The organism is Afipia dichlorophenoxyacetatis (genome assembly GCF_055386385.1).
Map to the genome: position 1 here is coordinate 3,394,667 of NZ_AP029250.1, position 461,373 is coordinate 3,856,039.

General features: G+C 58.4%; 404 protein-coding genes, 5 tRNA genes and 2 pseudogenes (2 of these 411 only partly in view). 163 read left to right on the forward strand and 248 right to left on the reverse strand.

Translation table 11 applies throughout. The annotated features are described in order from the left end of the window. On the forward strand, window positions 1–42 hold the 3' portion of the coding sequence (locus ACZ5C3_RS16005) for a cobyric acid synthase (RefSeq protein ID WP_464031194.1). 1,407 nt of this gene lie to the left of the window's left edge; 42 of the gene's 1,449 nt are visible here — the last part of the coding sequence; the start codon falls outside the window, past its left edge; its stop codon occupies window positions 40–42. A gap of 10 nt (window positions 43–52) precedes the next feature. On the opposite strand, the gene cobD is transcribed toward ACZ5C3_RS16005, so the two are convergent. Beyond that, on the reverse strand, window positions 53–1,018 hold the full coding sequence (gene cobD / locus ACZ5C3_RS16010) for a threonine-phosphate decarboxylase CobD (protein ID WP_464031196.1): 966 nt from the start codon (window positions 1,016–1,018) through the stop codon (window positions 53–55). A gap of 8 nt (window positions 1,019–1,026) precedes the next feature. Continuing rightward, window positions 1,027–1,968 carry an adenosylcobinamide-phosphate synthase CbiB gene (cbiB, locus tag ACZ5C3_RS16015; RefSeq protein WP_464031198.1) on the reverse strand — a complete coding sequence of 314 codons (942 nt, stop codon included), beginning with the start codon at window positions 1,966–1,968 and terminating at the stop codon, window positions 1,027–1,029. A 126-nt stretch (window positions 1,969–2,094) separates the two neighbouring features. On the opposite strand from cbiB, the gene cobU reads away from it, so the two are divergent. The 3 genes from cobU to bluB are packed head-to-tail and all read left to right on the forward strand — an operon-like array spanning window position 2,095 to window position 4,018. Continuing rightward, window positions 2,095–2,598, forward strand: a complete 504-nt coding sequence (gene cobU, locus ACZ5C3_RS16020; protein WP_464031200.1) for a bifunctional adenosylcobinamide kinase/adenosylcobinamide-phosphate guanylyltransferase — start codon at window positions 2,095–2,097, stop codon at window positions 2,596–2,598. Continuing rightward, complete coding sequence (gene cobS / locus ACZ5C3_RS16025; protein WP_464031202.1) at window positions 2,595–3,386, forward strand: adenosylcobinamide-GDP ribazoletransferase; 792 nt, start codon at window positions 2,595–2,597, stop codon at window positions 3,384–3,386. The genes cobU and cobS overlap by 4 nt, the downstream gene beginning before the upstream one ends. Further along, window positions 3,386–4,018, forward strand: a complete 633-nt coding sequence (gene bluB, locus ACZ5C3_RS16030; protein WP_464031204.1) for a 5,6-dimethylbenzimidazole synthase — start codon at window positions 3,386–3,388, stop codon at window positions 4,016–4,018. Before cobS ends, bluB begins: the two co-directional genes overlap by 1 nt. Before the next feature lie 23 nt (window positions 4,019–4,041). On the opposite strand, the gene ACZ5C3_RS16035 is transcribed toward bluB, so the two are convergent. The 3 genes from ACZ5C3_RS16035 to amaB form a co-directional block, all read right to left on the reverse strand. Continuing rightward, window positions 4,042–4,800, reverse strand: coding sequence for an acetoacetate decarboxylase (locus tag ACZ5C3_RS16035; RefSeq protein WP_464031206.1), 759 nt, complete (start codon window positions 4,798–4,800; stop codon window positions 4,042–4,044). Window positions 4,801–5,095: 295 nt separating this feature from the next. Then, a complete protein-coding gene (locus tag ACZ5C3_RS16040) occupies window positions 5,096–6,619 on the reverse strand; it encodes an FAD-dependent oxidoreductase (RefSeq protein ID WP_464031208.1) in 1,524 nt (507 codons plus the stop codon). An 87-nt stretch (window positions 6,620–6,706) separates the two neighbouring features. Beyond that, window positions 6,707–8,248, reverse strand: a complete 1,542-nt coding sequence (amaB, locus tag ACZ5C3_RS16045) for an L-piperidine-6-carboxylate dehydrogenase (protein WP_464031209.1) — start codon at window positions 8,246–8,248, stop codon at window positions 6,707–6,709. A 273-nt stretch (window positions 8,249–8,521) separates the two neighbouring features. On the opposite strand from amaB, the gene ACZ5C3_RS16050 reads away from it, so the two are divergent. Then, a complete protein-coding gene (locus ACZ5C3_RS16050; RefSeq protein ID WP_464031211.1) occupies window positions 8,522–9,433 on the forward strand; it encodes a class I SAM-dependent methyltransferase in 912 nt (303 codons plus the stop codon). Between the two features lie 58 nt (window positions 9,434–9,491). Continuing rightward, complete coding sequence (gene hflX / locus ACZ5C3_RS16055; RefSeq protein ID WP_464031213.1) at window positions 9,492–10,844, forward strand: GTPase HflX; 1,353 nt, start codon at window positions 9,492–9,494, stop codon at window positions 10,842–10,844. Window positions 10,845–10,880: 36 nt separating this feature from the next. On the opposite strand, the gene ACZ5C3_RS16060 is transcribed toward hflX (ACZ5C3_RS16055), so the two are convergent. After that, entirely contained in the window at window positions 10,881–11,519 is a 639-nt protein-coding gene (locus tag ACZ5C3_RS16060) for a TetR/AcrR family transcriptional regulator (protein ID WP_464031215.1), read from the reverse strand. A gap of 221 nt (window positions 11,520–11,740) precedes the next feature. Between ACZ5C3_RS16060 and ACZ5C3_RS16065 the strand changes: the two genes are divergently transcribed. From ACZ5C3_RS16065 to ACZ5C3_RS16080, 4 genes are all read left to right on the forward strand, one after another. Next, the gene (locus ACZ5C3_RS16065) at window positions 11,741–13,075 is read left to right on the forward strand and encodes an MFS transporter (RefSeq protein WP_464044151.1); all 1,335 of its coding nucleotides are present in this window, start codon (window positions 11,741–11,743) and stop codon (window positions 13,073–13,075) included. Window positions 13,076–13,195: 120 nt separating this feature from the next. Continuing rightward, a complete protein-coding gene (locus tag ACZ5C3_RS16070; protein WP_464044152.1) occupies window positions 13,196–14,608 on the forward strand; it encodes an FAD-binding oxidoreductase in 1,413 nt (470 codons plus the stop codon). A gap of 36 nt (window positions 14,609–14,644) precedes the next feature. Further along, on the forward strand, window positions 14,645–14,932 hold the full coding sequence (locus ACZ5C3_RS16075) for a YciI family protein (RefSeq protein WP_464031218.1): 288 nt from the start codon (window positions 14,645–14,647) through the stop codon (window positions 14,930–14,932). A 36-nt stretch (window positions 14,933–14,968) separates the two neighbouring features. After that, complete coding sequence (locus ACZ5C3_RS16080) at window positions 14,969–15,787, forward strand: SDR family NAD(P)-dependent oxidoreductase (RefSeq protein ID WP_464031220.1); 819 nt, start codon at window positions 14,969–14,971, stop codon at window positions 15,785–15,787. A 66-nt stretch (window positions 15,788–15,853) separates the two neighbouring features. Here the strand turns inward: ACZ5C3_RS16080 and ACZ5C3_RS16085 are convergent, their stop codons facing one another. The 3 genes from ACZ5C3_RS16085 to ACZ5C3_RS16095 all read right to left on the reverse strand — a co-directional run bounded on the left by ACZ5C3_RS16085 (window position 15,854) and on the right by ACZ5C3_RS16095 (window position 19,637). Next, window positions 15,854–16,636, reverse strand: a complete 783-nt coding sequence (locus ACZ5C3_RS16085) for an SDR family NAD(P)-dependent oxidoreductase (protein ID WP_464031221.1) — start codon at window positions 16,634–16,636, stop codon at window positions 15,854–15,856. A 384-nt stretch (window positions 16,637–17,020) separates the two neighbouring features. Continuing rightward, complete coding sequence (gene glk, locus ACZ5C3_RS16090) at window positions 17,021–17,968, reverse strand: glucokinase (protein WP_464031223.1); 948 nt, start codon at window positions 17,966–17,968, stop codon at window positions 17,021–17,023. Window positions 17,969–18,050: 82 nt separating this feature from the next. Further along, on the reverse strand, window positions 18,051–19,637 hold the full coding sequence (locus ACZ5C3_RS16095) for an alpha-amylase family glycosyl hydrolase (RefSeq protein ID WP_464031225.1): 1,587 nt from the start codon (window positions 19,635–19,637) through the stop codon (window positions 18,051–18,053). Window positions 19,638–19,852: 215 nt separating this feature from the next. On the opposite strand from ACZ5C3_RS16095, the gene ACZ5C3_RS16100 reads away from it, so the two are divergent. Further along, window positions 19,853–20,398, forward strand: a complete 546-nt coding sequence (locus ACZ5C3_RS16100) for a thermonuclease family protein (protein ID WP_464044153.1) — start codon at window positions 19,853–19,855, stop codon at window positions 20,396–20,398. A gap of 1 nt (window position 20,399) precedes the next feature. On the opposite strand, the gene ACZ5C3_RS16105 is transcribed toward ACZ5C3_RS16100, so the two are convergent. From ACZ5C3_RS16105 to queC, 3 genes are read right to left on the reverse strand one after another with little or no spacing between them, the layout of a single operon-like run. Beyond that, window positions 20,400–20,651: a DUF1272 domain-containing protein gene (locus ACZ5C3_RS16105; RefSeq protein ID WP_464031229.1), complete on the reverse strand. Its 252-nt coding sequence runs from the start codon at window positions 20,649–20,651 to the stop codon at window positions 20,400–20,402. A gap of 20 nt (window positions 20,652–20,671) precedes the next feature. Next, complete coding sequence (locus ACZ5C3_RS16110) at window positions 20,672–21,232, reverse strand: VUT family protein (protein WP_464031231.1); 561 nt, start codon at window positions 21,230–21,232, stop codon at window positions 20,672–20,674. Beyond that, the gene (gene queC / locus ACZ5C3_RS16115) at window positions 21,229–21,954 is read right to left on the reverse strand and encodes a 7-cyano-7-deazaguanine synthase QueC (protein ID WP_464031232.1); all 726 of its coding nucleotides are present in this window, start codon (window positions 21,952–21,954) and stop codon (window positions 21,229–21,231) included. The genes ACZ5C3_RS16110 and queC overlap by 4 nt, the downstream gene beginning before the upstream one ends. 257 nt (window positions 21,955–22,211) lie before the next feature. Here queC and ACZ5C3_RS16120 point away from each other — a divergent pair, with 257 nt between their 5' ends. Together ACZ5C3_RS16120 and mazG are read left to right on the forward strand one after the other, a co-directional pair. Continuing rightward, window positions 22,212–22,652 carry a DUF2846 domain-containing protein gene (locus ACZ5C3_RS16120; protein ID WP_464031233.1) on the forward strand — a complete coding sequence of 147 codons (441 nt, stop codon included), beginning with the start codon at window positions 22,212–22,214 and terminating at the stop codon, window positions 22,650–22,652. A 596-nt stretch (window positions 22,653–23,248) separates the two neighbouring features. Then, on the forward strand, window positions 23,249–24,070 hold the full coding sequence (gene mazG, locus ACZ5C3_RS16125) for a nucleoside triphosphate pyrophosphohydrolase (protein ID WP_464031235.1): 822 nt from the start codon (window positions 23,249–23,251) through the stop codon (window positions 24,068–24,070). Window positions 24,071–24,139: 69 nt separating this feature from the next. On the opposite strand, the gene ACZ5C3_RS16130 is transcribed toward mazG, so the two are convergent. The 9 genes from ACZ5C3_RS16130 to dusB all read right to left on the reverse strand — a co-directional run bounded on the left by ACZ5C3_RS16130 (window position 24,140) and on the right by dusB (window position 35,872). Beyond that, the gene (locus tag ACZ5C3_RS16130) at window positions 24,140–25,576 is read right to left on the reverse strand and encodes an NAD-dependent succinate-semialdehyde dehydrogenase (protein ID WP_464031237.1); all 1,437 of its coding nucleotides are present in this window, start codon (window positions 25,574–25,576) and stop codon (window positions 24,140–24,142) included. 122 nt (window positions 25,577–25,698) lie between these two features. Continuing rightward, window positions 25,699–27,078, reverse strand: coding sequence for a GTPase HflX (gene hflX / locus ACZ5C3_RS16135; RefSeq protein WP_464031239.1), 1,380 nt, complete (start codon window positions 27,076–27,078; stop codon window positions 25,699–25,701). 12 nt (window positions 27,079–27,090) lie between these two features. Beyond that, complete coding sequence (gene hfq, locus ACZ5C3_RS16140; RefSeq protein ID WP_464031241.1) at window positions 27,091–27,339, reverse strand: RNA chaperone Hfq; 249 nt, start codon at window positions 27,337–27,339, stop codon at window positions 27,091–27,093. A 180-nt stretch (window positions 27,340–27,519) separates the two neighbouring features. After that, window positions 27,520–28,377, reverse strand: a complete 858-nt coding sequence (locus ACZ5C3_RS16145) for a D-amino-acid transaminase (RefSeq protein ID WP_464031243.1) — start codon at window positions 28,375–28,377, stop codon at window positions 27,520–27,522. Between the two features lie 4 nt (window positions 28,378–28,381). Further along, window positions 28,382–29,752 carry a nitrogen assimilation response regulator NtrX gene (gene ntrX, locus ACZ5C3_RS16150; RefSeq protein WP_464031244.1) on the reverse strand — a complete coding sequence of 457 codons (1,371 nt, stop codon included), beginning with the start codon at window positions 29,750–29,752 and terminating at the stop codon, window positions 28,382–28,384. 17 nt (window positions 29,753–29,769) lie between these two features. Next, window positions 29,770–32,043: a sensor histidine kinase NtrY-like gene (locus tag ACZ5C3_RS16155; RefSeq protein ID WP_464031246.1), complete on the reverse strand. Its 2,274-nt coding sequence runs from the start codon at window positions 32,041–32,043 to the stop codon at window positions 29,770–29,772. 176 nt (window positions 32,044–32,219) lie between these two features. After that, window positions 32,220–33,662, reverse strand: coding sequence for a nitrogen regulation protein NR(I) (ntrC, locus tag ACZ5C3_RS16160; RefSeq protein ID WP_464031248.1), 1,443 nt, complete (start codon window positions 33,660–33,662; stop codon window positions 32,220–32,222). 3 nt (window positions 33,663–33,665) lie between these two features. Next, complete coding sequence (locus ACZ5C3_RS16165; RefSeq protein ID WP_464031249.1) at window positions 33,666–34,841, reverse strand: two-component system sensor histidine kinase NtrB; 1,176 nt, start codon at window positions 34,839–34,841, stop codon at window positions 33,666–33,668. Beyond that, entirely contained in the window at window positions 34,838–35,872 is a 1,035-nt protein-coding gene (gene dusB / locus ACZ5C3_RS16170) for a tRNA dihydrouridine synthase DusB (RefSeq protein WP_464031251.1), read from the reverse strand. Before dusB ends, ACZ5C3_RS16165 begins: the two co-directional genes overlap by 4 nt. A gap of 245 nt (window positions 35,873–36,117) precedes the next feature. Between dusB and ACZ5C3_RS16175 the strand changes: the two genes are divergently transcribed. Next, window positions 36,118–37,314 carry a bifunctional 2-C-methyl-D-erythritol 4-phosphate cytidylyltransferase/2-C-methyl-D-erythritol 2,4-cyclodiphosphate synthase gene (locus tag ACZ5C3_RS16175; RefSeq protein ID WP_464038354.1) on the forward strand — a complete coding sequence of 399 codons (1,197 nt, stop codon included), beginning with the start codon at window positions 36,118–36,120 and terminating at the stop codon, window positions 37,312–37,314. 2 nt (window positions 37,315–37,316) lie between these two features. Then, window positions 37,317–37,787 (forward strand): annotated as a pseudogene (locus ACZ5C3_RS16180) (CinA family protein); the annotation flags it as partial. 34 nt (window positions 37,788–37,821) lie between these two features. On the opposite strand, the gene ACZ5C3_RS16185 reads toward ACZ5C3_RS16180, so the two are convergent. Continuing rightward, window positions 37,822–38,289 carry a type II toxin-antitoxin system RatA family toxin gene (locus ACZ5C3_RS16185; RefSeq protein ID WP_464031253.1) on the reverse strand — a complete coding sequence of 156 codons (468 nt, stop codon included), beginning with the start codon at window positions 38,287–38,289 and terminating at the stop codon, window positions 37,822–37,824. 9 nt (window positions 38,290–38,298) lie between these two features. Further along, a complete protein-coding gene (gene lipA, locus ACZ5C3_RS16190; RefSeq protein WP_464044154.1) occupies window positions 38,299–39,258 on the reverse strand; it encodes a lipoyl synthase in 960 nt (319 codons plus the stop codon). Window positions 39,259–39,412: 154 nt separating this feature from the next. Between lipA and ACZ5C3_RS16195 the strand changes: the two genes are divergently transcribed. Next, window positions 39,413–40,012, forward strand: a complete 600-nt coding sequence (locus ACZ5C3_RS16195; protein ID WP_464031255.1) for a DNA-3-methyladenine glycosylase — start codon at window positions 39,413–39,415, stop codon at window positions 40,010–40,012. Here ACZ5C3_RS16195 and ACZ5C3_RS16200 read toward each other — a convergent pair. The 12 genes from ACZ5C3_RS16200 to ACZ5C3_RS16255 form a co-directional block, all read right to left on the reverse strand. Then, window positions 40,006–42,876 carry a valine--tRNA ligase gene (locus tag ACZ5C3_RS16200; protein WP_464031256.1) on the reverse strand — a complete coding sequence of 957 codons (2,871 nt, stop codon included), beginning with the start codon at window positions 42,874–42,876 and terminating at the stop codon, window positions 40,006–40,008. The genes ACZ5C3_RS16195 and ACZ5C3_RS16200 overlap by 7 nt on opposite strands. A gap of 261 nt (window positions 42,877–43,137) precedes the next feature. Further along, entirely contained in the window at window positions 43,138–43,938 is an 801-nt protein-coding gene (locus ACZ5C3_RS16205) for a PopZ family protein (protein ID WP_464044155.1), read from the reverse strand. A gap of 342 nt (window positions 43,939–44,280) precedes the next feature. After that, window positions 44,281–45,690 (reverse strand): TolC family outer membrane protein, encoded by a 1,410-nt coding sequence (locus tag ACZ5C3_RS16210; protein WP_464031258.1) that lies wholly within the window; start codon window positions 45,688–45,690, stop codon window positions 44,281–44,283. Window positions 45,691–45,900: 210 nt separating this feature from the next. Continuing rightward, window positions 45,901–46,566 (reverse strand): protein-L-isoaspartate O-methyltransferase family protein, encoded by a 666-nt coding sequence (locus tag ACZ5C3_RS16215; protein ID WP_464031260.1) that lies wholly within the window; start codon window positions 46,564–46,566, stop codon window positions 45,901–45,903. Between the two features lie 600 nt (window positions 46,567–47,166). Further along, complete coding sequence (locus tag ACZ5C3_RS16220) at window positions 47,167–47,499, reverse strand: hypothetical protein (protein WP_464031262.1); 333 nt, start codon at window positions 47,497–47,499, stop codon at window positions 47,167–47,169. A 122-nt stretch (window positions 47,500–47,621) separates the two neighbouring features. Further along, window positions 47,622–47,696: transfer RNA gene (locus ACZ5C3_RS16225), tRNA-Asn, on the reverse strand. A 99-nt stretch (window positions 47,697–47,795) separates the two neighbouring features. After that, a tRNA-Cys gene (locus ACZ5C3_RS16230) sits at window positions 47,796–47,869 on the reverse strand. 212 nt (window positions 47,870–48,081) lie between these two features. Next, on the reverse strand, window positions 48,082–48,843 hold the full coding sequence (locus ACZ5C3_RS16235) for a tRNA-uridine aminocarboxypropyltransferase (protein ID WP_464031264.1): 762 nt from the start codon (window positions 48,841–48,843) through the stop codon (window positions 48,082–48,084). A 43-nt stretch (window positions 48,844–48,886) separates the two neighbouring features. After that, window positions 48,887–51,997 (reverse strand): efflux RND transporter permease subunit, encoded by a 3,111-nt coding sequence (locus ACZ5C3_RS16240; protein ID WP_464031266.1) that lies wholly within the window; start codon window positions 51,995–51,997, stop codon window positions 48,887–48,889. Next, complete coding sequence (locus tag ACZ5C3_RS16245; RefSeq protein WP_464031267.1) at window positions 51,997–55,149, reverse strand: efflux RND transporter permease subunit; 3,153 nt, start codon at window positions 55,147–55,149, stop codon at window positions 51,997–51,999. The genes ACZ5C3_RS16240 and ACZ5C3_RS16245 overlap by 1 nt, the downstream gene beginning before the upstream one ends. 36 nt (window positions 55,150–55,185) lie before the next feature. Continuing rightward, window positions 55,186–56,559: an efflux RND transporter periplasmic adaptor subunit gene (locus ACZ5C3_RS16250; RefSeq protein WP_464031268.1), complete on the reverse strand. Its 1,374-nt coding sequence runs from the start codon at window positions 56,557–56,559 to the stop codon at window positions 55,186–55,188. Continuing rightward, the gene (locus tag ACZ5C3_RS16255; RefSeq protein ID WP_464031270.1) at window positions 56,549–58,186 is read right to left on the reverse strand and encodes an efflux transporter outer membrane subunit; all 1,638 of its coding nucleotides are present in this window, start codon (window positions 58,184–58,186) and stop codon (window positions 56,549–56,551) included. Before ACZ5C3_RS16255 ends, ACZ5C3_RS16250 begins: the two co-directional genes overlap by 11 nt. A gap of 316 nt (window positions 58,187–58,502) precedes the next feature. On the opposite strand from ACZ5C3_RS16255, the gene ACZ5C3_RS16260 reads away from it, so the two are divergent. Together ACZ5C3_RS16260 and ACZ5C3_RS16265 are read left to right on the forward strand one after the other, a co-directional pair. Further along, on the forward strand, window positions 58,503–59,732 hold the full coding sequence (locus tag ACZ5C3_RS16260; RefSeq protein ID WP_464031271.1) for a class I SAM-dependent methyltransferase: 1,230 nt from the start codon (window positions 58,503–58,505) through the stop codon (window positions 59,730–59,732). A 110-nt stretch (window positions 59,733–59,842) separates the two neighbouring features. After that, window positions 59,843–60,883 carry a cysteine synthase A gene (locus tag ACZ5C3_RS16265; protein ID WP_464031272.1) on the forward strand — a complete coding sequence of 347 codons (1,041 nt, stop codon included), beginning with the start codon at window positions 59,843–59,845 and terminating at the stop codon, window positions 60,881–60,883. 60 nt (window positions 60,884–60,943) lie between these two features. On the opposite strand, the gene ACZ5C3_RS16270 is transcribed toward ACZ5C3_RS16265, so the two are convergent. From ACZ5C3_RS16270 to ACZ5C3_RS16285, 4 genes are read right to left on the reverse strand one after another with little or no spacing between them, the layout of a single operon-like run. Next, window positions 60,944–61,684 carry an amino acid ABC transporter ATP-binding protein gene (locus ACZ5C3_RS16270; RefSeq protein ID WP_464044156.1) on the reverse strand — a complete coding sequence of 247 codons (741 nt, stop codon included), beginning with the start codon at window positions 61,682–61,684 and terminating at the stop codon, window positions 60,944–60,946. Window positions 61,685–61,693: 9 nt separating this feature from the next. Further along, a complete protein-coding gene (locus tag ACZ5C3_RS16275; protein WP_464031274.1) occupies window positions 61,694–63,220 on the reverse strand; it encodes an amino acid ABC transporter permease in 1,527 nt (508 codons plus the stop codon). Next, entirely contained in the window at window positions 63,217–64,422 is a 1,206-nt protein-coding gene (locus ACZ5C3_RS16280) for an amino acid ABC transporter permease (protein WP_464031275.1), read from the reverse strand. The genes ACZ5C3_RS16275 and ACZ5C3_RS16280 overlap by 4 nt, the downstream gene beginning before the upstream one ends. Window positions 64,423–64,442: 20 nt before the next feature. Next, on the reverse strand, window positions 64,443–65,486 hold the full coding sequence (locus ACZ5C3_RS16285; protein WP_464031277.1) for an amino acid ABC transporter substrate-binding protein: 1,044 nt from the start codon (window positions 65,484–65,486) through the stop codon (window positions 64,443–64,445). A 243-nt stretch (window positions 65,487–65,729) separates the two neighbouring features. On the opposite strand from ACZ5C3_RS16285, the gene metC reads away from it, so the two are divergent. Beyond that, on the forward strand, window positions 65,730–66,932 hold the full coding sequence (metC, locus tag ACZ5C3_RS16290) for a cystathionine beta-lyase (protein ID WP_464031279.1): 1,203 nt from the start codon (window positions 65,730–65,732) through the stop codon (window positions 66,930–66,932). A gap of 7 nt (window positions 66,933–66,939) precedes the next feature. On the opposite strand, the gene ACZ5C3_RS16295 is transcribed toward metC, so the two are convergent. The 7 genes from ACZ5C3_RS16295 to ACZ5C3_RS16325 form a co-directional block, all read right to left on the reverse strand. Beyond that, window positions 66,940–67,272 carry a lipid-A-disaccharide synthase N-terminal domain-containing protein gene (locus ACZ5C3_RS16295; RefSeq protein ID WP_464031281.1) on the reverse strand — a complete coding sequence of 111 codons (333 nt, stop codon included), beginning with the start codon at window positions 67,270–67,272 and terminating at the stop codon, window positions 66,940–66,942. Further along, window positions 67,272–68,027 carry a glycosyltransferase family 2 protein gene (locus ACZ5C3_RS16300; protein WP_464031283.1) on the reverse strand — a complete coding sequence of 252 codons (756 nt, stop codon included), beginning with the start codon at window positions 68,025–68,027 and terminating at the stop codon, window positions 67,272–67,274. The genes ACZ5C3_RS16295 and ACZ5C3_RS16300 overlap by 1 nt, the downstream gene beginning before the upstream one ends. Window positions 68,028–68,082: 55 nt before the next feature. Continuing rightward, window positions 68,083–68,928, reverse strand: coding sequence for a phosphatase PAP2 family protein (locus ACZ5C3_RS16305; RefSeq protein ID WP_464031285.1), 846 nt, complete (start codon window positions 68,926–68,928; stop codon window positions 68,083–68,085). A 1-nt stretch (window position 68,929) separates the two neighbouring features. Then, window positions 68,930–70,678, reverse strand: coding sequence for an ArnT family glycosyltransferase (locus tag ACZ5C3_RS16310; RefSeq protein ID WP_464031287.1), 1,749 nt, complete (start codon window positions 70,676–70,678; stop codon window positions 68,930–68,932). 50 nt (window positions 70,679–70,728) lie between these two features. Further along, window positions 70,729–72,855: a penicillin-binding protein 1C gene (gene pbpC, locus ACZ5C3_RS16315; RefSeq protein WP_464031288.1), complete on the reverse strand. Its 2,127-nt coding sequence runs from the start codon at window positions 72,853–72,855 to the stop codon at window positions 70,729–70,731. After that, complete coding sequence (locus ACZ5C3_RS16320; protein WP_464031290.1) at window positions 72,852–78,074, reverse strand: alpha-2-macroglobulin family protein; 5,223 nt, start codon at window positions 78,072–78,074, stop codon at window positions 72,852–72,854. The genes pbpC and ACZ5C3_RS16320 overlap by 4 nt, the downstream gene beginning before the upstream one ends. Before the next feature lie 322 nt (window positions 78,075–78,396). Further along, a tRNA-Arg gene (locus ACZ5C3_RS16325) sits at window positions 78,397–78,473 on the reverse strand. Between the two features lie 154 nt (window positions 78,474–78,627). Between ACZ5C3_RS16325 and ACZ5C3_RS16330 the strand changes: the two genes are divergently transcribed. Further along, window positions 78,628–78,921 (forward strand): hypothetical protein, encoded by a 294-nt coding sequence (locus ACZ5C3_RS16330; protein ID WP_464031292.1) that lies wholly within the window; start codon window positions 78,628–78,630, stop codon window positions 78,919–78,921. A 61-nt stretch (window positions 78,922–78,982) separates the two neighbouring features. Here ACZ5C3_RS16330 and ACZ5C3_RS16335 read toward each other — a convergent pair whose 3' ends face one another. Beyond that, window positions 78,983–79,186: a cold-shock protein gene (locus tag ACZ5C3_RS16335; RefSeq protein WP_464031294.1), complete on the reverse strand. Its 204-nt coding sequence runs from the start codon at window positions 79,184–79,186 to the stop codon at window positions 78,983–78,985. 491 nt (window positions 79,187–79,677) lie between these two features. Continuing rightward, window positions 79,678–80,124, reverse strand: coding sequence for a hypothetical protein (locus ACZ5C3_RS16340; RefSeq protein WP_464031295.1), 447 nt, complete (start codon window positions 80,122–80,124; stop codon window positions 79,678–79,680). Window positions 80,125–80,346: 222 nt separating this feature from the next. Between ACZ5C3_RS16340 and ACZ5C3_RS16345 the strand changes: the two genes are divergently transcribed. Beyond that, window positions 80,347–80,691, forward strand: coding sequence for a DUF6481 family protein (locus ACZ5C3_RS16345; RefSeq protein WP_464031297.1), 345 nt, complete (start codon window positions 80,347–80,349; stop codon window positions 80,689–80,691). 111 nt (window positions 80,692–80,802) lie between these two features. Here ACZ5C3_RS16345 and ACZ5C3_RS16350 read toward each other — a convergent pair whose 3' ends face one another. Next, window positions 80,803–81,036 carry a pentapeptide MXKDX repeat protein gene (locus tag ACZ5C3_RS16350; RefSeq protein WP_464031299.1) on the reverse strand — a complete coding sequence of 78 codons (234 nt, stop codon included), beginning with the start codon at window positions 81,034–81,036 and terminating at the stop codon, window positions 80,803–80,805. 347 nt (window positions 81,037–81,383) lie between these two features. On the opposite strand from ACZ5C3_RS16350, the gene dctP reads away from it, so the two are divergent. Genes dctP through ACZ5C3_RS16365 form a run of 3 tightly spaced genes read left to right on the forward strand, consistent with a single transcriptional unit; the run spans window position 81,384 to window position 84,306 of the window. Further along, complete coding sequence (gene dctP, locus ACZ5C3_RS16355; RefSeq protein ID WP_464031301.1) at window positions 81,384–82,400, forward strand: TRAP transporter substrate-binding protein DctP; 1,017 nt, start codon at window positions 81,384–81,386, stop codon at window positions 82,398–82,400. Between the two features lie 26 nt (window positions 82,401–82,426). Then, window positions 82,427–82,951, forward strand: coding sequence for a TRAP transporter small permease (locus tag ACZ5C3_RS16360; protein WP_464044788.1), 525 nt, complete (start codon window positions 82,427–82,429; stop codon window positions 82,949–82,951). Beyond that, the gene (locus tag ACZ5C3_RS16365; protein ID WP_464044157.1) at window positions 82,948–84,306 is read left to right on the forward strand and encodes a TRAP transporter large permease; all 1,359 of its coding nucleotides are present in this window, start codon (window positions 82,948–82,950) and stop codon (window positions 84,304–84,306) included. Before ACZ5C3_RS16360 ends, ACZ5C3_RS16365 begins: the two co-directional genes overlap by 4 nt. Window positions 84,307–84,324: 18 nt before the next feature. Here ACZ5C3_RS16365 and ACZ5C3_RS16370 read toward each other — a convergent pair whose 3' ends face one another. The 5 genes from ACZ5C3_RS16370 to ACZ5C3_RS16390 all read right to left on the reverse strand — a co-directional run bounded on the left by ACZ5C3_RS16370 (window position 84,325) and on the right by ACZ5C3_RS16390 (window position 90,208). Then, a complete protein-coding gene (locus ACZ5C3_RS16370; protein WP_464031303.1) occupies window positions 84,325–85,227 on the reverse strand; it encodes a hydroxymethylglutaryl-CoA lyase in 903 nt (300 codons plus the stop codon). A gap of 5 nt (window positions 85,228–85,232) precedes the next feature. Next, window positions 85,233–87,257 carry an acetyl/propionyl/methylcrotonyl-CoA carboxylase subunit alpha gene (locus ACZ5C3_RS16375; protein ID WP_464031305.1) on the reverse strand — a complete coding sequence of 675 codons (2,025 nt, stop codon included), beginning with the start codon at window positions 87,255–87,257 and terminating at the stop codon, window positions 85,233–85,235. A 7-nt stretch (window positions 87,258–87,264) separates the two neighbouring features. Further along, window positions 87,265–88,044 (reverse strand): enoyl-CoA hydratase/isomerase family protein, encoded by a 780-nt coding sequence (locus ACZ5C3_RS16380; protein ID WP_464031307.1) that lies wholly within the window; start codon window positions 88,042–88,044, stop codon window positions 87,265–87,267. 14 nt (window positions 88,045–88,058) lie between these two features. After that, window positions 88,059–89,663 carry a carboxyl transferase domain-containing protein gene (locus tag ACZ5C3_RS16385; RefSeq protein ID WP_464044158.1) on the reverse strand — a complete coding sequence of 535 codons (1,605 nt, stop codon included), beginning with the start codon at window positions 89,661–89,663 and terminating at the stop codon, window positions 88,059–88,061. Window positions 89,664–89,902: 239 nt separating this feature from the next. Continuing rightward, window positions 89,903–90,208, reverse strand: a complete 306-nt coding sequence (locus ACZ5C3_RS16390; RefSeq protein WP_464031311.1) for an ETC complex I subunit — start codon at window positions 90,206–90,208, stop codon at window positions 89,903–89,905. A gap of 219 nt (window positions 90,209–90,427) precedes the next feature. Here ACZ5C3_RS16390 and ACZ5C3_RS16395 point away from each other — a divergent pair, with 219 nt between their 5' ends. After that, complete coding sequence (locus ACZ5C3_RS16395) at window positions 90,428–91,606, forward strand: OpgC domain-containing protein (RefSeq protein ID WP_464044159.1); 1,179 nt, start codon at window positions 90,428–90,430, stop codon at window positions 91,604–91,606. Window positions 91,607–91,774: 168 nt separating this feature from the next. On the opposite strand, the gene ACZ5C3_RS16400 is transcribed toward ACZ5C3_RS16395, so the two are convergent. From ACZ5C3_RS16400 to ACZ5C3_RS16420, 5 genes are all read right to left on the reverse strand, one after another. Next, window positions 91,775–91,851: transfer RNA gene (locus ACZ5C3_RS16400), tRNA-Pro, on the reverse strand. Between the two features lie 123 nt (window positions 91,852–91,974). Then, window positions 91,975–92,382: a DUF192 domain-containing protein gene (locus tag ACZ5C3_RS16405; protein WP_464038355.1), complete on the reverse strand. Its 408-nt coding sequence runs from the start codon at window positions 92,380–92,382 to the stop codon at window positions 91,975–91,977. A gap of 245 nt (window positions 92,383–92,627) precedes the next feature. Beyond that, on the reverse strand, window positions 92,628–93,272 hold the full coding sequence (locus tag ACZ5C3_RS16410) for a cold-shock protein (protein WP_464044160.1): 645 nt from the start codon (window positions 93,270–93,272) through the stop codon (window positions 92,628–92,630). Window positions 93,273–93,457: 185 nt separating this feature from the next. Continuing rightward, entirely contained in the window at window positions 93,458–94,219 is a 762-nt protein-coding gene (locus ACZ5C3_RS16415) for an SIR2 family NAD-dependent protein deacylase (protein WP_464031313.1), read from the reverse strand. Between the two features lie 113 nt (window positions 94,220–94,332). Next, window positions 94,333–94,578, reverse strand: coding sequence for a hypothetical protein (locus ACZ5C3_RS16420; RefSeq protein WP_464031314.1), 246 nt, complete (start codon window positions 94,576–94,578; stop codon window positions 94,333–94,335). Between the two features lie 146 nt (window positions 94,579–94,724). Between ACZ5C3_RS16420 and ACZ5C3_RS16425 the strand changes: the two genes are divergently transcribed. Beyond that, a complete protein-coding gene (locus ACZ5C3_RS16425) occupies window positions 94,725–94,961 on the forward strand; it encodes a hypothetical protein (protein ID WP_464038356.1) in 237 nt (78 codons plus the stop codon). A gap of 664 nt (window positions 94,962–95,625) precedes the next feature. Beyond that, window positions 95,626–96,075 (forward strand): VOC family protein, encoded by a 450-nt coding sequence (locus ACZ5C3_RS16430; protein WP_464031316.1) that lies wholly within the window; start codon window positions 95,626–95,628, stop codon window positions 96,073–96,075. A 110-nt stretch (window positions 96,076–96,185) separates the two neighbouring features. Here ACZ5C3_RS16430 and ACZ5C3_RS16435 read toward each other — a convergent pair whose 3' ends face one another. Continuing rightward, entirely contained in the window at window positions 96,186–96,506 is a 321-nt protein-coding gene (locus tag ACZ5C3_RS16435) for a hypothetical protein (RefSeq protein WP_464031318.1), read from the reverse strand. A gap of 159 nt (window positions 96,507–96,665) precedes the next feature. Here ACZ5C3_RS16435 and ACZ5C3_RS16440 point away from each other — a divergent pair, with 159 nt between their 5' ends. The 6 genes from ACZ5C3_RS16440 to ACZ5C3_RS16465 all read left to right on the forward strand — a co-directional run bounded on the left by ACZ5C3_RS16440 (window position 96,666) and on the right by ACZ5C3_RS16465 (window position 101,302). Further along, window positions 96,666–97,325 carry a MarC family protein gene (locus ACZ5C3_RS16440; protein WP_464031320.1) on the forward strand — a complete coding sequence of 220 codons (660 nt, stop codon included), beginning with the start codon at window positions 96,666–96,668 and terminating at the stop codon, window positions 97,323–97,325. A 168-nt stretch (window positions 97,326–97,493) separates the two neighbouring features. Continuing rightward, entirely contained in the window at window positions 97,494–98,369 is an 876-nt protein-coding gene (locus ACZ5C3_RS16445; RefSeq protein ID WP_464031322.1) for an SGNH/GDSL hydrolase family protein, read from the forward strand. 220 nt (window positions 98,370–98,589) lie between these two features. Then, window positions 98,590–98,664, forward strand: a tRNA-Glu gene (locus tag ACZ5C3_RS16450). Between the two features lie 152 nt (window positions 98,665–98,816). Continuing rightward, window positions 98,817–99,404, forward strand: coding sequence for a glutathione S-transferase N-terminal domain-containing protein (locus ACZ5C3_RS16455; protein ID WP_464031324.1), 588 nt, complete (start codon window positions 98,817–98,819; stop codon window positions 99,402–99,404). 139 nt (window positions 99,405–99,543) lie between these two features. Beyond that, window positions 99,544–100,320 carry a cyclase family protein gene (locus tag ACZ5C3_RS16460; protein WP_464031326.1) on the forward strand — a complete coding sequence of 259 codons (777 nt, stop codon included), beginning with the start codon at window positions 99,544–99,546 and terminating at the stop codon, window positions 100,318–100,320. Between the two features lie 448 nt (window positions 100,321–100,768). Next, entirely contained in the window at window positions 100,769–101,302 is a 534-nt protein-coding gene (locus ACZ5C3_RS16465; protein WP_464031328.1) for an HdeD family acid-resistance protein, read from the forward strand. A gap of 42 nt (window positions 101,303–101,344) precedes the next feature. Here the strand turns inward: ACZ5C3_RS16465 and ACZ5C3_RS16470 are convergent, their stop codons facing one another. The 3 genes from ACZ5C3_RS16470 to epmA all read right to left on the reverse strand — a co-directional run bounded on the left by ACZ5C3_RS16470 (window position 101,345) and on the right by epmA (window position 103,974). Further along, window positions 101,345–101,617: a hypothetical protein gene (locus ACZ5C3_RS16470; protein WP_464031330.1), complete on the reverse strand. Its 273-nt coding sequence runs from the start codon at window positions 101,615–101,617 to the stop codon at window positions 101,345–101,347. A 252-nt stretch (window positions 101,618–101,869) separates the two neighbouring features. After that, window positions 101,870–102,925 carry a lysine-2,3-aminomutase-like protein gene (locus ACZ5C3_RS16475; protein WP_464031333.1) on the reverse strand — a complete coding sequence of 352 codons (1,056 nt, stop codon included), beginning with the start codon at window positions 102,923–102,925 and terminating at the stop codon, window positions 101,870–101,872. Next, a complete protein-coding gene (gene epmA / locus ACZ5C3_RS16480) occupies window positions 102,922–103,974 on the reverse strand; it encodes an EF-P lysine aminoacylase EpmA (protein WP_464031335.1) in 1,053 nt (350 codons plus the stop codon). The genes ACZ5C3_RS16475 and epmA overlap by 4 nt, the downstream gene beginning before the upstream one ends. Before the next feature lie 138 nt (window positions 103,975–104,112). On the opposite strand from epmA, the gene efp reads away from it, so the two are divergent. The 3 genes from efp to ACZ5C3_RS16495 all read left to right on the forward strand — a co-directional run bounded on the left by efp (window position 104,113) and on the right by ACZ5C3_RS16495 (window position 107,702). Continuing rightward, complete coding sequence (gene efp / locus ACZ5C3_RS16485; RefSeq protein ID WP_464031337.1) at window positions 104,113–104,679, forward strand: elongation factor P; 567 nt, start codon at window positions 104,113–104,115, stop codon at window positions 104,677–104,679. Window positions 104,680–104,759: 80 nt separating this feature from the next. Further along, window positions 104,760–106,424, forward strand: a complete 1,665-nt coding sequence (locus ACZ5C3_RS16490) for a M23 family metallopeptidase (RefSeq protein ID WP_464031338.1) — start codon at window positions 104,760–104,762, stop codon at window positions 106,422–106,424. A 39-nt stretch (window positions 106,425–106,463) separates the two neighbouring features. Next, on the forward strand, window positions 106,464–107,702 hold the full coding sequence (locus ACZ5C3_RS16495) for a lytic murein transglycosylase (protein WP_464044161.1): 1,239 nt from the start codon (window positions 106,464–106,466) through the stop codon (window positions 107,700–107,702). Here the strand turns inward: ACZ5C3_RS16495 and recJ are convergent. From recJ to ACZ5C3_RS16530, 7 genes are all read right to left on the reverse strand, one after another. After that, window positions 107,699–109,540 carry a single-stranded-DNA-specific exonuclease RecJ gene (recJ, locus tag ACZ5C3_RS16500; RefSeq protein WP_464044162.1) on the reverse strand — a complete coding sequence of 614 codons (1,842 nt, stop codon included), beginning with the start codon at window positions 109,538–109,540 and terminating at the stop codon, window positions 107,699–107,701. The genes ACZ5C3_RS16495 and recJ overlap by 4 nt on opposite strands. Window positions 109,541–109,600: 60 nt before the next feature. Further along, window positions 109,601–110,314: a haloacid dehalogenase type II gene (locus tag ACZ5C3_RS16505; protein ID WP_464031342.1), complete on the reverse strand. Its 714-nt coding sequence runs from the start codon at window positions 110,312–110,314 to the stop codon at window positions 109,601–109,603. Window positions 110,315–110,323: 9 nt separating this feature from the next. Continuing rightward, window positions 110,324–110,773, reverse strand: coding sequence for an N-acetyltransferase family protein (locus tag ACZ5C3_RS16510; RefSeq protein WP_464031343.1), 450 nt, complete (start codon window positions 110,771–110,773; stop codon window positions 110,324–110,326). Between the two features lie 13 nt (window positions 110,774–110,786). After that, on the reverse strand, window positions 110,787–111,785 hold the full coding sequence (gene glpX, locus ACZ5C3_RS16515; RefSeq protein ID WP_464031345.1) for a class II fructose-bisphosphatase: 999 nt from the start codon (window positions 111,783–111,785) through the stop codon (window positions 110,787–110,789). Between the two features lie 46 nt (window positions 111,786–111,831). Continuing rightward, complete coding sequence (locus ACZ5C3_RS16520) at window positions 111,832–113,154, reverse strand: homoserine dehydrogenase (RefSeq protein WP_464031347.1); 1,323 nt, start codon at window positions 113,152–113,154, stop codon at window positions 111,832–111,834. 23 nt (window positions 113,155–113,177) lie between these two features. Beyond that, window positions 113,178–114,395, reverse strand: coding sequence for an LL-diaminopimelate aminotransferase (locus tag ACZ5C3_RS16525; RefSeq protein ID WP_464031348.1), 1,218 nt, complete (start codon window positions 114,393–114,395; stop codon window positions 113,178–113,180). 193 nt (window positions 114,396–114,588) lie between these two features. Next, on the reverse strand, window positions 114,589–114,900 hold the full coding sequence (locus tag ACZ5C3_RS16530) for a hypothetical protein (RefSeq protein WP_464031350.1): 312 nt from the start codon (window positions 114,898–114,900) through the stop codon (window positions 114,589–114,591). Window positions 114,901–115,166: 266 nt separating this feature from the next. Between ACZ5C3_RS16530 and ACZ5C3_RS16535 the strand changes: the two genes are divergently transcribed. Further along, window positions 115,167–116,984, forward strand: coding sequence for a PHA/PHB synthase family protein (locus ACZ5C3_RS16535; protein WP_464031352.1), 1,818 nt, complete (start codon window positions 115,167–115,169; stop codon window positions 116,982–116,984). 245 nt (window positions 116,985–117,229) lie between these two features. Continuing rightward, window positions 117,230–117,628 (forward strand): MAPEG family protein, encoded by a 399-nt coding sequence (locus tag ACZ5C3_RS16540; protein ID WP_464031354.1) that lies wholly within the window; start codon window positions 117,230–117,232, stop codon window positions 117,626–117,628. A 78-nt stretch (window positions 117,629–117,706) separates the two neighbouring features. On the opposite strand, the gene argC is transcribed toward ACZ5C3_RS16540, so the two are convergent. From argC to ACZ5C3_RS16555, 3 genes are all read right to left on the reverse strand, one after another. Further along, window positions 117,707–118,765, reverse strand: a complete 1,059-nt coding sequence (argC, locus tag ACZ5C3_RS16545) for an N-acetyl-gamma-glutamyl-phosphate reductase (protein WP_464031355.1) — start codon at window positions 118,763–118,765, stop codon at window positions 117,707–117,709. A 236-nt stretch (window positions 118,766–119,001) separates the two neighbouring features. Next, window positions 119,002–119,991 (reverse strand): MBL fold metallo-hydrolase, encoded by a 990-nt coding sequence (locus ACZ5C3_RS16550; RefSeq protein WP_464031357.1) that lies wholly within the window; start codon window positions 119,989–119,991, stop codon window positions 119,002–119,004. 203 nt (window positions 119,992–120,194) lie between these two features. Beyond that, window positions 120,195–120,713, reverse strand: a complete 519-nt coding sequence (locus tag ACZ5C3_RS16555) for a DedA family protein (protein WP_464031359.1) — start codon at window positions 120,711–120,713, stop codon at window positions 120,195–120,197. 158 nt (window positions 120,714–120,871) lie between these two features. On the opposite strand from ACZ5C3_RS16555, the gene parE reads away from it, so the two are divergent. Genes parE through ACZ5C3_RS16570 form a run of 3 tightly spaced genes read left to right on the forward strand, consistent with a single transcriptional unit; the run spans window position 120,872 to window position 123,998 of the window. Further along, window positions 120,872–122,941, forward strand: a complete 2,070-nt coding sequence (gene parE / locus ACZ5C3_RS16560; RefSeq protein ID WP_464031360.1) for a DNA topoisomerase IV subunit B — start codon at window positions 120,872–120,874, stop codon at window positions 122,939–122,941. Between the two features lie 43 nt (window positions 122,942–122,984). Next, window positions 122,985–123,179, forward strand: coding sequence for a hypothetical protein (locus ACZ5C3_RS16565; RefSeq protein ID WP_464031361.1), 195 nt, complete (start codon window positions 122,985–122,987; stop codon window positions 123,177–123,179). A gap of 48 nt (window positions 123,180–123,227) precedes the next feature. Next, window positions 123,228–123,998, forward strand: a complete 771-nt coding sequence (locus ACZ5C3_RS16570; protein WP_464031363.1) for an SDR family NAD(P)-dependent oxidoreductase — start codon at window positions 123,228–123,230, stop codon at window positions 123,996–123,998. 14 nt (window positions 123,999–124,012) lie between these two features. Here the strand turns inward: ACZ5C3_RS16570 and ACZ5C3_RS16575 are convergent, their stop codons facing one another. After that, window positions 124,013–125,497: a caspase family protein gene (locus ACZ5C3_RS16575; RefSeq protein WP_464031365.1), complete on the reverse strand. Its 1,485-nt coding sequence runs from the start codon at window positions 125,495–125,497 to the stop codon at window positions 124,013–124,015. A gap of 340 nt (window positions 125,498–125,837) precedes the next feature. On the opposite strand from ACZ5C3_RS16575, the gene ACZ5C3_RS16580 reads away from it, so the two are divergent. Then, window positions 125,838–127,259, forward strand: a complete 1,422-nt coding sequence (locus tag ACZ5C3_RS16580) for a DEAD/DEAH box helicase (protein WP_464031366.1) — start codon at window positions 125,838–125,840, stop codon at window positions 127,257–127,259. A gap of 138 nt (window positions 127,260–127,397) precedes the next feature. Further along, entirely contained in the window at window positions 127,398–128,465 is a 1,068-nt protein-coding gene (locus ACZ5C3_RS16585) for a GGDEF domain-containing protein (RefSeq protein ID WP_464031368.1), read from the forward strand. On the opposite strand, the gene ACZ5C3_RS16590 is transcribed toward ACZ5C3_RS16585, so the two are convergent. The 8 genes from ACZ5C3_RS16590 to ACZ5C3_RS16625 all read right to left on the reverse strand — a co-directional run bounded on the left by ACZ5C3_RS16590 (window position 128,462) and on the right by ACZ5C3_RS16625 (window position 135,917). Beyond that, window positions 128,462–128,977: a TfoX/Sxy family protein gene (locus tag ACZ5C3_RS16590; protein ID WP_464038357.1), complete on the reverse strand. Its 516-nt coding sequence runs from the start codon at window positions 128,975–128,977 to the stop codon at window positions 128,462–128,464. The genes ACZ5C3_RS16585 and ACZ5C3_RS16590 overlap by 4 nt on opposite strands. Before the next feature lie 17 nt (window positions 128,978–128,994). Next, window positions 128,995–129,402: a HesB/IscA family protein gene (locus tag ACZ5C3_RS16595; RefSeq protein ID WP_464031370.1), complete on the reverse strand. Its 408-nt coding sequence runs from the start codon at window positions 129,400–129,402 to the stop codon at window positions 128,995–128,997. A 70-nt stretch (window positions 129,403–129,472) separates the two neighbouring features. Next, a complete protein-coding gene (locus tag ACZ5C3_RS16600; protein WP_464031372.1) occupies window positions 129,473–129,859 on the reverse strand; it encodes an SUF system Fe-S cluster assembly protein in 387 nt (128 codons plus the stop codon). Then, complete coding sequence (locus ACZ5C3_RS16605) at window positions 129,856–131,097, reverse strand: cysteine desulfurase (protein ID WP_464031374.1); 1,242 nt, start codon at window positions 131,095–131,097, stop codon at window positions 129,856–129,858. The genes ACZ5C3_RS16600 and ACZ5C3_RS16605 overlap by 4 nt, the downstream gene beginning before the upstream one ends. Window positions 131,098–131,099: 2 nt before the next feature. Further along, a complete protein-coding gene (gene sufD, locus ACZ5C3_RS16610) occupies window positions 131,100–132,425 on the reverse strand; it encodes a Fe-S cluster assembly protein SufD (protein ID WP_464031375.1) in 1,326 nt (441 codons plus the stop codon). Between the two features lie 12 nt (window positions 132,426–132,437). Beyond that, window positions 132,438–133,196, reverse strand: a complete 759-nt coding sequence (gene sufC / locus ACZ5C3_RS16615) for a Fe-S cluster assembly ATPase SufC (RefSeq protein WP_464031377.1) — start codon at window positions 133,194–133,196, stop codon at window positions 132,438–132,440. Further along, the gene (sufB, locus tag ACZ5C3_RS16620) at window positions 133,193–134,671 is read right to left on the reverse strand and encodes a Fe-S cluster assembly protein SufB (RefSeq protein WP_464044163.1); all 1,479 of its coding nucleotides are present in this window, start codon (window positions 134,669–134,671) and stop codon (window positions 133,193–133,195) included. The genes sufC and sufB overlap by 4 nt, the downstream gene beginning before the upstream one ends. An 82-nt stretch (window positions 134,672–134,753) precedes the next feature. Then, on the reverse strand, window positions 134,754–135,917 hold the full coding sequence (locus ACZ5C3_RS16625) for a cysteine desulfurase family protein (RefSeq protein ID WP_464044164.1): 1,164 nt from the start codon (window positions 135,915–135,917) through the stop codon (window positions 134,754–134,756). Window positions 135,918–136,148: 231 nt separating this feature from the next. Between ACZ5C3_RS16625 and ACZ5C3_RS16630 the strand changes: the two genes are divergently transcribed. Further along, the gene (locus tag ACZ5C3_RS16630; protein ID WP_464031379.1) at window positions 136,149–136,796 is read left to right on the forward strand and encodes an alpha/beta hydrolase; all 648 of its coding nucleotides are present in this window, start codon (window positions 136,149–136,151) and stop codon (window positions 136,794–136,796) included. 10 nt (window positions 136,797–136,806) lie between these two features. Next, the gene (locus ACZ5C3_RS16635) at window positions 136,807–137,319 is read left to right on the forward strand and encodes a DUF1697 domain-containing protein (protein WP_464044165.1); all 513 of its coding nucleotides are present in this window, start codon (window positions 136,807–136,809) and stop codon (window positions 137,317–137,319) included. Here ACZ5C3_RS16635 and ACZ5C3_RS16640 read toward each other — a convergent pair whose 3' ends face one another. Then, a complete protein-coding gene (locus tag ACZ5C3_RS16640; RefSeq protein ID WP_464031383.1) occupies window positions 137,320–137,994 on the reverse strand; it encodes a glutathione S-transferase family protein in 675 nt (224 codons plus the stop codon). A 199-nt stretch (window positions 137,995–138,193) separates the two neighbouring features. After that, window positions 138,194–139,291, reverse strand: coding sequence for an anhydro-N-acetylmuramic acid kinase (locus ACZ5C3_RS16645; RefSeq protein WP_464031385.1), 1,098 nt, complete (start codon window positions 139,289–139,291; stop codon window positions 138,194–138,196). 81 nt (window positions 139,292–139,372) lie between these two features. Between ACZ5C3_RS16645 and tyrS the strand changes: the two genes are divergently transcribed. Continuing rightward, window positions 139,373–140,626 (forward strand): tyrosine--tRNA ligase, encoded by a 1,254-nt coding sequence (gene tyrS / locus ACZ5C3_RS16650; protein WP_464031387.1) that lies wholly within the window; start codon window positions 139,373–139,375, stop codon window positions 140,624–140,626. 10 nt (window positions 140,627–140,636) lie between these two features. On the opposite strand, the gene ACZ5C3_RS16655 is transcribed toward tyrS, so the two are convergent. Then, window positions 140,637–141,074 (reverse strand): PaaI family thioesterase, encoded by a 438-nt coding sequence (locus tag ACZ5C3_RS16655; RefSeq protein WP_464031388.1) that lies wholly within the window; start codon window positions 141,072–141,074, stop codon window positions 140,637–140,639. After that, window positions 141,074–144,676, reverse strand: coding sequence for a YhdP family protein (locus ACZ5C3_RS16660; RefSeq protein WP_464031389.1), 3,603 nt, complete (start codon window positions 144,674–144,676; stop codon window positions 141,074–141,076). The genes ACZ5C3_RS16655 and ACZ5C3_RS16660 overlap by 1 nt, the downstream gene beginning before the upstream one ends. A 487-nt stretch (window positions 144,677–145,163) precedes the next feature. On the opposite strand from ACZ5C3_RS16660, the gene ACZ5C3_RS16665 reads away from it, so the two are divergent. Both ACZ5C3_RS16665 and ACZ5C3_RS16670 read left to right on the forward strand, forming a co-directional pair. Further along, entirely contained in the window at window positions 145,164–145,610 is a 447-nt protein-coding gene (locus tag ACZ5C3_RS16665; protein WP_464044789.1) for a peroxiredoxin, read from the forward strand. 98 nt (window positions 145,611–145,708) lie between these two features. Then, entirely contained in the window at window positions 145,709–147,067 is a 1,359-nt protein-coding gene (locus ACZ5C3_RS16670) for a peptidoglycan DD-metalloendopeptidase family protein (protein WP_464031391.1), read from the forward strand. Between the two features lie 24 nt (window positions 147,068–147,091). On the opposite strand, the gene prfB is transcribed toward ACZ5C3_RS16670, so the two are convergent. The 3 genes from prfB to ACZ5C3_RS16685 all read right to left on the reverse strand — a co-directional run bounded on the left by prfB (window position 147,092) and on the right by ACZ5C3_RS16685 (window position 152,346). Continuing rightward, a protein-coding gene (gene prfB, locus ACZ5C3_RS16675) for a peptide chain release factor 2 (protein ID WP_464044166.1) occupies window positions 147,092–148,223 on the reverse strand; the annotation gives its coding sequence in 2 pieces (ribosomal slippage) (window positions 147,092–148,153 and window positions 148,155–148,223; 1,131 coding nt in all). 74 nt (window positions 148,224–148,297) lie between these two features. Continuing rightward, window positions 148,298–150,790 carry a penicillin-binding protein 1A gene (locus tag ACZ5C3_RS16680; protein ID WP_464031393.1) on the reverse strand — a complete coding sequence of 831 codons (2,493 nt, stop codon included), beginning with the start codon at window positions 150,788–150,790 and terminating at the stop codon, window positions 148,298–148,300. 260 nt (window positions 150,791–151,050) lie between these two features. Continuing rightward, the gene (locus tag ACZ5C3_RS16685) at window positions 151,051–152,346 is read right to left on the reverse strand and encodes an N-acetylmuramoyl-L-alanine amidase (RefSeq protein ID WP_464044167.1); all 1,296 of its coding nucleotides are present in this window, start codon (window positions 152,344–152,346) and stop codon (window positions 151,051–151,053) included. 707 nt (window positions 152,347–153,053) lie between these two features. Between ACZ5C3_RS16685 and ACZ5C3_RS16690 the strand changes: the two genes are divergently transcribed. Continuing rightward, on the forward strand, window positions 153,054–156,194 hold the full coding sequence (locus ACZ5C3_RS16690; RefSeq protein WP_464044168.1) for an Rne/Rng family ribonuclease: 3,141 nt from the start codon (window positions 153,054–153,056) through the stop codon (window positions 156,192–156,194). A gap of 138 nt (window positions 156,195–156,332) precedes the next feature. Here the strand turns inward: ACZ5C3_RS16690 and ACZ5C3_RS16695 are convergent, their stop codons facing one another. Then, window positions 156,333–157,526 (reverse strand): pyridoxal phosphate-dependent aminotransferase, encoded by a 1,194-nt coding sequence (locus tag ACZ5C3_RS16695; protein ID WP_464031396.1) that lies wholly within the window; start codon window positions 157,524–157,526, stop codon window positions 156,333–156,335. A 155-nt stretch (window positions 157,527–157,681) separates the two neighbouring features. Here ACZ5C3_RS16695 and ACZ5C3_RS16700 point away from each other — a divergent pair, with 155 nt between their 5' ends. The 9 genes from ACZ5C3_RS16700 (at window position 157,682) to aat (ending at window position 166,471) form a co-directional block, all read left to right on the forward strand. Further along, window positions 157,682–159,133, forward strand: coding sequence for a M48 family metalloprotease (locus ACZ5C3_RS16700; RefSeq protein WP_464031397.1), 1,452 nt, complete (start codon window positions 157,682–157,684; stop codon window positions 159,131–159,133). A 38-nt stretch (window positions 159,134–159,171) separates the two neighbouring features. Continuing rightward, window positions 159,172–159,939: a DsbA family protein gene (locus tag ACZ5C3_RS16705; RefSeq protein ID WP_464031398.1), complete on the forward strand. Its 768-nt coding sequence runs from the start codon at window positions 159,172–159,174 to the stop codon at window positions 159,937–159,939. A gap of 248 nt (window positions 159,940–160,187) precedes the next feature. After that, complete coding sequence (gene aroQ, locus ACZ5C3_RS16710; protein WP_464031400.1) at window positions 160,188–160,643, forward strand: type II 3-dehydroquinate dehydratase; 456 nt, start codon at window positions 160,188–160,190, stop codon at window positions 160,641–160,643. Between the two features lie 38 nt (window positions 160,644–160,681). Beyond that, complete coding sequence (gene accB / locus ACZ5C3_RS16715) at window positions 160,682–161,185, forward strand: acetyl-CoA carboxylase biotin carboxyl carrier protein (RefSeq protein WP_464031401.1); 504 nt, start codon at window positions 160,682–160,684, stop codon at window positions 161,183–161,185. An 18-nt stretch (window positions 161,186–161,203) separates the two neighbouring features. Beyond that, a complete protein-coding gene (accC, locus tag ACZ5C3_RS16720; protein ID WP_464031403.1) occupies window positions 161,204–162,559 on the forward strand; it encodes an acetyl-CoA carboxylase biotin carboxylase subunit in 1,356 nt (451 codons plus the stop codon). Between the two features lie 145 nt (window positions 162,560–162,704). Further along, window positions 162,705–164,246: a sensor histidine kinase gene (locus ACZ5C3_RS16725; RefSeq protein ID WP_464031405.1), complete on the forward strand. Its 1,542-nt coding sequence runs from the start codon at window positions 162,705–162,707 to the stop codon at window positions 164,244–164,246. Next, the gene (locus ACZ5C3_RS16730; protein WP_464031407.1) at window positions 164,243–164,683 is read left to right on the forward strand and encodes a response regulator; all 441 of its coding nucleotides are present in this window, start codon (window positions 164,243–164,245) and stop codon (window positions 164,681–164,683) included. The genes ACZ5C3_RS16725 and ACZ5C3_RS16730 overlap by 4 nt, the downstream gene beginning before the upstream one ends. Continuing rightward, window positions 164,680–165,765: a sensor histidine kinase gene (locus ACZ5C3_RS16735; protein WP_464031409.1), complete on the forward strand. Its 1,086-nt coding sequence runs from the start codon at window positions 164,680–164,682 to the stop codon at window positions 165,763–165,765. The genes ACZ5C3_RS16730 and ACZ5C3_RS16735 overlap by 4 nt, the downstream gene beginning before the upstream one ends. 31 nt (window positions 165,766–165,796) lie before the next feature. Next, window positions 165,797–166,471: a leucyl/phenylalanyl-tRNA--protein transferase gene (gene aat / locus ACZ5C3_RS16740; protein WP_464031410.1), complete on the forward strand. Its 675-nt coding sequence runs from the start codon at window positions 165,797–165,799 to the stop codon at window positions 166,469–166,471. Window positions 166,472–166,508: 37 nt separating this feature from the next. On the opposite strand, the gene ACZ5C3_RS16745 is transcribed toward aat, so the two are convergent. Both ACZ5C3_RS16745 and ACZ5C3_RS16750 read right to left on the reverse strand, forming a co-directional pair. Beyond that, window positions 166,509–167,447, reverse strand: coding sequence for a DUF2155 domain-containing protein (locus ACZ5C3_RS16745; RefSeq protein WP_464031412.1), 939 nt, complete (start codon window positions 167,445–167,447; stop codon window positions 166,509–166,511). A gap of 158 nt (window positions 167,448–167,605) precedes the next feature. Beyond that, window positions 167,606–168,016: an NADH:ubiquinone oxidoreductase subunit NDUFA12 gene (locus ACZ5C3_RS16750; protein ID WP_464031414.1), complete on the reverse strand. Its 411-nt coding sequence runs from the start codon at window positions 168,014–168,016 to the stop codon at window positions 167,606–167,608. Between the two features lie 160 nt (window positions 168,017–168,176). On the opposite strand from ACZ5C3_RS16750, the gene ACZ5C3_RS16755 reads away from it, so the two are divergent. The 3 genes from ACZ5C3_RS16755 to ACZ5C3_RS16765 all read left to right on the forward strand — a co-directional run bounded on the left by ACZ5C3_RS16755 (window position 168,177) and on the right by ACZ5C3_RS16765 (window position 170,836). Further along, on the forward strand, window positions 168,177–169,316 hold the full coding sequence (locus ACZ5C3_RS16755; RefSeq protein ID WP_464038358.1) for a mechanosensitive ion channel family protein: 1,140 nt from the start codon (window positions 168,177–168,179) through the stop codon (window positions 169,314–169,316). Between the two features lie 151 nt (window positions 169,317–169,467). Continuing rightward, entirely contained in the window at window positions 169,468–170,190 is a 723-nt protein-coding gene (locus tag ACZ5C3_RS16760; protein WP_464031416.1) for a BA14K family protein, read from the forward strand. 184 nt (window positions 170,191–170,374) lie between these two features. After that, window positions 170,375–170,836 carry a BA14K family protein gene (locus ACZ5C3_RS16765; RefSeq protein ID WP_464031418.1) on the forward strand — a complete coding sequence of 154 codons (462 nt, stop codon included), beginning with the start codon at window positions 170,375–170,377 and terminating at the stop codon, window positions 170,834–170,836. An 86-nt stretch (window positions 170,837–170,922) separates the two neighbouring features. Here the strand turns inward: ACZ5C3_RS16765 and ACZ5C3_RS16770 are convergent, their stop codons facing one another. Continuing rightward, window positions 170,923–171,858, reverse strand: coding sequence for a DMT family transporter (locus tag ACZ5C3_RS16770; RefSeq protein ID WP_464044169.1), 936 nt, complete (start codon window positions 171,856–171,858; stop codon window positions 170,923–170,925). A 673-nt stretch (window positions 171,859–172,531) separates the two neighbouring features. Between ACZ5C3_RS16770 and ACZ5C3_RS16775 the strand changes: the two genes are divergently transcribed. The 3 genes from ACZ5C3_RS16775 (at window position 172,532) to ACZ5C3_RS16785 (ending at window position 181,223) form a co-directional block, all read left to right on the forward strand. Continuing rightward, window positions 172,532–176,308, forward strand: a complete 3,777-nt coding sequence (locus tag ACZ5C3_RS16775) for a vitamin B12-dependent ribonucleotide reductase (protein WP_464044170.1) — start codon at window positions 172,532–172,534, stop codon at window positions 176,306–176,308. A gap of 353 nt (window positions 176,309–176,661) precedes the next feature. Then, complete coding sequence (locus tag ACZ5C3_RS16780) at window positions 176,662–178,416, forward strand: helix-turn-helix domain-containing protein (protein WP_464044171.1); 1,755 nt, start codon at window positions 176,662–176,664, stop codon at window positions 178,414–178,416. Window positions 178,417–179,039: 623 nt separating this feature from the next. Beyond that, complete coding sequence (locus ACZ5C3_RS16785; RefSeq protein ID WP_464031425.1) at window positions 179,040–181,223, forward strand: ATP-binding protein; 2,184 nt, start codon at window positions 179,040–179,042, stop codon at window positions 181,221–181,223. Window positions 181,224–181,342: 119 nt separating this feature from the next. On the opposite strand, the gene ACZ5C3_RS16790 is transcribed toward ACZ5C3_RS16785, so the two are convergent. Next, window positions 181,343–182,698, reverse strand: coding sequence for a glycosyltransferase family 4 protein (locus tag ACZ5C3_RS16790; protein WP_464031427.1), 1,356 nt, complete (start codon window positions 182,696–182,698; stop codon window positions 181,343–181,345). A gap of 592 nt (window positions 182,699–183,290) precedes the next feature. Here ACZ5C3_RS16790 and ACZ5C3_RS16795 point away from each other — a divergent pair. From ACZ5C3_RS16795 to ACZ5C3_RS16805, 3 genes are read left to right on the forward strand one after another with little or no spacing between them, the layout of a single operon-like run. Next, window positions 183,291–184,163: a hypothetical protein gene (locus ACZ5C3_RS16795; protein WP_464031429.1), complete on the forward strand. Its 873-nt coding sequence runs from the start codon at window positions 183,291–183,293 to the stop codon at window positions 184,161–184,163. A gap of 60 nt (window positions 184,164–184,223) precedes the next feature. After that, complete coding sequence (locus ACZ5C3_RS16800; RefSeq protein WP_464031431.1) at window positions 184,224–186,638, forward strand: glycosyltransferase family 2 protein; 2,415 nt, start codon at window positions 184,224–184,226, stop codon at window positions 186,636–186,638. A gap of 2 nt (window positions 186,639–186,640) precedes the next feature. Beyond that, the gene (locus tag ACZ5C3_RS16805; protein WP_464031433.1) at window positions 186,641–188,992 is read left to right on the forward strand and encodes a glycosyltransferase family 2 protein; all 2,352 of its coding nucleotides are present in this window, start codon (window positions 186,641–186,643) and stop codon (window positions 188,990–188,992) included. Between the two features lie 96 nt (window positions 188,993–189,088). On the opposite strand, the gene rfbD is transcribed toward ACZ5C3_RS16805, so the two are convergent. Beyond that, window positions 189,089–190,003, reverse strand: coding sequence for a dTDP-4-dehydrorhamnose reductase (rfbD, locus tag ACZ5C3_RS16810; protein ID WP_464031435.1), 915 nt, complete (start codon window positions 190,001–190,003; stop codon window positions 189,089–189,091). Further along, on the reverse strand, window positions 190,003–190,557 hold the full coding sequence (gene rfbC / locus ACZ5C3_RS16815; protein ID WP_464031437.1) for a dTDP-4-dehydrorhamnose 3,5-epimerase: 555 nt from the start codon (window positions 190,555–190,557) through the stop codon (window positions 190,003–190,005). The genes rfbD and rfbC overlap by 1 nt, the downstream gene beginning before the upstream one ends. 131 nt (window positions 190,558–190,688) lie before the next feature. Between rfbC and rfbA the strand changes: the two genes are divergently transcribed. The 5 genes from rfbA to ACZ5C3_RS16840 all read left to right on the forward strand — a co-directional run bounded on the left by rfbA (window position 190,689) and on the right by ACZ5C3_RS16840 (window position 195,775). Beyond that, on the forward strand, window positions 190,689–191,564 hold the full coding sequence (rfbA, locus tag ACZ5C3_RS16820) for a glucose-1-phosphate thymidylyltransferase RfbA (RefSeq protein ID WP_464031439.1): 876 nt from the start codon (window positions 190,689–190,691) through the stop codon (window positions 191,562–191,564). Between the two features lie 20 nt (window positions 191,565–191,584). Then, window positions 191,585–192,652, forward strand: a complete 1,068-nt coding sequence (gene rfbB, locus ACZ5C3_RS16825) for a dTDP-glucose 4,6-dehydratase (protein ID WP_464031441.1) — start codon at window positions 191,585–191,587, stop codon at window positions 192,650–192,652. A 67-nt stretch (window positions 192,653–192,719) separates the two neighbouring features. Next, window positions 192,720–194,021, forward strand: coding sequence for a UDP-glucose dehydrogenase family protein (locus ACZ5C3_RS16830; protein WP_464031442.1), 1,302 nt, complete (start codon window positions 192,720–192,722; stop codon window positions 194,019–194,021). 85 nt (window positions 194,022–194,106) lie between these two features. Continuing rightward, a complete protein-coding gene (locus tag ACZ5C3_RS16835) occupies window positions 194,107–194,655 on the forward strand; it encodes a hypothetical protein (protein WP_464031443.1) in 549 nt (182 codons plus the stop codon). A 151-nt stretch (window positions 194,656–194,806) separates the two neighbouring features. Next, the gene (locus ACZ5C3_RS16840; protein ID WP_464031444.1) at window positions 194,807–195,775 is read left to right on the forward strand and encodes a glycosyltransferase family protein; all 969 of its coding nucleotides are present in this window, start codon (window positions 194,807–194,809) and stop codon (window positions 195,773–195,775) included. Between the two features lie 25 nt (window positions 195,776–195,800). Here ACZ5C3_RS16840 and ACZ5C3_RS16845 read toward each other — a convergent pair whose 3' ends face one another. The 8 genes from ACZ5C3_RS16845 to ACZ5C3_RS16880 all read right to left on the reverse strand — a co-directional run bounded on the left by ACZ5C3_RS16845 (window position 195,801) and on the right by ACZ5C3_RS16880 (window position 207,653). Continuing rightward, on the reverse strand, window positions 195,801–196,928 hold the full coding sequence (locus ACZ5C3_RS16845; RefSeq protein WP_464031446.1) for a glycoside hydrolase family 71/99 protein: 1,128 nt from the start codon (window positions 196,926–196,928) through the stop codon (window positions 195,801–195,803). Window positions 196,929–197,086: 158 nt separating this feature from the next. Further along, complete coding sequence (locus tag ACZ5C3_RS16850; protein ID WP_464044172.1) at window positions 197,087–198,010, reverse strand: glycosyltransferase family 2 protein; 924 nt, start codon at window positions 198,008–198,010, stop codon at window positions 197,087–197,089. 14 nt (window positions 198,011–198,024) lie between these two features. After that, entirely contained in the window at window positions 198,025–200,229 is a 2,205-nt protein-coding gene (locus tag ACZ5C3_RS16855) for a glycoside hydrolase family 99-like domain-containing protein (RefSeq protein WP_464031448.1), read from the reverse strand. Window positions 200,230–200,264: 35 nt separating this feature from the next. Beyond that, window positions 200,265–202,310: a tetratricopeptide repeat protein gene (locus tag ACZ5C3_RS16860; protein WP_464031450.1), complete on the reverse strand. Its 2,046-nt coding sequence runs from the start codon at window positions 202,308–202,310 to the stop codon at window positions 200,265–200,267. Continuing rightward, window positions 202,307–203,656, reverse strand: a complete 1,350-nt coding sequence (locus ACZ5C3_RS16865; RefSeq protein WP_464031451.1) for an HlyD family type I secretion periplasmic adaptor subunit — start codon at window positions 203,654–203,656, stop codon at window positions 202,307–202,309. The genes ACZ5C3_RS16860 and ACZ5C3_RS16865 overlap by 4 nt, the downstream gene beginning before the upstream one ends. Next, on the reverse strand, window positions 203,646–205,877 hold the full coding sequence (locus ACZ5C3_RS16870) for a peptidase domain-containing ABC transporter (protein ID WP_464044173.1): 2,232 nt from the start codon (window positions 205,875–205,877) through the stop codon (window positions 203,646–203,648). Before ACZ5C3_RS16870 ends, ACZ5C3_RS16865 begins: the two co-directional genes overlap by 11 nt. Before the next feature lie 167 nt (window positions 205,878–206,044). Next, window positions 206,045–206,653, reverse strand: a complete 609-nt coding sequence (locus ACZ5C3_RS16875) for a class I SAM-dependent methyltransferase (RefSeq protein WP_464044790.1) — start codon at window positions 206,651–206,653, stop codon at window positions 206,045–206,047. Window positions 206,654–206,864: 211 nt separating this feature from the next. Then, complete coding sequence (locus ACZ5C3_RS16880) at window positions 206,865–207,653, reverse strand: calcium-binding protein (protein ID WP_464044174.1); 789 nt, start codon at window positions 207,651–207,653, stop codon at window positions 206,865–206,867. Between the two features lie 723 nt (window positions 207,654–208,376). Between ACZ5C3_RS16880 and ACZ5C3_RS16885 the strand changes: the two genes are divergently transcribed. Continuing rightward, window positions 208,377–209,177 (forward strand): nucleotide-binding protein, encoded by an 801-nt coding sequence (locus ACZ5C3_RS16885; protein ID WP_464044175.1) that lies wholly within the window; start codon window positions 208,377–208,379, stop codon window positions 209,175–209,177. Window positions 209,178–209,240: 63 nt separating this feature from the next. Here the strand turns inward: ACZ5C3_RS16885 and ACZ5C3_RS16890 are convergent, their stop codons facing one another. Further along, window positions 209,241–209,636, reverse strand: coding sequence for a transposase (locus ACZ5C3_RS16890; protein WP_464031459.1), 396 nt, complete (start codon window positions 209,634–209,636; stop codon window positions 209,241–209,243). Between the two features lie 665 nt (window positions 209,637–210,301). Here ACZ5C3_RS16890 and ACZ5C3_RS16895 point away from each other — a divergent pair. Together ACZ5C3_RS16895 and ACZ5C3_RS16900 are read left to right on the forward strand one after the other, a co-directional pair. Beyond that, the gene (locus tag ACZ5C3_RS16895; RefSeq protein WP_464031461.1) at window positions 210,302–210,961 is read left to right on the forward strand and encodes a transglycosylase SLT domain-containing protein; all 660 of its coding nucleotides are present in this window, start codon (window positions 210,302–210,304) and stop codon (window positions 210,959–210,961) included. A 433-nt stretch (window positions 210,962–211,394) separates the two neighbouring features. Beyond that, on the forward strand, window positions 211,395–211,910 hold the full coding sequence (locus tag ACZ5C3_RS16900; protein WP_464031463.1) for a Spy/CpxP family protein refolding chaperone: 516 nt from the start codon (window positions 211,395–211,397) through the stop codon (window positions 211,908–211,910). 78 nt (window positions 211,911–211,988) lie between these two features. Here ACZ5C3_RS16900 and ACZ5C3_RS16905 read toward each other — a convergent pair whose 3' ends face one another. Then, window positions 211,989–212,309 carry a hypothetical protein gene (locus ACZ5C3_RS16905; protein WP_464031465.1) on the reverse strand — a complete coding sequence of 107 codons (321 nt, stop codon included), beginning with the start codon at window positions 212,307–212,309 and terminating at the stop codon, window positions 211,989–211,991. A gap of 599 nt (window positions 212,310–212,908) precedes the next feature. Then, complete coding sequence (locus ACZ5C3_RS16910; RefSeq protein ID WP_464031467.1) at window positions 212,909–213,085, reverse strand: hypothetical protein; 177 nt, start codon at window positions 213,083–213,085, stop codon at window positions 212,909–212,911. Window positions 213,086–213,271: 186 nt separating this feature from the next. Between ACZ5C3_RS16910 and cax the strand changes: the two genes are divergently transcribed. Continuing rightward, window positions 213,272–214,381 (forward strand): calcium/proton exchanger, encoded by a 1,110-nt coding sequence (gene cax, locus ACZ5C3_RS16915; RefSeq protein ID WP_464031468.1) that lies wholly within the window; start codon window positions 213,272–213,274, stop codon window positions 214,379–214,381. Window positions 214,382–214,421: 40 nt separating this feature from the next. On the opposite strand, the gene fabI is transcribed toward cax, so the two are convergent. The 9 genes from fabI to ACZ5C3_RS16960 all read right to left on the reverse strand — a co-directional run bounded on the left by fabI (window position 214,422) and on the right by ACZ5C3_RS16960 (window position 225,768). Beyond that, a complete protein-coding gene (fabI, locus tag ACZ5C3_RS16920) occupies window positions 214,422–215,222 on the reverse strand; it encodes an enoyl-ACP reductase FabI (protein ID WP_464038359.1) in 801 nt (266 codons plus the stop codon). A gap of 296 nt (window positions 215,223–215,518) precedes the next feature. Further along, the gene (locus ACZ5C3_RS16925) at window positions 215,519–216,454 is read right to left on the reverse strand and encodes a formate/nitrite transporter family protein (RefSeq protein WP_464044176.1); all 936 of its coding nucleotides are present in this window, start codon (window positions 216,452–216,454) and stop codon (window positions 215,519–215,521) included. Window position 216,455: 1 nt separating this feature from the next. Further along, window positions 216,456–218,060, reverse strand: coding sequence for an aspartate:alanine exchanger family transporter (locus ACZ5C3_RS16930; protein ID WP_464031470.1), 1,605 nt, complete (start codon window positions 218,058–218,060; stop codon window positions 216,456–216,458). 29 nt (window positions 218,061–218,089) lie between these two features. Continuing rightward, window positions 218,090–218,917 carry a pyruvate formate-lyase-activating protein gene (gene pflA, locus ACZ5C3_RS16935; RefSeq protein ID WP_464031472.1) on the reverse strand — a complete coding sequence of 276 codons (828 nt, stop codon included), beginning with the start codon at window positions 218,915–218,917 and terminating at the stop codon, window positions 218,090–218,092. 11 nt (window positions 218,918–218,928) lie between these two features. Next, the gene (gene pflB, locus ACZ5C3_RS16940) at window positions 218,929–221,199 is read right to left on the reverse strand and encodes a formate C-acetyltransferase (protein WP_464031474.1); all 2,271 of its coding nucleotides are present in this window, start codon (window positions 221,197–221,199) and stop codon (window positions 218,929–218,931) included. A 242-nt stretch (window positions 221,200–221,441) separates the two neighbouring features. After that, on the reverse strand, window positions 221,442–222,353 hold the full coding sequence (locus ACZ5C3_RS16945; RefSeq protein ID WP_464031476.1) for a DUF2950 domain-containing protein: 912 nt from the start codon (window positions 222,351–222,353) through the stop codon (window positions 221,442–221,444). Between the two features lie 2 nt (window positions 222,354–222,355). After that, window positions 222,356–223,966: a DUF3300 domain-containing protein gene (locus ACZ5C3_RS16950; protein WP_464038361.1), complete on the reverse strand. Its 1,611-nt coding sequence runs from the start codon at window positions 223,964–223,966 to the stop codon at window positions 222,356–222,358. Window positions 223,967–224,084: 118 nt separating this feature from the next. Then, window positions 224,085–225,317, reverse strand: coding sequence for an HlyD family secretion protein (locus ACZ5C3_RS16955; protein WP_464031477.1), 1,233 nt, complete (start codon window positions 225,315–225,317; stop codon window positions 224,085–224,087). Further along, window positions 225,310–225,768 (reverse strand): hypothetical protein, encoded by a 459-nt coding sequence (locus ACZ5C3_RS16960; protein WP_464031479.1) that lies wholly within the window; start codon window positions 225,766–225,768, stop codon window positions 225,310–225,312. Before ACZ5C3_RS16960 ends, ACZ5C3_RS16955 begins: the two co-directional genes overlap by 8 nt. Window positions 225,769–225,922: 154 nt before the next feature. On the opposite strand from ACZ5C3_RS16960, the gene ACZ5C3_RS16965 reads away from it, so the two are divergent. Then, window positions 225,923–226,375 carry a hypothetical protein gene (locus tag ACZ5C3_RS16965; RefSeq protein ID WP_464038362.1) on the forward strand — a complete coding sequence of 151 codons (453 nt, stop codon included), beginning with the start codon at window positions 225,923–225,925 and terminating at the stop codon, window positions 226,373–226,375. Window positions 226,376–226,431: 56 nt separating this feature from the next. Here the strand turns inward: ACZ5C3_RS16965 and ACZ5C3_RS16970 are convergent, their stop codons facing one another. After that, window positions 226,432–226,869 (reverse strand): hypothetical protein, encoded by a 438-nt coding sequence (locus ACZ5C3_RS16970; protein ID WP_464031481.1) that lies wholly within the window; start codon window positions 226,867–226,869, stop codon window positions 226,432–226,434. A 388-nt stretch (window positions 226,870–227,257) separates the two neighbouring features. Here ACZ5C3_RS16970 and ACZ5C3_RS16975 point away from each other — a divergent pair, with 388 nt between their 5' ends. Beyond that, window positions 227,258–228,148, forward strand: coding sequence for an alpha/beta hydrolase family protein (locus ACZ5C3_RS16975; RefSeq protein WP_464031483.1), 891 nt, complete (start codon window positions 227,258–227,260; stop codon window positions 228,146–228,148). Between the two features lie 17 nt (window positions 228,149–228,165). Further along, a complete protein-coding gene (locus ACZ5C3_RS16980) occupies window positions 228,166–228,765 on the forward strand; it encodes an invasion associated locus B family protein (protein WP_464031485.1) in 600 nt (199 codons plus the stop codon). Window positions 228,766–228,802: 37 nt separating this feature from the next. Here the strand turns inward: ACZ5C3_RS16980 and ACZ5C3_RS16985 are convergent, their stop codons facing one another. The 3 genes from ACZ5C3_RS16985 to ACZ5C3_RS16995 form a co-directional block, all read right to left on the reverse strand. Next, window positions 228,803–229,177 carry a response regulator transcription factor gene (locus ACZ5C3_RS16985; RefSeq protein WP_464044177.1) on the reverse strand — a complete coding sequence of 125 codons (375 nt, stop codon included), beginning with the start codon at window positions 229,175–229,177 and terminating at the stop codon, window positions 228,803–228,805. A gap of 107 nt (window positions 229,178–229,284) precedes the next feature. Next, complete coding sequence (locus ACZ5C3_RS16990) at window positions 229,285–229,923, reverse strand: response regulator transcription factor (RefSeq protein WP_464031487.1); 639 nt, start codon at window positions 229,921–229,923, stop codon at window positions 229,285–229,287. 9 nt (window positions 229,924–229,932) lie between these two features. Further along, window positions 229,933–231,744 (reverse strand): sensor histidine kinase, encoded by a 1,812-nt coding sequence (locus ACZ5C3_RS16995; RefSeq protein WP_464031489.1) that lies wholly within the window; start codon window positions 231,742–231,744, stop codon window positions 229,933–229,935. Window positions 231,745–232,037: 293 nt separating this feature from the next. Here ACZ5C3_RS16995 and ACZ5C3_RS17000 point away from each other — a divergent pair, with 293 nt between their 5' ends. Continuing rightward, window positions 232,038–232,700 (forward strand): helix-turn-helix domain-containing protein, encoded by a 663-nt coding sequence (locus ACZ5C3_RS17000; RefSeq protein ID WP_464031491.1) that lies wholly within the window; start codon window positions 232,038–232,040, stop codon window positions 232,698–232,700. A gap of 49 nt (window positions 232,701–232,749) precedes the next feature. Here the strand turns inward: ACZ5C3_RS17000 and ACZ5C3_RS17005 are convergent, their stop codons facing one another. The 4 genes from ACZ5C3_RS17005 to ACZ5C3_RS17020 form a co-directional block, all read right to left on the reverse strand. Continuing rightward, complete coding sequence (locus ACZ5C3_RS17005; RefSeq protein WP_464031493.1) at window positions 232,750–233,961, reverse strand: acetate/propionate family kinase; 1,212 nt, start codon at window positions 233,959–233,961, stop codon at window positions 232,750–232,752. A 5-nt stretch (window positions 233,962–233,966) separates the two neighbouring features. Further along, the gene (locus ACZ5C3_RS17010) at window positions 233,967–234,926 is read right to left on the reverse strand and encodes a phosphate acetyltransferase (RefSeq protein ID WP_464031495.1); all 960 of its coding nucleotides are present in this window, start codon (window positions 234,924–234,926) and stop codon (window positions 233,967–233,969) included. A 20-nt stretch (window positions 234,927–234,946) separates the two neighbouring features. Beyond that, window positions 234,947–237,160 carry a DUF3141 domain-containing protein gene (locus tag ACZ5C3_RS17015; RefSeq protein ID WP_464044178.1) on the reverse strand — a complete coding sequence of 738 codons (2,214 nt, stop codon included), beginning with the start codon at window positions 237,158–237,160 and terminating at the stop codon, window positions 234,947–234,949. A 95-nt stretch (window positions 237,161–237,255) separates the two neighbouring features. After that, the gene (locus tag ACZ5C3_RS17020) at window positions 237,256–238,374 is read right to left on the reverse strand and encodes an AI-2E family transporter (RefSeq protein ID WP_464031497.1); all 1,119 of its coding nucleotides are present in this window, start codon (window positions 238,372–238,374) and stop codon (window positions 237,256–237,258) included. Between the two features lie 151 nt (window positions 238,375–238,525). On the opposite strand from ACZ5C3_RS17020, the gene ACZ5C3_RS17025 reads away from it, so the two are divergent. Both ACZ5C3_RS17025 and ACZ5C3_RS17030 read left to right on the forward strand, forming a co-directional pair. Continuing rightward, window positions 238,526–239,050, forward strand: a complete 525-nt coding sequence (locus ACZ5C3_RS17025; RefSeq protein ID WP_464044179.1) for an N-acetyltransferase family protein — start codon at window positions 238,526–238,528, stop codon at window positions 239,048–239,050. Window positions 239,051–239,361: 311 nt separating this feature from the next. Further along, entirely contained in the window at window positions 239,362–239,790 is a 429-nt protein-coding gene (locus ACZ5C3_RS17030; protein WP_464031501.1) for a DUF1330 domain-containing protein, read from the forward strand. 100 nt (window positions 239,791–239,890) lie between these two features. On the opposite strand, the gene ACZ5C3_RS17035 is transcribed toward ACZ5C3_RS17030, so the two are convergent. After that, the gene (locus ACZ5C3_RS17035; protein WP_464044180.1) at window positions 239,891–243,043 is read right to left on the reverse strand and encodes an efflux RND transporter permease subunit; all 3,153 of its coding nucleotides are present in this window, start codon (window positions 243,041–243,043) and stop codon (window positions 239,891–239,893) included. Next, window positions 243,040–244,284 (reverse strand): efflux RND transporter periplasmic adaptor subunit, encoded by a 1,245-nt coding sequence (locus tag ACZ5C3_RS17040; protein ID WP_464031503.1) that lies wholly within the window; start codon window positions 244,282–244,284, stop codon window positions 243,040–243,042. Before ACZ5C3_RS17040 ends, ACZ5C3_RS17035 begins: the two co-directional genes overlap by 4 nt. A gap of 469 nt (window positions 244,285–244,753) precedes the next feature. On the opposite strand from ACZ5C3_RS17040, the gene ACZ5C3_RS17045 reads away from it, so the two are divergent. Further along, window positions 244,754–245,284 (forward strand): cupin domain-containing protein, encoded by a 531-nt coding sequence (locus tag ACZ5C3_RS17045; protein ID WP_464031505.1) that lies wholly within the window; start codon window positions 244,754–244,756, stop codon window positions 245,282–245,284. A gap of 57 nt (window positions 245,285–245,341) precedes the next feature. Here ACZ5C3_RS17045 and ACZ5C3_RS17050 read toward each other — a convergent pair whose 3' ends face one another. From ACZ5C3_RS17050 to ACZ5C3_RS17065, 4 genes are all read right to left on the reverse strand, one after another. Then, complete coding sequence (locus ACZ5C3_RS17050) at window positions 245,342–246,589, reverse strand: Hsp70 family protein (RefSeq protein ID WP_464044181.1); 1,248 nt, start codon at window positions 246,587–246,589, stop codon at window positions 245,342–245,344. A gap of 152 nt (window positions 246,590–246,741) precedes the next feature. Beyond that, window positions 246,742–247,281 carry a 4-hydroxylaminobenzoate lyase gene (locus tag ACZ5C3_RS17055; RefSeq protein WP_464031507.1) on the reverse strand — a complete coding sequence of 180 codons (540 nt, stop codon included), beginning with the start codon at window positions 247,279–247,281 and terminating at the stop codon, window positions 246,742–246,744. A gap of 18 nt (window positions 247,282–247,299) precedes the next feature. Then, window positions 247,300–248,061 carry a nitroreductase gene (locus ACZ5C3_RS17060; RefSeq protein ID WP_464031509.1) on the reverse strand — a complete coding sequence of 254 codons (762 nt, stop codon included), beginning with the start codon at window positions 248,059–248,061 and terminating at the stop codon, window positions 247,300–247,302. Further along, entirely contained in the window at window positions 248,037–249,206 is a 1,170-nt protein-coding gene (locus ACZ5C3_RS17065; RefSeq protein WP_464031511.1) for an ABC transporter substrate-binding protein, read from the reverse strand. The genes ACZ5C3_RS17060 and ACZ5C3_RS17065 overlap by 25 nt, the downstream gene beginning before the upstream one ends. A gap of 475 nt (window positions 249,207–249,681) precedes the next feature. On the opposite strand from ACZ5C3_RS17065, the gene ACZ5C3_RS17070 reads away from it, so the two are divergent. The 4 genes from ACZ5C3_RS17070 to ACZ5C3_RS17085 all read left to right on the forward strand — a co-directional run bounded on the left by ACZ5C3_RS17070 (window position 249,682) and on the right by ACZ5C3_RS17085 (window position 253,427). Continuing rightward, window positions 249,682–250,662: a LysR family transcriptional regulator gene (locus ACZ5C3_RS17070; RefSeq protein ID WP_464031513.1), complete on the forward strand. Its 981-nt coding sequence runs from the start codon at window positions 249,682–249,684 to the stop codon at window positions 250,660–250,662. A 587-nt stretch (window positions 250,663–251,249) separates the two neighbouring features. After that, window positions 251,250–251,984, forward strand: coding sequence for a LuxR family transcriptional regulator (locus ACZ5C3_RS17075; protein ID WP_464031515.1), 735 nt, complete (start codon window positions 251,250–251,252; stop codon window positions 251,982–251,984). Window positions 251,985–252,065: 81 nt separating this feature from the next. Then, the gene (locus ACZ5C3_RS17080) at window positions 252,066–252,683 is read left to right on the forward strand and encodes an acyl-homoserine-lactone synthase (RefSeq protein ID WP_464031517.1); all 618 of its coding nucleotides are present in this window, start codon (window positions 252,066–252,068) and stop codon (window positions 252,681–252,683) included. Between the two features lie 186 nt (window positions 252,684–252,869). Continuing rightward, on the forward strand, window positions 252,870–253,427 hold the full coding sequence (locus ACZ5C3_RS17085; RefSeq protein WP_464044182.1) for a PAS domain-containing protein: 558 nt from the start codon (window positions 252,870–252,872) through the stop codon (window positions 253,425–253,427). Window positions 253,428–253,530: 103 nt separating this feature from the next. On the opposite strand, the gene ACZ5C3_RS17090 is transcribed toward ACZ5C3_RS17085, so the two are convergent. Further along, entirely contained in the window at window positions 253,531–254,616 is a 1,086-nt protein-coding gene (locus tag ACZ5C3_RS17090; RefSeq protein ID WP_464031521.1) for a DUF2336 domain-containing protein, read from the reverse strand. A 315-nt stretch (window positions 254,617–254,931) separates the two neighbouring features. Next, window positions 254,932–255,438, reverse strand: coding sequence for a hypothetical protein (locus ACZ5C3_RS17095; protein ID WP_464031523.1), 507 nt, complete (start codon window positions 255,436–255,438; stop codon window positions 254,932–254,934). Between the two features lie 297 nt (window positions 255,439–255,735). Between ACZ5C3_RS17095 and ACZ5C3_RS17100 the strand changes: the two genes are divergently transcribed. The 4 genes from ACZ5C3_RS17100 (at window position 255,736) to ACZ5C3_RS17115 (ending at window position 260,030) form a co-directional block, all read left to right on the forward strand. Further along, the gene (locus ACZ5C3_RS17100) at window positions 255,736–256,662 is read left to right on the forward strand and encodes a LysR substrate-binding domain-containing protein (RefSeq protein ID WP_464031525.1); all 927 of its coding nucleotides are present in this window, start codon (window positions 255,736–255,738) and stop codon (window positions 256,660–256,662) included. A gap of 323 nt (window positions 256,663–256,985) precedes the next feature. Further along, entirely contained in the window at window positions 256,986–257,315 is a 330-nt protein-coding gene (locus ACZ5C3_RS17105) for a hypothetical protein (protein WP_464031527.1), read from the forward strand. An 18-nt stretch (window positions 257,316–257,333) separates the two neighbouring features. Further along, window positions 257,334–258,797: a DUF4403 family protein gene (locus ACZ5C3_RS17110; RefSeq protein WP_464031529.1), complete on the forward strand. Its 1,464-nt coding sequence runs from the start codon at window positions 257,334–257,336 to the stop codon at window positions 258,795–258,797. A gap of 36 nt (window positions 258,798–258,833) precedes the next feature. Further along, entirely contained in the window at window positions 258,834–260,030 is a 1,197-nt protein-coding gene (locus ACZ5C3_RS17115) for an alpha/beta fold hydrolase (protein WP_464044183.1), read from the forward strand. Window positions 260,031–260,052: 22 nt separating this feature from the next. Here ACZ5C3_RS17115 and ACZ5C3_RS17120 read toward each other — a convergent pair whose 3' ends face one another. Both ACZ5C3_RS17120 and ACZ5C3_RS17125 read right to left on the reverse strand, forming a co-directional pair. Then, window positions 260,053–261,549, reverse strand: a complete 1,497-nt coding sequence (locus tag ACZ5C3_RS17120) for an FAD-dependent monooxygenase (protein ID WP_464031533.1) — start codon at window positions 261,547–261,549, stop codon at window positions 260,053–260,055. Window positions 261,550–261,598: 49 nt separating this feature from the next. Beyond that, entirely contained in the window at window positions 261,599–261,970 is a 372-nt protein-coding gene (locus ACZ5C3_RS17125) for a lysozyme inhibitor LprI family protein (protein WP_464031535.1), read from the reverse strand. A 304-nt stretch (window positions 261,971–262,274) separates the two neighbouring features. Here ACZ5C3_RS17125 and ACZ5C3_RS17130 point away from each other — a divergent pair, with 304 nt between their 5' ends. After that, complete coding sequence (locus tag ACZ5C3_RS17130; protein ID WP_464031537.1) at window positions 262,275–263,198, forward strand: LysR family transcriptional regulator; 924 nt, start codon at window positions 262,275–262,277, stop codon at window positions 263,196–263,198. Window positions 263,199–263,218: 20 nt separating this feature from the next. Here the strand turns inward: ACZ5C3_RS17130 and ACZ5C3_RS17135 are convergent, their stop codons facing one another. The 6 genes from ACZ5C3_RS17135 to ACZ5C3_RS17160 all read right to left on the reverse strand — a co-directional run bounded on the left by ACZ5C3_RS17135 (window position 263,219) and on the right by ACZ5C3_RS17160 (window position 270,153). Further along, window positions 263,219–264,625 carry an amidase family protein gene (locus ACZ5C3_RS17135; protein WP_464031539.1) on the reverse strand — a complete coding sequence of 469 codons (1,407 nt, stop codon included), beginning with the start codon at window positions 264,623–264,625 and terminating at the stop codon, window positions 263,219–263,221. 96 nt (window positions 264,626–264,721) lie between these two features. Next, entirely contained in the window at window positions 264,722–265,420 is a 699-nt protein-coding gene (locus ACZ5C3_RS17140) for a cyclase family protein (protein WP_464031541.1), read from the reverse strand. A gap of 9 nt (window positions 265,421–265,429) precedes the next feature. Beyond that, entirely contained in the window at window positions 265,430–266,182 is a 753-nt protein-coding gene (locus tag ACZ5C3_RS17145) for an ABC transporter ATP-binding protein (protein WP_464031542.1), read from the reverse strand. Beyond that, window positions 266,179–267,975: a branched-chain amino acid ABC transporter ATP-binding protein/permease gene (locus tag ACZ5C3_RS17150; RefSeq protein WP_464031544.1), complete on the reverse strand. Its 1,797-nt coding sequence runs from the start codon at window positions 267,973–267,975 to the stop codon at window positions 266,179–266,181. Before ACZ5C3_RS17150 ends, ACZ5C3_RS17145 begins: the two co-directional genes overlap by 4 nt. Further along, window positions 267,972–268,847, reverse strand: coding sequence for a branched-chain amino acid ABC transporter permease (locus tag ACZ5C3_RS17155; RefSeq protein WP_464031546.1), 876 nt, complete (start codon window positions 268,845–268,847; stop codon window positions 267,972–267,974). Before ACZ5C3_RS17155 ends, ACZ5C3_RS17150 begins: the two co-directional genes overlap by 4 nt. A gap of 157 nt (window positions 268,848–269,004) precedes the next feature. After that, entirely contained in the window at window positions 269,005–270,153 is a 1,149-nt protein-coding gene (locus tag ACZ5C3_RS17160; protein WP_464038364.1) for an ABC transporter substrate-binding protein, read from the reverse strand. 333 nt (window positions 270,154–270,486) lie between these two features. On the opposite strand from ACZ5C3_RS17160, the gene ACZ5C3_RS17165 reads away from it, so the two are divergent. After that, complete coding sequence (locus ACZ5C3_RS17165; protein ID WP_464031548.1) at window positions 270,487–271,437, forward strand: LysR family transcriptional regulator; 951 nt, start codon at window positions 270,487–270,489, stop codon at window positions 271,435–271,437. Window positions 271,438–271,460: 23 nt separating this feature from the next. Here ACZ5C3_RS17165 and ACZ5C3_RS17170 read toward each other — a convergent pair whose 3' ends face one another. Next, window positions 271,461–271,742, reverse strand: coding sequence for a hypothetical protein (locus ACZ5C3_RS17170; RefSeq protein WP_464031550.1), 282 nt, complete (start codon window positions 271,740–271,742; stop codon window positions 271,461–271,463). 387 nt (window positions 271,743–272,129) lie between these two features. On the opposite strand from ACZ5C3_RS17170, the gene ACZ5C3_RS17175 reads away from it, so the two are divergent. The 3 genes from ACZ5C3_RS17175 to ACZ5C3_RS17185 all read left to right on the forward strand — a co-directional run bounded on the left by ACZ5C3_RS17175 (window position 272,130) and on the right by ACZ5C3_RS17185 (window position 275,485). Continuing rightward, window positions 272,130–272,582 (forward strand): (2Fe-2S)-binding protein, encoded by a 453-nt coding sequence (locus tag ACZ5C3_RS17175; RefSeq protein WP_464031552.1) that lies wholly within the window; start codon window positions 272,130–272,132, stop codon window positions 272,580–272,582. 2 nt (window positions 272,583–272,584) lie between these two features. Next, window positions 272,585–274,903 carry a xanthine dehydrogenase family protein molybdopterin-binding subunit gene (locus ACZ5C3_RS17180; RefSeq protein WP_464031554.1) on the forward strand — a complete coding sequence of 773 codons (2,319 nt, stop codon included), beginning with the start codon at window positions 272,585–272,587 and terminating at the stop codon, window positions 274,901–274,903. A gap of 321 nt (window positions 274,904–275,224) precedes the next feature. Further along, window positions 275,225–275,485, forward strand: coding sequence for a hypothetical protein (locus tag ACZ5C3_RS17185; RefSeq protein WP_464031555.1), 261 nt, complete (start codon window positions 275,225–275,227; stop codon window positions 275,483–275,485). Between the two features lie 70 nt (window positions 275,486–275,555). Here ACZ5C3_RS17185 and ACZ5C3_RS17190 read toward each other — a convergent pair whose 3' ends face one another. After that, complete coding sequence (locus tag ACZ5C3_RS17190; RefSeq protein ID WP_464031556.1) at window positions 275,556–276,074, reverse strand: hypothetical protein; 519 nt, start codon at window positions 276,072–276,074, stop codon at window positions 275,556–275,558. On the opposite strand from ACZ5C3_RS17190, the gene modA reads away from it, so the two are divergent. Both modA and ACZ5C3_RS17200 read left to right on the forward strand, forming a co-directional pair. Then, window positions 276,073–276,828 (forward strand): molybdate ABC transporter substrate-binding protein, encoded by a 756-nt coding sequence (modA, locus tag ACZ5C3_RS17195; RefSeq protein ID WP_464031557.1) that lies wholly within the window; start codon window positions 276,073–276,075, stop codon window positions 276,826–276,828. The genes ACZ5C3_RS17190 and modA overlap by 2 nt on opposite strands. 1,169 nt (window positions 276,829–277,997) lie before the next feature. Next, on the forward strand, window positions 277,998–279,053 hold the full coding sequence (locus tag ACZ5C3_RS17200) for a DUF2778 domain-containing protein (protein WP_464031558.1): 1,056 nt from the start codon (window positions 277,998–278,000) through the stop codon (window positions 279,051–279,053). A gap of 47 nt (window positions 279,054–279,100) precedes the next feature. Here the strand turns inward: ACZ5C3_RS17200 and ACZ5C3_RS17205 are convergent, their stop codons facing one another. Further along, on the reverse strand, window positions 279,101–279,790 hold the full coding sequence (locus tag ACZ5C3_RS17205; RefSeq protein ID WP_464031560.1) for a substrate-binding domain-containing protein: 690 nt from the start codon (window positions 279,788–279,790) through the stop codon (window positions 279,101–279,103). A gap of 170 nt (window positions 279,791–279,960) precedes the next feature. On the opposite strand from ACZ5C3_RS17205, the gene fabG (ACZ5C3_RS17210) reads away from it, so the two are divergent. The 4 genes from fabG (ACZ5C3_RS17210) to ACZ5C3_RS17225 all read left to right on the forward strand — a co-directional run bounded on the left by fabG (ACZ5C3_RS17210) (window position 279,961) and on the right by ACZ5C3_RS17225 (window position 282,695). Beyond that, window positions 279,961–280,641 (forward strand): 3-oxoacyl-ACP reductase FabG, encoded by a 681-nt coding sequence (fabG, locus tag ACZ5C3_RS17210; RefSeq protein ID WP_464031561.1) that lies wholly within the window; start codon window positions 279,961–279,963, stop codon window positions 280,639–280,641. 14 nt (window positions 280,642–280,655) lie between these two features. Continuing rightward, entirely contained in the window at window positions 280,656–281,033 is a 378-nt protein-coding gene (locus ACZ5C3_RS17215; RefSeq protein WP_464038365.1) for a DoxX family protein, read from the forward strand. Window positions 281,034–281,238: 205 nt separating this feature from the next. After that, window positions 281,239–281,586 carry a hypothetical protein gene (locus ACZ5C3_RS17220; protein ID WP_464031562.1) on the forward strand — a complete coding sequence of 116 codons (348 nt, stop codon included), beginning with the start codon at window positions 281,239–281,241 and terminating at the stop codon, window positions 281,584–281,586. 143 nt (window positions 281,587–281,729) lie between these two features. Continuing rightward, complete coding sequence (locus ACZ5C3_RS17225) at window positions 281,730–282,695, forward strand: Bug family tripartite tricarboxylate transporter substrate binding protein (RefSeq protein WP_464031564.1); 966 nt, start codon at window positions 281,730–281,732, stop codon at window positions 282,693–282,695. A 40-nt stretch (window positions 282,696–282,735) separates the two neighbouring features. On the opposite strand, the gene ACZ5C3_RS17230 is transcribed toward ACZ5C3_RS17225, so the two are convergent. After that, complete coding sequence (locus ACZ5C3_RS17230; protein WP_464038366.1) at window positions 282,736–283,527, reverse strand: tetratricopeptide repeat protein; 792 nt, start codon at window positions 283,525–283,527, stop codon at window positions 282,736–282,738. Window positions 283,528–283,660: 133 nt separating this feature from the next. Continuing rightward, a complete protein-coding gene (locus ACZ5C3_RS17235; RefSeq protein ID WP_464031565.1) occupies window positions 283,661–283,981 on the reverse strand; it encodes a hypothetical protein in 321 nt (106 codons plus the stop codon). A 135-nt stretch (window positions 283,982–284,116) separates the two neighbouring features. Here ACZ5C3_RS17235 and ACZ5C3_RS17240 point away from each other — a divergent pair, with 135 nt between their 5' ends. After that, window positions 284,117–284,290, forward strand: coding sequence for a DUF1328 domain-containing protein (locus tag ACZ5C3_RS17240; protein WP_464031567.1), 174 nt, complete (start codon window positions 284,117–284,119; stop codon window positions 284,288–284,290). Between the two features lie 44 nt (window positions 284,291–284,334). Here the strand turns inward: ACZ5C3_RS17240 and clpS are convergent, their stop codons facing one another. Continuing rightward, window positions 284,335–284,640, reverse strand: coding sequence for an ATP-dependent Clp protease adapter ClpS (gene clpS / locus ACZ5C3_RS17245; RefSeq protein ID WP_464031568.1), 306 nt, complete (start codon window positions 284,638–284,640; stop codon window positions 284,335–284,337). Window positions 284,641–284,770: 130 nt separating this feature from the next. On the opposite strand from clpS, the gene ACZ5C3_RS17250 reads away from it, so the two are divergent. Both ACZ5C3_RS17250 and ACZ5C3_RS17255 read left to right on the forward strand, forming a co-directional pair. Beyond that, window positions 284,771–284,980: a KTSC domain-containing protein gene (locus ACZ5C3_RS17250; RefSeq protein WP_464031570.1), complete on the forward strand. Its 210-nt coding sequence runs from the start codon at window positions 284,771–284,773 to the stop codon at window positions 284,978–284,980. Window positions 284,981–285,073: 93 nt separating this feature from the next. Then, window positions 285,074–285,607 carry a cupin domain-containing protein gene (locus ACZ5C3_RS17255; protein WP_464038367.1) on the forward strand — a complete coding sequence of 178 codons (534 nt, stop codon included), beginning with the start codon at window positions 285,074–285,076 and terminating at the stop codon, window positions 285,605–285,607. A 10-nt stretch (window positions 285,608–285,617) separates the two neighbouring features. On the opposite strand, the gene ACZ5C3_RS17260 is transcribed toward ACZ5C3_RS17255, so the two are convergent. From ACZ5C3_RS17260 to ACZ5C3_RS17280, 5 genes are all read right to left on the reverse strand, one after another. Further along, the gene (locus ACZ5C3_RS17260) at window positions 285,618–286,082 is read right to left on the reverse strand and encodes an MgtC/SapB family protein (RefSeq protein ID WP_464031571.1); all 465 of its coding nucleotides are present in this window, start codon (window positions 286,080–286,082) and stop codon (window positions 285,618–285,620) included. Window positions 286,083–286,576: 494 nt separating this feature from the next. Continuing rightward, window positions 286,577–287,773, reverse strand: a complete 1,197-nt coding sequence (locus tag ACZ5C3_RS17265; protein WP_464031573.1) for an efflux RND transporter periplasmic adaptor subunit — start codon at window positions 287,771–287,773, stop codon at window positions 286,577–286,579. After that, window positions 287,766–290,954, reverse strand: a complete 3,189-nt coding sequence (locus ACZ5C3_RS17270; protein WP_464031575.1) for an efflux RND transporter permease subunit — start codon at window positions 290,952–290,954, stop codon at window positions 287,766–287,768. Before ACZ5C3_RS17270 ends, ACZ5C3_RS17265 begins: the two co-directional genes overlap by 8 nt. Window positions 290,955–291,142: 188 nt before the next feature. Next, window positions 291,143–291,541 carry a PaaI family thioesterase gene (locus ACZ5C3_RS17275; RefSeq protein WP_464044184.1) on the reverse strand — a complete coding sequence of 133 codons (399 nt, stop codon included), beginning with the start codon at window positions 291,539–291,541 and terminating at the stop codon, window positions 291,143–291,145. Between the two features lie 83 nt (window positions 291,542–291,624). After that, window positions 291,625–292,914, reverse strand: coding sequence for an ArgE/DapE family deacylase (locus ACZ5C3_RS17280; RefSeq protein ID WP_464031576.1), 1,290 nt, complete (start codon window positions 292,912–292,914; stop codon window positions 291,625–291,627). A gap of 142 nt (window positions 292,915–293,056) precedes the next feature. Between ACZ5C3_RS17280 and ACZ5C3_RS17285 the strand changes: the two genes are divergently transcribed. Then, complete coding sequence (locus ACZ5C3_RS17285) at window positions 293,057–293,998, forward strand: glutaminase (protein WP_464031577.1); 942 nt, start codon at window positions 293,057–293,059, stop codon at window positions 293,996–293,998. A gap of 88 nt (window positions 293,999–294,086) precedes the next feature. On the opposite strand, the gene ACZ5C3_RS17290 is transcribed toward ACZ5C3_RS17285, so the two are convergent. Then, window positions 294,087–294,365 (reverse strand): DUF2735 domain-containing protein, encoded by a 279-nt coding sequence (locus ACZ5C3_RS17290; protein ID WP_464038368.1) that lies wholly within the window; start codon window positions 294,363–294,365, stop codon window positions 294,087–294,089. Between the two features lie 366 nt (window positions 294,366–294,731). On the opposite strand from ACZ5C3_RS17290, the gene ACZ5C3_RS17295 reads away from it, so the two are divergent. Beyond that, the gene (locus tag ACZ5C3_RS17295; protein ID WP_464031579.1) at window positions 294,732–295,766 is read left to right on the forward strand and encodes a glutamine synthetase beta-grasp domain-containing protein; all 1,035 of its coding nucleotides are present in this window, start codon (window positions 294,732–294,734) and stop codon (window positions 295,764–295,766) included. 181 nt (window positions 295,767–295,947) lie between these two features. Here ACZ5C3_RS17295 and ACZ5C3_RS17300 read toward each other — a convergent pair whose 3' ends face one another. Further along, on the reverse strand, window positions 295,948–296,556 hold the full coding sequence (locus ACZ5C3_RS17300; protein ID WP_464031581.1) for an NAD(P)-dependent oxidoreductase: 609 nt from the start codon (window positions 296,554–296,556) through the stop codon (window positions 295,948–295,950). Between the two features lie 104 nt (window positions 296,557–296,660). On the opposite strand from ACZ5C3_RS17300, the gene ACZ5C3_RS17305 reads away from it, so the two are divergent. From ACZ5C3_RS17305 to ACZ5C3_RS17315, 3 genes are read left to right on the forward strand one after another with little or no spacing between them, the layout of a single operon-like run. Then, window positions 296,661–297,062, forward strand: coding sequence for a winged helix-turn-helix transcriptional regulator (locus ACZ5C3_RS17305; protein WP_464038369.1), 402 nt, complete (start codon window positions 296,661–296,663; stop codon window positions 297,060–297,062). Between the two features lie 46 nt (window positions 297,063–297,108). Then, window positions 297,109–297,438, forward strand: coding sequence for a DMT family transporter (locus ACZ5C3_RS17310; RefSeq protein ID WP_464031583.1), 330 nt, complete (start codon window positions 297,109–297,111; stop codon window positions 297,436–297,438). A gap of 17 nt (window positions 297,439–297,455) precedes the next feature. Beyond that, window positions 297,456–297,698 (forward strand): DUF6719 family protein, encoded by a 243-nt coding sequence (locus tag ACZ5C3_RS17315; protein WP_464031584.1) that lies wholly within the window; start codon window positions 297,456–297,458, stop codon window positions 297,696–297,698. A gap of 15 nt (window positions 297,699–297,713) precedes the next feature. Here the strand turns inward: ACZ5C3_RS17315 and ACZ5C3_RS17320 are convergent, their stop codons facing one another. Then, entirely contained in the window at window positions 297,714–298,460 is a 747-nt protein-coding gene (locus ACZ5C3_RS17320) for an SDR family oxidoreductase (protein WP_464031585.1), read from the reverse strand. Between the two features lie 518 nt (window positions 298,461–298,978). Between ACZ5C3_RS17320 and ACZ5C3_RS17325 the strand changes: the two genes are divergently transcribed. Next, window positions 298,979–299,269, forward strand: coding sequence for a hypothetical protein (locus tag ACZ5C3_RS17325; RefSeq protein ID WP_464031586.1), 291 nt, complete (start codon window positions 298,979–298,981; stop codon window positions 299,267–299,269). Between the two features lie 77 nt (window positions 299,270–299,346). Here the strand turns inward: ACZ5C3_RS17325 and ACZ5C3_RS17330 are convergent, their stop codons facing one another. Next, on the reverse strand, window positions 299,347–299,895 hold the full coding sequence (locus ACZ5C3_RS17330; protein ID WP_464031588.1) for a CreA family protein: 549 nt from the start codon (window positions 299,893–299,895) through the stop codon (window positions 299,347–299,349). Between the two features lie 249 nt (window positions 299,896–300,144). Here ACZ5C3_RS17330 and ACZ5C3_RS17335 point away from each other — a divergent pair, with 249 nt between their 5' ends. The 5 genes from ACZ5C3_RS17335 (at window position 300,145) to ACZ5C3_RS17355 (ending at window position 305,813) form a co-directional block, all read left to right on the forward strand. Then, window positions 300,145–301,704 (forward strand): L,D-transpeptidase, encoded by a 1,560-nt coding sequence (locus ACZ5C3_RS17335; protein ID WP_464031590.1) that lies wholly within the window; start codon window positions 300,145–300,147, stop codon window positions 301,702–301,704. A 66-nt stretch (window positions 301,705–301,770) separates the two neighbouring features. Then, window positions 301,771–303,426: a hypothetical protein gene (locus ACZ5C3_RS17340; RefSeq protein ID WP_464031592.1), complete on the forward strand. Its 1,656-nt coding sequence runs from the start codon at window positions 301,771–301,773 to the stop codon at window positions 303,424–303,426. Window positions 303,427–303,502: 76 nt separating this feature from the next. Continuing rightward, window positions 303,503–304,075 carry a glutathione peroxidase gene (locus ACZ5C3_RS17345; RefSeq protein WP_464031593.1) on the forward strand — a complete coding sequence of 191 codons (573 nt, stop codon included), beginning with the start codon at window positions 303,503–303,505 and terminating at the stop codon, window positions 304,073–304,075. 182 nt (window positions 304,076–304,257) lie between these two features. Further along, window positions 304,258–305,223, forward strand: coding sequence for a polysaccharide deacetylase family protein (locus ACZ5C3_RS17350; RefSeq protein ID WP_464031595.1), 966 nt, complete (start codon window positions 304,258–304,260; stop codon window positions 305,221–305,223). A 44-nt stretch (window positions 305,224–305,267) separates the two neighbouring features. Further along, window positions 305,268–305,813, forward strand: a complete 546-nt coding sequence (locus tag ACZ5C3_RS17355; RefSeq protein WP_464031596.1) for a dihydrofolate reductase — start codon at window positions 305,268–305,270, stop codon at window positions 305,811–305,813. Window positions 305,814–306,061: 248 nt separating this feature from the next. On the opposite strand, the gene ACZ5C3_RS17360 is transcribed toward ACZ5C3_RS17355, so the two are convergent. The 6 genes from ACZ5C3_RS17360 to ACZ5C3_RS17385 all read right to left on the reverse strand — a co-directional run bounded on the left by ACZ5C3_RS17360 (window position 306,062) and on the right by ACZ5C3_RS17385 (window position 314,580). Continuing rightward, a complete protein-coding gene (locus ACZ5C3_RS17360) occupies window positions 306,062–308,155 on the reverse strand; it encodes a methyl-accepting chemotaxis protein (RefSeq protein ID WP_464031598.1) in 2,094 nt (697 codons plus the stop codon). 157 nt (window positions 308,156–308,312) lie between these two features. After that, window positions 308,313–308,783, reverse strand: a complete 471-nt coding sequence (locus ACZ5C3_RS17365; protein WP_464031599.1) for a DoxX family protein — start codon at window positions 308,781–308,783, stop codon at window positions 308,313–308,315. A 49-nt stretch (window positions 308,784–308,832) separates the two neighbouring features. Next, the gene (locus ACZ5C3_RS17370; protein WP_464031601.1) at window positions 308,833–311,142 is read right to left on the reverse strand and encodes an NADP-dependent malic enzyme; all 2,310 of its coding nucleotides are present in this window, start codon (window positions 311,140–311,142) and stop codon (window positions 308,833–308,835) included. Window positions 311,143–311,201: 59 nt separating this feature from the next. Beyond that, window positions 311,202–312,974 (reverse strand): aspartate--tRNA ligase, encoded by a 1,773-nt coding sequence (aspS, locus tag ACZ5C3_RS17375; protein WP_464031603.1) that lies wholly within the window; start codon window positions 312,972–312,974, stop codon window positions 311,202–311,204. A 351-nt stretch (window positions 312,975–313,325) separates the two neighbouring features. Beyond that, complete coding sequence (locus tag ACZ5C3_RS17380) at window positions 313,326–314,171, reverse strand: VOC family protein (RefSeq protein ID WP_464031604.1); 846 nt, start codon at window positions 314,169–314,171, stop codon at window positions 313,326–313,328. A 91-nt stretch (window positions 314,172–314,262) separates the two neighbouring features. Beyond that, entirely contained in the window at window positions 314,263–314,580 is a 318-nt protein-coding gene (locus ACZ5C3_RS17385; protein ID WP_464031606.1) for a hypothetical protein, read from the reverse strand. An 83-nt stretch (window positions 314,581–314,663) separates the two neighbouring features. Between ACZ5C3_RS17385 and rnd the strand changes: the two genes are divergently transcribed. Next, window positions 314,664–315,812: a ribonuclease D gene (gene rnd / locus ACZ5C3_RS17390; RefSeq protein WP_464031608.1), complete on the forward strand. Its 1,149-nt coding sequence runs from the start codon at window positions 314,664–314,666 to the stop codon at window positions 315,810–315,812. 3 nt (window positions 315,813–315,815) lie between these two features. Here the strand turns inward: rnd and alkB are convergent, their stop codons facing one another. The 6 genes from alkB to ACZ5C3_RS17420 all read right to left on the reverse strand — a co-directional run bounded on the left by alkB (window position 315,816) and on the right by ACZ5C3_RS17420 (window position 322,569). Next, window positions 315,816–316,469: a DNA oxidative demethylase AlkB gene (alkB, locus tag ACZ5C3_RS17395; RefSeq protein WP_464031609.1), complete on the reverse strand. Its 654-nt coding sequence runs from the start codon at window positions 316,467–316,469 to the stop codon at window positions 315,816–315,818. A 4-nt stretch (window positions 316,470–316,473) separates the two neighbouring features. Continuing rightward, window positions 316,474–317,220, reverse strand: a complete 747-nt coding sequence (locus ACZ5C3_RS17400; protein WP_464031611.1) for a 2OG-Fe(II) oxygenase — start codon at window positions 317,218–317,220, stop codon at window positions 316,474–316,476. A 104-nt stretch (window positions 317,221–317,324) separates the two neighbouring features. Then, complete coding sequence (gene ppx, locus ACZ5C3_RS17405; RefSeq protein WP_464031613.1) at window positions 317,325–318,860, reverse strand: exopolyphosphatase; 1,536 nt, start codon at window positions 318,858–318,860, stop codon at window positions 317,325–317,327. A gap of 31 nt (window positions 318,861–318,891) precedes the next feature. Further along, a complete protein-coding gene (locus tag ACZ5C3_RS17410; RefSeq protein ID WP_464031615.1) occupies window positions 318,892–321,078 on the reverse strand; it encodes an RNA degradosome polyphosphate kinase in 2,187 nt (728 codons plus the stop codon). Between the two features lie 205 nt (window positions 321,079–321,283). Next, window positions 321,284–321,967, reverse strand: coding sequence for a P-loop NTPase family protein (locus ACZ5C3_RS17415; protein WP_464031617.1), 684 nt, complete (start codon window positions 321,965–321,967; stop codon window positions 321,284–321,286). A 56-nt stretch (window positions 321,968–322,023) separates the two neighbouring features. Beyond that, window positions 322,024–322,569 carry a CDP-alcohol phosphatidyltransferase family protein gene (locus tag ACZ5C3_RS17420; protein WP_424631883.1) on the reverse strand — a complete coding sequence of 182 codons (546 nt, stop codon included), beginning with the start codon at window positions 322,567–322,569 and terminating at the stop codon, window positions 322,024–322,026. A 331-nt stretch (window positions 322,570–322,900) separates the two neighbouring features. On the opposite strand from ACZ5C3_RS17420, the gene purM reads away from it, so the two are divergent. Continuing rightward, a complete protein-coding gene (gene purM, locus ACZ5C3_RS17425; RefSeq protein ID WP_464031618.1) occupies window positions 322,901–323,974 on the forward strand; it encodes a phosphoribosylformylglycinamidine cyclo-ligase in 1,074 nt (357 codons plus the stop codon). Window position 323,975: 1 nt separating this feature from the next. Further along, window positions 323,976–324,647 (forward strand): phosphoribosylglycinamide formyltransferase, encoded by a 672-nt coding sequence (purN, locus tag ACZ5C3_RS17430; protein ID WP_464031619.1) that lies wholly within the window; start codon window positions 323,976–323,978, stop codon window positions 324,645–324,647. Window positions 324,648–324,666: 19 nt separating this feature from the next. On the opposite strand, the gene ACZ5C3_RS17435 is transcribed toward purN, so the two are convergent. After that, window positions 324,667–326,010, reverse strand: a complete 1,344-nt coding sequence (locus tag ACZ5C3_RS17435) for a PQQ-dependent sugar dehydrogenase (protein ID WP_464031620.1) — start codon at window positions 326,008–326,010, stop codon at window positions 324,667–324,669. Between the two features lie 179 nt (window positions 326,011–326,189). Next, window positions 326,190–326,393 carry a cold-shock protein gene (locus tag ACZ5C3_RS17440; protein ID WP_464031622.1) on the reverse strand — a complete coding sequence of 68 codons (204 nt, stop codon included), beginning with the start codon at window positions 326,391–326,393 and terminating at the stop codon, window positions 326,190–326,192. 376 nt (window positions 326,394–326,769) lie between these two features. Here ACZ5C3_RS17440 and ACZ5C3_RS17445 point away from each other — a divergent pair, with 376 nt between their 5' ends. Continuing rightward, the gene (locus tag ACZ5C3_RS17445; protein WP_464031624.1) at window positions 326,770–327,903 is read left to right on the forward strand and encodes an autotransporter outer membrane beta-barrel domain-containing protein; all 1,134 of its coding nucleotides are present in this window, start codon (window positions 326,770–326,772) and stop codon (window positions 327,901–327,903) included. 41 nt (window positions 327,904–327,944) lie between these two features. Here ACZ5C3_RS17445 and ACZ5C3_RS17450 read toward each other — a convergent pair whose 3' ends face one another. Further along, on the reverse strand, window positions 327,945–328,790 hold the full coding sequence (locus tag ACZ5C3_RS17450; RefSeq protein ID WP_464031626.1) for a TerC family protein: 846 nt from the start codon (window positions 328,788–328,790) through the stop codon (window positions 327,945–327,947). Between the two features lie 36 nt (window positions 328,791–328,826). Beyond that, window positions 328,827–329,249: a nucleoside-diphosphate kinase gene (gene ndk, locus ACZ5C3_RS17455; protein ID WP_464031628.1), complete on the reverse strand. Its 423-nt coding sequence runs from the start codon at window positions 329,247–329,249 to the stop codon at window positions 328,827–328,829. Between the two features lie 267 nt (window positions 329,250–329,516). Between ndk and ACZ5C3_RS17460 the strand changes: the two genes are divergently transcribed. The 3 genes from ACZ5C3_RS17460 (at window position 329,517) to abc-f (ending at window position 332,132) form a co-directional block, all read left to right on the forward strand. After that, on the forward strand, window positions 329,517–329,786 hold the full coding sequence (locus ACZ5C3_RS17460) for a hypothetical protein (RefSeq protein WP_464031630.1): 270 nt from the start codon (window positions 329,517–329,519) through the stop codon (window positions 329,784–329,786). A gap of 210 nt (window positions 329,787–329,996) precedes the next feature. Next, window positions 329,997–330,206 (forward strand): hypothetical protein, encoded by a 210-nt coding sequence (locus ACZ5C3_RS17465; protein WP_464031632.1) that lies wholly within the window; start codon window positions 329,997–329,999, stop codon window positions 330,204–330,206. A gap of 63 nt (window positions 330,207–330,269) precedes the next feature. Continuing rightward, window positions 330,270–332,132, forward strand: coding sequence for a ribosomal protection-like ABC-F family protein (gene abc-f, locus ACZ5C3_RS17470; protein ID WP_464031633.1), 1,863 nt, complete (start codon window positions 330,270–330,272; stop codon window positions 332,130–332,132). 23 nt (window positions 332,133–332,155) lie between these two features. Here abc-f and ACZ5C3_RS17475 read toward each other — a convergent pair whose 3' ends face one another. The 3 genes from ACZ5C3_RS17475 to ACZ5C3_RS17485 all read right to left on the reverse strand — a co-directional run bounded on the left by ACZ5C3_RS17475 (window position 332,156) and on the right by ACZ5C3_RS17485 (window position 334,986). Next, window positions 332,156–332,626 carry a hypothetical protein gene (locus ACZ5C3_RS17475; protein WP_464038370.1) on the reverse strand — a complete coding sequence of 157 codons (471 nt, stop codon included), beginning with the start codon at window positions 332,624–332,626 and terminating at the stop codon, window positions 332,156–332,158. 320 nt (window positions 332,627–332,946) lie between these two features. Then, window positions 332,947–333,399 (reverse strand): DNA polymerase III subunit chi, encoded by a 453-nt coding sequence (locus ACZ5C3_RS17480; protein WP_464031635.1) that lies wholly within the window; start codon window positions 333,397–333,399, stop codon window positions 332,947–332,949. Window positions 333,400–333,480: 81 nt separating this feature from the next. Beyond that, on the reverse strand, window positions 333,481–334,986 hold the full coding sequence (locus tag ACZ5C3_RS17485) for a leucyl aminopeptidase (RefSeq protein WP_464031637.1): 1,506 nt from the start codon (window positions 334,984–334,986) through the stop codon (window positions 333,481–333,483). Window positions 334,987–335,104: 118 nt separating this feature from the next. Between ACZ5C3_RS17485 and ACZ5C3_RS17490 the strand changes: the two genes are divergently transcribed. From ACZ5C3_RS17490 to ACZ5C3_RS17525, 8 genes are all read left to right on the forward strand, one after another. Further along, on the forward strand, window positions 335,105–335,455 hold the full coding sequence (locus ACZ5C3_RS17490; RefSeq protein ID WP_464031639.1) for a hypothetical protein: 351 nt from the start codon (window positions 335,105–335,107) through the stop codon (window positions 335,453–335,455). Beyond that, window positions 335,452–336,534: an LPS export ABC transporter permease LptG gene (gene lptG / locus ACZ5C3_RS17495; RefSeq protein ID WP_464031640.1), complete on the forward strand. Its 1,083-nt coding sequence runs from the start codon at window positions 335,452–335,454 to the stop codon at window positions 336,532–336,534. Before ACZ5C3_RS17490 ends, lptG begins: the two co-directional genes overlap by 4 nt. Then, a complete protein-coding gene (locus ACZ5C3_RS17500; RefSeq protein ID WP_464044185.1) occupies window positions 336,534–339,023 on the forward strand; it encodes an LPS-assembly protein LptD in 2,490 nt (829 codons plus the stop codon). Before lptG ends, ACZ5C3_RS17500 begins: the two co-directional genes overlap by 1 nt. 169 nt (window positions 339,024–339,192) lie before the next feature. Further along, window positions 339,193–340,131, forward strand: coding sequence for a SurA N-terminal domain-containing protein (locus tag ACZ5C3_RS17505; protein ID WP_464031642.1), 939 nt, complete (start codon window positions 339,193–339,195; stop codon window positions 340,129–340,131). A gap of 19 nt (window positions 340,132–340,150) precedes the next feature. Continuing rightward, window positions 340,151–341,164, forward strand: a complete 1,014-nt coding sequence (pdxA, locus tag ACZ5C3_RS17510; protein WP_464031644.1) for a 4-hydroxythreonine-4-phosphate dehydrogenase PdxA — start codon at window positions 340,151–340,153, stop codon at window positions 341,162–341,164. Continuing rightward, window positions 341,161–342,027: a 16S rRNA (adenine(1518)-N(6)/adenine(1519)-N(6))-dimethyltransferase RsmA gene (rsmA, locus tag ACZ5C3_RS17515; protein WP_464031645.1), complete on the forward strand. Its 867-nt coding sequence runs from the start codon at window positions 341,161–341,163 to the stop codon at window positions 342,025–342,027. Before pdxA ends, rsmA begins: the two co-directional genes overlap by 4 nt. Before the next feature lie 13 nt (window positions 342,028–342,040). Continuing rightward, a complete protein-coding gene (locus ACZ5C3_RS17520; protein ID WP_464031647.1) occupies window positions 342,041–343,099 on the forward strand; it encodes an alcohol dehydrogenase in 1,059 nt (352 codons plus the stop codon). Between the two features lie 189 nt (window positions 343,100–343,288). Beyond that, complete coding sequence (locus tag ACZ5C3_RS17525; RefSeq protein WP_464031648.1) at window positions 343,289–344,251, forward strand: hypothetical protein; 963 nt, start codon at window positions 343,289–343,291, stop codon at window positions 344,249–344,251. Window positions 344,252–344,253: 2 nt separating this feature from the next. Here the strand turns inward: ACZ5C3_RS17525 and gmk are convergent, their stop codons facing one another. The 7 genes from gmk to fabD all read right to left on the reverse strand — a co-directional run bounded on the left by gmk (window position 344,254) and on the right by fabD (window position 351,130). Next, window positions 344,254–344,910: a guanylate kinase gene (gmk, locus tag ACZ5C3_RS17530; RefSeq protein WP_464031650.1), complete on the reverse strand. Its 657-nt coding sequence runs from the start codon at window positions 344,908–344,910 to the stop codon at window positions 344,254–344,256. A 3-nt stretch (window positions 344,911–344,913) separates the two neighbouring features. After that, window positions 344,914–345,801: a YicC/YloC family endoribonuclease gene (locus ACZ5C3_RS17535; RefSeq protein WP_464031651.1), complete on the reverse strand. Its 888-nt coding sequence runs from the start codon at window positions 345,799–345,801 to the stop codon at window positions 344,914–344,916. 128 nt (window positions 345,802–345,929) lie between these two features. Next, window positions 345,930–347,240 carry an endolytic transglycosylase MltG gene (gene mltG / locus ACZ5C3_RS17540; RefSeq protein ID WP_464031653.1) on the reverse strand — a complete coding sequence of 437 codons (1,311 nt, stop codon included), beginning with the start codon at window positions 347,238–347,240 and terminating at the stop codon, window positions 345,930–345,932. A gap of 171 nt (window positions 347,241–347,411) precedes the next feature. After that, window positions 347,412–348,677, reverse strand: a complete 1,266-nt coding sequence (gene fabF / locus ACZ5C3_RS17545; RefSeq protein ID WP_464031655.1) for a beta-ketoacyl-ACP synthase II — start codon at window positions 348,675–348,677, stop codon at window positions 347,412–347,414. A 96-nt stretch (window positions 348,678–348,773) separates the two neighbouring features. After that, complete coding sequence (locus ACZ5C3_RS17550) at window positions 348,774–349,013, reverse strand: acyl carrier protein (protein WP_006610957.1); 240 nt, start codon at window positions 349,011–349,013, stop codon at window positions 348,774–348,776. A 407-nt stretch (window positions 349,014–349,420) separates the two neighbouring features. Next, on the reverse strand, window positions 349,421–350,158 hold the full coding sequence (gene fabG, locus ACZ5C3_RS17555; protein ID WP_464031657.1) for a 3-oxoacyl-[acyl-carrier-protein] reductase: 738 nt from the start codon (window positions 350,156–350,158) through the stop codon (window positions 349,421–349,423). 15 nt (window positions 350,159–350,173) lie between these two features. After that, complete coding sequence (gene fabD, locus ACZ5C3_RS17560) at window positions 350,174–351,130, reverse strand: ACP S-malonyltransferase (protein WP_464044186.1); 957 nt, start codon at window positions 351,128–351,130, stop codon at window positions 350,174–350,176. A gap of 417 nt (window positions 351,131–351,547) precedes the next feature. Between fabD and rpsF the strand changes: the two genes are divergently transcribed. The 4 genes from rpsF (at window position 351,548) to rplI (ending at window position 353,981) form a co-directional block, all read left to right on the forward strand. Beyond that, complete coding sequence (rpsF, locus tag ACZ5C3_RS17565) at window positions 351,548–351,991, forward strand: 30S ribosomal protein S6 (protein ID WP_464031658.1); 444 nt, start codon at window positions 351,548–351,550, stop codon at window positions 351,989–351,991. A gap of 5 nt (window positions 351,992–351,996) precedes the next feature. Then, a complete protein-coding gene (gene rpsR, locus ACZ5C3_RS17570; RefSeq protein ID WP_002711478.1) occupies window positions 351,997–352,236 on the forward strand; it encodes a 30S ribosomal protein S18 in 240 nt (79 codons plus the stop codon). 139 nt (window positions 352,237–352,375) lie between these two features. Beyond that, complete coding sequence (locus tag ACZ5C3_RS17575; protein ID WP_464031661.1) at window positions 352,376–353,338, forward strand: DUF2232 domain-containing protein; 963 nt, start codon at window positions 352,376–352,378, stop codon at window positions 353,336–353,338. A gap of 43 nt (window positions 353,339–353,381) precedes the next feature. Then, window positions 353,382–353,981, forward strand: coding sequence for a 50S ribosomal protein L9 (gene rplI, locus ACZ5C3_RS17580; protein ID WP_464031662.1), 600 nt, complete (start codon window positions 353,382–353,384; stop codon window positions 353,979–353,981). 205 nt (window positions 353,982–354,186) lie between these two features. Here the strand turns inward: rplI and ACZ5C3_RS17585 are convergent, their stop codons facing one another. After that, the gene (locus tag ACZ5C3_RS17585) at window positions 354,187–355,116 is read right to left on the reverse strand and encodes a hypothetical protein (protein ID WP_464044187.1); all 930 of its coding nucleotides are present in this window, start codon (window positions 355,114–355,116) and stop codon (window positions 354,187–354,189) included. A 286-nt stretch (window positions 355,117–355,402) separates the two neighbouring features. Between ACZ5C3_RS17585 and ACZ5C3_RS17590 the strand changes: the two genes are divergently transcribed. The 3 genes from ACZ5C3_RS17590 to alr all read left to right on the forward strand — a co-directional run bounded on the left by ACZ5C3_RS17590 (window position 355,403) and on the right by alr (window position 359,615). After that, on the forward strand, window positions 355,403–356,662 hold the full coding sequence (locus ACZ5C3_RS17590) for a class I SAM-dependent methyltransferase (RefSeq protein ID WP_464031665.1): 1,260 nt from the start codon (window positions 355,403–355,405) through the stop codon (window positions 356,660–356,662). A gap of 178 nt (window positions 356,663–356,840) precedes the next feature. Next, window positions 356,841–358,337, forward strand: a complete 1,497-nt coding sequence (locus tag ACZ5C3_RS17595; protein ID WP_464044188.1) for a replicative DNA helicase — start codon at window positions 356,841–356,843, stop codon at window positions 358,335–358,337. 123 nt (window positions 358,338–358,460) lie between these two features. Beyond that, window positions 358,461–359,615 (forward strand): alanine racemase, encoded by a 1,155-nt coding sequence (gene alr, locus ACZ5C3_RS17600; protein WP_464038372.1) that lies wholly within the window; start codon window positions 358,461–358,463, stop codon window positions 359,613–359,615. Window positions 359,616–359,638: 23 nt separating this feature from the next. Here alr and ACZ5C3_RS17605 read toward each other — a convergent pair whose 3' ends face one another. Then, a complete protein-coding gene (locus tag ACZ5C3_RS17605; protein ID WP_464031667.1) occupies window positions 359,639–360,745 on the reverse strand; it encodes an NHL repeat-containing protein in 1,107 nt (368 codons plus the stop codon). 253 nt (window positions 360,746–360,998) lie between these two features. On the opposite strand from ACZ5C3_RS17605, the gene radA reads away from it, so the two are divergent. The 3 genes from radA to purF all read left to right on the forward strand — a co-directional run bounded on the left by radA (window position 360,999) and on the right by purF (window position 364,968). Further along, on the forward strand, window positions 360,999–362,411 hold the full coding sequence (gene radA / locus ACZ5C3_RS17610) for a DNA repair protein RadA (protein ID WP_464031669.1): 1,413 nt from the start codon (window positions 360,999–361,001) through the stop codon (window positions 362,409–362,411). Window positions 362,412–362,774: 363 nt separating this feature from the next. After that, window positions 362,775–363,422, forward strand: coding sequence for a CvpA family protein (locus ACZ5C3_RS17615; RefSeq protein WP_464031670.1), 648 nt, complete (start codon window positions 362,775–362,777; stop codon window positions 363,420–363,422). A 43-nt stretch (window positions 363,423–363,465) separates the two neighbouring features. Further along, on the forward strand, window positions 363,466–364,968 hold the full coding sequence (gene purF / locus ACZ5C3_RS17620; protein ID WP_464031672.1) for an amidophosphoribosyltransferase: 1,503 nt from the start codon (window positions 363,466–363,468) through the stop codon (window positions 364,966–364,968). 33 nt (window positions 364,969–365,001) lie between these two features. On the opposite strand, the gene ACZ5C3_RS17625 is transcribed toward purF, so the two are convergent. Continuing rightward, on the reverse strand, window positions 365,002–365,478 hold the full coding sequence (locus ACZ5C3_RS17625) for a GNAT family N-acetyltransferase (protein ID WP_464031673.1): 477 nt from the start codon (window positions 365,476–365,478) through the stop codon (window positions 365,002–365,004). 165 nt (window positions 365,479–365,643) lie between these two features. Here ACZ5C3_RS17625 and ACZ5C3_RS17630 point away from each other — a divergent pair, with 165 nt between their 5' ends. Beyond that, window positions 365,644–366,387: an SDR family NAD(P)-dependent oxidoreductase gene (locus tag ACZ5C3_RS17630; RefSeq protein WP_464031675.1), complete on the forward strand. Its 744-nt coding sequence runs from the start codon at window positions 365,644–365,646 to the stop codon at window positions 366,385–366,387. A gap of 36 nt (window positions 366,388–366,423) precedes the next feature. Here ACZ5C3_RS17630 and der read toward each other — a convergent pair whose 3' ends face one another. From der to ACZ5C3_RS17645, 3 genes are all read right to left on the reverse strand, one after another. Then, window positions 366,424–367,827, reverse strand: a complete 1,404-nt coding sequence (gene der, locus ACZ5C3_RS17635) for a ribosome biogenesis GTPase Der (protein WP_464044189.1) — start codon at window positions 367,825–367,827, stop codon at window positions 366,424–366,426. Window positions 367,828–367,919: 92 nt separating this feature from the next. Further along, a complete protein-coding gene (locus ACZ5C3_RS17640; RefSeq protein WP_464044190.1) occupies window positions 367,920–368,480 on the reverse strand; it encodes a hypothetical protein in 561 nt (186 codons plus the stop codon). 20 nt (window positions 368,481–368,500) lie between these two features. Then, window positions 368,501–369,154, reverse strand: a complete 654-nt coding sequence (locus tag ACZ5C3_RS17645) for a tetratricopeptide repeat protein (protein ID WP_464031677.1) — start codon at window positions 369,152–369,154, stop codon at window positions 368,501–368,503. A gap of 1,035 nt (window positions 369,155–370,189) precedes the next feature. Between ACZ5C3_RS17645 and ACZ5C3_RS17650 the strand changes: the two genes are divergently transcribed. Beyond that, the gene (locus ACZ5C3_RS17650) at window positions 370,190–371,044 is read left to right on the forward strand and encodes an outer membrane protein (RefSeq protein ID WP_464031679.1); all 855 of its coding nucleotides are present in this window, start codon (window positions 370,190–370,192) and stop codon (window positions 371,042–371,044) included. A 381-nt stretch (window positions 371,045–371,425) separates the two neighbouring features. Here ACZ5C3_RS17650 and ACZ5C3_RS17655 read toward each other — a convergent pair whose 3' ends face one another. The 4 genes from ACZ5C3_RS17655 to ACZ5C3_RS17670 all read right to left on the reverse strand — a co-directional run bounded on the left by ACZ5C3_RS17655 (window position 371,426) and on the right by ACZ5C3_RS17670 (window position 377,568). After that, complete coding sequence (locus ACZ5C3_RS17655; protein ID WP_464031681.1) at window positions 371,426–372,124, reverse strand: Crp/Fnr family transcriptional regulator; 699 nt, start codon at window positions 372,122–372,124, stop codon at window positions 371,426–371,428. Window positions 372,125–372,495: 371 nt separating this feature from the next. Continuing rightward, a complete protein-coding gene (locus ACZ5C3_RS17660; protein WP_464031683.1) occupies window positions 372,496–375,948 on the reverse strand; it encodes an EAL domain-containing protein in 3,453 nt (1,150 codons plus the stop codon). 182 nt (window positions 375,949–376,130) lie between these two features. Next, window positions 376,131–376,979 (reverse strand): 3-methyl-2-oxobutanoate hydroxymethyltransferase, encoded by an 849-nt coding sequence (panB, locus tag ACZ5C3_RS17665; protein WP_464031684.1) that lies wholly within the window; start codon window positions 376,977–376,979, stop codon window positions 376,131–376,133. A 4-nt stretch (window positions 376,980–376,983) separates the two neighbouring features. Next, window positions 376,984–377,568 (reverse strand): NnrU family protein, encoded by a 585-nt coding sequence (locus ACZ5C3_RS17670; RefSeq protein WP_464031686.1) that lies wholly within the window; start codon window positions 377,566–377,568, stop codon window positions 376,984–376,986. Between the two features lie 345 nt (window positions 377,569–377,913). Here ACZ5C3_RS17670 and ACZ5C3_RS17675 point away from each other — a divergent pair, with 345 nt between their 5' ends. Continuing rightward, window positions 377,914–378,888, forward strand: a complete 975-nt coding sequence (locus tag ACZ5C3_RS17675) for a Bug family tripartite tricarboxylate transporter substrate binding protein (protein WP_464031688.1) — start codon at window positions 377,914–377,916, stop codon at window positions 378,886–378,888. Between the two features lie 18 nt (window positions 378,889–378,906). Then, complete coding sequence (locus ACZ5C3_RS17680; RefSeq protein ID WP_464031690.1) at window positions 378,907–379,368, forward strand: SRPBCC family protein; 462 nt, start codon at window positions 378,907–378,909, stop codon at window positions 379,366–379,368. Here the strand turns inward: ACZ5C3_RS17680 and ACZ5C3_RS17685 are convergent. The 5 genes from ACZ5C3_RS17685 to ACZ5C3_RS17705 all read right to left on the reverse strand — a co-directional run bounded on the left by ACZ5C3_RS17685 (window position 379,358) and on the right by ACZ5C3_RS17705 (window position 383,359). Beyond that, window positions 379,358–380,110, reverse strand: coding sequence for a site-2 protease family protein (locus tag ACZ5C3_RS17685; protein WP_464031692.1), 753 nt, complete (start codon window positions 380,108–380,110; stop codon window positions 379,358–379,360). The genes ACZ5C3_RS17680 and ACZ5C3_RS17685 overlap by 11 nt on opposite strands. A gap of 5 nt (window positions 380,111–380,115) precedes the next feature. Further along, the gene (locus tag ACZ5C3_RS17690; RefSeq protein ID WP_464031694.1) at window positions 380,116–380,520 is read right to left on the reverse strand and encodes a hypothetical protein; all 405 of its coding nucleotides are present in this window, start codon (window positions 380,518–380,520) and stop codon (window positions 380,116–380,118) included. A gap of 9 nt (window positions 380,521–380,529) precedes the next feature. Continuing rightward, window positions 380,530–380,802: a hypothetical protein gene (locus ACZ5C3_RS17695; protein ID WP_464031696.1), complete on the reverse strand. Its 273-nt coding sequence runs from the start codon at window positions 380,800–380,802 to the stop codon at window positions 380,530–380,532. A 137-nt stretch (window positions 380,803–380,939) separates the two neighbouring features. Beyond that, window positions 380,940–381,557 (reverse strand): hypothetical protein, encoded by a 618-nt coding sequence (locus tag ACZ5C3_RS17700; protein WP_464031698.1) that lies wholly within the window; start codon window positions 381,555–381,557, stop codon window positions 380,940–380,942. Window positions 381,558–381,739: 182 nt separating this feature from the next. Then, window positions 381,740–383,359: a peptide chain release factor 3 gene (locus tag ACZ5C3_RS17705; RefSeq protein ID WP_464031700.1), complete on the reverse strand. Its 1,620-nt coding sequence runs from the start codon at window positions 383,357–383,359 to the stop codon at window positions 381,740–381,742. Window positions 383,360–383,517: 158 nt separating this feature from the next. Here ACZ5C3_RS17705 and sugE point away from each other — a divergent pair, with 158 nt between their 5' ends. Beyond that, on the forward strand, window positions 383,518–383,832 hold the full coding sequence (sugE, locus tag ACZ5C3_RS17710; protein WP_464031702.1) for a quaternary ammonium compound efflux SMR transporter SugE: 315 nt from the start codon (window positions 383,518–383,520) through the stop codon (window positions 383,830–383,832). Window positions 383,833–383,837: 5 nt separating this feature from the next. On the opposite strand, the gene ACZ5C3_RS17715 is transcribed toward sugE, so the two are convergent. The 8 genes from ACZ5C3_RS17715 to ACZ5C3_RS17750 all read right to left on the reverse strand — a co-directional run bounded on the left by ACZ5C3_RS17715 (window position 383,838) and on the right by ACZ5C3_RS17750 (window position 391,632). Beyond that, window positions 383,838–384,845 (reverse strand): anion permease, encoded by a 1,008-nt coding sequence (locus tag ACZ5C3_RS17715; protein WP_464031704.1) that lies wholly within the window; start codon window positions 384,843–384,845, stop codon window positions 383,838–383,840. A gap of 3 nt (window positions 384,846–384,848) precedes the next feature. Next, a complete protein-coding gene (locus tag ACZ5C3_RS17720) occupies window positions 384,849–385,493 on the reverse strand; it encodes a DUF47 domain-containing protein (protein ID WP_464031705.1) in 645 nt (214 codons plus the stop codon). 135 nt (window positions 385,494–385,628) lie between these two features. Continuing rightward, window positions 385,629–386,597 carry a branched-chain amino acid ABC transporter permease gene (locus ACZ5C3_RS17725; RefSeq protein ID WP_464031707.1) on the reverse strand — a complete coding sequence of 323 codons (969 nt, stop codon included), beginning with the start codon at window positions 386,595–386,597 and terminating at the stop codon, window positions 385,629–385,631. 1 nt (window position 386,598) lies between these two features. Next, window positions 386,599–387,462 carry a branched-chain amino acid ABC transporter permease gene (locus ACZ5C3_RS17730; RefSeq protein ID WP_464031709.1) on the reverse strand — a complete coding sequence of 288 codons (864 nt, stop codon included), beginning with the start codon at window positions 387,460–387,462 and terminating at the stop codon, window positions 386,599–386,601. Between the two features lie 81 nt (window positions 387,463–387,543). Further along, the gene (locus tag ACZ5C3_RS17735) at window positions 387,544–388,770 is read right to left on the reverse strand and encodes an ABC transporter substrate-binding protein (protein WP_464031711.1); all 1,227 of its coding nucleotides are present in this window, start codon (window positions 388,768–388,770) and stop codon (window positions 387,544–387,546) included. A 113-nt stretch (window positions 388,771–388,883) separates the two neighbouring features. Beyond that, window positions 388,884–390,104 (reverse strand): ABC transporter substrate-binding protein, encoded by a 1,221-nt coding sequence (locus ACZ5C3_RS17740; protein ID WP_464031712.1) that lies wholly within the window; start codon window positions 390,102–390,104, stop codon window positions 388,884–388,886. A 66-nt stretch (window positions 390,105–390,170) separates the two neighbouring features. Then, entirely contained in the window at window positions 390,171–390,884 is a 714-nt protein-coding gene (locus ACZ5C3_RS17745; RefSeq protein ID WP_464031713.1) for an ABC transporter ATP-binding protein, read from the reverse strand. Further along, the gene (locus ACZ5C3_RS17750) at window positions 390,877–391,632 is read right to left on the reverse strand and encodes an ABC transporter ATP-binding protein (protein ID WP_464031715.1); all 756 of its coding nucleotides are present in this window, start codon (window positions 391,630–391,632) and stop codon (window positions 390,877–390,879) included. Before ACZ5C3_RS17750 ends, ACZ5C3_RS17745 begins: the two co-directional genes overlap by 8 nt. Window positions 391,633–391,992: 360 nt before the next feature. Between ACZ5C3_RS17750 and ACZ5C3_RS17755 the strand changes: the two genes are divergently transcribed. Then, a complete protein-coding gene (locus ACZ5C3_RS17755; protein WP_464031717.1) occupies window positions 391,993–392,595 on the forward strand; it encodes a PAS domain-containing protein in 603 nt (200 codons plus the stop codon). Between the two features lie 17 nt (window positions 392,596–392,612). Here ACZ5C3_RS17755 and ACZ5C3_RS17760 read toward each other — a convergent pair whose 3' ends face one another. From ACZ5C3_RS17760 to ACZ5C3_RS17770, 3 genes are all read right to left on the reverse strand, one after another. Further along, window positions 392,613–393,938, reverse strand: a complete 1,326-nt coding sequence (locus ACZ5C3_RS17760) for a dicarboxylate/amino acid:cation symporter (RefSeq protein WP_464031719.1) — start codon at window positions 393,936–393,938, stop codon at window positions 392,613–392,615. 348 nt (window positions 393,939–394,286) lie between these two features. Continuing rightward, window positions 394,287–395,345 (reverse strand): calcium-binding protein, encoded by a 1,059-nt coding sequence (locus ACZ5C3_RS17765; RefSeq protein WP_464031721.1) that lies wholly within the window; start codon window positions 395,343–395,345, stop codon window positions 394,287–394,289. Window positions 395,346–395,516: 171 nt separating this feature from the next. Continuing rightward, entirely contained in the window at window positions 395,517–395,870 is a 354-nt protein-coding gene (locus tag ACZ5C3_RS17770; RefSeq protein WP_464031723.1) for an ArsC family reductase, read from the reverse strand. Between the two features lie 293 nt (window positions 395,871–396,163). On the opposite strand from ACZ5C3_RS17770, the gene ACZ5C3_RS17775 reads away from it, so the two are divergent. Further along, window positions 396,164–396,562: a VOC family protein gene (locus ACZ5C3_RS17775; RefSeq protein ID WP_464031725.1), complete on the forward strand. Its 399-nt coding sequence runs from the start codon at window positions 396,164–396,166 to the stop codon at window positions 396,560–396,562. A gap of 86 nt (window positions 396,563–396,648) precedes the next feature. On the opposite strand, the gene ACZ5C3_RS17780 is transcribed toward ACZ5C3_RS17775, so the two are convergent. From ACZ5C3_RS17780 to ACZ5C3_RS17825, 10 genes are all read right to left on the reverse strand, one after another. Further along, complete coding sequence (locus ACZ5C3_RS17780; protein WP_464031727.1) at window positions 396,649–397,260, reverse strand: 2'-5' RNA ligase family protein; 612 nt, start codon at window positions 397,258–397,260, stop codon at window positions 396,649–396,651. A 162-nt stretch (window positions 397,261–397,422) separates the two neighbouring features. Further along, the gene (locus ACZ5C3_RS17785) at window positions 397,423–397,770 is read right to left on the reverse strand and encodes a carboxymuconolactone decarboxylase family protein (protein ID WP_464031728.1); all 348 of its coding nucleotides are present in this window, start codon (window positions 397,768–397,770) and stop codon (window positions 397,423–397,425) included. Window positions 397,771–397,979: 209 nt separating this feature from the next. Further along, window positions 397,980–399,941, reverse strand: a complete 1,962-nt coding sequence (locus tag ACZ5C3_RS17790) for a leucine-rich repeat domain-containing protein (protein WP_464031730.1) — start codon at window positions 399,939–399,941, stop codon at window positions 397,980–397,982. A 495-nt stretch (window positions 399,942–400,436) separates the two neighbouring features. Continuing rightward, window positions 400,437–400,823, reverse strand: coding sequence for a DUF3224 domain-containing protein (locus tag ACZ5C3_RS17795; RefSeq protein WP_464031731.1), 387 nt, complete (start codon window positions 400,821–400,823; stop codon window positions 400,437–400,439). Between the two features lie 225 nt (window positions 400,824–401,048). After that, a complete protein-coding gene (locus ACZ5C3_RS17800) occupies window positions 401,049–401,960 on the reverse strand; it encodes an alpha/beta fold hydrolase (RefSeq protein ID WP_464031733.1) in 912 nt (303 codons plus the stop codon). Between the two features lie 225 nt (window positions 401,961–402,185). Next, entirely contained in the window at window positions 402,186–404,141 is a 1,956-nt protein-coding gene (locus ACZ5C3_RS17805) for a phospholipase C (RefSeq protein WP_464031735.1), read from the reverse strand. Between the two features lie 275 nt (window positions 404,142–404,416). Next, window positions 404,417–405,802, reverse strand: coding sequence for a cytochrome c peroxidase (locus ACZ5C3_RS17810; protein ID WP_464031736.1), 1,386 nt, complete (start codon window positions 405,800–405,802; stop codon window positions 404,417–404,419). Between the two features lie 310 nt (window positions 405,803–406,112). Then, on the reverse strand, window positions 406,113–407,153 hold the full coding sequence (locus ACZ5C3_RS17815) for a Bug family tripartite tricarboxylate transporter substrate binding protein (protein ID WP_464031738.1): 1,041 nt from the start codon (window positions 407,151–407,153) through the stop codon (window positions 406,113–406,115). A 28-nt stretch (window positions 407,154–407,181) separates the two neighbouring features. After that, entirely contained in the window at window positions 407,182–408,093 is a 912-nt protein-coding gene (locus tag ACZ5C3_RS17820) for a fumarylacetoacetate hydrolase family protein (protein ID WP_464031739.1), read from the reverse strand. A gap of 111 nt (window positions 408,094–408,204) precedes the next feature. Beyond that, on the reverse strand, window positions 408,205–408,717 hold the full coding sequence (locus ACZ5C3_RS17825) for a RidA family protein (protein ID WP_464031741.1): 513 nt from the start codon (window positions 408,715–408,717) through the stop codon (window positions 408,205–408,207). A gap of 21 nt (window positions 408,718–408,738) precedes the next feature. Here ACZ5C3_RS17825 and ACZ5C3_RS17830 point away from each other — a divergent pair, with 21 nt between their 5' ends. Then, window positions 408,739–409,422, forward strand: a complete 684-nt coding sequence (locus ACZ5C3_RS17830) for a GntR family transcriptional regulator (RefSeq protein WP_464044191.1) — start codon at window positions 408,739–408,741, stop codon at window positions 409,420–409,422. 143 nt (window positions 409,423–409,565) lie between these two features. Here the strand turns inward: ACZ5C3_RS17830 and guaA are convergent, their stop codons facing one another. From guaA to ACZ5C3_RS17845, 3 genes are all read right to left on the reverse strand, one after another. Beyond that, window positions 409,566–411,161: a glutamine-hydrolyzing GMP synthase gene (guaA, locus tag ACZ5C3_RS17835; RefSeq protein ID WP_464031745.1), complete on the reverse strand. Its 1,596-nt coding sequence runs from the start codon at window positions 411,159–411,161 to the stop codon at window positions 409,566–409,568. A 96-nt stretch (window positions 411,162–411,257) separates the two neighbouring features. Further along, entirely contained in the window at window positions 411,258–412,556 is a 1,299-nt protein-coding gene (locus tag ACZ5C3_RS17840) for an RsmB/NOP family class I SAM-dependent RNA methyltransferase (RefSeq protein ID WP_464031747.1), read from the reverse strand. A gap of 224 nt (window positions 412,557–412,780) precedes the next feature. Continuing rightward, complete coding sequence (locus ACZ5C3_RS17845) at window positions 412,781–413,125, reverse strand: hypothetical protein (RefSeq protein WP_464031749.1); 345 nt, start codon at window positions 413,123–413,125, stop codon at window positions 412,781–412,783. A gap of 183 nt (window positions 413,126–413,308) precedes the next feature. On the opposite strand from ACZ5C3_RS17845, the gene ACZ5C3_RS17850 reads away from it, so the two are divergent. Continuing rightward, window positions 413,309–414,196: a tetratricopeptide repeat protein gene (locus ACZ5C3_RS17850; RefSeq protein WP_464031751.1), complete on the forward strand. Its 888-nt coding sequence runs from the start codon at window positions 413,309–413,311 to the stop codon at window positions 414,194–414,196. A gap of 57 nt (window positions 414,197–414,253) precedes the next feature. Here ACZ5C3_RS17850 and ACZ5C3_RS17855 read toward each other — a convergent pair whose 3' ends face one another. The 3 genes from ACZ5C3_RS17855 to guaB all read right to left on the reverse strand — a co-directional run bounded on the left by ACZ5C3_RS17855 (window position 414,254) and on the right by guaB (window position 417,711). Then, the gene (locus tag ACZ5C3_RS17855; protein WP_464031753.1) at window positions 414,254–415,288 is read right to left on the reverse strand and encodes an NADP-dependent oxidoreductase; all 1,035 of its coding nucleotides are present in this window, start codon (window positions 415,286–415,288) and stop codon (window positions 414,254–414,256) included. Window positions 415,289–415,421: 133 nt separating this feature from the next. Continuing rightward, window positions 415,422–416,045, reverse strand: coding sequence for a hypothetical protein (locus ACZ5C3_RS17860; protein ID WP_464031754.1), 624 nt, complete (start codon window positions 416,043–416,045; stop codon window positions 415,422–415,424). A gap of 169 nt (window positions 416,046–416,214) precedes the next feature. Beyond that, window positions 416,215–417,711 (reverse strand): IMP dehydrogenase, encoded by a 1,497-nt coding sequence (gene guaB, locus ACZ5C3_RS17865; RefSeq protein WP_464031756.1) that lies wholly within the window; start codon window positions 417,709–417,711, stop codon window positions 416,215–416,217. Between the two features lie 493 nt (window positions 417,712–418,204). On the opposite strand from guaB, the gene ACZ5C3_RS17870 reads away from it, so the two are divergent. Then, window positions 418,205–419,668, forward strand: coding sequence for a DHA2 family efflux MFS transporter permease subunit (locus tag ACZ5C3_RS17870; RefSeq protein WP_464031758.1), 1,464 nt, complete (start codon window positions 418,205–418,207; stop codon window positions 419,666–419,668). Here the strand turns inward: ACZ5C3_RS17870 and ACZ5C3_RS17875 are convergent. Further along, window positions 419,665–420,360, reverse strand: coding sequence for an RlmE family RNA methyltransferase (locus tag ACZ5C3_RS17875; RefSeq protein WP_464031760.1), 696 nt, complete (start codon window positions 420,358–420,360; stop codon window positions 419,665–419,667). The genes ACZ5C3_RS17870 and ACZ5C3_RS17875 overlap by 4 nt on opposite strands. Before the next feature lie 83 nt (window positions 420,361–420,443). Further along, window positions 420,444–421,520 (reverse strand): Ppx/GppA phosphatase family protein, encoded by a 1,077-nt coding sequence (locus ACZ5C3_RS17880; protein WP_464038373.1) that lies wholly within the window; start codon window positions 421,518–421,520, stop codon window positions 420,444–420,446. Window positions 421,521–421,729: 209 nt separating this feature from the next. Between ACZ5C3_RS17880 and ACZ5C3_RS17885 the strand changes: the two genes are divergently transcribed. Then, window positions 421,730–424,105, forward strand: coding sequence for a xanthine dehydrogenase family protein molybdopterin-binding subunit (locus ACZ5C3_RS17885; protein WP_464044192.1), 2,376 nt, complete (start codon window positions 421,730–421,732; stop codon window positions 424,103–424,105). A 44-nt stretch (window positions 424,106–424,149) separates the two neighbouring features. Here ACZ5C3_RS17885 and ACZ5C3_RS17890 read toward each other — a convergent pair whose 3' ends face one another. After that, window positions 424,150–424,947, reverse strand: a complete 798-nt coding sequence (locus tag ACZ5C3_RS17890) for a hypothetical protein (protein ID WP_464031762.1) — start codon at window positions 424,945–424,947, stop codon at window positions 424,150–424,152. A 144-nt stretch (window positions 424,948–425,091) separates the two neighbouring features. Here ACZ5C3_RS17890 and ACZ5C3_RS17895 point away from each other — a divergent pair, with 144 nt between their 5' ends. Beyond that, window positions 425,092–425,580 (forward strand): YaiI/YqxD family protein, encoded by a 489-nt coding sequence (locus ACZ5C3_RS17895; protein ID WP_464031764.1) that lies wholly within the window; start codon window positions 425,092–425,094, stop codon window positions 425,578–425,580. Between the two features lie 13 nt (window positions 425,581–425,593). Next, on the forward strand, window positions 425,594–427,414 hold the full coding sequence (locus ACZ5C3_RS17900; RefSeq protein ID WP_464031765.1) for an ABC-F family ATP-binding cassette domain-containing protein: 1,821 nt from the start codon (window positions 425,594–425,596) through the stop codon (window positions 427,412–427,414). A 21-nt stretch (window positions 427,415–427,435) separates the two neighbouring features. Here ACZ5C3_RS17900 and ACZ5C3_RS17905 read toward each other — a convergent pair whose 3' ends face one another. The 9 genes from ACZ5C3_RS17905 to ACZ5C3_RS17945 all read right to left on the reverse strand — a co-directional run bounded on the left by ACZ5C3_RS17905 (window position 427,436) and on the right by ACZ5C3_RS17945 (window position 437,519). Beyond that, on the reverse strand, window positions 427,436–428,662 hold the full coding sequence (locus ACZ5C3_RS17905) for a BaiN/RdsA family NAD(P)/FAD-dependent oxidoreductase (protein ID WP_464031766.1): 1,227 nt from the start codon (window positions 428,660–428,662) through the stop codon (window positions 427,436–427,438). A gap of 5 nt (window positions 428,663–428,667) precedes the next feature. Beyond that, window positions 428,668–429,600: an SDR family NAD(P)-dependent oxidoreductase gene (locus ACZ5C3_RS17910; RefSeq protein ID WP_464031767.1), complete on the reverse strand. Its 933-nt coding sequence runs from the start codon at window positions 429,598–429,600 to the stop codon at window positions 428,668–428,670. Between the two features lie 24 nt (window positions 429,601–429,624). Further along, window positions 429,625–430,089, reverse strand: coding sequence for a MaoC family dehydratase (locus tag ACZ5C3_RS17915; RefSeq protein WP_464031768.1), 465 nt, complete (start codon window positions 430,087–430,089; stop codon window positions 429,625–429,627). 188 nt (window positions 430,090–430,277) lie between these two features. Further along, entirely contained in the window at window positions 430,278–431,993 is a 1,716-nt protein-coding gene (locus ACZ5C3_RS17920; protein ID WP_464031769.1) for an AMP-binding protein, read from the reverse strand. A gap of 9 nt (window positions 431,994–432,002) precedes the next feature. Next, window positions 432,003–432,887 (reverse strand): 3-hydroxyisobutyrate dehydrogenase, encoded by an 885-nt coding sequence (gene mmsB / locus ACZ5C3_RS17925; protein ID WP_464031770.1) that lies wholly within the window; start codon window positions 432,885–432,887, stop codon window positions 432,003–432,005. Window positions 432,888–432,917: 30 nt separating this feature from the next. Further along, window positions 432,918–434,006, reverse strand: a complete 1,089-nt coding sequence (locus tag ACZ5C3_RS17930) for an enoyl-CoA hydratase/isomerase family protein (RefSeq protein ID WP_464031772.1) — start codon at window positions 434,004–434,006, stop codon at window positions 432,918–432,920. After that, window positions 434,003–435,148 (reverse strand): isobutyryl-CoA dehydrogenase, encoded by a 1,146-nt coding sequence (locus ACZ5C3_RS17935; RefSeq protein ID WP_464031774.1) that lies wholly within the window; start codon window positions 435,146–435,148, stop codon window positions 434,003–434,005. Before ACZ5C3_RS17935 ends, ACZ5C3_RS17930 begins: the two co-directional genes overlap by 4 nt. 21 nt (window positions 435,149–435,169) lie before the next feature. Further along, complete coding sequence (locus ACZ5C3_RS17940) at window positions 435,170–436,663, reverse strand: CoA-acylating methylmalonate-semialdehyde dehydrogenase (protein ID WP_464031775.1); 1,494 nt, start codon at window positions 436,661–436,663, stop codon at window positions 435,170–435,172. A gap of 199 nt (window positions 436,664–436,862) precedes the next feature. Then, window positions 436,863–437,519 (reverse strand): TetR/AcrR family transcriptional regulator, encoded by a 657-nt coding sequence (locus tag ACZ5C3_RS17945; protein WP_464044193.1) that lies wholly within the window; start codon window positions 437,517–437,519, stop codon window positions 436,863–436,865. A gap of 162 nt (window positions 437,520–437,681) precedes the next feature. On the opposite strand from ACZ5C3_RS17945, the pseudogene ACZ5C3_RS17950 reads away from it, so the two are divergent. From ACZ5C3_RS17950 to fabF (ACZ5C3_RS17960), 3 genes and pseudogenes are all read left to right on the forward strand, one after another. Then, a pseudogene (locus tag ACZ5C3_RS17950) lies at window positions 437,682–438,450 on the forward strand (enoyl-CoA hydratase). A 171-nt stretch (window positions 438,451–438,621) separates the two neighbouring features. Then, a complete protein-coding gene (locus ACZ5C3_RS17955) occupies window positions 438,622–439,815 on the forward strand; it encodes an acetyl-CoA C-acyltransferase (protein WP_464031777.1) in 1,194 nt (397 codons plus the stop codon). Between the two features lie 88 nt (window positions 439,816–439,903). Beyond that, the gene (fabF, locus tag ACZ5C3_RS17960) at window positions 439,904–441,181 is read left to right on the forward strand and encodes a beta-ketoacyl-ACP synthase II (protein WP_464044194.1); all 1,278 of its coding nucleotides are present in this window, start codon (window positions 439,904–439,906) and stop codon (window positions 441,179–441,181) included. Between the two features lie 171 nt (window positions 441,182–441,352). Here fabF (ACZ5C3_RS17960) and ACZ5C3_RS17965 read toward each other — a convergent pair whose 3' ends face one another. Beyond that, on the reverse strand, window positions 441,353–444,178 hold the full coding sequence (locus ACZ5C3_RS17965; protein WP_464031779.1) for a hybrid sensor histidine kinase/response regulator: 2,826 nt from the start codon (window positions 444,176–444,178) through the stop codon (window positions 441,353–441,355). A gap of 179 nt (window positions 444,179–444,357) precedes the next feature. Between ACZ5C3_RS17965 and ACZ5C3_RS17970 the strand changes: the two genes are divergently transcribed. Further along, entirely contained in the window at window positions 444,358–444,612 is a 255-nt protein-coding gene (locus ACZ5C3_RS17970) for a DUF6496 domain-containing protein (protein ID WP_464031780.1), read from the forward strand. Window positions 444,613–444,619: 7 nt separating this feature from the next. On the opposite strand, the gene otnK is transcribed toward ACZ5C3_RS17970, so the two are convergent. The 3 genes from otnK to ltnD are packed head-to-tail and all read right to left on the reverse strand — an operon-like array spanning window position 444,620 to window position 447,771. Beyond that, window positions 444,620–445,897: a 3-oxo-tetronate kinase gene (gene otnK / locus ACZ5C3_RS17975; protein WP_464031782.1), complete on the reverse strand. Its 1,278-nt coding sequence runs from the start codon at window positions 445,895–445,897 to the stop codon at window positions 444,620–444,622. Continuing rightward, window positions 445,894–446,688 carry a 2-oxo-tetronate isomerase gene (gene otnI, locus ACZ5C3_RS17980; protein WP_464031783.1) on the reverse strand — a complete coding sequence of 265 codons (795 nt, stop codon included), beginning with the start codon at window positions 446,686–446,688 and terminating at the stop codon, window positions 445,894–445,896. The genes otnK and otnI overlap by 4 nt, the downstream gene beginning before the upstream one ends. 51 nt (window positions 446,689–446,739) lie before the next feature. Then, the gene (gene ltnD / locus ACZ5C3_RS17985) at window positions 446,740–447,771 is read right to left on the reverse strand and encodes an L-threonate dehydrogenase (protein ID WP_464044195.1); all 1,032 of its coding nucleotides are present in this window, start codon (window positions 447,769–447,771) and stop codon (window positions 446,740–446,742) included. A 50-nt stretch (window positions 447,772–447,821) separates the two neighbouring features. On the opposite strand from ltnD, the gene otnC reads away from it, so the two are divergent. From otnC to ACZ5C3_RS18000, 3 genes are all read left to right on the forward strand, one after another. After that, entirely contained in the window at window positions 447,822–448,478 is a 657-nt protein-coding gene (gene otnC, locus ACZ5C3_RS17990) for a 3-oxo-tetronate 4-phosphate decarboxylase (protein WP_464031787.1), read from the forward strand. After that, window positions 448,475–448,882, forward strand: a complete 408-nt coding sequence (gene arsC, locus ACZ5C3_RS17995; RefSeq protein WP_464031789.1) for an arsenate reductase (glutaredoxin) — start codon at window positions 448,475–448,477, stop codon at window positions 448,880–448,882. The genes otnC and arsC overlap by 4 nt, the downstream gene beginning before the upstream one ends. Before the next feature lie 118 nt (window positions 448,883–449,000). Further along, a complete protein-coding gene (locus ACZ5C3_RS18000) occupies window positions 449,001–450,359 on the forward strand; it encodes an esterase-like activity of phytase family protein (RefSeq protein ID WP_464031791.1) in 1,359 nt (452 codons plus the stop codon). A gap of 74 nt (window positions 450,360–450,433) precedes the next feature. Here the strand turns inward: ACZ5C3_RS18000 and ACZ5C3_RS18005 are convergent, their stop codons facing one another. Both ACZ5C3_RS18005 and mobB read right to left on the reverse strand, forming a co-directional pair. Next, a complete protein-coding gene (locus ACZ5C3_RS18005; RefSeq protein ID WP_464031793.1) occupies window positions 450,434–450,676 on the reverse strand; it encodes a sulfurtransferase TusA family protein in 243 nt (80 codons plus the stop codon). Window positions 450,677–450,681: 5 nt separating this feature from the next. After that, a complete protein-coding gene (gene mobB / locus ACZ5C3_RS18010; RefSeq protein ID WP_464031794.1) occupies window positions 450,682–451,209 on the reverse strand; it encodes a molybdopterin-guanine dinucleotide biosynthesis protein B in 528 nt (175 codons plus the stop codon). Between the two features lie 135 nt (window positions 451,210–451,344). On the opposite strand from mobB, the gene mobA reads away from it, so the two are divergent. Next, a complete protein-coding gene (gene mobA, locus ACZ5C3_RS18015) occupies window positions 451,345–451,980 on the forward strand; it encodes a molybdenum cofactor guanylyltransferase MobA (RefSeq protein ID WP_464031796.1) in 636 nt (211 codons plus the stop codon). Between the two features lie 7 nt (window positions 451,981–451,987). Here the strand turns inward: mobA and ACZ5C3_RS18020 are convergent, their stop codons facing one another. The 7 genes from ACZ5C3_RS18020 to ACZ5C3_RS18050 are packed head-to-tail and all read right to left on the reverse strand — an operon-like array spanning window position 451,988 to window position 460,502. After that, on the reverse strand, window positions 451,988–452,431 hold the full coding sequence (locus tag ACZ5C3_RS18020) for a PTS sugar transporter subunit IIA (RefSeq protein ID WP_464044196.1): 444 nt from the start codon (window positions 452,429–452,431) through the stop codon (window positions 451,988–451,990). Between the two features lie 53 nt (window positions 452,432–452,484). Continuing rightward, window positions 452,485–453,174 (reverse strand): response regulator transcription factor, encoded by a 690-nt coding sequence (locus ACZ5C3_RS18025; RefSeq protein WP_464031799.1) that lies wholly within the window; start codon window positions 453,172–453,174, stop codon window positions 452,485–452,487. Further along, on the reverse strand, window positions 453,171–455,894 hold the full coding sequence (locus ACZ5C3_RS18030; protein WP_464044197.1) for a DUF4118 domain-containing protein: 2,724 nt from the start codon (window positions 455,892–455,894) through the stop codon (window positions 453,171–453,173). Before ACZ5C3_RS18030 ends, ACZ5C3_RS18025 begins: the two co-directional genes overlap by 4 nt. Before the next feature lie 41 nt (window positions 455,895–455,935). Next, entirely contained in the window at window positions 455,936–456,541 is a 606-nt protein-coding gene (locus tag ACZ5C3_RS18035; protein WP_464031802.1) for a K(+)-transporting ATPase subunit C, read from the reverse strand. 11 nt (window positions 456,542–456,552) lie between these two features. Further along, entirely contained in the window at window positions 456,553–458,670 is a 2,118-nt protein-coding gene (gene kdpB, locus ACZ5C3_RS18040) for a potassium-transporting ATPase subunit KdpB (protein WP_464031804.1), read from the reverse strand. A gap of 25 nt (window positions 458,671–458,695) precedes the next feature. Then, entirely contained in the window at window positions 458,696–460,399 is a 1,704-nt protein-coding gene (kdpA, locus tag ACZ5C3_RS18045; RefSeq protein WP_464031806.1) for a potassium-transporting ATPase subunit KdpA, read from the reverse strand. A gap of 13 nt (window positions 460,400–460,412) precedes the next feature. Continuing rightward, a complete protein-coding gene (locus ACZ5C3_RS18050; protein WP_213739054.1) occupies window positions 460,413–460,502 on the reverse strand; it encodes a K(+)-transporting ATPase subunit F in 90 nt (29 codons plus the stop codon). A 598-nt stretch (window positions 460,503–461,100) separates the two neighbouring features. Here ACZ5C3_RS18050 and ACZ5C3_RS18055 point away from each other — a divergent pair. Next, window positions 461,101–461,373, forward strand: the 5' portion of a protein-coding gene (locus ACZ5C3_RS18055; RefSeq protein WP_464031808.1) for a hypothetical protein. It continues 195 nt past the right edge of the window; the window shows 273 of its 468 coding nt (coding positions 1–273); the start codon lies at window positions 461,101–461,103; its stop codon lies beyond the right edge, outside the window.

A 461,373-nucleotide genomic window follows, 5' to 3' on the forward strand; every position in this document is an offset into this window, starting at 1 on the left:
GCGCATCTCGATGTCGAAGGTCTGCTCGCCCTCGCCCGCTGAACCTAAAACGTCAACGCGACAGGGCCGCAGTCAGGCGCTCCCACTCGGCTTCATTGCCCGGCAAGCCCAACCGCAACCATCGCGGTTGCTGTTTGAAGATGCGCGACCAGATATGCGCACCCGCAAGCAGCGCTTGCGCAGTGCGCGCGTATTCGATCTCGTAGAGACGGAACAGCGGCGTGCCGCCAACGAGCTTCCATCCTTGTGACTTCACCGCCGCATCGAGCCGCTCACAATCACGTTCGAGCCGGCACGCGGTTGTCTTGGCCCACGCACGATCCATCAAAGCGCGCCGTCCTACCGCAATCGCGGCGCCGGAAACAGGCCATGGACCCGCCATTCCTGATAGCGCTGTGATGTCTTCTTGTCCGCCCAGCACGAAGCCAAGCCGCAAGCCAGCGAGGCCATAGAACTTTCCGAATGAACGCAGAATCAGGAACCCCGCGCGTCCCGCCTCGGCTGCGAGCGACAATTCAGGCAGGGGATCTGCAAAGCTTTCATCGATGATGAGGCGACCGACGCGTGGCAGCAGCGCGAGCAAGTCTTTCTTCGCATACGACCGCCCGTCAGGATTGTTCGGATTGACGACCACGGCGATATCCGCTCCTGCCAACGCGTTAAGAGTGGAGACCCCGGCAACATCCCAGCCGGCGGCCGACAGAACCCCGGCATACTCGTTGTAAGTCGGCGCGAGAATGCGCGCTCGACCACGAGGCGCAAGACGCGGCAGGAGTTGAATGGCGGCCTGCGCGCCAGCCATCGCCAGGATCGGCGCATCAGTCACGTAAGCCTGCCGCGCTGCCTGGTGCAGAGATTCGATATCGGAGCGCGATGGCAGATCGGTCCAAAAATGCGGTTCGACCTCGCCAACCGGATAGGGGTGCCGATTGATACCGGTCGAGAGGTCGATCCAGTCCTCCACGCGTCCACCGAAACGCTGCACCGCTTGATCGAGATTGCCGCCATGTTCTCGCATTGCCGCCCTCATACAAGCGCCAGCGCGATAAGCAATCCGCCAAGCAGCAGCATCGCGCGGACATAGAGCATTAAGCCTGACCGGACGTCGGCACCGAGCGGATCACGAGCGCCGTCGTTCAACCAAGGCTCATCGGTCACGGCGCCATGGTAACTGCGCGGCCCACTGATCCGCACACCAAGGGCGCCTGCCATCGCAGCTTCAGGCCAGCCTGCATTGATCGAACGATGGCGGTTCGCGTCACGCACCATGCAGGACAGCGCTTGCGAGAAGCGTGAAGAAACCACGGAGAAGAGAACACCCGTGAGGCGCGCCGGAATGAAATTGGCGATGTCATCGATGCGCGCAGCCGCCCAGCCGAAATAGAGGTGACGCTCGGAACGATGGCCTATCATGGAATCAAGTGTGTTGATGGCCTTGTAGCCAACGATACCCGGTAAGCCGAACAGCACGCCCCAGAACACCGGCGCGACGATCCCATCCGATGCATTCTCGGCGAGGCTTTCAATGGCAGCGCGCGCAATCCCCGCTTCATCAAGCGTCGCGGGATCGCGTCCCACAATCTGCGCAACCGCCAGACGCGCCGCATCGATGTCGCCGGATTGCAGAGGCTGCGCCACAGCGGCGACATGATCATAGAGCGAGCGCAATGCGACCATGGGCCATGCAACAATGCCGAGCAATACCGCACCACTCCACCCCGCCGGCAAGAGCGCTTGCACGATCCAGCCAATTCCAAGGCAAGACCCGATCACAAGCAATGCGGCGGCGACGCCTGCGATGCGACGTATCGACGGCGCATCAGCAGATCGGTTCCAACTGCGATCGAGCAGGCTGATCAATCGGCCAATCCATGTGACGGGATGGCCGATGCGCGCAAACAGCGCGCCGGGCCACCCCATAAGGGCGTCCACCGTCATCGCCACCACCATTGCCCCGGCAAAGCCCACACATCGTCTCCGTTACGATCGCCTTGATGGTCAAGAATTGCATCGAAGCGCAAGCCCCTCCGAGAAGAATTCGGCTTTGTCTTTGCCGGCGATTGGTGGTTAGTGCGGGTCGAAACGGAGGGTTCGATGCCGATTGTGCTGATCACGGGAGGCGCCAGGTCGGGAAAAAGCCGGCGCGCCGAGGCGCGCGCGCACGCCTATTCCGGCCGGCCCATCTATATCGCCACCGCCGAAGCGCTTGATGCAGAGATGGACGAGCGGATCGCCCTCCACCGCGCTCGGCGCGGCGGCGACTGGATCGAGCGCGAGGCTCCGCTCGATCTGGTGCAAGCACTGGATGAAACTGACGGCGGCGGCGCCCGTCTTGTCGATTGCCTGACTCTGTGGCTGTCGAACCTTCTCCATGTGGAACGCAACTGGTCGGACGAGGCCGCCCTGCTGACGGAAACACTCGGCCGGCAGCGAAGTCCGGTGATCCTCGTCACAAACGAGGTCGGTCTTGGAATCGTGCCTGACAATGCGCTGGCACGCACCTTTCGCGATGCCGCCGGTCTGTTGAACCAACGCGTCGCCGCAGTCGCCGACGAGGTCGAGTTCGTGGTGGCGGGATTGCCGATGAAGGTCAAGTGATGCTTCAACGCGAACAGATCCGAACGATTGTTAGCGATTTGAGGATCGGCATTTCCTTCGCCACGATTCTTCCTTTCGGTCCGCCGACAATCGTCGACGACGGTGACGTGAGACGCGCCAGCTGGTCGTTGCCTGTTGCCGGTTTGCTCGTCGGTCTGGTTGGATCCGCCGTTTACGCAATCGTCCATGCGATCGGTCTCACACCGGGGCCGGCGGCCATGCTGGCGCTTGCGAGCACGGTGATCCTGACCGGAGCACTCCATGAAGATGGGCTTGCCGATACCGCGGATGGACTGGGCGGCGGCCGGTCGCGTGAGCGTAAGCTCGAGATCATGCGCGACAGTCGGATCGGTACGTATGGTGCGTGCGCGCTTTTCATTTCGCTGATCCTGCGCTGGAGTGCGCTCGCGGCGATTGCCGCGCCGCGATCGGTGATGATTGCACTTCTACTCGCACACGCCGCCGCTCGCGCCGGTGTGCCAGCCTTCATGGCCTTCGTGCCATCCGCACGGCCCGACGGACTTTCGGCTCGCGCCGGAAAGCCATCACCACAAAGCGCGGCCATTGCGCTTGGGTTAGGCGCCCTCGTGCTTGCACTCGGCTTTGGGCTCGGCAAGACGATCCTGGCCATTGCCCTCCTCGCCGTGATCGGGCTGTTGATGGCCCGTCTCGCGACCAAGCAGATCGGCGGACAGACCGGCGATATTCTCGGTGCATTCGAGCAGCTCGCCGAGACGGCCATTCTTCTAATGGCCGCTGCCCTGTTTCAGTCGGGCGTGCAACTCTGATGGCCACCTTCGACGACCACTTTCGCAACCAGTTGCGCGAGCTCTTCATCTGGCGCCGCGATGTGCGGCGATTTCGGACTGATCCGCTGCCGGCAGGCGCGCTGGAGCGGCTCATCGACATCGCTTGCCTGTCGCCGTCGGTTGGCCTGAGCCAGCCCTGGCGGTTCGTCATCGTCGAGGACACGGCACGACGCCGTGCCGTGATCGATGATTTCAAGGCCTGCAATGCCCATGCCTTGGCGTACTATTCAGGCGAACGCGCAGCGCGATATGCCGCACTTAAACTCTCTGGCCTCGAAGAGGCACCCGGTCATCTGGCCGTCTTCGCGGACAAGGCTAGCGATGTCGGCCACGGCCTCGGTCGCGCGACGATGCCGGAAACGACAGAGTATTCCGTCGTCGCAGCGATCTGCGCGATGTGGCTCGCCGCCCGCGCGGAGGACATCGGGGTCGGCTGGGTGTCGATCCTCAACCCGGCCAGCATCCACGCGACTCTCGACGTGCCAGACTCCTGGAAGTTCATTGGCTACCTCTGCGTCGGGTATCCCCAAGCAGAATCCGATCGGCCCGAACTTGAGCGGACCAACTGGGAAAGCCGTCGGGCCTCGAACGAATTCACGACCCGACGCTAACAGTTTCCCGTTAATCGCATGTCCTACCCATCGCCAAGATAGTCATAAACAACCTCGCCCAGTCCAAGGGTCAGGTCAGCGATGTAGTGACTCGCCGACACGACTTCACGGACTGGAAGCTTCGCGACATCACACATCGCGTGCTCAAAAAGCTGCAATGCAGCCGGCCCCGTCCAGGCGCCCTTCAATTTTACATCTTCGAGATAATATCGGACCAACTCGCAAATTCGCGGAGTGCAGTCCACATGCGGTATGATTTTGATCATGAACGCCGGCTTGGCCAACGATTTGGCGACCGGCTCCAGATCGATTTCCCTGTGCTTGTATCCCATCGTGGCGGTCACACAGAGAACTGACCCGTAGTGAAGCGTTCCCACTAAAGTTTCCTGCTCATGGACGAGCTTCGGTTGCGCAAGCTTTTTGGGAAATCCCCAAATTTCTCGTCCTCCCGCAATTGGTGAGTTGTCGTCCAGGTACATTGCGTGGACGAAACTTCCCTCCTGCACTTCACCCGACGGCGTCTTGAAGCGCACAGGGATAACCTGCCCTGTCTCCGTGTAATCACCGAAGCCTGTCGAGTCGGGCATGCGGATGAACTCATACGAAACTGTGTCCCCCACAACCTCAAGGGGCTCGGGAACGACGGCGCGGAGTTTGTCTGGATCCGTCCGATACGTAATGACGACGAACTCTCGGTTATAGAAGCGATACGGCGGCTTCGGATAAGCCGGATCGTTGAGAGGCATCGCAAATGCTTTAGACTTAACGTCGGCGATCTTCATTGCTTCCTCACTGTTCAAGACACGAGACTTTCGTCTATCGATATGCGCCGCCGATCCAATTCGGATTCAGGTTGGCCCCGGCTAACGCCCGATAAGTCCGGCGTGGTAAGCTGCCATCGAATGATGCTACCTCACCAAATAAATTGCGCCCATCGCAGCGCGCAAGCCAGCAATGATTTCGATAGATAGTGGTGTATGGCGAGGGAGTTCTTGGCACAAATACTGAATTCATATGGTCGTATATGCCGCGGATATGGGCGGGTTGACCGCAAAGTGAGCAAGCACACCGCGCAGCTCAGGCTTCGCCTCGCTCCAGCGCCAATTCGGCCCTGAGGCTCTCCACATCTCGGAAGATCGACGCGACTGCCAGAAAGCGCCCCTTGAGCTTGTATTCGAGCAGGCAATCTTTCGCGGCGATGTCGCCATGGACCACGATCTCATCCCAGCGCTCGGCATGTCCCACATAGTTCACCGGAACGTCATAATGCTGGCTCCAGAAGAACGGGACCGCGTCAAAAACGTCCCTGGCGCCCAGCATGTTGCGCGCGACAGCCTGACCTTGACGCTCGGCAACAACCCAGTGCTCAACCCGAATATTTTCTCCGGAATGCGGGTCGGGCCAACGCGCGATATCGCCGGCCGCATAGATGCCCGGGATACTGGTTTCGAGATAGCGATCAACCACGACACCGCGATCCAGCTTGAGGCCCGCCCGCTCTGCAAGCTCCAGACGAGGCTGCACGCCGATCCCCGCAATGACAAAGTCGGCTTGTAGATCGTCTCCGCTTTTCAGCTTCGCCCTGCCGTTCTCGATGCCGACAATACCGTTGTCGAGATGGAAAACGACGCCATGCTCCTCGTGCAGGCGGCGGATGAATTGCCCCATGTCCGGCCCCAGGACGCGCTCCATCGGGATCTTGTCCGGGGCGACAACATGCACCTCGATATCGCGCGCCCGCAACGCAGCCGCCGTCTCAAGCCCGATGAAGCTCGCACCAATCACCACTGCTCGGCGCGCACCTTTCGTTTCCGCGATGATAGCTTGAGCATCAGCAAGGGTGCGAACCGTGTGCACATGTCGCCAATCCGATCCCGGAACCGTCAAGCGGCGAGGCTCGGCGCCGGTCGCAAGCAGCAGCCGATCATACGAGACCGCCTCTCCGCTCTTCAGCGTAACTTGGCGGGCACCCGGATCAATCGCGGTCACTTCAGTTCCGACACGTAAATCGATCCCGGCGTCTCGATAGTAATCATCGGGCCGCAGCGGCATCCAATCCTCGGGAGCACTGCCTGCGAGGTAGTCTTTCGACACGTTGGGGCGATCAATCGGTGCGGCGGCTTCCTGCGACAGCATCACGATATCGCCGCCAAAGCCCTCGCGTCGGAGCATGTCGGCGGCGGCAAACCCAGCCGCGCCTCCGCCAACCACCACGACCTTGTCCGGCCCTTTTTTTGATTGAGGCGTAGCAATGTTGCTCGCATCAACCTTGTCGCGGACGAAGACCATGTCGCCACGTTGTTCGACCTTCCAACAATCGATGGGATTGAATGCCGGTGCGCGCAGCGCTTCGCCGCTACGCAGGTCGAAGCAGGCATGGTGCCAGGGGCAGCGGATGCTGTTGCCGACCACAAGGCCATCGGCAAGCGGCCCATGGTAATGCGTGCAATAAGCACCGACCGCGAAGATCCCCTCCTCGCCGCGCACCAAAAGCACCTGCTCGTCGCCGACGTGGCCAAGCAACTTATCCTCAGCCAGGTCTGCCAGCTTGACGCCTTTGCTGAGATCGGGACCCTGTGGCGCGGTTTGCTCGTTCATCATCAGCTCCCTGCGGCGATCGACGCTCTCATGTTAGATGGCGTCGGGCGGAAAAGGTTCCGGGAAATTCTCTGGCGACCACTTGCATGGTCAGGCGACGTCAAATTTGACACCTTGGGCAAGAGGGAGCTCATGGCCGTAGTTGATGGTGCTGGTGACGCGGCGCATATACGCCTTCCATGCGTCTGAGCCCGCCTCGCGGCCGCCGCCGGTTTCCTTTTCACCTCCGAATGCGCCACCGATCTCAGCGCCGGAGGGGCCGATGTTCGCATTGGCAATGCCGCAGTCGGAGCCTGCCACGGACATGAATTTTTCCACTTCACGCATGTCAGTCGAGAAGATCGACGATGAGAGCCCCTGCGGCACATCGTTGTGCAGGGCCAACGCAACGTCGAAATCAGTGTATTTCATGACGTAGAGAATGGGTGCGAAGGTCTCGCGCAGCACGGGGCCGATTTGTGCCGGCATTTCGACCAGGGCCGGCCGGACGTAATACGCCGCCGGGTACTTGTCGTCATCGACGCGCTCGCCACCGTAAACCTCGCCGCCGATTTTCTGCGCCTCCAGCAGCACATTCTGCATCCTCTCGAATGCATCCTCGTCAATGAGCGGGCCAGCGAGCACGTCGTCGCTCGCGAGCGGATTGCCGATCCGGACAGAGCCATAGACCTGTTGGAGCCTGACGACGAGGTCATCATAAACGCTGTCATGAATGAACAGCCTGCGAAGCGATGTACAACGCTGACCAGCCGTGCCGATGGCGGCGAAGGCGATGGCGCGAAGAGCGAGATCGAGATCTGCCGACGGGCAAACGATCGATGCGTTGTTGCCGCCAAGCTCCAGGATCGAGCGGGCGAAGCGCTGAGCGAGCCGCGGTCCGACCGTCCGGCCCATTGCCGTCGATCCGGTGGCGGACACCAGCGGCACGCGCGCATCATCCACCAGCGCCTCGCCGACATCCCGTCCGCCAATCAGCACGGTTGAGAGACCGGCGGGAATGTTCCCCACTCTCGCCGCCGCGCGCTCGAATAAAGCCTGAACGGCAAGTGCCGTCAGCGGCGTCTTTTCCGACGGCTTCCAGATCACCGGATTGCCGCAAACCAAGGCGAGTGCGGCATTCCACGCCCACACCGCCACCGGGAAGTTAAAGGCTGTGATGACCCCGACCGGACCAAGCGGATGCCACTGCTCCATCATCCGGTGATTGGGCCGCTCGCTGGCGATGGTTAGGCCATACAGTTGACGGGAAAGACCAACAGCAAAGTCGCAGATGTCGATCATCTCCTGCACTTCGCCCTCGCCTTCGGACGGAATTTTTCCGGCCTCGATTGTCACCAGGCGTCCAAGCGGTGTCTTCGCGCGGCGCAGTTCTTCACCGAGAACGCGAACGAGTTCGCCGCGTTTTGGTGCGGGAACGGTCCGCCATGCGAGGAACGCCGCTTTCGCCCGCGTGATCGCTTCGCGCCCAGCGTCGCGGCCTGCATCCTGCACGTGCGCAATTGTTTCGCCGGTCAACGGCGATCGAACCGCGCGCGAACCTTGGCTCGTCCGATCCGGCGGAACGCCGAGCTCATGGAGAAGACCATCCACATCATCTGCAAGTGTCTTCGGAAGTGTCTTGGCAAGAGTCATGGAATTTTCTCCGAAGTCGCAACGCGAATTCTACAGAGTCAGAATTCTACAAGACCAAGCGACATCACTCAATCGACTTGGTGCTATCGGATAACAACAAGGGTCTATGCCTTGCTTATGAATAGCAGGACGGACTCCTCTCGCTTTCCTATTTAGTTTCGCCCATCTTCCTGTCGTCGTTCCCAGCGAACAAGATGGCGTCACGTGATCGATCGCAGCTCTTCCACTTCAGTCGTTACCGATTTCCCGCTCGTACGGAAAGCGGATCAGTCCGTGCTGAAGCTCAAGGAACGGACGGCCGCCGACGTCGCCGAGATCTACAACAGAGCTGGAGACGATTACGCCGCTTATGCGGATGGCGACCCAGAGCAACTCTTTGCGTTCGACGGAATGCATGCTTATGCGGATCGACAGTTGTGGATGCGTCTCGAAGCAAAGCTGGTTGATCTGCGCGCCTCGGGCGCAAACGCGATCCGCATTCTGGATGCCGGCTGTGGCCCAGGAACGTGGCTCCGGCGATTGGTCTTGCGCGCCTACGGGCTCGGCTTTAGCAGCATCACGGCCCGGGGCTTTGATATCGCTCAAGTGCAGATCGAGCGCGCACGATTGCTGTCAAAGCCGCTTTGCGCGCTTCGGGGCATCAATCTGACGTTCGACGTCGCGGATCTGACCGGCCGCTTGCCGGAAGCGGACGCCTCCGTGGATATCACGCTCTGTCTCTACAGTGTTCTCAGCCATCTCCCCGTCCCAGCTCTGCCCAATACCGCAGCCGAACTCGCACGTGTGACGGGGCGACACTTCTTCACCACGGTGCGCCCGATCGGCAGCCCTCCGACGGCCTTCGTCGATTCAATGGAGAAAGTCCAGCGGCTAAAGCAGGATCACATCCAGAACCGCTGTGAGATTGAACTCAATGACGGCCGGCGGATCGCTCTCGGCTTCCACCTGTTCACCGCGGTTGAGCTGCGCGAATATTTTTCGCCGCATCTCGACATCGAGGATGTAAACGGCCTCGACTTGTTTCACACGCGCTTCATGCCCGATCCGCGATGGAACCTGCCGGAGGACACCCTTGGTCTGTCCGACGAACTCGCCCGGCTTGAGTTTACGCACGCCGCAAATCGTGAACTCATGAACAGCGCCGCCCACCTGTTGCTGATCGCGCGGCGTCGCAAACCCGTCTGAAAAAAGTAAAGGTAGAGGCTCATAGCCCTCTCCACATCGCACCATCCGGTTCCGTATCATGGACACCAAACCGCCCGTTCCACGTGCGATCCTCGTCGGCATCCAGATGCCGGGTGTGGATGACGCCGCGCATGCAGCGAGCCTCGAAGAATTGGGCCGCCTGGTCAAAACGCTGGGTTATGAAGTTGCCGACACGCTCTCGCAAAAGCGCGCCGAGATCGACGGCGCAACCGTGCTCGGCAAGGGCAAGCTGGAAGAACTCGCGGCCATGACCGGCGGCACCGGCGTTGTCGGATCAATCGCAACGGTGCGCAAATCCAAGGCACGCGAGCGCTTTGAGAGCGATGAGAAGAAGCCGGTTGCCGCGCTAAGCGAGCAAGATGCAAATGACAAGCCGGAATTCGTCATCGTCGATCACGACATTTCCCCGAACCAGGCGCGCAACATCGAGAGCGCGACCGGCGCGCAGGTTCTCGACCGGACCGGCGTGATCGTGGAGATCTTTCACCGCCATGCGCGCAGCCGCGAGGCGAAGCTGCAGGTCGAACTCGCGCGCTTGAAGTATGTCTCGCCGCGCCTGCGTGAATCATCAGGAGGCAGCGAACGGCAACAGGGCCAAGGCTCAGGCGAAACCGAGCTTGAACTCGAACGCCGCAAGATTCGCGAACGCTTGGCGGAGTTGAAAGAGCAGCTTGAGGAGATCGAGCGGGACAGCAACCAGCGCCGGTCAGCCCGCCGCGAACAGCTCCGCGCTGCGCTTGTGGGATATACCAATGCCGGAAAATCGTCACTCATGCGGGCGCTCACGGGCAGCGACGTGCTGGTTGAAGACAAATTGTTCGCGACGCTCGACACCACTGTGCGCGCGCTGCAGCCGGAGACGAAGCCGCGCGTGCTCGTCTCGGATACGGTCGGCTTCATCAAGAAGCTGCCGCATGACCTCGTGGCATCATTCCGCTCCACGCTCGCAGAAGCGCTCGAAGCGTCCCTCTTGCTGTTCGTCGTCGACGCCTCCGACCCAACCTATGAATTGCAACTCAACGTCACCCTCAGCGTACTCCGCGAGATCGGCGCGGACGCCGTTCCCTCGCTGCTGCTACTCAACAAGATCGATCGGGTCAACGAGACAGACCGTGCTGTCCTGCGAGAAAAGCACCCCGATGCGATTTTGCTCTCCTCGCAAGTGCCGGAAGACGTGACCGCGCTCCGCGAAGCCATCATCGCGTATTTTGAAGCTGCGATGGTCGAGGAGCAATTGATGTTGCCGTATGCGAAACAGGCACTGCTGAGCGAGGTGTATGCCAACGCACACGTTCTATCCGAGGACTATGACGCTACCGGATGCCTCTTGAGGATACGCGGCCTGCCAGGCGCCATCGCGCGCCTGCAAAGAGCGTTGAGCGCCGCCTAGTCTCAATCACGGTCCGTCAGCAAGGCATCTCCAAGGCTACTTTTTCGCCGGCTGCCGCGATCGCTTGACCGAAGGCGCGACCTCCTTCGCAGGAAGGATACCATTGAGCGCGAGTGTCACGTGTTCGCGAATGAAGGCCTCTGAGAGCGGCTGATGCCCAACAAGCAACCGGTAGTACAGCGGAGCGTAGAGCAGATCGAGAACAGCGTCGGGATCCGCCTTGCGGATGAGCTTCTTGGCGATCGCCCGTTTCACGAGTTCGATGCCCTGCTGACGGCGCGCGAAAACGTAACCTTCTCTGAAAGCCTGCGCGATCTCTGGATCGGACTGCCCCTCTGCAATAAGAGCGCAGATCATGCTTCCAATGGCCCCGTGAAATTCCATCGCCATCGTATGAAGCCGGTCGAAGATACTCTTTGCTTCCAGTTCCTCCGGATATGGCAGGGCATACCTCGCCTCCCGCAGGAAGGCTGACATGATGACCGAGGCACGGTTGGGCCACCATTTGTAGATCGTCGCCTTGCTGACTTTTGCTCGCGTCGCGATGGCTTCGACGGTCGTCGCCTGCAGTCCTTCCTTAAGGAGAAGATCATAGGTGGCGTCGAGGACGGCTTTCTCAGCCTCGGAGCTCCGCTTGCGACCGCGCGGCAGTTTCGTCTGTTCGGCTGGGTTCATGATTGACGTCATTGGTCTCGTCATTTAAAAACTAAACGTTCAGTTTAGAAAATGAAATACTGGCGAAAGCCGCCAAGGGCAGTGGCGGTGCCGTCCAGCAACAGCGGGCAGCCCCTCCCAGGACTGTCTGAATTCCAAAGCCATGAAACTGCACGTGCGCAGCGAAGACGCGCGGCAGCTTCAGCAAAGATTGGCGAAAACATAAGCTTGGGGAAGCGACCATGGCCTCAGATTCAATCGGCAGCGATACGATCAAACGCGTCTACTTGCGTATCATGCCATTCCTTATCCTTTGCTACATCGTAGCGTTTCTTGATCGTGTGAATGTCGGCTTTGCCGCATTGCACATGAATACCGATCTCGGATTCACACCTTACGTCTACGGCTTCGGTGCCGGCATCTTCTCTCTTGGCTATTTCGTTTTCGAGGTGCCGAGCAACCTCGCCTTGCACAAGGTTGGCGCGCGAATCTGGATCCCCCGCATCATGATCACCTGGGGGATCATATCCGCGGGCTTTGCCTTTATTTACAACGAAAACTCTTTTTACGTCATGCGGTTCTTGCTGGGCGCGGCTGAAGCCGGTTTCTTTCCTGGCATCGTCTTCTACCTGAGCAAGTGGTTCCCCTCGCGCTTGCGCGGCGGTGCGACTGCCGTCTTCATCCTCGGCCTGCCGGTTGCGGTTCTCATTGGTGCGCCGATCTCCACTGCGCTCCTCGAAACGATGGGTGGCTTAGGTGCCCTCAAGAACTGGCAATGGATGTTCGTGATTGAAGGCGTCCTCGCCGTCGTTGTCGGGATCGTAGCCTATTTTGCGCTGACCAAAGGTCCGGAGGAAGCGCGTTGGCTAACCAATGAACAGAGAGAGTGGCTCGTTCGAACCCTCGCAGCTGAAGAGCATGCGAAGGAGCAAGTGAAGAGCTACGGCGTGGTCGAGACGCTTATGAACGGCAAGGTTCTGCTGCTCGCATTCGCGATCTTCTGCAATATCGGCGCCCTGTTCGGTGTTACGTTGTGGATGCCGCAAATCATTAAGGGCTTCGGCGGCCTTTCAAACGTCCAAGCGGGACTTCTAACGGCAGTCCCCTACTTCTGTGCCGGCATCGCGATGGTCTTTAACGGATGGCATTCCGATAAGACGGATGAGCGGCGCTTTCACATCCTTATACCTGCGTGTATCGGCGGCATCGGCCTGGTGATGGCCGGCTTTTCGCAATCGCCGCTTGCCGGCATGATTGCGATTTGTATCGGTGCGTCCGGCATTCTGGCGTCGAATATCCTGTTCTGGCCGCTGCCTAGCACGTTCCTGACAGGTGCCGCCGCTGCGGCGGGCATCGGCCTCGTCAATTCGGTTGGCAACCTGGGCGGATTCGTCGGCCCCTACATCAATGGTTGGGCGAAGGAATACTTCGGCGACTACAGTGCCAGCATGTGCGTCCTGGGCGGAATGGTAGCGCTGTATGGCATCATTATTTGCGTCTTCCTGACCTTCAGCGCGCAGTCGTTCGCTACCGCCCGGACACCGTTCGCCCCGCTCCAACCGGCAAAAGCGGACTAAATTCGATGTCACTCGGCGCTTGCGTGAGATTGGTGCAGATCAAACTCGCCAAGCGCCGTTCGTCAGTTCCTCGGGTGTCGAGATCCGTGGTTCTGGCACAATCAAGCTCGAGGACGACCGATGAATCAGATGGCGCGCATGAGTTCAACCAAGCCAAAGAGCGAGCGCATCGCGACTGTCATTTCGATCCTGAGCGAGCGTTTTGGCGACCAGCTGTCGTGCAATCCCATCATTCGGGAACAGCACGCCAACTCCACCTCCTGGCATCCGATCGAAACGCCTGACGCTGTTTTCTTTGCCAAATCCACGGACGATGTCGCCGAGGTCGTCAAGCTTTGTGCTGCTCACGCCGTACCGATCATCCCATACGGCACGGGAACCTCGCTCGAAGCCGGCGTCAATGCACCGCATGGCGGGATTACCCTCGATCTCAGCCAGATGAACGCGATCCTCACAGTTAATGAAGACGACATGGATTGTGTGGTTCAAGCCGGCGTTACACGCAAACAACTCAACACGCATCTGCGGTCGACAGGACTGCATTTTCCCGTTGATCCCGGAGCAGACGCCTCCATCGGTGGTATGGCGTCGACCCGGGCATCAGGAACCAGTGCCGTGCGCTACGGCACGATGAAAGACAACATCCTTGCGCTCACCGTGGTGATGCCGGACGGCACGATCTGCAAGACCGGAACGCGCGCTCGGAAATCTTCGGCAGGCTACGATATGACCCGGTTGTTTATCGGCGCCGAGGGCACGCTTGGTGTCATCACCGAACTCACTGTTAAACTTCACGGCATTCCGCCAGCGATCGCCGTCGCTGTTTGCGCGTTTCCGGATCTCGCGTCTGCCTGCAACACCGTTATCACCAGCATTCGGTATGGGCTTACGTTGGGACGCATCGAACTTCTCGATGACGTGCAGATTCGGGCCTGCAACGCTTATTCCAAGCTTTCAATGAAAGAGAAGCCAACCCTCTTTGTTGAATTTGGCGGCTCGGAGAGTGCGGTCGCCGAGCAGGTCAAGCTGTTTCGGGAAATCGCCGATGAGTTCGGCTGTGACTCCTTCGACAATGCATCGAGCCCGGAAGAGCGGACGCGCCTTTGGACTGCCCGGCACGATGTATATTGGGCCTGTCTCCAATTGCGCCCTGGTTCAAAGTTCATCGCAACCGACGTGTGCGTTCCTATCTCGCGGCTTGCGGACTGTATGCTCGAGACCCATGCCGATATCGAGAAAACCGGTCTGGTTGCGCCAATCGTAGGGCACGTCGGCGACGGCAACTTTCATGTCTCCGTCATGGCCAATACCGAAGATGCCGACGAGATGACAAAGACCAAGGCGTTCATCGACCGCCTCAATCGCCGGGCCATCGCGATGGATGGAACATGCACAGGCGAACACGGCATCGGCGAAGGCAAGCGCGAGTTTCTCAAGGAAGAACTTGGGGCAACGGTCACTTACATGCGCCAGCTCAAAGCGACACTCGATCCGCATAACATCATGAATCCGGGAAAGATTTTTGATCTTTGAGCCGATTTACACGCCACGTTGATATCAAGGACTTCCATGCACTTCGCTATTCTTTGTCACGACAAGCCATCGAGCACGCAACTTCGCGCGAGCATACGTCCCTCTCACCTCGAATATTTGAAGCCTTATCTGGACAAGATTGTCTTCGCAGGTCCGCTGCTCGCCGACGATGGCGAAACCTCGATAGGCGGCCTCGTTGTGATCGATTGTCCAGATCTTTCGAGCGCCAAGGACTTCGCTCATAATGACCCCTACGCGCTCGGAGACTTGTTTCAGAGCGTTGAAGTCAGACCTTGGCGCAAGGTCTTTCCTGCGGATACTTAAAGCTAACGTCCTTCCCACCTCACACGGAACGGTCTGATGTCACTTCCCAAATACAACCGAAATATCATGTCCGAACGGCGCCAAGCCGGAGCCGCAATCATCGTGACCGGAGCTGCCGGCGGTATTGGTGGGGGGATCGTCAAACGCTTGCTCGCGGACGGGTGGCGCGTCGTGGCGACGGACCTGAACCCCAAGCCCCTTGCAGACATGCAGTCCCAAGCTGGCTCCAGCCAATTGGTCACAAGGTCGTTGGATGTCGCGAAACCAGACGACGTCCGAAATGTAGCAGCCTCACTCAAAGCGGATCAAATAGCGGTTGCCGGCCTCATCAACGCGGCAGGTCTGCTCCAGGACATTGGATCGTTCATGGCGATGGACGAAGCCGCTCAGCGACGCATCTGGGACGTGAACTACTTCGGTGCAGTGACCTGCACACAAGTATTCGCCAAATCCATGATTTCAGAAGGTGGCGGGTCGATCGTCAATATCACGTCGATCAATGAACTCCGCCCTCTCCCCCTGCATGCCTATGCGCCGACAAAGGTGGCGCTCGGTTCGCTGACGACGCTGACTGCAGGCGAGTTCGGCCCCGCCGGTGTTCGAGTCAATTCGATCGCACCCGGTTTTACACTGACGCCGATTATGCGTGAGAAGATCGAAACTGGAAAACGAAACGTCAGCGCCATCGAGAATGCCACAGCAATGCGGCGACTGGTTGAGATCGATGAAATCGCCGCCGTCGCGAGCTTCCTGATGTCCGACGATGCCAGCGCGATCACCGGTGCATCTATCCCGGTCGATGCAGGTTGGCTCGCAACCTCCTACTGGATGAATTTCGGAGAGCTCTTGCGTTAACCGCACATTGATGGACGCAGTCAAGCTGCGGCCATCATCCGACTAACGATCGTCGCAAAGCCCGATCTAGAAGATGCTGTATCCGCCGTCGATGACGATGCAATCGCCGGTGTGGTACGCAGATGCCTGGCTCATCAAATAGACGGCGATGCCGCCGAAGTCCTTTGGCTGGCCAAAGCGCCGTACGGGAATGCGCGGGACAGCGGCCGCCATGAATTTGTCGTTGGCCTGCAGCCCTTCGGTCATTTCGGTGTCGATCCAGCCAGGCAGGACAGCATTCGCGGTGACGCCGTATCGCGCATGCTCCACCGCCAGCGCCTGCATCAACGAATTGATCGCCGATTTCGAGGCTGCGTAGTGTTCATTGCGCGCGGTGCCAAAGAGCGAAGCCATGCTCGACGTCGCCACCAGCCGCCCGAACGAATCTCCCTGCGAGGCGCGAGCAACCATGTGGCGCACGACCGGCTGAAAAGCATGAAACACGCCATCGAGATTGACGGAAAACATCCGCCGCCAGTCTTCCTCGGTCCGCTCGGCAAACGGCGTGCGACCGCCACCACCGATACCTGCATTTGCAAAACAGCCATCGATCCGGCCGAACTGCTTCAGTGTGGCTTCCGCCGCACGCTCAGTTTGATCACGGACCGCGACGTCGCAAACGATCGACTGCACTTTGTCGCTATAGGTGCGAAGCCGCGCTTCGGCAGCCACGTTCTTCTCCGCATTGCGTCCCCAGATCGAGACGGCGCAACCCTGCTCCGCCAAGGCCTCTGCAATGCCCAGCCCGATACCGCCGTTGCCTCCAGTGACGATCGCCACGCGACCGCTTAAATCAAACATATTGCCCATGGCCCGCCCCTTCTTCGATCAGCTGTTCTCTCACAAGAAAATGGCCTCATCCATTTTCAAGTCATATCAGTCCGATACCATCAATTCAGCGTCGTCGTCATTCGCCCGAAAGTTGCTCGCGGCTCTCTTCCGCTCTGCGAAACTTCCCTTGGTTAACGATGCGGGCATCACTACCGCGTGAACACCGTATACCGCATTCGGGTGAGTAGCCCCAGGACGGGTCGTGTGGTTGAATGGACCATTGCCGAAGCGAATTTATTTACACGCATCGCTTTTTAGTGACGATAGTTGAGCGCTATCCTTTGGTCAGACTTAACAGCCCGCCGTGAGGCGGGCTTTTCGTTGATACCGCTCGCTCGATAGAAATGCTCAGTGAGCTGCACGTTATTCGGATGGAATGTTCGCAAGGCCAAGCAGCGCCGGAGATTCTTCCAACACCAGACGCGTCGGGATCTCGCCCAGGAAGCGCTGGAACCGCCCCTTGCTTTCGAACCTTCCGCGAAATGCAGAGGCAGCGAATGCTTCGCGGAAACGCAGCAGGATTCCGCCTGCGATATACACGCCGCCAGTGGCGCCGATTGTCAGCGCCAAATCGCCAGCCACGGTGCCAAGAAACGCGCAGAAATGCTCGAACGTCCTGACGCAGGTCTCATCGGTTTTCTTGATGGCGTGATCGGTCACGTCGGCTGGAGAGAAGTCGCGTGCGGTGCTTCCCTCGATCGCGCATAACGCCTGATACAGATTGACCAATCCGCTTCCGGACAAAACCCGCTCCGCAGAGACATGCGACCAGCGTGTTCGCAGGAACGCAGCGATCTGATCTTCCAGTGTGGTCGAGGTCGGCAGCGTGACATGGCCGCCTTCGCCCGGCACAACGGTTAATCCGCCCGCAGCGGGGATCAGCGAACACACGCCCAATCCCGTTCCCGGTCCAAGAATTCCAATCGGTCCGTGTGCGTTGGGACATTCAGGACCAACCAGGAAAACGTCAGTTTGCGGCAGATGCGGCACCGCCATCGCCGTTGCGGCAAAATCGTTGAAGACCCGCAGCGATGTCAGTCCCAGGTTCCGCTTAAGCTCCTTAATGGAAAACGACCATCCGTGATTGGTCAGCGTGACATTGTCGCCAAAAACAGGAGCGGCCACGGCGATCGCAGCTTCAGCGGGCCGCATTGTCGGAGAAAGCTTCGCTAGATAAGCCGCCAACGCGTCCTGGAGCGAGGGATACTGGCTGACCTCGACATGGGAAAGTTCCGCGTATGCCCCCTTCTCCGCCACGGCAAACCGGGCGTTGGTCCCTCCGACATCGGCGATCACGCGCAAACCACTCAAGCGACTGTCCTACTCATCAGTTGATAACAGCATCTTGTCTGCTACCGCGACCACACAGGTACGACAAGTGCTGCTCAAGAGATTAGCCGAGCGGCTCAAGAATAATTCCTTCCGCACCACGTAATGTCAGCTCTCCGTCCACCGCTTTGAATTGACGATCCATGAAGGTCGACAGCAAAATCTGTCCTTTGTTTGTCAACGCAATCGAGGCCGGCTCGTTACGAAAATTCAAGACGATGAGCGAACGTTGACCAGCGTGTTCGCGCTCGAAAGCCAGCAAAGTGTCAGTCACAGTGATGCGAGCGTAGGTGCCGACCGACAACTCAGGTCTGGCATGTCGCAAAGCGGTCAAGGCCCGATAAAGGCTGAGCATCGATACGCTATCACGACTTTCGACGGCGACATTCTCGCGAGAGGCGTTCGGGCTCAGCGGCAACCATGGCTCAGTGCTGCTGAAGCCGCTATTTGGGGAAGCATCCCATTGCATAGGCGTTCGGCAGCCATCGCGTCCCACGCCAATCCCCGGCACATTCTTTTCAAATGGATCTCTCACCCGATCAGGTGAAATCTCGACCTGTTCCATGCCGATTTCATCGCCGTAATAGAGCGTGGGCGTGCCGCGAAGCGTCAGAAGCAACATTGCGGCCACGCGGGCCTGATCGCGTCCGACGCGGCTGGCGACGCGCTTGCGGTCGTGGTTTCCCAATACCCAATTCGGCCAGCCGCCCGGCGGCAGGGCAGCTTCATAAGTCTCAATGAGCTGCGCAATCGCGCGCGTATCCCAGGGCGTCGAAATCAGCGCAAAGTTGAAGGGCAAATGCGCGCCGGAGAGGTCGCGACCGTAATAAGCGACGAGTTTCTCCGGAGGCAGATAGATCTCACCGATCAGCACGCGGTCGTCGAACTCATCCATCACCCGGCGCATCTCGGCGATTACCTCATGGACTTCGGGACGATCGGTTGAATAGAGCGGCAAGAGACGCGTGTAAGGCTGATCGCCGTCGACAAAATCGGGATTTAAGGGATTGTCTCGCAGCAGATCATCCTTGATGAGATGCCACATCACGTCGACACGAAATCCATCAACGCCGCGGCGCAGCCAAAAGCGCATCACCTCGTAAACGGCTTGACGAACTTCCGGATTGCGCCAGTTCAGGTCAGGCTGAGCCTTCAGAAACGCGTGGTAGTAATATTGCCCGGTGTGGGTGTCGAACTCCCAGGAGCTTCCGCCAAATTCCGAAATCCAATTGGTTGGCGGTTGTCCGTTCGTATGGCCGTCACGCCAGATGTACCAATCGCGCTTTGGATTGGTTTTCGAACTGCGGCTTTCAATAAACCAGGGATGCTGATCGGACGAGTGGTTCGGAACAAGATCGAGAATGATCTTCAACCCGAGTTCATGTGCTGCCGCGACAACAGCATCGAAATCGTCGAGTGTACCGAACAGCGGATCGATGCCGGTGTAATCGGAAATATCGTATCCGAAATCGACCATCGGAGACGGAAAGATCGGCGAAAGCCAGACGGCATTCACGCCGAGATCACGCAGATAACTCAGGCGGTCAATGATGCCGCGGAGATCGCCAACGCCATCGCCATCCGAGTCCTGAAATGAACGCGGATAAACCTGATAAAGAATGCCGGATGTCCACCATGGAATATCGTGCATATTTCAGAGCCAAACTAGGAATTCAAATCGATTTGCACTTACTCCCATGGAAGCTGTCATCAGGCAAACTTGCGCTCCGGAATCCTCATTGATTTTTCGTTTGAAAGCCTACACACGCGTGACCAATTGACACAAAACTCTCACATGACCGAACATCAAGAACGATGAGTCTTCAAAGATCCCGATGGCAGCAATCCCGACCGCCTGTCAGCCGCATGGGCTCGCAGACGGGCCGAGGCCTCGTCGTGGCTATCGTGCTGATCGGCTCACTTGGCATTTACGCAGTCGAGCGTTGGATGCGTCCGGCGGATGCGCCGATCGTCGGCAATGCCTTCGTGATCGATGGCGACACGCTCAGCATATCCGGGACACGTATTCGCTTGATCGATATCGACGCGCCGGAACTTGATCAGACTTGTATCGACGGCCAGAGGCGCGACTGGGATTGTGGCCGCCAGGCATCCGCGGAGTTACGGAGCCATGTTCGCGGACGAGATCTGACCTGTCAGCCGAAATCTAAGGATCAATACGGACGCGTTCTTGCCACCTGCTCCCTGCCCGATGGCTCCGACGTCAATGCCTGGATGGTGCAACAGGGCTGGGCTGTCACGTATGGCTACGCAGACGTCTACGGCCGGCAGCAAGCCGACGCGAAAAGCGCAAAGCGCGGCGTATGGAGCGGCTCATTCATTCAGCCGCGAGAATGGCGACACGAGCATCCACGAGAGCCGGAAGGCGATCACTCCGATCGCCCGAGATGACTTAACCAGCGCTCCCGATGCACGGCTGCTCACGCAAATGGCGCTCGGTCGATGCGGGATATTTGAGCAGCATCGCTACAGGCCTGATCGGCCGCGCCACGAGGTTTCCCTTACAGTTCGGGCACGTGCCACCCAGCACGTTATTTGCGCAATCCGTGCAGAACGTGCACTCGAACGTGCAGATCATGGCCTCCTGACTCTCCGGCGGCAGATCTTTATCGCAGCATTCGCAATTCGGCCTGAGTTTCATCATAACGGATGGCCCTCCTCCACCTAAACGACGCCAAAGCGCTTATCGCGTTTACGCAGCCAATGAATGGCCGGGAGCGTCAACAATACCATGATCGCCTTCCCAACGATCTGCCCAGTCAAAAACTCCAGCGTTCCAAAGGCAAGCCATAGAAACAGCAGCGAGTCCGCGACCAGTCCGACAAAGCTGCTCGTTGCAACCGCGAGGACAAGGCCCCGCCGCTGTAGCGGTGTATAGACAGCGAAATCCGCCAATTCAGACACGAGGAATGCAACCGTCGAGGCCAGGACCAACGATGGTGGAGCTAACGCGGCGGAGAGCAGAGTTCCCGCGCCGATCGCAGCGAGCCCGTAACGCACACCGAGACGGCGTTGCACCAGATCACGCAATACCAATGCGAGCCCTGCCATCAAGACACCACTTGGTGCCATGATCCCGCCGGGCGCAACCGGAATGAGACACGGGCCGTTTGGCGGGCAAACCGTGCCAACGTGCAGGATGAGCCAATTGGCGATCGGAATGCAGGCGATATAGCCAGTCAGAAAAGCAAATCCCTCGGCCCGCAAACGTTGCGAGACCGTCATTGCGTTTGGCCGGCCTCTGTCGCGGCATAGGCCGCCCAGCCCTTCGCGCGCAGGCTGCAAGCCGGACACTGGCCACAGCCGTAACCCCAGGCGTGGCGCGCCCCGCGTTCGCCCAGATAGCAGGTGTGGGAATGCTCGATAATCAGGTCCACCAACCCTTTGCCGCCCAGCTCTTCCGCCAGCGCCCACGTTTCGGCCTTGTCGCGCCACATCAACGGCGTGTGCAGTTCGAATGGACGCGCCATACCGAGATTGAGCGCAACATTGAGAGCCTTGATCGTCTCATCGCGGCAATCGGGATAGCCGGAGAAATCCGTCTCACACATGCCGCCAACGACGTGTGTCATGCCACGCCGATAGGCCAGTGCTGCAGCGAACGTTAAAAACACGAGGTTTCGTCCGGGCACGAAGGTGTTGGGAAGTCCGCCCTCGCCCATTTCAATGGCCACGTCGCGGGTCAGCGCCGTGTCCGAAATCTCGCCAAGCGTTGGAATGTCCAGCGTGTGACTTGCGCCGAGCTTCGCAGCCCATTCGGGCCGCAATGCCGTCATTCCATTGATCAGCTTGTCGCGGCTCTCCAGCTCGACGACATGGCGCTGGCCATAGGAGAAGCCAACGGTCTCAACCCTCTCAAAGCGCGAGAGAGCCCAAGCCAGACATGTCGCGGAATCCTGGCCACCAGAGAAAAGAACCAATGCTGCGTTGGATATGCTGTCAGTCATGGCGGTGATCTAGCATTCGATGCCCCGGGCTTCCATAGCTGCCCTGGGGCAGGTCAAGGATGACCTCCATCGACACTGAGAGCGATTTGCTCGCGCGTGGTCGCGCAGATCGCGTGTAGTGTAAAAGACGTTGCACAATCAGTGCGTGTATGCCTAATTAAACTCGTGGGGTGAGGAATCAGCGTGGCAATCGCCGGCTGCTCGTTCTTTGCCATTGATCTGTAACTGGGCGCTTTCCAATTTCGAGACGGGGCATAATGGGGCCAAAAGTCGGGGCGCTGCCCCTTTTGCTTGTCGGATTTTTGCTGACGAGTTGCGCGAGTCCACGTGGCCTCGATGAACCGGCCCCCCAGCTTCCAGCATTGAAGCCAGGTTACGGCCGTGTCTACTTCACCCGGCCGGGCGATTTTGGTGGGTCGGCTATTCAGCCCGAGATTCGGATGAACAATGAAGTCGTCGGCCGATCTGTGCCCGGCGGGTTCTCTTATGTCGACCGCCCCCCGGGAAAATACGCCGTAACAACGGCAACCGAAGTCGAGAATGCGGTTACGTTCCAATTAGCAGCGGGCGAGACGAAGTACATCAAGACATCAGTGACACCCGGCATACTCGTCGGCCATATCACGCCGACGCTCGAATTCCCTGAGCAGGGCCAATCCGACATAAGCCACCTCAGGTACGTCGGCCACCAATTCTGATCTCTTGCGCGGGACATAATGTAAGCGTCATGCAAAACGCCGCAGAATATCCGCTGTGGCCCATTGCGTTAGCTGGCAGATGTCCGCTCTTGTACCGCTTGTGGGTGTTGAGGGCGCCTTGATCTTTCACGATTGCTCATATCACGTCGCATCCTTTTCCCAGTGTCGATATGCTGGCGAGCGCATGCGGATGTCCGTTCCTGGTCCGCCGGTCCAGTGAGCTTCCATCAATCTACATTTCCAGGAGTCGCTCGCGCACACGCTGCCGGTCAAGCGTCGGTGCGTGCAGGTCTTGCACGCCTCACCAGCCAGGCCGGAGCCTGGCTGCGCTGCATACCCTTCGGCTGAGTAGGCTTGCGTTTGGCCTAGCTCACGCGCTCGACAATCTTGTCGCCGAACAGGTCGACCATTTCGCGGAATCCTGGCCCCCGGAGAAAAGAACCAATGCTGCAATGGATGTGCCGTCAGTCATGGGGATGATCTAGCACTCGAAATCCGGTGCTGCCATAGCGCGAATAGCAGGCCTCACATTTGGGGCTGTCCGGCCTGCCCCTGATGGGCCATAAGGCTGGACGCGTTCAAGCCCACGGTGATCCATGACTTCTTCCCCGAATATCTCAAAGCTGTTGGACATCATGGCGGCCCTGCGTACGCCCGGCTCGGGCTGCCCCTGGGACCTGGAGCAGACGTTCGCGACCATTGCGCCCTTCACCATCGAGGAGGCCTATGAGGTCGCGGAGGCCATCGCACGCAACGATCTTGATGAACTCAAGGAAGAACTCGGGGATTTCCTGTTTCAGGTGGTCTTCCACGCCCGAATGGCCGAGGAACAGGGCGCGTTTGCCTTCGATGATGTGGTCGACGCGATCTGTACGAAACTGATCCGGCGCCATCCGCATGTCTTCGGCGACAAGGCCGGCAAGCTGACGCCGGCTGAAGTCAAGGTTGCCTGGGACCGTATCAAGGCCGAGGAAAAAGCCGAACGTATCGCGCGAAATCCGAAGGCAGCAGCCGAGCACTCCGGCCTGCTCTCAAGCGTCAAAGCAGGGCAACCCGCTTTGCTTCGCGCTCTTGAACTGCAGCGCAAAGCCTCCACCGTCGGATTCGACTGGAATGATCCGCGCGCAGTGCTCGCCAAAATCCGCGAAGAAGCGGACGAGATCGAAGCCGCGCTCGACAGCAAGGATCAAGCGCACATCGCCTCAGAAACCGGCGACCTGCTGTTTGCCGTGGTCAATCTGGCGCGGCACGCGAATGCAGATCCTGAACTCGCTCTCCGAAGTGCCAACACCAAGTTCGAGCGTCGCTTTGCCTATATCGAACGCGCGTTGGCTGCCCGTGGCCGCTCCTTGCAAGAAGCGTCCCTCGTCGAGATGGATGCCCTTTGGAATGAAGCCAAGCATCACGAAGCGAAGTAAGACGAGATAGCCAAAATCAAAAAGCGGCGGATTGCTCCGCCGCTTTTAACATCTCTTCAACCGGCAGGATCAGACGCCCGTCTGCGTGATGAACTTGGTGTTGAAATAACCTTCCATCGCCTCGGTGCCACCTTCCGAACCGTAGCCGGAATCCTTGATGCCACCGAACGGCACCTCGGGAAGAGCCAGACCAACGCTGTTGATCGCAACCATGCCGGCTTCAATGGCCGCGCCGATCGCGGTAGCGGTCTTCGTTGAGCTGGTGAACGCGTACGATGCAAGGCCGTATGGCAGACGATTGGCTTCTTCAGCAGCATCGTCGAACTTCGCGAATGGCGAAATCATCGCCATCGGTCCGAACGGCTCGTCGTTCATGGCGCGCGCACTCTTCGGCACATCAGTGATCACCGTCGGCTCGAAGAAGTAGCCCTTGTTGCCGATGCGCTTGCCGCCGGTCTGGAGCTTCGCGCCCTTGCCGACTGCGTCCTGCACCAATTCCTCGATGGCAGCGACACGACGCGGATTGGCCAACGATCCCATGCGAGACTCCGGATCGAGGCCGTTGCCAACCTTGATGCTCTTGGTGTTCTCGACGAACTTGGCGACAAACTTGTCGTAGACGCCTTCCTGCACCATGAAGCGGGTCGGCGACACGCAGACCTGGCCGCCGTTGCGATATTTCGCACCGGACAAAATCTTGGCCGCAGCGTCAACGTCGGCATCATTGAACACGATGACGGGCGCATGACCGCCAAGCTCCATGGTCGCACGCTTCATGTGCAGACCGGCCAATGCAGACAACTGCTTGCCGACGCTGGTGGAGCCCGTGAACGAGATCTTGCGGATCACGGGGTGTGGAATGAGATACTCGGAGATTTCCGAAGGCACTCCATAGACGAGGTTGATCACGCCCGCTGGAACGCCGGCATCGACGTAAGCACGGATCAGTGCCGCAGGCGCTGCCGGCGTTTCTTCCGGCGCCTTGACGATGATCGAGCATCCCGCCGCGAGGGCTGCCGAGAGCTTGCGCACGACCTGGTTGATCGGGAAGTTCCATGGCGTGAAAGCCGCCACAGGCCCAACCGGATCCTTGACGGCGAGCTGATAGACGCCTGGAGCGCGAGCTGGAATAAGGCGGCCATAGGCGCGCTTTCCTTCCTCGGCGAACCAATCGATGATGTCCGCGCCGGCCATGGTTTCCATCTTGGCCTCAGCAAGGGTCTTGCCCTGCTCCATTGTCATAATGGTCGCGATGCTATCGGCACGCTCGCGCAGGATTTCTGCCGCCTTGCGCATCACTTTGGCGCGCTCGAACGGCGCAACGGCACGCCAGACCTTGAAAGCCTTCTCGGCCGCAGCCAGCGCTTCATCGAGGTCGGCTTTGTCGGCGTGAGCAACCGTACCGATCTTTTCTTCAGTCGCAGGATTGAGCACAGGAATGGTCTTACCTGAGCTGCTTCCGCGCCATTTTCCGTCGATGTGAAGCTGTACGTCCTGATAGCTCATGCCGGTCTCCTCGGGTTACGCCATTTTTTTATTCATCGGATGAATAGCCTTCGCCGAAAAAGGGTCAAGCCCTTCCTGTCATGGGATGCACGTGTCAGCGGCGGGGCAGCATTGCTAGTTAGTCATTGCGGATCAAGCGTTGCGTCAAATTTTGTGATCGTAATATCGCGTTTTGTCTCGTCCACACGAACCGTCATATTGAAACGCCCGTCAAGAAGTTGCTTGTCCAAAACCTCGGTATTGCGGTGCAGCCAGCTGATGCCAGCGCCATCGGAGGCATCAATGGACAGGCTCAAAGTGACTTTTGTTTCAGCAAGCCGATCCTCGATCGCAGCCAGCAAAGCATCAATCCCGTCGCCCGTTTGCGCTGAGACGAGAAAGCAGGGCCGTTCCGGCGGCCGCCTGGCCGCTATATTCGCCAGGTTATCACGCTCTTCCGGGCTGAAACGATCGATTTTGTTCCAGACTTCCAGCACGCGCGAGCCGCTGTCAGAGTCGATATTCAGCTGCCGCAACACGGTGTCGACGTCACGCTCTTGAGCTTCCGCGTCCTCGTGTGAGATATCGCGCACATGAAGGATGACATCAGCCTCGATGACCTCTTCGAGGGTCGCCCGGAATGCCGCCACCAGCATGGTCGGCAGATCGGAGATGAATCCGACAGTATCCGACAACATGGCCTTCCCGCCGTGAGGCAGGGTCAACGCCCGCAATGTTGGGTCGAGCGTTGCGAACAGCATGTCGGCGGCCTGGACATCCGCCCGTGTCAGCCGATTGAACAGCGTCGATTTGCCGGCATTGGTATAGCCGACCAGCGCCACCACCCGGTATGGCACCCGCTGGCGCCCGGCCCTGTGCAACCTTCGGGTCGCCTGCACTTTTCGAAGTTCGTTTTCGATGCGCGTGATCCGGTCGCCGATCAGCCGGCGGTCAGCTTCGATCTGCGTCTCGCCGGGGCCGCCAAGGAAGCCGAAGCCGCCGCGCTGGCGTTCAAGGTGGGTCCACGAGCGGACCAGACGGCTGCGCTGGTAGTTCAGATGGGCCAGTTCAACCTGCAGCGATCCCTCGCGGGTTTTTGCCCGGCGGCCAAAGATTTCCAGAATGAGTCCGGTCCGGTCGAGAACCTTTGCATTCCACTCTTTTTCGAGATTGCGTTGCTGGATCGGCGACAGCGCACAATCCATGATAACGAGATCGACCTCGTGAGCCTTGATGAGGCCGATCATCTCCTCGACCTTGCCCTTGCCGATGTAGGTCGCCGGTCGAATTTCGCTTAAAGGAGCAATGACTGCTTCCGTCACCGTCAAATCAATGGCACGCGCCAAGCCGACGGCTTCTTCAAGCCGTGCATCGGGATCGCGTACACCATGGGCTAACGGTGGTGCGTCGGGATCTCCCCGGCGCACGCGCTTATACGGGCCGATGACCAGCACCCGCCCTGTCTTGTTGCCCCGCGCCGATCCAGGTCGATCGACGCCCCCGTCGAAATTCCGGGGTTCCAAATCAGTTCAATCTCAAGCTGACGCGTCCTCGCCGCCTTCGAACAGACTGATCGGAGCGCCAGGCATGATGGTCGAGATCGCATGCTTGTAAACCAGCTGCGAATGGCCATCGCGCCGAAGCAGAAGGCAGAAATTGTCAAACCAGGTGACAATTCCCTGCAGTTTGACTCCGTTGACCAGAAAGATCGTCAGTGGCGTTTTGGTTTTACGAACGTGATTAAGAAAGGTGTCTTGTAAGTTTTGTGCGCGGTCTGCCGCCATTTTTTTTTCCCGCAGTCTTGTTGCTTGTTTTTATTTGGGCCAGGCCTGCCCTCTTCGGGGCTTGGTCTGGTGCCTGCGTCCCTGAGATCCCCCTCCGGGTGCTGCATCGCAATTAAAGGGCAGCGCCGGGGGTTAGGCAAGGCCAGTTCGGCCGTTCCGGGGCATTCCGCACCCAAAAACTCAAGAAAATGATGAAAAACGGTGAAACTCTTCCCTTAACCGTCTGGAAACCGCCCCAGGCGTGCCGTCCCCGATATTCCGGCCGTCGATCCGGACCACGGGCATCACGATCTGGCTGGAGGCCGTCACGAAAGCCTCGGCAGCCTCATAAGCCTCCTCCGGTGTAAATGGGCGTTCCTCGAATTTGATCTGGAGGGCAGCCATAACGTCCGTGAGGACGGATCGGGTAATGCCGGCCAGGATCCCCTGCTCCGCCGAGCGCGTCACCACCCTGCCGTCCTTCGTGACGATCCATGCATTGCTGGAGGAGCCCTCGGTCACCAGCCCTTCCGCATCCACGAACCATGCCTCATAAGCCCCATTCTCGCGGGCCTGCTGCTTGGCCAGCACGTTGGGCAACAACGAGACGGACTTGATATCGACCCGGGGCCAGCGATTTTCGGGAACGGTGATCACACCGATACCGTGCGCGGCCGTTTCCTGGCTCTTGGTGAAGCTCAGGTTACGCGCAGTCACCACTACGGCGGGCTTGACGGGCTTGATCGGAAACGCATGGTCGCGCCGGGCAACACCGCGAGTGACCTGCAGATAGACGATGCCATAACCGACGCGGTTGCGCCGAATGACTTCATGGACAACGATCTGAAGCGCTGACATAGGCGTCGGCATCGCAATCCTTAATTCGCTTAAGGAGCGTTGCAGACGTTTCATATGTTTCGGGAAGTCGACGATCTGCCCATTACGGACCTCGCAGACTTCGTAAACACCATCGGCGAACTGATAACCGCGGTCTTCGATATTGACGCTGGCATCCCGCATGTCGCGGTATTGGCCGTTCACATAGGCAATGCGCGACATCCGATTAACCTACACCCAGAGCCTTGAGTTTGCGGTGCAGGGCCGACCGCTCCATGCCGACGAATTCGGCCGTACGTGAAATGTTGCCGGAGAAACGGCTGATCTGCGCGATGAGATAATCGCGTTCGAACACTTCGCGCGCCTCGCGCAACGGCAGCCCCATGATGTGCTCGCCGTTATTTCCGGTGGGCATCGCGGGAATCATCGAACCGACATCCTGCGGCAGCATATCGGCCGTGATCACCGCATCGGTGTCGCCACCGGCCAGGATCATCACGCGTTCAACGTTATTGCGCAGCTGGCGGATGTTACCCGGCCATACGTGTGACTGCAGGACGGCCATCGCATCTTCTCCGATGCGTCGTTTCGGCAATCCGGTCGCCGTGGAAATCTGCTCCATGAAATATTCGACGAGTTCGGGAATGTCCTCCCGCCGTTCCGATAACGGTGGCACCCGTATCGGGACGACCGACAGCCGATGATAGAGATCCTCGCGGAACCGGCCTTCCGCGATCTCCGCCTCGAGATTGCGCGCGGTCGATGAAATGATGCGGACGTCGACACTGACCTTGGTCGTACCGCCGACCCGCTGAAAGGTTTGATCCACCAGGACGCGCAAGATCCGGTTTTGGGTCTCGCGCGGCATGTCCGCGATTTCATCAATGAACAGCGTGCCACCGTGGGCTTCCTCGAGCGCGCCGGGTTTGCGGCCCGTCTCGCCATCGATGAGTTCAACGCCGAACAACTCGACTTCCATCCGTTCAGGCGTAATCGCGGCCGCGTTGATCACGACAAACGGTCCCTGTGCACGGCTCGACATGGCATGGAGCGTGCGTGCGGCAAGTTCTTTACCCCCGCCCGATGGCCCGACGATCATAATACGGCTGTTCGCTTTGGCGGCTCGATCAATCGTCTGGCGCAACTGGTTCATGCTCGGCGAGCGCCCGATCAATGTTCCTGACGACGGCGCGTGCTGCTTGAGCTCGCGGACTTCCCGCTTCAGCCGCGAATTTTCCAGTGCACGCGTGGCAACGAGGATCAACCGATCGGCCTTGAACGGCTTTTCGATAAAGTCGTAGGCGCCGCGTTTGATCGCCGCCACAGCGGTCTCGATGTTGCCGTGGCCTGAGATCATGACCACAGGAACGTCCGGATGTTCGCGCTTGATCTGCTCGAGCATTTGCAGACCGTCGAGGCGGCTGCCCTGAATCCAGATGTCGAGGAAGATCAGATTGGGGCGTCGGGCTGAGATTTCTGCAAAAGCAGTGTCGCTGTCCCGCGCGGTCCTGGACTTGAAACCTTCGTCATCGAGGATGCCCGCAACGAGCTCCCGGATGTCAGCTTCGTCGTCGACGATCAAAATATCGTTCGCCATGAATTATGTCCGTTCTGTCAAATGCCGGCTACGGCTTCTGTCTTCGTCGTTTCTGTTTCGCTTTCGGTTTCCGCACTCTTTGCGCGGCCCGATATGGAGAACCGCAAGCGCATCCAAGCGCCACGCGCTCCAGGGCGCAGCGCCGATGCGTCGCCGAGTTCGATGCGCCCACCGTGATCCTCGAGCACGCGGCCAACGATCGCGAGACCAAGACCGGTGCCCTTCTCGCGCGTCGTCACATATGGCTCAAGCAATCGCGCACGGTTTTCTTTGGGCAGACCAATCCCGTTATCCACAACATCAATGACAATGTCGTCATCTTCGCGTGCGGCGATGACATCAATTCGCCCGCGCTCGATTTCGCCCGGAGGAACAGCGCCGATTGCCTCGGTCGCGTTCTTGATAATGTTCGTCAGCCCCTGCGAAATCAGCCGCCGGTCGAATTTTGCATGCAGCGGATCCTGCTTGATGTCGACTTCGATATCGATGTCGGGATGGCCGACGCGCATGAGGAAAACGACTTGTCGCACCGTGTCCGCGACGTCCTCGCCTTCGATCACAGGCTTGGGCATGCGCGCGAACCGAGAGAATTCATCCACCATGCTTCGAATATCATCGACCTGACGGATGATCGTGTCCGTACACTGATCGAAAATGGCGCGGTCATCCGTAATGACCTTGCCGAATTTCCGGCGGATGCGCTCGGCTGACAACTGAATCGGCGTCAACGGATTCTTGATCTCGTGCGCGATACGACGCGCGACGTCCGCCCAGGCCGACGTGCGTTGCGCCGTCACCAGCTCGGTAATGTCGTCAAGCGTGATGATATAGCCCTCGTTCGACTGTCCAGTCTGTTCAGAGGTGACACGCACCGAGAGATTTCGTTCCGTATTGTCCCGGCTGATTTCGATCTGCCCCTGAACAAGGCGCTGCGCACTGCTGCGAGCAGTCTCCATCAACTTATTCAGTTCGGGCACCACCTCAGACAATGACTTACCAAGCGCCTCGGTCTCAGGACGGCCAATCAACTTCTCAGCAGAGCGATTGAGGACGGAGATGCGGTCTGCACCATCGACCCCGATGATCCCGGCGCTAGCGGAAGACAACACCGCCTCGATGAAACGACGACGGCTGTCGATGACATCACTCGCGCTGACGAGATCGTCGCGCTGCGTCCGCAATTCCTGCGTCATCTTGTTGAAGGTTTCGCCGAGCTGCGCCAGATCGCCTTCCGACCGAATAACCGGCACCTGAACATGAAGATCGCCGGTCGACACGAGGTCTGCAGCTTTCATCAGCCTGCGGATCGGCCCAACCAGCCAATTCGCGAAATTCAGGCCGATCAGCACCGCCGACATCAGCAGGGTCAGTGCAATGACAGTGAACATCTGCGCGAACGCCAGCTGGATCCCCAGCCTGTGCGTTTCACCCTCGGCATAATCTTTTACGCCGGCCTCGGTCTGTCTGAGCCGGGCAACCACATTGGGATCGAGAAGACGTGCAACGTAGAGGAAGGTATCCGTCGGCCCGTGCAAACGAAGAACGGCCGCCACGAAATTTTGCTCAATGATGACAGCAACATAAGGTTCATCTTCCTTGACCGTGCGGAGCAACTCCGCTTGCGGTTTGGAGAAGTCTCGCGGGCTCCCGGTGGTCGCAGCCACCAGCGTCTGCCCGTTCTTGTCGAGGATCATCGCGCCGGGCAAATTTCTGGAAACCGCGCTCTTCGTCAGGATTTGGCGAAACGACTCGCGATCAAGGTCGAACAACGCGCCCGCGCGCGAAATATCGCTGGCCACTCCAATGATGTCGCCACGGATGAGCTGCCCGTGTTCGACGACGTAAGCATTGGCGACAACCAGGGAATTCTCGATCACAGCGCGCGTCCGAACGGAAAACAGCCGGTCCAGACCGCGATCAAGCGTGATGTTGGCCGCAACTGACACCAGAACCGCGGGCAAGACTGCGATCACCGCAAAAAGACTCACCACCCGAACGTGGAGCCTTGCTGCCGCATGCCCCTGCCGCCTCGCCTGGATGATCTGCCAGACTTCCCGGACAGCGATCGCCAGCAGCAACACGATAGTGGCGCCGTTGAGGAGCAGAAACGTGATGACAACCTTCGAGGTGGGCACGAGCGGCGTCAGACCGGTCAGCACCACGAAGGTCAGGAATGTCGAAAAAAGAGCCAGACCAACGGCCAGCGGGACCAAAAATCTACGAAGCCGCCAGCCGCGCGCGTCGGCAAACGACGGGTCAAGGGATCGGGCCGACGTTTCTGCTGTTGTCATGCCAGGTTGAAGGTCAGACCAATTGTCACGGGATCGCGGCGCAACACCCCTGCGCCGACTGATGCATACATATCACAATGTTGCTCGATTGCGACATTTCCTTGGCGCGCTCCACATTGGAACGCACCTTCAAGCGCCTCTAAGGCCCACTAAGATGTCTGGGCGGAGCGCCGGAACTAACCTCCGCTGCGGTAAACCTGAATGTCGAGATCCCGGATCTTCTTACGCAAAGTATTGCGGTTTAGGCCCAGCATGTCCGCCGCCCGGATCTGATTGCCGCGATTGGCCGCCAGAGCCGCCGTTAACAGCGGGACCTCGATCTCCTTAAGGATCCGATGATAGAGGCCCGGGGGCGGCATCCCATTGGGAAATCCGGCAAAGTGCGAGGCAAGATACATCTCGACCGCACCTCCGAGGTTTTCGATGGCCTGGGGCATCGCCCCGCCTGAAACGGCGGTAGGGGTCGCAAGCTCGCCCTCGATCACAGATCCGGTAATGACATCTTGTGGATAGAGCGCGGCAAGACGCCGGGCCAGATTTTCCAGCTCGCGCACGTTGCCCGGCCACCGGTGCTGCTTCAGGCGCTCCAAAGCCTGTGCATCGAGTTTCTTCGGCGGAAGACCATCCTTCTCGGCGAGGGCGAAGAAATGACGGATCAGATCGGGCAAATCCTCGATGCGTTCACGTAAAGGGGGAAGACGCAGCGGCACGACGTTGAGGCGGAAGAACAGATCCTCTCGGAACAGCCCCTGTTGGATCAGTATCCGCAGATCCTTATTGCTGGCGGCGACGATCCGGACGTCCGTCTTGATCGGTGTCCGACCGCCAACAGTCGTGTACTCACCCTGCTGGAGCACACGCAGCAACCGGGTCTGCGCTTCCATGGGCATATCGCCAATTTCATCGAGAAACAGCGTGCCGCCCTCGGCCTGCTCGAACCGGCCCGTCGCCCGCGCATTGGCGCCGGTAAAGGCCCCGCGCTCATGCCCGAACAATTCCGATTCGATCAGATCGCGCGGAATAGCCGCCATATTGACCGCGACGAATGGGCCGGTCCGGCGCTTGCCGTAGTCGTGCAACGCCCTCGCCACCAGCTCCTTGCCCGTACCAGACTCGCCGGAAATCATCACGGTCAGGTCCGTCTGCATCAGGCGCGCGAGAACGCGATAGATTTCCTGCATGGCAGGCGAGCGGCCAACCAACGGGATGGAATCAAATTCACCATCGTCCTTGGCGGCAGCCGGACGCTCCTTGGGCTCTGAAAGCGCGCGGCCAACAATCGCGATCAATTCCTTGAGGTCGAAGGGTTTTGGCAAATACTCGTAAGCCCCCCGCTCCGACGCCCGGATCGCAGTCATGAACGTATTCTGCGCGCTCATGACAATGACCGGAAGGTTCGGGCGCATCTTCTTGATGCGCGGAAGCAGATCAAAGGCATTCTCGTCAGGCATCACCACATCGGTGATCACGAGATCCCCCTCGCCCTGACTGACCCAACGCCAGAGCGTGGCCGCGTTGCCTGTCAGGCGCACCTCATAACCGGCGCGTGACAACGCCTGATTAAGGACCGTGCGAATGGCGGTGTCGTCGTCTGCGACTAATATGCTACCTGCGGGCATCTTCTAGTCCTCATCATCCGGTAGTGAGGCGAGTGATGGCGTTCCCGGGCGCTCATCACTCTGGTTTGGATTCTTCGTGGCACTGAACATCGGCAGCAACACACGGAAGATGGTTTTCCGGGGCTGCGATTCGCATTCGATAATCCCGCCGTGATCGCCGACGATCTTGGCAACAAGCGCAAGCCCGAGGCCGCTGCCGGTCGGCTTGGTCGTCACGAAGGGATCGAAAAGATTGGCGAGCATGTCTTCGGGCACGCCGGGCCCGTTGTCTTTGACGCAAAATTCGAGAGGCAGTGAAACGCGGGTCTTCTTCCCCGGAACGGACAGGCGCACGCCCGGCCTGAAGGCAGTGGTCAGCTGAATTTCGCCTTCGGTGCCCATATCAACAAGGGCTTCAGCGGCATTCTTCACCAGATTGAGGAAGACCTGAATGAGCTGGTCCTGGTTAGCAAGCACCGGCGGCAGCGAGGGATCATACTCTTCGATAAATTTGATGTTCCGCGCGAACCCGGACTGAGCCAGCCGCTTCACATGATCAAACACCGAGTGAATGTTCACCGGTCCGCGTGCCACAGGGCGCTCGTCGCCGAAGACTTCCATCCGATCAACCAAGGTCACAATGCGATCGGCCTCATCGCAGATCAGCCGTGTCAACGTCCGATCTTCGGGTGAAGCGGACTGCTCGAGCAGCTGTGCTGCGCCGCGAATTCCGGAAAGCGGATTTTTGATCTCGTGAGCCAGCATCGCGGCCAACGCGATCACCGAGCGCGCGGCGCTGCGATGGGTCAGTTGGCGGTCCATTTTATCCGCGATAGTGCGCTCCTGCAGCATCACCACGATATGACCCGGCTTCTCCGAGAGCGGCGCAACGTGAAGATCGACCTGACGATCTCCCCCAATGCGTGGCGTCCCCAAATCCACCTTGTATTCGTTGACGGCCGAGCCCGTGTGCCGAACCTGATCGATCAGCGCCAATAGCGGACTGCCGAATGGGACAAGATCGCGCAGCATTTGACGCTGCATGTGCTGGATCGAGGTCTCGAAGAACGATTCAGCTGCAATATTTGCGTCAAGAATCTTGCCGTCCGGCCCGATCATCATCACGGGATTGGGCAACGCATTCAAAATCGCTTCGCCGGTCGACGGCATCAACATCCGCTTTTCAGCAACATTGCTCATGCAGCCTTGCTCCAGGCAAATTCACCGAAGGCATCCTGCAGGGATCGCCGTACTTCGGCAGGATCCGTTGCAGTTAGAATAACTTGCCGCCAACGCTTGAGCGTTTCGGTTGACGCCGAAGCCCCTTGAGCGGCGACGTCCAGCGCCCATCCGAGATGCTTACGCGCGTGACGAAGCCCGATACGGGGACCGTAATGATTCAAGACATCATCGTAGAGCTTGGACACGTAAGTGAGCTGATCATCGAGAGCAGGAGCAGCTTCAGAAGCGCCGCCATCAAGCCGCCGCGCGATCTGTCCCGGCAACCAAGGCTGTCCTTGCGCTCCCCGGCCGATCATCACAGCGTCCGCGCCGGACTCCGCAAGGGCGAGAGAGGCTTCTTCGGAGGAAGTAATGTCGCCATTGACGACAAGAGGAATGCTCACCGCATCCTTGACCGGCCGTACCGCACGCCAGTCAGCACGGCCCTTGTAAAACTGGCAACGCGTCCGGCCGTGGACCGTGATCATCTGCACGCCGGCGGACTCGGCTAGTCGCGCGAGATCCGGTGCATTGAGGGATTTCTCGTCCCATCCAAGACGCATCTTCAGCGTCACGGGCACGCGAACGGCCGACACCGTGGCCTCAATCAATCGCAGGGCGTGATCGAGGTCACGCATCAATGCCGAGCCGGACTGGCCGCCTGTCACATGCCGGGCGGGACAGCCCATGTTGATATCGATGATGTTCGCGCCCGCCGCCTCAGCGATCCGCGCCCCCTCGGTCATCCAATGGGTCTCGCAGCCGGCCAACTGGACGACATGCGGACCGATGCCGGTCGCCTCACAGCGCAAAACGGACATGGGACGGCCCTGGGCGAGATCATCGCTGGCCGTCATTTCCGACACCACCAAACCGGCGCCCAATTCTGCGGCGAGACGGCGAAACGGGGCATCGGTGATGCCGGACATCGGCGCTAGCAGCACGCGGTTGCCGACCTGGATGTCGCCAATGGTCAATGGGGTCTGACGTGCTTCAACAGAACCAATCACCGCGTTCTCATTTCTTGATGGTCGCCGCTTCGTTGCAGAAACCACATAGCTCAATTATTGAGCATAGAGGGTAATTGCCTACAGATTAGCCAAATTTCCTCTGCGCGCAAGTGCGACGCAGCAAAATCTGCGGATTTCTTCACACCCCCACGGAAACGTGCTGTTTTTCCATTCAATATGGTAAGTGCAGCGCCCATGGCTGCACACGCTGGTCAGCCGCCCCCTCTCTGACGGTTGCCTATTCCATCATGTCAACAAAACGGACTGCCGCTATCATCGTCGCCGCCGGACGCGGTCTGCGCGCCGGAACAGGCGGCCCCAAACAGTATCGCTCCATAGGCGGAAAAACCGTCCTTTCGAGGGCGATGGAGCCTTTTTGCACGCATCCAGATGTCTTCGCGGTCCAACCGGTTCGTAACCCGGATGATGCGGAGATATTCGATCAGGCCGTTTGCCATCTGAAGTATCAGACGCCCGTCAATGGCGGCGCGACCCGTCAGGCATCAGTCCGTGCGGGCCTTGAAGCGCTTGCTGAGCACGCCCCGGACATCGTGCTCATCCACGACGCCGCCCGTGCCTTCGTAACGGATCAGGTCATTTCGCGTGCCATCGATGCGGCTTTGATCACCGGCGCGGCGATTCCAGTCGTCCCGGTGACCGACACCGTGAAATTAGTCGATGCGTCAGGCGCGATCGAAGCGACCCCTGACCGCGCACGCCTGCGAATCGCGCAGACACCACAAGCTTTCCGTTTCGATGTCATTCTCGAAGCCCATCGCCGGGCAGCACGCGAAGGCCGCGATGATTTCACCGATGACGCTGCAATTGCTGAATGGGCGGGATTGACCGTTACAACGTTTGAAGGTGATGCTGCCAACATGAAACTGACGACTCCTGAAGACTTCGCACGCGAGGAAGCGCGCCTTGGCGCCATGCTCGGCGACATCCGCATGGGCACTGGCTATGACGTCCACGCTTTCGGCGACGGCGATCATCTGATGTTGTGCGGCGTTCGCGTCCCTTTCACCCGCGGATTTCTGGCGCATTCCGATGGGGACGTCGGCCTGCATGCGATCGTCGATGCTATCCTCGGCGCATTGGCCGACGGCGACATCGGCTCCCACTTCCCGCCGAGCGATCCGAAATGGAAGGGCGCTGCTTCCGACCAGTTTCTGAAATATGCCGTTGATCTCGTCGCCCAGCGTGGCGGCCGTATCGCAAATCTCGAAGTGACGATGATCTGCGAAGCGCCGAAGATCGGCCCGCTACGTGAGGTTATGCGCGCTCGCATCGCTGAGATCACCGGCCTGCCCCAATCCCGCGTCGCGGTAAAAGCAACGACCAGCGAACGGCTTGGATTTACTGGCCGCCAGGAAGGAATAGCCGCGACCGCAGCCGCGACGATCCGGCTGCCTTGGGATACGACCGGCGGGAGCAACTAAGCATGAGCGGCAGCGCCACCCGTGCCCTCTCCCGCTCGTTGCTGGATTTATGCCGGATGCGCAAGCTGACGATTGCGACGGCGGAATCCTGCACCGGAGGTTTGGTCGCGGGTGCGCTCACCGAAATTCCAGGCTCGTCGGATGTCGTCGACCGCGGCTTCATCACGTATTCCAACGAAGCCAAGCATGCGATGCTCGGCGTGGAGACCTCGACCCTCGAGACGTTTGGAGCGGTCAGCAAGGAAACTGCGGTCGCCATGGCTTTCGGCGCCCTGGAAAATGCAGACGTTGACCTCGCCGTTTCAATCACGGGAATTGCCGGCCCAGGTGGCGCCACGCCGGGCAAACCCGTCGGCCTCGTGCACATTGCCGTGGCTGCCCGCGACGGGCGCATCAACCATAAGGAATGCCGTTTTGGAGCAGTCGGACGCAGCAACGTCCGTCAGCAGTCGGTTGTCGAAGCGCTGAAGATGCTGATGGAGATGGCGCGCGGGCCACAGCCGCCGCTCAAGCGCCCGCGCGCGGCCGCCCATAGACTGCGTCCGCGCGTTTCTCGAACGCCGCGGCGAACCGCTGGAAAGCGGCGTCGAACATCGCGCCCATCAGCACCGCGAGCATCCGACTCTTGAATTCGTAGGAAATGAAGAAGCCGACATCGCAGGCATCTTCCGACTTCGCTTCAAACGTCCAGCGATTTTCAAGTTTGCTGAAAGGTCCTCGTAGATACTCAACGAGGATCTTCAGATTGGGACGGTCGAGCGTCACCCGACTGGTGAACGCCTCACGGACAAGCTGAAACGACACGGTCATGTCCGCAACAATCACCTCAGTGCCGTCGGGCCCCGGTGTTCGTTGGCGAACTTTCAGCGCCTGGCACATCGGCACGAATTCGGGATAGCGTTCAACATCGGCCACGAGGTCGAACATTTTATCCGCGCTGTGGCGAACCCGGCGCTTGTTGGAGAACTGAGGCATCGTCGAGTACTAACGGCCAGCTGCGGCTCGCGCAGCCTGGAGTTTCGCGAAATCCTCGCCTGCGTGGTGCGAGGATCGCGTCAGCGGACTCGCTGAAACCATCAGGAAGCCTTTGGTGTAGGCGACTTTCTCGTAGCCGTTGAATTCATCAGGCGGGACATAGCGCATCACGGCGTGATGCTTCAGGCTCGGCTGCAGATACTGACCGATGGTGAGGAAATCGACATCCGCAGAGCGCAGATCATCCATCACCTGCAGAACTTCATGACGTTCCTCACCGAGGCCAACCATGATGCCGGACTTGGTGAAGATGGTCGGGTCCATTTCCTTGACCCGCTGCAGCAGCCGAATCGAGTGGAAATAGCGCGCACCCGGCCGCACCGTAAGATAGCGCGACGGCACAGTTTCAAGATTATGATTGAAGACGTCGGGTTTGGCGGCCACCACCTGTTCCAGCGCGCCGTCCTTGCGCAGGAAATCCGGCGTCAGGATTTCGATGGTCGTTGTCGGGCAGCTCGCGCGAATGGCGCGAATGGTTTTTGCAAAATGATCGGCACCGCCATCCGCAAGATCGTCCCGGTCAACTGACGTGATGACGACATGCGCGAGGCCGAGCTTGGAGACCGCAAGCGCCACATGCTCAGGCTCAGCCGCATCAAGGGCGCCTGGCATTCCCGTCTTGACGTTGCAGAACGCGCAAGCCCGGGTGCAGGTGTCACCCATGATCATGAAAGTGGCGTGCTTCTTATCCCAGCACTCGCCGATGTTCGGACAGCCCGCTTCTTCGCAGACCGTGACCAGTCCGTTCTCTTTGACGATGTTGCGCGTATTGGCATAGCCGCGCGTATTCGGCGCACGCACGCGGATCCAGTCCGGCTTGGCCGGCGACTTCGCATCGGGCCGATTGACTTTTTCCGGGTGGCGCGGCCGCACCTGATTGGGTGAAACCGTATCAATAAGAACGACCATGAAGGCCCCGTAAATCCGATGCTTTTACCTAAGCCTGCCGATCCCGTGGTGCAAGCCGTGCACGCCATGTTAGTCTGGAAGACCTATCATATCCTGAAGCCGGGTTGCATGGCTCCCACCGCCTATTCTTTGCCCACACAACCTCTGCCCACATATGGCTGACAAACCGCACCCCGCCCCGCTTGGACGCCAATTGACGCGCGAGTTCTTCGGACGCAGCATCCATAAGGTTGCCCCCGATTTGATCGGCGCGACATTGCTGGTCAACGGCGTCGGCGGCGTGATCGTAGAGGTCGAGGCCTATCACCACACCGAGCCAGCAGCCCACTCGTTCAACGGACCGACACCGCGCAACATGATCATGTTCGGGCCGCCGGGGTTTCTCTACGTCTATCGTTCCTACGGCATCCACTGGTGCATGAATTTCGTCTGCGAAGAAGAAGGCTCGGCCAGCGCGGTTTTGATTCGCGCCCTGGAACCCACTCACGGGCTGGCTGCCATGCGGCGGCGGCGCGACGTGGATGATGTGCGCGCGTTATGCTCAGGCCCGGGCAAGCTGTGCGAAGCCATGGCAGTGAGCGACAAGCACAACGGGCGGGCGCTGGATGCTCCACCGATCGCAATTTACGGACGAACGGGAAAGCAAGATGTCGTCAGGGGCGTTCGGATCGGAATCACCAAGGCCGCCGACTTACCGTGGCGATATGGATTGAAGGGCTCGCGATTTCTCAGCAAGCCCTTCCCCGGCTACTGAGCACTCTTGAGCCGCTCGAGCGCTTCAAGGATCTTTGTCTTCCGCGCCTCAGCCTCTTCACGCTTCTCGCGCTGCTCGTCGATCACCTCTTCCGGCGCGCGCGCGACAAAGTCCGCGTTGCCGAGCTTGGCGTCGACGCGCTTGATATCCGCCTCTGCCTTGGCCAGCTCCTTATCGAGCCGTGTCTTCTCCGCGGCCAAATCGACGACACCTTTCAGCGGAATGGCGGCAACCTCACCGCGCACAAGCAGCTGAACCGATCCATCCGGCGCACGATCCGCGGGGGCGATCTCAGACACACGCCCAAGGCGCTTGATCACGTCGCTCCAGCGCTCAGCACGCGACTTGATGTCGTCCGACGCACCAACAAGGATGAGTGGCGACAACGTTGCCGGCGGAATATTCATTTCGGCACGGACTGAACGAATGGCCGTGACGAGATCGATCAGCCAACCAATTTCAGCTTCCGCAGCAGGATCGCTGAACGGCTCGATAATAACCGGATCGGGGAACACGAGCGGCACAGCAAGCGGATCGCCCGGCAGCGCACCGACCGAGACTGGCATCTGGGACAGATCGACAGCTTTGCGGATCGGCCAATCGGTGAGCACCAGCAATTCATCCCGCTTCGCGGTCACAGCCCACAACTCTTCCGTGATGAACGGCATGAACGGGTGAAGCAGCTTCAGGATTTCATCGCGCGCCCAGGCAACACTCGCCTGGGTTTCCGATTTCGCCGGGCTGTCCGGCCCAGTGAGAACCGGCTTTGCAAGTTCGAGATACCAGTCGCAGTAGATGTTCCAGACAAAGCGATAAATCGTTCCGGCTGCGTCGTTGAACCTATAGGCCTCAAGCGCCTCGGAGACCTCTTGCGTAGCGCTCGCCGTCTCATGGGCGATCCAGCGGTTGAGAGTTTCCTTCGTCTTGGACGGATCGAAGCCCTCGACCAACGCACAACCGTTCATCTCTGCGAAACGCGAAGCATTCCAGAGCTTGGTTGCGAAATTGCGGTAACCTTCAACGCGTTGCGTCGAAAGCTTGATATCGCGCCCCTGCGCGGCCATGGCCGCGAGTGTAAAGCGCAGCGCGTCGGCACCGTAGTCGTCGATCAGATGCAGCGGATCGATGACGTTACCCTTGGACTTCGACATCTTGGCGCCCTTCTCGTCTCGAACGAGCGCGTGGATGTAGATCGTCGGGAATGGGACATCCTTCATGAAATGAAGGCCCATCATCATCATGCGGGCAACCCAGAAGAAGATGATGTCGAACCCGGTGACAAGCACATTGGTTGGATAATAACGCTCGACGTCCTTGGTCTCGTCAGGCCAGCCAAGCGTGGAGAACGGCCACAGAGCCGAGGAAAACCACGTGTCGAGAACGTCTTCGTCGCGGGTGATGAAGCCTTCGCGTTTGGCCGGATCGGTGGCCATCTCGCGAGCCTGTTCGTCCGTGATGACTTCCTGCTCGACATAGTAGCCGAGCGCCTTGCCGACGGCTTCGTCTTCCGTTTCGGCAACGAACACCTTGCCGTCCGGGCCATACCAGGCCGGGATCTGGTGCCCCCACCAGAGCTGGCGTGAGATACACCACGGCTGAATGTTCTCCATCCACTCGAAGTAGGTCTTTTCCCAATTCTTCGGCACAAACGATGTGTCGCCATTGCGGACAGCCGCGATCGCGGGCTCCGCGAGGGTCTTGGCGTCAACGTACCACTGGTCCGTCAGATAAGGCTCGATGACGACGCCCGAACGATCGCCGTGCGGCACCATGTGCGTGTTCGGTTCGATCTTGTCGAGGAAGCCAAGTTCTTCCAGCTTCGCGACGATGCGCTTGCGCGCCGCGAACCTCTCGACGCCGTCAAACTCCTCGGCGAACATCAAGGCGCCTTCAGGCAATCCCCGCAGATAGTCCTCATTGCCTGACAGGGTCAGCCGCGCTTCCTGATCGAGCACGCTGATTGAAGGCAGATTGTGCCTGCGGCCAACCTCGAAGTCGTTGAAGTCATGCGCCGGTGTGATCTTCACCGCGCCCGATCCCTTTTCCGGATCGGAGTACTCGTCGGCGACGATGGGGATCAGCCGCCCAACGAGCGGCAGCACGACATTCTTGCCGACGAGGTGCTTGTAGCGCTCATCCTCCGGATTAACCGCCACAGCGGTGTCGCCCAGCATGGTCTCCGGGCGGGTCGTCGCTACAACGATATAAGTTGAAGGATCTTCAGCGTTGTAAGCTGCACCTTCGATCGGATAGCGCAGGTGCCACAGGCTGCCTTTGACCTCGATCTGCTGGACCTCCAGGTCCGAGATCGCCGTCAACAGCTTGGGGTCCCAGTTGACCAGTCGCTTGTCCTTGTAGATCAGCCCCTGGCTGTAAAGCTCGACGAACACCTTGGCGACGGCGCGCGAAAGGCCCTCATCCATGGTGAAGCGTTCACGTGACCAGTCACAAGACGCACCTAAGCGCTTTAACTGATTGACAATTACGCCACCAGACTCAGCCTTCCACTTCCACACCCGCTCAAGGAATTTGGCGCGGCCCATGTCACGGCGACCGGGCTCCTGCCGCTCCATCAATTGCCGTTCGACGACCATCTGCGTCGCGATGCCCGCATGGTCGGTCCCCGGCTGCCACAGCACGTCCCGGCCCCGCATGCGCTCGAAACGGCACAGGATGTCCTGCAGCGTATTATTGAGCGCGTGTCCCATATGCAGCGAACCGGTCACGTTCGGCGGCGGGATCACGATCGTGAACGGTTCGGCGTCGAGCCGTTCCGGCCGCCCGGCCTTAAATGCTCCGGCGTCATCCCACGCACGGGCGATACGGTTCTCGATGTCGGCTGGTTGGTACGTTTTTTCGATCATCACGCTGCAATCAATGGGAAAAGGCACGCGCTAGTGTGCCGATTCCGAAGTTCGCAGAGGCTTGCGGCTCACTCTGATGCGAACTTCGGAATCAAAGGCACACTAGCAAGCTTATGATTCTAGTGCCGCTTTTGGATTTGAAGTTCTTCGTTGAGCTTGCGGCCGCACCCGAAGAACTTCAAATCCGCGGCACTAGAGAAACCCCAGCGCGCGCCAAGTCAACACTTCAAAATGGAGGTTTTTCGGCAGGACCGGCCGCAATCAGCGGCCGCGGGATACCCGTTCGATCTCCGCCTTGACGATACGCTCGACCAAATTGGGGAGATTGTCGTCCAGCCACGATTTGAGCATGGGACGCATCATCTCCTTGACGAGATCTTCGAGCGTCCGGGCATTGTTGCTCAGTACCGTCGACGTCAAGGAACCAAAGGCCGATTCCACGGCAGAGGCCGTCGAACCGGAGATGATATCCAGCTGGGCACGGCTCGGGGCTGGCGCCGGTTCAAAAGCCGGCGGCTCAATGGCTGGCGAACGATGAGTAGCAACCTGAGCCACTGAGGCCTCCGCAAATTCCAGATCGTTTTCGGGTTCGATTTTATTGAAAGGCGTTGGCGGAAGTTCTCGAACCGCCATTTGCTCCGTTAACTCGAAGACCTCTTCGGGTTCAGGTTCAGCAGGCTTTGCAGGAGCGGCCTTCGCTGCAGGCGCGGGAGCATCAAAGCTCGCCATCATCGCATCGATCTCGGCCTGACTATTCTTTGCAGGAACCGGTGGCGGCGCAGCTGCCGGCGCTGGAGCGCGCGCCGCAGGTGCCGGTCGCGGAGGTGCGATTTTTGAAGGAGGAATCCCTGCCATGACCTGCGGCCTCGAATTTTGACCCGGACGCGGTGCCGGCTCAGGTGGTTTTGGAGCTTCGGCCTTTGCCGGAGGGGCAGCAGGTGTCGGCGCTGGCGCAGGGGCCGCGCTCGCAGCAGGCTTTGCTTCATCGTCAGAAATGATGCGCCTGATCGACGCGAGAATCTCCTCCATTGAGGGCTCTTGCGCCTTTGCCGGTTGCGACATCTCCCTACTCCACCCTCATTCGATCGCCACAAAAATGACGAACGTCCGCCCTTCATCACGAATCGCTTTCGATCCCTTTGAAGGGTATGTCACCGGAACAAATGATTGCAAGCAACGGACTGTGAACACAGCCGTTTGAACACAGCACTTATTTGCGCGTGATGGTTAAACGCCCTTGGAGCGTTTCAAGCGAAGTGGTTCCTAGTGGTCCGATTTGAAAGTTCGCATCCCATCTCAGCAAGCAGGGTGCGAACGTCAAATCCGCTACACTCATTCGCGTGAAGAAAACGCGGAACAAGAATCTAGAGCTTCGGTTCTGATTCAATCAGAACCGAATATGCTCTAACGGCCGTCAGGCGTGCGAACGCCAAACCAGCTGTCGCGAACCTGATGATAGTGAACGTTCGGATCGTAAACCGTGGTCGCCAGTTTCATGACCGACGGCGACAGACGACCGATTGCATTCAGAACGTTATATGACGCAACGACACGATCGTGTTGCGCCGTCACCAGGTTAACCCGTGCGTTGACGAGCGCCTGCTGTGCGTTGAGGACGTCGAGCGTTGTGCGCTGTCCGACGCGCGCTTCTTCACGCACGCCATTCAGCGCGATCTCCGATGCAGTGACTTGAGCCTGCGCCGATGAAACCTGCGCCTTGCCGGCCACTAGCTGTCCCCACGCCTGAGCGACCGTTGCGCGAGTCTGATCGCGAACCTGTTCGAGGTTGAGACGTTGCTGACCCAGCGTTTCTTTTGACTGACGGATCAGCGCGTATTCGGCGCCGCCTTGATAAACCGGCACGGTCAACTGGGCGACTGCCGATGCGCCGAACGATCGATAGACCGTCGTGGTGCTTTCGTAGGACTGCTGAACGCTGCCCTGCAAGGTGACCGTGGGGAACAGTGCACCTTCGTTCACCTTGACCTGCAGAAAGCTCACGTCGATGCCATACATCGCGGCGGTGACGTTGGGATTTTCCACCAAGCTCAGATTAATTGATGCAGCCAACGTCCCCGGCAGGAAACGATCCACCGGCGAACCCGGCGCAAGGTTCACAGGCTCGCTGCCGATAATACGTCGGAAGTTCGCCCGCGTCGTTGTCAGGTTTGATTCCGCCGTCAGCAGTTGGGTACGCCCGGCAGCAAGCTGGGCTTCCGACTGCGCAACGTCGGTACGCGTCACTTCGCCGACGTTGAAGCGATCTCGTGTTTGCTTCAGCGTCTGCTCAAGGACACGGACGTTGCTTTGCTGAACTTCGACGATCGCCGAATCACGCAGGTAGTCCATGTAAATTGTTGCGGCAGACAGCAAGACCGTCTGTTCGAGCACGCGCAAGCCTTCACGAGATGCTGAGACCTGACTTTCCGCTGCGCGGGTGCGGTTCGCCGTCTGTCCGCCGTTGAACAGCGTCTGCGTCACCGTGGCGCCAACCGAACGCGGAGCATTCGTGCCATTGAGACCAACCTCACTGAGTCGGCCTCCAACCTGGGTATTCTGCTGAGTGTCGGTGTATTGCGTGCCGGCGCTGGCTGTGACGGCGACTTTTGGCCGATAACCAGAAAGAGCCTGCGGGACGTTTTCGTCCGTTGCACGCACCGATGCGCGCTGCGCATTGAGTTGCGGATTGGTTTGGTAAGCGCGGACCAGCGCGGCCTCCAGCGTATCAGCCAAAACCGGGCCTGTCGCAAAACCGCTCAGCAGAGCGACAGCAGCCACCCCCGCACTCAACTTCAGCCGATAATTTAAAGACATACGATCCGTCCCCAACCGGCCATGTTCGCCACCATAGGCGCGCCAAAACCGGGCAATCGATTCGGGTTAACAACCCGTTCCCGTGCATAGTCTATTCGCCGCAGCGCCGCGAAGGAACACCCTAAGCCTCATCCCACAGGAAACTTATAGAGCTGGGGCTTTGAGGTCACACTTGAAACCGCGCGAAGTCATTCCTACCGCTGACTAAATTCAGAAAACGAAGGCCGGCAACCGCTGCATTCCCGGCAAAACCGGTGCGAAAGCATCGAAAAGTATGCGACTTCCGAAGTCCCCAGCGGATCTGGTCACAAGATGCGCCCGTGGGGGTTGTGTGGCTGCAAAGACACCCACAAGACGCCCCTCAGGCTTCAACTGTTCGCAGAGCGTGCTGGGTTCAATCTCGGTCGCTCCATCCAGAACAATCACGTCATACGGCCCATGTGCGGCATCGCCGGCTGCCGCCTCTGCATTCCCGATTGTGACGTTCTTGATTCCAATTTGCGACAAAGTCGTTTTTGCGGCGCTGGCCAGCGAAGCATCCGGTTCCGTTGCGAATACCTCTCCCGCCAGATGGGCAACGATGGCGGCCGAGTAGCCAGTGGCACACCCCACAACCAGGACCCGGTCGGTCTCCGCAATCGATGCAGCCTGGAGCATCTTTGCCAGCACGACCGGCTTAATCAGGTAGCGTTTCGCAGTTCCCGTCCCTCCAACTTCGATGTCGAGGTCGAGGTAAGCGATCCGGCGCTGTGCGGATGGAACGAAGTCCTCACGCGGCACTGCAAGCATCGCATCCAGGATACGCAAATCCGTAACATCGCTCGGTCGGACCTGACCATCGACCATCTTTTGCCGAGCGGTCGAAAATTCTGACATATCATTACCTCTGGAGTGGATTGGCTACGCGCCTTCTGCGGAACCGAACGGCGGCATATTTGCTGCAATGAAGCGTGCGATGCAAGGCTGCTCGTAGATCCCTGCGCTGGAAGGAAATGGCCGGCCGTGACAAGGTCAAACACGAACTTCACGTTGAAAGACCTGAACTCTGGCGATGGCCAACTTCACATCCACACCCGGCACGACGAAAGATGACGAATCGTCCGCCCTGCGCAGGCTGATGGATCAATTCGATGATCTGCCGTCTGAAGTTCGGGAGGCTTTGGCTACGGCGATAGCTCCAAGCGATCAGATGATCGAAGTATTGTGCACGATGCACCAGAGCGGGTTTCCGGCCTCCGACCTTCTCAGAGTGATTTCCGCGAGCAACGCAAATAGCGCCTGTTAGCGGTTGAATTCATCGCCCAACATTATTCTGAAGAAGCAGAACACAAACGATAACCGCGAGTGTCACAGCGGTTGTGATCAGCATGGATCGGCCGCTCATTCCACGGCCAATCCACCACAGCAAAGCCGCGCACATCAAGACCGGGACAATCATCTCGAGTGACATGAGATTCCCTCGTCACTGGCTGTGGCTTAATCGTTCCGGCTCATCCACTTTCGTTCGATCCAGCCGAGGGCGTTTGCAAGCGGCGGCTGAAGAAACGGAACATCCTGGGCAACCAGCATAAGGCCGAGGGGCAGCATCCAGAGACCCAGAATCGGCAGGAAGCTGAAAATCCCTCCCAGAATCAGGAGCGCGGAAAGCGGAATGCGAACAAGGCGCGACGACGGTTGCCGCAACCAGCGCACGAACTGCCCCGCCCTGTTGGGAAGCCGCTCTGCGATCCATTCAAAATGGCGGTCGAGCTCGGCCTTCGCCTCTGCGCTCACGTCAGGCTGCCCTTTTCTCGAAGCTTCAAAGGTCATTCGGCCGGTTCCAACATCCCCGTGACAAGGTGTCAGATTCGCCGTTCAAAGGCAGCTATGGACAGGGGAATTCCAGCGCAAGGCGCGGAATTGGTCAGACTAACTAAGTTGTTGAAATTGTTTGGCTCCCCGGGCTGGATTCGAACCAGCGACCATTCGATTAACAGTCGAATGCTCTACCGCTGAGCTACCGAGGAACACTGCCGAAGCAGCGATGGGGCCGCATATAACAAAGGCCCTTAGTCTTGCAAAGTGCAATTCTGTCAAAAACAACAGATGGCTAAGAGATTATTTTTTGGAGGCCACGCCCGGAATTGAACCGGGATAAAGGCTTTTGCAGAGCCGTGCGTAACCATTCCGCCACGTGGCCTCACTAGCGCGAGTTCTTAGCGGGGTTCAAAGGCTTAAGCAACCTTCCGGTCAGCGTTAGCCCCGTTCATTCTGAAATTCAGAACCGTTGTGGTTCTGAATTGCGTTTCTGTTTTGGTTCTTGCGGGTCCAGCGAAAGGCGCGCCGTTGACCAAAGGCCTATCGAGCGCCGGGAACGATCGATGTTCGCTGAAGTTTCTGATTCGCAAAAATCTAGCTTTTCGACAATGCAGACTTGCCGCGCTTCTTTGCAGGACGGCGATAATCACGCTTGGGCCGTGGCTTAGGCGCCAATTCCGGCATCACCGCCTGGACCTCGCGAAAGCGCGTCAGCAGCCGCTCAAAACTCGCGGTCAACGCGGTCTCGATCTCGGGACGCTTTTCCAACCGACTCAAAACCATTCCAGCGGCTTCGATGGTGGACAGCCCATCTTGCCTCGGCTCCTTGCGGAGCTTGCCATAGCGCGATGGCCGCTCGGGTCCGAGAATGATGCGCCGACATTTCAGCATCCATGCGTTTCGCCACCACAGCGCCTTGGCCTGGCTCCAGGTGCCGTCAAGCAGGATGACCCCCTCAATGTCGTTCAGGATCGCGCGCTGGCCATCCTCAAGGCCCCCCTTGCGATCGATCGCGACCACTTCGTTGTCCGTTTCGAGGTCTGCGACCTTCGCGGAGCCGAGATAGAGAATTGCCCAGCGCTGAGGGTCAAGGGAACGGCCGAGGATCTTGGAGAGACTTGGCCAGGACAACCCGATCTTCAGCGCCGCGTTCTGCAGGTGCAAAGCCGTCAGACGAGCCGTTCCGAGCGCCCTGTCCTGCTCCTGCGGATGCTGGAGGATCAGGACCTCGATACGGTTGTCGATCGGCGCAATATCGCTGCAAATGCACAGCGGCTCGGGCTTGCCGCAGTGCGGACACTCCGAGATTTCTTCGGGCACCAACGCGCCGACTTCAGATTTGGGATGCGGGGACATTCAACGCCTATACGCTGCCCGGCGGGCTCTGTCCATGTAGCCCCTATTCAGCAGGAGCAGGTCCAGGCAGCGGTGCCGGCGTCTCGCGGCCACGGAGCTTATCGATCAACAGATAGATCACCGGCGTGGTGTAGAGCGTCAGGATCTGGGACACGATCAAACCGCCGATAATAGTGATACCCAACGGCCTGCGCAGTTCCGTGCCCGGCCCTGTGGCGACGACAAGCGGAACGGCAGCAAGAAGTGCCGCCATCGTCGTCATCAAAATCGGCCGGAAGCGCGCGAGGCAGGCCTCGAAGATCGCGTCCTCCGACGACAACCCACGTTGCCTCTCTCCTTCCAGCGCGAAGTCGACGATCATGATGCCGTTCTTCTTCACGATTCCTATCAGAAGAATGATTCCGATGAAGGCGATCACCGTGAGCGGCGTGTTTGTGATCTGCAAAGCCAGCAGCGCGCCGAGCCCGGCGGAGGGCAATGTCGAAATGATTGTGAACGGATGGGCCAGGCTTTCATAGAGCACGCCCAGCACAATGTAGACCGCGATCAGCGCGCCGAGAATCAGCAGCGGCTGACGGCTCGCGGTTTTCTGGCTGTCGGCGGCATTGCCCGCGAATTCGCCGCGGATACCTTCGGGCATATGGAGCTCTTCAACCGCACGCAGGATGTTACCGGTCGCGGTCTGCAATGGCACTCCGTCGGGGACATTGAACGAAATGGTGTTTGACGGGAACGAGGCCTGATGAAAGACCGACAGAGGCGAGAGCCCCCGCTCCATGTGAACCACTGCGGAGAGCGGCACCTGTGAATCGCCCGCCCCCGCCACATAAATCTTATCAAGCGCCGACGGATCACCCTGCAATCGCGGATCGACTTCCAGAATAATTTGATACTGATTTCGTTGCGTATAGATGATCGATACTTGCCGCTGGGAGAACGCATTGTTCAAGGCGTTGTCGATATCCTGCACCTGGACGCCGAGGCTCGCAGCCGTCTTCCGGTCGAGCGTCAAATTCAACGCTAGGCCAGCAGCATCGCGGTCACTCGAAACGTCAGTGATCCCCTCGACTGTTTCGAACCTCTTCGCAACGATGGGTGCCCACTTCGCCAGCAGGTCGAGATCCGAACTGATGAGCGTGTACTGGTAATTGGAATCGCTCTGGCGGCCGCCCGCACGCAAATCCTGTGCGGCGAACATGAACAGACGGATGCCCGGCACAGCACCAAGATTGCGCCGGAGACGATCGATGACCTGCGTCGTCGTTAGGCCACCACGCTCATCGAGGTCCTTGAGGCTGATAAACATCGTTCCGCGGTTGGCGCCCCCGCCTCCGGGGCCGCCGCTGCCGCCGAGGCTCGATCCAACTCCAGCCACGGCAGGATCCGCCATCACGATATCAGCGATCTGTTGCTGCAGACCAAGCATCGCCTGGAATGAAACATCCGGCGACGCGCGCGTTGAGCCGATCACCAGACCGCTGTCATCTGTCGGGAAATATCCCTTGGGAGTCTTGATGTAGAGCGTCACTGTCACCGCGATCGTTGCGATGAACACCAGCATCGTCAAAATCGGCAAGCGCAATACAACGTGCAACGTCCGCTCATAGAAGCGGACGATCCGCGACAGGCTTCCCTCAATCAACCGGTCGAACCGCGTTGCGTCCGGCGAAACGGCCGCCTTGATATAGTGCGCGCAGATCATCGGCGTCACAGTCAGCGACACGACCATCGACACCATGATGGCAAATGTCAGTGTCAGCGAGAACTCACGGAACAACCGGCCGACGATACCATCCATGAAGATCAGCGGCGTAAACGCTGCCACCAGAGAAATGCTGATCGATAACACCGTGAAACCGATCTGCTTGGCGCCGAGCAATGCCGCTTGATAAGGCGTCATCCCTTCTTCGAGATTACGGTACATGTTCTCGATCATGACGATGGCATCATCGACCACGAAGCCGACCGAAACCGCGAGCGCCATCAGCGATAAATTGTTGATCGAAAATCCCGCGACCCACATGGCGGCGCACGTCCCCGCCAGCGCCAGCGGTACGGATATCCCAGCCGCGATCGTCGGCGTCATCCGGCGCACGAATACGAAGACGACCAGCATTACCAGGAGCGCAGTCGCCCCGAGCGTCCACTCCATGTCCTCGACGTTGGCGCGGATCGTTCCGGTGCGGTCCGAGAGAATTGAAATTTCAACCCCTCCCGGCATCCATTGCTTCAACTCCGGTAACAGCGCTTTGACCCGGTCGACGGTGTCGATGACGTTGGCATCTTGCTGCTTCGTGACCGTGATGAGGACGGCCGGTTGCTTGTTGAACCATGCGATCGAACGGCTATTGCGTGTCGCGTCCGTGACGTTGGCGATATCGGCCAGCCGCACGAAATTGCCGTTGGAGCTTTTGATGACGAGGTCGCGGAACTGGGCAGCGGTCCGCATTTGCGGATTTGTCGCAATGGTTTCGCCGAGCACCGCACCGTTGAATGTTCCAACGGGGCCTATGGCATTGGCGTTCACGATGGCGTTGCGGACATCGTCGCTGGCGATCCCCGCTGTCGCCAGTGCCCCAGGATTGAGCTGAACACGAACTGCGGGCTGGTCCGCGCCGCTCACCGTCGCCTCGCCCACCCCCGGCACCTGCGAAATGCGTTGGGCGATCACTGTATCCGCGACATCGTAGATCGCGCTCGGCAGCATTGTCTTCGAGGTCAGAGCAATGATGAGGACCGGAGACGCGGCAGGATTGGCTTTGCGAAAATTCGGCAACGTCGGCAGGTCGGTCGGCAGATCGGCGAGCGAGGCATTGATCGCAGCCTGCACGTCACGCGCGGCGCGGTCGATATTCCGCCCGATGGCGAACTGCAATGAAATGCTGGTCGTACCAAGCGAACTGGTCGACGTGATTTGGTCGATACCGGCGATTTCTCCGAGCCGCCGTTCCAGTGGTGCGGCAACGGTCGACGCCATGATGGTCGGGTCGGCGCCCGGCCGAGAGGCCGAGACGCGGATCGACGGGAAATCCACCGACGGAATGCTCGCCACCGGTAGGAAATTGTAGGCGACCGCTCCGACCAAAAATAATCCGATGGCCAGCAACGTCGTGCCGACCGGCCTGCGGATGAAAGGTTCGGAGAGCGAGGCCATTACTGCACCCCCTCTGTCGCTCCCGCGATCGGAGGCGACGGCTTGCCGGACTCGTCAGGCGGCACCGGTGCTTCGATCCGGCGGTTGATCCGATCCAGTGCAAGGTAGATGACCGGTGTCGTGTAGAGCGTCAGGATCTGGGAGACGATCAATCCGCCAATGATCGACACGCCGAGCGGAAAGCGTAGTTCCGCGCCGGTCCCGCTTTCGATCGCCAGCGGCAGTGCGCCGAACAGCGCCGCCAGCGTCGTCATCATGATGGGACGGAAACGCAACAGGCAGGCCTTCACAATGGCATCATAGGCCGACAATCCCTGATGGCGCTCCGCCTCCAGCGCAAAATCGATCATCATGATGGCGTTCTTCTTGACGATACCCATCAGGAGAATGATGCCGATCAAGCCGATCACCGACAAGTCCTGCCCGAACAACATCAGAGCAAGGATCGCGCCCACTCCCGCGGAAGGGAGCGTCGATAGAATGGTGATCGGATGGATGTAGCTTTCGTACAGCACGCCGAGCACGATGTAGATCGTCACGAGGGCTGCGAGGATCAGCCACGGCTGCCCCGACAACGAGTTGGAGAATTCGGCTGCATCGCCCGAATAGAGCCCGACGATGTTTCCAGGCATACCGATGCGGGTCTCGATCTCCGCAATTCGTTCCACCGCATTCCCAAGCGCCTCGCCGGGGGCAAGATTGAATGACAGCGACACTGCGGGGAACTGCGACTGATGCGAGATCGATAATGGAGCGGTTGTCCGTATGACACTGGCAACCGCTTCGATCGGCACCTGCGCGCCGGGCGCTCCCGACACGCCCGCAGCGCCGGGCACGTACAGCTTCGACAAAACCGATGGATCGCGCTGATATTCCGGCAACGCTTCCAGCACGACACGGTACTGATTGGCCTGACCAAAAATCGTTGAAATCTGGCGCTGGCTGAAGGCATCGTTGAGCGTGTCGTTGACAGCCTGTACTGAGACGCCAAGCTGTCCGGCGCGTTGGCGATCGATGTTGACGATGGCGCGCAAGCCGCCCTCTTGACCGTCAGAGGAAACGTCGCGGAACATCGGATCGCGGCGCATCTCCTGGACGAGCTTGTTGCCCCATTCCACGACCGACGGCGCATCAGTCGCAGTCAACGTGTACTGGTATTGCGACCGGCTCGTCCGCGTACTGATCTGAATATCCTGCACCGCCTGGAAATAGACCGTCATGCCGGGAATGCTTGCCACCCGCTGCTTGAGACGGTCCACGACGACGGCAATGTCGGTCTCGCGTTCACCACGCGGCTTTAGCGTCAGAACGAGGCGGCCGACATTGGTGGTCGGGTTTACCGATCCCGCACCGATCACGGAAACGACGCCGACGATATCAGGATCGGCCTTGATCGCATTAGCGACCTGCGTTTGCCTCAGCTGCATATCTGCGAACGACACTTCAGGGCCTGCTTCGGTCACCGCCGTGATCGACGCCGTGTCCTGTAACGGCAAGAAGCCTTTTGGAGCGACAACATACAAAGCGAGCGTCGCAATGATGGTCAGGAACGTCACGACCAACGTCGCGCGCTGGTGCCGCAAGACCACCAGCAGCGTGCGGTGATAAAATTCGATCATCTTGTCGATCCAGCGACTGATCATCGCAAGACCGGGCACCGCGAACTCTTCGTGATGCAGCTTCAACAAACGCGAACACATCATCGGCGTCAAAGTCAGCGACACGACAGCCGATGTGACAACCGCAATCGTCAGCGTCAGCGCAAACTCCCGGAACATGCGTCCGACGAGACCTGACATGAACAGCAGCGGAATGAAGACTGCGATCAACGACACGGTCAGCGAAATCACGGTGAAGCCGATTTCGCTGGCGCCGCGCAGCGCAGCATCCATGACGCTTTCGCCGTCCTCCATATGACGAACGATGTTTTCGATCATCACGATGGCGTCGTCGACCACGAATCCGGTCCCGATGGTGAGTGCCATCAGAGACAGGTTGTCGAGGCTGAATCCGGCAAAATACATGACGCCGAAGCTGGTAATCAGCGAGAGCGGCAGCGCTACGCCTGCGATCAGCGTTGCGCGCAGCGAGCGTAGGAAGATAAGCACCACGAGCGTGACCAGCACAACGCTGAGGACCAGCGTGAACTGTACGTCACGAACGGATGCGCGGATGGTGACCGTACGATCACTGACGACAGTCAGATCGACGCCGGCCGGAACCGCCTTCTGCAGCCGCGGGATTTCCTCGCGGATTTGCCGCACCACATCGATGACGTTGGCGCCAGGCTGACGCTGGATCTCGATGACGACCGCAGGTTTGCCCTGATACCAAGCACCGGTTTTCTCGTTCTCAAGCCCATCAATGATCTGCGCGACGTCGCCGATCGTAACCGGAGAATTGTTGCGGTAAGCGATGATGATCGGCCTGTAGGCGTCAGCGACGGCAATCTGGTCGTTAGCCGCGATCGTATAGGCCTGGTGTGCGCCGTCGAGCGATCCTTTCGGCCCCGATACGTTGGCGCCGGCAATGGCGTTCCGCAAGTCTTCCATAGAAATGCCGTACGCCGCGAGACGCGCGAGATCCGCCTGGACACGCACGGCGGGCTTGAGACCTCCCAGAATGGACACACGCCCCACGCCGGATATCTGCGCCAGCCGCTGCGCCATCATCGTGTCGGCAAGATCGCTCATTGCGCGCAGCGACGATGTTTCCGACGTCATCGCGAGCGTCAGGACCGGCGCATCCGCCGGATTGACCTTCGCGTAGGTCGGCGGATACGGCAGATTCTTGGGCAGCACGCCGGCGGCGGCGTTAATCGCAGCCTGGACGTCTTGCGTTGCTCCATCAATGTCGCGATTGAGATCGAATTGCAGTGAAATTTGGCTAACGCCGTACGAACTCGTCGAGTTCATCGACACCAGCGACGGGATCTGTCCGAGTTGTCGCTCCAGCGGTGCGGTCACCAGTGAGGCAGCGACGTCCGGGCTCGCACCGGGCAACTGGGTCGTGACCTGAACCGTTGGGAAGTCGACTTGAGGCAGGGCCGAAACGGGAAGCGCCCAATAGCCGAGAGCGCCGCCAATCAGAAGAGCGACGCCGAGCAACGATGTCGCGATCGGCCGCTTGATAAATGGTTCCGAGACGCTCATCGATGCGCGCTCACAGGTTCGACGCTATATGTTGGCTCATTGCGGTGCTTTCGCGCCGCCGCCCGTCTGTTGTTGCCCGCCTTGCGGCGCAGCTCCCTGCTCCCTTTGATGACGCCGCTCGCCCTTTTCGCCGCGTTCCCCCTTTTCACCGCGCTGACCTTTTTCGCCCCCACCTTGGCGTTTGCGTGGCGCGAGATCCGGCGTGGGTGCCTGATAGTCCTTGCTGATCGTGACCTTGGCGCCATCGGACAGATTGGCAAAACCAGTGGTGACAACCTGATCCTCGACCGAAACGCCCGATGCGATAACCGCATTGGTCTCGGTCTGCTGCGTGACCTTCACGGTTCGAGCCGTGACGATATTGTCGTTGCCAATGACGTAGACGAACGTACCCGCCGGCCCACGTTGAACTGCAGCTGTCGGTACGACAATCGCCTTGTCCAAGGTCTGCACCTTCAGACGCACATTGACGAATTGACCAGGCCAAAGCTGATAGTTGGCGTTTGGAAATTCCGCCTTGATCTTCACCGTGCCCGTGGTCTGGTCGACCTGATTGTCCATGCCGGTGACGGTGCCGGTGTCCACAACCGTCTTACCGTCGTTGCCAAAGACGTCGACGGACAACGCTCCGGTCGCCGACGCTGCATTGACGCGAACGATCTGCTGCTGCGGCAAGCTGAACTGAACCGCGATCGGCTGCAGTTGCGTGATCACCACCACGCCAGTGGCGTCGGCGGCATGAACAATATTGCCCTGATCGACCTGACGAAGTCCGGCGCGACCTGAAAGTGGCGCCACGATTTTTGTGTAGCCGAGTGTCGCTTGCGCATTGTCGATGGCCGCTTGATCCGACTGCACAAGCGCTTCGAGCTGGGCAACCAGTGCCTTTTGGGTATCAGCCTGCTGCGCGGAGCCTGCCTTTGCAGAGGCCAACTGCTGATACCGAACCAGATCCATCCGGGCGTTTGACAGCGTCGCTTCGTCCTGCGCCTTTTTGGCGACGGCCTGATCGTATTGAGCCTTAAAGATAACCGGATCAATCTCGGCGAGAACGTCACCAGCCTTGACGTCCTGGCCTTCCTTGAAATTGACCGACAGCAACTTGCCGTCGACCTGCGCCCGAACCGTAACGTTGTTCAACGCGCGCACGGTCCCAACACCGTCGAGATAAACTGGCACGTCCTCAATTCGCGGCGTTGCCGCAAGAACCGGGATTGATAGATCCGGGCGGACATGTGCCGCATTCTGCTTGGGCTGCAGATAGGTCCAGCCGATATAGCCAAGCCCGCCGATGATCAGGAGCGTGATGAAAATCGAAACCGTTCGCCTGCGCGCGCCTGATGCAACACGCGCGACACCATCGCCCGCCGCTTTGGCTTTTTCATTCAATTCATCTGGCTTAAAGAGCATCGGCCGGCTCCGTCTTTGGCGACCAACCGCCACCTAATGCCTGGTAGAGGCTGACCACGGCCTGAAGCCGGGCAAGTTGTGCCTGTATCAGCGCATCTTCCGCTTGGAATAGTGTCAATTGGGTGTTTAGCACAGTCACGATGTCGATGGTGCCCGCCCGGAGCTGCCGCTCCGATAGCTCAAAGGCCCGCCGTGACGAGGTGACAACAATCCGCTGCAGCCTCAGACGCTCATTGGCCTGCTTAAGCGTTGCAAGAGCTGTATCAACGTCTGAAAAAGCGGATATCACTGTTTTGCGATAAGTTTGCAACAACTCGTCCTGCATGGCCTTCTGCAAGTCAAAGTTCGCCTGGATGCGACCGGCGTCGAAAATCGGCTGGGTCAGACCGGCCGCCACGTTGAAGAACGCAGACTGCGGAGTGAACAACGTCGCAAGCGCAGCACTCTGGTAGCCACCCTGCCCAGTCAACTGGATGCTGGGAAAGAACTGCGCTCTGGCGTTCCCCACGTTCGCGGTGGCCGAGGCAAGCTGATTTTCCTGACGGCGGATGTCAGGCCGTTGGGTCAACAATTCAGATGGCAATCCAGGCGTCACGCGAGGAATGGCGATCACTCCCAGCGTGCCCCCTGTGAGCCGTATCCGCTCCGGCGGCCGCGCGACCAAGGTGGCCAGCATATTCGTGTTCTGTGCCAGGACTTGACGCAGCGGCGGTATCAGGGCCTTTTGATTGGCCAGCAAGCTTTCCTGTTGGGACAGATCCAGGTCGGAGCCGGTGCCGGCGTCTACCCGCGCCTTGATGGCATCGTAGATGCGTTGCGCGCTTGCGATATTGCCGTTTGCCGTTTTGATACGGTCTTGTGCAGCGACGACCTGGAAGTAGGCGTTTGCCACGCTGACCAAAGTCGTGAGCGCAACAACATCCCTATCGAAACGGTTGGCATTGGCCGTTTCCTCGGCGGCCAACAATGCGTCGCGATTCTTACCCCAGAAGTCGATCTCATAACTCGCGCTGAGCGAGGCCGTATGGTTTGTCACCTCGCCGCGGCCAGATATGGGCGTCGCGGTGGTGATGGTGCCGGTCGTGCTCGATGAGCGTGAGCGCGAGCCTGAGAATGTCCCCGACACACTCGGCAACAGTGCTGCACCGATTTGCTGGGCCTGGGCGTCCGCCTGCCGGATACGGGCTGTGGCAGCGGCGATATCCAAATTAACGGTCTGCGCCTCCTCCATAAGGATGGTGAGCTCCCTTGAGCGGAAGCCCCGCCACCAGTCCAGCGTTGGCGGCAAGTTTTGGGCGGCGCTGGGCGCGTCCTTGTAGACACCCGGAATATCCAGGGCGGGATCCGGCAAATCGGATGTCACGATGCATCCGCTCGACGTGGCAGCGAATGCGAATGCCGCGAGGAGCGCCAGCAGATGCCTCGAAGGCAATGTTGGCCACCTGAACTGATAAAAGAACACCGACACCGCTATGCACACTTTCTGGAGCGCCAAAGCCCATTTTAACGGGCCGATCCAGCTACGGACAGTGACGTTCCACCATGTTCCCCAGAACATGCGCGCGTGTGCTCCGTAGGCATCATCCCTACACGCCGTTTCTAGCTGGAATCTGGGACGTTTTGCCAATTTAGGCGCTCTAAACCCTGATTATTACAAAGATTTCATGGGACGGCTCACCCAACAGCCGAATCAACGAGCCGTCTCACGCCAGGGCTTGGGCTAGCCGGCACAGCCTTGGCCTCCTCGATGAATTCTTTGAAGCGTCCGATCGCCGCCATCTGGCTTTGGACACCTCATGAGAAGGTCTTGCGTCTTCACTTCGAAGACGCAAAACTTAGCGGCGAGACCAACGACAAAGGACCGAACGGCCGACAAGCGGCAGCACACGCGGGATTGCAAAGAACTTGGACACAGAGCCGCATCACACGGATGGAGCAGTGCGATGTTAGACCTGATTGTTCTGACGCCCGACAATGTCAAAACAACATTGCCCGACGTTCCGCGGCTGGTTCGTCTCGCATTTCATTTCGCGGCAAGACTTCGCTACGGCACCCTCGACGTCACCTTACCCGATGGACGCAAGCTGCGTTGTGGCGGACTTGAACCCGGTCCTGCGGCACAGATGACGATTTTCAACTATGACTTCGCCTGGCGGCTTGCGCGCGGTGGCGATCTCGGGATCGCGGAAGCCTATCTCCGGCGTGAATGGGACACACAGAATCTCACAGAGTTTCTCTATCTCTTCTGCGTCAATCACGAGTTGATCCAGACCATGCTGGGCAACAAGCCGCTCGCACGGCTCGCACAATCCATGCGCCACTGGTTCAACCGAAATACAAGAAAGCAGGCACAGCGCAATATCCATGCGCACTACGATATCGGCAATTCATTTTACTCAGCGTGGCTTGATCCGAGCATGACTTACTCGTCGGCCCTGTTCGACGAGAGTACCAGCGATCTCACATCGGCACAGCACAACAAATACAGACGCCTCGCCGAGGCCATCAATCTACAGCCCCAGCAGACAGTGCTTGAGATTGGATGCGGCTGGGGAGGCTTCGCCGAATATGCCGCTAAGCACTACGATGTGAAAGTCGTCGGTCTAACCATCAGCACCGAGCAGCGAGATTTCGCGCAGAAGCGAATTCAAGCCGCCGGTCTTAGCGAGAAGGTTGAGATTCGTTTTCAGGATTATCGTGATGAGCGAGGACAATACGACCGCATTGCTTCGATCGAGATGATTGAGGCCGTCGGTGAGCAGTTCTGGCCGGACTATTTCCAACAGCTTCGCGATCGGCTGACGCGGGGCGGATTTGCCGGCATTCAGGCCATCACCATTCAGGATCGCTTCTTCAAAGCGTATCGGCGCGAGGTTGATTTCATTCAGCGGTACGTTTTTCCTGGAGGCATGCTGCCCTCACCGCAGATCCTCAAATCTCTCGGTGAGAAATTTGGCGTGCCTGTTATCCGCGAACGGATATTTGGAGAAGATTATGCCAAGACGCTCGCGACCTGGCGGGACAATTTTCGCGCTGCGTGGCCCAATCTAACTCCCATGGGATTCGATGAGCGCTTCCGGCGGCTTTGGGAGTATTACCTCGCCTATTGCGAGGCTGGGTTCCTGTCCGGCAACATCGACGTTCGCCAGGTCGTTTTCGCGAAGTCTGGCTGAGCATTTCGCGAAGGCTCGCATACGAGGCCAGCCCTTGTGGGAATGGCTGGCGCGAACTAGGTTGATTCAACGCTATTCACCCTTCCCATTATCTCTCACGAACCGATCCCATGCATATTCGTAATGACGTCGTCGAAGCCATCGGCAATACCCCCCTGATCAAGCTGAAACGCGCGTCGGACGCGACGGGATGCAACATTCTCGGCAAGGCTGAGTTCATGAATCCCGGACAGTCCGTGAAAGACCGCGCGGGCAAATGGATGATTCTGGAAGCAGAGAAGCGCGGCGATCTGAAGCCCGGCGGCCTCGTCGTGGAATCGACCGCCGGCAATACCGGCATCGGGCTTGCGGTGGTGGCGAGCGCGCGCGGCTATCGCACGCTGATCCTCATTCCCGAGACCCAGAGCCAGGAAAAGAAGGACATGCTGCGGCTGTGCGGCGCTGAGCTCGTCGAAGTCCCTGCGCTACCCTTCTCCAATCCGAACAACTATCAGCATGTCGGCAGACGACTCGCCGATCAGCTGCGCAAGAATGAGCCGAATGGCGTGCTGTTCGCCGATCAGTGGAATAATCTCGACAACGCCAAGGCGCACTTCGAATCGACTGGCCCGGAGATCTGGGAGCAGACCGGCGGCAAGGTCGATGGTTTTATCTGCTCGGTTGGGTCCGGCGGCACGCTCGCGGGCACCAGCTCGTTCCTGAAGTCGAAGAACAAGAACGTCGTCATCGGCTGCGCCGATCCGCACGGCGCGGCAATGTATGAGCTGTTCAAAAACGGCGTCGCCAAGTCGACGCCGGGTGACTCCATCACCGAAGGCATCGGGCTCGGCCGCGTAACGCCCATTATCAAGGAAGCCAAGGTCGACGACGCGTTCCTCATTCCGGATGAGGAAGCGGTATCGGTGATCTACGAGCTATTGGAACACGAAGGCCTTTGTCTCGGCGGCTCGACCGGCATCAATGTGGCCGGTGCAATCCGTCTGGCAAAGCAGCTTGGTCCAGGCCATACCATCGTGACCATTCTTTGCGACTCCGGCAATCGCTATCAGTCGAAGCTGTTCAATCCGGAGTTCATGCGCTCGAAGAACCTTCCCGTGCCAGCATGGCTCGAGAAGCGCACGAAGATCGACGTGCCGTTCGAGAAGGTCTGAAGCGTTTCAAAATAAAAATTGAAAACGTCGGTTCTGATCCAATCAGAACCGACGTTAGTATCAACGCAAAATCTGGCTGAGAAACAGCTTGGTCCGCGCGTGCTGGGGATTGGAGAAGAATTTCTCCGGCGTGTTCGCTTCAATGATTTGCCCCGCATCCATAAACACGACGCGATCGGCGACCTCGCGGGCAAACCCCATTTCGTGCGTCACCACCAGCATCGTCATGCCCTCTTTGGCAAGATCAACCATGGTGTCGAGCACTTCCTTGACCATCTCGGGATCGAGCGCCGACGTCGGCTCATCAAACAACATGACCTTCGGATTCATGGTCAGCGCCCGCGCGATCGCAACGCGCTGCTGTTGCCCACCTGAAATCTGTCCGGGATACTTGTTCGCTTTATCGGGGATGCGGACGCGTTCGAGATATTTCATCGCCGAAGCTTCGGCTTCCTTTTTGGGAATGTTGCGCACCCAGATCGGCGCCAGCGTGCAATTTTCAAGCACTGTCAGATGCGGGAACAAGTTGAAGCTCTGGAACACCATGCCCACTTCGCGCCGGACATCATCTACACGGCGTAGATTAGGTCCAAGCTCGATGTCATCGACAATGATCCGGCCTTCCTGAAACTCCTCCAGCGCGTTGATGCAGCGGATCAACGTCGATTTGCCCGACCCCGATGGCCCGCAGACTACAATCCGCTCCCCGCGCCCGACGGTCAGGTCGATGTCGCGCAACACATGGAATTCACCGAACCACTTGTTGAGGCCCGAGATGCTGACAATAGGATCGGCGCTCATGATTTCATCTCAGACATTCTTGTGAGCATTCAGCCGCCGCTCGACGAACAACGAATAGCGCGACATACCAAAACAGAACACGAAGTAGATTATCCCGGTAAAGGCGAACCCGGTGAACAACGTTGTCGGCGTCGCCCAGTTCGGATCGGCGAAAGACGCGCGAAGCTGGCCAAGCAAATCGAAAATCGCAACGATCAAGACAAGCGTCGTATCCTTGAACAAAGCGATGAAGCTGTTCACCAATCCCGGAATAACATGCCGCAAGGCTTGCGGCATCACGATCAATCCCGTGGTTTTCCAGTATGACAGCCCAAGCGCACTGGCCGCTTCTGCCTGACCGCGCGGAATGGCTTGCAAGCCTCCGCGGATAACTTCAGCGTTGTAGGCGCCCGCGAACAAGGCAATGCCGATCAGCACGCGCACGAGCCCATCGACTGTAAAATTCCCCGGCAGAAACAGCGGCAGCATGTAGGTCGCGAAGAACAGCACCGTGATCAGCGGGACGCCGCGCCAGAATTCGATGAATGTAATCGAGAACACTTTGATCAGCGGGATGGTCGAGCGTCGCCCTAGCGCCAGCGCGATCCCAACCGGCATCGAGGCAACAATTCCCGTCAGGGAGACCACAAGGGTGACCAGCAACCCACCCCATTGCCGCGTATCGACAATCGGCAGGCCCCCATGGTCGAGATCCATCACCTTGATCACCACGGCGATACCGGCAAAAATTGCAGCGCTCCGCGACAGCGCGCGCCAGCCGTTGCGAAATCCTCCGGTCAGGAAAAACGCCAGTAGCGAAACAATCACCGCGGTCAACGCAAAATCGACCCAAATGGTCGCGGCAAAGCGTTGCGTATAGTCCCGCAGCCATTCGAGCGGCAGGATCACCCAGCCAAGCGCCTGTCCGAATAGCGCGACCGCTCTTCCCAAAACCGTAACCGGCCAGCCCAATCCGCCCGTCATTGCCTCACCGACCCGGGCAAGTTGGCTGCCAGCATCCTGGAAACTCGTGGCAAGGCCCGAGCCCAGGTCAGCGCTCCAATTCACGACGAAGCCGCGAATTCCTCCACCCCGCAGCAGAAAGAAAGCGACAACCGGATACGCAAGAAAGAACAGACCGGAGTTCAGCGCCTTGGCCGGCACGCGCGGAATGAGCAGCGGCGCGAGCAGCAGAGCGCCAAGAAGGAACGTCAGGTTGACCCGCCAGCGCTCGGCTTGAGGGTAAAAGCCGTAAATGAACTGTTCGAACTTGGCCTGGACAAACGGCCAGCACGCACCGACGACGTGACCGGCGTTGGCCTCCAGACATGCCGATCGATCGTTACCGTGCCATACGGCGTCGACTAGCAAGAACTTGACCGTCGGTGTGATCGTCAATGCGAGAAACGCAAAGCTCGCAACAGTCAGCGCAATGTTAAGCGGTGAATTGAGCAGGCGTTGGCGGACAAAGCCGATAATGCCGACAGTCTTGATCGGCGCTTTGCGCGACTCAACCAACGTCTCGCGCACGAATGAGGATGTGAGCTGATCCGTCATGCCGCAAGGCTCCGGTTCACATGCCTGCCGTAGAGCCCCATGATGGCGCTCGTGACCAGCGAGATCAGCAGGTACACACCCATCGTCAATGCGATGATTTCGACAGCCTGCCCTGTCTGGCTCAGTGTCGTGCCGGCGAAGACGGAGAATAGATCGGGATAGCCGATAGCGACGGCCAAGGACGAGTTCTTGGTGAGATTCAAGTACTGATTTGTCAGCGGCGGCAAAATGACCCGCAACGCCTGCGGGATGATCACAAGGCGCAGTGTCGCACCGCGCGACAAGCCAAGCGAGGCGCCCGCCTCCATTTGCCCCTTAGGCACGGACTGGATGCCGGCGCGAACAATCTCGGCGATGAACGCGGCGGTGTAAGTCGAGAGTGCCACCGCCAAGGCCGCCAACTCGGGACGGATCGGCATTCCTCCGACGAAATTGAACCCCTTCAACTCCGGCATATCCAGCTTCACCGGCGCACCGAGAAACAGCGCGGAGAGCGCGGGCAACCCCAACACCAGAAGCACAACAAAAGGCCAGATTATGAGCTTTTGACCGGTCTTGAACAGCCGCCGACGGGCATAGATGCGCATGGCTAGCGATGCGACCACCCCGATCACAACCGCAACAAAAAATACGCCGAAAGCCTGTTGCGGAACGGGATAGGGAACGATGAGTCCACGGACACTCAGGAAGATGGTGTCGAATAACGAGATGCTTTGCCGCGGGCTCGGCAATGCCGCCAGCACCGCCAGATACCAAAACAGGATTTGAAACAGCAGCGGCAGATTGCGGATGAGCTCGACATATCCTTCCGAGATCCGGGACAGCAACCAGTTCGGCGACAACCGTCCGAGTGCAACAAGCACGCCGATGATCGTCGCGGCGATGATGCCAATAACCGAAACCAGCAGCGTGTTGAGCAGACCGACGAGGAATACGCGGCTGTAGGTGTCGCTTTCGGAATACGGAATCAGCGTCTGACTGACGCTAAATCCGGCCGTATTCGACAGGAATCCGAAGCCGGAGGCGATGCGCTGCGCTTGCAGGTTGGCGCGTGCATTCTCGACGACTTCATACCCCAGCCAAATGATGACAGCGACAAACAAAAGCTGGACAAGAATGCCACGCCATCCCGCGCTACCACCCAGAACGCGACGAAGCCGCGCTGCCAAACGCAGCGGCGGCTTTCGTGCTTCACCGGTCATTGCCGTCTCTGATGTTGCTGTCAACGGATAGGAGGCGCGTATTGGATACCGCCTTGGTTCCAGAGCTTGTTAAGCCCGCGGGCAATTCCGAGTTTCGATCCCGCGCCGACGTTGCGGTCAAATGACTCGCCGTAATTGCCGGTGGCCTTGATGATCCGGATCACCCAATCTTTCGTCAAACCGAGCTGCTCGCCGAGGCTACCATCCGTGCCGAACATACGCTTCAATTCAGGCTTGCTGGACTTCGCCATTTCATCGACGTTCTTCTGCGTGACCGCCAGCTCCTCGGCGTTGATCATCGCAAACAACGTCCATTTGACGATGTCGAACCACTGGTCATCGCCCTGTCGCACGACCGGCCCCAACGGCTCCTTCGAAATAATGTCGGGTAGCACGACGTGATCATTGGGAACCGCCAACTTGAGGCGCTCGGCATAGAGCTGTGAAACGTCGGACGTGAACACATCGCACCGTCCCGATTCGTACGCCTTAACCGTTTCATCCGCTGTCCCGAACGCGATCATCTCGTACTTCATGTTGTTGGCTTTGAAGTAATCCGCGATGTTCTGCTCGTTCGTCGTGCCGGTCTGGACACAGATCGATGCGCTGTTCAGCTCCAGCGCCGAGTTGACCTTGAGTGACTTGCGGACGAGGAAGCCCTGCCCGTCGTAATAAGTGACACCGGTATAGTTCAATCCCAGGGAGGTATCCCGTGACAACGTCCACGTCGAATTGCGCGACAAAACGTCGATTTCGCCAGACTGCAGAGCTGTAAACCTGTCCTTGGCGGATAGCGGAACAAATTTCACCTTGGTGGGATCGTTGAAAATCGCCGCCGCAAGCGCGCGACAGATATCGACGTCCAGCCCGGTCCAATTCCCCTTGTCATCGGGAGCAGAAAAACCTGGTAGCCCCTGGCTGACACCGCAGGACAAAGTCCCTCTTTCTTTAATGGTCTGCAGAAGAGGCTTCTCTTTGGGCTTGTCCGGAGACTGAGCCTGGGCGGTAGAAAGCGTCGCAGTCGCTACGAGACCGAGAATGAAGCCAAACGATACCCGTTTCATCGAACTGCCTTTCACTGATACGCCGGCGCCAGAGCTGATAAGCGTCACGCGAGAGGTCAGCGATCCACCGAGGCGCACGAATGGTGCTAAATATCTGGCATATATAACAGAACGCCCGGCCCGGCGGGTCAAGGGCTTGACGTCCGCTATCGGTGCCAGCTTACTAAGCTATCCACCTGAATACAGCATTCCGCTGTAGATTTACTGCGACACTTCTGCAGTCCCCTCGGCAATGATTATCCCATGAAGCCTCCAAAAGACGCCCCCTCCTCCAAACCACTCGATCCGCGAACCGAGCTTGTGACATCCGGCCGCGACACAGTGGCACAAAAGGGATTCATTAACCCTCCGATCGTGCGCGGATCGACCGTGCTGTATCCCACGGCGGAGGACTTGCACGCCCATCGCGGCGAGTTCCAGTACGGCCGCCTAGGGACGCCAACGACCAAGGCGCTGCAGGAGGCGCTGATGGCGTTGGAAGGTCCCCAATGTGCGGGTGTCGGCTTAACGCCATCCGGCGTCGCGTCCATTTCGACGGCGCTGCTTGCAGTCCTCAAGGCCGGCGATCACCTGTTGGTGATCGACAGCGTCTATCGCCCAACGCGAAACTTTTGCAACGGCGTGCTCAAGCGGTTTGGTGTCGAGACGACCTACTTCGATCCATTGATCGGTGCAGGCATCGAGGCCCTGTTCAAGCCGAACACAAAGGCGGTCCTGGTCGAAGCTCCAGGCTCGCAATCCTTCGAAATGCCGGATATCCCGGCCATTGCGGCTGTCGCACATCGCAAAAATGCGCTTGTTATTGACGACAACACTTGGGCGACGCCGTTCTTTCACCGCTCGCTGGATCAAGGCGTCGACATCAGTCTTCAGGCGGCCACGAAATATATCGGCGGTCACTCCGACATCATGTTCGGTACGATTTCGGCCAACGCGCAGACATGGCCGGCCATCTCTGAAGCGATCTACCTGCTTGGTGTCTGCGCGGGCCCCGATGACGTTTTCCTGGCGCTCCGTGGACTGCGAACACTTGCCGTGCGCCTCGCTCATCATCAGAAGTCCGGGCTGGAAATAGCGCGGTGGCTTGCCGAGCGGCCCGAAGTGCAGCGCGTACTGCATCCGGCACTCGAAAGCGATCCAGGCCATGCAATATGGAAGCGGGATTTTACAGGCGCTTCCGGCTTGTTTAGCATTGTGCTGAAGCCCGCGCCTCAGCAGGCTGTCGATGCATTTCTCGACACCGTCCAATTATTCGGCATGGGCTATTCGTGGGGCGGATACGAAAGCCTGGTCATTCCGTTCGACTGCACGGACTATCGCACGGCGACAAAGTGGAATCCGGGTGGCCCGACATTGCGCCTTCACATCGGCCTTGAGCACGTCGAAGATCTGAAGGCAGATCTCGTCTCGGGCTTCGCCGCCTTTAATGCCGTCGCGGGGAATTGACCTTATTTCAGGCGCTGCTCTTGCTGGTGCGCCTGTCCTTCAGGATCAACATGATGTTCCGAAGGTAGATGATGGTGGCCAGGCCTTGTCCGATGATGATGACAGGCTCGCGCTTGGCGAGGCCATAAATCAGTGTCATCGCACCGCCGCCCATCGAAAAGAACCAGAACGCCATCGGCACCACGCTCTTGCCGGCGCGCTCGCTGGAAATCCATTGCACCAGAAAGCGTGCGGTAAACAGCAACTGCGCAACGAGGCCGAAGGCGAGCCAGAAATCAAACTTGGCAACGAAGACATCGTACAGATAGTCACCGAGTTGCTGTCCGATGTGGATGAACATCAGTTCACCTCCGTTGCCACTGGCGTCGTCTTCTTGCGGCGGATGAGCCACCACACACCAGCGAGATCCATGATCCCGATCCAAAGACGATCGAAGAAACCGTAATTTGACACGCCCGAGTGCCGCGGCCGATCGATCACATCCACATAGGCGACCTCGAACCCCTCACGGCGAACCAAAGCGGGCAAGAAACGATGCAAGCCATCAAAGTACGGCAACGCCAAAAAGACCTCGCGCCGAAATGCCTTTAGGCCGCAACCAGTGTCGCGGGTCCCGTCATGCAGGATCGCATTGCGAATGCCGTTTGCCACGCGTGACTGAAACTTTTTAAATCCCGTATCCTTACGGCCGACACGCTGGCCCGCGGCAAGACCAATGCGCTCACCGCCCTTTTCAATGGCAGCGAGTAATTCGGGCAGAAACGCCGGGTTGTTTTGTCCATCACCATCAAGCGTTGCCACAACTCGGCCGCGCGCAGCGCGCACGCCGGTCCGTACCGCAGCGGATTGCCCTGAGGATGCTGCATGCCGAATGTGGCGTAGATTTTTCCGTGTTTGCATTTCAACAGAAAGGCGCTCGGCGGTGGCATCAGTCGATCCGTCATTGACGTAGATGATCTCGTAAGCCCAGCCGCCATCGAGCGCTTTCGCAATTTCTGCGATCAGCGGTACGATATTGTCCTGTTCATTGCGGACCGGAACCACAATCGAAACGACAGGGGCCGGCTCGCCGGAGACTGGTAGATGATCGCTCATGTCCTGATGGATCCAAGGCCCTGAAAAGCCACGAAAGGCAGTCGGGCGACGCTTCTTATGGTGCCGCAGCGCCCCGGGCAACCCTTTTCAGCCCCTGCCAGGAAGGTCCTGCCAGGGGGGCGATGGCGCCGTTCCGGTCGATCGTGAAACCGAGCCGGCGGGCCGCGAACCAATAACGAACGAACATGGCGCCAATAACACCGGTCAAGGCGCCGGCAACCACATCACTTGGATGGTGCGCAAGCAGAATGACGCGGCTACAACAGATCAACACCGCGAATGTCCACATAAAGGGACCGGCTTTACGCCAAATCGACGAGACCGCAAAAGCAAGGGCGAACGCCGTCACGGCATGACCGGAGGGCAGGCTCGCAAAGGCCTCACTCTCGGTGAAATGCTTAAAGTTAAAGGCATTGGCCTCGCCGCCGACAAACGGACGGCCGCGGCCGACGATGAACTTGAGAACTTCACTGGCGAGCACTGCAATCAGTACCGCAAAAAATATGTACTGAACGCGCAAGCCAAACCCGATCAGGATTGCCCGCGATACGCCGCGGAGCCGCGGCAGACTGAGCGCGATAAGTGCGAGCCCACCAGCCAGCACCCAAAGCACATAAGTCGATTTGGCAAAGTCGGTGAAAATCCGCACCGGCCAAAGGCTCGCAGTCCCGCGCGGCGGCATCAACTTAATGGTCGCGACATCGATCGCGAACATCAGCACTCCGATAACGAGCGCGGCACCCGCGCACAACCATACCCAGCGCAAAGCCAAAGCGCGGCGCGCTTCAGCACAGCGTGAATGCGACGGCGCATCGAACAGTCGTGCGATCGATTGCCAGACGACCCAACCGACTTGCGCGACATAGTTCGCGGGCGGTGACGCGCTTGTTCCAAGCGGCATCTTATTCCGTACCCTCGGAACGGAAGACCGCAACAGAGATCGCGCGACCTTGCGAGATATTGTAGCCGTCGATCCGCGTGGCAACGTTGTAGCGCAGCCCGATCGCTTCAGCGCGCTGTGCAAAGGCGCGTTCTTCGCGCCACTCGACGAGCGCAAAACGACAACTGCCTTGCAGTAGGAAGTCGGCGGCGCCGGAACCATTGGTCAAAAGGGTCGAAGTCCCCACCATGAACACGAGGCTCGGTTCCTGGAATCCCGCAGCCGCCGCCGCAGGACCGACGCATTCAACGTTGCGAAGCGCACGGGCAATCTGCACGCTCGGAAACATCGGCGTCAGCGACGGAAGAACGACACCGTAAACGCAGACAGCCAGAAACCACGACGCCCCAACCGCGTTCAAAATGGAACGTTCTGCCTGATAGTCGTCGTACAGCCACCAGGCAAACAGCCCGAAGATCAGCGCACCCGCGGCAAACGGCCAAGCGAGGAATTCCGGCTGCCGCAAAAGAACCATCGCACCAACGATCGAAGCGACCGTCATGATCAGCGGCAAGGCGAACCACCACGCTGAACCACGAACAATCCACGGCGTGCGCGACAACACGCGCCGCTCGAGCGCGCCGGCAATCAGGATGGCAATGGCGGGATAAAGCGGCAGCACATAATGCGGCAGCTTGGTCATCACGAGCTCAAAAATAATCCACGATGGCACCAGCCACGCGAGCAGATACTGCGCACCGGGCTCGCGACGCGCACGCCAGATCGCCGGCGCAGCCATGCCAGCCAGCGCAGAACCGGGCCAGAACGTCACCCAGAACAGCACGAAGTACAATCCGGGCGGAGCGCCATGGGACTCCTGCGGGCTCGCGACCTTGCTCAGCATGTCGCTGCCGAGCGAGTCAGCGAAGAAGGTGTCGCCGGCTTTCAGGAAGATCGCCACAAACCACGGCAGCACCAGCACGAGCATCCATATCAATCCCCACAGGGGACGCAGCCGCCAGAGCCACGCGGCTGATCGATCGAGTATCGCGAGCGTGCCGATCGTCAGCACAACAAACATGAGGATGAGTGGCCCCTTAAGCAGGATTCCACCCGCCATACCGGTCCAGAAAATCGCCGGCAGCGCCCATGATGGACGCGGCGAGTCATCCCCGCGCTGCCACGCGAGATAAATGTGAGCCAATGCGCCCATGACGGCCGTCGTCGTAAGCAACAGCATCGCGTCGGTCTTGGCGAGACGCGCTTCGACCCCTAGCAGAATTGAGCTGCACATCATGAGGGCGGCGAGCAACGCGCCGCGCCGCGTGACGAAGGCCAGTGCAGTCCAGTATGTCAGCAAAACTGCGCCGATGGCTCCGATCAGGGACGGAACGCGATAGAGCCAGATACGAACCTGGGCGCGCGGCAAACCAAGTTTCGAGGCGGTTTCAACCGTTGCCGCTTGCAGCCAGTAGATGCCGACTGGCTTCTTGTAACGCACCTCGTCCTGGAAGCGGATGTCGACGAAGTCACCGTTCTCGACCATCTGTTTAGTGGCCTGAGCAAACCGGGCCTCGTCCCGGTCGACCGGCGGGATGTTGAAGAAGCCGGGTAAGAAAAACAGCAGGCCGACCAGCACCAAAAAGGCAACCGCACGTCCATGGCTGCCGACAGCAAAATCCACCACCCGCACGAGCCCACTGCCGGGATTCTTCGGTTTCGCCGGTTCGCGCGGTGCGCCAAATCTAGGTCTTGGAAGTGCTTCAGCCATTGGTTCCGCATACGCTGAAACCGTTAGCCCGACAACAGCTTACAAGGGGTCTACTGAATTCTCACGACAACTGTGTCCGCCGCGCCAGTCGCATCCATCACGGTCAGCCGCGCAAAGCCTGGCCCCGGCGGATCGACCAGCTTTTGGCGGCGACTATCGATGCCGCCGACTGCAATACCGTTAACCATCATGGTCATTGGCAGAACCCCGCCTGCCACCTTTACGGGTAGCGGAGAACCTTTCGCCTCCCCGCCGCCATAGGCATCAACCCGGGACCCATTCAGGGGAAACTGAATGCGGAGCGTCTGTTCGCTGCCTGTCCGGACGAGATCACCGGCCGGGCGAAAGCGGCGCAAGGGCAACGGTAGTTTGGCGTTGCTCGCCATCAGCGTGCCCTTGGGCGCCCTTGCAAGAGGTGCGGGAAGTTTGCCGGTCCGGGCGAAGGCATCAAACAGGATCGGGGCAGCAGCCGTACGGCCCAATAGTCCCGGAACCGGCGCCCCGTCTGGCCGACCGACCCAAACGCCAATAGTCATGCGACCGTCGAACCCCACCGACCAAGCGTCGCGATAGCCGTAGCTGGTGCCGGTCTTGAAAGCGATGCGGTTACGGGGACCGTTCTCTGGTGGCGGAGTTCCCATCAGAACATTGCCGACCAGCCACGCCGCCGACGGATCCATCAGGCGCCGGGTCTCAGGTTCCTGCGGATTCTCGGCGCGGATGATTTCGCGCAAGGGAGCGCTACTGCCGAGTCGAGCCAAACCTGCATAGAGGCGGACGAGATCGCTCAGCGTCACGCCGACACCACCCAATCCCATGGCAAGCCCCGGCGCCTCATCCTTGGGCAGGATCAGGCTTCCGCCCGCCTGGCTGATGCGGGCAGTCAACCGGCTCGCTCCCACGCGATCCAGCAGTGCAATCGCCGGAACGTTGAGCGACATCTGCAAGGCATGACGAACCGTCACCGTGCCTTGGAACGTCATGTCGAAATTCTCAGGCGCGTAGTTGCCGTAACGGGCCGGGCGATCTTCGATCAGGCTTTCGGGATGCACAAAACCATCCTCAAAAGCGAGGCCATAGATGAATGGCTTCAAGGTCGATCCTGGTGAGCGCACCGCGCGGGTCATGTCCACCTGCCCTGCGCGCCGGACATCAAAATAGTCCGACGAGCCAACATGGGCGAGGACGTCACCGGTCTCGTTGTCGACCACCAGAATTCCCACTGAGACATCGGGACCTAATGCCGTCGCGCGATCGCGCGCCAGTCCCTCAAGCGACTTCTGGATATTGGAATCCAGGGTCAGCTTGATCAGCGGTGTATCCTTTGAAGCCGCGAGCGACTGATCGGTGGCATGTGGCGCAAGGAACGGCATCGGTTTGCGCAGCCGCGGCACTGGTTCAAGCTTTGCACGGTCTGCATCGTCCGCCGAGACCTGCCCTTCCGACACCATGCGCGCGATGACACGGTCGCGCGCCGCGCGTGCCGCTTCGGGATGACGGTCAAGACGGCGCATCTCGGGAGACTGCGGCAGCGCGACCAACAACGCCGCTTCAGCCAGCGATAGCCGTTTCGGTTCTTTTCCAAAATATGCGAACGAGGCCGCACGAACCCCTTCAAGGTTGCCGCCGAACGGTGCGAGCGTGAGATAGAGATCCAAGATCTCGTCCTTGCTCAGCTGCCGCTCGATCTGAAGCGCACGCAAGGCCTGCCGCACCTTTGCCCCGACGGATCGCTCCTGTCGCGGCTCCATCAACCGGGCCAGCTGCATGGTGATGGTCGAGCCGCCGGAGACGATATGGCCACGCGTCGCGAGCTGGAACGCAGCTCGCGTCAACGCAAGAGGATCGACGCCAAGGTGCGACCAGAAGCGCTTATCCTCGTAGGCCAACAGAAGCTTGAGATATCCTGGATCGACATCCGTCTTCGCCTGAGCCGGCAGCCGCCAGCGTCCATCGGCCATGGCGAAGGCACGGAGCAATTTTCCGTTGCGATCCACGACCGTTGTCGAGACACGATGCGCCTCGGCAAACGGCAACGGAGGTAACGACACAATCCAGGCGCCCGCAGCTGCGATTGCGACAAGACAGAACGCGCTTATCGGGACAACTGCCACCTTGAACCATCGCCAGCGGCGATGGTTCGTGGTTTCAGACGCCTCGGTCACAGGTGCTGTCATTTTGCTGAGCGAACCTCGACGGTGCCCGTTCCCGTACGACCGTAACGCGACGGATTGTACATGTCCTCAACGTAGGCCTGCGGCAGCACATACTTACCAGGCGAAACCGCGCGGACGATGTAAGCCACGGTAAACACCGCCTTGTCGTTGCTGTGCCGTTCGAAGGCCGCGTTGAAGCGATCATCACGGAACTCGGAGTTCGTTGGCTCCACGCCGTCCTCGATCCAGTTCAGCGTACCGCTGTCGCCGGATGACACGAGCTTTGGATTGTCGATCTCGAAACCTGCCGGCAGATAATCGACCACCATGACCTGACCATACTGCGGGCTGGCTTCGGTGACCTTGAGCACCACGGCGAAGCGATCGTTCTGCTTGGCCTTGGATGGATCGGTGGGCTTGCCGTCGAGCGTAAAGTAGCTGCGCTCGAGCTTGAACCCATTCGAGGCGGCAGGCTCAGGTGTGATCGGAGCCCCTGTCACCGAGATAACCGCCTGCACCGTCGTATCGCCGTTGTTGGTCAACATGATCGTCTTTCCAGCGAAATCCGTGCTGCGGTAGTTGCGATACAAGGCCGTCTTCACCTGCTGACCGTCGATCGAAAGCGACAAGGTATTCGCCTCCTTGGCCAGAGCACGTGACGCCAACACAAGCCACGCATTCTCCTGCGTCGATGTGTATGGCGTCAGATTGCGCGCCGCCTCAACGCGCTGAACCGCAAGATTCAACGTCGGGCGTGGCGCATTGCCCTCACCTGCCAACGACACCAGTGCGGCCGCATCGCGCAGTGAAGACCCATAGTCGGTCCGCCCGAATTGCAGCACGGGTTTCGGATTGAGGCTCTCAACCGCATCGCCGTACACACGCTCTGCCCGCGCCCGGTCACCGACCAGGGCAAGTGCGGCCGCAAGCTGCGCTTTCGCAATCGGTGTCGCGATGTCCTTCAGTTTGGTGTCTGCAAGATACCGCAGATCGCCAATTGGCGCGGTGCCATTCTTCGCCAGCACATAGAGGCCGTAGGCGAGATTGCGTCCACCATCCTTCTCCGGCTCATCGGCGTTGACCACCGAATTGCGGATGCGGTCCAGCGCTGTCTTGAACAACACATCAGGCACCACAAACCCTTTCTCGCGGGCTCGCGTCAGGAAGTCGGTCACGTAAGCATCGAGCCAGGCATCGTCGCCACCGGCCGCCCACAATCCGAACGATCCATTGGAGCCTTGCCGTGCCAGCAACCGGTCGATTGCATCCTTGATGCGCTGATCGACTGCGGTGTCCATGGCAAGATGCGCTTCGACCGCGAGATCGTTGACATACAACAGCGGCATTGCGCGGCTGGTGATCTGTTCGGAGCACCCGAACGGATAACGGTCCAGCGCCGTCAGGATCGTCGCGGCATCGAGAGCTGTCGACAATCCAACTGAAAGCTGTACGCCGCCCGTACCCTGCACCAGATCACTGAACATGTCTGGAGTCAGGGTCAGGCTTTCCCCTTTCGCCAGACTGCGCACTGAGCGGCGCGCAAGGATCTGCGTCGCGGGCTTCACATCGAGCGTGTAGTGGCGCGCGAGTGTCAGCCCTTCAGGTCCCTTGATGTTGACGTCGAGCTGCGCCTGCCCGGCTCCGCCGGCATCAAGAGCAAGTGCCGTGGAGCTGCGTTGCTTTGCTGCAAGCCGCATGGTCGTCGCCGGGTTTCCGCTCACTTTGACCGGTCCTGTGGTTTTGACGCTGATGACGTAATCGCCGGCCGCGCCTTCCACGTTATCCAGATCGAAATTCACCGTGCCATGATCGCCGTTGAGCAGGAAACGCGGCAACGTCGCTGTCAGCACCACCGGGTCGCGCACGGTGACGTCTGTATTGGCACGACCGACCTTGGTCGCCGTCCAGGCCACGGCCATCAGCCGCGCGGTACCGGCAAATTCCGGGATGTCGAACGTAATCTCTGCCTTTCCATCAGCACCAACCGTCACGATGCCGGAATACAGCGCCAGCGGCTTCTGCGTCGGAGGGCTACCCTGCAATTCAGCACTCGCAGAGTCACCACCCGTTCGGATCTGACCACGCGTACCCTGCATGCCGTCGATGAGTTGGCCATAGAGATCGCGGATCTCGGACGTCAAACTACGCTGGCCGAGATAATACTCGTCGGGCTCAGGCGGCTTGTAGTTCGTCAGATTGAGAATGCCGACATCGACCGCGGCAACGACGATTTTCGCATCCTCACCAGCGTTGAGCCCATCGATCTTCACAGGAAGCTTGAGCGTCGAGTTGGGACGAATGAGTGCCGGCGGCGTGAGGCTGACTTTGAGCGTACGCTCAGATCGGTCGATCCCAAACCACTCCAGACCAATGGCTCGGCCTGGCATGCGCTGAGCTGCAGCGTCAAGCGGCCGGCGCAGCGTGGCAACCACGTAGGCACCCGTGCCCCAGTCCTTGCCGATTGGAATATTGACCTTGCTGGTGCCTTCTTTGACGTCGACATTCTGCGTCGTAAGCAAACGGTCGCCGAGGACGTTGATCGTCAACTTGCCTGCGGTCCGCGCGTTGACCGAAACGACCATGGTGTCGCCGGATTGATATTCCGGCTTGTCGATCGACGTCTCCAGCAGATCCGGGGTATCGGAACTGCCGTCGGAATAATACCAACCCACATCGAACCGAACCGATGTCAGCGGACCGTCAGCGTCGCTGGATTTGACGTCGAGACGGTAGCGTCCCGGTTCCGGCAACACCTGAATACGCGCCGGCTGGTCGGCCGCAACAGGCAGATTGCCATCCGCCACCCGTTTGGTGGTTTTAACCGGCTCATAGTCCCAGGAAGATCCCTGACGATACCATTGATAGCGAGACTCAATTTTCAACAACTCGTAGCGCAGATCGCTGCGTGCCAGCGTCTTGCCTTCGGGAGACGCAAAGATCACGTCGAATTTGGCTGGATCGCCTTCCGCAACGCTCTTGCCGTCGAACAGGGGCTTCACGCCGATCATGTTATCGTTCGCCGCAACCGGTATCGTGATCTTCCGCTCGACCGCGCGGCCACCGGTCTCCACCATGCGGATGAACACCTGGGCCTCTTGCGGACGAGTCGATGATGGTGCCTTCGCGAGGTTCACCTTGAACGTCGCCTTGCCGTTGGCGTCAGCCTCCGGAAGATCTTCAAGCGGCGTCCGCTCGTTGCTTGAGGTTTCCTCATCAGCGACACCAAACTGATAGCCCGCAAAACCGGGGCGGCTTGTTGCCGGCGCGACAAGCATGTCGCCTTCGAGGGAAAGGCCCGACGCCGGAGCGCCGTAGAGGAAGCGGCCGTCCACCTGCAATTCCGCAGGAACTTCAGGGCTGATCTTTTCACTCTTGGAAGACAGAGTGAATTCGATGCGGTCGGCAACATAGTCCTCCACCATGAAGGTAGTTTCGCCGACGGATGGCGCTTTCGGATCGGTGAACGCCCGCACACGCCATGTGCCGGTGGGCACGGCCGAGTTCAGCGGCAACGTCAGGCTGTGTCCGCCTGCACCTTGATCAGAAACGACTGTACGGCGGAATTCCACACCATCGGGACGCTCAACCACCAGCGTCAGCGGCGTTCCGGTCGCAGCAATGCCCTTGCCGTCACGCAGCAGTGCAGTGAGATAGACTGTCTCGCCTGAGCGGTAGACGCCGCGCTCGGCGTAGACAAAGGCGTCAAGACCGACAGGAACCGTGCGTCCAGACACGCCGCGATCCGACAGATCGAACGCGTTCGACTTGAGGCTGAGGAAGGCGTAGTCGCCCTTGTCACCGCTGACCGACAACAAAGCCGGCGAAAGACCGCCATCGCCGCGCGCAAGCCCTGCTTCGAACAGGACATGGCCAGCGGCATCGGTCTTCTTTGTCGCCAGGATTTCGTTGTTACGAGCAACCAGCCGCACCTCGGCGCCAGAGGTCGGCTCCGTGGTGGCAAGCGAGTTGATGAAAACGTGAATGCCGTCGTTGCCCGAATAGGCCGTCAGTCCAAGATCGGAGACGATGAACCACTGGGTCGCCAGAGAACCGGAGTCCTCATCGTTCGACGCGCCCGGCCCCTTCGCGGCGGCCGTCATCACGTAAACGCCCGGCTGCATTTCACCGACGGCCTGATCGACCGGGAAAGCGGTGACGACATCGGCATTCAACGTCGGTGCGGTTGCGACTTCGCCGCTCCAGACCTTGACGCCCTTCTCATTGCCAAGGTCAGACAACTCATAGCTCGACAGCGCGCGTTGGAAGTCACTGCCGAGAACAGAATTGATCAGGTTGCGGTCGCCGATCCGGAAGATGTTCACCGACACCGCCGGCGTATTGACGCTCACCAATGGAATGCCGCGTTGGCCCGTGCGGGGCAGCACATACGCGCGGCTTGTGAAGCGCACGAACGGCTTGCGGTCGCGCACGTAGATGTTGAATTCCGCGGATTTCGGAAGGGATTCACGAACGGACGACGGCATGCCCGCGCGCAAGTTGATGGTGTAACGCTCGCCGTGCTTGAGTCCCTCGACGCAGAGCTGCTTGTCTTCCGACGTCAGGGCCGGCTTGTCGGTACTGGACAGAGAGAGGAACGGACCAAAGTCCGTGCGCTTGGCAAGATCTTCAGAAAACTGGAAACAGGCCCGCGGCGAAGCCGAGTCCGAATCCACGGAGTAATCCATCAAACGAAAACCGTGGTCGTCACGCAGCTTCTCGTATTGGCCGCGCACGTCTGCGGCTTCCCGTTGATCGAGCGACAGGCGCAAGGCGTCGAGAGCCGGCCGCCACAGCTTGCGTTCCGCCAGAACGTCGCCCAACACCGCAAGCGCGCTGGCTTCGTCGTTGGCGTTGGCTGCGCGTTGATATGCGATATAGGCCGCAGTGGAAGCGCGCTCATAGAGGAAGGTGCGTTCCCGCGAGTCTGTCGGGCGGACCTGAACGATCGTACGTGCAAGCCGCAGCCAGTTGCTGCCGTCCTCCGGCGCAATGGCAACGGTCTGCCCAGCCAGTTGCAAGGCAGCGCGCAGATCATTCCGCTTGGTGGCCGCTTCAGCGTCGGATTTGAGTGCCGCTGCACTCTTATTGATAGTGCCCGCTTCGGTTTTGATCTGAGCCTCAAGCCTGACGGCTGCGTCCGCAAGGTCATCACGCTTGAAAGCTTTGTCGGCGGCTTGCGCCGAAACAAGACCGAGCGCCAACGCGGCGCAAACCGTGAAGGCGCGAACCAGACCAGTCATGTGAAAACTCCCTGCCGGCGAACTGAAATCGCCCTAAAATAAAGACAATGCGCGAATCGTGACGGACTCAAGGCTCTACAGGTACTGAACATACCGATTTTGGACGACGTCCCGATGAGCCGTATGGCATCTTCCGAAACCTGATCTCACGCCGCTCAGACACACAGCGGCCTTTCCGGTTGGTCTGGCGTCCCCCGAAATGGTTCAAAGAAATCTAAGTCGGAGTGGCATTTTTTATCGTCGCGATGAGCTGCCGGATTGCCGGACTCATTATCGCTGAGCCCTTTTAGGCGAGACCAGCCAGCTATGTATTTGAAAAAATTGGCGATCCCAGCAGGACTCGAACCTGCAACCCGCGGAGTAGAAATCCGCTACTCTATCCAGTTGAGCTATGGGACCGCATAACTGCCTGGAATCACATAACATCGTTTTATGTCGTTCACTACCATCCAAGAGCCGATAATGAACGGCTATTTGCGTTCATTGACGTCAGCCATGTGCAACGCGCCTTCTGCTTCTCGAACCGCCCACACCAAGCGATCGACCACATCGCATGACCATTCACTCGCCCATCTTGCGCACCATCGCTTTGGCGTCTGGCATCGCCGGCACGCTGTTCTGGATCTACACGTTCTACTGGATCTCGAAGCTGCCGCAGGGTGACGGCACGGGCTTCCAATGGATCGCTGAAGTACCGCTGACTGCGGTCTTTATCTTCCTGACGTTTCCAGCCCTCGCCCTCTCGATATCGTCGAGAACGGGCTGGTTCGCCGCGATTTTAGGGATTTTGAATCTGGCTGCTTTTGCGACGCTATGGCTTCAGTTGAGCGCAGAGTTCGCACATTAAAAAGCCGCCGGGCAACGGCCGACGGCTGTTTAAGATCGATTGTAATCGATCCGAGACGACGCTACTCGACCCGCAAGTTCTCCGCTGACTCTCTGCCCCTGCTTTGTACGATTTCGTAGCTGATCTTGGCCCCCTCGCGAAGATCAGACATCCCGGCTTTTTCCACCGCCGAGATGTGAACGAAAACGTCCTTGCCGCCTTTTTCCGGAGCGATAAAGCCGTACCCCTTTGTTGCGTTGAACCACTTCACAGTTCCTATTGCCACCTGAATGCCTCCCCAACATTTGGTCAAATGGCCGCAATTTGGCCGACTCACAGGCTGGTGATCGATTCCGTCCGAATTGCGACACTCTCAAATTGGCCGCTTTGAACCGCAGTGGATTCACCCCTCCTCCTCAACGGGCCGAAAAAATCCGTCGTGATCGGCTGATGGGATCACGACGGATGGGGAGTAGCATTCCAGTGGAAAGTGTATCGCGAGGCCTGTGAGCAGCCTGCGAACAAAAGGTCGCATCGCCCCTTGCAAAACGTCGCAGCCCGCAAGGATTACCGGCGGCTTTCAAGCCTGCGCGCGCCACTCAAACGTGATCCGCAGAGGCTTGTGGCACTCGATCATTCCGCTATTTAGGTTCCGCCGCCGGTTTGATCCCCATCATCGGGCGGATAAGGTTTGGCCGGGCCGGCCAACGATGCCCGGCCGAGCTGAACCTTGTTCCGGCGTCCTCTCGCGGTGATGCTCCGTCGAAATCCGGTGCACTACTTGTCGCACTGCCTCATCGCCATTCCCATGACCTCAACGTTTCGGCACGTGAAACCCGAACCGGGAATTTCGGGATTGTCGCAATCCTGCGAACATACGCGGAATCCATTGCCCTCATTGTGCCATCCGACATTGGGATCGGGGGAATCCCGGTTGTAGGTCACAACTGAGCGGTCACGCTTTGGCGCCGGGGTTCGTTCAAGACGGCTATACATGTAGCGATAGCCGAAACCATGCATGCATGCCTTGAAGGCTGGCGAGACGGACACGTCTTGCTCACCGGCACTCTGGTTGCAGCTATTGACGGCGTTATCAAAGATCGCATCGCTGCGCGCGTGTCCATGAGGCCTGATCGTATCGTACCAGTGAAAACGCACCTGATCGGCACTTGCGCTAGCAAGAGTGCTCAAAAGCACTGCACTCGTAATTAGGAAACGTTTCATTGCAAATCTCCGTCTATGCGAATATCCGTCGCATAGGCGTGGCACGCCGTTCAAATCCACCGATTACAAATTGGAAATATGGATCGAACACGCTAAGAACGTGCCGCTAGACCAAGGCTGACACGGCGATCCATCCTTCGCATTTCCGCTGGATGAGCGCCTTCGCCGAAATCTGCTATAAGCCTCTAACCACGACATGATCGACAGGAAGACTTCACCTCTATGGGATTTAAAGAACCAAATTTCTTCGACCGGCAAGCGGCCGCTCGGAACGCAAGAAAGGACATTCTCGAAAAGTTCAAAGCCAAACCGGGTCCAGATGATCCTGAGGTTTTGAAGCGGGCCGCGGAACGGCAGGAACTGGCTGCTAAGCGCGAAGAGGCCCGGCTAGCGCGCGAGACTGCCAAAGCCGAACAAAAGGCGCGTGAAGAGGAACAGGCAGCGCAGGTCGCGGCCGAAGCCGCGCGGCTAAAGGCTGAAAAAGAGGCTGCAGAAGCGGAACGCGAGGCCGAACAAAAAGCTGCTCGCGATGCACGGTACGCTGCGCGCAAGGCCAGAAAAAAATAGGCTTTTGCAATTCCGGCAGAAAAGCCCGGATGAGAAGCACGATGCTCCCGCTGCCAGCCATGAAGCAGACCGGTCTTCCGAACGGTCTGCTTCAAACGCTAAACGGGATGATTACTTTTTCATCTCGTCCTTTTTCATCATGCCGTCGTGCTTCATTCCGTCTTCTTTTTTCATGGCATCCTTCTTCATGCCATCCTTTGCCATGCCGTCCTTGGACATGCCGTCTTCTTTCTTCATGCCGTCCTTGGACATCTTGTCCTGCGCGAAGGCAGCCGGAGCGAAAGCGAGGCCGAAGGAGACAACCGCTGCAGAAAGGCCCAGCGCGATACGGGTGGTGCGTGCCATGAGATTTCATCCTTAAAAGGTTGGTACGACGGGTGTCGCCTAAGTATCTTCGTCCGATACTTGTGCTGCGTTACACGCGTATGGAGAATTTTTCGGGCCAACAGCAGGGGGACTATTTGGGTCTGCCCGGAGTTCTCTTTTGACCACCTGCCCGGACGATCTCGCAATGCAGCAAAAAAGGTGTCGTGCCAATTGTTTAACGGCGATAGGCAAAGATCGGATCACGACCTATACCAATGACTAAAGTCACTGGTCATGCGTGCCCATCATGTTCCTGTTACAACCGGGCACCGAACCGCGGGCAACGCGGATTCAAAACCAAGAAGCTTATCAAAGGGAGACATTCCATGCTCACGCGCCGTCATGTTCTCGCATCAGCGCTCGCCGCGCCGGCTATCCTGCGCTTTAGTTCAGCGCAAGCGGCGACCACGTTGAAGATCTCACATCAATTTCCGGGCGGTACGGTCGACAAGGGCGATTTCCGCGACAGGCTTACACGCATGTTCGCGGCCGAAGTGAACAAGCGCAGCGGCGGGGATATCGTCGCCGAGATTTATCCCGGCTCGTCCCTGATCAAGACCAACGCTCAGTTTTCAGCGATGCGCAAGGGCGCGCTCGATATGAGCCTCTACCCCCTTCCCTACGCCGGCGGCGAATTGCCCGAAACCAATATCGGCCTGATGCCGGGTTTGGTTCCGACCTATGACGTCGGCTTGGGCTGGAAGACGAAGCCCGTCGGCAAGGCTCTCACCGATTTCCTTGCCGACAAAGGCATCGTGATGATCTCGTGGGTCTGGCAGGCAGGCGGCGTCGCCAGCCGCACGCGCCCGCTGGTCGCGCCGGAAGACGCCAAGGGTCTGAAGGTGCGCGGCGGTTCGCGCGAAATGGACATGGTGCTTCAGACGGCAGGCGCTGCCGTGCTGTCCGTGCCATCCAACGAAATCTACGCCGCCATGCAGACCGGTGCCTGTGACGCCGGCATCACGTCTTCGACCAGCCTGATCTCGTTCCGGCTCGAAGAAGTCGCCAAGCATCTCACGTCGGGTGCGGGCCAATCCTACTGGTTCATGCTCGAACCGCTGATGATGTCGAAGGCGATCTTCGACAAACTCCCGAAAAATCATCAGGACATCATCCTCGCCGTCGGCGCCGACATGGAAGCCTTTGGCAAGAAGGGCGCCCAGGACGACGATGTCGAAGTCGCCAAGGTCTACGAAAAGGCGGGCGCGAAAGTCAGCGCGCTGGATGCCGCAACGGTCGGCAAGTGGCGCGATATCGCCCGGGATACGGCCTGGAAGGACTATTCCGCCAAGACGGCAAACTGCGCCAATCTGATGAAGCTGGCGTCCGAAGCTGCCGCATGACGCACGGTCTGGTCGATGATCGGCAAATGCCGGTCGAGCCCGCCTCGAGCAATCCGCTCGTGGCGGGCTTGGCCCTTGCGCTTGCCGTCTGCAATCGCGTGATCGTCGTACTGGCGGCGCTCGCGCTCGTTCTCGCGTGCCTGATCCTCAGCTACAGCGTAGTGTCACGGACGCTATTTCAAGCGGCAACCTATTGGCAGGATGAAGCTGCGGTGTTTCTGCTGGTCGGGGGAACGTTCCTGACATCGGCATTCGTGCAAAGCCAACGCGGCCATATCGGCATCGAGGCTTTCGTGGGCCTGCTGTCTCCCCGCATGAACCGGATACGGTTGACGCTGGTGGATATCGCAAGTCTCGCCTTCTGCGCGTTCTTCGCGTGGAAGTCATGGACCCTGACCCATGAGGCATATGTCGATGGCCAGGTTTCGAATTCGATCTGGAGCCCGCCGCTGGCAATTCCCTATGCGCTGATGGCCGCGGGCATGACGCTGCTCTGTGTGCAGATCGCTCTGCAAATTGTTCTATCGTTCGGCAAGGCTCACCGATCATGAGTGTTCTCGGCATTGGGATCAGCTACGGGCTGGCCACCCTCGTGGCAATGTTTTCAGGCATGCCGATCGCGTTCGCGCTTGGCGCTGTCGCTCTGGTGTTCATGGCGATTTTTATGCCATCCGCCTCCCTCGATACGGTGACGCAGAACGTCTACGAGGAAATGGCGTCGATTACGCTGCTGTCGATTCCGCTGTTTATTCTTAAAGGCGCCGCGATCGGAAAATCCCGCGCTGGACAGGATCTTTACTCTGCGCTGCATGCGTGGCTGCATAAGGTTCCTGGCGGGCTCGGTGTCGCGAATGTCTTTGCCTGCGCCCTGTTCGCAGCCATGGCCGGCTCTTCCCCAGCAACCTGTTCGGCGATCGGCTCAGCCGGCATTCCCGAAATGCGCAAGCGCGGTTATTCGGGTGGCTTTGCCGCCGGCATCATCGCCGCGGGAGGCACGCTTGGCATCCTGCTGCCGCCATCGATCACGATGATCCTTTTCGCTGTTGCTGCCGAGAAATCGCTCGGGCGGCTATTCCTGGCAGGCATCGGCCCTGGCCTGTTGCTGGTCACCTTGTTCGGCACCTATGCAGTGTTCCGTTTCCGAAAGGAGTACGCCGCCGCCAAGGAGGCCTATGAGAAGACCGGCGCCACATCTTGGATCCTGGTCCACGACGATTTCACCATGGCAGAACGCTTCAGCGCGCTGCCGCGCGTACTGCCCTTCGTCATCCTGCTGACCGGCGTAATGATCGCTCTGTACGGCGGCTATGCGACTCCTTCGGAGACCGCAGGCCTTGGCGGCTTGCTTGCGTTGCTGTTGATCGCGCTGATCTACGGCGTGTGGAAGCCGAGCGACCTGTCGCCGATCCTGACATCGACGATCAGGGAGTCGACGATGCTGATGCTCATCATTGGCATGTCGCTACTCTATTCTTACGTGATGAGCTATCTGACCATCTCGCAATCGGCAGCAAGCGCCATCGTGGCAATGCACCTGCCAAAATGGGGACTGCTCGCCGCAATCCTCGGCATGACGATTGTGCTGGGGTTCTTTCTGCCGCCGGTCTCGATCATTCTGATGACGGCGCCGATCATTCTCCCGCCGCTTCGCGCCGCGGGCTTCGACATCATCTGGTTCGGTATCGTACTGACTATCGTGATGGAGATGGGATTGATCCATCCCCCCGTCGGGCTGAACATCTTTGTCATCCGCAACGTCGCGCCCGACATTCCGCTTAGTGAAGTGATCTGGGGCACGCTACCATTCGTGCTGCTGATGGCGTTCGCCGTGCTGCTGCTGTGTTTCTTCCCTGAAATCTCCACAGGGCTCCCGAACATGATCATGGGGCCTGACGGCAGCCCATAGCCGCCGTCGCCTCGATCACTAGGACCGGCGACTCGCGTTGATGGCGGATGCAACGCGGCTGACCGGTGGCTTGCCGATCAGCCGACTGATCTCATTGGTGGCCGCCACAAGCTTCTGCATGTCAACGCCCGTCGAAATTCCCATGCCCTCCAGCATGTAGACCACATCTTCGGTCGCCACATTGCCGGTGGCACCCGGCGCATAGGGACAGCCGCCAAGTCCACCCGCGGCGGAATCGATCACGCGGGCCCCTTCCTCGAGCCCGGCGTAGAGATTGGCCAGCGCCTGTCCGTAAGTGTCGTGGAAGTGCATCCCGAGATACGCCATCGGGACTTCGCCGGAGACGACGCGCAGTAGTTGGCGTGCTTTAAGGGGCGTGCCAACTCCGATGGTGTCCCCCAGCGAGACCTCGTAGCAGCCAAGATCCCAAAGCTTTCGTGACACCGAGGCCACAGTCGAAGGCTTCACTTCACCATCATAGGGACAACCGAGTACGCAGGAGACGTAGCCGCGCACCTTGATGCCGTCAGCCTTGGCGCGTTGAACGACGGGCGTGAACCGCTCGATGGATTCCGCCACCGAGCAGTTGATGTTCGCACGGGAAAACCCTTCCGACGCGGAGGCAAATACTGCGATGACTTTGGCGCCCGCAGCCTTCGCCGCCTCATAGCCTTTTTCATTGGGCACGAGCACGTGGAATTCGTGACCGGGATGATGATCGACCGCGCGCAAAACCTGATCCGAGTTGACCATTTGCGGGATCGCCTTCGGAGACACAAAGCTGCCGACTTCGACGGTCTTCAGACCAGCGCCGACCAGATTTTCCACGAACGCGACGCGCGCCTCGACGGTGATCGGCGTCTTTTCGTTCTGCAGTCCGTCGCGCGGACCGACTTCGACAATACGAACCTGATCACTCATCACAACTAGTCCTTCGCAGGTTCGATCTCAGCAAGCTCGACGCCTTCCTGGACGATGTCACCGACCTTGCATTTCAATTGCTTGACCGTGCCGGCGAAGGGCGCGCGAAGCGTCTGCTCCATCTTCATGACTTCAAGGGTGAGGATCGCCGCGCCCTTCTCGACGTGGGCGCCTTCGTCGACCAGCAACGCGACAACTGTCCCCGGCAATGGTGCGACAACGCGATCCGCTCCCGCCTGCTCATCATCCTCCATGCCGAACGGATCGACCCAGTGCACTTCGAAGCGGCCGTTCCGTGTCCGGACATAGACCTCGCGTTGATCGAGCAACCCCGTCACGTGATGCTTGATACCGTCAAGAGACAGATCGACACCGCCTCTTCCGGAAGCCGACCAACCGAACGCGATGTCGCGTCCATCGACGGACAGTGTAGAAGTCCCGGTGCCGTAACGCAGCGTCACCTCGCGTTCGTGATCCTGACGGAACACGAAGCGCCGGCGACGCAGGCCGACCGCCGTCCATCCGCCCGCCTGCCACGGCGAATGGAGTTCTACGGCGTTGGCTTCGCTCTGCAGGACAGTGGCAACCGCCGCGCCCAGTTCGAGGTCCGACAGTTCCGCCTGCTCGGGCGTCAATTCCGCCAGATGGCGCTCGATGAAACCTGTATCGATGGCATTGGCACGAACATCCGCATGAGTCACCAGCGCAGACAAGAACGGGATGTTGGTGGTTACGCCTCGGACATCGGTCTCATTCAGTCCACGGGCAAGGCGCGAGATCGCGAGATCCCGCGTCGGTGCCCATGCGATCACCTTGGCCAACATGGCGTCGTAATTGGGCGAGACGGCTTTGCCTTCATCGTAACCCGCATCAATGCGCAGGCCATCGACCTCGGCGGGGGTCCGCCATGTCCTGATGCGGCCGACCGAGGGCATGAAGTTCTTGTTGGGGTTCTCGGCGTAAACCCGCGCCTCGATCGCGTGGCCGTTCAGCCTGATTTGATCCTGCGCCAGCGGCAGCTTCTCACCGAAGGCCACACGCAGTTGCCACTCGACGAGATCGATCCCAGTGATCAGCTCGGTCACCGGATGCTCGACCTGAAGACGCGTGTTCATCTCGATGAAAAATACATCGCGCCCATTCGAGACGAATTCGATAGTCCCTGCCCCGACATAGTTCACGGCACCGGCAGCCTTGCGAGCAGCCGCACAGACAGCGTCGCGCTGCGCGGCGTCGAGTGTCGGTGACGGCGCCTCCTCTATCACCTTCTGGTGCCGTCGCTGCAGTGTGCATTCGCGCTCGAACAACGACAGGATATTGCCGTGACTGTCGCCGATGATCTGCACCTCGATGTGGCGCGGGTTCTCGACGAATTTCTCGATCAGCATGCGATCATCGCCAAATGCCGCGAGCGCCTCGCGCTTGGCGCTCACGATGGCGCCGGCAAGCTCGCCCGCTTCGCGGACCGCCCGCATACCGCGCCCGCCGCCGCCGGCTGATGCTTTGACCAGAACAGGAAAGCCGATCTTACCGGCAGCTGTTGCCAGTGTTGCCTCGTCCTGCGCTTCACCGTGATAGCCCGGCACCAGCGGGACACCGGCTTTCTCCATCAGCGCTTTCGAGCCGGACTTCGAGCCCATCGCCTCCATCATCTCGGCGGTGGGGCCAACGAAGACCAATCCCGCCTGCGCGCAGCGGCGGGCGAATTCGGCATTTTCCGACAGGAATCCATAACCGGGGTGGATGGCTTCAGCGCCGGTCTTCTCGGCGGCCTCGATAATGCGATCGATGTTGAGGTAGCTATCGCGCGCCCGCGCCGGTCCAAGCAGCACGGCATCGTCAGCCAAGGCGACGTGGACCGCGTCAGCGTCCGCCTCCGAGTACACCGCGACCGTACGCAACCCCATGGCGCGCGCGGTCCTGATAACGCGGCACGCGATTTCACCACGATTGGCGATCAGCAGCGTCCCAAACCGCCGATAAGACGGCACAGCTCCTGTCTTGAGATCCTTGTTCAAGCGTGTCTCCATGACCGTCTCAATTCCAGGATGCTTTGCGCTTTTCAAGGAACGCTGAGAGTCCCTCGCGTGCTTCGGGACGGGCGCGAACGTCAGCGATCAACGCCGCGGTTTCAGACATCAACGCTTCGTCAATCGGCCGGCCGGCGATATCGCCTGCAAGCTTTTTGGCAATCGCCCGTGCCCCTGGTGCGGCAGATTTCAACTGCTTCAGCAGCTTGGCGATCCGCTCGTCCAATTCGTCCGGCGCGACAACCTCGTGCAGCAAGCCGATCCGCTTGGCCTCCTGAGCATCGAAGACCTCGGCGGTCTGGAAATAACGTCGCGCTGTGCGTTCGCCGATCGCGCGCAGCACGTAGGGACTGATCATACCGGGCACGATCCCGAGCCTCACCTCGGACAGGCAGAACGTAGCTTCCGAAGATCCGATCGCGATATCGCAGGCTGCGACTACCCCGACGCCGCCGCCGTAGATCGGCCCTTGAACCCGGCCGATGGTCGTTTGCGGCATTCGGTCCAGCGCTGCGAGCATGCGCACCAACGGCATGGCGTCGGCAATGTTTTCCTCGCGGCTGTAGGACGCTGCCTTCCGCATCCAGTTGATGTCAGCCCCGGCGCACAAGCTCTTCCCTTCACCGGACAGAACAACAGTTGCGATCGATGCATCCGTTGCGATCGTCTCGAAGGTCAGGCGCAGCGCTTCGATCAGCTCTTCATTGAGAGCGTTGTTGAGTTCCGGACGATTGAGGGTGACGCGTGCCACACCTTGATCGCGCTCGATACGGACAAGATTGGTCATCGTTGCGGCCTGCATTACATTCTGAACACGCCGAACTTCGTCGGCTCGGACGGCGCATTGGCCGCGGCGGACAATCCAAGACCCAGCACCAGGCGCGTGTCGGCAGGATCAATCACACCATCGTCCCACAACCGCGCCGTGGCGTAGTACGGATGCCCCTGGGTCTCGTATTGCTCGCGAATAGGTGCACGGAAGTGCTCCTCTTCCTGCACCGACCATGAGCCGCCCTTGGCCTCGATATTGTCGCGACGCAGCTGACTGAGCACCATGGCGGCCTGCTCGCCGCCCATCACGGAAATGCGCGCATTCGGCCACATCCACAAAAAGCGCGGGCTATAGGCGCGGCCGCACATGCCGTAATTGCCGGCGCCATAGGAGCCGCCGATCACCACCGTAAACTTGGGCACCGATGCAGTCGCGACCGCCGTCACGAGCTTCGCGCCGTCGCGGGCGATGCCGCCGGCCTCATACTTCTTGCCGACCATGAAGCCGGTGATGTTCTGCAGGAACAGCAGCGGGATATTCCGCTGGCAGCACAGCTCGATGAAGTGTGCGCCCTTCAGCGAGCTTTCGCTGAATAAGATGCCGTTGTTGGCGATGATCCCGACCGGATAACCCCAGATGTGCGCGAAGCCGCAGACCAGGGTCTGACCGTAGAGCTTCTTGAACTCCTCGAACTCGGAGCCATCAACGATGCGCGCGATGATCTCGCGAATATCGAACGGCTTGCGGGCATCGGCGGGCACGACACCGTAGATATCCTCGCGATCAAACAACGGTTCGCGTGGCTTCCTTAGCCCAGTCGCCGATGACTGTGCGGGATTGAGATTGCCGACAATGCGCCGGGCAATGCCGATGGCGTGGCTATCGTTTTGGGCATAGTGATCGGTGACGCCGGATTGGCGGCTGTGCACATCGGCGCCGCCGAGTTCTTCCGCGCTGACAACCTCGCCCGTTGCCGCCTTCACCAGCGGCGGACCGCCCAGGAAGATCGTGCCCTGATTACGCACGATGATGCTCTCATCGGACATTGCAGGCACATAGGCGCCACCAGCCGTGCACGAGCCCATGACGATCGCGATCTGCGGGATGCCCTGCGCCGACATCTGCGCCTGGTTGTAGAAGATGCGGCCGAAGTGTTTTTCGTCCGGGAAAATATCGTCCTGCTGCGGCAGAAAGGCGCCACCGGAGTCCACCATGTAGATACATGGCAGATTGTTCTGCCGCGCCACGTCCTGTGCGCGCAGATGCTTCTTCACCGTCATCGGATAATACGTGCCGCCGGTGATCGTGGCATCGTTGGCGACGATGACGCACTCGCGGCCTGACACCCGGCCGATACCGGTGACGATGCTCGCAGAGTGCACGTCGCCGCCGTAGAGGCCATAGGCCGCGAGCGGCGACAGCTCGAGAAACGCGGTGCCAGGATCGATCAGCAGGTCAACACGTTCACGCGCCAGCATTTTGCCGCGGGCTGTGTGCTTGGCCCTCGCCGCCTCTCCGCCACCTCCTGCCACCTGGGACAGCTTGCTGCGTAAGTCCGCAACCAATGCCCGCATGGCATCAGCATTTCGAGTAAAATCAGATGACTTCGGATCGATGCCGGAACGAAGAGCCATGGCCTCCCGCCGCTTGCTTTTTTAGTTTGTTGTTTGCCGCACCCGCGTGTCGGAACGGCCAAGCCACAAGGTGTCATTGCAAGGCCACCAAGTGCAACATCAACTTTTTATTGAACTATAATTACGCGCGCAGCTGCCATGCGGAGGCATAAAGCGTCCGCGTACAACGGCTGACGACACAAAGAACCAGTGGCTTCCCGGCAGGCTCGGACCGGAGGTCCCGAGTCAGTGCGTGCGAGTTAGTGTGTCCAAGGCTCAGGCCGGCGGAAGGCGAAATTGTCCGCATAGGCCTTCACGCGGAGACCCATCTCCTTGGCCTCCAACACCTGGTACGCGATGCCTTCCCTCTCGCAATAAGCGATCGCTTCTTCCTTGGTGTGGAAGCGGAGGGTCACCTGCTGCTTCATATCGCCCGAACTGGTCCAGCCCATCAGCGGCTCGATGACACGGGGCTGCTCGGGCTCATAATCGAGCTGCCAAGCCTTGGTCTTCGCGGCACCGGACTGCATGGCATTCTTGGCCGGCTTGAAGATTCGCGCTGTCATAGAGTTACCAGTCCCTGAGCCGAGAGTTCTGATGTAGGTAAATAGATAAAGTTGATCCGATTCAAGCCGCTATCAAGATCCTGCGCGCAGCCTCGAACCAGACTTACCAGCTTCAGAATCTGGTATAATCTGTTCGAAACGCTGTGACAATCGCAGCCCAGCCGGGCCGGATTGGAGATTGCGGCGGGGTCGACCGAATTGGCGAGACGGCTTCCACCCATGGACATTCAGGCAACCCTTCCCGAAAAAGGCCGCGATCTCCGGCTCGATTTCTTTCGCGGTATCGCGAACTGGTGGATATTCCTCGACCACATTCCGAACAACGTCATCAATTGGGCGACCCCGCGAAACTATGGGTTTAGCGACGCCGCCGATCTCTTCGTCTTTATTTCGGGATACACAGCATCGTTCGTCTATGCGCGTCTGATGCTCGATCGCGGATTCGTCGTGGGCTCGACGCGGCTGTGGAAGCGCGTCTGGCAGCTCTATGTCGCTCACGTTCTTCTCTTCGTCATCTATATCGCGGCGATCGGCTGGGTCGCCCTGCGCTATAACGACCCCGACATTATCAACGAATTCAATGTCGCCGGTCTGGTCGACAATCCCATCCAAACCCTGACACAGGGCCTCATTCTCCGCTTCAAACCCGTCAATCTGGACGTGCTTCCGCTCTACATCATCCTGATGGGCTTTTTCCCGCCGGTGCTCTGGATGATGCTACGCAAGCCCGATCTCACCATGCTGGGCTCGCTGGCCCTCTACTTTGCCGCGCGCCAATTCGGATGGAATTTCTCCGCGTACCCAACGGGAAGCTGGTACTTTAACCCGTATACATGGCAATTGTTGTTCGTCTTCGGCGCCTGGTTTGCGCTCGGCGGCGCACGGGAATCGCAGTCGGTCATCAAGTCGAAATGGCTGCTAATAGCGGGCACTCTTTATCTTTTGTTCGCCCTCGTGATGACGATGGCAGGCCGCTTTGAAGCATTCGGCGAAATGTTCCCGAAGTGGCTGTATGATGCCTTCAATCCCAACGACAAGACGTTCCTTGCGCCCTATCGCGTGCTCCACTTCGTCATCATCGCGTTCTTTGTCACGCGATTCGTGCACAAGGACTGGAAGGGACTGGAGTGGAAGATCTTTGATCCGCTGATCAAATGCGGCCAGCAATCGCTCCAGGTCTTCTGCGTCGGCATTTTCCTGTCATTCGTAGCCCACTTCATTCTGCTGCTGAGCTGGGGTTCCTTCTGGGCCCAACTCGGTGTCAGCCTTGGTGGCATCGCCATCCTGACAGCGGTCGCCTATTACGGGAACTGGTCGAAGAAGCAGGACAAGCCAACAGCCAAGCCTATGCCACCAAAGGGACAGGCCGCTCAGCCATCCCCGGCTGCAGGGTCATAGGAGCCGTTGGCGAGGAATATTTGGACGCGGATGAAGAACTCGGCAGCGCCGAACAAGGTTCGATTCCGCTAAGGAGCGCTATCCCAAATGGGATCCATAGCGCGCCAACGCCCACCCAAAGCATGGGATGAGCGACGCCCTCTATATCGTTGATATTTATTGGAAATTTGGTCGGGGCAGGAGGATTCGAACCTCCGACCTGCAGTACCCAAAACTGCCGCGCTACCAGGCTACGCTATACCCCGTAAGGACCCAGTCGATACACGCTTCGCGCCGCCGCAGCAAGGCGAATGAGGCGTCTAAGAGCGTGTAATCCACTCTCATGCCATGGCGACGTTAACAACAAGATCTACCGCCAATAGCTCCTTTTACTTAGTGCCGAACAGCGGATGGCCGACGCGGTCGCCCGGCGCAATCCCGAGCTTCTTGGCGGTTCCGCCAGCTACTTCGATCACGCCCTTCACCAAGCCGCCCGAGGGAATGATTTTCTCGGAATGGGGTTCGGTATTCTCGGCGATCCGCAGGATGCGCCCATCAGCTCGAACGAAGATCATATCGAGCGGAATGATGGTGTTCTTCATCCACATCGATACCTGCTGCTCGGGGGAAAAATCGAACAGCATGCCGCGGCCTTCGGGCAGCTCCTTGCGATACATCAGTCCCGTCGCCCGCTCCTGCTCGGTCTTCGCGATCTCAACGGTAAAGACCTGAACCCCGGACTTGGTCACGATTTCGAGCGGCTGAAACTCGGCCGCGCGAGCGCCGGTGGCAACCATCACAGCCACAAAGCACGCGAGGAGCGCACCCGTGCACTGGCGAACGACGCCATACGAAGCCATCGATGTGAGGAAATTTAAACGCAGTGCCATGCTCAACCGTCCGGATGCTCGAGTTCGGCATCCTATAGCGCGCCGATCATGGCAAAGACCAGATACCGGGCCGCACCGGAGGTTGAGATCACGGGAATTTGGTCACCTCTGACGCAGATCGACCTGCGTCAGAGCAGAAGTGCTAGGGCCATTTAGTGCGACGACAGGCCCGGCGCACCATTCTCAGGCTGGATCTCAGCAGCCATCATACCCTTGGAGCCTGGTCCGAACCGAACAAGCACATACTGACCAGGACGCAGCTCGGTCATCCCGTAGCGGCGCAGGGTTTCCATGTGCACGAAGATATCGGGTGTGCCTTCCCCGCAGGTCAGGAAGCCGAAGCCACGCAGCCGGTTGAACCACTTGACCTGAGCGCGCTCGAGACCGCTCGTCGCAGTGACGGTCACATGGGTCCGTGCCGGCAGCATCTGGGCAGGATGGATCGCAGTCGACTCATCCATCGAGACGATACGGAAGGCCTGATAGCCCTTCTGCCGTTGAGTGCACTCGCACACGATGCGGGCGCCCTCATAGGCGGTCTGGTAGCCATCGCGCCGAAGCACCGTCACGTGCAGCAACACATCCGGCCAACCATTGTCCGGAACGATGAACCCATACCCCTTCGAGGCGTCGAACCATTTAATGACGCCTGAAATCTCGACGAGATTGACCGCGGCAGCATCCGCCGCGGCAAAAGTATCTGTGCCTAAATTCCGCTCTATTGGTGCGGATCTATCGTTCGAAGCGAATCCGCTTGAACCTGCTATCCTCTTGGACTCAAATCCGTCCGACCCCATGACCCCGGACCCCAACCAATCTGCGGTCAATCACTTCAAGTGATGACTTGCGATCCGCGTTGCTCATCGTGAGGCTTCAAGATGACGCACGCGAATCTCTTAACGCAACGATAACACTCCGGGACGAGCCGGAAAGACAAAAAACAGACTCAAAGCTAGCTATGAACAGCTTGCGCGGGTGCGAATCAATTTCCCACAAATGGCGCGAGCGTTTCGCCGATGTCGTATCGGATCACAAGATCAGCAATCTCATCTTGTTCCGTCTGTTCATTGTTGATGATCACAAGTTTCGCGCCACTGTTGCGCGCGAGCATCGGAAAGCCGGCCGCCGGCCAGACGACAAGCGACGATCCAATAGCCAGGAAAAGATCGCAATGCTGCGCAAGTTCCGCTGCGCGCTGCATCTCGTCTTCCGGCATCGCTTGACCGAACGAGATCGTGGCGGTTTTCACGTGATCCCCACATGCCGTACATGAGGGCGCCTCGCCTGCCTCATCGAAGCCCGCCTTCACCCATGCAATCTCATATCGCTGCTGACAACCGATGCAGCGTGCATAGGTGGTATTGCCATGCAGTTCGATCACATGATCAGGTGCAAATCCTGAAGTCTGATGCAAGTTGTCGATGTTCTGCGTTACGATCGCGGGGATCTTTCCCGCCTTGTAAAGCGATGCCAAGGCGCGATGGCCGCGCCCCGGCTTCGCGGCCGCGAAACTTGGCTCCATCGCAAAACGGCGGCGCCAGGACTCGTCACGGGCGTCCTGGCTCGCAAGAAACTCATCAAACGGTATGGGACGGTTGCGGGTCCACAGCCCACCCGGAGACCGAAAATCAGGAATGCCGCACTCAGTTGAAATGCCGGCCCCGGTAAACGGCACGATCGTCTTTGCTTCAGCGATCAGATCGCCAAGCATTTCAATTCCATTGCGAAGATCGGATGCAATCATTGGCGGACCTTCCACTTCCGATCGCGCTTGAGCATAAGCCACCTAACAAAAAGGGGGCTCAAAGCCCCCTAATAAACGATGCCACACGATGATGGGCAAGCGCTCGAATGCGATTACGCGGCCTTGATGGCCTGAGGCTGAGGTTGGGGCTTCAAGGCTTCTTTCACATCCTTGAGGTCCTTCGCCTCTTTCTTCGGAGCCGGTGCCTTCGCCATCTTACCGAATGCAGAAAGCCTTTCCATCTCAGCGACAAGCTCGCGCTGACGAGTGGCGACCTTCTCGGCGAGCTTTTCAGTGGCCTGGTCACGCAGCTGCGCCAAGTCTTCAATCGACATCGAGTCCAGATCTACTTTTTGCATGGTCTTCTCCATTGAGTGCAATGGACGTACCAAGAACATTTTGGACCCGCTAGGCGGCGGATTCTCTTATCCACTGTCATCCGGACAATTCCAGATGAACTGAAACGTCGCACTGGAACCGTCCGGGACCGATCACGTTGTCAGGCATGCCTTACGCGCTATTCTCGAACGACGAAAAAATCAGCAAAGCCTTCCCGACCGAACATGAGGTTTGGAAACACGCCGACGAAGCCGGATTGGTGATCGACGTGCATTCTGATGACGTTAAAGAACAGTCGAAACGCGTTCTTGATCAGGATTACACGATCAAGCCTTGCGAAGCCGATGCCCCGCCGGAGTCTATCCCTGCGCCGCGCGCCAAAGAAAGCGTCAGCAGCCGGTAAATCTCGGATCGCGGCCGTCGTGTAATTGTCGAAGATACGCCAAGCCACATATCGCAAGGCGATGGGCGTCTGTTTCGCCCGCGGAAGACAACATCTCAATGTAGGTCGTCAAACTCGCTCTGGATTGTTCAAGCCCCTCGTAATTCAAGCTGCGTATCATCCCGAAGGTATCCATCACACGATTGACGACTTCTTCCACTGGTTGTCTCCAACTTCCACTGAACGTCGGAGATTACAATCGCAACGCAGCATGGCAGTTCCTAGGCAAACAAGAATTTATAGTGCACGAAAATTCATCGCTTCTATGCGCGCGACGATGACGACACTTTTAGCGAAATATCTCTCTGCTTAGACCGGCATTTTCTGAGCGCCGCAGCTATCGACAAACAGAATGCAAGCAATGTCACACCAGCATTCAGTGCATGAGAGAATTCTCTCTTGCTTTAGTGACTGCTGACGGCGCCCCAATGGCGACACTGGACTTTCAACATTGGCGAGCGCCGGTCCCAGCCCCCTGGCCCTGGCGCGGCACTTCATCCATCGGAAATGGGTCGAAAGCATTCGCCCACAGAACCCTGCCCCTTGTCGCATTTTGCTGCTATTGATGGCCTCGCCATTCTGGGAGCCGCCCGGCCCCCGCAAACGTTCTCAAGGGATAAGAAACATGCGTTATCTCCACACCATGTTGCGCGTTCGCAACCTCGACGTTGCCCTGAAATTTTACAGCGATGCGCTCGGTTTGAAGGAAGTGCGCCGAACCGAAAGCGAAAAAGGACGCTTTACTCTGCTGTTTCTTTGCGCGTCAGAAGACGAAGCGCTGCTGAAGCAAGTCAAGGGACGCGGTGCGCCGCTTGTCGAACTGACCTACAACTGGGATGAAGAGACTTATGGCGAGGATCGCTACTTCGGTCACCTCGCCTACGAGGTCGACGACATCTACGCGACGTGCGACCGCCTGATGAAGCTTGGCATCACCATCAATCGCCCGCCCCGCGATGGCCAGATGGCGTTCATTCGTTCGCCCGACCTGCACTCCATCGAGCTTCTGCAGAAAGGCGACGCGCTGCCTCCGCAGGAGCCGTGGTCTTCGATGCCGAACACCGGCCATTGGTGATCAGTTTCGCTTACATCGCCTTGTAATAGGCTTGGCGAAACCAGCAGACAAAAAGCCCCGCAGATGCGGGGCTTTTTAGTTTTCGATATCGAGAGCAAGCCGTTTGAAGCCTATGGCCTCCTGCAATCCGCCGTGGCTTCGAGAAGCTTCACGAGTTTGTTGCCTGCGGCCTTGAGAACGCACATCTCGACCTGTTTGCCTGCGGGCACGGGCTTCGCACAGGTGATGAGCGGATTGTCGTCATAGACGGGCGTCGAGAACTTGCAGGTTACCATGCACGAGGCTTTATAGTTCAGCGTGTTGGTCACGAGAACACTCGCTGAAAGCTCTCCGGGCAAGATCGTGCAGATCACAGGGACCGGCTCGGCATGGAGACCTGAGACGAAGGTCAAAAATGATATAGCGACGAGAATGAAAATCTTGCTGAACATATCCCGCATCACGGCCTGATCGAATGGCGTCGTACACTATCAACGACCGAACGTCACGACGAGCGGCTTCGCGAGGAGCGATGCCCTCCTCTCCCATCAAACGATTGCAAATATCCGCGATCTCTGTTGGAAGTGTGATCGGATGCAGGACAAGCCGCCGTGAACAACGTCTTTAACGCATTTCTACTGGTCTATGCAGCGCTCTTTCCGATCGTGAATCCGGTGGGCAGCGCGCCACTGTTCTTGCGCATGACGCGCGAACGAAGCGAGGCAGACCGGGCCACGCTCGCCTATGGCGTGGCGCAATACAGCTTCTTCCTCCTGCTTGGCTCACTGTTCATCGGCTCGCATGTTCTGGAGTTTTTTGGCATCACGCTGCCCGTGGTGCGGATCGCCGGCGGGCTCGTGGTGGCGGCATTCGGATGGCAATTGCTGCACACTGTGGAAGGCACTGCGGAGGAGCGCGAAAAGCGCAATTCGCAATCGAGCCCGCAGATCGATGCATTCTATCCGCTCACCATGCCGCTCACGGTCGGCCCTGGTTCGATCTCGGTTGCCGTCACCCTCGGCAGTCAGCGGCCTGCCGGTGCTGCGGCCGATCTCACCCAATTGGCAATTTTAGGTGGTGCGGCTGTCGCCGGTCTTGCTGCAATCGCTCTGACGATTTTCGTCTGCTATCGCTTCGCCGATCGGGTTGTCTCAGTACTTGGCGCCCGAGGGACCGACGTCCTTATGCGGCTGTCGGCGTTTATTCTCTTCTGCATCGGCATCCAGATCATCTGGAATGGGTGCAGTGCACTGTTCGCGCGACTGGCATGATCCTTACCGAAATCCCGCTATTTTCGGTACAAAATCAAATGTTTGGAACATCTGATTAAGGACGAGTTCCACATCACACCATTGGTGCATTGAACCGGAAGGCGATATTCGCTAGCTCTTTAAGGTACGCGGACCCTGACGGACCGCACATGCCAAGGTCCGCCTTTCATGCACGGCTTGAAGTTGGGTTCGAGGATTGGTTCGGCACTGACAGCGCCTTTGGTGGCGCTCGTGCTGGGTGGCATGACATCCGCAGCATTGACCGTCGCGGCACACGCGCAGCAGCCTGTTGTGCTGGCGAGTGCAGACAAGCCGTCAACCGATGATCTCAATGCGATTTTTAAGAGCCAACCCTGTCTACTGACCAAGGCGTTGACACAGTTTGACGCGCCGATCACCCGCACCGCGAAGCGACTCAACGACCACGAGCCCGTGACGATCGTTGCCGTGGGATCGTCGTCCACCGGTGGCGCCGGTGCGAGCTCACCAGCGTTTTCTTATCCAAGCAGGCTCGAACGGGAGCTTCGCTTGAAATATCCGGACTCGCCGATCACTGTCGTCAACCGCGGCATCAATGGCGAGGATGCTGCGGACATGATGGCGCGGCTGGATGATGTTCTCGCGCCGAAGCCCGATCTGGTGATCTGGCAGCTCGGCACCAACACCGTGCTTCGCGACGGCAGCATTCCCGCAACCAGCGACACCCTGCAGTCGGGCATCGCCCGCATCAAGGCAACCGGCGCTGACGTCTTGCTGATCGATCCGCAGTTCGCCCCCAGCGTCAACGCGAAGCCTGCTGTCAACGATATGGTTGGAATGATCGGCCTTGTTGCCAAGCAGACCCACGTGCCGGTGTTCAGGCGTTACGTGGCCATGCGGCATTGGCACGAGGATCAGGCCATCCCGTTCGACAAATTCATCATCGCTGATGGCCTGCACATGAACGACTGGGGCTATTCCTGCCTCGCTCGCCTGTTGGCTGATAATATCGGCACCGCCATAGCCCGATCCCGTACCGTGGCGGGCGTCAAAGCCCAGCAGTAACGGGCGTTTAAGCGCAACCCACAGTTCACGCTCATTGGCGCGTCAGAGCGCTTGCCGCTGCCGCGAAAGGTCATTATACGTTGCCCCGCGTTGACCCGCTGACTCGGGCTAACGAAGTTCCAAAATCGATCCAAGCTATTGATTTTGGTATGCTATTTTACCGATCCAGGTGAAAAGGCAGAGGTTTTGCGCATTTTGCGCGGGCCGACTGTAGCTTTTCGCTCCCTTCGTCTATCGGTTAGGACGCCACCCTTTCACGGTGGAGAGAGCGGTTCGATTCCGCTAGGGAGCGCCACAAAGCGCGTGGAAGATTTCGCTCGCCGAAGCTGTAGACCAATCAATCCCTCTCACTTCCCCTTGAGACCACCGGCGTGACGATTGATCACCGGCCGTGTCTCCTATCTCGTTAGTCGATATTTTTATCGACCAACAAGTACGGAGCGTCTCATGATCCTCTATTACGCGCCCGGTGGTTGTAGCCTGGCTGACCACATCGCACTGATCGAGACGGGCCTTCCCTACAAGCTCGTTCGAATCCATCGCGACAAACGGACCGAAGATGGGCGCGACTTCACGACGATCAACCCAAAGGGTTACCTGCCCGCGCTGGAACTCGACGACGGGAATGTCCTGACCGAAAACCTCGCCATTCTTGTCTACATCGCCCACCAAGCAGGTGCGCTGCTCCCCGAAGACGGTCTCGGCCGTTGGCGCGCGCTTGAAGCCACTTCTTTCATGACCACCGAATTCCACACCAACTTCAGGCCATTCTTCCACCATGACGCGACCCAGGCGGAAAAGGACAAGGCACGACAGCTGCTGGTCAAGCATTTCACCACGATTGCCGATCAGCTCGGCAACAAGCCCTTCTTAGTGGGCGATCGAATGACGATCGCGGATCCATACCTTTTCGTAATGCTGATGTGGGCCAGCAACAATAAAATCGAAGTACCGAAGCGGCTCAGCGACTATTTCGCGCGGATGAAGACGATTCCCTCTGTCGCCAGGGCGCTTGCAAATGAAGGGCTTGGCTGAGACTGAACGCTCGGCAAACCGCGGGAGGAGTATGAGGGAGCGGCATCCTTTACCCCCCTTCCTGCTTGAGCCTTATTTACTGACTAAGGCACAGTCTTGCGACGCGTGCTGCCTCGCCCGCGCAATACAGGAGACTGCCATGGCCCGCCGGCTGATCGATATTTCCGTCCCTCTGCAAAACGATGTGCCGGCTGATCCCCCAGGCAACCATCCGGCCATCGAGTACATCGACCATCAACAGGGATTGGTGCCTATCTTGGGATTCTTTAAAGGCCTGAAGAAAGAGGACCTTCCCGATGGCCAGGGCTGGGCTGTCGAAAAGGTCAATCTCTCGACCCATAACGGCACCCACCTCGATGCCCCTTACCATTTCCATCCCACGATGAATCACGGCGAGCGCGCCTGGACCATCGACGAAGTGCCTCTGGAATGGTGCTTCCAGCCCGGCGTCAAACTCGATTTCCGTCACCTGCCCGATGGCTATGTCGTCACCGCAGCGGACGTTGAAGGCGAATTGAAGCGCATTGGACACACTCTGAAGCCGCTGGAGATCGTCGTCGTCAACACCAGCGCCGGCGCGAAGTATGGCCGGCCAGACTACGTCGCGTCCGGCTGCGGCATCGGCTACGAGGCGACCATGTATCTGCTCGAACGCGGCGTGCGGTTGACCGGGACTGACGGCTGGAGCTGGGACGCCCCCTTCATTCACACCGCAAAGAAGTATGCCGAGACCGGAGACGCCAGCCTGATCTGGGAGGGTCATAAGGCAGGCCGCCATATCGGCTACTGCCACCTCGAAAAATTGCACAACCTCGAGCAGCTGCCCTCGACCGGATTCACGGTGTCCTGCTTCCCGGTCAAAATCGAACGGGCATCCGCCGGCTGGACGCGGGCCGTGGCGATCCTGAATGAGTAATCGATGAGGCGCGGTCTTACGCTTCAAGCGTTGTCAGATTAAGCTTCATTACCGATGCCGCTAGTGGAGAGGATTTGACATTCGTTACCCACCCGGTCGCGGGCTCGTCAAGCGAATGTCAAATCCAAAACTCCACTAGTGTGGCGTCTCGCAATTGCCGACGTCACTTGCAGCTCGTCTCTTTTCGGCAATTGCGAGACAGAAGCCACACTAGCACTTTGATTTTGCTAGTGTCCTTTCGTCTCCGAATAACCGTGCGAGCGCGCCGCAAATAGGTCGGTTATTCGGAGACGGGACACTAGAAACTTATATCTGCTAGTGGTCCTTTGATTCTAACATTCGCAGGAGAGGCCCGCTGAAACGGGATGCGAATGTTAGAATCGGACCACGGCCAGATGGAGAACGTCGATGACCATGCCTCAGGATTATCGCCCGTCTTCAGTCGCAGATGCAGGACGCCGTGAAGACCCACTGGAAGGGCTTCCTGATCGAGGGGATCGTCCTTGTGATCCTTGGTCTTGCAGCGATTGCCATTCCACAGCTTGCGAGTATCGCAGTCGCCATCTTCCTTGGATGGATGTTTCTGATCAGCGGCGCGCTCGGATTGTATCTAACATTCTCGGCGCGCGAGATGCCCGGCTTCTGGTGGGCTCTGGTGTCAGCCGTGCTGGCGATCGCCGCCGGGCTTATCCTTGTGGTTAAGCCCATCGCAGGGACACTGACGTTGACCATCGTTCTTGGCGCATACTTCCTTGCGGAAGGCGTCGCGACGATCATGTATGCGCTCGACCACAAGAACAAATTGTCCGGAAGGTGGGGCTGGCTTCTGGCGGCAGGCATCCTGGATATGTTGGTTGCTGCCGCGATCGTCACTGGCCTGCCAGGATCAGCGGCTTGGGCGATCGGACTGCTGGTCGGGATCAACCTCGTCTTCGGCGGCACATCCCTGATCGGGATGGCGCTCGCCGCGCGAAATAGTTGAGGTCCATGAGTGGTTGGCGCGAGTGAGATCTCGCGCCGATCTCTAGCAACCCCGGCAGATGCTCTTGATCTTGCGATCGAGCTCTTTGTCCTGAGCGGATTCCGTGTAGCCGCTTTCCGTACCGGCCGGTACGTCGCTGGCCTTTGGCTGGCGATGGCCAACGGGAGCTTCAGGGATCCTCCCTGCTTTAGACGACGACGATGAACTGGACGAACTTCCCGCCCCCGTGGTCATGCCGGGAGTGGTGTTCTGGGCGAGAGCAACTGAGGCGCCGAAGACCGAGAAAGCGATCATAATTGGAATGGATTTTCGCATGTCACATCTCCAGAGAATGCGATTCCTTGACTGACGTCTCACACTCTACCGAGAACCAGCCGAACTTTCTATCGTTCCGCAGTTGCGTCTGCCCTGCGCTGCACAATCCTGTATCTTTCGCAAATCCGCCATCGAGCTGAGCAGCCAGATACCAGCAGCCGCGAGGGCGATAAAAAAGCCGAACATGACTGCGTTTTCCAAAGCACGGTTGCCTTCGTCCTCCGGCGGCTCGGGATTGGTCATCATCGCGACCTAAGATGACGGTGGATAAAGATGCACATCGCCGCAGTAGTCCGTGACCCTGTAGCTATCGTGCTCGCCCGAGAGATATTGCGGCCCAATGGGCGCCTTGCCATAGCCACCCGGAATATCGAGGACGTAATCTGGCTGACACAGACCTGACACACGGCCACGCAACGCACGCATCAGCGCCTGCCCCTCCTCCAACGTTGTCCGAAGGTGGGCGGTGCCTGGCGCGAGATCGCCATGATGCAGGTAATAGGGCTTGATCCGGCATTCCACAAAGCCGCGCATCAAAGCTTCGAGCGTTGCAGCATCGTCGTTCACGCCCCGTAACAGCACGGACTGACTGACCATCGGAATGCCGGCGCCAATCATACGCGCGCAGGCAGCCCTCGCCGCAGCCGTCAGTTCGCGCGGATGGTTGGCGTGGAGCGCGACCCACGTGGTGGCTTTATCGGTCTTTAGTGACGCAACAAGATCGTCCGTGATCCTGTCAGGATCCGCGACCGGCACGCGTGTGTGAAGGCGAATGATCTTCACGTGATCAATCGCCGCCAGATCCGTCATGATCTCGTTGAGGCGCCGCGCCGACAGCATCAGCGGGTCGCCCCCCGTCAGGATGACCTCCCAGATCTCCGGATGTGTGCGGATATAATTCAGCGCACTCGCATAGGCTTCATTTGAAAGCGCGCTCTCCTTGCCCGGCCCTACCATTTCGCGGCGAAAGCAAAACCGGCAATAGACCGCACAAACATGCACCACCTTGAACAGCACACGATCGGGATAACGGTGCACGATGCCGCTCACCGGCGAATGGGCATGATCCCCGATCGGGTCGGCGTTCTCCTGGCCCTGGATCACGAGTTCATCGGCGGAAGGCACATATTGGCGTGCGATCGGATCGTGCGGATCGTTTGGGTCGATCAAAGCCGCGACATCCGGTGTAATCGCCACCGCGTAACGCGCGGCGACTTTTTCCAGTTCGGGCAACGTCTCGGCTGGTGCCAGACCATGTGCGATAAGCTCAGCCGGAGAGCGAAGGGTGTTGGAGGCTCGCATGGTCATGCGTTGTCCTGCTGCGGTGTCCACACCACCTGATCGACACGCGTGGCTCCGCTTGTCAGCATCACGAGACGATCGAAGCCGAGAGCGACCCCGGATGCCGGCGGCATATGCGCGACAGCCGCAAGAAAGTCTTCATCGAGCGGATAGCGTTCGTCGTAGCGGCGCTCCTTCTCGTCCATGGCTTCGTTGAAGCGCGCGCGCTGCTCCACGGCATCGGTCAACTCACCGAAGCCATTCGCAAGCTCCACGCCACAGGCATAGAGTTCGAAACGCTCGGCCACGCGCCGGTCAGACGGCTTAGTGCGTGCGAGCGCCGCTTCCGGTGCGGGATATTCATAGAGAACTGTCAAACGGCCCTGCCCTAAATTCGGCTCGACATGCTCAACCAGAACCTTGCTGAAGATATCGGACCACGTATCGTCGGGAGAGACGCGCACGCGGTCCTTCGCGGCGGCGGCCAACAGATCACGATCCGGTTGTCCGTTCGGAATCGTCCCCAGCAGATCGATCGATGCAAAGCGTGTGAACGCGTCAGCGACCGTCAACATCTCCGGTTCAAGAAACGGGTCGGCCGTCCGGCCTCGGAATGAAAACATCTCGATCCCGGTTGACCGCGCGGCATGCGCGACGATCGTAATGCAATCCGCGATCACCGCATCGTAGGTGTCCTTGGCGCGGTACCATTCGAGCATCGTGAATTCGGTTAGATGAAGCGGTCCGCGTTCTCGATCCCGAAACACGCGGGCGAACTCCACAATCTTTGTCTCACCGGCGGCCAATAGCTTTTTGCAGGCGAACTCTGGCGACGTGCGGAGATATCGCCGCGCCCTCTCACCCGAGGCAGAGGTCAGATCGGTCCACGGCGCATGCAGGTGGGTCTCGTTGCCGGGGGATGTCTGCAGAATCCCCGTCTCGACCTCGACGAATCCCTGCCCTTCAAACCACGCCCGGACAGCCCGGGTTACGGCCCCGCGCGCCTGTAAAAACGGCTTTCGGTCCACATGGCGGTCTGGTAACCACCACGGTGACGGCATTTGCCCCTCATTCATGGGTGAATGGCCCGTTTTTGCCGCAAAAAGCTGGCTTCTGCGTTGCAAATCGCTATGTTGCGGCCCGAAACCGCCGTGGCGGGCCCCGATATCCCGGACCAGCACCGGGTCCCATTCTGAACGTTAGGAAACGTATCCGTGAAAGTCATCGCTAGTTCGATTCGCAAGGGCAACATCATTGAGCAGGATGGAAAGCTATATGTTGTCCTGTCCTCGGAGAACATCCATCCCGGCAAGGGAACTCCGGTCAGCCAGATTGAAATGCGCCGGATCAGCGATGGCGTAAAGATCTCCGAACGTTACAAGACCACCGACCAGGTGGAACGGGCGTTCGTTGAGGACCGTGATTTCAACTATCTCTATGAAGATGGCGATGGTTTCCATTTCATGAACAACGAAAACTACGACCAGCTCCTGGTCTCCAAGGATGTCGTCGGCTCGCAGGCGCCTTACCTGCAGGAAAACATGACCGTCAAGCTGTCGATCTATGAGAACACAGCGGTCGCGATCATCCTGCCGCAGCGCACGACCCTTGAAGTTGTCGAAACGGAGCCTGTCACCAAGGGACAGACCGCCTCCTCCTCGTACAAGCCTGCGATGCTGTCGAACGGCGTGCGCTCGATGGTCCCTCCGCACATTGGCGTCGGCACCCGCATCGTCGTCATGACCGAAGACGGATCCTACGTCGAACGCGCCAAGGACTAACCCGCGCTACCGTGACGCTGGCGGCTGAAATGAAACAACAAAAGACAGCATCGACGATTCGTCGGTGCTGTCTTTTTTTCATGGCCTTTATGTTCCTGCTCTCAGTTCTCTGCACGGCGAAGGCAGATGAGTTCAGAACTCCCGCGATGTCCTTCGCCCGTCCAGACTGGCAGGCGGCCGCTCGTCAGCTTCAGAATGAAATCGGCGTAGAATCACGGGCTGCAGACCATTTCAGCTTCGCGGCTGCGCGACAGGCACGCCTGTTCCGGCCACAGCGCTTTACCGCAATAGCGCAGCTCAATGCCATCACCTCACCGCTCTTTCCTGGTGTTGGCCTCAGCTCAGTTCCGGTGCTGTTGCCGTTCGACAGCGCGCAATATCTGACCGACAGAGACAACGGCGCGCCCAATCTCTTCCTGTCGCGCTATCAGGCGGGCTTTCGTCCCGTGCGGATGTTCGACGTTGGACCCGCCGGCTACGACGCGGTGTTTGCACTGGATCAAGGCGTCGGCGACGACATGCCGCCGCGCATTTTCGTCAAGCCGGTCGAAGTTCAGATTACCGGCTCGCTGCTGACTTACGACATCAACGATCCTCTTTTGGGAAAAGGCGAACCGGTTAAATCGCTCGCCTCGCAATTTCCGGATCTCCGCAGGCTCGTTCGAGAAGGCTACCTCCGCTACGCGTTCACGCGTTTTGGCGTCCCTTACGTCGTGTCGATTGGATGCCACGATGGCGGTGCCCGCAGCCGGCGCTTGTCATGCCGGGAAGCTTCAGCGGTTGCGGAACGCTTTCTGAAAGCTCTGCGTGTCGTGGGAGGAAGCCCGCGCCGCCCGCGTTTCGATATTCCGTCTGACGTGGCCGAGCGCCCAATCGAGTTCTCTCCCGACTTCACCTATCACCCGCCGGGCGAGATCATCGCCAACAGCGGTTATCGCGGGCAAAGCGGCCGGGCTGATTTTACTGTCTATTCGCAGATCCGTTTCCCGCTGGAGAAAGCACCAGCCTTCGCGAACTCTCAGTCATTCATGAATTGGGGTGATTGCTACCAGACCGGACGTGTGGCGTGGTCCGCCAGAAAGGGAGACCAGTACCACTGTAAACGTAACGACAAGCCGCTGATATTCGACGAGTCGGCCAAAGAGAATTACAGCTATCCTTGGCAGGATAATTTCTGCGAAACGCGCGACTTCGAAGTCGGCCAATGTGCCAATGGCATGGGACATCAGGGACAGGACATCCGGCCCTCGTCCTGCCTGTTGCGCAACGATGGCGCGGATCGCTGCATGCCCGACATCTTCCCGCTTGTTGCAGTTCGCGATGGCGTCCTGATCCGCGCTCCGGGCGAGCAGGCCGTCTACCTGCTGGTCAACGACGACAACGAACATATCCGCTTCCGTTACGTTCACATGAACCCGGCGCGCATGGATGAAGACGGTGTGCTGCACGGACGGCGCGTCAGCGAAGGCGAAAAGATCGGCCTCATCTCGAACTTTCAAGACCGCGTCGGCGGTACAACATCTCATCTTCATTTTGATGTGCAGGTGTTCACCCGTGATGGGTGGATCTGGGTCAATCCCTACACCACGCTAATCTCGGCCTATGAGCGGCTGATTGGCGGCCGTGGACGGGAATATATCCCGCCACCACCGGCAGCACCGGTGACAGCCCACGCAACGCTCCCGGATGAAAAGCCCTCCACGCGAGCCCCCAGCGAGCCGGAGGCGGTTCCCGCGGCGGAATGACCTTTGCTCCGACCGGGGCGGAAACGCTAGACTGGCGGTATGGTCTTCAAAGATTCTCCCAACGCAGAATCCCCGACGCGCCGCGCGTTGCTACGCTCGGCACTCGGCGCTAGCGCGATCATCGCAACACCGCTTGGTGCGCTTGCCGCTCCACACGGCTTTTACCAATGGCGAGAAGCCTTTCGCGCCAAAGCACTGGCCCGCGGCGTTTCCGAAGGCACCTACATCCGCGTCATGAGCCGCATCGAACCGGACATGAGCGTGTTTGCGAAGATGCGCAAGCAGCCGGAATTCAACGAAGAACTCTGGCAGTACATCAACCGCCGTGTTTCCGATTGGCGGATCACCGCAGGCAAGGCGGCGCTGCAAAAGTACGGCTCACTCTTCGCACGCATCGAGAAAGATTTCGGCGTCGAACGCGGCACGCTGCTGGCGCTTTGGGGCGTTGAGACCGCCTATGGCGATCCGCTGGTGCAGCAGAACCACATGCGCCCGGTGTTTCCCTCCCTCGCCGCGCTCGCCTGGAATGAGCCGCGTCGGCGCGCCTATTGGGAAACCGAGCTCATCAACGCGCTCCGCATCGTCGATAAAGGCTGGAGCACGCCTGACGAAATGCGCGGGTCATGGGCCGGTGCCATGGGCCATACCCAGTGGATGCCGGAAGTCTGGCTCAACGTCGGTTTCGATTACGACCACGATGGCCGCGTGTCGCCATTCGGCAAACCCGACGATGCACTGGGCTCGACCGCACGCTTTCTGGTCAATCGCGGTAAATATCGCAGCGGCGAACACTGGGGCTATGAGGTGCGCGGCGCGACATCCGCGAGAGGCGGCTCGCAAAGCTACGCGCACTGGGCGGCCGCAGGTGTCACACGCGCCGACGGCAAGCCGTTTCCGCGACCGAATGACAAGGCGCAGATGTGGATCCCCGTGCAAGGCGGCCCGTCATTCCTGCTGGGACCGAATTTCTACGCGGTGAAGAGCTACAATCCGTCGATGAACTATGCGCTCGCCATCGTGCACCTCGGCGATCGCATTCTTGGCGGCGGCCCGTTCATCCAGCCCTTCCCCGGCTCCGAGCGGGCTCTCACGCTCGCTGAAGTGCAGGAAGTCCAGACGCGACTGACCAAGGCCGGCTTCGATACCGGTGGGACCGACGGCCGCGTCGGCAACGATACGATGCAGGCGGTGCGGGATTTCCAAAGCAAAGCGGGTCTCTCACCTGCGGACGGCTACGCCGGCTTGAAGGTTCTCGCGCGCCTGCGACAAGGCGGCTAGCGGATCATCGCGGGTCCTGGATCCGGTACTGCCACATCTGTCACGCGCAACTGCACGCGCTCCGCGCCCTGCCACCGATCAACCGCGAGCGATCCGGCCACATGCAGCGGCTGTCCACGATTCTCAATCAAAGCGTTGCCGAGTTTCTGGCCCACCGCGCGAAACGCAATGCCGTTCACCATCGCGCCATCACCTGACTTCAGGCGCACGCGCAAATGGGCCTGCCCGACCTCGTCGACGAAAGCGAGCTGATGCGACGGCAACGCGATGATCGGCTCAGGATTGCCGCTGCCGAAAGGTCCCGCCCGATTCAGCGTTCCAACAAAGTCCGTCGTCACCGCGCGCGCGCTGACCGCACCATCGATAAACAGCTCATTGACATGGCGAGCCTCAGCCACCGCGTCCGCCAGCTTCGTCTCAATGAAAGCACGAAATTCTGCGAGACGCTCTTTCCTCAAGGTGATGCCAGCGGCCATGGCGTGGCCGCCCCCCTTCAAGAGGATGCCTTCCTGCACAGCTTCGCGGACGGCTTTCCCGAGGTCGACTCCTGAGATTGAGCGCCCCGATCCTGTCCCAAGCCCGCCGGGCTCAATGGCAATTGCGAAGGCTGGCCGCGAAAACTTCTCCTTGAGACGCGAAGCCACAAGGCCGACCACACCCGGATGCCATCCCTCGGATGCTGTCACGATCACAGCGCCCTTGTCGTCCAGCCCCAGCGAGGCGAGTGCTTCGGCTTCAGCCTGCGCTTCCGCCATCTGTTCAATGACGCGCCGCTCAGTATTCAGCCGATCGAGTTCGGCCGCGATCCGTGCCGCCTCCGAGATATCGCCTTCGAGCAGCAGACGCACGCCGAGATCGGCCTGCCCGATACGACCACCGGCATTGATGCGAGGACCAAGCATGAACCCCAGATGCCAGGCTTCCGGTGGCCCGCTGAGACGGGCCACATCCATCAGTGCGGTGTGCCCGACGTGGTCACGGCGGCGAAGCGCAATCAATCCCTTGGCCACGAAGGCCCGATTGAGACCTGTCAGAATAGCAACGTCCGCGACCGTGCCGAGTGCAACGTGATGGAGCGCATCAAGCAGGTTCGGCTCAGGACGTTCGCCGGTCCAGAAGCGGCGCGCGCGCAATTCGCGGTTCACCGCAACCAGTGTTACGAACACGAGCCCTACCGCGGCCAGGTGTCCGAGACCGGACAGATCGTCCGGACGGTTCGGATTCACCAGTGCATCGACCACGGGAAGATCGTCCCCGCATTGATGATGGTCGATCACGACGACAGTCATCCCGAGGCGCTTCGCTTCCGCCAGCGGCTCGATGCTCGTCGTGCCGCAGTCGACCGTCACAAGCAGTTTCGTACCCTTGGCCGCGAGATTGCGGATGGCCTCCACATTGGGGCCGTAGCCCTCAAAAATGCGGTCTGGAATATGAATCAGCGGATCAAGCCCGCAATGGCGCAGATGCCATGCCAGCAGTGCTGCTGATGTCGCGCCATCCACATCATAGTCACCGAAGATCGCAACCTTCTCGCCCCGCGTTGCAGCATCCGCGATCCGGATCGCCGCGGCTTCCATCTGCGTGACGGTGTAAGGATCCGGCATCAACTTGCGGATGGTCGGATCAAGAAAATCCTCAACCGCATCGATATCGATGCCGCGGCCCGCAATGACGCGCGCAAGCATCTCCGGCACCTGATAGCGCTGTACGATGGCCAGCGCCCGCGCGGCACCGCGCGGATCGAGCCGGTCACGCCATAGGCGTCCGGTTACGGATTTCGTCACGCCGAGAAAGGCCGGCGGGGCTTCAACAGGAATTGCGGATGCAGGGAGCGTCATGATGCTTTCTGCAAAATAGGAAAGATGCGCAAACGTTCAATGATTCGCGGAATCGAACCGTCAGCAGCCGAGCTTATCGGCCAGATCGTTCAAATCCTTCACAACGAAATCCCATTCGGCCTCGGGGCCAAAGTCGCGGTTCTGCAAAGGTCCGTACTCGGTCGGCCGGGGCACGAAGGCTGTCTTGAGACCAACCGCCTGCGCCGCCGCCAGATCGTTGTTGTGCGCAGCCACCAGCATCACCTGCTCCGGCTTCAGGCTCAGGATCTTCGCCGCACCGAGGTACGTCTCCGGATCCGGCTTGTAGTGTTTGAAGATTTCCGCGCTCAGGACTAAATCCCAAGGCAATCCGGCGTGCTTGGCCATGTTGGTGAGCAGCGCGACATTGCCATTCGACAGCGGGCTAATGATGAAATTTGTCTTCAGCCGCGTCAGGCCGCTGACGCTGTCCGGCCATGGCTCAAGGGCGTGCCAGCCGCGGGTCAGATAATCGAAGTCGGCCGATGTCAGACCGGTGATGCCGAGTTTAGCCGCCAGTGGCTCGACGGACATCCGCTGCAGATCATCGAGGATCACAAAGCCGCGGTCGGGATGCTTCCGGACGTCATCCATCGAAGGCATGTAGGCGCCACGCCAGGCATCGACCAATCCGATCCAGTCGCCGTCAATTCCCTTCGCCTTGCCCCACTTGGTGAAATTGTCGATCAAGCTTGTACGCCAATCGACGACTGTGCCGAAGACATCGAACAACAGCGCTTTCACATCAGCGGGCATTGGCTGTCCTCAAAAGATCTTACGATACTGCATAAAGCCTGATCGGTCGGCGACCTCGTCGTATAGGATTTGCGCGCGCGCGTTCTCGAACTGTGTCAGCCAATGCACCCGGCTCGCGCCGGCAGCTTTGGCCTTCTCATACACAGCCTCGATCAGCTTGCGCCCGACGCCGTGGCCGCGCGCATCGGCATTCACGAACAGATCCTGCAGATAGCAGTAGTTACCGACCGTCCACGTGGAGCGATGGAAAAGGTAGTGAACGATACCGGTGAGCTTGCCGTCGACGTAGGCGCCGAGCAGGTACATCGGCTCGGCTTCGTCGTGGAAACGCTTCCACGTGACATCTGTCGTCGTGGCCGGAATTGTCGCTTTGTAGAATGTCAGGTAGCCCGCCCAGAGTGGCTCCCACGCGGCGCGCTCATCCTCGCGCACCGGGCGAATGACGACTTGGTCAGTCATCCTCTGCCCCGGCTCAATCGAGATGGAATTTGTCGAACTGGCGATGCTCGCCCTTGATGATACGGACAGTGCCGGTCACCGAACGCATCACAACCGTTTCGGTCTCGATGACGTTTTTGCGAAATTTCACACCCGACAACAACGAACCATCGGTCACGCCGGTTGCAGCAAAAAGGCAATCGCCCCGGGCCATGTCTTCGATGCCGTAGACCATCTTCGGATCGGTGATACCCATCTTTGCGGCGCGCTCGCGCTTCTCGTCGTTGTCGAGAATGAGCCGGCACTGCATCTGGCCACCGATGCAGCGCAACGCTGCAGCCGCCAGCACGCCTTCCGGCGCACCGCCCGTGCCGATGTAGATGTCGACGCCGGTGTTGTCCGGATCAGCGGTATGGATCACGCCAGCAACGTCGCCATCGGTGATGAGGCGCACGGCAGCACCAGTGCTGCGGATGGCGTTGATGATCTCCGCGTGGCGCGGGCGATCGAGAACGAGTGCGGTGATTGCCGAGGGATGTACATCCTTGGCACGCGCAAGACGGCGGATGTTTTCGGCAGGCGGCGCGTCAAGATCGACCACGTGCTTCGGATAGCCGGGACCTACCGCGATCTTTTCCATGTAGACGTCCGGTGCGTGCAGCAACGTGCCGCCTTCGGCCATCGCCATGGTCGCGATCGCGCCCGGCATGTTCTTCGCGCAGAGCGTCGTACCCTCGAGCGGATCGACTGCGATGTCGACTCTCGGACCGGCCTGGATGCCGACTTTTTCTCCGATGAAAAGCATCGGCGCTTCGTCGCGCTCGCCTTCACCGATCACCACCGTGCCTTCGATTGGGATCTTGTTGAGTTCGCGCCGCATGGCATCAACGGCGGCTTGGTCGGCAGCCTTCTCGTTGCCGTGGCCGCGCAGCCGTGCCGCCGAGACCGCCGCCCGTTCCGTCACGCGGACGATTTCCAGCGTGAGAATGCGTTCCAGCAATAGCTGCGGCGGAACGGAAATAGTCGTCGACATCGGCACACTCCTCAACGTCATGATAGGCCCGGCTGGGCTGAGCCTATCAGTTCTTTTCAATACGTATCACCTGCGGCCGACCGGTTATCACCCGATCTTGCTGCACGGCATGCAAAGCGCGGTGAACCGCATCCTCACTTGTCGCATAAGTGATGAGAATAACCGGCACAGGCGTCGCCTTGCGGCGGGCATCTAGCAGGTCGACTGCGCCATCAGGATGACGCTGAACGATGGATTCAATGGAAATTTTCTGTTCGGCAAGGCGGGTTGCGATTGTTGCCGCTGTTCCGGGCAGATCACGCGCCATCAGGCGGATGTAATAGCCGCCTTCGTGGCGTTTCATCGGGGCTTTGGTGGTCGTCTTGAGCTTGTCGACTGGACGCCCGAACGGCACGGCGCGAATGCCCCGCGCGACATCGGCGATATCGGCCAGCACGGCGGACGCCGTTGCCGCGCCTCCAGCTCCCGGACCAACCAGGGTGATCGGCGGAATACCTTCGCCATCGATCGTGACTGCGTTGGTGACATCCATCACCTGGGCAATCGAGGAAGACTTCGGCACCATTGTGGGGTGCACACGCTGTTCGATCCCGGTCTCAGTGCGCACCGCGACACCGAGCAGCTTCACGCGATAGCCAAGCTCCTCGGCCGCCTTCAAATCCTCAGGGGCGATCGACGAAATGCCTTCGACGTAGACCGCGCTCTGATTGACCTTCGTTCCGAATGCAAGGCTCGCAAGAATTGCAAGCTTCTGGGCAGTATCGTGCCCATCCACATCGAATGACGGATTGGCTTCGGCATAACCCAACCTCTGCGCATCCTTGAGACACTCAGCGAAGGACAGACCCTCCCTCTCCATGCGCGTCAGGATGTAATTGCAGGTGCCGTTGAGAATGCCGTACACGCGATGGACGTCGGTGCCAGCCAAACCTTCGCGCAGCGTTTTGATTACCGGAATTGCCGCACCAACAGCGGCTTCGTAGTTCAGAGCCGCGCCATGCTTTTCCGCCAGAGTAGCCAGCTTTGAACCATGTTTGGCAATAAGTGCCTTGTTGGCAGTCACAACCGACTTGCCGTTCTTGAGAGCGGCCTCGATCGCCGACAAGGCAGGCTCGCCCGCTCCGCCCATCAACTCGACAAAGCAATCGACGTTCGGATCATTCGCCAGCGCAAGCGGGGTTTTGGCCCACGCGATGCCGCGAAGATCGACCCCGCGCTTTTTCGCCTTCGATCGAGCCGTGACGGCAACGACGCGAATGCTGCGGCCGCAGCGCGCCGTGAGAGCCTTGCTTTGAGCTTCGATGAGACGAACGACCTCGGCACCCACGGTGCCGAGCCCCGCAATACCCACTTTAAGTGGTGCGACCATAACGATGAAACCTGCCGGAAATTTTACCGCCGAGTGGCGAGAGGAACCACGTTGTGCAACGATTCAACGCCGGTTTCAAGGAAACGGCGGATATTGCGGGCTGCCTGGCGAATTCGCTGCTCGTTTTCCACCATCGCGATCCGGACATAGCCCTCGCCGTGCTCGCCAAAAGCCACGCCGGGCGACACCACAACGCCGGATTTCTCGACCATCAGAGTCGCGAACTGCATGCTGCCGACGTCGCGGAATTTCTCAGGCAAGGGAGCCCAAGCAAACATTGATGCTGCCGGAGGCGGAATGTCCCAACCCGCACGGCCGAACGATTCCACCAGCGTATCGCGGCGCTTACGGTAGATGTCTCGCATCTCCTGGATGCAGTCCTGCGGGCCGTTGAGCGCCGCCGTCGCGGCGACCTGAACCGGCGTGAACGCGCCGTAATCGAGGTAGGATTTGACGCGCGTCAGAGCCGCGATGATCCGTTCATTGCCGACCGCAAAGCCCATGCGCCAGCCGGCCATGGAAAACGTCTTCGACATCGACGTGAACTCGACCGTCACATCGATTGCGCCCGGCACCTGCAGCACCGAGGGCGGCGGATTGCCGTCAAAATATAATTCCGCGTAAGCGAGGTCGGAGAGAATGAAAATCTCGTGCTTCTTCGCAAACGCAACAAGGTCGCGGTAGAAATCCAGCGACGCCACGTAAGACGTCGGATTGGACGGATAGCAGGCAATCATCGCGATCGGCTTTGGAATCGAATGGATGATCGCCCGTTCAAGCGCCTGGAAAAGCTCTGGGGTCGGCTCCGCGGGAACCGAACGGACGACACCGCCGGCCATCAGGAAGCCGAAAGCGTGGATCGGGTAACTGGGGTTGGGCACCAACACCACATCGCCGGGAGCGGTAATGGCCTGGGCGACGTTGGCGAACCCTTCCTTGGAGCCAAGCGTGGCGACCACCTGGGTTTCAGGGTTCAGCTTCACACCAAACCGGCGTTCGTAATAGGCAGCCTGGGCCCGTCGCAGTCCGGGTATCCCCTTGGACGCGGAATAGCGATCCGTGCGGGGTTTTCCTAGAGTTTCTTTAAGCTTTTCAAGAACGTGCGGCGGCGTTGGAAGATCCGGATTTCCCATGCCCATATCAATGATGTCGGCTCCGGCGTTCCGCGCGGCGGCCTTGGCTCGATTGACTTGTTCGAACACATAAGGCGGCAAGCGGCGGATACGGTAGAACTCTTCCATTGGTCTGGGCTCCGGGAGCCGGCAAATTCACCGGCAAGAACAATAAGATCGCTTACGCGCCTCATCTTGAAGTGGAATTCCACACTTCCAGATAGAGGCGCGACATTTGAGTATACTACGCTGATTCATATGCGTTTTGCGGTTGAATCGTGGTCTTTTTAGCACGAACCGGAGCCGCTACCACCAAAGGGGCTCAGTTATTCCCGCGCTGTGAAGACTGGGCACCAGACGCCTGCCGATCACGGGCAGCGATCAGGTCCTTTTCCAGCTTGGCCTGCTGGTCCGGGGTGAGAACTTGTTCATCCCGCGGTGCCGGGAGGTCATGGACCGGCAGATATCCAGGCGGCGTCGCAGGCCGAGCTGGCGTGCTGGCAGGCACCCCGACGAGAGGCATGTCAGCCAAAGGGATGGAGCATCCGCCCAGCGCGACGCCGAGCAAAATCACTCCGGCCGAAGTTAACAGCCGCGTACGCAACACGCTGCGGCCTGGCAAAGGTATACTCACGTCCCCTCACATAGTCGTGGTTCGATGCCCCGCTCAAAAGTTGGCGATACCGTAACCGGCATCCAATGTGGGGCGAAGGCGTTAATTCTCAAACAACCCGGACCGACTAGAAACAACCCTTGAGGCCCTAATGTGACGAATAGATTAACGAGCATGACGCGCCGCAGCACATGCATTTCACCGCAACCCGCTGGATTGTGTCATGATAACAGCGATGAAGCGGTCATATGAACGCTGTCTTGAAATGAAAGTTTATAGCGCCTGACATGAGTGACGTCGCAACGCGCCCTACGACCGGAAATTCTGGTGCGGCGAACGGTTTCAATCCTGAAACCTTCTCGGCCAATTTATCACGAGCGCTGGACTCGGCCGGACAGGCTTTGGCGGCGTATCTGAAACCGCGCACCGTGGTGGATGGGCAGGATCAGCCCTCCAATGACCTCGCCGAGGTGGTGAAGACCTTCACGTCCGTGGCGGAATATTGGCTCGCCGACCAAAAGCGTTCAGCCGAACTGCAGATGAAGCTCGGCGGTGCGTTCCTAGAGCTTTTGGGAAATTCCGCGCGCCGGCTTGCAGGCGAAGTCGCGAAGCCCACGGTCGAACCCTCTCCGCGCGACAAGCGCTTTCAGGATCCTGAGTGGAAAACAAACCAGTTTTTCGACTTCGTGATGCAGGCCTATCTCATCACCACAAAGTGGGCGAACGATCTGGTCCAGAACGCCGAGGGACTTGATCCGCACACCCGAAAGAAGGCGGAGTTCTATGTCCAGCAGTTCACGAATGCGCTGGCACCATCGAATTTCGTTCTGACAAATCCCGAGGTGTTGCGACAGACGATTTCCAGCAACGCTGAAAACCTCGTCCGCGGCATGAAGATGCTTGCGGAAGACATTGAGGCTGGTGGTGGTACGCTCAAGATACGCCAGTCTGCCGCCAATCTCGAAGTTGGCCGCGACCTCGCGCTGACACCCGGAAAGGTGATCTACCAGAATGAGATTATGCAGCTCATTCAGTACACTCCGACCACGGAAACCGTGCTGCGCACACCGCTGCTGATCGTGCCGCCGTGGATCAACAAGTTTTACATCCTCGATCTCAATCTCCAGAAATCCTACATCAAATGGTGCGTAGACCAGGGCATCACAGTGTTTGTGATCTCGTGGGTCAATCCCGACAAAAACCTCGGCGGCAAGACATTCGACGATTACATGCACGAAGGCCCGTTGACGGCGATGGACGTCATCGAAAAAGCCACGGGCGAAATGCGTGTGCATACGATGGGCTATTGCGTCGGCGGCACATTGCTCGCATCAACACTTGCGTGGCTGGCGGAAAAACGCCGCGTACGCGCGACTTCGGCAACATTCCTCGCAGCTCAGGTCGACTTCACCCACGCAGGCGACCTACTGGTGTTTGTCGATGAGAGCCAGATTTCGAATCTTGAGCGCGGGATGCAACAGACCGGCGTTCTGGAAGGCAGCAAGATGGCGATGGCCTTCAACATGCTGCGCTCCAATGACCTGATCTGGTCCTACGTTGTCAGCAATTATCTCAAGGGCAAAGAACCGGCGGCCTTCGACTTACTCCACTGGAATTCGGACGCAACACGAATGCCGGCGGCCAACCACTCGTACTATCTGCGCAATTGCTATCTTGAGAACCGGCTGTCGACCGGCACAATGGTGCTCGACAACACCCAGCTCGATCTCTCGAAGGTGAAGATCCCCGTGTACAATCTCGCGACGCGCGAGGACCACATCGCGCCCGCGGAATCGGTTCTCTACGGGTCGCAGTTCTTCGGCGGTCCTGTACGGTATGTCCTTGCCGGATCCGGCCATATTGCCGGCGTGGTCAACCCGCCCGACCTTGGCAAGTATCAGTATTGGACCAACGAACGCATCCACGATGTATCCCTCGCCGACTGGCTGAAGGGTGCGGAGGAGCACAAGGGCTCATGGTGGCCGGATTGGCGCGCCTGGCTCGACAGCATCGATCCTGAGCAAGTCGCCGCCCGCATTCCGGGATCAGCCCCTATGGAAGCAATCGAGGATGCACCGGGCAGTTATGTCCGGGTTCGCGCCTGAGAACGCCGGTCATCGCCCCGGACGACCCGGCAATTCAACGAATCCAGCCACACCGCTTGGGTGCCCCGCTGGAGTGGAGTGTTGCCTCGGCGCCAAAATTCACAGCGGACATTGGCCTGACTTCGTCTACCGTCTATGAATGGATGTGACGATGGTCCGCCGGATTCGGCTGTAGGGTCGGCTCTTCTTCCCGCGATCGCAGCTCGGCCCTTCAGGCGCCATCGAGACATTGAAGGGAAACGTCGATGACACGCGAATTATTCTGGCTGACGCTGACTGTTATTCTGACCGGCCTGTTGTGGATTCCCTACATCATCAATCGCTGTCAGGTGCGAGGCCTCGGCGGCACGTTGGCTAACCCCTCACGCGCAGACAAGCCACAGGCCGAATGGGCAAACCGTCTGATGTTCGCTCACGACAACGCGGTTGAAAATTTGGTTATCTTTGCGCCGCTGGTCCTGATCCTCAATGCGATCGATTATTCGACAAAATGGACCGTCCTCGCCTGCGCCGTCTACTTCTGGTCCCGCGTCGCGCATCTGATCTTTTACACGCTTGGCATACCCGTGCTGCGTACGTTGGCATTCACCGTCGGATTCCTGGCGCAGGCAGTGCTGGTGCTCGGAATATTTCAGCTCCTCTGATCGCCTCAAACAGCGACAAACAAAGCTTAATAAAAAAGGGACGGCCATGCCGTCCCTTTTTGCTTATCCCGATGGAAATTACGGAAACATTGGTGGCTGATCGATGCCCATCGTCTCCGGCAATCCAAGCACCAGATTCATGTTCTGAACCGCCTGCCCTGACGCTCCCTTGGTGAGATTATCGAGCGTCGAGATGATGATCGCCCGCCCCGCCACGCGGTCGGCAGTTACCCCGATGAACGTCATATTCGACCCACGCACATGCCGCGACTGCGGCATCTTGCCGAAGGGCAGCACGTAAACGAACGGCTCTTTCTCATACTGCTTGACCAGGATGTCATGCAGATCCTGCGCGATCTTGCCTCTGCGTCCCCGCACATAGATCGTTGCAAAAATACCCCGGTTCATCGGCGTGAGGTGCGGGGTGAAGGAGACCAGAACCTCCTTGCCCGCAGCCTTGGAGAACTCCTGATCGAGTTCAGCCATATGCCGGTGCTGGCCCACACCATAGGCATGGAAGCCTTCCGACACCTCAGAAAACAGCATCTCTTCCTTTGCCGAACGTCCGGCGCCGGTCATGCCTGACTTTGCGTCGATGACGATCTCATCCGGCTCAATGGCCTTCGCCTTCAAGAGCGGGATGAGCGGCAGTTGTGCAGTCGTCGTGTAGCAGCCGGGGTTGGCGACAAGTCGCGCCTTCTTGATATCGCGCCGGTAGACTTCCACGAGCCCGTAGACGGCTTCCTTTTGTAATTCGAGCGCGTGATGGTCGTGACCGTACCACTTCGCGTAAGCGGCCGGATCACTGAGCCGAAAGTCGGCCGACAAATCGACGACCTTGGTCTCAGGCGCTTTTGCCATCAGGTCCTTCAGAACCTTCTGCGTTGTCGCATGCGGCAGCGCGCAGAACACCAGATCGAGGCCTGCGCTGCTCCAATCGACTTCATCGATCGTGACGAGTCGTGGAAGTTCGTAAGGCGCGAATTGCGGGAACACATCGCCCATCATTTGCCCTGCCCGTCTGTCGGCAGTCAGCAAAACGATGTCCACGCGAGGGTGACGCAGCAGCAGCCGAACGAGTTCAGCGCCGGTGTAACCGGAGGCCCCGAGGATGCCGATTTTCTTCTTCTCAGCCATGATGTGTCCTTACCCAGGCAAGCTCAAAAATGAACGCTACCGGAGCAGGTCTTGCGGCAAGTTTTGGTGAGAAACAAGATGCCGCGGACCATTTCCGGCGGCATTGGCGATATGATCAAACGCGATCAGCCGCCCATACCGCGGTGATGCGGCGGCGGCGATTCAAGATAATGGTGGTGGCGCTGTTCATGGGCGCGGATATAGGTCCGCGCCCATTTTTCGTCAAGTCATGAACTTTAGATGACAGGATTCCAAGGCGCCGGAATCCAGCGATAGCCATTGGTATCCTTCTCGAGATTGGCCAGGCCCGGGAACGGATAGTGGAAGCCCTGCACCCGCATCTTCTCCGCAACGATCATGTCATAGATCTTGCGACGCGTGGTTTCAGCCTGCGCCGGATCCTGATCGAACATCAGGTGCCAGCCAGGATTGCGGGCGAACAGGTCAGGATCGTTGGTCACATCCGACTGAATGAAGACCTTGTCCGCCCCCGAAGAGAGAACGTACGACGTGTGTCCCGGCGTGTGACCGATGGTCTCGACCGCCAGCATGCCTGGGGCAACTTCCTTGCCCCACTCGTAAGGCGTGACCTTCTTCTGCAGTCCTGCTTCGAACACCCGGCGATTGCTCTTGAAGAGGCCCTGCATCCGTTCACCTGAAGCGCGGCTCATCTCGCCGTCGTCCATCCAGAATTTCCATTCGACGGCCGGCACCAGGACTTCGGCATTTGGAAATGCGGGTTGGTTGTCGGCGGTCAACAGCCCGTTCACGTGGTCACCGTGGAAGTGGGAAATCACCACGATATCGACGCTCTTGGGATCAATTCCTGCTGCAGCCATATTGGAGGCGAACTGTCCGTTCGCGCCCTTGCTTGCCGCGAATGCTCCTGGGCCATTGCCGGTATCAACCACCACCAGCTTGCCGCCGGTATTGATGACCAACGGTCCAAAGTTGATCGTCATCTTGTCACGCGGACGGAAAGCCTTCTCCAGCGCCGCGTTCACTTCGTCCTTCTTGACGTTGAGGACGAAGCTGTCGCCAAGCGGAAAAGTCGTCGAGCCGTCCGAGACGACCGTTACTTCAACATCACCAACCTTGTAGCGGTAAAAGCTTGCATTTTGTTTGTTGGCGGCAGGAGCCGATGCATTGGCGGAATTCGCAGGCAGCAATGGAGCCGCCGTAAGTGCAGCGGCACCAGCCAATGCGTGACGTCGTGTGAGATCCATGGTCGTTCTCCGGTGAGTGAAATCAGATTGAATAAAATGCGATCGCGAGTTGATGTCGGGTGTTGTGATCGAACCTCATTGCATCAACTGCCGTTCGTTCGCAACCTATGGCGATATCTGATTGTGCCACCAGCTAAACACCGCCTGATGTCATCTCATCCTTGATCACAAAATTGTTTTGCGCCGGGTTTTGCGACGCATCATCACATCAGCATCTTCACACCGAGCATGCCCGGAGCCATCAACATAGCCGCCCACAAGAGCGCGGAGGAAAAATTAGCAAACTGAAAACGCCAATACGGCATCTCGACAACGCCCGCGACGAGCGGGACGGTTGCGCGCAGCGGACCAGAGAAGCGGCCGATGAAGATACCGAGAACACCCCATTTCTTCATGAACCGTTCCGCCCGCGGCAGCATCTCGGGAAAGCTCGACATCGGCCACATGTGCGCAATGCGGTCATGAAATCTGACGCCGATCCAATACGAGAGCCAATCGCCGCACGCAGCCCCCAGACTTCCGGCGAGCCAGACCGGCCAGAAGCTGATTCCGCTTACACCAATCAGAGCTCCGATTGAGACCAACGCGCCCCATGCAGGTATGAGGAGAGAAAGAAAAGCCAGCGACTCCGCGAACGCCAGCACAAAGACGACCGGCGCGGCCCAGACCTGATGGTCACGGACAAATTCTGCTAGTCCGCGCGTCATTTCCTCAAAGGTCATGCGATGCCTTGGTTCCCGGTCTTCAATCGAAAGGACTCGCTTAGCATGTCGGCTGTCACCTTGTACGGGAACCGGCTGCGTCACATTTACAGCCCCAACCGTGGCATAGTGATAGCCAGCGATTCTCCTCTCTTCTCGATTCTACAAGATTAAAGACCATGCCGAAATCATTGAAAAGTAACGAAAAAGCGACTGGCACCTCGAAGGCCAACCGCGACCTTTTCGCGGGGTCTGGCAGCAAGCCGCGATCGGCTGCGAAGCCTGTTTCGCGTGAAAGTAGCGCAGAAGCGGGCTACACCGCACGCGATATTGAAGTCCTTGAAGGGCTGGAACCGGTTCGTCGCCGTCCTGGCATGTATATCGGCGGCACCGATGAGAAGGCGCTGCACCATCTTTTTGCGGAAGTCATCGACAACTCGATGGACGAGGCCCTCGCCGGCCATGCCACATTTATTGAGGTCCGACTGACTGCGGACGGCTACTTGGCCGTGAACGATAACGGTCGCGGTATCCCGGTTGATCCGCACCCAAAGTTTCCAAAGAAATCCGCCCTCGAAATCATCATGTGCACGCTGCACGCGGGCGGCAAATTCGATTCCAAGGTCTATGAGACATCAGGCGGCCTGCACGGCGTTGGCGTCTCCGTGGTGAACGCGCTCTCCACCGAGCTCGTTGTCGAAGTCGCGCGAAATCAGCAGCTCTACAAAATGACCTTCGAGCGCGGTAAGCCGAAGGGCAAGCTGGAAGAACTCGGCAAGGTCAACAACCGCCGCGGAACGAGTATTCGCTTTAAGCCCGACCCGGAAATCTTTGGCGCAAAAGCAGCTTTCAAACCGCAGCGTCTGTTCAAGATGGCGCGCTCGAAAGCCTATCTCTTTGGCGGTGTAGAAATCCGCTGGCGCTGCGATCCCGAACTGCTCAAGGGCATCGAGGATGTACCCGCCGAAGATACCTTCCACTTCCCGGGCGGCCTCAAGGACTATCTCGCCGCTGCTATTCATGCCGATACGCTGGTGCATCCGGACATCTTCTCGGGCAAGTCCGGGCGCAACGGCGCACACGGCGCCTGCGAATGGGCCGTCGCATGGACCGCAGACGCCGACGGCTTCCTGTCGTCCTACACCAACACGGTTCCGACACCCGACGGCGGTACCCACGAAGCGGGTTTCCGCAGCGCGCTCCTGCGTGGCCTGAAGGATTACGCCGAGCGTATCGGCCAAGGTAAGAAGGCCGCTTCTGTAACGTCCGAAGACTTGATGGTTGGCGCTGCCGCCATGTTGTCCGTCTTCGTCCGCGAGCCAGAATTCCAGGGGCAGACCAAAGACCGTCTCGCGACCGCGGAAGCCCAGCGTATCGTCGAACAGGCGATCAAGGACCCCTTCGACCACTGGCTGACGGGCAACCCGCTGCAGGCCAACAAGCTGCTCGAGTTCGTGGTTGAACGCGCCGACGAGCGACTGCGGCGCCGGGCCGAGAAGGAAATCTCGCGCAAAACGGCCGTCAAGAAGCTGAGGTTGCCGGGCAAGCTCGCTGACTGCACCAATACGGCGGCCGAAGGCTCCGAGCTGTTTATCGTCGAAGGCGACTCGGCAGGCGGCAGCGCCAAACAGGCGCGCGACCGCAAAACTCAGGCGGTGCTGCCGTTGCGCGGAAAAATCCTCAACGTCGCCTCTGCGACCCGCGACAAGCTGACGGCCAATGCACAGCTTGCCGATCTCATGCAGGCGATCGGATGTGGCACCGGGGCACATTATCGAGAAGAAGATCTCCGTTACTCGCGCATCATCATCATGACCGACGCCGACGTCGACGGTGCGCACATCGCGTCACTGCTCATCACATATTTCTACCGGCAAATGCCGCGCCTGATCGACGAAGGGCATCTGTATCTCGCAGTGCCACCGCTTTATCGCCTCACCCATGGCGCCAAGACGGTCTATGCGCGCGACGAAGCCCATCGAAATGAGCTGCTCAAGACACAATTCAACGCCAACGCCAAGGTCGATATCGGCCGCTTCAAAGGCCTCGGCGAAATGATGCCGGCGCAGTTGAAAGAGACCACCATGGATCCGACCAAGCGCACTATGCTTCGTGTGGTCTTGCTGCCCGACGATCGCGAGGGGACGGCCGATTCTGTTGAACGCCTCATGGGCACCAAGGCTGAGGCTCGCTTCGCGTTCATCTCGGATAAGGCCGAGTTCGCCAGCGAGGATTTGCTGGACGTGTGATCGACAATCGACATTCGGCAGATTCCTTGCGAGCGCAGCCTTTATGAGAACTCCTCTGCTCACCATCGGCCTGCTCGCGCTCTTGATTGGCCTGCTGTGGATTGGTCAAGGCACGGGTTATGTGCGGTGGCCGCAATCCAGCTTCATGATCAATCAGATCAGCTGGGCCTGGTATGGCGCGGGTTTGGGCCTCGTGGGCCTTGTGCTGGTCGTGCTTGCCTATCGAGGCAAATCCTGATCGGGGTCCAATCGGCATTTGCGTGATCTCGCAAAAGAAGAGGCTCGTATGACAGCGTCTCCCTTCGATCTCTCGGGCAAGATCGCCATCATCACCGGCGGCAACGGCGGTATCGGCCTCGGCATGGCGCGCGGTCTTGCCCGCGCGGGTGCCAACATTGTGGTCGCCGGACGCAACGAAGCGAAATCAAAAACCGCGGCAGCAGAGATCGAACAACTCGGCGTGAAGGCACTGCCGCTGAATGTCGACGTATCGGATAAAGCTGCAGTCACGGCCATGGTTGACGCAACGCTCTCCGCATTTGGCCGGCTCGACATCCTGATCAACAATGCCGGCATCAATATCCGCAGCCCGGCGGATACGCTCGATCTCAACGATTGGCACAAGGTGATCGATACCAACCTCACCAGCGCGTTTCTTTGTGCCCAGGCCGTTTATCCGGCCATGAAGAAAGCTGGTGGCGGCAAGATCATCAATGTGGGCTCGATGATGTCGATCTTTGGCGCAGGATTTCTACCCGCCTATGCCGCGAGCAAGGGCGGCATCGTACAGTTCACCAAGGCCATTGCATCATCCTGGGCACAGGACAACATCCAGGCCAATGCCATCCTGCCGGGCTGGATCGATACGGAGCTTACCCAGAAGGGCCGCGCGCAGATCCCTACCCTGCATGATGCCGTGCTGGCGCGCACGCCTGCCAAGCGCTGGGGTAATCCGGATGACTTGGCCGGCACCACTGTGTTTCTGTCCTCCGCCGCCTCTGATTTCTTGACCGGGATTTCGATCCCGGTCGACGGCGGATATTCAGCGCAGGGATAAGCGTCCCGCGTTATTCATTTACGGAAATTCTTGATCTCCGACACGCTGCCGTCCTGGTAAGTCAGCTCGACCGAGACAGACCTCGTGGTGGCTGGAATTTTCATATACGACGGCGGGCTATCGGGAATGGCGGACGGATCTTTCGGATTGCATGGCGGCACCTTGACGACCTTGTCGGGCACTGTCGTATCGATGCCGATGCGCATCTCTCTGATGGCGCAACGATAGGAGAAAATCTGCGTGAAATAGACCAGTGGCGTATTGTAGCCGCCGAATGCCAGCCAGCTCGTCGAAGTCATGTCCAGCAGCTTGCGATGACTGTTGATCAACGCGGCCTCAGGATCGAACTTGATCGGGTACGGCCCCTGCATCTGACCCATCGGATCGACATAGCGCACCTGGATCGTCGCAGCCGGCGCATCGCTCGGCAATTCAATCGATGGATTGGGCATACGCCGCCGCGTGCGTGGATCGAGTGAATCCAGGAATCCTGTCTCCCTGAATTCTCCGCTTTCACCAAGCCGCCAGGAAATCGCCAGCGTTGGATCTGCGATGGAGAACGAAACCGACCACCCGCCATTGTGGCGCATGAAGCTCGCGATCGGCGCATTGCCGGAGTCACTGATGATCGGTGGCGGTGGAGCGATGGGCAGCGCCGCCACCTGCGGCAGCACGTCGATCTTACGCTCTCCATCCTTCTCGGGCCTGAGAATGTAATCGCCGACGATCTGATCGTAATACGCCGGCGTCTGCATTCTGTTGGCGGCCACAGTCATCTGACGGACATCGGACTGCGTCCGCTTGGCGATCTGAACCAGATTGAGGCCCGGCTGCGAAAGCTCGCGAACAAAATTTCGGGTGAAGACCGAATTTGGGTTGGGATCGTCGTCATTCAGTCGGTCCAGCGCGGTCTGCTTGGCCCCCGCGGAGAACACCACAAACACACCTTCCGGCGGGGTCATCGCCGCAAGCCCGCCGCTCCCGCTGAGCGCTCGCGTGCCTGTCGCTTCGAACGGATTGTTCCGGCACGCATCGAACACAAAAATCGACGTCCGCGCCCCTTTGGCCTGAACGCGCGAAATGAGCCGCTCCGCGGCAAAGGCGCCATCGCGGATAAGTTCTTCTTGTCCCTCGGTCACTGCAGCAATGTCGGTCGGCAGAAGATAGTTCTGGCCGTTCACCTCGAACCCGTGCCCCGCAAAGAATACGAACGCGGTGTCTCCCGGCTCCAGCACCTTGTCGAAGGCCAGCATGGTTTCACTGAAAGCCTGACGCGTCTGGTTCTCGGCAAACAGAACATTGAAACCAAGCTGCTTGAGCACATCGCTCATGGCCCGTGCGTCGTTCACGGCTTTCCGCAATGGCGGGACATTGCGGTAATCGTTGTTGCCGATCACCAGCGCGACACGTTTTTCAGCGTGTGCCGAGGCAGAGAACGCGGCCGCGAATGCCGTGACGGCAGCAATGAGGAACGCCGTCCTGATCCGGAGTTTCTTCATGGTCCGCCCCCTCTGAAACCGCGCCTGGCGGCTTTCATCCTTCCACTATGGCATAGTCGGCCGGAACAGAGACGGGGTTCATGAACTTTTTGAAGGGTATGGAACCTGTCAACTTATTGTCGTATTAAGGTTTTTTGCGATTTCGCCGTCAAATTCATTGACTTTGGCGGTTTCGAGCCTATGTTTCGCTGCAACACGGCCAGAATCGAAACGCGATAGTCTGGTCGGTCGCCTGTCAGCGAATTTTTATCCTCCCCGTGCCATAAAAAAGCGTGCCGTTCCGGGGTTGAGCGCGACAGCTATTCCGAAAATCGGAACGGCGATTTCGATTAGAGGCTCAATGTCCTTTTCCAATCTTGGCCTTTCCGACAAGGTCCTCGCTGCTGTAGCAGCAACCGGTTACACCACCCCTACCCCCATTCAAGAACAAGCCATTCCCCACGTCCTGGCCCGCCGCGACGTGCTCGGTATTGCCCAGACCGGTACCGGCAAAACCGCGGCTTTCGTGCTGCCGATGCTAACCCTGCTGGAAAAGGGTCGCGCCCGGGCACGAATGCCACGCACCCTCATTCTCGAACCGACGCGCGAACTCGCAGCGCAGGTTAAGGAGAACTTCGATAAATACGGCGCCGGCCAAAAGCTGAACGTCGCACTTCTGATCGGGGGCGTCTCCTTCGGCGATCAGGACGTAAAGCTGATGCGCGGCGTGGACGTGCTGATCGCTACGCCCGGCCGCCTGCTCGACCACACCGAACGCGGTGGCTTGCTTCTCACCGGTGTCGAATTGCTGGTGATCGACGAAGCCGACCGTATGCTGGATATGGGCTTCATTCCGGACATCGAACGGATCTGCAAGCTGGTCCCCTTCACGCGGCAGACCCTGTTCTTCACCGCCACGATGCCTTCCGAAATTCGGCGCATTACAGAGACCTTCCTGCACAATCCTGAAAAGGTCGAAGTTTCCAAGCCTGCTTCCACTGCCGTGACCGTCACGCAGTCGCAGATCAGCGTCGGGCGCGAACCTCACGAAAAGCGCGAAGTCCTGCGGCAGCTGCTGCGTGAAGCCAAGGACCTGAAGAACGCGATTATCTTCTGCAACCGGAAACGCGAAGTAGCCCTGTTGCATCGCTCCCTGCAGAAGCACGGTTTCGGTGCCGCCGCCCTTCACGGCGACATGGACCAGACGGCCCGCATGGCGGCTCTCGACCAATTCCGCAAAGGCGAACTGCCATTACTCGTCGCCTCCGACGTCGCAGCCCGCGGCCTCGACATTCCCGAAGTCAGCCACGTCTTCAACTTTGACGTACCTCACCATCCGGACGATTACGTCCACCGCATCGGCCGCACGGGCCGCGCCGGACGTCTTGGGACTGCCATTTCCATCGTCAGCCCCTCAGACCAGAAATCCGTGATCGCCATCGAAAAGCTGATCGGGCAACCGATCGCCCGCGCTGAAACCAGTCATACGGTTTCGGCAGATGCTTCGCCGACCCCAGTCACCTCCCACGGTGAAAAGCCGTCGGAAGAGCGAAAGCCACGCCGCGAACGTTCGCGAGGCGGCCGAAACAAGTCCCAACGTCCAGAAGCTGCCGCAGCACCGCAGCAGAAGTCGCAGCGTCCGGAAGCTGTTGCCGCACCGCAGCAGCCGCCGTCCATCGGACGGGTCAGGCCGGCTGCACCTCCTCGCGAGCAGTTCTCCGAACCAGGCGACCACTCCCACCTTCCCGCGTTTCTCCTGAGGCCCATCCGCGCTCGCGGTTAACGCCAATCCCCAGGGATTCATCATCATCGTAATGATCCGTTTACGGGTCATTCACTCTCCTCGCCTAGTTTGCCTCCTGATACTTTAGTATTTCGTGATGGGTGAGGCTGGCGTCCGACAGCCTTGGGGACACAGAACGTGATTGGCCTTCTGGAAGAGCATGAACGCACCATGGCGTTCGCTGAGGTCGCTTTGGGTCAAATTCGATCCTTGCGCCAGACAGCTGTGCCGCGCAATTACGAGATCTGGTACGTCTACGCGACGGGCTACAATAGTTCCCTGAACAAGATCATCAATGAGACCCTTGCCCGCAACGGCAAGCTGACTGAGTCCGATCTAGATCAGATCTACGAGACCTATCTTTCCCAGATCCGCACCACTGAGCGCATCGATAAAGTTGGCTCGCGCGTGATCAGCGAGATCGACGACGTGATGTCCCTCATCACCGAAGCGCTGGGAATGACCGCGACCTTCGGCAACAGTCTCGACGGCGCGACGCAAACACTGTCCAAGGCCAAAGATATCAGCCAGGTCAAAGCCGTCGTCGAAGCCTTGGTCGCTTCGACGCGCGAGATGCAGGACACCAATCGGGCGCTTGAATCGCGCTTGATGGTGTCGAAGCAAGAGATCGCCAACCTCCAGCACAGCCTCGAAGCTATCCGCACGGAAAGCCTTACAGATCCACTGACATCGCTGGGCAACCGCAAATTCTTCGACCGCGCCATCGAAAGCGCGGTCACGCATGCGGCACAGACCGGCGAACAGCTGTCGCTGCTGATGCTCGACATCGATCATTTCAAGTCCTTCAACGATAACTATGGCCACCTGACAGGCGATCAGGTGCTGCGTCTGGTGGCGATGTCGTTGAAACAAACCATCAAGGGTCAGGACATTACGGCCCGCTACGGCGGCGAAGAGTTTGCCGTAGTGCTCCCGAATACGGCGCTTCGTCAGGCTCTGACGGTTGCAGACCACATCCGCCGCGCCGTGATGTCGAAACAGCTCAAGAAGAAATCGACCGGCGAAATCCTCGGTCGCGTCACGATCTCCGTCGGCGTTTCAATGCTGCAGGCCGGCGACGATACTGACAGCTTCATCGAACGCGCAGACGCCTGTCTCTATGCCGCCAAACGCAATGGCCGCAATCGCGTGATCTGCGAAGCGGATCCCGAGTTCTCTCCCAACGACCGCATTCAGGTTGCTTAAGTTCTCTTCTTGCCGGTCTTTCGACCTGCTTTTTTAGATCCGGCTTTCTTCTTGGCGGCGGTGCGGCCGAGCGTCTTTCGCGTCGTGGCAGCTTTCTTTGATGCCCTCTTCTTGGCCTTCTTGGCTGCCTTTTTGGATGCCTTCGTGATGTTGGGCTTCGGTTGGGCCGGCCGCTTTTTCACACCTGATTTTTTAGCTGCCGCGCGCTTGGCTGCGCCTACAGCTTCACGCGCCCAGACAGCCAATTCTTCCGGATCGTCGTAAAGCCGTTCCGGCAGGTGTCTGTAGGATTTCACGACGATCGTTTTGTTTCTGGTGTCGTACTGGAAAGGCTTGGCGCCCTCTGCCTCGTAGCGGGCAACGGTCAGGTCATCGACCCTGAAAATGATGCCGGCTCTCAGTGCCATGGCGAAGTTCACGCCATCAGCCACGATTCCATAGCCGCTGAACATGCGGCGAAGGACGACAAGTCCGAATTCAGAGAAAAGGTCAATCAGATGGTCGCGGTCCATGGCTGGACCCGACATCGTCAGCCGTCGATCTTGGCCGGCGTCAGCTGCACCGACTCGCCACAGCCGCAGGCGCTGATCTGGTTTGGATTGTTGAAGACAAACTGCGCCTGCATCTTGTCCGCCTTGTAGTCCATCTCGGTCCCGAGCAGGAACAACACTGCTTTGGGATCGACCAGGATCTTGACGCCCTTGTCCTCAACGACCTCGTCGGTCGGACGAACTTCATGGGCGTACTCAACGGTGTAAGACTGACCGGCACAACCGCCGTTTTTGATGCCAACCCGCAGGCCAACGATTTCAGAGTCCGCACGGCCGGCGAGCTCCTTCACGCGCTCGGCAGCGGCGTCCGTCAGACGCATCACCTGCGGACGCGGACGAACCTTGGGCTTGGCCGATGTAGAGCTTGTTGGCGTCATAGCTGTCATTTGGTCATTTCCTTCGGCGGTTCAATGCCGACCAGTCCAGATTACACGCCGAATCGTAAACGTCTTCAACTCACCACATGTTGAGGACAAGGCGCGCCTCATCCGACATCCGGTCAGGCGTCCATGTCGGCTCCCAAACCACATTCACGCTCACCGGACCAACACCAGCGACACTCGCCACAGCGTTCTCGACCATGGTCGGCAATTCGCCGGCGGCCGGGCAATTCGGTGTCGTAAGCGTCATCTGCACATCGACGGAACGATCGTCCTTGATGTCGACCTTGTAGATCAGCCCCAGCTCGTAAATATCGGCGGGGATTTCCGGGTCGAACACGGTCTTCAGCGCCGCAACGATGTCGGTGCCGAGACGCTCCGTCTCCTCAGCCGGCAACGCAGATTGCGTATCAAACCGCGGCTGAGCTTCAGCCGTCTCGGATGCCTGAATGGTGTCACTCATGAAAAAAGCTCCCGCGCCTTGATCAGCGCTTGCGCAAGCTGGTCAACCTCGCTGCGCGTATTATACATGCCAAACGAAGCCCGGCATGTGGCCGTTACGTTGAATCGCTCCAAAAGCGGCATCACGCAGTGCGTCCCTGCCCGAACCGCGATGCCGCCACGATCTATCACTGTCGCAACATCATGTGGGTGCGCACCTTCCATTGCGAAAGAGATCACGGGCCCCTTGTCGCGCGCTGTGCCGATGATGCGAAGGGAATTGATCTCGCGCAGTTGATCCATCGCATAGGTGAGCAGGTCATGCTCATGCTTGGCGATGCGCTCCTTGCCGATCGAATTAACATAATCAATCGCAGCACCGAGCCCGATCGACTCGACAATGGCCGGGGTTCCCGCCTCGAACTTATGTGGCGGATCACCATAAGTGACCCAATCCCTCGCCACCTCGCGGATCATCTCGCCGCCGCCATTGTAAGGGCGCATGGCGACCAGGTGATCGTACTTCGCGTACAGCACGCCGATCCCGGTCGGGCCGTAGAGCTTGTGACCGGTGAAAACATAGAAGTCGCAATCGATGTCCTGCACGTCGATCGCCATATGCACGGCGGCCTGGCTACCGTCGACAAGAACAGGAATGCCGCGCGCATGCGCGATTCTCACGACGTCTTTCACAGGAACGACGGTACCGAGCGCATTCGACATTTGCGTGATGGCAACAAGCTTGGTCTTCGCCGTCAGCAGCTTCTCGAATTCCTCGATCAAGAAATTGCCTTCATCATCGACCGGCGCCCACTTGATCACGGCACCATGGCGTTCACGCAGGAAGTGCCATGGCACGATGTTCGAGTGGTGCTCCATGATCGAGAGCACAATCTCGTCGCCCTCTTTGATGTTGGGCTCGCCCCACGATGACGCCACGAGGTTGATGGCCTCGGTCGCATTGCGCGTGAAGATAATTTCTTCGTTGCGCCGGGCATTGAGAAACTGAGCCACGCGAGAGCGACCGCCTTCGTAGGCATCGGTCGCCGCGTTGGCGAGATAGTGCAGCCCGCGATGGACGTTGGCGTATTCGCTCTTATACGCCTCGGCCATGCGATCAAGCACAGCATTGGGCTTCTGCGCGGAGGCCGCATTGTCGAGATAGACCAGCGGCTTGCCATAGACCTTCAGCGCCAGCGCTGGAAAATCCTGCCGGACGCGCTCAACATCATATGAACCGTTTGCCACTGCCGGATGCATGATCATCCCCGTGCCGCAAGCCATCGATCGGCTGCGGCAATTGCGACATCGCGCAGATCGTCGTTGACGATAGACTCGATCGCCTCACCCACGAAGGCCGTGATCAGCAAAGCCTGGGCTTCCTTTTCAGGCAAGCCGCGGGCACGCAGATAAAACAACAGGCTCTCATCAAGAGCGCCGGTCGTCGCACCGTGACCGCACGTTACGTCGTCCGCGAAGATTTCGAGCTCAGGCTTGTTGCTGGCTTCGGCTTCGTCCGAAAGCAACAATGCCCGGGTCATCATCTTGCCGTCAGTCTTCTGAGCGTCAGGACGCACGATAATGCGGCCCTGGAACACCGAATGAGACCGATCCTCAAGCACCGAGCGGAAGACTTCGCGGCTTGAGCAGTGCGGCACCGCATGGTCGACCACCAAGGTGCTATCGCCGTGACGATTGCCACCCAGCAGATTGACGCCGTTCGTGGTCAGCTCACCACCCTCACCAGCAAAGGTAATGAAAGCCTGATAGCGGCTGACGCTGGCGCCATTGGTGAGGTTAAACGTATTCAGCTTGGTCTTAGCACCGAGTGTAAAGATCGCAGTCGTGATGTTGGCGGCATCGCGCGCGTCGTCCATCAGACGCACGTGCTCAAGCTCGACATCATCGCCACTCCAGACGACAATCGAGTCATGCGCCTGATAGGCCTTTGCGCCTTCGGCCGCAGCAAAGCTCTCCACGAGCGTAACCTGTGCGCCCTTGCCGATCTTCACCAGCGAACGCGTGAAGGCTGAAGTACCCGAGCTCGTCGCGACGTGCACGATATGGATCGGCTTCGCAGGCTTGGCGCCTTCAGCAACATCGATCACGAGCCCGTCTGTTGCCATGGCGGCATTGAGCGAGATCATCGCATCCGAGGCCACGCTGGTCTGCAACAGATCAGCGCGCATCTTATTGTTCGAATCTTCCAGTACCTCGCGCAGCGTCCGCAGGTGGACGCTGGCGTCGAGACCGCTGAGATCCGACAGTTGTGGGGCGAATACACCATCGACCAGCACAAACTTCTGCGTATTGTCGAGACCAAGCGACTTCACCGACTGGGCGGCGCGGGCGAGCGCAGCCTGATCTGGAGCCGGCGCAAGCGGCGCAACCTCGCGCAACAAATTGCGCAGATCGGTATATTTCCATTCTTCCAAACGACGATGCGGCAATCCGCGACTCGCAAAGTCGTCGAAGGCAGCCTGTCGCACATCGGCGACGACGCCTGTCCCTGGCAAACGGTCACGCGCCACGGCGAACAATTCGTCGAGCGCACGCTCCGTGTTCGGTTTGACCAATGCAACGTTCATGCTGGTGCCTGTTTACGCCGCTTTGTCTTCGAATTGCGCGTAACCGGATTTCTCCAGCTCAAGCGCAAGGTCCTTGCCGCCGCTCTTCACGACGCGCCCCTTCGACATCACGTGGACAAAGTCGGGAACAATGTAGTTGAGTAGTCGCTGATAGTGCGTGATCACCACCATGGCGCGATCTTTCGAGCGCAACGCATTCACGCCATCGGCGGCGACGCGCAAAGCGTCGATATCGAGACCCGAATCCATTTCATCGAGGATGCACAGGCTTGGCTGGAACAGCGCCATCTGAAGCACTTCGTTGCGCTTCTTCTCACCACCGGAGAAGCCGACGTTGACGCCGCGCTTCAGCATGTCCTGCGGGATGTTCAGCGAGGTCGCGACCTCGCGAACCTTCTTCAGAAAGTCTGGTGTCGAATATTCGCTCTCGCCGCGCGCTTTACGCTGAGCATTCAGCGCCGTGCGCAGGAACGTCATGGTCGCGACGCCGGGTATTTCGACCGGATACTGGAAAGCGAGGAACACGCCCTTCGCGGCGCGCTCGTCCGGGGCCATCTCAAGCAGGTCTTCGCCCTTGAAGAGGATTTCGCCGCCGGTAACGTCGTAGCCAGGCTTGCCGGCGATGACGTGGCTGAGCGTCGATTTGCCAGAACCGTTCGGTCCCATGATGGCGTGAATCTCGCCCGGGTTCACGGTGAGGTTCAACCCATGCAAAATCTCATTGTCCTCGACCTGAACCTTCAGATCCCTGACTTCAAGCAATGCGGTCATCCAACACTTCCTTCCAGCGAGATCGAGATCAGCTTCTGCGCCTCGACCGCAAATTCCATTGGCAGCTGCTGCAACACGTCCTTGACGAAGCCGTTGACGACAAGCGCCACCGCTTCTTCCTGGCTCAAGCCGCGCTGCACGCAGTAAAACAACATGTCTTCGGAAATCTTCGACGTCGTCGCTTCGTGCTCGAAGAGCGCCGATGAATTCTTGGCTTCAATGTACGGCACCGTGTGCGCGCCGCACTTGTCACCGATCAGGAGCGAGTCACACGCCGTAAAGTTACGCGCGTTTGTCGCCTTGCGATGCGCCGTCACAAGACCGCGATAGGTATTCTGCGAAACGCCCGCAGCGATCCCCTTCGAGATGATGCGGCTGGTCGTGTTCTTGCCAAGATGGATCATCTTGGTGCCGGAATCGACCTGCTGGTAACCATTCGAAATCGCGATCGAATAGAACTCGCCGCGCGAATTGTCGCCGCGCAGAATGCAGCTCGGATACTTCCACGTGATCGCGGAGCCGGTCTCGACCTGCGTCCAGGAGATCTTGGAATTCTTGCCGCGACAGTCGCCACGCTTCGTGACGAAGTTGTAAATGCCGCCCTTGCCTTCCGAGTTGCCCGGATACCAGTTCTGCACCGTCGAATACTTGATCTCGGCATCGTCGAGCGTGACGAGCTCAACCACGGCGGCGTGCAACTGGTTCTCATCGCGCTGCGGAGCCGTGCAGCCTTCGAGATAACTGACATACGCCCCCTTGTCGGCGATGATCAGCGTGCGCTCGAACTGGCCGGTGTTACGCTCGTTGATGCGGAAGTATGTCGACAGCTCCATCGGGCAGCGTACGCCTTCCGGTACGTAAACGAACGAGCCGTCCGAGAACACTGCCGAGTTCAACGTCGCGAAATAGTTGTCAGAGGTTGGCACGACTGTGCCGAGATATTTCTTCACCAGTTCGGGGTGTTCGCGGATCGCTTCCGAGATCGGCATGAAGATCACGCCGGCTTTCTTCAGCTCAGCCTGGAACGTGGTGGCGACAGATACCGAGTCGAACACGGCATCGACCGCGACGCGGCGCTCACCTTCAGGGCGCACGACGCCGGCCAGCATTTCCTGCTCACGCAGCGGGATGCCGAGCTTCTCGTAAGTCTTCAGAATTTCCGGATCGACTTCATCGAGCGAAGCCAGCTCCTTCTTCTTCGGCGCGGAGTAGTAATACAGATCCTGATAGTCGATCTTCGGGTAGTTCACCCGCGCCCAGGTCGGCTCTTCCATCGTCAGCCAACGACGATACGCTTCCAGACGCCATTCAAGCATCCAGGCTGGTTCGTTCTTCTTGGCGGAGATGAACCTGACGATGTCTTCGGAAAGACCCTTTGGGGCTTTCTCGGACTCGATCAGAGTTTCGAATCCATAACGATATTGATCGACGTCGATCTGGCGAACCCGATCGACCGTCTCTTGTACGGCCGGCATCTTTATCCTCCGCTCGCGGTTTCAAGGACCGCGGTGGACCGCGTAAGTTGTATTCGGGCTTTATTCTCGTAATGCGAGAACGTTAGAACTGTTCAAGCCCGATCCTTCGGGCTCTAAGTAATACACTCGAGAGCTTTCTCCAAGCCTCTAGGCATCGATCAATGTCCGCTTCGGTGGTCTCCCAGCCAAGACTGAAGCGAATGGCTCCCTGAATGAGGGCGGGATCGGCTTTCATGGCCTCCAGGACGTGAGATGGCTGCACTTTCCCGGAGGAGCATGCCGATCCGGACGACACCGCAATGCCCTCCAGATCGAAGCCGATGACAGCGGTTTCCGCCTTGAGGCCAGGCGCGGAAGCCAGGGTTGTATTCGGCAGCCGTGGAATGTTGCCGGAGAAGACTGCTGTTCCAGGGAAGGCCCTGAGCCCAGCCTCGAGCCGCTGCTGGAGCGAGGTCATGCGGTTTAGGTTGGCATCAAGCAACGCCATTGCAGCGCGGACGGCCGCCCCAAAGCCGGAGATGCCAATGACATTTTCGGTTCCCGCCCGGCGCCCTTGCTCCTGCCCCCCACCTCGGACTTCAGGTTCCAGCCCATGGAGCCCATCCGCCAACACCAGCGCCCCAACGCCCTTTGGGCCGCCGACCTTGTGCGCAGAAACCGTCAGAAGATCACACTTCAAGGTATTGATATTTATTGGGATCTTTCCAAGAGATGGCACGGCATCCACGTGCAGCAATCCGCCTGCCGCGTGTACCATGTCGGCGACGTCCGAAACCGGTTGAATCGCGCCGGTTTCATTGTTCGCCAGCATCAGCGAAACCAATGCCGGCGGACGGATGTCGAGCAGTCTGGAGAGGCCTTCCAGATCGATAACCCCGGACGACGTGACCGGCGCAATCTCAATCGTCTCACGCGGAAAACGCCCACCCGCCAACACCGAGGCGTGTTCAATGGCTGAGACGATCAGCCGCTGCACGGGCGCCCTGTTCCGGCGCAAAGCCGGCGTGAGCGCCATCTTGTTCGATTCCGTGCCTCCGGACGTAAAAACGACATTTCTCGCGTCCGCCCCGACAGCCGCAGCGATTGCGGCTCGCGCGTCTTCGACAAGCCTGCGCGCCGCGCGGCCCTCGCTGTGGATGGACGACGGATTGCCGCTGACATCGAGGGCCGCGACCATCGCAGCGCGCGCTTCAGGCCGCAGCGGCGTGGTTGCATTCCAGTCCAGATAAACCCGTTGAGGTGCCACGTTCGATAATCCTGCCAAGTCCTTCAAGCGAGAGGGTCAAGCCCGGTCCCGCACTCCTCTATCTATGATTAGCATGCTCAATTTGCTTGCTTTTTGCCCCTCGCCCCATGGTAGAACGCCGCATCAAATTTGCATCGCGCCGATCTCCGGTCGCGAACGAGGCCGATCGACACTCTGCCGCCATGGCAGATTTCACCAGGCACCGTCGATTGCTACATCTAAGGACCACTGATGCCCGAAGTCATTTTCACCGGCCCCGCCGGCCGTCTCGAAGGCCGCTACCATCCGGCGAAGCAGAAGAATGCACCGATTGCGATGGTTCTCCATCCGCATCCGCAGTTCCAAGGCAATATGAACCACCCGATAGTCTATCAGGTTTATTATGCCTTCGTGGCCCGTGGCTTTTCGGTTCTTCGGTTTAACTTCCGTGGCGTTGGCCGCAGCCAGGGTTCGTTCGACCATGGAACCGGTGAATTATCCGATGCGGCGGCCGCGCTGGATTGGGCTCAGACCATCAACCCTGAGGCGCGAGCCTGCTGGGTTGCTGGCTTCTCGTTTGGCGCCTGGATCGGCATGCAGCTCCTGATGCGCCGGCCCGAGGTCGAAGGCTTCATTTCGATCGCGCCTGAGCCGAACCGTTACGACTTCTCGTTCCTTGCACCGTGCCCCTCATCGGGCCTGATCGTTCACGGTGAGAAAGACATCGTCGCTCCCGCCAAGGACGTCACGACGCTGGTGGAAAAGCTGAAGACGCAGAAGGGTATCGTGATCGATCAGCAAATCATTCCCGGCGCGAACCATTTCTTCGTCGACAAGATGGAGCCGCTGATGGAGTCGGTGACGTCTTACCTCGACATGCGGCTCGCCAACGTCCGCTAACGGTACGCCGATGACTGCCTTCGTCGCACTTCTGCGCGCAGTGAACGTCGGAGGCACCGGCAAATTGCCGATGAGCGAGCTCAAAGCGATGTGTGAGGCGTTGGATTACGGACACGTCAAAACCTACATCGCCAGTGGCAATGTTGTTTTTACGAGCCGAAAATCAGAGACGGCAGTCAAGGCGGCACTTGAGAAACAGCTCGAGGCTTACGCAGGCAAACCAGTCGGCGTCTTCGTCAGAACGGCGACCGAATTAGCTGGTGTGCTGACGGAAAATCCATTTCCGAAGAAGCCCCCAAATCAAACACTTGCTGTTTTCCTCGATAAAGCGCCGCCGTCGAACGCTCTGAGAGACGCCCGCGGTCAAAAAGAAGAAGAAATCATCCTGGGACGCCGCGAAATCTATATTTATTACGGCGCAGGAATGGCAAAGTCGAAACTCGTCATTCCTGCGGCCAAAACAGGCACAGCGCGCAACATGAATACTATTGCGACGCTCGCCAAAATGGCTGCTGACCTTTAATCAGGCGACCGCTTCGCTCTCAAGCTTCGAGAGATACGCATCGTGCTTCCGCATGAATGCACGCAGCAACTCGGGATAATCCACGCTCACAGCCTCGCGTACCGACGTCCGCTCACGCAGGCTCTTGCGCCAACGCGCAATCTTCGGCTTGCCGGCAAGGATACCGAAATCGCCGATCTCATCGAAGACATCGAAGTAACGAAACGCCGGCGCAAACACGGCATCTACGAGTGAGAAGCTATCGCCATCAAACCACGGCGCAGCCACAAGTCGCGACTCGAGCCGGGCGAACCGCTCCTCTGATTGCGTCACCTTGGCCTTGAATGACGCTTCATCCTTGGCGGTCTCCAGACCCCAGATATCGCCAAGCACGGCTGAGCCGAACTCTATCCACGCACGGTGCTCAGCGCGCGTGACAGCGTCCGTCGGATGCAGTGGCTTGGGCTGTGTCTCCTCAAGATATTCGAGGATGACCGCAGACTCGAAGATCGCCTTGTCGCCCACCAGCAAGACGGGCGTCTTGCCGAGCGGCGAGACCCGCAGAAACCAGTCAGGCTTATTGTTCAGGTCGATATCGATCCGCTCGAACGGCACGCCCTTCTCTTTCAGGGCAATAACCGCTCGCTGGACGTATGGGCACAGTTTATGGCTGACCAGCTTGAGAGGCTCTGTCATTACATGGCTCCACGGGCGCGGCGGAGCGCCTTCGACACATGGCAACGGGTGATGCGCGCAGCACTCCGCACGCTGAAAAGCAGGTGTGTCGCCAGGAAAATGGCTTCCCCGATAAGCATAGCGAAAACTCGTTTTAATGCAGATGCATCCTTCTAGAGGCCGCGCGAGGCAGCGTCAAGATTCATGCAGATGCATTAAATCACGGTTTCGCGAGGACACCGCCGCTGAGAGGTTCGGAGACACCGGTCGTTCCGGGGTAGGTCAGCGGCAGGCCCTTCAGGCTGCGGACGGCCAAATAGGCAAAGGCCTGAGCTTCAATCGCATCGCCCGACCACCCAAGATCGCTTCCGCGCAGAGCTGTCGCCGGACTAAGCCCCGCGCCCAGCATCTCCATTAGCGTTGGATTACTTGCGCCACCGCCGACCACGATCCATGTCGTAGGCGGTTTCGGCAACCGCGATGCGATGTCAGCAATGGACGTTGCTGTGAATGCGGTGAGCGTGGCGGCACCGTCTTCCGCCGTAACGCCATCGAGCTTAAGCGCCGCGAAGTCGTTGCGATCGAGCGACTTCGGCGCAGGCTGGGAAAAGAATGGAAGCTGCATTGCGCGCGCGATCCAGTTCTCATCGACGCGGCCCTTAGCCGCCACGCGGCCATCGCGATCAACCGCTTCACCGGTCATGCGCAGCATGAAGTCGTCCAATAGTGCGTTACCGGGCCCGGTATCGCAGGCAATGAGCGTATCGTTATCAATGTAGGTGATGTTGGCGACACCGCCGATATTGACCACCACCGTTGGCTCTGAGCGCCGTTGCATCTGCACGAGCGCACGATGATAGATCGGCACCAATGGCGCGCCCTGCCCACCTGCAGCAACGTCGGCCGCGCGAAGGTCGAATACCACCGGAATGCCGAGTGCTTTCGCCAATGCAGGGCCATTACCGATCTGAACCGTCAGCTTCTGCTCCGGGCGATGCAGCACAGTCTGGCCATGAAATCCGACGACATCGATCTCGCTCGGCGCGAGGCCGTTGTTGTGAAGAAAACTCTTCACCGCCTCGGCATGAACCTCAGTGATCAGCCGCTCCGCATCCGCCAGCGCGCCCGGGCGTTTGTCACGTTCCGAAAGGGACACAGCATCAGCCAGCGCCTGCCGAAGCAGTCCACGCTCGCTGTCCGAATAGCGCCGATAGGCCGTGTGTCCAAAAGACCCGACGCGCTCACCGTCTGTTTCGATCAGCGCAACGTCAACCCCGTCGAGGGACGTTCCGCTCATGAGACCAATCGCTTTCAGCAAGGGCCCCTCCTTGGTTGAATCCGACGCCGGACCTGATACACCACACCCCTCTATAAAACGCTAAATCCCCAGAGCGCCCGCATGAGTGCCTACAAATCCGACTTCCTTAACGTCCTCGAAAGCCGAGGCTTTATTCATCAAGTCTCGGAACCCGAGGCTCTGGATGCGCTCGCCGCGAAGGGGCCGATCACGGGATATATCGGATTTGATTGCACAGCCCCATCCCTGCACGTGGGCTCGCTGCTGCCGATCATGATGCTGCACTGGATGCAACAGACGGGGAATAAACCGATCGCCTTGATGGGCGGCGGGACCACCCGCGTCGGCGATCCATCCGGCAAGGACGAGAGCCGCAAAATCCTCACCGACGCCGACATCGCGGCAAACCTTGCAGGCATCCGTACGGTATTCGACAAATTCCTGACTTTCGGCGACGGCAAAACCGACGCCACCATGGTCAACAACAACGATTGGCTTGCGCCTCTCAACTACATCGATTTTCTGCGCGACGTTGGCAAGCATTTCTCAGTGAACCGCATGCTGTCGTTCGACTCGGTCAAGCTGCGCCTTGAGCGACAGCATGAGCTGTCGTTCCTCGAATTCAATTACATGATCCTGCAGGCTTACGACTTCGTCGAGCTTCACAAGCGCACTGGCTGCGTGTTGCAGATGGGCGGCTCGGATCAATGGGGCAACATCGTCAACGGCATCGACCTTGGTCGGCGCATGGCCAACGCGCAACTGTTCGCGCTGACGTCCCCGCTGCTTACCACCGCCGGCGGAGCCAAGATGGGCAAGACGGCTGCCGGGGCTGTTTGGCTCAATGAGGATCGGCTCAGCGCTTACGACTACTGGCAATTCTGGCGCAACACCGAAGACGCTGATGTCGAGCGCTTCCTCAAGCTGTTCACTGTGCTGCCGCTGGATGAGATCGCGAAACTCGCTGCATTGCAGGGCCAAGAGATCAACGAAGCCAAGAAAATCCTCGCAACCGAAGCAACGGCGCTGGTTCGAGGCCGTGCGGCGGCGGAGGCTGCATCGGAGACTGCGCGAAAGACTTTTGAGGAAGGCGCGATCGCAGGCGATCTTCCCACGCTCGAAATTCCAAAGGCAGAACTCGATGGCGGCGTTGCCGTGCTTGGACTGTTCGTTAAGGCCGGCCTTGTTGCTTCAAACGGCGAAGCGCGGCGTCAGATCAAGGGCGGCGGCCTGCGTGTCAACGATGCAGCCGTGACAGACGAAAAGATGGCGCTGGCGTCGAAAGATTTGACACCAGAGGGTGTCATCAAGCTGTCGATGGGTCGCAAGAAGCACGTCCTGCTGAAACCGATCTAAGTACGCAGCTCTAGCGCAACATCGTCATCATGGTCGCTGACATCGTAGCGACCAATTTTTCGCGTGTGTCATCGTGAGCAAATGCACGCCCTTCCGACACGATCAGCGTACGTCCCGGTTTAACAACGCTTCCTACAAATCGAAAGTTGTCGCCCTTGGCAGGCGCCAGCAGATTGATCTTGAATTCGACGGTCAGAATATCGGCCTGTGCCGGCATCAGCGTATAGGCCGCCAGTCCGCATGCGGTGTCGAGCGCGGCTGACACCATGCCGGCATGCAAAAAACCATTCTGCTGCGAAAATCGTAAATCGTACGGCATACGCAATTCAAGCTCGCCGGGCCCGACTTTAGACAGCGTGACGGCGAGCGTCGCCATCGCGGGCTGCCCCTCAAATACCCGCCGGATGCGTGCTTCGTAATCCGGATCCTGAACCTGAAAAGCAGTCATTAATTGTTGGGCGGCGAACTGAAATCGGTCGGCGCGTTTTGTTTGCCGGTGTTGAAGTCGAATATCTTGCGGAAGACGCCCGGCGCCATGGCGGAGATCGGATTGACGCGCAGGACGGGGGCGCCCGGCGTACCTACCACTTCATAGGTGATGCCAATCAAGCCTTCATTGTTCCCGCCACCGAGGATCAAGCCGACGATCGGAATCTGACCGAACATATTGTTCAGACCGTAAAGCGGAACGAAGGTGCCGCTCATGCGAACCTGATTGGCAGTGTAATCGATGTTGCCTTCGATGGTCGCGCCGACTGTCGGCCCGCGCAGCACGCCGTCCTTGATCCGCAATTGCCCCGTCTGGCGAACGAACTCAGCGCGCATTCCCGAGAAGCCGACGCCCTGCGGATTAACGCCAGGTCCATTGGCGACAACGCGATCAAGCGCAGACTCTCCCTTGATGTGAAAATCACGGACGTTCAGCAGCCCTTCCTGCGGTGTCGTATCGGACGTCGGAGGATCAACCGCGAGCCACATCTTCCCGCCGGTCATCTTGGCGTAGGTGTCGGTGAAGCGGAAGAAGGCACCGGCATCGTTGGTTTCAAGGTACAGCACCTCCCGGCCCTGCGCTTTCCCGCGAAGATCGCCGATCACGGGCGTGTCGCGGCCAATCTTGCCGTTCAACGAGAAGGATTTGATTGCCCCGTTACGCCGCGAAAGTTTCAGATCGACGCCTCGCACGGCCTCGCCATAGTAACCGGCGATCGCCCCCAACTTGGCATCGATATCGAAATCAAAATTCTTGGCCTTTTCCTTCGCACTCGCGTCCTTGCCGGACATGGCACTCTTGATGAAGCTTCGCCCGTCAAACACCTCGCCACGCATCGTGACCTTGAGCGTTCCATCGGGTGCGCGTTCAGCTTTCAGGCTGGTCTTATCCCCCTCCGATGGAGAGAAAGTCGGAAACGACGCATTGACCAGATCGTTCTTGTCATCGACTTCAAGCGCGCCTTTGATCGACGTCCCGTTGCCGTCGACAACGATATCTTCAAAGCGCGTTCCCTGGGGCTTCTGGATGACGTTGAAGGTCATCTTGGTGTTCTTGCCGGCAACCTTGGTCCATCCCGGCAAGAGGTTATCGATGCGCGCAGCGGTCAGATCCGCTTCCACACCAAATCGGTTATCGCCATCACCGTTGCCGATCTTGCCAGACAGCTTGATCGGAATAGCACCGCTCAGGCTCGATCCGAGATCGACGCCAAGGCGCGCACGAGCAGCATCGTCGAGCGTCGCGGCGAGCTTGACGTCAGCCTCACCATCATTGGTCTTGCGATAATCCAGCGCCGCAGGCTGACCGCCAATCTTGACGTCACCCTTCACCCGATAGCCTTGATTGTCAGCGACGATCTTGAGCGCGTTCGCTTCCAGCTTTTGGTTCATGGCCAATTTATCGACCGAGAACGATCCGAGATCGAGATTGACCGAGTAGGTCGTATCTTCCTTGGTCAACGCGTTCTTCAGCGGCATGGCAAGCGTAATGACCGCTGCGACTGTTCCCTTGCTGGAATTCGGATCGATCAGCTTGTCGCCAACATCGCGCAACCGGTCGGACTGAAGAATTTCGGCCGCCGCCGGCACAGGGCCATCCAGGCGGAAACGAACACGTGTCGGAGCTGGCTTGGGCGCCAGATCCGGCACCTCGAAGAGGAAATCGGACACCGTGAGCTTTCGTCCGGCTGGCGTATCGACTTGTCCCTGACTAACGTTCACGTTGACCGTCCGGCCGCTCACCCGGCCTTTCATGTCCGCATCTCGGACGGACGGAATGTCGTCCACGGGCCGAATTGTCAGGCCCGTCGCAGCGAAATTGACCGACAAGCCATCATCCGGAATCGGAGGACCTCCGCGCACGAGCGTGTGCATCGGAGCATTCACAGCAATGTCCAGCCGCTGCAACTGTCCGCGGTCGACGCGCTCGATCATCCATTCACGAACCTCGGGGACGATCAGAATCGGCCAAGCCTTTTTCAACACCGAAACCGGCATCGGCGTTGCCGCCATCCCGAGCGTGAGCCGCGGTTCAACACCCGCGTAGTCCAAGCTACCAGAGCCGGCGATGCCGATCTCGCCGTTGCTAATGTCGCACTGGGTCAGAAGGACCTTCTTGTTGTCCGTGTCGAAACGAAGCCGGACCGCAATGCGATTGAAGATCGCCGGATCTTCGCCGTTTTCACCAGCGAGCAAAATCGTCCCGCCACTTAAGCCGAGCTGCCAGTTGGGTACGCTGCCATTGGGTGGCTCAAGGTGAGCCAGCAAGGTGATCCGGTTCGCGCCGGAATTCACGTGAAATGGCGCGACCATGACACGTCGCCCGGCATCCCATTCCACCTTGGCGTCGGCATAGTCGATCACCATTGGATAATTAGGAACATTGAGATCGACGATCGTTCCTTTGCCCGCGACGAGCTCACCGCGGAAGTAGGTCGGCAGGCCATCGCGGCCGACTTCCCCCTTCAAAGACCCGCTCAGCGGCATGTCTGCTGCGTAGGTGAAGTTCTTCAACCGGGCAGCCAACAGAAGATTGTTCGACGGAACTTTGTTCGCGGTGATGTCGATAGAACGAACGCCATCTGACGGCGCTCCGACAGCAACTTTCAGCTGCCAGGGATTTTTACCCTCCTCGCCGATGCTGAAGGCCGCCCCGCCACCGCTCGGACGCAGCAGGCTAAGGCTGATGTTCTCGAACGTCAGGCGACCACCGCTGCGCTGGTCTTCGACGCTCAGCACACCATTGCGTAGGCCGATTTCGTTCAGGCTCTGGCCATCCAGTCCTTTGGCGCTCAAGCCATCGAGCCAATCCAGAGCAGCCAGCAAACCACCAGCGCCGTTGGGATTAGACTCCTGCCCCGGCGTTGCCGGTGTCGCCTGAGGTGACGCCTGCCCCGGGGCGGATGCGACCGGCGCGGCGGCGGGCTTTTCGGAAACTTTTGCGGTCGCGAGCGGGCTGTTGCTTTGGCCTGTCGATACGATCACGCGCCCGTCAGGCGTAATCCGGACGGACAACTCCGCACCGACGAGCCTGAGTGTCTCCGCACGGAGTTGCCCCATGATGAGGGCCATGCCGGACAACCTGACTTCGGCTTTCGGCGCACTGGCAACGATGTTGTGATCCCGGTCCCGCACCAGAATGTCTCTGAGCCGGACCGCGATGCGAATTCGTCCGGCCCGCTCAATCTGCGTGCCGCCGACTTCGACAGTGTGGTCGTGTCCGAGATTTTGTTCGATGGCGGATGCGAGCCAGGGCGTGATGGAATCGAGATTGACCGGGCCGGCTCCAAGCCGCAGCCACAGGGCGCCAAATCCCGCCGCCGATACAACGCCGAATACCGCGACAATGATTGCGAGGCGGCCGATCCAGGCACTTTCCCCCAGCCAGCGCCGCAATCCCCGAAACGGTTCCGTCAACCGATGCAGCCCCACGCCGCGCCGCTTCAAAAGCTTGAGCGCTTGATCGCATGCAGCATCGTCATGATCCCATCGGGAATCATGCCAGCGCATGTGCTCGTCAGCAGCCTTTGAATAGGCCTTTTTTGGCTCGGAGCTCGGCATTGCCTCTCAATGCTGGTAATCCGCCTGGCTACCGCCAGACATCGAAGTGTCGATAATGAGCGGTTGCTCGGTTGTCTGGCATCCTGCCAAATCTAAAATGCTGTTTGCTGTTGGTCGGCCGGTGGCTTTCAAGGACACGAGATTCTCTTGTCACCATACCCCGGACGCGCCAGATTTGCCCAGCGGCAGAACACCCTATGGGCTTGTTGCCACTCACTCCCCCAATTCCCTAGATGCCCCGCTGAAAGCGACGAAAGGAAGGCGTATGTCCCCGAAAACGCGGAAGAATTCTAAAAGCGCCGCTCCCGGGCGGACCAGCGCACCAAAAGCCCCCGGCAAAACCCGTAAAGCGAGTTCATCGGCGGCGAAAGCGAGCACCCAGGCTGCCAAGACGGCCGCAAAGTCCCCAGCCGCTAAGTCCCCTGCAGCCGCTAAACGGGCGACCTCAACCAAACCGAGAGCTCAGGCTTCCGTGCTTCAGGAAGGCATGCGAGCCCCATCATTCATTTTGCCACGCGACGGAGGGCAATCCGTGGCGCTGAAAGATTATGCGGGACGCAAACTGGTGATCTTCTTCTATCCCCGGGCGGACACTCCTGGCTGCACGATGGAAGCTGCTGATTTCAGCCGACTCGCCACCGCGTTTGCCGCCAGCGAAACCGCCGTCCTGGGGGTCTCAGCCGATCCCGTGAGGACGCAGGAGACCTTCAGGGATAAGCATCAACTGACCATTCCTCTGATGTCGGACGAAAAGCACGGGATGCTGGAAGCCTATGGCGCATGGGGGCAAAAATCCATGTATGGCAAGACCTTCGAGGGAATTCTTCGAACGACGGTTCTGATCGATCGCGATGGCAAAATCGCCCGCATCTGGCCGCGGGTGCGGGTCGCGGGGCACGCCGAAGACGTACTGACCGCCGCCCGCAGCTTGTGACCCCACAACCACCATTTCCCGAAAATTAACCATAGACGGTTCAAATCAGCCTCGAATTGAGCCGACCGGAAGAGTGACCGGTCGGCGCAGGAGTGCTGATGTCGTACCGTTCTGGCCCACAACCTTCCGACCACCATGATCATGCCAGGGCCCATCAACGTCGCCCCACACATGGCCATCCCCCTCCGCGCCCACGTCCGGATCGGAAGGGCTACACCATTGTCCACGCCGGCAAGCAGGTTCGGCTGGGACCGGTGGTTTTCTGGATTGTCGCAGGCTCCATCATTCTCATGGGCGCATGGTCGGCAGCGACCGCGACGTATTTCGCGTTCCGCGACGACGTGTTGACCCGCCTGATCGCGCGTCAGGCGGAAATGCAGTACGCGTATGAGGATCGCATCGCGGAACTGCGCGCACGCGTCGACCGCACCACCAGCAAACAGCTGCTGGACCAGGAGCAATACGACCAGAAGCTCAACCAAATCATGAAGCGGCAAGCCCTGCTGGAATCACGCGCGACAGCGCTCAACGCAATGCCGGACGCCTCCGTGACGGGATCCATCGGCAAGCCGCCTGCCCGGGCCTCGCAATTGAACGACAGCCCGTCTGCGATTCCGAAGCCGTCGCCGATCAATGACACCGTGATCTTCGTTGCCCCGCCGGATAGGGAAGCACGTCTGGAATCCCGTACGCCGCAGGTCACGAGCCCACGCAATACCGAATTCGCGAAACTCCAGGGCGTCGATAACGTTCTGACCAATTTACAGAGCGGCCTCGACAAAATCGAAAACCGGCAACTCGCAGCGCTCAATTCCGTGGAAGACAGCTACGACTCGCGCGCGCGCCGCATGCGCGGTGTCATCGCGGATCTCGGCCTCAACATGGCTCAGCTTGAAGCGGCCGCCCCCAAGGGAGGCGGCATCGGCGGACCATTCGTCCCAGTGCGAGCACCGACTGGCGACGCAGGCGCGTTTGAGAAGCAGCTCTACCGCATCAACCTCAGCCGCGCTCAGGTCGACAAGCTGACGCGAACGCTGTCGCTTGTGCCCTATCGCAAACCAGTGGTCGGCAACGTCGAATTTTCATCCGGCTTTGGCGTGCGCAGCGACCCGTTCCTCGGGCGCCCGGCCATGCACACCGGCCTCGATTTCCGTGCCTCGACAGGCGATCCGGTCCGCGTCACCGCGAACGGAAAAGTCGTCAACGCGGGCTGGGCGGGCGGCTATGGACGCATGGTGGAAGTCGACCACGGCAATGGCTTGTCGACACGTTATGGGCACCTGTCGCAGATCAATGTGAAGGTCGGTGAGATCGTCAAAATCGGACAGGTGATTGGCGAAGTCGGTTCAACCGGACGGTCGACTGGACCGCATCTCCACTACGAGACACGGATCGACGGTGAAGCCGTCGATCCGCAGAAGTTCTTGCGTGCCGGTGTTCGCCTCGCCCAAGGCTGAGACAGAGACTGAGCTTTCGAGAGCTTAGTCGACGTCCTCGATTGCACCCGGTGTCGTGCCGAAGGCTTTTTGTGCAAGCGTGGCGGCCATGAACTCATCGAGGTCACCGTCGAGCACCCCCTGCGTGTCAGAGGTCTGCACACCGGTGCGCAGATCCTTCACCATCTGATACGGCTGCAGCACGTATGATCGGATCTGGTGACCCCAGCCGATTTCAGTTTTGGCGGCTTGGTCCGCGACGGCCTGCGCTTCGCGCTTCTTCAGCTCAACCTGATATAACCGTGCGCGCAACATATCCCAGGCCTGCGCCCGGTTCTTGTGTTGCGAGCGGCCGGCCTGACAGACCACCGCAATGCCTGTTGGGATGTGCGTCAACCGCACCGCGGATTCCGTCTTGTTGACGTGCTGACCACCTGCGCCGCCCGAGCGCATGGTGTCAGTGCGGACATCCGACTCCTTGATGTCGATCTGGATGCGATCATCGACCACCGGGAACACAGCGACACTCGAAAACGAGGTGTGACGACGCGCATTGGAGTCATATGGCGAGATGCGCACAAGACGATGCACACCGCCCTCGGTCTTGAGCCAACCGTAAGCGTTGTGACCCTTGATCTGGATCGTCGCAGATTTGATCCCGGCTTCTTCGCCTTCGGTTTCTTCGAGATACTCGATCTTGTAGCCGTGCTGTTCTGCCCAGCGCGTGTACATGCGCAGCAACATCTGCGCCCAGTCCTGGCTTTCAGTCCCGCCGGCACCGGCGTGGACTTCAAGGTAGCTGTCATTGGCGTCCGCTTCGCCCGACAGCAACGCCTCAAGCTCCTGACGCGCGACCTCTTTCTTGAGCGCTTTCAGGGCACTTTCCGCTTCCGTGATAACGCCATCATCGTTCTCGGCTTCGCCGAGTTCGATCATGCCGACCTGATCCTCGATCTCGCGCTCGACCTTGCCGATGCCGGTGAGTTGGTTTTCGAGCGAGGTCCGCTCCTGCATAAGCTTTTGGGCTTTCTGCGGATCGTTCCAGAGATTGGGATCTTCGGCGAGGTTGTTCAGTTCGGCGAGACGTGCAGTGGCGGCATCGACGTCAAAGATGCCTCCTCAGCAGCCCGACTGACTGCTTGATCTCTTCTACAAGGCGCTCAATTTCAGGACGCATAACAATTCCATCTGCGGCAAAGGCCGCGATTCAAACGAAGGAAGGGATGTAGCGGCTGACGGCGGTCAGTGCAATCAATACAGACCGCCGGTCCCGGAACGAATGATGGCACGATCCGCGTCAGGTGAAACGCTGAGCGGTCTGCCATCCGCATCGGCCACGCCGATAACTGAATAGTTGTCCGGCGGCGCGGTGCCGGGCTTGAACGCTTCGAGGATGGTCCTGCCCGTATCGCCCGGACCTGCGCGCATTCCCGTCTTTGCGTCCACGCGGATCAGCTTGATGCCGGCGGGCACGCGGAAAGGCACTGCGGGTTTATCCGCAAGCGCAAGCTTCAGGAAGTCCTTCGCGACTGGGGCAGCCAGATGGCCGCCCGTACCTCCGCGGCCGAGGTTCCGTGGCTTGTCGTAACCGATGTAGATGCCCACAACCAGATCAGGCGAGAATCCAACGAACCAGGCGTCTTTCTCATCGTTGGTGGTTCCGGTCTTGCCGGCGACCGGCTTGCCGACTTCACGGACAACCGTCGCAGTGCCGTTTTGCACCACGCCCTCCATCATGGAGGTGATCTGGTAAGCCGTCATGGAGTCCAGCACCTGCTCACGACGATCCACCAGTGTGGGTTCGGCCTGGTTCTTCCATCCGTCAGGTGCGTCGCATCCGCGGCACTCGCGTTGATCGTGTTTAAAGATCGTGTGGCCGTAACGATCCTGAATACGGTCGATCAACGTCGCCTTCACGCGTTTACCGCCGTTGGCGAACATTGAATACGCGGTGACCATACGCATCACCGTCGTTTCGCCTGCTCCGAGAGCATACGACAGATAATTTGGCAGTTCGTCGTAAACGCCGAAGCGCTTGGCATACTCGCCGATCAACGGCATGCCAACGTCCTGCGCGAGCCGCACGGTCACCGTATTGAGGGATCGCGCGAGTGCGTTACGCAGCGTCGTCGGGCCGTAATATTTTCCGGTCGAGTAGTTTTCCGGACGCCACACCCCGACGCCCTGCCCTTGATCGATTTCGATCGGCGCGTCGACCACCACCGTCGATGGCGTGTAACCGTTATCCATCGCCGTCGAATAGACGATCGGCTTGAACGACGAACCCGGCTGACGGTAGGCCTGCGTCGCGCGATTGAACTGGCTCTGATCGAACGAGAAGCCTCCGACCATGGCAAGAACTCGTCCCGTCCAAGGGTCCATCGCAACCATGGCACCGGATACCTCCGGGACCTGCCGGAGCCGGTATTGGCCCTCAACCTTGTTGCCATCCTTGCCCAGCAACGGATCGACGTAGATCACATCGCCCGGAGAAAGAACCTGCGTCACATTGGTTGGCGTCTTGAAACGCGTCGGACCAGCCGCCGCCTTTGCCCAACGAACACCGTCCAGTGTGATCAGACCAGTTTCTCGGTTCTTGAGAACCGCGCCGCCGAGTTCGCGACCGGGCTGGAATCCGATCCGCGCCGACTGATCGCTGGTCTCCAGAACAACAGCCATTCGCCAAGGTGAGATATCGCTGAGCGATTTGACGTCGGCGAGCTTTACGCCCCAGTCGCCGGTGATATCGATCTTGGTCTGCGCCCCGCGCCAGCCTTGCGCCTCATCGAAGTTAACGAGGCCCGCGACCATCGACTTGCGCGCCATGATCTGCAGTTTTGGATCGAGCGTGGTGCGGACGGACAACCCGCCCTCATACAGTTTCTTTTCGCCATAACGCTCGAAGATGTCGCGGCGGACTTCCTCGGCGAAATATTCGCCAGCGAAAATATGCGCTGCATTGCTGCGGTTGGTGACGACCAGCGGTTCCTTGCGGGCGGCGGCGGCATCGGACTGCTTGATCCAGCCGTTCTCAGCCAGACGATCGATCACGTAGTTGCGGCGTTCGATCGCGCGGTCACGGTTGCGAACCGGGTGAAGCGCAGCAGGCGCCTTCGGCAACGCGGCGAGATACGATGCTTCCGCAACGGTCAGTTCGTTGACCGACTTATCGAAATAGACCAGCGACGCAGCCGCAATGCCATACGCACCAAGGCCGAGATAGATTTCGTTCAGGTAGAGCTCGAGGATCTTGTCCTTGCTGTAGGTGCGCTCGATGCGCATCGCCAGCAGAGCTTCCTTGATCTTGCGGGTAAACGACACCTCGTTGGTCAGCAGGAAGTTCTTTGCAACCTGCTGTGTGATGGTTGATGCGCCCTGTGGGCGGCGGTTGGAGCCAAAATTCTGCGCATACAAAAGCGCAGCACGCGCCATACCTGTGAAATCGATACCACCGTGCTCGTAGAAATTCTTATCTTCGGCCGCCAGGAACGCATTGATGACGGACTTCGGAATGGCCTGGATCGGCAGGTATAGCCGGCGTTCTTTCGAGTATTCGCCAAGTAACGCACCGTCCGACGCATGGACACGCGTCATCACTGGCGGCTCGTAGTCCTGCAGCTGCGAGTAATCCGGAAGGTCTTTCGAATAGTGCCAGATGAGACCTGCGACCGCACCGACACCGACTAGAAAGACGATCGTTCCCGCAGCAAACAAAAAGCCCATAAACCGCAGCAGCAACCGCATCTTCAGATTTCCGTTCCAGTGTGCGGCGCTGCCAGCCGCAGCGCATGATCGAAAGTGCCTAAACTCGGGATTCGATCAAGATTCGATCCTGTGAATCTTGTCAGCGAATATCGTGCGACCCATTCCCCATGGATCCTGCCCTGACTTCGGAACGGGGTTATAGCATCCCGCGCGAGATCATGGATTGATTCTACCAGATTTTTATAAAGCCGGTGCTGTGGCCAAACTAGGGCTTTGAGCTCCGGATTTGCCCTGCGATTTCAATTTGAAGGAGTGACCGAAACAACGCGTTTTCCAAGGAAAGCATCGACCGCCTGCGCCACGGAACCCACCGTCCGCGAACGCCAATTCTCTGAAACGAGATGCTGAAGGTCATCCTTGTTGGAGACGTACCCCAATTCGACCAGGACGGAGGGCACATCATGAGCCTTCAAAACCCTGAAGCCCGCCGACTTCAACGGGTGCTTATGCATCCGCGCCACAGATTTCATCTCATTGGCCAGCATCCGCGCAAACCGATTTGAAAACGTTCGGGTTTCGCGCTGAGTGAGGTCGATCAAGATATCAGCCACTTCGGCCGGTTCTTCCGTCAGATTCACGCCTGCTATGGCGTCAGCCTTGTTCTCGGCATCCGCAAGCTTCTCAGCTTCGGCGTCAGAGGCCTTATCGGACAGGGTGTAGATGGTCGCGCCCTGGGCATCGCCCTCCTTTTTGGGCAGCGCATCGGCGTGAATGGAAACAAACAGAGCGGCCATATTGTTACGCGCGATTTTGACCCGGTCTCCCAGAGGGATGAACGTGTCATCGCTGCGCGTCATGACAACGCGATACTTTCCGGATTTCTCGATTCGGTCTCGCAGGGCCAGCGCGAAATCCAGCACCAGCGTCTTCTCACTTTCGCCGCTCGGCGCCTGCGTGCCGTTGTCGATGCCACCATGTCCGGGGTCGATCACAACGACAGGACGGGAATCGATGGGGGTAACAGCCTTGGTTGCTCCGGTTGTATCCGAGGCGGCGGGATTTGCATCTGCATCCGCGAGGATCGCAGGACGCAATTCTGATGATACCGATGACGCTTTGAACGCCGATGGCTCGACGGCGGCCAACTCCAAAACCAGCCGCGCCGGCTGATCGTTTGCGGCCTCGATGGTATAGGCCTTCTCGATCTTGGCTGGGCCTGTCAGATCGAATACCACCCGGGAGCCTCCCGGCATCACCAGACCGTAGCGGAAAGCCCGGATCAGCCCCCGGGCCGAACTTCCGATACCCGTCGGGAGGTTGAACGTGACCTGCGGAATATCGAGGACCACCCGATACGGATTGTTCAGCGTAAAGGCACGCACATCGATCTTGCGATCGAGATCGAGGATGAAGCGCGTTTGCTTCTCGTCCCCCGCAATACGCACGTCAGACGCGACAGGAAACTCCTCCGCAATCGCAGGGCGTGGAGGCTGGGATTCGACAGCACTGGCCAAGCGGAGCGGCACGCACATCAATATGATGGCGCATGCACCTGTAATCCCAAGCAAAACTGAATGATGAAAGCGGCTCAACAAGGGATTCCGGTGCCTCCAGAACAGCCTCATATCGCAATAGAACCGGAGGGTTAACCTAACCTTACTGAATGGCAAATGATTGTCGACCAGTGTTGCAGGGCTGTGACGCTTCCCTTGCCAGAGGGGGTTATTCGACGTATGTATGAAGGGCTGACGGTTTAAACTTCCGGTTGTATCGCGTTCAGCTTTCCGGTGCAGCGCCAGGTCTCAGATATTCTTCAGATATTCTTGGGATTTGAGCGTATTGACCGATCCCCTCCTCGGCCAGCGCAGTGCGCGGTCGGTATGAGTGGGCGGTTCGAAAGCCCGGGTGGCAAATGATGACCGGCCTTCGCGGCCGCAAGGCAGCGAAACCTTTCCGCCAACGCGCGTGTTTACGCCGCGGTGGCTCCTCCCAGCGGACCGTTGCTGGCCCCGTTAGCAACAAACAAGGCGGTACGTTTACCGCCCAAATAATTAGACGGGCCGACGCTTGATGCGCCAGACTGTATTGCCGACCGGGATCTACACCAGGATCTTTGCAACCCCTGCGATGATGCCACGCGAATCTTATCCGCGTCGCATGTTGCTGTCGTTGCGCTCGGCACGGTGCCTCGGGTTGCGTTTTGGCCTTCCCCTCACCCCCGAATCAGGTGGACCGTCGCGTCACCGGGCTGCGCTGAATGCGCTGGTCGTCACGCGTGCCATCCGCCGTCATGAGTTTCCAAATGCCCAACAAAATGTTGATCGATGCCACCCATCCGGAAGAGACCCGGGTGGTCGTGGTGCGCGGCAACCGCGTCGAAGAATTTGATTTCGAGTCCGCTCAACGCAAACAGCTCCGTGGCAACATCTATCTTGCCAAGGTCACGCGGGTAGAACCGTCGCTGCAAGCCGCCTTCATCGAATACGGCGGCAACCGTCACGGTTTTCTTGCCTTCAGCGAAATTCATCCGGACTACTATCAGATCCCGGTTGCAGACCGTCAGGCTCTCATCGAGGCCGACGAACGTGCACATCGCGAAGCTGAAGAAGAGTCAGAAAACCGCTCCAACCGTCGCCGTTCGCGCCATCGCAGCTCGCGTCGACGCAGCCACGGGGAGCGCGTGCAAAGCGATGTCGTTGAGGACAGCAACACCGAGCTCGTCGACGCACAGCAGCAGACAGATGCGGCACAGGTCGGCGATCACGCGCCCGATCATCTTTATGGTGCCCACGACGATCACGAACATGATCATCATCATGATCATCACGGGGACGAAGCATTTCATCACGACGAACACGCTCATGATGACGAGCAGCCTCATGCCGACCATCACCACGATGAAGACCATCATGGTGATGAACCTCACGATGATCGCTACGTTGAACATGCTGTCGAGCAGCAGGCCGACGCTAATGCGGATATCGAACAGCCGGCCCCCCAGGCCGATCATGATGTCCCCGTAGCCGCGGCGATCGACATTCAAGCGACCGAGGCTTCAACCGCTGCGGAGCCGCTGGCCCACGACGACGATGCGCAAGACGAGCACGTCCATGCTGATCACGACCATCCAGAGCATGACGAGCAATCGGCTGCCGAGGTTGTTGCATTCGGCGAAACTCATCAGGACGATCGCCATGCCGACGACGTCGACGGCGAGGATGACGACGACGGCGAAGAAGGCGAAGAGGAAGTCGTCGAATCCGTCGGCGGCGACGACGTTCTGGAAGAAGTCCCCGAGCGCACCTTCCGCCCGCGACGGCAGTATAAAATTCAGGAAGTGATCAAGCGCCGCCAGGTGATGCTGGTTCAGGTCGTCAAGGAAGAGCGCGGCAACAAAGGCGCGGCGCTGACGACGTATCTCTCGCTCGCTGGCCGCTACGCAGTGCTGATGCCGAATACGGCCCGTGGCGGCGGCATCAGCCGCAAGATCACATCGGCACAGGATCGCAACCGTCTGAAGGACGTGGTGCAGGATCTCGACGTGCCGGAGGGCATGGGGATCATTCTCCGCACTGCCGGTGCGTCACGCACCAAGCAGGAGATCAAACGCGACTTCGAATACCTCATCCGTATGTGGGAAACCGTCCGCGACATGACGCTGAGGTCGCAGGCGCCTACCCTCGTTTATGAGGAAGGCTCGCTGATCAAGCGGTCGCTGCGCGACCTCTATAACAAGGAAATCGACGAAGTGCTGGTGGCCGGCGAGAACGGCTACAACGAAGCACGCGATTTCATGAAGATGCTGATGCCGAGCAATGTCCGCTCGGTGAAACAATATCGCGATGGTCAACCGCTGTTCTCACGCATGGGCGTGGAAAGCCAGCTCGACGCGATGTTCTCGCCGACGGTCACACTGAGGTCCGGCGGGTACATCGTCATCAATCAGACCGAGGCTCTGGTCTCGATCGACGTCAACTCGGGACGCTCGACACGCGAACATCACATCGAAGACACCGCGCTCAAGACCAACCTTGAAGCCGCGGAAGAAGTCGCACGCCAATTGCGATTGCGCGATCTTGCGGGCCTGATCGTCATCGACTTCATCGATATGGACGAGAAGCGCAACAACCGCGCGGTCGAGCGTAAGCTCAGCGACTGCCTGCGGCAGGATCGTGCACGGATCCAGGTCGGTCGCATTTCGCACTTCGGATTGCTGGAGATGTCGCGCCAGCGCATCCGCGCCAGCGTCCTGGAAAGTTCGACCGAGCCCTGCCCGCATTGCGGTGGCACAGGTCACGTCCGCTCAGTCTCCTCGGTCGCGCTGCAGTTGCTGCGAGGCCTCGAGGAAAGCCTGATGAAGGGCCCGACGCACAATCTCACGGTGCGCACGCGTACAGACGTCGCACTGTACGTTCTCAACCACAAGCGTGGTCATCTGCGGGATCTGGAAGACGGCTTCAAGGTCGCACTTGCGGTGATCGCCGACGGAACGATCAGCGGCCAGCAGTCCTTCGTCATTGATCGTGGTGAAGCAGTCCACACCCTCGAAGCCGCCAAGGCTATCCTTGCGGCTCAGCTCGCAGCCTCGCCTGCGGCGATCGAGGAAGTCTACGAATACGAAGAGGACGAAGTCTTCGAAGCCGAAGCTGAATTTGAAGGCGACGAGGCCGAGGACGAAGCGGAAACGCAATCCACAGGCGAAAGCCAGGCCGCGGAAGGTGAAGAAGGCCCGCGCCGCCGGCGCCGTCGGCGACGCCGTGGCCGTGGTGGCGAACAGCGCGAAGGCGCTCAGCAGGCCAGCGATCGCAGCGAAACACCGGGCTTTACGTCGCAGGATGACACGGCAACTGACGTTGCCGAGGGCGATGAAGGTGACGACGAGTCCGAGGACTCGAACGGCGAAGCGCGCGCCGATCAAGGTGCGAACGGTGAACGCCGGCCGAGACGCCGCGGTCGCCGGGGTGGCCGTCGTCGTCGCGGTAATCAGGAGAACGGCCAACCCGAGAATGGTATCGCCGGGTCCATCGCTGACGATCTCGGTTCGTTGTCGGAGCCGGAATCCAGCGAAGCAGTGGCTGATCTGTCGTCGGATACAGCACCGCATGCCAATGAGCAGCCGGCGCGGTCAGAGCCGATCTCACATCACATCACGACCTCTGAAAGCGAGACCGCTGAAAGTCCCAAGGTTGAAACAATCCAGAAATCCGAGCCGGAACCGGAACCTGATCCTGCGCCCCGCAAACGTTCGACGGTTCGGGAGAAGGTAAGTTTTTTCTTCGGCGACTCGTCCAAAATGGACGAGGCGCCGGCTCCGACTGAAACAACAGAAGCTACCACGGTCGCCAGCGAACCCGCTCCTGCCTCGGCGGCACAGCCCGACGTCACAACCACCGAGGCACAGCAACCTCGCCGAAGTGGCTGGTGGTCGAAGCGCAGCGAGTAACGCCAAAGTGTTTTCGAGCGAAGTGGCTACCGGTTCGCGTGAAGAAAACGCGTCAAAATGAAGCTGATTGTTTGAAATGAAAAACCCGTCCACTGCGCAGTGGACGGGTTTTTGTTTGGTGGCCTGCCTGCTTTCGATTTAACCCTTGGCAAGCCAGTTCGTGATCCGCGCCACTGCTTCGGCCGTTTCCTGCGTCGAACGCGCATAAGAAAAACGCACGAACGACCGGCCGTGGAATGGATCGAAATCCACCCCTGGCGTCGCTGCGACACGCGCTTGCTGCAGCATCGTCTTGGCGAACTCGAAGCTGTCCGAGGTGAACTTGGAGACATCGGCGTAAAGATAGAACGCGCCATCCGCAGGCAGGAAGTCCGAGAGGCCGACTTTCGGAAAACCTTCGATCAGAATGCGGCGGTTCTCCTCATAGCCATGCTTGATGACATCCATCTCCGCCCGACCGTCAAAAGCCGCTTCGGCTGCGATCTGTGACAAGGTCGGAACAGAAATCGAAAGGTTCTGCTGCAAGGTTTCGACCGAACGCACCAGCGGCTCCGGCACCACCATCCAGCCGACGCGCCACCCGGTCATGCAGAAGTATTTCGAGAACGAGTTGATGATCAACGCATCCGGCGAAAGCTCAGCAGCGGTCACGGCTGGAAACGCATAATCAAGGCCGTGGTAGATCTCATCTGAAATGAAGCGGATGCCAGCACTGTCAGCAGCAGAAATCAAATCTGCCAGTGCCTCGCGCGTCATCATGGTCCCGGTCGGATTGGCCGGGCTTGCGACCAGCACACCCTTGAGCGGCGTCTTGCGGTGCGCCTCAAGCAGCATTTCGCCCGTCAAAGCATGGCGGGTATCGCGTGTGGTTTCGATCAAAACCGGTTCGCAGCCGAGCGCACTCAGAATGTGACGGTATGGCGGGTAGCCAGGTGCCGTAATAGCGACCCTATCCCCCGGTTCGAACATCGAGAGAAATCCCAGCACGAAGGCTCCCGAAGAGCCCGTGGTAATGACAATGCGTGCAGGATTGATGTCCTGATTGTAGGTCTCGCGGTAATGGCGGGCGATCCGTTGCCGCAACGATGGAATCCCCACCGCGGCTGTGTAGTCGATCTTTCCGATATCGAGCGCGGCATGCGCCGCGGCGATGGCCGTTTTCGGAGCAGGTGCGGCCGGTTGTCCCACTTCCATATGAATGACATGCCCGCCCTCGGCCTCGATCCGGGCAGCGGCCGCCATCACATCCATCACCATGAAAGGGGGAACATTTCCTCGCCCTGACGGGGTCAAAATGTTTTTTACCTTGTCTCTCAGCGTCACATCGAGCATGGAAATCTGCTATTCCTCACGGGCGGCAATGCCCCGTTAAACGGTCGCGAGAGTGCCGTGCCGTTGTCCTGCCGCATTCGACCGTTTGTTTGACCATGATTTTTAGCATCCTACAGGTCGCGGCTCCATTGCCAAACGTTCATCGCCAGCCAGCCATGACAAATGATTGTCTGACCGTATCCAAGGGATCTTCTCCCCATTCTCGTGGAACGTTTTTACGCGAAGCCCCGGAGCGCACGCGCCGCTTCGGCCGCTCGCTTGCTCGGCGTGCGACCGCTGTCATCACCGCCGGCGCCTTGATCTGCGCCTCTTGGCCGGCCCACGCGCAACAAGGTGGCCCACCAACCTTGCGTGATGCCGAAACCGAGCAGCTCCTGCGCGATTATACGCGCCCCGTCCTGCGTGTCGCCGGTCTCGAAAAGCAGAACATTCAGGTTGTGATCATCAACGACCCGACATTCAACGCATTTGTTGCCGACGGCCGCCGCATCTTCGTGAACTACGGCGCTCTGCGCGAATCCGAGACACCTAACCAGATCATCGGCGTGCTCGCCCACGAAACGGGACATTTGGCTGGTGGCCATCTCGCCAAGCTGCGGGAGCAGCTCGCACAAACCCAAACCCAGTTGATCATCGCGATGCTTCTTGGCCTCGGTGCAGCGGTTGCAGGCGCTCGCGCGGGCGCAGGTGGCGCGGGCGCAGCAGCGGTCGCAGCCCCGCAATCCGCGATCATGCGCACGATGCTGTCGTATCAGCGGCAACAGGAAGAAAACGCGGATAAGGCCGCAGTAAAGTTTCTCAACGCGACGAGCCAATCCGCGAAGGGCATGTACGAGACGTTCAAGCGCTTTTCCGAACAGAGCCTGTTCGCCTCAAGTGGCGCGGACCCATACTACATGTCTCACCCGATGCCGATCGAACGCGTCAGAGCGCTTGAAGAACTGGCGAGATCAAGCCCCTACTGGGATAAGAAGGACGACCCTGCCCTGCAGTTGCGGCACGACATGATGCGCGCAAAGGTGTCGGGCTTCATGGAACGCGCCGACACCGTCTATCGCCGCTATCCCGCCTCAAACACCAGCCTGCCTGCGCGCTATGCCAGAGCTATCGCGACTTACCGTCACGGTGACCTCCGATCCGCGCTGACACAGATTGATGACCTGATCCATGCTCAACCCAACAATCCCTATTTCTACGAATTGAAGGGCCAGGCCCTGTTGGAGGGGGCGAAGCCAAACGAGGCGATCGCCCCGCTGCGTAAAGCCGTGCAATTGTCGAATAACACTCCGCTCATCGAGATGTTACTTGGTCAGGCGCTCGTGGCATCCGAAAATAAGGCCTACGCCGACGATGCAATCACGATTCTGCGCAATGCCTTGACCCGGGAGCCAGAAGCCGCGAACGGTTACACCCAGCTGGCGATGGCTTATGGCCGCAAGGGCAACTACGCAGAAGCGGATCTAGCTTCGGCTCAGGCCGCTTATCTGCGCGGAGACCAAAAGACGGCGCGAGATCTTGCCTCGCGCGCAAAGACGCGCTTTGCCATCGGGACGCCCGGTTGGGTCAAGGCCGACGATATTGTTAACACCAAGCCGGTAAAGAACTAACGCCCCGGTTCCTGTCACGACAGTTTGAAGGAATTCTCATGGTCTCGTTTCGCTCAATTGCTCCATTGGCATTCGCGCTCGCAGTTGGTGCCGCTCCTATCGCCTCGCAGGCACAGAGCTTTTCGTCCGACCAGCGCAGCGAAATCGAAAAGATCGTCAAGGAATACCTCCTGGCAAATCCGGAGATCCTTGAAGAAGTTTCGGCCGAACTGACCAAGCGCCAGACTGACGCAGAAGAAAAAAAACATCGCATCGCCGTTGAGAAGAATGCCGAGACGATCTTCAATTCACCGCGCGGCGTGCTTCTCGGCAACAAGAATGGCGACGTCAATTTCGTCGAGTTCTTCGACTACAATTGCGGGTATTGCAAAAAGGCGATGAGTGACATGCTGGATCTGATGAAATCAGATCCGAAACTCCGCGTGACCTTGAAGGAATTCCCGGTGCTTGGACCAGGCTCCGTCGAGGCGGCTCAGGTCGCGGTCGCCGTCCGCATGCAGGATCCGACCGGCAAGAAGTATCTCGACTTCCACCAGAAGCTCCTGGGCGGCCGTGGCCAGGCTGACAAGGCGCGCGCGCTTGCTGTCGCTAAGGACGTCGGCGTCGATATGGCCAAGCTCGAGAAGGACATGACCAGCCCCGAAGTCGCCGCCACCCTGAACGAGAACTTCAAGCTGGCGGAAGAGATGGGCCTCAACGGAACCCCGAGCTACGTCATCGGTAAGGACGTGGTGGTCGGCGCTGTTGGGCTGGACGGTCTGACCAAGAAGATTTCCGAATCCCGTTGCGGCAAGGCGACTTGCTGATCAGCCCGAAAGGCGGCTGAGCGGGGTTCTGCCCCGCTCGTGCGGCATGACCTTAACTGCAACTTTTAAGATTGGTTAACCAACGATTTCCGTAAGTTCCACAAGGCTTTTCGAGAGCCAGATGAACGATTTGGCCGGGGACAGCGGGGCCGGACAGGCTTCCCTCCCGGCCTTATGTTGCCTATAAACCTGCCCAAACCGCGCTTGGCGCGCATCATTTCGCCCGCATTGCTGGATTTGGGTTTCGGATGGCAAAGACGATTTACGTGCTCAACGGGCCGAACCTGAATCTGCTCGGCACCCGTGAGCCGGAAACCTACGGCCACCATACCCTCGCCGACGTGGAAAAGCTGTGTCACGAAACCGCTGCCCGTTTCGGTCTGACGGCAGATTGCCGCCAATCCAACCGCGAAGGCGAACTGATCGATTTCATCCATGAGGCTGGGGCCAAGAAAGCTGCCGGCATCATCATCAACGCAGGCGGCTATTCGCACACGTCGATCGCTATTCATGATGCATTGATCGGCGTGAAGCTGCCGGCTGTTGAAGTTCACGTCTCCAACATCTATTCACGCGAGCCTTTCCGCCATCATTCGTTTGTCGCCTCAGCCGCCTTCGCAACCCTGTGCGGCTTTGGCATCGAAGGCTATCGTCTCGCGATCAGCGGCCTCGCCGCCAAACTCGGCGTCACGGCGAAATCCTGACGCTGTCATTTGCAATGTAAGAAAGCTTCGGATTGAACATGGCCCGTCAGCCGCAAGACCCCTCTACCCCAAAAGCAAAGCCTTCCGATGAACGCGAACTTATTCGCGAGTTGGCAATCCTGCTTGACGAAACCAACCTGACAGAAATCGAGATCGAGCGTGCAGGACTGCGGCTGCGCGTCGCGCGCAACATCAGCATTGCAGCAGCCGCGCCGGTTTCGTACCAGCCGGCCCCCGCGGCCGTGGTAGCCTCTGCACCGGCCGCAGCCGCCGCACCTGCAGCGGCATCCGCCGACATTGCCAAGCACCCTGGCATGGTGCCGTCACCGATGGTCGGCACCGCTTACCGCGCCTCCGAGCCAGGCGCGAAGCCGTTCGTGGAAGTCGGCAGCAAGGTCAAGGTCGGCGACACGCTGCTGATCATCGAAGCGATGAAGACCATGAACCAGATCCCGTCGACGCGGGCGGGAACGGTCACGCAAATCCTCGTCGAAGACGGCCAGCCGGTCGAATACGGCGAACCGCTCGTCATCATTGAATAACGATCGTCAGGCGCAGCGATGTTCGACAAGATTCTGATTGCCAATCGCGGCGAGATTGCCCTGCGCATCCTGCGCGCCTGCAAAGAACTCGGCATCGCGACCGTCGCTGTGCATTCCACGGCTGATGCAAATGCCATGCATGTTCGCCTCGCCGACGAGAGCGTCTGTATCGGCCCGCCTCCATCAAAGGACAGCTATCTGAACGTGCCGGCGCTGCTAGCCGCGTGCGAAATTACCGGCGCAGATGCTGTCCATCCGGGTTACGGCTTCCTTTCGGAAAACGCGCGCTTCGCCGAAATCCTGGCCGACCACAATCTGCATTTCATCGGCCCCAAGGCGGAGCATATCCGTCTGATGGGCGACAAGATCGAAGCCAAGAAAACGGCGAAGCGGCTGGGTATTCCGGTCGTACCAGGATCAGACGGCGGAGTTGGACCGGGCGACGATGCCATGGCGATCGCCAAGCAGATCGGCTTCCCGGTTTTGGTGAAGGCTGCGGCTGGCGGCGGCGGCCGCGGCATGAAAGTCGCAATGACTGAAGCCGACCTGGCGCTGGCATTGTCGACCGCGAGCAACGAGGCGAAGTCAGCATTCGGCGACGGCTCGGTATATCTCGAGAAGTATCTGGGCAAGCCGCGCCACATCGAAATTCAAATTCTCGGCGACGGCCGCGGCGGGGCTATCCATCTCGGCGAGCGTGATTGCTCGTTGCAGCGGCGGCACCAGAAGGTCTGGGAAGAAGGTCCATCACCCATCATTACAGCCGCCGCGCGCGCCAAGATCGGCGAGACCTGCGCCAAGGCGATGCGGGAGATGAACTATCTCGGCGTCGGCACCATCGAGTTTCTCTATGAGGACGGTGAGTTCTATTTCATCGAAATGAACACGCGCATTCAGGTCGAGCATCCGGTGACCGAGATGATCACCGGCCTCGATCTCGTGATCGAACAAATCCGCGTCGCAGCCGGTGGCGATCTGCCGTGCACCCAGGAAGAGATCGCCATCAACGGTCACGCCATCGAGTGCCGCATCAACGCGGAGAACCCGGTGTCCTTCCGGCCGTCGCCCGGCAAGATCACCCAGTATCATCCACCGGGCGGACTTGGCGTGCGTATCGATTCCGCCGTGTATCAGAGCTACGTCATCCCGCCCTATTATGACTCGCTCGTCGGCAAGCTGATCGTTCACGGCAAGACTCGTGGCGAGTGCCTGATGCGGCTTCGTCGGGCACTTGACGAGATGGTGGTCGATGGGGTCGAAACCACGTTACCGCTGTTCCGCGCTTTGGTGCGGGAGCCCAACATTATCGACGGTGACTACCACATCCATTGGCTGGAACAGTACCTCGCGGTCGGGGATACCAAAGCCTCCTGACGGAGAGCGGAAGGAACCAAATTTGGTTCCCTCTGATGGAACTCATTTTGAGTTTGCAGGTTATCTACCGGGCGGGTTATCCCTCGACCGGTGGATATGAAGCTGAATTATCAAATCATTTCGCTCTATTTGACGCGGGACAACCGTGACGACTGATGCAGCGCGTCGGCGGACCCTTTGGCAGATCGGCCTGCTTGCGGCGGGGTTTGCCATTCTCGTCGCGATTAGCGCGATTTCGCTTTATTTGGTCGCGAGGGCCCGTTCGGATGCGGCCTGGGTGCTCCATACCGTTGAGGTCGAAAACCAGCTCTCTTTGACCCAGTTGCAGATGCGAAGGGCGGAGAGCGCGATCCGCGGCTACCTGCTCTATGGACAGGACGCTTATCGCTCCGACTTCGAAGAAGCCGACAACCTGCTCGGTCCTTCGCTTGAAAGATTAAGACGACTGACTGTCGACAATCCGGCTCAAGTCAAACTGCTGAACGACTATATTCCGATGACGATGCAGCGGTTCGACGATTTTCGCCAAGCACGTGATCTCGCCAACGCCGGCAAGTTTGACGATGCAAAGAACTTCCTGCAGAGCGGCGCCGGCCGCGAGGGCATGAACCGCATTCGGGACATTGCGGTCGAAATGCGCAATGAGGAAAACCGCCTCTTCTCCACCAGGACGATCGAGGCAGATCGAAGCCAGACACTTGCCGCCGTTGTGACCACCGCCGGTTCTGGCCTTGTCGTTGCCCTTGCCGCTGTCTCAATCTTTCTCGTTCGGCGGTCGGCGCGCGCACGCGATGATGCCGAGAAACAGTTGCGCGACAACAATCTCAATCTGGAAGCGGCGATCGATGAACGCACCGCTGATCTTCGTGAGGCAAACGAAGAAATACAACGCTTCGCCTATATCGTAAGTCACGACCTGCGTTCGCCGCTGGTCAACATCATGGGATTTACCAGCGAGCTTGAAGAGTTGCGCAACGACATCTTCAACCGCATCGCGAGATATAGCCGAGGCGAATCTCCTGCCCCTGCAATGCCTGGCCCCATTGGCGAAACCGATCCGGGCGACGCTCCCGAACTCGCCGATGAAGACAAGCAGTTGTCTCAGGACTTCAGCGAAGCCCTTGGCTTCATCAAGTCATCCATCGGCAAGATGGACCGCCTCATCAGCGCCATTCTCAATCTCACCCGGGAAGGCCGCCGCGACTTCCATCCGGTCAAAATCGATACACGGGAGTTGATCGAGTCCATCGTGGCCACGGTTGCCCATCAGACGACCGAGGCAAATGCAAAGATCCGCATTGAGCCGCTGCCCAACATTGTCAGCGACCGGCTTGCTATGGAACAGGTCTTCTCGAACCTGATCGACAACGCGCTCAAGTATCTCAAGCCGGGTGTTCCGGGGGATATTCTCATCAAAGGCCGGCACAAACTCGGATTTGCTATTTTCGAGATTATCGATAACGGTCGGGGCATTGATCAAAAGGATCACGCAAGAATTTTCGATCTGTTCCGTCGCGCTGGCGTTCAGGACCGGCAAGGCCAGGGCATCGGACTCGCACATGTCCGCGCATTGGTCCGCAGAATGGGCGGCACCATCAACGTTTCGTCGGAACTGCACAAAGGAAGCACGTTCACAATCACACTGCCCGCGCAGTGGAAGCTCGGAATTCAGGGAAAAACCGAATGACTCTGCCAGTTAAAATCGTCATGATCGAGGACGATGAGGGGCATGCCCGCCTCATCGAGCGGAATATCCGGCGATCGGGCGTCAACAACGAGATTATACCGTTCGTCAACGGCACCGACGCAGTGAGCTATCTGTTCGGCCCAGATGGGTCCGGTATCGGACATAAAGATCAGGCGCTCCTGATCCTGCTCGATCTCAATCTTCCCGACATGACCGGTATCGAGATCCTGAAGCGCATTAAAGACAACTCGCATATTAAATGCACGCCTGTCGTGGTGCTGACGACCACGGACGACGAACACGAAATCAAACGTTGCTATGAGCTTGGATGTAACGTCTATATCACCAAGCCGGTCAACTACGAGAACTTTGCCAACGCCATTCGCCAGCTTGGTCTGTTCTTTTCCGTGATCAAGGTACCGCCAGTCAAAGCATGACCTCAGCGCCGTCACCTCTCCTTCTTTACGTCGACGACGATCCTGCTCTCGCGCGGCTGGTCGAGCGCGGGCTCAAGCGGCAAGGCTTTGCCGTGGAGCACGCAATCGATGGTGCCACCGGTCTGGCGCGGATCAAGGACGGCGGTGTCGATGTGGTGGCGCTCGATCAGCATATGCCCGGCCTCGACGGTCTTGAGACACTCGCAGAAATCCAAAAAATTCCAGGCGCACCTCCGGTCGTCTTCGTCACGGCATCGCAAGACAGCAAGATCGCCATCACTGCGCTCAAGGCTGGTGCAGTGGATTATCTGGTCAAGGATACGCAAGGGGACTTCATCGGCCTGCTCGATGTCGCCGCCAGAAGCGCGTTTGAACAAGCGCTCGTCCGCAAGGCGCGCGACGATGCAGAGGCCGAGGTTCACGCTTCTCGCGACCGTTACGCCGCGCTCGCTGCTGAGCGCGAAGTCCTGCTGCGCGAGGTGAACCACCGCGTCGGCAACAGCCTTCAGATCATTGCGTCATTGCTCCATCTGCAGGCAAGTTCAAGCAGCGATGATGACGTCAAGGCAGCGCTCTCCAACGCTATGGGCCGCGTAGCAGCGGTCGCGCAGGTCCACCGCCGCCTCTACACGTCGCAGGACCTGAAGACGGTCATGCTCAACCAATATCTCGAAGCCCTGCTGGAAGACCTGCGCCGTTCGGCGGAAGGCAACCGCATGTCCCGCCTGACGCTGGATGCAGAAGCCGTCGAAATCGATCCGGATCGCGCTGTCGCCATCGGCATTATCGTCAACGAGCTGGTGATGAACGCCGTTAAGTACGCATATCCCGACGGACCGGGACCCATTCACGTCAATCTGCACAAGAACAGCTCGGGCCTCGAACTCGTGATTGCTGACGATGGCGTCGGCTACCAGGCCAAACAGGATCCGCGATCGACGGGCATGGGCCAGCGCATTGTCAGCGCCATGGCGACCAAGCTCGAGGCAACGACCGAAAGGGATCCATCTCACGCCGGCACGAAAATCATCGTGCGCTTTCAGCAAAGCTGTCAGTCCAAAGCCTCTTCCCGCGCCTCATAGTGTTCAACCGTGCCATCTGATAGGATAAGGCATGAGTTCACGCGACTCCGCCTCCTTTGAGATCACGCCAGAGGTTCTGCTGCGCGCCTACGCCTGCGGCATTTTTCCGATGTCGGAAAGCGCTGACGATCCGACAATCTTCTGGGTTGAACCGGAGCAGCGCGGCATCATTCCGTTGCAAGGTTTTCGTGTGTCGTCACGCCTCGCCCGCACAGTGCGGTCAGACGTTTTCAGAGTCACGGTCAATACGGCGTTCAAGCAAACCATCGCCGGCTGCGCAGAGCCTCAGGCCGGCCGCGACGATACCTGGATCAATGGCCGCATCCGCGATCTCTACACAGCCCTTCACCAGATCGGGCACGCCCACAGCGTGGAAGCGTGGCAAGGCGATGATCTGGTTGGCGGGCTTTATGGCGTCAGCCTCGGCCGCGCTTTCTTCGGTGAAAGTATGTTTCATCGTGCGCGCGATGCGTCGAAGGTTGCCCTCGTCCATCTTGTTGCGCGATTGATCGCCGGTGGCTTCGTGCTGCTCGATACGCAATATGTCACCGAGCATCTGCGAACTTTCGGCGCGACCGAAGTCCCGCAGCGGCGCTATCGCGCGATGCTGGATGACGCGTTGAACGGGATAGCAGACTTCTTTGCGTTGCCGTCCGACCGCCCTGTATCAGGTGCGGAAGCTCTCAGCTGGATCAGACAGAACTGACGCCAGTTCAGCGCAACGACAAGCTACGCAAAGCTTGTCACTGCCTGAACGTAGGGAATTGCGGCGGCGGTGGCGGAGGCGGTGCTGGCCGTGGCGCCGTTGCAGCTGTTGGTTGCCGCACGGGCGGCCGCTTCTGTTGCTGAGGCGGAGGCGTCGTCACTGCGGCAGGCTTCGGCGCGTCCTGTGACGCGACTGTCGCCTGCGGGTTCTTACAGTCAGTGAGCCAGATGTCGTAAATCGGGTGCTCGACACCATGAAGTCCGGGACTGGCGGCAAACATCCATCCCGAGAAAATCCGCTTCACCTCACCCTGTAGGGTGATTTCATCGACCTCGACGAATGCATCGGTGTTGGCAGATTCCGTCGCCGGCCGCGTGTAACACGCATCCGTCTTGATCCGCAGCGCGCCGAACTGGACGGTCTCACCGACATCCGCATCGAACTTGATGATGCGCCCGGTAATCTTGTCGAGCCCCGAGAACGCAGCCTGCTTGTTGATGATCTTCTGCGCCGGCGGCTCCGTCACCACCTCATCGCCCGGCTGAAGCGTCGCGGGAGCTGGCGGCGCTGACGTCGGCGGCACACCGCGAGGCTGACGCTGGCCTGGCGGCAATCCCGGCAGCGTGTTCACCGGAGGGTTGTTCGCAACATTGGGGGCTGCCTGCCCCGGAGGAGGCGCCACGCCTGGAGGCGGTGGCAACGGCTGGGTCTGGACCGAGTCGGGCGGCGGCACACCCCTGCCAGGCGGCGGAGCCGGCTGCGGACGATTGGGAGTTGGCAGAATTCGACCTTGCTGCGGCAGATCCGGCACATCTTCTTCCTCGTCCGGAATGGACTCACCCTGAGGGACGCCGGCCGGCGGACGTGGTCGATCTGAAAAAATATTACCGATCTGCGCGCGAGCGGGAGCCACAAGCGACGTCAGCGAGGCAGCCATGATGGCTGCAAGGGAAAGTGTGGCGACGGTTCGGATCATCTGCGCGACTTTGTACTCGGCGAATCGGGCTTGCGCTATTCTACAGCCAATGGTCCGCGCGCAGAGACCGGTTAACACGTAGATTAAGGCACATAAAGGGCGCGCAAAATGAGACCGGCGCGCTGCATTTCAGTGACGAAATTAAATCAATGCTCGGACTACTGGCCCGGCGTCCATGCCTGGTAATCGCCGGTCGCCTTCGGCCGACGTCCTGTTGCCATGGTCGAACCTGACGGACGGTAGGCAGCAGGTGTGCCAGTCATATTCGGGCGGTGCGGCTTTTCCCACTCGCGCGGCTTGTAATCGATCTCGGTGGGAGGCGTATCCACGGTGTGGTGCAACCAGCCGTGCCATGCCGGCGGCACGCGGCTCGCTTCGGCGTAACCATTGTAGATCACCCAGCGCCGCTCGAAGCCGAGCGTAGGATCGATCTTGCCGCCGCGGGTCCGGAAATAGCGATTGCCGCCCTCATCCGTTCCGACGAACTCACCGAATCGACGCGTCCACAGCTGCGTTCCGAACGTCGAGCCGCTCCACCATGTGAAAAAACGCAGGAAAAACAGCTTCATAGGCGAATCCAGGAAAGCGGGCGATGCCAAGCGATATGATCGCTTGATGCCACCGGACGCCTTAATTGTCCAGCACCAACAGCAACTTGATGCATTGCGTGAACCGCTGGCGCAGCCACGCGTTGTGCTTCCTCCCGACACGACCAAGGACGGCCGGAAGATGCTCGACGCCATTCGCTCCAGCTACCTCGAAGCCATGCACGCTTTCACGCTGCTGCCAGACTGGATCTCCGCGACCGCGCTGATCGGAGGCAGCGTGCTGATCGCGCTGTGTATCTACGCGATCATCGTCCAGACGCTGCGAAGCACGTTCGGCGTACGCCACCCGAAAACCCGCGCGCTGCTGACGCATAGCAAGGGACCATTGCGGCTGGCATTGATCGTGTTCGGTCTGTCTCTTGCGATACGCATCGCTCCTATCAGCAACCGCGCGGCGCTTATCTTCGCCAGTATCCTCAACGTTGCTTTCACTGCGCTGCTCGGTTGGAGCGCCCTCACCGCTGCACAGATCGGTTCGCAGGTTTATCTGCGACGATATTCTCTCGACGCAGAAGATAATCTGCTCGCCCGCAAGCACGTGACACAGGTTCACATCCTCAAACGCGCGACCGACACGTTGATCGTCATCATGACGATCGGTGCCGCGCTGATGAGTTTTGACGAGGTCCGGCAGTATGGCGTCAGCTTGTTTGCGTCGGCTGGCGTTGCAGGCCTCGCCATCGGTCTCGCTGCCCGGCCGCTGCTCTCCAATCTGATCGCCGGTGTGCAGATTGCGATCGCTCAACCCATCAGATTGGACGACGTAGTTCTCATCGAAGGCGAATACGGCACTATCGAAGAAATCGCGCCAACTTATGTTGTGATCAAGTTGTGGGATTGGCGGCGAATGGTGGTGCCGCTGAGCTACTTTATCGAGAAGCCTTTTCAAAACTGGACACGCGAAACGTCAGCGTTGATCGGATCGGTCTTTCTCTATGTGGACTACACCGTTCCGGTCAAAAAACTCCGCCAAAAGCTGATGGACATCGTCCGTGCCTCGCCGTTGTGGGATGGGCGCGTCGTCGTGCTTCAGGTGACCGATGCGACCAAAGATCACATAATTGAACTGCGCGCACTGCTCAGCGCTCGCAGCGCGCCGTCCGCGTGGGACTTGCGTTGCGACGTGCGGGAGAAACTCATTGCTTATTTGCAGGAAGAATACCCCGACGCGTTACCGCGGATGCGACAGGAGTTTGTGCCGCGCGGGCCGCTTCACCACACCGAGTTAGCTCCCCACGCGTTGGTAACTGAAAACCTCTGACGAGCGATACGTGCGATCGACAACACTGTTTGGACGCAATCCGTTCAGGCTGTGTTGGGTTTGTGTCTGTGACGATGGGTGAAAGTTTGGAGGGATGGAACGGCTCGCATGGCCATCTGTTCTTTCAACAGGTTCACCTGGAGTACGCACAATGATCAATCTCAAGGTTCTCGGAGCGGCGGCGCTATTGGTGGCCGTTCCTGTCCTGACAGCTTCCACAGTGGACGCTCGGCCCGGCGGCCGTGGTGGTGGAGGCTTTAGTGGATTCCATGGCGGCGGTGGTGGAGGATTCCGCGGCGGGATGGGCGGCGGCGGTTTCCGTGGTGGCATGGCCGGTGGAGGCTTCCGCGGTGGCATGGCCGGAGGAGGTTTCCGCGGTGGGATGAGTGCTGGCGGCTTCCGTGGTGCAAACTTCGCGGCTCGGCCGGGAGGCTTCACCACCGTACCGCGCGGTAACGTCGGCGCATTCGCTGGACGTTCGGCAATCGTAGGCGGATCAGCTATCGCTGGTCAGCGCTGGGCCGGAGGTGGCAACTGGAATCGTGGAAATTGGAATCGCGGCAACTGGAATAATAATGGCCGCTGGCGCAACCGGTACTGGCCCGCATACGGCGTTGCTGCAGGCCTCGCAGCCGGAGCGATCGGCTCGTCCTACTATTATAACGACCCCTATTACGACAGTTATGCCTATGCTGATGGGTACGGGTATGGGGATAACTATTACGGGAACGGCTATTCCGACGACAGCCAGTACGTTGCCGTTGAGCAGGGCGTTGGCGGTGACGCCTCGTACTGTGCCCAACGGTATAGGTCCTACGATCCATCGTCAGGCACCTATCTTGGCTACGACGGATTGCGGCACCCCTGCCCGTAATCTCGCCGACGAAATTGAATGTTAACTTCATCTTCTGGGGTGGTGTTCCGTTCATGGAACCGCCCCAGAAGCGCCTGAATTAATGGCAAAATTGGTTTTGGTGCGAAACGGGAACCTGTTAGCCTCCCACGAAGTTAAGCCCCGGTGGTTCCGATGGTCGGAGCGGGATTTGGAGTGAAAGAGAATGATGACCTTCAAGAAGGGATGTGCTGTTGCAGCGCTTGCACTCACACTTCCTATGGCTGCGATGTCTTCTGGTAATGCCGCTCCGCTGGCACCGGCTTCGGTGCTCGCGACATCGGCCGCTGGTTCAAACAACACCAATCCCTTGCTGACGGAAGTCCAGTGGCGCCGCTACGGGTATCGTGGCTACGGGTATCGTCGCGGCTGGGGCGGCGCAGGCGTCGGCGTTGGTCTCGCAGCGGGTGCACTGATCGGTGGCGCCATCGCAGCAGGCGCGGCGAACCCGTATTACGGTCCGGGGTACTATGGACCAGGCTATTACAGTGAGCCGGTCGTCGTCGCACCTCCAGGTTATGCCGGCGGCGGCGATGCCGACGCTTACTGCATGCAGCGTTTCAAGTCGTATGATCCGGGTTCCGGGACCTATCTCGGTTACGACGGATTGCGGCACCCCTGCCCGTAAGCTTTGGCTGAAAAGCTGACGGAAATTTTAAAGGCGGCACATGCAGATGTGTCGCCTTTTTCATGTCTGATGAAAATCGTCGGAGATTACGAACGCGAGGCGAGTAACACGCCGGCAATCGTCAATCCGAGCGCGGCAACCTGAACGGCTCCAAGCGGCTCTCCTAATGTGATGGCTGAAGCCACGACGCCAACAACTGGAATGAGAAGCGTACCGATCGCCGCGACCGATGCCGGCAATCGTTGCAAGGCGCCAAACCAACAGGCAAAGCCGATGCAGACCTGGATGATGGTCGAATAAGCGAACAACGACCAGCCGAGCGCGGTCATCTGCTCGAACTTCGGGTGCTCGAACAAAAGCCCGTACAAAGCAATTGGAACGCAACCGATTGCGATCTGCCATACCGCCGCCGTCAGTTGCGGCAATTGGAGCGGTTTGCGCTTGGCCAGAACCGTGCCGAGGGCGAATGACAATGCGGCCGACAGCGCGAAGGCGATCCCCGGTATTTTGGCCTGATTCGCCGCAATCCCGTCGCCTCCGAGCAGAATGACCAACCCTGCCAGCGCCATGATCATCGAAATCACGCGCCGAACCGAAAGGCGCTCACCAAGAATGGGCCACGCCAGCACGGCCGCCAGCACCGGCATCATCGCGCCAAGTATCGCGGTCTCCCCGGCTGGCAAGTGGACAAGCGCCAGACCAATCAGCGCCATCCATCCCGTGACAACCAGAACCGAGTATAGCACCAGCCGCGGCCATTGTTCACGAGGCACGCGAAGCGACTGCCCTTTCGCCAGGACGACAAGCGCGAGCAATACGGCGCCGAGAGCGCCGGGCGCCCCACGCATGGTGAGCGGTGGCAATTCAACGAGAAGGTGTTTTCCGACCGGCCAGTTGATGCCCCAGCTGAAGGTCGTGACGAGAAGCATGAGGTAGCCGGCGGCACGAGAGCCATGCTCAGGCGGGGCTGGCTTTGTCGTCAGCGGCTCGACCAAGACGTCTTGGGGCGTGCGCGTGTCCACGGGTCCGTCCTTCGATTCGTCCACCCATGTGGAAGATGGGGAGAAAGACCACGCGCGCTGCTGATGATCCACCCGAAACCAGCGTTTTGCGCGCATATCCAATAGGCATTTTCGGAGACCCTCGGCCGGCACCAAAGGAACTCACAGATACTTGCGAATTCGGCTTCCGAATCCACAGGGACTCGCTGATACTTCCCGCGATGCGAACCGCTCCGGCGATGCATATTTCCGCTGGCAATCCGCACTTTCCACCATATTTAGTCTTTGATTCAGGATTTAATACTAATCCTTGACGGGCCGGACGGAGTCGGCCTAGCTTTAGGGATGTTCGGCGCGGGAGTTTGAAGTCCCGCCGGGCACCTCCCTGAAGGGTCCAAGTAGACAGCTCCGTCATGCCGGTAAGGCCACGGACAGAGGGCTTGTCTGCTTTTTTGGGCCTGCCGCAGAAAAAGCGAACCGCGTTCAAACGCGGAACCAAAAGGCGGGTTCAGGGCGTCGGAGCAAATGAGGTCTGGGGAATTTCCCGGGGGGACCTCGTGACACTCCGCCAGAGTTAACAGGCCAGAGCATCGGTTGATGTGAACGGCGAATGGCGAACCAACGAGTTCGCAAATTGAAATCTCCGGCGCTACCGTTGCGGAACGGTCGCGCCGGGCAACGACGGGGCACTACGATGCAAATTGAACGCCGCTACACCAAGGATGGTCAGTCACCTTACGCCGAGATCGGATTCCGGCTGACGACAAGTGAGATCCGTAATCCCGATGGCTCGGTGGTGTTCCGCCTTGAGAACGTCGAGGTTCCGGAATTTTGGTCGCAGGTGGCGTCCGACGTTCTGGCGCAGAAGTATTTCCGCAAGGCCGGCGTCGCCGCACGTCTGAAGAAGGTCGAAGAAGAGACCGTGCCGTCCTGGCTGTGGCGCTCGGTGCCGGATACCGAAGCGCTCGCCGCTCTGCCCGAAGCTGAGCGCTTTGGCAGCGAACTCTCGTCCAAGCAGGTGTTCGATCGCCTCGCCGGTTGCTGGACCTACTGGGGCTGGAAGGGCGGCTACTTCACGTCGGAAGACCACGCCCGCGCCTTCTACGACGAGCTGCGCTTCATGCTCGCCAAGCAGATGGTCGCACCGAATTCGCCGCAGTGGTTCAACACCGGCTTGCACTGGGCCTATGGCGTGGATGGTCCGGGCCAGGGCCACTTCTATGTGGATTGGAAGACCGGCAAGCTGACCAAGTCCAAATCCGCCTACGAGCATCCGCAGCCTCATGCCTGCTTCATTCAGGGCATCGAAGACGATCTCGTCAACGAAGGCGGCATCATGGATCTGTGGGTGCGTGAAGCGCGCCTGTTCAAATACGGCTCCGGCACCGGCTCCAACTTCTCGCGTCTGCGCGGCGAAGGCGAAAAGCTCTCCGGCGGCGGACGCTCGTCCGGCCTGATGTCGTTCCTCAAGATCGGCGATCGCGCAGCCGGCGCCATCAAGAGCGGTGGCACCACGCGCCGCGCGGCCAAAATGGTCGTTGTCGATGCGGATCACCCGGACATCGAGACCTATATCGACTGGAAGGTGCGTGAGGAGCAGAAAGTCGCAGCCCTCGTCACCGGCTCCAAGGTCAACCAGAAGCACCTCAAGGCCATCCTGAAAGCCTGCGTGAACTGCGAAGGCCCGGGCGAAGACTGCTTCGATCCGGAGAAGAACCCTGCCCTGCGCCGTGAGATCAAGCTCGCACGCCGCGCGCTCGTCACCGACAACATGATCAAGCGCGTGATCCAGTTCGCCAAGCAGGGCTATACGGACATCGCGTTCGACACCTATGACACCGACTGGGATTCGGAAGCCTACCTCACCGTCTCCGGCCAGAATTCCAACAATTCGGTTTCGCTGAAGGATGACTTCCTGCGCGCGGTGGAAACCGATGCCGACTGGAATCTGATCGGCCGCGTCAACAAGAAGGTGACGAAGACGCTGAAGGCCCGCGATCTGTGGGAAAAGATTGGCTACGCCGCGTGGGCCTCCGCCGATCCCGGCCTGCACTTCAACACCACCATGAATGACTGGCACACCTGTAAGGCGTCCGGCGACATCCGCGCGTCCAATCCGTGCTCGGAATACATGTTCCTGGATGACACGGCGTGTAACCTCGCCTCCGCCAATCTGCTGACGTTCTACGATACACACTCTCGCCGTTTCGACATTGAGGCCTACGAGCACCTGTGCCGGCTCTGGACCGTCGTGCTCGAAATCTCGGTGATGATGGCGCAGTTCCCATCCAAGGCAATCGCTGAACTCTCTTATGAATTCCGCACGCTGGGCCTCGGCTACGCCAACATCGGCGGCCTGCTGATGACCATGGGTCTGTCGTATGACTCCAAGGAAGGCCGTGCACTGTGCGGCGCGCTGACAGCGGTCATGACTGGCATCAGCTACGCGACCTCGGCGGAGATGGCGTCCGAACTTGGGACCTTCCCGAGCTACAAGAAAAACGCTGCGCACATGCTGCGCGTGATCCGTAACCATCGCCGTGCCGCGCACGGCAATGCATCGGGCTACGAAGCGCTCGCCGTCAATCCGGTGCCGCTCGATCACGCCAGCTGCCCGCAGAGCGATATCGTGACCCACGCCAAGGCTGCCTGGGACAAGGCGCTGGAGCTCGGCGAACTGCACGGCTATCGCAACGCGCAGACGACCGTGGTTGCGCCAACCGGCACGATCGGTCTCGTGATGGACTGCGACACCACCGGCATCGAGCCGGACTTCGCTCTGGTGAAGTTCAAGAAGCTCGCCGGCGGCGGTTACTGGAAGATCATCAACCGCGCCGTTCCGGAAGCGCTGCGTGCGCTGGGCTATCCGGAAAGCGAGATCGCCGAAATCGAAGCTTATGCTGTCGGTCACGGCTCGTTGTCGAATGCGCCCGGCATCAACAACTCGACCCTCAAGGCGAAGGGCTTCAACGACGATGCCCTCGCCAAGATCGAGAAGGCCCTGCCGACCGCGTTCGATATCAAGTTCGCCTTCAACAAGTGGACGCTCGGTGAAGACTTCATTCGCGACGCGCTCGGCATCGCCCCCGAAGTCAGCAACGCACCGGGATTTGACCTGCTCGCTACGCTCGGCTTCTCCAAGCGTGATATCGAAGCCGCCAACGTGCACATCTGTGGTGCGATGACGGTGGAAGGCGCACCTCATTTGAAGGCCGAACACTATCCGGTGTTCGATTGCGCCAACCCATGCGGCAAGATCGGCAAGCGTTACCTGTCGGTCGAAAGCCACATCCGCATGATGGCGGCATCGCAGCCTTTCATCTCGGGCGCGATTTCGAAAACCATCAACATGCCGAACGATGCGACGGTCGAGGACTGCAAGTCGGCCTATCTGCTGTCGTGGAAGCTTGCGCTGAAGGCCAACGCGCTCTATCGCGATGGCTCGAAGCTGTCGCAGCCGCTCAACTCCCAGCTCATCTCCGATGATGACGAGGAAGATGATGCAATCGAGGCGCTGTACGACAAGCCGATGGCTGCTCGTACGACGCAGATCGCAGAAAAGATCGTCGAGAAGATCGTTGAGCGCGTCACGGTGATCCGTGAGCGTGAGAAGATGCCGGATCGCCGCAAGGGCTACACCCAGAAGGCTGTGGTCGGCGGGCACAAGGTCTACCTGCGTACCGGTGAATATGACGACGGCCGCCTCGGTGAAATCTTCATCGACATGCACAAGGAGGGCGCGGCGCTCCGCTCTTTCATCAACAACTTCGCCATTGCCGTGTCGCTCGGTCTGCAATACGGCGTGCCGCTTGAAGAGTACGTCGACGCCTTCACCTTCACCCGCTTCGAGCCTGCGGGCCCGGTCCAGGGCAACGACTCCATCAAGTACGCGACCTCGATCCTCGACTACGTGTTCCGTGAACTCGCAGTCAGCTACATGTCGCGCTACGACCTCGCCCACGTCGATCCGACGGAGTCGAACTTCGATGCGCTCGGTAAGGGCGTCGAGGAAGGCAAGTCGCCGGAAGACGGTCAGCACACCGCGACCAAGTATCTGTCGAAGGGGCTCACCCGTTCACGCAGCGACAACCTTGTCGTGATGCGTGGCGGTGCTGCGACCTCCGTGGCTTCGCCTGGGAGCGATGCACCTGCTGGCGGCGCACGCGTCACCGCGCTGGCATCGAGCAGCACAGTAGCTCGTCATGGTGACGCTGCCGAAGGTGCAACCGCGCTGAAGACCGCAGAACCGGAGCGCGACCTCTCGCCGACGGAAAAGCTCGAGGCGCAAGCCTGGGGCAAGGCGGGTTCAGCCGCAGCCGCTGCAGCGCCGACGAAAGCCGAGCGCCGCGCGGAAGCGAAGGCCAAGGGCTACGAAGGCGACATGTGCGGCGAGTGCTCGAACTTCACGCTGGTGCGTAACGGCACCTGCATGAAGTGCGACACCTGCGGCTCGACCACGGGGTGTTCATAGCTGCCGTACACCATACAATTCCAGTAAATAGGGTACGGAAGATGGGTGGCTTGAGAGCCACCCATCTTCATTTAGGATATCCGTTAGTCACCATGCATCGATGCAAGCAGAAAATAGCTACAGGCGAGGATTGCGAAAACGAGGCTCTTCTCCAACCCAAAAAGGGCAAAGAGGTAAGTTCCCCCAATCCCCCAATATATCATTTCGATCCGCATTTTTAACACCAGCCTCCTCTCCAAAGTTACCAAAAGAGCGACGTTGCTTGACAGCATTCTTAACGTTGGAGACTTCCCGGGGCCGGTCGAATAGTGCGGTTTCGTAAGCGGAAATAGGACGATTTCGGCGGTGCTCTGATGAAACAAACTTTTGGACAAGCATTTGGCGAACTAATACGCACCAAACGCGGTCAAGAAGGCTTAACGCAAAAAGAACTTGCGATTAAAGCATTTGATGACGAGAGCAAAGTTCGCCGAATAAATGAGATCGAGAAAGGCGCCGTAAGGCGTCCTCAGGCGGCGACAATTGATGCGTTGGTTGTTGCTCTAGACATTCGCAAGGAAGAACTAGACGCTTGCAAACAAAATAAGTTGTTCACCTCCCAGGAGCAAACAACCATCGGTCTATCTCGACAACTGATGGAGAACCTGGCGCTTCGTTTTGAGCACGAGAATCCAGATGCTTCGGACGAAGAGCTGTTCGCCTATCTAAAAAGTAAAGCTGAAGAGTTAAAGCTCCTCAAAGATCGCCTACAAAGCCTTGAGGTTACAACAACAACCCTAGACAATCAGATAAAGGCAGCGGACGCCGCTCTTGAACTCGGTCAATTTGACGAAGCGGATGAGATTCTTGCAGCAGCAGAAGATATCCAACAAGAACGTACTTTAAAAGAAATCCATATTCAGTCCAAGATTCGCTTCACACGTGGAGACACCGCCCTTTTTAACGGTCAACGCGATGCTGCCCTGAGCCATTACATCAAAGCCGCAGAATACTTTTATGGATTCGACAAAAACCAAGTTGGATTAATTCTGGAAGAAGCGGCTGGCCAAATCTATGAATACGAGCGAAGATCTTTTTCGCCAAATTTCGAGCACGCCATTACGTTGGCAACAAGAGCACTTGAACTATCATCGCTTAAGAAAAGCAGAGTTGAGTGGGTCAACAGGAAGTATCGCTTAGCCTTGCTTCAACAAGTACAAGCTAGAGCGCTAAATGAGACGTCACTACTGAATGACGCAATACAAAACTGCAAAGAAGCCTTAGAATACGCCGACACAGAGATCGAAGACTTTGATTATGCAAGTTTAGTAGTGCTTCTCGGCAACTGCTATCTCGCACGCGGTGAGCACTCCGATAGTCCAAATTCGGATGACTTAGATAGAGCTCTGGATGTATTTGAAAGAGCCATCCAGGATTCTCGGATGGAAAAACTTCAGCATCGGTGCTACCTGCACAATAGCATCTACGCTGCATACAGCTCCAAGTCCGAACGCGCCAATGAGGACACTGAAGGAACATTTGCAAAGAAGGCAAAGAAGGCCTTGCTTCGCGCCATCGAATTGAGCGCACAGGAAAATCAATTGGATGTATGGTCAATCTGCCAATACAATTTAGGCGGAATGCTCGCTACAGCTGCGCGAGAGTCCAGCGATCCAGCGATTGCGAATTTTCTTAGGGTTCAATCTATCTCGGCCTTTATGGCCTCAGTAGAGGCCTATCCGGCTACGTTATTTAATCCGCAAGTCGCACGTACGCAGTTAGCTCTCGGCAGGGTATTTCTTGATCAAGCCAGGTTCTTAACCGGCGAGACAAAAGAGATGTATTTAATTCGCTCCATCCACGCTAACGAAGTCGCATTGACAATGTTTAACGAAGGCACTCTCGACTGGGCTCGCGCTCAGTTCAGCGCTGGTTTGGCCTTTTTTCTTCACGCCGAAATGGCAGCTAAAGAAATTGCTCTTAGCGATTTAGAGAAGGCTCTTTCTCACTTTGAGGCCGCGCAGCCCGGCTACCGAGCCCATGCAATGAAATTCAAGGAGGATCTAAAAAAGCTTATGGCCGCACAAAAAGAGACGACCGCCAGATTAAAGAAGCTCCGTGAGACCTGAGTTAGAGCTTTCCGAAGCAATAGTGCATCGCTAACCGATCGACCGCGCTGGCATCGAGCGGCACAGTGGCCCAGCACGACCGCCGAGCGCCGCGCGGAAGCGAAGGCCAAGGGCTACGAAGGCGATATGTGCGGCGAGTGCTCGAACTTCACGCTGGTGCGTAACGGCACGTGTATGAAGTGCGACACCTGGGTAGTACAACTGGGTGCGGTTGATTTCCTACTTCGTCGTTCGAAGAAAGCCCTCGCATAGGATGGCCCCAAAGCGTCGTGCTGGGACAGAGCTGAGAACATCAAAACCCGTCGGAAACGGCGGGTTTTTTGCTAATATCCGGCGCGCCAATACGCCAATTGCTTCGCCAGTGCAGCCGCTCGGCTACAATCGTAATCGTTTGCCGACGAACTGAAACAGATCTGCAATTTGGCATCGACATAAGCCAACCTGTCTGAACGGCCATGGGCGCCACCTTTGGGTCATTTCTACGCGACCAACAGGTCGATGAAGGCTCGCGATAGCACCACCGCCAGATGGCGTCATTTTCCGATTGCGGTTTGGGGAACGCATTTGTCGGTGAACGAGCATCATCGGCCTGATGCCCCGATCACGCGTAGGAAAAGGTCGAAATGAACAGCCTCTTATCACGCCTATTCGCGCTGGTAGCAGCCGCTATGTTGCCGGCAATCGCGATACAGGCGTACAACGAAATCGACCTGCGTCGCACACGTCAACTTGAAGTACAGGATGAAGTACGCGGGCTCGCCAAGCTCGCTGCCGCCGAGCAGCAGCAGATCGTCCAGGGAGTTCGACAGGCTATGATCGCGCTTTCGGAGGTTCCAGCGATCAAAGAGAGGGACGTCCAGGGATGCAATGCTTATATTTCCAGGATCAAGCAACGATACCCGGAATTCATCGCGTTTATCGTCGTCGACATGAATGGCGACTCCTTCTGCGACTCTTTCAAAGAGCATAGGCAATCTACCGCCACTGGACGTGCCTACTTCGCCAGCGTCGTAAAGACCGGACAATTCACGGTCGGAGAGTTCGCTGTCGGCAGAAACACCGGTCGCAAGGTCCTCCAGTTTGCACTGCCATTCTACGACGACGAAGATCGCATGGGGGGCGTCATCGTCGCGGCTCTCAGCCTCGATTGGCTCGCTGACTACATCGCGAAAAAGGGCGTTCCCGCGGGAGCCGCGATTGCTATCACAGACCGCAACGGTGTTGGTCTGGCTCGCTATCCTGACAATGCTCTGTTCGTCGGCAAGGAGCTGGCTGTCCGCAGAGATCCGACGCTCTACAACGGCACTGTCTTGGACAAAGTTGCCTTTGATGGTGTGCAAAGAACGATCGGCTTCGCCGCCGTTGGGAAAGATCTTCTTGTCAGCTTCGGTGTTGGCAAGGCGCAGACGTTCGCCAAGATCGAACATCGCACGCAGCGCGACGTGTTGTTCATTCTTACGAGTGCTCTGGTTGTTTTAATCCTGACCGCGTGGGGCGCCGAGCGGTTCATCCAGCGCCCGTTTGCGCAATTGGTCGACGCTGCGAACCGATGGCGGCTCGGCGAATTCGGGCAGCGTTTGGACATTCCGGGCAGCTCTGAAATCTCGCGGGTTGCCAGGGCATTCAATGCCATGGCCGATGCGCTGAAGCACCGCGACCACGAATTGTCCGAAGCGAGGGAGCAGTTTTATCAGAGCCAGAAGATGGAGAGCGTCGGCCAGCTCACCGGTGGCGTTGCGCACGACTTCAACAACTTGCTCACGGTGGCCTCCGCGAACCTCGAACTTATCGAGGCTAGCCAGGATATTGGCGAAGCCCGGCGCTTCGCTGCGGGTGCACGACGTGCTGTCGATCGGGGGGCAAAGCTAACAGCGCAGCTTCTCGCCTTCTCACGACGGCAGGTATTGAATCCCAAACCCGTCGACGCAAAACAACTTGTTTCCGAGTTTCAGGGGCTCATTGGCAAAGCCGTCGGCGAGACATGTCGGATCAAGGTGTGGGCTGATGATCGATTGTGGCTCTGCCACGTCGACCCGGCGCTGCTGCATACCGCGCTCCTTAACCTCGCCCTGAACGCGCGCGACGCCATGCCCGATGGCGGCGTGCTTGAGATCGAGATGAAGAACACCGTCGTGAACGAAGGAGCTGTCGCTGGATGCTTACCAGGATCGTACGTCAGGCTGTCTGTTCGAGACAATGGTCTTGGAATGCCCCCCGAGGTGCGGGACCGGGTGTTTGAGCCCTTCTTCACAACGAAGGAGGTTGGCAAAGGTACGGGGCTTGGCCTTAGCATGGTCTACGGCTTCGTTCGTCAGTCCGAGGGGCATGTTGAAATAGAAAGTACAGTTGGAAAGGGAACCACTGTCACCCTCTATTTGCCGAAAGCCACGCAAAAGCCTGACGCGGAGATCGAAGACGTCCGCCCCCAAGCGATTGCGGCGGGCTCGGAGCGCATTCTGGTTGCCGAGGATAACGACGATCTTCTGGATCTCATATCGTCGATGCTGAGCCAGTCGGGCTATCAGGTTCGTTGCGCCCGGAACGGTGCTGAAGCACTTCGGATGCTCAAGATGGAAGACTTTGATCTTTTGCTGAGTGACATCATGATGCCAAACGGGATCAACGGCATTGAGCTTGCGCGGGAAGCAAGACGATTGAGCAAGGGAATCAAGGTCCTGCTTGCCTCGGGCTACGCGGGAGAAGTGCTGGAACGACACAAGGCCGTGGGCGAATTTCCGCTTATCGACAAACCATTCTACATGTCAGAATTGGCAGCGCGTTTACGGTTGATCCTGCACGACGATTGACCAGACAGGCCCCACAGATCTTACTTCCATGTCGCTTCCTATTTGTATCGTCGACGCGAACTCCACTGCCCTCACGTGAGGACATTAAGTGTAACGTTGCGATAAGATGCCACCCTCACCTATGGAAGACCGGCTTCTTCTGGCTTGACATCGCCATTTCGACGAACGGCGGACTTTCGAGATACGCGTCTCGTGGCTTTTGACCATTCCGATGCCGGACGTCCCGGCCAAACGCTTCGCGGCGCTGCCGAGGCTGCTTCGAGATTGAAAAGCTGCCGCATTCGCGGCACGCAAATATGCTCGGCATCGTAGTGATCAACCACGAAGCTACGGGCGGCGTCCCTGATCGCGTTAAACCGTTCGGGCTTCTGAAGTACTTCAATGACCTGTCCAGCAAGCTTATCGGCTGCAAAAAAAGGAACGAGCAGGCCGTTCTCGCCGGAACTGATGACCTCGCGCACGGGCGGTGTGTCAGATCCGATCACCAGGCATCCCGCGCTCATCGCTTCCAGGACTGACCAGGACAGGACGAAGGGGTAGGTCAGGTAAACATGCGCCGATGACACCTGCAGTGTTGAAATAAACGTATCGTATGGAACGCCGCCCATGAAATGGACGCGCGACATATCCAACTGATCGCGTACTTCCTCCAGAAAGATCGACTTCCAGGTGCTGCCAGCCGGTGGAGGAAGGCCATAGGACAACCCATCCCGCCCGATGATGACAATTTGTGCATTAGGCCGGCGCCTCAGTATTTCGGGAAGCGCGCGCATGAAGATGTGATAACCCCTCAGCGGTTCGAGATTGCGCACCACGAACGTCACGATTTCATCCGAACGGCTGACCTGCCGGCCGTTCGGGAGCGTCAGGCGAGCTTGCGAATTCGGCCGCACGCGCGACGTATCAATTCCCTCGTGGATAACGTCGATCTTGCTTTGATAGTGCGAGGGAAAAGTCGACCGCTGCCAATTTGTTGGCGAGATCCCACGTTCGCAATCGGCCAGCGCGAGCAACGTCGTCGCATTCTTAAGCTGCAGCCCGATATGACCGTCCAGACCCGACATCGGAAATTCCGGGTCGAATCCGATGTCACGCCTTTCGGCTCCGTAAAAGAATTCGCAATAGACGAACAACCTCGCCTTGGGAAACATCGTGCGCAGGGGCAACGTCTCGCCCCATCCGGGATGAGCGAAGATCACATCCGGTGCAAACCCCGACGCCGCCAATGTTGAAAGACTGTACAGGACCTGCTCAGCGCGGCGGCACTCCAGATCGAAACGTCGGGCGAATGGGTGGGTTTCAGAGACGTCGGCGTGGGTAAGTGCATATTTAATCAATTTGACCGAAGGCATCGGATGTGCGTTCGACGCGCCAATGGCAACGAGTTCGAAGCCAGGTACACGAGCCAACGCCGTCGCCAGACTGCGATATTGCGCCGGAAAATTGTTGTGAACGAATAAAATTTTCATCGACATAAAATCTTCATCGAAGATCACGCCCCACTTCAATGCTTCATGCGATGGTCAATTTGAGGGCACGATGAAGCTTCAACGGCATGTTTATAGCAAGAATTTTCGGCAGCGACGTTGTCAGTGGCGACTCCATCTAACCCTCGCGCGCCGCAGAGCAGAATTGCAAAACTAAGTAATTCGCATTCTTCGTCTCGCTTTCTCTTTCTTCTGACATTTTCCTGCCCTAAAAATCTTCAATCAATCATAATCACAAGAACGCGAATTCAAAGTCAGCGTCGTACTGGAAATGCAAGGACTAACGGGATGAGAGTCAGACTCACACAAGGTCCTTCCGGCAACCAATCGCAAGTCCAGCATCTAGATCTAAGCAGCGCTGAGAACGTCGCAGACTCCATCGCATTGTTGCGAGAAGAAAACGACAGGCTGCGCAAGATGGCCGAGTCGCTCAGCACAGAAATCGAAGACATTCAACGTTCTCTCGCGCCGACAGCCAGCCTGGTGGCCGCCTTTCCCCAGAAGTCATTTCTCGGATTGTCTTGAGTGAGCGGGTCGTGCGCCTCGCCATTCGCAAAATAAATCTGTTTCGGAGAGTTTGATGAACAACGTTGAGCAACAGAAGATGGCAAGTCTCGAGCGCGGACTGTTCTTCATCAACTACAAGAGCGCGGACGATTCTCTCTCGCCACCTCACGTGACGGTCGCTCCAGCCGAGGGGCATGAGCGGCGTATGGAGATCATACTCCATCCCGACGCAACCGAGCCAACGCTGCGAGAGCCCAATTCCGGCCTGGTGGTGCGTGTCAACACGCCCGGTGCTTTGCAGGTCCGGGTCCAGCCGAGAAGACCAGGGGGATCGCGGGCTGCCGTGGTGAGCATCGAACCAATCCACGCTGGCCGAATGTCTGTTACGTCCGACGTGCAAACCAGCGGCATAGGATTGCACACGCAGGTTGCAACGGAGGGCCTGAAACTACTTGGCCACGTGGCTGGTCGCGGCGACATCGTTGTCGGTCCCAATGCATGGATCGCGGGTCCGACTGCGCCGTCCCGCGTGGAAGGCTTGGCTCTGGAATGGCCGGACAAACCAACGGGTGTCGATATTCGTTATGCAGTCCAATTCGCCAACGGTCAGGCGGGCAGCGGCAGGATGGTGCCACTCGGGACATACGCCGGCACCCGCGGACAGGCATTGCCCCTCACGGCGGTGGTTCTCGAAATGAACGGCACCGATGAACTGGAATTTGTCGCGGATGCAGGATTTTTGAATGCGCCGACTCTGCACGCGGTCGGCAAGCGTGTGGTGCTGTCGGGTCCAACCAGCCGCGAACCTCTGGTCGGCCTTCGGATCGGCATCGAACGCATCGCGACCGCGGAACAGGTTGTGACACCCGTAGCGCCGCGCGAGCCTACCGCTCCCGCACGTGTACGGGTCTTTCGCAGCCGACCGCGCCAAGCGAGTGCCATTTGATACATTATATCAAATGAGACAGACGCAACCGGTCGGGGCACCCTCAGATGGTTCTCGGCAGTGACCCCTTCGCTTGTCGTGTCGTACTCACATACCACGTTCGAACGACTGGCCGCACAGGCACTGACGGCTCAAGACTTTCCTGCAGCGTTCAAATACGCGGATCGACGTTGCCGTGTTGGGCCACCAGCGGCTGCGTATTGCTTCGTTCTCCGCGCGGAGGCGAACTGGAGGCTCGAACGCAAAGAAGCGGCGCTTGCGGACCTCGCTGAAGCGCTCCGTGTCGATCCTTCCGATCTTGGCGCCAACCGCCGCATGCTCATCTGGGCCACGGACAATCGGCGGCGAACCGCGGCCGTCAATCTGATCAGCCGTGACAGCAATCCGGCGGTCCTCCGTGCTGCCATAGCTGAACTCCGGCATGCAGGAGAGCAGCACTGGGCGTCATACTCGGTGTTCGACAATCATGTAACAGGCTGGGTCGCCTGGACCAAGGCAACCATGATCGAAGTCAGCCTTGCAACCGAGCACGGCACTCTCACCAGTTTGCTCGAACCCAATTCATTTCACGCCCTAGCCGGGATGGACGTCCAGGCCACCGCCTTTCTGGTTCGGCGGCCGCCATCCACAATGCCTCAGACGCTGATGTTGAAATGCGAAGAAGAGATTTTCCAGGTTCGACGGCTAGCGCCCAATCTGTCCTTGCCGCCCGGGCCGCAAATCGACCCTCCCCGCTCTGCCGCGCTACGATCCGACATCATACCCACCGTCATCGTTCCGGTGTACCGGGATGCACGGACAACGCTTGCCTGCTTTGACAGCCTCATCAAGGCACGGGCTTCCAGTGAATTCCGCATTCTGGCTGTCGACGATGCCAGCCCGGAAGCGGAGTTGCGGCACGAACTCAACACGCTTGCCGCTGCCGGGACGATCGATCTTCTCGTCAACGCGGCCAATCTGGGTTTTGTCGGTTCAGTCAACCGCGCGCTGAAGAAAGTACCGGCGGGCGACGTCTTGCTACTCAACTCCGATACAATCGTGCCGCCCGGCTTCGTCAGTCGATTGGCAGCGGTTGCGAATTCTGCGCCTGACATTGGAACCGTCACGCCGCTGTCAAACAACGGCGACATCTGTTCGTTTCCGACGCCGAATGATGTCAACCAGATGCAAGGTTATGAGAATATCCTCGGGATCGATCGGGTCGCAAGCACCGCCAATGCGAGCGATGCGATCGACGTGCCGAGCGGCATCGGATTCTGCCTTTATATTACGCGCAGCTGTCTCGACGCCGTTGGCGGGCTCTCGGAGAATTTTGAACGAGGCTATCTCGAGGATGTCGATCTCTGTCTACGCGCACGCGCGAAAAATTTTCGCAGCGTCTGCGCACCGTCGGTCTATGTCGGACATCACGGCTCGAAATCCTTTCAGCACGAGAAGCGAGGCCTGGTGCTGCGCAATCTCGACGTTCTGGACCGGCGGTTCCCGGACTATCGGCAAGAATGTCGCGCGTTCGAGATCGCCAATCCATTAAGGACAGCGCGCGAAAGACTCGATCGCGCCCTGCCCTGGCCTTCCGAGCCCTCCGTGCTCCTTGTCGGGAATCAACGGAGCTCCGCTGCCATCGCCGGGGAACGAGCGCGCCATCTCCGCGAACGCGGCGAGCGTGCTCTCCTCCTATTGCGGGACCGCGATGTCTTCCATCTCAAAGCCGCCGACGGGGCCAGTCCACAGGCCGTCCGCTTGAAGCTGGACACCGAGGCAGCTATCGCGGACGCCGCCAACATCATTGCACGGCTGCACGCTGGCCGCGTTGAGATTCTCGACCCAAATCCACTTCCGCATTTGGTCACGCTGATCCAGAAACTTGGCATCCTCATCCATCCCTGGCTAACAGCAGGTGGTCTGAGCGAGGCAATCACCTCGCTTCCCGATAACATGCCGATTCTTGTTCCCAGCGAGACGGCTAAGGCGTTTGCTCAGGCTCGCTGGCCCGGCCGCGAGATCATTCTCCAGGATTGGCCAACCCGTTCCTTACTCCTCGCGCCGATCTCCGGCGCGAGCAAAACGCTTGCCGTCGTTCCATCCACTCCTTCACCCGCAGCTTTTCGCGTGATGCGAAGACTGGCGGATCGCCTGGGGCAACAGTATCCATCCAGATCAATCGTCATCGCCGGTGCCACCTGTGACGACGACCGTCTGATGTCGTATGCGAACGTCTTCATAACGGGTCCCGTCACAGCCGATGAGATTGGAGATGTCCTGGCGCCGCATCATCCAGGCTGGCTGCTTACCGATTTCGACAACCCAGTATTCGGACATCCAATCATTGAGACGACAAGGCAGGCCTCGATACCTGTCGCATATCGCGACTGGTCCGCCGGATCGACAAAAACCCGCAAGGGTGATCTTGCTATTCCCGCCGATGTGGACGAGGCGGGACTTGTCGATGCCATCATCGAGTGGATCGGACGGTAAGCATGGACCGTCTCATCCGAACTCACACGGAACCAATAGACGAACCGAAGCTGGTCAGCCGGCTTATGCTGGCGCAGGACGGCACGGTTTCGGGATTCGTGTTTGATCCACTGACTCCCGGGCGCCGCTTTACGGTCGACATCCTGCTCGACGGCCTGGTGCTGAAGACGATCTATGCCGATGCCTTTGTCCTTGAACTCTCTCAGCAAGTGCAGAACAGCACTTTCGGCTTTGCGGTAAGTATCGAGCCCGATCTGCTTCGTGCTGCGGGTCTTCTTGAGGCGCGTCTCGCCAATCTCGGAACTCCCGTTGGTGACCCTATCGACCTTGACACCGAGAGCGCAGAGCTGGCCGATCTGCGGCCGAGCAGCAACCTGCGCTGGTTGGGGGGCCTGCATTTCGAGGGCTGGATCGACGGCGATGTTGTTGTCATTCTGGAAGCGATCGTCGACGGAGAACCGGCCGCGCAGGTACGCGCCACGGCCTGGACGCATGTCGGTGGTGAGGCCGACGGGCAGACATCGCGCAACGCCCGTGCTTTTAATTTCTACGTCCCGCAACGCTTTGCAGACGGACGTGTCCACAGGGTTGTCCTGCGCAAAGAGGATGGCGAACAACTTCCGACGACGGCAGTCTTTGTTGCGTTTCCCGATGGCCTCACCGGAATGATCGATGCTATCGGCGGCCATGACGCCGAACGCCTGCGTGGCAAATTGTACGATCGGCTTATTCCCGCTTCGCTCCCGCTCGCCGATTATGCCGATTGGCGCGATCGCTTTCCGCTGCCGGAGCCGGAGCCAAGCTCGCTTCAGTTAGCCATTGTTGTCGCCGGCAGTGCCAGCGCTCAGCAGACGCTTGCTACGCTGGAAACGCAAAGCCACGAGAATTGGACCGCAGGTGCGATTGACGGTCAGCCGCTCGTGGTCGACAGCGATGCCCTGCTGGAGTTTCTCCACGATGCCGCAGCCGATGCGCGCCACGTCGTCGTGACCATGGCGGGCATGTCCTTCGAACAGCACGCGCTAGCCCGTATTGCCGCTGCATTCGATGCTTACCCGGATGCGGTCGCAATGTACGGCGATCTCGACTTTCTCGCTGACGATGGCCGCCTCTGGCCGCTTGCCTTTCCGGCGTTCGATTACGAGAGAATGCTTGAGCAAGGGTACTGCGCTCACCTGTTCGCGGTTCGCCGCGACGCCCTAATCGCGGCCCTTGAGACGCGTCCGGACAACCTCTACCGGCTCTTTAACTGCCTGCTCGATCATATCAGTCCGATGCAGGCAAATATCCTCCACCTGCCCGGAACACTGGCAACCATGCCCAAGTTCAATCGAGCAAGGGCCTCCTCTCATCTTTCCGCCGCGAGCCAGATGCACCTGCGCGCGCGCAGCATTAAGGTGGACGTAACGGAGCAGCAAGGCCATCTCTTTCCTGCTGTTCGAATCAAGCGGTCCATTCCACAAGAACGAGTGAGCGTGATCATCCCGACGCGCGACCGCGTTTCTCTCCTGCGCACCTGCCTCAACAGCATCGCACCGGCGGTTGAGCGTTGTCATGCCGATATCCTCATCGTCGACAACGACAGCACCGATCCGGAAACGATCGGCTTTCTTGCGGATTTGCCGCGGCGTGGTATCCGGACATTGCGGATCGAAGGGCCGTTCAATTTCGCAAGGCTCAACAATCAGGCCGCTGCGATGCTCGATAGCGACGTTCTTTGTCTTCTCAACAACGACATCGAGGCAACATCCGACGACTGGCTCGAGGAGATGCTGGCGCGACTGACCGAACCGGATGTCGGCGCGGTCGGTGCGCTGTTGACCTGGCCTGGCGGCGTCGTGCAACACGGCGGCATCGTCCTGGGTATGAACTTCTCGGTCACCCACGCCTTCACCGACCGCTTCAGTGATGATCCCGGCTTTCTCGATCAGCTCCTTGTGGCGCACGAATGCAGCGCGGTGACTGCGGCCTGCCTTGCGACCCGACGAAGCGACTATCTTGCGATCGGCGGAATGGACGAAGCCCGCTTCGCTGTGGCGCTTAATGATGTCGACTATTGTTTGCGCCTGCGCGAAGCCGGCAAGCGCATTGTCTTCACGCCGCATGCGAAGCTGATTCACGCTGAATCCGCCAGCCGCGGAAAGGACAATCGCGCCGATCGGCGAGACCGGTTTGAACATGAGCTTAATGTGCTGCGTGCGCGCTGGGGCGACTCGCTTAACGACGACCCGGCCTACAATCCGCAACTGTCACGCGATGGCGTCCCCTATAGCGGCCTGGCTTGGCCTGCGGGACGACGGACACCTCGCTATAATAGCTCGCCGATCGCGCGCGATTTGGCATTGGGATTTTGACGGGCGACAGAAGCATTCCCAGTCAGGTTAAAGCACTGCCGCAAAGCGGCATTGCGCCCTCCTTCGCGACAGAGGCGACGAAAGCACCCTAACGGCTCATCGATTCACCGCTTCGCTTTGCAAGGCGACGAAGGCGTCGAGTTCCGGCATCAACGCGTCCTGCCAGGCCGGCATCGTCACTCCGAAACGATCTTTCAGGCGTGATAGGTCGAGCCTGGAATTACCGGGGCGTTTCGCTTTGGTGGGAAAATCGGTTGTCGCAATCGGAATGATCGTCTCCACGGCGAGCGCTACACCCCGCGACTTCAACCCGGCGACGATGGCGCTTGCGAAGCCGTGCCAACTTGTCTCGCTGGCACAGGCAAGATTGACCACACCGCCGCTGCTCGTGAACAACTCTTCCAGGTTCGACGCGTTTGACGTCACGATGCCGGCAACGGTGGAGGCGATCGTGTTTGCCGTGGTCGGGGCGCCGATCTGGTCAGCGACAATGCGTAATTCCTTGCGCTCACCAGCCAGCCTCGCGATGGTGCGCAGAAAATTTGCTCCACTCGCCGCGTAGACCCAGCAGGTGCGCGCGATCAAATGCGGCCCTCCCGCCGCCTGGATGGCTAGGTCGCCGGCAAGCTTGCTCGCTCCATAGACCGATAGCGGGCCCGCGGGGCTGTCCTCACGCCACGGTTTGTCACCTGATCCATCGAAAACATAGTCGGTGGAGAAGTGGATCAGCGGCACGCGATTCCGTGCCGCCCATTTCGCGATCGCCTCGGGACCCTTGGCGTTGACGAGGAAGGCAAGCTCACGCTCATCCTCGGCACGATCCACCGCAGTATAGGCCGCAGGGTTGATGATGAGATCGGGCCTGAAGCCATCGAGCGCCTCGTCAAGCGTCTGAGGCTTCGACAAATCGAACTCGATGAGTGAGGGAGCGATGACCGTGCCATACATGGCCAGCAGCGGCCGCAGCGCCCCGCCGACCTGGCCATTTGTCCCCGTCAACAATATCCGCATCAGATCTGCCCGTACACTGGAAGGTTCTTTACGTCGGTCAACAATGGCGCGTCCGCATCCTTGGCCGACAACGACGGCTTGTCGACGCCCCAATCAATACCAATCGCCGGATCATCCCAGCGGATCGACACCTCATCCTTCGGACTGTAAAAATCGTCGCATTTATAGAAAAAATCGGCTGTCTCGGAAAGAACAACGAAACCGTGCGCGAAGCCACGGGGGACCCAGAGCTGTCGTCTGTTCTCCTCGCTCAATTCGACAGCAACGTGACGCCCGAAATTCGGGCTGCCAACGCGCACATCGACGGCAACGTCCAAAACCTTACCACGTAGCGCTGTTACTAGCTTTCCTTGTGTAAGGGGATTTTGCAAGTGCAGCCCGCGCAATACGCCATGGGCGGAGCGGGACATGTTGTCCTGAACGAACGAGCGACTGACGCCGTGTTCGACGTAACGGGGAGATTGATAAGTTTCGAGAAAAAAGCCGCGCTGATCGCCGAACAGCTTGGGCTCGATGATGATGACCTCGGGAAGCTCGGTCCGAATGATATTCATCTTACGACACCTTGATTTTCCAGACGCACATGGTGACTCCACATTGATAACAAATCCGACTTCATATCGATAACAGACTTGCGCGATTAACACTATATGTTATGTTTGTTATCATTCAATGTGAGGGGCTCATGAAGGGTATCATTCTCGCCGGCGGGACGGGCTCACGCCTTTACCCAGTGACGACGGTTGTCTCAAAACAACTTCTGCCCGTCTTCGACAAACCGATGATCTACTATCCACTCTCTACGCTGATGTTAGGGGGAATTCGCGATATCCTCGTGATTTCGACACCGCAAGACAAACCGCTGTTCGAGCGGTTGCTCGGCGATGGCGGCGAAATCGGCATGCGCTTTAGCTATGCTGCGCAGGAAACACCTCGCGGGCTGGCGGACGCCTTCATCGTCGGCCGCGACTTCATTGGCTCGGACTCGGTGGCCCTTGTGTTGGGGGATAACATTTTCCACGGTCACGGACTGCCAGATATGTTATCCGCAGCATCCACCCGCAATGTGGGAGCGACGGTGTTCGGTTATATCGTCAACACCCCCGAACAATATGGGGTGGTTGAGCTCGATCACACCGGACGCGCACTTTCGATAGAAGAGAAACCGAAACAGCCGAAATCAAATATCGCCGTCACCGGGCTGTATTTTTATGACAACGACGTCGTCGAGATCGCAGCGAACATAAAGCCATCAGCACGTGGCGAAATCGAGATCACAGATGTCAACAACGCCTATCTCGAGCGCGGCAACCTCTATGTCGAGGTGCTCGGTCGCGGCTTTGCCTGGCTCGACACCGGCACTCATTCCTCACTGGTCGAGGCCAGCCACTTCGTACAGATCCTGGAACAGCGGCAGGGCTTGCGCATCGCATGCCCTGAGGAAATTGCGCTGCGGCAGGGCTATATCTCGCTTCAGGCGTTTGAGAAGGCGGCCGAGAAGAATGGGAAAAGCAGCTACGGCGAATATTTGAAGTCAGTTGCGCGCTCACAATACGCCTGATTCGAATGCACGGAGCCGACATGCACTTCAAAGCTTCGACTATCTTTGTTACCGGCGGCGCTGGATTTATCGGCTCGGCTGTGGTTCGTCATCTCTTGCAGAATACCCACGCCCGCGTGGTCAATATTGACAAGCTCACCTATGCCGCGAACCTCGACTCGCTGCCTGGGACAAACGAAAACCTGAACTACGCCTTCGAGAAACAGTGTATTTGCGAAGGTTCCGGTCTGCGCCGTCTCTTTGAAAAATACCAGCCAGACGCGGTGATGAATCTCGCCGCCGAAAGCCATGTCGACCGCTCGATCGACGGCCCCGGCGAATTCATCCAGACCAACATCGTCGGGACGTTCACCCTCCTGCAGGAAACATTGCGCTATTGGCGTTTACTGTCGCCCGAGAAGCGCGAACAATTCCGCTTTCTCCACATCTCTACCGATGAAGTGTTCGGCTCGCTCGGCGATGATGGCTTCTTCACGGAGACCACCGCGTACTCACCGAACTCGCCATATTCAGCGAGCAAGGCTTCCTCCGACCACCTGGTGCGAGCCTGGCATGAGACCTATGAACTGCCGACACTGATCACCAATTGCTCGAACAATTACGGGCCCTATCACTTCCCGGAGAAGCTGATCCCGCACATGATCATCAAGGGCCTCGCCAGCGAACCGCTGCCCGTCTATGGCGACGGCAAAAACATCCGCGACTGGCTCTATGTCGAGGATCACGCGAAGGCGCTCGCGCTGGTGCTTGAGCATGGTGTGGTCGGCGAGACCTACAATGTCGGCGGCCGTAACGAGCGCACCAACCTTCACGTGGTCGAAAGTATCTGCGACCTCCTCGATCATGTCGCGCCAAGCGCAAAGGGTTCCCGCCGCCACCTGATGACCTTCGTCGCCGACCGTCCTGGCCACGATCGTCGCTACGCCATCGACGCCTCAAAACTCGAACGTGAACTCGGCTGGCGCGCGCAGGAGAATTTTGAAAGCGGCATCGAGAAGACTGTGCGCTGGTATGTCGACAAACAATTCTGGTGGCAGGCGATCCTAGAGCGAGGCTATGCGGCAAAGCGTGTGGGACTCAACGGGTAGCGCAGCGGCCTCCCTGATGCGGCAGGCCCTCTCCCTCTCATGACCGGCAACCTGGGGCCGTAATACGATGCGAATTGTGATGATTGGCGCGGGCTATGTTGGCCTTGTGTCCGGAGCCTGTTTTGCTGATTTCGGCCACGACGTTACCTGCATCGACAAAGACACCGATAAGATCGCAGCCCTCAAGCAATACAAGATTCCGATCTTCGAGCCCGATCTCGATAAGCTTGTGGAGAGCGGTACAAATTCAGGCCGGCTGAAATTCGGGACCGATCTCTCCAGCATCGCCGACGCGGACGCCATATTCATCGCGGTGGGAACGCCATCGAGGCGCGGCGACGGACACGCGGATCTAAGCTACGTGGACACCGCGGCTCGCGAGATCGCGATGCATCTGAAGGGCTTCACTGTCATCGTCACCAAATCAACCGTCCCGGTCGGGACCGGGGACGAAGTGGAACGGACGATCCGAGAGACCAATCCGAGGGCCGACTTTGCGGTCGTCTCGAACCCGGAATTCCTGCGCGAGGGTGCGGCGATCCACGACTTCAAACATCCCGACCGCATCGTGGTCGGCACAGATGATGATCGCGCCAGGAAGGTGATGGGCGAAATCTACCGCCCGCTTTATCTCAACCAGGCACCGATTCTCTACACCGGCCGTCGCACGGCCGAACTGATCAAATATGCTGCCAACGCCTTTCTCGCGACCAAGATCACCTTCATCAACGAGATAGCAGATCTCGCCGAACAGGTCGGCGCCAACGTGCAGGAGGTTGCGCGCGGCATCGGGCTGGACAACCGTATCGGCACCAAATTCCTGAATGCCGGCCCCGGCTATGGCGGCTCGTGTTTTCCGAAGGATACCCGCGCGCTGTCGAAGACCGCGCTCGATTACGGCGTGCAGCTTCGTGTTGTTGAAGCAACCCTTACCGTCAACGAAATCCGCAAACGCGCGATGGCGCGCAAGGTCGCCGGCGCACTCGACAATGACCTCCGTGGCAAGACCATCGCCGTGCTGGGCCTGACTTTCAAGCCAGACACCGACGATATGCGCGAGGCCCCCTCAATCCCGCTGATCGCTGGCCTTCTGGATTTCGGCGCCAAGGTCAAAGCACATGATCCCGTCGGCATGGAGCAGGCGAAAAAAGAACTTTCCGGCATCGAATATTGCGACGATCCCTACACCTGCGCCCGCGGCGCAGACGCGCTGGTCATCGTGACGGAATGGCGACAGTTCCGTGCGCTGGATCTCGAGCGGATCAGGGCGACCATGGCGACGCCGGTGATTGTGGATTTGCGGAATATCTATCGGCCACAGGACGTGCAATCGGCCGGGTTCAAATATGAGAGTATCGGGCGGCGATAAAGCCGCCCCCTCAAACCAGTGATGAGTTGTCAGCCTGGCTATGCCTGGCTGCGATCGGGAAAGGAAGCGTCAATTGTTACCAAGAATGTCAGCCGAAGAAGCAGCCCTGTTTCTGTCTTTCGTACGAAATAGTCGCGATTATGTGGAATTTGGAACCGGCGGAAGCACTGTCTTGGCTTCGAAGCATGTCAAAAACTCAATACTCTCGGTCGACTCGTCCCAGCAATGGCTAGATCAAGTGAGTAGCGCCTGCGCTTCAAGTCAAACAAAGCCTGAGCTGACTTTTATCGATATCGGCCCGACCGGCAACTGGGGTTTTCCAACCGATGCCTCCACCAAATCGCGCTGGCCGGACTATCACTCCGCTATTTGGAAGATACCCCGTGGCGCCAAGGCAGATCTGTATCTCGTCGATGGCCGCTTCAGAGTGGCGTGCTTCGCCCAGATCGTATTGCACTGTCGTCCAAATGCAATTATCGGCATCCACGACTTCAGTTCACGTCCCAACTATCATTGTGTCAGAGAGATCGCCCAAGAGATTGCGACGGCTGGCGACATATCGTTCTTCCTTCCGCTCCCTAAAAAAGATGCTGCGGAGGCCATCCTTCGATCGTTCCGCACAGAGCCGGCGTAGTGTCCCCGCTCTGACGTTCGCTTGCGCGCGTTAACACGACAACATTATCTTCTGAATCGATCATAACATATGTATTGTTGACACCTTTGAGCGGTCCTCATAATTTCACAAACGCCTTCCCACATAGGGAGACCAGCGGATTGGAGCAGAAATGCCGTTGAACTGGGCAACACAGAAAGCTGAGATTTTGAAGCGTATCTGTGAAACCGAATCCTATCTTCGTATTATGCTGAAGACCAAAGATGATCCCTTTCATCTGGCTTCTTGGATCGAGCATCACTCGCGCATAGTACCAAAATCGGCGCTTATCATAATCGACAATATGTCGACCGATCAGAAAGTGTTGGACTTCTACGATCGTATTGGCTCAGACATTTTGATCTTCCAGTATGCTGGTTTTCACAATGATCTACATGATCACGTGCTGATGGACGCGCTTTATGACGCCGTCTACAAATCGTCAGACAGCCTTATTTTTCTCGATACAGACGAGTTTCTCGTTTGCGTCGATTCCGACGCGTCAAAATGGTCGCTTGATGTGCAGGTATTGTTGAAGGACAATCCTACCGCGTCGATTTTTCCTTCCACCTGGATATATAACGTACCGCACTCTTCGGATATGTTCTATCTCGGACCAAGTGCGACCAGCCTACACAGCGGTTTGATGTGGGGCAAACCCGTCATCAGGAAGTGGCCCAAGGGTAAAGCCGGTACCATTGGCCACAATACCCAGATTCCACGGGAGTGTTTCGCTGGTCCGCTTTCGACCAGGCTGTTCCTTAAACATATGACTCAGCTTTACCCCGAGCAACGCATAGTCACGAATGTTAATAAGCTCGTTGCGAGAGGGTTCGCGAAAGCGGGCGACACAGTCGAAGAAATTATCGCCCGCGGAACAACGGAGAAAGACAGCTATAACATTCAGCTTTATGTTTCCGAATTAAAGCAGCTGATTGCTCAAAAAGGCATCGAATGCCTGCCGAGCAAGGAGATTCCTTTGCATTCCATACGTCTACAAGAATCTCGAATGATCGAGTTCAACTCCAAAGCTGATCAAGACGCACTTAAGTACTTTGTGCAAAACGGAGACAAGATCGCGAAAGACGTATTAAAGCTTTGATCAATGCTCGGATCACAAAGAGCGTCTATTTACTCTGAGACGACAACGCTGACTTCAACGCATCAAGGCGCCTCCGGCCCTCGCCTTTCGTAGGAGCAATCCAGCCTCCCTCTGTATATTCATTCCACGCATAAATCAGCATGGAGGGAAAGGAGACATTTGACTCTAACGCGATGTCATACGCCTCCCTCACAAGACTTTCTATTTCTTGATCGGAAGGAACGTTGCAGTAGTCTCCCGCTGGATTTCGACCTTTCGCTAGATTGGGCTCATCCAAGTTCGGACGATAATCCCATCCCAAGGCAACGGGAGGGATAAATGGAATTGAAATCGACCTTGCCGTATCCCAATATCGACGGCTGCCATTCGCACAACTGGAAAATGGTAGCTCATGTCCAGGTGGCGTATTCTGCGATCCGCGTGGATTCCCATAGGATGTAGCCGCATCAAAGCCGAATGTCGAAATGAGCATTCGTGCATCGGTCGGGCTGAAAGTGACGACAACGAGATACGGACTTTCTAAATCGCGTTCAGCACATTTCGACTTGAGGCGGGAAAAGTACTGCTCGATCCGGTCTATATGAGGCTTGTTCTTCTCAAACTCCTTAGGGTTCAGCATCAGTATATATATGACCGGCCTTTCGCTTTGGGTCTTCAAGTAGTTCTTGGAGGCAAATGCGGCGACGTGTTCATCAACAACGTCTGCGCGGTATTTGGGATTGTCGAACATCGCAAAGCGAGCGTCGAATATCAGAGAATATTTGAGCTTGGTATCCAGCTGTTGAAATGACCTCAGCGCCTGCCCCATTCCTTGCCAGTTCTGGCTAAAATTTCCCGACCCATCTTCTGGAAAGTAATAGTCGAATGCAAAGTAAGTGATGCCGCTGTTCAGGGCATCCTCTGCCTCGGCCGTAAGGGTCTCTAGGTCGCTTCCGCAAATGCAAACATCCTTGTCGTTTCCCTTCGTGAATTCGGGCAGGCGCTCTTGCCAACGTGGCTCGGCTAGTACTTTCGAATAGGGGCTTCCAGGAAACCATGCGTCCCATCGAATGACCCCAATTTCCACAGCTTGCTTCTCAGCCGCCCTGGTGGGAGCAGACAGCATAGCGACGGCACCAGCTATAAGGATTTCCCTTCGCGAAAACACTTTCATAGCGTGCCTCTGCAATTTGGTGTTTGAACCGAGTAACCCGGAAGACTCAGCATTCTGAAAGAAGAGTCGCTCCGCATACTCCTTGCACGGTGCCTTCTCCGTCTCGAAGATAGGGATGCAAGTCACTTCCTCGCCGTCTGAAACTGGCAAAGCTGGGATTATCGCCAGTTGAGCGGCATCGTCCGTTCATTCCATTCAACAGTCCGATGATCCGATTGATAAGGAGCATACAATTGCTTCACCCAATAGTTGAAATTGGGATGAAGCCTGATGAACTTATAGAATGCATCGCCAAAATTTATCGGACTGAGGCAAGCCCTGTTGATTGGCCGTCGGGCTATTGCATTCGTACAGTATGACGACATGCAGGCCCTTGTCTCGCTTTCGGCCACGTTGCTCAGACTTCGAAAACTGTTCGTGGAATGGAGCCGATACATATAGCGATCCGCCTCCACGTATTTAGGCTCGACCACGGTTACAGCGCGCAATGCAAATTCCCAGTCATGGCAGTACTTCAAGTCAGACAGCCATCCGATTTGTCGCAGCAACTCGCGGCTCAACACGAAATTTCCGGTGGAAGCGGCGATCTGCGAATCCAGGAACGCCCAGGATAGCGGAGACCCCGCTACTCGGGCGCGGTCGATAGCGTACCGAAGGTTCGTTGGAAATTGATGGGTGGTTATCGGCTTGCCATTTTCATCGATCGGCTCAACGGCCGAAAAGCCGAAGAACAGTTTCTCGCTGCCATATTGGCTCGCGAATATCTGAACGCGATCCTTTGAAAAGGCATCATCCGAATTCAGGAAGAAGATCATGTCTCCCTTGGCAAGGGATAACGCCCTGTTCCAGGTGCAGTGCGCTCCCAAGTTGAGAGGATTTCTCAAGAGCGTACAAGATACGAACCGCTTGCCGAAGGACTTCTTCTTGATGAGCCGCTGCGCGATTTCAAAGCTCTTGTCGGGCGAATGATCGTCAACGACAATCAGCTCGACACTCGGGAACGTTTGTTGATAGACCGTCTCGAGGCACTCTTCAATGTACGCTTCATGCTTATAACAAGCGATTACGACGCTGGCTAACATCTGGAATCCTTAGATTAACGCCGCACGATAATCGAATGACTCGACATCACCAGCGCACGACTTCCCTCTCCGACCTCCAGAACTCCGAGCCTGTACTCGCCGTCAGCTATATCGCGTGCGAGAAACGAAAGTTGGAAGCCGAAATAGCAGTCTTTGCTTTCGGCCCTCATGTATTCCTTGACATCAGGTCGTTCGTGCCAGTCCACAATCAAGCAGTAACTATTCTGATCCTGTTTTTCAGGATTCGACGAGAGTAGAACCAAGAAAGCCATCCTGTGCCTGGCCGCCTCAAAGCCCCCGCCTGCGCAGACCCATCCTCGCACGAGAATACTCGATCGCGGATCGACCACCACTCGTTCGCCCGTTTGAGCGTTTATGTTCTCAATTGCAAACAATGAACCCGCCGGGCTCTCAGATGCACCTTCCATTTCCACGGGCATCCCATTTCGCGCGTGTTGCAAGCCCGAATAGAACATCTCCGATCGATAAAGATTGCCGAGCAATTCGACGTGCGTGGCAGTTTCCTTCATCGCCTGCTCAAGTTCCTGCCGGCTCAGGCAATCCAGCAACTCCGGATTCGAACGCACCTGAGTCGAGATCGGCTCGGACGAAGCCACCCTCCTCAATGCTTCGAGAAATGCTCGGCCGTACCGGGAGTCCGGCTCCAGATGCGCCCCTTCAGCCCACTCATTCCAGGAGTTAATGAAGACGATCGGTTCTGAAAATGCGCCCTTTTGCGCTCGACGGGTCGCATCCCGCAGCCATACTTCGAACGCCTCAGGGCTAGACCTGTTGAAGACGTGCCCTCTCGATCCTTTGCGAGGCGTATTGTCCCAGCGCGGCATAACTGCTGGAAAGTAAGGGAAATCGTATGTCTTTCCCAACGACGAGCGCACGGCATCAACGTAGTCGTAGACTTTTCCTGTAAAGGTCGCCGGGGCATCCAAGTCCGAGAGCGGCACCTCCATTGTTGAGATGGTATGAGGAGGAAATTCCACCGCCGCATCGCAGCTCACGTCCCGCGGATCAAATTCGCCGAACGTCATAGCGTTGCAGATCAAAATCTCTCCAATTCCCAATTCCTTTGCCCGCGCGCGCCAGACCTCGAACAGGCGCTGCCTATCCGGCAATAACGACGGCCGATAAACGAGTATGATCTTGCGGCCATCTACCGCGATATAGCGCTCGTCGAGCAGAAGCTCCGCCATGTCGTCGATAAAACGAACATCGTCCTCCAGAGAATGATTTTGTCCGAGCAGAAGCTCAGCATCTGAGCCATCCCAACGACGAGACCAGTTCTCGTTCGCCCAGCAAATGCAGAACGGCAGACTCGGTTCTCCATCTTCCAGAAGGAGCTCCAGCGGCCTTTCGAGAAGTCTGCGCCCTTGGAACCAGTAGACATAGTAGCAGAAGCCATCGATGCCGTAGCGGCGCGCCAGGTCAGCCTGCTGCCGACGGGTCTCCGTCAATCTTGCATCGTAAAAGCCGAGATCTGCCGGCAGCCATGGTGATTGATGCGTCGGAAATTGCGGACGCATTCGCGAAACATTCGTCCACTCGGTGAAACCGGGCCCCCACCATCTGTCGTTCTCCACGAACGAATGAAACTGCGGAAGGTAGAAGCAAACATAGCGCACCTGTTTGTCGGTCGGATCCGCAGGTGTCGTAACAATCCCGTTGTTGTTCGGAATCAGCAGGTCGCTGTAATCGGCGCTGGAAAATCCCAAGGCAACGATCACTTCGTCGGGTGCAATGTTATCGAAGAGCGGTATCTCGAAGTATTCACCATCGTCCAGACTGACGCGAAGATAGATCTGTGGCTGCCCCCCATCCGTCAGCGTCTTTCCAAGAGCCCGCGCCAGGCGCCGACGGGCTCCCGGCTTCGCCAGATCGATACGGAAGCCGGGACGGCCGATTGCCTTGCGCGAACCAATCCCCGCAGGAGCTGCGCGGCCCGTTCTCGTCTCTTCGATTGCGTGAGAACCTACAAAGAGAGAAAGGGAAATTGATGCGGTTGGCGACCGGGCATCGACAATCCAACCTGAGATTTGCCGGCCGGAGTAATCAAGTATTGCGCCACGCAGGCGGGCACCCGATTCCAGATCGCTCAAATCGGGGTCAAGGAACAGGCTTTGGAGATTTTCCTCTTGTGCAAGAGGACTGGTGACAGCTTGTGCGTCCTTCGCATCCTTGACGCTGTATTCAAGAATTTTATTCATTGCACCCCGATCTCCTACTAGCCCTCAAACAAAACTCAACTGTCGACTGACGTCACGCCGATCGCACTCAGCCGCCGCGTGGCACCTTCATGATTTTGCCGCTCGGCTTGCTGATACCAGTGCACGGCCATATCCCTCTCTTGCGCAATACCGATGCCCGACATCAGCGCATCTCCGAACGCAAGCTGCGCTTCCGCCATGCCCTGCTCCGCCGCTTTCTGAAACCATTCGACAGCCTTCTTCGGATCGGCCTCGCATCCCTGACCTTTCCCAAGCATTACTGCGAGATTGTACTGCGCGACCGTATGCCCCTGCTGCGCAGCGGCCTCGTACCAACTCACGCCCTGCGCGAGATCCTGGGCCATGGCGGTGCCGACGCAATACATCACCGCAAGCTGGAACTGTGCGCCCGCATGACCTGCGCGCGCTGCCGTCGTCATCCATGAGACGGCCGCTTGCACATCGCTCACGGCGCTGTTCGGATCGAGATACAGAAGCGCCAATGTATATTGAGCTTCGACATGTCCTGCTGTCGCGGCTGACGTGAACCATGGGACAGCGGCTTGAACGTCCGCAGCCTCGCTGCCGGACCTACTCATCTGCAAAGCACCGAGTTGAAATGCGGCCGGCGCGTGTCCGGCTTCAGCCGCTTCGGTCAACAGCAATCGCACCTGATCAAGCAGCTCTGTCGAATCATCCTGATGTAGCAGAAAAAGCGCATAAGTCGTCTTGGCGTTAGGATCGCCGCCAATTGCGGCCTTGCTCAGCCATTCTCCCGCCAGCTTGTGATCGCGCGCAACACCGTTGCCTGCCGAATAGAGCCTCCCGAGCTGCACCTGCGCGGCGCTGATACCGCCTTCGGATGCACGCTCGAACCACTTGATCGCGCTCTCCACATTACGCTCGACGCCGGAGCCATTGAGATAGAACATGGCGATGTTGAACGCGCCGGTCGCGTGACCGTTCTCGGCCGCGCGCTCGAACCACTTTGCAGCTTGACGGATGTTCGGACCGACACCTGTGCCGGTCGCATAGAAGCGGCCCATGAAAAATTGCGCTTGCACATCGCCCCGCTCGGCAGCCTTCTCGTACCAGACTGTCGCTTCCCGTAGATCGGGCTCGGAGCCCGCGCCGTGCGAATAAAACTCCGCCAACGCCTGGATTGCCGGGAGGTACTCCTTGCGCGCAGCCTTGCGCAACGCTGTTTCGGCCTGGTCAATATCCATCGCGACGCCGTTGCCGTTCAGGCGCAGCAGACCGATATTGTAGAGAGCGATCGGATCATCATGCTTGGCTGCGCCTAGAAATAGTCGTGCGGCTTCGGCCGGCGCCTCGGGCATGCCCGTGCCCTTCAAGTTCATGAAGGCGAGCGCAACCTGCGCCCTTACGTGATCCTGTTCGGCCGCCTTGCGATACCAAATGGCGGCTTGCTCAAAATCGACGGGAACGCCCCGGCCTTGATAGTAAACATCCCCAAGCGCGAATTCAGCCGGCGCACACTTCTGTTCAGCCCCGATCCGATACCATTCGAGCGCCGCCTGAAGATCTTTCCCGCAACCGTGCCCTCCGGTGTACAAGTTGCCGAGAACAGTCTGAGCCTCGGGCTTGCCTGCTTCCGCCGCGGTCGATATCCACCGAAAGGCAGCCTTGATATCAGGCTCAACGCTTGTCCCATGCGGGAATACAAGGTGATGAATATTCGATGCCTTCTCGCCCAGCCGGACTGCAGAAGATTGGCGCCATGTTTCAGGCCGATATTGGCCGAGCGGCGCCTCGTGCCCATGAAGAAAAATCAGGCCGAGCTGGAATTGTGCTTCGACATTGCCGAGCTTAGCCGCGCGCTCGTACCAGATAACGGTATCGGGCACGTTCCTGATGACACCCTCGCCTCTCGCGTAAAGCATCCCGATCCGGTAGCTCGCCTCGGAATCACCGGCCTCTGACGCCAGCTTCCAGAGCTTCAACGCGTCCAGATATCGGTCGCGCTCATAGGCTTCCAGTCCACGCTTAAAAGAGCTGGCGCTGGAAAACGCGGAAGCTGGTCGAAACCATTCAAAAAGCGATCGCGCCAAAATCGTCATGGCTCACGCATGGCCTCTCGCGCAGTCTTGACCACTCCGCCAAGCACATACATCGCAACGGATCGCGTGCCGACATTGATGTCGCCCTGAAGAGTCATGCCTGGAATGAGCCGAAAATTGCTCGGAACACCCTTGAAGTTGGACGCGTCCACCGAGCAGCGCGCCTTGTAATAAGTGTAATCGAGCGGCTTGCCATCCTCATCCGTCGTGAACGCGCCCTCGCTGATCCAGCGCACTTTCCCGCTAGCGGTACCGTGCTCCGCCGCATTGAAAGCATCGACTTTTATGATGCAGGGATCTCCGGCGCGGACAAATCCGATATCCCGCGAAGAGATCCTGATTTCCGCTTCAAGCTTGGTGTCGATCGGCATCAGCGTGATAAAGGGATCGCCTGGCTTGAGGACAGAACCGACCGAGAGCCTTGCCATGGTCAACACCACAGATGGTTCGGCCGCGGTCCATCGCACAAGGTCCTGGTGTTTGAGCGCCTTTTCGTAGGATGCTCTCGCATCATCAAGCTTGTTGCGCGTGGTCACGAGATCCTGGCTCAGTTGCGCAAACCACTGTTGCTTGAAAGCGTCACGATCGGAAATGAGCGATCCCATCGTATTTTGTGCCTCGATCAGGCTGTTGTGCGTATTCTCCAATGTCCGCAACAATTCCAGCCGGCTATCCTGGGAAATGTACATGTTGAGCTTCGAGCCCGAGCCCATCTCGGCAAGCGTCGTGCGCATCTCCTCGATCTTCTGCAGCACCTCATCGCGTTGCCGATATTTGACATCATCACCACGCAGCTTTTCGATTGTGGCCTGCGTTTGCTTGATCTTTGATTCGAAGCTGTTGAGCTGAGCAGTGTATTGCGCCATCCTCTGATCGTAGAGCGCCTTCTGCAGGGCAGCGTATTTCTGAAAATCGGGATCTGACTTGTCGGCAAATACGAGCGAACGCTGCCCCAGTTCGGCCTCATCGCGCGCGACTTGCGTATCAAGACTCGCGATCTGCAACTTCGCCTGCGTCAAATCGGCGGACGTAAACGTTGCGTCGAGCGTGGCGAGTAATTGACCGGGCTGCACCTGCTCGCCCTCGCGCACGTCGATCGTCTTGATGATCGACGGATCAAGCGCTTGCAAAACGTTGATCTGACCGACCGGCACGATTTTTCCGCTGAGGCTGGTGATAACGCGATCAACTTGCGTCAAGCACATGACCGCAACAATCGCGACCATGAACGCGGAAAGCGTGAACAACGTGGCACGCGCAATCAGCGGTTCGGATTCCTCACGAATTGCATCGGTTTCCGACTGGAACTGGCGAACGGTAGCGAGCGAAGCCTGATTAGGAGACAAGAGTCGGACTCCGGAAATTTGGCTTGTCCGCCCGAGCGGGCGTTAGATGCGTATTCTGCTGGTGCCAGAGCGAGCCGTAAATCTCGTTCCGCTCCAGCAATTCCTCATGCCGCCCGATGTCGTCGACCACTCCGCGATTGAGCACGAGAATGGCGTCCGCATTCGTCAGCGACGAAAGCCGGTGCGAGATAATGATCAGCGTCCGGCCACTCGCGATCCGCGTAATGTTGGCGTTCACGATGGCCTCGCTGTCAGCGTCGAGTGCGCTCGTTGCCTCGTCCAGAACGAGAATTGGCGGATCGACGATCAGCGCACGTGCAATCGCAAGCCGCTGCCGCTGCCCTCCGGAGAGATTGGGCGACCCCTCATAGACATAGGTTTCATAACCGCGCGGGAGCCTATCGATGAACTCTTCGGCGCCCGCCAATCGCGCCGCCTTGACAACATCGTCGAAGGTCGCGTCTGGCTTGGCTGCCGTGATGTTTTCTCGAATCGACCCGCTGAAAAGAAAGTTCTCCTGCAACACGACGCCGACACTCCGCCGCAGGTGATCGACGTCGTATTCGCGAACGTCGATTCCATCGAGCTTGATCAGCCCATCATATTCAGAATGCAATCTCTGCAAGAGCCGCGTGATCGTGGTCTTGCCGGAGCCGCTCTTGCCCATCACGCCAAGTGTCATTCCTCTGGAGACCTCGAACGAGACGCCTTTCAGCGCTGGCGAGACCGCCCCCTTGTATTTGAAGGTGACGCCGGAAAACTCCACTTTGCCATCGACCGGAGACCGAACGCCGTGTCCGGAGCGCCCCTCCTCGGGAGGCTGATTCACGAGATTGCCGACCGTCGCGACCGCACTGCGGGCTTCGTCGTATTGATTGATCAGCTGGGCCATCTGCATCAACGGGCCCGCCACGCGCTGAGACAACAAGAGGAAGGCAAACAGCGCCCCGAGAAAGACGGGGTCCTTGTTTTCAAGCGCGAGAAAGACGCCGAGCGCAAATGATCCGCTCACCGCCAGCCGTTCCAACGGACGTACCACCACCTGGATCGCGTTTCCGGTCAACCCTTCCGTCAGCCGGGCTTTGGCGACGCGCGCGACCAGCACGTCCCACTTGTGACGCTGCCGCGCATCGAGCGCCAGCGATTTCACCGTCCGGATGCCATTGAGCGTTTGAACCAGGAACGCGCCCTGCTCACCTTCTACGGTAAGAACCGCCTTCGACGCCTTGCGATACGTCGGCAGCATCAACACAAGCCAGCAGACGATCAATCCCGACAGAGCCAGGACCACGAATGACATGATCGGGCTAAAGAAGAACATGACAGGCAGGAAGAAAATCAGTGTCGTTGAATCCAGAACCGTGCCGAACAACTGCCCCATCAAAAACGTGCGAATGCGAAACACTTCACGGATGTCACGCGCGACAAGGCCGACGGCGGTCTGTTCGAAATAGTCGATGGGAAGGTTGAGGACCTTTTCGAAGACGTAGGTGGACAACTTTACGTCGAGCCTGGTCGTCAGGCGATGCACGAGGAGCTGCCTCAGGAATGAGAACGCCGCCTCGAAGGCGATGATGAGCAGCATCGATAGGCACAGCACATAGAAGGTGTTGAATGCCTGATAGAAGATTACTTTGTCCAACACCAACCGCCAGAACATGATGGGCGCCAGACCAAGAAATCCGAGGATCAGTGCAGAGATCGCAACGTCCCGGACGATGCGCCGCTCGCGGAACAACAATGCGGTTACGAGGCCGAGGCTGAACGGCTGCGATTCGTCCGAGATCTCGTAGTTGCGCTTGGCAAGAACGAGATCCCCGGACCAGATGTCTTCGAAGCGCGGCTGGTCGATCACGAGCAGCGCGTCTTCCGCCGCATTTGGATCGCGGAGCACGATACGAGTGTTGTTGGCGTCCCCGTCGACACGAAGCAACACCATGTAGCTTCCATTACGGAGGCAAACGATGGCCGGGAGCGCCTTGTTCAGGTGAGAAAGACCGTCCCAATCGAGCTTGACGAGTTTCGACCGCATGCCGGCCTTCTCGGCGCAGCGAACGAGTTGATCAAGCGTCACCTCTTGATCAGTGAGAAGGTTATCCTTGATAAGTTGCGTCGAAGTGAGATGCAGCCCGTGCTGTCGCGCGACGATGATCAGAGATTCGAGCCCGGACGGCGGCACCGGATCGACATAAGTATTTTCGGCGGCAGCTTGGACAGTCATGAAGCTCAGCCCGTCTGTTGCGATCGATCACAAATCATCGCTCCCTTTCGGCAAACGACAATCCGTTTTGATTCATAACATTAGATACAACAAAAATAACGATAACACTAACATTTAAAGTGAGGGGCGATTATTTTGAACAGTATTGGCGGTAGAACGAACATCGCTCACGACGCTGACACTTCCTGAAAATTGAAACCTGTTTCCAGCAAAGCCTTCTGGATGGCTACACCGTCGGCCTCAGGCATAAGTGCCAACGCACAGACTTCGAAGTTCGCCGTCGTTACAGACACGGTCGGGAAACCTGCCATCAACAAAAGATTGCCAAGCCGCTCTGCCGTAAATCCGGTGCGATGGGCCATATGGACGTGCCCCTCTTCGATCGCGCGCGAATGACCGTAGAGCATGTCGAGCGCCCTGATGGGGCCCGCTGGAGAATTGTAGGCAATCGCGGCAATGCCGTGTTCAACGATAAAATGAGCCACAGCTTCGATATCCGGACTCATCATCAAAGCAAAACCGTCCAGCTTCAAAACCTGACGAAACTGACACAGCGTTGGAAAGACCTCGTGGGCATAGAGATGTTCAAGCACATGCGACGACCACACCCCATCGAACGATTGCGGCTCAAAGGATCTTCCGATCTCGATGACCGAGCCCACAACGTCAGGTCCGACATGCGGATCGATATCAAAGCGCACTTCTTCCCAGCCTTGCTGCTCTACCATTCGAGCAATTCGCCGGGCGGTTCCAGGTCCGGAGCCCGCGTTGAGCAAGCGCTTACTGCTGGCCGGCAAGATCAACTCCTGACGCCACAATCGGGCGTATCGAACAAGGACTAAGACATTCGAGCCTCAGGGGCCGACCACCGCTCCTATCGATGTCGCCCCACAAAGGCACAGACCTCCTCTCAAGCCATCAGCAGAGAAGAGAGCAAAAGTCCCGCTGAAAGCGGGACTTTCACAATTGCCATGACTGGCAGCCGAATTAAGGCTTCGGCAAGGTGACGTCCTGATCGGTGAAGTGAAGGTTCTCAACTCCACTGACTGCAACTGTCTGGTTGTCACTGAAGTGGAAGGTGTAGGTCGACGTGCTCTTGTCGACATCAATCTTGGTCACATCAAAGAACGAACGATCTCCGAAGTCGACCGTGTCATTACCGCTGCCACCGATGATCGTATCGTTGCCGACATGCGACTGAATGTGGAAGATATCGTTGCCGCTTCCACCCTGAAGCGTAGAATTGGCATCCCGTGAACCGGCGCTATAGAGCCAGAACTGATCGTTGCCCGCCCCGCCCCGCAGAACATCGCCCTGCGCGCCAACCAATGTATCGTTGCCGGCACCACCCGAAAGCGTGCTGGGTCCAAATACAGAGATAGGAAACGGGGACGCGGTGATGTCGGTACTGGCACCATGCCCATGAGAACCACCACCATGCGTGGGAAAGCCTTCGTTGGCAGCCTCGCCCGAGACCAGTAAGTCGTTGCCGGCGCCGCCGTCCAACGTGTCGTGGCCGCCACCGCCGTAGATACTGTCATTGCCGGCGCCCCCGACCAGCGAGTCGTTACCGATTCCGCCGTGGATCACGTCGTTACCGCCACCGCCGTAGACCGTGTCATTGCCGCTGTCGAACAGGTTGATGGTGTCGGAACCCTGGCCTGCGGCAACAAACACATCGTTGTGGCCACCAGTCACATCCAGTTTGGCGCTGTGATCATCCAGGATGATCGCCTTCAGGTTGGGATTGGTTTCGACGGTGGTCGACTTGGACACGTCCAGAATCTGGATGGTCGGCGGGACGGCCCCGCCGTGAAACGGCCCAGACTCGAACCATGCCCTCGTACCATCTTCACTGCCATCCTGAAAAACCCCGCTATGCTCAAGCGAGTCGAGAAGCGCTGATCTAACGCTCGCTTCTATGTTTCCGTTATGTTGTAGAAAATGACCTAGTTCAGTTTTCGTCAGGTAGGTAACGGCCACGGCACACCTCTGGCTGATTTCTCGAGATTCACGGCATATGCAGACGCCTCAATCGAGACTAAAGCGCTGCGGCTTGAATGTGCTACATCGTGAACTAGAGCAAAGGGATCACGCTGCTGATCCGATGCACCGCCTTATATGTTAAGCGCACCGCTCTTTTGTTATGCGAATGTTAGTATGGCAGCGCAATCTAAGTCAAGGATTAGATTCACATGACATTGACTCACATTTGAACGCACGCCGCTTGACGAAGATCGATATCTCGTTCGCAGGCCACCCTTTTCAGGTGCCCGATTGAATCCGGCGTCCGAGCTATTCGAAATTCGCCGACGAGATATGCATAAGCATCAGACACTATCAAGAGTAATGACTGAAAACGCAACGAGAGAAGTCAATTGTGAAGATACTTCGCAAATGATAATATTTGACAATGTGAATATTTGTTAGCGCAACACTCGCATGAACTTTCCTAGACCTCTACCCAGGACGATCACCGTCACCCAACGAAAAGGCGGGGTGGGAAAAACCACGATTGCGATTTGTATTGCCGCCGAACTCGCCCGTCGCGGGAATGATGTCGTGTTAGTCGACAGCGATGCTCAGCGCTCCGCCTCGCAATGGGCAGAGCCAGGCAATCTGGAATTTCCGGTCTACGAAATGGCTTTAGATCAGATCTCGGTGTCCGCATGGGCTCAGGAGGTGCGCAACATTCAAGCCGGCCTCGTGGTGATCGATACTGCGCCCAATGCGCGTGAAATGGGAGCATCGATCGCCTTGGCGAACCTCATCCTGGTTCCATGCACCCCGTCCGGCCTTGATCTCGACGCGACACTGCAGACGCTTGCGATCATCGACGCGGCGCGTGAACGCCGGCGAGACCAAATCAAGGTTATCTTGGTGCCCAACAGGCTCGACCGCCGCACCCTTGAGGGGCGGCAACTCCTTGAGGAGTTGAGCGAGTTCGGTGAAATGGTTGCCCCCCCCTATCGCCAGTCGTTCGGCGTTTGTGCGCTGTTTTACCACTGGTCAGTCCGTCGCAAGTTTCGTGCCGGGAGATGCGGCGGACCAGGAAATCCGGCAACTTGCAGATGCGGTAGAATGGGCTGCACGAAAGGAATAGCGGAGCGGTCGCCTTGGCGTTCTTCGTCACTGCCGCGCTTGTACTCTCGGGGGGGCTCGCTTAGTCGTCAATCGAAGACGCTTTTACCCGACCTGAAAACAGCAGTTCTAAAGTCACGTCGAATGAAGACGAGAGCAAATCGTACGATGCAAGAGAATCATATCAAGCGTAACGACAACAGTTACAACGAACCGTGAGGTATTGCGCTTGCAGGCCTCGCCAGCTCCCCTGGAGCTTAGGGAACATTTTCTTGCGAGCTGCTATCCGGAATTGCCGGGGCCAAGCAAAGCTTGGAGCAGGCCTTGCGCGCTTGATTGACGAGGCAAGGTGGCGGAGGCAGTTTCCTCCAATCTCATTTTCTCAAGCAGAAGATCCGTCACAATCTTCCGAAGTCGCTGATTCTCGAGCGTAAGCTCCTCCAGCACACGACGCATTTCGTCCACAGACAGCACGTTGGCCGGAACCTTGTTGTCACCTGCACGATCATGCGGAACGACCGCTTCACGCTTGGCCAGAGGCAATTTCCGCCAACGATGAAGGGTCATAATGCTCACGCCGAGAGCCTTGCAAATGTCCACCTGGGATTTGCCAGCCCGAGTAAGTTCTTCTGCTCGGTCGAGCTTTGATAGAATTTCCTGGTGAGTATGCTTCTTCATCTTCCTGCCTATAGGCTCAGGCCCATCACTGGCCAAGAGTCCGCCGCGCGTGGGGCATTAAAATTAACATAAATACTTACGGTCAGAAACAAGGCGCCCAGCGGAGCTGCCTTAGAACTTGAATGTTAATTCACTATCGCACAAGCTAGCCATTCGTTGTAGTTGCGCTGCAATATCAATCTGTTAACGGCTCATCGCGCACCAATCGATTGACGGTTAACGAAGTCCAACCCCGTCTCCCATGTTTCTGTAATCAGCTGTGATGGCGTAACAGAGGCGGCGCTTCGCGCGTGTGGGTACAACCGATCCGCGTGTAAATCAATTGATCTCACCTCACATTAGAGAATTGTAATGATGCGCCCATCTAAGGCGGCCCGCCTCGTTGCGGTCTGGCGTCAGGTCAAGCAATTCTCGAGCTGCCCGATCCACTCAAATAGCGACTGCTCCTTGAGGGCAACCGGCGCACAACAAGGCTGACCGTCCCCGTGTCTTCGTCGCCCTCCGAAAAACCTGGCATCCGCAAAAAACGAATCCGACAGAGCTGGAGAACGTCGCTTCGTTCCGCTCGCGGCTGGCGAGGCATCACGTGGGCACGACAGAGACTGGCCGCTGTCCCCACGGCGCCTCGGATCGCTCTTGTCGTAGCGACCATCCTCATCGCAGCAATGCTGATAAACGTCGCTTATCAGGTGGTTCGCAAGCCGACCGAGTTGCTGTTTTTCGTCGGCGCGGCGCTCGACAAAGTGCCAAGCGAAACCTGGCGGCAATACGGCCCCCTCTTCCGCAAATATTCTACCCACTCCATTCCGCCCGAACTGCTCGCTGCCCTGGCGCAAATCGAGAGCACAGGCAATCCGGTGGCACGCACCTATTGGCGCTGGCGGCTGACCTGGAATCCTTTCGGGCTGTACAAGCCCGCGTCGAGCGCCGTTGGCTTGTATCAGATGACCGACGCGGCCTACGCTGAAGCGAGCCGCTATTGCGTCCGCCGGCACGCCGTCGTGGATGCCGATTGCTGGTTCAACAGCCTCTATATCCGCGGGGTGCCAAGCCACGCCATCGAGCTCGCGACGGCGTATTTGGATCGCAATGTCGCAGCGGTTCTTGCCTACGCACCGCATATGACTGCGAGCCCGCAGGAGAAGCAGGATCTTGCCGCGTTCATCCATCTCTGCGGCGCCAGGCCAGCCCGAGCCTTCGCGCGCCGCGGCTTCCACTTGATGGCTGGCGAGCGCTGCGGCGATCACCTCGTCGCGATCTACCTCGCCAAGGTTAATAGTATGAAGCGACAGTTTTTGCGCCTTGCGGCCAACAACCAGACTTAAGCGAAGGACGAGCGCAGTGGAATCCCTCCCTGGCGGATCAATGGCACTCACGGACCTGCCACAGACTCAACTGCGTATTGCGGTGGAAAGGGGCGTCCTTTGCAGAGGAAAAGAGTCCGGCGTGACCTTTGCCGGGCTTAAGCTCTGGCTTGGAACAGCAGATGTCTGAAGTGGGACATCCGTTGAGCCAGAAATCTGCACTTAGAATGCCGGTTTCGATCTTTGAACATGCTGTGATCAGCACGTCGGTTCGCCTCAGGGCGATCTGGAACCCCCATCGCAGCATGTTACCTGTGCTTGAAAGCCAGACCGCTCATCTATCCGTTTGATCTGCATATTTTCCGAAACAGGTTCTGCTGCTGGTATTGATCAGGATCAATCGAGACGCCTCTGACTTCGCTAACCTTCATATGCATAACAATGGGAGGTCGCAATGCGTAAGACAGTAGCTATTGCCGCGACTGCATTCCTGATGGCGATGTTCCCGCTCGCCCACGCCCAAGACCTTCCAGGACAAAACTCCCAGCGGCTGAGCACTACAGATCTCAATACTCTTACCGAGGCGCGCATTGGCATCCTCAAGGCGACGTTGCAACTCAGTCCTGAGCAAGAGAAGTTATGGCCCCCGATAGAGAATGCTATCCAATCCAGAGCAAGAAACAGACAAGCTCGTATATCCGAGCGTGTGGCAGCTCTCGGCGACCGCAGCGTGCTCGAAATTATTCGCGACCGGAATCCAATTGAGTTTCTGAACCGGCGCTCAGCTGCATTGTCGCAGCGAGGTGCCGACCTAAAGAAGCTGGCAGATGCTTGGGATCCGCTCTATAAAACGTTGACACCCGAGCAGAAGCGACGGATGGCCTTCCTGACACTGATCGTTCTCCGTGAGATGCGAGATGCTCTGGAGCAACGTCGAATGCAAGATGACTATGATGATGACGAATGGTAGCCGCGAGCAACGAATGTTCGTCCCCTCGCTCACTGAATTCCGCCGGCTGCCACAGAGACGCATCTCTCCCTGCCGGATTTAATTACTTTTAACATATCCAAGGGGAACTGTTCCTTCACAGCCATCTTCGCTGCCACCAATGACGCGGACGAATGCGGTTCGGTGTCCGCTGCCACGAACTTCTATCCTGCTGCCTTGCGGCGCCTTACATGTCGTCAATAGCGCGACCTCCTCGACCGCCGCATTCGCCTTCAGCTTGTTGAAACGACGGAGGGCGTCAGCATCCTTAAATACCCAGACGGTCGGCCGATTGTTATCACTACGAAGTACCTCAGCCCTCGTTGTTGTTGCGAGCGATGTGATCGCGAGTGCAGCGACTAGATAAGGCAACTTTTCCATTATGCGCCTCGAGCGGTTTACGTCCGGCAATGGTAGGCATGCGCGGCGTCAATTGGCCTGAGATGAGTCAAGGCTACACCCCACTTTGGGCCGAACTGGATGAGAACGTCCGGGAGCGTGCAACTGTCGGAGGAAATGACGTGCATGTATCGTCCCTTCTACAACACTCGTAGATCGCCTCCGAGCTTCCCTTGCAACGCACTTGAGATAGATCAAGGAGACATCGCTCCTTATTTGGCTCTTGGTGACTCGATTCAAGCTCGGCGATCGAGTTGACCGCGTCTCTCTGAACGTCGCCCTATGCAAGCTACGCCAGCAAGGGAGTGCCAGATGCCCCACATCTACACTGGAATACTGTTAGCTTGCATTCTATTGCTCACCTCATTGCCATCGCCGGTTCAATCGCAAACGACAAAATCCGGCATCAATTGCAAAGTGTGTAAAGACAGAGATTGCTCGGCCAGTCACATAAGCTGCAATCAACAGACTAGACTCAGTAAATTCAGATGCGAAGCTCGTAAGAAGCGGTGGATAACGCGTTGCGAGACGGCCACACGTATTTGCCTCGCAAAATGCAGCTAATCGGTTGGGTTGGGAGGTTAATCTCGCTCGCGCTTTCGTTGATCAAGCCGCAGCCTTTGCGCTCTCATACGTTTGATATCTTCTTCCAGCGCATCTATTTTTTCGTTCTGTCGCGCATCTTTTGATTTCAATTCGTCGCTGCTGCGAATCTTTTCCAGCGCTTTCTCAACAGAAAGCTTTGAAATCTCAGCCATTAAATCCTCCCGTTTTATCGCCGAGGGTCCAAACGACAGGCTGCGCCGAAGCGCCTTATTCACAAACATGCTGCTATCGGACCATAGCCCTTACGGGAAACGAGAGGCCTTGAGGCAGATCAATATCAGTGTGCCTGGTGGCCTCAATCCTGAGCCGCGACCAGTTGTGGGAGTAGGCAGACCGAGATGTCTCAGTTCAAGGATATCCGAAACAGGCCCCTGCTCTGGATGCTGCTCTTTGTACCGTTGGTACTCGCAACGGAGAAGATTTCGCCTTCCTCTCACACAGTTCTCTTTATTCTAGCAATCTTAGCCATCATTCCTCTGGCCGCTCTTCTTGGTGAAGCCACCGAAAGCATTGCTGAGAGAACAGGCGATGCAGTTGGCGGATTGCTCAACGCAACCCTTGGGAACTTGACCGAACTCATTATCGCCATTGCAGCGTTGAAAGCTGGCGAATACGTGTTGGTGAAGGCCTCCATCGCGGGCGCCATCGTGACCAATTCGCTGTTCATGCTAGGCGCGTCGTTCGTTTTGGGCGGCATGCGATATCATATCCAGGAATACAATCGCGCCGGGGGTAAGCTGTATTCCGCGTTGCTGCTCATGGCCACGATCGCCCTCCTCGCCCCCGCGGCCGTGGCCGATCTCGATATGGCGAAAGGTCAAACGATGGCGCAAGCGTTGAGCGCCGGTCTCGCGATTCTGCTGATTGTTACGTATGGATTAGGCCTCTTCTTCTCACTCATGACGCACAAGGAGCTGTTTGAAAGCGGCTCGCACAGCGAGAAGGACGAAGTATCATGGCCGTTTGGGGGCGCCATCGGTGTGTTGGCTGCCGTCACGATATTGATCGCCCTTGTCAGCGAGATATTCGTCGGCTCAGTACAGAAAGCGGGAGAAACATTGGGAATAGGTCCCGCATTCATCGGGTTCATCATTGTTCCACTTGTGGGAGCTGCTGCGGAGATGGCAGTGGCGTTTTCCGCAGCGCGTAAAAACCGCCTCGACATGAGTGTCAGCATCGCGCTGGGAAGCGCCTCGCAAATTGCTCTCTTCGTGGCTCCGGTTCTCGTGCTTCTCAGCTATATCATCGGCCCCCATCCGATGGATCTGCAGTTCTGGCCGGGCGCGGTCAAAATGGTGCTGATCGCTGCGGTGATAGCGGCCTTCATTACAAATACCGGCCGCTCGGCATGGTTCATCGGAGTTCTCCTCGTTTTCATCTATGTCATATTCGCCATGACGCTCTATATGGTCCCTCCAGGGACATATGCGGGTGCGGCGACGTCTTGAGCAACTGACGACAGATCAAACACGGCCCTCAGCATTCATTTTAATCGACAACGTGATAGCCGCCGTCGATGTAAATCGTATCTCCCGTAATGAGCCGAGCGGCATCATGGGCAAGGAATGCCGTGGCGACACCGACATCCTCGATCTTTACCAGGCTGCGTGTGGGCGCTTTAGCTTTGGCTTTTTCCAGCAATTTATCGAACTCGGGAATGCCGGATGCGGCACGTGTCGCGAGCGGTCCTGGAGATATGGCATGCACACGAATTCCTTTTGGACCGAGCTCCGCTGATACATACCGCACAGCGCTCTCTAGAGCCGCCTTTGCCACTCCCATAATGTTGTAGTTCTTCACGACGGTCTGGCTTCCGTAATACGTCATGGTAAAAAGCGTTCCGCCCTTTTTCATCAACGGCTCAGCCAATCGCGCCATCTGGAGGAATGTCCAGCACGAGACCTGCATCGTCGTCAGGAAGCCCTGCAGAGGAACGTCGACGACACGGCCATGCAAAGCTTCCTTCGGTGAGAAGGCAATGGAGTGAACAACGAAATCCAGCTTTCCCCACTCCTTCGCAATACGCTCAAATACAGCTTCCATTTGCCCCGGAACAAGAACGTCGAGGGGCATCACGATTTTTGAATCAAGCTCTCGCGCCAAGGGCTCGACATGCTTCTTGGCTTTGTCATTGAGGTAAGTAACGGCAAGGTCCGCGCCAAATGCGCGAAATGCGGCAGCACACCCCCACGCGATCGACTGTTCGTTCGCAATCCCGACGACAAGCCCCTTCTTCCCCTCGAGCAGCTTGGCCTTCACCGCTGGAATTAGCCGCCGCTTTCCATTCATTGCTAGCCCGATCGGCTCACCCCGCAAATACTGCTCCGCAGCCTGCTTCAAACTCGAGAAAGCCTCTCGCCGATCCTTTGCTTCAGCCGTTCGCGCGATTTCCAAACCGTTGACTGTCAGCTGCCCCTCCCCCCAAGGAGCAACATTGATTTCAAAACGGTCTTTCCCAACGCTGGCAAAGAACTGCTGGACGGTCGCGCCCTTCCCGACAGGCATGTCTTTGTTGGGCTCCCAGGTTGCTGAGTTTATCGGCATGGCGATCACTCCATTGCTTTTGGCCAATGCGCGCCGCTCCGCTACTCCCCGGTTGGGCGCTTACGCAGATAGACAAACCAATAAGCCGCGGCGACCATGAATGAGCCGCCAACAATATTCCCAAGCGTTACGGGAATAAGATTGCTTGCAAAGTTGATCCAGGTCAGATCGGGAAAATCTGCCGGCGTTTTGTTGATGGATTTCCAGAAAGCTTCCGGTGCGCCGGCTTTGATGAACAATCCCATCGGAATGAAATAAATATTTGCAATGCAGTGCTCAAATCCGGCGGCTGCAAAGGCAGCCACCGGCGGAAGCGCGGTTACTACCCGATCGATATTGGTCCGGGCACTGAAACACATCCAGACCGCAAGGCACACAAGCGCATTGCATAGGATCCCGAGCGTGAAGGCCGGCACGAAAGACAAAGATGATTTTGCATTTGCAGTGGCCAAAGCGGCAAGCCCAACAGCGCCACCGCCGAACGTGTACTGGGTGCTTAGATACATAAGACCCGCGATCAGAAACGCTCCGGCAAAATTTCCGATAAAGACCAGGGTCCAGTTGAACAAAAGCGCTCGTGTCGCGACCTTGCCACTCGCCCAAGCCATCACGATGAGATTGTTGCCTGTAAAGAGCTCCGCGCCGGCGATGATGACGGCAATGATACCGGCGCAGAACGCCAGTCCTATAATCAATCTGGTAACGCCATAAGGCAAAAAGGCCGTGGACTCTATAACACCGCCGGGAGCACTGGTTATGATCGCTCCTGCCGAAACTGTCGTGGCAAAAACGGCTCCGAACGCGACAAATGCCCCAGCCAGGACGCTCAAGACAAATGCGACCATTGGGTCCAGTTCGGCCCGCCTTATTCCGCTCTCTTCGGCTCGGAGAGCCATCGCAGGAGGCATAATTGCCTCGAAGGTGACGACGACCTGGGGCGGCAGAGGCTCTATGCGGTGTAATGGAGCATCTTTCACGTCATTGCCCCGCACTACTACCAATCGCCAGTAGACCGATAATCTGCACCGCGACAACCTTCACAATGGTCATCGACGGGAAGATCATGGCGTAGCCGATGTCGGGACGCTCGGTCGGGGCCATCTTGGTGGAATAGACGAGGATAGCGGGATTGCCTGTCGCTCCTGACGCGACCCCCACGAGATCATCGTAGGGAATTTTCATCACGTAGTGGCCGACGAGCAGGACGATAAGAACCGTCGTCAACAACACCGCGACGCCGATAAACAGCATCGTCAGACCCGTTTCCGTGACAGTCCGAACGAACGGCTGCCCGGCGTTCACGCCGACGGTCGCAAGGAACATCGCAAGCCCAAAGTTTCGCAAAACGATGTTAGCCGGCAACGGTATGGTCCACAGCAGCGGTCCGGTGCGCCGCAGCTTACCGAGGATGAGAGCGACGATCAGCGGCCCGCCGCCGATTCCGAGGGTGACGACGCCCACGCCGGGAATCGGAATTGGAACGAGACCAAGCAGAATGCCGAGCACCATTCCTAATCCGAGCGAAACATAGCTGAATTCCGCAGTCGCTTTGACACTGTCACCAAAGTGCTTGCGGATTTCCTCCTTCTTATCGGGAGGTGTCAGCACACCGACCCTATCGCCGAATTCCAGCATGAGATCATCGGTCGGGACCAAGTCGGCGTCATAACGACGGACATGCAGGATGTGCGCTGGATAACCTGAAGGCATAGGCAGACGCGAAAGTGGAATGCCGACGACGCCGGCTTTGCCGACAAAGACGCGGATGTAATCGAGGTCCGCTCTGTCGCTTGCCAATCGACCAGGCTCTAGCGTTCCGAGCCGCGCTGCCGCTTTTGCGATTGCATCCTGGCGATCAGCCACCACCAGTACGGCATCGCCGGGGGAAAGGATGGTGTCGGGCGTCGGCACGTAGTTGTGGTTATCCTTTCGGATCATTGTCACCTGCAGATCGCGCAGTTCGTCCTTCGTCAGATCACCAAGCCGATGGCCTGAGAAGCGTTCCCCGATCGAAATTTCTCCCATGTGAAAACGTTGCGCCTTGGGCGGAAATTTCGGTTTCACGATGCGCGTCATGAAGTAGATGCAAAGGATGGGGCCGATGACGCCGAAGGGATAAGCGACCGAATAGCCGATCGATGGATCCTTGTTCTTCACAGTGTCCAGCGCTGCTTGGAGCGTGGCCGTGCTTGTCATCGATCCGGCATAGATCCCGAGCGTGTGGCCGATCTTGATGCCGAAAACGTGTCCCAAGCCAAGCGCGACGAACAGGCCCGCGACACACGCGACCAGCGCAAGCAGATTGTACTTCTGCCCGGCCCCTACCATGCCCTCGAAGAACTGACGCCCGTAGAGGATTCCGATCCCGTAGAGAAACATGACCAGCCCGGTCAGGCCAATCGGTCCGATAATCTGCGCCTTGGGCGCAAAGGCACCAAGTGCCAGTCCGACGAAGAGAACTGCACCAACACCAAGAGAGAAGCCGCCGATGCTGATCTGACCAACGAGATATCCAAGTCCGATTGCCAGAAACGCCGTCAATATCGGTTGGCTGCCAATAATATCTCGAGCAAGGTCCAACATATCTTCCTCCCCGACGTATGATCTCTCCTTCAGCGCGCGCGACACCCCGCAGCCTGGAACTGGCCGATGACACGTTTGGTCAGATCCTTGCTTGCGGGCGGAGTGTCGGCGAGTTTGTATTCAAGCCCCAGAGACTTCCACTTGAAGGCCCCCATCTGGTGAAACGGCTGCACTTCAACCCACTCGACATTCTTCATCGGCGCCACCAACCGGGCGATGCCTTCGACATTCGCCGGATCGTCGGTTGCTCCCGGAACGAGCGTAAATCGGACCCAAACCGGCTTGTTCAAAGAAGCCAGCCGCTCGGCAAAGCGCAGTGTGGGCGCAAGATCTCGACCGGTGACCCGGCGGTAGGTCTCGGGATCCGAACTCTTGATATCGAGCAGCACCAGATCAATCGCCGCTAGATACGACTCGTCTGCCCGGTCACCGAGGAATCCGGAGGTCTCAATCGCCGTATGAAGCCCCATGTCCTTGGCGCCTGCGAATATGCGCCGGGTAAAAGCGAGCTGCACCATCGGCTCACCTCCCGATATCGTCAGCCCACCACCAAGACCGTGAAGCGCCGGGGCGAAATCACCAAGGCGACGAAGCACGTGACTGGCAGAGACATAGGTGCCGTCTTTGAGATGCCAGGTATCCGGATTGTGGCAATACGTGCAGCGTAGGAGACATCCCGACACGAACAAGACAACGCGGAGCCCTGGCCCGTCATAGCGAGATGATGTTTCATAGGAATGGCAATAGCCGAATGCGCCCTCCTCGTCCCTGACGTCCCCTTCATCCGGGGCGTCGGGCGAAATGCCTGCTCGGAGGTCGTAGCGACTTCCGGGCTCAAGCGCCTGCACAGTCGACATTGCAGCACCAGTTAGATTTGGCCGTGGAAAGTGCGGCTGATGACATCCCTCTGTTGTTCTGGTGTGAGGCGAACGAAATTCACGGCATATCCCGAAACTCGAATGGTGAGTTGCGGATATTTGTCGGGATTCTTTATCGCATCTTCGAGCGTCTCCTTATCGATCACGTTCAGATTCATGTGGAATCCTCCCCGATCGAAGTAGACGTCGAACGCCTTGACCGCCTCATCGAGCAACTGTCCTTCAGAGAGGTGCGCCTTTTGGGGCGCAACCGAGACGGTATAGCTGATGCCGTCCTGCGCATCCTTGTAAGGAAGCTTTGCGACGGACAGGCAGGATGCGAGCCAGCCATGGCTATCGCGGCCGTGCATGGGATTCGCTCCAGGACCAAACGGCTCGCCCTTCCGCCGGCCGTCGGGCGTATTGCCCGTCGCTTTGCCGTAGACGACGTTCGAGGTGATCGTGAGCACGCTCTGGGTGTGGGTCGCGTTGCGATACGTCGGATGCTTCCGGATCTTCTCCATGAAGCTGGTGACGATATCCGACGCGATCTGATCGACGCGGTCGTCGTTGTTGCCGAACTGCGGTGTCGCCTTGTTGCCTTCGTCCTGGTAATCGACGATCAGTCCTGTCGCATCTCGGGTGACGCGGATCTTGCCGTATTTCATGGCGGCCAGGCTGTCAGCGACCACTGACAATCCGGCAATTCCGAAGGCCATTGTCCGTAGAATGTCACGATCATGAAGCGCCATTTCCAGGCGCTCATAGAAGTACTTGTCGTGCATGTAGTGGATGCAGTTCATCGCATGCACATAAGTCCGCGCCAGCCATTCCATGGTGGTGTCGAACTTTGACATCACGTCATCATAATCGAGGAAATCGCCGGTGACCGGTGATGTGCGCGGGGCGACCTGGTCGCCGCTCACTTCGTCGCGTCCGCCATTGATCGCATAGAGCAGCGCCTTGGCGAGATTGACGCGCGCGCCGAAGAACTGCATCTGCTTTCCAAGCCGCATTGCTGAGACACAGCAGGCAATTCCGTAGTCATCTCCCCAGAACGGCCGCATCAGATCATCATTTTCGTACTGCAACGATGACGTATCTTTGCTGACCCTCACGCAATACCGCTTGAACGGCTCCGGCATGTGGTTGGACCAAAGCACCGTGATGTTCGGCTCGGGCGCAGGACCAAGGTTGTAGAGCGTGTGCAGCATGCGATAGCTGCTCTTCGTCACCAAAGCTCGCCCGTCGAGATCCATGCCGCCGACGCATTCGGTTGCCCAGTACGGATCGCCGCTGAAGAGCGCGTCATATTCCGGCGTGCGAAGGAACCTGACAATTCGGAGCTTCTGCACGAGCTGATCCCACAGCTCCTGCGCACCGGCTTCATCAAGGACTCCGGCCTTTAGATCACGCTCGATATAGATATCCAGGAAGCTTGAGATGCGGCCAATGGACATTGCCGCCCCGTTCGCCTCCTTGATGGCGCCAAGATACGCCAGGTAAGTCCATTGGAAGGCCTGCTGCGCGTTTTCAGCCGGCTTCGATATATCGAGACCGTAAAGTTTCGCCATCGCGGCGAGATCTTCGAGGGCTCGCATCTGTTCCGACAACTCTTCGCGCTGCCGGATGATCTCGTCGGTCGGCCACATGTCATCGATCTGCGCTCGCTCAGCGCGTTTTTCCTCAAGCAGCCGATCGACGCCGTAGAGCGCGACGCGGCGATAATCGCCGATGATGCGGCCGCGACCATAGGCATCGGGAAGTCCGGTGATGATACCCGAGCGCCGGCAATTCATGATTTCGGGCGTGTAGGCGTCGAACACACCGTCGTTGTGGCACTTGCGATACTTCGTAAAAGTCTCGTGCACAGCCGGATCCGGCTCAAATCCCGCGGCCTTCAGCCCAGCTTCAACCATGCGCAGCCCGCCGAATGGGAAAATCGCGCGCTTGAACGGCTGATCGGTTTGTAGACCGACAATGATCTCGTTGTCGCGATCGATATAGCCGGGCTTGTGCGCCAGCATCGTGGAGGGAGACTGCGCGTCAACCGCCAGCACGCCCTTCTTTCTCTCTTCCGCAAAGTAAGGCTGGAGCTTTGCCCAAACAGCCTTGGTGCGCTGCGATGGTCCGACCAGAAAGTCTTCGTTCCCACTATAGGGAGTTACGTTCCGAATGATGAAGTCACGTACATTGATTGAATTTTGCCAGTCACCTGGCCGGAAGCCGCTCCAGCAATCGCCAGTTTCTGCTTCCTTCCTCACGGCAGCGCTTGCCTTCATGACGGCTCTCCTAGCGACAAAAGGTCAACGCTCCGACACCCGTGGCAAATCATGAATGTCGCAGCAGGCGATAAACTCCACCAAGTATTGCTAAGCAGATTGCTCAACCTTTGATCTAGCTCAAAGAGACGAGCGCGAGATCGAGGGGGATTGATGTGCGATGATAGATAGACGGCGCTATTTGCTCACGCATAGAACTCTCTGTAGCGCGAGGGCTCATGTCCTGCGCGTGCCATGCAAGCCTATTTCGGCTCGACCTTCTTCCATGTCTGGTCCGGATCGAACGATCCCATCCGCTTCGCAATCGCTGCGGTATGATATCCAAGGTCCTTCTGATAGACTGTCCCCGCGTGATTGACGATAAAGGTCATCACGCCGGAATTTCCGTACTCGGCCGGGTATGCGACCAAGGCAAAGCCGCCGATCATTTTGCCCCAGGCGAGGTAGTTGAGCGCACCACCTGGCGCATTTGGTCCCTGACTTTTCAGAATCCGATAGTAATACCCGTGATAGGGAGCTGGATCTTCCCCAACCTTGTAACCTTCGGCCGACGCTTTCGCCGCCAATTCTCCAAGTGGGCTTGGATCGCTGTCATCGCGCCAATAAAGGCCGTCCTTCTTTCCCGGGCTGCTCACAATACGCTGGGCATAGACCCCGCGGCCGGCACCGCGATCTTTCTCTGCATATTCGTTCTGCGCATCCACGTAAGCTAGAGAGGTCTGAATAGCGGCCAGTTCGTTGCGGCCGATCCGGCGATACAGAATTTCTCGTCGGCCGGCAGCCGTATCAAATTTCCAACCGTCAGATCCGTTTTCGAGTGGAATCGGAAATGGAAAGTCGTCTGCGCCGACGATCAAAGTCGCGGTTTTATTTCCCTCCACTTTGATCGAATGTTTCTGGTCATAGGCTGTCGTAAATTTCTGCCGTATTTCGGCATCATCGACATCGTCACCGGACTCGACGATGTCGCCTGAGTCGCGTCCGAGGATCCTACGGATATCTCTTGCTGATCCTGACTTAAGTGCGTCCGCCAACGCCTGTGCAGCGGCCTCCGGCGTCTGAAATCTCTGCTGCGCGAGGGCACTGGAGACGAAGACAACAGACACGACCGCGATGAGTGGACCAATTTTGCCAAGCAATCGATATGATGCCATGACTACATCCCCGCCTTTTTCGGAAGGTGCGCGCCGGCTGCAAGCCATTTCTCGTAGCTGCTGAAGGAAATTCCGAGCTTTTCGTAGTGCACCCTGAGATAGCCGTCGGCTCCACGCTCCACGGCCTGCGGCATCACCTGACGCACTTCCTGCGCAATGACGCCGACGTAAGCTTTGTTGCTGCCGAGATAACTGAACCGGTAATAACCAAGCCCATTGTCCAGGCGACCGAGCAGAACGACATCGTGCTTCAGTGCGAGATCCGATCGCCGTCCGCCGCCTCCACCTCCGCGGAAACCGCCACCTCCGCCGCCACCACGGAAGCCGCCGCCTCCGCCCATGCTCACTCCACCTCCGCGGCCTCCTCCAGCCCCGGCGAAGCTCGCGCGAGACACGCCCGCGCTGGCAAAGCTCTGTCTTCCTCGCGCCGACTGCACATTAGCGGCTCTTCCGGATGAGACATTGCTCAGAGCGCCATCGCGCCCACCGCGCTTCGCTCCGCCTGCAGACTTCTGAGGACGATTTCCAGAGGTCGCGCGATTTCCAGAGGCTGCGCGATTGGCTGCCTTGCCTCGATCTGCACCTGCTCCAGCACGTCCGCGATCAGCCGCACGGTTTGCTGCGCGGTCGCCCGCGCCAGAGCGATCACCTGCGGCAGCCCGATCCTGCCCGGGCCGATCCTGTCCGGGACGAAGAACCTGTTGTCCGTCGCGTCCGCGGAAATCCATCCGGTTCGCGCTTCCCGCTCGCTGAGCATTGTTGCCAAAACGCTGCTGCACGGCGGCATTGTTGTACCGCACGCCTTGCCGGTGCGCCGGATTGTGTTGCCAGTTCCCGCCGATATTGTTGATCGTGTTGGATCGATTGATGACGAAATTCCGGTTGCCCCAGTTGCAGCCGCCGCCCCAGTAGTTGCCCCAACGCGCGATGGCAAAGCCCGCACCGAACGCGATCCCGGTCGCAATAAGTCCTGCTCCGATGTAGGACGGTGCCGCAAAGTAATAAGGCGGATATTCCGCATAGGGCCACGTTCCGTAGACCGTTGCCGGATCATAGTAAGGCACATAGAGCGTATTCGGATCGGTTGGTTCGATGACGATGACCTGCTTGCCCTCCGCCTGCTGCACACTGACCTTCTGTTGTTTGGTCGTTACCAACTTATCGTTGGATTGAGCTTTGGCGCGCAAGCGTTGAACCGCGTCCATGACATCCGGCTGCTGAGCCAAAACCGCATCGCCCAGATCCTTCGTCCAGTCGATCTTCTGGCTCATCATGGTGAGCACGTCCGGAGTACTCACCAGCGCCTTGACGCTGTCATCCCACTGCTGTTTATCGACCTCTGCTTTGAGCTTGTCTCCTTTGAGCGTCTTTCGCTCTCCAAGCCATCGGTCAGCCTGCACCACCTCCAGCGGATATGTCGATGCAGCCAGCACATTTGCAAGCAACGCATCCGGATAAAGCGCAATTGGCGCCACAAGCGCTTCAAGCTGCGCTGGCTTGAGCGCTTGCTCGTCCGGTGGAGGCGGTGTGGCGGCTTTATCCTGAGCGCGCACCACAGAGGGTACCGCAAATAAAAGAGCGAGAGCGATCAACAGCCTTCCGCAGTACAGCATGCGAACCTCCGTACGCATTCGCGAATATGCGTGGTAGGTGCTACTCGCATAACGGACGAACAAGGTTTTTGACTTGGATCAAAAGCCACAGCTGAAGCTGCGACCGCGTCAGCACCGGTTAATGCCCACTAAAGACCAGCGTTTTGAAAGGAAGGATCAATGCCTGAATGCGAAGCAACATCGCATGTACGACACCTACCGCGTCGACCGCATGCAAGGCCATGCCTTTCACCGTGCTGACTTTGCCCGACGAGATCAGATCGTGATTGCTGGTGTAGGCGTTAACGATACAGCTGCTGCCAGCCGTGACGCCAGCCAAACCGTCTTTGTACAACGGCTCGAGAAGCACGAATATTGTCCCCGGACGTGAAATTGCCTGAACATCAAGCAACTGTTCGCCTCCTCGGAACTGACCCGCCGCGATATAATCCTGCACCCCTGTAACGATCATCGGAATGACCGTCCATGGCTTGGAGACACAGGTCGCCTCGGCGATCATGCCAGGTTTCAACACCTGCGCTTCGATCTGGCCAAAGCCAGCCTGCAATATTCCCCGACCTGCGTCCTCCGGAATTAATATTCCAGCGGGCCGCATCAATGGATTCACCACATCGCCAACACGAAGTGTGAATTGCTCCACCTTACCGCTGACACCAGCCCTGACGGATGTCTTCTCCAAATCAACTTGAGCCTGCGCCAATGCGGCTTCAGCGCTTTCCCGTTCCGCTGGCAATAAAGTCGTCACACGAGACATCGTCGATTCCCTCGTCGCCATGGCGGCATCAATACCGCCCTGCCGCCCCTCCACAATAACCTGGAGTTTTTCAATATCTCGTTGCGGAACGATACCGGGGTTGCGGCGCTGCAGTTCACTCTTTACGTCCAGTTCATCTTTGGCCTGCTGATAAGCGCTCCTCGCTTCCTGGATCTGCGCATCCGCTTTTAAGAGGTCTGCCCGCGTGGATACGACTTCAGCATCGACTTCGGCGATTTTCTTCTTGGCGACGTTCAAGGCAGCCTCTTGCTTGGAACTATCGAGCTTGAAAATGAGATCGCCCTTCACAATAGGATCACTGAAACCAGCGTGAACCTCTGCGACACGCCCGTTGATCTCCGGCAGTATCGGAATGGTTCTGAAGAGCAGAGCCGCGCTCGTCGTGGAGGGATGGAAATAAAAGATGAGGGTAATCAACGACACCGTGAGCAGCAGACAGGCGCTTATTCCCCACCTCAGCTCGAACCAGACCGAATAGAATGTGATTTCCTTGCCGATCCGTTTGCCCTGAGCATAACGGCGATATAGATAATCCGGGACAATCGTCAGCAGCGAACAGAGCATGAGTTCAAGCATGGCTGCGCTCCTCCTCCTTCGGACCGCGTATCGAAGGTTTTCCCTCGACGGAATGAGAGGCCGGAACGACATTCTCTGCCCCGGCCTCATCTCTCGTTACGCCATCGCCTTTATCCGCTATTCGCTCGACAGATCCGGCGATACTCCGAAGAGGCGTTCCAAAATCTGGGATATCGATGAACGCCAGCAGCAATGCCGCGATCCAGAACAGATGGATGTGGGTGAAGAGCGCCAGCAGGCCGAGAATTGCGACAATTTCGAACTGCAGCTTTTGAGACTTGTGGGCGATCCGCTCAGGCAGGCTGTGTAGCTTCAGATAGAAATTCCCGATCCAGAGCACCGCGGCAATGAGCAGGATGCCGACCGCAACCTGCAGCCAATCCGTCTGATCTGGGGCGGTGATGAAGAACGGCAGATGGTGGGGCGCCATGGAATGAAGTTGATCGCTCACCTGAAAGCACTCCACAGACTGCGCTTATGAACCTTCACAGTCCAACCGTGCGGCTTTCCCGGCAGCCCGGTTTGATTTGGATCAAGAGGAAGCGTTCAGCCTACACACTATGCTCGCCGCTCTAGACTTCACTATGAACCTGAGAAAACTCGATATGCCGGTTAATATCGATCAGCTATTGCCTTCGGCCGCTGAAATTCAGCGCCAAGCGGCAATCCAAGAGTCCGAGAAAGCTGAGCTATACACGAAGAGAGCAGCGGCGGCAGAAGCGGAAAAGCTCGCGCTCATCGAAAAGCTCAGTCAACCTTCGGGGCTTTCTGAGGATCAAAAAATCCAGCTCGCATCATCGGTCATTCAGCGCGCGGTCCGAAATGGCCTTTCGGAAGTTCAAGTCTATCGCTTTCCAAATTCCATGTGCACCGACCATGGGCGCGCGATCAATCAGCAAGAAGCAGGCTGGGAAAAGACTTTGACAGGTATCCCTCAGGAGATTTTCCAGTTGTGGTCGGACTATCTCCAGCCGCGAGGCTATCGAATCCGATATCAAACCGTCGATTTTCCCGGCGGCATGCCGGGCGACATCAGCATCGTTATCGCGTGGGATTAACTTGCGAGTGGGATCGTCCGCACCTGAGCGCCCGAGAATAGGTTGTCGATTGGCCGTTATTCCAAGGAGATCGTTACGCCGCTCGCTGCAGCGGACACTTCGATGCCGACCTTTCCTCCGTGCAATTGTAAGATCACCCCCCTCGCATTTTGCAATTGCACGCTTCCCGCTCCGCCCACCAATGCTCCGCCAATGCCCATGGCGCTGTAACTGCCGGCGATATCGCCCGGCGACCGGAGGTTTAGTGCACGACCGGTCAGCTGATTGGCCGATATACCGGCTGTTAAACCAACACCCAGACCAGTCACCTTGAATGGGTAGGTATGGCCCCGATACTTCAGGACTCCGCGCCCACTTCCTACACCGACAATAAAGCCCACCTTATTGAATGAGACCTGTACAAGGCCTGTGCCGGCCTCAGAGGGATTCGGCAGGCCGAACACTGAAAGTGCAAAAACAACAGCCTGAAAGGCCCTGACTCTCGCGGCTTTCATAGGATACTCCCCTGCCTTGGTGGCCTAGATCTCAACGATCTCTTCAGCGCTGAATGCTTTCGCCAAGTTCTTATCCGCCAAGTCCAAATCGCGTGGTCGCCACCACTACGCTGAGGCTGCAACGGCGAGTTGATTCAAATCAAACCAGCTCTGAAGCGAGCCAACGCGCCCGCCCGCTTGCGTTCCAGCAAGACTCCTGAGATGCGGTGGAGATCATCCTGAACTCCCAGAATATCTGTCGCGCGTCTCTGTGGAGGCGCAAAACTTGCCGCTTTGTCGCTTGATCTGAATCAATAGGACCTGAGGCATACGGACGTCCGATTTCAGCCATCTGTATCGCTGCTGTGGGAAGCGATAACCTACAGCTCTGAAGCTCACGGAGGCTGCTATGTGCGCACAGCTTTTCCTGAGGCCCGGATTTGCTCTCGCACTGATCGTATCCGCGACAATGTCACCCGCCTTTGCGGATGACAAAAGCCAGCAGACCCAGATTCAGGAAGAGATCTGGGCACTGCCGCTTCCTTTACCGATGTTTGCCTATGTGGTTCGACCTCGGGGGGATGGCCCTTTCCCGCTCGTTGTCATGAATCATGGCGTCGCTCTTCAGGCCAAGGAACGAGGCTTCTTTCCCCTCGTGGAGTTTAGAGATGCCGCAATGTGGTTTGCGCGGCGCGGTCACCTTGTTGTGGCACCGGTCGGTTCTGGATACGGCGCCGCGGCGCACGATATTCCCGAGCGCGGGATATACGGTCCGTTCTTTTCGAAGATAGGAAATTGCCAAAACCCCAATTTCCACGATGCCGGCCTTGCCGTCGCCCTGGTCGACACCTGGATCATCGACTACATGGCCACTCAAAAGATGGCGCACCCCAAGAACGTTATCGTCGTAGGCCAATCGGCTGGCGGGTGGGCTGCCCTCGCTCTTTCAAGCAGGAACCCTCCAGAGATTCGGGCGATCATCACGTTTGCCGCTGGCCGCGGTGGACGGGTTAACGGCAAGCCGAACAACAATTGCGCGCCTGACAAGCTGGTCGAGGCCACCGCCGAGTTCGGTCACACTGCACGAACGCCGACCCTGTGGATCTACGCCGAGAACGACACTTTCTTTGGTCCCGCGCTCACGAAACGTATGCATGACGCCTACACCGGCGCCGGCGGAATCGCCGAATACCGAATGCTTCCTCCGTTTGGAGACGACGGTCACTTTCTCATCGGATCGGCCGATGCGATTCCGCTTTGGGAGCCAATAGTCACTCAATTCCTCGATCGTCATCGGTAATCGGCGGAGGATCGCAAATGGCCATGCACATCCGGTGCAAATACTCCCTTTCTCCCCCGTTGATCCTGTTGACCGTTTTATCGGCCATTCGCCTTGTACATGGTCAGCCAATCACCCCAGAAGCGAAGGTCCCGAGCTCGGTGGAATTCGCGCCTCGCGGACAGCGCTTTGCCGGAGAGATCAAGTATGGAGAATGGCAGAAGTTCTGCTTCAAACCCGCGGGCACCAACGCAGTCTGCCGAACGACGATCAGCGGAACATATGATACAGGTCAAACGGCTGTTCGGATTGATCTTGTGGAACGCCAAGGTGAGGCCACTGCTCGGCTTCAACTGTTTTTGCCGGTGGGAGTTTATCTCCAGCCAGGTGTCACTCTCATCGTTGACCAAGGGCGCTCTTACCAGGTCCCATACGTCTGGTGTTTAACCAATGCTTGCATTGCGGCTGATTTGGCGAACGTCTCGCTTCTTAAAGAAATGGAGACCGGAGACGTGCTTCAATTGCGTGTTGTGGACACAAGCATCATCTCCGTTACGACGCAGATCCCCCTCAAGGATTTCGCGAACACTCGGTTCAAGGAAGCAACAAAGACTTTCGAACAGGCGATCGATGAGTAGGCATCTCGCTGAAGCTACTTTCAAGATCTCTGACGAGCTATGCGAAACTCGCTGACGCTCTTTCTATCGGTTCGATTAGCGCATTTGCAGGGAACGGCTTGCGAAGATAGGCAATGCAACCAGCCTCCTTGGCCGCCATTCGTGTCGCATGGTTGTCTTTCCCCGTGATAAAAATCACCGGCAGGGAAATGCCTGATGCGCGAAGCCAATGACGCACCTCGATGCCCGATTCATCATTGAGGTTGATATCCAGAACGATGCAGCAAGCCTGATCAAAGTCGTTGCACTGGTGAAATGCTTTGGCGGATTCGAAGAGAACACTTTCAAAGCCGTGCTCCCGCAAAAGGCGCTTTAAGCCTTTCAACAAGCCAGGGTCATCATCGACGACAATTACAGTCCTCGGTTGAGGCACAGACGAGCCTCCTCGAACGACGCTTCAGCGGTATTGGATAAGCCGAATGTGAGACATCTCCTATTGTCTCTTGGTACAACATGAACCTAGAAACATTCGAAATGGAACTATTTCAGTTCTGCGCGCGATCGGTTCGTTGAGAGGATACCGGCTCTCTCGGCAACAGAGACCAACTCGGCAAGGGATTGGACGCGCATCTTTTCCATAACCCTGTGCCGATGTGCCTTGATGGTACGCTCCGTCGCTCCGAGTTGGATCGCGATTTGCTTGTTAATCTTTCCTTGCACCACAAGCTCAAAGACTTGCCGCTCCCGAGGAGTCAACGCCCTGATTTGCGAATGCAGCACTTCAAGTTTATCTCTTAAGCCTCGCATTTTTTCGTAACGCGCCATGGCATGCTCGATCGCGCGTAGCAATTGATCGGATGAGACTGGCTTTGTGAGAAAATCATCAGCCCCTGCCTTGATCGCTTCAACCGTCGTGGGAATGTCACCGTAACCGGTGAGAAAGATAATCGGCAGCTCTAACCCAAGCGAACCGAGCTGATGCTGCAACTCCGGACCGCTCAGGCCTGGAATTCTTACATCCAAGAGAATGCAACCGGCATGATGATCGTCCGGAAGCTTGTCAAGCAGCTGTTGGGCAGAGGAATATGTGGACACCTCGTATCCAGCTTTCCGCAACCGCCGCTCCATTGCCGTTCGAAACGAGGCATCGTCATCGACGATATGGATCGTCCCCTCCATCGCCTCCTCCTAAGGTTGTGCTAACGGCAGCGCAATACGGAACACGGCGCCACCTCCGGTCTGATTTTCCGCCCAGATTCGTCCCTTGTGGGCCTGCACAATTGTCCGTGCGATCGAGAGCCCAACGCCCATTCCTTTATGCTTCGTCGTGAAAAAAGGATCGAATATCTGATTGAGTTTATCGGCGGGAATTCCCGGACCAGAGTCCGAAACCGAAACGATTACCGTCCCATTGCCATCAATCTCAGTCTTGCCAATCAATGCCTTGCCATATGGCATGCTGGACATCGCATCCATTCCATTGACCATCAGGTTTATAATCACCTGCTGGAGTTGAATTATGTCACCATTGACCTTCAATTCCCCGGGCGCCAACTTCAAATAGAGTGCAACATTCTGCGAGCTTCCTTGCACTGATAAAAACTCGAATACGTCGTTCATCGTTGCATTGATATTGATTGCCCTGACTTCGAATGGGACGCGCTTCAATAAGCTCCTCAGCCGGGTAATGACTTCACTGGCCCGCAAGTCGTCCCGTTTAATATCTGCCAAAATCTCCTCGATCTCCTTGAGATCTGGCGAGGATGATTGGAGAATAATCTCCGCCGTTTCTGCATTTGTGAGAATGGACCCCAGCGGCTGATTGAGCTCATGCGCAATTGAAGACGACAACTCACCAGCGGCAGCTTGCCTATTGGCATGTGCCAATTCTGTCATTCGATTCCGCGCCTCAGTCTCGGCACTGCTGCGCTTTTGCCTTTCTTGAAGCAGACCGGAGATGAGCATTGCCTGAACAAGCATCGCGGCGGCGATTGCAATACTCTGCCACCGATATTGCTCCCAAAACGTGGGATCCCGGAATCGAACTTCGCTGGCTTGCGGCAGCGAAGATTCGTCAACACCCCATTTACTCATTTCCCGCCAGTTGAAGATTGGCTTAACCGCATCGCTCAACGTCGCTATCGGGATTTTTCCCGGGTCTTCACCATCGAGGACGCGAAGTGCCTGCGATGCTGCATCTGCCCCTATCCGCGACGGCACTAAAACAAACCCGCCCACGCCGCCGCGTTCGAGAAGCGTTTCGGATGCCACAATGATTGGACGATTTGCCTTCTCGGCGATAAGCCCAAGGGCGACACCTGGAGGGTAGTGCGCGCCTTCGCCATCGGAATACACGGAGGTATAAAGAATGGCGCTACGATCATCCAGGTTCGCAACGCGTCTTCTGATTTCCGTCATGGTGAAGCCGACAATCTCTTCTATCTGAAGTCCCTTCGCCGCCCTGGGTATCTCATCTTGCCAGCTACCAAACACGATTTGGCTGTTCCAAGCATCGCCTACAAACACAACTCGATTAAGATCCGGAACGACAGCCCGAGCCGCTATCAATTGGTCCGATAATCGGATTGTTATTAAGCCCCCAGTCATCGTTGACGGCGGCTTGAGCCTGGCAATGTCCCCCTCGTTCACCATCGTGAAAACGACCGGAACGTCCGGCCACAGTTCCGCCCGCCAGTTCAGGACGTGCTGCAGTGTCGCTGCCCCTATCGCAACGATAACCCCGATCGGCGCATCTCGATATTTGACGCGCAGGTGACTGCGAAGACTTTCTTCATAGGGTTCTCCATTGAATCTGCTGAGATCGAGGCTCTCCGTATAGAGCGTAATATGGGAGCGCCCCTCTGCATTTATAGTTGCACGAATTGCCGAGAACACGTCGTAATAGAACGATCCGCGCAGATCAGATTGGTCCAGGACTAAGATGGATCGCGGCCGCAGTTCACCTGCCGCCACATCAATGGGCGCCAGCAACATAGCCATACAGAAAGCCAGCTCCCTGATCCGGATGGACATGACAGTGACACGCCCCAGACCTCGATGCTCAAAAGCTAGCACGGCAGGAACCTTGAGAACACGCTTACCTGTCCGCGTGCTCTACCGATCGAAAGCTAGATAGGCCAGCAACACTGTCCTTTCGATATTGTCCCTTCGGACAATGTCTCTTAAGCCAATAGCTCCAAGATCAACCTTCATCCTAGATGACGCTGGCGAAAGACGGGCCAACCACGCCCCCGCCCCACGCAACGAGATACGTTCAAACAGGGAGTCGATCCATGTTTGCCGAACTCCATGCTCATTCGAAGAACCGGCCCGTCCTGGGCTTTAGCACCTCCGAAACAAAGATTGTTCCCACTGAATTCAAGTATTGCAAAGGGACGGAGATTTACGGCGAAGCAGAACCCGCAGACTATGTCTATCAAATCGTCGATGGAGCCGTTCGAAGTTACAAGTTGTTGTCTGATGGCAGACGTCAGATCGGCGCTTTTCATCTCATCGGCGACGTGTTTGGCCTTGAGAATGGTGACGTCCATCGATTCACTGCCGAAGCAATCGTCGACACGACTGTTCGATTAGTGAGGCGCATCAATCTCGAACACGTCGCGGAAGAAGACATTGTCGTCGCGCGTAACCTTCTGAGTATGACGACGACAAATCTTCGGCACGCGGAGGATCACATGCTTCTGCTCGGGCGAAAAACATCGCTGGAGCGCGTAGCTGCCTTCCTTATCGAGATGGACCGCCGCCTGACCGCCGCAGGGGTCATAGCACTCCCCATGTGCCGTCGTGACATCGCTGACTATCTCGGCCTTACCCTTGAAACCGTATCCCGCGCTCTTTCCTATCTAAACGAGAAAAGAATCCTGGGATTCATCGGTCAAAACCAGCGACAGATCATCTTGCTCGACAGGGGGCAGCTCGCACAGCTCGATCTCTGACTTGAACCTCTGTCGCGGCCGCGGGCGCAAGCATCTAAAATTCACCCGCCTATGACGCTTTCGTTTGAGCCACGACGGGCTGTCCTATAGTCCGCAACATTGACAAAGTATGCTTGGCGATCATCAATTCTTCGTCCGTTGGTATAACGTAAACAGGCATCTTCCCTGGTTGTGAGATCTTGATCGCATGTTTGGCATTCTCTGCCGGATCAAGTTGAATGCCGAGCCATCCCAACTTTTCGGCAATACGCTGGCGAATAGCGGATGAATTCTCTCCGATCCCCGCCGTAAATACCATTGCGTCTACACCCTCCAACGCTGCCGCCAAAAGGCCCACATTGAGCGATGCGCGATAGACAAAGTAATCGACCGCGAACTTGGCGCGAGAGTCACTGCTATCGAGCAACACCCGCATATCGTTGCTCACCCCGGACAACCCTTTCAAGCCGCATTCTTTATAGAGAAAGCTTTGCACTTCCGACGGCGACATTCCCTTCGTTGTGAGAAGATACAACACGACGCCCGGGTCCAATTGACCCGGCCGCGTTCCCATCGGCAATCCGTCAAGAGCGGTAAACCCGAGTGTACTCTCAACACTTCGCCCGCCTGAAAGAGCGCACATGGAGGCCCCACTTCCGAGATGGGCAACGATCACCCGTCCTGTCGCGATGTCGGGTGCGCGCTCCGGAAGGACACTGGCGATATATTCGTAAGAAAGACCGTGAAATCCGTACCGCCGTACGCCTTCGTCGTATAATTTTTGGGGAATCGCAAAATAATCCGCGACCTTTCCGTGATTGCGATGGAATGCCGTGTCAAAGCACGCGACTTGAGGAAGATCAGGAAAGTTGGCCAGTAAAGACCGAATTGGTGCCAAATTGTAAGGTTGATGCAGAGGGGCAAGCGAAGTCAATTTTTCCAACTGGTCGACAACCCCTTGATCGACGACAGTTGGCTTGTCGTAGGCTGCTCCGCCATGAACCACACGATGCCCGACCGCAACAGGCGTCACACGAAGTTCATCCCGCAACCAACCGCCTGCAACGGCTAACGCCGCCGAGACATCTGGAATATTTGCGATTGGATAAGCCCGCTCAGCGACAACTTCACCATTCACGTTTGTCGCGCGAAGGCGGGGCCGGCTCCCAATTCCATCGACTTGCCCTTTAATCTGGCGTCGCGGATTTCCATCGGGGCTGACCGTGAAGATTTGAAACTTCACGCTCGATGACCCTGCGTTGACGACCAAGATCGTATCCATGGAGTTCACGCGGCTACGGTTGCTGCGCGGCGACGGCGCGCATCGGCATAGAGGGTCGCAACTGCACAGGAAGCTATTCTCGACCGCAGGGAATCGGCACGGGACGTCAGCACAATGGGCACCCTTGCACCGAGAACGATCCCCGCCCCATCCGCATGAGCAAAGTAGGCAAGGTTCTTCGCCAGCATGTTTCCGGATTCTAGATCGGGCACAACCAGAATTTGCGCCCGTCCCGCAACCTCCGACTTTATGCCCTTAATCCGCGCAGCTTCCTTGTCTACAGCATTGTCAAACGCCAGCGGTCCATCGAGCAGCCCGCCCGTGATCTGTCCGCGGTCCGCCATCTTGCAGAGGGCCGCGGCCTCAATTGTCGACGGAATTTTTGAAGTTACAGTTTCGACGGCAGAGAGAATGGCCACGCGCGGCGACGCGCCGAACCCGGCTTGATTATAGAGATCAATCGCATTCTGAATGATATCCCGTTTGCAATCCAGATCTGGAGCAATATTGATCGCTGCATCCGTGACAAAGACGGTCTCTGTATATGCCGGCACGTCCATGACGAAGACGTGGCTAATTCTCCGTTCCGTCCGCAGTCCGGTCTTGGCGGTAACGCTGCGCATCAATTCATCGGTATGAAGGCTACCCTTCATTAGCATCTCGCCTTTCGCAGCATGTATCATCTCGACCGCTTTTGCAGCCGCAGCCTCGCTGTGCGGTGTATCGACAAGCTCATAGCCGCTGATATCGATGTTATGCGTGGCCGCAACGCTCGACATTTTCCCGACCGGCCCCACCAGTATCGGCGTGATAATGCCGGCGTTGGCCGCGTCCGCGACGCCTCGAAGCGAGCTTTCATCACAGGGGTGCACGACAATCGTCGTTGCCGCTGGAATGGCCTTGGCCGCGGCAATCAGGCGATCATACTTTACGTGAGGTCGGCTCTCACCTGACGCTACGCTCATTGCTGCCTCCATTGATCAGGCTACGATGCCTTCTTTCGGGCTGTGGGCTCTCGCACCTGTCCCTCATCCCCCTCTTCGACACCAAACAATCGCGCAACCCTGTGAAGGCGCCTGGCCGATTCACCGGATATCTCGGCACTTGCCGACAGCACGCCCCGGATAACGGCGAAGCCCTGACGTCGCTCCTCAGCGCTCTTCGGCAATAGCTTCGGAATAGCCTCCAGGCTGGCATCCGGTTCAAGCAGAAGCATAAAGAATTGCTCACGAACCAATGCCTTGAACTGCGGCAGGGAGAGCCTTGAGCCGTGATCGCTCAGGTGGACCCTGCGTAACGCCTCCAGGCTGCGTTCATCGACCATGCCTCGCGCCGAACCGACATAGAGCAATCCCCGGATCATGCACTCGCGCAGACCGCCATGTTCGATCCTCGACTTCAGCTCTCTGATGCGCGTATCGAGCGCCGTGCGATGCTCCTCCGTCATTTTAGGACGAGAAACGGGTGCCGAGCTCGGATCAATTCCAACAGCCGCCTGGAGCACGGGCGATCCATAGATGGCGAGAAAGAGTGACTCGCTCATCGCGTCCCGCGCATCGCGCCAAGCATCCAATGCACTCACGATGCTCTTCGAATAGCTTTCCTGCAGAGCGACAAAGGGATTACCTTTTGCGGCTGGCTTGCGATGATCGCGAATATTGTCCGCGGCCTCTTCGATGGCCCGCGTTGCGATATTGTTATCTCCGAACATATCGTATTGCAGACGTAAGGGATGCAGGTTGCGCATGAGTTCAGCCCATTGGGGCGTCATCATCGCCTTCACCCAAGGCTGAACGAAATTTCTGTACGCTGCGAGATTGATCTCGGACACACGAGCAGCTGTCGCAAATCGGCGCTCATCATCCGCGGAATTTTCTCCCATGGCACGGATGTCATCGAGAGTCCGTCGCTCGCAGCGCATGATCCATTGTCCGGAGGCGAAATCGGCGTTTAGCGTTTCATCGGATTTCGCCTTAAACGTCGCTTCATATAGTCCAGGGGGGAGAACATCGATGAGGTCAATATTGCTCGAAAATTCACTATGCTCCTTTCGAGCGACACCTCCGGATACGAAGATTCCGAGGTGCCCGACCGTCTCGTGGACAGTGTAAACAATGGTCTGTCCATACGACCTTATTTCGTCGACATTTTCATAGAGGTCCAGGATCCACCCCAACGCCTGTTGAGGCGGCGTGATGTCGTCGCCCTTTGAGCAGAACACCACAATTGGCGACCGGATAGTCCGCAGATCGACAACCTGCCCGCCAGATGTCTTGATGAGACCAGCGGCAAGTTTATTTCCGATGAAAAGCTCATCGACAATAAATCGAATTTCCTCTGCATTGAGATTGACATGCCCGCCCCACCAACGTTCGAATTCAAGATAGCGGTCGGCTTCGGTGTCGATCTTCGAGTAGACATTGTACTGCTTCGTCCAGAGCGTATTTGATGGATTCATGCGTTCGAAATTCTGCACCAACCACGCGCCGTCGAATTTACCGCCACCAACATCACTCATGAGCGCGGTTAGCCAGCTCCCACCCAATAACCCGCCTAAGTATCGCATCGGGTTTTTGCCGCGCACGCCGGCCCAATAGGAAAGCGGCGAACCAGCAAGCACAATCGGCCCGAAAAGGTCCGGTCGAAGCGACGCAAGCATCATCACAGCCCAACCGGCCTGGCAGTTGCCAATGACACAAGGCTTTCCATCAGCGTCCGGGTGAAGCGCAATCACTTGTTCCAGAAATTTCCCTTCCGCCCGCGCAATATCTTCAATCGTTTGGCCGGCCATCGGCTCCGGCAAGAAGCCAATGAAATAGCAAGGATGACCTGCTCTCATCGCGACGCCAATTTCGCTATCAGCCTTGAATCCACCGATCCCCGGACCATGTCCTGCCCGAGGATCAACAACCACGAACGGACGCCGCTTCGGATCTAATTCCACATCAGGTGGCGGAGCAATGCGAACAAGAGCGTAGTTTACCGGCCTTGGAAGCTTCCGCCCGTCCGCGACGAGATCAACCGAATAATTGAGCACGTGAGGCGCCGCTTCTGCGAGACGCTCTCGATATTGCACGCCACGCTTGCGCATAACGTCCAAAAACAAGACGCTGCGCTGTCCGCAGTCGATGAGGTACTCGATGGCAGACGCAAAGAAGCTTGGACTGCTATCGTTTGAGACTTCCGATCGATCGGTCATCGCTGTCTCCTCGCGTCTACACCAATCTGACGAGGCGAGAGCTGGACGACTTGATTTAAGTCAACCTCTGCTGGACGAGGCCAATAAACTCGGAATTAGGAATTTCTACTGCCTATAATCTCGGCAGCTCCGTCTTTGCTTACAAGACTGCTGTCACGCGCGTCATCTCGCATCCACGCCATCATCAATTCCCATGCAACGGCCAGGACTATAGGTCCCGCGAAGAGACCGATGATGCCGTGAGCGAGCATTCCGCCGAAAACTCCGATTAGAATAACAAGCGTCGGCGTTGTTAAACCTCGCCCCATGAGAAGCGGCTTAAGCGCGTTGTCCGCGAGGCCAACAAGTACCAAGTACGCTGTAATGGATATGGCAACGGTGAAGTCCTTGGCGGTCCAGATCCAGATAATGACCGGTACAATTACAATCACCGAGCCGATTTGCAGAATACCGAGCACCAGCACCGCAAATGCGATCAAGCTGGCACCTGGTACACCAACCGCTTTCAACCCGATCCCAGCCAAAATTGATTGGAGAATTGCGATGCCGATCACTCCCTGCGCTACTGTCCGCACTGTCGCACCGGCAACAGACAGAAGGTGCTCGCTCCGCTGCGGTACGATGCGGGAAAGAATAGTTCTTCCTCCTCGCACCAATCTCGGGCTCATTGGAAGAAGAAAGCCAGCCAAGATAATGGACGCCAGAAATTTCAGAGCTTCCGTTCCGGCGCTGCCAGCGAATCCAAGGATCGCAGCCGCTACGGGTTTAAGAAATGGAGCGACCTCTCGAAAGGCCGTGTCCAGATTGTCCGAGGCCTGCTTCCAGAAACTATGCATGTGAGGACCGATCAGCGGCAGATCATAAAGGCGGGCCGGCGGCGCTGGGATCGTTAGCGCGCCTGCTTCGATTTGACGGGAGATCTCGCGGACGGCTTCAATCAATCCAAGACTAAGCCACGTCATCGGACCAATGAGAATTGCGAGGAAGGCTATCGTAAGCAAAGCCGCAGCCGTTCGCGGCCTGTCGCCCAAATTCTTTGTCAACCAATAGAACGGCGTGTGGAGCGCTACCGTAAGCACGAGTCCCCACACCAGGATTGGTATGAACGGCCGGACCAGAACGAAGGACCAGTAAACCAGGAACGCGAGCAATCCCAAACGCAGCGCGAGCTGGATCGTCTCGTCGCTATATCTGCTTCGTCGAAGCGTTTCCACGAATCTCTCATCCGTCTTGGGGGCCGACAGATCTCACATCTCCGGGCCACCAAACTGTCGGGATCTCTGGGGGGCTGCGCTTGATTCAGATCAACCAGTCAACCTCCTATTGTCCCACAAATTCGCCGGTCGGAGCAGAAACGGACAGCGAATGATGGCGCAAAGCGCAGAATACTCGAGCATGGAACCGTTTGGTGGCGGCGGCACAATTGAAATCCGTGCGCTCAAGCCAGACGATACAGCTGACATGCTTGCAGCAATCGATCGTACAAGTATGCAATCGCGCCAGCGTCGATTTTTTGCGCCGAAGCGAGGGTTCTCAGACAACGAAATCGCATTCTTCATGAACATAGATTTCGTCAACCACGTCGCCCTCGTTGCGCAGATCAACCACAATGGACATTCCGAAATTGTCGCAGGTGGACGCTACGTGGTTGTCAAGCCGGGCCAGGCTGAGGTGGCTTTCGTTGTTATCGACGCCTATCAAGGTCAAGGTTTAGGAAAAGCACTGATGCGCCATCTCATCCGTTTGGCTCGTAGTGCAGGATTAAAGGAGCTCGTCGCGGAAGTTCTTTCAGATAATCAGGCAATGCGCCGTGTCTTGAGCAATGCCGGCTTCACCTCGTCTCGAGGGAGCGATCCGCAAGTTTTGCATTTTTCACTGGCGCTCACGTGAACGGGGGTCTCCCAACGGTTCACAAGGTATATGAAACATCATCCCGCCCCGCGCGCAGACCTTAATTGCACCCGACTAGAAAGCCAAAGAGCCCCGCCGTCGCTGGCGGGGCTCTTTGGTTGCGGGCAACATATTTGACGTCATATTAGCCGCAAGCACGGTACGACGCCGGAGACTGTCGCGAGCAAGGATTCGATGGCCGATCCTGGTGCCCTCGCCCCCTTCGCTGCACTCAGCTCCACACCGAAACCGTTGACGGCCGCCGCAACCTGAAAAGAACCGCTCGGACGCAATGTAGGGAGAAACTATTCATGACTGGTCATATCGATCCAACAAAAGAAATCTTTGCTGCCTTTCGGGAGAACAACCGCCCTGGTCCGATCCATATGCTCAATCTGGTGCGGCTGCACGCACAAGCGAGATACCCAGACGGACGCAAAGCGACAGGCGCCGAAGCCTATGCAAGCTATGGGCGTGAGAGCGGCCCGGTATTCAAACGCCTCGGAGGCCGCATTGTCTGGCAGGGCAAATTCGAGCTGATGCTGATCGGTCCCTCCCAGGAGCGTTGGGACCATTGCTTCATTGCCGAGTATCCAAGCGTCGCGGCTTTTGTCGAAATGATCAAAGATCCGATTTACCGCGAAGCAGTTAAGCATCGACAAGCCGCTGTAGAGGACTCGCGGCTGGTTCGCACGGCGCCGTTGCCGATCGGCGACACATTTGGTGAGATTCCGTCCTAACCTTTTCAGGTTATAACGCGTCTCATTCATCCGCTCTTTGCCATCACAACGTGCCCCGGTGAATTGCCGGGAGCACGTTGCAGTGCTTAAGCTACTCGACTTAAGCCCCGACCGCTGGTGGCTCCGCATTCTTCCGCCCGCCGAAGCGCGCCTTTACTGCCTCGCGCATGCGCTGGAAGACCACATAGAGCATCGGGATCAAGAAGATTCCGATCGTACTTGCCAAGAGCATACCGCCGAACACAGCGGTACCGACGCCGCGGCGGCTGAGCTGCGCGGCGCCGGTGGCGAACACCAGCGGCACCAAGCCAAGAATGAAGGCAATCGAGGTCATCATCACCGCGCGGAAGCGCATCTGCGCACCAAGAATTGCGGCGCGTTCGATCGACTCTCCGGCCTCACGCCGCTCCTTCGCGAACTCGATGATCAGAATGCCGTTCTTCGCCGCCAGGGCGATCAGAACCACCAGACCAATCTGGCCGTAGAGATCCAGACTCAAGCCGGAAATCTTGATCGCCGAATAAGAGCCCAGCACGCCGACAACCACTGAAAGCAGAACCGGAATCGGGATGGTCCAGCTTTCGTAGAGCGCGACAAGGAAGAGATATGCGAACAGCACGGCGAGCCCCATAATGAGGCCGGTCTGACCTGACGCCGCCTGCTCCTGAAAAGCTGTGCCGGTCCATTCGAACGTATAGCCCGGCGGCAACGTCTTGGCCGAGACCTCGGCCATCGCCGCAAGTGCCGTGCCGGAGGACACGCCGGGCGCCGGACCGCCGTTGATCGTGATAGCGCGGTAGTTATTGTAGCGCGTGATCACCTGTGGGCCGGTCTGGAATTTCAGACTGGCGATCGATCGTATCGGAACCATCTGGCCCGTGTTGTTACGGACGTAGATCTGCCAGATATCCGGAATGTCGTTGCGGTTGCTCGCATCGCCCTGGACGTTCACCTGCCAGGTCCGGCCCAGCATGTTGAAGTTGTTGACGTAGATTCCGCCCAGCGTCGCCTGCAGCGCAGTAAAGACGTCACTCATGTTGAGCCCGAGCGCCTGCGCCTTGGCACGATCAATGTCGAGATACAGCGACGGATTGGTCGCGGTGAATGTCGAGAACACGCGCGTCATCCGCGGGTCAGCATTGGCAGCCGCGATGAGCCCGCCCATGACGCTGCTCATCGCCGACGGGTCCTGCCCTTCGAGCCCCTCAAGCACGTACTCGAAACCGCCGCCTGTCGAGAGACCGATAATCGGAGGCAAATTGAAGGCGATCACGTTGGCGTCGCGGATCTGCTGTCCTGCGCCGAATATTTTGCGGATGACCGCTTGTGCGGAATCGGCAGCGGCCTCTCGATCGGCAAACGGCTTCATACGCGCAACAATGAAGGCGTTGTTTGGTAGATTACCGCCGTCGAGCAGCGAGAAGCCGATGATCGACAGCGTATGCTCGATCGCCGGAATGCCCTTCAGGATGTCCTCGACCCGTTTGGTCACCTCGCTGGTGCGCGCGACGGACGCGCCGTCGGGCAACTGCACCATCACGAAGAAGGCACCCTGATCCTCTTCAGGGATGAAACCGGTCGGCGTCAGACGCGAAACTCCGAAAATGCCTCCGGCAAACACCGCGACCGCGACGAGTGCAAATATCGCCACACGCAGCAGGCGCTGAACCACGCTGGCGTAACGATCTCGGGTCCAGTCGATCGCCCCGAGCACCCTCGCCATGAAGCCGCGTCGCGGGCCGTGGTGCGGACGCAGGAATACCGCGCAGAGTGCCGGTGACAGCGTCAACGCATTCAACGCGGATATCAGCATCGCGGCACTGATGGTGACGGCAAATTGGCGGAACAGCGTGCCGGAAATGCCCGGAATGAATGCCACGGGGACGAACACGGACAACAGCACCAAGGTGATCGCGATAATCGGCGCAGTGATCTGCGCCATCGCCTTCTTGGTGGCTTCGGCCGGGGTCAAGTCCGGCTCCTCCTCCATCACGCGTTCGACGTTTTCCACCACGACGATCGCGTCGTCGACCACGATGCCGATCGCCAGCACCATCGCAAGCAGCGAGACCGTATTGGCCGAGAAGCCCATCGCCAGCAGGACGGCGAAGGCGCCGATGAGACTAACTGGCACTGCAACGGTCGGAATGATGGTGGCGCGGATATTGCCGAGGAACAGGTACACCACGAGAACCACGAGCACGAAGGCTTCGCCGAGCGTCTTCAGCACTTCGTAGATAGTGTCGGTGACGAAGGTGGTGGTGTCGAACTGGACCAGATACTTCATGCCCTGGGGAAAACGACCAGACAGGTTCTGCAGCGTTTTCTGAACCGCGGCCGCGGTCGTCACCGCATTGGCGCCCGGAGCAAGGTAAATACCCATGCCGACGCCGGGACGGCCATCGATGCGGGATTCGCTGTCCAAATTCTGAGCCCCGATCTCAACCCGGGCGACGTCCTTTACGCGCAGCAGCGAACCGTCTGGATTTGCACGCAGGACAATCTCGCCGAACTGTTGAGGTGTCGTGAGCCTGCCTTCGGTCTGCACATTGAACTGGAATTGTTGATCGTCGCTGATCGGCCGTGCACCGATACGGCCCACCGGCGCCTGCACGCTCTGCGTCCGGATCGCATTGACGACGTCGGACGGCGCCATATTGAGGCTGGTCAGACGCTGCGTGTCGAACCAGATCCGCATCGAGTAGTTCATCTTCGCGAACAGGCTCGCCTGGCCAACGCCGGGTGTACGCGAGATGGCGTCCAGCACGTTGACGATCGCGTAGTTCGTGATGAAGATTGGATCCTGATCCTTCGCCTCACTATAGAGGATCACGAATTGCAGCACGGCCGACGATTTCTTCTGCACCGTCAGGCCTTGAAGCTGAACTTCCGGCGGCAATTGCGCCAAGGCCGCCTGCACGCGGTTGTTGACGTTGACCGTATTGATGTCGGGATTGGACCCGAGCCCGAAGCTGACCGTGAGCGCGTAGCTGCCGTCATTGCCGCTGGTCGACTTCATGTAAAGCATCTTGTCGACGCCGACCACCTGAGCTTCGAGCGGCTGCGCAACGCTGGTTTCCACCACCGCAGCGGACGCTCCCGGGAAGGTGCCGTTGACCGTTACCTGCGGAGGGACGATGTCGGGAAACTGCGCAACAGGAATCTGAGTCAGTGCCAGCAAGCCCGCGATCGTGATGACGAACGCGATAACGATTGCCAGGCGCGGACGATCAACGAAGACGGAGGAAATCATTTGCCCGAGCCTTGTGCGGTGGGAGCAGCCGGCTTGTTCTCGCCCGGCAACGGCGCCGGGGCGGCCGAATTAGGGTTTGGCGTCGTCTTCATCATAGCCTGGATTTCAGGCCCTGCTGGTCCGGGGCTGACGGGCTGGCCAGGACGCGCGCGCTGGACGCCGTCGGCGATGACCCGGTCCCCGACCGACAGTCCGCTGATCACTGAGGCGACCGTGGCTGTCGACTGACCAAGTTGGATACGGCGCTGCTCCACCTTGTTGTCGTTGCCCACGACATACACGTAGTCGCCGCGTTGATCGGACAGAACGGAGGATCGCGGTACGGCCAGGACTTCAACCGGCTGTACGCCTTCGAGCAGCACGGTGACAAACTCTCCATCGGTGAGTTCCCGCAATGAGTTTCCGCCTTTGGTGTCGGGATAGAGCAGCGGATTGGGAATACTGCCCCGAACGAGCAGTGTGTCGGTTGCCTGCGTGACTGTGTTACTCGCGAAGTCAAGATGGCCGACCTGATCGTAAGTGCGCCCGTCCGGCAATCTCAGGCGGATCACCACCGCCTTGAATCCCCCGGCGTTTCCGTAACGCTGCCGCAGTTCGAGAGCTTCGCGAACCGAAATCGGGAACGTCACATACATCGGATCCTGGCTGATAATCGTTGTCAGGGTGCCCGAACTTGCGTTGACGACGTTCCCCTCCGTGACAGCAGTCCGGCCAATGCGGCCATCGATCGGCGAACGGATATCCGTGTAGTCCAGATTGATCTGCGACAGGCTGACCTGCGCCTGGGCAGCCTGCACTTGGGCCTCAAGGCTCTTCTGGTTGGCGATGGCGGAGTCATAGTTCGATTGCTGGCCGGCCGGACCGCTCAGCAAGGTGCGCTGGCGCTCGGTGGTCAGTCTGGCGTTTGTCAACGTTGCCTCAAGTTGATCCACCTGGGCCTTTTTGGACGCGAGGTCGGCCTCGAAAGGTCCGCGCTCCAGCCGATAGAGGTGATCGCCGGTCTTCACCTCCGAGCCTTCCTCGAATAGGCGCTTGTCCAGGAACGCCGTGACGCGCGCCACGACATTGACGCGATTGATAGCCTCGACGCGGCCTAGAAACTGGTTGGTCTCGGTGATGGGGCGCTTGGCGACTTCGATGACGCCGACAGCCGGAGGCGCAGCGGATGGCGCCTGCGCGTGTGCCTCACTGATCAGCAGCGCGGCAATCGCTCCGAGCGTAATCCTCGTCGTATGGCGCATCCTCATCTCCTTCAAGTAAAGCTCAAATTATTGTTTTACAGGCGGGCTGGCGAAGCGAGAAGACGTAAGTACACGAAGGTGATAGTTGCTGCCTATAGTCCTTTGCCCACCTGACCGGTATGGTTTTTGCTATTCGGCCTTGCGCTATGTGGCCTTGTCACTGAGTTGTTACTTTAGGCCCCAAAGAGGCGTGAACGATGGCTACTGCCAGTACGCGCTGATTCGCAGCGGAACCCATACTAAACGCAACACACGTGACGAGACCATCCGCCGCTGCTGATAGGCTAACTTGCGCTAGGCGCAACGTTCATCGACGTGCCCGCGAAGCTCCATGTTTCAGCTGTAACCAAGCCCGCCGATATCGAAACCCGGCCGCAACGTGCTCATGAAACCCTCACACGACGGCGTCGCCGGCGGCGTGTTTCAGTTGCGCCGGTTTGGCCGTGGCACCAAAAGCGGGATGTCTCAAATGTCTGCTAAACTCAATTCGAACAGTCGTCGAGCAACAGGGTCAGCAAATGCCACGCAGGTGTTTTCCCCGGACAAGAGCTTGCCTCCGACCAACATGTATCTGACCGAAATCTCCGACGAAGAAGGAGATTACTGCGTCATGCTATCCAATCTGCCGCCGGGGGCAGTAGTACCGCTGCACAGCCACGCGGACCGGGAAACCTTCTACGTATTGTCCGGGACACCCACTGCTCTGAGGGAAGATCGATGGGAGGAACTTGCACCTGGCGACATCTTGGATGTGCGAGACGGGATGAAACACGCTTGGAAAAACGCGTCGCAGGAGCCCGTCTCGATGCTCTGCGTGACAACGACGAAAATGGCCAAGTTTTTGCAAAACATCTCGATTTCGAGCGGCGACAGGTTGTCGCCGGATGAGCAAGCCCAACGCTTTCTCGATCTTGTTCTGACACACGGATATTGGCTCGCAAGTCCCGAAGAGAATGCGGCGATCGGCCTGGGCGTTAACTGGAACGGGTCTCACAACTGACGGCGCGACGAACTACGGGAGCGGCACGGACGGTCGCATGCTCCCGCAAGGTCGTGATCAGCCATACCGCCGCGCAGCTTCGATCGTAAGTCCTTTTCCCACAGCCCCAAACGTGTCGCCCTCGACGATCTGGGCTGCGGGCATTGTCTTCATGATCGCATTACGCACGTGTGCGAGCTGTACCGAGCCGCCCGTCAAGAACACAGCTTCAATGTCATCGGCGGCAAGCTGAGCCTGCTCGAGACAGATCTTGATACGCGCAGCAATCCGCTCCGCCAGTTGCTTGGTGTGACGGACGAGATCGGCCCGAGACACGTCGGCATTCAAGCCCGGTTTGATCCAATCAAATGCAATGGCGATTTCTCGCTGATCAGATAAGGCAATCTTTGCGCCTTCGACCTCAATCGCCAACGTATGGCCCCGCTGCTCGTCAAGCACGCGAAGAAGACGATCGAACAGCTCGGGTTCTGCCGCCTCATAACGCACTTGCCGGATCTGAGTGATGATCTTTTGGTCATACATGCTGTTGATCCGCGACCAGGTTGCCAGATCGTGGAAATAGCCCGAGGGTACCTCCAATCTGGCCCGCTTCATCTGGCTGCGATGACCGAACAATGGCATGACGACGCCGAGGCTCAGCTGACGGTCGAAGTCCGTGCCGCCGATTCGAACGCCATCGTTGGCGAGAATATCGGACATGCGATCCGCCTTGCGGTGACGGTCTGGGCTGAGACGCACAATCGAAAAGTCCGACGTACCGCCGCCGATATCCGCGATCAGCGCGATTTTTTCGTCTGATATCTGGCGTTCGTAATCCAATGCCGCGGCAATAGGTTCAAACTGAAACGTGACATCTTCGAAGCCGATCTGGCGGGCGATATCGCGCAGCGTCTCTTCCGCCTGGCGGTCCGCGTCCGGCGCATTGTCAACGAAATGCACAGGCCGGCCATGAACGACATGTTTCAACTCACGACCAATTTCCTGCTCGGCGCGTCGTTTGACTACGCCGAGGTAATACGCGATCACGTCGCGGAAGCTCGCCCGTTCGCGACCAACACGCGTGGTCTCGTCAATCAGCGCCGTTCCCAGCACCGATTTCAGGCTTCGCATCAAGCGACCAGGCGCGCCATCGACATAGGCTTCGATGGCCTTGCGCCCGATCAGCGTCGCGCGGTTCGGCTCATAAAAGATAGCGCTCGGAACGGTGACGTGGCCTGTCTCCAGCTCTGCCAAGACCGGAACATCGTCCACAACAGTACCAAGCGTCGTATTCGACGTTCCAAAATCAAGTCCGCAGGCTGACATCGTGGCTCCCGAAAGGAGAGCTCGTCTACACAGTTCGGAGCGTTCGATCCACCCCTATCTTGCGCAAATTTCTCATGCATTTTCGCCTTCGGAGCGAAGCCTCCGAAGGCGAGCAAAGTTCATCGTGCGGTCATGTTTCCTGTTGGGCGCGCTTAAGCTGGCGCCTTGAAATCGTACGAGATGCGGCCGGCCGGCAGATAAAACAGCGCAATCAAAGCTCCGCCTTTGACTTCCGGATAGTGACGACTTCCTGGATCGGGTGCGGTCCATCCGGGACCCTGCCATCCTTGCAGTCCCTTCAACTCCGCACCCTCGTCCAACGGAATGACCATATTCAATTCGCCATACGGATGCCCGTGGTACTGCCCGCGCAGCACGTCATCGTCATCTTCGTCCTTGAATGCTTTTGGATCTTTACTGTCCATGTAAACGGCCGTGATACTAAAGTGGAACGTCTCCGGTGACGGCTCCAGTATCCTGCTGCGACGATAGCTCGGACCGTCAACTTCCTGATTTGCCGCCCATCCCTCCTCCACGCCCAGTTTTATAAGACGAGCCAGTTCCTGGTACAGTTCGCTGTGCTCGCCGTACTTCTGATTGAGCCACTTCTCCATGTCCGCGCTCGGAGTCATATCCTTGACCTCCTGCAGAAATGGTATGCTCTTCTTGATGAGTTCATCGCGGTGGTTCATGCTTGCCTCCTGAGGTGATTATTGATCGCGAGTTGAGTCCGCGAAGCCTGCAAAATGCGCAAAGTCGGCAACTTCCGCCTTGGGCATGAGACTTCCCGTGCTGACGACGTTGTCTTCGCCGTATCCCATCGATATGCCGCACACGACGGTCTCGTCAGACGTGATCGGAAGAAGTTGCCGCAGAAGCTTGTGATACTTTGCGAAGGTTTCCTGCGGACAGGTTTGGAGCCCGCGCGCGCGAGCTGCGATCATGATGTTCTGCAGAAACATTCCGAGATCGAGCCAGCTACCCATCTGCAGCCGGCTGTCGATGGTGATGATCAGGCCGACGGCCGCTCCGAAAAAGCTGTAGTTCTTCGCTGTCTGCCGCCCTCGCGCAACCAGATCCCACTGCTGGATCCCGAGCGCTCCATAAAATATCCGGCCGAACTGATCGCGACGCGACACATAAGGTTCGGGAAGTGGCGACGCATAATACTGATAGCCGGATATATGCTGGTCTTTCGCCTCCTCATGCGCCTTGAGCAAAACGGCGGAGAGTTCGTCCTTTTTGCTGCCGGCGACAACGTAAACCCGCCACGGCTGGATGTTCGCCCCGCTCGGCGCGAACCTCGCAACCTCGAGCACATCTTCGACAAGGCGCTGTGGTACGGCGCAGTCACTGAATGACCGGCAGGCGAAGCGAGACTTGATGACCTGATCTACCAGATCGCTGGTGAATTTCCCCGCGTCACCATGCAATGGCGCCAAGTGCGTTACTTTTTGCTGAGTAGAGGACATCCGCCCTCCTCCTGTGGTCTGAATGCTTCTTTTCCGGGGATCGTGGCCAACAGCTCGTAATAATCGAACCGATATTTCGACTCTGACGGCTTCTTCACCTTGAACAGATACATGTCGCGAACGAGACGGCCGTCCTCACGAATGACGCCGTCCTTCGTCATAAAGTCATTGACCGGCATCGCGCGCATCGTCGCGGCAACTGTCGGCCCGTCCACCGTGCTTGCTGCGCTGATCGCTTTGAGATAGTGCATGACCGCGCCATAGGTCCCGGCATGGATCATGGTCGGGACCTTGTTTGTCTTCTCAATAAAGCGCTTTGCCCACGCACGGGTGTCGTCGTTCAAATCCCAGTAGAAAGCAGAGCTCAAGATCAGGCCCTGAGCGCTTTCCAGCCCTAAGCTATGAATGTCGGCGATAAACACGATAAGCCCGACCAGCTTCTGGGACTTTGTGATCCCGAATTCGCCAGCCTGTTTGACGGCGTTGATGAAATCGCCACCAGCATCGGCGAGCGCGATGACATCAGCCTTGGAGGATTGTGCCTGTAAAAGAAACGACGAAAAGTCGGGCGTGTTTAGCGGGTGCTTGACTGACCCAACGGCCTCTCCACCGAGGGAACTGATGACTTTCCGGCTGTCCGCCTCGAGTTGGGCACCAAGAGAATAATCGGCAGACAAGAAGAACCATTTCTTTGCACCCATTTTTGAAACGGCTTTCGTCGTGCCCTGCGAGAGCGCATAGGTGTCGTAAGTCCAATGGATACCGGTCTGAGAACACTCATCACCAGTCAGGCGCGACGTTGCCGACCCAGTCGCAAGAAATATCTTCTTTCTATCGCGGGTGAGCCCCTGCACAGCGAGCGCGACGGCCGAGTTGGGAACGTCTACGATCGCTTCGACATTCTCATTGTCGATCCATCTGCGCGCAATTCCGCTGCCGACGTCAGGCTTATTCTGATTATCCGCGGAGATGATTTCGACTTTCCGATTGAGGACCGTCCCCCCAAAGTCGTCCACGGCCATCTGCGCAGCGACCACCGATCCGTGGCCACCATTGTCGGTATAGAGCGACGACATGTCCGACAGCACGCCGATCCTGAGTGGCGGAGTAGTATCCGCACTCGCTTGGTCCGATCGGAAAAACATAACGAGAAAAAATGCAGCGCACGCAGATCGCGTTAATGACGATCGATCACGTATTGATATAAACATTGCAGTCCTCCGATAACGAACGGGCGATGTTCACGCCTCTTTTCCGGTGACAACTCTTTCATCGGAGAATCGCGATGCGGAAGTGAAACTCTTTCAGAGTCCTATTGCGCCATGTTCAGGCGCGCTAAGGCCAAGGCAACGCTAGTGCTTTATGAGCTTTGGCCGTTCCTGAAACTCCTTCAGCATTAAAATGTACACCGTGCATTTTGGTGGTCAGCCCGAGCAGCGGAAACATTCGTTCGGTTGGATATAGCGGACCATCCCAAGCCCAAACGTGTCTTTCCTGAAGTTGGCTTGTTTTGTAGGCTACTTATCTTGGCGCGGATGTTGCCAAACATGTGTTCGCCGATCGTCGGGCATGTCACCAATGTCCGCGACTTGGTCCTATTAACGAGAAACGGATGCAGGCATGGCCACGTTCAGCACGCTCGACCTCAACCTTCTCCGGGTGTTCGACGCCGTCATGGAGGAGCGCAGCGTGCTTCGGGCAAGCCAAAAGGTCTGCCTCAGTCAATCTGCCGTCAGCCACTCGCTCGCCCGGTTGCGCGAAATGCTGGACGACGAGCTGTTTGTGCGGACCGCAACGGGCATGCAGCCCACGGCACGCGCTCAGGCAATGGCGCCGTTAGTGAGGGATGCTCTCAAATCTCTCGAGGCGGCTATCGAGCCACCCAAATTCTCGCCCGCGACGTCCGACAAAAAATTCACGATCGCGGCGAATGATTTCACCACGATGGTGATTGGAGCGAGGTTGCTCGCCCTGCTGCGCTCTGATGCACCTCAGGTCGACATCACGATCAAGCCCGTCACCCGCATCGACCTTGCCGAACAGATTGATCTCGGACGCATTGACGCAGCGATCGGAACATTCTCGATCGTTCCGTCCCGATTTAATTCGAGCTTTCTGTTTGAGTACGACGATGTCCTCATCACGAATTCATCGCAGAAGCTAGGCCCGATAACGACCTCCGTGCTTGCGCAGCTCCCCATCATTGTCGTTTCCTTCGGCGGTGAGCAGGAAGGCGCGATCGACGGATTTATCTCCGAACGCGGTCTCGCAAGGAGATCAGAAATGTACGATCGAATGGCCTTCGAACGCGCACTAGCCGACTCCGAGACGTTGCCGCGAATAGCAGTCTCCCTCCCCCATTTCCTCGCTCTTCCAGCTTTTCTTGAGGGAGCCGGCTTAGCAGCGATTGTCCCGCGTCCGCTGGCGGAGACATTTGCCAAGACTTACCCAATCGCAATCCATGAACTTCCTTACACGACGACGCGCCTTGAAGTCCGCCTGCTGTGGCATGAACGCAATGAAAGCGACATCTCACAAAAATGGCTTCACGAGCTCTTGCGACGAACAACCGAACAGCTCCGCGTCAGTCCGGTCAAGTGAGATGCGCTGCTGCGATCGAGGGCCTCGAGCTCTTTTCTCGGATGCCAGTGTCGGCTTTGCAAACTCGGCCCTGCCATCGAGAATGTTGGCATCGCGACCGAGCGACCGATAACCAATTGTGAAACGGCACGCTGATACCGCAATTTGCCCCTCTCTTGAGCAGTCCCATTGAGCCGTGAGACCGACATAGATCAGCGCAGGATAATTTTGCTGCTCAGGGCGAAGGCTACATGGCAAGTCGCTCAAATGGACAGTGCTTCGTGCTTCCCGACGAATCGCAAAACAAACCAGATGGTCTCAAGCTTTGTCGGAGATTGGCTCAGACGGCAGAACCAGAAGCGATTAAGGCAATTCGACTGGATTGATTGGCCACAAAGGCCATAACTCAGAGCATATTATTCTTCGGGTGGCCCAACTGAATCGACAACCAGACACCGGCCCCGGATATATTTGAGAAATCGCGCACCAATATCTTGTGGAAGCTACGGTCTACCCACAGGATACCGAGCGAGCGAGCCGACATTGTGGACCTATACGCCAAAGGATTTATATCGAAGATATAACCTGATGCTAGAATAGCTTTCGCTATGGGACCCCATCAAAACCACTACTTCAACAGCGCACTGGATGCGATTGAGCGAATCCGAGACGTCGAAGGATTATCGACGCTTTCGGAGGTCCTTCATTCTGCCTTCTCGCGATTCGGCTACGAATCGTTTTGCGTTGTTGCGGCCCCAACAGCCAGTCAACAGAAATTCTCCGACAAGCTGCTCCTCAGAAAGTGGCCGAAAGGGTGGTATGAGCAGTATGTAAGCTCTGACTTTCACCCGCACGATCCCATTTCAAACTTTTCACGTTCGCAAACTCATTCATTCCATTGGTCCAGTGTTTCGATTCCGAAAGAGGATCGAAAGGCAAATGGGATCATGACGATTTCGTCGAACGATTACGGAATGACCAATGGTTATTGCGTGCCGATCCAGGGATTGAACGGATATCAGGCAACTGTTTCCATCGCCGGCTCAGAGATCGACCCTCAAAGCGAAGCTCACGCTGCGATCGATCTCATCTCTATTTTTGCATTCCAGCGTCTTGCAAGTATCCGCCATGACATGGACGCTCCAAAAATTCTTACTGCGCGTGAGAAAGAAGTCATCTCGTGGGCTGCCGTTGGCAAAACCGCGTGGGATACGAGCGTCATTTTGAATATCTCGGTAGAAACCGTGAACAAGATCGCGGCATCGGCAATGCGTAAGCTGAATGTCCATACCCGCGCCCAAGCGGTGGCAGAATCAATCCGCCGTCGCGAAATCAATATCTAATTGTCAATACCCAGCCCACGGTATCGAGTAATTCCCGGCAAATAACGAGGCTCTCCCCGCATTGCGGGGAGAGCCTTTCACATGATCAGATTGGTAGATCGCACCAATCGTCACCGATTTTCCGGTCTGCTGGAGAAGCTCTTCCGCTTTCGCCATGACGTCTTTGTCAAGGAACGGGGCTGGAGCGAATTCGACCGCGGCGGCCTTTATGAAACCGATCAGTTTGACACTGACGATGCAGCCTACGTGATTGCCATTGACGAGAGCGATACTGTCGTGGGCTGTTGCAGGATGTATCCGACGAAGTTGCCACACATGCTCTCGGAGGTCTTTCCTTTCCTGGTGCAGGGCAAAGTCCCCCGGCGCAGAGATCTTTACGAGCTCACCAGGTTCGGCGTCAGCAAACATCGGCGAGGCACCTCGACCTACTCCGAGCTGCTGGCCGGATTTCAAGAGTACTGCCTGGAACATGGGGCGACGGGTGCCACATCCGTCATCCGCACCTTTCGCATGCCGTTGTTGCAAGCGGCAGGCATGTCAATCGTCCCTCTCGGCTTGCCGCAGAATTATCAAGATGAACAGCTGATCGCAGTGACCTTCGAAGTGAGTGAAGAGATTCTCGATCGGGTGCATCGCTACGCAAATCTTCAAGCACGAACATCAGCGGCAGATTTTGCACTGCAAAGGAAAACCGCCTGATGTGATCGTGTTGAAAAATCTCACCGTCAATTCACGCTCCGTAACTTTCGCCCCTTGTCAGAGAGCTGATTGAGCATTTGATGTTCACGAAGCTCTCGTTAGTAAAAACGAAAGCAGGTCCTCGTGATGTCCCGACATGTCTCGAACCAGCGCCTTCTTACCGCTCAACTAGGCCCTCGCCCTAAGATGATGACATTTCTGCGTTATCGCCGTCTCAGACTGGCACTCGAAACCGCAATCAGTGAAGCAACGGACTTAAAGGAGCGCTTCCTGGCCTACCTCCTCTCGATGGCGTATCTTGAGTTGGATGCGGTCGAATTTCGATCGCAGGACGAGTCCGATCGTGCTGATTCAGAACCCACTGAAAGGGAGTTCGCCCCTAACTTTCATCCCCCCAAAGTCGTTGGCAGCTGGAATTGGGACATCAAGCGTGACCGTGTCCGCGCTGATCCGGAGGTTGCAAGGCTCTTTCAAGTTGATCCTTCGATCGCAGCGATCGGCACACCAATTGCGACATTTGTGCAAGCCGTCCACCCTGAGGACGCCCCCCGCCTACAGGCGGCAATTCAACACTCTCTCAAGAGCGGAGAGTCTCTGTGTCTTGCTTATCGCGTACTCCAATCGACGGGGGGCAGCCAATGTGTTCTAGCTATCGGTCGCGCCGTCATGGACAATGGTGTCGCGACATCATTCCCCGGGACCCTCGTAGATGTCGAAGATGACATCATAGCGTCCCGCCACTAAGGGCTGGACAAAAAGATCGTCGATCCATCCAGCGGATGCCGTGCTGTTCTCGTGAACAGGTGCGTCACAACGATCGTTGTGGCGCACCTTCGATAGGTCACGACTATCCTGCCTTGCGAGGCCGAAACACCTGCTCACGCCAGATCAGAAGAGCGCGCTTTGCCGAAGAAAACGACATTTCCTCATACTTCAAGTGAAGCTGACCGAGGTCGACATCGGACGCCGACATCAAACGACTGAGGATCACGGCCTTGGTTGTTTCCCACGACAGGTCGGCCGCCCGGCATGCGGTTATCAAGCCATCATGGCGATGGACCCGCATCAATGGTTCAATCAGAGCAACTGGAGATGATGTCATCGCCGCGAGCGTCGCAATAATTGCCTCGTATTGCCGATCCGCAGCGAATTCAACGAGTTTGTCTTCCGTGAGGCCACGGCTCTCTTCAAGCTGCTTGACCAGTTCAACGGCGGAGCGGAGATCACGCGGTCGCTCTGCCTCGCGTCTGGTTTTCCGCGAGATGTCATCCACGTGCTTCTGGATTTCCGCACGCAATTGTACCGGGGCTCTATTCGCAAGCCGCGTGTGAACCGCACTTGTGGTGGTATCGAGAAGATCGCGCAACAACTTCACCGGCAGATCAACTCGTAGACCGACCTTCTCGGCCAGAAGAGGATCTCCCTTGGATGCGGTAACCAGCCGCGTAAAGCCTCCACGTGTAAAGGAAGCACCGAGATTGCCGGCCACCCGACGGCGCACCTCACGGTCGCCGAGTTCAATCATCGCATCCGTGAGCACAGTGTCGAGTGCAGGCCGGCCTGCAATTGCCAGCAAATGCCCCTGGCCGCGCGTGGTCGCGACTTCAAGCAGATGATCGTTCGATAGTTTTTCCGAAGAGGCCAGGATCGGGGTCGCAACTGCTGCGTCGCAATGATGAGCTAGCCGACGTATGACCGCGGGCGGAGCGAACGGTAAGGTTGCGAGCTTTCGGGCCAGTTCGGCGAGTGTCTCGGCCTCGCAATCTTGAATGTAGCCGAGCAAGATGTTGTCGAAAACGCTGATTTGCTCGGGCGTCAGAAGGCTGCCGTACTGGAGGAATAGATCGGTGACCTTGCGGAGCGTGACGATGCGATGCTCCGTCGACTCGTTGCTGATCGCACCCTGCAATTCCTGAATCAGATTGTAGTGCACGACACGATCCAATATTGGCCGCAGCGGCAGCAAAATAATAAAGCTCGCCAACACATGCAGGCGGCGCAGTTGAAAAGAAAAGACCTTGAGGCAACGTAAATTTCAAACGAGTTGAGAATACGCTCGCTTCGTTTCGAGGTCGTTAAACAACTGGGAGCTGCAAGCGCACGACCTTCGCTCTTTCGGCAGCCTGGCAGTATGCAGATCGCCTGGGCAAAGTTTGATCGTTGCGGTGAGACAGATCAAAGAGTGCGCTGCTCGCCGACCTAAAGACGGCGAGCAGTAGCGAAGAAACCGGTCGCGCGCGTGGTGCTGTTACCAGCCCCACCTGCGATAGCCATACCGGTAACCCCAGACAGGCCTGAAGGGGCGGCCGTAGTACCGATACCCACCATAGTAAGGTCCGTAGCCGTAGGACACATAACGCGGATAGTAGTACGGCTGTGGAGCGTAGCCGTAGGCGGGGTATCCGTAATAAGAACCACCGCCATAGTAACCACCGTAGGGGCCTCCTCCGTAGTAGCCGTAAGAGTCCCCTCCGTAGCCACCATATGGGCCATAGCCATAACTACTGCTTGCAATAGCCCCGCCGATCAGGGCACCGGCAACCAACCCGGCGCCCGCGCCGCCCCATCCCCAGCCGCCACCGCGCCAACCACCACCCCAGCCGCGGCGCCACTGCACCTGAACCAAATTTCCTGCCGACACAGACTTCATCGCTTCAACATTGGTCGGCAGCGGAGCCGCTCCGGCCGAACCAACGGTGCCGGCGGTCAAGGCTCCCGCAAACGCACAGACAATCGCAATTCTCCCTATACTCATGGCTGTACTCCATTGAGATTCCGCGCATCTGCTCAATCAGCTAGCAGTTCCCGGGTTCCATACCCAGCGCGTCAAATTTTCGATCGAAGCGAGGCGAACCGTTCGGAGCGTGCTCGTGTCCAGTAACCCGGATCACACCGAATAGTGGGTGCAGGCACTCGACACGCCGAGCAGCACCCACTGGTCCAGAGAGTATTGCCTTGACGAGATGCCGACATACCGAGTTTGAAGTCTTGGAGCGAGCCCGCTAGCATCCAGGATATTGGAGCGGCAGTGTTTTTAGGGGCCGGTCGCCAAATGCAATTTCGGCACTTGCGGTATTTTGTGAAAATCGTCGAAGCCGGAAGCTTTTCCCGCGCGGCCGCCCTGATCCACGTCGCCCAGCCGGCACTGAGCCAGCAGATGGCGGATCTGGAGGAGCGCATGGGAGTCGCGCTGCTTCAGCGCACCCCGCGCGGCGTCCGGCCGACCGCCGCCGGCGAAGTGCTTTTCCGTGAGGCGTCATCGCTCCTGAAGGAGCTAGAGCAGCTCCCCGCCCTTCTGACCTCCGGCGGCGGCGACGCCGAGGGCAAGGTCAGCCTTGGCTTTGCGACATCGATATCGGTGCCGATGTCGGGACCTTTCCTTGAAGCCTGCCGTGCCCGACATCCGAAAGTGGCGATCAAATTTGCAGATGGCGATAGCGAGTCGCTCGAAGAGCGGGTCATCGCAAAAGATATCGACATGGCCGTCGTCTTTGAGGACGAACTGGTGCCGATCTTTGCGCGCGTACCACTATTTCGCCAAAGGCTGTTTTTCGTCAGTTGCCAGGCATCCACAAATTTTGATGGTGTCGTCACATTGGAGCAGATCGCCCCGCTCCCACTCGTCCTGCCGAGTTTTCCCAATGGACGACGACGGGTTGTCGATCGGGTGTTTAGCGAAGCAGGTTTAACCCTAAATGTGATTGCCGAGACCGATACACTTTCGAGCGAACTTTCGGCTGTGCGCACCGGTCTCGCCCACACCATTCTTAACATGAGCATCATGGGTCAGCGTGGTTTTGCCGATCCGCTGCTTATCGAGCCTCCGGTCTACATGACTTGCTCGGTTATTTCGTCGAGCGATTTTCCGCTCACCCATGCCGGTGAAGCCGTTCGCGACACTTTGGTTCAATTTGTCGATCAACACATCAAGACAACCCAAAGGCCCGGAGCGAAATGGATCGGCCCGCCCACGGTCTAATCTCGATGGAGATAGTCAGGGTGCAACACAGTTCGGCCAGCCGGCCGCGGCCATAACTTTCTCCGATACCCGCATATCGACACCGTATTTGTTTTCTCGTGCCATCTCGACGCATATCCCGCCTCGTTCAACGGCTGAGAGATAGATCCGCGAGGCGGCGGCCTCGATGTCTCGACCCGTGTTCGATCCCGCCGCGGTACGCGTTCGAGCTGCCTGACGCGGGCGCTCTTTAACGTTTCGAATAAACGCCGGACCGCGACTTGACGCTCGTCGCCGGCGTGATCCTACCAGCTCAATGCGCCACAAAATGAGCGAGAAAAACAATGTCCGATCGATCCCGCATTTTTAAACAGAACGCAGCACTGGCATCTCACATTTTGCCTGTTTCCGGGACAATGATCGGCATCAGCGTGACGCTTGTCGGCCTCGTAAAAGTTGCAGAGCATCACGCAGGCCCAAGCCATGTCGATGAGTACGCCGCAATCGCTGCGATCCTGTTTCTGGCTTCGGCGCTGACGTCGTATCTGTCCATTCGCTGGTCGAACAAAGAAAAACTCAGCACTCGGCTGGAACAGGCTGCAGACATTATTTTCATTGCCAGCCTCGTCGGAATTACGGTGATTTCGACCCTGTTCGCTTACGAAGTGATTTAAACTCGCCAGGAGGCGTACATGACATCCAGTGATCGCATATCGTGCCGCTCTCTTCGCGCAGGGAGCTTCACTTCGTTCCGCTCTCACCAGACAATCACATACCTTCTGGTCGCGGCGATCGCGTCAGTGTCAACCGCTGCCCTCGCGGCAGATAAGCCGCCGCTAATTGCAGATAGGGATGTCCCCGCTTCGACAGCATCCAGCGTTTCAGCGGCAGTGGAATTTTCCCTCTCATCGCTCGATCGCGCGCTTGAACGCAAGATTCCAAAGCGGCTCGCTTCCATCAACGATCGCGGCAGCAGTTGCTGGCATCGCCGTATCCTTGGGCGGATGGTCAATATCGACTGCGAATACTCTGGATACGTCGAACGGACTGGACCGGTGTCGCTGCGTGCAGAAAACGGACGGCTCATCGCCACGATGCCGCTGTTCGGCACCGTGTCGGGGCAAGGCATCGGCCGGTTTGCCCGATTGCTGCACGGGACCGGCGAAGGTGCTTTGACGGTCTACGCCACGTCGCGCCCGCGATTGCGCCCCGACTGGTCAGTCGCCCTGGACATGAGTGAGGGCTTCCGCTGGCAGGAACCACCGGTCCTGCAGATCCTCGGCTTTCGCATCAACCTGACCCGTTACATCGAACCGATCAGAGATCAGGTCTCTCGTGTTCAGCGCGACGCTGCAGCCAGTGTTGCAGCCATGAACATTCGCGGCAAAGCGGAAGCCGCATGGCGTCAGATGTTCGCGCCGGTGAAGATCATCGATTCACCGGCCGTCTGGCTGACCATGACGCCTTCGAGCGTCGCGTTCTCCGGCATGCGCACCCGAGGCGACGCTCTCGAAGGCTCCATCGAAATCGCCGGGTCGACCGCGACCACGATTGGCTCGGAGCCTTCTCCGACAACACCGACACCTTTGCCCGCGCTGACGAAAGATGTCGAAAATCCCGGTCAGTTCGCGGTTATCGTCCCTATCGACATTAGCTACGACCAGATCCGCGAAAAGATTCAGAACTTCACGACGGCACGCGCGCAAATCGGCGGACCCGGCGTGAAGGAAATCTCGGTCTATCCGTCTGCCGGAAAAATTGTTGCAGGACTGCATCTGGAATTCGGAAGCGATGCCAAAGGTGATACGTGGATCTATGTCACGGCCACGCCCGTGGTTGACGCAAATTCGCAGACCTTGCAGTTCAGCGACCTTTCCATCGCAGCGAATTCCCCAGCTGAGGACGCATCCTCGGCCACGCTCGGCAATCCGAGCTTCCTGCAGGATCTGCAGCAGCAGTTGAGTCAGACGTTCCAAACTGAATGGCAGGCTGCACTGGCATCGGCCAATACTCGCCTCTCTCGTCCGCTCGGCAACGGCTTCAGAAGCGAGGGACACCTGGCGTCCGCCGGTTTGTCCGGAATCTCGCTTCTTCCCGGCGGAATACGCATCAATCTGCGCGCCAGCGGCGAATTGAGAATTCTCTACGGCATGTAATCGCATTCCCTCGAACGCGAAGAAAAGGGACACAACATGACCCTCGGGGCAAAACTGATGCTTTTCCGGATTGCGCTTGGTCTCCTTGCCGGCTTCGCGCTTTTCGCCGCAGCGAGCCACCACGCAAAGGCGCAGTCGGCTTTCTATCAGGCAACAGACCAGGAAATCGCAGGTCCACCGGGTACGATCATACGGCAGGAGCCGATGTTCGGCGCCCCTGATGGAGCTGCCGCATACCGCGTGCTGTATCGCTCAACGAGCCCGGAGGGGCGCCCCATCGCAGTCTCGGGCGTCATTATCGTTCCCGTAGGGCCGATGCCCGAGGACGGACGGCGCATCGTCGCTTGGGCACATCCGACGACCGGCATTGTGCCGCGCTGCGCGCCATCGCTTGCCCTCTTCATCTTTCAGCAGATCGCGGGCAGCCGGCAATTGCTCGATCGTGGTTATGTGATTGCCGCAACCGACTATCCCGGTCTCGGCACGCCCGGACCGCATCCTTATCTCGTCGGCGACAGCGAGGCACGGTCGGTGATCGATTCCGTACGCGCCGCGCGCACGCTTCCGGGCGTTGGAAATAACGGCCACTATGCGGTCTGGGGACATTCGCAAGGCGGTCAGGCCGCTTTGTTCACGGGGCTGATCTCGAAAAGCTATGCGCCGGAGTTACGTCTCGTCGGTGTTGCCGCCGCAGCGCCCGCGACCGATCTTGCAACGCTTATGACCGACGACCTCAACACGTCAGGCGGCCGGAACCTGACCGCGATGACCGTCTGGTCGTGGGATCGCGTCTATGGCGCGCCGATGGACAAAATCATTGCACCGCAGGCCATGCCGACGGTCAACCGGCTCGCAACGGAATGCATCGAGTCTCTCTTCGATATCATCCTGCGCACGGAGACGTCGAAGCCTCTGGCGCAGGAATTTCTCACGGTGGCCAACCCGGCGACGCTCGAACCATGGAAGTCTCTACTCGTCAGGAACACGCCCGGCACATTGCCGCCGGGCATCCCCGTCTTCCTCGCTCAAGGCACCACTGACGGTCTCGTTCGCCCCGCCGTCACGCAAAACTATATGAAGCGACTCTGCCGTGCAGGCAGCCGCGTACGAATGATGATGATGCCAAATGTCAGTCACGGCTTTGCTGGCCGCGACGCGGCAGACGCGGCGGTCGCGTGGATGTCGGATCGCTTTGCAGCTAACGCCGTGCCGAGCGATTGCGGATCGATCTAAGCCGCGGCAGAAGCGAAATAGCTTAACGAGACACCTTCACAGTGGAGGCGATCGCCTGCAAATAGCCGGCGATCGCCTCTAGGTTATCCGCAGCAGTAACACAGCCCACATAGCCGTCAGGGCGAACGAGCCAGATGCCGCCGTCGCTGAGCGGCGGCCGGGTCGTTGGATCGACCAGGTCATCGAACTTCCGCGCCAAGCCTTTGACCGCGTCGTTGGAGTCCGCCAGCAACGTGAACCGCGGCGTGTCACCCGAGCCGAATGGCGCCCGTCCGGCGATCGGCATGACCCGCTCTCCCGGCCCCGGTCCTTTCACGCCGTGGACAGCGTGCCCATTGAGCGGACTGTGTTTATAGCTGATGGCAATCTCGCTCATGTTGTTGACCATCGCCTCGCGGACCGGGGCAAGTCCCAGCAAGACGTGTCCGACCAAGTTTCTCACAACTTGCGCTGCATGGTTTCTGAGCGTGGCCAGCGCCGTCAGCCGGCCGGAGTCAGCCAGCACCATCTCACCCACCGCGCTGCGCTCAACGCTGTAGCTATCAAGAAGTAGCTCCTCCGCGCCAATCCCGCGGCAGACCAGCGCCAGCTTCCAGGCAAGATTAAAAGCATCCTGCATGCCGGTATTCATGCCCTGCCCGCCGGCCGGACTGTGAACATGCGCCGCATCACCTGCGAGAAACACGCGACCGGATCTGTAATCCGCCACCTTGCGTTCGTTGATCCGGAAGGCCGACAGCCAGACCGGATCATGGGCGACAAGCCCTCCGGGACCGCGCTGGTCGAGAACATCCTGAACTTCAGCAAGCGTCGGGTTTGCCGGAAGCGCACCTTCCGAAAGTCCGATATCGGCGATCACGCGATAGCGTCCCGGCGAGATAGGTAACGCCACCAGAACGCCCTTCTCATGCCAATAGGTTGCGAGTTCCGACGGTGGAAATGGAAAGGCTTTCAAATGGACATCGGCCAGCATCCAGTCGGTGTCGAGCGTACTGCCAGAAAATGACATACCGAGGCCATGACGCACCGTGCTGTGGGCGCCATCGCATCCTATCAGCCAATCCACGGTCAAATGCTCTTCCTCTCCGGACGCTGAACGGAGTGTGGTTTCGACTCCGTCCTCGCTGGCGGAAAATTGAGTCAGTTCCACTTGACGTTCGATGTGCACATTCAGTCGATTGAGGTGGTCTTCAAGAAGCCGCTCGGTATCCGACTGCGGCAGCATCAGTGCGTAGGGATACGGGCTCTTTGCCTCTGCGAGGCTGACACGGGCTATCAGCTTGTTCGCAGCGACGATATTCGCCGCATCGACCTTGTTGCCCGCGGCAATAAAGTCATCCGCACATCCCGCCCGATCAAGCATCTCCAGGGTACGGCTCCAAACAGCGAGCGCCTTCGACCTGTCGGTTCTTTGTGGAGCCTTGTCGATAATTCGAATGCGAACGCCATAACGAGCGAGTTCGGACGCCATAGTCAATCCGACGGGACCTGCCCCAACAACAAGAACCTGCGGATTCATAACTGGTTCAAACCTTTATCTGGTCGCCTCGGGAAAGCTCCATACGTGATCAAAACGGACCACGCTGTTTGATCTGCGTAAGGACAGCTTCCAGTTGCTTGTCGCGGGCCTCATAGGCATTACGAAGACAGGGAATGCTTGCCCCGCAAGAATCCCTCTCCTTGAGGAAGGCACGCTGCTGATCCTGAATGTCTCCACGTTGTCCCATAGCGACAAGGGAGGTCGTGATCTCGAACAACGTCGCCATGCGTGCCTCTCGTTGACCAAGGCCGTAATCAGAACAAATCGTCCGCTCTGCGCTGGAACTCGCCTTCGCGCAGTCGAGCGGTGCGTAGTCGGCAGCCTTGGCGGAAGAAGTCAGCGACAGACATACGACAAACGCCGACACGGCAAACCCGCCGACAGTTTTCAGATTGTTCATGACATCTCCACACAACAACACGTCGCACCCATTAAACACGGCGATCTTTATGACTTTAAGTCAAAAGCAACCGAGCGAAGAACCTTTGCTTGATAGCGCCATTGTCCCGGTCGATCCGATCGGCTCTCCCGACGGACAATGGTTTGTAGTCGCCCCACAATCCAATACTGATTGAATATGCAGGTATCACTGGCCGCTATAGGTTCTTCGCTATATTGTCTAGAAGACAGAAGCGTAGCGTCATGCAATAATCGGAGCAGACATAGCGCTATTCATTGCCATTTCATGCCTGGCCATTATTGTTATGCAATATCGTCAGCTTCGCTATTTCGTGAAGATCGTCGAAGCCGGTAGCTTCTCCCGTGCGGCAGCGACCATCCACGTCGCACAGCCAGCTCTCAGCCAACAGGTCGCCGAGCTTGAGGAAAAACTCGGACTCAAGCTGCTTCACCGCACGCCGCGTGGCGTAGTGCCAACTTCCGCCGGCGAAGTGCTTTTTGAAAGAGCGTCGTCGATCCTGCGTCGCCTGGATGAACTCCCTGCCCTGTTGAAGTCAAGCACCGGCGAGATTGCCGGCACAGTCAGCCTTGGCATCGTCGCCTCTCTTGCCGAACACCTGATCGGCCCAATTGTCGAGCAGCTTGGCCCGGCTCATCCTAAAGTCATGCTGAAATGTTCGGACGGCGACAGCGAATCTCTCAGTGCACGACTCCAAGCCCAAAAGCTCGATCTCGCGGTTGTCTTTGAGCAAGAGTTTGTTCCGACGTTCTCGCGAACACTTTTGTTCTCTCAAAGATTTTTTCTGATCGGTAAGAACTTGCCCGGAAAAGCCCGATCGTCCGTCTCCCTCAACGAGATCGCAAAGCTTCCGCTGGTTCTGCCTGGCGCCTATAGCGAGCGGCGCCGGATCATCGACCGCGCCTTTACTGAGGCAAACCTCGCGCCGACTGTCGTGGCCGAGGCGGATAATCTTTCAAGCGAACTATCGGCCGTGCGAACTGGGATCGGCCACACCCTCCTGAACATCGGCGAACTGAGCGGACCAATCGCGGCTGCACTGGCCAAGCCAGTGATTATCGAGCCGCCCATCACAATGACCTGCTCGGTCATCTCCTCCGGCGATTTCAATCTCACTGGCGCGGGCGAGGCCGTTCGCGGCTTGGTCGCCGATGTGATCAGGTCGTATATCAAGACCACCAAGCGACCCGGCGCAGCGCTTGTGAGCTAGCGGCTGCGCCTGCTGCAGGATCAAAACGCAAACGGCTTCACATTGTAGCCAGCGGGCTGACTTCGTTCGAAGGCTGCTGCAGCCCTCACCACGTCATCCTCGCAGTGCGACCGACCAACGATCTGCAATCCCACGGGCATGCCATCCGGCGCAATGCCAGCACAAACCGAGGCCGCCGGCTGTCCGGTAAGGTTGAACGGATACGTGTAATAAACCCACGACACGAGATTACGGTCAGTGAGCATGTCGGGGATATTCTTTCCGGCGTCGAGAGACGTCACCGGAATCACCGGAGAAATGAGCAGGTCGTATGTATCAAAGAACGTTCGCATCGTGTCGCGAAGCGCGTAGCGCGCAAAAACCTTGGTGTAGTAGTCGCGCATGTCTTGCGACAATGCAGGCTGCAGGACGTCTGCAACGGCCGGATCGAGGAGATCGCGCTGGTTCTCCATGAAGGATCGCAAGCGAATGCCGACACCGGCATAGAACTCTGCCGTCCAGAGATCGGCGGGGTCACTCTCGAACACTTTCTCGACCAACTCAACGCGACAGCCGAGCGCCTCGAAGGTTTGCGCGGCCTTGTCCGTGAGCTTCACCACGTCCGGATCGGGGCGCGCATAGCCGAAGGTAGGACTGTATGCGATCCGCAGATTGGTGACGGAGGCGTTGGCCGCGCCGAGCACATCGGGCACCGGCCCCGCGACACCAAATGGGTCGCGCCGATCAAATCCGGCGATCACAGAGAACAGCAGCGCCATGTCTTGTACTGAACGCGCGAGCGGTCCGACATGTGCGAGAGTTGGCGTGGCGGACGTCGGCCACACCGGCACGCGGCCAAATTGCCCCTTCAATCCAGCAAGCCCCGTAAAGGCCGAGGGAATCCGAACCGATCCCCCGCCATCGGTGCCAAGTGCAAATGGGGTAATACCAGCGGCGACCGACGCGGCGGCGCCTGCGCTGGATCCGCCGGGCGTCTTGTCCAAATTCCAGGGATGGCGCGTGATGCCCGTCAGCGGGCTATCGCCGACCGGCTTGCAGCCGAATTCGCTGGTTGTGGTCTTCCCGATCAGAATCCCGCCGGCAGCCTTCGCGCGTTCAACAGCCGGCGCATCGACCGTCGCGACGTTGGACTTCATCGTCCGCGATCCCGACGCGTAACCGACGCCTTTGACCGCTATGAGATCCTTGGCGGAAAACGGAATGCCATGGATCGCTCCCAGCGGCGCGCCTTTCATCACAGCATCTTCCGCCACCTTCGCTGCGGCTAAAGCCTCATCGGGCATCAAATGATAAAAGGCGTTTAGCGTCGCCTGTGTGCCTTCGGCCTTCGCCAAAGCCCGCTTCGTCAATTCGACCGGAGATATATCCTTGGCCGCGATCCGGCGGCGCATCTCCATCGCACTCATGGTATCGAATTCAGCGGACATCGATGCACCTCGCCTCAAGAGCGGAAAGGTCCGGACACTCCTTGTTTAAGAGTGCCCGGATGAGTTTCTGGAGATAGAAGGTTTTGTACTCTGTGGTCAGTTCAGCAGAGCGAAGGCACGAACCGGCGAGCCCGAGCCGCCCTTAAACTTGAGAGGCACGCCGAAGAATTGGAATTCGCCCTTCCCGAGCAATTCCTCGAGATTGACCAGCCATTCCCAATGGCTAATGCCGAGATCGCGGCACAGGCGATGCTGCGCGAAAATGTTGTCGGTCGGCTTGTCGGTGGATGGACCTTCGACGCCGTGCATCTTTGATTTTCGGTCATAAAGCCACTTGGTTGCTTCGACCGTCAGCAGCGGGTTTTTCCAGACTGAATCCAAGCCGGGATAGTTGCGCTTGTGGAATCCGGTGCACAGCAAGACGATATGGCCGTCAACTTTCACACCGGTCTTCTTCTCCGCGGCTTCCATATCCGCGACGGTGATGTCACCGAGATCGGGGATATGCTGCAGATCGAAGCAAACAGCCTTACCCATGAAAGTTTCGAGCGGCATCTCGTCGACCGGCGCTCCTTTGGGATTGACGTGCCGGAAGGCATCGACGTGCGTGCCGACGTGGTCAAGCATGCCAATGAAGTTGGTCTGGAACGTCATTGCATCGCCAGGCACGCCGAGGTTCGCGGCCTTCGTGCTCTCGTGGCTCATATGCACCGCGATGATGGGCCGCTGAAACAGCTTATGCGCCGGCATGTTGTCTTCGATGGTGAGGCTGAGATCGACTACACGTTGAGCCATGGTCACTCCTTAGGCTTTTGGGGTTGAGGTTTTTGACTTCTTCTTGCCGAGGAACGCTTCCATCACCTCGGGATCCCGCGCTAATTCGCCGCTTGGACCTTCACGGGTGATCCGCCCGTTGGAGACAACGAAGCCGTAATCGGCGATGGCAAGCGCATATGAGGCAAGCTGCTCGACCAGCAGAATGGTCAACCCTTCCTTGTTGAGGGTCGTCAGCACGGACATCAGTTGATCGACAATCTTCGGCGCGAGCCCGAGCGACAATTCATCGATAATGAGCAGTTCGGGCTGAGCCATAAGCCCTCGCGCAATGGCAAGCATCTGTTGCTCGCCGCCCGACATACTGCCGGCCTGCTGATGCAGGCGCTCGGCGAGGCGCGGAAACAGCTCAAGCACCTTGTTGAGCGCGACCTGTGATTCCTTGCCTTTAAGCCCGCCGTGCAAGTAGGCCCCGAGGATCAGGTTGTCTTCCACCGTCTGGTCCGGAAACAGCAACCGCCCTTCGGGTACCATGACGAGACCGCGCGCGACCTTCCGATCCGCGCTGAGGCTCGTTGTATCCTGGCCGCAGAAGAAAACTTTTCCGCCGGATGGGCGTACCAGTCCGGTGGCGCCGCGCACCATCGACGACTTGCCTGCACCGTTGTTGCCAATGACGGCGACAAGCTGTCCGCGCTTCACACGCAGTGAAATATCGCGAACAGCGATCGCGGCACCGTAGCGCAACTCCAGCTTCTGGATATCGAGCAGGACTTCACTCATGCGCGGGCCTCCGCAAGAGCTGCCTCACCAGGCGATGTCCCGAAATAGGCTTCGATGACGCGCGGATCGTCCTGGATCACAGACGGGGTATCGCTGGCGATGACCTGTCCGTAATCGAGAACCGTCACCGTATCCGCCAATGCCATGATAAGATCGACATGATGCTCGATCAGCAGCACGGAAATTCCATGCGCGGCAATCTTGCGGATCATGGCCTCGAGATCGTCGATCTCCTGCGTGGTGAGGCCCGCGGCAGGTTCATCCAACAGCAGCAACCGCGGATTAGCCGCGAGTGCGCGGGCGATTTCCAGACGCCGCTGCAGACCGAAAGGCAGAAAGCGCGCTGCCTCGTTGGCATATTGCGAGAGCCCGACAAACTCCAGCAGGCCGATGGCGGTCTTGCGGCACGCGTCTTCTTCGCGGCGCATGAGAGGCAGGCGCAGCAGGGCATGCACAAGGCCATAGGACAGGCGCTGATCGTACCCGGCCATGACGTTTTCGAGCACGCTCATGTCGCCGAACAATTCGGTGTTCTGGAACGTTCGTGCGAGGCCGAGGCGCGCGATATCCCGCGACCTCCGCCCGGTCAGTTCGACGCCGTCCAACTCACAGCGGCCTTCATTCGGCCGGTAGAAGCCGGAGATGGTGTTGACGAAGGTCGACTTGCCTGCACCATTCGGACCAATAAGCGCATGGACCTCGCCGCCCCTCACCCGCAGCGATGCGCTCGACAGAGCGGTCAGACCGCCGAAGCGGACGGTCAACCCACTGGCGACGAGTTCGGCCGCGAGATCTCGCTTCTCATGTCGCAGTGACGTCTCGGCCGGTACGCCCTCTGAGGCATCCGGTGCACGTTCAATCGGACGGATCCGGTCGAACACCAGCCGCAACGTCCCGATGATGCCGCGGGGTAGTACAAACATCACCAGCAACAGCAACGCACCGTAGGCGAATTTCTGCCAGAGCTGAAACTGCTGCAGATATTCAGGCAGGTATGTAAGGATATAGGCGCCGATGACCGGACCGAAGGTCGATCCTGCGCCGCCAAGGATCACCATGAGCAGGAAGCGAACGCTGTCCGAGAAGGTGAAGATGTCAGGCGAGATATAGGAATTTAGGAACGCGTAGAACGCACCTGCGATCCCTGCCGTCACCGACGAGATCACAAACGCAAGAGTGCGTAAGCCCGTCGGATTGATGCCCAGCGCCCGCGCCGCGGTCTCGCTTTGCGAGACGGCGAGCATGGTGCGGCCATAGCGCGATGTCTTCAGATTGTGGATCAATAGCGTGAACACGAACAGTGTCCCGGCAAGAACGCCATAGAAAGCGAACCCGGATAGCCTAATGCCGAAGACATTGGGACGCGGAATGGAGCTCAAGCCCGTGGTGCCGCCGGTCAGCGACTGCCACTCGATGGCAACGTTCTCGACGATGATTCCGAAAGCGATCGTGACCACCGCCAGATAGACACCGCGGACACGCACGGTCGGATACGCAAGCAATACACCGAACGCGCCGGAAACGATGGCCGCGCCGATGCAGGACGCAACGATATCAAAGCCGAGACGCGTTGCGAGAATGGCGCCCGCATATGATCCCAACGCAAACAGCCCCGCCTGCCCCAGCGACACCAGCCCGGTCAAACCGACGAGCACATTCAAGCCAACCGCGATCATGCCGTAGATCAGGAACAGCATGAACAGCCGCAGCTCGTACTCGTTGTCCGCCATCAATGGGACGGCGACGAGGATGATTGCAAAGACGAGGAAGCCAAGCGGAATGAGGTATCTCATACCTTGAGAACCTCCCGCTTGCCGAAAAGGCCCTGAGGAAAGGCCAGCAAGACCAGGATCATGACGCTGAATCCGATGATCTCACGCGCTGCGGTGGAGATGTAGCCCTCGACGAATTTCTCCATGATGCCAAAGCCGAGGCCGGCGATGACGACGCCCGGCGCGCTGGTGATGCCGCCGATGATCGCGACAGCAAATCCCTTCAGACCAAGGATCGCGCCCATGCTGGCGGACACCTGAATAACCGGCGCGACCAGAACACCGGCCGCGGCACCGAACAACGACGCGAGGCCAAACGAAAGCGCGACAATGCGATTGACATTGATGCCCATCAGAGCGGCGGCGCGTTTGTCGTGAGCGACCGCCTGCATCGCGCGCCCGACCAACGTGTGCCGATGCATCAGCTTCAATCCGACCATCACCAGCACAGCGACCACCGGAATGATGAGCTCTTGCGGATAGACGCCCGCGCCAAAAATATGAACCGCGTTCTTCACGCCCGGCGAAGGCAGTGGCCGGGAGAAACCGCCGAACTGCAGCGTTGCCAGGGATTCGATCATGACGCCGACAGCAATCGTGGTCAGCATCCAGCCGACTGAGGTGGCGGTTGCGGCAAAGGGACGGACCGCGAAGCGTTCCAGCAAGATGCCGAACACTCCGCCGGCAATTACAGCCAGCACGCAGGCAAGAGGCAACGGGATCCCTGCATCCACGCCCAGCACCGCGAGAACGGCGCCAATCATCAGCGTGTCACCGTGTGCAAAGTTCACGGCTTTTGCCGCGGACCACATGATGTGAAAGCCAAGGGCGACAAGCGCATAGATGCCGCCGATGGCGAGGCCGGACAGAATGTATTGGATCGTTGTTGTCACAGAGGGCCCGGTCGCTGGAGAGTGAGGTCAGTACGGTTCGAGCAAATCGAACTACTCCCCACGCATCTCCGACACAGGCGGAGCTTACGTGAGCGAGGAAGCAACGCCATTCTTGGGCGCTGCGACCTTCGTGCGTGCGCTTGGCTCTACAGCCGTCTCACTGCGTTTTGCCGTAGCTGGTCTGGTCGATTGGAAGAAGCTTGCCGTCGACCCAGGCCGTGAGCTTGTAGTATTTCGGCAGGATCGCATCCTGGCGCTCGGGGTCTGACGCATCGAACGCCGGCTTGTAATCGGCGACGAGCCCGTCGTAATTCACCGTGTAGAGCGCTTCACGGACTTTCTTCCAGTCATAGGCGCCCGCCTTCTCGATGGCCTGCGCGATGATGTAGACGGCGTCATAGGCATTGGCGACGCCGGATCCCATCTTGATATCGGAAGGATCCTTCAAGCTGTACTTCGCCTTGATCTTGTCCCACAGGGCCTGCTTCTTCGGGTCCATCGCCCCCATGAACGTGTAAGTCTGGATCACCTGAACGCCGTTCGCGAGCGGCCCTGCGAGTTCACCGAGATTGCCGGCGATACCCCATGCACCGATGATCGTCGGCTTCCAGCCCACCTTGTCCATCGAGCGGACAATCTGATTACCTTCGCGATCGAGCGCCCACAGCAACACGAGATCTGCACCGGCATCCCTCGCTCGGATCACCTGCGGCGTCATGTCCTGATCAGCCCAGTTGAAGGTCTCCGCCGCAACCAGCTCCTTGCCGGCTTTCGTCATGGCATCCTTCACGTCCGGCAGCGCGCCATTGCCCCAGCCGGTGTTCTCGTAGAAGAACGCAATCTTGCCGGTCTTCGACGCCTTCAGTGCCTGTTCGACCAGGAAGCGGGCAACCCATTTATCTTTCGCAGAGACGCGGAACATGTAGTTCGGATTATGGCCGTTCTCGACGGCCTTGGTGTTTGCAGCCAGCACGCCGACATAGGGAATGCCGATCTCATTCACCGGCTCGGCCTGCGCCACCGCAACGGTCGAATGGTAGCCACCGAGGATCGCGACACACTTGTCCGAGAGCGCAACACGCCGGGTGTTATCGACGCCGCGCGGCGGTGCGCCTGCGTCATCGTATTGCACAAACTTCAGCGGTTTCCCGAGCACTCCGCCTTTGGCATTGATCTCATCGATCGCGATTTCCGCGCCCATCTTGATCGCCTGACCACCAAATGCCGCGGGACCGGTGATGGCTGCGGAGTTGCCAATACACGGCATTTGCTGCGCCAAAGCTGCCGTCGAACACAGTCCGAGCATTGCCGCGCCGGCAACAATTCCGCTGCGGAACTTACTCTGCAAAAACATGTCGTATCTCCCGCGTCTCAATGATCGAGCGCGCACCAACACGCTCACGCCGGGAGCTAACGGCAAAGAAATCACTAGAACAAAGATCAAATTCCGATGAAAGATATAGGCAAAACCTATGAGGAAACGGGTGCTCGCCTTTGATGCATAGCGAAATGATTTATCGATATGATTTCGCTAAGAGAAAACGGACCCTAGGCAATAGTTTTTGCAAATGCACATTTTGCAAGCACGTTGACAGATCAACATGTCAGGAACCTAATATCGCACTGAGGACAAAGTTGTATGGACCTGCGTCAGCTTAAGTACTTCGTGCAAATAACTGAGAGCGGCAATTTTTCCCGTGCTGCGGAAGTTCTTCGGATCGCACAACCATCGCTAAGCCAGCAGATCAAGAGCCTGGAAGAAGAGCTCGGCGTGAAACTGCTGGTTCGCCATGCCCGCGGTGTGACCGCGACCGAAAAAGGGCAACAGCTGTATGAGCATGCCCGAAGAATTCTCCTGGAGATCGATTACGCCAAAGACACGGTTCGTTCGCGGACATCTGCTCCATCGGGGCGCGTCTCCGTCGGACTCCCGACATCAGCTTGCCGAGGCTTATCTCTCCACCTGTATCGTGAGATGGCTGAGCGCTTTCCCAACGTGACACTGCATCTCGTCGAAGCGATGACCGGTTATCTCGACGAGCTGATTCAGGCCGGACGTCTCGACGTGGCGCTTCTCTATGACCACAAGGCATTCGAGCACGTGGCATGGACCGAGATGATAACAGAAGACCTGATGCTGTTCGTCTCGAAACAAAGCCCAATGGCCAAGCGCAAGTCGATGCCCTTCAAGAAGCTGTTCGAGCGACCCATCGTCTTGCCAGGGCGTCCGAACGTTCTTCGAAACGTCATCGACCAATTGACCGCGCGTCATGACATCACACCGATGATCAAGGATTGCGACAGCCTTCCGGCCATCGCCAAACTGGTCTGTAGTTCCAATTTCATGGCGATCATGCCGCACTTCGCCTTCATTGACGAAATGGCGCGCGGCGAGATGGTGGCAATTCCGATTGTCGATCCGGTCCCCTCATGGACGTTGTCGGTTGTTGTGTCGCAACGCACGATGAACGCACGGGGAAGCGAAGCCGTGGCCCATGTGATGGCAGATTTGATCGCGGATATGGTGGATCAAGGCACTTGGCGCGCGACCCTCCGCGGCGAAAAGGTTAACAAAGACCTTTCGATCTAAAATTACCCTGCCGAGGCTTTGCCTCATATCGTTGGAGCGTGCACGCATTCATTCGGCCGTGGCCGAGTACCCCTTTTATCGACTGGCACATTGCAATTATCGAGGCGCTGCTCATCCGACCATTTGCGGCCGAGGCGCTCCTTTCCAGTCAGCGTGCCTGACTGGTTCGGCAGGGCGGCTTCACCGGCCTGGCCTACCATCTGTTGCTGGACGATCGGCGATTGGGCTTGGCCATACACCGGCGACAATCTGACCAGCGCTGTTACCACAACCAAGCCAGCCACGCGCAAATTCCGAGATCCCATAGCTGACCTCCAAGATTCCGGGGAGCTTCACCGCGATGCAGCGTCGCAATGGTCGATGGCTGTATCCACCCGATTCAAGACAAGGTTAGTTCGGCGGAACAACGTGTTGTGAGTTCACTCCGGACGCTTTTCTGCTAGGATTCCAGTCCCCAAGCGGCCCTCAGGAATCGGCGAACGATGGCAAGCGACCAGGGGCTCGCCACCTCGACATTTTCAATCCAGATCGCGCGATACGGTTCACAATACTTTCGTGCATTCCGTTTCAAATATTGCCGTTTCAAATATTGAACGTGGACGATCACCAACGACGGTACAGGGCAATAGAGGAAACATGTTCCTGCTCGTGCCGAAGAGACATCAACAGCTTACGAAGAGCGAGGGACGATCATGACCAAACTCAAAATCAACGGCCAGGAACAGACTTGGGACGGCGATCCGGATCTTCCGCTGCTTTGGTTTCTTCGCGACGAAATCGGCCTGATAGGAACGAAATTTGGTTGCGGCCAAGCATTGTGCGGTGCGTGCACCGTTATTGTCGATAAGCAGGCCGTACGAGCCTGCATCACGTCGGTCTCCGACGTTGCGGACCGCGAAGTCACCACTATCGAAGGCCTCCACCCCACCGGCGATCATCCGGTTCAGAAGGCCTGGCGTCAATTAAATGTGCCGCAGTGCGGCTATTGCCAGACCGGACAGATCATGCAGGCCGCCGCCCTGCTCCTGGAAAACCCCAAGCCCACGAACGGTCAGATCAAGGAAGCGATGTCCGGCAACATCTGCCGCTGCGGGGCTTATCAGCGTATCGAAAACGCAGTGCATCTGGCTTCGACGGGGGTCTGATCATGAACATCATCACCAATCCCGGCAAATTGCGCGGCTTCCAAAAACATATCCGCGTCGAGAACGTCTCACGCCGTTCCGTCATTCAAAGCCTCGGCATCACAGCTGGCTTCGTGCTTGCAGCACCCGTCATGTCGCGCCCGGCCTTCGCCGCGTACGAGACCGGCGCCGGCAAGATGCCTCACGGCGTTGTCGTCGATCCAAGGGTATTCGTTGCGATCGCGCCGGATGGCACAGTGACCATCATTGCCCATCGTTCAGAGATGGGAACCGGTGTCCGCACCAGCCTTCCGATGGTGGTTGCCGAGGAAATGGAAGCGGACTGGTCGCGTGTTCACGTGCAGCAGGCCCATGGCGACGAGGTCAAATTCGGCAACCAGGACACCGACGGATCGCGCAGCACCCGACATTATCTTCTCCCGATGCGCCAGATCGGAGCCTCGGCACGTTCGATGCTGGAAGCTGCCGCGGCCACGCGATGGGGCGTCCCGGCGACTGAAGTCAAAGCGGTCAACCACGAAGTGGTTCACAGCGCGAGCGGACGGAAGCTCGGCTTCGGCGAGCTTGCCGCTGACGCTGCGAACCAATCCGTACCGGGCATCGAGGGCCTGAGGCTCAAGTCTCCGAAAGACTTCCGCTACATCGGCAAAGGCCAGATCAGCTCGGTCGACCTTCACGACATCACCGTCGGCAAGGCGCATTACGGCATCGACACCCGCTTGCCCGGAATGAAATACGCCGTTATCGCCCGGCCTCCCGTTACCGGCGGCAAGGTCAAATCGTTCGATGGCGCAGATGCCTTGAAGGTCTCCGGTGTCGAAAAAGTACTGGAGGTTCAGGGCTGGCCCTGGCCGTCCAAATTCCAGCCTCTCGGCGGCGTCGCGGTGATTGCCCGTAACACCGGCGCGGCGATCAAGGGGCGCGATGCGCTCAAGATCGTCTGGGAGGATGGTGCAAACGGCAAATACGATTCCGTCAGCTATCGCTCCCAGCTCGAAGAAGCGTCACGCAAGCCGGGCCTGGTCGTGCGCAACGAAGGCGACGTAGACGCAGCCTTGAAGGGGGCGGATAAAGTCGTCGTCGGTGAGTACTACCTCCCTCACCTCGCTCATGTCAGCATGGAGCCGCCCGTCGCCGTTGCCAACGTCAAGGACGGCAAGGCGGAGATTTGGGCGCCTGTACAAAGCCCGGGCGGCACCCGCGAAGACGTCGCAAAGACCCTCGGCATTCCCGAAGAGAATGTGACTGTCAACGTCACGCTTCTCGGCGGCGGATTTGGACGCAAGTCGAAATGCGACTACGCGATCGAAGCGGCGCTGCTCTCCAAGACGCTGGGGGCGCCGGTGAAAGTTCAATGGACGCGCGAAGATGACGTCCGTCATGACTTCCTGCATACGGTGTCCGTAGAGCGGATCGAAGCCGGCCTCAACAAGGACGGCAAGGTCATCGCATGGAGACATCGCAGCGTCGCGCCCAGCATCGCCTCGACATTCGCACCGAACGTGCTTCACGCCGCCCCCTTCGAGCTCGGCATGGGCCTGATCGACATGCCGTTCGAGATCGAAAACATCCGGTGTGAAAATCCCGAGGCCGCAGCACATACGCGCATCGGCTGGTTCAGATCCGTATCCAATGTCCCTCGCGCATTCGCCATCCAGTCGATGGTCGGCGAACTCGCTCATGCCACGGGCCGCGACCAGAAGGAGATGTTGCTGCAGCTCATCGGCACGCCGCGGAAGGTCAAACTGGATTCGGTGAAGGATCCGTGGAATTACGGCGAGCCGTTCGACAGCTACCCCATCGACACAGGCAGACTCCGGCGTGTTGTCGAGGTCGTCGCCGAGAAAGGCGGTTGGGGCCGGTCCGTCCCGAAAGGACATGGACTTGGCATCGCTGTGCACCGCAGTTTCGTGAGCTACATCGCAACCATCGTCGAAGCGTCTGTGGACGATGGCGGCAAGCTTACCGTGCACAGGGTCGATACCGCGATCGACTGCGGAACGTTCATCAATCCCGAACGGATCCAGTCACAGATGGAAGGCGCTGCCGTCATGGGCCTCAGCCTCGCGAAGTACGGCGAAATCTCCTTCAAGGACGGGAAGGTTCAGCAAGGAAACTTTGACGACTTCCCAGTGGTGAGGATCGACGAAGCGCCGATGGTCACGAATGTCTATATCGTGCCCGCCGATGACGACACGCCACCGAGCGGCGTGGGCGAACCTGGCGTTCCACCGTTCGCGCCGGCCCTGCTTAACGCGATCTTTGCGGCAACAGGAAAGCGTATCCGGGCGCTTCCGATCGGTAAGCAACTCGAAAGCTAGAGCGTATTCGGTTCTGATTGCATCAGAACCGAAGCTCTAGATTCTTGTTTTGACGCGTTTTCTTCACGCGAACGAGTGTCCCGATTCCGAAGTTCGCACAGACCCGTGGCTTGCTCGGATGCGAACTTTGGAATCGAAGGGACACTCACAAACCTATGACTGTCGTGCCGCTCTTGGATTTGAAGTTCTTCATCGAACTTGCGGCTTCGTCCGGAAGAACTTCAAATCGGCAGCACGAGTAGCCACTTCGCTCGAAAACGCTTTGGCTCGGAACATTCATCTGTCCTTTCCGTTTTCATCGATCTGACAGGAGTTGGATCGATGAAAACGGCAAGGTCTTTTCAGTTGGCGTTGCTATCAGGCTGCATGCTGTTCGGCGCAGCGAACGCAGTGGCTCAAACCTCTCCTGCGCCAAACGCCACGGCCACACGGCCGGCGGATACGCCTCCCCGTCAGACGTCAGCACCGAACGCAAACCCACCCCCAAGCATCAACAAACCGACCGGGTCGACCGAGCAGGACGAAACGGTGAAGCGAATGAACGACGAAGAAAAACGCAAGGTGGACAGCAAAGGCAAATAGCTATCGGCCAACTGCAGGGCCGACGCACAATGCAACGTCCCTGTTGAAGTTCAGCTTCAATGTGCGTGTCTTAGGCCGATATATCCGCGATCAGCCCCGTCCGCTTGTCATTGCTTTGTTCAGCCTGCTGCTGGATCATTTGCTGAATTTTCTGCTCGACTTTCTGCTGAGCTGCAGGATCCATCGCGTTAAATTCGTCTTCCGAAATTCCGAGCTGGCTCAGCATTGCGGCATGCATGCGCTGGGCGGGCGTCATCTTCATGTAGTCGAGAAACTTCTGCTCGGCGGACTGGGAGTCTGAGTCCGCGGGCTTCAAATTCGAGCCGGGGGGCAGCGGTTTTGCGGAAAGGGACGATAAAACGCCGGACAGCGAAATCGACATAGCAATCTCCATTGACTGAGCAGCACTTAGCAAACCACGTGCCACTACCCGATAGATCAGAAGACAGAGATTTTTCAGCGGGATAACTCGAACACCAACGATACGCCTGGCTGAAGAAACTGCAGGAGGAGAAAATTTTGCCGGGAAAAATGTTCTTACACCAATCTCTGTTATCGGTTTCGGAACGTTATCGGTGGAGATCCTCATGAAAGAAGCAATCGCCTGGCTCGTCGTCGCTGCAATTTACGCGGCTCCCGCTGTGGCAGCGGATATCAACGTCATGAGCGGCGGCGCGCCGAAGGAAGCACTGAACGTGCTGATCCCGAGGTTCGAGCAAGCCACGGGACACCATGTGAAGATGTCATATGTCCTGATCTCGGCGCTGCGCCAGCGTATCGCCGATGGCGAGGCTCCCGACATGGTCATCATGCCGACGACCGCCATCGATGGCTTGATCAAGCTGGGCCGGCTCAAGCAAGAGGGCTATGACTCATTTGGAACGGTGCGCCTCGTTGCGATTGCAAAAGCAGGCGCGGCCCGCCCCGATATCTCAACGCCGGACGCATTCAAGGATGCCCTGCTCAAGGCACGCTCGGTCGTCTACTCGACACCGACAGCGACGCCGAGCGGCGCGCACATGGCGCAACTGGTCAAGCGTCTGGAGATTGCGGACGCTATCGAAAAGAAAGTGTACTATCGGCCCGCTCTCGAGGGCGGAGCACAGATGGTCGCCGACGGCACGGCGGAGATTGGCATCTATCCAGCAAGTGAGGTCGTTCACGTCAGTGGCGTCGATCAGATCGGACCACTCCCGGATGCCCTGCAGCTCAGTCTTGTCTATGCTGGTGCTGTCACCACGGCAAACGCATCCGCAGAGCCCGCGCAGGCTTTTATCAAATTTCTGGCTTCAAATGAAAACCGTAAGGTCTGGCAAGATGCGGGCTTTGTGCCAGCTCACTGATCGGACGCGACGCGAAGCGGCAGCGTTGTCGCGGCTCATCCGTTGAGAACCACGACAACGCCAACGGTCAGTGAGAGTAAACGACCATTGCTATCACGGCGAACGCCGCGATGATCCCCAAGTGCGCAAGACTACGCTCAGCCGTCTCTCTCGCTGACTTCATGCCGCCTCCCCAAGATACACATCCAAGCGTCATCGATGGCCGGTGAGGCCCTCTCTGATTCAATCATCTTACGCAAAACACCCCGTTCGCATTGACGAGTCCCCACTCTGCGAACAGGAGCGAAGCGTGGCGAGGCAATGAGGCTAGAATTTGTTGTGACGCTGCTGCATCTTTAGGCGGAAAACGGCAATCAGAAGAATTTTTGCAGCGCGAGAATTTAGTGTCACACGCGCCAATTATCCCGCCGCGTCAGAGATGTGACGTCGCGCGGCGACGCAGCAACAACACCAATCTTGCGACGAGAGCTGATTAAAAAATTGATCGCCGCAGATCGCATCGGTGGCGCTGCACACGCTGGATTGTGAGCGTAACAACGCGAGGCGCTGTGATGCTTCACGCGTGTCTTTTGAAATATTGAACGGCGCGCTCGTGTTTCTCCGCCGCAGCGCGTGACTTGAACGTTCCAAGGTTGCGACGCTTTCCAGTTTTTGGATTCACCTTGCGTGAATAGAGTCTGTACTCGCCCGATTGCAATTTGCGGATCATGGACAGCTCCTCCATCAGCCCCTTCCACGTTAATCGAATCGATCGGTGTGTCGTTCCGTCGAGCGTTGTGTTTGCAATCAGTCGCTCCGCGATTCGGCGGCAATTAAATCGAAAGCCGTCGATGTGCGTTTTTCCAACGGCTTCGTGTGAGACTGCCTAATTCTCGACTCGATTCTGGGCGACCAAGGCAGCTGACCGGGGGGTCACCAGCCATTTGAAGCGGCTTTGGGTCAAAGTTGCCGAAACTGGCCGGTTCCATTAACTTTTCTTCCGGATTTAATCGGCATTTAACGAAAACTCGCCTTAATCATGCTCCGCAAATCTGCGAAACGAGACTTGGGGAAATCGCACACTCAGGATCACTCGGACACAGCTTTGTACCGACCGTCCGACCTGTGTGCATTGCGTATCAACGCCCCCAGGAAAGGCAGCTCGTGGATTTATCCTGGATGTCAGGCGTATGAGTTATAGTAGCGCGTATTACGAACCAACCTCGGACGATCGCCGGCGCACTTCACGCAAGGCGAGCCCACAGGCTTTGATCGGTAATGCTGCGCTTGTGTGCATTGCAGCAGCTTGTGCCTATACCCTCTACACCAACGTTTTCGGTCCCGAGACCAAGGCTGTCGCCATCGACCTCCCACCGGTCTCTTTTGTTGCCACCCAATCTGGCGCGCTGAAAACCTCCGTCGCTCAGCTTGACGTAACAGGGGCGCTCCCTCCAGCGGCCTCATTCAACGATCGTTTCCTGGCCCCCGACGACTCAGATTCACGACCTGCCTTGGCTAAGGCCGATAGGCTGCCGGTGGCGGCGCCCCGGGTCGCCCAGATCGAAATTCCAGTGCCGCTGGCCCGCCCGGCGGTAGCCCCGCCTCCGCCCGCCGTCCAGCTTGCCGAGGCCGTCCCGCTCCCGACGCCACGTCCGTCCATCCTCAATGCGCCGGACGATAAGGGTCCTTCAAGCCGCGAAGTCGCCCAGGCCAATACAGCTGCAGCGCCGGAAAAGCCCTCGATCTTTGAAAGGCTATTCGGAAAGCTCAAGGAAAAGGGACCTATCCTGGCATTCGCCTCCCCTGATGGGGGGATTTCCAGCGACGGGCAAAGCCTGACCCCAGGCAGCACCGCCCTCTACGATCGCGAGACTGCTGTCTACGATATCTCGGCACGGATGGTTTACATGCCGGACGGCACCAAGCTCGAGGCCCATTCAGGCCTCGGCGACAAGCTCGACGATCCTCGTTTTGTGCATGTCCGCATGCGCGGCGCCACGCCACCGCATCTTTACGATCTGTCCCTACGCGAAAGCCTTTTCCACGGCGTTCAGGCCATCCGGCTCAACCCGGTGGGCGGTGAAGGCAAAATCTTCGGACGAAGCGGTCTGCTCGCTCATACCTTCATGTTAGGCCCGAACGGCGATTCTAACGGCTGCGTCTCCTTCAGAGACTACGAGGCGTTTCTCCGCGCCTACAGGAAGGGCACTGTGAAGCGGCTGGCAGTTGTTGCGAAGCTGACCTGATAGAGACTCAAGCTCCTCGCAGACTTCGCGGCGCCCCGTTACCGACCTCACGGCTCCAATCCGGATTCTCGCAAAGCCGGCGCAACGCTGGGTGATTTCAAGAATTTTAGCAACTCATCGGCCTGCTCACCCCTTCGAGACGCGGCCATGCGTCCCGCGGAAAATACCGCTGGATTTTGCTGCAGCTCAACAGGAATGGGGCCGACAACTTCGATCCCCGACACGAGCTTGAGCTCGCTGATCTGCTGCACGGCCAGTTCAGCCTCACCGGTCGGCAACAGCTCCGCCGTCAGACCAGCCTGAATAACCTTGGCGCGAGCATTGATCTGCGGGGCAATCTCCATCTGCTCGATCAGCTTCGCGAAATAAATCCCGCTGGCCCCCAGGCGCGAATATCCCACACAACGCGCATTCAGAAGCGTCTCGCGCAAAGCCGCCACTGATGAGATATCCGGATGCCGCGCGCCCGCTTTGACCGCGATGCCGACATAGGAGCGCGCCAAATCTACGCAGCTATCAGCCGCGACCTGCTCTTTGCATGCAAGGTCAGCGAGTGCCTCGCGGGTGAGAATGAGAACATCCGCTGTTTCCCCACCATCGAGCCGTTTCAGAAGTGCAAGCGTGGGTGCAAACTCAACATCAATCTTCACGCCGGAATCCGCTTCGTATCGCTCGGCGAGACCGCGGATGGCTCCCATCAGTGCGAGGGTTGAGAAGACCCGAACAGCATCACCCATCTGTAATTCCTCATGACATCAAGCGTCATGGCCGATCTATAGCCATGGTTTTCCAGGCGGTCATCCTCGAGTTTTCACAGTGTGGTGGAAACGTCCGGATCGATTCCCACCTATCTCGGGCGAGAGAGGATCGGCTATTCTAAAGTCCCATGCCGCAGCGGAGACATGCAATGAACGGAAAAGTCGTCGTCATCACCGGTGCCTCGGGCGCCCTCGGCAAGGTCGTTATGGACGCCGCAATTGCGCGGGGCGCGAAAGTGGCCGCAATCGATCATGCAGCCACGACGATTCCGGCGACCTCCGAGCAGCTTCATCTCGGTGGCGTCGATCTCTCCGATCCCGATCAGGCCACGAAGGCGATCAATGCCGTGGCCGCGCATTTCGGCAGGCTGGACGTGCTGATCAATATCGCCGGAGCCTTTTCGTTCGAAACCGTGGCTGAAGGCGATCCGAAGACGTGGCAGCGCCTGTATTCCATCAACACCCTGACCGCAGTGAACGCTTCACGCGCTGCAATCCCTCATTTGAGCGGATCAGGCGCAGGCCGGATCGTCAACATCGGCGCGATGGGCGCGCTGCAGGCAGGTGCCGGCATGGGCCCCTATGCGGCATCCAAAGCCGGTGTACACCGCTTGACCGAGGCACTTGCCGCCGAGCTGAAGGGCAAGGTCACCGTCAATGCTGTGCTGCCGTCTACCATCGATACGCCCGCCAATCGGCGGGACATGCCACAGGCAGATTTCAGCAAATGGGTGACGCCCAATGAACTGGCCAACGTCATCCTTTTTCTTGCAAGCGAGGAAGCCAGTGCCGTCACAGGGGCACTGCTGCCCGTGAACGGGCGCGTGTGATGGACCAATCTCTTATGCCCACTGACCTTCCGCACATCATTTTGCTGCTTAGCCGCCTGTTGCTCGGCGGGTTGTTCGTGTTCGCCGGCATCCGGCACATGTTTCTCATTCCTGTGCTGACGCAGATGATCGCCGCACGCGGCGTGCCCTTGCCCCGCGCTGTGTTGCTCGCGGGCTCCGCCTTTCAATTCATCGCGGGGCTTTTGGTGATCTTTGGACTCTTCTTGCCGATTGCAGCCTTTGGCCTGGTGCTGTTCACCCTCGCCGCATCGGTCATGCTGCTAAACTTCTGGGACATGGAGGGTCAGCCACGCCAGAACACCATCAATGTCTGGCTGTCCAATATGGCGATCATCGGCGGGCTCATGATCACCGCCGCACAGGGCATGTGACGCCCTAGAGGCCGGTTTGATCTTGGCTAGGGTGGGATCTAAGAACTCCAGGCCAGCCTGTGGAAAACTCAGGGTAATTTGATCCGCACAAGGATCCTGTGCATTTCGCGAAAGTTAATCCCGGAGCGCCGAGCGGGGGCGATAAAATAGCGCTACGTCGGAACGTTGAACCTGGCGACCGAATGTCTGCGTATGGGAGAGTAGAATGCTCGCCAATGTTGCCCTCCGAGATGCAAAACCCGCAGTGGTTGTGTGCCCTGATTGCAAACAGCGGCTCATGGAAATCAAGGACGTCCAGTGGGCGGTAACGAAGCTCGAATTTACCTACGAGTGTACGGGATGCGGCGCAGAGGTGAAGAAGGCGATCGAAGGAACCGCTGAAATCGCAACATTTACGTCGCGTGCGTCCGATGTCTTGCGCAACCTTCAGATCTTCACCTTCAGTCCGGACCTCATCGGCAAGGGCAATTCAGATATCGCCGGGCAAACGCCCCGTCATTTCCACGATGATGAACCCGCGCCTCAAACGAACGGAACGCGGCGGCTGACCTGACCGCCGCTTCATGCGGCAAATCCGCCGTCTGTCCGACTAGGACAATCCGGCTTGAACGCCACTTGATTGTATCAGCGCCTGCCCGATAAGCGGTACGGGCTCTGGAAAGCAGAATTCTGCCAATAACAATCAAGGAGGATTAGATGCTGCGGGCCCTACTCGCGCTATGCTTTTTGACGGTCGCTGCGACAGCCCACGCGGATGAGTGGCCAACCCACCCGATCACGATGATCAACCCGTTCGCGGCTGGCGGCCCGAATGACGTTTTTGCAAGATTGTTTGCCCAGCGGATGGGCGAACTTCTTGGTCAGCCAGTCATCCTGGAGAACGTCGGCGGCGCTGGCGGCATGAACGGCGCAAGCCGCGTCGCGAAAGCTGCTCCGGATGGTTACACCTTCCTGCTCGGCACTGTGGGCACGCAGGCGCAAAACCAGCTCCTCTATAAGAAGCCGGCTTATAACGCGATGACGGATTTCGAGCCGGTAGCGCTGGTGGTCGAAGCCCCGCTCGTGCTGGTCGCGCGCAATGATCTTCCGGTCAAGGATCTGAAGGAGTTCGTGGCCTACGGCAAAGCCAATGCCAGCAAGATGCAGTTCGGCTCCGCAGGCACAGGATCGGCCATCCACCTCGGCTGCGCGTTGATGAACTCCGTGGCCGGTCTCGATATCGTGCACGTGCCCTATCGTGGCGCAAATCCTGCCATGCAGGATCTCGCCAGCGGCCGCATCGACTACCTCTGCGATATCGTCACGACGGCAAAGCCTCAAATCGAAGGCGGCTCAGTGAAAGCGATCGCCATTCTCAACAAGGAGCGCTCACCCGTCCTGCCGAACGTTCCGACAGCGATTGAACAAGGCTACGACGTCGAGGCGTACACCTGGAATGCGTTCTTCCTGCCGAAAGGCACGCCAGAGGCCATCGTTGCAAAGCTGAACAAGGCAACTATCGATGCGATGAAGACGCCTGAGGTCCGAGAAAAGCTGGAAGCCGTCGGACTTCGCTTTGTTTCTGACGACCGCACGACGCCGAAATACCTCGCTGATTTTGTCAAAAGCGAAATGGCAAAATGGGCGGCCCCCATCAAGGCCGCCAACATTTCGATCGACTAATCAATCCCGCGCTGTGCGATGCTCTCGCCAGCGCGTTTTTTTAGAAGCAGAGCGTGGTGACAACTTTTCCGGACTTGTCTTTGACCACGTATGAACATTCCGATCGCTTGAGCGCGGCTTTCGCGTCTTCGTTGCCGAGCGCTGCGGCCTTCTCATAATAGGCTTTTGACGCGCTGGAATCCTGTGGGCCTCCACGTCCGCTTTGCGCAAACGCACCCATACGCTCAAGAGCACCTGCGTGGTCTTGTGCAGCCGCCTTCTCAAAGAGCGCTCGCGCACCGGCATCGTCCTTTGGCCCGCCAACGCCATCTTGCATCATGAGCCCCAGTTGATATTGCGCCTCAGGCGAATTGCCCTCCGCTGCTTTCGCCAGCACGGCACGGGATTTCACCGGATCCATCGGCGCCCCGCCGCTTCGTTCCGATAACACCGCGAGATTGGTAACGCCGCGCGCGTTACCAGCCTGCCCCGCGCGTTCGAACAATTTGCGCGCGGCGCCTTCATCCTTGGCGACGCCAGTGCCGTTAGCGAGCATCACACCGAGCTCAACCATCGCCGTCGTGCTGCCTTTGTCGGCAGCCTTGCGGTATGCGGTAGCCGCCTCATTCATCTGCTTGTCGGCAAGATAAGCGCGGCCAAGTTGATACATGGCCCGGCGTGAAGACGCAGATGCGATCTTGCAGTATTTGATCGCTGTCGCGACGTCCGAGCCGGCAATGGAAGCCACGCCCTTCACATCGGCAGGCTTGTCCGGATCTTCAGGATCAGCTGCGACCCGATCGCAGAGAACGAGATCAGCCGACTGTGCATACAGCCCCTGTTGGGCAGACATGGTGCTCAGCACCAAAGCCACAACGAATACTCCACGCCTTACCGCGGCCATGAGGGCAGCTCCATCGCATCAGATCACCGGCGCTGAAAATTAGCGTATGGCCGTCGGTTATTCCAGCTCTGGAGCAAAGTGCTCAGCATCCCCTGCAGATGCTTTTCACCTTCCGGTCCACGTCCTTCTCAGCCTGATCGACTTTGGGATCGCCCGTGCCGGAAGGAGCAACGCCAACGGTGCCTCCGCCGCCGGATGGCATAGCGGTGCCAGCGGAATTCGTGCCTGGCGATGCGCTGGACCCCAGCGATCCGCCAGACGCTGCTCCGGGAGATGAACTCATAGAGCCGCCTGCTGTCCCACTCGTGCTGCCGCCGGAGGAGCTACTGCCGGAGGATTGCGCGACTGCAGCACCAGACAGAACTAACGATCCAGCTACACACAGAATGGTGAAAATTTTCATGCCGACCTCCAATTTCACTCATGGACTTACTTTTGGAGGCAACCGCGCATTGTCTCGCTAGTTCCTGAAACGCGCAGGTCGGAACCATCGTAGCCATCGATCGTTCTAGCTTTGAATCATAACAAGGTAGTCTGTATGTCGATACTGAAATGGGCTCTCATCTTCTTTGTCATTTCGATCATCGCCGGCGTGTTCGGCTTTACGGGCGTCTCAGTCGCTTCAGCGGATATCGCCCGTGTCCTGTTTTACATCTTCGCCGTGATCTTCCTGATCCTGCTCATCCTGGGATTCACGATATTCAGAGCGTAGCGATACTCTTCAGAGCCTAGCGCTGCCCCGCGCCGCTAGGCTCATCACTCCTCCGGCTCAGTCGTGAAGAACAGCGGATAGCCCTTCGCTTTCCCCATCTCAGTCGCTTCCTTAGCCTTGGTCTCAGCCACATCACGCGTGTACACCGCAATGACGCATGCGCCTTTCTGATGGGCGGTCAGCATCACGCGGCTCGCCGTCTCCTCACCCATGCGAAACACAACTTTCAATACAGTGACCACGAACTCGCGCGGCGTATAATCGTCATTCAGCAGAATGACCTTGTACATCGGCGGACGCTGCAGCTTTGGTTTCGTTGAAGTCTTTGGCTTGACGGTTGTCGGGCTCATCGATGTCTCTCGAATGGTTCCGGCAAGAATGCCTTAGGAGCAAGAACGTCCTAGAAGTAAACGACCTTGGAGCTTTGCGCTCCCTGCGCCAGCTCCCATATTCGCTTAACAATGACGCAACGAGGGGCCGATGCCACGTGTTGCTTCAAGCGCCATTGCGCGCATCGAATATAATGCGTTCGCAAGAGAACTGCTCGTCGTCTTCACGACCGGCCGTACCTATACCTATTTTGGCGTCACGCCGGAAGTGTACGAGCAATTTGGCAGAGCGGCCTCCAAGGGAGCTTTCTTTAACCTCATGATCCGCGACAAGTATGACTTCGAGGAACACTGTCGCTGAACGAGCGTTATTCAAACTACCGTGAACCGAGGAGTACTCGACGCACGCGCTGCCCCGGAACCAGCCCACGAGATGTGTATGGACGATTTTGCGATGAGCGTTCACCACACCGCCGTTACCCCAGTGTCATTCGTATTCCCTGATGACGGCGCTGTGCCGAACAATCCCCTGCCTTTCCTGATCTACAAAAGTGCTTTCGAATTCGAAGACCGTCGGCCAGTAGACATGATTGAAAGTGTGTTCAAGGCGAACAACTGGGGCCACCAGATGTGGCGCAATGGCGTTTTCGATTACCTGCACTATCACGCAACTGTTCACGAAGTGCTCGGCGTGGCCCGTGGCCGCGCGCTGGTCCGGTTCGGGGGCGATCACGGTGCGGAATTTGAAATCCGGAAAGGAGATGCGGCAGTGTTACCGGCTGGCACCGGACATCAATGCCTGTCAGCCAGCACCGATTTTCTCGTTATCGGCGCCTATCCGCCGGGCGCGGATATGCAGATCACGCAGCCGACAGCGGAGAACCACCGCAAGGCGCTGAGGACGATTCCAAAGGTCGCGCTTCCCAAATCCGATCCAGTTTATGGCGCGAATGGACCATTGATCAAACTATGGAAGAAGGCGCCATAGGCACGCGCGATCATGTCTGATCAGATTTTCTCTTGGTATTGCCTTCCTCCTTGAACGGCACCAGAAGCCATAACGTCAGGAAGGTGAACAGCGAGATCACCACGGCAACGTCATAGGCGCCAAGTCCTACGGCTGCGCCGGTCGCACCAGTTGCCCAAAGACTGGCCGCGGTTGCCGTACCGCGAACCGAATTCTCGGTCTTGAGGATGGCCCCGCCACCAATGAAGCCCATGCCAGTCATGAGGCCCTCAATGATGCGCGCAGTTCCTTCGGGATGATCCTGCAGAATGTGTTCAGTTGCCTGCACGATGCCGCATGTGGCGAGCGCGACCAGCGGAAATGTGCGAAGGCCGGCACTCCGTTCTTCTCTCTCGCGGTTCCAACCGATCGGCAGCGCCAGGAGATACGCGATCGACAACGCAAGCAGATGCGGCCCGAGCCGAAAGCTTCCTGTCGCCTCAAGAAGTGTCTGCATGAACCGAGTCCCATGTTGCCGCACGGTCGCACGATATTGCGTGAACGAGCGTGAAGGAACGTCGCCACACACATCGCGTTTCACTTGAGACCAAAGGCAATCAATGGAGCTGTCAATGCGACATAAATTACAGATCGCAATTATCGCCGCCGCATCGCTGATCGGATCGACACTTGTAGCTGCTGCACAAGGAACCGTGAGCCCGGCAACGCCGGCCTCACCGACTGCGCCTGCCGGCTCGCCTAACATATCACCCGCAACGCCACCAACTATGGCGCCAACGACTCCAAGCACGACGGGTACAACTGGAATGAGTACCGGCGGCGTGAATCAGCCGGGTGTGCCGAACACATCAACACCGGGCTCGATAGGGACCGGCGCCTCGCCAAGCGGGCTGCCTGGCGATAGCACGACGAATCCTGGCTACCCAGCCGGGACCGGCACAACAGCGAGATAGAGATTAAGATTAAAGAGTGACCGCAGCGGTGCTGCCGTCACTCTGTCTTGACGTTGGTGTTTGCGCTGGTGCGCGGTGTGCCATCCTTGCCACCACCTGCGATGCGCACCTGATCGCCATCAGCGATACCATCGAGCGGCGTGACGATGACTCGGTCATCGGCCGAAAGGCCCGTTGCGATCTCGATCTCGCGACCGAGATCGCGCGCAATCGTCACGGTCTTGAACAACACCTTGTCTGCAGGCGTTACAGTCGCAACGCGCAAGCCATTGTTGTTGAAGATCAGCGCGCTTGCAGGAATGCTGAGCGGCTGCGTGTCACGCGTCAGGTTGAGCTGGACATCGGCATACGCACCCGGGCGCAATTCGCCTGTGCTGTTATCCAGCACAAGCTGCATGCGGGTCGTTCCCGATGCGCCATCAACTGATTGCGCTGACGCTTCTACGGTCGCCGGGAAAGAGCGGCCGGCATATTCCGGTACGGAAACGGCGGCCTTCGCACCAATCTTGATCAAAGGCAGATAGCTCTGCGGCACGTTCACATAGAGGCGCAGCTTCTTGGAATCTGAGACCACAAACATTGCAGCCCCAGAGCCCGTGCCGCCGTTGATCAAGGCGCCGACATCCGTGTTGCGTTCGGTGACGATGCCATCAAACGGCGCGGTCACGGTCTTGTAGCTTGCCAGAGCTTCCAGCCGTTCAACATTGGCCTGCATCGAGCGAACCTGCGCTTCCTTGCTGGCGAGATCAGCCGATCGTTCGTCGATCTCCTGCTGTGATACGAAGTTTGATGCCAGCAAGGTCTTGCGGCGCGATAACGTCGCTGCGGACAGCTTTGCGGCAGCCTGCGCGTTTGCAAGATCAGCACGCGCCTGCAGCAACTGCTGGTCGAGGTCCGGGGCATCGATTTCGGCCAGTGTCTGGCCGGCCTTCACTGGCGCACCGAGGTCGACATACCAATTTTTAAGGTAGCCACTGACGCGGGCAAAGATCGGCGCACGCGAATAGGCTTCCAGCCGCCCGGGCAGGTCGATCTTGCCATTCAGGGGCTTCGTGCCAGGCAGCGTAACGGCGACCGAAGGCACCGCCTGCGCATCGGTCCACTCACGCAATCTGGCATCGCCATTGGATCTGGTCGATATCCCAGCAACAACCACCGCGGCCAATCCAACGCCGGCAACGATGCCGAACAATCGTAACTTGCCGCGCGATACGGAAGGGGTCTCTTCAAGCATGAACTGTCTCCGGCGCCGTCGCGGAACCCGCGGGCTGCTTCTTGTGGACCATACTGAACACCACTGGCACGAACATGAGTGTGGCGAACGTTGCTAAAATCAAGCCGCCAACCACGGCTCGGCCGAGCGGCGCATTTTGCTCACCGCCCTCACCCAGACCAAGCGCCATCGGCGTCATGCCGATGATCATGGCCAGTGCCGTCATCAGCACCGGGCGGAAGCGGACGAAACCGGCTTCCAGCGCAGCAGCAACCGGGTCGCCAAGCTCGTCATAGCGTTCCCGGGCAAAGGCGATGACCAGCACGCTGTTTGCGGTTGCCACGCCCATACACATGATAGCGCCTGTCAGGGCCGGTACAGACATCGTGGTGTGGGTCGCGAACAGCATCCAGACGATGCCCGCCAACGCAGCAGGAAGCGCCGAAACGATCACAAATGGGTCTGACCACGACTGGAAGTTCACAACGATCAGCAGATAGATCAGCACGATCGCGCCCAGGAGGCCGAACAACAGGCCCGAGAAGGCGCTGTTCATCGTCTGCACCTGCCCCAGCAGCACGACGTTGCTGCCTTTAGGAACATCCTTTGCCGTATCCGCAATCAGTTGCCTGATATCCGCGGACACAGCGCCGAGATCACGTCCCTGCGGTGTCGCATAAATCTGCACCAAGTTCTGAATGTCGTACTGCGACACCACGGCACTCGAATTGGAGCGATAGATATCGGCGATACCACCCAGGATCGGCGCAGAAGGTGCGCCTGTCGCCGAGATCGGCAGGGCTTGCAGCTTGCTTAAGGAGTCAATCCGATACTGCGGCGTCTGCATCACGATGGAATAGGACACGCCGTTATCGGGGTTCAGGTAGTATGTGGGCGCAACCTGCGAACTGCCTGCGAGATTGACGACCATGGCGTTGGTCACGTCGCGTGTCGTCAGACCCACATATTGGGCACGAGTCCGATCGACGTCGACGTTGAAGCCGGGGTTATTCGGCGACTGCTGGATGCGAGCATCGGCGACGCCTGGAATGTGCCGGATGCGCCGAAGCAGATCGCTGGCATATTTGAAGTTCGCATCAGCGTTTGCACCGCGGATCTGGAGATCGATAGGCGCCGGCGCACCGAAGTTCAGAATCTGGCTGACGATATCTGCCGGCAGGAACGCGAACGAGACGCCCGGGAACAAGCGCGGCAACTTCTCGCGTAATTCGCGAACGTACTCGTCCGTCGGCTTGTGATCTTCCCTGAGCTTGATCTGGATATCGCCATCCTGCGTCCCGATCACGCCCGTATTATTATAGGTCATGTTGATGCCGCTGATCGGCATGCCGATGTTGTCGGCGATCGTCTCGACCTGCTCAGGCGGAATAATCTGCCGGATGGCTTTTTGAATGTCGGCCAGCCGGTTGGCGGTCTCTTCAACGCGGGTGCCGACCTGGGTACGGACATGCAACAGGATTTGGCCGGTATCAACCGCGGGGAAGAAGTTGCGGCCAAGGAACGGCACCAACAAAAAGGACACTGCAACGAAGCACATGAAACCGGCGACGAATACTTTTCGGTGTCCGAGAGCCATTGCGAGCAGACCGTGGTATGCCGCCCTCACCTTCGCGAACTGCCTTTCGAACCCGCGCTGGAACAGCACCAGCGGGTTGCGTGACGGCGGAGGCGGCAGCGGATTGCCGTGCTCATCGTGCGGATGAGCATGCAGCAAATACTTCGCCATCGTCGGCACCAGGGTGCGCGACAGGATAAACGACCAGACCATGGCGAACATCACCGCTTCCGCCATCGGGACGAACAGGAAGCGCGACACGCCGGTCAGGAAGAACATCGGCACGAAGACGATACAGATACAGAGCAGCGACACGAATGCCGGGGTCACGATCTGCGCCGCGCCGTCGAGAATCGCCGGCTCGACCTGTTTGCCGTTTTCAAGATGCCAGTTGATATTCTCGATGGTCACCGTCGCGTCGTCCACCAGAATGCCGACCGCGAGCGCAAGACCGCCGAGCGTCATGATGTTGAGCGTCTCACCGATCATCGACAGCATGATGATCGAGCCCAGCACCGCGAGCGGGATCGAGACCGCGATGATCAGGGTCGAGCGCCAACTGCCGAGGAACAGCAGGATCATGATGCTGGTGAGAACGGCCGCCATCACGCCTTCGAAGGCCACGCCCGCGATCGCGCCGCGCACGAAGATCGATTGATCGCCGATGAAATTAACCTTCAAGGCGTCAGGCATCGCGTCTTTGACGTCGATGATTTTCTGTTTGATGCCCGCGATGATGTCGAGCGTCGATACTGAACCGGCCTTGAGCACCATCATCAGCACGGAGCGGGCGCCGTCGACGTGCACGATATTGGTCTGCGGCGGGTTGCCGTCACGCACCTGCGCCACATCGCGAACATAGACCATCGCCCCGTTCACGGTCTTGATCGGCAGATCGCCGAGTTCCTCGATCTTGAGCGGCGAGTTGTTGAGCTGAATGTTGTATTCGAAGTTTCCGATCTTCTGCGTGCCGACCGGCGTGATCAGATTCTGGGCAGCGAGCGCATTGGCAACGTCCTGCCCTGACAGCCCCAGCGCCTGCAGCGCGTTGGGATTGAGATCGATCTGGATCTGGCGCTGCTTGCCGCCGAACGGATACGGAATCGCCGCTCCCGGAACGGTGACGAGCGGCGTGCGCAACTGGTTGATGCCGAGGTCGGCCAGATTCTGCTCTGTCAGCCCCTCGCCCGACAACGCCAATTGAATGATCGGAACGGTCGAGGCGCTGTAGTTCAGGATCAACGGCGGCGTGGCACCCGCCGGCATCTGCTTGAGCAAGGTCTGCGAAATCGCCGTGACCTGGGCGTTGGCGGTGCGGATATCGACGTTGGGCTGGAAAAAGATCTTAATGACGCCGACGCCATTATACGAATTGGCAACGATGTGTTCGATGTCATTGACGGTGGTAGTCAGCGCGCGCTGGAACGGCGTGGTAATGCGTCCCGACATCTGATCGGGCGGCAGGCCGGTGTACTGCCACACCACACCGATCACCGGAATCCGGATATCCGGGAAAATGTCGGTCGGCGTTCGCAGAGCAGCCAACGGCCCCACGATCAGCAGAAGAAGTGCCATGACCACGAACGTATACGGTCGGCTCAGGGCAATTCGGACAAGCGCATTCATATCGGGCGTTTCTCGGTCTCAAAGGGCCGGGGGCCGTTCCCCAAGGAACGGCTTGAAGGTGTTGCGTTGATGTACCCGACTCCGGCGCAATCACGCAACGTCGCGGGACCTCACAGTCAGGTGTTCTCGGACCATTTGGGCCCGATTGCCGCGATTTCGAGCAATTTCCTTTATAAAAAGCGTATTTATCACAAGATCATCTGCGTCTGTGTGACGATGGCCACGAGCCGCCCCTCCCCGGTCTCCAGCCGGGTCTGCCAGACATGGGTTCGCCGGCCGAGGTGGATGGGCGTTGCTGTTGCCGTCACCGTGCTACCTGCCCTGGCCGCTCCGACGAAATTGGTCTTGCTCTCAAGGGTGGTAGTTCCCTTGGCGTCAGGCGGCAGGTTGATCACGGTCGCCGCAGCACCAACCGAATCCGCGAACGCCATCACCGCACCGCCGTGAATGGCGTCGCCCACGGTACAAAGATCCTCCCGGACCACCATGGTTGCCATCACCTTATCGGGCTCCGCATGCGTGAAGGTCACGCCCATCAACTGAGCAAATGGCATCGGCAATGAATTGATTTTCTCAAGCGGTGTCATCTGGCGCCCTTCGTTCTGATCAGACGATCAAAGTCACTGCAGTTCATGCGATGGATGAAGACACGGATTAAGAACGACACGGGCTAGATCGGCTCAACGCCGCACCAATCGGCCACGAACAGCGCGATCGTGCGTGTGGTCTTGCGCAGTGACTCGACCTCTACACGCTCGTTGAAACCGTGCATGGCTTCGGCCTTCGCGCCAATGCACAGGCTCGGAATGTTGCTATTCAGGCCGTAAAACCGCGTATCGGTCAAAGCCGTGAAAGCCAACTCTTTCAATGGACTGCTGTAGACAGCCTCATGCGCCTTGCGAAGAACGGCTTCGGATTCCTCGGCATCGGTCAACTCATAGCCTTCCGACAAGAAGCCCGACCATTCGATACCGGGCGGGCTCTTCGCCAGGAATGGATGCTTCTTCGCAGCCGCTTCAACGAACGCCGCAATCTCCGCTTGGTGCTCCGCAATCGACCACCCCGGCAGCACTGCAATCCGGCAATCGATGTCACACCACGCGGGCACGCTTGATGCCCAGTCGCCGCCCTTGATGATGCCTGGATTGAGGTTGATGGGGTGTTTGACGGCCTTGAAATGCTTGTCGGTGGCGGCCCGCCTGTTCCACTCCTCCTCCAGTTCCTCAAGCGCCTGGATCAGGTAAGTCGCCGCCTTGATGGCATTTGAGCCAACGCCCGCTTCAAACACATGGGCGGGTTTGCCGCGCACCTTGAGGCGAAACCAGATGACTCCGACCTGCGAGCGAACCAGTTTCGCGTCGGTCGGCTCTGGAATGAGGCAGCAGTCGGCCCGATAGCCGCGCTGGATTGTCGAGAGAGCCCCGACACCCGTGCTCTCCTCCTCGATCACCGACTGGAAGTGAATTCGCGCCGTCGGCTTCAATCCCGCCGCGCGAAGAGCATCGAGCGCGTATAGCGCGGCAATAGTGCCTGACTTCATGTCCGCGGCGCCGCGCCCATGCAGCCAGCCATCCTTGATCGTTGGCGTGAATGGCGGCGTATCCCACATGTCGAGGGGACCAGCCGGGACGACATCGCAGTGGCCCTGCAGGATCAGCGATCGTCCTCCGTCGCGCGTGGGCCGATAAGTTCCTACAACGGTCCGCGCATGAGAAAAGTCATGCTCAATGGGCCCGTAGCCCCGCAAATCCTTCAGCTCGTCCGTATTGATGCGCCAGTCATCGACCTCGTAGCCACGATCTCGCAACAGATCATGCATCATGTCCTGACAGGGACCCTCCGCGCCGCGCGTGCTTGGGATGGCAGAAAACTGCTTGGTTGTTTCCATTTGCCGGTCGAAAGCATCATCGACGGCATCGAAAATGCGACGCTGCATTTCCACTGTATTCAGTGCATCCATTATTCGGGTCCATTCCGGCGCAAAAATTGGCCTCAGTACAGCGCAGCCGCACGGCATGCGTCAACGTCCATAGACGGACTGGCACGTTTGTCGCATACGAAGGGCTCGTCCGTCCCTGGCCCGAGAAAACAAATACGATTTCATGAGCAGCAGCACGTCCCTCCTTGATCAAGTCGTTCGCGAAATCGCCGATGAGATGGCGCAAAGAACCGATCGCGGCGAAGTCGCGAGCTACATCCCCGAACTGGCGAGGGTCGATGCCAATGCCTTTGGCCTTGTGGTTATCGACGCAGACGGACACGTAGCAGCCGCCGGCGACAGCGAAACGCCGTTCTCGATCCAGAGCATCTCGAAAGTTTTTACGCTGACGCTTGCGCTCGGCAAGGTCGGCGATCGGTTGTGGAGCCGCGTTGGCCGCGAACCATCGGGAAGCCCTTTCAACTCTATTGTCCAGCTTGAGCGCGAACGCGGTATTCCGCGCAATCCCTTCATCAACGCTGGTGCGATCGCGGTCACCGACCAGATCCTCGCAGGACATCAGCCGCGCGAAGCACTCGGCGAGATCCTCCGCTTCATGCAATTCCTCGCCGCCGATTCATCGATCGCAATTGACGAGGCTGTTGCCGCCTCCGAACAACGCACGGGATTTCGTAACATCGCGCTGGCCAATTACATGAAGTCGTTCGGCGTGATCGAAAATCCGGTCGAATACACGGCGGGCGTTTATTTCCATCACTGTGCGATTGCGATGTCATGCCGGCAGCTTGCGATGGCGGGACGCTATCTCGCTTATTCCGGCCGCAATCCATCAACCGGACTGTCCGTGGTTCAGCCGGAACGCGCGCGGCGCATCAACGCAATCATGCTGATGTGCGGCCACTACGACGGCTCGGGTGAATTCGCCTACCGTGTCGGTCTCCCCGGCAAAAGCGGCGTCGGCGGCGGCATTCTGGCCATCGCACCCGGCAAGGCTTCAATCGCCGTGTGGTCGCCGGGGCTGGATGCCAACGGCAATTCTCGTCTCGGCCGGATGGCGCTGGAAGCGCTGACGAAACGGTTAGGATGGTCGATCTTCGGAGTTTGATCGCAGATCGCATCCTCAGACATAAAAGGCCGAAGCATTTTGCTTCAGCCTTTCATACCATTCAATCGCACTTGCAGATCTGCGTGCGTCAGTGCTCGCGCGGAGGCCGCTTATCTTCTTCGATTGCAGCTTCGTGGTACCAACCACTTCCGAATGACGTAGGCTCGACTCTCGGATCATTGATGGCCGGTTTAATTTGCTCGCGAGCACCGCCAGCGGTCTTTCGACCTCGCACTGGAAATTGGTAAATCTTCGCGGTCCCGTGAGAAACATTGGTCGCCATTGCGGTCTCCTCTCGGACGCTTCGCTTACACGCCGCTTGGACATTATATATGGAGTCGCTTGGCTTTTGCGCGATTTGCCTCATATAGGGCAGCGATTGCACAAAATTTCAGCATTTCATCTTTTGCGTCTTCGCACAGCATTCTGTCGTCGGATCAAACGCGTGCGACCGTCCACAGTTCCCGAAAGGGCCTTCGTTGACAACAGAAGCCAAAAGAACGTGCAACTAATTGCACCGATGAAGAAATGGGCGCATAGCAAGGGCCGGCTGGCGCCCGCTGGCCAGAGCTGAACCCTAGAATCCACCTTCGCCAGCCTGCGGCATCTGACCTCACCAATTGGCACGTTAAATGCTTATTAAGCCGCGGCCGTTGGCGGCCAACCACCCTGGGTGGCCAGGCCAGCTTTGGGGGTCTCGCCCCTACGCATCGTCAACCTACGAGAGATCGAAATGACAAAGTACAAGCTCGAGTACATTTGGCTCGATGGCTACACCCCGGTCCCGAACCTTCGCGGGAAAACGCAGATCAAGGAATTCGACGCATTTCCGACGCTCGAACAGCTTCCGCTGTGGGGCTTCGACGGAAGCTCGACCATGCAGGCCGAAGGCCGCAGCTCCGATTGCGTACTCAAGCCGGTCGCAGTTTTCCCTGATGGCGCTCGCACCAATGGCGCTCTGGTCATGTGCGAAGTCATGATGCCGGATGGCAAGACCCCGCATGCGTCAAACAGCCGTGCAACGATCCTCGATGATGAGGGCGCATGGTTTGGTTTCGAGCAGGAATACTTCTTCTACGAAGACGGCCGCCCGCTCGGCTTCCCCGAGAACGGCTATCCCGCTCCGCAAGGCCCCTACTACACCGGCGTCGGCTACAAGAACGTCGGCTCGATCGCCCGTCAGATCGTCGAAGAGCATCTCGACCTCTGCCTCACCGCCGGCATCAACCACGAAGGCATCAACGCAGAAGTCGCGAAGGGCCAGTGGGAATTCCAGATTTTCGGAAAGGGCTCCAAGCGCGCTGCCGATGAAATGTGGATTGCCCGCTACCTGATGCTGCGCCTCACTGAGAAGTATGGCATCGACATCGAGTGGCACTGCAAGCCGCTCGGCGACACCGATTGGAACGGCTCGGGCATGCATGCCAACTTCTCGACCAAGTACATGCGCGAAGTCGGCGGCAAGGACTATTTCGAAGCGCTGATGAAGCAGTTCGGAAAGAACCTCGACGCCCACATTGCCGTCTACGGTCCAGACAACCACATGCGCCTGACCGGCAAGCACGAGACCGCGCCGTGGAACAAGTTCAGCTATGGCGTTGCTGATCGTGGCGCGTCGATCCGCGTGCCGCACTCATTCATCAACAATGACTACAAGGGCTATCTGGAAGATCGCCGCCCGAACTCGCAGGGCGACCCCTACCAGATCGCTTCGCAGATCCTCAAGACGATCTCCGAAGTTCCGACCGGCGCAAAGGCCGCAGCGTAAGTATCTGCCGTTAGCAGCCCGGGCTTTCGTGTCCGGGCTGCATATTACAATCCCCTTTCCAAGCCATGAGTTACCCCTTTTGGCTTGGGGTCTGGAGCCGAGGAAAGGTTTGGTCGCCTTCCTCGGCTTGTTCTTAAGCCTGATACCCTCGCCAGCATCGCTCGCTCAGAGCCACCACAGATCAATACCCGACCGTAAAGCGCTGGCGGATATGCACAGGCCGCTCAAGTTCATCGACGAGGGCAATCGCGTAGTCCGCAAACGAGATGCTGCTGCCCTTTCCATTCGTCAGCAATTGATCTTTGCCGAGCCGGAATTGTCCGGTTCGAGGACCGTCGAAGAACAGCGCGGACGGTGACAGGAACGTCCAGTTCACATTGTCCTGCCGTCGCAGCAACTCAAGAAACTCACCGCCCTTCGTTGCTTCCGCCTTGTACTCGGCTGGGAATTCAGGTGACGACACCAGCGTAACACCCGGCGCAGTCTCAAGACTGCCGGCGCCGCCCACCACGAGATATCGCTTCACTCCGGACGCTTTCACGGAAGCAACGAGACCATCCGGATCACTGGCTGTGAAGTGAACGGAGCTGATCGCCACATCATGTCCCTTCAGGAGCGAAGCCAGATCATTCTGATCGAATACATCGCCTTTTTGCGCTGTGACACCTTTGAGGACTGGCACCTTCTCTGGACGGCGAACGATAGCGGTGACATCGTGTCCGCGCCGAACCAATTCATCAAGGATGGCCGAGCCGACATTGCCGGTTGCGCCGATAAGTGCGATTTTCATACTTGGTTTCTTTCTGTACGATAGTATCCAATGGATACCAGATAACGAATGGATCCCAGATGCCTCCGAAACGGGATGTTGTGAAGAAGGCACTTTCGCGAAACATGGTTTCGCGCAGGAAACCGTCGCGGCGCTCCCGAGCGGAATGGCCGCTCGATCCCTACGCGGAAGGTTGCCCCACCCGCCTCGTCCTCGATCGCATTGCCGATAAATGGACCGTCCTGCTGCTGATCCTGCTGGCGGGGCGGCCGCACCGCTTCAACGAGCTTCGGCGCAAGGTCGGCGGGCTGACACAGAAAATGGCGTCACAGACCCTGAAGGGACTGGAGCGTGATGGTCTCGTGAAACGGAAGGTGACACCGACAGTTCCGGTGACCGTGGAATATTCGATCACCCCTCTCGGCCGTACGCTGGAAATGACGGTCGACAGCTTACGGCTCTGGGCGGAACGCCACATGGCCGATGTCGCGAGAGCCCAGAAGCTTTATGACGGAACAAGCCGCTAACGCTCTCGTGCCTTTGAGAATCGGGGGCGAATGAATACGATGGCGCATGACCTTCTTTTATCTCATCGTGGCCATCGTCCTTGAGGTGATCGGCACCTCGGCGCTGCAGGCCTCGGAGCAATTCACCAAGCCAAAGCCGCTGATCCTGACAGCGCTCGGTTATGCAGCCTCGTTTTATTTCCTGTCGCTAGTCCTGCGCGGGATGCCGGTCGGCATCGCCTACGCTATCTGGTCGGGACTGGGCGTCGTCCTAATCACTCTCGTCGGCCTGGTCTGGTTTGGTCAGAAGCTCGACACGCCGGCCATGATCGGCCTCGGCCTTATCATTACCGGTGTCGGCACGATCAACCTGTTCTCTTCCACAATCCAGCACTAGTGTTCCGGAGCTTCACCATGAGCCATCGCACGACTGTTTGTGTCGCACTGTTTGTCAGCCTGCTGTCGGCCGTTCCGGCATCGGCGGACATCGTGATGCGGGAATCCGACATCCAGAATCTGCGGCTCGGCCAGCACGTCTATGTCGATGACGGTTCGTGCCCCACGGGACAGATCAGGGAAGTGACCGGCGTCAAGCTAACGGCCAATGGGGTGGCCCGCATCCGCAAATGCTCCGACCGGAAGACCATGCGACGCTAATTGCGTCGCATTTCTTCAGACGGTTCGGCCACCATCGACCGGCAATACGACACCAGTCACGAAGCTCGCGTCGTCGGACGCGAGATAGACACAGGCCTTCGCGATATCGTCGGGCTGCGACATGCGTCCAAGCGGAATGGTTGCGATGAACTTGGCCCGATTTTCCGGTGTATCCGGAACGCCCATGAAGGTTTCGAGCAAGGCCGTCTCGCCCATCACCGGTGCGATGCAATTGACGCGAATTTTGTCGGGTGCAAGCTCCGCGGCCATCGCGCTCGACAGCAGGTTCACGGCGCCCTTTGAACCATTGTACCAGGTCAGACCTGGACGCGGACGAATGCCGCCAGTCGAACCGATATTAATGATGCAGCCGCCGCCCTGCTTGCGCATCAGCGGCACCGTGGCATTGGTCATGTGAAAGATCGATTTGACGTTGATGGCGAAGACGCGGTCGAACTCCTCTTCAGTCACTTCCATCATCGGCTTGTTGCGGAAAGACCAGCCGGCATTGTTGACCACGATGTCCAGTTTACCGAATTTATCCACCGCGGTCGCAACCGCTTTGTCGATATCGGCACGTTTCGTGACATCACCCGCCACCGCCACAGCGCCTCCGGTGTTCGCCGCAACGCGTGCCGCACCTTCGCCATTCAGATCGAGGATCACCACCTTCGCGCCTTCATCCACGAAGTGACGCGCAATCGCCGCACCAAAACCTGAGGCTCCGCCTGTTACAAGGGCAACCTTGTCCTTCAGTCGCATCTTCCCGGTTCCTATTATGTCGTTGTTCGGGAAGCGTCGATCAAACCACCGACGAACGCAAGCTCTCCTCTGGCAGACTTTTTAGCTGATACCAGCCACGCACGTGCGAATACTGCGTACGGCAGTGGGACGGCTTCCTACTGTACGTCTACAATCGGAGGACCGCTATAATCGAACGTCCCAATGCCCGGCAAATCACTGTGATGCCGCGAGTGCAGCGGCCCCGCGAGGCAGAAGACAACGGTCAGAACAACACCAAAAACACGCATGGGATGATCTCCATGATGGATATTCGGTAGTCGTGACGGCTTAGTCTGACGTTCAAGACAAAAGCTTGTTTTTCTCGCAGAAACGGTTGATTCGAAATTTCACAAGATAATTTATTGAGTTGTTGCCCGGCTTTTCTAAGCCGCTATTCGCATATGCAGCGTGACGATGTGTCGCTTCCGCCTACAATAAAAGCGCGCGGCGAGTCCGGCGCCCGTTGACGGATGAACACCGGACCGGGAGACGAAGTCATGTCGGGCTTACTTATCAATCTGATTGTTCAGATTATCGGCGGCGCGATCGGCGGAAACGTTGCGGGAGGCGCCGCAAAGAATATCGACCTTGGTACAGTGGGAAACACCATCGCGGGTGCAATCGGTGGCGGTGTGGGCGGTCAGATTTTGGGAATGCTCATTCCCATGCTGGCTAATACCGCATCGACGCCGGATATAGGCGCTATCATCGGCCAAGCAGCTGGCGGAGGTGTCGCTGGCGCCATTCTCACCGCTATCGTTGGCGCCCTCAAAAGCAGGACAGCTTAACCAGCGATAGTCTGTTCCAAATTTTCTTCGTGGCGAGGCGCGCGGATCGCGGGATCCCGCACCTCGCAGATGTCGGCTTATCCCGAAATATAGTCACCGCACTTCTGCACGGCGTCGTTAGCGCCCCATGGCATAAGCGGGACAGAAGACGTTGAGTTCTTCGGCGAGCCGTCGATCAGCTTGTCCGAATAGACCATGTAGACCAGCACATTTCGCTTGGCGTCGCAGCCACGGACGATCTGCATTCTCTTGAAGAACAGCGAGCGCCGCTGCCGGAACATATCGTCCCCTTGTCCCAGCTTTCCCTTGAAGCGGATAGGACCGATCTGCCGGCAGGATAGCGAGATGTCCGAGACCTGCTCGGCAAGCCCCAGCCAGCCTTTGTAGCCGCCCTTTTCGGGGACCGTGAAGTGGCAGGCCACTCCCTCGATATCCGGGTCATCAAGGCCATAGGTCGCGAGCTTGTCGTCCGGGCTTAGCAGCTTGAAAACTGTGGACCGCCGGAAGATCAAATCCGGTTCATCCCCTGCCCGGACAGGCGACGCCACAAATCCGGCAAAGGTCGCGGCGATCAGCGCCCAGCACGCGAAGGATAGGACCGAAAAGCGGGTCTTACGGACAGTCATCGATATCTCCAACAGGGGAACGTCAGACCAGGACTCAGGCCTGTAACCGATATGTGGGGGGCGCTGGTAAATGTTGGAAGGCACGTAATTGTGACTTGTAAGGACCAGCCCCGTTAAGCGGCCGTCAGGGCTTGCGAACTAGGGTTTGTGGCAAAAGCTGGCCCGGAGCGTCAAATTGGCGCCTTTGACTGGTGAACATTTTATCTGTCTGCGACACTCATAATCGGGAATCAATCGAGGATACCGGGCGTGCACGACAATTGGCCAGCCTTCCCGACCAGACAGCAAGAACCGGTCGCATTTGCACGGCTCGTGCCGTCACGTATGAAATTGGCCCTGGGCCTGGCCGCAACGCTCGCCATCGGCGTCAGCCTCCCTGCGCAGGCCCAAGTGTATTGGCCCGCGCAACGCGATTACTACGGCGGCGGCGTCTACGACTCCCCGGCTCCGATGGAGTATTACCACGCGCGGCCAATACCCAAGAAGCGGGCCACACCCAAGCTCGCAGACGCGCCAAAGAACACGCCGAAACCGCAAGGCCCGATCGTGATCACCATCTCGATCGAAAACCAGCACCTCAAAATTTACGACGCAAACGGCCTGTTCGCTGAATCGCCGGTCTCGACCGGGATGGCTGGACACTCCACGCCTATGGGCGTGTTCAGCATCATACAAAAGAACAAATACCACCGCTCGAACATCTACAGTAATGCGCCAATGCCCTACATGCAGCGCATCACGTGGTCCGGCGTCGCGCTCCATGCCGGTGTGCTTCCCGGCTATCCCGCGTCACACGGCTGCATCCGCATGCCGATGAATTTTGCGACGCGCCTGTGGGGCTGGACCCGCATGGGCGCGCGCGTGATTATCGCGCCGGGAGACTTGTCGCCCGCCGACATCTCGAATTCCAATCTCGTTGCGCGAAAGCCGACAACTACCGTGGCGCCCACTGCTGCGGCTGCCCCGCAAGGGGTTGAAATTGCGGCCGACACCAAGTCCGACAAATCGACCGTCGCCAATGACACCAACTCGCTGCCGCACGCTTCCGAAACGGTCGACCTGAGACTTTCACCGATTTCCGACAAGCACGATGAGATTCGCACAGCCGACGCCAGCGGTGCCTTGCTGCAGAAGTCCGATGCAGTGGCAGGCGCCCCCACGATTCAAAACACTAGCGCGCCAACGGACAATGCGACGCAGGCGCCAATCGATGGATCGGTTGCAGCAAAGACAGCGGCTGCAGAGCCGAAGACCGCGGAGACCACAGCCGACAAAGATCCGTCTCGCGCAACAGACGCAGACAAGACGCCAGCTGTCGTGAACACAATTCCGCCGCGCGAGGGCTCGGCAGAATTCATCGGCCCGGTTAAACCGCGCACCGGACACATTGCAGCCTATGTCAGCCGCAAGGAAGGCAAGCTCTACGTAAGGCAGAACTTTGAGCCGCTGTTCGAGGTACCCGTGACGATCGCGGCTGCAGACCGTCCGCTCGGCACCCATGTGTTTACCGCTCGCGCCGACGGCGGCGACGTTAACGCGTTCCGCTGGACCGTTGTATCGATGCCCGCCAGAGCAGCAGGGCGTTCCGAAGACGAACCCCTGCGCCGCCGGAAGAATGCCGTGGCGGCTCATGAGAGCTCGCCCCCGGCCTCCTCGCCGGGTGAAGCGCTGGATCGGTTGACCATTCCGCCAGAAGCCATGGAACGCATCGCGGCTGCCCTGGCTCCCGGCGGATCTCTGGTCGTCTCGGATCAGGGCCTTGGCCAAGAAACCGGCCGCGGGACCGATTTCATCGTTCCGCTGCGATAAAAGGTCGCCAGATCCGGTTGGCTTCTCTTGGCTTCTCCCGGATCGTTGGGCTAGAACCCAACGAACATGAACATATCCGCAAAAGTTCCCTCGCCGGCGGAGGTTACCCCCGCTCAAGAAACACGGCCGGACGCATTCAAGCGGTTGACGCCGTTTGGATGGACCGGCGGTATCGCGGTTATTCTGGGCTGCCTCGCTGCCTCGTTCTTCCTGGCTGGCTACTTCGTGATCTATTGGCGTAACGCCGATATGGACTTCATGATCGTTTACAACGCGCTGGTGTTGAACGACGGCAAGCCCCAGGCCTTTTTCGATCATCCCTCGTATTTCACGATCCTGTCCGTGAAGGTCTGGTTCCAGCTCATGCATGCGCTGGGCCTGCTCGACGCATGGAAACTCTCATCGATTCCGTCCGCATTGAATCTTCCGGCGTTCGACGCCGCAATGACCAGCGCCATCCGCGCGGGGCGCGTCGTCGCGTGGCTGACGACCAGCGTCTTCGTCCTGGCTTACGCAGCCCTTGCCAAGCCTCTGGTGCGTGACTGGCGCGTTGCACTGCTCTCGACATTTGCCTTTGCGTTTTCGGGCGGCATCGCCGTCCACATGAGAATCCTGCGCAGTGAATTGATCGCGGGCTCTCTGTTCATCTTTGCTTTCATGATCCTGATCATTGTCGGCCGGCGAGCCACGTCATGGCGGCCACTGGCAATAGCTGCCGCAGCAGCTCTGTGCGTGCTGGGGATGGAAAATAAAGTGCAGGCGATCCTGCTGATCGCTGCTCTTCCCGTGATGCTTTTGCCGTTTGGCTCACAGACCAGCACGAGCACCTCATTCTGGGACAACTCAACGCGCGGCTGGCTCGCGGCAGCTGCCGCGGCCGTCGCCGCTGGCGCGCTGTTCTATCTGGCATACCCGCTGATCCATGCCGGCCTCGATCCCGCGGCTATAGCGGTCGCCCGACTTCATCCGATTATCGGCGGCATGTTCGGTGTCTACCAGCTTGCGCTGGCGGTCTGGATTGGCCTCGGCATGCTCGCTTACGCAGCCTGGTGGCGGGTCAGCGTTTCCGAGACGCTGGCAAGCATGTTTGCGGTCCTCGCAGGCGCCTCGTTCGGCCTGCTCGCGCTCTACATTCAGTACGATCCTCAAAACCTCGTCGCAGTGATCAATCCCATCGAGAAGATGCTGGTGTTTGCCGATGCGCCGGCCACAACAGCGGTTGACGGTGGCAAGGCATTTGCGGCGATCAGTCTGTTGCTTGACGGCGTCATTTCAGTTCTGAAGCGCTATTCATTCATATTGTTCTCATCGCCTCGTCCGACAGTCTTTCTGACGTGGCTGATCGCACCCGGCATTGTCTATGCGTTGTTCAAAGGCGAACGTCAGGTCGCTCTGCAGGCTTCGATCCTGCTGTTGGCCGCAATCGGGATTGACGCCCTCGGCATCCGCCGCGGACTGAAGGCTGAATATTTCATGTTTACCGACCCGCTGATCATTATCGCGGGAACGGTGCTGCTCGATCGTCTCAGCCATCTGCGATTTGCCAAGTGGGCCTATCCGATCGGCGCCGCGCTGATCGTCGCCCATGTGGCCGTCAGCCAGGCCGAACCGATCAAGCACGTCATGAAGCGCAGTGGTCCCGAATACATCTGCGATTGGAATCAAGACTATGAGCCCGAATTGCCGATGCCGTGGTGCGACCTGCCGCCGAAGCGTCCGTAACGCGCTGTTGAAGACAGCTCCGAAAGCAGTGGGTTAATCTGCGCCGACAACACGCGACGTCAGGCGGGAGCGGACCATGATCAATCGCAGGCAGATGATCGGGACGGTGGTTTCAGCAGCCGCTTCGTCAATTGTCGCGCACCCACTCCACGCACAGCCTGCCATGAGCCGCATCACCGCCTATGGTTTTTCGTTTCAGGGGCTCAAAGGCGGCGATATCCGCCTGGCGGACTATGCAGGTAAGCCGATACTCGTGGTCAATACCGCTTCGCTGTGTGGCTTCACCCCGCAATATGCGGGACTGCAGCAGCTTTGGTCCCAGTTCCACGGCCGCGGATTGATGATCATCGGCGTCCCGTCCAACGACTTCGGCGGTCAGGAACCCGGTGGGACCACGGAAATCACGGAAACCGCCGAGCATACCTATCACGTCACCTTTCCAATCACGGCCAAGACCAGCGTGAAAGGACCCAATGCCCACCCCTTCTACAAATGGGCAGCAGTGGAACGGCCGGCAGATCTGCCGAGCTGGAACTTCCACAAATACCTCGTCGGGCGCGACGGATACATCGCAGACGCATTCTCATCGCGGATCGAACCGACGGATACGCGTGTCGCTACCGCCATTGCCCGCTCCCTGACCGCCTGATTGTTCCGTCCTAGTGGTCCGGTTCTCCGGGCTAGCGAATAATCCACTCCACTAGCCTCGAAGCTGTGTTCAGCTGTCAAAAGCCATTGGCGGATTGAACGATGTGCGACTAGGCTTTGAGTCTCCGGGGGTAGCGGCTCCCACCGCTTACCTGATGACTGACCAACGTCGAGGGGGATGCCATGCGCATCAAGGCTAGTGTCATTGTCGCAACCATCGCAACAGTTTGTGCGTTCAGCAGCGCTTGGTCGCAGTCACTTATTCCACGTCCGGCACAAGCCGCTCAGAAAGCAGCGACGCCTGCTCCAGCCGCTCCGGCAGCCACACCAACCCCACCTCCTGCTCCCACTGCGGCGAAAGCCAATTGCGCCAATCCAAATGCCATTGGCGTCTCGCGCGTCGTTGCGATCGATACCACCGGCGGTCCCGGCTTCGGCTTCGAGCACTTCAAGCAACTGGACTTCCTGCGCGACAAGGAAGTGGTGCTGACGTTCGACGATGGTCCGTGGCCGGTCAACACACCGTCCGTCCTGAAAACCCTGGCTGACGAGTGCACCAAGGCGATCTTCTTTCCCATTGGAAAGCACGCGACCTACTATCCCGAAATTCTCAAGCAGGTTGTCGAACAGGGTCACACCGTCGGGTCACACACGTGGTCCCATGCTAATCTCAACAACAAGAAGCTGACGGAAGCTCAACAAAAGGAAGAAATCGAGAAGGGCTTCAGCGCGGTCAAGTGGGCTCTCGGCAGTGCGCCCTCGCCGTTCTTCCGCTTCCCCGCCCTCCAGCATCCGCCCGCGATGGTGACCTATCTCGGCGAGCGCAACATCGCCATCTGGTCATGCGATCTCGACTCGTTCGATTTCAAGGCCAGCAAGGCGGAAAAGATCGTCGACACGGTGATGACGAAACTCGACAAAAACGGCAAGGGTATCGTGCTAATGCATGATTTCCAGAAGCACACTGCGGAAGCACTGCCGGAACTCATGAAGCGGCTCAAGGCCGGGGGCTACAAGGTCGTACAAGTCAAAGCCAAAGCACCGGTACAAACCATTGCGCAGTACGATGAGGAAGTAACCAAGAACGTCAAATTGCCGACCGTCAGCACTCGCCCGCTCAACAGTGTGGTGCAGACCATTTCCGAGTAATGGCAAATAGCCAGGAAGCTCAAGGACAAGACAAACAATATCTCATGCGAATTGAAGGCTGTGTCATTGTATCCGCCAACGGCATGTTGGCGGACAAAAATCGGGTTATGCCGTCTTCCTTGAAGTTCGAGGCAGATCAGAAATTCTTCGAGAATGCGCTCGACCGTGCCGATCTCATCGTTCACGGCAGGAATTCGTTTGAAGACCAGGAACGATCGCCGCAAAGGACGCGCATCATCCTCACACGATCAGTCAGCGCGCTAGCCTCCGATCCAGAAAATCCCAAGGCAACGTTATGGAATCCGGCGCGGGCAACGTTCGAAGACGCTTGCCGTCAAGCCGGCGTGACCTCGGGGACCGCCGCGATCATCGGCGGCCCGGTGGTGTTCGGTATGTTCATGGATCGCTACGACACGTTTTGGCTGTCGCAAGCCCATGGCGTGACGATTCCGGACGGGATCGGAGCGTTTCCCGGGATTCCCGAGCGATCGCCAGAAGCGATCCTGGAATCACACGGCCTCAAGCCAACGGAAACGCGACTGCTCGACGCGGTGAGCAAGGTCGACGTGACCGCCTGGAGCCGGAGTTAGAGCTTCGGAATCAAAACCGAAGCTCTCAATTTTTAGTTTGACGCGTTTTCTTCACGCGAACGAGTGGAGCGGATTTGACGTTCGCACCGGCTTGCCGCGAATTCGTGATGCGAACGTCAAATCCGTAAGCTCCACTCAAATTATATTTGCTAGTGGTCCTTTGATTCTAACGTTCGCAAAAGTGCCTACCGAGACGGGATACGAACGTTAGAATCGGACCACTAGGTAGCCACTTCGCTCGAAAACGCTCACGCCGCCCGGATATTCCCAAGGAACTGGTTGACCTGGCCCCGCAGGTGTTGCGCCTGCTCTCCAAGCGCCTCGGCTGCATCCTTGACGTTTTGAGCGGATGTTCCGGTGGCGTCAGCGCCCTCAGTGACGCCCGCGATGTTGTTGGAGACATCCATCGTGCCCTGCGCTGCCTGCTGGGTATTCCGGGTGATTTCCTGCGTCGCAGCGCCCTGCTCTTCAACAGCCGCCGCAATCGCTGTCGCAACCTCGCTGACTTCAGAGATCGTTCCGCCAATACCCTTGATCGCGTCCATCGCGTCCTGAGCAACTTTCTGGACAGCAGAGATCTGCTGGGAAATTTCCTCCGTCGCTTTCGCGGTCTGGCTCGCAAGTGACTTCACCTCGGACGCGACGACGGCAAATCCCTTGCCCGCCTCACCGGCGCGTGCAGCCTCGATGGTGGCGTTGAGGGCCAGCAGGTTGGTCTGGCCTGCAATGTCGTTGATCAGGCTGACCACATCGCCGATGCGGCTTGCGGTTTCCGAGAGGCCTTGAACCGTGGCATCGGTCTGGCGAGCCTGATCGACCGCCCGTCCCGCAATGTTTGCGGCATGAGACACCTGACGGCTGATGTCATTGATGGATGCACTGAGCTCTTCAGCCGCAACCGCCACGCTTTGCACGTTGGCGGAGGCATCGCCGGACGCTTTCGCCGCCTGACGCACCTGGCTATTGGTCTGCATCGAGATGGCGGACATTCCTTCCGAGGTCTGTCGCATCTGGTCCGACGCCTCGCTGAAGGCGTCGAGCACCTCGCCGATCTGCTGTTCGAAGGTCGCGATATGCGTTTCGATGGCCTGCTGACGAGACGCGCCGCGTGCATTGCGCGTGCGTTGATCCGCCTCGATCTGCTCTTTTTCAACAGCGTTCTGCTTGAAGGTCTCCAGCGCCCCCGCCAATGCACCGATTTCATCGCGGCGCTGCGCAAACGGAACCTCGACCGAAAGATCGCCGCCGGCGACCTTCAGCATTGCTTCCTGAATGGACTGCAGCGGCCTGATGACACGGCGGCTAACCGCAACGATGCTCAGCACCGCCATGGCAACAGCGCCGGAAAGCAGGATCAGTTGGATAACCAGCGCACGCAATGAGGCTTGGTGGAGTTCCTTGCCGTATTCCTTTGCTGCATCCAGGGCCTGTTCCGCAACAACGACCGCGCTCGCCATGCGACCAACAGTCAAAGGCGCCCAATTCGTGGCCGTCATTTCTGGCTTCTCGCCGGTCGACAAGGCAAACATCAGCCTGTCGCGCAGTGACATGTACTGCGGGTCGAAATAAGCTGTTTTAGCAGCTGCAATCGCACTCTCCAGGACAGGAGGCAGCTTCATTCCGGCTGCCGAACTCTCGAGGGCAGACCATGCTGCGTCCATTCCGCCGACGAACTTCGTGTAATTCGACTGGGCGTCGCCCGAAACCTTTCCCACCGCGAGACCATTCGAGACAAGCACGGAGGCGTCACCGGCAGTGTTGCGCAGAATCCAGGCCATCTGCTTGATCGACAGCAACTGGTCGACAACGGGATTGGCGTGATTGACCAATGCAGTCAGCTGGTTCGAAATCTTGTCCAGCACGGTGATGACAGCGGTCGTTGCGTCCGAGTATTCCTTCACAAGGCCTGCACGGCGTGACGCCTTCGGCTTGCTCACAGCGTCCCATAACTCCTTCTGCAGGGAGATCAGGGTATCGTTCAGTCGGGACAACTCCGGTAGCAACACGCTCTTTTCAGGAAAATCGAACAATCCGAGAATCTCGATCGCAGCCCGCAGCGCTGGCATTTGGGCGTCCTGAATGCTCCGCAAATACTTTTCGCCGTCAGCGGCGAGCGGCACGTCCGCATTCAAAGCGCGAACGGCTGAGGACCGATCGGTCCGCAGATTGTGCATGGCCTTGAAGGCCTGCCCCGATGCATCCGCAATCGTGGAGATGCGGCTAGTCGCATCAAGCGTGGTCCATGATTGCCACGCCGATGTTGCAAGCAGAATGATGACGCATGCTGCCATAACAGCAATGACAGATTTCAAAAGCGTCGTGACACTCACGCGGTCAAGCATGTCTTCCCCCAGATTGCCTGACTACATAACTTAAATTTGAATGGTAAATTTATACGAAATTTATAAACGCGCGCGACGCTCAGCATCACCCGCTTAAGTTGAGATCTCGTACGCCGCGCGAACAAAGTGCAGCATTATGCCGCTCAATAGCAATCCCTCAGTACTGAGTGTCAGAGACTCTTGAATAACTGTCCTTTTCCATCACTGCCGCATTCCGCGGATAGCCAGCGATGATGAGCAGGCCTCCGATCAGCGACAGATTCTTCAGGGCATGAATCATGTTGTTGATGCGATCGGCACCAGTCATGTCCCAGAAATTGTGGAAGTAGAACGTCGTTACAGCGACGAACAGCACCAAGATGATGGCGAAGAACCGCGCCCCCAAATTGAGCGCGATCATCAATCCGCAGACGACCTCGACGACACCGGCAAGAATGGCAAGGATCTGCGCAGTCGGCATCCCCGCCATCGCCTCAAGCTGCGTTGCGTAAGGTGCCAGCATGGAAGGAATGGCTACCTTCTCAGTGATGGCCTGGGTCGTCGACGCGATGTCGAAAAGTTTGGAAGCCCCGGAAAATACAAACAAGACGACAAATAAAACACGTCCGAGGGAGACAAAAGCGGACATCGGCCGACCTCGTTGGGATGAGTACAGTCCTGATATACAGGACTTATGCTCAACCGAACAGAGTCGGCTGCTGTCGCCCTGCGCGTTCCTGTGCTTCGACGGCGGCAACGGCGGTCATGTTGAGAATGCCGCGCGCGGTGACCGATGGCGTCAGGATGTGTGCTGGCCGTGCAGGACCGATCAGGATCGGCCCCACCGGTAACGCACCCGCCAGAACCTTGATCATCTGGTAGCCTATGTTGGCGGCATCGAGGTTCGGCATGATCAGAATGTTGGCCGAACCCTCCAAGCGCGAATGCGGCAGCACCAGCTGACGCGATAGCTCGGTCAGAGCCGAATCACCCTGCATTTCGCCGTCAGCTTCGATCTCAGGATGGTCCTTCGCGAGCAACTCGGTCGCGCGGCGCATCTTGCGGGCAGATTCCGTGTCGTAGCTGCCGAAATCCGAATGCGAGAGGAACGCGACCTTCGGCGTCACCCCGAAGCGCTGGACATGGACGGCGGCGAGCGCAGCCATCTCTGCCAATTCCTCTGCCGTCGGATTGGGCCGGATCTGCGTGTCAGCAATGAAGTACGCACCCTTGCTGGTGATCACCAAGGACAACGCCGAAAAGTCTTCCAGGCCGGGGGACACCCCGATGATCTCGCGGATGCGGCGAAGATGGCTCATATAGCGCCCGTCGACGCCGCAAAGCATGGCATCCGCCTCACCGCGAACCACGGCCAGCGCCGCGATCACCGTCGCATTGGTGCGAACCAGCGTCCGCGCTGCATCGGGCGTAATGCCGCTTCGGCCTGCCACGTCGATGTAGCTCTGCACATAAGAGCGGTAACGCGGATCGTCTTCCGGGTTAATCAGATCAAAATCCTGTCCAGGCTTGATTGACAAACCGAAGCGCTGGATCCGGGAAGCCACGACAGACGGACGGCCCACCAGAATCGGCCGGGCCACGTTTTCTTCAAGCACGACTTGAACTGCGCGCAGCACGCGCTCGTCCTCACCTTCGGCATAGATGACCCGGACAGGCTGGGTCTTGGCCTTGGCGAACACCGGCTTCATCACAAGGCCGGAGCGGAACGCGAAGCGATCAAGCTGCTCGGTGTAGGCGTCAAAATCCGCGATCGGCCGGGTGGCGACACCGGACTCCATCGCGGCCTTCGCGACCGCCGGGGCGACGCGCAGGATCAGCCGCGGGTCGAACGGGCTCGGAATGAGCGAGCCGGGTCCAAAGCCCTGGGTCTCACCGGTGTCATAGCGAACCACGACATCGGACGGAGGATCGCGCGCCAGTTGCGCCAGGGCGTCAACGGCAGCGCGTTTCATGTCCTCATTGATCGCGGTGGCACCGACATCAAGAGCTCCGCGGAAAATGAAAGGGAAGCAAAGGACGTTGTTCACCTGATTGGGGAAGTCCGAACGGCCCGTGCAGATCATCGCGTCCGGGCGCACCTTGCGCGCCTCATCCGGCATGATCTCAGGCGTCGGGTTCGCAAGGGCCATCACCAGCGGCTTGTCTGCCATTTGCGCGACCATTTCCGGCTTCAGAACGCCGGCCGCAGAAACGCCGAGAAAGATATCCGCGCCGCCGATGACATCGGCCAGCACGCGCTTGTCGGTCTTCTGAGCATAGACCGCCTTCCACTTGTCCATGAGCGTATTGCGCCCCTCATAGACAAGTCCGTCGATATCGCAGACCCAGATGTTCTCGCGCTTTGCACCGAGCGAGACCAGCAGATTGAGACAGGCGATGGCGGCAGCGCCCGCGCCCGATGCCACGATCTTGACGTCTTCAATCTTCTTGCCGTTCAAAATTAATGCGTTGCGGATCGCAGCGCACACAATGATAGCGGTGCCGTGCTGGTCATCGTGGAAGACCGGGATCTTCATCCGCGCCTTGAGCTGCTCCTCGATCTCGAAGCACTCCGGTCCCTTGATGTCCTCGAGGTTGATGCCCCCGAAGGTCGGCTCCAGCGCAGCGACAGTCTCCACAACTCGCGCAATGGTGTCGGCCGCGATCTCGATGTCGAACACATCGATGCCGGCGAACTTCTTGAACAGAACAGCCTTGCCTTCCATCACCGGTTTGGAAGCGAGCGGTCCGATATTGCCCAGCCCCAGAACGGCAGTGCCGTTACTGACAACAGCAACAAGATTGGAGCGGGCCGTCAGTGACGCAGCCTCTTGCGGATCGGCCGCGATGGCCTCGCAGGCGGCGGCCACGCCCGGCGAATAGGCCAGCGCGAGGTCGCGCTGGTTGGCAAGCGGCTTGATAGCCGCGATTTCCAGCTTTCCGGGACGAGGATTGCGGTGATAGGCCAACGCCGCAAGGCGCAGTTCTTCAGACAACGTTGACGCCATACCTTAAGTCCTCAGCACGTCTACTCGACTTGAAATCGATGGTTGTTTTTAAACACGGATCAGTTTTGCGGTAAATTGAGCCTGATGTGAAGCTCGCGGAGCTGCTTCAGCGCCACTTCCGACGGAGCACCCATTAGCAGATCTTCCGCACGCTGATTCATCGGGAACAGTGAAATTTCGCGGAGATTGTTTGTACCGCAAAGCAACATGACAATGCGGTCCACGCCTGCAGCCATACCGCCGTGCGGAGGCGCACCGTACTGGAACGCACGATACATGCCGCCGAAGCGCTCGATGACGGTTTCTTCGCCATAGCCCGCAATCTCGAACGCCTTCACCATCGCCTGCGGACGATGGTTGCGGATGCCACCGGATGCGATCTCATAACCGTTGCAGGCGATGTCGTACTGGAACGCCTTGATGGTGAGAGGATCCTGAGTCTGGAGAGCTTCCAGACCGCCCTGCGGCATCGAGAATGGATTGTGCGAGAAGTCGACCTTCTTCTCATCCTCGTTGTATTCGTACATCGGGAAGTCGACGATCCAAGCGAGCTCGAACCGATCCTTGTCGATCAGGTTCAATTCCTCGCCGACCTTGGTTCGCGCGAGACCGGCAAACTTCCAGAACTTCGATGGATCACCCGCCACGAAGAATGCCGCATCGCCGTCCTTGAGGCCCAACTGCGCGCGGATCGCGGCTGTTCGCTCAGGACCGATGTTGTTGGCCAGCGGGCCTGCGCCCTCGCCGCCCTCACGCCACATGATGTAACCGAGACCAGGCTGGCCTTCGCCCTGGGCCCATGAATTCATGCGATCGCAGAACGCGCGCGAACCTCCACCCGGTCCTGGGATCGCCCAGACCTGATTGGTCGCATCTTCGAGCATGCGGGCAAACACCTTGAAGCCCGAGCCACGGAAATGTTCGGAAACTTCCTGCATCACGAGCGGATTACGCAGGTCCGGTTTGTCAGTGCCATATTTGCGCAGGGATTCCGCGAACGGAATGCGCGGCCAGTTCTTCGTGACCGGCTTGCCTTTGGCGAAATCCTCGAACACGCCGGTGATGACGGGCTCCATCGCAGCAAAAACATCGTCTTGCGTGACGAAGCTCATTTCGAGATCGAGTTGATAGAACTCGCCGGGCAGACGATCGGCGCGCGGATCTTCATCACGGAAACACGGCGCGATCTGGAAGTAACGGTCGAAGCCCGACATCATCAGCAACTGCTTATACTGCTGCGGCGCCTGCGGGAGTGCATAGAACTTGCCCGGATGAATGCGGCTCGGCACGAGGAAGTCGCGCGCGCCCTCGGGCGATGACGCCGTCAGGATCGGCGTCTGGAATTCGAAGAAGCCTGCTTCCTTCATGCGCTTGCGCATGGAGTCGACGATCGCCCCGCGCGTCATGATGTTCTGGTGAAGCCGTTCGCGACGCAGGTCGAGGAAGCGGTACTTAAGCCTTATCTCTTCAGGATATTCTTGATCGCCGAACACCGGCATCGGCAGTTCGCCGGCCTCACCCAGCACCTCGATCTCGTTGATGAAGAGCTCGATCGTGCCGGTCGGCAATTCAGAATTATCAGTGCCTTCCGGACGCCGGCGCACCTTACCGTCAAAACGGACGACCCATTCCGAGCGCAGCGTCTCGGCCAATTTGAATGCCGAGGAATCCGGATCAATCACACACTGCGTCAGGCCGTAGTGGTCGCGCAGATCGATAAACAAAACGCCACCGTGGTCGCGGATGCGGTGACACCAGCCTGACAGCCGAGCCTCCTGGCCGATGTTGGCTTCGCGGAGAGCGCCGCAAGTGTGGGAACGATAGCGATGCATGAAAATCCTGGAAAAGGCTCAGAGGGCAGAATCGGGAATATGCGCTCACGGGCGCGCGCGCAGGGTTTACCCGAGCGGGCGGAACGCGGCAACCGAATGGTGCCGATGATGCGGTGCAACCATGCGGAAAGTTTAGAGAAAACAACCGGTGTGGTGTCCAGAAGTTCGCTTCATTTTCTCTCCGCAACCCTCAAGCGAACTTCTGAACATAAACCACACTAGAATCATAGATTTGCTCGTGTTTTTTCGGATCCGACGTTCGCTCCAGGGTGCGCTTCATAGCGAGGCGAACTTCGGCTCCGGTACACGAGCCCCGAGCAGGCTTTTTGATCAATTGTCAGGCAGGAAGTATCATCGAATACCCTGCTGGATCAGCAGGGTCGGGACACCGAAGGTTCCGGTCTTGACGGTGGCGACCCGGCTGCCCGGCTTGCGGCCATCCCGAATGTCGGAAACCTCGAGCCCTGCGCCTCGGAGCCGATTCTGCGCTGCGACGATGTCCGCGGCTCGCCAGGACAGGCCCCAGATCTGGTCGGGCCCCTCACCCACGCCATTTTTGAGGCGATGGATGATCTCGACGATGAGATCGTTCCCGCAGCGGAAGAATAGAAACCGCGTATCCAAGCCAGCGATGGTGCGATCCAGGGCCATGTCGAGACCAAGCCGGGCGCCGTAAAGCGCGGCCGCGCGATCAGGGCTGGGGGTGCTGAGAACCAGGCTATCGAGGGCTTCTACAGCGTCGGACGCCGGATCGGCCGGCCCGCGCAGCGGTTCGGGCCGCTGGAGGAAAAACATCCGGACGCCCTGGGTGAATTCGTTGGATGCCCGAAAGCGCTGCCAGGACATCGAAGCCCCTGATGCTACGTCGTGGCTTTGCCCATCACCAATCTCGTCAGGCGCGAGACCCAGCCGCGTCAGGCGACGATGGGCTTTAGTGATATCGGCCACCGCGAAGGCGAGGCTGGCCAACCCCTCACCCTGTTTATCAAGTGCGGCGCGGACCCGCTCTCCGGCTGTCCCTTCGCCAGAAGGCGCCATCAGCTCCAGCGACATGTTTGCCAGGGTGAACATCGCGGTTGCCGCACCGTGGCTCTCCGTTCGCCATGATGGCGCACGGCCAAGCAGGGTCTGATAGCCGGCAATGCCCGCCTCGATGTCACGAACAAGCAATACGACGTGGTCAAGTCCGGTAATCATGCGTGTGAGGTCCCCAAACGGCCCCACAGCTAATCATGACAAACGGCGCAATGCAGCCGTTGTTCGGCCCTGCATGGCAGCGGTGCAGCCGTCAGTCGTCCAACCGACACCGCTTGCGGGCGCCCAACCCACGGTCATTATGTTTTGGAAGATTTCCGCAAGATTCCACAAGAACGACATCGCGATAAAGACGCGGCTTCACGTCGACATGAAGCGTTGTATTGACCGGAAGATTGGGCCGGAGGTGGATATTCAGGGTATTTGCTCCAGCCTCAGCCGGTGCGAAAAAAGTGGTCAGCACGACAGCGGCGCTGATCATGGCAAAAATAGTCCGGACCATCACAAACTCCTCGGAGTGTGCATTGCGACAAGTGCCGGATTGGTCGCGATCGCCGTGGAACAGGTTCATGACAGGCGCTTGGCGTCCAAGGTTATGCCTTATCCGCCGATTTTCGCATGGATAATTTCGCTCAAAGCGGTAATAAGCCCCGCATGGAAATTATCTCAACAACAGGCGAACTCACCGCCGTCTGCCACCGCCTCGCCCAGCACCCCGTCATCACCGTCGACACCGAGTTTTTGCGCGAGACGACCTATTACCCGCTGCTTTGCGTCGTACAGATGGCGAGCACGGAGGACGCTGTCGTGATCGATGCCTTGGCCGAAGGTATCGACCTGACCCCGTTCTTCGAATTGATGGGCAACGAGAAGGTCCTCAAGGTCTTCCACGCGGCGCGGCAGGACATCGAAATCGTCTGGCATCGCGCGAATATTGTGCCGCATCCGGTATTCGATACCCAGGTTGCCGCCATGGTGCTGGGATATGGAGATTCGATCGCCTACGACCAGCTTGTGGAGCGGGTCACCGGCCACCGCCCTGACAAGACCCATCGCTTTACGGATTGGTCGCAACGTCCGCTGACGCACGATCAGATCCAATACGCGCTGGCCGATGTGACCCACCTGCGGGATGTTTTCGCGTCTCTTGATGCCGACCTCAAAAAGCGCGGCCGCAGTGAATGGGTTAGCGAGGAGATGGATATCCTCACCTCGCCGAAGACATACGATGTCCATCCTGAACGTGCATGGGAACGGCTGAAAACACGGGTCCGCAAACCAAAAGAACTCGCCGTCTTGATGGAAGTCGCCGCCTGGCGCGAACAGGAAGCCCAGACCCGTGATGTCCCGCGCAGCCGTGTCCTGAAGGATGACGCGATTGGCGACATCGTGACCCATGCGCCGACCACCCTTGAACGTCTCGCCGGTCTTCGCTCCCTGCCGAAAGGGTTCGACAAGTCGAAATGGGGACAGGACATCGTCGCGGCCGTAAAACGCGGCATCGCGCGCGATCCCACCACGTTGCCCAAGCTCGACAAGCCACGCAACAATGCCAACGGCTCTGCGACCGTCGAATTGCTCAAGGTGCTGCTGCGCATGACCTCCGAGCGGCATGCCGTGGCCAGCAAGGTGATCGCGACGGTAGACGATCTCGAGCAGATTGCCGCCGATGACAACGCCGATGTCGGCGCGCTGCACGGTTGGCGGCGCGAACTGTTCGGTGAAGCGGCGCTGGCGCTTAAGAAAGGCCGTCTGGCACTCGCGATCGAAAAAGGACGCGTCGTGCGCGTCGATCGCGATTAAAATCTAGCGCGTCTTCCGGAATGTGAGATTGATGCGCTGACGCCCCAGCAGTGGATGCTCGCCGTCTGCCAGCGGCAGCACGCCGTGAAACGCGAGCCGGGACGGACCGCCCCACACCACCACATCGCCATGTCTCAACCGGTGCCGATCCGGCCGGTCGCTTCGTTTGAATCCACCGAACTGGAAGACCGCAGGCAGTCCGAGCGAAACGGACACGATGGGAGCATCCAGATCGAGCTCATCCTTATCCTGATGCAACGATAACTTTGCGCCCGGCTCGTACCGGTTGATCAGACAGGCATCAGGACGAAAATCCATAAATCCGCCCTTGGCTGCGGCGTCGCTCGCCAGTGCAATAAAGACGTCCGGCATTGCCGGCCATGGCCTGCCACTGTCCGGGTCAATGGCGTCATAACGGTAGCCCCGATGATCGCTGACCCAGCCGACACTGCCGCAATTGGTCATGCCCACCGACATCCGGTGGCCACCCGGCGTGATCAGATGGCGGAACGGCGCGCGTTCAGTCATCGCGCGCACCTCCGCGACCAGCTTAGCCTCGAATGGCCGCGCGAAACCACCAAGCAACATCGCACCGGGCGCAAGCTCCACATCGGGCCCTGCGTTGTCGATCTCTATCTCGTCAAACAGATCCCGCATTATTCTATTTAGCGTCGTGGAAAATGATGCCAACTGTATGGCGCTGGCCGGATCGTATCTGGCTCACGCCATGCCGAAGGTTGACACGATACGTTCCGCGCGTCCCCTGCACTGGCCGGTTGTGCACAGCGAACACCACGGCATCGCCCCGACGCAGCGGCACCACCGCCGCACGCGACTGCATCCGTGGACGTTGTTCCGTCAGGACGAATTCACCACCGGTGAAATCCCGTTCCGGTTCGGACAGCAATATCGCGACCTGCAACGGAAACACATGTTCCCCATAGAGATCCTGATGCAGGCAATTGTAGTCACCGGCAACATACTGGAGCAGCAACGGTGTCGGCAGCGTCTGGCCGGCCTTGTGGCAGCGCTTGATGAAGTCGGCATGCGCGGAAGGATACCGTACATCCGTTCCCATCGACTCGTTCCAGCGGTTGGCAATGGGCGCCAACCGCGGATACAGCGCAGTCCGCAGGTTGGCGATGATGTCCGGCAGCGGATAGGAAAAGTATTTGTATTCTCCTCGCCCAAAACCATGCCGCGCCATGATGATATGGCTGCGGAAGACATCATCGGTACTATAGAGGTTTGCAATCGAACCGCACGCGCCTGGCGACAGCAAATTGCTGAGCACCGCCCAGCCGTTGTCGTCGAGATGCGTGGCGACGGCTGCCCACTCGAGTGCGCCGATACGCAGCGCGATATCTTCCGCATTGACGGCGAGAGGCTGTTTGAGTGCAGCGGTCATGTGCAGTCTCCGAATTCTGGAAGAGGCTGCCTAATGCCGTACGAATAGCTGATCCACCCGATTTCCGGCGGTGGCAACAAAGCGCTCGGTCGGCTTTCCGAACCTTATGGCCGTATGACCACGCCGCTGCGGCCCATCAACCGGGCCAGTTGCTTGAAACGGTTGCTCAACCGATCTGCCGCAAGTTCCGCCACGCTCTTGTCAAGGACGAGCAAAAGTTTGCGCGCCTGATTGCGGAAATGCGTATGTGACAACACCCCGCGCTGCGCAGCAGAGATCAAAACCGCAACCCTGATTGCGGCGCCGATCAATCGCGCCCGATCGACCATTGCGGGTGTCACCAACGCGCGGACATCCTCCGGCGCTTCGTTTTCCTCGTTCAATCCGGCGTAGCGATAGTAGATCGCGAGCGCGAGAAACGCTCTGCCCTGATGGCTGATGGCGCCGAAGTTTCCATTGGTGATGGTGTTAAGCGACTGCTCGCCACGGTGATCAGGATGCGATCGCCATGCGAGATCGGAGAGCAGACAGGCTGCGTGACGCAACCGGCGTTCATCATCATTCTCTCGAACGCCCGCAACGCGGATCATTCGATCCGTCCATGCCATCAGATCTTCCGCATGGCGTGGTGACCGTGCCCGCAACGTATTCAGCTTATAAGCTGCGGCGAGCAAGCCATCCTTCTGGCGCTCCTTCTCCGACAGCATCTCGTAAAGCAAACCTTCACGCACACCGTACGTGGAGAACACGATGGTCTTCGGCTTCGCAACGCGAATGATGTATTCAAGCACCAAGGCGGCGTAAGCGAGCAACGGCCGACGGGCATCCGCGACGGTCTCGATGTCCGCAAGCGTGTTGCTCGCCGCGAGACGCCGAAGCCGCTTCACAAAATCCAGCGCATCGGCAGCAGGAATGCTGTAACCGTGCATGACATGCAGCGGATAGCCGCTCTGAATGATGTGAATGCGCGCAAGCGCACGCCACGTGCCACCGACCGCATAAAAATTTCGTCCGGCACCTGCTTTAAGCTGAGGCAACCCGGTGATGGCGTCTGAGACGATCTTCTCGGCTTTCTTGAGCGACTTCTGCGACGCATCCTGGAGCGCGAGGCCACCGAGCGGAAGCGTGAGCCCCTGACGAATGCGATGTCCGCGAATATCGATCAACTCGAGCGAGCCACCACCGAGATCGCCGACGATGCCATCAGGCTTGTAGACACCGGACGACACGCCGAGCGCGGACAGTTTCGCTTCGCGAGCGCCGGATAGAATTTCAATTGAACAGCCACAAAGACGCTCGGCCTTGGCGATGAAGTCCGGGCCATTGGTCGCGTCGCGACAGGCCGCCGTGGCAATGGCGTAAACTTCGCCAACCTTCATCACTTTGCACAGCGCCTTGAAACGCTTCAACGCCGCTAATGCTTTTTCGACAGCGTCGGCGGCGAGCAGTCCAGTGGACTGAACCTCGCGACCCAATCCGCACAATGTCTTTTCGTTGAATAAAGGCGAAGAACTCCGCGACTTGTCTTCGTAGACGACAAGTCGGACGGAGTTGGAGCCAATATCGATGACGGCGATGCTCTTCGAAGGCTTGCGCACGCGCTGTTGACGTTCGCGCACCGGCGGCGGCGTGACTGTCACTGCCGCCGGCTCAGCCGTAGGCGTCGGAGCACTAACGCTCCGAACGGCGCGTAAGACGACGCGGCGAAGATTCTTTAAGCGACTTTCCACGGCCTGACAGACTCGGATTCGTCATGAAGTAATTGTGCACGTTGAAAGGCTCCTCGCCCTTCGCGGCCTTCATACGCGTAGACGAACCATCCGGCAACAATTGCCAGCTCTGTTCGTTGTCCTTCAGATTCGCGACCATAATTTGTTCGAGAACCTGCTGATGCACCGTCGGATTTTGCAGCGGACATAATACCTCGACTCGCCTGTCAAGGTTACGCGGCATCATGTCTGCGGAGGAGATATACACAGCTGCCTTCGGGCTCGGCAGTCCATGGCCCATGCCAAAGCAATAGATTCGGCCGTGTTCCAGGAACCGTCCGATGATCGACTTGACGCGAATGTTCTCCGACAATCCGGGAACACCAGGGCGCAAGCAGCAGATGCCGCGGATAACGAGATCGATCGACACACCTGCTTGTGACGCTTCGTAGAGCGCATCAATGATGTCCGGATCAACCAGCGAGTTCATCTTCATCCAGATCGCGGCAGGCTTGCCGTTGTGGGCGTGATTGATCTCGCCTTCGATGTGTTCGAGGATTCGCTTGCGCAACGTCAGCGGCGATACCGCCATCTTCTCGATGTCGCTCGGTTCCGCATAGCCGGTGATGTAATTGAATACGCGCGCCGCATCGCGTGCGATGACCGGATCCGACGTAAAATATGACAAGTCGGTGTAAATACGTGCAGTCACCGGATGATAGTTGCCGGTACCTGCATGCACATAAGTGGTGAGGCCGCTACCTTCACGACGAACCACGAGCGAGAGCTTGGCGTGCGTCTTCAACTCAAGGAAGCCGTATACGACCTGAACGCCCGCGCGTTCGAGGTCGCGCGCCCAACGAATGTTTGCCTCTTCGTCGAAGCGCGCCTTCAGTTCGACCAGTGCCGTCACTGACTTTCCAGCTTCAGCCGCTTCAGCCAAAGTGCGCACGATCGGGCTATCGCGCGACGTGCGGTAGAGCGTCTGCTTGATGGCGACCACATCCGGATCGCGCGCAGCCTGCTGCAGGAACTGCACGACGACGTCGAACGATTCATATGGATGGTGAACGACGAGGTCCTTCTGCCGGATCGCAGCGAAGATGTCGCCACCATGATCACGGACGCGTTCGGGATGACGCGGCACGTATGGCGTGAACTCGAGATCGGGACGATCAAGCCGCGTCAGCTGAGACAGCTCGTTCATCGCGAGCACGCCCTCGACCATCAGCACTTCGTCGTCTGCAGCTGACAACGCGCGCTGAACGAATGCGCACAGCTCTTGCGGCATGGATGCTTCGATTTCGAGACGGATCACCGATCCACGGCGACGTCGCTTCAATGCCGTCTCGAAGAGACGAACGAGATCTTCAGCCTCTTCCTCAATTTCAAGTTCGGAGTCGCGGATGACCCGGAATGCGCCCTGCCCCTTGACGGAATAGCCCGGGAACAGACGCCCGATGAACAAGCTCGTGGCCTGCTCGAGCGTGATCAGCCGTACCGAGCCATCCTTGCCTGCAGGAAGACGGATGAAGCGATCAATCTTGCCCGGCATGCGGATCAGCGCATTCATTGTCTTGCCGTCCGAGAGACGAGCAAGATGAAGAGCAATGGTGAAGCCAAGGTTCGGAATGAACGGGAATGGATGCGCCGGATCGATCGCAAGCGGCGTCAGCAATGGAAAGATGTTGTGGAGGAAGTACTCCTCGATCCATTGCGTTTCAGCCTTGGTGACGTCCTTGCCGTCAACGAGCACGATGCCGACATCGACGAGACTCGCGCGCAAGTCGCGCCAGATCGCCTGCTGATCACTGGCGAGTTTGGAGACCGTCTCATAGACGCTGGCCAATTGCTCACCTGGTGTCGCGCCATCGGGGCTGCGCTCAGTGATGCCTTCGCGGATCTGCGCCTTCAGGCCCGCAACGCGGACCATAAAGAATTCGTCAAGGTTGTTTGCGGAAATGGACAGAAACCGCACCCGCTCCAGCATGGGGTGATTGCTGTTGACGGACTCTTCCAGCACTCGCCGGTTGAAGTGCAGCCAGGACAGTTCGCGATTGATGAAACGCTCAGGGCTTTCGGCAATCCCCGAACCGCGTACCACTTCCTCGTTTTCAGCTTTTTTAACAACGACTTGTGCGGTGTCCATCAGGCGAAATCCATCTCACATCGTCAGACCGTGCCATCCGGCCTGTTCGCGGCGAACAATGTGCCAGCGTCATGACCGTTCAATGACATGATGAGCCAATACCGATGACGAACCAAGGGTCTAGTGGAGTATTTGCTAGTGCTCCTTTGATTCTAACATTTGCAACGGTAGCTGGATGCAAATGTTAGAATCGACCACTAGGCGGTCAGGCCGCGGTTTCTTTCAACACTTCTGCGGCGAGCGCGCGGGTCACCGGCCGCCCCTGCCGCAACGCTTCGCCATCGAGCAACTCGACCGCCTGCCGTGCCGCGGCGAACGACCGTTCGATGCGGGTTGCGAGGTAACTGACGAGCGCCTCATCGACGACCATCTGGCGGTCGGCGCAGAACTTCACGATCAGCGCCCGGAACAGATGGTCATCCGGCGGCGCCAGCGTCACCACCGGAACAGCGCGCAACCGCGATCGCAGGTCGCGTAGTTCCACCGGGAATGCCGAAGGCGGTGTGCGCCCAGTCATGAGAACATAGGCTTCGTCTTCGCGCGCCAGATTCAGCAAATGGAATAGAGCGCGGTCGTCGAACTTGGCAGGATCGAGGTCATCGACCACGAGAGCGCCGGTCGCGAGTTCTCCAGGCACATTCGCAGCAGTCAACGTGTGTGCTGCGACGGAACGCGCACCTGCCTCGGCTGCCCAGATCGCAGCAAGGTGACTCTTGCCGCTGCCCTCGGGGCCGACAATCATCATCACGCGGTTCGGCCAATCCGGCCACGCATCAATAAGGGCCAAGCCTTGTGCGTTCGCCGGTCCCTCGAGAAAATTGTCGCGCGAAAGGCTTTCCGCGTGCGGCAGCGCAAGTGCAAGCTGACGGGGTTGAACGCGGGCTACCACCCAATTACTCCTTGCCGGGCAACCCGGCCTCTCCACAACGCAACATCATATGAAGCTCAGGGCAACGGCCCGGTGGTGCTCATATGCCGTGCCCACTCCACGAGATAGAAGGACACCGAAAGGAGCGTCAAGATCGTTACGAAACCCATTAATATCGTATCGTATGGCGAGGCGCTGAAGCCGAAGCCAAGCGAGGCGAGCACCAGCGCCGCGAATGCGACCTGAGCCACCGTATTAAGCTTGGATACCATCAGCGGTTTCATTGGAACGGGATTGTCCAGCAACCACGACACGATGACCGCGCCGACAATCATGAAGTCTCGCGAGACCACCAGGATGACCAGCCAGCGTGGCATCGCTCCCCAGATACCGAGTGCGACATAGATCGAAACCAGCAGCGCCTTATCGGCCACCGGGTCAAGCAATGCCCCGATCTCTGTGGTCATATTGAAGCGCTTGGCGAGAAACCCGTCGATGGCGTCGCTGACGCCTGCCGTCACGAAGATCACGAAGGCGATCGTCATCTGGTTCGAGGCAATCGCCCAGATGATAATCGGCACCAGCAGGATGCGGCCTAACGTGATAATATTCGGTAGATTCACAGGAGGTTCCCCGGCTGGCTATCTTGTACCGAGCCATACGAGACTTGCATAGGATTCGGACCCCAATGCGCGATCTGCCGCATCTTCCAAGCTATGCACAACCTCGTCCGCCAGCCATTGCGCGAACTCGAAATCCGACGTAACCACCGGCTAAACCTTGGAAACCCAGTACCGCCGATTTGAAGTTCCTGCATCAGTTGCAGCGATCTCATCCAGGGACTTCAAATCGAATGCGGTACTGGAATCATAGGGTTATTAGTACCCTTTGCTTTCCGAAGTTCGCAAAAGGGCTGCGGCGGCGTGTTACGAACTTCGGAAAGCGGGTACGAGCATGAGTGACAAGAAAACCAGCCTCACCTATTCATCCGCAGGTGTCGATATCGACGCCGGCAACCGGCTGGTCGACCTGATCAAGCCAATGGTGCGTGCCACGGCACGACCGGGTGCGGACGCTGAAATCGGCGGCTTTGGCGGGTTATTCGACCTCAAAGCCGCGGGTTTCAAGGACCCGGTCCTGGTCGCTGCGACCGACGGCGTCGGCACCAAGGTTAAAATCGCTATCGAAACAGGCGTGCACAGCGGCATTGGCATCGATCTCGTAGCTATGTCGGTGAACGATCTTGTCGTTCAAGGCGCTGAACCGTTGTTTTTCCTCGATTATTTTGCTTGCGGCAAATTGGATCCCGAAGCCACGGCTGCCATCGTTGCCGGGGTTGCCGAGGGTTGTCGCGAGTCCGGCTGTGCCCTGATTGGTGGTGAAACCGCCGAGATGCCCGGGCTTTACAAGGACGGCGACTATGACCTCGCCGGCTTCGCAGTCGGTGCTGCGGAACGCGGCACGCTGTTACCTCTTAAAGACATCGCGGCAGGGGATGCAGTTATTGGCCTTGCCTCTTCGGGGGTCCACTCCAACGGCTTTTCGCTGGTCCGCAAGATCGTGGAGATGTCCGGCGTCGCGTTCAATGCCCCTGCCCCGTTTGCACCGGTTATGACGCTGGGCGGCGCGTTGCTGGCGCCGACGAAGCTCTATGTCAGATCCTGCCTCCGCGCGATCCGCGAAACCGGAGCAGTGAAGGGCCTCGCCCACATCACCGGCGGCGGGTTCACGGATAACATTCCGCGCGTGCTGCCAAAACATCTCGGTGTCCGCATCGATCTGAACGCCGTACCGGTGTTGCCTGTGTTCAAGTGGCTTGCCGCCGAAGGCAACATTGCCGAACTCGAACTGCTGCGCACCTTCAACTGCGGTATCGGCATGATCGCTATCGTCAAGGACGACGCCGTGGGCGAAGTTATCGATGTGCTCACGCAAGCCGGCGAGCGCGCTGTGCTGCTTGGCGCGGTTGTCGAGGCCTCCGGCGACGAGCGGGTGGTTTATGACGGCCACCTCGACCTGGCGGAGTGAGATGGCAAAGCGCCGCGTTGCGATTCTGATTTCCGGGCGCGGATCGAACATGATCGCGCTGATTGAAGCCGCAAAGGCTGCCGACTATCCGGCAGAAATCGTCCTCGTTCTCTCGAATATTGCAAATGCCGGCGGGCTCGCGAAGGCTCAGGAAAGCGGCATCAAAACTGCGACCATCGAGAGCAAACCCTTCGGCAAGGATCGCGAAGCCTTTGAGCGCGCGATGCAAGACATTCTTGTCGCGCACAATGTCGAGCTGGTTTGTCTGGCAGGTTTCCTGCGTTTACTGACACCGTGGTTCGTCAAGCAGTGGGACGGAAGAATGATCAACATTCATCCCGCGCTGCTGCCGTCCTACCGCGGTCTCCACACCCACGAGCGCGCGCTCGCCGATGGTGTCAAAATTCACGGAGCCACCGTGCACTTCGTGGTACCGGAAGTGGATTCCGGTCCCATCATTATGCAGGGAGCCGTCGCCGTCCGCGGTGACGACACACCGGACACGCTCGCCGCGCGCGTGCTCGGCGTCGAACACCGGATTTATCCGGACGCGCTGCGCCTCGTGGCAAGTGGCAAGACCCACATCGAAGGCGCCATCTGCAGGACAGACGTCTGCGGTAGCCTGGACGATGCGCTGATTTCTCCGGAAATCATCTCACACATGCCGCTCTAGCAGCCGTTTTCCAGACAGATCAATTTGCTGCGGATGTCGTCGCAGGTGTCACACGCCAGATGGCGTTGCCGACGTCATCAGCAACCAGCAATGCGCCTTGCTTGTCGATCTTGACACCGACCGGCCTGCCCTGCGCTTCACCCTTGTCATTGAGGAAGCCAGTCAAAATATCCTGCGGCTTGCCGGACGGCATACCGTTTGCGAACGGCACAAAGATCACTTTGTAACCGCTGCGCGGATTGCGATTCCACGATCCGTGCTGACCAACGAATGCGCCACCTCGGTAAGATGCTGGAAAAAGATTGCCTTCATAGAATGTCAATCCGAGGGACGCGGTGTGCGGCCCAAGGGCGTAATCAGGGACGATCGCTTTCGCGACAAGATCAGGTCGCTGCGGATTGACCCGTGTATCGACATGCTGGCCGAAATAACTGTAGGGCCAGCCATAGAAACCGCCGTCCTTCACGGACGTCATGTAATCCGGCACGAGATCGCTGCCGATCTCGTCCCGCTCATTGACCACAACCCACAATGCTCCGCTTTGCGGCTGCCATGACGGCCCATTCGGGTTGCGCAAGCCCGACGCAAAGACGCGCGACGCTCCGCTTGCAATGTCGATTTCAAGAACGGCCGCGCGGTTGGTTTCAACGTCCATGCCGTTTTCGCCGACATTGCTGTTCGAACCTACCGTTGCGAAAAGCTTCTTGCCATCAGGACTGGCCGTGAGATCCTTGGTCCAATGGTGATTGATCGTGCCGCCCGGAAGGTTGGCAACTTTTGTGCCCGCAGCACCAATGTGGGTCTCCCCTGCTTTGTAGGGAAACTTCATGATGGCATCGCTGTTGGCGACATAAAATTCATGGCCAACCAGCGTCATGCCGAAGGGTGAATTCAGTCCTTCAAGAAACACCGTGCGCGTGTCTGCCTTCCCATCCCCATCAGAGTCCCGCAACAACGTAATGCGATTAGCGCTTGCTTTATTCGCCCCGGCGCGCCCCATCACCTTCTTTGCGACCCACCCCTTAATGCCTGTGCTGTCATCGGGCTTGGCCGGAGCATTGGTTTCCGCAACCAGAACATCACCGTTCGGCAGGACATGGAGCGAGCGCGGATGATCAAGCCCGGTTGCAAAGGCGGTTACCGAAAGGCCGTTTGCTGCAACTGGTTTGCCGCCCTGCGGCCAACCAACTGCGGTCGCGATGTTGACCGTGGGAATCAAGGAATGCAGGGGCGCCGGAAGCGTGGGCTGCGGTCCAAAACCTTGATCCAATGCGACGGTCGCCTGTTCGCTGCAACCGGCCAGCATCAGCACAAGCGCGCCAACACAAAGCCCGCGCCAAATGTTTCGTCTGCATTTGATCATTGGGCACCATTTCCTGCACGCCGCAACATAATGCGCGAATGCTTCAAACGTTCGGAAGCGCAGGAAAATTCACGCAGAATTCAAATACATTGATGGAGGAGAGTAAAAGAAAAACCCCCGGCTGGTGGCCGGAGGTGAAAGGCGTCCATCAAAGATGGAATAAAACGACCTGAGCAGCCTCAGGATACTTTGAGATTCTCGGCCGAGGCCTTGCCTCGATTTTCAACCAGATCGTATTCGATCGTCTGGTTCTCGTTGAGGGTGCTCAATCCGGCGCGTTCGACGGCCGAAATGTGCACGAACACGTCCTTGTCTCCGACTTGCGGCTTGATGAACCCATAGCCCTTGGTTGGGTTGAACCATTTGACGGTGCCTTTTGCCACGTCTCTCTCCTTCGTCCCTCATCCAGAATAAAATAGCGCGGTCACGCTATTCGCGTGCCACGCCGCTAGCGGGCTTCTCAAAGTTTTGCAGGGTTTCTCTACGACCAAGCGCACGCCGAACGGCCCAAATCCGATTGCTGTCGTAATCCCAACATGAAAATTTCACCTTAGCAAGTCGGATGAACGGGTTCCTGGGGCGGCGCTGACGCCCCATCGCCCGTCGCAAATGAGTGCGATGCGTCAAAGCCACCGATCAGTGTGGCTCGTTGGCTACACAACAAGCGAATGCCGATGCTTGATATGGCCGAATGTTGACCTACTCCACGATTCAGGGCTAATCGCCGGACGGAGCGCTTCTCTTTAACTTCGGCTTTTTATGAAAAATTTCGCGTGGCAAGCCTGTCCGAGCCTGCCTAGGTCGCCGTTTGCGGTCGCGACCGCGACGTCGATTGCCGTTCTCCTCGGGGCGTCCGGTGCCCATGCCCAAGTAGCCCCGCCAGTCGGAGTACTTGTGGCGCCGCCGGCGCCAATCCCAAACGCTACCGACAACAATATTCAGCTTTCGGCGACTGCTGCCCAGTTCGATCTCAGCAGTAGCTTTCTGCAGCGCCTGACTCGCCAGGCGACTTATGGCTTTGCCATGCGCGATAACTCCGGTGGCGGGGGCGCCTCCCAGAGCACCGCGGACCCACTCTATCGGGTGTGGGGCGAAAGCTATGGCCTGACATCACGCACCGACGCGCAAGGCACTTTCGTTGGCGACCGCCGCAAGACATTCGGCGGTGTCGCAGGCATTGGGGCGACGATCGCGCCAGGGCTGAATATCGGCTTTTCGGTCGACCAGAGTCGCACCAACATCGATGTGCCGCTCGCAATCCAGAGCGCCACCCTCGACATGACGCAGCTTGGCATCAATGCTGCCTACAACAACGGGCCGTGGACCATCGCGTTTGCTGCCGTCCATGGCTTTGCGCAAGTCGACACGAGCCGGCCAACGATCCTAGGCGCGGCGAATGCCAACTACGGCGGCAGGGTCGATGGTGTGTTGGGTGAGCTCAACTACACCTACGCGTTCGGTCAAAGCCGGATCGTGCCCAAAGTGGCTCTCGAATATGTGTCGGCAGTCACCGATGGGTACACGGAATTCGGCGGTTTCCATCCAACGTCAGTGAGTGAAGCCAACGGCGAGCGCGCCCGCGTGCTGGTCGGGGCCGAGGTCGGTCATTATTGGATTATCGGCCAACAGGCTCTGGATGTGTCAGCTTACGGTAAATTCGTCGACAACTTCTCACAGAACATCGGTTCTGTGCAGATCGGCCTGTCTGCCCTGCCGGGTGCCCACACCATTAGTGTTCAGGGCATTCAGGAAAGCATGTACGGCGCAGATGCCGGGGCGTCCATGTCATACATCCTGAGCAACACCGCCCGACTGTACGCCAATTACGACGGCAAATTCCGCGACGGCTTTACATCCCACCAAGGCACGCTTGGCGTTGAACTGAAGTGGTGATCAGCCGGACCGCAATGAAGGCCGGCTGATCAGATTACGGATCAGGCTGCAGCCGGAACTTCAGCATGGTTCAGCTCTTGCAGCTTGCGGCGGCGCCAGATCGACCCCACCGTCAGCACAATCACAATGCCTAGCAGGGCGACGACGATTTCGCCCACCTCGCCCGCGAAATGCAGATGCTTCGCGAAGCCGAGCACTGACGAACTCGTATCCACATCAAGGACGATATGCCCGTCAAGCACACGGTGTAGCCATGGCACCACTGCCGGGTCGGTCGCAATTACTTCACCGGCAATCCAACCGAGCAAAGCCGCGCCAAACCAGATCAGCGCCGGAACACGGTCGAGCAGAGCCATGATCAGCGCCGCACCTGCCACGATCATCGGAATGCTGATGGCCAGACCAAGCATCATCAGCACGATGCTGCCATTGGCCGCCGCAGCAACCGCGATGACGTTGTCGAGGCTCATGATGATGTCGGCGATCGCAACAATACGAACCGCCGCCCATAGATGGGCCGCGGCCTGCACGCCGTCTTCATCTTCCTTTTCAGGAACAAGCAGCTTGGCAGCGATCACCAACAGGGCCAATCCGCCAATCAGCTTGAGGTAAGGCAGCGACATGAGTGTCGCGACGATACCGGTGAAGATGACGCGGAGCAGAACCGCGACACCCGCACCAAGCACCATGCCCCAAACGCGCTGCTTGGGCTGAAGCCCGCGGCAGGCCAACGCGATCACGAGCGCGTTGTCGCCAGACAGGAGGACGTTGATCCAGATGATCTTCGTCAGAGCGACCCAGAACTGGGGATGCTGAATTTCGTTCTGAAATTGCGTGAACAATCCGCCGATCGTGGCGGGATCGAATATCTGCGTCACCCAGTTCACATCAAAGGCCCCCCGCCCTCGTTAGAACGATTGAAATTAGCCGGCGATCTCATTGCCCGCGAAAAACTGGGCAATTTCGACGACAGCGGTTTCCGGCGCATCCGAACCGTGCACCGAGTTTTCACCAATCGACTTCGCGTGCGCCTTGCGGATCGTACCGTCAGCAGCCTTGGACGGATCCGTTGCACCCATCACGTCACGATACTTGAGAATTGCGTTCTCACCTTCAAGCACCTGGACCACAACCGGGCCCGAAATCATGAAATCGACCAGTTCGCCGAAAAATGGGCGGGCCTTATGCACGGCATAGAACGTTTCAGCCTGTGCACGGGTCATCAGAATGCGCTTTTGGGCAACGATACGAAGCCCCGCCTTCTCAATGATGGCGTTCACAGCGCCTGTCAGATTGCGCGCGGTCGCGTCGGGTTTAATGATCGAAAAAGTGCGCTCAATCGCCATGATCTTGTCCTTGGAACTGCAGTTTTAGGAGGGTGGCGCGCTTATAACGGCGGCTTTCACGAACGGCAAGCTACCACCCTGCCCGACATGGCAGATCGAACCGAATTGTCACAAAAGCATAGAGGCCTCCCCGCCGTCGTACCAGCCGTCTGGCCTGCGACAAGTTGGCTCCGGCGCTGATGAACCAGATCGCGAGACGCAACGACCCATTTGCAACGAGGCCGTTGCCTCTCACCGGCGCGATCGGCGCCATAGAAGGAGATCATCATGCGTAAACTTGCCATCGGCTTTGCAGCAGCTCTTGCCCTTTCCGCCACCGCACTTCTTCCGACCGCGGCGTCGGCGAAGGGTGGCTTTCATGGTGGTGGGTTTCACGGGGGAGGCTTTCACGGTGGTGGATTTCATGGCGGCTTTCATAATCATTGGGTTGGCGGTCCCCGTCTCATCGTCAGCGGCGGTTACAACGGCTGCTATGTGAAGCGCCTCGTCGATACACCCTACGGTCCGCGCTACCGGGTCGTGAACGTTTGTTACTGAACCGTCAGTTTTCCAGTCCTTTACAACTTCTGCCCGGCCGCATTGCGGCCGGGTTTTTTGCTGCTTTGACGCCAGACCGGTTCCCGGTTCCCCAAAATTTAAATTTTTACCGATTGCTCACCATCCCTGAGAAAACCGCCGAACTAACGGGCTGACCAACGCTTTGTCAGGTGTAGTTTGACTCAACGTTGAAACGAATGGGAATGGATCATGCCACATCGCAACGTTCCTGATGTCCAGATCGACCATATCCACGCCGATGCGGTTTGCCAGGGAATCGGTGAGCGCCTTCGCGAAACGTTGAGCACGGAAATGCACGAGATGCCGCAACGCTTGCGAACGTTGATCGAGCGCCTCCCCGAGCTGGACCGCGAACAGGTGCCCTCGATCGTTCCAACAATAGACAAGTTCACGCGCTGAAGGGCGTGCAGCCATCGCCATAAAGCTGTTGCGTTCGGCGGACTGTTTCGTAAAAGCCCGCTCATGCTCTCCATCAATGACATTTCTATCCGGATCGCCGGACGCCTGCTGATCGAAGACAGCACTGTGCAAATCACGCCGGGGGCCCGGGTCGGGTTCGTCGGACGCAATGGCGTCGGCAAATCAACCCTGTTTCATGCGATCCGAGGCGAATTACCGACCGAAACAGGTTCGATTTCACTTCCGCCGCGCTGGCGGGTGGGCAGCCTGGCGCAGGAAGCCCCTGACGGACCGGAAAGTCTGATCACGGTCGTACTCAAGGCGGATCTGGAGCGAGACGCCCTTCTGCGGGAGGCGGATAGCGCGACCGATCCCGAACGCATCGCCGAAATCCAGACGCGTCTCGTCGATATCGACGCACACTCAGCACCTGCACGTGCCGCCGCGATCCTCAGCGGCCTCGGCTTTTCCACAGCCGATCAGGCCCGATCCTGCCAGGAATTCTCCGGTGGCTGGCGCATGCGCGTGGCACTGGCAGCGACCCTGTTCGCCGCTCCGGATCTGCTACTGCTCGACGAGCCAACCAACTATCTCGATCTCGAAGGGACGCTTTGGCTCGAGGACCATCTCGCGAACTATCCCCGGACGGTCATCGTCATCAGCCATGACCGTGACCTGCTCGACACCTCAGTCGATCAGATCCTACATCTCGATCGCGGTAAGCTGACGCTCTACAAAGGAACATATTCATCGTTCGAGGAGCAACGCGCGACGCGCGAAATGCTCGATGCGAAGCACGCGAAGCGGCAGCAGGAAGAGCGCAAGCGGCTTCAAGATTTCGTTGATCGTTTCAAGGCCAAGGCATCGAAAGCCCGTCAGGCACAGTCGCGCGTCAAGATGCTTGAGAAGATGAAACCGGTGACGGCCCTCGTAACGCAAGACGTGCGCGAGATCACCTTTCCGGTACCAGAAAAGACCTTGTCCCCGCCGATCATCGCAGTCGATGACGTGTCGGTGGGATATGATCCTGACAAAGCCGTCCTCAATCGCGTCACGTTGCGAATTGATAACGACGACCGCATCGCTTTGCTTGGCTCCAACGGCAACGGCAAATCGACGCTGGTCAAGCTGCTTGCCGGAAAACTGCAACCCTTCTCCGGCAAGATCGTGCGGGCTGACAAGCTGTCGATCGGATACTTCGCGCAGCACCAAACTGATGAATTGGATCTGGAAGGCTCGCCCTACACCCACCTTCGCAGACTGATGCCCGATGCACCGGAAACCAAGGTCCGCGCCCGCGTCGGCGCCATAGGCTTCTCCGGAAAAGCGGGCGATACGACGGTCAAATCGTTGTCTGGAGGCGAAAAGGCGCGGCTTTTGCTTGGGCTCGCCACGTTCTATGCGCCCAACATGATCATTCTCGACGAGCCGACCAACCATCTTGATATCGACAGCCGTGCAGCGCTGGCGGAAGCGATTAACGAATATCCCGGCGCTATCATTATGGTCTCGCACGATCGCTACCTGATCGAGGCTTGTGCTGATCAATTGTGGGTGGTCGCCGACCGCGCAGTTACGCCCTACGATGGCGACCTCGACGACTATCGTCGCTCAGTTCTGACCGCGCGCGGGATGAGGACGCCGGCGCGAGATCGCAACGGTAACGACCGTGAGAAGCCGCAACGCACGAAGGAAAAGCGCGTTCCGCTGAAGCAAAAGATCGCAAGCGCGGAAGCCGAAATGGCGCGGATCAGCGAGATCATTGGCAAAATCGATGTGGCTCTCGCAATGCCCGAATTGTTCAAGCGCGATCCAAAGCAGGCTGCCCAATTGACCAAAGCTCGCGCCAGCGCCGCCGCGGCACTCCAACGTGCCGAAGATGATTGGTTGGAAGCGAGTTCAGGGTCGAATGAAGCCTCAAGCTGAGAGCTGACGGCGTATCACACTGCTCAGGAACGTTTCTTCTTCGCAGGGCGCGCGGGCTTTTCAGGTGCCGGCACGTCAACCCGCTCGATGCTCGACAAGCGCCCCGACGTAAAGGTGTAGGCTCCGGGTCGTGGGCCGTGCAGCCAAGTGATTTTCGTGAGACGCTCGCCACGTTCATTGGCCGACACGTTGACGTTGTCTGGCGCAACGCCAACGGCACGAGCGACATCACATTCAGTGTGTCCAAGCGCAACGGGGGCCGCAGCGGGAACCTGCGCTTCCGTCGACGCATTTGCGTCTGCAGGGGCGCTCGGCGCGGCCATACCGGGACATGCCCCGTCCGAACTAATCAGATCGTTCGGCGTCACTTCCTTGGTGACACTCAGCGGCGGCGTTTCGATCGTCGAGCTGTTCTTAAACATGCGGCCAGGACGCGCGAACCATTCCTGATCCTTCAACGAGAAGTCGGATATGCTTCCGCAACCAGCAACCATCGGGGCCACCGCAAGCAAAATCAGGAATTGCTTTGTATGAATGCTTTTACGCCAAGCGTTCAAGTTCGTTCTCACATCAACTCCAGCGCCCAAGTGCGCTTTTAGCATTTCAATGTAGAGAAACACCCCTAAGGAAAATGTCCTCAACAATCATTTCCGCGCGTTCCGCGATTTGACACGGACACCGCCCTAAAAAACCTTCTGCAAGGCCTTAGCATCATCCTTTTGCGGCACCAAGGTGGCTAACTCTAGGATTGGTCTATGAAAAGCGCGACATCATTAACGGTGGGACATGTCGTTCCGGGTGGACGTGGACTGGATCAATCGCGTCGTTGCCACCTGCCGCGCTCATCGGTTTGCCAATAGGTGCGTTCGAACCCCTTGGATTTGCTTTCGGTCCAGGCCGTACGCGCAGCGGTCAAGGCCTCATCGTCCTCGCCGTTAAAGACCAGGACCACCCGCTCATATGTTGCACAATCCTCGGGCAAGCCCGCGGTATCGACGACAAACCGGACATTGGCTTTGTTTGGATTTGCGTTATCCATCACCAGCACCACGGGCTGATCGGCCGCATCACCATCTCTCCATGTGCCGTGCGGCAGGAAAGAGTCATCGCGGTAAGTCCACAGGTGCGCATCAAGCGCCTCTGCACGCTCCTCTGAACCGGCTTGGACGATAACTCGCCAGCCACGCTCGAGGGATTTCTCAAGCAGCGGCGGAAGCACCTTCTCAAGCGTCGTATCCTGGAGATGATAGAATAAAACTTCCGTCATCGGCTTCATCCGTATCCCGGACGCACCCGGGTGGAGCCGAAACTCCTCCCAGGCATCGCCACTCAGGCGTTGACGCTGATCCTAGCGCTTCGTTTCGTAATTATCGGCAACCAGCCGATCCAGCAGGCGTACGCCGAAGCCCGATCCCCAGCTGCGGTTCAGGTCGGATGCCGGCACACCCATCGCTGTCCCGGCGATATCAAGGTGAGCCCATGGCGTATCGTCGACAAAGCGTTGCAGGAATTGCGCCGCCGTAATCGAACCGCCGTTGCGGCTCCCGGTGTTCTTCATGTCGGCGAACTGAGAATCGATCTGCTTGTCGTATTCAGGACCGAGAGGCATGCGCCATACGCGTTCACCCGTGTCCTGCCCTGCCGCATACAAACGTTCGGCAAGCTTGTCGTCGTTCGAGAACATGCCAGCGTGGTCTATTCCGAGAGCAACCATGATTGCCCCGGTCAAGGTCGCCAGGTCGACCATGAATTTCGGCTTGAACTTCTTGGCGACGTACCAAAGCACATCAGCCAGGACGAGACGCCCTTCAGCGTCGGTATTGATGATCTCGATGGTCTGCCCAGACATCGACGTCACGATATCGCCGGGCCGTTGCGCGTTGCCGTCCGGCATATTCTCGACGAGCCCGATCGCACCGATCACGTTGACTTTCGCTTTGCGGGCCGCAAGCGCGTGCATGAGGCCAACGACACACGCCGCGCCCCCCATGTCGCCCTTCATGTCTTCCATGCTGGCGGAAGGCTTGATGGAGATGCCGCCGGTATCGAAACAGACACCTTTGCCAATAAAGGCGATTGGCTGCTCACCCGGCTTGCCGCCGTTCCAGCGCATGATGACGGTGCGTCCATCATGTGCAGAACCTTGGGACACCCCAAGCAGCGCCCCCATTTTGAGTTGGGTCATCGCCTTAACATCGAGAACCTGGACACCAACTCCCACCTTGCGCAATTGGCTCGCACGTCGTGCGAATTCGGCAGGAAACAGGACGTTTGGCGGCTCGTTCACCAGGTCACGGGCGATCAGCACGCCATCAACGACAGCATTATCCGGTGCGAATGCCTTACGAGCAGCGGCGACGTCGGCGACTGCGATCGAGAACTGCACCCGCAACGGGGCCGCGTCGCCGTCCTTCTTCTTCGTCTTGTAGCGATCGAATCGATAGGCGCGCAGACGAATACCGGCGGCCACTCCCGCAGCCTGTGCTGGCTTCAACGCACCAGACGGCGTTTCCGCCACAACAGTGACGGCCTCGGTGCCTGCTTGAATTTTGGCCGCGATCTTGCCGCCAAATTTGATGAAATCACTGTCCTTTAGGGAGGCCAGTTTTCCCACGCCAATGACAATCAGACGGCCAACTTTGAGGCCTTCCGGTGCCAGGATATCCAGCACACCACCACTTTTGCCCTTGAATTGATTGGCTGTGGCCGCACGCTTAACCGCCGCGCTGGCAGTCGTTCCAAGAACCTTGGCCGATGTAGCCCCGAACTTCAGCGTCTCGTCACAAAAGACCACCAAAACGCCGCGTGCGGCAGCAGAATACGGAACGAAGCCGATCTTCACGGCGTCGGTCATAAGCAGTCCTCCAAATCATCGCGGCTTTCGCAGCAAAACACCCAGAATCCGGGTACAGATACTCATACTATGACGCCTTCCCCCTCCCGCTGCAAAGCACGCCGCCAGCGGGGTGTGCATGCCGGTCTTGCAGGTGGATTCGGGCCTTTACCTGCGTGGCTGGAAAGCCACGTCAAATGTTTTATTAACCATGCTCAACAGCCGGCCGCAGCACAGCCATTTTGTTGACCAATCAAAGGGATGCTATGAACTAGGAATGTGCTTGGAAATGTTGTTCGTGTCCGTGGGGGATTTCTTCGGAAATCAGGGCGCGATCACCAATTCTGGTTTGGATTTGGGGATATCGCTGCCTGATGGGGTCGGTCGACACCATAATTTTGCGGAATACGTTCGCACTGTCTTCGTTGATACAACGACCCGCCCGGCTTTGCCGCTGGCGGTCGTTGGCATGAAGCGATACCGCCCATGATAACAACGATCCTAGCCCGCTATTTTGCCGCGCGTTTCCTTGTCGCGACGCTTGCCGTGTTTGCCAGCATTTTCGTTCTGGTTATCACCGTCGATTACATTGAATTGATGCGTCGCGCCGCCGGCCTTGCCGACGTTTCAGGCCTGTTCGTGGCGCAAACTTCCCTTTACCGCGTCCCAATCTCCCTTGAGAAGCTGATGCCTTTCTGCATCCAGATCGGGGCGATGGCATCCTTCCTGGCTTTGTCACGGCGCCTGGAACTCGTCATTGCGCGCGCTGCAGGGATCTCTGCCTGGCAATTCATTACACCGGCCGTTCTCAGCGCACTCGCGCTCGGCGTGTTTGCCACGGTGGTTTACAACCCTATCTCAGCGGAATTGCTCGAGCGTGCGAAAGGAATGGAAAACCGGATCTTTACTGACCGGGCGTCCTCCGAGGGCGCAAGCTTCTGGATCAATCAATCGACGAGTGAAGGCCAGAGCATCATCAACGCCGCCCGCAATCAGGGACAAGGCGTGCTGCTGACCGGTCTCACGGTATTTAGGTACGATCCGGCTGGCGCTTTCAAGGAGCGAATCGAAGCCCGCGAGGCAACCCTCGAATCCGGCCGCTGGATATTTAAGCAAGTCCGCCGCTACACGCTCGACAGCCCGGTCGAAGAACAAGCCACGTACGTGCTGTCTACGACTCTGACCCCTGCTCAGGTTCGGAACACTTTTTCCACACCTGAGACTGTGTCTTTTTGGCAACTACCTGACTATATCAAATCATCTGAAAATTCAGGACAGACCACCGCTGGTTATCGATTGCAGTACCAGAAGCTGCTCGCACGGCCATTTTTGCTGGCCTCCATGGTGTTGTTAGCTGCCGCAGTAAGCCTCCGGTTCTTCCGCTTCGGCGGCGTGCAAAAGATGGTTTTAAGTGGCGTTGCAGCAGGGTTTCTGCTCTATGTCCTATCGAAAGTAACTGAGGATTTAAGCAAGGCTGAGTTGATGCATCCGCTCGCTGCTGCGTGGCTGCCCGTCTGTGTGGGCGGTCTTGCTGGCTTTTTGGCCTTGCTACACCAGGAGGACGGGTAGTGGCTGTTATCGCCGCCCTCCAACGACTGACGCCTATGTTCAGGCGGCGCATGCGTTTGCGCCGTCAACGGTTTGTCGCGCCTGTCGTTTTGGCGTTATTTCTGTCGAGCGGATTTATCGGGCTGACACTCACGCCCGCAGCTGCGCAGTATCAGTTCAATCCTCGCCCACCGGCCCCGCCTCGCGCCAAGCCCAACCCCGCCAATGACGGGCAGATGCTGGTTCAGGCTACCGAGGTCAATTACGACTATAACAACTCGCGGGTTTCTGCCGTTGGTAGCGTGCAAATCTACTATCACGGGTCGACGCTCGAGGCGGACAAGGTCATCTACGATCAGAAAACCAAGCGCCTTCATGCCGAAGGCAACGTCCGGCTGACCGACGCGGACGGCAAGGTCACCTACGCCAATCTACTCGACCTCAGTGATGATTACCGCGACGGCTTCGTTGATTCGTTGCGGCTGGATACGCCTGACCAAACCCGCATGGCCGCAGCACGTGCGGATCGCACTAACGGCGACGTGACGATTTTCCAAAGCGGCACCTACACCGCCTGCGCGGCCTGTAAGGACAATCCAAAGAAGCCACCGCTTTGGCAGGTCAAAGGCGCGCGCATCATCCACAATCAGACCGAGAAGATGCTCTATTTCGAGGATGCCAGCCTCGAATTTTTCGGCATGCCGATCGCTTATATGCCGTACTTCTCGACGCCAGACCCGACGGTCAAGCGTAAGAGCGGCTTCCTGATGCCGAACTATCAGACAAACTCAGCGTACGGTTTCAGCGCTGAAGTCCCCTACTACTTCGCGCTTGCTCCGGACTACGATCTGACGGTCGCGCCACGCTACACCAGCAAGCAAGGCCTGATGATGCAGGGCGAGTTTCGTCAGCGTCTGATTGACGGCGCGTACGAGATTCGTGCTTACGGCATCCGGCAGGAAGACCCGGGGGCCTTCGGTCCTAATCCCGGCAATCGTGAGTTCCGCGGTGGCATCGACACCAAGGGTCAGTTCGCCCTGAACGACAAATGGGTCTGGGGTTGGGACGCAGTTGCCGTCTCCGACAAGGCCTTCTTCATCGACTACAATCTCGGTCCTTACAAGAACGCTCTGAATTCGTTCTTGCTGGTTCCAGACACCGGCCTTTCGCAAATTTACCTGACGGGCGTGGGTAACCGCAGTTACTTTGACGCGCGCGTGATGTACTTCCTGGGCTACTCGTCAGCCGACGTTCAAAGTCAGCTCCCGGTTGTTGCCCCGGTGATCGATTATTCGAATGTCATCAACCGCAACTTGCTCGGCGGAGAATTGAGCTACAAGGGGAACTTCACCAGCCTCACGCGCGAGACGGTAAGCTTCGATCCGATCACCAACACAGCGGCAGCCACCGGTTTCTGCTCACTGACCTCAGCCGACCCAAATGCCAGGGCGCCCAACAACTGCCTGCTGCGCGGTATCGCGGGCAATTACACTCGGCTGTCAGCCGAGGTTGAATGGCGGCGATCGTTTACCGATTCCATCGGACAGGTGTTCACGCCATTTGCGTCGCTCCGTGGCGATTTGATCGATGCTGACGTTCTGAATCAGCCCGGCGTAGCGAACTTCCTGCCGCCCGGTACGTTCCAGACGGCGCGGATTATGCCCACCGTTGGGCTTGAGTACCGTTATCCGTTCATCAATGTGCAGCCATGGGGCACAACGACAATCGAACCGATCGCCCAGCTGATCATCCGCCCCAACGAAACCAACGCCAACCGCATTCCGAATGAAGACGCTCAGAGTCTGACATTCGACGCCAGCAATCTCTTTAGTGTGAACAAGTTCTCGGGCTGGGATCGTGTCGAAGGCGGCGGCCGGGCCAATGTCGGCGTGCAGGCAACTACGCAGTTCGATCGCGGCGGCTTCGTGAATGTGTTATTCGGACAGTCCTATCAGTTGTTCGGCCTGAACTCTTATACGGTTGGGGGCCTGACCAATACCGGCCTCGATAGCGGCCTCGACAAAGCTGCGTCGGATTACGTCGGCAACATCTCCTATCAGCCGAACAAGATCTACAGCCTCACAGCTCGCACCCGCGTGGATTCAGCAACGGGCGACCTGAGCCGCTTTGAGCTCGAAGGCAGGGCCAATTTCGACCGCTTCTCGATCAGCATGCTCTACGGCAATTATGACAAGCAGCCGGAACTCGGCTTCTTGACCCGCCGCGAAGGCATTCTGGGCACGGGCTCAATCAAAGTCGCAGAAAACTGGGTTCTGTCCGGTGGATTGCGCTACGACATTACCAATCAGTCGGTTAACCAATACATCGTGGGTGCAGGTTACGTGGATGACTGCTTCATCATGGCAGTCAACTACGTGACGGACTACAACTACACTTCGACGATCAACCTGACTCCCGTCACGGATCATCGCGTGATGCTGCAGATCGGTTTGCGGACAATCGGTACCAGCACGTTGAATACCGGGATCGGGTCGACAACGACACCATAATGATCCTTTGACACGGTATGCTTGCGGAAGTTCGAACCGCGCGGGGTGTTCAACCGACGAAAACTTGTCTGCCGCAAAAATGTGCTTTGAACTGTTAGGATGAGCACAACCTCGCCGGAGGCCCCGGCGCCTACTTGCTCAAGCCAACACAGCGATAACGAGCCTGACCATGACTTCGATTTTTTCGCTTCGTTTCACACGACTGGGACTTCTGGTGGCGGCAATAATGATTGCGTCGAGCCAAGGTTCCGCCGTTATGGCGCAGGGTGTCGCAGCGATTGTGAATGGCGAGCCCATCACCAACCTCGACATCGAACAACGGATCAAGTTGACGACGCTCACGACCCGCAAGACGCCTACGCGCCAGGAAGCCTTGGACGAGCTGATCAACGACAAGGTCAAGATCAAGGAGGCAAAAAAGTACGGCCTCGACTTGTCATCTTCCGACGTTGATGCCGCATTCGGAAATATGGCTTCCCGAATGCGGATGAACAGCGATCAGTTGGTCAAGACCCTTGAAGGTCACGGTATTCGCCCCGAGACACTCAAGTCTCGCATCAAAGCCGACATGACGTGGGGCAACCTTGTCCGCGGACGATTCCAGTCATCATTCATCGTCGCTGAAAAGGACCTTCGTGCCGCTGTTGGCGACAAAGTCGACGACAGCAATCCGCAGACTGAAAGCTACGAATACCTCGTTCGCCCGATCGTCTTGATCCTGCCGCGCGGATCCACCCAAGCCGTTGTCGAGCAGCGCCGCAAGGAAGCGGAATTACTCCGCGACAAGATCCAGAGTTGCGATCAAGCCAACGAACTTTTCCGCTCGATGCGTGATGCCGCGATACGCGACCAGATGACCAAGACGTCTGCCGATCTACCCCCGCCGCTGCGCGAACTTCTCGACAAGACGCCTGTCGGCAAATTGACGCCTCCTGAGGTTACCAAACAGGGGATCGAGATGGTGGCGTTGTGCAGTCGCAAGCCAACAACTGCAGACACGCCGGCCAAGCGCGAAGCACGTGAGAAAATCTACAATCAGCGTTATGACGCCAAGTCCAAGTCATATCTGCAGGAAGCCCGCAAAGGCGCCATGATTGAAATGCGCTAGGACCCAACAATATCCCGGCATGAAAAAACCTCTCGCGCTGACGATCGGCGATCCTGCAGGCATCGGCCCCGACATCGCCATCGCCGCCTGGCTTGAACGACGGGAGCTTAATCTTCCCGCTTTCTATCTGGTTGGAGATGCCGCTTTCATGGCCTCTCGGGCGCGGGCGCTTGGAGCGAATGTCGAATTCGCAGACACCAGCGCCGAGGACAGCCCGGCAGTCTTTCCTGACGCATTCCCGGTCGTATCGAGCGGTGTCGCAGCCACCGCCCGCCCCGGCCATCCCGATGATAGCAGCGCGCCCGCGGCTATCGCCTCCATTCGCCGCGCCGTCGCCGACGTAACTGCTGGACGGGCAAGCGCGATCGTCACCAACCCGATTGCTAAGAGCGTGCTATACCGAGCCGGATTTACACATCCGGGCCACACGGAATTTCTCGCGGAGCTGGCCAGTGTCGGCGGCAAGGCCCCAATGCCGGTGATGATGCTGTGGTCGCCGATGCTCGCCGTGGTTCCGGTCACTATTCACGTCTCGCTGCGCGACGCCATTGCAGAATTGACCACCGATCTCATCGTGAAAACGGCGCGGATTGTCGTCTCTGATCTGAAAGCAAAATTCGGATTGACGAACCCGCGCCTCGCGATCTCTGGCCTCAACCCGCATGCGGGCGAAGACGGCTCGCTTGGTGTTGAGGATCAATCCATCATCACCCCGGCTGTCACGGCACTTCAACGTGAGGGGATCGATGTGCGGGGCCCACTCCCTGCGGACACCATGTTTCACGCTGCGGCGCGTACGACCTACGACTGCGCCATCTGTATGTATCACGATCAGGCGCTGATCCCGATCAAGACCATCGCGTTTGACGAAGGGGTGAACGTCACACTTGGCCTGCCCTTTATACGCACCTCACCGGACCACGGAACGGCATTCGACATAGCCGGCACTGGCCGCGCCAACCCGTCGAGCTTGATCGCAGCCCTTCGTCTCGCCGCACGAATGACGCCTGCAGAGCCGACAGGCAAAGCATGAGCGCCATCGACGATCTGCCGCCACTCAGCGACGTCATTCGACGGCACGAGCTCTCCGCCCGTAAATCGCTGGGCCAGAACTTCCTTCTCGATCTCAATCTGACAGCACGAATAGCGCGAGCCGCCGCCCCTCTGGACGACTCCGTTATCGTTGAAATCGGACCCGGCCCAGGCGGGTTGACGCGCGCCCTGCTCGCTCTTGGCGCCAAGCGCGTCATTGCTGTCGAACGCGACGAGCGTGCCATCCCGGCTCTCCAGGAAATCGCGCAACGCTATCCAGGGCGGCTTGAAATCGTGGAAGCCGATGCGATGACATTCGATCCGCGTCCTCTCCTCGGCGGTGAACGCGCAAAAATCGTCGCTAACCTGCCCTATAACATCGCGACCGTGCTGCTGATCGACTGGCTATGCGCGGAGCCATGGCCGCCGTGGTACGACATGATGGTCCTGATGTTTCAGCGCGAAGTCGCAGAACGCATTGTCGCACGCGAGAATGAGGATGCCTATGGCCGGCTCGGGGTCCTGTCCAACTGGCGCGCGGAAACCAAGATCCTGTTTGATATTTCGCCAAGCGCTTTCGTGCCCCCACCTAAGGTCACATCTTCTGTTGTGCGGCTCATCCCGCGCCCCCTCCCTGACCCCTGCGACCGCCGAATGCTTGAGCGGGTCGCCGCGGCCGCATTTGGCCAGCGACGAAAAATGCTGCGCCAAAGCCTGAAATCGCTTGGGGTTGATCCAATGGCGCTGGCGGCTGCTGCCGGCATCGACCCAACACGCCGCGCCGAAACAATTCCGATTACGGGTTTTGTTGCCATGGCACGGGAACTGACGAGTATGTTGGCCGAGACATCAAAACCGGAATGAGGGAAGAACCACGATGGCATTGATGCGCCGCCAATCACTGGTGAAGTTCGACGCTCCGCTCTGCGAAACCATCGTCGATACCCCAACCCCTCAGGGAAGCGAAGTTCTGGTAAGGGTTGAACGCTGCGGTCTGTGTCACTCTGATTTGCACATCCAGGACGGTTATGCCGACATCGGCGGCGGTAATAGACTCGACACCACGCGCGGCATGAAACTGCCATTCACGCTCGGTCACGAGATTGCCGGCATCGTTGAAGAAGTCGGCCCGGACGCATCCAAAGACCTGATCGGCCGGAAAGCAGCCGTGTTTCCCTGGATCGGCTGTGGCCAGTGCAAAGGCTGTATCAACGGCGACGAAAATCTTTGCACACGCAACCGCTATCTCGGCGTTTCATTGGATGGCGGTTTCGCAAGCCATGTTCTGGTACCTGACCCGAAATACCTGCTCGATTACGATCCATTACCTGTCAATGTTGCGGCAACGCTGATGTGTTCGGGCGCGACTGCTTATGGCGCGCTGAAGCGTCTTGTCGATCGTCCCCGCCAGCGCAATCTGTTGCTGATCGGCCTTGGCGGCGTCGGCATGATGGGACTGTCCTTCGCATCAGCAATGTTCAAACAGCCGATTTCGATTGCAGATCTGAGCGCGACTGCGCGTGAGACGGCGCTCAAGAATGGCGCAGCTGTCGCCTACGATCCGTCAGAACCTGATATTGCGAAGCGGATTATCAAAGAAACCGAAGGCGGTTTCGACGGCGTCGTTGATTTCGCAGGGAATGAGAAATCCATGAATTTCGCCATGAGCGTTTTGGCGCGCGGTGGCAAGATCGTCGTCTCCGGCCTGATGGGAGGCAACTTCAGTCTTCCGATGGTGCAATGGATTTACAAGCGAATGACCATCGAAGGCTTCATGACTGCCACCTTGGCCGAAGCACGAGAACTGATGATCTTGGCGCGATCAGGCAAGATCAAGCCAACGCCTATGAGGGAAGAACCAATGGGCGACGTCCAGAAATGGATGGAGGAATTGCGAGCCGGAAAGGTCGTCGGCCGCATCATGCTGACGAACTGACAAGTAGGTTTTAACGCCATAATTCCCTTCAACCAGCGATAGATAGGCATCATTCTTCAAGTTTTTCGAGTGCGTGCAGGCGCCCGAATTAAGCCTTACGCTGTCCGAATTTGCGGCTCATTGCGACCCAACTTCTCACCGAGAACTTAACGCGAATGGCATTCGCGTTGCGTGATACCGGAGAGAAAAATGTCAAATCGAGCCGTGGCCCCCGTATTGGCAGTGCTTATTAGTTCCCTCGCCAGCGTGACTCTCACGGCATCCGCAATCGCAGCACCGGCGGCAGACGACCAAGCAGAAGCTTCAGCGAACGAATGTCTTACGGCACCAAAGGGAGAAACCCCAAAGGGCGCCCATTGGTATTACCGCCTCGAAAAAGGAACCAAGCGTAAGTGTTGGTATCTCGCGGACCAAGCCGCGAAGAGCACAAAAGTGGCCTCGGTCTCGCCGGCGCCAGCGGCAAATCCCACCCTGCCCCGCGCCTCTGAGGCTGCGATCCAACCTTCAGTCGCAAATGCACGCGCTGAGCTCACACCTCGCCCGCAGAAGACAGAGAACGCGTCCGACGATACAAAGCTCAGCGAAACGATATGGCCGGAGCCGGAACCACGCACTGATGCGGCCGCCAGCAACAACGAACAGGGCGGAAATGTTCAGCCTCAAAATGCAGGAACCGGCGCCGCGGCAACTCCACCGGCAAAAGATTGGTCGATGACATCGCGTTGGCCTGACGCAAACCTGCCCAGCACAACCAACAACCAATCGACTGAGCCGGCTGAGACTCGTCCGCAGCAGAGCGCCCAGCTGCAAACCGTCGCAGTCAACAAACCTGCTGCTCCTGTTGCAGGAATGCAATTCCATGGAATCTCATTCGACAGCACTTCGATGCTGCTTATCATTCTTGCGGCCGTACTAACGATTGTCGCCGTCGCGGCCCGCATGATCATCAAGTATGCTGGGCGAACAAAAACTCGCAATCCGCGGCGCAATATCTGGGATGCTGTGCCTCAAGAAAGCGGTGCTTCGCAGGCTTATGAGGCTCTGCTCCAGCCACGGAATTCCCAGTTCGCACGCGTGCCGGCTGAGGCGAATGACCCCAGCGATGAGATCGAGAAACTGCTTCAGCGCGCGTCTAAACGCGCGGCGGCTTGACGTTACTTGTCGAGCTGCCGCTGTAGCTCGCGCACAAAGCCGGAAAGTCCAGTCTGTCGCTCACGCTTGAGCCGTTCGGCCTGCAGGATTGTTGCAACTTCCGTGTAGGCCGCATCGACATCGCGATTGGTGACGACATAGTCGTATTCTGCCCAATGGCTAAGTTCGTGACTGGCGCGGCTCATCCGGCCACGAATAACCTCGTCAGAGTCTTGCGCGCGAGTGTGCAAACGTTTTTCAAGATCGGCCGCTGACGGCGGCAAGATGAAAACACTGACCACGTCGCCACGGGCCGTGTCTCGCAATTGCTGCGTGCCTTGCCAATCGATATCGAAGAGTACATCCCGTCCCGATGCGAGCGCGTCCTCGACCGGTTTACGTGGCGTACCATAGTGATTGTCGAAGACCGGAGCGTATTCAAGAAATTCGCCGTTCTTCACCATGGCATCGAACCTGGCCTTGTCGATGAAATGATAGTGCTGGCCCTCAACCTCACCTGGACGCATCGAACGCGTGGTAGCGGATACAGACATGCTGAGCCCGGGCATTCGTTCGATCAGCATACGCGACAACGTCGATTTGCCCGCCCCCGAAGGCGAGGACAAGACGAACATCAATCCGCGCCGTTCCACGCCCTGCAAGCTGCCCCCTGCCGCCATGCGTCACTCCAGATTTTGAACCTGTTCGCGAAACTGCTCGACCACGTTCTTCATTTCCAGACCGGTGTTCGTCAGCTCGATATCGTTGGATTTCGAGCACGTGGTGTTGACCTCGCGGTTGAATTCCTGCGCCAGAAAATCAAGCCGTCGACCGACCGGGCCGCCCTTGCTTAGCAATTCACGCGTCTGAGCGACATGCGAAGCGATGCGGTCTATCTCTTCCCGGATGTCCGCTTTTGCCGCGATCAGAATTGCTTCCTGTGACAGCCGGTCTTCGTCAAAACGATCCGAAGTTTCGAGCAATGCCGAGATCTGTTCGGCGAGCCGCGCTTTAATCGCATCGGGCTTGCGCCCCGGCGCAGCCTCGGCCCGCTTTGAAAGCCGCTCGATGTCGTCCATGCGTTGCAGCAGGATTTGTCCCAGCGCCACGCCCTCGCGCTTGCGCATATCGATGAGGCTTTGCAAAACCTGCTCAAACGCCGCGGTCACAGCCACGCGCGCAGCCTGCATTTCTTCCTCGCTGCTTTCTGGTTCGACGACTTCGATCACCCCCTTGATCGCAAGAAGTCCGTCAACACTTGGCGCAACCGCGTCGGTTTTCGCTGAAATTTCACCGACGACTTTCAGGATTGAATTCAGCACATCATCATTGATGCGTACGACAGATGCCGCACCTGTACGCTTCACCGTAAGATTGGCGTAGACGGTGCCACGCGCGAGCAACTCCGTTGCACGTTTGCGCGCGACGGTTTCGACCTCATCCCAACCTGGCGGCAAACGCAGCCGGAAATCGAAGCCCTTAGCGTTGACTGACTTCAATTCCCACTCGAACGCATAAGGGCCACTGGTGCCATGGCTTCGCGCAAAGCCGGTCATACTCGACAGCGCCATCGCGCAACATCTCCTTCTTGTACGCGCCCAGTAGAAACCGGGTACGTGCAGCTTGTCCCCGAAATCCGGTGGAGTCGCAAGCCCGACAGGCCGCGGCTAGCAGAAACCCATTCCTGACGCGGCTTATCTCACTGAGCTTGAGGCTCAGCCTCTTCCTCCGGAGCCGTTTCCGGATTGCGAGCCTGTTGCGTCCGCTTACGCGGTGCCCCAGTTGTCGAAGCAGCGCCGCTCTTGCCCTTGGCCGCCTTTGGCGCCGCACCAGATCCAGGCACAGGAGCCGCTGGAGATGCGGGCGCAGGGGCAGGAGCTGGAGCAGCCGCAGCAGTCGGCGGATCATCCTGCTCGACCGTGTCATTCTGTTGCTGGCGCTCCATTGCACGGAGCTTCGCAACGCCCTTCTGATGCTGGTCGTAGGTTTCCGTAAACGTATGACCACCGGTACCGTCAGCTACGAAGAACAAGTCGCGTGTTCGCGCCGGATTAGCAGTTGCCTCGAGGGACGCACGTCCTGGATTGGCGATTGGTCCGGGCGGCAGACCGTCAATCACGTAAGTGTTGTAAGGCGACGGCTGGGTAATTTCGCTGCGTTTGATCGGACGACCCAACGTTCCTTTTCCGCCGACCAAACCGTAGATGATCGTTGGATCGGACTGAAGTTTCATGCGCTGACGCAGACGATTGGCATAAACGGCTGCGACGCGGCTGCGCTCATCGGCCTTGCCGGTTTCTTTTTCGACAATCGATGCAAGCGTCACCAGCTGTTCGGGCGAGCGGACTGGAATGTCAGGACTACGGCGTGCCCAGATTTCAGTCAGCACGCGCTTCTGCGCCGCCTGCATACGCTGAACCACCTGGTCACGTGGCGTTCCGCGCGGGAAATTATACGTGTCGGGAAGCAGAGTCCCCTCACGCGGTTGCTCCTTGAGAGAACCCGAAAAAATATCGCTGTCCTGAAGCCGGGCCACGATTTGCTCGGAAGTCAGACCTTCCGGAATCGTGAACGCGTGCTGGACCACCTTGCCTTCAACAATGGTGTTGATGACATCGCGGAGGCTGGAGTTCTTCAGGAACAGATACTCGCCGGATTTCAAACCGGACCGTGCATTGAGCGCAAGCACGCCGCCGATGAATGTCCACCGATCAGCGGATATGACACCCGAACGTTGAAGGATGTCACCGATATCAGTCATCCCGGCCCGCGGCGGGATATTGACGACCTTGTCCTCGGTCAATGGTCCCGGCGCTTCGATGGTCTTCTTGCCGTAATAGAAAATGCCCCCGGCCCCGAGCATCAGGACCACCAGCAGCGTGAAAACTGCATTGCCGATGATGACCAGCGGATTGCGGGCGCGCTTGGAGTGCTTCGGCGGCTGCGGGACCTGCTCGGGCTCAAGCGCTGCGCGCGGACTCCGGGGCGAAATGGGCGGTCTCTGGCTCATGGAAGCAACCTAAAATCCTGCAGGTATTTCGCCTACGACCTTGTAGTTTCAGCGTTATACGCGCGCCCGTGAAAGAAATTATGTCCGAATACGGCAAAACGGTGGACACAGTTTGGCCGCGTTCTCCCTACTCTGCGGTAGAGTTTCTTGCCTGGCTTTTCCTGAAAAGGCTTAGTTTGCGATACGCCTGACAATCAGTGATGCGTTAGTGCCTCCAAACCCGAAGGAGTTCGACAACGCCACGTTGATTTCACGCGCACGGGCCTTGTTTGGAACCAGATCAATCGCCGTCTCAACCGAAGGATTGTCCAGGTTGATCGTCGGCGGCGCGACGTTGTCGCGAATCGCCAAGATGCTAAAGATTGCCTCAATAGCACCGGCTGCGCCAAGCAAATGTCCGGTTGAAGACTTCGTCGACGACATCGAGACCTGCGACGCTGCATTGCCAAGCAGACGCTGAGCCGCTCCGAGTTCGATCTCATCGCCGAGTGGCGTCGAGGTGCCGTGCGCGTTGATATAGTCGATGTCCGACGCTGTAATGCCGGCGCGCTTCATCGCCATGCTCATGCAGCGGAATGCGCCGTCGCCATCTTCAGCGGGGGCCGTGATGTGGTAGGCGTCGCCCGTCAGGCCGTAGCCGACGATCTCCGCATACATCTTTGCTCCGCGCCGTTTCGCGTGCTCGTATTCCTCGAGCACGAGAACACCCGCGCCTTCGCCCATCACAAAGCCATCACGATCCTTGTCGTAAGGGCGCGAAGCGATGGTCGGATTATCGTTGTACTTGGTAGCCATGGCACGCAGCGCGCAGAAACCGCCCATCGCGAGACGGTTGACTGCGGATTCAGCGCCGCCAGCAACCATCACGTCGGCATCGCCAAACGCAATCAGACGGCTGGCATCGCCAATCGCATGCGCGCCGGTCGAACACGCCGTCACAACAGCGTGGTTGGGCCCTTTAAGCCCGTGATTGATGGATACGTAACCCGAGGCCAGGTTGATAAGACGTCCCGGGATGAAGAAGGGGGATAACTTGCGCGGGCCACGTTCCTTCAGGATGACAGCCGCCTCGCCGATCCCCTCGATGCCGCCGATACCGGAGCCGATCATCGTGCCGGTGGCACAGCGCTCTTCCTCGGTGGACGGATGCCAATTCGCGTCGTCAAGCGCCTGTGTCGCCGCGGCCATTGCAAAGACGATGAAGTCATCAACCTTGCGTTGCTCCTTCGGCTCCATCCACTGATCAGCGTTGAAGGTGCCATTGGTCCCATCGCCACGTGGCACCATACATGCGATCTGACAGGTCAAATCCGACACATCGAACGTATCGATGCGCTTGGCGCCGCTCTCGCCGTTCAGAATGCGCTTCCAGGTCGGCTCTACGCCATTGGCAAGCGGCGAGACCATGCCCAAGCCTGTGACGACTACCCGCCTCATCATTCGCACTCCGCCTTCGTATCGCGATGCTATAACAGCAAGACGGCGGGTCGTTGGATTACAACCCGCCGCATGCAATCACGTCGCCCGCTGAAATCAGCTTTTTGCGTTCTTCTCGAGAAACTTGGTGGCATCGCCGACGGTGAGGATCGTCTCCGCGGCGTCGTCCGGAATCTCGCAGCCGAATTCTTCTTCGAACGCCATCACGAGTTCGACCGTATCGAGGCTGTCTGCGCCGAGATCGTCGATGAAGCTCGCGTTGTCGACAACCTTCTCGGGCTCGACACCAAGGTGCTCGACCACGATCTTCTTAACTCGCTCGCCAATCTCACTCATCGTTCAACCTCGTGTTGTTCCATTAAACTCGACCGCAAAACGATACGAGCCATCGCGGTGCGTATAAGATTCATGTTGCCCCGCCGCATCCCTCAGACGGCCGCACCGCAAGGGCGGCGACCTCCAAACAGCGGCAGGCGTTGCAAGGGCAATATACAGGCTTTGACGATCCTGCAATGGCGTTATTCCCCCGATGCGTATTCCGTAAGGGGTGGATACCCGCTCTGCGAAACAGAATACGCACTTATCAACATATCTGAGCGTTTTCTAACGGCAAACCGTCAGGGTATCTGTCGGAAAACGCTCTATGAACGCCGTTCGGTTACCATACTTCCCAGGGCTTTACCACAGACCTCCGGAACACGCCCACAGGTCTGCAAAGCCAGGAAATGAGGCTCCGAAAAGCCTTAAATCATGGCCATCCCGCCATTGACATGGATCGTCTGGCCGGTGACGTAAGCCGCTTCGTTCGACGCGAGATAAACGGCAGCCGCGGCGATATCCTCGGGTGTCCCGAGCCGCCCCGCCGGCACCTTGCCCAGGATACCTTCCCGCTGCTTCTCGTTGAGCGCGTCAGTCATCGGCGTTGCGATAAAGCCGGGCGCGATACAGTTGGCCGTCACATTTCGCTTGGCGTATTCCGCCCCCACCGATTTCATCATACCGATCAGCCCCGCTTTTGACGCGGCATAGTTCCCTTGTCCGGCATTACCGGTGACGCCCACAACGGACGTGATCGCAATGATTCGTCCGAACCGTTTGCGCATCATCAATTTGGTCGCAGCCCGAGCCAGCCGGAATGTCGCGGTCAGATTGACGTTGATGACGTCATTCCAGTCCTCGTCACGCAACTGCACGAAAAGATTGTCGCGGGTGATGCCGGCATTGGCGACGAGAATATCGACTTGCCCCATCGCAGTCTCAGCAGCGGGGACGAGCGCCTCGACTTCTTCAGCATTTGCGAGATTGCACGGGAGAACGTGCACGCGATCTTTCAATTCACCCGCGAGCTTGTCCAAGGCCTCGCGCCGTGTCCCCGAAATCGAAACCGTCGCTCCCTGCGCATGCAGCGCGCGAGCGATCGCTCCACCGATGCCACCCGTGGCGCCGGTGACAAGCGCCGCCTTACCAGTCAAATCAAACATACTGCTCTCCCTGAATCACACACGAGCGGCGGTGATTGCATCCTTCGCGGCGGCGATATCACCCGGACCACCAACCGATACGCCAACAGCACCTTCCGCGATGCGCTTGACGAGCCCCGACAACACCTTGCCGGCGCCGATTTCAAGAAAACGCGTAACGCCCTGTCCGGCCATATACGCGACGCTTTCGCGCCAACGCACGGTACCAGTGACCTGCTCGATCAGGCGCTTGCGGATTTCATCCGGATCGGTGATCGCAGCAGCCAGAACGTTGGAAACCAGTGGTGCTTTGGGCTTGTTGATGGTGACACCAGCCAGCGCTTCAGCCATTGCATCGGCTGCAGGCTGCATCAGACGGCAATGGAAAGGAGCCGAGACCGGCAGCAGCATGGCACGCTTCGCACCCTTGGTCTTGGCGATCTCCAACGCACGTTCGACAGCGGCTTTGTCGCCCGACACAACCACCTGTCCGCCGCCATTGTCATTGGCCGCCTGGCAAACTTGCCCCTGTGCCGCCTCTGCAGACACCGCAACCGCAGCCTCGTAGTCCAATCCGAGCAGCGCCGCCATGGCGCCGACGCCAACGGGCACAGCCTTTTGCATGGCGAGACCACGCGTGCGCAGCAGTCGCGCCGTATCGCTGATAGAAAAACTGCCTGCCGCGGCCAGTGCAGAATATTCGCCCAGGGAGTGCCCCGCGACGAAGGCGGCATCCCGCGCAACATCGATCCCCGCCTCGGTTTCGAGCACCCGGAGCGTTGCCACCGAGACTGCCATCAGAGCCGGCTGGGCGTTCTCGGTCAGTTGCAGCGTTTCCGCCGGACCTTCCCAAATGATAGCCGTCAATTTCTGGCCCAGGGCGGCGTCCACCTCGTCGAAAACGGCGCGGGCAGCGGGAAATTCATCCGCCAAAGCCTTGCCCATACCGACGGTTTGCGATCCCTGCCCCGGGAAGGTAAATGCTGCTGTCATGGAGGTCCCCAAAAAGATGGGTGGTAAGACACCGCCCAGGCCGCCGGTGTCAAGCTGCGGTGCGGCGGAACCACAACTGGTTGTGCGCCTTGAGCAGTCCCGGGGGCCAATTGGAACCAACAGCGAAAGCAGGACTGGGTATCGGCAAAATCCCGATTTTTGACCAAAAACCCCTCCTCTTTGCCTTGCCAAGCCAGGCAAAATCCTTATAACCGCGCCATCCGTGGGTCCCGGCCGGGAGCTGAACGGACGGTCGTGTCTCAATCAAACCACATGGTATCTCTTTGTGCTTGATCGATGCGACAGGGTCAGTTGGCCCGTCGTCCCGTGCTTCCGCCTTCTGAGCAGATCGAGTCCTTTCCGAAGGTCTCGAAGGGCTTGCCGCCAGGAACCGCGCTAACTCTGGAAAGGACAACCATGCCTCTGTATGAGCATGTCTTCCTCGCGCGTCAGGACGCGAGCGCACAGCAAGTCGAAGAACTCGCCACCCAGCTCACCGGTGTGATCGAAGGTTTGGGCGGTAAGGTCACCAAGACCGAGAATTGGGGCGTGCGATCCCTCACCTATCGCATGAACAAGAATCGCAAAGCGCATTTCATGATGTTCAACATCGATGGCCCCGCTGCGGTGGTCGCCGAGATCGAGCGTCAGGAGCGCATCAACGAAGACGTCATCCGTTACCTCACCGTTCGCGTCGATGAGCTGGAAGAAGGTCCTTCCGCCATGATGCGCAAGGCCGAGCGTGATCGCGACGAGCGCGGTGGCGGCGGCTTCCGGGGCGACCGCGAAGGCGGTGGTTTCCGTGGTGATCGCGGCCCACGCAGGTCGCGCGACGATGATGCAGTAGCGGTTGAGGAGTAAGAATCATGGCTGAAGCAGGTGCACGCCGTCCATTCTTCCGCCGCCGCAAGACCTGCCCGTTCACGGGCCCGAATGCGCCGAAGATCGACTACAAGGATTCGAAGTTGCTGATGCGCTACGTGTCCGAGCGCGGCAAGATCGTGCCGAGCCGTATCACGGCCGTCTCCGCAAAGAAGCAGCGTGAACTCGCCCGCGCCATCAAGCGCTCGCGATTCCTTGGTCTGCTGCCTTACGTGATCCGCTAATTACGCTTCCTACGAACGCGCGGCCTCCGCGCGTTCGTCTCTGTTTTAGACGTTTTATTCTCATAACACGCTGGGATCGTCCCAGGGTGGATGGTTGGGGTTCAATGAACCTCTAACCGCTCAAGGGGCGGGACAGCTGATGATGACAGGCATTCTTATCGCACTGGCGGCCGGCCTCGCGTCGGCATTGATGTTCGCGTCAATCATTTCGGGCGCGGTGATTTCGCTTGTCCTGTTTTATCTCGCTCCCCTTCCCTTGATGGTCGCAGCATTGGGCTGGGGATCGACAACGGCCCTGATTGGAAGTGTAGCAGCCGCCATCGGCCTCGGTGCGCTGTTCGGGTTTCCCTACATGGCGGCCTTCGCGATCACTGTTGCCCTTCCGGCCTGGTGGCTCGGCCATCTCAGCCTGCTGGCACGCCCGGTGTCGGAGGATCCGCAGCTTGCCGGCCTTGCGCCCGGGCTCGATTGGTACCCCACTGGGCGAATTCTGCTTTGGATAGCGATATTCGCAATCATCACGACGGTCAGCGCACTGCTCACGCTCGGCACGGACGAAGCCTCCATCAACAGTGCACTCCGTCGGGGGCTGATGCGCGTCCTCGGATCCCGCGACGGATCGTCAACCGGTGACAGCGAACGCGTGGTCGATGCGCTGGTGGCCCTTGCGCCCGCTGCTGCCACCCTCATTGCGATGATCACTCTGACGCTCAATCTGTGGCTCGCGGCCAAGGTCACGTCGACATCAGGCCGGCTGCGCCGTCCATGGCCCGATCTGCGCACGACCACACTGCCGACCATGACGATCGGGGCATTGATTGTTCTCGTCGTGCTCTGCTTCGTCGGCGGACTGGTCGCGATGGGCGCGCAGATCGCAAGCTCCGCGCTCTTGATGGCTTACGCCCTGACAGGCTTTGCGGTGCTTCACACCCTCACTCAGACGTTTTCGGGCCGCGCGTTCGTGCTCGGCGCGGCTTATGCCGCAACACTGTTCATCGGCTGGCCCTTGATCGCGATGATCAGCCTCGGCCTGGCCGACGCGGTGTTCGGAATTCGACGAGCCTATTGGACCAAGCACGGGCCACCCGCGCCGACGTCCTGACGTTCAACATCAACTTCAACCAACACATCAACGGAGAACTCAAATGGAAGTCATTTTGCTGGAGCGCGTCGCCAAGCTCGGTCAGATGGGCGAAGTGGTCAAGGTCAAGGACGGGTTCGCCCGCAACTACCTGCTGAAGCGCAACAAGGCCCTGCGTGCGACCAAGGAAAACCGCGAGAAGTACGATGGCATGAAGGCCGATCTCGAGGCCAAGAACATTCAGGCCAAGGGCGAAGCCACCAAGGTCGCCGAGAAGATCGATGGCCGCAACGTCGTCGTCCTTCGCCAGGCATCGGAAACCGGTCAGCTCTACGGTTCGGTGTCGGTGCGTGACATCATGGCTGCATTCGAAGCCGATGGCGTGTCGCTCGGCCGCCAGCAGGTTCTGCTCGATGCACCGATCAAGGTGATCGGCCAGCACACCATCACCATCGCTGTGCATCCGGAAGTCGAAGTGAACGTTTCGGTCACTGTTGCCCGCAGCGAAGCGGAAGCCGAGCGCATCAACCGCGGCGAAGACGTCAACAGCCGTCAGGAAGATCGCGATGCTGCCGCCGAGGCGATTGCCGCCGCCGGCGAATTCTTCGATCCGGAAGCAATCGACAATCAGGGCGAGCAGGAAGAAGCTCCAGCCGAGAAGTAAGACTCACGTCACTAGGGCTTCGGTTCTGATGGAATCAAAGCCGAAGCCCTCAATTCTTATTTTGACGCGTTTTCTTCACGCGAACCGGTAGCCACTTCGCTCGAAAACGCTTCAGGCAAAAAGGCCCGGTCTCATTCGAGACCGGGCCTTTTTCTTTAGTTCTTAAGGTGCTGCGTCGAACAGTACAGCAAACGATCCGTCGCAATTACTTCGAAGCAGGTGCGTCAGCAGGCACAGGTGCCGGCGGCGGAGCTGGCGGCGGTCCGATGTCGATGGTCAGGGGCCGGTTCGGATTGTCTTCCACTGGTTTCGACGGGGCTGGAGCGGCTGCTGTATCCGAGCCCTTCTCGGACTCCTTTGGAGCAGCCGCCGGCGCTGCAGGGGCAGGATTGGGCTTTGCCTCAACCGAAGGCGAAGCTTCTTCCCGCTTCTGGGGCTCCGCAGCCGGAGCTTCGGTTTTGGCGCTCTCGTTCTTTTCAGGTTCGGCCTTCGCAGGTTCGGCCTTCGGCGGCTCGCTCTTCGGAGGCTCCTCCTTGGGCGCCTCATGCCGAGCGTCGATCTTCGGCGGCTCATCCTTCGCCGGCCGTCCCTTGGCTGCCTTTTGTTTGCCCTTCTGCCTCGCGCCGGGATACTGGTCCGAAGCTGGTGCCTCGGCCGAAGCGGGGGCTTCCGACGGCGCTCCGGCGCCCTCCGGCAGGCCATCGGCGTCAGACGGCCTTACCGTCTCGCGTGCATGTGGCCGGCGCCCCTTGGCTGCCCGCTCCCGCTCCTGAACCGCCCGTTCCGGTCCGGGTTCTGCGGATGGCTTCGGTGCGCTTCTGCTTTCCTGGCCCTGCCGGGTTAGATTCCCTCCGCCCACCGGCGCATTGGCCGCTCCGTTGGACATCACATAAGCGCTCATGGCGGAGGCCATGTCGGAGCTCGTCGTATAGTGCTGTCGCAAGAAGCCCGGCAGCGAACCCGGTGCAACGGATTTCAACAGGCCCCGTGGACTTTTGTGGCACAGAGAACACGTGGCGGAGAAAATCTGGCCGGGAGATTTTCCGGCTTCGAGGTTTTGCGCGTCTGCCGGAATTGCCGCGAAACAACCGAGCACAACAGTTACCGCCGCCAAAATGAGCGCTCGGCTCAACATTCCCAATCTCCAGGTACAAACCGCGTTGGACTCACCCGCCCACCTCGCATGTGGTCACCTTTAGCGGATTGCGACGCGAATGGAAGTACTCAGATTTGCAACGGTGTGAGTCCATTTTTTGTTCGCTGCATATCTGTGTTTGACTGTTGCCCATCGGCCTTATCGGACCATGGTGAAAACGCAGATCAGCCCTCCGTCCGGGCGCCCAGCCCGAAATTGCAATTGAAACTGTTCCAAAAAATACCCACGATAGTAGGCGCTGGGACTACCGCTTGGATCATTGGACATGCGTTCGATGGATCATCTGCTGAAGTTCTTCCTGGGCCAGTTCATCCGAAGGGGCTCAGTCACCTTCACGACGTCGACAGGAACCACATTTACCTGCGGCGATGGCACTGGACAGCCAGTGGCCGTGAGGTTTACCACATCGGCCGCCGAGCGACACTTGCTGCTCGACCCGGAACTCGCGCCGGGCGAGAGCTATATGGACGGCGACTTTATCGTCGAGCAAGGCACGATCGCCGACGTGCTGGCGATCGTCATGGACCAGCGGGACATGCTACCCCGCTGGTCGAAAGCACAATGGTGGCTGCGCTACCTAATCAGGCACTGGCAGCAGTTTAATCCCCCCTCACGATCCAAGCGCAACGTTGCATCGCATTACGATCTGGATGGGCGGCTCTACCGCCTCTTCCTCGATGCAGACATGCAATATAGCTGCGCCTACTTCGAAACACCTGACTCGACCCTCGATGATGCGCAGCTCGCCAAGAAGCGGCATCTCGCGGCCAAGCTGCTCGTTCAGCCTCATCATCACGTGCTCGATATCGGCTGCGGCTGGGGAGGCATGGGTCTATATCTCGCCGACATGACCGGTGCCGACGTGACAGGTATCACCCTGTCGGAAGAACAGTTGGGAGTGGCAAACGCACGCTCCAGCGAACTTGGACTGGGTGACCGGGCTAGATTCCTGCTGCAGGATTACCGCGACACGCCGGGACAGTTCGACCGCATTGTTTCGGTGGGCATGTTTGAGCATGTCGGCGTCGATTACTACGACACTTTTTTCAAGCGCTGTGCTGAGCTGCTCAAAGATGATGGCGTCATGATGTTGCACTCCATCGGCCGTTCTGAAAGACCAGGCATCACAAATCCGTGGATCGCGAAATATATTTTCCCGGGCGGCTACATTCCCGCGGTCTCGGAAGTGTTGCCAGCGATCGAGCGCGCCGGATTGCTGGTAGACGATATCGAAATCCTGCGGCTGCATTATGCGGATACGCTCAAGGCCTGGCGTGAACGATTTCTCGCCCGACGTGAAGAAGCCGCCAAACTTTACGACGAGCGTTTTGTGCGGATGTGGGAATTCTATCTCGCTTGTTCCGAGATGTCGTTCCGTAAACAGAACGTCATGGTGATGCAGATCCAGCTCAGCAAGCGTCAGGGCGTGGTTCCCATCACGCGAGACTATATTACCCGCGAGGAAGATCGCCTGAGGGCTATTGAAAGTTCAAAACATCCGGTCCTGCGTCTGGCCGGAGAGTAATTACACACGTCAGGGCTGCTGCGCGCGGCGGGTTTCGTCAAGCCGCCGATGCATAGATTTTGACCGCTTTATTGCTTGTGTGAATCGTGCATAAGACCGCGCAGCGCTTTCGCCCGGCCAATATGCAGTGCGAGATAGACGCCCTGCATTCGCCGGAAAGAAAGTATACATCATCGCGATGGCTTCTCCTGATTCGAACATTGTGAAGCTCACCCCCGATGCCGGTGTGCCGGCCTATCGGACAGCTCCCCATAATATCGAGGCTGAGCAAGGCCTTCTCGGTGCAATCCTGGTCAATAACGACGCGTTTTATCGCGTATCGGACTTTCTTGAGCCGAAGCATTTCTTCGAGCCGATCCATGAGTTGATCTTCGAAACCGCGGCAAGCCTCATTCGGGCTGGCAAGGTGGCCACGCCCGTTACGCTGAAAACCTTCGTTCCGGCCGAGACCGACATCGGCGGCATGACCGTTGCCCAGTATCTTGCGCGCCTCGCAGCTGAAGCGACAACGATCATCAACGCTCAGGATTACGGACGCACGGTTTACGACTTGTCACAGCGGCGCGACCTGATCCGCATCGGCGAAGATATGGTCAATGTCGCTTTCGATGCGCCGGTGGACTTTGCACCACGCGCACAGATCGAGGACGCCGAACGGAAGCTCTACGATCTCGCCGAGTCCGGCCGGTATGACGGCGGGTTCCAAAAATTTTCGCAGGCGCTCTCCGTCGCCGTCGACATGGCCGCGAACGCGTATAGCCGCGACGGCAATCTGTCGGGGCTAGCGTCCGGTTTGCGCGACATGGACGCCAAGATGGGCGGACTGCAGCCTTCCGACTTGATCGTTCTCGCGGGCCGTCCGGCTATGGGTAAAACAGCTCTGGCAACTAACATCGCCTACAACGTTGCCAAGAATTGGCAGGGCGAGATCCAGGCTGACGGCACGATGAAATCCGTCAACGGCGGGATCATCGGCTTCTTCTCGCTGGAAATGTCGGCGGAACAGCTGGCCACCCGTATTTTGGCGGAGCGAACCGGGATTTCATCGAGCATGATCCGCCGCGGCGGCATCAGCGAGGCCGACTTCGATACGATTCGCGAACATTCGATTGAACTGCAGAACTTGCCCTTCTATGTCGACGACACCGGCGGTCTGTCGATCTCGCAGCTCACCGCACGCGCGCGACGGCTGAAGCGGCAGAAGGGGCTCGATCTTCTGATCATCGACTACATCCAGCTGCTGTCGGGTTCGGGTAAGCGATCCGACAACCGCGTCCAGGAAATCACCGAGATCACCACCGGCCTCAAAGCACTGGCGAAGGAACTGGCCGTTCCGATTATCGCACTTTCCCAGTTGTCGCGTCAGGTTGAAAACCGCGAAGACAAGCGTCCCCAGCTCGCAGACCTTCGTGAATCCGGATCGATCGAGCAGGACGCCGACGTCGTGCTGTTCGTCTATCGCGAAGAATACTATTTGCAGAGCAAGGAGCCGCGTCCAGGAACGCCGGAGCACGAGAAGTGGCAGCTCGACATGTCGCTGGTTCACGGCAAGGCCGAAGTGATCATCGGCAAGCAGCGTCACGGTCCGACGGGCACCATTGATCTGCAATTCGATGCAAGCGTAACGCGGTTCGGCGATTTGGCCCAGGACGCCCAATTGCCACACCACCGCTGACCCATTGAACCGCCCTAGGGCTGCGCGTATTGTGCGGTTCCATTGATGAGCGGAGACGGCGCGGGCTGTTTTGCGCGCAGGAATTTCGAGCCATAAATTCAAGCCATGGACCGCCCTTCCGACATGACGCCCAATTCAACCGCGACGCTAGCGCTTGATCCGGTCACGCTGACCACCACCACGGGCATCCTCACCATCGATCTCGACGCGATTGTCGCGAACTGGAGCAAGCTCAAGAGCCAGGGCGTCCCGGCGGAATGTGCCGCTGTGGTCAAGGCGGACGCTTACGGCTGCGGGATCACACCGGTCACCCGTGCGCTTTGGAAGGCGGGCTGCAAAACCTTCTTCGTCGCGACCCTCGACGAAGCACGTGCCGTTCGTGACGTCGCGCGTACCGCCGTCATCTATGTGCTGGACGGCTTCTTTCCTAACTCCGGGCCGACTTTCGCGGAAATCGACTGCCGTCCTGTGATTGGCGATGCGACGGAATTCGCCGAGTGGGAAGCTCTCCGAAAGATTACCGGCCGGCAGAGCGCAGCAGCCATTCAGATCGACACTGGAATGAACCGGCTGGGCTTTTCGATTGCGGAGGCCGAAGCCCTGTTGCCCCGCATCCAAGCAGGCAACCACGGCATCACGCTCGTGATGAGTCATCTCGCCAATGCCGAGCTTCTTGGCGATCCCATGAACGGACGACAGGTCGCAGCGTTCAGGAACATCGCATCACGTTTCTCTGGCGTGGCCGCTTCCCTCTCCAATTCATCCGGCATCTTCCTCGGGTCGCAATTCCATTTTGACATGCTGCGCCCAGGGGCTGCGCTTTACGGCGTTAATCCGACGCCTGAAGCCGACACACCGATGTTGCCCGTGATCAATCTGAAGGCGCGGATTGCACAGATCCGTCATATCGAACGCGGGGACACCGTCGGCTATGGCGCGACATGGACCGCACGACGGCCGACGCGCCTCGCGATCGTCACCGCAGGTTATGCCGACGGCTATTTCCGTGCCGCGGGCAGCATTGATAACCGGCGCGGCGCAGAAGCTGTTGTTGCCGGAAAACGCTGCCCTGTTGCTGGTCGTATTTCCATGGACCTGCTGGCGATCGATATCACCGACGTCCCGTCTCACACTGTCCGGCGCGGCCACATGGCGACGCTGATTGGTGACGGCATCACCGTCGATGATCTCGCGCACCATTCCGGCACGATCGGCTACGAAGTGCTGACCAATCTCGGCAGGCGTTTCACGCGCGTGTATCACGGCGGGGCGGATTAACCGCCTCGCCGTAACTGCAGCAACTATTGCGCGGTTCTTTTCTTCAGGACCATGTTGCCGGTCAGCAGGAATTTCTGAGCCCGCTTTCCGTTGTCCACTTCCGTTGTGTAGATATTGCCCTTGGAGTCCAGCGCAAGATTGTGGACCCAATGGAAGTCGCCGGCCATACGGCCATTCCGGCCAAAGCGGCCGACGATCTCGCCAGTGTCGCGTACAAGCGTCCGAACCTCGTTGTTGGCGCCATCGGCGTTGATCAGAAATGTTTCGTTGGCATCCGGCCAGATTTCCAGATCCCACACCGAGCCATTCGCCAGCGTGTTCTTCTCGACGAACATTTCCTTCACGAAGGTGCCGTCCTTCCTGAACACCTGAATACGATCGTTCTGCCGGTCGCAGACATAGACCAAACCATCCTGCGCGATGCGCACGCAGTGCACCGGATTGCCGAACTGTTGTGACGGCGCAGCAGTAGGATCGTAGGCAGGCAACTTCTCATCGGTCGGCGCTTTGCCGTAGGCACCCCACATGCGCTTGAAGGCGCCGGTCTCGCTGTCAAACACGATGACGCGGTGATTGTAGTAGCCGTCAGCCACATAAAGTTCGTTGGTGGCGGCATCGACCGTCATATTGGCGGGCCGGCCGAGACGCGTTGTGTCCTTGCTGTCGGTCTGCGGGCCGGACTTACCGATCTGCATCACGAATTTGCCGTCACGGGTGAATTTGAGGATCATGCCGTCGGTATCGCCATTTCCGGCGAGCCAGACGAACCCTTTGCTGTCGATATAGATGCCGTGTTCGTTGGCGGGCCAGTCGAAGCCCTCTCCCTTTCCACCCCAGGCCTTGATCAGATTTCCGTCCTGATCGAACTCCATCACCGGTGGCGCGGGGACACAGCATTTGGTTCGAGGCGGATTAAGGCTCGCAGCCTTCTCATCGTCCGTCAGCGTGCGTGGACGCTGCACCACCCAGATATGATCCTCGGCGTCGACGGCAACGCCTGCCGCCTGCCCCATGATCCAGTTGTTGGGCAAAGGCTTCGGCCATTGCGGATCGACCTGGAATTTCGGCGCATCGGCCGCGTGAACCGCAGTCGCGACAACAAGACCTGCGAGCGCAACAATCCATCTCATAACGTCACTCCCTAATGCCGCGTCACGCCGTCAGGAATGATCGGTCACGCACGGTCGTTGTTTGATTTGTTGAGTGTGGTTGGAAACGAAGAACGACTAACGCGGGAGACTCCCTATCGTTATCTGCAAGGCACAGGATAAGCGTATCCATCGGTCATCCGCTATCGACGACATTGCGAAATCGGTTGACTTTCAGGACACAATCGCGAACAAAAGAGGAACACAAATCCCAGCCGCACTGAGTCCCTAGTCCATGGCGAAAAACGCCCTCTCCTTCGTCTGCCAGAATTGCGGCTCGGCCTATAACAAGTGGCAGGGCAAGTGCGAATCCTGCGGCGAGTGGAATACGCTGGCGGAGGAAGACGTCTCCGGCGTCACCACCATGCCGGCCAACCTGCGTCCAAAACGCAAGGGACGGCTTTTCAAACTTGAAACACTGACCGGCTCCAGCCCTGACGCGCCGCGCCTGCCATCGGGCATGGGTGAGCTTGACCGTGTCACCGGCGGTGGTTTTGTGCGCGGTTCGGTGCTGCTGGTCGGCGGAGATCCCGGCATCGGCAAATCGACGTTGCTGACCCAGGCCACCAGTCTGCTGGCACGCGCAGGACATCGCGTTGTCTATATTTCCGGTGAAGAAGCCATCGCGCAGGTGCGGCTTCGCGCGGCGCGACTGGGACTGGCCGACGCCGCCGTTCAGCTCGCCGCAGAAACATCGGTTGAGGATATCATCGCGACGTTGTCCGAAGGCACGCCTCCGCGCCTCGTGGTGATCGACTCGATCCAGACCATGTGGACCGACACCGTGGAATCCGCGCCAGGCACCGTGACGCAGGTGCGTGCGTCCGCGCAGGCCCTGATCCGCTTCGCAAAGAGGACCGGCGCAGCCATGATCCTGGTCGGGCACGTCACCAAGGATGGACAGATCGCCGGCCCCCGCGTCGTCGAGCACATGGTCGATGCGGTGCTGTCGTTCGAGGGCGAAGGCTCGCAGCAATTTCGCATCCTGCGCTCCATCAAGAACCGCTTCGGTCCCACGGACGAGATCGGCGTGTTCGAGATGACGGGCCTCGGCTTACGCGAAGTGATGAATCCGTCAGAGCTGTTCCTCTCTGAACGCGATCTCGGCAGTCCCGGCACGGCGGTGTTCGCCGGGATGGAAGGCACCCGGCCGGTGCTGGTCGAGTTGCAGGCGCTCGTCGCCCCCACCTCACTCGGCACGCCCCGACGCGCGGTCGTGGGCTGGGATTCCAGCCGACTATCGATGGTGCTTGCGGTGCTGGAGGCCCATTGCGGGGTCAAGCTTTCGGGCCATGACGTCTACCTCAACGTGGCAGGCGGTCTGCGTATTCAGGAACCGGCGGCCGACATGGCCGCTGCTGCAGCCTTGGTGTCATCGCTGGTCAACGCCCAGTTGCCGGTCGATGCCGTCTATTTCGGCGAGATCTCGCTCTCTGGCTCGGTTCGTCCTGTCGCCCAAACCTCCGCGCGCCTCAAGGAGGCGGCCAAGCTTGGCTTCGCCCGGGCTGTCCTCCCAGAAACCACGCGCGGTGAACCGGGCGGCGATGCTGGGTTGTCGCTCAACAGCGTCGGCTCGCTCACATCCCTGGTCGCGGATATCGCAGCACGCGGAAGAAAGGCACAGCCGGCCCGATCCGGAAGCGACTAGATCCGACCAGGCCGGTTCCCGGGTAAGCCAGACGCGCCGGAAAGCCACAGCTAAGGACAAATCGAACGTCACACCGCGATTTGACAGCCGGGACCGGCAATGGGCGGATGACGTCCGCACGATCCACCGCTATACAACCTGCGCTTGGCTGCGTTCCCGCCCCAATCCATCAAAACGCGTTCCCAAAGAAACCGTCCATTAAGGTCAACGGACAATCCCTGGGAATGATGTGGTTTTGACTGTGATGAGCGGTCTTTTGCGGGTTCCGTGACCTTGCGGGACATGGCATATGGCCTTCACCTTATCGACGTGATGATGAGCTGATTCGTCACCTCGACCTGATCACCGGGACCTGACTGACCAATGCCGATAACGCTTCTCGACATTATCGTTCTTGCCGTGATGCTGCTGTCGGGACTGTTGGCTATGATCCGGGGTTTCATGCGTGAAATCCTGTCGATCGCCGCATGGGGCACAGCCGCCCTCACCACGCTCTATGCCTATCAAAAGCTGCTTCCGAGCGCGAAAGCCTATTTCAACAACGATACGATCGCGACCATCGCTGTTGTCGCCGGCGTGTTCATCCTGACCCTTATCATCGTTTCGATCATCACCGTGCGCATATCAGACATGATCCTCGATTCACGGATCGGCGCGCTCGACCGCACTCTCGGCTTCCTGTTTGGCCTTGCGCGCGGACTGTTAATCATGGTCGTTGCGTTCCTGTTCTTTGTTTGGCTGGTGCCCGACAAACAACAGCCCGAATGGGTTCGTAACGCCAAGTCGCGTGTAATGCTGCAAGGAACCGGCGATTGGCTGATGTCGCTCTTGCCGGATGACCCCGAGAACACCATCTTGAAGAGGTTCAAGAAAAAAGGCGACGAGGATCAGCAGACTGATGCTGCTCCCGATCAGCGCTCGACGGCGGCAGCGGGGAACGACGGTGGGTATGCGAAATCGGCCCGCGATGGGCTTAAACAGTTGATCGACGGCAAAGCGGCGGGGCGCTAATCCCTGTCCAGCAGCCACACATACTAAAGGTGCGGTGGACCATATGAACAGCCAATCCAGCGATTCCGATACGCCCGACAACTACGACCGCGATCTGGACCTGCATGGAGACGGTGACACGCTGCGCGAGGAATGCGGCGTGTTCGGCATCTACGGCCACCCTGAAGCTGCAGCGATTACGGCGCTCGGTCTCCATGCCCTGCAGCACCGCGGGCAGGAAGCTGCCGGCATTGTTTCTTTCGATGGTCAGCGTTTTCACTCCGAGCGCCGCCTCGGCCTCGTCGGCGATACCTTCTCGCGCGGTGAAGTGATTGATCGCCTGCCCGGCTCCAACGCTGTTGGGCATGTCCGCTATTCCACCACGGGCGGGACCATCCTGCGCAATGTGCAACCGTTGTTCGCTGAGCTGAACGCCGGCGGTCTCGCCGTTGCCCATAACGGCAATCTCACGAATGGTCTCACACTGCGCCGGGAGCTTGTGCGCTACGGCGCCATGATGCAGTCCACCACCGATACCGAGGTGATCCTGCATCTCGTTGCGCAATCCAAGCGCAGCCGGTTCATCGAACGCTATATCGAAGCACTGCGCACGATCGAAGGCGCCTACGCGCTGGTATCGCTCACCAACAAGAAGCTGATCGGGGCGCGTGATCCGCGCGGCATCCGTCCGCTCGTGCTGGGCGAACTCGACGGCTGCCCGATCCTGACGTCGGAGACCTGCGCGCTCGACATCATCGGCGCGAAATATGTCCGGGACATCGAACCCGGTGAGATCATCGTGTTCGACGAAAAGGGCCAGGAAATTCATAAGCCATTTCCTCCGGTCCCTCCTCGCCCCTGCATCTTCGAATACATCTACTTTGCGCGGCCGGACTCCGTCGTGGGCGGCCGCTCGGTCTATGAAGTCCGTAAAGCCTTCGGTGCGCAGCTCGCGCGCGAAAGCCATGCGGAAGTCGACGTCGTCGTCCCTGTACCAGACTCCGGTGTGCCGGCGGCTGTCGGCTATAGTCAGGCTTCAGGAGTGCCGTTCGAACTCGGCATCATCCGTAACCATTATGTCGGCCGCACCTTCATTCAACCGAGCCAGAGCGTTCGCGAACTCGGCGTTCGCATGAAACACGCGCCGAACCGCGCGGCGATCGAAGGCAAGCGCATCATCCTGATCGACGATTCACTTGTCCGCGGCACGACCTCAAAGAAGATCGTTCGCATGATGCGTGATGCCGGTGCGCGCGAAGTGCATTTCCGTCTCGCCTCCCCGCAGATCATTCATCCCGACTATTACGGCATCGATCTTCCAGACCGTGGCGGCCTCCTGGCTGCGACCCACAGCATCGAGGAAATGCGCGACATCATCGGCGCAGACTCGCTGGCGTTCCTGTCGATCGACGGCATGTACCGCGCCATGGGTGAGCCGGGCCGCGATCCCGCCAATCCCAAATTCTCGGATCACTGCTTCACGGGCGATTATCCGACCTCCCTCACCGATCAGACCCACGTCGAGCAAAACCAGCACCAGTTGTCGCTGCTTGCGGAAGCGAGCTGAGAAGCTCTCCTTCCGGAGCTCGCTGCGATTGGCTCAAGAGAGGTCGCGCATCATGTATTGCGCGTCACCTCCATAGCTGCCGAGCGCGCGTGCCAGCGTTCGGTCAAGCTTTGCGGTGAACCCCTGACGCTGCCAAAAGCCAGTAGAGCCGTTCACTGCGACCAACGACATGTGTTGGATATGTTCCGCCAGCGCATGCTCCACGAGCCATGCCACGATCCGTGCGGCTGCGCCCGTATTTCGAACTTCGGGCGATAGCGCGAGATCATGGATGTAAAATGTGGACGGCGCGGCTGGCAAAGCCCCCAGCAGCGAGTTGAGTGCAGGCGCCCCGAAGCGCCGCCACGGATGACTGACCACATAGGCCACCGTCCGGTCCCCCTGCTCGAAGACGCGGCAGCCGGCGGGATACAGCGCAAGTCGTTCAGCGAATACCGCTTCATCCTCTGGATAGGCGGGATGAATGAAAGCTGCGAGAGCATTGGTGGCCGGAAGGTCCGCTTCGGCCATGGGCCGCCAACGCCCTCTGGCGGAATGCAGGTTCAGATCCATGGCTCCATCTAGCACGATAGCCGTACCAATTCTGCCATTCCGGCCTTGTGCCAAACGGCCACCTCTTTAAAAGACGGCTCACGAGCGGCCGGAATTGGACCGCGTTGATAAGGACCCGTTTAAATGGCTGCCGATCTTTCCTCTCGCATCGCTCTTGTGACCGGCGCATCGCGTGGCATCGGCTATGCCACCGCCCGGGCGCTGGCTCGCGCCGGCGCGCATATCATCGCAGTCGCCCGTACCCAGGGAGGGCTTGAAGAGCTCGACGACGACATCCGAAAAGATGGCGGAACGGCGACCCTGGTGCCGCTCGACATGACGGCTCTCGACGGCATTGCCCGGCTTGGGGCGGCACTGAACGAACGTCACGGCAAGCTCGATATTCTCGTCGGCAATGCCGGCATGGCGGGAACGTCATCGCCTCTCGGCCATACCGATCCCAAGTTCTGGGACAACGTGATGGCGATCAATCTCACCGCAAACTTCCAGTTGATCCGCTGCATGGAGCCGCTTCTGCAGCAATCAGATGCTGGACGCGCGGTGTTTCTCACCTCGGGCATCGCCCACAGAGCCAGCGCCTATATGGGCCCTTATGCAGCGTCCAAGGCCGCGCTGGATGCGCTCGTGCGCGTTTGGGCAAACGAGACGGCTACCACACCAATCCGCGTCAATCTGTTCAGCCCCGGCCCGATCCGCACTCGCATGCGCGCGACGGTCATGCCTGGCGAAGATCCAATGACCCTCGATACGCCTGACCAGGTCGCCGAATTCATCGTTCCCATGTGCGCGCCGTCGTGGACGGAATCCGGCAAGCTCTACGACTATCGGACCAAGTCGATCATGACGTTCCAGCCGCCGGCTGCTTAAGCATCGGCGACCACCGGCCAATATCGAGGCGGCTTGTTACGATTTCCGTTTGGCTTTGTGCGCGAACGGATTTTCCTTCTCGCGCAGCGTGATGCGGATCGGTGTACCGGGCAAATCGAAGGTGCTGCGCAGGCTATTTGTCAGATAGCGCAGATAAGATTCCGGCACCGCATCGGCGCGGGAACAGAACACCACGAAGCTCGGCGGACGCGCCTTGGTCTGCGTGACATAATTTAGCTTCAGGCGCCGTCCTGACACTGCAGGCGGTGGATTATTATTGACGGCTTGCTCGAACCAGCGATTGAGCTGACTGGTGGACGTGCGCCTATTCCACACTGCGTAAGCATCTTCGATCGCACTTATCAGGCGATCGATGCCCTCACCCATCAGACCGGATACGGCAACCACCGGCGCGCCCCTGACCTGCGGCAGCCAGTGGTCTACATCCTCGCGCAACTTTGCGATCTGGCTCGGCGCGCGGTCCATCAGATCCCATTTGTTGACCGCAAGCACGATGGCGCGACCTTCGCGTTCGATGAGATCAGCGAGGCGCAAATCCTGCTCTTCGAAACGGTTTTGCGCGTCCATCATCAGCACGACGACTTCGGCGAAACGGACCGCGCGTAACGCGTCCGACACCGAGAGCTTCTCGAGCTTGTCTTCGATACGCGAGCGCCGCCGCAGGCCCGCCGTGTCGAACACGCGAAACTCTCGGCCCTTCCAGGAAACATCGACCGCAATGGAGTCGCGTGTCGTGCCAGCCTCGGGACTGGTCAATAGGCGTTCCTCGCCCAGCAAATGATTGATCAGCGTTGATTTGCCGGCATTGGGCCGGCCCAGCACCGCGACGCGAATGGGGCGTGTCGAAAGACTTTCATCCGCGCCGTCAACATTCGCAAACGAATCCGGATCGCCGTCCTCGTCATCGTCTTCGACGATAGGCTCCGGCATCAATTCACGCAGGGCGTCGTACAAATCACTGAGGCCTTCGCCGTGTTCGGCGGAAACCGGGATCGGATCGCCGAGCCCAAGCGCGTAGGCTTCCATCGCACCGGCGTCCCCATGCTTGCCTTCGCTCTTGTTGGCGAGCAGCAGCACCGGCTTGTTGGCGCGGCGTGCAAAATCCGCGAACGCACGGTCCGTCGGCGTCAGCCCCGCGCGTGCATCGATCACAAACATCAAAGCATCGGCAGAAGCGATCGCCGCCTCGGTCTGCTCTTGCATGCGCGCGGTGAGTGAGCCCTTGGCGCCCTCGTCGAGACCCGCAGTGTCGATAATGGTAAATTCGAGATCGCCAAGACGTGCATCGCCTTCGCGCCGGTCACGGGTGACGCCGGGCTGATCATCGACCAGCGCGAGCTTCTGTCCAACCAGGCGGTTGAACAGGGTCGACTTGCCGACGTTTGGCCGGCCGATGATGGCTATTTTGAACGACGACATGTTCGATCCGTTCGCCCTTTACGGACCACGTGTCAAGAAAAGGATCAGATGAAGCGCCGCGGGCCTATGGAGGCCGCGGCGACCTAAGAAAATCAGCGTGCGAACCCGCCACTCGGCAAAGGCGCCGGGAAAGCGCCAGCCGGTTGCTGCTGCTGCGGTGGAGGCGGCGGGGCGGCCTGTTGAGCCTGTGGTGCTGGCGCATCCGGAGGTGGCGCAGTGATCCGCTTCCGCTTGACCTTAGGCGGTGGCGGAGCATCTGGCACCGCAGCGGCGCCGCCCTCCTCCGACTCCGATGGTGCGGCATCCTGTGCTGGTTCGGCAGCCGGAGCCGGGGCCGATCGCGCCGCCGTCTTTGAGCTGGACTTGCGCTTGGCCTTCGGTTCGGGTGCCGGAGCTGGCGGCGGCGCCGTCTCAGCCACCGGTGCCTGGCCCTGCTGCTGTTGAGCGCCCTTGTAGAGATCCTTCGGCACGCCCTGCTCGACGCCCGGAACGCCATCGGGAAATACCGGTTTGCGCTCGCCAGGAATCTTCTTTTTGGTGTCGAACCAATCCATCATATCGGTCGGGTCGAAATTACCACCACTGCATGCTGCCAACGCCGTGGAAATCGCGGCCAGCAGGGTGAGAGCGATCAAGCGCTGCGAAAGACGCATCGATTTCATCCAATCAAACTTCAGCTTTTAGCCGCAGGCGGCAACAATGCCTGCAGGGCTTCCGCACGACTGCGCATCCCCGCAGGTGTCTGCGCGTCGTTCCCGATCATGTCGAGCCACTGGCGAGCAGCTACGGCATCGTTATTCCGCCACGCCGACAAAGCGAGCAGCTCCCGCGCCGAATGCCGGTAAGTCCGGTCCGGGCCTGTAGCAGGCTCGAGGCGCTGACGCATGGCATCGTAGGGCGCCGTTTCCATCAGCAGGCTCCCCGCACGAATGCGCGCCAGATCCTGTTCCGACGTCGACATCGCTGAATTCGAAGCAATGGCGTCATAGAGCTTCGCGGCTTCCTGCGGATCACGGAAAGCGACCTCCGCAGCCGTCCGCAGCCGCGCCAAACCGGCATACCCCTTGGACGAGCCTGCGGCGATTTTTGCGAACGCAGCCTCTGCCTCGGTGTGCTTGCCCTGTTCGGACAAGGTGATGGCAGCCTCGAAAGCCGAGCCGGCTTCCGCCGACTGTTTTGCCTGCCAATACTGGTAGCCGCGCCAGCCACCGACCGCCGCAATGATCAGAATCGCACCTGCGACGATGAAGACCGAATACTGCTCCCAAAGCTTCTTGAGCTTCTCGCGGCGCAAGTCTTCATCAATTTCGCTAAATAATTCAGACACTTGTACCGTCCCGCCGCTAATCTATGTGAATGCCACACCGCTGCGCGGTCCCACGCGCTCCCCAATGTGGCGGCCGCGATACAGTACCGGTATGGCGACCGCAAGGCAAAGTCAGACGGATCAAAGCCTTAACAACGCCGAGCGTCGGGGCGGCTAAGGGCCCTTTTAGCGGGTGTCCGGTCCGAAGGCCAAGTAATCCTCCTTAAGCAGCGTCGGCGACAGCGGTCCCAATCCTCTTCTTAAGTTTAATGCAGCGTTTCTGACTCTTTGCGCTGGGTGAGACGACTGATTTTGGCAGAGGTGTTATGCATTTTGGACCGGCGGGCGCGGCAATAATATCGCCGCCACAAACCCTCTTGGTACGCGAGGATGTTCCGACATATTGCGCCGGGCGTCCTCGCTCATGACCGAGACCCATGACCAAGACCAATGGGTTGATGTCACGCGGCGATGATAAGAGCCGCGACCTTTGAATTCTGAGATTCGCAAAGATTCGTAAAATGTACGCTGTACTCTTTCTCTCTGCGAGTTTGTTCGCACTCGCGGCCCTCATCTGGGTCAGGACGGTTCGCAATCGTCCCGCGGCATGGAGCAGGAAGTTTGGCTGATGCGGAAGCGGAAACTCCGAAAGCATTAGCGCGCTAACGCCAACGACTGACTCGACCACACATCAACAACATTGTTGGATTAGAATGAGCGCGGGCCCCTCCGTGCTTGCTACCCCCAAGCCAGGCCGGCTTCCCCCCAAGTAAGCCGGCCTTCTTGTTGCGCGCATGAAAAGCCTCATCGACTTTTTATTGCATGCATAGCAAGCGATGAGCAGACTTCCGACAGTACTGCTCGATGCGATCCGATCGACTGTAACTTGGAGCGGTGACGACTGCACGCGCAACCGCCGCTGTGGCGCGAAAGCGACACTTCAGCCAAATCAACCCAGAGTACCGTTGAGTCCAAGCCGAGGTACCGCTCTGTCCAAGCCGTCAGCTCCGGCGACCGTTAGTGATGTCCTGCAACTTGGGAATCACGGATATCACAATGAAATTCGTATCGCGGACGGCTTTCGCATTTATCGCTCTTTCCATGGCGTCGTCGGCCTACGCTGCCGACCTTGCGCCGGCTCCCCGCCTCTACACTAAGGCGCCACCGCCAAGCCCGATGTTCAACTGGACCGGCTTCTATGTTGGTGCCCATGGAGGCTACGGCGATGGGTCCGGATCGTCGGGCATATTCGATCCAGCCGCCTACAGCACAGGGATCATCCCATCGATGGCGATCGTCCCGGGCGGCGGCACGACAGCCCCGTTTGACCTCTCCGCCGGCCCGCGCGGCGGATTTGGCGGCATCCAGATTGGCTACAATTGGCAGGGGGCCGGGTCACCGTGGGTATTCGGCGTGGAAGCCGATGCCAGCTTCGGACGGCTGCGTGGCGAGGACGCCAAGCCGTTCACAGTGGACGCCACCGTTGGCGGTGATATCGGCGACTACACTGGCGTCGCAAGACTGCGCCAGACGATCGACGCCTTCGGCACCGTGCGCGGCCGCATCGGCTATAGCGCGGACCGGTTCATGCTCTACGCAACCGGCGGCTTGGCCTGGGCAAATGTAGAAACAAAGCTCAGTGTCGATAATGTCGTGCCGGGCGTCGTTGGAAACTTCTCGGATGCCCAACTTGCGGCGCTGTCTAACGGCGCATCATCGACGGATGCCCGCTTCGGCTACGCCGTGGGCGCCGGTGGCGAATGGGCTTTCGATCGGAACTGGTCCGTCAAAGCTGAGTACATCTATCTTGGCTTTGACAGCGGAAACTCACTCGGCATTCCGGGCCTGAGCGCAGATGCATCGAAGCTTCACCTTCATACCGTGAAGGGTGGCGTCAACTATCATTTCTAGTGTCCCGGTTCTAACGTTCGCATCACTTTGCAGCACTCTAGTTTGCGAACGTTAGAACCAGAAGGGCCACTAGCAAATCTATAAGGCTAGTGCGCTTTTCGAATTTGACGTTCGTACTGAGGACTCGCAGCAATGCTGGTACGAACGTCAAATTCAGCGCACTAGCGCCTATCGATTTTCAATCTCCAGAGAGCAACTTAAGCCCGGCAGAACGCCGGGCTTTTTTCTTTACCCTCAACAACGGGCCGGTGCATTCGCATCACCGAGAGCAACGCGTGACTGGTTCGCATGAAAGCTCTCACATCGTCGAATTCGTTTACTCGCGATGCGAAGCTATCCAGCGCCAAAACGCGGACAGACCAAGCCACCCGGAATAATAACTTAGATGGCACGCTGCTCGAGCAACGTCTCGTAACACTCGCAGGATAACGATCGCAGCGCCAACAGATCGATGATCTTGATCACGCCACGTGAGTAGCTGATCACACCCGCGCTTTGCAGCTTCGATGCAACGTCAGTCACGGACGTGCGACGAACGCCGAGCATTTCCGACAGAAATTCCTGTGTCAGCGTGATGGTATCGCTTCCGGTGGTTTCACGCGTCTGCAGCAACCATCGACAAAACCGCGCCTCGACTTTGTGCAAGGCATTGCATGCAGCACTGATACGCGCTTGCACCAAGAGGAATTCGTTGTAATCGATGCAGAGATTTTGAAGCTCCCTGCTCCCTTGCGTTGCTTTTCGGAATTGCATTGACGGAATGCGGATCGCAGTAATCGGCATCTGAACGATTGCTCGAACCTTCGATATGTAGGGTCCGAACCCAACCATCGCGCCGAAAACACCGTCGCGGCCAACGGTCGCAGTCTCAATCGCTTTGCCATCTTTCATCACGACAACAATTGAGATCATGCCGCTCAGGGGAAAGTAGACGGACTCGATCTCCTCACCAACTTCAGCCAACACGACGCCCTGCACGAAGGCTCCAAATACGAAATGCGGGCTGAGAGTCTCGAAGGCTTCGCGCGATAGTGTTGCGAGTAGTTTATTTCCGCGCGGATCGATATGAGGACCGTTCAATTCAATACCCTGCCCGTTCGGGCTGTTGAACCGCAGCAGATGAGGAAAAACCCGGCGCCCCGATTCGACGCCGCTGCGGGGTTATTTCAACTACGCGAGCAACAAACTCGTTGTCCGCCCGGAACCCGACATAAGAGCCCGCTAACGCAGCGGAATATCAGGTGATTTTTCCACTAAGCTGAAAAGCTTGGTGCTGGGAGGCCAACGGCTAGGAATGATGTGCGGTTCCATCAAGGGCCCCTGCATGGACCAGAGCGGCCTCATGCAGGTCCGATCGCGCAGATTCACCCTCGAATCGCCAAAGCATTCTCTTCGAATGCGGACGACGAGATTCGCTTTCTATTTTTAGATGCAGCCGGAACCTTGCCGGCTTATGCGGTCTTTCGAGTTCCGCTTGGGAACAACGTCGCAGCAGACTGCGGCCGTCCGGTCAGGTAACCTTGCACCGCATCACATCCTTCGCGTGCAAGCATGGCCAATTGCTCTTCCGTCTCAACGCCCTCGGCAAGAATAGGGATATTGAGACTTCGACCAAGACCGATCACGGCGCGGACAATCGCTTGAGAATGCTTGTTGCGCTCAAGATCCATGATGAATGCACGGTCGATCTTGATCTTGTCGAACGAGAATGAGTGGAGATACGACAGCGACGAATAGCCGGTGCCAAAATCATCAAGAGCGATATCGACACCGATTGCTTTGAGCCGCTTCAGAATTGAAACCGCGCGTGAGAAATCGTCGATCAACACGCCTTCGGTAATTTCCAGTTCAAGCAACGACGGCGCGAGATTGGCCCGCAACAGAGCTGAAAGAACAACCTCCGGCAAATTGCCTTGCTGGAATTGGCGCGGAGAAATATTGACGGCAATCTTTTTACGTTCCGGCCATGACGCAGCTTCGCGGCATGCCTCTCGGAGAATCCATTCCCCGAGCTGAACGATCAAACCACTTTCCTCAGCGAGCGGAATGAAGACGGCAGGCGATACATTCCCGTATTTCGGGGAATTCCAACGCGCCAGCGCCTCATAGCCAACGATCTCGCGGTGCATGGTGACTTGAGGTTGATAGTAGAGCGTGAATTCTCCAGCGGAAATCGCCTGTCGCAGATCTTCCTGCATCGCGCGGCGCTCACGCACCTGGATATCCATTTCAGAATTGAAGTATTGAGCGGTTCCCCGGTCGTGTCCCTTTGCCCGGTAAAGCGCCAAATCCGCGTTCGCAAGCAGGCTTTGAGTGTCAGTGCCATGCTCCGGATACACGGCAATGCCGATGCTCAAACCGACATGGAGAGATTGCCCGTCGAGATCGATCCTTGCCGCCACAGCCGACAACAGCCGAGAGGCCAATTCGCGGGACAGGTTGCCATCTTCGTCATCAGGCGTGATGAGCATGAATTCGTCGCCACCGAAACGGGCAACGAAGACGCCCGTTGCTGTCGCGGAAAGGCGATTAGCAACTTCACGCAGGACACGATCCCCCGCCGAATGTCCGTGCAGATCGTTGATCTCTTTAAAGCCATCGAGATCCAGACACATGACGGCGACGCGCGTGTTCTGAGCAGCCGCATTGGCGATAGTCGCAGCAAAACATTCATCAAAGGCGCTGCGGTTGGCAAGATCCGTCAAGCGATCATGGTGAGCCATGTACGCGATGCGGTTCTCCGCCTCGCGTCGTTCCGTGACGTCTTCCAGCAAGACAACAAGATGTTCTGCAATTCCCGCGTCACTTCGGATCGCGACGCGCTGAGACGTCACGAGCTTCGTCGCTCCCGACGAGGTCTCGATCGAGTGATCCCCGGACACCAGCGGCCCTTCCTGAAAGAGAGCCTTGCTGTCTAGCTGATTGGACAACTCCCCGGCGGCATTGGGATAGATTTCCAACGATGATTTGCCGATCCAAAGGCTGCGTTCGATACCATAGAGGCCTTCCGCTGCACGATTAACCAGGGTCACACTACAATTGCGCGCGTCGGCCGCGCCTGGAGGAACTTTCTTCACAATGATTGGCAGAGGCACGTGTTCAATGACGGTGTCGAGGAATTTTTGCGCCCGCCGAAGATCGGCTTCAGCCGTCCGCTGCTCTGTAACATCAACAGACGCAACGAGCCGCGCTTCCCTCCCCTCGTAGTGCAACGAATGGGAATAACTGCAAACTTCGAAAATGCTGCCGTCCGCACGCCGATGGCGTCGAATGTGCCTTCCAGCATCTCTCTTCGGCATCGATTTGACGAAAGCAGCGAAGCGCTCCCGATCTTCGACGGGCCGAATATCGAGTATGGAAAGCGCAAGGAAATGCTCACGTTCATAACCGTATTGTTGAATCGCGGCATCGTTGACGGCAAGAAATTCGAGTGTTTCCCGATCGAACACCCACATCGGGATTGGATTGTTATCGAACAAGAGCCTGAATGATTCCTCACGCAATGTGCTTTCGGTCACGTCTTCATGCGTGGAGATATAGCCTCCAGCAGGAATAGGCTCGTTGACCACGCGTATGGTGCGACCATCCGACGCCTGAAAAGTGTGTTCGGTTCGAAAACCTCTGCCGACTTCGTCGAGAACACGACGCTGATATTCGGCCGGATCCCCCTTGAAGGTGCCAGACTCCTTGCGATAGTTCAGCAAATCTCTGAGCGGCGCGCCGGGCTGAGCAACATGGGCGGGCATGTTGTACATGCGAAGATAGCCCTCGTTGCCGACAACCACCCGGGCTTTGTCGTCGAATATCAAAAGCCCTTTCGCAGTGTTGTTGATAGCTGAGCTGAACTGCGCATTATGCGTGTTGATGTTGGTAGCAAGGCGCCTCGTTCCGACAAAGACAACGATGCCGATTGCGATCAGGACGGTTGCGGCAGCACCAACCAAATAAAACGCCGCCTCGCGCCAGACCGCCATGGCGTCGACCATACCCGCCGTCACCACCACAAACACGGGATGGTTCGGCAGCCGTCGCACAGCCATCAGTTTGTCCGCACCATCGATCGGGCTTACACCGCGTGTCTCGACGGAGTTGTTGGACACCATTGAATCGCGAATACCCGGAAATTGCTGTCCGATGACGGATGCTTTCCGAGGAACACGCACAAGAAGCGTTCCATCCTCGCGGAAGAGCGCAATCGTGCTGCTTTGGTTCGGCTTGATGCGTTCGAAATAACGCTCAAGGTAGTCGAGATGGATAACGCCGTTGATCGTTCCCAGAAAATGGCCGTGAGAATCTGTCAACTTGCGGGCAATATTGAATCCGAATGAATCACTCGCCGGAATCCTGACCGGGCGTGTGACGATAACTCTCGACTGGGTGTTGGAGCGAAACCCATCAGCAGCATCCACACTCAATGGTCCGTTCGCGGATGCCACGATGGTCGCCGTAGTATTCACCAGACTGCCATCGACAGCGCCGATACCAAGCTCGGATATGTGTGGAAGCGCGGCGATGTTATTTCTGAGAACGGTGCGAACTTCCTTGCTCGCCATGTGGAAGTTAAAGGCGTCGGGTGTGGTTATTTTGAAGCGCTCGATATCATTGGACAGAGCGCGCTGAGCCATTTCAACGGACTGGAATGAGCGATCAGTCTCCTCGGCGAGGATCAACGCGAGGTTTCGCAAATCCGATTTTTCGTGTTCGACAAGCCTGTTGTGCAACGTGAGGATCACGGCAGCCGTAGCGGCCACAAACAGCAGCGCCAAAAACGCCGTGGCAACGATGATCCATCGGCTCAGCTGCCTTGCGCCACCTCTGAACAGAGAAGGACGCAGTGGCGCTTCGCGCGACTTCCGATCCGGATGAGCACCCGAATTCGCTGACCCCTGGGATTCCGCTCGCATTGTTCTTGTCTTTTTCAACTGCGAGTCGAACCATGTCAGAGTTCAATTAAAAGACTTGCTTGGTATCCTTGTTATCAGCGAAGAAATTTTCATTAACCCTGACGAATTGTAATCACCCGATCAGCCTCGAACCGGCCGGGTGATCCCCGTTCAAACGTCGGATTTATCTCGATAAAGCGACTTTAGGCCTTGGGTTTAACCCCGTAGACGTGCTCGGGCCCCGGAAATGCCCGTGAGCGGACGTCCCGGGCGTAATCCTGGATCGCCGCCTCAATCCCTGGACCGAGATTGCCATAGCGCTTGACGAATTTTGGAACCCATGGCGACAGCCCCAGCATGTCCTCCAACACGAGCACCTGGCCATCACACGCGGCACTGGCGCCGATGCCGATGGTCGGAACCGGAACGACCTCGGTAATGCGCCGCGCCAAGGGCTCGGCTACGGCTTCCACAACCATCGAAAACGCACCGGCCTGGGCCACGGCAACAGCGTCGTCCTGAATGGGACCGCCCCCGTTGCCGCCCTCCATCAATTTCAACGCTTCGTCACGGCCCTGCGACTTGAAGCTGCCGAGGGTGTTGATCGACTGCGGCGTGAGGCCGACATGCGCCATCACAGGAATGCCGCGTGTGGTGAGAAACTCGATCGTCTCCGCCATGCGCACGCCGCCTTCCAGCTTCACGGCGCCGCAATGGGTTTCCTTCATGATGCGTGCTGCGGAATGAAATGCCTGCTCCTTTGACGCTTCATATGAGCCGAACGGCATATCCACGACGACGAGAGACTGTTTCGACCCACGCATCACCGCGTGGCCTTGCAGGATCATCATATCGAGCGTGACCGGCACTGTGGTCTCAAAGCCGTGCATCACATTGCCGAGGGAGTCGCCAACCAGAATGACATCACAGTACTGATCGACCAGCGACGCGGTATGCGCATGATACGATGTCAGCATGACGATCGGTTCGCCACCCTTCCGCTTGAGAATGTCGGGCGCCGTCTTACGCTTCACCGTCGTTTGCACGGACATAGTCTTAAACTCCAACCACAGGAACGCCGATCACCAGGGGATGAAAGGCAAAAGCGAGTGCGAGATAGACCACCGTTCCGACCACAACCGCAATCAGATCATTACCGAGACCGCCGACCGGAATCGGCGGTGCACCGGGGTCCTCACGGCGCTTCAGCGAGATGCGATCGTACACCGCCCACGCAAGAACTGAGCCGAACAGAATGATCGAACCGAGATCGCCATTGGCAAGGAGATGCAGCACGGCCCACAGCTTCACACCAGCAAGCATCGGGTGTTTCACGGTCGCATAGATGCGCCCGCGGACATAGGACGATACCACGAGAATGATCGCTGGCAGCATCAGGCCCATCGCAATGTGCCGCAGGGCAATGGGCGGATACCAAACGTTGACCCACTCCGTTGCACGATAGATGCTGAAGCCGCGGCCGATCAGATAGACACCGATGATGGCGATGATCGAGTAGGCGATTTTGTAACCGCTTTCACCAAGACGCGCGATGACTGCCGCGCGCGCGTCGCGTCGCGTCGTCAGAATGTGGGTGCCGAGGAACAGCACCAATCCCACAATCATCGTCAGCAGTCCCATGTCCCCACCTCTTAAATCCCGCATGCGGGACGGATCTCGCGCTCAAGTTATCCGTCGAAACGTTTCCTCTGCGTGCCAAGGCTGCTAGTGTCCCGGTTCTAACGTTCGCAGCAACTTGCAGCACTCTCGTTTGCGAACGTTAGAACCAAAAAGGACACTAGCAACTTAATGAAACTAGTGCGCTTTTGGATTTGACGTTCGTAAGGAGGACTCGCCGCAATGCTGATACGAACGTCAAATCCAGCGCACTAGCGTCGGCCTACGCCGTGCTCGGGTATCATTTTTAGGGTCCCGCGCGCAATGCTGCTTCCGCATCGCCACCCTGCGTTAACCCCTTCAAGTCCCATGAAATTCACCGCTCTTGCCGCTCTGGCGTTCGCCATCGCCATATCTCCCGCCACCTCCGCCCAAACGCCCGCATCGTGGCCGCCCAAACTCGTCAAGATCGTCGTCCCGTATGCAGCAGGCTCCACGCCCGACCTCGTCGGCCGCGTCCTTGCCGATGATCTGCAAGCGCGGCACCCCGGCTCCAGCTTCGTGGTCGAGAACAAAACCGGCGCCGGCGGCAATATCGGCACCGACGCCGTTGCCAAGGCCGAGCCGGATGGCGCAACGATCGGCATCAGCCTGGGTGGCCCTCTTGCCATCAATACGATGCTGTTCTCGAAGCTGCCGTACAACCCGGTAAAGGACATCGCGCCGATCACGCTGCTCACCTCGTTGCCAAGTGTGCTGGTGGTCCCGACCAGCCTCGGCATCAATTCAGTGGCTGATTTCGTAGCTGCCTTGAAACGCGATCCTTCCAAATTTGCATTCGGCTCGATCGGAGCGGGCTCGCTGTCGCACCTGACCATGGAAGCCATCGCGCAGCGCGCTGGCGTAACCATGACGCACATTCCGTACGGCGGTTCGCCGCAGGCCATTACGGCGGTCATCCGCGGCGATGTTCAAGCGGCGTGCCTTCCCGCCATCGCCGTCACACCACAGCTTGCCGAAGGCAAGGTGAAGATCCTCGCCGTCGCAACTGCTCAGCGCTCGCGCTTCTTGAAGGACGTCCCGACGCTGAAAGAAAGTGGTATCGATGTGGAATCCGACGCATGGAATGCGTTGATCGCGCCGGCCGGTACACCGCCCGCCCTGATCGCCCAGATCAATGATGAGGTGCATGACACGCTGACCAAGCCGAGCGTGCGCGAGAAGCTCGAAACGCAGTTGATGGAGCCTACTCCCTCCACACCCGACACCTTGCGGGCGCGGATGGATGCCGAGATCAAACTGTGGGCGGACGTGATCAAACGCGGCGACATTCGAATAAACTAAAATAGATGAGGAACGCCCGTGAACCCGGCCACCACCTTTGCCTTCGAGCGCAGCCATAACATCGTGATCGACGCGCCGGCCAAGGCCGTGTTCGATTACGTCACCAATCCTCAATCCTGGCCGGAATGGCTGGCGGCATCACACCATATCGACAGCGAAAACCGTCCGCTCGACACTGGCGAAGTGTTTCGCGAGAAATGGCACATCCGATCGGGCGAGGTTTCGTTGAGCTGGATCGTGCGCGCCTGCGTCAGCCCGAAGCTCTGGATCGTGCAAGCCGAGACCGACTTCATCGGTCCCATCGTCATCCAATACACCTGCGAGGAAACGGACGGCCGCACCACCTTCACCCGGATGGTGCGCAACCCCGCTCGCCCCAAGCCGCCGACCGACGATCAACTTAAGCGGATCGATGACGAAGCCGCCATCGGACTGAAAAATATCAAGACCAACGTCGAGAATCAGACACCTAAATCCTGACCACACGTCCGCTGCGGGCTTGCTGGAGCGCGCCCCAATTGGCCATAAACGACGGCGGCGACCAGATCGGCATGCCAGCCATTGTCGATACAAGCAGCACGACCGAAGCGATCGCACCAAACACCGTGCCAAGCGCAGCGACAACAAATGTCGCGGTGTGTGCGCCAGAACGCTTGGCGACAAGCATATACAGCAATCTGCCGCCATCGAGTGGAAACGCCGGCAGCATGTTGGCAATTGCTAGCGCGGCATTGAGATAGAATGTGAAGCGCGCAAGCTGCACGATTATTCCCGCAGGAGGTACGTGTACGTAAGCGGTACTGACCGCGAATTGCTCTGGCGAAAGGTAGCGAATGAAAGCAAGAACGAGAAGCCCCAATAGAGCCAATGCGGCGTTGGACAACGGCCCTGCAATCGTGATTGCAAAGTCATGCTGCATCCGGCGCGGCGACGTCGCGAAATGAACTAGGCCGCCGAACAAATTGATATCGATCCGGCGTACCGTAACGCCATAGCGTCGCCCCACCTCGGCATGGGCCAATTCGTGCAACAGGATCGAGCCCAGCAATACCAGAATGCCCAGCACCACCAGGAAAGGCCCGATACCGCCGGGCGCTTTCCAAAAATGAAACGTCAACACGAACGCCGCCAGGAAGAATGTCGGATGCAGTGTGACCGGTGCCTTGTGAAATCGACCGATCTCGATCATCCCGTCGTCAAAATTCAACGTTGGAAATCGCATCGGCGTTAATCCGGACGAATTGATTCATCGAATATTGGGGCTTCGAACCACGCCTTGATCCGTTTGAACGGTGCGCACACTTTTCCTCGCCACGATGATCCATTGACCGGCGTCTCGTCTGCGATTGCTGCTGCACAGAGCTGCTCGAAATAGCCAAGAAAGGCCATATCGTTGGCTTTCGTCACCGTGAAGGATTCACCGTCGACGAAGACGGTGTAATTGTAACCATTACCGCCAGGGCGAACGAAAACCGGAAGCTCGGTGAATTGGACGCGATCCTTGGAAATGACGTAGCTGGCCGGGTCCAATCCTCTCGCCGCCATAATGGGTTCAAACCGCTGCAGCTCCTTGATGAAGCTCGCGTCGAAATCCCCGACCGAGGACTGAAGCTGAATGAGCAAGGTGTCCATCGCCTTCACCTAGCGTCGAAAGAGATTGAAAATGATGTTGAGCCAGAAGACGTCTTGCAACGATTTTGCCCCGCGCAGTTTGAAGTGCGCTGCCATGACAAGGCACATCGCAACGCCTGCGGAAGCGATGATCAGCGAGTCTCGCAAAGAATCCCCCTGTACGCGCGCGAGCACCAGACAGAGCACGAACATCGCAGGCGAAAAGACAAGAAGAAACCGGGCGACGCGTTGCCTTTGTGCCGGTGTGTCCTGTTTCTCAGAAGTCGTTTGTTGCTGATCCATACTGCGCCCCTCATTGTCCCTGACCCGCGAATATTGGTCGCAGGCGGCCGGACCGAGGTTCAAGGAGAATGGCCGGTACAGATGCCGAAAAAGGGGCTGGCTTATGCGGGGGAAGGCTTGCGCGTCAGGAGCCGGTCCTACGGCTTGAGGGAATCCCTAGCAAGGGGGCGATTATCCACGTAGCGGATCATGATCGGCCGTCCGGCGATGGCGCCGCCGAGCCCGCGGCTTAGAGTCAGTGGGGTGCAGCCGTTCAGCGCCTCCTTGATGGCGCCGAGATATGTATCCCGCGTCTGCGCCGGCACGCCATCGGTCGCATAGGTCACGCGGGGCGGCCCGATCAATCCGCCATCGCGCTTGAACGAGAACTTCACCGCCATCTGCATGCCTTCCCGGGCTTCACTCTCCGGCGGCGGCGTCCAACAGGACCGCAGGGCCGCGAACAGATCCCCGATCGTGTCGAGATCGTGATCAGGCTTCACGTATTTCGCGGCATCCTTGTCGTCCGGTTTGCTCATGATGGTGAGCTGCAGGTTCTCGCCGATTGGATAGTCGATTTCGGGAATGCAGGGCCCATGCTGGAGCGGGCTACAGTAATAAGGCGTGCACGGCCCCTGGTTCAGCACACTACATGGCGAATGCGAAAAAGGGATCGGATTGTTCTGATTTTGACGCTGCGAACGCGCGTCCGACGGCATTGCAGCGACAACCAATGCTGCAAAAGCGAGAAAAAACAGGGCGATACGTTGAAGCATGAAACCTGCTCGAAAGCCTGCACCATGCAAAACGTAAGTCTCAAATACCTCACATCAAGAACTTCGCGCGAAGTTGAACATCGCGCAACACCGTCGATATCCAGCGCCCCTTCTCTCGGCTCTAAGTGCGGACCAGAGCTTTCAGCGACAGCAGAACAAAATCCGCGGCCCGGTCGCCAGGCTCACGCCTTCTTTTTCACGTCCTTGACGCTCAGGAAGGTGATGCCGTCGGAGCGCTCGCGGGTGTAGTCCAGATAGAACTGGTTCCTGGCCAGAAACACCGGATCGTTGTCGACGTCGTCGGCAACGCCTGAGTTGTTGGCGGCCAGGAAAGTGTCGAGCTTTTTTCTGTCTTCCGCGGATATCCAGCGCGCCAACTGGAATTCGCTGATCTCGAAATCCACCGGCAGCGAATATTCCGCATCGAGCCGCGCCTTCAGCACGTCGAGCTGCAGCATGCCGACGACGCCCACCAGCGCAGGAGCGCCGTCGCGCGGGCGGAACACCTGCACGACACCCTCCTCGGACATCTGCTGCAAGGCTTCCTTGAGCTTCTTGGCCTTCATCGCGTCCGTCAGGCGCACGCGGCGCAGGATTTCCGGCGCGAAGCTTGGCACGCCGACGAAGTTGATGTCCTCGCCTTCGGTCAGCGTATCGCCAATGCGCAGCGTGCCGTGGTTTGGAATACCGACCACGTCTCCCGCAAATGCTTCATCGGCGATGGCGCGATCCTGCGCGAAGAAAAACTGAGGCGATGACAAGCTCATATTCTTGCCGGTGCGCACGAGCTTGGCCTTCATGCCCCGCGTCAGCTTGCCGGAACAAAGCCGCGCAAAAGCGATGCGGTCGCGATGGTTCGGGTCCATGTTCGCCTGGATCTTGAACACGAACGCGCTCATCTTGGGATCGGCAGCCTCGACCTTGCGCTTGTCAGCCTCCTGCGCGCGTGGCGGCGGCGCATAACGGCCGAGACCTTCAAGCAGATCGCCGACACCGAAATTGCGCAGCGCCGAGCCAAAAAACACCGGCGTTAGATGACCTTCGCGGAAGGCTTCGAGATCGAACGGCTTGCAAGCCTCCGACACCAGCGCGAGTTCTTCCTCGATCGCGTTGGCATCGAGATTAGGGTTACGCGAGGCGAGATCGGAAATCGCGATCTGCTCGGCCTGCCCCGTCTTCGCACCACCACCCTCGAGCAGCCGCACGCCGCCGGTTTCGATATCGTAGGTGCCGAGAAAATCGCGGCCGCGCCCCACCGGCCACGTCATCGGCGTGGTGTCGAGCGCCAGCGTCTTTTCAATCTCATCCATCAAATCGAATGGATCGCGGCTTTCGCGATCCATCTTGTTGATGAAGGTAATGATCGGGATGTCGCGCAGCCGGCAGACCTCGAACAGCTTGCGCGTCCGTGCCTCGATGCCCTTGGCCGCGTCGATCACCATCACAGCGGAGTCGACGGCTGTCAGCGTCCGGTAAGTATCTTCCGAGAAGTCCTCGTGGCCCGGTGTATCGAGTAAGTTGAAAACGAGATCCTGAAACTCGAAGGTCATGACCGAGGTGACGACAGAGATGCCGCGCTCGCGCTCGATCTTCATCCAGTCCGACCGCGTATTTCGGCGTTCGCCCTTCGCCTTGACCTGCCCTGCCAGATTGATGGCGCCGCCGAACAGCAGCAGCTTTTCGGTCAGCGTCGTTTTACCGGCGTCAGGATGCGAGATGATCGCGAACGTGCGCCGGCGCTTCACCTCTTGGGCGAGCGGCGCGCGAGATGGGGACTCAGTGGTCACTGCGGTGTCGGTCATGGTGGCGAGCGTGTGGCAAAGAAACGCGGCAGGATCAAGGGAGATTCAAAAGTCCATGCACTTGCATCCTGTTCCACCCTGTCCCATAGTCGACTTTGAGGACGGCCTCACCATCATCGATATCCGCAGGGACGGCCCTGCCATGAAAGGATCTCACCATGGCATGGGGAATACTGTTCATCGCCGGATTGATGGAAATCGGCTGGGCTATCGGCCTCAAATATACCGACGGTTTTACGCGTCTGCTGCCCTCGGTTCTGACGCTGGTCAGCATGGTCGCCAGCGTCGTCCTGCTTGGCCTATCGCTCAAAACTCTCCCGGTCGGCACGGCCTATGCGGTCTGGACGGGCATCGGCACGGTGGGAACCGCCCTGCTGGGCATCTGGCTATTCGGCGAACCCGCCACTGCCATCCGCCTCGCCTGCATCGGCTTGATTGTCGCCGGGATCGCGGGGCTGAAATTCGTCACCTGATGTGATCAGCGAACGAACAGCGAGACGATCGTGTAGGCCGCTCCGGCAACGAGAGCCGATGCTGGGATTGTGAATATCCAGGCGATGACGATGGAGCTGGCCACGTTCCAGCGCACGGCCGACATGCGGCGGGCGGCACCGACACCGACGATGGCGCCCGTGATCGTGTGCGTCGTGGAGACTGGCACGCCAAGGAAGGTCGCCATGAAGAGCGTGGCAGCGCCGCCTGTCTCCGCGCAAAAGCCCTGCATCGGCGTCAATTTGGTGATGCGCAGCCCCATGGTGCGGACGATTTTCCATCCCCCCATGAGCGTGCCCAGCGCCATCGCAGCCTGACACGACAGCACAACCCAGAACGGCACGCTGAACTCGGTTCCAAGATAGCCCTGCGAGTACAGCAGGACCGCGATAATGCCCATGGTCTTCTGGGCGTCGTTACCGCCGTGCCCAAGGGAATAGAGCGAGGCGGAAGCGAATTGGAGAATCCGGAACGCACGATCGACGGCAAACGGAGTCGAGCGCACCGATGCCCACGACACGATCGCCGTCAGCAGCAGGGCGAGCAGAAATCCGACCAGCGGCGACAACACAATGGCGAGCAACGCCTTCGACAGTCCGCTCCATACCGCGACCGAAATTCCGGCCTTGGCAACGCCTGCGCCGAGCAATCCGCCGATCAGCGCATGCGAACTGCTCGACGGCATACCGAGCGCCCACGTGATCACGTTCCATACGATGGCCCCCAACAGGGCGGCGAAGATTACCTGGGCGTCGATGACTTCGGGATGGATGATGCCTGTGCCGATCGTCTGCGCGACGTGCAACCCGAATACGGCGAACGCGATGAAGTTGAAGAAGGCCGCCCACGCTACCGCGTATTGCGGCCGCAACACGCGGGTGGACACGATGGTCGCGATCGAGTTTGCCGCGTCGTGCAGTCCGTTGAGAAAGTCGAACACCAGCGCGACAGCGATCAGCCCAACCAGGATCGGGAAAGCCAGCGAAGCATCCACGGCCTAGACCTGCTCGATCACGATGCTGTTGATCTCGTTCGCAACGTCGTCGAACCGATCTGCCACCTTTTCGAGGTGCTTGTAGATTTCCGCTCCAACCACGAAGTCCATCGTGTTGCCGTCACGATGCTTCATGAAAAGTTCCTTGAGACCGATGTCGTGAAGATCGTCGACGCGGCCCTCCAGCCGGGTGATTTCCTCGGTCAACGACGTGAGCGTCACGACATTCTCGCCCATCGACTGCATCAGCGGAATACAACGACCCACGAGATTTGCGCATTGAACCAGGATGGTTCCAACCTCACGCATCGGCGGTTCGAACGTCCGCACCTCGAACAGCATGACGGCCTTGGCCGTCTGCTGCATCTGGTCGATGGCATCATCCATCGCCGTGATCAGGTTCTTGATATCGACGCGGTCGAATGGCGTGATGAAGGTGCGACGGACGGCCATCAGCACCTCGCGGGTCACCTGATCGGCGTCGTTCTCGAACTGACTGACGCGCTGGCAATAGACCGGGGTTTCTTCTCCCCCGCGCATCATTTCCTCGAGCGCCTCTGCGCCCTTCAGAACCGCCTGGGAATGCTTGGCAAACAGGTCAAAGAACCTCTCCTCCTTTGGCAAGAGAGCGCGAAACCAGCCAAGCATGAACATTCTCCGGAAGGACAGATCTTGTCACCTATCTGTCACAAACCGTTTCGCACGCCAACCGACCCCGCCCAAGATATCTTGGGCGGTCATCCACCGATTTGTACGACCGAGAAAGCTCGATAAATCAGTCGATTAGAGCGATCGTTTGAAGAAGTGGGCAATTTCGCCGATGACGCCGCGCCGGAAGGTCAGCACGCAAATGACGAAAATCGCGCCCTGAATCACCTGCACCCACTGTCCGAAGCCAGCGAGATACTGCTGCATGGCGATGATCACGAAAGCGCCGACCACAGGCCCAAACACGGTGCCGAGGCCGCCGACCAAGGTCATCAGCACTACCTCGCCCGACATGGACCAGTGCACGTCCGTCAATGACGCGTTCTGGGCCACGAACACCTTCACGGCGCCTGCAAGACCAGCCAGCGTTCCCGAGAGGATGAAGGCCAGCAGCTTGTACTGGTCGGTCTTGTAGCCCAGCGAAATCGCCCGCTGCTCATTCTCGCGGATGGACTTCAGCACCTCGCCGAACGGCGAGTTGATAGTGCGGTGGATCAGCAGGAAGGCCGCCAGGAAGATGACCAGCACGACGTAATAGAGCGTGATCGGCTTGGACAGGTCAAACAGGCCGAGCATGATGCCCTGCGGAATGCCCTGAATGCCGTCTTCACCGTGGGTAAACGGCGTCTGCAGGTAGATGAAGTAGAGCAACTGCGACAGCGCCAGGGTGATCATCGCGAAATAGATGCCCTGACGCCGGATCGCGATCAGGCCTGTCACCACGCTCATGGCGGCGGCCGCAAGCATGCCGAACAGAATTCCGAACTCCGGCCGAAAGCCCCATTCCTTCACCGCATGTGCGGTGGCATAGCCGGCTGTGCCCAAGAACATGGCGTGGCCGAACGACAGCAGACCACCGTAGCCGATCAGCAAGTTGAAGGCACAGGCAAACAACGCGAAGCACAACGCCTGCATCACGAAATACGGATAGATCGGGGTCAGCGGCACGGCAGCCAGCAACACCGCCATGATGACGAAAGCGATCATTTCGTCGCTGGTGGAACGGCCCGTTGCAGGAACGGCATTATCGGTAATTGTCGACATATTAATGAGCCCGTCCCGTTAGTCCCGTCGGCTTCACAAGCAACACCAGCACCATCAAAACGAAGACCACGGTGTTGGAAGCTTCCGGATAAAAATACTTGGTCAATCCCTCGATCACACCGAGCGCGAAGCCCGTGATGATCGATCCCATGATCGACCCCATGCCGCCGATCACCACCACCGCGAACACGACGATGATGAGGTCAGCGCCCATCAGCGGACGCACCTGATTGATCGGCGCCGAGAGTACGCCGGCCAATGCGGCAAGACCGACGCCCAGGCCATAGGTCAGCGTGATCATGCGCGGCACGTTGATGCCGAAAGCGCGCACCAGCGTCGGATTTTCGGTCGCAGCCCGCAGATAGGCACCGAGCCGGGTTTTCTCAATCAAATACCAGGTGGCAATGCACACCACGAGGGAGAAGATCACCACCCAACCGCGATAGATCGGCAGATACATGAAGCCGAGATTGACGCCGCCCTTGAGCAGATCAGGGATGGCATAGGGCAGACCGGACGATCCGAAATAGTTCTGGAACACGCCCTGGATAATGAGCGCGAGGCCGAACGTCAGCAGCAGTCCATAAAGGTGATCGAGCCCGGTCAACCACTGCAGCATCGTGCGTTCCAGCAGGATGCCGAACCCGCCGACGATGACCGGCGCGAGGATCAGCGCCCACCAGTAGTTGATCCCGCCATAAGTCAGCAGAAAGTATGCGCAGAACGCTCCCATCATGTAGAGCGCGCCGTGCGCGAAATTGATGATGTTGAGCATGCCGAAGATCACGGCAAGCCCAAGACTGAGCAGCGCGTAAAAGGAGCCATTGATCAGTCCGACCAAAAGCTGGGCGTAGAGGGCTTGCATCGTATTCGGTCTTTCGCGCTCAGTTTGACATGGTAGCGAAGACTGCCCGGCGGCGAACCGCCGGGCAGTTAGATTACGTCATTACTTCTTCAGCAACGGACACGTGCTCTTGTCGAGCGGCGTGAAAACCTGATCGGCCGGAATGGTGGCGACCAGCTTGTAATAGTCCCAAGGTCCCTTGGACTCAGAAGGCTTCTTGACTTCGAACAGATAGGCCGGATGGATCTTGCGACCGTTCGGCTGGATCGTTCCCTTGCCGAACAGCGGATCGTCCGTCGGCATGGCCTTCATCGCCTCGACGATCTTGGCGCCATCGTGGGAGTTGCCGCCCTGTGCCTTGAGCACCTTCAGATAGTGAGTCACAGCGGAATAGACGCCGGCATGAACCATGGTCGGCATCGCCTTGTTCTTCATGCGCTCCGAGAAGCGCTTGCTGAACGCGCGGGTCTGGTCGTTCATATCCCAGTAGAAGGTTTCAGTCAGGTTCAGCCCCTGCGCTGCATTCAGACCGAGCGCATTGATGTCGCTGATGAAGACCAGAAGACCGGCAAGCTTCTGCCCGCCTGACACGATGCCGAACTCCGCAGCCTGCTTGATCGCATTGGTGGTGTCACCGCCCGCGTTCGCGAGACCGATCACCTTTGCCTTGGAAGCCTGCGCCTGCAGCAGGAACGACGAGAAGTCGGACGTGTTCAGCGGATGCTTCACGGAGCCAAGAACTTTACCGCCCGCATCCTTGACCACTTCGGACGTGTCACGTTCGAGCGCCGCCCCGAATGCATAGTCTGCAGTCAGGAAGAACCAGGTGTCGCCTCCAGCCTTGGTCATCGCACCACCGGTGCCATGGGCCAGGTTGTAGGTGTCGTAGGTCCAGTGAATGGTGTTGGGCGTGCACTGCTTGTTCGTGAGATCGGACGTACCCGCGCCCGAATTCAGGAAGATCTTGTTCTTTTCCTTGGTGAGGTTGCTGACGGCCAGCGCCACGCCCGAGTTCGGCACGTCGACGATGACGTCCACCTTGTCGACGTCATACCACTGACGTGCAACGTTGACGCCGACGTCCGGCTTGTTCTGGTGATCGCCGGAGACGACGTCGATCGTCCATCCTTCTTTCTTCAGGCCGGAGTCCTCGACGGCCATTTCGGCGGCGATGGTCGAACCGGGGCCGCCCACGTCAGCGTACAAGCTCGACTGATCGCTCAGCGAGCCGATCTTGACGGTCTTGTCCATGGTTTGCGCCGAGGCGCCAGTAGCCATACCCAGCACCAAAGCGGTGCCAAGCAATAGCGCGGAAACACGTTTATTCATCACTCCTCCTTCGACTTATTAACTCGGTCCCGGGTCGTTCTTCGCGGCCCAGGACCAAGGGCGCCTCGTCAAACCTTTGTACTCAGCCCCGGCGGTGAACCCGCCGCGGAAATTCAGCTCTTCAACAGTGGGCAGGAACTCTTCGCAAGCGGCGTAAACGCCTGATCGGCCGGAATGGTCGCAATCAGCTTGTAATAGTCCCACGGCCCCTTCGACTCCGAAGGCTTCTTCACCTCGAACAGATAAGCCGGATGCAGCTTACGACCGTTCGGCTGAATGGTTCCCTTGCCGAAGATGATATCATCGGTCGGGGTCGCCTTCATCTTCTCCACGATCTTCAGCCCGTCGTGGGAATTCCCTCCCATGGCGTCGAGCACCTTGAAGTAATGGATAAGGGACGAATAGACGCCGGCCTGCACTGTCGTCGGCATGCTCTTGTTCTTCGAGCGCTCCTGGAAGCGCTTGGAGAACGCACGGGTGCCGTCGTTCAGATCCCAATAGAAGGTCTCAGTGAAATTGAGGCCGTTTGCAACGTTCAGCCCGAGCGCATGTACGTCGGACACGAACATCAAAAGTCCTGCGAGCTTTTGCCCGCCCTTCACGATTCCGAATTCAGAGGCTTGCTTAATAGCATTGATGGTGTCGCCGCCTGCATTCGCGAGGCCGATCACCTTCGCCTTTGACGCCTGCGCCTGTAGCAGGAACGACGAGAAGTCCGACGTATTGAGAGGATGCCGGACGCTGCCAATGCTCTTTCCACCCATCGCGCTGACAGCATTAGTGGTGTCTCGCTCCAGTGCCGAACCGAAAGCATAGTCGGCGGTGAGGAAGAACCAGGTATCTCCCCCGCTCTTGACCATCGCCGAGCCGGTCCCATTGGCGAGCTGATACGTGTCATAAGCCCAATGAATGGTGTTTGGCGAGCACTGGGCGTTGGAGAGATCAGACGTTCCAGACCCCGAGTTCAGGTAGACGCCGTTCTTTTCCTTGACCACGTTGTTGACGGCGAGCCCAACGGACGAGGTTGGCACATCGACGATGACATCGACCTTATCGCGATCGAACCACTGACGCGCGATGTTCACGCCTACGTCGGGCTTGTGAAGATGATCGCCAACGACAACGTCGATCTTCCATCCCTTCGCGAGCAGTCCTGAATCCTCGATTGCCATTTGCGCAGCAAGCGTTGAACCCGGACCGGTCACGTCGGCGTACAAACCTGACTGATCGTTCAGCACGCCGATCTTTGCGACTTTGTCCTGCGCGAAAGCCGCCTGCCCTGCGCCGAACATCAAAGCAGCGCTCATCATCAAAGTCGAAACTGTTTTTCTCATGAGTTCCTCCCTTTGTCTGTGATTGAGCGATTCTTTTTTACGTCTCGATCGCTTACTCTCGTGCCACTACACGCCGAGATAGGTGTGCAGCTTATCCATGTTTGCCTGGAGCTCGGAGTTCGAGAATGTGTCAATGATCTTGCCGTGCTCCACGATGTAGAAACGATCAGCCAGCGTCGAAGCAAACCTGAAGTTCTGCTCAACCAGCAGGATCGTGAAGCCTTCCGACTTCAAACGCGAGATCATACGCCCGATCTGCTGGATGATGACCGGCGCCAGACCTTCGGTCGGTTCATCGAGCATCAGGAAGCGTGAACCGGTGCGCAAGATGCGGGCAATCGCCAACATCTGCTGCTCACCGCCCGAGAGCTTGGTGCCTTGGCTGTACAGCCGTTCCTTGAGATTCGGAAACAACTCAAAAATTTGCTCGACCGACATGCCCCCACTGCGAATGGTGGGCGGAAGCATCAAATTTTCTTTGACGTCCAGGCTGGAGAAAATACCGCGTTCTTCCGGGCAGAATGCAACGCCGAGGCGCGCGATCTTTTCCGAAGGCAATCGGATCAGATCCTTGCCTTCGAACATCACCGAGCCGGTGCGCTTGCCGATAATACCCATCACCGACTTTAGCGTGGTCGTCTTGCCTGCGCCGTTACGGCCAAGCAAAGTCACGACCTCACCGGGACGCACATCAAAATTGATGCCGTGCAGAATGTGAGACTCGCCGTACCAGGCTTCGAGGTTCTTGACGGACAGCACGGGAGTTGCCGCATTACTCATGGCCAGCTCCCAGATAAGCTTCCTTAACCCGCGGGTCCTTGGTCAGCGTTGCGTAGTTGCCTTCTGCCAGCACCTTGCCTCGCGTCAGCACCGTGATCGTGTCCGACAGATTGGCCACGACATTCAAATTATGTTCGACCATCAGGATCGTGTACTTCGCCGAAATGCGCTTGATGAGTGCAGCCACCTTGTCGATGTCCTCGTGGCCCATACCGGCCATCGGCTCGTCGAGCAGCATCATCTCCGGGTCGAGCGCCAGTGTCGTCGCGATTTCGAGGGCGCGCTTGCGACCATAGGCCATTTCCACCGCGGGCGTGTTGGCGAACTCGCTCAACCCGACGTCATTGAGCAATTCACGCGCCCGCTCGTTGAAGCGGTTCAGAACCGATTTCGAACGCCAGAAATCGAACGAACTGCCGTGCTGACGCTGCAGCGCAACACGCACATTCTCAAGCGCAGTGAGGTGCGGAAACACCGCCGAAATCTGGAACGATCTCACCAGGCCAAGCCGCGCAACATCGGCGGGCGCCATCGCGGTGATGTCTTTGCCTTTATAAAGGATCTGCCCGCGAGACGGCTGCAGGAACTTGGTCAACAGATTGAAGCACGTGGTCTTCCCGGCCCCGTTCGGACCGATCAGCGCGTGAATGCTTCCGCGTCGTACCCGGAGGCTGACATCACTCACGGCTACAAAGCCCGCGAATTCCTTTGTCAACCCGTGGGTTTCAAGGATGAACTCATCAGACAAGCAAATTTCCCCCGTCAGCCTTCACGCATGCTGCCGCGTGTGACCGAATTTTTGTCGCTGTACTATGGCCGCCCGCTTTGACGAAAGCGCACCCGGCCGGAAACCTTCGGCGGGAATATGCAGCGAATTGCAAGCGTTGCGCAAGATGCAATGCTGCTCAGCGAAAAGCTTCATCTAAGCAAAAAGCCCAATACCGACCGTGACATGCGTTACCGCTGTTAGCGCGTGCAACAACGCTTGGAAAGAGACCGTTAAGCCTATTCTTCCGGCAAACGCCGTTTTCACGGAAAATTTCAACATCAGGTGGATGATTGATGATCAGGTATTTCCAAGCACGTGCCATTTTTCAGGATCTCGTTCATGGAATTTGAAAGCGCCGGCCCGGCGATCGTGAGATCGATCAAGCAACGCGACCTTTTGAATACCTGGCTGCGGCTTTACGCCAGGAACGAACGCATTCCGGAATTGTCCGAGTATCGGCCGGAGCGCATTGCTGACGAAATCGACGATCTCGTTTTTTACACCGCCATCCGTGACGACGGCGTAACGCGTTTCCTTATTGACAGCGACGGCACTCGCTTTTCGGACGCTTATGGTACAACCGGCAAAGGCCGTTACCTCGATGAATATGTCGGCGCCAAGCTCGCGCCGATTGTCATCCCGATCTATCAGGAGTGTGTTCACCGCCGGCTTCCTGTCTTTACGGTCTCCAAGGTTGAAGATCTTTACGGACGGAAGGTCGACTACGAACGCCTGTTGCTGCCGTTTTCAGCCAGCGAAGACGTCACACACATCGTCGCATCGCTGAAAGCGATCTGCGACGACGGCGGATTTGAAATCCGCAATCTCATGCGCGCGAATAACGTGCTGCCGATTTATGAACTTCGCGCAACCATCGACCACGACCTCTTTCACAAGAGGCCGGGCCGGATCGCGCCTGGTGATGTCATCGAGTTTGTTTGAGGCTGGATATCCGCGCGTCAGGCGCGGACGTGCTCCATTTCCTCGCCGAGTTCGATGGGATGCAACATCGCCTCGTGCAGCTTGTCCTTGTCCAGTTCACCTTCCCAGCGGCTGATCACGACTGTCGCAACGCCGTTGCCGATAAGGTTCGTGAGTGCACGGCATTCGCTCATGAACTTGTCGATGCCGACGAGGATCGCGAGCGACGAAATCGGGATATCCGGAACAATCGCAAGCGTTGCGGCCAAAGTAATAAATCCAGCGCCCGTCACACCCGATGCCCCCTTCGATGTGAGGATAGCAACGCCGAGAATTCCGAGTTCCTGCCAGATCGTTAGATGCGTGTTCGTCGCCTGCGCAAGGAAAAGCGTGGCCAGCGTCATATAGATGTTGGTGCCGTCGAGGTTGAAGCTATAGCCGGTCGGAATGACGAGACCGACGACGCCACGTGATGCACCGAGCCGCTCCATCTTCTGAATCATCTGCGGCAGCACTGTTTCAGATGAGCTGGTGCCGAGGACAATCAGCAATTCGTCCTTGATGTAAGCAATGAAGCGAAGAATCGAGAAACCGGAGAAACGCGCGATAGCGCCCAACACGAACAAAACAAACAGAACGCTCGTCAGATAGAACGTGCCGATCAGCGCCGCGAGATTCCACAACGCGCCGAGGCCATAGGCGCCGACAGTAAAGGCCATTGCACCAAATGCACCGACGGGTGCCGCGCGTACGACAATACGGATGATACCGAAGAAGACTTTCGCCGCCATATCGACGGCTTTCGCAATCGGCTCACCCGCGGGGCCCATGAAGGCGATGGCAAAACCGGATAGGATCGACACCAGCAACACTTGCAGCAGGTCGCCCTTTGCCAGTGCTCCGAAATAGCTCTCCGGAATAATCGCCATCAGGTGCGCGACAATGCCGTCTTCGTGGGCTTTGGTCACGTAGCTCGCGACAGCTTTCGGATCGAGCGTAGCCGGATCGATGTTGAATCCGCTTCCCGGCTGAACGAGTTCGCCGACCAGAAGACCGATCAGCAGCGCAATTGTTGAGACGACTTCAAAATAGAACAGTGTCTTGATGCCGACGCGGCCGACGCGCTTGAGATCGCCCATCGACGAGATGCCGTGCACCACCGTGCAGAAGATGACGGGAGCAATCATCATCTTGATGAGCGCAATAAAACCGTCGCCGAGCGGCTTCAGGGCCTTGCCTGTGCCGGGATAGAAATGACCGACGAGCACGCCAAGGGCGATGGCGATCAGCACCTGGATATACAGGATGCTGTACCAAGGGGAGCGCGTAGAGGTTTGCGCGGGCGCGGAGGCAGTCACGGTCATTGCGATGGGCCTTGATCAGAAAGAATGAATGTCAGGGGGATACACAGATTGGCGAAACTGCGCCAGATTGTCGCAACGCTCAAGAAAAATCGTGTAAAATTGGTATTTTGCGGCTGATAACGAGCCAAAAAAGGCTTTCCGGCGGTTTCAGGACACCGGCGCGCGCTGACCGTCATCGTCCGCACGAGCACGGTACAACGCTCCTTCTCGCAAGACGGACAGTCATGGGCGAATACTCATCGAGGAGCTTTCGCAACGAAAATGGCCCCGGACGGTGTCCGGGACCGCTTTATTTTAGACGTCGCAGTGAAAACTGCAGCCGGTGGTCTCGTTGGCAAACATGAGGCGTCAGCCGAGCTGGAAGTTCTTTCCGTCTGCGAAAGCCAGAGTGACAGGCCCGAAGCCGACATTCACCGCAAGCTGATCTGCTCCGTCATTGAAGGAAAGCGTCGCAACGCCGTCCAACACCGAGACCTGCATCTTGTCCGCAGTCAAACCGTCGCCGAGTTGAATCGTGGTATCAAGCCCTGCGTAAATGGTGTCCTTGCCGTCACCAGCATTGAAAATGACAGTGGACCCGCGATTGGCCCGAATGACATCGTCACCAGCGCCTCCGACCACGACCGTTCCATTGTCCGCATTAATCGTATCGTTGCCGGCACCGCCGTCGACAAAACCGCCCACGGTAGCAGAGATAGCGTCATCCCCGTTTCCGCCGCTGGCCTTGCCATTGCTCCACACGCTGATGGTGTCATTGCCGTCGCCACCGTCCACCAGACTGTCGGACCATGCGCTGATCTTGTCATCGCCGGCCCCACCGCTGACCTGACTGTTTGACCAGGCCTTGATCTCATCGTCGCCATCGCCGCCACTAACTTGGCTGTCAGACCAGGCACTGATGATGTCGTTGCCGCTGCCGCCGCTGCTAACGGTGTTGCTCCAGGCCCGGATCATGTCATCACCGTCGGCACCTTCGACGACGCTGTCTGACCAGACATCGACCTGATCATTGCCGGACCCCGCGTAAACGCCGGACCCCGACCATGCCCTCACGGAGTCATTTCCTGCCCCGCTGTCGACAACGCTACCGGACCAGACATCAATGACATCGTTACCGTCGCCACTGTCGACGAGACTTCCACTCCAGCCCGACAACTTGTCGTTGCCGTCAGTTCCCTCAATGTGCGTCATGCCAAATTCCTGCAGGTGCATCAGAAATGACTGCACCACCGGAGACTGACCGATGCTGTTTTTCGTGGGAGCGGGTCCGTTCGTTACTCCAAGAATAGCGGCTGCAGTCGCTTCCTGCGACATGACCGGGGCCGCCTCGAGAAATCTAGGGGCTGCGGGGGCTTGTGGTGGCATCCACCACACACCGGCGAAAGCACGGTTCGTAAAAATATTCATGGCAGACCAATCCTTGATATTGCCGAATGCTACACAACTGATGGATGCAATCCATCGGCAATACACTGAGTAGGTGTCTCCAAGAATTCCTTAACCTGCCCGCTTCAAACGCAACGACAAGATGCGACAAACCATCACACCCGTCTCATTCGCCAACAAGCCAGGCCGAGCCTACTTTCCGATCGCCTTTTCGTAGATTTCCGGCTTGAATCCGACCAGTAAACGTCCGCGACCAAGATCGAGAACCGGCCGCTTGATCATGGATGGCTGCCCGAGCATCAGGGCCAGCGCCTTTTTCTCCGTCAGGCCTTCTTTCTGATCGTCAGGAAGTTTGCGGAACGTCGTCCCTGCCCGGTTGAGCAGCGTTTCCCAACCGACTTCCTTGCTCCATGTTGCAAGGCGTTCCTTCTCGATCCCTTCCGCCTTGTAATCATGAAAGCCGTAGTCGACGCCGTGCTTGTCGAGCCAGGCGCGGGCCTTCTTCATCGTATCGCAGTTCTTGATGCCGTAGATGGTAATGGTCACTTGAGACGCACCCTTCGCTTGCCTGATATGTTTTAAGTCTAGTACCGCCGATTTGAAGTCCCTGCATCAGGTGCGGCGATCTCTTTCAGGGACTTCAAATCGAAGGCGGTACTAGAATCATAGGGTTGCTAGTACCCTTTGCTTTCCGAAGTTCGCAAAGTGGCTGCTGCGACGTGTCACGAACTTCGGAAAGCGGGTACTAGACTGGAGCTGCAGCCCGAACGTTCTTTGAGCACGTCGGTAGAACGTACCTTAGCAAATAGACGTCTCGCTCCCAAAAGAGGACAACAACCATGGCGGAAAATCCCCCGACAAGAGGCGGCCTTGTCACCTATCTGCAAGTCGATGGCGCGATGAAAGCTTCTGACTTCTACCAACGCGCCTTTGGCGCCGAAGTCGCGGTAGCTCATCCCGTTGACGAAAAGGGACGCACAATGCACGTCCACCTCTACATCAATGGCTCGTCGCTGATGATGGGAGACGCTTATCCTGAGCATGGTCATTCACTGCAAAAACCGCAGGCATTCAATCTGACGCTGCAAGTCGACGACATTGATGCGTGGTGGAAACGCGCCGTGAATGCGGGCGCTGAAGTCGTGATGCCCGTAGCCGACATGTTTTGGGGTGACCGCTACGGCCAGCTGCGCGATCCGTTCGGCGTTCTCTGGGCAATGAACCAGCCTAAGGGCTGACTTTGACCACAAGAAACGGCAGCCGTCTCAGGACTGCCGTTTCTTCAATCAATGTTTTGAAATTCCGCGACCAGCCATTCGCACATTCATTGCAGCGGCCATCGCGCGAGATGAACGTGTTCATTTCGGCCGGGGCCTCGACCGCGAAGACTGTGAACGAGCACCAGCTCACTGACACGCCACCGCACCGTCTCAACGACATGTTCGATGATGATCTGCTCATCATACGAGAGCGTCATATGTGGCGTGAAGCTCGAAGCGGCCCACTTCTTAAGACTCGATCGCAGCATGGCGAGTTTGAGGGCTTCATGCAGCTCTGCTAGAGCTGCGATCTCGTCGCTGGGGCGCAGGACGAACGGGTGCGTTGTCTGATGACGACGAAACGTCAACGCGCGATCCAAGATCATGTCGAAGGCCGATACCGAAACCTCCGCACCAACTGCTCTCGCCGCAGCAACAATCTCTCTTGGAAGTCCCAAATAGACGCCGAGACCGAACAGCGAGACATGGAGACACTTGGGCGACAGCGGATTGCCTCTCAGGCCTACTCCCGCACGCAAGCGCTCAATAACATCGATGATCCAGGGCAAGTCTGCCACCGAGGGGACGAGTGCGAAGAACAGAGCATCAAGCAAATCACGCTCGCCGGATAAACGCTGCGGAACTTCGGATTCCAGAAAAGAAAGCTGTTCGGACATGATACGCACTCCGAAATATCTATAGAACAAAACAAGAACATAATCGCGCAACGATGGCAAGCCGCTTTGTTCAATCCAAACAATCTCCTTCACTGAACAGCCCGATTGCCGATCCAACTCAATGAGCGGACCGGCGATTTCGGACGAACTTGATGTCGGACGTCACACCTCAGCGGCAGCCTCAAATGCGTCCATGGTGCGGGTGGAATACACAAGAGCTGCCCCGGCATTGACGCTGATTGCCACCCCAAGTGCTTCAGCGATTTCTTCCTTGGTGGCTCCCTGCTTACGGGCTTCCGCAGAATGCACGGTGATACACCCGTCACAACGCAGGCTGACCGCGACCGCAAGGGCGATCAATTCGCGCGTTTTTGCATCGAGTTGCCCCGTCTTCGCGCCGGCGCCGCCCAGCGCCACGTACCCCTTCACTGTATCGGGACTGAGTTTCGCAATTTCGCCAACACCGGCGAGAACTTGCTGCCGATATTTATTCCAGTCGTGCATCCGCATAGCAGGCTTCCTATGTTTACCAACGCGCATGAGAGTAGCCCGCACAAAACGGGCCGTTGATGCCCGCTCGGTGCAATGCGATGACCAAACGGATCATTTCGGGAGAAAGGACCGCTGAACTTGAGTGACGTTCTTATGGCGAGCGGCTGGTGCTGGCGCCACTGTTCCAGGCTGGATTTGCTGACTGAAGACGCTACTCCGCAATCGGATCAGACCAGCCTCGCTCTGCGCAGGCCAATGCGGCGGCGCGTCTCCCAAAGCCATTGCATCCGGTCCGAGGCATGCCGCTCGGCCTCTGACGTTGCGACGTCAAGCAGAGCTCGCGCTTCTTCTTGCGCACCCCTCGTACCGAGATCGAGCAGACTATCCGCTTTCGCCAACAGGCAATCGAGCCGTATCAAACCCAGTCTCCAGCCGGTCCACCAGACGACATCGGGCGTCTTCGGCAGCTGCGCCAGCACGCGATCGGCCCATGACGCCGATTGCTCCATCATAAGGCGACGTGCGGCCGGATCAGTTTCGTCTGCCGCACGGATCGCGAGCGCGCGCATGCGATCCTGCATGGCGCTCTCGAACAATTCGACCGGCAACCCCGGGCGATCAAGGTCCACGAGCGCGAAGAGCTGTTCGGCGACAGCAACAGCGTCAGAAAAATGTTGTCGAGACAGGTGACGGGTAAGCTCCCTGCACAACACGCCGCGGTCGTCCCGCGTCACATCGGATAGAGCGTCGGGATAGATCCGAAGGTAAACGCCGGGTAGTGCGTTCTGCAGAGCGACGACCTCGCTCGGCCTCAGTTCGCTGCCGTAACTCAGCGTCAGCACTTCAAGTTGCGAAAGCCTCGAAAAAACGTCGATGGCTGATCGCACAGCCCGGGATGCGACTGAGCATGACATCCCGCGAAGACCACTCGCTTGGATAAGCCCCTCCGGCACGGCCTCATCGAAAATGGCTCCAAAATCGAGGTATTCCAGCGTAGGAGCGTTCCATAGTCGTGCCTCTGCACCGAAAACGAGCCCAGGCAAATTGCTGAAGCCTTGATCGAGCGCGCGCAGTTTCGGAAATTGGGCCAGATCGAGGTTGGCGACGAACTCGACATGGTCATCCGACCATCCACGTCCGATCACCAGCTTTTCAAGGGCCGGAAACGCACCTTGACCAAGAGGCAAGCCGTCGATCTTGTTGTAAGAGATATTCAGCTCACGCAATCCAGGATGAACGGCAAGCTCCGCCGGAATTGTCGTTAAGCCGCAGTCTTCTGCCGTCAGGACTTCCAGCATCGGGAAATAATACCCAAGCCAGTCCGGCAGAACCTTGATGTTGTTCTTCGACAAGCGGAGGACGCTTAATTCCCGATACGCGCGAATGTCCTCAGGAACGAAACTCAGATCGCAACCGATCAAATTGATTTCCGTAATCATCTCTCCGCGATTTGCGCGTGCGGCAATTGCGTCGAGCTTTTCTCGCCCGGCCTTGCTGAGCTTCGGTTCCGACGCCCTGCCGATTTCGATATCGGGTTTGAGGATGCTGCCGCCTGACGACAACCGCGTGATGATTTCGCCGTCCCTCAAGCTGCCGTAAGAATCGAGCATGTCCGGATCAAGTACGAGGCCAAGTGTCGCGTCAGCAAAGTCGGCTGGAATGTTCATCCGGCTGACGGAGCCTAGAGTAAACCGGCGCGTGACCTCTCCCGAAAATTTCATCGTGTAGTCGGCCGACAGCAACACATCGGCGCGTGTGCGGCCTGCCACACGCAGGGTGCCGTGATTGTAGAAACCAAAGACCGTGCCGTTGGCGATGAGATCGCCACCGATATCGACGATGCTGCCGCCGAGACAAAGATTTTTCGCCTCGAGATTTCCGAATACCTTGATCCGTGGCGACCAGTCGATATCCGGCTCGAGAAGCGTTGCCTTCGGCGCGATCAGATTGCCGGTGACAACGATGCCAACGAGATGGTCCTTCGCTCCCATTGTATCGATCAATTCGGGGACCAACCGCTCGGTCTGCAGCAATCCTTCAGTACCCAGAGTGAGATCGCCCTCGGTAAGCAGCACCAGTGCATTTTGGTCCATGCCCAAGGCTGCGGAAAAGCACTGGTAGACATCGTCGCCCCCTTCCGGAAAGAAGCAGGCAATGGCGGTTTCGGCAGGAATTAACGTGGTGCTCATGGACCCCTGCATGAACTGTAGTGCCAGTGGCGGCACGGAGATGACAAAACATCCCTTAGTCGCATACTGAGCGAAGGCGGTTCATGGTGAGCGAGCTAACGCGAGCGGGGAGCTCCCTCCATCGCTACGAGCGATGGTTAGGATCTTCCGAAGGATTGCCTACTTTACATCCTTACCGACTAGACAAAAGCCTCTGAAAGCGTTTGTCACGGAGGATAAAGCAGTCAATGCTGTGCTCTGCCAGTTCCGGTCGGCTGGCGGTGGCATACACACAGCCGGAAGCGTCTCATGAACGGAATCGGCGAAAATCTCAGGATGAGTATCGAGGAACCCGGACAGCCGTCAAAAGGCGTCCAGACCGTCACCGTCACGACCGAAGGCGACGACCTATACTTTATGTGATTCATTGATGATGACGCCGGAGATCAGCGGTTACACCTCACCGCCTCGTAAACGAGCCGCCTCGGATCGGAAAGCAACGAAGCCAACCGCCGCTTACCGCGGCAGCGCGTACTGGAAGGTGTAGAAGTGCTTTCCGCCCTCGATCTTGATTGTCATCGAACCAATAAGTCCAGCCAGATCGTCAGTCGCTGAATCCGGCACGACCGTTACGGATAAGGTGGGCGTGCCTTTGTCCATCGTTCCGCTGTGCTGAAGCGCGAACGCTCCGCTCTTCCCCGCAAGGGTGCCCGATACTCGCTCCATAGCCACATAGCCAGCCGACCCGCTCACTGAAGTGCGAACGGCAAGCATCTGACCGGTGCTGTTACCGGCAAGGTCGCCGCGAAATGTCTTGCTGATCGCCATGCTACCGACAACCGCATCGGCAGCTCCAATCGGTGTCAGCTGAACGTCGAATTCTCCAGTTGCTGTATGCTCCACCACATTGTCTCCTGTTATGGAGGACGCCTACGATACCATGGCACAAGTGCACTGGCTAAAATCGGAGAACGCCTTCCAGATAATCCAACTTCCTTGCCTTGACGTGCTCCGAATGGCAACCGCCGCCTTATGACAATGCCTTGATCTCTGCAGAGAGGTTGGCACCCCCTCGCCTGTGAAGCGTTATGTCATCCATCACGTGGTTCGCGCGATGCGCCCGACACACTAAACGTTCGTGGCAGGAGAGTTAGCCAGGTGTTGATCGGCAAGGAAGAACTGCCGTAGTTCCTTGGCTATCAGCTCCGGCCTCCCATCGTCTTCAGGACCGTCATGACCGAGCGCTGGAAACGTTTTACGTGTGACGGATGGCAACGTCGCCTCAAGCCCATCAAGCGCCACCTTCAGGAAAGAAGGACTCTTTCCACCTCCCAAAAGAAGAATTGGGGTCCGAAGGAGCCGATAGTCCTGCAGCGTGTCCGTCATCTCGCTCACGATGTGCATATCGAAGCGCATCGTGGGGATCAACGAGCGTATTGTTACGTCATCGCCCGGTGGATCGCGCTGCAATTTCATGATCAGGGCCATCGGAGGTACGAGAATAAATCGCGGTAGCCTGCTGAACAAAGGCTCGGTGCCGATGCCTTTCAGAGCCGTGACGACGGCGGCCGCTGTTTTCCCTTGAGCCAGTTCACGCTCGTATCGAGAAACCCAGCCTGTAGGAGCTGAGCCTTTGATAGACAGCGGCGGTTCATAGAGGGCGATCCTTTGAACCTCGGAATTGGCTAAAGCGGCTTTTAGCACCACAAGACCACCCGCACTCAAGCCAAAGAGAGAACAGGCTCCCGTCTTGGCCATCAGTGCCTCAATGTCTTCGACCTCTCGCATGACACTGAAGTGATCGCCGTGCGCTCCGCTCATGCCTCGCCCGCGCCTATCCGGCAAGTACACTGTGAATGTATCGCAAAGGCTTGCCGCCAGTTTCATAAAGTCTTGCGACGACTTCATGCCACCATGCACAAGAATGAGCCCTGGACCATGGCCCAGTTGTCGATAGCCTATCGTGGTCCCGTCCCTCGAGGTGACGAAGTCTTTTTTATAGTCGCCGAAGTCCGGCCCATTATCGACATCGATGGACATTTCTCAGCCGCCGATTCTACGCTGTTCTATCCTGGGTACCCTTCGTATACCCTCTCACTCCCACTCAAATGTTTAAATTGCTCTAAGCCTTTGAAAACCTCCAAAGGCGGAGGAAACGAGCGAACACCATGCTTCCCAAAGAAGACGCCGGCCGAACCAGAAGGTCCGACCGGCGCTACTCTTGCTTCATCTTTCAGTGCAGGACCGATGTGTCCTACATGATCATCACTGCGATGCGGCCTGCGTGAAATCAAACATGTCGAACAGATCACCGATCGCCGGCATATTCGTTGGCACCCACAGGTTCGTCTGATCCATGACGGGATTTGGCAGGTTATCTCGGCTGCGATCCGAAATCTTGTCGAGGTGCCAATTCCGTTCAATGAATTTCAAGACCGAAACCTGGTCGTTGTAAGAATGCGACACGTGGCCTCCCGTGGAGTACGGGGAGATCACCAACATCGGCATGCGCGGGCCATCGCCGAAGAAATCGAGCGGCTGAATGAAACCGCTGTCATACAGGCCGCCGCTCTCGTCGAACGAGACGATAATGACGGTATCGGCAAACAACTGCTTATTGGCCGTTGTGTGATCGACGACGTTCTGGACGAATTCCTCCAGCAGGCTGACCTTGCCGCTGCCGGGATGGCCCTGAAGCGCGCCGTCCGGCTTGACGAAGGTGACCGCGGGCAGATTTCCGCTGTCGATGTCATCAAACAGATTGTTCGAGACGTCCTTCAGATGCGCTGCACGCGCATTCGCATCCGCCATGACCGACTTCGAGTACTGGAACGGATTGGTATGATCGCCATATCCGGCCCGGATGACTTGATTGAAGATGTCGGTGGCGCCCCCGGCGACCGCGACCGCGGAATCATAGCCGCCAGCGTACCATGCCCACGAGACATTCTTGTCGTTCAGTGCATCGCCGATATGGCGCTGAAGCACCGGCGGTAGCGTCGTTGACGTTGCCGGCACTAACGCGCCGCTGGCGTCATATGGCGGGTCGGCGTCGCGGGTCGGGTAGTACGTATGCGCCGCACAGTTCGGGCCGACGAAATAGGGAAGCGACGCGAGATAGGTGTGGAATTCGCCAACGCCGGGCTGGTTCGGATCGCTGCAATTCACCCACGTCCCATTGTTCTGGTAGGTGTTGATGCTACCGATCACGGGGTTCGCGTTATGGATGCCGTTGGCGGGAGGAGCCGCCGGACGGCCCTTCGCATCGCTGTAGAAGGCGTTATCACCATAGGCAATTCCAATGGCGCCGGTCACGGACCCACCCATGATCGCCTGATGGAAGTTGTCCGACAGCGTGTATTTGTCGGCGAGCGCCTTGAAGATCGGTGCGTCGCCGGTCGTCATGTTGAAGAAAGCCATATCCTGACCGCCGTCAGTCGGCGTCTGTGTCGGCAAGGTCCCGTTCGTGGTAGCGACGAACGGATAAAGATCGTGCAAACAGCCGGTTGGATTCTCCGGCGTCGCGTTCTTCATGCTGCAGTCGTTCTGCTGCCACATCTGGAACAACTGGTGGATCGTGTCGCCCTCATACGCGTCATAGGCCAGCGTCGGACCGGTCTGCTGGAAAGGTCCCGCGGGCAAACGATTGACGCCCGGGATACGGGTATCCGGACCGTTCTTGGGAATTGAACCGGTACCGCCCGTCGCGAGAGTGATTTGGTCATCGAGCGGCAAAGAAGGATCGCCTTCTGGGAACGCCGCGGTCGGATTGCCGTGTGCATCGACGATGCCGAATTCGACACCAACACCCGCAGGCTGTGCGGATGAAATCGTTGGCACAGGCAAGAACGTGTAAGGGCTTTTGTGGAGCGGGCTCAGGACAAACCGGCCAGCGCTCGCTGTCATCTGATACTGCTGACCCTTGGCGAAATTCTTGCCCGGGGTGCCATCCTCATTGACGATGCCCTGGGAGAGCAAATTCCAGATCTTCTGATTATTCTTCGGCTTGTACGTACCGAAGACGTTATCGAAGCTGCGATTTTCGCCGACGATGTAAATGATGTGCTTGATCGGTGTTTCGGTGGCAATGTTTTCCGGCTTTGATGTGGCGGCTGCTTCCGCCTTTGCCGCTTTGGCGGCGAATGCAGAATTGCCTTCACCGTGGGGCAGCAGCGCGCCGCCAAGGCCTATGAGTGCGGTTGCAGAAACACCGGCGATCATTCGCAGCCGGCTCCTTCCGCGAAACGTGTGTGGGAGCATGCGTCTATCTTTCTAAGAGTAATCGTCGTTCAAGACGAACGATCCGCACGTCCTAGTCGCAATCGATGACAGTACCCGCTCAAATTCTTGCAGCATTTGCGAATGAATGATGACACGGCTTCGCGACATAACGACGCGCATGCACATCACGCCGCGCGCATGATGCACTGTTGACACGCGCTCGCACATCGTCGGCAGTCGTCAGGATGTGATGGTTGCGCGCGACCGGCGCGTACTCAGTCGGCTTGCTTTGAGGGCTGTTTATCCGGCTGCAGAAGCCGTCGCAGCGCCGCGTAGTGCGCGTCGTGCACGACCGGGTTGAATAACGACCATGGCGCCGCGGTGTTGACGATGGCCGGTACTGCAGCGTTCATGAGTCGATCGTAGGTTCTGTATTCAGCAGTCGCGGCATTGTAATCTCCGGACGCGGCATCGTCACCAATGCGCCGCAACGTCAGGACGACCTCCTTGAGAGCCATGCGCGCGAGATTGCGTTGCTTCACGCCTCCCGACACGATGGTGTTCTTTCGATCCGGTACGCGCTCGGTGAGCTCACGCAATTCACCGCCCACCGTATCGACCACGAGGTCGATGGTGGCGTTGTCGTGTTCCGGAATTGCTTTCGCCAGAACGCTGACGAAGCCGGAGATCTCTTGCAGCCGGGTGGCCGCACCATCGCGATCATAGGCCTGCACGCCGTCTCCGACAGCGGTCAAATAGGCAACGAGATCTGCCTTGTCCTGAGCCGACAACCCGAGTTCGAATTTGTTGTCGAAGTGTCCCACCACCTGGTCGTAGGTATCGTACCGCCCATCGTGAAAGTAAGGCGCATTGAAATCCGCATTCAATAAAGTGGGCGTCTTGTACAAACCGCCCGTCCCGATATCGTGTTGCTTGTGATCGAGAAAGGCATTCGCCGGATCATGGCAGCCTGCGCAACTGAGACCGGGATCATGCGGGAAAGGCTTGCGGAAAAGCACCTCTCCGCGACGTTCTGCATCGTTCGTCTCAGTGGTCAACTTTCCACCAGGGCCGAGACTCGGGTTGGGCAGAAAATCGATATCCTGGATGTAGGCCACCAGGGCATCAAGTATTGCTGGAGATGGCTCGGGGCCCGCGAACTCGACCACGACAACGTTGCGGACGAAATCGCGCAGCGATGCTGTTCGCCCGTCGTTTCCGTAAGGCGCAAGGTAGCGCGCGCCACGCAAGCTCGGGATTCGCACCGGATCGAGAGCGAGATTGTTTGCTTTCGGGTTGAACAGAGCGCCGGATGTATCAAAATTGCCGGGCCGGGTCGACATCCCCGGGATGAATAGTTTGGGATTTGATGCGCCGTTGACGTGGCACGTGCCGCAACTGATCCCTGCCTGCCGCGCCGCGCCCCCCAGAATACTGGGCGCGTTGAATGCCATATCTCCGAGGTTCACCAGATGCGACCTGCGACCTCCCATGGCCTCGGAATGAAACACCTCGCGCGGAAGATCGAGCGCATCCTCGTTCAACTCACTTCCGGCGGGTAAAGTCGTTTGGTTGCCGTCAACCGGAAACGCAAAGGTCTGTTGGACAGCCAAGGCCATGACAATAGAAAACGCCACAACCAAGCACGCTCGAACAATCACTCACCACTCCCCAACTGCAGGCATACGCGTAAGCGGTCCTTCTATCTGCGTTGGCTTGACTGTTTCGTGACAAACTCGGGCGCCCTCTCCTTTCGCAGTCACAGTCTCGCGAGTGTCGTCAATTCCGTTCGATACACACACCAACGGCCGGATCCTTGGTACGGGCGCGTGTTAGCATCGTGGTCTCTGCACGGGCGCATTGGGAGAAAATGCTCGCGCGGGTACGCCGCTTGCCCTTTATCGACTCCTTTGGGCAGCAGAACGCGATAGAGCGCAAATTGGTCAGCAAACCCGCGCCTTATACCGTCGCCTACTTAAGGGCGCCTGCGACCGCCGGGAGCGCCAACGCTTCCCCGTATTTCGCATCTTCGGCTTTCAGGTAGTCGGCATATTCAGCTTGCGTTGAACCGATCGGGTCAATGCCCAGCAGACGCAGCTTCGCCTGCACCTCTGGCTCCTGGAGTGCAGCGTGAATCGCCGCATTCCACTTGTCGATAATCGGCTGCGGCGTACCGGAGCGTACCATCACACCGTAGAACGAGCGGGAGGCGAAGTCCTTCATGCCAAGCTCTTGCAGGGTCGGCACGTCCGGCAGTTCCGGCGAACGCTTTGACCCGGCGATCGCGAGAATCCGCAGATTGTCAGACTTCAGGCTTTCGTCGACATGGTCGGCGAACATGGCATCGACATGACCTCCAAGCAGATCGGTCATCGCCGGCGCATTTCCCTTGTAGGGAACGTGCGTCATGTTCAGCCCCAACCGGTTCAGAAACAGCTCGAAGCCAAGATGGGACGACGAGCCAGCGCCGAACGACGCGAAGGTAGCGTCGCCGTTCCTGGACTTCACCCAGGCGACGAACTCGGCAAATGTCTTAACTGGCAGCTTCGCACTCACAACGAGAACGTGGTCCGACGAAGCGGCAAGCGACACCGGCACAAAATCTTTCTGCGAATCGTAAGGCAAGTTCGGCATCATCCGCGCGGAGATGATGAAGCTGGCCGTGTTGACATACACCGTGTAGCCGTCGGCCGGAGCCCGTGCCACCGTAGCCGAGGCGATCGTCGTGCCGCCACCCGTCCTGTTTTCCGGAACGATGATCGCCTTCCAGTCCGCTGCGATGGCGTCGGCCAGCGTGCGGCCCGTGACGTCTGTGCCACCGCCAGGGGCCAAAGGGATAATCAGCTTGATCGGCCGGTCCGGATAGGTCTCTGCCCGAGCTTGTGTCGAGGTCATCGCGACTAAAAACCCTAAGACCGCAAGCCCCGCCGTTACAACCAGCTTCCGTTTGAGTATGGAGCGCGGGCCGATAGCTTCTGTCGTCCCATTCGGCTGAATGATTTGCTTCGCCATATTCGCCCCCAACATGAATTTGACTATGCTAAGACATCGTCGACGTAGCTATGCGGTTCGTCAGCATTCCGATTCCGCCGATTTCGCATTGCACGACATCGCCGGGGACCAGGAAGCTCGGAGGCTGTCGTGCATAGCCGACACCCGAAGGCGTCCCCGTCGCGATGATGTCGCCCGCCTCAAGCGTCATGCCGCGGGACAAATCCGTGATAATCCGCGGCAGATCGAAGATCATCTGCGCGGTCGTCGATTCCTGGCGGAGCTCGCCATTCACGGACAGCCGGATCGTCAGTTGCTGCGGATCGGAGATCTCCTCGCGATGGACGATCCATGGACCAAAGGGACACGAGGAATCGAGGCCCTTGCCCTTGAACCACTGATCGTGGCGGCGCTGCAAATCGCGGGCGGTGAGATCGTTGATGATCGAATAGCCGAAGATATGATCCAGCGCATCGCCTGGAGCGATGTTGCGGCCGGTCTTCCCGATGATCACAGCAAGTTCGACCTCGTAATCGAGCTTTTCCATGACGTCCGCCTGGAAGCGGATCTCGGCACCCGGCCCTACCACTGCCGTCGGCGGCTTGGTGAAGAATTGGGGATGCTGCGGCAGCTTAAGATCGAGACCTTGGGCGCTGTAGCCCTCGGCGACGTGCTCCATGTAGTTTCGGCCGACGCAGAAGACGTTCTTGGCAGGCCGGGGGATGGGCGCAAGAAGGCGGCAACGGGACGCGTCGATCAGCGCGCCCTGCGGAGAGCTTCCGCTATCGAGAACCTGCTTCAGGATGCCGATCGTTCTGTCGTTGTTCGCGATGATCGACAGCACGCTCGTGAAAAGGTTGCGGTCGGCCGCTGGGACGACCTGTCCGATGTCGAGAATGCCGTCTGCGAGCCACAGTCCCGGTTTCGCCGTGCCCTCAAGTTCAAAGGTCACAAATTTCATAAGGCTTCCCATGTGTGGAGGATCGGGGACGAGCAACGACTCGTGCTCGATCGACATCAAAGAGCCTCCGCAGCACCTCGACTGCGATGGCGTGCGGCATCTCCGATCATCTCAGGAGGCAGAAGGCTTGGCGTGCGGCACATAAGCAACGGCCTCGATTTCCACCAAGATGTCGGGCCGCATGACTTCTGCGCGAAAGCACGTGCTGATCGTCGCTGACGAGCGAAAGTATTCCGCCCGCACCGCATTCATTTTTCGATAGTCTTCGGGATTCTTGAGCATGATAACGACTTTATAGATGTCGTCCATTGTACCGCCGACGGCTTCGACGCATTTCTTGATATTGTCGAGCGTCAAGCGCGTCTGCTCTTCGATGGAGGGCGGCACGAAGCGCTCGTAATAGTCGCCGCTGATGTGGCTCAACGCTGTCGTACCGGCAATATGGAGATGCCCATCGATCAAGATGGCTCGGGAGAACGGCCCCACGGCTTCCGCCATTCCCCTTGGCTGGATGATTTGCTTGGGCATATTTCCACCTGCCGGACTTCTATTTGAATATTGTGTGGCCGTATCATAAATTCGAAAAAAATGGCTCTGCAAGCTTTTTTTCGAAAAAAAATCCATTCATTCCGATTGAGACGCAAGATGAGCGAGAGCTTCCATACCGAGACCGCCTCGGGCACCGAAACGCTCGCGACGGTCGTCTACAAGCGAATCCGCCAGGACATCATCGCCGGTGCCCTGTCGCCCGGTCAGAAGCTGCGGATGGCGGAGATGTGCGACCGCTATGGAATCGGCCTTAGCCCGATGCGGGAAGCGCTCAGCCGGTTAGGCAAAGAAGGGCTGGTCCTTCAGAGCGACCGGAGAGGGTTCTTCGTTACGACCATCAATCGAGAGGATTTGGACGAACTTATTCGCTCACGATGCTTGCTCTATGAGGTCGCCGTCCGCGAGTCGGTCAGGAATGGCGACGCCGCCTGGGAAGATGCCGTTATTCTTTCGTTTCACAGACTTGAATCTGTGACTCAGCGCGATGTTGGCGGTGACGGAGGCAATAGCGACTACGACGTCTGGCACCGGAAATTCCATACAGCGTTGATATCGGCTTGCAAGTCTCGATGGATCATCGCGTATTGCGAACAACTCTTCGATCAGTCGGAGAGATACCGGATCATGTCCCGCTCATCGAAACTGTCACGCGATGTGAATAGCGAACATCGGAACATCATGACCGCCGCCTTAAAAAGGGATATCGGCTTGTCGACCCACTTGCTGCTGGAGCACATCAAAAAGACGGGCGAGCTGTTTGTTACCAAAAATTCGATCTGACGTCTGCGAAATCGGACATCATGCGACGTTATCCTGACCTTGGAGCGCGACTGTCCCGTCCGCAACACTTCTGGAATACGCCAAGCGCTTTGGAATGGATTCACGTGCCGCGCGAACCTACGTTATCGCCGCGGGCTTGCCCCCTATTCCCACTCGATCGTGCCGGGCGGTTTTGACGTGACGTCGTAGACCACACGGTTCACGCCCTTCACTTCGTTGATAATGCGTGTCGCAGTCTCGCCGAGGAATTTCATGTCGAACGGATAGAAATCCGCAGTCATGCCGTCGGTGGATGTCACGGCGCGTAAGCCGACCACGTGCTCGTAGGTGCGGCCATCGCCCATCACGCCCACGGTCTTCACTGGCAGCAGCACTGCAAACGCCTGCCAGATGGTGTCGTAAAGGCCAGCCTTGCGGATCTGGTCGATATAGACGGCATCGGCGTTGCGCAGGATGTCAAGCTTTTCGCGCGTGATGTCGCCGGGGCAACGGATCGCGAGGCCAGGTCCCGGGAACGGATGCCGGCCGACGAACACATCCGGCAGGCCCAGTTCACGGCCGAGCGCACGCACCTCGTCCTTGAACAGTTCACGGAGGGGTTCAACGAGCTTCATGTTCATGCGCGCGGGCAAGCCACCGACATTGTGGTGCGACTTGATCGTCACTGATGGGCCGCCCGTGAACGACACGCTTTCGATGACGTCAGGATACAGAGTGCCTTGAGCGAGGAAATCCGCGCCACCGATCTTCTTCGCCTCTTCATCGAACACGTCGATGAACAAGCGGCCGATGGTCTTGCGCTTGACCTCCGGGTCGGTGACGCCTTCGAGTTCGCCAAGGAATTTGTCCGAGGCATCAACATGCACCAGCGGGATGTTGTAGTGGTGCCGGAAGAGATCAACGACGGTCTTGGCTTCGTTGAGCCGCAGCATGCCGTGATCGACGAACACGCACGTGAGCTGATCGCCAATCGCTTCGTGAATGAGGATCGCTGCGACGGATGAATCGACGCCGCCGGAGAGGCCGCAGATCACCCGCCCCTTGCCGACCTGCGCGCGGATCTTCTCGATCGCTTCCTCGCGGAAGGCACGCATGGTCCAATCGCCTTTGAGGCCAGCGACGTTGCGCACGAAATTACGGATCAGCTTTGCGCCATCCGGCGTGTGCACGACCTCGGGATGGAATTGCATTGCGTAGAATTTGCGCTTGTCATCGGCGATGACGGAGATGGGCGAGCCGGGAGCTTTGGCGACACCGCGAAACCCGTCGGGCAACTTGGTGACACGGTCGCCATGGCTCATCCAGACGTCGTATTTGCCGCCCTTCTGCCAGACCCCGTCGAACAGCGCACAATCATCAGTGACTTCGATCGTGGCACGTCCGAACTCGCGATGATGGCCGCCTTCCACTGTGCCGCCGAGTTGCTGCGCCATGGTCTGCTCGCCATAGCAGATGCCGAGCACCGGGACGCCTGCCGTCAGGATCGAGAGCGGCACCGAAGGCGCATCCTTGTCCAACACCGAAGCCGGCCCGCCGGAGAGGATCACTGCCCTGGGCTTCATGTCCTGAAAGGCCGACTCGGCCTTCTGAAATGGCACGATTTCGGAATACACCCCATCCTCGCGAACCCGCCGCGCGATGAGCTGCGTCACCTGCGAGCCGAAATCGACGATGAGAATCTTTTCGTGGGCGGCCGCCACATCGGGCGTCGCTGAGCTGGTCTGGCTGTGCGCTGTCATAGACAGGAATTACGCGAGCCGGGGCCGCATCGCAATGGGTTCCTGCGCTGAACTGGAGAGCTATTCCACCGCTTCCTTGACGTTACCCGGCGGCTCCTAACCCCGGGTCAGGATCGCTGCGAAAAACCCATCTGTGCCGGTCCGGCGCGGAGTCATCAGCAGCCCCTCGTCCGATTGCAATGTGGCCTTCGTGAAGTCCGCAGCCTGTTCGCCCAGTACCGCGACCGTCTGTGCGGGCGGGACAATCTTGAATTCCGGGTGCCGTCCGACGAAGGCTTTCACCTGTTCGGTGTTCTCCTGCGGCAGAACCGAGCAGGTGATATAAGCCACCCGCCCACCAGGCTTCACCAATAACGCTGCCCGATCAAGCACTTCGATCTGATCTTTGATCCGGACCTCAAGCGCGCCGGGACGCATCCGCCATTTGGAATCCGGATTCCGCCGCCACGTCCCGGTTCCGGTGCACGGCGCATCGATGACCACCAGATCTGCCGACGCCTTGATATCGGCCAGCGTATCGTCGGGGCCCCTTGGGGTACGGACGTCGGCGTTGTGCACGCCGGCGCGAGATAGCCGCTCATGGATCGGCGCAAGCTGACGCTTGTCACGGTCCGTGGCGATCAGGCGCCCCTTGCCCTGCATCATGGCAGCCAAAGCCAGTGTCTTGCCGCCGGCTCCGGCGCACATGTCGATGACTTGTTCTCCGGGCTTTGCATCGGTCAGCAACGCCGCAAGCTGCGAGCCTTCATCCTGAACCTCAACGCCGCCCTTGATGAAGACCTCTTCGGCATGGATGCCGGGGTTGCGCGCATCCGCACCGAGGTCGATGCGGATTCCCAGCGGCGACCATGGCGTCGGCCTCGCGCCGAGGTGCGCGATGGACGACAACGCCTTCTCACGTTTTGCCCTGAGTGTGTTGACACGCAGATCGAGCGGCGCGCGGCTAGCCATCGCAGTCGCCTCCTCCGTCCGCTCATCTCCGAAAACTTGAATCAAATGCGGATCAAGCCACTCGGGATAATCACCCGCAACATGCGCAGGAGCGCCGTTCAGCGAGCGCGACGTCAGTGCAGTACGCTCCGCTGCTGACAGTGGCTCCGGCGCGAAGCGCTCGCCGCTGCACAGCGCCGCAATCGCGTCGGTGTTAAGACCGCGCTCGAGCTTCAAAATGCCGAGCAATCGCGCGCGCGACGTGTCAGCGTCCATCAGGTAACCACTTGAGGACCGGCGGCGGAGAACATCGAAAACGAGACCAGCAATAGCAGCGCGGTCACCGGAGCCTGCGAACCGATGCGCCGTCCCCCATTCCTTCAGCGCGTTGGCCGCGGGAACGCGTTGTGCGTCGATGGACGACAGAATCTCAATGGCTGCGGACAACCGGGCGGCGGGCGTCATCTCTACTCTTCCTGGAAAGCGGCCGGACAAACAGTCCAACGCCAGACGCTCACTAGTGGAGCGGATTTGACATTCGCCACTGATCGCGCCGCGGGTTCGTTCGGCGAATGTCAAATCCAAAGCTCCACTAGCAGCTTATATTTGCTAGTGGTTCTTTGATTCTAACATCAACGGTACCCGCCGAAACGGGATGCAAATGTTAGAATCGAACCACTAGCCGCCCCTCAGATCAGAAACAAGACACGGATCGCGAAATAGAGCCACATGGCTAGCAAAACCAGTGCACCAGCCACGAAAAACAGCGATCCGCGTGCTTCGGAAGCCGAAACCAGAAATCCCGCCTGGCATATCTGCACGACCACAAACACCCAGGCGAGCATCACAACGATCAGATCCGCGTGGCGCGTTTGGATCGCCAATGCGACCAGAACGTAAAACAGTGTGTGCAGGTGATATCCGAACCAGTCGCCATCCGCAGGCTTCGGCCGTCCGCCTCCACGCCAGAAAATCAAGAGAAACGTCAGGCCGACCAACACGAACGTTGGCACCAAAATCATCTGAATCAGCATGAAGTATTTCCTAAAACTTAAAACGCGTTGAGGGCCGTAAGGATCGGCCGAGATCGCGTTTGAACCTGGCGGAATGATCAAGCGACCAACCGGCGAAAGGTTCCAATCCGCAAGCCACTCGCACGGAAGATGGCGTCGCGAGCCGCGGACAACATGCGACAGGGGCAGCTTCGGGGGATTTGCATGACCAAAACCATTGCGACGATTTCAATCACCAAATCATTTTCTGATTTCTCGTCGGCGATATTTGTTACCGCGGCGCTGCTTGTGGCTGTCCCCGCCCATGCGGCTACAGACAATCTCACCACCTGCGACCGTCTGGCCGCCCACCCCGATGACAAAGACAAACCATCCGACATCAAAGGAAGCTACGACATCGCCAAGGCCGATGTCGCGACCGCTTTGAAAGCTTGCAAAGCAGCCGTGACGGCACCCGATGCGCCACGCCGCGCATGGTTCGAACTCGGGCGAGCATATGAATACAATCGGCAGAAGGCAGATGCCGCGAAAGCTTATCGAAAGGCCGTCGATGCCGGAAACACCACCGCGATGGTCGGGCTTGGAACGCTTCTTGTGAATGGCGACGGCGTGAAGAAGGATGAATCCGAAGCACGCGCCCTGTTCGAGAAGGCAGCGAACGCCGGCGACGTCATGGGAATGAGCAACCTTGGCGCTCTTTATGGAGCGGGCCTCGGTGTACCGGAGGACTTCACGACCGCTCGCAACTGGTATGAGAAGGCTGCCGCCGCGGATTCCAGCGAAGCCATGTTCCAACTCGGATTGATGACACAGGACGGTGACGGCGGCCCGAAAGATGATGCCGCGGCGAAAATCTGGTTCGAGAAAGCTGCCGAGCATAACCACGGCGGCGCCCTCGAACGGCTTGGCGCCTATGCGGAGGAAGGCCGTGCCGGACAGAAAGATGAAAAAACTGCGATAGCGTTCTACAAAAGGGCCGCGGATTTCGGCAGTGACGACGCGGCAGATGCGTTGCAGCGCCTGCGATGCAAGTTCACAATGAAGGACAAAGACGGCAAGGTCGTTGGCAACATTTGCTACACGGGCGACTAATCGATTAATTTCCTCACTCTTCGCCTCCGATCAGAGGCGAAGAGTGAGAGAGAACGGTTAGATCTTATCTGGTCCGACGCGAACCAGCTGCTTGCCGAAGTTCGCCCCCTTCAGAAGCCCCATGAAGGCCTGTGGAGCACTTTCAAGACCTTCGGTCACGAATTCGCGATGCTTCACCTTGCCCTCGCGCAACCACTGGGACATGTCGCGAATGAAGTCAGGATACAACGCGTCGAAGTCGCGGACGATGAAGCCACGGAAATTCAGGCGCTTCACCAGGATCGCACGCATAATCGAATTGGCCCAAGGCGGCGTGGGCGTGTCCTTGCCGTAGATCGTGTTGTAATCGGCAATCAGGCCACAGACTGGAATCCGAGAGAACGGATTCAGCAGCGGAAACACCGCGTCGAATACCTTTCCGCCAACGTTCTCGAAATAAACGTCGATTCCTTTCGGGCACGCGTCTTTGAGCTTGCTGGCAAGATCCGGATCGCGATGATCGAGACATTCGTCAAAGCCCAGCTCGTTCTTCACATAGTCGCACTTGTCCTTGCCACCGGCGATGCCGACCGCGCGCGCGCCTTTGACTTTCGCGATCTGTCCGACCGCTGAACCGACGGCTCCGGATGCCGCAGCCACGACCACCGTCTCGCCTGCTTTCGGCTTCCCGATCTCGAGCAGCCCTGTGTAAGCAGTCATGCCCGGCATGCCGAGCACACCGACCGCAGTCGAAATCGGCGCATTCTTTGGATCAACCTTGCGCAGGCCCTTGCCGTCAGAGAGCGCATATTGCTGCCAACCCGAATGAGAAAGAACGATGTCCCCCTTTGCAAACCCGGCGTTGTTCGAAGCGACCACCTCGCACACCGTGCCGCCTTCCATGACGCCGTCCACCGGCACAGGCGCAGAATAGGAAGGACCATCGCTCATCCGGCCGCGCATATAAGGATCGAGCGAAAGCCAGATCGTGCGCAGCAATACCTGCCCCTCGCCCGGCGTCGGCACAGGATAGTCTTCAAGGCGAAAGTTGCTTGGGGTCGGCTCGCCCGTGGGACGGGATGCGAGTACGATACGCTTGGCGGTTTGGGCCATGTTGTTTCCTCGTTATGTCAAAAACTTGAGAGGAGTCTTACCTAACCATCCGCCTGATTGCCAAGTGATGCTGAGAGCCGCTGACGGCATTCAGCAAACGCGGCAGGCATGCCAGCGCATACCTTATGTTTCGCTATGCGGTAATTCTCGCCAGCGCTCCGTCAAACGCCACAGCCGCCTCGGACAAATCCTTGAACGCCAGGATGACGTGTGTCGTTTCGAGATTTTTCTCCGCAAAACCCTGCCTGACCTCTGAGAAGGATTTTCCACCTTCAAGCATTCCTGCAGGTGCAACCACGTGGAATTCATGCGCATCAATCGGCGCATCTTTCGTCAGCCACACACCAAGGCTGACAATGCCGTTGCCACGCCGATGCGAAATATACCGCTCCACAGCGACAGAGCCATCCCTCTGATGGCCACCTAGCTTCGCGTAACCTTGAGAGTCGAGCAGTCGGTGCGCTTTGAAACCCTTTACGCCTTCCGACTTTGCTTTCGCTGTTTCCTCGGAGAGATCGTATTTAGCGGCCATCTCTTTGCCGACCGTAGCAAGCTGCTCCGACATCGCGTGCTCGAACTCCTTCAGTTCTGAGCGGCTTTTTGTCGGCCTGCGTGGTTTCGCAGCGTTGCGCTTCTCAAGCTCGGCCCTGCACTTTTCGACGACGTCAGCAACGGATTTGCGTTCAGCGTTGGCCAGCAGATTTTTCAAATCGGGATCTGAAAGCGCGGCAATTCTCTCGTCTGTCCAATCGACCATGATTTATATCTTCTCAAATTGCTGCAGGATTGGAATCGCCGCGACCATAAGGTCGCGGACATGAGAGCTTTAGTTTAAGCAAGTGCTCGGCTGGCCTCAGGCAATCAGCGATCAATCGCCGCCAAGTATAGCGTGTTGCGAGCCCGTCCGGCAGTTATTTCGGCGCTGATCAGGCGCCGCCGGGGTAGTTCGGGCTTTCGCGCGTGATCGTCACGTCGTGCACGTGACTCTCGCGCAGGCCCGCACCAGTGATGCGCACGAATTCCGCCTTTTGATGGAAATCTTCGAGGTTCCGCGCACCGACGTAACCCATGGCCGCGCGCAGGCCGCCGGCGAGCTGGTGCAAGACATTGGCGACCGGCCCCTTGTAAGGCACCTGCCCCTCGATCCCTTCTGGCACAAGCTTGAGCGTATCCTTGATGTCCTGCTGGAAATAACGATCCGCAGAACCGCGCGCCATCGCGCCGACCGACCCCATACCGCGATACGCCTTGTAGGAGCGGCCCTGCCACAGGAAGACTTCGCCAGGTGTCTCATCTGTGCCGGCTAGCAGCGAACCGACCATGGCGATGTCCGCGCCTGCCGCGAGTGCCTTGGCAAGATCGCCGGAATATTTGATGCCACCGTCAGCGATCACCGGAATGTTCGCCTTCTTGGCGGCTTCAACCGAATCCATGATCGCCGTGAGCTGCGGCACACCGACGCCAGCGACGATGCGCGTGGTGCAGATCGATCCCGGACCAATGCCGACCTTGACTGCATCAGCGCCGGAATCAATCAGAGCTTGGGTTGCTTCGGCGGTCGCAACGTTGCCCGCGATGACCTGCACAGCATTGGACAATTTCTTGATGCGACTGACCGCCTCTAACACCCGCACTGAATGCCCATGGGCCGTATCGACGACGATGACATCGACGCCGGCTTCGATCAGCTTTTCGGTGCGCTCGAATCCGCCTTCACCAACGGTCGTCGCAGCCGCAACGCGCAAGCGGCCCTGCTCGTCCTTGGAGGCCAGCGGATAGGCAACGGCCTTCTCGATGTCCTTCACAGTGACAAGCCCGACGCAGCGATACTGGTCATCCACCACCAACAGCTTCTCGATGCGATTTTGGTGCAGAAGCTTCTTCGCTTCGGTCTGGCTCACGCCCTCACGCACCGTGATGAGATTTTGGTGCGTCATCAGTTCGGAGACTTTTTGCTCCGGATCGGTGGCGAAGCGTACGTCGCGGTTGGTCAGGATGCCAACAAGCTTGCCCGGCTTTCCGTAGCCGCCGCCGGTCACCACCGGAACGCCGGAAATGCCGTGATCCTTCATCAGCGTCAGCGCATCGACGAGCTTGGCTTCGGGAGCAATGGTCAGCGGATTCACGACCATGCCGGATTCAAACTTTTTGACCTGACGAACTTGAGCCGCCTGGCCTTCGACATCGAAATTGCGGTGGATCACACCGATACCGCCAGACTGCGCCATGGCGATCGCCATGTGCGCTTCGGTCACCGTGTCCATGGCGGAGGCGATGATCGGTATGTTCAGCGGGATAGCGCGGGTCAGGTGGCTGCGAACATCAGCGTCCGAAGGCAGGATATCGGACAGGCCTGGCTTCAAGAGCACGTCATCGAACGTGAACGCTTCGCGAATGCCCCGGTCCGATTGTACGACTGCCATTGCCAACTCCGTTCAGCAGCCTGCGGCTGCGATAAAAAGTGTCCGGATGAGCGAAATCGGACGATACCTTTGGCATCGCCCGAATCGAAGCCCATCAATAGGGTTGGCGGTGGTCGATAGCATGTCATGATGACGTTTCAAAGCATTTCGCGCCAAAATCGCGGGTTTTTGCGCATGGGAGTTCTGCAACGGCGCCCTAGTGTGGTGGTTCAGAAGTTCGCTCCATCTTTCCCGCGGGTCCTTCCAGCGAACTTCTGAACCTAAACCACACTAGAATCATAGATTTGCCAGTGTCCTCTCGAATCCAAAGTCCGCTAAGGAGCCCGCGACACGCTGGGGCGGACTGTGGATTCGGGACACTGGCGGGAAATAATGGGCGAACAGGTGGTCTCACAGCGAGTTTATTGACCCAACAGCCCCGGACTCGCCTATCTGTGCCCGGCATTCTCTTGCCGTCCACCGTTTCGCTAAATCTTTCCATAAAGCTGAGCCGATGCAGAAAGAACGCCTGATACCCCTGATCGTGGCCTGCGCCCTGTTTATGGAAAACATGGACTCGACGGTCATTGCCACGTCCCTTCCGGCCATTGCCGCGGATATCGGCACCAGTCCGCTGACGCTGAAACTCGCGATTACGTCCTACCTGTTGTCGCTCGCGGTCTTTATCCCGGCGAGCGGCTGGACCGCCGACCGGTTCGGCGCACGGACCGTGTTCAGCGTCGCCATCGCCGTCTTCATGGTTGGCTCGATCGGCTGTGCCATCGCCAACTCGATCACTGGCTTTGTGTTCGCACGAATCCTGCAGGGGATCGGCGGTGCGATGATGACCCCCGTCGGACGCCTCGTCCTGCTGCGCTCCATCGACAAGAGCGCGCTGGTCAATGCCATGGCCTGGGTGACCGTCCCTGCCCTCATCGGCCCGGTGATCGGGCCGCCGCTCGGCGGCTTCATCACCACCTATTTCTCGTGGCATTGGATCTTTCTGATCAATATCCCGATCGGGTTGCTCGGCATCTACATGGCGCTGAAATACATCGATCCGATCAAAAGCGAGAATCCCGAGCGTTTCGATTTCGTCGGTCTCGTACTCGCTGGGCTCGGCGTGGCGGGGCTGGCTTTCGGATTGTCCGTCGCCGGTCTTGGTTTGCTGCCGTGGGAAATCGTCGTCGCCCTCATCGTCGGCGGCGGCATTGCCATGGCGCTCTACCTGCAACATGCGAAGCGCACTGCCTCACCCGTGCTGGACTTCACGTTGCTGCGCTACCCGACGTTGCGGTCCTGCCTGACCGGCGGCTTCCTTTACCGTCTCGGCATCGGCGCCCTGCCGTTCCTGTTGCCGTTGTTGATGCAAATCGGCTTCGGCTTGTCACCGTTTCAATCAGGTCTCGTGACCTTCGCGTCCTCGCTCGGCGCACTCGGCATGAAGACCTTGGCGGCACGCATCATCCGTACCTTTGGATTCCGCAACATCATGGTCATCAACGCCGTGGTGAGTTCGTTCTTCCTCGCGGCCTGCGCCCTGTTCACGCCATCAACGCCGCTCCTGCTGATCATGATCATCCTGATCGTCGGCGGCTTCTTCCGCTCGCTTCAGTTTACGGCGATCAACACACTGGCCTATGCCGATGTCGAGCCCGCCGAAATGAGCCGAGCGACCACACTCGTCAGCGTCAATCAGCAGCTTGCGATATCGGCAGGCGTTGCCGTGGGTGCTCTCGTCGTCGAAGCGACAATGCTGCACAACCACTCGGCCCAGCTAAGCGCCAGCGATTTCTGGCCCGCTTTCGTAGTGGTCGCAATCTTGTCGACGCTTTCGGCCTATCCGTTCTGGAAGCTGCCTGATGATGCCGGTCACCAGATATCGGGACACAAGATTCCCCCGCTTGAAGGGCCCAAAGCCCCCGAGGCTGCCGCCAGCGAAAGCACGCAAGAAGCGCGCGACCAAAAGCTCGGCTAGGCCTCGATCTGAGGTCGAGCCGCGCGGAATCCCATCGCGAGCACATAACGCTCCGAGGAATCCTGCCGGCTGGCCGCGGGCTTCACGTGCTTCACGCTCGTGTAATCGCGCTTGAGTTGTGCGAGCAGATCAGCGTCCGCTCCACTCTGGAAGACCTTGGCGAGGAATGTTCCACCGGGATTGAGAACTTCTGCTGCGAACTCCGCCGCATTTTCCACCAGGCCGATAATCCGTAGCTGGTCCGTCTTGCGGTGACCGGTGGTATTGGCCGCCATATCAGACATCACGATATCCGCACCGCCGCCGATCATCGCGCGCAGCCGGTCCGGCGCCTTCTCATCAAGAAAATCCATCTGCGCGAAGTCTACGCCAGGAATTTCAGGCATCTCCAGCAGGTCGATGGCGACGACCTTTCCCTTACCCTCCAGCGAACCCACGCGCTTGGCTGCGATCTGGCTCCATCCCCCTGGAGCGGCACCAAGATCGACCACAACCAATCCCTGCTTGAGAAAGCGATTCTTGTCGTCCATTTCCTGCAGCTTGTAGGCCGCACGCGAGCGAAACCCATCCCGCTTGGCCTGCGCCACATAGGGATCGTTCAATTGGCGTTCGAGCCAAAGCTTTGAGGACAGCTTCCGCTTGCCGCCGGTCTTGACCGTGACGTGAAGCCGCCCAGTGGTGTCTTTTGCCATCAAATCCGCTTTCAGAGCGTCATACTACGCAACGCTGGAAGGGCATACGATGTTTCGGCAGCCGCGTCACCGGTAGCTCACCGTTAGGCCGCCGGCATCACTCCGTCCTGACGCATCATCTCCACCAGCATTCCTTCGCGCAGGCCGCGATCCGCTACACGCAAGCGCGGCAGCGGGAATGCCAAGCGGATGGCATCAAGGATAGCGCATCCGGCCAGCACAAGATCAGCCCGCTCGGTGCCGATGCACGGATTGAGCGCGCGGTCCCGATAAGTCATGCCAAGCAACCGTTCGATGGCGCAGTCCATTTCTGTATCATTCATCCACAGGCCATCGACCCTGCGGCGATCGTAGTGCATGAGACCGAGATGAACCCCAGCGACCGTGGTAACGGTGCCAGAGGTTCCGAGCAGATGCATATCGCACAGGTCGTCGCCATGCCGATCGGCGAACGGTGCAAGGTGCCCTGCGACGTCATCGATCATCGCCTGGTAGGACTGGCGCGTCACGTTCGTGCCGCCGAACCGCTCAGCCAGTGTCACGACGCCGAGTGGGAGCGATACCCAGGGGCCTTTCACGGGTGGCGCATCTGCAGCGCCGCGATCCCGCTCAATGCGGACGATTTCCGTCGACCCTCCGCCGATATCGAAGAGAATTGCACCTTTCGCCTTTGCATCGAGTAGTGGCGAGCAACCGATCATGGCGAGGGTCGATTCAGTCTCCCGATCGACGATCTCAAGTTGAATGCCAGTTTCCCGCTCGATGAGGCCGAGGAAGAAGTCGGAATTGTCTGCGGCACGACAAGCTTCCGTCGCGATGGTCCGAAGACGCTTCACACCCTTCGCGCGGATCTTGTCGCTACAGACAGTCAAAGCTCCGACGGCACGTGAAATCGCAGCATCACTGATGCGTCCCGTGGTGGAAACGCCCTCGCCCAAGCGGATAATGCGGGAAAACGAATCGATGACACGAAAGCCATCCGGCGCCACGCGCGCGATCAACAAACGGCAATTGTTCGTGCCAAGATCGAGAGCGGCATAGGCGGGTGCGGCGACAAATACGCGATCGTGCATCCGATCACGTATGTCGTCGTCTGCGACCGACCTTGGCAGGTCCACGCACGGCTCGGAGCCGTGGCGCAACTGCACCTCTTCCGTCATATCCGTCCATCTCTGCGCAGCCGGCCAGCGGCGCGCCAATTCCTGTTCGGGACGGAGAGTAACAGTGTGGTGATTAGGTGCAACAGTAGTGGTGGCGATAGAAGCCCAATCGCTCATTGTGGTTAGGACACCGCATCCTTATTTGGGGGTTAACCCCGCCCAAAATTGAGCCTCTGAGGCCATAAACTGGCTTGTCATCGGATTTTCATATGCAAGATCACGTCTCCCGCCCCTCCGCCGAAAACCTTATCGCATTGCAAAAATTTGGGATTGGACAGCCCATCCGCCGTAAGGAGGACGACACCCTTGTGCGGGGCAAGGGGAAATATACGGACGATTGCAACCTGCCTGAGCAGGCCTATGCCTGGATTGTGCGCAGCACGCACGCCCACGGCGTCATAAGGGGCATCGATGTCGATCACGCAAAGAAGATGCCGGGCGTTCTCGGCGTCTGGACCGGTCGGGAACTGACAGATGCAGGGTACAACCCATTCACGTCCGGGGTGCCGCTGAAGAATCGCGATGGCTCCTCCCTTCTGCAGACCAACCGTCCGGCCCTCGTCACCGACAAGGTGCGTTTCGTTGGAGACCCTGTCGCCTTCGTTGTTGCGACGACGCTCACCCAAGCCCGCGATGCCGCCGAAGCAGTTGTGCTCGACATCGAGCCGCTTCCTGCCGTGACAAGCGCCGAGGCTGCGACCCAGCCGGGCGCTCCGCAGCTCTACGATAACATCCCTAACAACGTGGCCCTCGACTTCCATTCGGGCGACACAGCTGCGTTGGACGCGGCCTTTGCGAAAGCGGCACATATCGCGCGCCTCGATATCGCAAACACGCGCCTTGCCGTTGTCGCTATGGAGCCACGATCGGCACTCGCGCAGTACGACAGGGAAACCGAACGCTACACCATCGAGGTTCCAACGCAGGGCGTGGCCGGGAGCCGCACGTCGCTAGCGAAAACCATGAATGTTTCCCCCGACAAAATTCGTCTGCTGACACACAATGTCGGCGGGTCGTTCGGCATGAAGAACGCTAATTATCCCGAATATGTTTGCATCCTTCACGCAGCGAAGGAGCTTGGCCGTCCGGTGAAGTGGACGGACGAGCGCTCCACCAGCTTTCTCTCCGACAATCATGGACGCGCGCAGGACATTCACGGCGAACTGGCACTCGCCGCCGACGGCGCCTTCCTCGGAGTGCGCGTCCGCGGTTACGGTAATCTCGGCGGTTATCTCACCGGCTACGCCCCGCTGGTGTTGTCCCTCAACATCGCGAAGAACATCGCCAGCGTTTACCGAACGCCGCTGATCGAAGTCGACATCAAATGCGTGCTCACCAATACCACCCTGCTGGGTGCGTATCGCGGTGCCGGCCGTCCGGAAGCCAATTACTTCATGGAGCGGCTGATCGATCGCGCAGCCGACGAGATGGGCATCGACCCCCTGACGCTCCGCAAGCGCAATTTCGTCAAGCCTTCGCAAATTCCGTATGCAGCCGCCAACGGTTTCACCTACGATAGCGGCGACTTCCCAGGAGTCTTCAACAAGGCGATTGAGCAGGCAGATCTTGCGGGCTTTGCCAAGCGCAAGCGCGAAAGCCGCAAGCGTGGGAAATTGCGCGGCATCGCGGTGGGGTCGTATCTCGAAATCACAGGCCCCCCGAGCGCCGAGTTGGGAAAGATCACGTTCGAGGTTGATGGCACGGTAAAAATCACCACCGGCACGCTCGACTATGGGCAGGGCCACGCAACTCCCTACGCCCAAGTTCTGGCAACGTATCTCGGTGTTCCATTCGACGCGATCACGCTTGAACAAAGCGACAGTGATATCGTTCACACGGGCAATGGCACCGGAGGATCACGATCGATCACAGCCAGTGGAGCGGCCATCGTCGAGGCGTCACAGCTCATTGTCCAGAAAGGCAAACAAGCCGCTGCTCATGTGCTGGAAACATCCGAAGCCGATATCGAATTCTCCGACGGACGCTTCATAGTCGCGGGCACTGATCGCGGCATCGGCGTAATGGAGCTTGCGGCGAAACTGCGAAACTCCAAGCAGCCAGAGGGCGTGCCGTCATCGCTCGATGTCGATCACACGATGCAGGGCGTTCCCTCGACATTTCCGAACGGCTGCCATGTGGCTGAGGTCGAAATCGATCCCGAGACCGGCGTGGTTCAGATCGTCAATTACACAGGCGTCAACGACTTCGGCACCGTGGTCAACCCAATGCTTGTTGCCGGCCAAATTCACGGCGGCGTTGCGCAAGGCATCGGACAGGCGCTGATGGAATGCGTGAGCTACGATTCAAGCGGCCAACCGATCACCGGCTCGTTCATGGATTACGCGATGCCACGTGCCGGCGACATTCCGTCGATGACGCTGGGCAGTCACCCCTCGCCCGCCACATCTAATCCACTTGGCACAAAGGGATGCGGTGAAGCCGGCTGCGCCGGAAGCCTTGCAACCGTCGTGAATGCGGCGATCGATGCGCTGTCCGACCATGGCGTGACGCATCTCGATATGCCACTCACGCCGGAAAAGATCTGGCGCGCCATTCAGGAAAGCCGCAAGACGAAATCGGCCTAACCGCTAGCAGAAGCCCGAGAATTTCTCGGGCTTCTTTATAGGCCTCACGCTGCCATGGTTTCGCGAGGCTGATAAATCGCCACGTGCTGGCAATGCGCGATCACGGTTTTGCCGTTGGCAACAATCACCCCATCCAGTTCGACAAACTTGTGGCCCTTACGCTCGTAATTACCGGTTACCTTCGCGCGCGCCGTCAGTACATCCTCGACGGGCGCCGTTGCAAGATAGCGAATGGTACTCCCGACGTGAATCCAGGGACCGAGAATGGCGTTCTCCATCAACGCCCAATTCATAGTGCGCAGGAGCATGCCGGTGTGAACAATCTTCTCGTTGGCATAAAGTGGATCGGTTTCTCGGACATCGCGTAGATAGTCGAGCGACGGCTGCGCGCCCAATGTGTACGGCGGTATCCCAAGCCACTTTCCTTGCGCATATGAGCTTTCGCTGACCGGCTCACGTTTGGCTACAACGGAAACGTCCTGAAAATCGCTCAGCGAGATTGCCTTCACATCGGACGGCATGGATGCATGCCCCATCGCACATAGTTCACCGCGGCTTTCGACCTTGATGGCAATGCCGGTATCGGTGTCCGCGGCCGTCACGATAGCGGTCTCGCCGTCGTAAACCGGCTTGAGGAATCGGCCGTCCATCAGACCGCGCTCGAGAAAGGCCTTCCCCCATTTTGCCACCGGCATATGGCTCATATAGGCGAACACATCGACGCCGGGGACCAGACCGCCCTGAAACCCGAACCTACGCGCGACCGAATCGTCGTGCATTTTGTTTTCCGAGTTTTTGGCGAGGTTGTAGGCGGAAACGGTGTGGGGGTTGAGTGCGGTCATCAGCTTCCTCGGGATTTTTTCGATTATTGAGGAAGATGGTACGCAAAGTTCCGGTCGAGACAAGCGAAGCTTGTGCATGCCACTTAACCGGGTTCAGCGCCTTTTACTCGCCATTTGGCCCGCCTTGCGCTACCAGCAGCGGCAATGACCCCAGACGAACCAACCTCACCGCACAGAATCCGGATTTATGTCGACGCCGACGCTTGCCCGGTGAAAGACGAGATTTATCGCGTGGCCGAGCGGCACCGGCTGCCGGTCAGCGTCGTTGCGGGCAATTTCATTCGCGTGCCGAACGACCCGCTGATCGAACGCATCGCTGCAGGCGCCGGAATGGATGCCGCCGACGACTGGATTGCGGAACGCGCGCAGAAAGGCGATATCGTCATTACATCTGACATCCCATTGGCGGCTCGCTGCGTCAAAGCCGGTGCTGAGGTCATTGCGCCGAATGGAAAGCCTTTTTCGGAAGCTTCCATCGGAATGACATTAGCGGTCCGTAATTTGATGACAGACCTGCGTTCCAGCGGAGAGGTCACCGGAGGACCGCGTTCGTTCTCACCGAAGGATCGCTCGGCGTTCCTCTCCACTCTCGATCAAACCATTCGCCGCATCCAACGCGCGCAACAGAAATAAGCAATCCGATCCCATGGCTCCTCCCCTTATTCAGTTGAAAGACATCGCGTTGACCTTCGGCGGCACCCCGCTACTGACGGGCGCCGAACTCTCCGTATCGACCGGCGAGCGCGTCTGTCTGATCGGGCGCAATGGTTCCGGTAAATCCACCCTGCTGAAGATCGTTGCCGGGCTGGTGGAAGCCGATCGCGGCAGCCGTTTCGTGCAGCCGGGTGCAACCATTCGCTATTTACCGCAGGAGCCGGATTTCACCGGTTGCGCAACGACGCTGGCCTACGTGGAAGCCGGCCTCAATCCTGGCGACGATCATTATCAGGCCCAGTATCTGCTGGACCAGCTTGGTCTCACCGGATCTGAAGACCCGACGAACCTCTCGGGCGGAGAAGCGCGCCGTGCGGCACTCGCCCGCGTCCTCGCCCCCTCACCCGACGTCCTCCTCCTCGACGAGCCCACCAACCACCTCGATCTCACCACCATTGAATGGCTGGAAGGTGAGCTGGCCAGCCGCCGCAGCGCCCTGGTGATGATCAGCCACGACCGGCGCTTTCTCACCAATCTGTCTCGAGCCACTGTTTGGCTTGATCGCGGCCAGACTAGACGAATTGAAAGAGGCTTCGATGCGTTCGAAGCTTGGCGTGATGAGGTGCTTGCTGAAGAAGAACGCGACCAGCACAAGCTCGACCGCAAGATCGTCGCGGAAGAGCACTGGCTGCGCTATGGCGTCTCAGGCCGCCGCAAGCGCAACGTCAAGCGCCTCGGCAATCTCCATGCCCTGCGCGACCAGCGCCGCGATTATCGTGGCGTGGCCGGCAAAGCCAATCTCGCAGCGGCGGAAGCTGATAGCTCTGGCAAGCTCGTGATCGAAGCCAAGCGCATCGCGAAATCCTTCGGTGAGCGCAAGATCGTGGATGACTTCTCCATCCGCGTGACGCGCGGCGACCGCCTCGGTATCGTCGGCCCCAACGGCGCCGGTAAAACCACGCTCATCAACATTCTGACCGGAGCGGACGCGCCGGATTCTGGCTCGGTGCGCCTGGGCGCCAATCTCGAGATGGCGACCCTCGACCAGCACCGAGAGAGCCTCGATCCGAAGACGACGTTGTCCGATGCTCTCACGGGCGGACGTGGCGACAGCATTATGGTCAACGGCAAACCGAAGCATGTCGTCGGCTACATGAAAGACTTTTTGTTTTCCCAAGAGCAAATTCGCACGCCACTCGAAGTACTATCCGGCGGCGAACGCGGCCGGCTGATGCTGGCGCGCGCGCTGGCGAAGCCATCGAACCTGCTGGTGCTGGACGAACCAACCAACGATCTCGATCTCGAAACGCTCGACGTTCTCGAAGAGATGCTGGGCGACTATGATGGCACGGTCATTCTGATCAGCCATGACCGTGATTTTCTCGATCGCGTGGTGACCTCCGTCATTGCCCCCGAAGGCAACGGAAGATGGGTCGAATATGCCGGCGGCTACTCCGACATGCTGGCGCAACGCGGCGCCGATCTGCAGGAGAAGACCGTCAAGGGGGTCACTGCGGATGAGACAAAATCTGCAAAAACCACGGCGGCGTCGCCCGCTCCCCCGGCCAAGCGCCGTCTCAGCTTCAACGAAAAGCATGCGCTCGAGACATTGCCAAAAACGATGTCGAAACTTCAGGCAGACATCGCCAAACAGCAAAAGCTTTTAGACGATCCTCAGCTCTATACGAAAGATCGCAAGGCGTTCGACGCCGCATCGGCTGCTATTGCGAAAGCCCAGAGCGAACTCGAAACCGCTGAAGAAAAGTGGCTGGAGCTGGAAATGCTGCGCGAGGAAATCGAAAGCGGCGCGTGACGCCGCCCAGCGTTAGACTTCCTATTTAGCGCCTTCTCGAGCTAGCCAGGCGAGCGTCCCGCGCCCCGCAGCCACCCCCGTCGCAAAACATGCCTGGAGCAAATAGCCACCGGTCGGAGCTTCCCAATCGAGCATCTCGCCTGCAACAAAAACGCCGGGCATTTTGCGAAGCATGAACTGCGCATCGATTTCGTCAAACGAGATCCCACCCGCCGTGGAGATGGCGCGCTCAAGGGGCGCAGTCCCGACGAGCTTCACCGGAACGTCGTTGATGAATCGCGCGAGATCCACAGCCGACATCGTTGACGGATACAATTCCAGCGCAATCGTCGCTTCCTGCAGAAGCCCGATCGCCGCTGGCGAAAGACTGAGTTGCTTTCGAAGATAGGTCGAAAGCGACTGCTTGTTTCGCGGCGCGCTCAATCTGGCAACGAGATCGGAGATCTCAAGATCGGGCCGCAGGGCCACGCGCAGCGTTGTCTCGCCCGCCCGATCAATCGCATCGCGCAATGGCGCGGAGATCGCATAAACCGCCCCGCCCTCGATGCCGGCGCGCGAAATGATCATATCGCCGCGCGCGGTGTGCGGCCCTGACGACAGCGTCACGCCCTTGAGAGGATGCCCTTCGTATCGATCGCGAAACACATCCGACCATGCAACATGGAAGCCGCAATTGGCAGGTCGAAGCGGCGCGCTCGCGATGCCCTTAGATTGCAACAGAGCGAGCCATCCGCCATCCGATCCCAAGCGCGGCCAGCTCCCGCCGCCTAACGCGAGAACAGTAGCGTCAGCCTTTACGGTGCGTTCGCCTTCGGCGCTTTCAAAACGCAGTTCGCCCTTGTCCGTCCATCCGGCCCACGTGTGACGCAACGCAAATTGGACGCCCGACTGATCGAGACGGCGCAGCCAGGCCCGCAACAACGGTGATGCCTTAAACGCTTTTGGAAACACGCGGCCACTTGTGCCGACGAATGTCGGCTGGCCGAGATGTTCGCTCCATGCGCGCAAGGCGTCCGCCGGAAAAGCCTCCACCGCAGCACGCAGGTACGGCATCGCCGCACCATAGCGTGCAAGAAATGCATCGAGCGGTTCGCTGTGGGTCAGATTGAGCCCGCCGCGCCCGGCCAGCAAAAACTTGCGCCCGACTGACGGCATCCGGTCATAGACCGTAACGCGCGCGCCATTCGCCGCGAGAGTTCCGGCGGCCATCAGCCCCGCAGGGCCGGCGCCGATGACTGCTACGTTCAACGTGATCAACCGCCCATCGGTGGCAGCTTGATACCGGCAGCCTTTGCTGCCTGCTCGACGTATTTGTAGGTCTGGAAGAACGCGCCGCCGAGATCACGAGCTTTCGACAGGTCTGCGATCTTTTCAAAGCTCGCAGCGACTGCGTCCGGCGTCCATTCGGCCTGTGGCAGATTGAGACCTTCGGTCTCCACGATCTTGATCACAGCAAACGAGCCTGCACCTGCTCCCATGATTGTACGCGTCGGCGCATCCTCACTGAGCATATACATCACTGCGGGCGTAATGGCTTCCGGTTTCATCAGCGCCAGCACATCCGGCGGGATAAGACCTTCGGTCATGCGCGTTGCCGCAGTCGGCGAGATGGTGTTGACGCGGATGTTGGTCTTGCGCCCTTCTTCAGCAAGGACATTCATCAAGCCAACGATGCCGGCCTTCGCCGCACCATAGTTGGCTTGACCGAAATTACCGAACATTCCGGATGATGATGTGGTGACGACGATGCGACCGTAGTTGCGCTCTTTCATCCCATCCCACACCGCCTTGCAGCAGTTGAACGTACCTGTGAGATGCACGCTGACGACCTTGGCGAAATCATCCGGCTCCATCTTACCGAAGGACTTGTCGCGCAGGATGCCGGCGTTCGCCACCATGAGGTCAACACTGCCCCACTTTGCGGTGGCCTGCGCGACCATGTCCTTGACCTGCTCGTAGCTGGAGACATCGGCGCCATTCACCATGGCCTCACCACCGGCTTTGCGGATTTCTTCCACTACTTCCTCGGCCGGGCTCACCGACCCGCCGCTGCCATCGCGCGCCGCGCCCATATCATTAACGACCACACGGGCACCAAGCTTGGCCAAGCCAAGTGCATGCGCGCGTCCGAGGCCTGCACCCGCGCCCGTCACAACTGCAACGCGTCCATCAAACCTGATTGCCATGATCCTCGTCCCTTCGAATCCGAGTTAAATAAAGATATGCAGTGCGAGCCAGTCCGCGACCAAAGCGGGCTTTTGCTCATTCTCGATCTCAAGCGTGACTGCTGTCCGCGCCAACAACTCCTTCGGCGATCGCATGGTTGCTTCGGACATCACAAATCGCGCACGCACGCGTGAGCCTGCACGCACAGGCGTTAGAAACCGGACTTTGTCGAACCCATAATTGATCGACATGGCCGTGTCGTTCAGTGTCGGCATTGCCTCATAGGCCATGGCTGACAAGAGCGACAGCGACAGGAAGCCGTGTGCAATCGTCCCGCCAAACGGTGTCTCGCGCTTGGCGCGCTCCGGATCGACATGGATGAATTGATGGTCGTTGGTCGCGTGGGCAAACTGATCAATCTGCTTCTGGTCGACCGTATGCCACCCTGACACCCCAAGCTCGGTCCCCACGAGCTTCAAGTACTCTTCGCGATCCATTGCAACGCCCATCGTGTCCCCTCTGTGGCTGCATTGGGGTTCGCACATTCCACAGAACGGCGTTGCGGCCAAGTGAAAACTTCACCTGTAATGGGTCGGAGCACACCTGCGAATCCGTCATAGACGAAAGTCAGATGCGCATTCGAGCCTAAATTTGGTCGATTCTCATTTGGAGGAGTATGAAATCTCCTCCAACGCTGCTAGCGCCCAGCCTGCAGCTCTGGAAAATCCTCTTCCCGGAATTCATGACCGCGCATGGGGTCCTTGCGATCGTTGTCGTGCTCCAGGCGACGAAGTTGCACGCGACGAATCTTGCCTGAGATCGTCTTCGGTAATTCCGATACCAGTTCAATGCGGCGAATCCGCTTGAACGGCGCAAGGCGTGAATGCGTGTACTGGAAAATCGACAACGCAGTCTCACGGGAAATGGCCGTGCCCGCAACCAAGGACACGTAGGCTTTTGGGAGCGCCAGACGGATTGGGTCTGGCGTCGGCACCACCGCCGCTTCTGCGACGACATCGTGCTCGAGCAATACGCTCTCGAGTTCGAATGGGCTGATACGGTAATCGGATGATTTAAAGACGTCGTCCGAACGGCCGACAAATGTCAGGTAACCATCGTCGTCGAGAAACGCGACGTCGCCGGTCTGATAGGTATCACCGTCGGCACCTTTAGGTTTGCCGTCTTCACCTTGATAGCCAAGCATCAATCCCGCCGGCCGATCCGCACCGAGAACAAGGCGAATTTCGCCTTCTTTCGCGGGATTGCCGTCCGCATCCATCACCCTAACCTTGTAGCCTGGTAACGGCCGGCCCATCGATCCAACTTTCACCAGTTGTCCCGGTGAATTGCCCGCAAGCGCCGTGGTTTCGGTCTGGCCGTAGCCGTCGCGAATGGTCAGCCCCCAGGCCGCCTTCACCTGATCGATGACTTCGGGATTGAGCGGCTCACCGGCCCCGCAAACCTCGCGCACCGACACCTTGTAGTCCGCGAGCCGTTCCTGGATGAACAGTCGCCACACCGTCGGCGGAGCACACAACGTCGTCACGCCGCAGCGAGCGACCGTTGCGAGTAAGGTCTTCGCGTCAAAACGCGGCTGATTACAGATGAAGATCGTCGCGCCGGCATTCCATGGCGAGAAGAAGCAGCTCCATGCGTGCTTGGCCCATCCCGGCGAGGAGATGTTGAGGTGGATGTCCCCTGGCTGCAATCCAAGCCAGTACATCGTCGACAGCGACCCGACCGGATAACTGCGATGGCTGTGCAGCACCAGCTTCGGTTTCGCCGTTGTACCGGAGGTGAAGTACAGCAGCATCGGATCGTTAACCCCTGTGGGCCCGTCCGGTGTGAATGTCTCAGGATATTTGGCTGCATCCTCGTAACGCCGCCAGCCATTGTGGTCCGACGTCGCGGCGACAACGACCTTGGTAAATCCCTCGCCGCCAAGCCCCTCGAACTTGGCGACCTGATCCTGAGAGGCCACCACGACCTTCGCCTTGCCGCGATCGAGCCGATCACGCAATTCATCAGCGGTCAGCAGCGTTGTCGCCGGAATCACCACAACGCCGAGCTTCATGGCGGCCAGCATGGTCTCCCACAGCGGCACTACGTTGCCGAGCAGCAGCAACAAATGATCGCCGCGCTTTAATCCGCGATCGCGAAGAAAATTTGCGGTCTGATTGGACCGTCGCGAAAGCTCGCCGAACGTCAGTTTAGTCTCAGTGTTAGCCGCGACATCAACAATCCACAGCGCGGTGCGATCCTTGCTCTCTGGATCTTTGGCCAACCCCGCGTCAAACCAGTCGAGCGCCCAGTTGAACTGGGCTTCATCGGGCCAGCGGAAGTCCCTGACGGCCGTGTCGTAATCAGTGCGATGTTTGAGGAGGAAAGCGCGTGCGTCCCGGAACGTCGTCATCGCCACCTCTTACTTCGCTAGATTTCGCACGTGCTTGATAATTCCCGAAAAATCGACACTGCCATGGCCGGCTTTCTCGAAGGCATCGTAGATGCTCTCGGCATGGGCTCCGAGCGGTGTCGCCGCGCCCGCCGACTTCGCAGCCTCCTGCGACAAACGAAGGTCCTTCAGCATCAGCGCAGCCGCAAACCCCGGCTTGTAGTCATTGTTCGCAGGCGATGTCGGGACCGGACCCGGCACCGGGCAATAGGTTGTCAGCGACCAACACTGGCCCGACGATGTCGAGGCCACATCGAATAACGCCTGATGCGAAAGACCAAGTTTCTCGCCGAGAGCAAATGCCTCCGACACACCGATCATAGAGATGGCGAGGATCATGTTGTTGCAGATCTTGGCCGCCTGCCCCGCGCCCGCTTCCCCGCAATGCACGATCTTCTTGCCCATATTTTCCAGCACAGGCTTGGCCGCAGCAAATGCGTTGGCACTGCCACCGGCCATGAATGTCAACGTGGCGTTCTTCGCGCCAACAGTTCCGCCAGAGACCGGCGCGTCGACCGACGGCAAATTGTGCTCCAATGCGTGGGCGTGGGCGTGGCGCGCACTTTCCACATCAATGGTCGAACAATCGATCATCAGTGTGTTCTTAGCGACTAAGGGAACGATCTCCGTCCACACACTCAGAACGTGCTTGCCGGCGGGCAACATGGTGATGACGACTTCCGCCCCCTTCACCGCATCTGCCGCACTCGCCGCGATGCTGACGCCATCTGCTTTGGCTGCATCCTTTGATGCTTGCACAAGATCAAAGCCCTGAACCTTGTGCCCGGCTTTCACGAGGTTGGCAGCCATCGGGCCACCCATATTGCCAAGACCAATGAATGCGATGCTTGCCATGTTTCTTCCTCGTTTTTGATTTTTTAGAAATCAGTCTGGAAACACCAGCTGATATTTTGTGTGTGGCTGAAAGTATTTATCGACCATCTCCGGCGCCACATCTTCAAGACGCGCCGGGGACCATTTCGGATTGCGATCCTTGTCAATCACCGCCGCGCGAACGCCTTCGATGAACTCTGCGCTTTCAAAGACGGCCAGAGCCGCGCCATATTCGCGAACGAGACACTCTTTAAGCGATTTCGACGACCGGCCGAGCCGCAGCAACTTCAAGGTGACTTTCAATCCGATCGGCGACTTGTCAGACAGAGCCTTCAACGTCGCGAGTGCAAACTCGGAGCCGTCTTGCTCCAACGCAGCGACGATCTCCTCCATCGTGTCGAAGGCAAAGCATCGATCGATCTGTTCACGATGTTGCTCAATCGAGGGAGCCGCATCCTTCACCGCATAACCCTGCATGATGACACGAACGTCGTTCGCGTTGGCACGCAGCGGGGCATTGATCAGCGCATCGCGCAGCGCGGGCCAATCGGCGGAATTAATCAGGACATCCGCAATACCTGCGTAGATGGCGTCCGCGCCGCTCATCGGCTGGCCCGTCAGCGCATAGTAAGTCCCGAGCTCACCCGGCGTGTGTGACAGCAACCATGTACCGCCGACGTCGGGGAAGAAGCCGAGACCGACTTCAGGCATCGCGATCTTTGTTTTCTCAGTCACGATCCGGTGCGGTCCATGTGCGGACAAGCCGACGCCGCCACCCATCACCAAACCGTCCATATAGGCGACATAAGGTTTGGGATAGATCGGGATGCGCGCATTGAGGATGTATTCCTCGCGCCAGAACACGGCACCCAGGTCACCACCGACCTTTGCGCTTTCGTACAGCCCCCGGATATCGCCCCCGGCACAAAGCCCGCGTTCGCCGGCACCTTCCAGCAGCACCAGCGAAACACCGGGATCGGCCTCAAAGCCATCCAGCGCCGTAACGATGCCTCGCGTCATGTCGAGCGTCAGCGCATTGATGGCCTTGGGACGATTGAGGCGAAGCACGCCAGCGGCGCCCTCGCGGCGAACGACCAGATCTCCATCGACGTTGTTCATGGCAGCAAGAGGCGCATTCATCGCGCCGCCTCGATCAGTTTCCGCGACACGATCAGCCGCATGATTTCGTTGGTGCCTTCCAGGATCTGATGCACGCGCAAGTCTCTTACGATCTTTTCGATTCCATATTCGGCAAGGTAGCCATAACCGCCGTGCAATTGCAGCGCCTGATTGGCAACTTCGAATCCCACATCGGTACCGAAGCGCTTAGCCATTGCGCACAGCATGCTTGCGTCCGGATCCTTGCGATCCAGAGCAGCCGCCGCCCGCCACAAAAACGTTCGCGCGGCCTCCAGTTCGGTCGCCATGTCTGCAAGACGGAACTGCAGGGCCTGGAATTCGTCCAGGCGTTTTCCGAACGCCTTGCGCTCTTTCATATAGGCGAGTGATTTATCGAGGGCAGATTGCGCGCCACCCAGTGAGCACGCGGCAATGTTCAGCCGCCCGCCGTCAAGACCGGCCATGGCGATCTTAAAGCCGATGCCTTCATCGCCGAGGCGGTTGGTAACCGGCACTCGTGCATTCTCGAAAATCACCGCGCGGGTCGGCTGCGCATTCCAGCCCATCTTCCGCTCGTTGCCGCCGAACGACACGCCGGGCGTATCGCCCTCGATGACCAGCGTGGAAATACCTGAAGGACCTTCGCCGCCGGTGCGAACCATGGCGACGTACAGATCGCTCTTGCCCGCGCCGGAAATAAACTGCTTTTGCCCATTGAGGACATAATGATCGCCATCGCGGACAGCGCGCGTGCTGAGTGCTGCAGCATCCGATCCCGAGCCTGGCTCTGTGAGGCAATAGCTTGCGAGCAGCTCCATGGTGCAGAGACGCGGCAGCCATTGTTGGCGTTGCGCCTGCGATCCATAGGCGTCGATCATCCACGCCGACATATTGTGGATCGAGATGAATGCCGACACCGTCGGACATCCCATCGCGAGCGCCTCAAAAATCAGAGCTGCGTCGAAACGCGTAAGCGCCGAACCGCCCACATCGTCGCGGATGTAAATGCCGCCGATGCCGAGCGCAGCAGCTTCGCGCATGACATCGACGGGGAAATGCCGCTCCTCATCCCACTTGATAGCGAAGGGAGCGATTTTCTCAGCCGCAAATTCGCGAGCCATGTCGCGAACCGCGGTCTGATCTTCAGTGAGTGCGAACTGCATCAGCGCCCGCCTCGCTTGCCGTTAGCTGGTCGGCATCGAGAACTGGGCACCTTCCTTGACGCCGGATGGCCAGCGCGAGGTCACAGTCTTGGTCTTGGTGTAGAACCGCACCGAGTCTGGACCGTACTGGTTGAGGTCTCCGAAACCGGACCGCTTCCAGCCGCCGAAAGTGTAGTAAGCGACCGGCACAGGAATTGGCACGTTGATGCCAACCATGCCGACGTTCACCCTGGCCGCAAACTCGCGAGCAGCATCGCCATCGCGGGTGAAGATCGCAACGCCGTTGCCGTATTCATGATCGGACGGCAATGCAACGGCCTCGTTAAAGTCATTCGCGCGAACGACGGACAGCACAGGGCCGAAAATTTCTTCCTTGTAGATGCGCATGTCCTTGGTGACGTTGTCGAACAGACAACCGCCCATGTAGAAGCCCTTTTCGTAGCCCTGCATCTTGAAGCCGCGGCCGTCGACGGCGAGCTTGGCGCCTTCCTTGATACCGATCTCGACATAGTCCCGCACGCGATCGAGCGCCGCCTTGGTGACAAGCGGACCGTAATCAGCGGTCGGATCGGTCGAAAGACCGATCTTGAGGTTCTCGACGCGTGGAATGAGCTTTTCCATCAGGCGATCAGCAGTCGTCTTGCCGACCGGCACCGCGACCGAAACCGCCATGCAGCGTTCGCCGGCTGCGCCATAGCCAGCACCGACCAGCGCATCTGCCGTCTGATCCATGTCGGCGTCCGGCATGATGATCAGATGGTTCTTCGCACCACCAAAGCACTGGCAACGCTTTCCAGTCGCAGCCGCACGCTCGTAGATGTACTGAGCGATCGCCGAGGAGCCTACGAAACCAACCGCTGCGATATCGTGATCATCCAGGATCGCATCGACCGACTCCTTGTCGCCATTAACGACGTTCAGGACGCCCGGCGGCAAGCCTGCCTCGATCATCAGCTCGGCCAGCTTCATCGGCACGCCTGGATCGCGCTCTGACGGCTTTAGAATAAAAGCGTTACCGCAGGCGATCGCCGGCGCGAACTTCCACATCGGGATCATCGCTGGGAAGTTGAACGGGGTGATACCGGCAACAACACCAAGCGGCTGGCGCATGGAGTAAAGATCAATGCCGGGACCGGCGCCTTCGGTGTATTCGCCCTTCATGAGGTGCGGAATGCCAAGCGCGAACTCGACGACTTCGACGCCACGCAAGATGTCGCCCTTGGCGTCGGGAATGGTTTTGCCGTGCTCGCGGGCGAGCAAATCAGCCAGCGCATCGTTATCGCGCGCCACCAATTCCAGGAACTTCATCAGAACACGGACGCGACGCTGTGGGTTGGTCGCCGCCCATGCCGGTTGCGCCGCTTTGGCGTTCTCCACCGCGGCACGCAGCTCCGCTTTGGAAGCGAGTGCAACCTGGGCCTGAACCTCACCTGTCATGGGTTCGAAAACGTCGGCGAAACGGCCCGATGTACCCTTAACGTGTTTTCCGCCGATAAAGTGCCCGATCGATCGCATGCGTAACCTCCAGAAAGAAACTACGAGGCTTTTAGCACCGTCCGATAAGAAATTGGAACGGGGTTCTGCGCACAGCACAGTCGCATCTATTGCAAAGAACGCCCTTGAAAATATTCGATTTTTTCAGGCCACCGACTGTATGTTGGCAACAAAAATCGGAGCGAATAATCAACCGATCATTAAAAATGACCATCTGGTCTCAAGAGCGAACTGGAGAATCCGTGGCCGCTGACGCCTCAATGCCCTTGGTTGCCGGCTTGCGCTTTCGCGGTTTGGCCGCGTCATCAGCCTTCTTGGCCGCATAACGACCTGCCTCAAGGATCTCGTCCGAAAATTCGCCCGTTCCCGCCATACGGGCCATCAACAAGGCCCCCATCATCGTGGCCAAGGCGCCGATGGCCTCCCGGCGCGCGTCTTTTTCGTTCGATCCGGATATCTCGCCGGCGATGACCTCGATCATTCTCTCAAGCTTGGCTGCGACAGCCTTACGGACTTTGGGGTTGGCTCGCGAAACTTCGGCCCCGAGTGCCGGGAGCGCGCATCCATTGCCAATGTCGTCGCGGTGAGCGGCAGTCAGATAGCCATTTACAACCGCAGCAAGCCCCTCGCCCTCCGGCGCTTCATCCGCCCGCTTGCGCCAACGCTTTGCCGCCAGCTCCATTGCATGGATAAAGGCTTCGCCGATCAGCGCGTCGCGCGATGCAAAGTGCGCATAAAAGCCGCCGTGCGTGAGCCCCGCCTCTTTCATCAGCTCAGCAACACCGAGACCTGCCGCGCCACGCTCGCGCAGGCGCACCGATGCGCTCCTTACGATCCGCTCGTGCGTCTCAGCCTTATGATCCTTTGAATAGCGCATCGGCGCCTCACCTATAATATGTCGATGGTCATATATAGCATGAATTGCTCCGCGAATGAGGCTTTTCAGGCAAAATGGCTGCCATGCAAGTCATTTGACAAAGCAAGATGATCGCGCACCATCGCATTCCCACTCGCGTTCCAACAATTAAGCTTCGGTAACATGCAAACGATCAACGACTACTGCGACGTTGCGCACCGCGACAACGGCATTGCACAATTGACGATCCGAAACGCCGGCTCGCTCAACATCGTCAACTCGGCAGTGATCGCCGGAGTTCGGGAAGGGCTGGAAACGCTTGCCAAAGACAATGGCATTCGCGCTGATCCTGGCGGGGTCCGGCGAGAAGAGCTTTATCGGCGGAGCCGACATCAAGGAAATGGTGACGCTCAATCAGGCTTCAGCTGAAACATTCATCAAGGGGCTGCGCGATCTTTGCGAGTCCGTCCGGCAGTTCCCCTCACCTGTCATCGCGCGATTGAAGGGATGGTGCCTGGGCGGAGGACTTGAAGTTGCGGCCGCCTGCGATCTGCGTATCGCCGCCGACGATGCAAAGTTTGGCATGCCCGAAGTGAAAGTCGGCATTCCCTCGGTCATTCATGCAGCTTTGCTGCCGCGGTTGATTGGTTGGGGACGTGCTCGATGGCTGATTCTAGCGGGAGCGAATATCGATGCGGCGACAGCTCTTGGCTGGGGCTTGGTCGATCAAGTTGTCCCAGAGACAGACCTCGATACTGCCATCATGGCCGTCGCGTCATCGATCGCCGAATGCGGCACTGAAGCGATGCGCAGCCAGAAGGCGTTGCTGAAACAATGGGAAGAGCTGCCGTTGACGGAATCCGTCAATCTGAGCGTGGGCGTTTTCGGCCAGGCATTTCTGACCGGCGAGCCGCAGCGTCACATGCGCACCTTCCTCGACAAGAAGAAGTGACCGCTTTCGAATGGAAATTCGTCCGTTTCAAACAAAACGGACGCTTGTTCCACTGATGTCCGCAACCTTATTTTATTGTGCGGATGCGATTGCAATTTTCGCCTCCCTTCATATGATATCCATCATCTAAATCACAATGCCTTGCCTGCGTGCCGGCAACAGGAGAGTCCCATGTCAACGTCAGACCCCGTCGTCATCGTTTCTGCTGTGCGTACTCCACTCGGCCGTTTCCAGGGTGAATTATCGTCATTCAGCGCCCATAACCTCGGTTCACACGCCATTGGCGCGGCCCTTGAGCGCGCAAAGCTGTCGCCGGAGCGGATCGACGAAGTGTTCATGGGCTGCGTGCTTCCCGCCGGCCAGGGACAGGCTCCTGCCCGCCAGGCTGCACGTGGCGCGAAGTTGCCGGACGGAACCGGCGCAACCACCATCAACAAGGTCTGCGGCTCGGGCATGAAGGCCACCATGCTGGCGCACGACATCATCAATGCCGGTTCCGCTGAAATCGTCGTCGCGGGCGGCATGGAAAGCATGACCAACGCCCCGTACCTGCTCGCTAAAGCGCGCGGCGGCTATCGCGTCGGACATGACCGCATCATCGATCACATGCTGATGGACGGCCTCGAAGATGCCTACGAAACCGGCCGTTCGATGGGTGATTTCGGCGAAGCCACCGCCGAAGCCTACCAGTTCACCCGCAAGGATCAGGACGAATATGCGATGGAGACCCTGACCCGCGCGCGCAAGGCGGTCGAGGGTGGCACGTTCAAGAGCGAGATCGCGCCTATTTCGGTCAAAGAAAAAGCCGGCGTTCGGGTGGTCGAGAACGACGAACATCCGTTGAAGGTTGATCCTGCGAAAATTCCGAACCTGAAGCCAGCATTCCGCCCGAACGGTACGATTACGCCCGCGGCCTCCTCGGCCAATGCCGACGGTGCCGCCGCACTTGTGTTGACGCGACGCTCGATCGCCGAGCGCGAAGGCTTGCCGATCCTGGCGGAAATCAAGGGCCATTCGACCCACAGCCAGGAACCGGCCTGGTTCACCACCGCTCCGATCCCAGCGATCAGAAAGCTGCTGGAGAAGGTTGGCTGGACTGCCAACGATGTCGATCTGTTCGAGATCAACGAGGCTTTCGCTGTCGTGCCGATGGCCGCAGCCCGTGACCTCGGAATTCCGCGCGAGAAATTGAATATCAACGGTGGCGCCTGCGCGCTTGGCCATCCGATCGGTGCGACGGGTGCCCGTCTGATCGTGACGCTGCTCCATGCGATGGAGAAGAACAATGTCAGCAAAGGCATTGCCTCTCTGTGCATTGGCGGCGGCGAAGCCACTGCTATCGCGGTCGAGCGTAAAACGCACTAGTGCCACCGCGTGGCCTTCGGGTCATGGATCGCCGAGCTCTACTCTCGGCGATCCGCAAAGAGATATCTGACAACAGGGTAATTACGCCGTGAAACAGAGTAGCACACGCCGAATTGTCGTCACCGGAATGGGAGCCGTGTCTCCCCTGGGTTGCGGCGTCGAAGGCAACTGGTCGCGCCTCATTGCGGGCCAATCCGGCCTTCGTGCACTCTCGGACAATATCGGCGCCGATCTGCCGGCAAAAGTCTGTGGTGTTGTTCCCGACATTGCCGAAGATCCCGAGTTCGGCTTCGATGCCGATCGCGCGGTGCCTCGTAAAGACCAAAAGAAAATGGACCGCTTCATTCAGTTCGCAATGATGGCGGCCAATGAAGCGATCGCGCAAGCCGGATGGATACCGGATAACGCTGTCGCTCGCGAGCGTACTGCAACAATCATCGCATCCGGCGTTGGCGGCTTCCCTGCCATCGTCGACGCCGTTCGCACCACTGACGAACGTGGCATCCGCCGCCTTTCGCCCTTCACCGTACCGGCCTTCCTCGTCAATCTTGCCGCCGGGCAGGTTGCAATCCGTCACGGCTTCAAAGGGCCACTGGGTGCGCCGGTCACGGCCTGTGCTGCCGGCGTACAGGCGATCGGCGATGCTGCGCGTCTGATCCATTCTGGGGAGGCTGACATTGCAATCGCCGGCGGTGCCGAAGCCTGCATCGATCGCGTCAGTCTCGGAGGATTTGCAGCTGCGCGTGCCCTCTCCACCAGGTTCAACGACGAGCCCCAAAAGGCGTCGCGTCCGTTTGACAAGGACCGCGATGGCTTCGTGATGGGTGAAGGCGCTGGAATTCTCGTGATCGAGACGCTCGATCACGCGCTGAATCGCGGTGCAACGCCGATCGTCGAGTTGGTCGGATACGGCACCACCTCCGACGCCTATCACATGACGGCGGGACCCGAGGATGGCGACGGGGCACGGCGCGCCATGGAGATCGCGATACGTCAGGCGGGCATCGCACCGATTGAAGTTCAGCATCTCAATGCCCACGCCACGTCGACACCGGTCGGCGATAACGGCGAGCTTGCCGCGATCAAGACCCTGTTCGGCACCAAGGGCAGCGTTGCAGTGAGCGCCACGAAATCCGCAACCGGCCACTTGCTCGGCGCGGCGGGCGGCCTCGAAGCCATCTTCTCGGTACTTGCATTACGCGATCAAATCGCACCACCGACCCTCAACCTGGACCACCCGGATGCCGAGGCCACAGGCATCGACCTTGTGGCCAAGACCGCGCGGCCGATGGCCATTGAACATGTGTTGTCGAATGGCTTCGGGTTCGGCGGCGTCAACGCCAGCGTCGTCTTCCGCGGCTGGTAATCGCCGCCCGCTAGTGTCCGATTCCGAAGTTCGCATTATCCCGCTGCACCTTCGTTTGCGGACTTCGGAATCAAAGGACACTAGCAAGTCATAAAGTTAGTGTGGCTTTGGTTCAGAAGTCCGCATTCGGGACGCGCTCCGCGAACGGTGCGGACTTCTGAACCGCCACACTCAGCCGGCGATCATATCCTTCACGCGTTGCAGGAATTTCTCTCCTTCGAAGGGCTTGGTCATCATGTCCATGCCCGGCTGGAGAAAGCCTTTTGCCATCGCGACGTTCTCAGCATACCCGGTGATGAAGAGAATCTTCAGATCCGGCCTGAGTTCACGAGCCTGATCAGCCAATTCACGCCCGTTCATTCCAGGTAATCCGATATCGGTGACCAGTAGGTCGATCCGCTCGTCACGCCCCAGGACGTGAAGGCCCGATGGGCCATCGACAGCTTCCAGCGTCCGATAGCCCTGCTCTTCCAGGAGTTCGAGAACGACGCTGCGGACGACCGGTTCATCCTCTACCAACAGCACAGTTTCGCCAGATGCCTGGTGGTCGCCAACGGCGTTCAACGCCCCTGCATCGACCGCCGCGTCTCCCACATGGCGAGGCAAATAAATTTTGACCGACGTGCCATGTCCCGGCGTGCTGTCGATCGTGACGTGACCATTCGATTGCCTCGCGAAACCATAGATCATTGACAGGCCGAGCCCTGTCCCCTGTCCGATCGGTTTTGTCGTGAAAAAAGGATCGAATGCGCGCGCCACAACATCGTCCGTCATGCCTGCACCGGTGTCGGTGACATCGATGCAGATATAGTCCCCCGGTGAAAGGGCCGGGTTGCTTTCCAGCACGCCATCAAGCCGAACATTCTTTGTCTTGATCATCAGCCGCCCGCCTTCCGGCATGGCGTCACGGGCATTGATCGCGAGATTCAGCAAGCCGCTTTCGAGTTGATTGGGATCGCACAGGACGCTCCATAGCTTACTCGATGGTGCAACTTCGAGATCGATGTCCTCGCCGATCGTTCGCCGCATCAGATCCTCAAGAGATGCGATGAGTTGATTGGCATCGATCGACTTCGGGCTGAGCGGTTGTCGCCGTGCAAAGGCCAGTAGTCGATGCGTGAGCGCTGCCGCACGATGCGCCGAGGTCATCGCGGCACCGATGTAGCGCTCAATATTGTCAAACTTTCCCTTGCTCAACTTCGCTTGCATTAAGTCCAGCGAGCCGATGATACCGGTCAACAGGTTGTTGAAGTCGTGGGCGATGCCCCCGGTCAGCTGGCCGACGGCCTCCATCTTTTGCGACTGACGCAAGGCTTCTTCAGTGGCCTTCAACCTCTCCGCTGCGGCCCGCTCTTCCGTGACATCACGTGCAACTGCATAAATCTGCCCCGCATCGGGAACGGCAGTCCACGACAGCCACCGATAGGAACCGTCCCGGTGGAGAACGCGCCCCTCAAACCGGATCGTCGGCTTGCCGCGATTGAGGTTATCGAGTTCGGTAATCGCCTTCTCTCGATCGTCCGGATGCTCAAGCCACTCCGTTTTTCTGTGGAGCAATTCCTGTTCGGTCCAGCCAAGTGTTTTTGTCCATGCGGGGTTGACGCTTCGCAACGTGCCATCGAGATCCGCGACAGCCAGGAGATCCCGCGATACATTCCATATGCGATCACGCTCGCGGGTTTTTTCTTGAACCCGTTCCGCCAGCGTCGCATTCAGTGCCGCAAGCTCTGCGGATATCGTCTTTTGGTCGTGCACATCCGTGCCGGTACCAATCCAGCGAATGATCCGCCCAAGTTCGTCACGCGCCGGCACGGCTCGTCCGAGGAACCAGCGATAAACGCCGTCTTTCCGGCGCAGGCGGAATTCAACTTCATAGGTCTCGCCCATTTCGAGGGCACGCGTCCAGGCCGCGAGGGCGATAGGCAAGTCATCCGGATGGATGATCTTGACCCACTCTCTTCCATCAAGGTCACCAACTTCCGCTCCCACATACTCGTAAACACGCGGGTTGAACCAGGTTGCTATTCCATCTGGTTTGGCAGTCCATACGTGATGCGGCACAGCGTCTGCGAGTGTCCGAAATTCCTCTTCGCTTTCTCGCAGCGCCTTCTCGGCCGTCACCTGTTCGGTGACGTCAGTGTGAGCGCCGACCAAGCGCAACGGCGCGCCATCAGCGTCACGCTCGATGATCGCCTTGACCGAAATCCATCGCACTTGCCCATCGCTAGGGCGAATGATGCGATACGTCACCGAGTAGTCGCCAACATCACCCTTAACTGCGTCGCGAAATCGCTTCTCTGCGGCGGCCCGATCCTCGGGATGAACCCGCCTCACCCAATCTTCGTGCGTCTCGCTGGCAGCCTCCGGCGGAAGGCCATGAATGGCCAGATATTCCGGGGATCTTCGGTTGCGAAAGCCGTCCCGGAGATCGACCTCAAGCCCACCGATACGACCAATTTGTTGGACACGCGTGAGTTCTGCTTCACGCTCACGCAAGGCAAGTGATGCCGTGTACTCCTTGGTCACGTCACGGCATATCACCAGCACGCCGCCGACCTCACCTTCGCTGTCGATAGGACTATAACTGTAGGTCCAATAAACCTGTTCAAGTTTACCGTGGCGCGTGACGGGCACCAACTGGTTCTCACGCCATGTCGCGCCGCCGCCGCTCATCACTTGTTCGATCTGCGGCCCAATAATGGGCCAGATCTCTTCCCAGCATTCACGACCGCGTTGCCCGAGGGCACTGGGATGCCGCTCTGGTCCCATCGTGGCCCGGTACGCATCGTTATAAAGCTGGATGAGTTGCGGTCCCCACCAAATGAACATCGGGTGGTTGGTATTGAGCAGAAGCCTGACCATGGTCTTCAAGCTTTGCGGCCAAGTCTCAGGTTGCCCAAGCGGCGTAGAGGACCAGGCAAAGGCACGCATAAGCGCACCCATCTCGCCGCCGCCGGCAAGAAAGTTCGGAGAACTTGCCTGGTTCGTATCAAGCATCTGGTGTGTTTGACGAAACCCCTGCCACAGGAATTCGGATTAACCCATTGAAACGTCGAGCGAGCCTATTGGTTCCATTCGAGGCTCCCTCGGTCTTGGTATCCCTCGGACTTACTGGAACCGAGCGTTCCGCCTGCACTTATTCCTATATCGGCTTAGATCAAGCTCGGAGGGAGTGCATGGCCCGCAAATACTCAAAGGCTGCATCGAAAAAAGTCGCACGCGCAGTACGCAAGGCGAAGAAAGGAACGTTAAAGAGCGGCCGCTCCGGCAGGAAAGTCAAAAGCCGGAAACAGGCCATCGCGATCGGCCTTTCCGAGGCGCGCAAGGAAGGAAAGAAAGTCCCCGCCAAAAAGGCGAGGAAGAGCACTAAAAAGAAAACATCCAAGAAACAGAGTTCGAAGACAAAATCTCGAAAGACCAGAAAATCCTGATCTTAAATTAAGACACCAGTCGAACCGCATCGTTGAAGAAGTCCAGACCGCCGAAATTTCCGGACTTCAGCGCCATGATCATGTCACCTCTTTTGCTCCCGATGGTCCGCAGCACGGGCACGCCCGTGGCGATTTCCGGACCGACGAGGAAGGCCGGGATATTAAGCCGATCCACCACCGCACCCGACGTCTCACCACCGGCAATGATCAGGCGTCGCACGCCTTCCGACACCAATCCTTCGCTGATGTCAGCCATGGCCTGTTCGATAGCCTGACCTGCAACATCGCGACCGTACCGTGATTGCAAGGCAGACACCTGATCGGGCGTCGAGCTGCTTGCAATCAAGATTGCTGATTTCCCGAGGTGGTTCTTCGCCCAGTCGAGTGCACGCTGAACCTCCGATCCACCTTTGACAATCTGTTCGGGATCGAGCCGCAACACGGCCATCGTCTTCTCTGCTTCCGCAATCTGCGCCAAGGTTGCCTGAGAGCAACTTCCCGCAAGACATGCGACGGGACCGCCAACTGGCTTGCTCTCAACGGCCGAGGCCGAAGCATCCTTCACTTTGCCCGACGTGATCAGGCCACGAGCTAGGCCCAGCCCCATGCCGGATGCACCAACGGACAAGTCATAGTCGAGCGCAGCCTGGCCGATGGCTTCGAGTTCGTGATCGAACACCGCATCAACAATCGCGCTGTGATATCCCTCTCCCGCGAGATCCGCGACGCGCTTACGGATCGCATCAGGTCCGCGAACCACCGTGGCCAGATCGACAAGCCCGACCTTATCTCGGCTCTGGCGACCCAGCACGCGCACCAGATTGGAATCGTGCATCGGGTTGAGTGGATGATCCTTCAACGGGCTTTCGTTCAACGGCACGCTGCCGACAAAGAGATTGCCTTGATAGACTGTTCGTCCGGTGCCAGGGAACGCTGGGGTGACCAGCACAATAGGATCACCGGAATCGTCTCGCAACGCGTCCATGACCGGACCGATATTACCGGCATCCGTAGAATCAAACGTCGAGCAAATCTTGAACAGCACGTGCGACGCGCCGCGCCCACGCAGCCATTTGTCCGCAGCGCGCGAACGCGCGACAGCCTGGGAAGCCTCAATGGATCGACTTTTCAGCGAGACGACGACGGCATCAACGTCCGGAAGCGCCAGTGCTTCATCCGGAACACCAATGGTCTGCACGGTTCGCAAGCCGCTGCGCGTCAACATGTTCGCAAGATCAGACGCGCCCGTGTAGTCGTCGGCGATACAGCCCAGTGCGAGTGTCACGACCGAACTCCCGACTTTCCTTTAGCGTAAGGCGCAAACCAACCCAGACCGTCAACCGTTTTCCCCTTGGGCCTATATTCGCAGCCGACAAATCCGTCGTAGCCAAGGCGATCCAGCTCATCGAACAGGAAAGGATAATTTAATTCCTCACTCGCCGGTTCGTTACGTGACGGCACGCTCGCGATCTGAATATGTCCGATCATCGGCATCATCTGCCGGAGTGCAATGGTGACGTCGCCGTGCACGATCTGACGATGATAGATGTCGAATTGCAGTTTCAGGTTCGGCAACTTCATCTCATTGATCAGGTCGTGAGCGAAGTCGAAATTGTTGAGGAAATATCCCGGAACGTCGCGCGGATTGATCGGCTCGATGACGACATCGATATTTTCCTCAGCCAACGCTTCAGCTGCCCAGGCCACGCCCCGGCGAAAAGAACTGACCGCCTCGGGATTGCTGCGATCGGCGATGCCGGACATCAAGTGCACCCGCTCAACGCCAGTAGCAGCAACATAGGGCAACGCCTGCTTGATGCTGTTCTGCAAATCCGCGAAATGATTGGGACGCGCGGCAAAGCCCTTCTCGCCCGCGTCCCAGTTGCCCGGCGGCAGATTGAACAGCGCCAAGGTCAGGCCATTGCTCTTTAGTCTGTCAGCAATCGCTTCCGGCGGATGATCGTAGGGAAACAGAAATTCAATGTTGGTGAAGCCGGCATCGGCAGCAGCAGCAAAGCGATCGAGAAACGACCACTCGTTGAACATCATGGTCAGATTGGCGGCAAAACGGGGCATGGATGTTTCCGTTGTTGTTCTTGCTTATTACGTTCGTTGTAGTTCTGAATATTACCCCGGTTCGCCGGGAATCTTGGTGCCGGTATTTCGTGCATACACCCGCGCCACCGAAATATCGTCGTCGCGCCCCATCCCCGAAGCCGATGCCATCAGGAACATCTGCAGCGCGGCAGCGGCAACGGGCACCGGATACTTGGCGTTACGTGCCATATCCTGGATGATGCCGAGGTCCTTCACGAAGATATCCACCGCACTGCGTGGCGTGTAGTCTCCGTCAAGCACATGCGGGACGCGGTTTTCGAACATCCACGAATTGCCCGCCGACGCGGTAATGACTTCGTAGACCTTGCGGATATCAAGGCCTTGCTTCGCCGCGAAGGTGATCGCTTCGCTGGCCGCCGCGATATGAACGCCAGCCAGGAGCTGGTTGATCATTTTGAAGGCAGCGCCTTGTCCGGGCTCGTCGCCGAGCTCATAGAGCTTTGCGGACATCGCATCCAGCGCCGGCCGCGCCTTGGCGAATGCGGCCTTGCTGCCAGAAGCCAGGACAGTGAGTTCGCCCTGCGCCGCGCGTTGCGCTCCGCCGCTGATCGGCGCATCGAGATAGTGCCGCCCGGTTGCCTCGAGCTGCTTCGCCAACCGCCGCGCGATATCCGGGTCCATGGTTGCGGATGAAATGAAGACTGCGCCCTTCGGCAACGTTTCGGCCACACCTTGCGGTCCAAAAAGAATGGTTTCCGTCTGCGCAGCATTGACAACGACGCTGACGACGGCATCGGCATCGCGCGCCGCCTCAGACGGCGTCGCGGCAGAATGCCCCTTTTCCGCCACCAGCCGCGCAACCGCATCAGCGGACACGTCGCAACCAACGACATCGAAACCGGCGCGCTTCAGTGACAGCGCCATCCCCAGTCCCATCGAGCCTAGGCCGATAACAGCAATACGGCCCAAACGTGAATCAGCCGAGGCGGCTTTGGCGGGGTCAGTCATGGATGTTTCCTTGGATCGTTTCTTTTGGCGGGCTCCGCGACAGGCGCGGTTACCGCTTGGTAACACGACTTCATAGTCCAACCAAAAAGCCATTTCAGCAAATTAGAAAACATGTGAAAAAGCGCTGTTAAGAGGATGGCAACATGACAGAAACCAGGCTTCGCGAGCAGATTTGCCAGTATGGACGCTCGCTGTTTGAACGCGGACTAACGCCGGGATCTTCCGGAAACATCAGCATTCGCCTCGACGATGGCGGCTGGCTGGTGACGCCGACCAATGCATCCCTCGGTTTTCTCGACCCGGCCCGGATTTCAAGGCTCGACGCCTCCGGCCGCCTCACCTCTGGCGACGCGCCCACCAAGGAAATCCCCCTTCATTCAGCGCTTTATGAGACCCGCAGGTCGGCGCGCGCGATTGTGCACCTGCACTGTTCCCATTGCGTTGCACTATCGATGCTCCCAGAGATCAACCCGCAGAACGCGCTTCCGCCGATGACCCCTTATTATGTCATGCGGTGCGGTGCGACCGCCCTGCTGCCGTACTACCGGCCCGGAGATGCCGCGGTTGCCGACGCCATCCGTGGATTGGCCGGCAAGTACTCCTGCGTGCTGCTCTCCAATCACGGTCCTGTGGTTGCGGGTGACACACTGGAAGCTGCTGTTTTCGCGACCGAAGAATTGGAAGAAACAGCCAAGCTATACTTGATGCTACGCGGTCTAAATCCGCGTGGTCTGACAAAGGAACAGGTCGCGGACCTTGTCGCGACATTCAAGATAACACTGCCGGAGACGTCAGCTTGACCGTTACGATCTTTCACAATCCTGCTTGCGGCACATCCCGCAACACGCTCGCCATGATCCGGCAAAGCGGCGAAGATCCCGTTGTGATCGAGTACCTGAAAACGCCGCCCAGCCGTGAGCGCTTGGTCGAACTCGCCAAGGCGATGAACAGTCCAGTACGCGCGCTTCTTCGTGAGAAGGAAAAGCTCGTCGCAGAGCTTGGTCTTGCCAACCCCGCTATGACCGATGACGAGTTGTTGGACGCAATGACGACGCATCCTGTGCTCATCAATCGTCCGATTGTTGAAACGCCGAAAGGTGTACGGCTTTGCCGTCCTTCCGAGCAGGTGCTCGACCTGCTGCCCAATCCCGTGACCTCTTTTCAGAAAGAAGATGGAGAGGTTGTCACACGCTCTGCCGGATAGCGGCGCGACAATTGGGCGCGGGATAGCGGAGCACTATCCTGCCGAGAGCCGCGATGTTGTTACGGCACTGACACAGAAAGTCTCGACAAACGGCGCATGGTTCACGGAGATGATTTCCATGCGCATTTTCAAGCTATCCACCTCCATTCTCGCTCTGACCATTCTGCCGCATATTGCATCAGCGCAAACCGCCGCTCAGTCTTTTCCCGCGACACTCGCCGGACACGCGGTGATGCTGGCTGAATCTTTCGTCGATGCACCGGCCGACGCGCCGGCCGATCTTAAGGCTTCAGGCAAGTTTACGACGGGCACTCGCGTTGACGCTGTCGGCACAATCGAAGGCAAGTCCTTTGACCGTCCCACCGGCGTCAAGATTCCTTTCAAGGGTCAACCGTTGCAAGGCCATTCCGGCATCAAGAAAATGGCCGACGGGACGTTCTGGGTGCTCACCGACAATGGGTTCGGCAGCAAGGCGACGTCGCCGGATTCAATGCTGTTCCTCAATCATTATCGCATCGACTGGACCAAGGGGACGCTGGAAAAGATCGAGACGATCTTCCTGCATGATCCCGATAAAAAGGTGCCCTTCCGGATCGCCAACGAAGGCACCGACAAGCGTTATTTGACCGGTGCGGATTTCGACACCGAAAGCTTCCAACCCATCGGCGATAAGATCTGGATCGGCGACGAGTTCGGCCCTTATCTCTTGCGGGTCGATAATACCGGGAAGGTTGAAGCCGTGTTCGAGACCATGATCGATGGCAAGCCGGCAAAGTCTCCGGACCACTATTCAATCACAGCGCCTGCGACCCCGACTGCCCAGGTCGCCTTCAACGTCCGCCGCTCCAAAGGCTATGAAGGCATGGCGGCGTCACCGGATGGCAAGTTCCTCTATCCGCTCCTCGAAGGCCCGGTCTGGGACGCAGAGAAGAAGGACTGGGAAAAGACCGCGGACGGCAAAGAGTATCTGCGCATCCTTGAATTCGACGTCGGCGCCGGAAAATGGACCGGCCGTCACTGGAAATATGTTCTGGACGAGAACGGCTTCGCAATCGGCGACTTCAACATGATCGACGCGACAACCGGCCTGATCATCGAGCGCGACAATGGCGAGGGAACTGCCGACAAGGCTTGCGAGGGCGGTAAGAAGCCGGATTGCTTCCATGATCTCGCCAAGTTCAAGCGCGTCTACAAGATTGAGATGTCGGATGCGAACGCGAACAACGCCGTCCGCAAGATCGGCTATATCGACCTGATGAAAATCAACGATCCCGATAAAAAGGCGCGCAAAGCTCTCAACGATGGCGTGCTCAAGTTCCCATTCTGGACCATCGAGAATGTGGACATTGTCGATGCGCAACACATCATTGTCGGCAACGACAACAACCTGCCCTACTCATCCAGCCGGGATCCAAATAAAGCCGACGACAACGAGTTCGTTCTGCTCAATGTTTCGGAATTTCTGAAAGCGCGATGATTTGATTGTGAGTGACTAAAAAAGGCCGCCCACCAGGGCGGCCTTTCTTCGGCATAAGAGCAAAAGCCTGTCGCCTAATCAGATTGCGCCACAGCGACCTTATCAATGACAAATACAATCCGCGTCTCACTGCGCTCCGAGATTTCGACGCGATCACCCGTTTCGCGGATCAGGTTCGGAATATCAATGACCGACAACGGATCAGTGCAATGCACCTCCAGCCGATCCCCGATCGCGAGGCTCTTGAGCGCCTTGCGCGTCCTGTAAACTGGTAGCGGGCATTTAAGGCCCATCAGATCGAGCTTGGTCGCGTTCATGGCAGTCAGCTTTCTAACGCCTTGCTGGCCATGATTTCCTCGATCGACGCTGCGGACTCCAAAATCATGCTCGCGATCGCCGGAATATCATTCAGATCAGCTTGGGGCAGCCGTGTGTCGATCTTTTGATCTGTGGCGATGCCGACGATGGCCGGGTCATCGGGAAACAGCAGCGGCTTGTCGTTGGCTGCGCGATAGATTTCAATCTTGGGATGCGTATCAGCTTTAAAGCCCTCGACGACAACCAGATCAACCGAGGACATCCGCACAAGATGGTCCCGCAGAGGAGGTTCAGGCGCACCGCGAAGTTCATGCATCAACGCCCATCGACGGCCCGATGAAATCAGAACCTCGGTTGCACCTGATTGCCGATGAACCCACGAATCCTTTCCAGGCACATCCACATCGAAATTATGATGGGCGTGCTTGATGGTGGAAACTCTGAGACCCTTGGCAACAAAATGGGGGATGAGGCGCGTCAGCAAGGTCGTCTTGCCCGCTCCGCTCCACCCCGCCAGCCCAACAACCTTCATTCCACCCCTCCGGCCCTCTACAAGGGCAATTCAACACTTGGCCGTCCTTATCATATAGATTGGGTCCGGCGACCGAATTATTGGACCGAGATACCAGCCAACACGACTGTCTATGCCCCGGAAAACAGGTGAAAATTGACTGATGGCTCCCCCAAAACTCTCGGCGTTTTGCTCGCGGGCGGTCTGGCTCGGCGGATGGGCGGTGGCGACAAGCCAATGCGGACCATTGGCGGCCGCACCATCATGGAGCGCGTCATCGCACGACTGGCCCCCCAATGCGATGAGCTGATTCTCAACGCGAACGGCGATCCGTCCCGCTTTGCGGCTTTCGAACTTCCCGTAATTGCGGACAACATTGAGGGCTTCGCAGGTCCACTTGCCGGCGTGCTGGCGGCGCTCGACTGGAGCGCAGAACACCGCCCTGATATCGAGTGGGTGCTGAGCACCGCCACGGACTGCCCGTTTCTGCCGCGAGACCTCGTTAAGCGCCTCCATCAAGCAAGAGCAGTTCAAGGGGCTCTCATCGCTGTCGCAGCTTCAGGCGAACATGTGCACCACGTGGTTGCACTATGGAGCGTGTCCCTGCGTGATCAATTGCGTGACGCACTGGTGAAAGAGGATATTCGAAAGGTTGGCTTCTGGATGGCGCGCTACAAGCCCGCGACCGCCACGTGGCCGGCCGTGCCTCTCGATCCATTCTTCAACGCAAATACGATCGAGGATATTGCCGAAGCCGAACGGCTTGCGACGCTGGATGACGGAGCGCAGTAAGCGAAAGCTATTCTATCATTGCCGAATAGAGGTCGGATTCGTTGCGAGAGCGGCGCAACTGCGTCAACACCTCATCCGTTTTGAACTTTCGGGCCACGGACGCCAAGGTAACGAGTTGATCTGCCTCCGGCGGCGCAGGCAGCAACAATAGAAAAACCAGGTCGACCAGTTGACCATCAATGGCTTCAAAGTCGATGGCTGGCTTGAGTCTGACCATCATACCGTAAGGCTTCTTAACGACCGGCAATCTGGCATGCGGAATAGCAACGCCCCTCCCCATTCCGGTCGACCCCAGATCTTCGCGCTTTAGCAGCTCAGATGCGACGTAGTCTGACTGCAGACCGAGATTGGACGCAGCCTTCTTCGACAGCTCTTGCAAGAGCTGCTGCTTACTTGCCGCTCGCACATCGCAAAGAACATCGGTCGGGGCGAGAAAATCAGAAATTGTCATCGTAACTCCGGAACCGCGAAATCCAGAACGTGTCACCATCAATTGCATCGTCATCAATCCGGAGCACGAAGCCTGTAACCGATTCCTGTCTCGGTCAGGACATATTGAGGTTGTTCCGCATCGCCTTCGATCTTCTGCCGGAGCTGCCGAACATAAACACGCAGATACTGGGCGTCAGTCAGTTCATCCCACAGCTCGTGCAACAGAAACTTGTGAGTGAGGACTTTGCCCGCATGTTGGACCAGGACGCGCAGAAGGTCATACTCCTTCGGAGACAATTTGACGTCCTTGTCGCCGACTTTCACGATCCGCCGCACCAGGTCGACGGAGAGATCTCCTGCGCGGAATATTGGACGTTCGCCGTGAACCTGTAGTTGATGACGGAGTGCCGCTCGTATACGCGCGAGAAGTTCATCCATGCCGAAAGGCTTGGTGACGTAATCGTCGGCTCCAAGATCAAGTGCCTGGACCTTGCCGGCTTCATCTCCGCGGCTCGAAAGAACAACAATAGGAACACTGTCGTTGCGGGCCCGAATGGTCCGCAACAGCTCGTGCCCCTGGATATCTGGCAATCCAAGATCGAGGATCACCAGATCAGGCTTGCTTTCAAGCAGTTCCAGCGCTGTCTTGCCATTTGGCGCATCGAGAATCTCATACCCTTGCGTGCTTAGCCCCATTCGCAACAGCTTGCGGATAGGTGGTTCGTCGTCGACCACAAGAATTTTGAGCGGAGCGGCGCTCATGCTGCGGTATCCAGTTTTTCAGTGATTTTAGGGATGGGAAGTTTGATCGTGATGATTGCGCCTGTCCGATCGGTTCTGTTCGCGGCTGAGATTGTCCCATGCATGGCTTCTACGAAGCCGCGAGAGATTGCAAGGCCAAGCCCTGTGCCTGGTCGAACATGATCGCCTTTCTGCACGCGATAGAATTTATCAAAGACGTTTTCAAGTTCGTCCGTCGGAATGCCATCGCCCTCATCCAGAATTTGCAGAGCAACTGAGTTTGCCTCCCGCCAACTCTGGATCTGAACGAGTGTGCCCGCAGGAGCATATTTTGCTGCGTTGTCGAGCAGATTGAACAAAACCTGCTCGAACAAAACTGCATCCAATTCCAGCATCGGAAGCTCAGCCGGAAGCGCGAGCTCCACGCGGTGATGAACGAGAATTTTACTTGCCCGCCGCAAGGCACTTCCAACCACTTCACTGAGATCATGAGGCGCAGAGTTCGGTACAATTGCGCCGGATTCGAGTTTGGTCATATCAAGCAGATTGGCAATGAAACGGTTGAGCCGCTCAGATTCGTCGATAATCGTTGCCAGCAGGTCACCTTTTTCGGCATCGGTCAGGCGGGTCGACAAATCACGCAATGTGCTGGCAGAACCCAAAACCGAAGACAGCGGCGTTTTGAGATCGTGAGAAATCGACGTCAACAACGCCGAACGAAGCCGGTCCGTCTCCACCACCCGTTTCACGTGATCGATGTCTTCGACAAGCCGTACGCGCTCAATGGCAAGCCCGCCCTGATCCATCAAGGCATCGAGCAAGCGCGTCTGATCAGGTGTCAGGATCGGACCCGATCGGTCGTCATCAATACCCACCACGCCAATCGGCCCGCGTCCAGTTCGCATCGGCAGGAACAGTCTTTTTGCGCCTGGAAGCGTATCCGATCCTCGTCCTGCTGGTCGGTCGTTACTCCATGCCCAATTCGCTGCCGCAAGGTCGGCTTGATCGAGTTCGTCCTCAGGTGGATAGCCAGCTTTCACGGCAATCGTGCCATTCTCCGGCAGCAGCAGGACGACGCGGACCTTCAGCATCAACGCGGTTTGATAGGCGGTTGCCCACAACACGTCATCCAGCGTCCCCGTTCCGGCGAGCTTGCGGCTGAAGGAGTAGAGATATTCGGTGGTACGCGCCCTGCTCGTCGCGACCAGCGCCTGCGTCCGCACCCGCGCAGCAACGTTAGAGACGAGAACTGCAATTAAAATAAAGAAGAAGAACGCAGCAATGTTTGTCGGATCGGAAATGGTAAACGTATAGGTCGGCGGCAGAAAGAAGAAGTTATAACAAAGCGAAGCCGCGATGCTCGCCAGTAACGACGGCAACAAGCCGTAGCGAACCGCGACACTGACAACGACAGTGAGAAACACCAAATCGACGTTTTCAATGCCGAACAGTGGCCGGATCAGCAATCCGACCCCGAGAGCAATGCCAACCAGCAATAGCGACATTGCATAGGGTAGCGGATCTCGGGGCGGTGATGATTCAGCCGTTCGCACCCCCTTCTGAGGCGATGCTCCCTGCTCCAACTTGTCACCGGCGATCACGTGAACACTGATGTTGCCTGCGCGCCGCACGAGGTCGTGGACGATCGAACCACGAATGAGCTCAAACCACCACGATCTACTCGACTTTCCAATGACGATTTGCGTGACGTTATTTCCTCGCGCAAAATTCAAGACATCATCCGCGATGCGCGTCTCGACGGCCGGAATCGTCAAAACGTCAGCGCCGAGTGTCTCAGCAAGTCGCAGTGTGGCTGCGAGGCGATCTCGCTCGACGTCCGTGAGTTGCAAACTCCTGCGTGTCTCAATACAGATTGCGGTCCACGGCGCATGCAGTCGGTCGGCAAGGCGCTTGGTGTAACGCACGAGGCCAGCGGAGCGTGGATCCTCACTGACACAAACCAAAATACGCTCGCCGGCTGCCCACGGCCCGGGGATGGCGTTGGCCTGCATGTGATTAAGCAACTGCTCGTCAACTCGCTCGGCAGTTCGCCTCAGTGCAAGCTCACGTAACGCGGTCAGGTTGCCGGGAGAAAAGTAATGCTCCAGCGCCCTTTCGGCTTGCTTGGGCATATAGACCTTACCCTCGCGAAGACGCTGGATAAGATCATTCGGTGTCAGATCGACCAGTTCGATATCGTCGGCGCGGTCAATGATCGAATCCGGAACGGTCTCGCGCACCCGCACGCGCGTGATTTGCGCGACGATGTCGTTCAGGCTTTCAATGTGCTGAATGTTGACAGCGGTATAGACATCTATGCCGTTGTCCAGCAACTCCTCGACATCGAGGTAGCGCTTCGGGTGACGGCTGCCGGGCGCGTTTGTATGCGCAAGCTCATCCACGATGGCAATCTTCGGACGCCGCGCGATCAACGCATCGAGATCCATCTCATCAAGGACCTGGCCTCGGTAATCCAACGCTTTGCGGGGCAGAACTTCGAGGCCACTCAGAAGCGCCTGGGTCTCTACCCGACCATGGGTCTCGACAACACCGACCACCACGTCCACGCCCGCCTTGAGTTTGGCGTGAGCGCTTTGCAGCATTTCATAGGTCTTGCCAACGCCAGGAGCCGCCCCAAGAAATATCTTGAGGCGGCCGCCATGTCCCTCTTCGCGCCGTGCGGCCTCTAGCAGAGCTTCCGGCGACGGTCGTTGTTCAGAATCGCGAGTGGTGATCGCCATCAGCCATTCTATTCCTCACACCGCTCAACACCTGGGCGGCTTTAGTTCGCGGCTGCACGATCTAGCGCCATGTTGAGCGCCAGTACGTTCACGCGAGGCTCACCGAGAATACCGGCAAGTCGTCCCTCGGTCTGATCGTTCACGAGCTTGCGAACGTTATCTTCGGACATTTTACGTGCTTTCGCAACGCGAGGCACCTGAAACAGCGCCGCCTCCGGCGAGATATGGGGATCAAGACCGCTGCCCGTGGTGGTGACAAGGTCCACCGGTACGGGCATCGAGGGGTTCTCCGCCTTCAGCTTTTCGACGTCCTCTGTCAGGCGATCACTGAGCGCCTTGCTGGTCGGCCCCAGGTTGGAGCCGGTGGAGTTTGCCGCGTTGTATGGCGCAGGGACTGTCTTGGTCGAGTCATTCGGGTCGGCAGCCGTGGTCACCGACGGGCGACCGTGGAAGTAGCCATCTCCCTTGAATTCCTGCCCGATCAGGGCCGATCCAATGGTCTTCCCATCTTTCTCGATCAAGCTTCCCTGCGCCTGATAGGGAAAGAGTGTCCCCGCGATACCGGTCATCGCCAGCGGATAGGCAAGACCGGTGATAGCGGTCAATCCAATGACCATAACCAGGGCCGGACGAATTTCCTTCAACATAATGTGTCTCCTCAGGCCAGGTGTAAGGCGGTGACGACGATGTCGATCGCCTTGATGCCAACGAACGGAATGATGATGCCACCGACACCGTAGATCAGCAGGTTGCGGCTCAACAGCGCGCCGGCGCCGATCGGCTTATAGGCGACGCCTTTCAGGGCGAGTGGGATCAAGGCGATGATGATGATCGCATTGAAGATGATCGCCGAAAGGATCGCACTCTGCGGGCTTGAAAGATTCATAATGTTCAATGCCTGCAGTTGCGGATAGAAGGCGAGGAAGATCGCAGGAATGATGGCGAAATACTTCGCCACGTCATTGGCGATCGAGAACGTGGTGAGAGCACCGCGCGTCATCAGCAATTGCTTACCGATCTCCACGACTTCAATCAGCTTGGTCGGATTTGAATCAAGATCGACCATGTTGCCGGCTTCGCGAGCCGCCTGCGTGCCGGTATTCATCGCCACGCCGACGTCAGCTTGTGCCAGTGCCGGAGCGTCGTTGGTGCCGTCGCCGCACATGGCAACGAGCTTACCTTTTGCCTGCTCATCGCGAATGAGCTTCAGCTTGTCCTCAGGTGTCGCCTGAGCCAGGAAGTCATCGACCCCTGCTTCCGCCGCGATGGCCGCTGCGGTCATCGGGTTGTCGCCCGTGATCATGACGGTGCGAATACCCATGCGGCGCAGTTCGGCAAAGCGTTCGCGGATGCCGCCCTTGACGATATCCTTCAAGTGGATGACGCCCAACAGCCTTCCGTCGCGAGCGACGGCAAGCGGCGTACCGCCCGACTTGGCAATCTCATCCGAAATCGCGCGGATCTCCCTCGCGATATCAGTGTCGACTGAGGGAATAACGCGAACGGCGCTTCCTCCTGCTGCCGCCAAGGCTCGAGGGGTCGGGCCACTCACGTAAGCCAGGATTGCATCGACCGCGCCCTTGCGGACCGAAGAACCACCCGCATCGACCCCGCTCATGCGCGTTTGCGCGGTGAACGGAATGAAGGTCGCTCCGAGTTCGGCCATATCACGGCCGCGGATGCCATATTTTTCCTTGGCAAGGACCACGATGGAGCGGCCTTCCGGCGTCTCGTCCGCGAGCGAAGCGAGCTGCGCTGCGTCAGCAAGATCCTGCTCAGTGACGCCGGTCACGGGACGGAACGACGTCGCCTGACGGTTTCCGAGCGTGATGGTTCCGGTCTTGTCGAGCAACAGCGTGTCAACGTCGCCCGCTGCTTCCACCGCGCGGCCCGACATGGCCAGCACGTTGAAGCGCACCAGACGATCCATGCCGGCGATGCCGATGGCGGACAACAATGCACCGATGGTGGTCGGGATCAGCGTCACGAACAGCGCAACGAGCACGATGACCGAAACCGATCCACCGGCATAAGCTGCATAGCTTGGAATGGTGACGGTCGCGAACACGAAGATGATCGTCAGGCCGGCCAGAAGGATGTTGAGCGCGATCTCGTTCGGCGTCTTCTGACGCTCCGCGCCTTCAACCAGCTTGATCATGCGGTCGATGAATGTGGAGCCCTGAGACGCAGTGATGCGAACGCGGATCCAATCCGACAGCACCTGGGTGCCACCAGTGACGGCCGAGCGGTCGCCACCGGATTCACGGATCACAGGGGCCGATTCACCGGTGATCGCTGCTTCGTTCACAGAAGCAACGCCCTCAACTACTTCGCCGTCCGACGGGATGGTGTCACCGGCTTCCACCAGGACAACGTCCCCGACCTTCAGGCTGGTGCCCGGAACCATGCGGTAGGTCAGGTCCGAGCCGGTCAAGAGCTTGGCCTGGGTCTCAGTCCTGGTTTTCTTCAGCGACTCGGCTTGTGCCTTGCCGCGCCCTTCTGCAACCGCTTCAGCAAAGTTTGCAAACAACACCGTGAACCAGAGCCAGAGGATGATCTGGAATGCAAATCCCAGATCCTCTCCGCCGGTGACAAGATTGCGGATGAAAATGACCGTCGTCAGCGCGGCGACCACTTCCACCACAAACATCACGGGGTTTTTGATCATCGCCCGGGGATCGAGTTTGGTGAAAGAAGCGCCGATCGCGGGAAGAACGATCTTCGGATCGAGCAAGGCAGAGCCCGACGTCCGCTTCTGTGGGTTTAAGGTATCCATGGATGTAACTCCGAAATGATATCGATCAGAACAGGGTGTTCGCATTCATCGCGAGATGCTCGACGATCGGCCCCAGCGCGAGCGCGGGGAAGAACGTGAGACCACCGACGATGAGGATCACACCCACAAGAAGCCCGACGAACAGAGTGCCTGTGGTTGGGAACGTGCCTGCCGAAGCCGGAACCGACTTCTTCTCCACAAGCGAGCCGGCAAGCGCCATGGCCGGTATGATCATGAAGAAGCGACCGACCAGCATCGAGCAACCGAGCGTCAAGTTGTAGAACATGGTGTTGCCAGTGAGACCGCCGAACGCAGAACCGTTGTTCGCCGTGGCCGATGTGAAGGCATAGAGCACTTCAGAGAAGCCATGCGGTCCAGCGTTCGCCATTGACGCGACAGCCGACGGCAGCACGACGGCAACAGCTGTCCAGCCGAGATACATCAACGGCAGGATCAGGATCGCGAGCATCGCCATCTTGACCTCACGCGCCTCGATCTTCTTGCCGACGTATTCCGGCGTACGGCCGACCATCAGTCCGGCGACGAAAATCGACAGGACGACGAACAGCAACATACCGTAAAGACCTGCACCGACGCCGCCGATGATCAATTCGCCGAGCTGCATGTTGATTAGCGGAATCATGCCGCCGAGCGCGGTGAATGAGTCGTGCATCGCATTGACGGCGCCACAGGAGGCTGCGGTTGTCACCACGGCAAACAAAGCCGAAGCAACGATGCCGAAGCGGACTTCCTTGCCTTCCATGTTGCCACCAGTCAGGCCGAGGTTGCTCAGGATCGAAGTCCCCGAAGCTTCCGCCCAATAGGTGATAATCACGCCGGCCATGAACAGCACACCCATGGCGGCGAAAATCGCCCAACCCTGGCGCTGGTTACCAACCATCCGGCCAAACACGTTGGTCAAGCCTGCACCGACGGCGAAGATCAATGCCATCTGGACGAAGTTTGACAATGCGGTCGGGTTCTCGAACGGATGAGCCGCGTTGGTGTTGAAGAAACCACCGCCGTTGGTTCCAAGCATCTTGATAGCGATCTGAGATGCGACGGGTCCGACAGCGATTGTCTGCTTGGCGCCTTCCAGCGTCGTCGCATCAACATACGCACCAAGCGTCTGCGGGATGCCCTGCCAAACCAGGAACAGGGTGGCGACAACACAGATCGGCAGAAGGATATAAAGTGTCGAGCGTGTCAGATCGACCCAGAAGTTTCCGACAGTTCGCATGGAAGAACGGGCAAAGCTGCGGATCAGCGCGACGGCGATCGCAATGCCCGTCGCAGCCGACACGAAATTCTGAACCGTCAGCCCCATCATCTGGGTCAGATACGACATCGTGCTTTCGCCGCCGTAGTTCTGCCAGTTCGTGTTGGTGACGAAGCTCACTGCCGTATTGAACGACAGGTCCGGTGCAACGGCCGATTGCTCTGCCGGATTGAACGGTAACCCAGCCTGAAGGCGCATCAGCGCGTACAGAATGACGAACCCGCCGATCTGGAAGAACAGCATCGAGATCGCATAAGTGAGCCAATGTTGCTCACGCTTGTCATCGACGCCTGCGATCCAGTAAAGACCGGCCTCGATGGGACGAAGTACCGGCGAAAGAAACGTTCGCTCGCCGTTGAAAACCTTTGTCATATAGCCGCCGAGCGGCTTCACGAGCGCGATGATCACCGCGCAAAACAGTAGAATTTGAATCCAGCCAATGAAAGTCATGATGATGCGCCCCTCAGAAACGCTCAGGCCGCAACAGAGCGTAGGTTAGGTAAAACAGCAGCCCTGCGGAAACGAGGCCGGCAAGTGTGTAATCGAAGATCATGGTCGCTCTCCTCAGAGCCGATCGCAGGCGTAGGCGTAGCCCACTGACAAAGCGAAAAAGCCCAAACCCAGGGCCAGCATGATGAAGTCCAACATTGGAGTGCTCCTTGCGGCACGACGACCGCATTCACGCGGTCGGTGCACTATCGGGCGTAAATTCAACGCACCTCAAAGCACAGGAATCCCTGCGCATCTGTGCAGAGATGGAATGGCACCCGGAGCATAGGTTTTCGAGATAGGAGGGCCGGCGACGTTATAGGAATTTCATAAAGGCGCCAGAAAGGTTCATTGATGCGCTTATCTGGAACCACGCATCAACCCATTGAAATTCAATGAAACTCCTACCCGGCACCACTCGCCAACAGGCTTACCGGAAGCCCCAGCCGATCACGGGAATATGCGAATTCAACCGCGACATATAACAAGCTGCGTCGCCTGTGTGATTGTGGCGCGACGAATGCGGGGAGCGTCGCCGTAGCATTTATACGGCGCCTATATCTTCGTTGTTATTCCCCTCTCGCATTCAAATGGTGCTTTGCCCACCTTGCGGGCTGATCGCGTTCGCGCGCTCGGCTTAGAAGAATAAAGAGTGCAAGGCCATGTTATATCACTCTCCCCGCGCCAAGCGGCTTACCGCAATCGCAAATCGCTTGTGCGAAGCCACTGGCAATGCGAATGATCTGATCGCTGCGGTCGCGACAGAAGCCTATCGCGACGAGAACGGTCAGGACCAGGTCCCCGCGCAATTGAGACGGTTGATTTCCGCAGAAGCATGGACGGATGCTGGACTTGCGCTCATTGCCGACAAGTTACCCCAATGGAAACTACGCCGTCTCGCCTATGATGAAGGTCAGTGGCACTGCGCACTCTCC

What these genes read in the sequence shown, in the direction of transcription:
- cobD (WP_464031196.1), bottom strand. Translation starts at nt 1,018, where the DNA reads ATGCGAGAACATGGCGGCAATCTCGATCAAGCGGTGCAGCGTTTCGGT.
- cobU (WP_464031200.1), top strand. Translation starts at nt 2,095, where the DNA reads ATGCCGATTGTGCTGATCACGGGAGGCGCCAGGTCGGGAAAAAGCCGG.
- bluB (WP_464031204.1), top strand. Translation starts at nt 3,386, where the DNA reads ATGGCCACCTTCGACGACCACTTTCGCAACCAGTTGCGCGAGCTCTTC.
- ACZ5C3_RS16035 (WP_464031206.1), bottom strand. Translation starts at nt 4,800, where the DNA reads ATGAAGATCGCCGACGTTAAGTCTAAAGCATTTGCGATGCCTCTCAAC.
- ACZ5C3_RS16040 (WP_464031208.1), bottom strand. Translation starts at nt 6,619, where the DNA reads ATGATGAACGAGCAAACCGCGCCACAGGGTCCCGATCTCAGCAAAGGC.
- amaB (WP_464031209.1), bottom strand. Translation starts at nt 8,248, where the DNA reads ATGACTCTTGCCAAGACACTTCCGAAGACACTTGCAGATGATGTGGAT.
- hflX (WP_464031213.1), top strand. Translation starts at nt 9,492, where the DNA reads ATGGACACCAAACCGCCCGTTCCACGTGCGATCCTCGTCGGCATCCAG.
- ACZ5C3_RS16060 (WP_464031215.1), bottom strand. Translation starts at nt 11,519, where the DNA reads ATGAACCCAGCCGAACAGACGAAACTGCCGCGCGGTCGCAAGCGGAGC.
- ACZ5C3_RS16065 (WP_464044151.1), top strand. Translation starts at nt 11,741, where the DNA reads ATGGCCTCAGATTCAATCGGCAGCGATACGATCAAACGCGTCTACTTG.
- ACZ5C3_RS16070 (WP_464044152.1), top strand. Translation starts at nt 13,196, where the DNA reads ATGAATCAGATGGCGCGCATGAGTTCAACCAAGCCAAAGAGCGAGCGC.
- ACZ5C3_RS16075 (WP_464031218.1), top strand. Translation starts at nt 14,645, where the DNA reads ATGCACTTCGCTATTCTTTGTCACGACAAGCCATCGAGCACGCAACTT.
- ACZ5C3_RS16080 (WP_464031220.1), top strand. Translation starts at nt 14,969, where the DNA reads ATGTCACTTCCCAAATACAACCGAAATATCATGTCCGAACGGCGCCAA.
- ACZ5C3_RS16085 (WP_464031221.1), bottom strand. Translation starts at nt 16,636, where the DNA reads ATGGGCAATATGTTTGATTTAAGCGGTCGCGTGGCGATCGTCACTGGA.
- ACZ5C3_RS16095 (WP_464031225.1), bottom strand. Translation starts at nt 19,637, where the DNA reads ATGCACGATATTCCATGGTGGACATCCGGCATTCTTTATCAGGTTTAT.
- ACZ5C3_RS16100 (WP_464044153.1), top strand. Translation starts at nt 19,853, where the DNA reads ATGGGCTCGCAGACGGGCCGAGGCCTCGTCGTGGCTATCGTGCTGATC.
- ACZ5C3_RS16105 (WP_464031229.1), bottom strand. Translation starts at nt 20,651, where the DNA reads ATGATGAAACTCAGGCCGAATTGCGAATGCTGCGATAAAGATCTGCCG.
- ACZ5C3_RS16110 (WP_464031231.1), bottom strand. Translation starts at nt 21,232, where the DNA reads ATGACGGTCTCGCAACGTTTGCGGGCCGAGGGATTTGCTTTTCTGACT.
- queC (WP_464031232.1), bottom strand. Translation starts at nt 21,954, where the DNA reads ATGACTGACAGCATATCCAACGCAGCATTGGTTCTTTTCTCTGGTGGC.
- ACZ5C3_RS16120 (WP_464031233.1), top strand. Translation starts at nt 22,212, where the DNA reads ATGGGGCCAAAAGTCGGGGCGCTGCCCCTTTTGCTTGTCGGATTTTTG.
- mazG (WP_464031235.1), top strand. Translation starts at nt 23,249, where the DNA reads ATGACTTCTTCCCCGAATATCTCAAAGCTGTTGGACATCATGGCGGCC.
- ACZ5C3_RS16130 (WP_464031237.1), bottom strand. Translation starts at nt 25,576, where the DNA reads ATGAGCTATCAGGACGTACAGCTTCACATCGACGGAAAATGGCGCGGA.
- hfq (WP_464031241.1), bottom strand. Translation starts at nt 27,339, where the DNA reads ATGGCGGCAGACCGCGCACAAAACTTACAAGACACCTTTCTTAATCAC.
- ACZ5C3_RS16145 (WP_464031243.1), bottom strand. Translation starts at nt 28,377, where the DNA reads ATGTCGCGCATTGCCTATGTGAACGGCCAATACCGCGACATGCGGGAT.
- ntrX (WP_464031244.1), bottom strand. Translation starts at nt 29,752, where the DNA reads ATGGCGAACGATATTTTGATCGTCGACGACGAAGCTGACATCCGGGAG.
- ACZ5C3_RS16155 (WP_464031246.1), bottom strand. Translation starts at nt 32,043, where the DNA reads ATGACAACAGCAGAAACGTCGGCCCGATCCCTTGACCCGTCGTTTGCC.
- ntrC (WP_464031248.1), bottom strand. Translation starts at nt 33,662, where the DNA reads ATGCCCGCAGGTAGCATATTAGTCGCAGACGACGACACCGCCATTCGC.
- ACZ5C3_RS16165 (WP_464031249.1), bottom strand. Translation starts at nt 34,841, where the DNA reads ATGAGCAATGTTGCTGAAAAGCGGATGTTGATGCCGTCGACCGGCGAA.
- ACZ5C3_RS16185 (WP_464031253.1), bottom strand. Translation starts at nt 38,289, where the DNA reads ATGCCTCAGTTCTCCAACAAGCGCCGGGTTCGCCACAGCGCGGATAAA.
- lipA (WP_464044154.1), bottom strand. Translation starts at nt 39,258, where the DNA reads ATGGTCGTTCTTATTGATACGGTTTCACCCAATCAGGTGCGGCCGCGC.
- ACZ5C3_RS16195 (WP_464031255.1), top strand. Translation starts at nt 39,413, where the DNA reads ATGGCTGACAAACCGCACCCCGCCCCGCTTGGACGCCAATTGACGCGC.
- ACZ5C3_RS16200 (WP_464031256.1), bottom strand. Translation starts at nt 42,876, where the DNA reads ATGATCGAAAAAACGTACCAACCAGCCGACATCGAGAACCGTATCGCC.
- ACZ5C3_RS16205 (WP_464044155.1), bottom strand. Translation starts at nt 43,938, where the DNA reads ATGTCGCAACCGGCAAAGGCGCAAGAGCCCTCAATGGAGGAGATTCTC.
- ACZ5C3_RS16210 (WP_464031258.1), bottom strand. Translation starts at nt 45,690, where the DNA reads ATGTCTTTAAATTATCGGCTGAAGTTGAGTGCGGGGGTGGCTGCTGTC.
- ACZ5C3_RS16215 (WP_464031260.1), bottom strand. Translation starts at nt 46,566, where the DNA reads ATGTCAGAATTTTCGACCGCTCGGCAAAAGATGGTCGATGGTCAGGTC.
- ACZ5C3_RS16220 (WP_464031262.1), bottom strand. Translation starts at nt 47,499, where the DNA reads ATGACCTTTGAAGCTTCGAGAAAAGGGCAGCCTGACGTGAGCGCAGAG.
- ACZ5C3_RS16235 (WP_464031264.1), bottom strand. Translation starts at nt 48,843, where the DNA reads ATGTCCCCGCATCCCAAATCTGAAGTCGGCGCGTTGGTGCCCGAAGAA.
- ACZ5C3_RS16240 (WP_464031266.1), bottom strand. Translation starts at nt 51,997, where the DNA reads ATGGCCTCGCTCTCCGAACCTTTCATCCGCAGGCCGGTCGGCACGACG.
- ACZ5C3_RS16245 (WP_464031267.1), bottom strand. Translation starts at nt 55,149, where the DNA reads ATGAGCGTCTCGGAACCATTTATCAAGCGGCCGATCGCGACATCGTTG.
- ACZ5C3_RS16250 (WP_464031268.1), bottom strand. Translation starts at nt 56,559, where the DNA reads ATGCTCTTTAAGCCAGATGAATTGAATGAAAAAGCCAAAGCGGCGGGC.
- ACZ5C3_RS16260 (WP_464031271.1), top strand. Translation starts at nt 58,503, where the DNA reads ATGTTAGACCTGATTGTTCTGACGCCCGACAATGTCAAAACAACATTG.
- ACZ5C3_RS16265 (WP_464031272.1), top strand. Translation starts at nt 59,843, where the DNA reads ATGCATATTCGTAATGACGTCGTCGAAGCCATCGGCAATACCCCCCTG.
- ACZ5C3_RS16270 (WP_464044156.1), bottom strand. Translation starts at nt 61,684, where the DNA reads ATGAGCGCCGATCCTATTGTCAGCATCTCGGGCCTCAACAAGTGGTTC.
- ACZ5C3_RS16275 (WP_464031274.1), bottom strand. Translation starts at nt 63,220, where the DNA reads ATGACGGATCAGCTCACATCCTCATTCGTGCGCGAGACGTTGGTTGAG.
- ACZ5C3_RS16280 (WP_464031275.1), bottom strand. Translation starts at nt 64,422, where the DNA reads ATGACCGGTGAAGCACGAAAGCCGCCGCTGCGTTTGGCAGCGCGGCTT.
- ACZ5C3_RS16285 (WP_464031277.1), bottom strand. Translation starts at nt 65,486, where the DNA reads ATGAAACGGGTATCGTTTGGCTTCATTCTCGGTCTCGTAGCGACTGCG.
- metC (WP_464031279.1), top strand. Translation starts at nt 65,730, where the DNA reads ATGAAGCCTCCAAAAGACGCCCCCTCCTCCAAACCACTCGATCCGCGA.
- ACZ5C3_RS16295 (WP_464031281.1), bottom strand. Translation starts at nt 67,272, where the DNA reads ATGTTCATCCACATCGGACAGCAACTCGGTGACTATCTGTACGATGTC.
- ACZ5C3_RS16300 (WP_464031283.1), bottom strand. Translation starts at nt 68,027, where the DNA reads ATGAGCGATCATCTACCAGTCTCCGGCGAGCCGGCCCCTGTCGTTTCG.
- ACZ5C3_RS16305 (WP_464031285.1), bottom strand. Translation starts at nt 68,928, where the DNA reads ATGCCGCTTGGAACAAGCGCGTCACCGCCCGCGAACTATGTCGCGCAA.
- ACZ5C3_RS16310 (WP_464031287.1), bottom strand. Translation starts at nt 70,678, where the DNA reads ATGGCTGAAGCACTTCCAAGACCTAGATTTGGCGCACCGCGCGAACCG.
- pbpC (WP_464031288.1), bottom strand. Translation starts at nt 72,855, where the DNA reads ATGACAGCACCTGTGACCGAGGCGTCTGAAACCACGAACCATCGCCGC.
- ACZ5C3_RS16320 (WP_464031290.1), bottom strand. Translation starts at nt 78,074, where the DNA reads ATGACTGGTCTGGTTCGCGCCTTCACGGTTTGCGCCGCGTTGGCGCTC.
- ACZ5C3_RS16330 (WP_464031292.1), top strand. Translation starts at nt 78,628, where the DNA reads ATGACCATTCACTCGCCCATCTTGCGCACCATCGCTTTGGCGTCTGGC.
- ACZ5C3_RS16340 (WP_464031295.1), bottom strand. Translation starts at nt 80,124, where the DNA reads ATGAAACGTTTCCTAATTACGAGTGCAGTGCTTTTGAGCACTCTTGCT.
- ACZ5C3_RS16345 (WP_464031297.1), top strand. Translation starts at nt 80,347, where the DNA reads ATGGGATTTAAAGAACCAAATTTCTTCGACCGGCAAGCGGCCGCTCGG.
- ACZ5C3_RS16350 (WP_464031299.1), bottom strand. Translation starts at nt 81,036, where the DNA reads ATGGCACGCACCACCCGTATCGCGCTGGGCCTTTCTGCAGCGGTTGTC.
- dctP (WP_464031301.1), top strand. Translation starts at nt 81,384, where the DNA reads ATGCTCACGCGCCGTCATGTTCTCGCATCAGCGCTCGCCGCGCCGGCT.
- ACZ5C3_RS16360 (WP_464044788.1), top strand. Translation starts at nt 82,427, where the DNA reads ATGCCGGTCGAGCCCGCCTCGAGCAATCCGCTCGTGGCGGGCTTGGCC.
- ACZ5C3_RS16365 (WP_464044157.1), top strand. Translation starts at nt 82,948, where the DNA reads ATGAGTGTTCTCGGCATTGGGATCAGCTACGGGCTGGCCACCCTCGTG.
- ACZ5C3_RS16370 (WP_464031303.1), bottom strand. Translation starts at nt 85,227, where the DNA reads ATGAGTGATCAGGTTCGTATTGTCGAAGTCGGTCCGCGCGACGGACTG.
- ACZ5C3_RS16375 (WP_464031305.1), bottom strand. Translation starts at nt 87,257, where the DNA reads ATGGAGACACGCTTGAACAAGGATCTCAAGACAGGAGCTGTGCCGTCT.
- ACZ5C3_RS16380 (WP_464031307.1), bottom strand. Translation starts at nt 88,044, where the DNA reads ATGACCAATCTTGTCCGTATCGAGCGCGATCAAGGTGTGGCACGCGTC.
- ACZ5C3_RS16385 (WP_464044158.1), bottom strand. Translation starts at nt 89,663, where the DNA reads ATGGCTCTTCGTTCCGGCATCGATCCGAAGTCATCTGATTTTACTCGA.
- ACZ5C3_RS16390 (WP_464031311.1), bottom strand. Translation starts at nt 90,208, where the DNA reads ATGACAGCGCGAATCTTCAAGCCGGCCAAGAATGCCATGCAGTCCGGT.
- ACZ5C3_RS16395 (WP_464044159.1), top strand. Translation starts at nt 90,428, where the DNA reads ATGGACATTCAGGCAACCCTTCCCGAAAAAGGCCGCGATCTCCGGCTC.
- ACZ5C3_RS16405 (WP_464038355.1), bottom strand. Translation starts at nt 92,382, where the DNA reads ATGGTTGCCACCGGCGCTCGCGCGGCCGAGTTTCAGCCGCTCGAAATC.
- ACZ5C3_RS16410 (WP_464044160.1), bottom strand. Translation starts at nt 93,272, where the DNA reads ATGGGGTCGGACGGATTTGAGTCCAAGAGGATAGCAGGTTCAAGCGGA.
- ACZ5C3_RS16415 (WP_464031313.1), bottom strand. Translation starts at nt 94,219, where the DNA reads ATGATTGCATCCGATCTTCGCAATGGAATTGAAATGCTTGGCGATCTG.
- ACZ5C3_RS16420 (WP_464031314.1), bottom strand. Translation starts at nt 94,578, where the DNA reads ATGCAAAAAGTAGATCTGGACTCGATGTCGATTGAAGACTTGGCGCAG.
- ACZ5C3_RS16425 (WP_464038356.1), top strand. Translation starts at nt 94,725, where the DNA reads ATGCCTTACGCGCTATTCTCGAACGACGAAAAAATCAGCAAAGCCTTC.
- ACZ5C3_RS16430 (WP_464031316.1), top strand. Translation starts at nt 95,626, where the DNA reads ATGCGTTATCTCCACACCATGTTGCGCGTTCGCAACCTCGACGTTGCC.
- ACZ5C3_RS16435 (WP_464031318.1), bottom strand. Translation starts at nt 96,506, where the DNA reads ATGTTCAGCAAGATTTTCATTCTCGTCGCTATATCATTTTTGACCTTC.
- ACZ5C3_RS16445 (WP_464031322.1), top strand. Translation starts at nt 97,494, where the DNA reads ATGCACGGCTTGAAGTTGGGTTCGAGGATTGGTTCGGCACTGACAGCG.
- ACZ5C3_RS16455 (WP_464031324.1), top strand. Translation starts at nt 98,817, where the DNA reads ATGATCCTCTATTACGCGCCCGGTGGTTGTAGCCTGGCTGACCACATC.
- ACZ5C3_RS16460 (WP_464031326.1), top strand. Translation starts at nt 99,544, where the DNA reads ATGGCCCGCCGGCTGATCGATATTTCCGTCCCTCTGCAAAACGATGTG.
- ACZ5C3_RS16465 (WP_464031328.1), top strand. Translation starts at nt 100,769, where the DNA reads ATGCAGGACGCCGTGAAGACCCACTGGAAGGGCTTCCTGATCGAGGGG.
- ACZ5C3_RS16470 (WP_464031330.1), bottom strand. Translation starts at nt 101,617, where the DNA reads ATGCGAAAATCCATTCCAATTATGATCGCTTTCTCGGTCTTCGGCGCC.
- ACZ5C3_RS16475 (WP_464031333.1), bottom strand. Translation starts at nt 102,925, where the DNA reads ATGACCATGCGAGCCTCCAACACCCTTCGCTCTCCGGCTGAGCTTATC.
- epmA (WP_464031335.1), bottom strand. Translation starts at nt 103,974, where the DNA reads ATGAATGAGGGGCAAATGCCGTCACCGTGGTGGTTACCAGACCGCCAT.
- ACZ5C3_RS16490 (WP_464031338.1), top strand. Translation starts at nt 104,760, where the DNA reads ATGGCCTTTATGTTCCTGCTCTCAGTTCTCTGCACGGCGAAGGCAGAT.
- ACZ5C3_RS16495 (WP_464044161.1), top strand. Translation starts at nt 106,464, where the DNA reads ATGGTCTTCAAAGATTCTCCCAACGCAGAATCCCCGACGCGCCGCGCG.
- recJ (WP_464044162.1), bottom strand. Translation starts at nt 109,540, where the DNA reads ATGACGCTCCCTGCATCCGCAATTCCTGTTGAAGCCCCGCCGGCCTTT.
- ACZ5C3_RS16505 (WP_464031342.1), bottom strand. Translation starts at nt 110,314, where the DNA reads ATGCCCGCTGATGTGAAAGCGCTGTTGTTCGATGTCTTCGGCACAGTC.
- ACZ5C3_RS16510 (WP_464031343.1), bottom strand. Translation starts at nt 110,773, where the DNA reads ATGACTGACCAAGTCGTCATTCGCCCGGTGCGCGAGGATGAGCGCGCC.
- glpX (WP_464031345.1), bottom strand. Translation starts at nt 111,785, where the DNA reads ATGTCGACGACTATTTCCGTTCCGCCGCAGCTATTGCTGGAACGCATT.
- ACZ5C3_RS16520 (WP_464031347.1), bottom strand. Translation starts at nt 113,154, where the DNA reads ATGGTCGCACCACTTAAAGTGGGTATTGCGGGGCTCGGCACCGTGGGT.
- ACZ5C3_RS16525 (WP_464031348.1), bottom strand. Translation starts at nt 114,395, where the DNA reads ATGGAAGAGTTCTACCGTATCCGCCGCTTGCCGCCTTATGTGTTCGAA.
- ACZ5C3_RS16535 (WP_464031352.1), top strand. Translation starts at nt 115,167, where the DNA reads ATGAGTGACGTCGCAACGCGCCCTACGACCGGAAATTCTGGTGCGGCG.
- ACZ5C3_RS16540 (WP_464031354.1), top strand. Translation starts at nt 117,230, where the DNA reads ATGACACGCGAATTATTCTGGCTGACGCTGACTGTTATTCTGACCGGC.
- argC (WP_464031355.1), bottom strand. Translation starts at nt 118,765, where the DNA reads ATGGCTGAGAAGAAGAAAATCGGCATCCTCGGGGCCTCCGGTTACACC.
- ACZ5C3_RS16550 (WP_464031357.1), bottom strand. Translation starts at nt 119,991, where the DNA reads ATGGATCTCACACGACGTCACGCATTGGCTGGTGCCGCTGCACTTACG.
- ACZ5C3_RS16555 (WP_464031359.1), bottom strand. Translation starts at nt 120,713, where the DNA reads ATGACCTTTGAGGAAATGACGCGCGGACTAGCAGAATTTGTCCGTGAC.
- parE (WP_464031360.1), top strand. Translation starts at nt 120,872, where the DNA reads ATGCCGAAATCATTGAAAAGTAACGAAAAAGCGACTGGCACCTCGAAG.
- ACZ5C3_RS16565 (WP_464031361.1), top strand. Translation starts at nt 122,985, where the DNA reads ATGAGAACTCCTCTGCTCACCATCGGCCTGCTCGCGCTCTTGATTGGC.
- ACZ5C3_RS16570 (WP_464031363.1), top strand. Translation starts at nt 123,228, where the DNA reads ATGACAGCGTCTCCCTTCGATCTCTCGGGCAAGATCGCCATCATCACC.
- ACZ5C3_RS16575 (WP_464031365.1), bottom strand. Translation starts at nt 125,497, where the DNA reads ATGAAGAAACTCCGGATCAGGACGGCGTTCCTCATTGCTGCCGTCACG.
- ACZ5C3_RS16580 (WP_464031366.1), top strand. Translation starts at nt 125,838, where the DNA reads ATGTCCTTTTCCAATCTTGGCCTTTCCGACAAGGTCCTCGCTGCTGTA.
- ACZ5C3_RS16590 (WP_464038357.1), bottom strand. Translation starts at nt 128,977, where the DNA reads ATGGACCGCGACCATCTGATTGACCTTTTCTCTGAATTCGGACTTGTC.
- ACZ5C3_RS16595 (WP_464031370.1), bottom strand. Translation starts at nt 129,402, where the DNA reads ATGACAGCTATGACGCCAACAAGCTCTACATCGGCCAAGCCCAAGGTT.
- ACZ5C3_RS16600 (WP_464031372.1), bottom strand. Translation starts at nt 129,859, where the DNA reads ATGAGTGACACCATTCAGGCATCCGAGACGGCTGAAGCTCAGCCGCGG.
- ACZ5C3_RS16605 (WP_464031374.1), bottom strand. Translation starts at nt 131,097, where the DNA reads ATGCATCCGGCAGTGGCAAACGGTTCATATGATGTTGAGCGCGTCCGG.
- sufD (WP_464031375.1), bottom strand. Translation starts at nt 132,425, where the DNA reads ATGAACGTTGCATTGGTCAAACCGAACACGGAGCGTGCGCTCGACGAA.
- sufC (WP_464031377.1), bottom strand. Translation starts at nt 133,196, where the DNA reads ATGACCGCATTGCTTGAAGTCAGGGATCTGAAGGTTCAGGTCGAGGAC.
- sufB (WP_464044163.1), bottom strand. Translation starts at nt 134,671, where the DNA reads ATGCCGGCCGTACAAGAGACGGTCGATCGGGTTCGCCAGATCGACGTC.
- ACZ5C3_RS16630 (WP_464031379.1), top strand. Translation starts at nt 136,149, where the DNA reads ATGCCCGAAGTCATTTTCACCGGCCCCGCCGGCCGTCTCGAAGGCCGC.
- ACZ5C3_RS16635 (WP_464044165.1), top strand. Translation starts at nt 136,807, where the DNA reads ATGACTGCCTTCGTCGCACTTCTGCGCGCAGTGAACGTCGGAGGCACC.
- ACZ5C3_RS16640 (WP_464031383.1), bottom strand. Translation starts at nt 137,994, where the DNA reads ATGACAGAGCCTCTCAAGCTGGTCAGCCATAAACTGTGCCCATACGTC.
- tyrS (WP_464031387.1), top strand. Translation starts at nt 139,373, where the DNA reads ATGAGTGCCTACAAATCCGACTTCCTTAACGTCCTCGAAAGCCGAGGC.
- ACZ5C3_RS16655 (WP_464031388.1), bottom strand. Translation starts at nt 141,074, where the DNA reads ATGACTGCTTTTCAGGTTCAGGATCCGGATTACGAAGCACGCATCCGG.
- ACZ5C3_RS16660 (WP_464031389.1), bottom strand. Translation starts at nt 144,676, where the DNA reads ATGCCGAGCTCCGAGCCAAAAAAGGCCTATTCAAAGGCTGCTGACGAG.
- ACZ5C3_RS16665 (WP_464044789.1), top strand. Translation starts at nt 145,164, where the DNA reads ATGCGAGCCCCATCATTCATTTTGCCACGCGACGGAGGGCAATCCGTG.
- ACZ5C3_RS16670 (WP_464031391.1), top strand. Translation starts at nt 145,709, where the DNA reads ATGTCGTACCGTTCTGGCCCACAACCTTCCGACCACCATGATCATGCC.
- ACZ5C3_RS16680 (WP_464031393.1), bottom strand. Translation starts at nt 150,790, where the DNA reads ATGCGGTTGCTGCTGCGGTTTATGGGCTTTTTGTTTGCTGCGGGAACG.
- ACZ5C3_RS16690 (WP_464044168.1), top strand. Translation starts at nt 153,054, where the DNA reads ATGCCCAACAAAATGTTGATCGATGCCACCCATCCGGAAGAGACCCGG.
- ACZ5C3_RS16695 (WP_464031396.1), bottom strand. Translation starts at nt 157,526, where the DNA reads ATGCTCGATGTGACGCTGAGAGACAAGGTAAAAAACATTTTGACCCCG.
- ACZ5C3_RS16700 (WP_464031397.1), top strand. Translation starts at nt 157,682, where the DNA reads ATGACAAATGATTGTCTGACCGTATCCAAGGGATCTTCTCCCCATTCT.
- ACZ5C3_RS16705 (WP_464031398.1), top strand. Translation starts at nt 159,172, where the DNA reads ATGGTCTCGTTTCGCTCAATTGCTCCATTGGCATTCGCGCTCGCAGTT.
- aroQ (WP_464031400.1), top strand. Translation starts at nt 160,188, where the DNA reads ATGGCAAAGACGATTTACGTGCTCAACGGGCCGAACCTGAATCTGCTC.
- accB (WP_464031401.1), top strand. Translation starts at nt 160,682, where the DNA reads ATGGCCCGTCAGCCGCAAGACCCCTCTACCCCAAAAGCAAAGCCTTCC.
- accC (WP_464031403.1), top strand. Translation starts at nt 161,204, where the DNA reads ATGTTCGACAAGATTCTGATTGCCAATCGCGGCGAGATTGCCCTGCGC.
- ACZ5C3_RS16730 (WP_464031407.1), top strand. Translation starts at nt 164,243, where the DNA reads ATGACTCTGCCAGTTAAAATCGTCATGATCGAGGACGATGAGGGGCAT.
- ACZ5C3_RS16735 (WP_464031409.1), top strand. Translation starts at nt 164,680, where the DNA reads ATGACCTCAGCGCCGTCACCTCTCCTTCTTTACGTCGACGACGATCCT.
- aat (WP_464031410.1), top strand. Translation starts at nt 165,797, where the DNA reads ATGAGTTCACGCGACTCCGCCTCCTTTGAGATCACGCCAGAGGTTCTG.
- ACZ5C3_RS16745 (WP_464031412.1), bottom strand. Translation starts at nt 167,447, where the DNA reads ATGATCCGAACCGTCGCCACACTTTCCCTTGCAGCCATCATGGCTGCC.
- ACZ5C3_RS16750 (WP_464031414.1), bottom strand. Translation starts at nt 168,016, where the DNA reads ATGAAGCTGTTTTTCCTGCGTTTTTTCACATGGTGGAGCGGCTCGACG.
- ACZ5C3_RS16755 (WP_464038358.1), top strand. Translation starts at nt 168,177, where the DNA reads ATGCTCGACGCCATTCGCTCCAGCTACCTCGAAGCCATGCACGCTTTC.
- ACZ5C3_RS16760 (WP_464031416.1), top strand. Translation starts at nt 169,468, where the DNA reads ATGATCAATCTCAAGGTTCTCGGAGCGGCGGCGCTATTGGTGGCCGTT.
- ACZ5C3_RS16765 (WP_464031418.1), top strand. Translation starts at nt 170,375, where the DNA reads ATGATGACCTTCAAGAAGGGATGTGCTGTTGCAGCGCTTGCACTCACA.
- ACZ5C3_RS16775 (WP_464044170.1), top strand. Translation starts at nt 172,532, where the DNA reads ATGCAAATTGAACGCCGCTACACCAAGGATGGTCAGTCACCTTACGCC.
- ACZ5C3_RS16780 (WP_464044171.1), top strand. Translation starts at nt 176,662, where the DNA reads ATGAAACAAACTTTTGGACAAGCATTTGGCGAACTAATACGCACCAAA.
- ACZ5C3_RS16785 (WP_464031425.1), top strand. Translation starts at nt 179,040, where the DNA reads ATGAACAGCCTCTTATCACGCCTATTCGCGCTGGTAGCAGCCGCTATG.
- ACZ5C3_RS16790 (WP_464031427.1), bottom strand. Translation starts at nt 182,698, where the DNA reads ATGTCGATGAAAATTTTATTCGTTCACAACAATTTTCCGGCGCAATAT.
- ACZ5C3_RS16795 (WP_464031429.1), top strand. Translation starts at nt 183,291, where the DNA reads ATGAACAACGTTGAGCAACAGAAGATGGCAAGTCTCGAGCGCGGACTG.
- ACZ5C3_RS16805 (WP_464031433.1), top strand. Translation starts at nt 186,641, where the DNA reads ATGGACCGTCTCATCCGAACTCACACGGAACCAATAGACGAACCGAAG.
- rfbD (WP_464031435.1), bottom strand. Translation starts at nt 190,003, where the DNA reads ATGCGGATATTGTTGACGGGGACAAATGGCCAGGTCGGCGGGGCGCTG.
- rfbC (WP_464031437.1), bottom strand. Translation starts at nt 190,557, where the DNA reads ATGAATATCATTCGGACCGAGCTTCCCGAGGTCATCATCATCGAGCCC.
- rfbA (WP_464031439.1), top strand. Translation starts at nt 190,689, where the DNA reads ATGAAGGGTATCATTCTCGCCGGCGGGACGGGCTCACGCCTTTACCCA.
- rfbB (WP_464031441.1), top strand. Translation starts at nt 191,585, where the DNA reads ATGCACTTCAAAGCTTCGACTATCTTTGTTACCGGCGGCGCTGGATTT.
- ACZ5C3_RS16830 (WP_464031442.1), top strand. Translation starts at nt 192,720, where the DNA reads ATGCGAATTGTGATGATTGGCGCGGGCTATGTTGGCCTTGTGTCCGGA.
- ACZ5C3_RS16835 (WP_464031443.1), top strand. Translation starts at nt 194,107, where the DNA reads ATGTCAGCCGAAGAAGCAGCCCTGTTTCTGTCTTTCGTACGAAATAGT.
- ACZ5C3_RS16840 (WP_464031444.1), top strand. Translation starts at nt 194,807, where the DNA reads ATGCCGTTGAACTGGGCAACACAGAAAGCTGAGATTTTGAAGCGTATC.
- ACZ5C3_RS16845 (WP_464031446.1), bottom strand. Translation starts at nt 196,928, where the DNA reads ATGAAAGTGTTTTCGCGAAGGGAAATCCTTATAGCTGGTGCCGTCGCT.
- ACZ5C3_RS16850 (WP_464044172.1), bottom strand. Translation starts at nt 198,010, where the DNA reads ATGTTAGCCAGCGTCGTAATCGCTTGTTATAAGCATGAAGCGTACATT.
- ACZ5C3_RS16855 (WP_464031448.1), bottom strand. Translation starts at nt 200,229, where the DNA reads ATGAATAAAATTCTTGAATACAGCGTCAAGGATGCGAAGGACGCACAA.
- ACZ5C3_RS16860 (WP_464031450.1), bottom strand. Translation starts at nt 202,310, where the DNA reads ATGACGATTTTGGCGCGATCGCTTTTTGAATGGTTTCGACCAGCTTCC.
- ACZ5C3_RS16870 (WP_464044173.1), bottom strand. Translation starts at nt 205,877, where the DNA reads ATGACTGTCCAAGCTGCCGCCGAAAATACTTATGTCGATCCGGTGCCG.
- ACZ5C3_RS16890 (WP_464031459.1), bottom strand. Translation starts at nt 209,636, where the DNA reads ATGAAGAAGCATACTCACCAGGAAATTCTATCAAAGCTCGACCGAGCA.
- ACZ5C3_RS16895 (WP_464031461.1), top strand. Translation starts at nt 210,302, where the DNA reads ATGCTGATAAACGTCGCTTATCAGGTGGTTCGCAAGCCGACCGAGTTG.
- ACZ5C3_RS16900 (WP_464031463.1), top strand. Translation starts at nt 211,395, where the DNA reads ATGCGTAAGACAGTAGCTATTGCCGCGACTGCATTCCTGATGGCGATG.
- ACZ5C3_RS16905 (WP_464031465.1), bottom strand. Translation starts at nt 212,309, where the DNA reads ATGGAAAAGTTGCCTTATCTAGTCGCTGCACTCGCGATCACATCGCTC.
- ACZ5C3_RS16910 (WP_464031467.1), bottom strand. Translation starts at nt 213,085, where the DNA reads ATGGCTGAGATTTCAAAGCTTTCTGTTGAGAAAGCGCTGGAAAAGATT.
- cax (WP_464031468.1), top strand. Translation starts at nt 213,272, where the DNA reads ATGTCTCAGTTCAAGGATATCCGAAACAGGCCCCTGCTCTGGATGCTG.
- fabI (WP_464038359.1), bottom strand. Translation starts at nt 215,222, where the DNA reads ATGAATGGAAAGCGGCGGCTAATTCCAGCGGTGAAGGCCAAGCTGCTC.
- ACZ5C3_RS16930 (WP_464031470.1), bottom strand. Translation starts at nt 218,060, where the DNA reads ATGTTGGACCTTGCTCGAGATATTATTGGCAGCCAACCGATATTGACG.
- pflA (WP_464031472.1), bottom strand. Translation starts at nt 218,917, where the DNA reads ATGTCGACTGTGCAGGCGCTTGAGCCCGGAAGTCGCTACGACCTCCGA.
- pflB (WP_464031474.1), bottom strand. Translation starts at nt 221,199, where the DNA reads ATGAAGGCAAGCGCTGCCGTGAGGAAGGAAGCAGAAACTGGCGATTGC.
- ACZ5C3_RS16945 (WP_464031476.1), bottom strand. Translation starts at nt 222,353, where the DNA reads ATGGCATCATATCGATTGCTTGGCAAAATTGGTCCACTCATCGCGGTC.
- ACZ5C3_RS16950 (WP_464038361.1), bottom strand. Translation starts at nt 223,966, where the DNA reads ATGCTGTACTGCGGAAGGCTGTTGATCGCTCTCGCTCTTTTATTTGCG.
- ACZ5C3_RS16955 (WP_464031477.1), bottom strand. Translation starts at nt 225,317, where the DNA reads ATGCTTGAACTCATGCTCTGTTCGCTGCTGACGATTGTCCCGGATTAT.
- ACZ5C3_RS16965 (WP_464038362.1), top strand. Translation starts at nt 225,923, where the DNA reads ATGCCGGTTAATATCGATCAGCTATTGCCTTCGGCCGCTGAAATTCAG.
- ACZ5C3_RS16970 (WP_464031481.1), bottom strand. Translation starts at nt 226,869, where the DNA reads ATGAAAGCCGCGAGAGTCAGGGCCTTTCAGGCTGTTGTTTTTGCACTT.
- ACZ5C3_RS16975 (WP_464031483.1), top strand. Translation starts at nt 227,258, where the DNA reads ATGTGCGCACAGCTTTTCCTGAGGCCCGGATTTGCTCTCGCACTGATC.
- ACZ5C3_RS16980 (WP_464031485.1), top strand. Translation starts at nt 228,166, where the DNA reads ATGGCCATGCACATCCGGTGCAAATACTCCCTTTCTCCCCCGTTGATC.
- ACZ5C3_RS16990 (WP_464031487.1), bottom strand. Translation starts at nt 229,923, where the DNA reads ATGGAGGGGACGATCCATATCGTCGATGACGATGCCTCGTTTCGAACG.
- ACZ5C3_RS16995 (WP_464031489.1), bottom strand. Translation starts at nt 231,744, where the DNA reads ATGGCTATGTTGCTGGCGCCCATTGATGTGGCGGCAGGTGAACTGCGG.
- ACZ5C3_RS17000 (WP_464031491.1), top strand. Translation starts at nt 232,038, where the DNA reads ATGTTTGCCGAACTCCATGCTCATTCGAAGAACCGGCCCGTCCTGGGC.
- ACZ5C3_RS17005 (WP_464031493.1), bottom strand. Translation starts at nt 233,961, where the DNA reads ATGGATACGATCTTGGTCGTCAACGCAGGGTCATCGAGCGTGAAGTTT.
- ACZ5C3_RS17010 (WP_464031495.1), bottom strand. Translation starts at nt 234,926, where the DNA reads ATGAGCGTAGCGTCAGGTGAGAGCCGACCTCACGTAAAGTATGATCGC.
- ACZ5C3_RS17015 (WP_464044178.1), bottom strand. Translation starts at nt 237,160, where the DNA reads ATGACCGATCGATCGGAAGTCTCAAACGATAGCAGTCCAAGCTTCTTT.
- ACZ5C3_RS17025 (WP_464044179.1), top strand. Translation starts at nt 238,526, where the DNA reads ATGATGGCGCAAAGCGCAGAATACTCGAGCATGGAACCGTTTGGTGGC.
- ACZ5C3_RS17030 (WP_464031501.1), top strand. Translation starts at nt 239,362, where the DNA reads ATGACTGGTCATATCGATCCAACAAAAGAAATCTTTGCTGCCTTTCGG.
- ACZ5C3_RS17035 (WP_464044180.1), bottom strand. Translation starts at nt 243,043, where the DNA reads ATGATTTCCTCCGTCTTCGTTGATCGTCCGCGCCTGGCAATCGTTATC.
- ACZ5C3_RS17040 (WP_464031503.1), bottom strand. Translation starts at nt 244,284, where the DNA reads ATGCGCCATACGACGAGGATTACGCTCGGAGCGATTGCCGCGCTGCTG.
- ACZ5C3_RS17045 (WP_464031505.1), top strand. Translation starts at nt 244,754, where the DNA reads ATGTCTGCTAAACTCAATTCGAACAGTCGTCGAGCAACAGGGTCAGCA.
- ACZ5C3_RS17050 (WP_464044181.1), bottom strand. Translation starts at nt 246,589, where the DNA reads ATGTCAGCCTGCGGACTTGATTTTGGAACGTCGAATACGACGCTTGGT.
- ACZ5C3_RS17055 (WP_464031507.1), bottom strand. Translation starts at nt 247,281, where the DNA reads ATGAACCACCGCGATGAACTCATCAAGAAGAGCATACCATTTCTGCAG.
- ACZ5C3_RS17060 (WP_464031509.1), bottom strand. Translation starts at nt 248,061, where the DNA reads ATGTCCTCTACTCAGCAAAAAGTAACGCACTTGGCGCCATTGCATGGT.
- ACZ5C3_RS17065 (WP_464031511.1), bottom strand. Translation starts at nt 249,206, where the DNA reads ATGTTTTTCCGATCGGACCAAGCGAGTGCGGATACTACTCCGCCACTC.
- ACZ5C3_RS17070 (WP_464031513.1), top strand. Translation starts at nt 249,682, where the DNA reads ATGGCCACGTTCAGCACGCTCGACCTCAACCTTCTCCGGGTGTTCGAC.
- ACZ5C3_RS17075 (WP_464031515.1), top strand. Translation starts at nt 251,250, where the DNA reads ATGGGACCCCATCAAAACCACTACTTCAACAGCGCACTGGATGCGATT.
- ACZ5C3_RS17080 (WP_464031517.1), top strand. Translation starts at nt 252,066, where the DNA reads ATGATCAGATTGGTAGATCGCACCAATCGTCACCGATTTTCCGGTCTG.
- ACZ5C3_RS17085 (WP_464044182.1), top strand. Translation starts at nt 252,870, where the DNA reads ATGATGACATTTCTGCGTTATCGCCGTCTCAGACTGGCACTCGAAACC.
- ACZ5C3_RS17095 (WP_464031523.1), bottom strand. Translation starts at nt 255,438, where the DNA reads ATGAGTATAGGGAGAATTGCGATTGTCTGTGCGTTTGCGGGAGCCTTG.
- ACZ5C3_RS17100 (WP_464031525.1), top strand. Translation starts at nt 255,736, where the DNA reads ATGCAATTTCGGCACTTGCGGTATTTTGTGAAAATCGTCGAAGCCGGA.
- ACZ5C3_RS17105 (WP_464031527.1), top strand. Translation starts at nt 256,986, where the DNA reads ATGTCCGATCGATCCCGCATTTTTAAACAGAACGCAGCACTGGCATCT.
- ACZ5C3_RS17110 (WP_464031529.1), top strand. Translation starts at nt 257,334, where the DNA reads ATGACATCCAGTGATCGCATATCGTGCCGCTCTCTTCGCGCAGGGAGC.
- ACZ5C3_RS17115 (WP_464044183.1), top strand. Translation starts at nt 258,834, where the DNA reads ATGACCCTCGGGGCAAAACTGATGCTTTTCCGGATTGCGCTTGGTCTC.
- ACZ5C3_RS17120 (WP_464031533.1), bottom strand. Translation starts at nt 261,549, where the DNA reads ATGAATCCGCAGGTTCTTGTTGTTGGGGCAGGTCCCGTCGGATTGACT.
- ACZ5C3_RS17125 (WP_464031535.1), bottom strand. Translation starts at nt 261,970, where the DNA reads ATGAACAATCTGAAAACTGTCGGCGGGTTTGCCGTGTCGGCGTTTGTC.
- ACZ5C3_RS17130 (WP_464031537.1), top strand. Translation starts at nt 262,275, where the DNA reads ATGCAATATCGTCAGCTTCGCTATTTCGTGAAGATCGTCGAAGCCGGT.
- ACZ5C3_RS17135 (WP_464031539.1), bottom strand. Translation starts at nt 264,625, where the DNA reads ATGTCCGCTGAATTCGATACCATGAGTGCGATGGAGATGCGCCGCCGG.
- ACZ5C3_RS17140 (WP_464031541.1), bottom strand. Translation starts at nt 265,420, where the DNA reads ATGGCTCAACGTGTAGTCGATCTCAGCCTCACCATCGAAGACAACATG.
- ACZ5C3_RS17145 (WP_464031542.1), bottom strand. Translation starts at nt 266,182, where the DNA reads ATGAGTGAAGTCCTGCTCGATATCCAGAAGCTGGAGTTGCGCTACGGT.
- ACZ5C3_RS17150 (WP_464031544.1), bottom strand. Translation starts at nt 267,975, where the DNA reads ATGAGATACCTCATTCCGCTTGGCTTCCTCGTCTTTGCAATCATCCTC.
- ACZ5C3_RS17160 (WP_464038364.1), bottom strand. Translation starts at nt 270,153, where the DNA reads ATGCTCGGACTGTGTTCGACGGCAGCTTTGGCGCAGCAAATGCCGTGT.
- ACZ5C3_RS17165 (WP_464031548.1), top strand. Translation starts at nt 270,487, where the DNA reads ATGGACCTGCGTCAGCTTAAGTACTTCGTGCAAATAACTGAGAGCGGC.
- ACZ5C3_RS17170 (WP_464031550.1), bottom strand. Translation starts at nt 271,742, where the DNA reads ATGGGATCTCGGAATTTGCGCGTGGCTGGCTTGGTTGTGGTAACAGCG.
- ACZ5C3_RS17175 (WP_464031552.1), top strand. Translation starts at nt 272,130, where the DNA reads ATGACCAAACTCAAAATCAACGGCCAGGAACAGACTTGGGACGGCGAT.
- ACZ5C3_RS17180 (WP_464031554.1), top strand. Translation starts at nt 272,585, where the DNA reads ATGAACATCATCACCAATCCCGGCAAATTGCGCGGCTTCCAAAAACAT.
- ACZ5C3_RS17185 (WP_464031555.1), top strand. Translation starts at nt 275,225, where the DNA reads ATGAAAACGGCAAGGTCTTTTCAGTTGGCGTTGCTATCAGGCTGCATG.
- modA (WP_464031557.1), top strand. Translation starts at nt 276,073, where the DNA reads ATGAAAGAAGCAATCGCCTGGCTCGTCGTCGCTGCAATTTACGCGGCT.
- ACZ5C3_RS17190 (WP_464031556.1), bottom strand. Translation starts at nt 276,074, where the DNA reads ATGAGGATCTCCACCGATAACGTTCCGAAACCGATAACAGAGATTGGT.
- ACZ5C3_RS17200 (WP_464031558.1), top strand. Translation starts at nt 277,998, where the DNA reads ATGAGTTATAGTAGCGCGTATTACGAACCAACCTCGGACGATCGCCGG.
- ACZ5C3_RS17205 (WP_464031560.1), bottom strand. Translation starts at nt 279,790, where the DNA reads ATGGGTGATGCTGTTCGGGTCTTCTCAACCCTCGCACTGATGGGAGCC.
- fabG (WP_464031561.1), top strand. Translation starts at nt 279,961, where the DNA reads ATGAACGGAAAAGTCGTCGTCATCACCGGTGCCTCGGGCGCCCTCGGC.
- ACZ5C3_RS17215 (WP_464038365.1), top strand. Translation starts at nt 280,656, where the DNA reads ATGCCCACTGACCTTCCGCACATCATTTTGCTGCTTAGCCGCCTGTTG.
- ACZ5C3_RS17220 (WP_464031562.1), top strand. Translation starts at nt 281,239, where the DNA reads ATGCTCGCCAATGTTGCCCTCCGAGATGCAAAACCCGCAGTGGTTGTG.
- ACZ5C3_RS17225 (WP_464031564.1), top strand. Translation starts at nt 281,730, where the DNA reads ATGCTGCGGGCCCTACTCGCGCTATGCTTTTTGACGGTCGCTGCGACA.
- ACZ5C3_RS17230 (WP_464038366.1), bottom strand. Translation starts at nt 283,527, where the DNA reads ATGTCTGCCCAACAGGGGCTGTATGCACAGTCGGCTGATCTCGTTCTC.
- ACZ5C3_RS17235 (WP_464031565.1), bottom strand. Translation starts at nt 283,981, where the DNA reads ATGAAAATTTTCACCATTCTGTGTGTAGCTGGATCGTTAGTTCTGTCT.
- ACZ5C3_RS17240 (WP_464031567.1), top strand. Translation starts at nt 284,117, where the DNA reads ATGTCGATACTGAAATGGGCTCTCATCTTCTTTGTCATTTCGATCATC.
- clpS (WP_464031568.1), bottom strand. Translation starts at nt 284,640, where the DNA reads ATGAGCCCGACAACCGTCAAGCCAAAGACTTCAACGAAACCAAAGCTG.
- ACZ5C3_RS17250 (WP_464031570.1), top strand. Translation starts at nt 284,771, where the DNA reads ATGCCACGTGTTGCTTCAAGCGCCATTGCGCGCATCGAATATAATGCG.
- ACZ5C3_RS17255 (WP_464038367.1), top strand. Translation starts at nt 285,074, where the DNA reads ATGAGCGTTCACCACACCGCCGTTACCCCAGTGTCATTCGTATTCCCT.
- ACZ5C3_RS17260 (WP_464031571.1), bottom strand. Translation starts at nt 286,082, where the DNA reads ATGCAGACACTTCTTGAGGCGACAGGAAGCTTTCGGCTCGGGCCGCAT.
- ACZ5C3_RS17265 (WP_464031573.1), bottom strand. Translation starts at nt 287,773, where the DNA reads ATGCTTGAAGAGACCCCTTCCGTATCGCGCGGCAAGTTACGATTGTTC.
- ACZ5C3_RS17270 (WP_464031575.1), bottom strand. Translation starts at nt 290,954, where the DNA reads ATGAATGCGCTTGTCCGAATTGCCCTGAGCCGACCGTATACGTTCGTG.
- ACZ5C3_RS17275 (WP_464044184.1), bottom strand. Translation starts at nt 291,541, where the DNA reads ATGACACCGCTTGAGAAAATCAATTCATTGCCGATGCCATTTGCTCAG.
- ACZ5C3_RS17280 (WP_464031576.1), bottom strand. Translation starts at nt 292,914, where the DNA reads ATGGATGCACTGAATACAGTGGAAATGCAGCGTCGCATTTTCGATGCC.
- ACZ5C3_RS17285 (WP_464031577.1), top strand. Translation starts at nt 293,057, where the DNA reads ATGAGCAGCAGCACGTCCCTCCTTGATCAAGTCGTTCGCGAAATCGCC.
- ACZ5C3_RS17290 (WP_464038368.1), bottom strand. Translation starts at nt 294,365, where the DNA reads ATGAGGCAAATCGCGCAAAAGCCAAGCGACTCCATATATAATGTCCAA.
- ACZ5C3_RS17295 (WP_464031579.1), top strand. Translation starts at nt 294,732, where the DNA reads ATGACAAAGTACAAGCTCGAGTACATTTGGCTCGATGGCTACACCCCG.
- ACZ5C3_RS17300 (WP_464031581.1), bottom strand. Translation starts at nt 296,556, where the DNA reads ATGAAAATCGCACTTATCGGCGCAACCGGCAATGTCGGCTCGGCCATC.
- ACZ5C3_RS17305 (WP_464038369.1), top strand. Translation starts at nt 296,661, where the DNA reads ATGGTTTCGCGCAGGAAACCGTCGCGGCGCTCCCGAGCGGAATGGCCG.
- ACZ5C3_RS17310 (WP_464031583.1), top strand. Translation starts at nt 297,109, where the DNA reads ATGACCTTCTTTTATCTCATCGTGGCCATCGTCCTTGAGGTGATCGGC.
- ACZ5C3_RS17315 (WP_464031584.1), top strand. Translation starts at nt 297,456, where the DNA reads ATGAGCCATCGCACGACTGTTTGTGTCGCACTGTTTGTCAGCCTGCTG.
- ACZ5C3_RS17320 (WP_464031585.1), bottom strand. Translation starts at nt 298,460, where the DNA reads ATGCGACTGAAGGACAAGGTTGCCCTTGTAACAGGCGGAGCCTCAGGT.
- ACZ5C3_RS17325 (WP_464031586.1), top strand. Translation starts at nt 298,979, where the DNA reads ATGTCGGGCTTACTTATCAATCTGATTGTTCAGATTATCGGCGGCGCG.
- ACZ5C3_RS17330 (WP_464031588.1), bottom strand. Translation starts at nt 299,895, where the DNA reads ATGACTGTCCGTAAGACCCGCTTTTCGGTCCTATCCTTCGCGTGCTGG.
- ACZ5C3_RS17340 (WP_464031592.1), top strand. Translation starts at nt 301,771, where the DNA reads ATGAACATATCCGCAAAAGTTCCCTCGCCGGCGGAGGTTACCCCCGCT.
- ACZ5C3_RS17345 (WP_464031593.1), top strand. Translation starts at nt 303,503, where the DNA reads ATGATCAATCGCAGGCAGATGATCGGGACGGTGGTTTCAGCAGCCGCT.
- ACZ5C3_RS17350 (WP_464031595.1), top strand. Translation starts at nt 304,258, where the DNA reads ATGCGCATCAAGGCTAGTGTCATTGTCGCAACCATCGCAACAGTTTGT.
- ACZ5C3_RS17355 (WP_464031596.1), top strand. Translation starts at nt 305,268, where the DNA reads ATGCGAATTGAAGGCTGTGTCATTGTATCCGCCAACGGCATGTTGGCG.
- ACZ5C3_RS17360 (WP_464031598.1), bottom strand. Translation starts at nt 308,155, where the DNA reads ATGCTTGACCGCGTGAGTGTCACGACGCTTTTGAAATCTGTCATTGCT.
- ACZ5C3_RS17365 (WP_464031599.1), bottom strand. Translation starts at nt 308,783, where the DNA reads ATGTCCGCTTTTGTCTCCCTCGGACGTGTTTTATTTGTCGTCTTGTTT.
- ACZ5C3_RS17370 (WP_464031601.1), bottom strand. Translation starts at nt 311,142, where the DNA reads ATGGCGTCAACGTTGTCTGAAGAACTGCGCCTTGCGGCGTTGGCCTAT.
- aspS (WP_464031603.1), bottom strand. Translation starts at nt 312,974, where the DNA reads ATGCATCGCTATCGTTCCCACACTTGCGGCGCTCTCCGCGAAGCCAAC.
- ACZ5C3_RS17380 (WP_464031604.1), bottom strand. Translation starts at nt 314,171, where the DNA reads ATGATTACCGGACTTGACCACGTCGTATTGCTTGTTCGTGACATCGAG.
- ACZ5C3_RS17385 (WP_464031606.1), bottom strand. Translation starts at nt 314,580, where the DNA reads ATGAACCTGTTCCACGGCGATCGCGACCAATCCGGCACTTGTCGCAAT.
- rnd (WP_464031608.1), top strand. Translation starts at nt 314,664, where the DNA reads ATGGAAATTATCTCAACAACAGGCGAACTCACCGCCGTCTGCCACCGC.
- alkB (WP_464031609.1), bottom strand. Translation starts at nt 316,469, where the DNA reads ATGCGGGATCTGTTTGACGAGATAGAGATCGACAACGCAGGGCCCGAT.
- ACZ5C3_RS17400 (WP_464031611.1), bottom strand. Translation starts at nt 317,220, where the DNA reads ATGACCGCTGCACTCAAACAGCCTCTCGCCGTCAATGCGGAAGATATC.
- ACZ5C3_RS17410 (WP_464031615.1), bottom strand. Translation starts at nt 321,078, where the DNA reads ATGGACACCGCACAAGTCGTTGTTAAAAAAGCTGAAAACGAGGAAGTG.
- purM (WP_464031618.1), top strand. Translation starts at nt 322,901, where the DNA reads ATGAGTGACAAGAAAACCAGCCTCACCTATTCATCCGCAGGTGTCGAT.
- purN (WP_464031619.1), top strand. Translation starts at nt 323,976, where the DNA reads ATGGCAAAGCGCCGCGTTGCGATTCTGATTTCCGGGCGCGGATCGAAC.
- ACZ5C3_RS17435 (WP_464031620.1), bottom strand. Translation starts at nt 326,010, where the DNA reads ATGATCAAATGCAGACGAAACATTTGGCGCGGGCTTTGTGTTGGCGCG.
- ACZ5C3_RS17445 (WP_464031624.1), top strand. Translation starts at nt 326,770, where the DNA reads ATGAAAAATTTCGCGTGGCAAGCCTGTCCGAGCCTGCCTAGGTCGCCG.
- ndk (WP_464031628.1), bottom strand. Translation starts at nt 329,249, where the DNA reads ATGGCGATTGAGCGCACTTTTTCGATCATTAAACCCGACGCGACCGCG.
- ACZ5C3_RS17460 (WP_464031630.1), top strand. Translation starts at nt 329,517, where the DNA reads ATGCGTAAACTTGCCATCGGCTTTGCAGCAGCTCTTGCCCTTTCCGCC.
- ACZ5C3_RS17465 (WP_464031632.1), top strand. Translation starts at nt 329,997, where the DNA reads ATGCCACATCGCAACGTTCCTGATGTCCAGATCGACCATATCCACGCC.
- abc-f (WP_464031633.1), top strand. Translation starts at nt 330,270, where the DNA reads ATGCTCTCCATCAATGACATTTCTATCCGGATCGCCGGACGCCTGCTG.
- ACZ5C3_RS17475 (WP_464038370.1), bottom strand. Translation starts at nt 332,626, where the DNA reads ATGGTTGCTGGTTGCGGAAGCATATCCGACTTCTCGTTGAAGGATCAG.
- ACZ5C3_RS17480 (WP_464031635.1), bottom strand. Translation starts at nt 333,399, where the DNA reads ATGACGGAAGTTTTATTCTATCATCTCCAGGATACGACGCTTGAGAAG.
- ACZ5C3_RS17485 (WP_464031637.1), bottom strand. Translation starts at nt 334,986, where the DNA reads ATGACCGACGCCGTGAAGATCGGCTTCGTTCCGTATTCTGCTGCCGCA.
- ACZ5C3_RS17490 (WP_464031639.1), top strand. Translation starts at nt 335,105, where the DNA reads ATGCCGGTCTTGCAGGTGGATTCGGGCCTTTACCTGCGTGGCTGGAAA.
- lptG (WP_464031640.1), top strand. Translation starts at nt 335,452, where the DNA reads ATGATAACAACGATCCTAGCCCGCTATTTTGCCGCGCGTTTCCTTGTC.
- ACZ5C3_RS17505 (WP_464031642.1), top strand. Translation starts at nt 339,193, where the DNA reads ATGACTTCGATTTTTTCGCTTCGTTTCACACGACTGGGACTTCTGGTG.
- pdxA (WP_464031644.1), top strand. Translation starts at nt 340,151, where the DNA reads ATGAAAAAACCTCTCGCGCTGACGATCGGCGATCCTGCAGGCATCGGC.
- rsmA (WP_464031645.1), top strand. Translation starts at nt 341,161, where the DNA reads ATGAGCGCCATCGACGATCTGCCGCCACTCAGCGACGTCATTCGACGG.
- ACZ5C3_RS17520 (WP_464031647.1), top strand. Translation starts at nt 342,041, where the DNA reads ATGGCATTGATGCGCCGCCAATCACTGGTGAAGTTCGACGCTCCGCTC.
- ACZ5C3_RS17525 (WP_464031648.1), top strand. Translation starts at nt 343,289, where the DNA reads ATGTCAAATCGAGCCGTGGCCCCCGTATTGGCAGTGCTTATTAGTTCC.
- gmk (WP_464031650.1), bottom strand. Translation starts at nt 344,910, where the DNA reads ATGGCGGCAGGGGGCAGCTTGCAGGGCGTGGAACGGCGCGGATTGATG.
- ACZ5C3_RS17535 (WP_464031651.1), bottom strand. Translation starts at nt 345,801, where the DNA reads ATGGCGCTGTCGAGTATGACCGGCTTTGCGCGAAGCCATGGCACCAGT.
- mltG (WP_464031653.1), bottom strand. Translation starts at nt 347,240, where the DNA reads ATGAGCCAGAGACCGCCCATTTCGCCCCGGAGTCCGCGCGCAGCGCTT.
- fabF (WP_464031655.1), bottom strand. Translation starts at nt 348,677, where the DNA reads ATGAGGCGGGTAGTCGTCACAGGCTTGGGCATGGTCTCGCCGCTTGCC.
- ACZ5C3_RS17550 (WP_006610957.1), bottom strand. Translation starts at nt 349,013, where the DNA reads ATGAGTGAGATTGGCGAGCGAGTTAAGAAGATCGTGGTCGAGCACCTT.
- fabG (WP_464031657.1), bottom strand. Translation starts at nt 350,158, where the DNA reads ATGTTTGATTTGACTGGTAAGGCGGCGCTTGTCACCGGCGCCACGGGT.
- fabD (WP_464044186.1), bottom strand. Translation starts at nt 351,130, where the DNA reads ATGACAGCAGCATTTACCTTCCCGGGGCAGGGATCGCAAACCGTCGGT.
- rpsF (WP_464031658.1), top strand. Translation starts at nt 351,548, where the DNA reads ATGCCTCTGTATGAGCATGTCTTCCTCGCGCGTCAGGACGCGAGCGCA.
- rpsR (WP_002711478.1), top strand. Translation starts at nt 351,997, where the DNA reads ATGGCTGAAGCAGGTGCACGCCGTCCATTCTTCCGCCGCCGCAAGACC.
- ACZ5C3_RS17575 (WP_464031661.1), top strand. Translation starts at nt 352,376, where the DNA reads ATGATGACAGGCATTCTTATCGCACTGGCGGCCGGCCTCGCGTCGGCA.
- rplI (WP_464031662.1), top strand. Translation starts at nt 353,382, where the DNA reads ATGGAAGTCATTTTGCTGGAGCGCGTCGCCAAGCTCGGTCAGATGGGC.
- ACZ5C3_RS17585 (WP_464044187.1), bottom strand. Translation starts at nt 355,116, where the DNA reads ATGTTGAGCCGAGCGCTCATTTTGGCGGCGGTAACTGTTGTGCTCGGT.
- ACZ5C3_RS17590 (WP_464031665.1), top strand. Translation starts at nt 355,403, where the DNA reads ATGCGTTCGATGGATCATCTGCTGAAGTTCTTCCTGGGCCAGTTCATC.
- ACZ5C3_RS17595 (WP_464044188.1), top strand. Translation starts at nt 356,841, where the DNA reads ATGGCTTCTCCTGATTCGAACATTGTGAAGCTCACCCCCGATGCCGGT.
- alr (WP_464038372.1), top strand. Translation starts at nt 358,461, where the DNA reads ATGACGCCCAATTCAACCGCGACGCTAGCGCTTGATCCGGTCACGCTG.
- ACZ5C3_RS17605 (WP_464031667.1), bottom strand. Translation starts at nt 360,745, where the DNA reads ATGAGATGGATTGTTGCGCTCGCAGGTCTTGTTGTCGCGACTGCGGTT.
- radA (WP_464031669.1), top strand. Translation starts at nt 360,999, where the DNA reads ATGGCGAAAAACGCCCTCTCCTTCGTCTGCCAGAATTGCGGCTCGGCC.
- ACZ5C3_RS17615 (WP_464031670.1), top strand. Translation starts at nt 362,775, where the DNA reads ATGCCGATAACGCTTCTCGACATTATCGTTCTTGCCGTGATGCTGCTG.
- purF (WP_464031672.1), top strand. Translation starts at nt 363,466, where the DNA reads ATGAACAGCCAATCCAGCGATTCCGATACGCCCGACAACTACGACCGC.
- ACZ5C3_RS17625 (WP_464031673.1), bottom strand. Translation starts at nt 365,478, where the DNA reads ATGGCCGAAGCGGACCTTCCGGCCACCAATGCTCTCGCAGCTTTCATT.
- ACZ5C3_RS17630 (WP_464031675.1), top strand. Translation starts at nt 365,644, where the DNA reads ATGGCTGCCGATCTTTCCTCTCGCATCGCTCTTGTGACCGGCGCATCG.
- der (WP_464044189.1), bottom strand. Translation starts at nt 367,827, where the DNA reads ATGTCGTCGTTCAAAATAGCCATCATCGGCCGGCCAAACGTCGGCAAG.
- ACZ5C3_RS17640 (WP_464044190.1), bottom strand. Translation starts at nt 368,480, where the DNA reads ATGCGTCTTTCGCAGCGCTTGATCGCTCTCACCCTGCTGGCCGCGATT.
- ACZ5C3_RS17650 (WP_464031679.1), top strand. Translation starts at nt 370,190, where the DNA reads ATGAAATTCGTATCGCGGACGGCTTTCGCATTTATCGCTCTTTCCATG.
- ACZ5C3_RS17660 (WP_464031683.1), bottom strand. Translation starts at nt 375,948, where the DNA reads ATGCGAGCGGAATCCCAGGGGTCAGCGAATTCGGGTGCTCATCCGGAT.
- panB (WP_464031684.1), bottom strand. Translation starts at nt 376,979, where the DNA reads ATGTCCGTGCAAACGACGGTGAAGCGTAAGACGGCGCCCGACATTCTC.
- ACZ5C3_RS17670 (WP_464031686.1), bottom strand. Translation starts at nt 377,568, where the DNA reads ATGGGACTGCTGACGATGATTGTGGGATTGGTGCTGTTCCTCGGCACC.
- ACZ5C3_RS17675 (WP_464031688.1), top strand. Translation starts at nt 377,914, where the DNA reads ATGAAATTCACCGCTCTTGCCGCTCTGGCGTTCGCCATCGCCATATCT.
- ACZ5C3_RS17685 (WP_464031692.1), bottom strand. Translation starts at nt 380,110, where the DNA reads ATGCGATTTCCAACGTTGAATTTTGACGACGGGATGATCGAGATCGGT.
- ACZ5C3_RS17690 (WP_464031694.1), bottom strand. Translation starts at nt 380,520, where the DNA reads ATGGACACCTTGCTCATTCAGCTTCAGTCCTCGGTCGGGGATTTCGAC.
- ACZ5C3_RS17695 (WP_464031696.1), bottom strand. Translation starts at nt 380,802, where the DNA reads ATGGATCAGCAACAAACGACTTCTGAGAAACAGGACACACCGGCACAA.
- ACZ5C3_RS17700 (WP_464031698.1), bottom strand. Translation starts at nt 381,557, where the DNA reads ATGCTTCAACGTATCGCCCTGTTTTTTCTCGCTTTTGCAGCATTGGTT.
- ACZ5C3_RS17705 (WP_464031700.1), bottom strand. Translation starts at nt 383,359, where the DNA reads ATGACCGACACCGCAGTGACCACTGAGTCCCCATCTCGCGCGCCGCTC.
- sugE (WP_464031702.1), top strand. Translation starts at nt 383,518, where the DNA reads ATGGCATGGGGAATACTGTTCATCGCCGGATTGATGGAAATCGGCTGG.
- ACZ5C3_RS17720 (WP_464031705.1), bottom strand. Translation starts at nt 385,493, where the DNA reads ATGCTTGGCTGGTTTCGCGCTCTCTTGCCAAAGGAGGAGAGGTTCTTT.
- ACZ5C3_RS17725 (WP_464031707.1), bottom strand. Translation starts at nt 386,597, where the DNA reads ATGTCGACAATTACCGATAATGCCGTTCCTGCAACGGGCCGTTCCACC.
- ACZ5C3_RS17730 (WP_464031709.1), bottom strand. Translation starts at nt 387,462, where the DNA reads ATGCAAGCCCTCTACGCCCAGCTTTTGGTCGGACTGATCAATGGCTCC.
- ACZ5C3_RS17735 (WP_464031711.1), bottom strand. Translation starts at nt 388,770, where the DNA reads ATGAATAAACGTGTTTCCGCGCTATTGCTTGGCACCGCTTTGGTGCTG.
- ACZ5C3_RS17740 (WP_464031712.1), bottom strand. Translation starts at nt 390,104, where the DNA reads ATGAGAAAAACAGTTTCGACTTTGATGATGAGCGCTGCTTTGATGTTC.
- ACZ5C3_RS17745 (WP_464031713.1), bottom strand. Translation starts at nt 390,884, where the DNA reads ATGAGTAATGCGGCAACTCCCGTGCTGTCCGTCAAGAACCTCGAAGCC.
- ACZ5C3_RS17755 (WP_464031717.1), top strand. Translation starts at nt 391,993, where the DNA reads ATGGAATTTGAAAGCGCCGGCCCGGCGATCGTGAGATCGATCAAGCAA.
- ACZ5C3_RS17760 (WP_464031719.1), bottom strand. Translation starts at nt 393,938, where the DNA reads ATGACCGTGACTGCCTCCGCGCCCGCGCAAACCTCTACGCGCTCCCCT.
- ACZ5C3_RS17765 (WP_464031721.1), bottom strand. Translation starts at nt 395,345, where the DNA reads ATGAATATTTTTACGAACCGTGCTTTCGCCGGTGTGTGGTGGATGCCA.
- ACZ5C3_RS17775 (WP_464031725.1), top strand. Translation starts at nt 396,164, where the DNA reads ATGGCGGAAAATCCCCCGACAAGAGGCGGCCTTGTCACCTATCTGCAA.
- ACZ5C3_RS17780 (WP_464031727.1), bottom strand. Translation starts at nt 397,260, where the DNA reads ATGTCCGAACAGCTTTCTTTTCTGGAATCCGAAGTTCCGCAGCGTTTA.
- ACZ5C3_RS17785 (WP_464031728.1), bottom strand. Translation starts at nt 397,770, where the DNA reads ATGCGGATGCACGACTGGAATAAATATCGGCAGCAAGTTCTCGCCGGT.
- ACZ5C3_RS17790 (WP_464031730.1), bottom strand. Translation starts at nt 399,941, where the DNA reads ATGAGCACCACGTTAATTCCTGCCGAAACCGCCATTGCCTGCTTCTTT.
- ACZ5C3_RS17800 (WP_464031733.1), bottom strand. Translation starts at nt 401,960, where the DNA reads ATGTCCATCGATGTCGATAATGGGCCGGACTTCGGCGACTATAAAAAA.
- ACZ5C3_RS17805 (WP_464031735.1), bottom strand. Translation starts at nt 404,141, where the DNA reads ATGATCGCCGGTGTTTCTGCAACCGCACTCATAGGCCTTGGCGGCGCG.
- ACZ5C3_RS17815 (WP_464031738.1), bottom strand. Translation starts at nt 407,153, where the DNA reads ATGGCGAAGCAAATCATTCAGCCGAATGGGACGACAGAAGCTATCGGC.
- ACZ5C3_RS17820 (WP_464031739.1), bottom strand. Translation starts at nt 408,093, where the DNA reads ATGAAATTTGTGACCTTTGAACTTGAGGGCACGGCGAAACCGGGACTG.
- ACZ5C3_RS17825 (WP_464031741.1), bottom strand. Translation starts at nt 408,717, where the DNA reads ATGGATTTTTTTTCGAAAAAAAGCTTGCAGAGCCATTTTTTTCGAATT.
- ACZ5C3_RS17830 (WP_464044191.1), top strand. Translation starts at nt 408,739, where the DNA reads ATGAGCGAGAGCTTCCATACCGAGACCGCCTCGGGCACCGAAACGCTC.
- guaA (WP_464031745.1), bottom strand. Translation starts at nt 411,161, where the DNA reads ATGACAGCGCACAGCCAGACCAGCTCAGCGACGCCCGATGTGGCGGCC.
- ACZ5C3_RS17840 (WP_464031747.1), bottom strand. Translation starts at nt 412,556, where the DNA reads ATGACGCCCGCCGCCCGGTTGTCCGCAGCCATTGAGATTCTGTCGTCC.
- ACZ5C3_RS17845 (WP_464031749.1), bottom strand. Translation starts at nt 413,125, where the DNA reads ATGCTGATTCAGATGATTTTGGTGCCAACGTTCGTGTTGGTCGGCCTG.
- ACZ5C3_RS17850 (WP_464031751.1), top strand. Translation starts at nt 413,309, where the DNA reads ATGACCAAAACCATTGCGACGATTTCAATCACCAAATCATTTTCTGAT.
- ACZ5C3_RS17855 (WP_464031753.1), bottom strand. Translation starts at nt 415,288, where the DNA reads ATGGCCCAAACCGCCAAGCGTATCGTACTCGCATCCCGTCCCACGGGC.
- ACZ5C3_RS17860 (WP_464031754.1), bottom strand. Translation starts at nt 416,045, where the DNA reads ATGGTCGATTGGACAGACGAGAGAATTGCCGCGCTTTCAGATCCCGAT.
- guaB (WP_464031756.1), bottom strand. Translation starts at nt 417,711, where the DNA reads ATGGCAGTCGTACAATCGGACCGGGGCATTCGCGAAGCGTTCACGTTC.
- ACZ5C3_RS17870 (WP_464031758.1), top strand. Translation starts at nt 418,205, where the DNA reads ATGCAGAAAGAACGCCTGATACCCCTGATCGTGGCCTGCGCCCTGTTT.
- ACZ5C3_RS17875 (WP_464031760.1), bottom strand. Translation starts at nt 420,360, where the DNA reads ATGGCAAAAGACACCACTGGGCGGCTTCACGTCACGGTCAAGACCGGC.
- ACZ5C3_RS17880 (WP_464038373.1), bottom strand. Translation starts at nt 421,520, where the DNA reads ATGACGGAAGAGGTGCAGTTGCGCCACGGCTCCGAGCCGTGCGTGGAC.
- ACZ5C3_RS17885 (WP_464044192.1), top strand. Translation starts at nt 421,730, where the DNA reads ATGCAAGATCACGTCTCCCGCCCCTCCGCCGAAAACCTTATCGCATTG.
- ACZ5C3_RS17890 (WP_464031762.1), bottom strand. Translation starts at nt 424,947, where the DNA reads ATGACCGCACTCAACCCCCACACCGTTTCCGCCTACAACCTCGCCAAA.
- ACZ5C3_RS17895 (WP_464031764.1), top strand. Translation starts at nt 425,092, where the DNA reads ATGACCCCAGACGAACCAACCTCACCGCACAGAATCCGGATTTATGTC.
- ACZ5C3_RS17900 (WP_464031765.1), top strand. Translation starts at nt 425,594, where the DNA reads ATGGCTCCTCCCCTTATTCAGTTGAAAGACATCGCGTTGACCTTCGGC.
- ACZ5C3_RS17910 (WP_464031767.1), bottom strand. Translation starts at nt 429,600, where the DNA reads ATGGCAATCAGGTTTGATGGACGCGTTGCAGTTGTGACGGGCGCGGGT.
- ACZ5C3_RS17915 (WP_464031768.1), bottom strand. Translation starts at nt 430,089, where the DNA reads ATGGGCGTTGCAATGGATCGCGAAGAGTACTTGAAGCTCGTGGGGACC.
- ACZ5C3_RS17920 (WP_464031769.1), bottom strand. Translation starts at nt 431,993, where the DNA reads ATGACGACGTTCCGGGACGCACGCGCTTTCCTCCTCAAACATCGCACT.
- mmsB (WP_464031770.1), bottom strand. Translation starts at nt 432,887, where the DNA reads ATGGCAAGCATCGCATTCATTGGTCTTGGCAATATGGGTGGCCCGATG.
- ACZ5C3_RS17930 (WP_464031772.1), bottom strand. Translation starts at nt 434,006, where the DNA reads ATGAATGCGCCTCTTGCTGCCATGAACAACGTCGATGGAGATCTGGTC.
- ACZ5C3_RS17935 (WP_464031774.1), bottom strand. Translation starts at nt 435,148, where the DNA reads ATGCAGTTCGCACTCACTGAAGATCAGACCGCGGTTCGCGACATGGCT.
- ACZ5C3_RS17940 (WP_464031775.1), bottom strand. Translation starts at nt 436,663, where the DNA reads ATGCGATCGATCGGGCACTTTATCGGCGGAAAACACGTTAAGGGTACA.
- ACZ5C3_RS17945 (WP_464044193.1), bottom strand. Translation starts at nt 437,519, where the DNA reads ATGCGCTATTCAAAGGATCATAAGGCTGAGACGCACGAGCGGATCGTA.
- ACZ5C3_RS17955 (WP_464031777.1), top strand. Translation starts at nt 438,622, where the DNA reads ATGTCAACGTCAGACCCCGTCGTCATCGTTTCTGCTGTGCGTACTCCA.
- ACZ5C3_RS17965 (WP_464031779.1), bottom strand. Translation starts at nt 444,178, where the DNA reads ATGCTTGATACGAACCAGGCAAGTTCTCCGAACTTTCTTGCCGGCGGC.
- ACZ5C3_RS17970 (WP_464031780.1), top strand. Translation starts at nt 444,358, where the DNA reads ATGGCCCGCAAATACTCAAAGGCTGCATCGAAAAAAGTCGCACGCGCA.
- otnI (WP_464031783.1), bottom strand. Translation starts at nt 446,688, where the DNA reads ATGCCCCGTTTTGCCGCCAATCTGACCATGATGTTCAACGAGTGGTCG.
- ltnD (WP_464044195.1), bottom strand. Translation starts at nt 447,771, where the DNA reads ATGGCTTTTTGGTTGGACTATGAAGTCGTGTTACCAAGCGGTAACCGC.
- otnC (WP_464031787.1), top strand. Translation starts at nt 447,822, where the DNA reads ATGACAGAAACCAGGCTTCGCGAGCAGATTTGCCAGTATGGACGCTCG.
- ACZ5C3_RS18000 (WP_464031791.1), top strand. Translation starts at nt 449,001, where the DNA reads ATGCGCATTTTCAAGCTATCCACCTCCATTCTCGCTCTGACCATTCTG.
- ACZ5C3_RS18005 (WP_464031793.1), bottom strand. Translation starts at nt 450,676, where the DNA reads ATGAACGCGACCAAGCTCGATCTGATGGGCCTTAAATGCCCGCTACCA.
- mobB (WP_464031794.1), bottom strand. Translation starts at nt 451,209, where the DNA reads ATGAAGGTTGTTGGGCTGGCGGGGTGGAGCGGAGCGGGCAAGACGACC.
- ACZ5C3_RS18020 (WP_464044196.1), bottom strand. Translation starts at nt 452,431, where the DNA reads ATGACAATTTCTGATTTTCTCGCCCCGACCGATGTTCTTTGCGATGTG.
- ACZ5C3_RS18025 (WP_464031799.1), bottom strand. Translation starts at nt 453,174, where the DNA reads ATGAGCGCCGCTCCGCTCAAAATTCTTGTGGTCGACGACGAACCACCT.
- ACZ5C3_RS18030 (WP_464044197.1), bottom strand. Translation starts at nt 455,894, where the DNA reads ATGGCGATCACCACTCGCGATTCTGAACAACGACCGTCGCCGGAAGCT.
- ACZ5C3_RS18035 (WP_464031802.1), bottom strand. Translation starts at nt 456,541, where the DNA reads ATGTTGAAGGAAATTCGTCCGGCCCTGGTTATGGTCATTGGATTGACC.
- kdpB (WP_464031804.1), bottom strand. Translation starts at nt 458,670, where the DNA reads ATGGATACCTTAAACCCACAGAAGCGGACGTCGGGCTCTGCCTTGCTC.
- kdpA (WP_464031806.1), bottom strand. Translation starts at nt 460,399, where the DNA reads ATGACTTTCATTGGCTGGATTCAAATTCTACTGTTTTGCGCGGTGATC.
- ACZ5C3_RS18050 (WP_213739054.1), bottom strand. Translation starts at nt 460,502, where the DNA reads ATGATCTTCGATTACACACTTGCCGGCCTCGTTTCCGCAGGGCTGCTG.